Genomic DNA, 461,373 nt, shown 5'->3' on the forward strand with positions numbered 1-461,373 from the left:
AACACCTGCTTACTCCCCAGGGCGACTTCCCCGCCGCTGGCCTGGGTCGTCGCCTGGCAGCCATGTTCTATGATTTCCTGCTGTGCACCGCCCTGCTGATCGTCACCAGCGGCGTGTACAAGATGATCCAGATGGCGATCATCGGCGAGGAAAGGATGCGTACCCTGACCGAAGCGGGCGCCCTGGACGGTGATCCCCTGCTTTCCACGGTCCTGCTGTTCGTACTGTTCGGCTTCTTCGCCAAATTCTGGACCTGGTCCGGTCAGACCCTGGGCATGCAGGTCTGGTGCATTCGCGTGCAGAACGCCGACGGCTCATCCATCAGCCTGTGGCAGGCGCTGCTGCGCTTTGTGGTGTCGATTGCTTCGCTGCTGTGTGTTGGCCTTGGGTTCATCTGGTCGTTGTTCGACAAGCAGAAACGCAGCTGGCATGACATCTACTCCAATACCGAACTGGTGCGGATTCCGAAGAAGACCAAGTAATTCAGCCATACGAATACCACTGTGGGAGCGAGCTTGCTCGCGATGGCGGTGTATCAGTCAAAATTGATATGACTGACAGACCGCTATCGCGAGCAGGCTCGCTCCCACAGTTTTACGACTTACCTGACAAATATCAGGCGTTACCGGCCAGCTTCATCCGCGCAGCCTGAGTGAAATCAAGCATCCGCTTGAGCGGGCGAATCGCCTGCGGAATCAGCGCCGGGTCGACAAATATCTCGTTCGAGCCTTCCTTCAACGCCTTGAGCGTGCGCTCAAGGGTGTTCATCGCCATCCACGGGCAATGCGCACAGCTGCGGCACGCCGCGCCGTTACCCGCCGTAGGCGCTTCGATGAAGACCTTGTCCGGGCACAGCTGCTGCATCTTGTAGAAGATGCCGCGGTCGGTCGCCACGATCAGTGTCTTGTTCGGCAGGCTCTGTGCCGCCGCGATCAACTGACTGGTGGAACCCACGGCATCGGCCAACTCGATCACCGATGTCGGCGACTCCGGGTGCACCAGAATCGCCGCGTCCGGGTACAGCGCCTTCATGTCTTCAAGCTGCTTGGACTTGAACTCTTCGTGAACGATGCAGGCACCGTCCCACAGCAGCATGTCGGCACCGGTCTTGCGCTGGATGTAGGTCCCCAGGTGCTTGTCCGGGCCCCAGATGATGGTCTCGCCGTTGTCCATCAGGCTCTCGACGATTTCCAACGCACAGCTTGAAGTGACGACCCAGTCCGCCCGGGCTTTTACCGCGGCGGACGTGTTGGCGTACACCACCACCGTGCGCTCCGGGTGTTGATCGCAGAACGCGGAAAACTCGTCCACCGGGCAACCCAGGTCCAGCGAACAGGTCGCCTCGAGCGTCGGCATCAGCACGCGCTTTTCCGGGTTGAGGATCTTGGCGGTCTCACCCATGAACTTCACGCCGGCAACGACCACGGTCTTGGCCGGATGGGCGTTGCCGAAGCGGGCCATTTCCAGCGAGTCGGAAACGCAGCCGCCCGTCTCTTCGGCCAGCGCCTGAATCACAGGGTCACAATAAAAGTGCGCCACCAGCACCGCGTCCTGAGCCTTGAGCTCGGCAGCGATGGCAGCACGGTAATAAGCCTCTTCATCGGCGGTCAGCGGCTTGGGCTGTTTGGCGTCGAGGTGGGCTTGAACCAGAAGACGTTCGGAAATTTGCGTCATGTTCGCAAGACCTGCAGGCGCATTCGCGCGAAAGTCGAGTATACACCCGGCTCCGGACCCATCAGGGTACCGCCGGGAAAGTGAGTATTCATCAGGCACGGACAGCGTTGAAGCTGCGCAAGGCTACAGAATATCCGACAGATGCAAAAGATGAATCTGACCTGCGTCTTGCGCAGCAACCCGCAGCGAGGCGGACTTGAATTGCGGGCAAAAAAAAACCCGGAAATCCTCACTTGCGTGGGCCTTCCGGATTTTCTAAACCGCCAAAAATGGTGGGTCGTGTGGGATTCGAACCTACGACCAATTGGTTAAAAGCCAACTGCTCTACCAACTGAGCTAACGACCCGCTGTGTGGTGGCGCGTATAATACTGATTTTTAAGGACTATTCAACACCTATTTTGAAAAAAATCAAAAATAAGGGGTTGGATCGCTGATTCCGGCTGCCAGGAAGCCTTCTGCACGCAGTCGGCAGCTGTCGCATTTGCCGCACGCACGGCCATTATCATCGGCCTGATAGCAGGAAACGGTCAGCCCGTAGTTCACGCCAAGCTTCACGCCCGCCTGGACGATCTGTGCCTTGCTGAGGTTTTGCAGCGGCGCCTGGATGCGGAAGCCATTGCCTTCCACCCCGGCTTTGGTTGCCAGGTTGGCCATGCGCTCGAACGACTCGATGAACTCGGGACGGCAGTCCGGGTAACCTGAATAATCCACCGCATTCACGCCGATGAAGATGTCACGCGCACCGAGCACTTCCGCCCAGCCCAGGGCCAGGGAGAGGAACACCGTGTTACGCGCAGGCACGTAAGTCACGGGAATGCCTTCACCCAGCTCTTCCGGAATGGCGATGCTGCTGTCGGTCAGTGCTGAACCGCCCATGCCATTCAGGTTCAGACCGATCACCTTGTGCTCGACCACGCCCAGATCTCGGGCCACACGCTCGGCAGCGTGCAGCTCTGCGTGTGAGCGCTGACCGTAATCGAAACTCATGGTATAGCAGCTGTAGCCTTCGGCGCGCGCCATGGCCACGACGGTCGCCGAGTCCAGGCCACCGGACAACAGGATGACCGCACGTTTTTCAGGAGTGTTCAGTTGTTCAGTCATTTCAGCGCCCCGGCTCGTCATTCCATAGATATTTGTGCAGCTGCAATTGCAAACGCACTGGCAGGTTGTCCGCCACCACCCAATCCGCCAGATCCCGGGCATTGAGATCATGGTGGCTTGGCGAGAACAGGACTTCGCCGGCGCGCTGGTCCAGACCGTACTGGATCAGCTTGGAAACGGACCAGTCATAGTCTTCCCGCGAGCAGATGACAAACTTCACCTGATCATTGGGCGTGAGCAGCTCAATGTTTTCATAGCGATTGCGGTGTGCTTCCTTTGACCCTGGAGTCTTCAAGTCGACAACGCGACTGACCCGGGAATCTACTGCCGAGATATCAATAGAGCCACTGGTTTCCAGTGACACTTCGTAACCGGCGTCGCACAAGCGCTTGAGCAAGGGAATGGCGTTGGGTTGCGCCAGGGGCTCGCCGCCCGTGACACAGACATAACGCGGACGGAAACCGGCAACCTGCTCGAGGATATCGTCGAGGGTGCGAATGGTTCCGCCGGTGAACGCGTAGGCGCTGTCGCAGTATTGGCAACGTAACGGGCAACCGGTCAGGCGCACAAAAACAGTGGGCAGGCCGGCAGTCCGAGTTTCACCCTGCAACGAGTAGAAAACTTCGGTGATTCTCAATGTGTCTTGCATAGTCGCCACGGGCGTAACAGCTAAACAGGCTGTCCGCCTCCGTCAGGCACTTCAAGGAACCCCGGCAATGCGCAGGCCCCAAAAAGCGTGTTTCAGAAAAAGGGCGTGAATTCTAACGAAAAAACCCGCGACAAGCGCGGGTTTCTTTGAAACGGCTCAAGCCGCCTTACATTTTCTGCAGATCACGCTGTGCCAGCTGAGCGGCGGAAGTGCCCGGATACTGGGACACGACCTGCTGCAAAATGCCTTTGACCCGGTCGGTATGACCCAGGCGACGCTCTACGTCAGCAAGTTTGTACAGCGAGTCCGGCACTTTGGCATGCTTGGGATACAGCTGCGAAACCTTGGCAAACGCCTGACCTGCACCTTGCAGATCGCCCTTGGCCAGGTTCACTTCGCCCAGCCAGTATTGGGCGTTGCCCGCGTACTGGCTGTTCGGGTATTTGCGCAGGAATGCGGCGAAAGCCTGGCTGGCCTTGTCGAAATCCTTGGCCTTGATCAGGTCGAAGGCAGCATCGTAATAGAGCTTTTCCTTCGCCGGATCTGCCGGTTCGCTACCCGCGGCGGGTGCTTGAGCGGCTGCCGCTCCTGCACTTGCGCCTGCTGCAGCAGCGGGGGCGTTCAAATCGCCACCGCCGGAAGAATTCTCAGGAGTCGCGGCTGGTGCAACGCCGGTTCCTATGCGCCGATCAAGATCCTGGTATCGCTCCAGGTTTTCCTGCTTCATGCGCGCTACATCATTTTGCAGAACTTCAATCACACCCTGTTGGCGCGAGATCTGCTCCTGCATTTGTTGCAGTTGGTTGAACAGCTCGCCCTGTGCCGAGACAGGGGCCGAAACCCCCTCCCCCGGCATAGGCGCCGTTCGTACCGTAACCTGCAGGCGGATAACTGCTCCCGCTATTGTTATAGCCGGAGTCGTTATCGACCACAGGAACCGCAGCCCACGCCGCAAGCGGCGCGAGACTGAGAGCCAGAACAGTTACAGCACGACGGCACGTTCGCATGACGAATTACTTACGCAGTTCGACGCGACGGTTTTGAGCCCAGGACTGCTCGTCGTTGCCGGTAGCAACTGGACGCTCTTCGCCGTAGGAAACCAGTTCCAGCTGAGCTGGGGAAACACCTTGCAGTACCAGGTAGCGCTGAACGGCTTTCGCACGACGCTCGCCCAGTGCCATGTTGTACTCACGAGTACCACGTTCGTCGGTGTTGCCTTCCAGAACAACGCGAGCGCCGTTTGCTTTCAGGTCTTTGGCGTGAACGTCCAGAGCGCGCATGGCTTCTGGCTTCAGGTCCGAGCTGTCGTATTCGAAGTAGAAAGTGGTGATAGCGCGCAGAGCAGCTTCTTCGCTCAGGGAGCCGTCAACTGCACCAGTGTTTGCGCCGTAACCAGCGTTTGGATCTACCGCGCCTTCACCGGCATTGTCGCCGCCTTTGGACGAGCAACCTACAGCTACAGCCATGGCCAGTGCCAGCGCAGCAAATTTACCAAACTTCAGCATTTCCATCGTGAAACTCCTAATGAACCCCAGTGTGTTAAGTACAACGTATAGCGCCGCGTCAGTTCAGGTAAGGGGACCAGGAAGGTTCTCTGACTTCGCCTTGTGCGGTAGGAAGCGGGAGCCTTACGCGTCCATTGATGGACACGAGCATCAAGACTCCCCGGCCCTGCTGGCGGGTGGCGTAGATTACCATGGTGCCGTTGGGCGCAACAGTAGGCGACTCGTCCAGAGTGCTATCAGTGAGGATTTTTACGCTGCCGCGCTGCAAATCCTGGGCCGCCACCTTGAAATTGGTGAATCCATCCTGACGGTGAATCATGACAAGCGTCTTTTCATCAGCCGACAATTTAGGGTTGGCGTTGTAGTTGCCGACGAAAGTCACGCGTTCGGCACCGCCACCACCGGCACTGGTCTTGTAGATCTGCGGTTTGCCGCCACGGTCGGACGTGAAGTAGATGGTCGAGCCATCCTTGCCCCAGAACGGTTCGGTGTTGATGCCGGGACCGTTGGTGACGCGGGTGATCTGACGCGAGCCCAGGTTCATCACGTAGATGTCCGGGTTGCCGTCTTTGGACAGCACGAACGCCAGGCGATTGCCATCCGGCGACCAGGCCGGTGCACCGTTCAGGCCTTCGAAGTTGGTGATCTGCTCACGGCGACCGGTGTCGATGTTCTGCATGAAGATACGCGGACGCTTCTGCTCGAAGGAGACATAAGCGATGCGCTTGCCATCCGGTGCGAAACGCGGCGACAGGATCGGCTCGCGCGATTGCAGCAGGGTCACGGCGCGGGCACCGTCGTAGTCCGAACGCTGCAGGGTGTAGCGAGTGTTGTTCTCGGAGAAACGCTCGGCCGTTACGTACAGCAGGCGAGTCGAGAAGGCACCCTTGATACCCGTGAGTTTTTCGAACGACTGGTCAGAGATGTAGTGCGCCATGTCGCGCAACTGATCGACGCCGCCCGACACGCTGCCGGTCAGCACTTGCTGCTCGGTGGCGACGTTGAACAGTGCGTATTGCACCTGCAGGCGACCGCCCGCCGGAACAATGCTGCCGACCATGACGTACTGGGCACCCAGCGCCTTGAAGTCACGGAAGATGATTTCGCTGGCCTGGCTCGGCTGGCTGATCATGTTCTGCTTTGGAAGCGGCGAGTAGTAACCCGAGTTGCGCAGGTCGTTACCGATGATTTCCGCCATGTCGTCCGGCAGCACGCTACCGCCCTGGAAACCGAACGGCACTACTGCGATCGGAGTCGCCCGATCGCTGCCGCTGGTGACCAGAATGTTTTTCTCATCTGCCATCGCCATGCCTGCCAGGCAGCAGATGGCGACGAGCATTCCTCGAAGAAGGTTTCTCACAAGGCTAGATCCTCAGGTGTGAATGTCATCTTGAATGAACGATACGGAGCGAAATCACTCGGCTTCATTCCCTGCATTTCTGTCAAACGTCCAATATTCTTCACCGCGGCAACAGCCGATGCGTCGAACGGACCGTCGCCACTGGACTTGGACACGCTGACCGAAGTCACCGTACCGTCCGGCAACATGCCGATTTGCAACACGACCGTCATGCCTTTGCGTGCCGAAGGTGGACGAGCCCAGCCTTCCGCTGCACGCGCACGAATCAGGTCATCGAAACTGCCGGCGACTTCGTCACCCTGCTCATCGGCCAAGGCCTGCTGACGCTGCGGCGTGTCGGAAAGCAAATCTGCCAGGGCCTGGGCCTTTTTGTCTTCGGCGGATTTACGTGCCGCGTCCTGCGATTTCTTCTTCGCAGCATCAGCGGCAGCTTTCTTCTTCGCTTCGTCGGCGACTTTCTTCTTCGCCTCTTCAGCCTCGGCTTTCTTCTTGGCGTCTTCCGCGGCTTTCTTCTTCGCGTCTTCGACGATCTTTTTCTTGGCTTCTTCAGCGGCCGCTTTCTTGGCCTCTTCTTCAGCAGCCTTCTTGGCTTCTTCTTCAGCTTTCTTCTTGGCTATATCAGCCAATTGTTTCTCTTCTGCCTTCTTGGCTTCCGCGGTTTTCTTCGCGTCGTCGGCTTTCTTGGCTTCATCAGCCTTTTTCGCCTCGTCCGCTTTCTTCGCCTCGTCGGCCTTCTTGGCTTCCTCGGCCTTTTGAGCCGCCTCTTCTTTCTTTTGTTCCGCAGCCTTCACCGCTTCCTGCTCGACCTTTTTCTGCTCCATCTGCTCGACTTCGGTCTGACGCGCAGCAGATTTCTGCGCTTCACCGGCAATCTTCTGATTGGTCTGGGTGGTCGCCCGACTTTTCGATTTCAGCTGGTACAAGGTCGCCTGGACAATCGGCTTGGCCGGCGGCAGTTCCGGGGTAAAGGCAAAACTGACGAACAGCATGCCGAACACCAGCACGTGCAAGCCAATCGCCCAGACACTAGGCCAGAAGTAGCTTTCCGAGGCGGACGGCTCTCGCTGTTGCTGCATCAGGGCGCCTCGGTAATCAAGCCAACATTACCGACCCCGGCTTTCTGCAACCCGCCCATCGCGCCCATGACGGAGCCGTAGTCGACGGTCTTGTCGCCGCGAATGAAGACCTGGGTACGCTTGCCGCCTTCGTTGCCGACGCGAATGATCTTGGTCACCGCGTCAGTCATCTGCGGCAGGGTCATGGCCCGATCCTGCTGCTTCTCGGTGTCGACTTCGCTGCCGAGATTCCAGTAGTAGGTCTTGTCGGATTTGATGGAAATGGTCAGGACCTGGGTGTTGTTGTCCTGCGGCAAGGCTTCGCTGGAAACCTTGGGCAGATCAACTTTCACGCCCTGATTGAGCATCGGCGCGGTCACCATGAAGATGACCAGCAGCACCAACATCACGTCGATGTAGGGCACCACGTTCATCTCGGCGACCGGCTTGCGCTTTTTGCGAGCTCGAGCGATTAAAGCCATTGGAAATTACCTGCTTATTCTTCGCTGGTGTGCACTTTGCGGTGCAGGATCGCCTGGAATTCGTCGGCGAAGGTGTAGTAGCGGCCCAGCAGGGTTTCGCTGCGAGCAGCAAAACGGTTGTAAGCGATAACGGCTGGAATGGCGGCGAACAGACCGATGGCCGTAGCGATCAGTGCTTCGGCGATGCCCGGTGCCACAGTGGCCAGGGTCGCTTGCTGGGCAGTCGCCAGACCGCGGAAGGAGTTCATGATCCCCCAGACGGTACCGAACAGGCCGATGTACGGGCTGACGGAACCGACGGTGGCGAGGAAAGGCAGGCTCTGCTCGAGCTTTTCTTCTTCGCGGGAAATGGCCACGCGCATGGCGCGGGCCACACCTTCCATGACCGCTTCCGGATCAACGCCTGGCTGCTGGCGCAGACGGGAGAATTCCTTGAAACCGGCACGGAAGATTTGCTCGACGCCCGAATCAGGGTCCGGGTTGCTGCCGGCCTGACGGTACAGCTTGGACAGGTCGATACCCGACCAGAAGCGCTCTTCAAAGCTCTCCAGGGCACGTCGACCGGCGCGCAGCAGGTTGCTGCGCTGAAAGATCATGATCCACGAGGTCACCGATGCGGCTACCAGGATCAGCATTACCAGTTGCACCACGATACTGGCATTGCTGACCAGGCTCCACATGGAGGAATGGTCGACGACGTTAGCTTCCACGCTTTATCTCCTGCTTTGAGTGTGTACCCGCGCCGCTCACGTCGGCAAAGGCCGCTCGTAGAGCTTCGGGAATGGCCCGGGGTTTTAAACTTTCAGTGCGCACACAGGCCACCAGAAACTGCCCTTCGCAGAGCAGCACATCATCCGTAGCCCGCCTGACCTGCTGCTTGAAGCGCAGGCTGACACGGTTCAATTCGATTACTTCAGCGCTTACCAGCAGCTCGTCGTCCAGTCGCGCCGGCGCGTGGTAGCGCGCTTCGCTGGAATGCACGACGAACAACAGGTCCTCCCCGGCAAGCGCAGATTGGGCAAAGCCCAGCTCTCGTAGCCGCTCGGTTCGAGCCCGTTCCATAAACTTGAGGTAATTAACGTAATACACGATGCCGCCCGCATCGGTGTCCTCGTAATAAACGCGACAACGATGTGCGAAAGGCTCAAGCCCGTTTTGCGCGCGCATACTCTAGTGCTTACTCCTCGGGTTGCCAATCCGGCCAGGCAACTGTTTTTCATTGTTCTGCGGCTTTCTCGCGAAAGTACGGTCCTAGGACAGCACAATGCCCGAAAAATCAGCCCGCAAAAGTTAATTAATCGTCCACGGCATCGAGAAACTCGTCTACCACGGGCATCTCGCCCAATCGTGACGGAATGTTTAAGCCGAAATGCAGGTAGGCATGCCGTGTCACCACTCGCCCGCGAGGGGTGCGCATGATGTAGCCCTGCTGAATCAGGTAAGGCTCCAGCACGTCTTCAATGGTATGACGCTCTTCGCTGATGGCGGCGGCCAGGCTGTCGACCCCGACCGGCCCGCCGTCGAACTTCTCGATCATGGTCAGCAACAGACGCCGGTCCTGGTGATCGAAGCCGCGCTCGTCGACATCGAGCAGATTCAGCGCCAGGTCGGCAATCGGCTTGGTGATATGCCCCTTGGCGCGAACTTCGGCGAAGTCACGCACCCGGCGCAGCAGTCGGTTGGCAATCCGTGGAGTGCCACGGGCACGGCGGGCGATTTCGAAGGCGCCTTCCGGGTCCAGCGGCAAACCGAGGATGCTCGCCGAACGACTGACAATCGTCGACAGGTCGGCGGTATTGTAGAACTCAAGACGCTGAACGATGCCGAAACGGTCGCGCAACGGGTTGGTGAGCATCCCCGCCCGGGTCGTTGCGCCGACCAGCGTGAAGGGCGGCAGATCCAGCTTGATCGAACGCGCGGCCGGCCCTTCGCCGATCATGATGTCGAGCTGGAAATCTTCCATGGCCGGGTACAGCACTTCTTCAACGATGGGCGACAGGCGATGGATTTCGTCGATGAACAACACATCGTGAGGTTCAAGGTTGGTCAACAGCGCCGCCAGGTCACCGGGGCGCTCCAGCACCGGACCCGAGGTGCTCTTGATCGACACCCCCATTTCCTGGGCGATGATGTTGGCGAGGGTCGTCTTGCCAAGACCGGGCGGCCCGAAGATCAGCGTGTGATCCAGGGACTCGTTACGACCGCGAGCGGCCTGAATGAACAACTCCATCTGCTCGCGAACGGTAGGCTGGCCAATGTATTCCGCCAGGCTGACCGGGCGAATCGCCCGATCCTGGACTTCTTCGCGCTCACGCGGACTGTGCGTGGCGGCGATCAGACGATCAGCTTCAATCACTTAGATCATTCCCTTCAAGGCGCGGCGGATCATGTCTTCACTGCTCAAACCTTTCTCCTTGATCGCAGACACCGCCTTGCTGGCTTCCTGGGGTTTGTAGCCCAGGGAGATCAAGGCGCTGACGGCGTCACTTTCGGCAGTGTTCACCGGGGCCGGTCCATCCGGCTGGTTCGGCACCAGGGCGAACATGGCCGGTACGGTTTCCCAGGCCTTGAAGCGATCCTTGAGCTCGACCAGCAAACGTTCTGCGGTTTTCTTGCCGACACCTGGCACCTTGGTCAGCGCCGAAGTGTCCTGAGACTGCACGCAGCGGACTAGCTCGTCGACTTCCAGGCTCGACATCAAGGCCAGCGCCAGTTTCGGCCCTACACCATTGAGGCGGATCAGCTCGCGAAAAAAGTCGCGCTCACGCTTGCCGACAAAACCATAGAGTAGTTGTGCGTCTTCGCGCACGACCAAATGGGTGTGCAAGGTCAGCGGCTCACCGACCGACGGCAAGCGGTACAGGGTCGTCATGGGCACTTCGAGTTCATAGCCCAGGCCGTTTACATCCAGAATCAGATGCGGAGGCTGCTTCTCAGCCAGGGTGCCGCGCAAACGTCCAATCACGTTACAAATCCTTGAGCGTTGGCCAGCTCTGGGCCAGCGACTGACAGAGCGAGGGAATGGCGCCGACAACCGGGGCGAAACGTCCCCGCTCCATGAAATTGATTGCTGATGCTATCAGAGACGCAGGCGACCGCCACGACTGCGTGCAGCTCCCAGACCATGGGGCAGCAGGCTGGAACGGGTGTGAGCGTGGCAAATGGCAATGGCCAGGGCGTCCGAGGCATCGATCTGCGGTTTGCTGGTCAGCTTGAGCATGTGCATGACCATCATCTGCACCTGCTCCTTGTTGGCGGCGCCGGTGCCGACCACCGCCTGCTTGACCTGGGTCGCGGAGTATTCGGCAATTTCCAGGTTTTCTTCCGCGCCCGCCACAATGGCGGCGCCGCGGGCCTGCCCCAGTTTCAGGGCGGAATCGGCGTTGCGGGCCATGAACACCTTTTCGATCCCCATGGTCACCGGATGGTAGGTCTGAATGATCTCCCGCACCCCGCGATAGACAATCTGCAGTCGCTCATGCAGCTCGCCGGCACCAGTGCGGATACAACCGGAGGCGACGTACTCACAGCCACGGCCGGTATCACGAACCACTCCGTAACCGGTGATGCGCGAACCGGGGTCGATACCAAGAATTAAAGTCATAACGCCTGCGGAGTCAGTAAAGGCACGAATTTCAATGCAGCAAATAACCAATGTGGGAGCTGGTTTGCCAGCTCCCACATTGGATCTTGGTTACCCTTAACCGAGCTGTGCGGCCACCGACTCCGGAATCTCCGCGTTGGAATAGACGTTCTGCACGTCGTCCAGGTCTTCGAGCATGTCGATCAGCTTGAGGACTTTCTCGGCGCCTTCCAGATCCAGTTCGGCACTGGTGGTCGGCAGCATGACGATTTCGGCGTCATCGCCCTTGAAACCGGCCGCTTCCAGCGCGTTACGCACGGAGTAGAACCCGGAGAACGAGGTGAATACGTCGATGGAACCGTCTTCGTTGGTCACCACGTCATCGGCGTCAGCTTCCATGGCCGCTTCCATCAGCGCGTCTTCGTCAACGCCGGCAGCGAAGGAGATCTGCCCCTTGCGTTCGAACAGATAGGCCACCGAACCGTCAGTCCCGAGGTTGCCACCGCACTTGCTGAACGCGTGACGAACCGCAGCTGCGGTGCGATTACGGTTGTCGGTCATGCACTCGACCATGACCGCCACGCCGCCAGGGCCGTAACCTTCGTAGGTCAGTTCGACCATGTCGTCGGTATCGGCTGCACCAGCGCCACGGGCAACTGCCCGATCAATGATATCGCGACTCATGTTCGCGCCAAGGGCCTTGTCCAACGCCAGGCGCAGACGCGGGTTGGAACCTGGATCACCGCCACCCTGACGGGCCGCGACAGTCAGCTCACGAATCCACTTGGTGAAAATCTTGCCTTTTTTGGCATCCTGACGTTCTTTGCGGTGCTTGATGTTCGCCCACTTGGAATGACCTGCCATAACTCGCTCCGAATTCTCTTTGAAACATTGCCCGCCACGCTATTTCGCGCCGGCCGGCAAACAAAAAACCTTGAACAGCGCTATCTATAAAGAAAGGGCGCATCCGCGGATGCGCCCTTCAGGTCAGCCTTACTCGGCCTTGGGCGTTTCGCGCAGGCGAATGTGCAATTCGCGCAATGCCTTGGCATCCACCTGGCCCGGTGCCTGAGTCATGACGTCCGCCGCGCTCTGGGTTTTCGGGAAAGCGATCACTTCACGGATCGACTGGGCGCCGGTCATCAGCATCACCAGGCGGTCCAGACCGAAGGCCAGGCCACCGTGCGGCGGTGCGCCGTACTTCAGGGCGTCGAGCAGGAAGCCGAACTTCTCTTCCTGTTCCGCTTCGTTGATGCCCAGCAGGCGGAAGACCGCTTGTTGCATCTCTTTGCGGTGGATTCGAATCGAACCGCCGCCCAACTCGGTGCCGTTCAACACCATGTCGTAGGCACGGGACAGAGCGCCCGCCGGGTTGGCTTCCAACTCCGCCGGGGAGCACTTCGGCGCGGTGAACGGGTGGTGCAAGGCGCTGAAGCTGCCGTCGTCGTTCTCCTCGAACATCGGGAAGTCAACGACCCACATCGGAGCCCATTCGCAGGTCAGCAGGCTCAGGTCGTGGCCGAGCTTGATGCGCAGTGCGCCCAACGCTTCGCTGACGATCTTGGCCTTGTCGGCGCCGAAGAACACGATGTCGCCATCGACTGCACCCACGCGATCGAGGATCACGTTCAGGTTGGCCTCAGGGATGTTCTTCACGATCGGCGATTGCAGACCGTCAACACCGGCAGCGCGCTCGTTGACCTTGATGTACGCCAGGCCCTTGGCACCGTAGATGCCGACGAACTTGGTGTAGTCGTCGATCTGCTTGCGCGGCATGCTCGCCCCGCCTGGAACGCGCAAGGCGGCGATGCGGCATTTCGGATCGTTGGCCGGACCGCTGAACACCTTGAAGTCGACTTCCTTGAGCTGATCGGCCACATCCACCAGTTCCAGCGGGTTACGCAGGTCTGGCTTGTCGGAACCGTAGCGGCGCATGGCTTCTTCGAAGGTCATGTGCGGGAATTCGCCGAACTCCAGACCCAGCACTTCCTTGAACAGGTTGCGGATCATTTGCTCGGTCAGGCCCATGATCTCTTTTTCATCGAGGAAGCTGGTCTCGATGTCGATCTGGGTGAATTCCGGCTGGCGGTCGGCACGCAGGTCTTCGTCACGGAAGCACTTGGCGATCTGGTAGTAACGGTCGAAGCCGGCCACCATCAGCAGTTGCTTGAACAGCTGCGGCGATTGCGGCAGGGCGAAGAACGAACCGGCGTGAGTACGGCTCGGCACCAGGTAGTCGCGCGCGCCTTCCGGAGTAGCACGGGTCAGGATCGGGGTTTCTACGTCGAGGAAGCCGTTTTCGTCCAGGAAGCGACGGATGCTGGTGGTCATGCGCGAACGCAGGCGCAGCTTCTCGGCCATTTCCGGACGACGCAGGTCGAGGAAGCGATAACGCAGGCGGGTTTCTTCGCCGACGTCGGAGAACTCGTTCAACGGGAACGGCGGGGTTTCCGATTCGTTCAGCACTTCCAGCTCGTAGCCGAGGACTTCGATCATGCCCGACGCCATGTTGGCGTTGGTCGCACCGGCCGGACGCAGGCGAACCTTGCCGGTGATCTTCACGACGTACTCGCTGCGCACGCGGTCGGCGGCGGCGAAGGTTTCAGCGCGGTCCGGATCGAACACGACCTGGGCCAGACCATCACGATCACGGATATCGAGGAAAATCACCCCACCGTGGTCACGGCGACGGTGAACCCATCCGCAAAGGGTAATTTCCTGGCCGTCCAGGCTTTCGTTCAGTTGGCCGCAATAATGGCTGCGCATCATGGTCGTGGTTTCACTTCTCGTAATTCGAAATTCGGTTGGAGGCCCTGGGCACATCCGCTGGGGGATGCTGCAAGAACTCGCGCGTGTCGTTCAATTCAGGTCCAGGACCTTAGTCAGCTTTGTCGCCGCCGGCCAGGTTCTTCTTGGAACCGGTCTTGAAATCTGTTTCGTACCAACCCGTGCCGCTGAGGCGAAAGCCCGGCATGGACAGCAACTTTTTAAGCTCTGGCGCCTGACAGGCAGGGCAGTCGACCAGCGGTGCATCGCTGATCTTTTGAATGGCTTCCAACTGATGACCACAGGAAGCACATTGATAATCGTACATCGGCATGGAGGTTGTCTCGGCGATCAGATTGCTACCGCACACGCAAGGTTTCGCGGCAAAGAGCGGGATTATATCCATTAAATGCGGCCTGTGCAGCCGTAAGACTGCACAGACCGACACTCTGCTGTTTTCACCGCCCCGACTAGGCCGTGACGATGCAACCCCCTTCCTTGAGACTGTGCACGACACAGACAACCCGCACCAATCCGCTGAAATTCCTTACGCCACCATGACGCAAGTGAACTTCGCGATCCACATGGGATAGCAGGCTACTGACCGAGCAACCGTTGACCCTGGCCATCTCCGCCAAAATATCCCAATAAACCTGCTCGAGCCGCAAACAGGTGGCAAAGCCATTCAATCGTACGGAGCGGGACAGGGGCCGGGCCAATCCCATATCGAACTCGCGAACGAACGGATCAACCCTGACATCCTTGTGCGAACCGTATCGCCCTTCTGCCTGCCTTTCATAAACCATAACGCTGACACTCCTTTGCCATTCTGGTTTGTTTAAAAGCAACTGTCCGTCGACTTATAAAAACGCAGAAACAAAGGTATATCCAGATGACTTGATGACCCACGGCGTAGGATAAGCCAACAACTTTTGGCAGACCCCGGAGAACGTCCTACTCCGGACTATCTCCCACGCAACAACGCGAAACGCCCTTCAGAAGCACGGCAGTGAATGGCGTAGGAAACAGGGCGCGAAGAACACTCCAGGGGTCATCCGCGCACGCAAGTGTTACTGATCGAGCAGAGCGCGAAGCATCCACGCGGTTTTTTCATGCACCTGCATACGCTGGGTAAGCAAGTCCGCCGTGGGTTCATCGCTGACCTTGTCGAGCAAAGGGAAAATCCCCCGCGCCGTCCGGGTGACGGCTTCCTGCCCCTCGACCAATTGCCTGATCATGTCTTCGGCAGCCGGCACACCCACCTCTTCCTTGATAGAAGACAGCCGCGCGTAGACGGAGTAGGCACCGGGCGCGGGAAACCCGAGGGCGCGAATGCGCTCGGCAATCGAATCGACCGCCAGGGCCAGTTCGGTGTATTGCTCTTCGAACATCAGGTGCAGCGTTCGAAACATCGGCCCGGTGACGTTCCAATGGAAATTATGGGTTTTCAAATAAAGTACGTAGGTGTCCGACAGCAGGCGCGAAAGCCCGTCGACGATGGACTTGCGGTCCTCTTCACTGATACCGATATCGATTGCCATGTTTTTCCCCTAAAGGTGATGAATTTCAGCCAACAGGTGCCCACCCACTCTAGCAAGCCTGCCGCCTTGTCGCAGCCCCGCAACTTCGCGCAACCTGCGACAAATCACCGTCAAAGAGCCGCCGGACGCCCTGATTTGAGTAGCCTGCGGCTTTGCTGTTAAATAGACGGCGTGTCGCCAGTGCCTATTTTTCCGGGCATGGCGCATAGGCTGATACCGGGCACGTGTCCAACGCCTCTTTATTGTCATGAAGCGAACCGTGCGTCATCAGCTCTTCCTTGTGAGCTGTCTTAACGTGAGTTAATCAAAATGTTGAAAATCGTCCATCTGCTGATAGGCACAGCGGCCTTGCTGCTGTCGTTCATCCCTGGCCTGCACCCTGAAGCCTTGCCTTACCTGCAACAACCTGACGCGCTGTACCTGGCCTTTTTCGGCCTGCTCAACCTCACTCTTGCACCTGTCATCCCTTACTGGAACAAAGGTCCGCGCCACCAACTGCAGAACCTGGTCAGCGCCCTGCTGGTTCTGGCCGTAGTCCTGCAAACCCTGACGCTGATCGCACCGATGCCTGTCATCGCCGGTCAACCTGCCGTTCTGTTCAGCCTGGTCGCAGCCGTGGTCGCTGTCGCCCTGCACCTGGGCATCAGCTTCTACAAATCGTCACCTGCCGCCGCCTCGCCTGGCTACGACATGAGCAACCGTGATACCGGCACCGTCAAATGGTTCAACACGTCCAAGGGCTTCGGCTTCATTTCCCGCGACTCCGGCGACGATATTTTCGTGCACTTCCGAGCCATTCGCGGTGAAGGCCACCGCGTCCTGGTAGAAGGCCAGCGCGTGGAGTTCTCTGTCATGAATCGTGACAAGGGCCTGCAAGCCGAAGATGTGATCGCCGCACTGCCGCGCCGCTGATTCAAGGCTAAAAAAAACCGCGCACAGCCTGGGCTGTCCGCGGTTTTTTCATGCCTGCATTTTGCTCAATAGTGCGGTGGTGGCGCGTCTTCTTCGAACGACTCGAACTGGCCGACCATTTCCTCCTGCCGCTTGAGCAGCGCGGCCATTTGTAGCTGAAGACGCTCGACCACCCGCTGCTGCGCGACCAGCACGTCATTCAAGGTCTGGATGGTGTCATCCTGAAAGGCCAGGCGGCTTTCGAGATCGGTAACGCGTTCTTCCAGGCTCATGGTTCAGCCCTCCAGAAACGTAAAATCATCGGTCAATATCAGGCGCAAACGTTCGCCAATGGCGGCAATCTGCTCCGAACTGTAGGGTTTTGCCGGCTGCTTACCCCAAACCGGCGCTGGCCAGGCGGCATCTTCGCGCTTGCGCACAATCACATGCATGTGCAACTGACTGACGACATTGCCCAGCGCCGCAACATTCAGCTTGTCCGCATCGAACGAGTCCTTGAGCACTTGCGAAAGCGCCGTCGTCTCCTGCCACAGCTGCTGCTGGTCTGCGACATCCAACTGAAATATCTCACTGATAGCCTCACGACGAGGTACCAGGATGAACCAGGGATAGTTCGAGTCGTTGGACAGCAGCAACCGGCAGAGCGGAAAGTCCCCGATCGGTAACGTGTCTTGTTGAAGTCGTGGATCTAGAGCGAACACTGCGCGTACTCCCGCCGGGTCATCATTTTTCAGCTTAGTGCCCATCCACAGGGGCGGCGCACCAAGCGACCGGACGGCAGCATACCTGTGAACGGCGCGCGCTTCACGACCAACCTTGCCCAGAGGCCGAGAGCGCCTACGAAAAGCGGATAACCGCCCCCGAATGAGACACCCTTCACCGTCACGCACCATTACAGAACTGGTCAACCGACAGAACACGCCGAAATGACTGATTAACAACGAAGAGTTCGCGCCGGGCACATGATCAACAGAGATAGATTCATCACAAGGCTAAAATTTTTTGCACCAAAATCGCACGGTGGGTCTACGCTGAACGCTTCGATATCCGCCATTTACTCACTGGCGGGGTGAACGGGTAACATTTTTGCTTGCCAGGCAGTCGAGCAGTACGACGCAACATGAAGCCAGGCAAGGCGTCAACCCCCAAACCAGAGGCGCTTGAACCCCCGTTTTCACGAGGTTTTCACAAAGTCAGGCAGTCGATTGAAAAAAAAGCGTAGCAAAATCCGAGTTTGCGCACGCTTATTGCATTGATACCCAACATCACCTGAGTGGCACCCGCTGGAAGCGGAGGCCTTCAGGCAAAAAAAGACAGTGGCAAGGTAGCCCGATGGAGATTCAAGCGTTTCACCAGGACTCTTTTTACCGACACCAAGGCACAGAAACAGCATTAAAGTTGTCAGCCCGGTTGCGTCGGAGCTCGAAATTTGCGACATCTACCTTGCTGTTTGCGACAGGGTCGTAAAGAACGCGAAAGGTTAGATACGCAAGTATCGCCAACATTGTCGGCGTGATATAAGTTTGCGCCGACACAAAAAGAAAGAGCCGCCCAGATAATAAATCAGGTGGGACGGCAGTACTCTTCTAAAACCAAAGGAGCAAATCACGATGCGCGTGATGAAGTGGAGCATGATCGCACTGGCAGTTGCAGCAGCAGCCAGTACCCAATTGGCTACGGCCGCCCCTTTCGTAAGTGACCAGGCTGAAGCCAAAGGTATTGTTGAAGACAGCACGCTGAACTTGCTGGTTCGCAACTACTACTTCAACCGTGATAACAAAGATGGCGGCAACGACCAGAAAGACTGGACCCAAGGTATTTGGGGCAACTTCAGCTCCGGTTACACCCAAGGCCTGATCGGTGTTGGCGTTGACGCTTTCGGTTACCTGGCGATCAAACTGGACGGCGGTGATGGCACCGGCGGCACCGGCAACATGAGCCGCGACGCCGATGGCGAAGTTAACGACAGCCAGGGCAAAGCCGGCGGCGCCGTTAAATTCCGCGTATCGAAAACCGAGCTGAAAGTCGGCGACATGCAGCCAAGCACTGCTCCAGTGTTCGCTGTTGGCGGTTCCCGTATCCTTCCTCAAACTGCCAGCGGCATCCAGCTGCAGAGCAGCGAAGTCAAAGACCTTGACCTCGAAGCCGGTCACTTCTACTCGGCCACCAGCCAGGACCGCAACGCTCGTGACGGCGGCCTGTTTGCAACCTACGCTGGCGTAGAAGCCAACTCCATCGACTACTTCGGTGGTAAATACGGCATCACCGACAACCTGTCGGCCTCGCTGTACGGCGCCAAGCTGGAAGACATCTGGAACCAGTACTACGCCAACCTGAACTACACCATCCCGCTGGGCGGCGACGAGTCGCTGAACCTGGACGGTAACATCTACAACACCAAAGACACTGGTGATGCCAAAGCGGGCGAGATCAGCAACACCGCTTACTCCCTGGCTGCCGCTTTCTCGTTCATGAAAGCACACACCATCACCCTCGCCTTCCAGAAGGTTAACGGTGACACTCCGTTCGACTACATCGGTGTGGGCAAAAACAACCGCGGCGGCGACTCGATCTTCCTCGCCAACTCCATCCAGTACTCTGACTTCAACGCCCCTGGCGAGAAGTCGGCTCAGGTTCGCTACGACCTGAAAATGGCTGAGTACGGCGTTCCAGGTCTGAGCTTCATGACCCGTTACGTGAAAGGTTGGGACATCGACGGCACCAACGCTCCAGTTGGCGGCGCTTACGAAGGCATCTACGGTGCTGACGGCAAGCACAACGAAACCAACTTCGAAGCCAAGTACGTTGTTCAGTCTGGCCCGGCAAAAGACCTGTCCTTCCGTATTCGTCAAGCATGGCACTTCGCTAACGCTGACGAAGGTGAAGGCGACGTGAAAGAGTTCCGTTTCATCGTCGACTACCCGCTGTCGGTTTTGTAATCGCATCCAGTTAGTTTGCGGTAACAAAAAAAGGCCCATCTTCGGATGGGCCTTTTTTGTTGCCTGTACAAATTGCTCAATTATTGAACAATCTTCATACATGCCTGACCGAAAAGTCAGACATGTAATGCATGAGCTATCACTGCACTGCGGATTCCTGAACCACGCGAATAACCCGCTGTGGAAATGGAATATCGATGCCGGCCTGTCTCAGGTGATCACGGGACAGTTCGTTGAACATGAACATCACATCCCAATAATCCGCTGTCTTCACCCAGACACGCAGGGAAACAGTGATAGAACTGTCGCCCAATGTCGAAATGACTGCCTGAGGTGCCGGGTCAGTCAATACACGCGGGTCTTTGGCCAACTCCAGCAACACTTCTCGGGCTTTCTGCAAATCCGCTTCGTAATCGACGCCTACATCAAACACGACTTTGCGGGTCGGCTGGCGATTGGTATTGGTGATGATGCCGTTCGACAGATTACCGTTGGGCACTATGATGGTTTTGTTGTCACCGGTGCGCAGTACGGTATGAAAAATCTGGATGCTGTCGACGGTGCCAGCGATCCCCTGTGCCTCGATCCAGTCACCGATACGAAACGGACGGAACAGCAAAATCAGCACGCCACCGGCGAAGTTCGCCAGGCTGCCCTGCAAGGCCAGGCCAATGGCCAGACCTGCCGCACCAATCGCGGCGACAAACGAAGTGGTTTCCACTCCGATCATCGAGGCCACGCTGACGATCAGCAGGATCTTGAGGATGATGTTCGCCAGGCTGCTGATAAAGCCTTGCAGCGCCAGGTCGGCATTACGCAATGCAATCAGGCCGCCGAGCTTTTTCGTGACTTTGTTGATCAACCACCAGCCGATGGCCAGGGTGATGACCGCCAGCAGTACACGGCTGCCGTACTCCATGATCATCGGGATCCAGGTTTGGGATACCTTGACCAGGTTGTCTACCTCAGCATTTAAGTCCATCTGCGTTCTCCTTTTCTCCGGCTATCCGGCATGCGTAAAAAAAGCGGCAGAAAGATCGAACCGTGACGGGCTCAATCGTTTCTGCCGTTGTCTGGGCCTCCGACGCCGAAAACGCCAGGAGGTTCCCGCTTTCAAGGTCAGTCGCGGAAGTTGTTGAACTGCAGCGGCATACCGAATTCCTTGGCCCGCAGCGCAGCAATGGCTTCTTGCAGGTCGTCACGCTTCTTGCCGGTAATACGCACCTGCTCGCCCTGAATGGCCGCCTGCACCTTGAGCTTGGCATCCTTGACGTGAGCGACGATCTTCTTCGCCATTTCCTTGTCGATGCCTTCCTTGAGCACGGCTTCCTGCTTCATCAGCTTGCCCGAGGCGAACGCATCCTTGACTTCAAGGCACTGCACGTCGATTTTGCGCTTGACCAGTGCCAGCTTGAGGATCTCAATCATCGCTTCGAGCTGGAAATCCGCTTCGGCGGTCAGGTTGACGGTCAGGTCTTTTTCCTTGAACTCGAAGCTGCCTTTGCCTTTCAGGTCATAACGACGATCGAGTTCCTTGACGGCGTTCTCGACCGCGTTGGTGACTTCGTGTTTGTCCAGTTCGGATACCACGTCGAACGACGGCATGTAATCTCTCCAAATTTAAAGGCGCACTGATGGAGCACGCCTGGCTTGCGGTTAAAATCCGCGCTGATTATAACGGGTCTTTCCCATCATTCACTGCGAGCTGCCGATGCACGCCATAAACAGAGCAAAAAGCTGATGTCTACCACCTGGCATGTTTTGGGCGCCGGCAGCCTCGGTACTTTATGGGCGACACGCCTGGCACGGGCTGGCGTGCCGGTTCGGCTGATCCTGCGGGACACCGCGAGACTGCAAGCCTATGAGGCCGCCGGTGGTTTGACACTGGTGGAACACGGCGAGGCGCAACGCTATGCCGTGCCCGCCGAGACCGCCGACACCACACAACCGATCAACCGCCTGCTGGTGGCGTGCAAAGCCTACGATACCGAAAGCGCGGTGGCCCGACTGGCACCACGCCTGGCCCCGGGCACCGAGCTGATCCTGTTGCAAAATGGCCTGGGCAGTCAGGACGCAGTGGCCGCCCAGGTTCCGCAGGCACGCTGCATCTATGCATCGAGCACCGAAGGCGCCTTTCGCGATGGCGATGGGCGCGTGGTGTTTGCCGGGCATGGCTTCACCTGGCTGGGTGATGCCAGCCATCCGGTCGCGCCGATCTGGCTCGACGACCTGAGCGCTGCCGGCATCCCCCACGAGTGGAGCACCGAAATCCTGACCCGGTTGTGGCGCAAACTGGCCCTCAACTGTGCGATCAATCCGCTGACTGTGCTGCACGACTGCCGCAACGGCGGGTTACAGCAACATCACTGTGAAGTCGCCACCCTGTGCGATGAACTGGTGGAATTGCTCGAGCGTTGCGGTCAGCCGGCGGCGGCCGAAAACCTGCAGCAGGAAGTCGAACGGGTGATTCACGCCACCGCCGCCAACTACTCCTCCATGCATCAGGACGTCAGCAGTCAGCGTCGCACGGAAATCAGCTATCTGCTGGGCTATGCCTGCAAGGTGGCCGCGCGCCATCAACTGAACCTGCCTCACCTCAAGCAGCTTGAATCGAGGTTGATTGCCCGCCTGCAAAGCCTTGGATTGCCCAGCGACTGAGCAGCGGCTACGCTGGCCACTTGTTCCTTATTTGCGATGAATCCGATGCCATTGCGCCAGCGCCTGGAAAACCTGCCCGTCGGCCAGAAACTGCTGGCCGCCCTGCTGGTACTGATGGTCACCGTTTTGCTGGTTGCCAACCTGACCTTTATCAGCGCCGCGTACTACATTTCCCAGGAAAGCATGGCGCCACAAGCCCTGCAGACCATCGGCCGGCTGGTATCCAATCCGAGCCTGGCCTCCGAAGCCCTGGCGTCGCCACAAAGCGCCGAGCGCCTGCTGAACGAACTCAACAGCTATTCACCGTTGCGCGCGGCAGCCTTGTATGACGGCAAGGGCGAGCAATTGGCGCAATTGCAGCACGGCGACAATCTGAAACTGCCGAAGCGTTTCCGGCATATCGAAGACTGGCAGGCCACCGAGTTCCGCACCAACCAGGTCATCACCCTGCCCCGCCCCGGCTCTGCACCGGGGCATTTGCTGTTGGTCGCCAGCAGTGAACTGCCAGTGGCGTTCTACACCGGCACTTTGACGGCCAGCCTGGGCATTCTGATCTTCAGTGTGCTGCTGTGGTTGATCATCGCCCGCCAGATCAAGCGCCTGATTACCCGGCCGATCCACCAACTCGAAGAGTTGTCCCGACAGGTCACTCGTGAAGAAAACTACGCACTGCGTGCTTCGAGAGGCAACCACGACGAAATCGGCAGCCTCGCCGAGGCGTTCAACACCATGCTCTCGCGGATCGAGGCCCGGGAGCAGCAACTCAAGCGGGCCCGGGACGACTCCCAGGCAGCCTACGACCAGGCCCAGGGGCTGGCGGAAGAAACCCGCCACACCAACCGCAAACTGGAGCTCGAGGTCCAGGTGCGCAGCAAGATCGAGAAAAAGCTCACCGGTTTCCAGAACTACCTCAACAGCATCATCGACTCCATGCCGTCGGCGCTGATCGCCCTCGACGAACAGCTCTATGTGACGCAGTGGAACCAGGAAGCCAGCGCCCTGTCCGGCACACGCCTGGACGAAGCCCTGAACCAGCCCATCTTCCTCGCCTTCGAACCGCTCAAGCCGTTTTTGCCGCAACTCAAGCAAACGGTCGAACAGCATACGGTCGCAAAAATCGAACGCGTCACCTGGCTCAAGGATGATGAACCTCGCCACTATGCCCTGACGTTCTATCCGTTGATGGGCGGTGCCGGGCGCGGTGTGGTGATCCGGATCGACGACATCACCCAGCGCCTGTCCCTGGAAGAGATGATGGTGCAGTCGGAGAAAATGCTTTCGGTGGGTGGTCTTGCCGCCGGCATGGCTCACGAGATCAACAACCCGCTAGGGGCGATCCTGCACAACGTGCAGAACATTCGCCGACGCCTGTCCTCCGACCTGCCAAAGAACCTGGAAGTGGCCGAGCACGCCGGCATCGAACTGGCGACGGTCAACCAGTACCTGCAAATCCGCGAGGTGCCGCAGTTGCTCGACGGCATCCAGCAAGCCGGCGCCCGAGCCGCCAAAATCGTTACCCACATGCTCAGTTTCAGCCGTCGCAGCACCCGTCAGATGGCCCCGTGCGACCTGCCAGCCCTGATCGATCAGGCGGTGGAAATCGCCGGCAACGATTTCGACCTGGCGATCGGCTTCGACTTCAAGGGCCAGGCCATCATTCGCCAGTTCGATCCAGCCCTTGGACCGGTCCCCGGCACCGCCAACGAACTGGAGCAGGTGCTGCTCAACCTGTTGAAAAACGCCGCGCAGGCCATTCACCAGCGCGAAGACGACAGCGAACCGGGGCGGATCATTCTGCGCACCAGGCTGAATCCGCCGTGGGCGGAAATTCAGGTCGAAGACAACGGCATCGGCATGAGCGAGAGCGTGCGCAAACGCACTTTCGAGCCGTTCTTCACCACCAAGGAAATCGGCCAGGGCACCGGGCTTGGGCTGTCGGTGTCGTACTTCATCATCACCAATAACCACAAGGGGCAGATGGAAGTGCAATCGACCCGGGGCCAAGGCACCTGCTTCACCTTGCGCCTGCCCCTGGCAAGCACACCACCCGTCTCGCAAGAACTCAATCTGCTATCGAGGTAACCATGGGCTTTCGCTTGTCGAAGATTTACACCCGCACTGGCGACAAAGGCGAGACCGGGCTGGGGGATGGCCGCCGCGTGCCCAAGGATCACCCGCGGATCGAGGCCATTGGCGAAGTGGATACACTGAACAGCCAGGTTGGCGTTCTTCTGGCCGGGTTGGCCGCAGAAACTGGTCAGTTTCCTGGCTTGAACGAAGTGATCGAGGTATTAGCTCCCTGCCAGCATCGGTTATTTGATCTCGGTGGTGAACTGGCGATGCCGGTGTATCAGGCGTTGAATACGGCGGAAATCGAACGCCTGGAAGCGGCGATCGATGTGTGGAATGAAGAATTGGGGCCGCTGGAAAACTTCATCTTGCCCAGCGGCTCGACACTGATTGCCCAGGCTCATGTCTGCCGCAGTCTGGCGCGCAGCGCAGAGCGGCGGTGTCAGCAATTGAATGCGATCGAGCCGTTGGCCGGGGTTGGCCTGGCGTATATCAATCGGTTGTCGGATTTGTTGTTTGTGATGGCGCGGTTGATTGCCAGGCGTCAGGGGATTGCCGAGATTCTTTGGCAGCCGGCGGCGAAGCCTGGGGTTTAGTCGGCGCCTGCCAAGGCCTCATCGCGGGCAAGCCCGCTCCCACAGGGATTGTTAGTGTTCACACAATCTGTGTTTCACCTTGACCACTGTGGGAGCGGGCTTGCCCGCGAAGGGGCCAGTAGACTCGCCAGAGAATCAACTCTCAGGCCAAAAAGCCCGAATCCCCGCCACACCCTGCGCACCCGCAGCCCAGGCTTTCTCGACCTCAGCCGGGCCAACACCACCGAGCAGGAACACCGGCTTGCTGAACCCTTCGATCAGGCTCGACGCCTGTTCCCAACCCAACGGCTGCGCGCCAGGGTGAGTCAGGGTCGGCTGCACCGGCGACAGGGTCACGAAATCCACCCCCATCTCTTCGGCCAGCGCCAGCTCTTGCGCGTTATGGCACGAAGCCGCCAGCCAGCGCGACGCCGGTAGCGGTCGACCCGCCGCTGCGTATTTGCGCAGCTGCGCCGAGGTAATGTGCCAACCGGCGGACGGGAAATCGCCCAGCCATTCAAACGGCCCCTTGATCATCAACTGCGCCTTGCCGGCACACAAACCCGCCGCATCGACGGCCAGGTCGCGATACTTCGGGTCGTAACCGTTCGGTGCGCGCAACTGGACCAGCTTGATGCCGCCGGCAATGGCCTTCTGAATACCACGCAGCAGCGCCGGGGTTTCCAGATCTTCCGGGGTAATCAGGTACTGCGATGGCAATCGGGCAGCCGCGACGATCGGCTGATTGGCCGCCGGAAACTCGTAGTTCGACAGATCACGTGGCGCGACCCAGGCCAGTGGCTGGCCTTCGGCGCCGTGGGGCTCGCCGGTGAACGCCGAGACTTCCCAGACATCCAGCAACACCTGCTTGTCCGGGTAATCGTGGCGGATCTTGATCAGCGGGCGCGCCGCGCCCACCACGATGCCCAACTCTTCATGGAGTTCACGGGCCAGGGCGGTTTCGACCGACTCGTCGGCCTCGACCTTGCCACCGGGAAACTCCCACAGGCCGCCCTGGTGCTGTGTGTCGGCACGACGGGCAATCAGGATCTGGCCACTGCCATCGCGGATGACGGCGGCGGCGACATGGACTCGTTTCACTTTTCCAACTCCTCCAGTCCAGCCTTCTGCCAGGCCTTGAAGGCTGGCCATTGGTAGACGGTTTCAACATAGGCTTCATCGATGGCCGGCAGTGCCACCCGATAGGTGCGCAGACGCACGGCGATCGGTGCAAAGAACGCATCGGCCAGGCTCAGCCGACCAAACAGGTACGGCCCGCTTTCACTGGCAACCGCGCGGCATTCAGCCCATAGCGCCAACATGCGCTCGATATCGACCGTCACCTCGGGCGGTACCGGATTCAGCGGTGCGTCGTGGCTCAGGTTGAACGGCATGTGATTGCGCATGGCGAAAAAACCGCTATGCATCTGCGCGCAGGCGGATCGGGCCTGGGCACGGGCGGCGATGTCGGTCGGCCAGAGTTGTTCGGAGGGGAACTGCTCGGCCAGGTATTCGGCAATCGCCAGTGAATCGGCGATGGTGCCGCGAGACGTTTGCAGCAATGGCACCTTGCCCGTGGGCGAATGCTTGAGCAGACGCTCGCGGGTGTCCGGCTGGTTCAGCTTGATCAGTTCTTCGGTGTAGGCCGCGCCGGTCAGATCGAGGGCCAGGGCGCCACGCAGGGACCAGGAGGAAAGCAGTTTGTCGCCGATGATCAGGTGCAGGCTCATGTTCGGGACCTTTTGATGAGGGGGGACAGGCCAGTCTAGCTAGCGACTGACAGACCGCCATCGCTGGCAAGCCAGCTCCCACAGTGGATTTGGTTGAACACAAATTTTGTGTACGACGCAGAACCCTGTGGGAGCGGGCTTGCCCGCGATCGGATTGACTCGGTCTTACGTACGGTACTCGGCGTTGATCTTCACGTACTCGTGGGACAGGTCGGTGGTCCAGATGGTTTCGCTGCAATCGCCGCGACCCAATTCGATACGGATGGTGATTTCCTCCTGCTGCATCACCGCCGAACCCTGGGCTTCGGTGTACGTCGCGGCACGGGCGCCACGACTGGCGATGCACACCTCACCGAGGAACACGTCGATCTTGCTCACATCCAGGTTCGGCACACCGGCACGGCCGACAGCGGCCAGGATACGACCCCAGTTCGGGTCGGAAGCGAACAGCGCGGTCTTGATCAGTGGCGAGTGGGCCACGGTGTAGCCGACGTCCAGGCACTCCTGGTGATTGCCGCCACCGTTGACTTCAACGGTGACGAATTTGGTCGCGCCTTCGCCGTCGCGCACGATGGCCTGGGCCACGTCCATGCACACTTCGAACACCGCCTGCTTCAACTTGGCGAACAGCTCGCCTTCGGCGCGGGTGATTTCCGGCAAAGCCGCCTGACCGGTGGCGATCAGCATGCAGCAGTCGTTGGTCGAGGTATCGCCATCGATGGTGATGCGGTTGAACGACTTGTTGGCGCCGTCGAGCATCAGGTTTTGCAGCACGTCGCGGGAGACTTTGGCGTCGGTGGCGATGTAGCCGAGCATGGTCGCCATGTTCGGGCGAATCATGCCCGCCCCCTTGCTGATGCCGGTGACGGTGATGGTCACGCCGTCATGCTGGAACTGACGGCTGGCGCCTTTTGGCAGCGTGTCGGTGGTCATGATGCCGGTGGCGGCAGCTTCCCAGTTGTGGATCGACAGGTCGTCGAGGGCCGCTTGCAGCGCGCCCTCGATTTTCTCGACCGGCAGTGGCTCGCCGATCACACCGGTGGAGTACGGCAGCACCTGGCTGGCATCGACGCCAGTCAACTCGGCCAGTTTCGCGCAAGTGCGCTCGGCCGCGGCCAGGCCTGGCTCGCCGGTACCGGCGTTGGCATTGCCGGTATTGGTCAGCAGGTAACGCACAGGGCCTTGCACGCGTTGCTTGGCCAGGATCACCGGTGCCGCGCAAAAGGCGTTCAGGGTGAACACGCCGGCAACCGTGGAGCCTTCGACACAGCGCATGACCACAACATCCTTGCGCCCCGGGCGCTTGATGCCGGCCGAGGCGATACCGAGTTCAAAACCGGCAACCGGGTGCAACGTTGGCAAAGGACCAAGACCAACAGCCATGAATGCGCTCCTTTATAAATGATGTCAGCACCGTTTCAGGAAAAACGGTGGTTCGAAATGGTAAAACGCCGCGACGGCAGAAGCCGGTCGCGGCGCGGGTATTTCAGCGATTGAAACGGGTTTTACTGGATCTGCCCGTGGCAATGCTTGAACTTCTTGCCCGAACCGCAGTAGCACAGCTCATTGCGACCCAGCTTCTGCTCGTTGCGTACCGGCGCGGCAGCGAGGGCAACATCGACTTCTTCACCCAACACTTCCGGCTGCTCAAGGCCTGGAGCCTCTTCATGCAGGAACTGCATGCGAGCGGCCAATGCCTCGGCTTCCTGACGCAGGCGCTGCTCTTCTTCGATCGGATCTTCGCGACGAACCTGAACGTGAGACAACACACGGATCGAATCGCGCTTGATCGAATCCAGCAGCTCGGAGAACAGCGTGAACGACTCGCGCTTGTATTCCTGCTTCGGGTTCTTCTGGGCGTAACCACGCAAGTGGATACCGTGACGCAGGTGGTCCATGGTCGACAGGTGGTCTTTCCACAGGTCGTCCAGAACGCGCAGAACGATTTGCTTCTCGAAGGTGCGCAGCGCTTCGGCGCCCGCCTGGTCTTCTTTCTCGTTGTACGCCGCGATCAGCTCGTTCATGAGCTTCTCGCGCAGGGTTTCTTCGTACAGGTGATCGTCTTCGTCGAGCCATTGCTGGATCGGCAGCGTCACACCGAAATCGCTCTGCAGCGCAGCTTCCAGACCGGCCACGTCCCACTGCTCAGGCAGCGACTGCGGCGGAATGTGCGCGCTGACGGTGGCGTTGAGCACGTCCTGACGGAAGTCTGCGATGGTCTCGCCAATGTTGTCGGCGGCCAGCAACGTGTTACGCATGTGATAGATCACTTTACGCTGTTCGTTGTTGACGTCGTCGAACTCGAGCAGTTGTTTGCGAATGTCGAAGTTGCGGCCTTCGACCTTGCGCTGGGCCTTTTCGATGGCGTTGGTCACCATGCGGTGCTCGATCGCTTCGCCAGGCTGCATGCCCAGGGCCTTCATGAAGTTCTTCACCCGGTCGGAGGCGAAGATGCGCATCAGGCTGTCTTCCAGCGACAGGTAGAAGCGGCTGGAACCGGCGTCGCCCTGACGACCGGCACGACCACGCAACTGGTTGTCGATACGGCGCGATTCGTGACGCTCGGACGCAATCACCTGCAAACCACCGGATTCGAGCACTTGCTGGTGACGCTTCTGCCAGTCGGCCTTGATCTGGGCAATCTGCTCAGGGGTCGGGCTTTCCAGGGAGGCCACTTCCACTTCCCAGTTACCGCCCAACAGGATGTCGGTACCACGACCGGCCATGTTGGTGGCGATGGTCAGTGCGCCCGGGCGACCGGCCTGGGCAATGATCTCGGCTTCCTTTTCGTGGAACTTGGCGTTCAGGACCTTGTGTTCGATGCCTTCCTTCACGAGCAGGCTGGACATGTGCTCGGAGGTTTCGATGGTGGCGGTACCGACCAGGACCGGACGGCCTGCGGCCATGCTTTCCTTGATGTCGGCCACGATTGCCGCGTATTTCTCGTCGGCGGTCAGGAACACCAGGTCGTTGTAGTCTTTACGAGCCAGCGGCTTGTTCGGCGGAATGACCATGACCTGCAGGCCATAGATCTGGTGGAACTCGAACGCTTCGGTGTCGGCCGTACCGGTCATGCCGGACAGCTTGTTGTACAGACGGAAGTAGTTCTGGAAGGTGGTCGATGCCAGCGTCTGGCTTTCGGCCTGGATGTTCAGGTTTTCCTTGGCTTCGATGGCCTGGTGCAGGCCTTCGGACAAGCGGCGCCCCGGCATGGTACGGCCGGTGTGCTCGTCGACCAGTACGACCTGACCGTCCTGCACGATGTATTCGACGTTGCGATGGAACAGCTTGTGCGCACGCAGGCCGGCGTAGACGTGAGTCAGCAGGCTCAGGTTGTGCGCCGAGTACAGGCTCTCGCCTTCAGCCAGCAGGCCGAGGGAGGTTAGCGACTCTTCAACAAACTGATGACCCGCTTCGTTGAGCTCGACCTGGCGGGTCTTCTCGTCGACGGTGTAATGACCAGCCTTGGTGACTTCGCCTTCGACTTCTTCGACATGCAATTCCAGGCGCGGGATCAGTTTGTTGATCTCGATGTACAGCTTGGAGCTGTCCTCGGCCTGACCGGAGATGATCAGCGGCGTACGGGCTTCGTCGATGAGGATGGAGTCGACTTCGTCGATCACGGCAAAATTGAGTTCGCGCTGGAATTTTTCTTCCATGCTGAACGCCATGTTGTCGCGCAGGTAATCGAAACCGAATTCGTTGTTGGTGCCGTAGGTGATGTCGGCGGCGTAGGCGGCGCGCTTCTCTTCCGGCGGCTGGAACGGCGTGACCACGCCGACCGTCAGGCCGAGGAATTCATACAGCGGGCGCATCCAGTTGGCGTCGCGGCGGGCCAGGTAGTCGTTCACCGTCACAACGTGCACGCCCTTGCCGGACAGCGCGTTGAGGTAAACACCCAGCGTTGCCACCAGGGTCTTGCCTTCACCGGTACGCATTTCCGCGATCATGCCTTCATGCAAGGTCATGCCGCCGATCAGCTGGACGTCGAAGTGACGCATGCCCATGACACGTTTGCCGGCTTCGCGGGCGACCGCAAAGGCTTCTGGCAGGAGCTTGTCGAGGGTTTCCCCTTTGGCGATGCGGGCCTTGAACTCGTCTGTCTTGGCACGCAATTGATCGTCCGAAAGGGCCACCATTTGCTCTTCGAAGGCATTGACGAGTTGCACCGTCTTGAGCATGCGTTTGACTTCACGCTCATTCTTGCTTCCAAAAAGTTTCTTTAACAAAGGCGCAAACATATCGGCAGGATCTTCCACACTAAAGGGATGGAGGGCGGCCCCGTGAGTCGCCCGTGCAGCCCTCATGGCCGCATGCGAACGAGCATTCTACCCGGAAACGGTGGTGAGGAAAGTGGCGAAATTCCACGATGCTGGCACTGCGCTTTGACGGGGCTCACTTTAAATAAGGGCATTTTGCTCAACTTCAAGCCGTTCAAGGCAGAAGTTAGTTGTTGATTTAATGGGTAAAGCACCCACAAATGCAATGGGCGGGTGCATCCGGTGCTTTCTGCTACCATGGCGCCTCTGTTACTTCAGGTGTCTGATCATGGCATTTCGCCCACTTACGGCCAAAGTACCTGCCGTTCTACTACGCGAAGCCAAGCCGCTGAAGGCCATTCTTGGCCACGCTCAACGCCTGGGTCATCTGCAACGATTGCTCGAAAGCCAACTGCAACCCGCCGCCCGCGAACATTGTCATGTAGCGTCATGGCGCGAAGGCAGTTTGTTGCTGATTGTCACCGACGGCCATTGGGCAACGCGCCTGCGCTATCAGCAGAAGCGCCTGCAACGGCAACTGCAGATGTTCGACGAGTTCGCCAATCTGACGCGCATCCTGTTCAAGGTGCAACCGCCTACGGTCCAGCGGGGCGCAGTCGGGCACACCATGGATCTGTCGGACGATGCGGCCGCAACCATTCAGGCCACGGCCGACGGGATCAGCGACCCGAACCTGCGGGCGGCGCTGGAACGATTGGCCGCGCACGCCAAATCCAAAAATTGATAGGCGCCCTCCTGTGGGAGCGAGCCTGCTCGCGAAGACGGCGTAACATTCAACAATGATGCTGCCTGACACACCGATTCGCGAGCAGGCTCGCTCCCACATTTACCTGTGTTCGCTCAAGCTAGCGGCGTTTTTTCCCGCCCAGCAGCGAGCCCATCAAGCCGCGCACCAACTGCCGGCCAATCTGGTTCGCCGCCTGTTGCATCGCCGATTTCAGCGCCTTCCCTGCCGCAGTGCCGAGGAACTCTCCCGCCTGTTCGGTGAAGCTCGGTTCCTGCTTGCCCTGCTCCGCTTCGGGCTCGGGCGCCAGGCCCTTGCGCCCCATCAGCACCTCATAGGCCGATTCACGGTCAATCGGCTTGTCATAACGACCTTGCAACGGTGAACCGGCAATCAGCGCCGTGCGCTCGGCAGCGGTCAAAGGCCCGATCCGCGATTGCGGTGGCGCCACCAGCACACGCTGGACCATTTCCGGCGTGCCTTTTTCCTGCAGGGTGCCGACCAGCGCCTCGCCGATCCCGAGTTCGGTCAACACCGCCAACGCATCGAACGCCGGATTCGGCCGAAAACCTTCGGCCACCGCGCGCAGGGACTTCTGTTCCTTGGCGGTGAACGCACGCAAACCGTGCTGGACGCGCAAGCCCAACTGCGCCAGCACATCATCGGGCAGGTCACCCGGCGACTGGGTGACGAAATACACGCCCACGCCTTTGGAACGAATCAGCCTCACGACTTGCTCCAGACGGTCGCGCAATGCCTGCGGCGTGCCGTTGAACAGCAAGTGCGCCTCGTCGAAGAACAGCGCCAGCACGGGTTTGTCGGCATCGCCACGCTCGGGCAACTGTTCGAACAGCTCGGCCAGCAGCCACAGCAGGAACGTCGCGTAGACCTTCGGCGCTTCATGCACCAGGCGGCTGGCATCGAGCAAATGAATGCGCCCGCGACCATCGGCCGTAGGTTGGAGGATGTCTTCGAGTTGCAGCGCCGGCTCGCCGAACAAGGCTTCGGCGCCCTGTTGCTCCAGGATCGCCAGACGCCGCAGCAACGCCTGGCTGGAGCCGGTGGTCATCAATGCCGCATCGTCGCCCAGCAACTCAGGATTGTCCCGCAGGTGATTGAGTAACGCCTTCAGGTCCTTGAGATCGAGCAACAACAGGCCTTCACGGTCCGCCACCTTGAACGCGGCGTACAGCGCCGACTGCTGGCTGTCGGTCAGTTCGAGCAGGCTGCCCAGCAGCAGTGGCCCCATTTCACTCAAGGTTGTGCGTAAAGGATGACCGGACTGACCCTGTATGTCCCACAGCGTCACCGGATAAGCCTGAGGCTTGTGGTTGAGCCACGGCATCCCGGCGATCCGTTCAGCGATCTTGCCCTGGGGGTTGCCGGCGGCGCCGAGGCCGCACAGGTCTCCCTTGATGTCAGCGGCGAACACCGCCACGCCGGCATCGCTGAAGGCTTCGGCCATTCGTTGCAAAGTGACGGTTTTACCGGTGCCGGTCGCGCCCGCGATCAATCCGTGGCGGTTCGCCAGGCGCATGGCCTGGGCAATCGGTTGCCCTTGGAGGTCGGCGCCGATAACGAGTTGCAGTGAATCAGGCATTTGGTCACCCATGATTAATCTTTGGTCCTACACTGCCGATAGAGATAACGACAAAGCAGTCAGACACGATCTGGTCGGAAATTTCCCTAAGGAGAGTCGGAAAATTCACTTTGCTTTCAACCTTGCCCGTAACGCGCCTCTTTATAAAAGCACGCGCTGGACATTAAGACCTTAGCGGACCCCCCAAGCCATGAACAAAAATCTGCGTTTCAGCCATAAAATCCTGCTTGCCGCCGCTCTCATTGTTATTGCCGCCTTCGCCTCATTCACGCTGTACAACGACTATCTACAGCGCAACGCCATCCGCGAAGACCTCGATAACTATCTCAATGAGATGGGCGACGTCACCGCCAACAACATCCAGACCTGGCTGACCGGGCGTATCCTGTTGATCGAGAACCTCTCGCAAAACATCGCCATCAACCCGGAACAAGCCAACGTCGCCAGCCTGCTCGAGCAGAAAACCCTGACATCGACCTTCATGGCGACCTACCTGGGCGATGCCACCGGGCACTTCACCATTCGTCCCGACGCGAAGATGCCGGACGGTTTCGATCCGCGCGTTCGTCCCTGGTACAAAGGCGCCGAAAGCAGCAGCACGCCGACCCTGACCGAACCCTACATCGATGCGGCAACCGGCCAGTTGATCATCTCCATGGCCACGGCTTCGAAAAAGGCCGGACAGAGCGTCGGTGTGGTGGGCGGCGACCTGAGCCTGCAGACGTTGATCGAAACCCTCAGCGCCCGCGACTTCGATGGCATGGGCTACGCGTTTCTGGTCAGCGCCGACGGCAAGATCCTGGTTCACCCGGACAAGGCGCTGGTGATGAAGACGCTGAGCGAGGCGTATCCCAAAGATACCCCGCGCATCGGCAACGGCTTCAGCGAAGTGGACGTCGATGGCAAGACCCGCATCGTCAGCTTCACTGCGATCAAGGGCCTGCCTTCGGTCAACTGGTACATCGGTCTGTCGGTCGACAAGGAAAAAGCCTTCTCGATGCTCAGCGAATTCCGCACCTCTGCGGTCGTTGCGACCCTCATTGCCGTGGCCATCATCATCGCCCTGCTCGGCATGCTGATCCGCATCCTGATCCAGCCGTTGCACGTCATGACCCGCGCCATGGCCGACATCGCCGATGGCGAAGGCGACCTGACCAAGCGCCTGACCATCCAGAACAATGACGAATTCGGCACCCTGGGCACCGCCTTCAACCGCTTCGTGGAGCGCGTTCACGGCTCGATCCGCGAAGTGTCCTCGGCCACCGGCCAGGTCAACGAAGTGGCATTGCGGGTAGTGGCCGCGTCCAACTCGTCGATGTACAACTCCGACCAACAAGCCTCGCGCACCAGCAGCGTCGCCGCGGCGATCAACCAGCTCGGCGCCGCCGCCCAGGAAATCGCCCGCAACGCCGCCCAGGCCTCAAGCCAGGCCAGCGATGCCCGCAGCCTGGCCGAAGACGGCCAGCAAGTGGTGGACCGCAGCATCGTGGCGATGAATCAACTGTCGAGCATGCTCAGCGCATCGAGCACCAACATCGAATCGCTGAACAGCAAAACGGTGAACATCGGGCAGATTCTCGAAGTGATCACCAGCATTTCCCAGCAGACCAACCTGCTGGCACTGAACGCTGCCATCGAAGCGGCACGTGCTGGCGAAGCCGGTCGTGGTTTTGCCGTAGTGGCGGACGAGGTACGCAACCTGGCTCACCGCACGCAAGAGTCGGCGCAACAGGTACAGACCATGATCGAGGAGCTGCAAGTCGGCGCCCGGGAATCGGTCAGCACCATGAGCGACAGTCAGCGTCACAGCCAGGACAGCGTGGAAATCGCCAACCTCGCGGGCGAACGCCTGAACAGCGTGACCCTGCGTATCGGTGAAATCGACGGCATGAACCAGTCGGTGGCCACCGCGACCGAAGAACAGACCGCCGTGGTGGAGTCGATCAACGTCGACATCACCGAGATCAACACGCTGAACCAGGAGGGCGTGGAAAACCTGCAATCGACCTTGCGCGCGTGCTCGGACCTTGAGCAGCAGGCGGCGCGGTTGAAGCAGTTGGTGGGAAGCTTCCGAATCTAAGGTGCTGCCACTGGCACAATCGCTAGCAGGCTAGCTCCCACAGGGAACTGTGAACGCCACAGATCAAATGTGGGAGCTAGCCTGCTAGCGATAGCGGCCTGCCAAACACTACAAAACCCTGCTGACATCCCCTCCCGTACAACCCCAACCGAACATCTATCCTTCATAAAGGTCAACCAAGGGAGTACCGGGACCGGAGGATCGTTCATCGTGCATATCGCTGACATCACCATGTTCTACGCCCCTGCCAGCGGTGGCGTACGCACTTATCTGGATGCAAAGCATCGTCGCCTGGGCATCAAGCCGGGCATTCGCCACAGTTTGCTGATCCCCGGATCATCTTTTAGCGAGCAGGATGGCATCTTTACCGTCCCGGCGCCTGCCCTGCCCTTCGGCAAGGGCTATCGCTTCCCGCTGCGCCTCGCCCCCTGGCGCAATGTCCTGCAGGATTTGCAACCCGACCTGATTGAAGTCGGCGACCCCTATCTCACCGCATGGGCGGCACTGGACGCGCGGCGCCAACTCGACGTGCCCGTCATCGGTTTCTATCACTCGGACCTGCCCCTGTTGGTCAGCAACCGCATGGGCAACTGGGTGACCACCAACGTCGAAGCCTATGTCAGCAAGCTCTACGGCAACTTCGACCGGGTCCTGGCGCCCAGTCGGGTCATGGCCGACAAACTCACCGGGCTGGGGGTCAGGAACGTGTTCGTGCAGCCGCTCGGTGTCGACCTGCACACCTTCAATCCCGCTGCCAGGGATCCCGGCTTGCGGGCCGAATTGGGCCTGGATGACAACACCCGGTTGCTGATCTTCGCCGGGCGCGGCTCGAAGGAAAAAACCTGCCGGTGCTGCTCGACTGCATGCAGCGCCTGGGCCGACGCTATCACCTGATTCTGGTGGGTTCGTCGATGCCCACGGCCGTGCCGTCCAACGTGACGGTGATCGACGAGTTCTGCCCCGCCGCGCAGGTGGCCCGCCTGATGGCCAGCGCCGATGCATTGCTGCACGCCGGCGATCAGGAAACCTTCGGCCTGGTCATTCTGGAGGCCATGGCCAGCGGCATCCCGGTTGTCGCCGTGGCGGCCGGGGCTTTCGAGGAAATCGTCAGCGAGGACTGCGGCCTGCTCTGCGCACCGAACAATCCCGCCGCGATGGCCGCCGCTGTTCGAGAATTGTTCGGCTCGGGACACACAACGCTGGGCAAACAGGCACGGTTGCATGTCGAACAGCATTACGCCTGGGACACGGTGGTCAACAGTTTGCTGCGCCACTATCACGCCGTGCTTGGCAGCCAATGGCCGCTGACCGCCAATGGTTGAGCCCATGAACAGACCCGCTTTGCTACTGGTACTGCACGACGTGGCGCCGCCGACCTGGGCCGATTACCAGCCGTTCGTCAAAGCCGTCGACGCCCTGGGTGACGTGCCGATCACCTGGCTGGTGGTACCGGACTTCCACAAGCACAACCCTCTGGACGCCCATCCGCAATTTTGCCGCCAGCTCGGCGCACGGGTCGCCCGGGGCGACGAACTGGCACTGCATGGTTACTTCCACTGCGACGATGAGCCTGTGACGGTCAATCCGCGAGACTGGTTCATGCGTCGGGTCTATACCCACGAAGGCGAGTTCTACCGTTTATCGCCAGAAGCCGCCCTCGCCCGCCTGCGTTCGGGCATCGAGATGTTCCACCGCCATGACTGGCCTCTGCAGGGGTTCGTCGCCCCTGCCTGGCTGATGAGCCAAGGCACCCGCCAGGCATTGCGCCAATTGCCGCTGAGTTACACCAGCGACTCACAGCATTTGTACCGGTTGCCGGACTTCACCGCGATCGAGGCACCGGGGCTGGTCTGGAGTGCCCGCAGTGCCTGGCGCCGGGGTGTCTCGAAACTCGTCAGCGACCGCCGTGAACAACGCTGGCAGCAGGCTCCGGTGATTCGCCTGGGCCTGCACCCGGTGGACATGCGTCATGAATTCTCGCGTCGATACTGGCTGCAAACCCTGGAGCGCCTGCTCGCCAACGGACGTGTTCCACTGACCAAGGCCCGCTGGATGGCGCTGCAAAACGACCGACTGGATCGTGCCGCATGAGTCGCGGCCTGCTGTTGTTCGGCGGCCTGCTCGCGGCGGTACTGGTTCCGTTGGTGTTGGGCGGCAGCGAGATCTGGTCCAGGCTGAGCGGTTTTCCGCTGCCGTGGCTGTTGATCATGTTCGGCATGATCCTGCTGTGCTGGGTGCTGAACACCCTGCGTCTACGCCTGTTGCTGGGTGATCAATCGCGCAAGGTTGGCCGGCTCGGCAGCCTCGGCGTGGTGATGGCTGCCGAATTTGCCTACTGCGCCACGCCCGGCGGCAGCGGCGGGCCTCTGACGATCATGGCGTTGCTGGCGCGTCACGGTGTGCGCCCGGCCAGGGGCAGCGCAGTGTTTGCCATGGATCAGTTGAGCGACTTGCTGTTTTTCCTCTGCGCCCTGAGCGGGATTCTGATTTACGCCCTGTTCCAGCACTTGAGCCAGCGCATGGAATGGATGCTGGCGGTCAGTGCCGTTTCGCTGTGCGGCGGACTGATAATTTGCGTGCTGGTGGCGCGCTATCACCGCTCATTGATTCGCCTGAGCGGCCGCTGGCTCGCCCGGGCCAATGTGCAGACCGCCACGCGAATGCGCTGGGCGCGCAAGCTCCTGCAGTTTCTGGCGGCGTTTACCGACACGCTGAAATTGCCCGTGCAAACCTTGATCAAGGTATTCGCCCTGACCTGCGTGCATTGGCTGTTGCGCTACAGCGTTCTCTATCTGGCATTGCGCGGGCTCGGCGCGGATTTGCAGTGGGCCTGGAGTTTTCTGATCCAGATGCTGGCGCTGAGCGCCGGGCAATTCAGCCTGCTGCCGGGCGGAGCCGGGGCAGCCGAACTGACGTCGGCGGCGCTGCTGGCGCCCATGGTCGGGAAATCCACGGCGGCCGCGGCGATTCTGATCTGGCGGGCGGTGACGTATTACTTCTACTTGCTGGTCGGTGGGCCGGTGTTTTTGCTGATGCTCGGCCGGCCGCTGCTGATGAAGCTGATGAAACTCAGACAGGCTTAGGTTTGTCTTCGGGCGCTTGCTGCAACTGTTCCCACAACTGCGCGGCATCAGGAAACTCCGTACCCGTTTCAGGCCCCATGTCATCCGGGTCGTAGCGACTCAAGCAGCCCTCGCCCAGTGTGGCGGGGGCCTTGGATGTGGCTTTGTCCAGTGGATCGGTCATGGTCGTTTCCTCGGTGCAGAACGGCGAAGGGCCTGAAGCGATTGAACGCCCAGGCCCTTCGAATTTCAACTGTGCCGACGGTCTGTCAGAAGACCACGGTTTTGTTGCCGTGCACCAGCACCCGGTCTTCCAGGTGATAGCGCAGGCCGCGGGCCAGCACCATCTTCTCGACATCACGGCCGAAACGCACCATGTCTTCGATGCTGTCGCTGTGGCTGACGCGCACCACGTCCTGCTCGATGATCGGGCCGGCGTCCAGCTCCTCGGTCACATAGTGGCAGGTCGCACCGATCAGCTTCACGCCGCGCAGGGAAGCCTGGTGATACGGCTTGGCACCCACGAACGACGGCAAGAAGCTGTGGTGAATGTTGATCACCTTGTGCGCGTATTCACTGCACAGCTCGGGCGGCAGGATTTGCATGTAACGGGCAAGCACCACCACTTCGGCATCGTGCTGCTTGACCAGGCGCGAAACCTCGGCGAAAGCAGGTTGCTTGTCCTGCGGATTGACCGGGACGTGGTAGTACGGAATGCCGTGCCACTCCACCATGCTGCGCAAGTCATCATGGTTGGAGATCACGCAGGAGATTTCGCAGTCCAGTTCATCGCTGTGCCAGCGGTGCAGCAAGTCGGCCAGGCAGTGCGACTCGCGGCTGGCCATCAGCACGACACGCTTCTTTTGCTCGGTATCGGTGATGCGCCAGTCCATCGAGAACTCTTCGGCGATCGGCGCAAAGGCTTCGCGAAACGCTTCGAGACCAAATGGCAGGGAGTCGGCACGGATTTCGTGACGCATGAAGAACCAGCCACTGAGATTGTCCGAGTGATGGCTCGCTTCAGTGATCCAGCCGTTGTGTGATGCCAGAAAGTTACTGACTTTGGCAACGATGCCAACACGGTCCGGGCAAGAAATCACCAGACGAAAAGTGCGCATGAGGGGGAAACTCCAGAACTTCGCAAAGGCCGCCATTCTAGCGATTGCGCAGCAAAACTGCAGTATTGTTGACGTTTCGCCCTGCCGGAAGGTCGGTGCGGCGGGTCGGGCAACACCCTGGTTTGTTCGCGGGGGGCTCTAGCGGTGCCGCTCATTTGTTAATTTATGTATATCCGGCAGACAATAACTGCACTACCAAAGCGCACAAAGACACAGCAACTAAATTAAATAAAGTTGGCTTAAATGTTTACTTGATGAAACACCGTGACTATTATTGCGGCACTGTCACCCTGCCATCCAGCGAACAACATAAGGTAGTCCTCATGTCCTTGATCAACGAATATCGCGCCACCGAAGAAGCTATCAAAGAGCTGCAAGCCCGTTTGAAGAACCTGTCCCAAGACGACAAACTGCAAACCGAGCTGGAATTCGAAGGCAAACTGCGCACCCTGATGGGCGAATACTCCAAGTCCCTGCGTGACATCATCGCGCTGTTGGATCCAGAATCCAAATCCAAGGCGCCACGCGGCGGTGCAGTGAAAACTACCGGCACCAAGCGTGCTCGCAAAGTTAAACAATACAAAAACCCGCACAACGGCGAAGTCATCGAAACCAAAGGTGGCAACCACAAAACTCTGAAAGAGTGGAAAGCCAAGTGGGGCGGTGATGTGGTGGAAGGCTGGGCTACCCTGCTGGGCTAAGCCTCAGAGGTTGTCGCAGATGGATCCGTGACAAAAAAAGAACGCCAGCAAATGCTGGCGTTTTTTTATGCGCGGCGTTTAAGCCCCGGCATGTTCGGATTCAAAGACGAAAACGCTGACGCAGTCCCTGCACATAATCCTGCCACTCACTGAGCACCCCCTGCTGAAACGTAGTAGCACTAACGCTCAACTGCGCCGCGGCCTCTACAAAACTTTCCAGGGTATTGGGCGCCCCCCACTCGGGGTCTGACAGACGTTTCTGACAGAATATTCGCCAGCGTTCTTGTTCCTCGGAATTCAACGTATCGGGAAAGTTGCGTGCGCGATATCGAAACAACAATTCAGGCAAACGTTCGTCATCGAAAGGCCACTGCTCTTGTGCCAACTGCATCGGGTCAACGGTCCGGACTTGTTCACACAATCGCCGATCCCGATCACCGATGAATCCATCGTATAACTGTTGCTCGGGATCCTGGCTCTGGGAAAAGTCTTCGCGGGCATAAATCGCGAGGACTTTATCCTGCCAAACTTTGTGCGCGTCATTTAGCCGCAACACCCGCTGCTGATACAGCGCCATATCCAGACCCAGACGCTGCTGATCCTCCTGGCGAAGTACCGACAACGGTGCCACCACCGGGCACTTGTTGATGTGAATCAACTTCAATGGCACCGGCAGCTCACCTTCGACCAGCTCATCGCGACGGGTATACAGGCGCTGGCGCAAGGTTTCAGCATCCAGATCAAGCAGGCCCTGCGGATCGAGGTGCAAGTCACAGACAATCAGGGCGTTCTTGTTGCGCGGGTGCCACGCCAGCGGCAACACCACACCCACATAGCTGCGCGCGGCGGAAAAACGGCCCGACACATGCACCAGCGGTTGCAGCAGGCGTATCTGGTCCATGACTTTCTGCTTGCTGCGCAGTTGAAACAACCAGTCGTAGAGTTTTGGCTGTTTTTCCCGTATCAGGCGCGCCAGGGCGATCGTCGCGCGAACGTCCGACAGCGCTTCGTGGGCATTGCCATGATCGATGCCATTGGCGGCGGTCAGGCGTTCGAGCTTGAGTGTGACCCGACCCTCGTCATCCGTTGGCCAGACCAGGCCATCGGGGCGCAAGGCATAGGCGGCGCGCACCACATCGATCAGGTCCCAGCGGCTGTTGCCGCCCTGCCATTCCCGCGCATAAGGGTCGAAAAAGTTTCGGTACAGGCTGTAGCGGGTCATCTCGTCGTCGAAACGCAGGGTGTTATACCCCGCGCCACAGGTGCCCGGTGCCGCGAGCTGGGCATGCACCCGGGTCATGAAATCAGCCTCGCTCAAACCCTGCGCCTGCAGTTGCCCGGGGGTGATGCCCGTGATCGCACAGGCGGCAGGATGCGGCAGGATGTCGTCACTGGGCCGGCAGTAAAGATTGACCGGCTCGTCGATTTCATTGAGATCGAAGTCGGTGCGCAGGCCGGCCATTTGCAACGGACGGTCGCAACGGGGATTGATGCCAGTGGTTTCGTAGTCGTACCAGAAGATGGAGGTCACGGGCGATTCCTGAACTGAAGATCGGCAAAGTCTAGGCGTTCCTCTCCCGCCTCGGCCAGCAGTCTTGTCATTCCAGCGTGTTGCGGCAAAACACAGCGATGTCGTTTCCCCCCGCATAGGCTGCTAGCATCGGATGGACAGAGAATCCCGATCCAGGCCACACATCAGGTAGCCCATGCTCGAGACCACAGCACTGCCAGGGAATGCGCCGCTGTCACCGCCACTGGATACGCGCTATCAAGTCGAAACGCCGGAGGGCGTCGACCTGCCACTGCGCCCGGCCGGCTTGATGGTCCGTGCGCTGGCGTTTTCCATCGATCTGGGTTTGCGCGGCCTGGCCCTGGGGGTGCTGTTCATTGTGCTGGCGATGCTCGGCAAGCTGGGCGCGGGACTCGCGTCGATACTGCTGTTCGTGGCGAGTTGGTGGTACATGGTGCTGTTCGAGGTGCTGAACCAAGGCCGCTCGCCGGGCAAGCAATGGATGGGATTGCGGGTGGTGCACGACGATGGCACGCCGGTCGGCTGGTCTGCTTCGCTGTTGCGCAACCTGCTGCGCGTTGTCGACCTGCTGCCGTTCGGTTATTTCCTCGGCGCCATCAGTTGCCTGCAACACCCCCACTTCAAGCGCCTCGGCGATATCGCCGCCGGCACCCTGGTGATCTACCGCGAACAATCGCACACCCGTCCCGAACTCCCGCAAGCACAGCCCCGTCGTCCGCCCTTTGCCCTGACCCTCACCGAGCAACGGGCGATTCTCGGGTTTGCCGAGCGCCAGGCTGAACTCTCCCCGGCGCGGGCCGATGAACTGGCCGCGATACTCGCGCAACCCTTGCAAGTCCAGCCCGCGCAAGCGGTCACCGAACTCAACGGCATCGCCCGCGGCCTGTTGGGGCCGACATGAAGCAAAGTCTTTTTGAAAGCCGGCACAAGGCAGAATGGGAGCGTTTTTCCCATCTGCTCGATCAGTTGGAACGAGACGACAAAAACACCGACGCCGGCAATTTCCCGAAGGACTACCGACGCCTCTGCCAACACCTGGCACTGGCCCGGGAGCGTGGCTACAGCAGCTTTCTGATCGATGCCTTGCAGCAACAGGTGCTGCGCGGGCATCAACAGCTTTACCGTCACCGCAGCCGTTTGGGCGCCAACGTGCTGGCATTCATCCTGGCCGACTTCCCGCGGCTGGTGCGCGAACAGTGGCGTTTCGTCCTCGCCGCCAGCCTGATGTTCTTTGCCAGCCTGGGCGGTTTTGCGCTGCTGGTGTACCTGTACCCGGACCTGGTCTACAACCTGATCCCCGCCGAGCAGGTCAGTGAAATGCAAAGCATGTACGACCCCGTGGCCGGTCACCTCGGGCGCACGGCAGAGCGAGCCGCCAGCGAGGACTGGGCGATGTTCGGCTACTACATCATGCACAACATCGGCATCGCCTTTCAGACCTTCGCCAGCGGTTTGCTGTTTGGTTTGGGCAGCGTGTTTTTCCTGATTTTCAACGGCCTGATGATCGGTGCGGTGGCCGGGCACCTGACCTACGTCGGCTACGGGCAGACCTTCTGGTCATTCGTGATCGGCCATGGCGCTTTCGAACTCAGCGCCATCGCCCTGGCTGGCGCCGCCGGCCTGAAGCTGGGCTGGGCGTTGGTCGCCCCGGGACGCCAGCCACGCGCCGAGGCCCTGCGTTTAGCCGCACGCAAGAGCGTCCTGCTGATCTGCGGGGTCATGCTGTTTCTGTTGATCGCCGCGTTTATCGAAGCCTACTGGTCATCCATGACGGGCCCGTCGCACCAGACCAAGTACCTGGTTGGCGCATCGCTCTGGTTACTGGTGGCGGTCTATCTCGTGTTCGCCGGACGTCGTCGCCATGCGCCTGAATGACGTCACGGTGGTGATTCGCCCGCGCTCGACCTGGGAGGCCATGGACCTCGGCGTGCTCCTGAGCCAGCGCCATCGACGCCTGTTGATGACCAGTTGGGCCATGGTCACCTTGCCCATTTTCGTGCTGCTCAGTTGGGGGCTTTGGGATTCCCCTTCCCTCGCCGTGTTTATTTTCTGGTGGCTGAAGCCGGCGTTCGAACGCCTGCCCTTGTACATCCTGTCCAAAGCCATGTTCGGTGAGACGCCCACACTAAAACAGGCCCTGCAGCAATGGCCACGACTGCTCAAACCGCAATTGCTGGCCAGCCTGACCTGGCGACGCCTGAGCCTGGAGCGCAGCTTCGTGATGCCAGTGGTGCAACTCGAAGGCCTCGACGGCGCGCAACGCCAGCAGCGCCTGCGGGTGCTGTTGCAGCGCGACGCCGGTGCCGCCCGCTGGCTGACGATCATCGGCGCGCACCTGGAAGGCGCGTTGTGGATCGGTTTGATGGTGCTGTTCTATCTGCTCCTGCCGCAACAGGTCGCGCTCGACTGGAGCTGGCAGTCGCTGATCTCGGAAGCCACCCAGGACTGGCGCTGGCTGGAACACCTGACCAACGCCTTTTATGCACTGGTGCTGGTGGTCTGGGAACCGATCTATGTCGCCTGCGGTTTCAACCTCTACCTGAACCGGCGCACCGTGCTGGAGGCCTGGGATATCGAACTGGTGTTCCGCCGGTTGCGCCAACGCCTCACCGGCGCAGGCGCTGCCTTGCTGATCGCGGTGACATTGCTGATGCCGCCCACCCACGGCGTGTGGGCCGCCGAACCGGCCATGACACCCGACAGCCCACGCCTGCTGAACCAGCCCCTGAACAGCCAGGCCTCCAGGGACAGCATCAAGACGATCCTCGAACAACCACCGTTCAAGAACCGGGAAACGCTGACGCGCTATCGCTTCGGCGAAGACCAGCCGGACGTTGATGCCTCGCAAGACAGCAAGACACCGCAATGGTTGAAGGCGCTGTTGAAGCTGTTTGAGGGCTTGGCGAGCCTGATTGAAGCCGCGCTGTGGGGCATTGTCATCGCAAGCATCGGCCTGTTGATCTGGCACTATCGCGACGGGTTGCAGGCCTTTGTCGGCCGCCGCCCAACGCTTCGCGTCAAAGCCACCCGGCCTGTACCGCAGCAGGCATTCGGCCTGGACCTCAAGCCCGAGTCCCTGCCCACCGACATCGCCGCCAGCGCTGAAAACCTCTGGCAAACCGATCCACGCGAAGCCCTCGGCTTGCTCTATCGCGCCCTGCTCAGCCGCCTGTTGCACGACTTCGACATCGCACTCAAAGCCGCCGACACCGAAGGCCAGGTGCTGCGGCGCATCGAGCAACTGCAACAACCGGCGTTGCTGGCCTACAGCCAGAGCCTGACCGGGCACTGGCAAAACATGGCCTACGGTCACCGCCTGCCTCCCGCACAGGTGCAACGGGAACTGTGTGATGGCTGGCGTGTGTTGTTTGACGCGGGGGCGGTTCGTTGAGTCGGCGCCGGGGGGCGTTTGCCATTGCGTTGATCGCCGTGCTGGTGGCTGCGCTGAGCGTTTACCTGTACCTCAAGGCAACGCCTTATCAGACCGAAATCGACCACGGTCCCTCTCCAGAAGCCAGGGCCAACCCTTATCTGGCGGCGGAACTGTTCCTGCGTAAACAAGGCCTGAGCGTCGACCACGCCAACAGCCTCGACATCCTGCCCAGCCTCGACCCGCATCAACACAGCCTGCTGTTGCTCGGGGACCGCTACAACATGACGCCACGGCAGATCGACCAGGTGATGAACTGGACCCGGGCCGGCGGGCGCCTGCTGTTCGTCGCCGAGTCGTTGTGGGATGAAAAACTCGGCCACAGCAATGACCTGCTGCTCGATCGGGTGCAACTGCGCCAGTCCCTGAGCAAAGACCTCAAGGCGCCGCCACCCAAAGTCGGCGAAGATCCCTACCCGCAATTGACCAGGCTTTATCTGAAAGACGAAGACGCCCCGGCCTATGCCGATTTCGATATCACGTTCCACCTCGAAGACCCGAAACACCTCGCCCGGGCCTGGGCCAACAGCGCCAGGGCCACGCACATGATGCAGCTCGATCACGGCCTCGGTTCGATCATCGTGGTCACCGACGCCGACCTGTGGAAAACCCCGGCCATCGACCGGTACGACAATGCCTGGCTGCTTTGGTACCTGACCGCCGACACCCGTGTGACACTGATCTTCAACACCGATCACGACAGCCTGCCGACCTTGCTGCTGCGTTACTTCCCCCAGGCACTGGTCGCATTGTTCGCCTTGATCGGCCTGGGTTTCTGGCACTTCGGCATGCGTCAGGGCCCATTGCTGGAACCGCCGTCGAAAGCGCGTCGGCAACTGCAGGAGCACCTGCGCGCCAGTGCCGGTTTCCTGTTGCGCCGCAACGGTCAGGCCGGCCTTCTGCAAGCCTTGCAGCAAGACATCCTGCGTCGTGTACGGCGTCGCCATCCCGGCTTTGAACAACTCGGCATCGCCGAACAATGGCAGGTGCTCGCACGCCTGACCGGCCAACCCACAGGCGCTATCAGCCAGGCCATGATCCCGCGACCCAAGCAACGGCTTTCCAGCGTTGAATTCAGCCGTCTGGTCGCCCATCTGCAATCTTTGAGGAACGCCCTATGAGTGAACCACTCGAGCCCGACGCCCAGAGCCATACGGCTCAACAGCGCCAGCGTGCAAGCCAGCTGGCCCAGGCCGTATGCAAGGAATTGCAGAAAGCCGTGATTGGCCAGGACAGCGTGATCGACGACGTCCTGACCGCGCTGATCGCCGGCGGCCACGTATTGCTCGAAGGTGTGCCCGGGCTGGGCAAGACCCTGTTGGTACGCGCCCTCGCCCATTGCTTCGGCGGTGAGTTCGCGCGCATCCAGTTCACCCCGGACCTGATGCCCAGCGACGTCACCGGGCATGCCGTGTATGACTTGCAAACCGAGCAATTCAAACTGCGCAAGGGGCCATTGTTCACCAACCTGCTACTGGCCGACGAGATCAATCGGGCCCCGGCGAAAACCCAGGCCGCGCTGCTCGAAGCCATGCAGGAACGGCAAGTCACCCTCGAAGGCCAGGCATTGCCGATTGCACAACCGTTCATGGTGCTCGCCACGCAAAACCCGATCGAACAGGAAGGCACTTACCCGCTGCCGGAGGCCGAACTGGATCGGTTCATGCTCAAGGTGCGCATGGATTACCCCGACGCCGAGCAGGAGCTGAACATGGTGCGTCAGGTCAGCCGCTCGACCCGGGCCGACATGCTCGACGTTCAACCGATGCGTACGTTGTTGCAGGCCAGGGATGTGCTGGCCCTGCAACGCATCGCCAGCGACCTGGCGCTGGACGATCAGGTGCTCGATTACGCCGTGCGCCTGGCCCGCTCCACGCGCAGCTGGCCTGGCCTGATCCTCGGCGCAGGCCCGCGTGCTTCCATCGCGCTGGTGCGTTGTGCCCGGGCTCGTGCGCTGTTGCGCGGTGGTGAGTTCGTGATCCCGGATGACATCAAGGGTTGTGCCCTGGCCGTGCTGCGCCATCGCGTGCGCATTGCGCCGGAGCTCGACATCGAAGGGCTGGAGGTCGATCAAGTGCTCCTGCAGATGCTCGACCAGGTTGCGGCGCCGCGCCTGTGAAGCCCTCGCGCCTGATGCTCGCCTGGCTGTTGATCCTGCTGGCTTGCGGCATTGTGTCGGGTACGTTGCGGGCGCTGGAGTTCGCGATTGCAGCCAGGTTCATGGCGATCAACTGGGGCTTGCTCCTGGCGCTGCTGGCCCTGGCCCTGCTGGATGCTGTTCGCGTAAAGCGCCTGCCGTCGCCCCGGCTGAAACGCCAGATACCCGGCAGCCTCGCGCTGGGTCGATGGAGCGAGGCGCAACTGACCCTCGAACACGACTTTACGCAACCGCTGAAGGTACAAGTCTTCGATCATGTGCCGGCGGGCCTGAGCTTCGAACACCTGCCCCTGACGGTCGAGCTGCAACCCGGCCGGCACAGCCTGGCCGGTTATCGCCTGCGCCCGCTCCAGCGCGGTCACTTCAGCTTTGAACGCTGCGAAATCAACCTGCCAAGTCCCTTGGGGCTCTGGACGCACAGACGCTTGCTCGACCTGCCCGACGCCACCCGCGTTTACCCCGATTTCGCCCGCCTCTATGAAGGGCAATTGCTGGCTGTGGACAACTGGCTCAGCCAGCTCGGCGTGCGCCAGAAACAACGGCGCGGCCTGGGCCTGGAATTCCATCAATTGCGCGAATTTCGCGAGGGCGACAGCCTGCGCCAGATCGACTGGAAAGCCACCGCCCGCCAGCGCACGCCGATTGCCCGGGAGTACCAGGACGAACGCGATCAGCAGATCATCTTCATGCTCGACTGCGGCCGGTACATGCGCAGCCAGGATGATGAGCTGTCGCACTTCGATCACGCCCTCAACGCCTGTCTGTTGCTCAGCTACGTGGCGCTACGTCAGGGCGACGCGGTGGGCCTGAGTACCTTTGCCAGCGAACAGCCGCGCTACCTCGCGCCGGTCAAAGGCACCAGCCATCTCAACACCCTGCTCAACAGCGTCTATGACTTGAACAGCAGCCAACGCAGTGCCGACTATCAAGCCGCCGTCACGCAACTGCTGGCACGGCAAAAACGCCGGGCACTGGTGGTGCTGGTGACCAACCTGCGCGAAGAGAATGACGATGAGCTGCTCCCGGCCGTTAAACGCCTCAGCCGGCAGCACCAGGTGCTGGTCGCGAGCCTGCGCGAAAACGTGCTCGACACCCTGCGCCAGTCCCCGCTGCAGACCTTGCCCGAAGCACTGGCGTATTGCGGGACCGTGGACTACCTGAATGCACGCGCCGAACTCCATGAACGCCTGAACGCTCATGGCGTGCTGGTAATGGATGCGCTACCCGGCGAGTTGGGGGCAGCGTTGGTGACGCGGTATCTGGCCTGGAAACGCACCGGCATTGCCTAGGCATCTACCGGTACGCCTCTCGCGCTGCGATGGACTAAGGCTCATAACTCCGTTCGTCGAGCGTCACTGATTTCAATTCAAGAGGGGCGAGATGCAATTGGACATCGATGTCGGTAATGCGTAAACCACTCGATCCGCCCAAGGCGGACCCATGCAGTTCGATGTCTACATCCTGGTCAGCCGCCACAACCGTGAACTGATAAGGCTCAAAGGGATTCCACTCAGCCTGGGGGTGCTCGGGAATCTTGCCACTCAGATCAATCGGGTCCTCCACTCCGGTGCTGGTCCTGACGATCACCTTGGAGTTTGCGCCATCACCGTAATTCTCATATAGGAATCTCAGCCTGTAGCTCGCCTTGGTCAGTTGTGCGGCTGTAAGCGGGGCCGTGTCGAAAGTCTGTTTAACAGCCGCCTCCCCGTTCATCATCAGATAAAAACCATAAACCGGATCTGAAAATGTCCGCGCTAGCCCCTTCCCGTTAAAGTGCGACCAGTGTTCTTTCCAGCTTGAGGGAAACCTGCCATCCACAATAAGGTTGCGACCCCTGATTTCGTCTTCGTTCATGATTTGCGTCTCTCAATTAATTCATGACACCTGAACTGACATAACGTCGCTCAGGCATTTGCCCATCAACGTCTTCCTGACCAAGGCGAACTCGCCTCAATCACCCAACTTGTCCAATACCGCCTCGGTGTAAGCCGTGCCGCCGGCCTTGGCCAGATAACGCACGTGCACAATGATGTCCGTCAGGCTTTCGATCATGTCGCTCTGTTGCGCCGAAGCATGCCGGGGGAAATGCAATTGCCATCTCGATACAGCCCCCGTGCCTTCAAACGGCAGGTAGCGTTCATCACCGAACATCAACTGGTGCAGGCCGGCATCGTCCAGGCCGCTGCTGATGCCCACTTGCTGATGGCTGCGCAGGTTGAGCAGGATGTCGAACGGCGGCATCTGGTTGCCGTCCCCATACAGGTAGTCAAGCGAGCTCACATTGGCCTTGACCACCGTGGTACTGCCGGTTTGCGTCAACGTGGCGCGCACGTCCTGGTAAGGCCCCAGCACTACGGGCAAGGACAGGGCCACGCTGATGATCTGCCGGCAGTAGTGCCCCGGGTAATCGCTGTCGAACAACTTCTGGGACAACTCGAAATCGAGTTTCCCCTTGCGCAGGTTCTCCAGCACGTCGTCCCAGGTTTTAGACTGAGTGAATTGCCCTTTTTCGAACAGATCGCGCAGGGAAATGGTCTTGGTGAGTTCCAGTCGCCGCTCGTTGCGGTTGAGGAAGTCCCGTTCCAGACGCATCAGGTCGAGCAGCATCGACTCACCGGCGCTCAGGCCGTGACGGTTGTCCATCCAGACATTGGGGCGGATGACGCGCGTATCGAAATCGCCCATTTCGTACTGCCAGCTGGCTTCGGCGCTCAGGCACAACCCGACCACGGCGTCATAGGCCTGGAAGTACAACGTGGCCATCTGGCTCAACAACCAACGATAGAGCTCGACGTTGGTGGCGCGGGTCTTGTAGAACGAATAAAGCTCCTGGGCCTGGTCGTTGGCTTTTTGAGTTTGCTCCAGGCTGGCTCTGGCGGCCTTGAGGGTGTGGTCATGGGCTTCGAGTTGCTGCTCGATGACCTGCAACTCACTCCTGGCCTGGGCTTCGGCGAAGCTCCATTCCTGGCCTCGACGCTGGTAAAAAGCTGTGCGTTGAAGGATCCCGCCTGACACATAAGCAACAGCTGCCGCTGTGGCAAGAACCTCACCTACCGTCGCCATTGCCTTACCTGGCTTGGCATTGCCGTTCGCCAGGCCAAAAATGTTCGGCAGCACTTCCGTCAAACCGGCAGAGATGTGCGGGACAGATGCTGCAAGGCTCAAGCCTTTACCTGTGAGTTCTAACGTATCCCCAAAGATTTCCGGAGCTGACAGCCCATTGCTATTTAGCGCCTCATAGTGCCTGGCCCGCTCCTGAATCATCTTTTGACTTTCCTTCAAGGCCGCTTCCGACGCCTCGAGTTGCTTGATTGTTTCCTCCTGAATGGTCTTGGCATGCCCGCCCAAAGCGATCACATGGCTTTGCTGCAACTCTTCCAGTTGCCCACGATCGCGCAACTCCATCAGTTGACGCACTTCACGTCCAAAGCCGATGAGCGTCTGCACCGCATTCTGCGCGGTAGCCAGCATGGTGCGGAATCGATAGTGCGGAATGTTCAGCCAGCCACCGGCACTGCGCGCAGCCCCCGAAGAACCGCCCGCCTGGGCGCGCAGCAGATCCAGCGGATTGGTCGGTGGGGCATACAACGCCAGCGACATCGGCTTGCCATCGATGGTCAGGTTATGCCGCATGTTCCACAGGCATTCCTCGACGTACTTCCAGATGTCGAGCAACTGGTCGTTGGTGGCCGGGCGGAACGCCTCCAGTCCAAGGATTTCAAAATCGGGCGTTCCCTCTACCCGCGCCGGCAAATTGGCCACATTGACCTCCAGCGACCGGGCAAACGTGTTCAGTGGCGAGGGTCCGGATAGCGACTTGGATGTGATAATCCCATCCGCGGATTTAGGCTTCCAATGGCTCATCGCCTTGGCCGTCGGCGCATTGCCCATCAGCGACAAGGCTCGCACGTATTGCAGCTTCGCCGCCGTGAGGCTGTCCCGGGTCAAGCGCCGATAGAGTGAATCGGCATGGGCGATGATGCAGCGCACATAGCCGACAAAAATGGTTTTGCGATAGTGAATGCGGTTGGAAAAGGCAATCGCATCGGGATCGACCAGCCCCAGCGCTTCAAAGCCGATATCACCCTTTTCCAGCAATGGGCGGCACAGCCAGTAGCGATCGGACGGACTGGTTGCCCCCGGCCGCGCCTCACGAATGTGCGGGTTGAAGATGTATTGAAACCAGCGCTGCGACTCATGGTACTCGCGCGTCTCGCACAGGCGATGCGCGATCAGGAACGGCAGGTGGAAAAACAACTCCCAGTAGAAGGTGCCGTGGGCGCTGTTGAAATCAATCGGTGCCGTCGCAGGAGAAACGCCCGTTGGCTGAGGCTCAAGGGTGTGCTGCGTATTCCACGACAACAGCTCGTCGATGGAAAGGCCGGCCTTGGCGACCAGTTCAGGACCAAACAGCGAGTTGAGGCGTATCCACTTGAGCGTTGCCAGATTCAGCGGCTGAACATCGAGGAACTGTGCACCGCTTGCCTGTTTGCTGATCTGTGGAACGTTACTGGCATTCGGGGCTTGCTGGATTACGATGTCATAGCGGTCACGGCCATAACTGCCGTCGGCACTTTCGCCCCACACAACGCTCAGGGTCTTGCCGACAGGATTACCGGTCCAGCGGTATTCAATCCAGGGGGTTTGGAACCAACCCTTCAATTCGCTCAGTGCTTCCCAATTGTCCGGCGCGACCGTTTCGCCATCCTTCACTTTCAATCCCAGCGTGACTGTCTCCGGACTTTTGTCCAGGGACAACGTGTTGTCCCTCCCAGACATTGGCTCGTACCGACCATCGATCAATGCGGAGAAACCGGCGCCGCCCCGAGTATCCCCGGGGCGCTTCAACCACAGAGATTCAAGTTGTTGATGAGAAAGCACAATGTCTTTTTTGACCGATACCCACTCGTTTTGCGAGGAGAACTCACCCTTGTTGAAGGTCGCCAACACAGCAGGTTTTCCATCAGGGCCATCGAGGCACAATGAAAAGTCGAACCCCGAAGTCGACTGACGGAAACAAGTCAACTTGATCCCCTCGGTTCCCACTCTGGAGATTTCGAAGAAGGTGAGGAACGACTGCACATGCGTCTGCGCCACAAATGCAATTTCCTTCAACTCGTAGGCGGGTCGAGTCAGGTCGCAAACACCCTGCACCTGCAACACATTGACGGTCTCAAGTGCACCCGCGACTCCACTTTGCCGGCTGCTGAAGTTGATATTCAGCGAAAGAAATTTGCTCAGTTTGCCGTCCCTTGAGTCGTCGACAGTTGCGACGCTTGCCGGCGGTACGCGAGTCTGACTGAGCACGGCGGCTTCACTGAGCACGAGCTTGTGCTGCAAACCGTATTGATTGGCAAAACGCCCGTTGGCCAGCACTTTAAGCGAAGCGATGTTGGGCGGTTGCGGTTCGAACAGGGCATTGCACGCGGCGAAAATCCACCCGTGCTCCTGCTCGTCCGCCGCTGCCGCCTGCGCCGTGGGCAAATCCGTAGTGGTGAAACACACCGCCAGCAGGTCATCGACATCCTGTTTAACGCCGGCGTAAGTCACCACCACCAAACGAGCCGACTCCACGGAGGCCTTGGCGAACTGCTTTTTCCCCAGGGTCGAGGGTGTCGACCAGATCCCGTTCACGGCAAGGTAAGAGAGCTTGACCTCGATCTGCCAGGTCCCTTCAATGACCACGTCGTTACCGTCATTGTCCTTTTCAGTGGTGTCCTGGAATTTGATCCCTTCGACCTGAACCACCATCAGGCGACCGGCAAAAAACACCGGGCGGATCGCCAGGACCGTCGGCGCGCCGGGAATACCGACGGGTTTCCATTCGGTCCACGCGGCCGGGTTGAGGAACTCGCTCGCGGTCGTTAATTCAACATGGGCCTTGCGCCAGAAATAACCAAAGGGTTGGACCCGTTGCCGGCCAATGAAGTAGTAATCGGCGTTCTTGAAACTGGTGCCCTTTTCAGTGCCGCTGCCGTCGGTACTGTTGATATACGCCGAGATCAGGTCGAGATTGCAGACTTCTTCGAACTGCTTCAGATGTTCATTAAGCGCAATTTGCACCGAGGCATCTTTCAGGCTGGCCTGTCCGAGGTTGTTTTCCAGCTCCTGGAACGATTCGGATTTTTTCAGGCGCAAGGTCGGGTTGATATAGTTTTCCGGATAATCCACCAGCATCTGATAACCGGCCCAATCACTGATACTGCAATAACGCTGATGCCAGGCTTGCAGTTCTTCCTTTGAAAACAGCTCGGTATGACCGGGTTCCATGCCGCCGTAAATCGCACCGATGTACTGTTGCGCCGCCGCGATAGCCTCTGCCAGGCGCGCTGTTTCCAGCTCCTGCCCGACCTGGCTGTCCATCAACAGGTAGCGATACAAGTCATCGTGCGAAGTCAGTTTCAACTTTTTATCTTCGGGGCGACCTTCGTCTTCTTCTACCGCTACTTGCCCCAGATAAAAGTCTGCCAAGGCCGCACATCGACTTTCTTCCAGCGCGCCAATAATTGATTTGTTCATTATTTTCTCCACTGCGTGGCCGAACGAAACTATCTCGGGGATAAAATTCGCCAAAAAGGTAAGACACACATCAGCAGGCACATCACTTCGACATGAGTGATAACCCACCTTTAAAAATCAAGCTTCAATAAAATGCATTGAACTATCGACTAACTTCTACTGACGACTTCCACGCGATAGTAAGGCGCAGCCAGCCAGTCTGATTTTTCTACACCGTCCACGAAAAACGCAGCATCCAACGTGTGCTTGCCTACTGTAAGATTTGGCTTGAATTGAACACGCCAGCGACCGTCCTTACCCACTATTCCTTGCGCGCAAGTCACAGTGCCCCCAGGTTCCACTACGATTCGGATCTCGACACCAGGCAGTCCAAGCCCTTCAACCCAGGACTCACTTCTGATTTTGACAAATCCAAACGGGTCAGGAGCGGGGTTCGTAATCTGCACCTTGGCAACAAAGTCCGTCACCGTTACCCGCACTTCCTCTGCCCACGCCTCGGTCGTATCGATATGCCGTTGCTTGACCGAAAACACATGCGGCCCCATCGACAGCGGTTCGGGAATTCGTACCGACCACTTACCGTCATCACTGATACTGGTACGCGCCAGTAGCGCACCATCTCGGCCTTCGAATACATAGATCTGTGCTGACGGGCTGCCGGTTCCGGTGAGTAAAGGCTGTACTTCTACGCTATTGCCAGCAACGGGGTACGACAACACCGGCGGCGGTGCATCCAGCCGCCCCGGCAACACCAGCCGCTGATCCAGTCGATTGCAATAGAAGGTCAGGTCGAAAGCACCGTTGCGCAGGTCCTTGCAATCGATGTCCCAGCTGAGTGTTTTATTCTCGCCAATGCTGACGTATGCCCCGGTAGGCGGGCTGAAGAGCATCCCCAGGCCTTTGGCCGAGAACTCGCCGCTCCAGGCCAGCATCGCCCGGGCATCCGTGAGGTCCACCGATGCGGGCAGGTCAATCTCAAACGTGTAGGCATGCCCGCGGATGAAGGCCAAAGGCGCCTGAGTGAAAACCTTGTTGGCGGTGGTATCGGTCAACTTGTAAGCCCACTCGATGGCCGGCACGACTTTGAGATCGAATTTCCGTGTGTAGGTCGGGGTGCCCTTGAGCACGGCGGTCACCTCATAATCGCCCGCCTCATCCGCTTCGAAAGGAAAGGTCGAACGCCCCAGTGCATCGCTGGAAATTTCGACAGTCGCCATCGAGCTACCCTCGATTTTTTGCACTGTCCACTCAATCGGGCAATTGGCAATCAGCCGCGACTGGTTGTTTGCCTCCTCCCGCACGGTGACCCACAACAAGGTCGGCGTACCAGAGTCGGCCACGGGGTACAGGTAGTCGGTGGACTCGCCGTGAATCACTGCGTCTTGCGCCACGTACAGGTCCAGCCGTTGCTCGCCCATCTCGACCTTCGCCCTGAACTTCTGGTCTCCGGCTGCTGGTGCGTCGACAGTGACCTGTGCAATACCCTCGACCGAAGTCGTACGCTCCCCGAGGCTTGTTTCCCCTTGGAAGAATTCGACTTTCACGTTCGGGAAAGGCTTTTTATCCAGCCCTACAACAAGACAATTGAGGACCAATGGTCGCCCGACAACAGCCATCGAGGCTGCCTCCAGGTGCTTGATGGAGGGCTTGTCGACAAACGTGATGTTGTTGATGACCAGTGAATCCTTGGTGCTGTAACTCGCCACCAGACTCGCTTTCTCCACGGGCTCCATGCTTCTGACCCTGGTGCGGGCAAAGCCCTGTTCATCGGTCATCACCACCAGCGGATCAGCAACCACACCTTTGCCGGCGAAGGTCACGGCACGGTCACGCCCTGGGTTGTTCCGCGAATCGACAAGCTGTACATACACAGGAAAAAACGCTTGTCCGCCGGCCAGGAACTCATCCCCGTCTGCAGGATCTTCAGTAGCGTCAAGGCCGAAGCCCAAAGTGAACTCTTCGCAATCGATCAGGATCTTCGGTGCATACACCGTTTGCGCCAGACCATAGGTACCCGTTACCTGCACGGCGCCCATCCATGGCCCTTTCTCCGGTTTGAAACGGATCACCGCGCGGCCCTCATGATCGGTGACGGACACCGAATCCATCAGGCCCGGGCGATCACTGCGCCAGGTCACGGTGATGTTCGGCAGGACTTTGTTGGTCAGGTCGCGCAACGTCAGCTCAATCAGTGCGACCTGATTCGGCGCGTTGGCAATCAAGGTATCGTTGATGCACCGGATGTCGTGGGTCGCACTCTGGCCGATTTCACCGAACACCTGCGACTCACCCTGTACCGCCGATTCGGACAGGCACTCCACGACATGCTCGGCCGCACTGCGGCAGGCCGACTTGTCACTGTCCGGGGTCAACGCGCCCAAGCCGATAATGGCCTTGGCATCCAGCCCGCTGCTGGCGGCCAGCCCGCGGATGCGGATCACCGTGTCCAGGCTGACCAGATCCCGCACCACCGGCATCGATGGGTTGAGATAAAGGATGCACTCCAGCACCTCCCGTACCCCCCACTTCACCACTTCAGCCAATTTGCTTGCAGCCGAATCACGAATCAGGCGTAGATCTTCCGGGGTCAGATAGGTGGGTAGCGCATTCACCAGTTCCAGGTAGTGCAGCAGCTTTTCAGCAGGCTGGCCGGTGTAGGTCACCACTCGCTGGAACAAGGTCAGGTAATACAAGGACGTCAGGGAAAGTTCTTGCGGGTGCTTGAAGCCCAGCCACCGCCAGTTCTGTCGGGTGGTCAGGGCGACCAGCATCGCCGAGCTGAGTCCCAGTGTTTGCACGACGTCCGCACGTCGCACCAGATGCGCCAACAGGCTCAACACCTCATCACCGACATTGACCTTGTCAGCCCCTGAGGTCACCGCTTCCAGCGCTCGCGTGGTCTCAAGCAGCAATAGATAAACACCGCCGCTGTTGACCCATTTCAACAATGGCAGGACCAGGTCCTGGGCAAGGCTCAGGTACACCGACAAGCTTTCCTGTACCACCGCATTCTGGGCGTCCCTGGCCTGTAGCAGCAGCGCCAGAATCACCTCACTTGCGCGTGCGGCATCCGCTTGCGGCACCTCTGCCAAAGTCACCGCGGCTTCGATTTCCGCACGCGCCAGGCGCTCGTATTCTTGCGTATCGTCGGTGAGGCTCAACACCAGACCATCCGCATCAACGACCTCTTCGAGCAGTTCCAGCCATCCCGAAAAATTCTGATTGTTGTTGGCCGGCACACCCGCTGCCCGTAGCGCCTCTTCAGAGAGCCGTACCGGCTGCAGGCGCTTGTGCAATTCCTGTAACAAGGTTGTGTCCGCTTCGGTGGCCAAGGGTGGCGCAATCACGGGCGCTACGTGTTGTACCAACCAGGACACGCTCAATTCATTTTCCTGACACCATTGAACACAGGCTTGCACGGCATGCATCACACTCAACAGATCGCCGCTGCTGGCGGCACCGCTGACCCGCACGCGCGACTCGCCCAGCACCCGTTGCAGCAGTTCACTGCCGCCCTTGTCACTCAAGGCCTCGAGCAAAGCGGCCAATTCAATAGGGCTGATACGCAGAAAAGAAGCCAGCAACACGTGCCGATACAAGGAGGAAAGCACAGGCAAGCTGCACGTCAGCTCCTCTGTCAGGTTGTGACTCTTGGCCACGAACCGCGCCAGGTACCGCCAGACTTCCTGGTTGAGGCCCAGGCTGCTGCAGATATGGTCGATCGTGCGCTTGTCGGCACGGGTCTGCGGGTCGATGGAAAAGGGGGCGTTATCCACCTGCAAAGGCGTGTCGAACAATGCCTGGGCATTGAAGATCCGGTCGAACTGCGAAGCCTCTTCTCCTCGCCCGTACGGCGAGATCTCGTCAATCAACGCCGCAAATTGCTCGGCAGAGCACTTGAACCGCAGGCGAAACTCCTGGAACAGGCCGATGACACGCAAGGTGTTGTTGGTGATCCTCAAGGGTTTTTCCGCAAAAGGCTGCCCCGACACTTTCGAGTCAATGAGGTCAGACCTTTGCTCTGCCCGGATCGCGGCGATCACCAGGCGATCACTTTGATCGGGGGGCAATTTCAACCAGCGGTTGAGCCGCAACATCCGGCTCATGCGCTCAAAACGGTTATCGGTGCTGTTCACAAATTTTCGCGTACCACTGGCCGGCGGTGTCAGGTCCATCGCTTCGTCAGTTCCATCGTTGATGAACACCGAGCCAAATACTTTGGGGGACGCTGCTGGCATTGAGTCCGGCGCAATGTTGTCCGTAAGACTGGGCAAACAATCTTCGATCGACAAAAAGGAGGTGAGCGTTTGTGCATCGATGGAGGTCTGGGCACAGAAGTGCACCGAATCCTTCAATGCATCGCCGGTTGAGCCAAAGTCTCTTTTGTAGAAAGGTACAAAGTCCCCGTTAGCGGGTAAAAAGTTTTCGAGCAGCAGCCGCTGCCCCTGCGGCCCGATGTTGCAGGATTGGCGAAGCGCAATGTCCGACAGGTTTCCGTGAACGCCTGTCTGCTTGAAATAAGGCGCCGTCAGGTCAATGGCCCGCACGACTTCACCCAGCGACAGCTTGTTTTCCTCCAGTACCTGCTTCCATTGCTCGGCGTACCACTCGAACGGCATGCTGCGCAGTGGAAAGCGTGTTTCCAGCAAACGGTCATCGACCACTTTGTCGTCCGCATTCGCAGGGGCAGGGTTCTTCTTTATGAAATCTTTGATGATGCTTTCCAGCACCTCGTTGACCAGGGTCACCGTCGGTTTGATCTGGAACATGCTCACAGAATCGATAAGAAGATCGTCAAGGTCCGGCCGCCGCCCGTCCAGCGTGATGTAATCTTTTTTGCTCCCCGCGCGATTCTCCAGGTCCCGGGCCATGATGATCAGCCTGACAAAATAAGCCGCTGGCGAGATGCTTGAGTCCGGGCTTTGAGAGGGACTGGCTCCCTCCCAGTCAGGATCGAACAAATCGTCAAAGGTCGGAGCATCCTTCACAAGCGCCTGAACCCCGGTGCGGTGCAAGGGATTGCGCGGCTCATGTGTAACCAGGCGCTGTTCGCGAAACTGTCGAGCGGTGTACACCGCCAGGCTCTGCGCTTTCTCCAATAACAGCTGCGCGTCGCGGCTGTGCAATCCGAATGTTTCCACTAACTGTTGACTGTCCAATTTCAGTAAATCGAACACCGAGCCGCCTTCGCTGACGAAACGTTGATAGCTACTTTGAATTATTAGCTCATCGGTGCCTGGAATCAGGTCCAAAAGTTGTTTGAGAGACGGAGTAAAATCACCATTCATTGAAAGTTACCTACTAACTTGGGATTGACACCATGGGTGGCACGAAGGAGCGGATTTGAACTGCGATCTCGTTTCAGTATATTTAAGCTGAATGTGACATGAGAGTAATCTGTCATAACTTACAGTTGCGACGAACGGCAACCCCACCAGAATCATTGCTCCACCTGCAAGAAGATAGCGAGTTGGAAGTAACTTTCCGGTTTGCTGAAGGAATCAACTTTATTAGATTGATTAAAGTTCAGCGTTTGGCGAAATGAGACCATGCGCTTCATCTATAGATGACTGGGAGCGTGCCACGGGATAATTAGATGGCTCGCCAGAGAGGCAGATTAAGAGGGCGGAGTTTTTACATAGAACCAGCCAGTTGTACCCCGAGGACCGTCATCATCTCCAGCGTTCTTTCGCAATTGAAAGTCTAGACAATGAGGCCCTATCGGTAAGCGCTGAGTCGTGTTGTAGGAAGGAGAAGAAACATGATAGATCTTCGGCCCCAGTGGTTTGAAATCAAGGAGAATTCCACCGTAACCGTCATTTCTTCCCGTCACAGAAATGGGCGAAAAATATCCAATGCCCCCATTGGGCGAGTCCGGCATCGAGAATCTTGTATCAGCGGTAGGCTCCGCAGGGTCAGAATGGCTAGCCATGGAAACGCTCCTTATCGGTTGCAAAACCCTGGTTTGACCAGGGAGGCTGTAACCTCTATTTAGCGCTTGCATACACCGACTGCCTACTGTCAGAAATTACAGGTAGGCCTCTAAAGCATCCAAAAAACACAACCGTTCGTCGCTTCGACTTACTGCCTTGCCCCACTGAGAAACGAGTCCAGCAAGCCCTCACGCCGAAGCCGGCAACGACTGAAAACTGAAGTACTGCTTCAACGCCCTCACCAATTGCCCATACTCCGGCGGTGCCCGTTGCAGGCTGAAACCGGCGTCGTAATGGTGGGGAGTCGCGTCTTCGTGGCACCACAGGCAACAGGCCTGCAGATCGATGATCCGCTGGCCGCCTTCGGTCGCGGGAATTTTCAGGCGCAGGTCGAATTCGGCGCCGATCAACATCGGCAGCTGGCTGATCAGCATCAGCCCGTCTTCAGAGACATTGCCCAGGTAGCCGATGGGTTTGCCGGTGATGCCGTTGAACACTTTCAGGAAGTACGGCAGCTGATGCCGCTCGATTCGGCGGTCGGTGAACATGTGCGTTTTCGCTATGCCAGGCTCTTAAGCAGAGCCGCACTACTGCTTCGGAACGGGTGCGCATTGAGACGTGGCCCGCTCTCCCCGGTCCCGGTGCGCCAACGTTAGCAGCGCATGATCTTGCTTGTGCCGGTCACAGGTGTTGCCCCGATAGAGGCGAGGCTCTAAAACCGGGTTCTTCAACTATAGCTCAGCACCGCCGGTGGGCCAGCGACCGCATGCCAACCGTCATCAGAACTGCGTCGGTTTTACCGCTGCCGCGCTGCGCAACGGGTAGTGGCCCAGGCTCTGCAAGGTTTCCAGGCGGGCACGGGCGCGATAGGCGTATTCGCTTTGCGGATACGCGGCGATGATGAACTGATAGGTCTGGGCCGCGTCAATGAACATCTTCTGCCGCTCCAGGCACTGGCCGCGCATCATCGACACTTCCGGCCACACGTATGGCCGCGCGCGGCTGTCGCGTTCGACCTTGGACAGTTCGAGCATCACCTGCTCGCAATTGCCCCGGTCATAGGCGCTGTAGGCGTTATTCAAATGGTGGTTCATCGCCCAACGGGTACAACCGGTGACGCTGAGGGCGCTGATGGCAAGGGCGGCAACGAGAACGAAACGCATGGGAAAATCTCCTGTCTTGAACGCTGTATCGACCCACGGTCGGAAATCTTCAGGCTGCCGGGACGCAAAGTTGCAGGGTTCAATAAAGAAAGAAATAAGTAGTGCAAACGAACAATGACTACAACTTCGGAGCATAGTAGCCTCACTCAGCGCTTGAACTCAGGAGTCTTTGCATGTCCGTCCGTCGTACCAAAATCGTCGCCACCCTTGGCCCGGCCAGTAACTCGCCGGAAGTTCTCGAACAGCTGATCCTGGCTGGCCTGGACGTCGCCCGCCTGAACTTCTCCCACGGCACCCCCGACGAGCACAAGGCTCGCGCGAAGCTGGTGCGTGACCTGGCTGCCAAGCACGGTCGCTTCGTCGCCCTGCTGGGTGACCTGCAAGGCCCGAAAATCCGTATCGCCAAATTCGCCAACAAGAAGATCGAGCTGAAGATCGGTGATCAATTCACCTTCTCCACCAGCCATCCTCTGACCGAAGGCAACCAGCAAGTGGTCGGCATCGACTACCCGGACCTGGTCAAGGACTGCGGCGTGGGCGACGAGCTGCTGCTCGACGACGGTCGCGTGGTGATGCGCGTCGATACCGCCACGGCCACCGAACTGCACTGCACCGTGACCATCGGCGGCCCGCTGTCGGACCACAAAGGCATCAACCGTCGCGGTGGCGGCCTGACCGCTCCGGCCCTGACTGAAAAAGACAAGGCCGACATCAAGCTCGCCGCAGAAATGGAAGTCGACTACCTCGCGGTGTCTTTCCCGCGTGACGCCGCCGACATGGAATACGCCCGTCAACTGCGCGACGAAGCCGGCGGCACCGCCTGGCTGGTGGCGAAGATCGAACGCGCCGAAGCCGTGGCCGACGACGAAACCCTCGACGGCCTGATCAAGGCCTCCGACGCGGTGATGGTTGCCCGTGGTGACCTCGGTGTGGAAATCGGCGACGCCGAGCTGGTGGGCATCCAGAAGAAAATCATTCTGCACGCACGCCGCCACAACAAGGCCGTGATCGTCGCGACCCAGATGATGGAGTCGATGATCCAGAACCCGATGCCGACCCGCGCCGAAGTGTCCGACGTAGCCAACGCCGTGCTCGACTACACCGACGCCGTGATGCTCTCGGCGGAAAGTGCTGCTGGTTTGTACCCGCTGGAAGCCGTTCAGGCCATGGCGCGCATCTGCGTCGGCGCCGAAAAGCACCCGACCAGCAAGACCTCCAGCCACCGCATCGGCAAAGAGTTCGAGCGCTGCGACGAGAGCATCGCGCTGGCGACCATGTACACCGCCAACCACTTCCCGGGCGTGAAGGCGATCATCGCGTTGACCGAAAGCGGCTACACCCCGCTGATCATGTCGCGCATCCGTTCCTCGGTGCCGATCTACGCATTCACCCCACACCGCGAAGCCCAGGCTCGCGCGGCAATGTTCCGTGGCGTGTACACCATCCCGTTCGACCCGGCTTCGCTGGCACCGAACGAAGTCAGCCAGAAGGCGATCGACGAGCTGGTCAAGCGCGGCGTCGTTGAGAAAGGCGACTGGGTCATCCTGACCAAGGGCGACAGCTACCACACCACCGGCGGCACCAACGGCATGAAGATCCTGCACGTTGGCGATGCGATGGTCTGAGAGACCGCTTGCTGAAAAACCAAAGCCCCGCCATGTGAATGGCGGGGCTTTTTGTTTTCTGATCCAACCGGTGTGTTGTCTGATCGGGCCTCATCGCGGGCAAGCCCGCTCCCACACTGGCCCGGGTTGTTCACAAATCATGCGACCAACGCAAAACCCTGTGGGAGCGGGCTTGCCCGCGATGAGGCCGGTACAGTCAGCGAAAGATTCAATGCCGTTTGATGAACCCCGTCAACGCCGCCAGCGCCTCCGGCGATCTCAGCCGCTGGGTAAACAACGCCCCCTCCTCTTCAATCACCTTGCGCAACAACTCTCGATCCGGCGCCTTCATCAATTGCTTGCTGATCCGAACCGCTTCCGGTGGCAGCGACTCGAAGCGCAGCGCCATCTCCCGCGCCTTGGCCAAGGCTTCTTCGCCACTGCCCAGCGCTTCGGACGCAATGCCCCACGCCGCAGCCTGTTCACCATTGAAACCCTCACCGAGCAGCAACAACTCCGCCGCTTTCGCCTGCCCGAGCAAGCGCGGCAGGATCAGGCTGGAGCCGAACTCCGGACACAGGCCAAGGTTGACGAACGGCATGCGCAAGCGCGCATCGCGGCTGACATAGACCAGATCGCAATGCAGCAACATCGTTGTGCCAATCCCCACCGCCGCACCGGCCACGGCGGCGATTACCGGTTTGCGGCATTCGAGCAGATTGAGCATGAACCGGAACACCGGGCTGTCGAGGCCGGTCGGCGGTTGCTGGATGAAATCGGCGATGTCGTTGCCGGCGGTAAAGCATTCGGCGGAACCGCTGATCAGCACGGCATTGATTTCGGGGTCGCTGTCGGCCTGTTTCAACGCCTCGGCCAGGTGGCTGTACATGGCGCGGGTCAGGGCGTTTTTCTTGTCCGGGCGATTCAGGCGCAGGGTCAACAGGCCGCGTTCGCGTTCAACTTGGATGGCATCGGTCATGGCAGGTCTCGCGTCTGAAAAGTCAGCGCTCAACCACGGGGCAGGAACACATCGGCCAGCAGTTGATTGCGCGGCAATCCCGCCAGGTAAAGGCGCCGGGCAAAGGCGTCGACACTGTCGGGGGCTCCGCAGAGTAAGGCCAGGGTTTGCCGCGAAACAAGGCGCAGTTGCGCCAAAGCCGCAGGCAACTCGGCCGGGGTCCACAGTTCGACGCTCAGGTTCGGACGGCTGGCGACCATGGCCTGCAGGGGTTTGTCCAAATAGTGCTCATCGGCATCATGGGCCAGGTGAATGACGCGGATCGCACCCTGGTGATCCTGGCGCAGCGCTTCGCGCAATACACCAAACAAGGGCCCCAACCCGGTGCCGGCGGCCATCAACCACAGCGGCCGGGCGTGCCAGTCCGGATCGTAATGCAAGGCGCCGCCGCGCAGTTCACCGAGGCGGATCGGATCGCCGATGCGCAATTGCCGGGCGGCATCGCTGAATTCCCCGGGCTTGCGGCAATCGAGATGAAACTCCAGAAAACGGTCTTCCTGCGGCAGGCTGGCGAGTGAATACGGCCGCGCCACGCTGCCCGCCCACAAAACCAGGTGCTGACCAGCGCTGTAGCGCAAGGGTCGCTGGGGGATTACGCGTAGACGCAGGACCGTGGCACTCAACCAATCGACGGCAGCGACTTCGGCCGGACGGCCATCGGTTTGCGGGTCGAAGGCGTGTACCTGCAAATCCTCGACCACCTGGCACTGGCACGCCAGGCGCCAGCCTTGCTCACGCTGCTCCGCGCTCAAGGCATCCGGGCGACTGTCACTCGGCAGCCCCCGCACACACTGCACCAGGCACGCATGGCAACTGCCGGTGCGGCAGCTGTAAGGCACAGGCACGCCGTTCTGATTCAGCGCGTCGAGCAGATTGCTGCCCGCCGCCACCGACCAGTGGCGCTCGCCGACCCGCAGTTCAGGCATCGACGATCTCCCACGCCGCCGCGCAGCGATTGCGGCCGTCACGTTTGGCCCGATAGAGCGCCTGATCGGCCCGATGCAGGGCGTCATCGAGGTCGTCGCCGCGCGACAGCAAGGTCATGCCGGCAGACAGGCTGAGATTGCGCACATTCAGACCGATCAACTCGACATCGGTGAACGCGATGCGCAGCCGTTCGCAGCACGAGGTCAAACTGTCGGCATCGCAATCGGGCAACAACACCACGAACTCTTCACCGCCGTAGCGGGCCAGAACGTCACCCTCGCGCAGGCACGCGGTGGCGACGCCGGCAAAGGCTTGCAGCACCTGATCGCCCGCGGCATGACCGTGCAGGTCGTTGATGCGTTTGAAATGGTCGAGGTCGATCAACGCCAGGCCGTGCACGACATCGGCGTCCATGGCGTGCAATTCGCGCGACGCCAGGCGCAGGAAGTGCCGGCGATTGAACAGACCGGTGAGCTCGTCGGTGGCCACCAGGTCTTCGAGCTGGCGCATCATCCCGCGCAACGTGTCCTGGTGCGCCTGCAAGGCAAAACGCCGCTGGCGCATACGCTGCCGCGAGGCCTGGACGTAACGTGCATACAACACCAGCCACACCAGCACGATGAACAGCACACAGACCTGCAACACCGCCATGGCCGGGTCGGGCAACCGGAAGTGGTAGCCCTCCCAAAGCGTGATCGAACTGAAACTGAATAACACCAGCAGCGCGCAACGCACAAAGGACCGGCGCGACAGGTGGAACAGGCCGAACAGCAGAATCAGCACGTAAAACACCAGGAACGCGCCCCGGGCTTCGTCCAGGTGGGCGATCAGCCAGGTTTGCCAGCCCAGCCCCAGCAACACTTGTGCCTCGGTCAGGCTGGGGTCGGCAAAACGCAGATTGCAGCCGCTGTAGAACACGGCGAAGAGGATGACCTGACTGGTCACTACCAAGGCGCTGCCGATGGCGACACTGGACAGCGGCGCATCGTAGTGTCCGGTAAAAAACGCCAGCCACAACAACAGCAATGCCAGGGCATAGGTGCCGGCCGCGAGGGCGAAACGTTTGAGCAACAGGCGCTGGATGGCGTTATGGGTCAATCGTTGACTCACCAGATGAAAGGAGACTGACAGAGCGTCCTACTCTACAGACCGCATGTCACTTTAGTGGCGTGGCCGATAAATGACCATTCAATTTTCGGGATGGCCTTATGCGACCAACGATTGACTGCCGGCGCGTGTGCCGGCCCGGAAGGCGCGGTATACTGCCGCGCCTTTTTAGCGTCGCGCCAGCTTGCCCGGCGTGCCTTGAAAGGTGCTTGCAACCGACCGATGCACCCAAGCTGCAAGCACCTTATTGAATGTTCCCGTCTTTTAGAGGAGCGCGACTCATGACCGTGATCAAGCAAGACGACCTGATTCAGAGCGTTGCCGACGCCCTGCAGTTCATTTCCTATTACCACCCCGTGGATTTCATCCAGGCGATGCACGAAGCCTACCTGCGCGAAGAATCGCCAGCGGCCCGTGACTCGATGGCACAGATCCTGATCAACTCGCGCATGTGCGCCACCGGCCACCGCCCGATCTGCCAGGACACCGGCATCGTCACCGTGTTTGTCCGCGTGGGCATGGACGTGCGCTGGGATGGCGCCACCATGGGCCTGGACGACATGATCAACGAAGGCGTTCGTCGCGCCTACAACCTGCCGGAAAACGTCCTGCGTGCTTCGATCCTCGCCGACCCGGCGGGCGCTCGCAAGAACACCAAGGACAACACCCCGGCCGTGATCCACTACTCCATCGTTCCGGGTAACACCGTGGAAGTGGACGTGGCGGCCAAGGGCGGCGGTTCCGAGAACAAGTCGAAAATGGCCATGCTCAACCCGTCCGACTCGATCGTCGACTGGGTTCTGAAGACCGTTCCGACCATGGGCGCCGGCTGGTGCCCACCGGGCATGCTCGGCATCGGCATCGGCGGCACCGCCGAGAAAGCCGCGGTCATGGCCAAGGAAGTGTTGATGGAGTCCATCGACATTCACGAGCTCAAGGCTCGCGGCCCACAGAACCGCATCGAAGAAATGCGCCTGGAGCTGTTCGAGAAGGTCAACCAGCTGGGCATCGGCGCCCAGGGCCTGGGTGGCCTGACCACCGTGCTCGACGTGAAGATCATGGACTACCCGACCCACGCCGCGTCCCTGCCGGTGTGCATGATCCCGAACTGCGCCGCCACCCGTCACGCGCACTTCGTGCTCGACGGTACAGGCCCGGCCTCGCTGGAAGCACCACCGCTGGACGCCTACCCGGAAATCGTCTGGGAAGCCGGCCCGTCGGCCCGTCGCGTCAACCTCGACACCCTGACCCCGGAAGACGTGCAGAGCTGGAAGCCGGGCGAAACCGTCCTGCTCAACGGCAAGATGCTCACCGGCCGCGACGCTGCGCACAAGCGCATGGTCGAGATGCTGAACAAGGGCGAAACCCTGCCGGTGGACCTCAAGGGTCGCTTCATCTACTACGTCGGCCCGGTCGATCCGGTCGGTGACGAAGTGGTCGGCCCGGCCGGTCCTACCACCGCCACGCGGATGGACAAGTTCACCCGCCAGATCCTCGAGCAGACCGGTTTGCTGGGCATGATCGGCAAATCCGAGCGTGGCCCGACCGCGATCGAAGCGATCAAGGACAACAAGGCCGTGTACCTGATGGCCGTCGGCGGCGCCGCTTACCTGGTCGCCCAGGCGATCAAGAAGTCCAAGGTGCTGGCGTTTGCCGAACTGGGCATGGAAGCGATCTACGAGTTCGAGGTCAAGGACATGCCGGTCACCGTTGCGGTCGACAGCAAGGGCGAGTCCGTACACATCACCGGTCCTGCCATCTGGCAGAAAAAGATCAGTGAAAGCCTGGCGGTGGAAGTGCAGTAAACGCTGACAGGGCTCCATGAGAACCGGTCTGCCAGCAACGGCAGACCGGTTTTTTTACGCCTGACAAAAAAGTAATCGAAGGCTCGAACCTGCGCATCATTTGATCTGAAAACACCGGGCTGACCTGTCAGATCTGACAGGTTACAGCCATCAGTGTCGCTGATAGCTTGAATGCACTCGATGCACTCTCTGTCACGGCGGACACTTCCATGGCAACTGAACAGCAAAGCACCATTGAAATCAACGCCCCCGCCCTCCCCAAGGGCGGAGGTGCCATCCAGAGCATCGGCAAGGGCTCGGGTGGTGTCGGTAGCAAAGGAACCGCATCACAGGAACTGCCGCTGCCAATCAGCAAGGCACCCAATCGTGGCCTGGTTCCGCCCCTGAGCCTGGGTTACAGCAGCGACGTCGGCAACAGTCCGTTCGGCATCGGCTGGCACCTGACCACCAATGCCATCACCCTGCGCACCGTCAAGGGTGTGCCGAAGTATGACGGCAACGATCAGGTGGTCGGCCCCAGTGGTGATGTGTGGATGCCCGAGAAGAATGACGATGGCAAAGTCATTTCAAAATCGGTATCCGAATACAACGGCGTTCAGTTAGGTGCTCACCAGGTCGTGCGCTACTGGCCGCGGGTCGAAGGCGCTTTCGATTTGATCGAGCACTGGACCAAAGAGGGTGATGCCGACAATCCAGCGGGCTTCTGGCTGATCCACGGTGCGGACGGCAGCTTGCACTGCTACGGCAAAACCGAAGCGTCACGCCGGGCCGATCCGATCGAAAAGTCCCACGTCGGTGTTTGGCTGATCGATGAAAGCCTGAACCTGCGCGGTGAACATGTGGTGTACCTGTACCAGGCGGAAGTCGAAGCGCCGACCGCCCCGCAGTTCCGCGACTTCCGCAGCCAGCGTTACCTGCGTCGGGTTCTGTACGGTAATGCCCAGGCCAACGCCAACCTGTATGCATGGAAAGCCGATGGCTGGAAAGACGCGACCTGGCATTTCCACCTGCTGTTTGACTACGGCGAACGCAGTGCCGACCTGACGCAAGTGCCGGTTTACGACTTGCCCGGCATAGAACGCGGCGAGTGGGGCGCACCGCGCAAGGACCCCTTCTGGAACTACGCCTACGGGTTCGAACTGGGTTCCCGGCGCCTGTGCCGTCAGGTCCTGATGTTTCACCAGTTCACCGAAGAACTGGGTAACGACCCGGTGCTGGTCCAGCGCCTGCTGCTCGAACATCGCCCGAGCACGCTGGGTTACAACCATCTGACCGCCGCGCACATCCAGGCCTATGACAACCAGGGGCAGATGGAAAGTCGCCCGCCCATGGAGTTTTTCTACAACCCGTTTGAACTTGACCCCACGCGCGAAGGTTACAGCGAGTTCCCCGAGATGCCGGGGCTCAATGACGGTCAGCGCTATCAACTGGTGGACTTGTATGGCGAGGGCATGCCCGGCGTGCTGTTCAGCAGCGACAAGGCCTGGTACTACCGAGAACCGCTGCGCGCCGACAGTGGTGGCAACGACGTGAGTTATGGCGACTGGGAGTTATTGCCCGGTATTCCCGTGGCCGATAGCAGCAAGCCCATTCGCCAGTCCCTCAGCGACCTGACTGGCGACGGCAAGCTCGACTGGGTAATCGCCCGCCCCGGCCTGTCCGGCTTTTTCACCCTGAATCCCGACCGAAGCTGGTCGAATTTCGTGGCCTACCTGGCGTGTCCCAATGAGTTTTTTCATCCCATGGCGCAATTGGCGGACCTTGTGGGTGACGGCCTGACCGACCTGGCCTTGATCGGCCCGCGTAGCGTGCGCCTGTATTCAAGCCGTCGCGCCGTCGGGTTCAGCCATGGGACCAACGTGCCTCATGACGACGACTCGCTCCCCTTGTTGAGCAGCACCCAGACCGAACTGGTGGCTTTCAGCGATCCGCTGGGCAGCGCGACACAACACTTGATCCGCATCCGCCACAACGAAGTCAAAATCTGGCCGAATCTGGGGCATGGAAAGTTCGGCAAGGGTTTCGTTCTTTGCCAGCTGGATTTCAAGTATGCAGAGTTCGATTCATCGCGGGTGCGGCTGGCGGACCTGGACGGCTCGGGCGCGGTAGACCTGATCTACCTGGAGTCCGACGGTTTCCGGGTCTACATGAATCATGGCGGCGAAGGCTTCGAAGAGGACTTTGTGAAAATGCCCTGGCCGCAAGGGGTGCGTTACGACCGCTTCTGCCAAGTGAGCATCGCTGACGTGCAAGGGCTGGGTTGTTCCAGTCTGATCCTCACCGTGCCTCACATGAAGCCCCAGCATTGGCGCTATGACTTCGTCAATGCCAAACCGTATCTGGTCAATGCCAGCCACAACAACATGGGCGCCGTGACAGGCGTGAGTTATCGCAGTTCGGCCCAGGAATGGCTGGACGAAAAAGCCGAGCTGATCGCGGCCGGCAAAGCGCCTGTTTCACACCTGCCGTTCGCCATGCACCTGGTCAGCCGGCAGACTCAGCTGGATGAAATCACCGATAACCGGCTGACCCAGTGCTTCACCTATCGCGAGGGTTTTTACGACAGTTACGAGCGCGAGTTCAGGGGGTTCGGCCTGCTGCTGCAAACCGATACCGAGGCTTCGGCGGCTGAACGTTCAAGCCTGGGCTTCACCGCGCCGATCCTGAGCAAAACCTGGTTTCACACCGGCCGCGCCATCGACATGCGCGACGACGGTTACTACGCCGGCGACGCAAAGGCAGTGCCACTGCGCCCGACGCTTGTGCACGAGTATCACCTCAACGACGCAGCGGGTCGTGTGATCGATCCCGACGAAGACCTCGCCCGCGAAATAGCTCGTACCCTCAGCGGCTCGGTGTTGCGCGCGGAGGTGTTTGCCGCCGACGACGATCCCGAAACGGCCGTGCCCTACTCCGTGCAGGAAAACCGCGCGCTCATTCGCCAGTTGCGCCCCAAGGGCAAACATCATCCCTATGCCGTGCTGCAATCATTGGCGCTGGAAAGCATCGCTTACCAATACGAGCCGCAGTTGGCCGACGACCCATTGGTCCAGCACACACTCAACCTGCAGTGGGACAAGTTCGGCAGCCTCACCCACGGTTTTGTCGTGCACTACGCCCGGCGCAAGACCGACAAGGACCGCCCGCCCTTCGCCGTCGAAACGCCTGGCGACGAAAGCGATGAAGACTACGAAAACAGATGGTGGCTGGACGCCCATGACGAAGCACAACAATGCTGGTACCTGACCGAAGCCAAGGCCGAGTACCGCCATCTGGAAGACCCTGACGGTTGGCGTCTGGGCCTCCCCTATCGTCAGCGCGGCAATGCACTGGTGCTGGAAAAGGACGAACTCAAGCCTGCCGACATCCACCACGAAAACTTCCTTGAACGGGCCGTCGACGGCGGAGCCTGGGCAACCAGCGCGGTGCTGACCGGTTTGTCGCTGCAGCGCTATCAGGATCCGGCCACAGGCCAATTGCTGGAACCGGACAAACTGATACCCACCGCCCTGCCCGACTACGCGGAAACCGCCGAACTGGACGCCACCGCCCTGAGCGCCTACGACAAGCTCAAGGACGAAAATGGCAACATGCCGTTCAATCTCAAGAAAAAGCTCGAATCCCCTGAAGTCGGTTACCACATCATGGATCTGTTCTTGCCCGACGCTCCTGCTGGTGAACCCGAAGACCCGACCGATGCCAAGAGCTACCTGTGGTCCGTGCGCAAAAGCTTCCCCACGTACCATGGCCTGGACAGCTTTTTTAACGTCGAGAAATTCCAGCAGACCAAGAGCCATGGCATCACCACGGTCGCCTATGACAAGCACTGGTGCCTGAGCACCGCCGTAACCCTGCCGGATGGCTGCACGACACGGATTCTCGATGTCGACTACCGATCGTTCCTGCCCGCAGGCATCATCGACCCCAATCAGAACACCCAGGAGGCGCGCTACAACGCGTTCGGCGAAGCGCTGGTGACCAGCTTCCACGGCACGGAACTGGGTGTCGAGGTCGGTTTCGACCCGCTCAGCGGCTACCAGCCACCGGAGGACCGCACGCCAGCGGGCGCTATTGCCGACAAGCACAAAGCCATCGGCAACTACGCCACCGCCACGTTCTCTGCGCCCTTCAGCTGGATGGGGAAAATTCCCCCGAGCGATCCTTCTCAATGGCTGCATTGGGCCCGCAACGAAGGTTTTGTATTGCCCGACGGCCATATCTGTAGCCGGGCTCGTGTGCATCTCGAGGGCTTGCAAAACCCTTCCGCCGACGAGCAGCGGCTTCAGCGCCACATCGAAAATGCTCATCGCGAACCCGTACATGTCGTCACCTTGCAGGCCGACCGCTATCCCGGCGATCCGGAGCTGCAAATCCGCGCGGCCATCGCCTGCTGGGACGGTTTCGGCCGTTCCCTGCAAACCAAGCAAGAGGTCGAACCAGGCCTGGCGTGGTGGGTGGACGAAAAAGGCGAACTGACACCCGACAAATACGGCCGCCCCAAGGAGGCAGAAGCAGCCCGGCGCTGGCGGGTCAGCGAGCGGGTCGAATACAACAACAAAGGCGAGAAAGTGCGGATCTATCGCCCGTACTTTGCCAGCGCCTACCGCTACATCAACGACGCCTCGATTCGCGAGACGGGCTACCACGACCAGCAGTTCTACGACGCCGCCGGCCGGCCGACACACACCGTGCTGGCGAAAAAAATGTTGCAGGGCGACCCGCCGCAAGAGAAACCGTTGCGCCGCGAACAACGCTATCGCACCTGGTACACCATTGCCTTTGATGAGAACGACTTGTTTGATCCGCCGCACGCAAAACGGCAGACGAACTGGACAATCCATTGAACGCCTGACAAGTCGTTGAGCAATGGGATGGCCGAGGTTGTCAAACACAGCCTTGGCTGATGCGGGGCGGCGGATCTCCTGCAACCCTTGGCTCTTCAAGCGGGTGCGCCATGCTATCGTGCCCGCCCGACTTTCTACCTGTTTGTGCCAGCATGCTGCCGATTTCCCGTAACGTGCGTTTGTCGCTGTATATTCTGTTGATCATCGCCGGCGCCGCCCTAGCCGCCACCCTGGCCATGCGCCACGCCGTACGCCAATCCATGGTCGAAGACGCGGCCCGCGCCAATCAGCAACTGGCGCTGTACGCCACGTCCCTGCATACCCTGATCGAACGTTACCGCGCCCTGCCCGCCGTGCTGGCGCTGGACCCGGAGTTGCGCTCGGCGCTCAAGGGAGCGGTGAGCCCCGAGCAGCAGGATGCGCTGAACCGCAAACTGGAAAAGATCAACGGCGCGGCCGAATCCTCGACCCTGGAACTGCTCGACCGCACCGGCCTCGCCGTGGCGGCGAGCAACTGGCGATTGCCCAGCAGTTATGTCGGCCACAACTACGGTTTCCGTCCCTATTTCAACCAGACCCGCACCCAGGGCACCGGGCGTTTTTACGCGGTGGGCGTAACCAGTGGAATCCCCGGCTACTTCCTCTCCAGCGCGGTCACCGATGACGACGGCCAGTTTCTCGGCGCCATGGTGGTGAAACTGGAATTCCCCGAACTGGAACGTGAGTGGCGTCAGGGCAACGACACGCTTTTGGTCAGCGATGCCCGCGGGATCATCTTCATCGCCAACCAGCCGGGCTGGCGCTATCGCCTGCTCAAGCCGCTGAGCGACAGCGATCACGCCGAACTCAAGAGCACCCGCCAGTACGATAAGCAGCCGCTGACGCCGCTCGGGTTTCAATCGTTGCGGCGCTTCGACGACAACAGTGATCTGGCTCGGGTCGATGGCCCCGACGGCAAGGCGGATTACCTGTGGGAATCCCTGCCGTTGACTACTGAAGGCTGGACCTTGCACCTGCTGCGTCGACCGCAAGTCGCTTTCGAAGACAGCCGCAACGCAGCGCTTGCCGCGGCCGGGCTGTGGCTGACCCTGGTGTTCCTGTTGCTGTTTCTCAACCAGCGCTGGCGCCTGGCCAAACTGCGCCAGCGCAGTCGCGAAGAACTCGAACAGCTTGTAGAAGAGCGAACCCGCGACCTGCGCACCGCCCAGGAGGGCCTGGTGCAATCGGCCAAGCTCGCGGCGCTGGGGCAGATGTCCGCCGCCCTCGCCCATGAGATCAACCAGCCGCTCACCGCCCAGCGCATGCAGCTGGCGACCTTGCGCCTGCTGCTCGACCACGGTCGTGTCGACGACGCCTACAAGGCGCTCAAACCGGTGGACGAAATGCTCACGCGCATGGCCGCCCTCACCGGTCACCTGAAAACCTTCGCGCGCAAAAGCCCCAGCGGTTTGCGCGAACGCCTGGACCTGGCGGCGGTGGTGGACCAGTCGCTGCAACTGCTCGACACCAGGTTGCGTGACGAACAGGTCAGCACCGTGCTGCACCTGACCCGTCCGGCCTGGGTGCGCGGCGATGCGATACGCCTGGAGCAGGTGCTGATCAATCTGCTGCGCAACGCCCTCGACGCGATGCAGGACAAACCCTGCAAACGCCTGGAAATCCGCCTCGAAGCCGACGAACAATTGTGGCGCCTGAGCGTGATCGACAACGGTGGCGGTATCGCCGAAGAGAACCTGCCCAAGGTCTTCGATCCGTTCTTCACCACCAAACCGGTGGGCGATGGCCTGGGGATCGGTCTGGCCGTATCGTTTGCCATCGTTCACGAGTCTGGCGGGCGCCTGAGCGCCGACAATCATGACAAAGGTGCCGTGTTTACCATGACCTTGCCCATCGACCTGGAGGTGCATGCACCATGCTGAACTCAGTGATGGTGGTCGATGACGAAAGCAGCATTCGCAGTGCCGTCGAGCAATGGTTGACCCTGTCGGGTTTCGAGGTGCAGCTGTTCAGCCGCGCCGATGAGTGCCTGGCGCAGTTGCCCAGGCACTTTGCCGGGGTGATTCTCAGCGACGTGCGCATGCCCGGCATGACCGGCCTGGAACTGCTGGCCGAAGTACAACGCCGGGATGCCGATTTGCCGGTGATCCTGTTGACCGGCCACGGCGATGTACCGATGGCCGTCGAGGCCATGCGCGACGGCGCCTACGATTTCCTCGAAAAACCCTTCAGCCCGGAAACCCTGCTCGGCAGCCTGCGCCGCGCCCTCGACAAGCGCCGGCTGGTGCTGGAAAACCGCGCGCTGCACGAGCAGGCGGACAACCGCGCCAAGCTGGATGCGACGCTGCTCGGCGTGTCCCGGGGTTTACAGACTCTGCGCCGGCAGGTGCTGGACCTGGCAACCCTGCCGGTCAACGTACTGATTCGCGGGGAAACCGGTAGCGGCAAGGAGCTGGTCGCGCGTTGCCTGCACGACTTCGGGCCGCGGGCCGACAAGCCGTTTGTCGCGCTCAACTGCGCGGCCATCCCCGAACAACTGTTTGAGGCCGAGCTGTTCGGGCACGAGAGCGGCGCGTTCACCGGGGCGTCCGGCAAGCGCATCGGCAAGCTCGAATACGCCGACGGCGGCACGCTGTTTCTCGATGAAATCGAAAGCATGCCGCTGGCCCAGCAGGTGAAGCTGCTGCGGGTGTTGCAGGAGCAAAAGCTTGAGCGGCTGGGCTCGAACCAGAGCATCCGCGTGGATTTGCGCATCATTGCCGCGACCAAACCGGACCTGCTCGACGAAGCGCGGGCCGGGCGTTTTCGCGAAGACCTGGCCTATCGCTTGAACGTCGCTGAACTACGCCTGCCACCCTTGCGCGAACGCCGTGAAGACATTCCGCTGCTGTTCGAATCCTTTGCGCATAACGCCGCCGAACGGCTGGGGCGTAAATTTCCACCATTGAGCGGCGCGCAGTTGAGCCACCTGCTGAGCCATGACTGGCCGGGCAACGTACGCGAACTGGCGAACGTCGCCGAGCGCCAGGTACTGGGGCTGGGTGAACCGGAGCCCTTGGGCATCGACCCCGGCCAGTCACTGGCGGCGCAGCAGGAAGCGTTCGAGGCGCAGTGCCTGCGTGCGGCATTGACCCGGCACAAGGGCGACGTGAAAGCGGTGCTAGAAGAACTGCAACTGCCACGCCGGACCTTCAATGAAAAGATGCAGCGGCATGGGTTGAGCAGAGAGATGTTCCTGTAGCGTCTGAACCGGCCTCTTCGCGGGCAAGCCCGCTCCCACAGTAATCCAGGCGTTCATAAATTTTATGGATACCCCATAAACCTGTGGGAGCGGGCTTGCCCGCGAAGGGGCCAGCATAGGCAATACAAACACCCCTGCCGATAAGCAAATTTCCGCTCACCGCCCGCCAAAAATAAGCGGATTTCCGCTCACCGAACCCCAATCACCCCTCTAAACCGGCCCTCTCCCCGTTGGCACAGCTCCTGCTATAGCCCAGTCAGGCTGCGTTTCATCGCGCTCCACAAAAACAATTAAATGAAGGATCCTTCAATGGATAACTCCAACTCCCTGCCGCTTGGGTCGGCTGCCGTGCCGGCCAAGGAAAGAACCACTTCCAGTCGGATCAAATCGATCTTCAGCGGTTCCGTCGGTAACATGGTCGAGTGGTACGACTGGTACGTCTACGCCGCCTTCTCCCTGTACTTTGCCAAGACCTTCTTCCCCAAGGGCGACACCACCGCCCAACTGCTCAACACCGCCGCGATCTTCGCCGTGGGCTTCCTGATGCGTCCGATTGGCGGCTGGCTGATGGGCCTGTATGCCGACAAGGTCGGGCGCAAGAAGGCTCTGATGGCCTCGGTTTACCTGATGTGCTTCGGCTCGCTGCTGATCGCCCTGAGCCCGGGTTATGAAGTCATCGGCATCGGTGCGCCGATCCTGCTGGTGTTCGCACGCTTGCTGCAAGGCCTGTCGGTGGGTGGCGAATACGGCACCTCCGCCACTTATCTCAGCGAGATGGCCACCAAGGAGCGTCGCGGCTTCTACTCCAGCTTCCAGTATGTGACGTTGATTTCCGGTCAGCTCATCGCCCTGGCGGTGTTGATTGTCCTGCAGAACTTCCTGACCACCGAGGAGCTGTACGCCTGGGGCTGGCGCATTCCGTTCGCCATCGGCGCGCTGTGTGCCGTGGTCGCGCTGTACCTGCGTCGCGGCATGGAAGAGACCGAGTCGTTCACCAAGAAGGAAAAAGCCAAGGAAAGCGCGATGCGCACCTTGATGCGTCACCCCAAGGAACTGCTGACCGTGGTCGGCCTGACCATGGGCGGTACCCTGGCGTTCTACACCTACACCACCTACATGCAGAAATACCTGGTGAACACCGTCGGCATGAGCATTTCCGACTCCACCACCATTTCCGCCGCCACGCTGTTCCTGTTCATGTGCCTGCAACCGATCGTCGGCGGGCTGTCGGATAAAATCGGTCGCCGGCCGATCCTGATCGCCTTCGGCATTCTCGGGACGCTGTTCACCGTGCCGATCCTCACCACCCTGCACACCATCACGACCTGGTGGGGCGCGTTCTTCCTGATCATGGCGGCGCTGATCATCGTCAGCGGCTACACCTCGATCAACGCCGTGGTCAAAGCCGAACTGTTCCCGACCGAAATCCGCGCCCTGGGCGTAGGCCTGCCGTACGCACTGACCGTCTCGATCTTCGGTGGTACCGCTGAATACATCGCGCTGTGGTTCAAGAGCATCGGCATGGAAACCGGTTACTACTGGTACGTGACCGCGTGCATTGCCGTGTCGTTGCTGGTGTACGTCACCATGAAAGACACCCGCAAGCATTCGCGGATCGTCACTGACTGATCGCCACCGACGCTCACTGCAACGGTGAGCGCCAAGGCCCTTCGCGATTGAATTCGCGAAGGGCGCCATTCGTCTCCCCCTCCAGCAAGATAATCATCGGTTAATGCACCGGCAGCAGCCTTTTGCTGAGTGCATCCAGATCGACAGGACGCACGTATATCCGTTACGGGCCTCGAAGGAGTCCCTGAACGTACCCATCGCGCACGTACCTGGAGTACCTGTCATGAAAATCCGATTGATCCTTGCCCTGACCCTTTCCGTGCTGGCTGCCAATGCCTTTGCGGCCGACGGCTACGACAAAACCGGTTCGGCCTCGTTCGGTTCCGGCGCCAGTGCCGCCATCGAACACAGCCAGTCCGGCACGTATGCCTCTGACGGTTTTGATAAAACCGGTAGCGCTGAAGCTATCGGCTGATCTGGAAGGTAACCTGTAGGAGCGAGCTCGCTCGCGATGGTCGTCAACGATAACGTTGGTTGGCAGGTGCCCCGCAGCGCTCTCAGGTTTTTCGCGAGCATTCGAGCGTCGACCGGCTGCTCCTACAGTGATCGTCATCTGACTGGAAATATGCGGCGCGTGCTTGCACCATGCACGTCTCCCCGCAAGCTCTGGAAATCTCCATGCCCGACGACATCCACTTCTACGAACCCGCCAACGGCCACGGCCTGCCCCACGATCCGTTCAACGCCATCGTCGGCCCGCGCCCCATCGGCTGGATCTCTTCGCAGGATGCCGAAGGCCGCTTGAACCTGGCGCCCTACAGCTTTTTCAATGCCTTCAACTACATTCCGCCGATCATCGGGTTTTCCAGTGTCGGGCGTAAAGACAGCCTGAACAACATCGAGCAAACCGGCGAATTCGCCTGGAACCTGGCCACCCGGCCGCTGGCCGAGCAGATGAACCAGAGCTGCGCCATGGTCGGGCCCGAGGTCAACGAGTTCGAACTGGCCGGCCTGACCACCGTTGCCTCCAGGGTCATTCAGGTGCCACGGGTGGCACAAAGCCCGGTGTCCTTCGAGTGCAAGGTCACGCAGATCATTCAGTTGCAGCGGGCGGACGGCAATGTGGTGCCCAGCTGGCTGATCCTCGGCGAAGTGGTCGCCGTGCATATCGCCAAATGGCTGTTGAAGGACGGGGTATACGACACCGCCGCGGCAGAACCGATTCTGCGCGGCGGCGGGCCGGCGGATTACTTCCAGCTGGGGCCTGAGGCCTTGTTCAAGATGCACCGCCCGGGGGCGAAGAAGTGATTACCAGAGCAGGTCGGCGTCTTCCTTGACGTCCTTTAGGTGGGTCAGCTCCTTGGCCGCTGCCAGATCGGCGTCATGGGCGGTCTTGAAAACCTGGCCTTCCAGCACTTTGTGAAAACGCGGGGCGCCGGCGCCGCCCAGCGCTTTGACGGCGATAGCGGCGTGGTAACCGCCCTCGCCCGGTACTACAGCGGAAACAGCTTCGAAGTGATCAAAGGCTTTACGTGCCATGTCGCGAGTCCTGGCTGGTTGAGAATGCCGTCATTAAACCCTCAACCGGCCAGTTTGTGTACCGCCGCACCTGACTGACCGAGGGCCTGCGCCGCCGACACCTCCTTGAAGGTGTGGAAGTCCAGGCTGTCGACCACCAGTTCCTGGACCAACTCGGCAAAAACCTCCATCGCCGGCGTGCTGAAGTACGCGGTCATGGCTTGTTGATTGCTCCAGAAACCGGACACCAGCCACAACTGCGGATCGCATTGCGAATGCTGCAAGGCAAAGCTCAGGCAGCCTGGCGCTGCGCGGGACGGGTCGATCAGGGCGCTCAGACGCACACCGAGTTCCGCCGAGCGCCCGGCGCGCGCTCGGACGAAGGCCATATGACTGACGGGGATTTGCTTGGACATGTTCAACCCTCCCGGGGAGTCGCGTGGCAGCCGGGGGACGGGCTGCGACAGGATCAAAGGTTAAGGGTCGCGACGCCTGCCTCGTTAGTCGATTCCTGCCGGCGCGTTGCACAATCCTGCGAAACTCTGTGGAAGGCCTGTAACAAGCTGTAAAACCCTGTCACGGTTCTGCCCTACGAGTTTCAAGCAAGTTCTTGCGGCACAAGGCTCTAGTGTTAACACCGCCGGTCGTCTCCGGGCAGAATCAGGCAAGCATCCGGCAGGATGTGTCTACCGCTCTCACTTGCACAAACATATGCTCTGCTCCATTCCCTCCATGCCTAGCCGAGGATGCCGCGCATGTCGTCGTTCGATCACTTTCAAGCCCCGCTGGACACCGACATGGAAAAGCAGCGCGCGGAACTGGCGGCGATCATCCGCCGCAACACCACCGAAGATGGCAGTTATGCCACGGCCATCGGCTCGCTGTTCATGTCTCGCCACAGCCAGTCCCACGAGTTCGCTCCGGTGCTCGCGCAACCGGCGCTGTGCATCATGGCCCAGGGGCGCAAAGAGGTTCAGCTGGCCAACGAGCACTTCAACTACGACCCGTTGAACTACCTGGTGGTCTCGGTCTCGATGCCGCTGAGTGGGCGGGTGGTGAATGTCTCGGCCGAGGAACCGATCCTGGCCTTGCGCCTGGACATCGATCCGGCGGAAATCAGCGCGCTGATCGCCGATGCCGGCCCCCTCGGCGTGCCCACCCGGCCGACCGGGCGCGGGCTGTATGTCGAAAAACTCGACACCGCGATGCTCGACGCGGTGCTGCGCCTGGCACGTTTGCTGGACACCCCGAAAGACATCGCCATGCTCGCGCCGCTGATCCGCCGGGAGATTCTCTATCGCCTGTTGCGCAGCAAGCAGGGGCATCGGCTGTACGAAATCGCCATCGCCAACAGTCAGAGCCATCGCATCAGCCAGGCGATCAAATGGCTCAACGGCCATTTTGAACAGCCGTTGCGCATCGATGATCTGGCCAGGGAAGTGAATTTGAGCGTGTCGACCCTGCATCACCGCTTCAAGGCGATGACGGCGATGAGTCCGTTGCAGTATCAGAAGCAGTTGCGCCTGCAGGAAGCGCGGCGGTTGATGCTGGCCGAAGGGCTGGAGGCTTCGGCGGCGGGGTATCGGGTCGGGTATGAAAGCCCTTCGCAGTTCAGCCGGGAGTACAGCCGGTTGTTCGGGGCACCGCCGTTGCGGGATTTGGCGCGGTTGCGCTTGTCGGTCTGATCCGCAGGTTGTGGTGTTGCCGATGGCGCTATCGCTGGCAAGCCAGCTCCTCCAGTGATCTGTGGCGTTCACAGAACCTGTGGGAGCTGGCTTGCCAGCGATGAGGCCAGCAAGGCCAACATCAAATCTGGATCAGGCGCCAAGCACCCGGCACGCCTGCGCCGGCAAGGTCACCGACACCGGATGCCCGACGCTCAGGCCAAAACCCTGGCACGGCGTGCTCAGCGCGGTAAACGACACCCCGGAACACTCCACCGTGGTCTCGATGGTCGCGCCGATATCACGCACGAACGTCACCTTGCCCAGCAAGCGGTTGCCCGCCGTCGCCTGTGGCGCCGACAGTTGCAGGTCTTCCGGGCGGATCAGCATCTTCACTTTCTCACCGACCACAATGCTGCTGCAGATCGGCACTTGCAGCGCATCGCCGCCTGGCAGGCTGACCTTGCCGTCGCCCAGCGCCGTGGCCGGGAAGATGTTGCCCGAGCCGATGAAATCCGCGACGAACTCGTTGGCCGGGTGCCGGTAGATCTCGATCGGCGTGCCGACCTGCTGCACTTTGTGCTCACCCAATACGACGACGATATCGGCCATGGTCATGGCCTCGCGCTGGTCGTGGGTGACCATGATGGTGGTGATGTTCAGGCGTTGTTGCAGTTGGCGGATTTCCACCTGCATCGACTCGCGCAGCTTGGCGTCCAGCGCCGACAGCGGTTCGTCGAGCAGGAGGATTTTCGGGTGATTGGCAATCGCCCGGGCAATCGCCACGCGCTGGCGCTGGCCGCCGGAGAGCTTGGCCACCGGGCGGTTGATCATCGGTTGCAGCTGGATCAGTTCCAGCAGTTCCACCACCCGCGCCTGCTGGTCGGCCTTGCTGACCCCGCGCAGTTTCAGCGGATAGGCGATGTTCTCCCCTACCGTCATGTGCGGGAACAGCGCCAGGGACTGGAACACCATGCCGAAGTTGCGCAGGTGCGCCGGGGTGTGGCCGATGTCTTCGCCGTCCAGGCGGATCTCGCCGCCGCTCAGGGTTTCAAGGCCGGCAATCATGCGCAGCAGCGTGGTCTTGCCGCAGCCCGACGGGCCGAGGAAACACACCAGTTTGCCCTCGGGCAAATGCAGGTTCACATCCTTTACCGCGCAGGCCGAGCCGTAATGTTTCTCGACGTTTTCCAGAATTAGACCAGACATAAGAAGCACCTCAAGAAATCAGAACGAAACGCCACCTTCACCGACCAGCTTCTCCAGCGCCCAGATCAGGACGAAGTCGATCAGCACGATCAGCACGGCAAACGAAAATACGGTTGGGTCGAGCGAAGACACGGTGCGGCTGTACATCCAGATGGGCACGGTCATCACATCGATGGTGTAGAGGAAGTAGGTCACGGTGAATTCGTTGAACGAGACGATGAACGCCAGCAGCATGCCCGCCAGGATCCCCGACTTCATCAACGGCACCACCACGTCGACAATCGCCCGCATCGGCGAAGCGCCGAGCATCTGCGCAGCCTCTTCGACTTCAGTGCCGATGGAGAGCATCGCCGCCGTGCAGTTCTTCACCACGAAGGGCAGCGCCAGGATCACGTGGGCAATCACCAGGCGCGAGGTGGTCATGTGGAACGGCAGGCTGTCGAACACCAGCAGCAATGCCAGGCCCAATACCACCATCGGGAACACCAGCGGCAACGACATCAGTTGCAGCGCCACGGCCTTGCCGCGGAACTCGCAACGGGTCAGGGCGTAGGCCGCCGGCACCGCGATGAGCGTGGCGAAAACCATGGTCAGGCACGACACCATCAGGCTGGTGGTCATGGCCTGGCCGAGGCTCAGCACGTCGCTGGAATCCGGCGAGACGAAGGTGTTCCACGCGGCCTTGTACCATTGCAGGCTGTAGCTGCTCGGCGGGAAGTCGAGGTTCGACGCGCCGCTGAACGACATCACGATCATGGTCAGGATCGGCAACACCGCCAGCAGCAGGATGAAGCCCGAAAGGATGCCGGCAAACTTGCCGGTCTCGCCGGGCAGCAGCCCATAACGCTTCTTGGTCAGGGTGCTCATTGGGAAGCCTCCAGCATGCGCCGGCGACGGCCGGTGATGTATTCGGACAGGGTCATGATCGCGAGCGTAGTGACGATCAGCACCACACCGGCAGCGGATGCGGCGGGCCAGTTCATCAGCGGGGCGATCTGGTCATGCACCATCACCGCCAGCATCGGCACGCGCCGGCCACCGAGCAGCAACGGCACCACGAAACTGCTGGCGTTGTAGGCGAACACCAGGGTCGCACCGGTAATGATCCCCGGCAGACTCATCGGCAGCACCACCTGGCGGAACACCTGAAAGCGACTGGCGCCGAGGGTCGCCGCAGCTTCTTCGTAGCTGCGGGCGACGCCGCGCATGGCGCTGGCGATCGGCAACACGGCCAGCGGGAAAGCGGTCTGCACCAGGCCCATCAACACGCCGTTCTGGTTGTACAACAGCATGATCGGCCGCTTGATCAGGCCCAGGCCCATCAGGGTCTGGTTGAGCATGCCGCCGGGGCCGAGGATCACCAGCCAGCCGTAGCTTTGCAGCAGCAGGTTGACCAGCAACGGCAGCAGCACCGCCGCCAGGAAGATCCGTCGCACGAACGGCGAGGTCAGGCGCGACATGGTGTAGGCCACCGGGATCGCCAGGATCACGGCGATCACCGCGCTGATCAGCGCCAGGCGCAAGGTCAGCATCAGCGACTTGAGGTAATAGGGTTCCAGCAACTGGGCGTAGCTGGCCAGGCTGAACCCGGACCATTCCGCGCCCTTGGTGCCCACGCTCATGCGCAGGACCAGGAGGCTCGCGGCGATCAGCACGCCGAGAAACAGCATCGACGGCGAGAGGAAAAGCCAGGCGCGCGCCGTGGGTGAAACACCCCGGGCAACGCGCACGGGGGCGGCACTCACCGGATGGGTAAGAGGTTGGTGTTCCATAGCAAAGGTCTCGTCAATGGAAAGCAGCTGACGAACACAATCCTCAAAGTCACCACCAACCCTGTGGGAGCGGGCTTGCCCGCGATAGCGATCTGTCAGCCACATCATTGTCGACAGGAAGGCCGTCATCGCGGGCAAGCCCGCTCCCACAGTGTTTTGCGGTGTTCTAAAGAGTTGCGTACGTCACTCGATCAGGAAGAAAAGATTTCCGTGTAACGACGAATCCATTGGTCATGCACGCTGGCCAGGAAGGCGTTGTCGTGCATGATCGCCTTCTCGGCGATCTGCTCCGGCGTGAGGATGTACGGGCTCTTGCGCGCTTCGGCGGAGATGATCGCCTTGGCGTTGACCGGGCCGTTGTAGATGTCTTCAGCCATCTTGCCCTGCACCAGCGGGTCGAGGGAGTGGTTGATGAAGGCATAGGCCATGTCGGTATCGCCCGGACGGTTCTTCGGCATCACCGACAGCATCAGGTCGGTGTAGAAACCTTCCTTCATGCCGAAGGTGGCGCCCAGGCCGTAGGCCGGATCGCGGATCTGTTTCGGGAAGAAGGCGGGTGCGTACAGGCCGCCCATGTCCAGGGAACCGGTGCGGAACAGCTCGGCGATCTGGTTCGGGTTTTCCCCCAGGGTCACCACACGATCCTTCAGCTCGGCGAGCTTCTTGAAGCCAGGTTCGATGTTGTGTTCGTCACCACCGGCCAGTTTGGCGGCGATGATGATCAGGTCCATGGCCTCGGTCCAGTTCGGCGGCGGCAGGAAGATGTTCGGCGCTGCGTCGGCATCCCACAGGGAGGCGTAGCTGGTCGGGGCTTCTTTCTGGGTGCGGGTGCTGTAGACCAGGCTGTTGCACCACAGCAGGTAACCGATACCGTGGCCATTGGCGCCGGTGCGGTATTTTTCGGGGACGTCGACCAGGTTGGGAATGCGGTTGAGGTCGGGTTTTTCCAGCAGGTCGGCCGCGGCCAGACCTTCGGCGCCGACGCCTGCCAGGGTGATGATGTCGTATTGCGGACGATCACCGCCGGCCTTGAGCTTGGCGACCATTTCCGAGGTGCTGCCGGTGCGGTCGGCGATGACCTTGCAGCCATACTTGTCCTCGAAGGTCGCGGCGATGTTGCGCAGTGCAGCCAGGCCGGTGTCATCGGACCAGGTCAGCAAACGCAGGGTCTTGCCGGCAAACCGTGTATCGCTGGCATTGGCCTTGATGAACGGCATGCTCATCGCCGCTGCTGCCACCGAGGCTACGCCCACGGTCTTGATGAATTGACGTCTGTTCAGATCATGCTCGCCCATTACGGACTCCCTTTGTTTTTGTAGGTATGAGGCAGGTCGAAACTGTTGTATCCGCGCATCCGGATCAGCGTTATCCCCCTTTGTTCCGGGGGCTTGGTTGAGCCGGCGGGTTCATCCTGAGGTCGTGTAAAACAGCTGACTATCGATAAAAACTCATTGAAGCCATGACATCAGCGCATGCCTCCTGTAGGAGCGAGCCTGCTCGCGAAAGGTGCATGAACGACGCGGGCTATCTGACTCCCCGCGTCATCGTTCACGTCCATCGTCGGAGCGCCGCCCGGAGCCGGCTCGCTCCTACAGGAGAGAGGTGTCAGACGGCCCGGATCACGTGTTTGATTTCCTGGAAAGCCTGCAAGCCCCACGGCCCCAGTTCGCGGCCGATGCTGCTCTGCTTGTAGCCGCCCCACGCGGTCTGCGGGAAGATCACCTGTGGCGCGTTGATCCACACAAGCCCCGCTTGCAAAGCGTTGGCGACGCGGTCAGCGGTCTGTGCATCGCGTGTCACCACGCTGGCCACCAGGCCAAACTGGCTGTCGTTGGCCAGGGCAATCGCTTCGGCTTCAGAGGCGAAACTGCGCACGCAGATCACCGGCCCGAAAATCTCCTCACACCACAGCGCACTGTCGAGGGGCACCTCGGTGAATACCGTCGGCTGCAAAAAATATCCGCGCGGCAAGTCGGCGGGACGATTGCCACCGCACACCAGCCTGGCGCCGGCGCTCAAACCGCGATCGATGTGACCGAGCACGCGCTGGTATTGCGCCTGATTGACCAGGGCGCCCATTTCCACATTCGGGTCGAACGGGTCGGCCACGCGAATCGCTTCGGCACGGGCCTTCACGCGGGTGAGGAACTCATCGGCCAGTTCATCGGCGACCAGCACGCGGCTGGTGGCGGAACACATCTGCCCGGCGTTGAAGAAACCACCGCCGCAAGCCACTTCCACCGCCAGGTCGAGATCGGCATCGGCCAGCACCAGCAACGACGATTTGCCGCCCAGTTCCAGGCTCACGCCTTTGACAGTTTCCGCTGCGCGCTGCATGACCTGCACACCCACCGCGTTGCTGCCGGTGAAGGAAATTTTGGCGATACGCGGCTCAGCCGACAGCGGCGCGCCAACGGCCAGGCCGGTACCGCACACCAGGTTGAACACACCCGCCGGCACACCGGCCTGGGCGATGATCGCCGCCAGTTCCAGCTCCGGCAGCGGCGTCACTTCCGAAGGCTTGAGCACCACGCAGCAACCGGCGGCCAGGGCCGGTGCGAGCTTCCACGCGGTGGTGACCATCGGGAAGTTCCACGGCACGATCAGGCCGACCACACCGCACGGCTCACGGCGCAGGCGCGCACTGAAGTCGTCGGTCGGCAGCTCGATGGCGCTGTCCTGCTTCGCATCCAGGCCTTCGGCCAGACCGGCGTAGTACTCGAACGTGGCGATCACGTCATCGACGTCGATCGCGGCTTCGAACTGCGGCTTGCCGTTGTTGCTCGACTGCAGGTGCATCAGTTTTTCACGGTTGGCCTGCACGCCCGCGGCGATCTTGCGCAGGATTGCACCGCGCTCGGCACCGGTGGTTTTCGACCAGTCGGCGAACGCCTGGGTCGCCGCGCTCACCGCTTGATCAACAGCGCGCTCGTCGCCGCCATTGACCGTGGTCAACAGGGCTTCGGTTGCCGGGTTGATCACCCGCAGGTGTTCGTTGCCGGCCGACCATTGGCCGTTGATGTACAGGCCATCCAGGGTAGTCGGGAAGGTCATTTCGACACCGCCTGCATCCACTCGGCCTGATCGATTTCAATCAGGGTCGGGCCCTGGCGATCGTTGGCCACGCGCAATGCGCCGCGCAGTTGCTCGACATTGCTGACGGCTTCGGCCGCGCAACCCAATGCCTTGGCCACACCGATGAAGTCCGGGGTGTAGATGTCCACGCCGACCGGCTCGATGGCGCGGTTGACCATGTATTTCTTGATCTCTTCGTAGCCCTGGTTATTCCACAGCAGCACGATCACCGGGGTGCGCGCTTCAACGGCGCTGGCCAGTTCCGGCAAAGTGAATTGCAGGCCGCCGTCACCGATCAGGCACACCACTGGCGGGCGCTGACCGTTTTCAGTGCTGCCGCCGAGCCAGGCGCCAATCGCCGCCGGCAAGGCGTAACCGAGGGTGCCGTAACCGGTGGACGAGTTGAACCAGCGACGCGGGCGCTCCGGGTTGAACGTCAGGTTGCCGGTGTACACCGGCTGGGTCGAATCGCCGACGAACACAGCGTCCGGCAGTTCGTGCAGCACGGTTTCCAGGAAACGGGTCTGCGCCAGGGTCGGAGCGTCCCAGGTGGCGGCCAGGTCTTCACGCAGACGAGCGGCGCGTACCTGGCCCCAATCGTTGCGGCGCTCGGCCAGGGCTTTGTGCGACAAGGCGCTGAGCAAGGCCTGGGCGGCGTTGCGCGAGTCGGCCACCAACGCGACATGCGGTGGGTAGTTGCGCACGGTCTGGTCCGGGTCGATGTCGACGCGCAGCAGTTGGCCCGGAATCTCGAAGCCCCCGGCGAAGGTCACGTCGTAGTCGGTCTCGGCCAGTTCGGTACCGATGGCCAGGATCACATCGGCCTCGGCGACCAGCGCACGGGTGGCGACCAGGCTTTGGGTCGAACCGATCAGCAGCGGGTGACCGGAGGCAAGCATGCCCTTGGCATTGATGGTCAGCGCAACCGGCGCATCCAGCAGTTCGGCCAGCTGAGTCAGCTCGACCGCGGCGTCGATGGCACCGCCACCGGCGAGAATCAGCGGACGCTTGGCGCCGGCCAGCAGGTCGGTCATGCGCGACACGGCACTCGGCGAGGCACCGGCGCGGTCGATGTTGACCGGCAGGCTGCTGAGCAGGTCGTCGGCGTCTTCGACCAATACGTCCAATGGAATTTCGATGTGCACCGGACGCGGACGGCCGGCCTGGAACAGCGCAAAGGCGCGGGCCAGCACGCCCGGCAATTGCGCCGCCGACATCAGGGTGTGGGAGAACGCCGCCACACCGGCACACAGCGCGCCCTGGTTCGGCAGCTCATGCAGCTTGCCGCGACCGCCGCCCAACTGGCTGCGCGATTGCACGCTGGAGATCACCAGCATCGGGATCGAATCGGCGTAGGCCTGGCCCATGGCCGTGGTGATGTTGGTCATGCCAGGGCCGGTGATGATGAAGCACACACCCGGCTTGCCGCTGGTGCGGGCATAGCCGTCGGCCATGAAGCCGGCGCCCTGTTCATGGCGCGGCGTGACGTGGTTGATGCTCGAACGGGCCAACCCGCGATACAGCTCCACGGTATGCACCCCCGGAATGCCGAACACCTGCTCGACACCGTAGTTTTCGAGTAACTTGACCAATACTTCGCCGCACGTCGCCATGTCTTTGCCCTTCTTGTTCGTTTGAGACGCCGGGCATGCGCTGTGTTTATGATGGATTGGCAGGCCCGGGAATGGCCTCATTGGAACGGGCGACAGGTAGCCGCAACAATGGATAAAAAGTCATACTAGCCATGTCCTCACGTCATACCTTGGATCCCAATGAAACGACTGCCTCCCCTGCCGGCGCTGCACACATTCCTGATTACCGCGCAGTGCTGCAATTTCACCCGGGCCGCCGAGCAACTGCACATCACCCAGGGCGCGGTCAGCCGACAGATTGCCGGGCTGGAAGATCATCTGGGTTATGAACTGTTCATTCGCCTGGCCCGGGGCCTGGACCTGACAGCCGAAGGACGGGAGTGGCTGCCACGGGTGCAGCAGATTTTCGGCCTGATCGACGAGGCGGTGGAGCAGATCGGCGAGAAGCGCGAAACCCTGCAGCTCAAGGCCCCGACCTGCGTCATGCGCTGGTTGCTGCCGCGCCTGTTGCAATGGCAAAGGGAACGCCCGGATGTACCGGTGGAACTGACCACCACGGTCAAGCACGGTGTGGATTTTCATCTCGAGCAGTTCGATGCGGCGGTGATGTACGGCGCACCGCCGGACAATTCATTGATGTCGCAAAAACTCTTCGACGAGCAACTCACGCCGGTGTGTTCCAGGCCGATGCTCGAAGGCCCCACGCCCCTGCAGGCGCCTGCCGATCTGCAACAACACCTGCTGCTGCACCCGACCCGCGACGAGCGGGACTGGAAAGCCTGGTTGAAGGCCGCTGACGTGAATTTGACCAATGTCGGCAAGGGCCAGCATTTCGAAACACTGGACCTGGCGATGTCGATGGCGTCCCAGGGCACGGGCGTGGCGATTGGCGACTGGTCGTTGATCGGCGATGACCTGGATGCCGGGCGGCTGGTCATGCCCTTTGATTTGAAGGTGCAAACAGGGCTGGCGTATTACCTGGTTTTCCCCGGAAAACCCGGGCCTTCGCCGAAGTTGCGTGAGTTGATGGGGTGGTTGGTGGAGCAAGCGCAGAGCCGCTGAAAAGCCCTTGTAGGAGCCGGCTTGCTGGCGAATCAGGCGATGCGGTGTGTCGGGCATGCCGTCATCGCTGGCAAGCCAGCTCCTACAGGTGTTGATCAGTAACCGACGGTAAACCGCTGCCGCGAATGCTTCGGTGCTTCAACCTCGTCGAGCAGCGCAATCGCATAATCGGCAAAGGTAATCCAGCTGCGCCCTTCGCTGCTCACCAGCAAATCATCCTGGCCGACGCGGAATTTCCCGCTGCGTTGCCCCTCGACGAACTCGGCCGATGGCGACAGGAAAGTCCAGTCCAGCTCCTTTTCCAGGCGCAGGCTCCCCAGGAACTCCGCCCCGGCACTGGCTTCGGCCTTGTACGCCTCCGGAAAACCTTTGCTGTCGATCACCCGTGTTCCGTCAGGCAACAACAGCGACCCCGCACCGCCGACGACCAGCAAGCGCTTGACCTCGGCCTTCTTCACCGGCCCGATCACGGCACTGGCCGGCAAGGTCGCGAAATGGGCTGCGCTGATGACGACGTCGTGCCCCTCGATGGCCGCCTGCAAGGCACTGGCATCCAGAGCATCGACGTTGCGCGTGACCACACCCGCACGCTGGCCGATTTTCGCCGTGTCGCGGGCGATCGCGGTAACGCTGTGACCGCGACGCAGGGCTTCTTCCAGCAGTTGGCTACCGGCACGACCGGTGGCACCGATGATTGCGATATTGCTCATGACGTTCTCCAGTTGGCTTGAAAGTATTGAAATCAAAGTCTTGCTACCGCTTGAATCATTCACCCCACTTCATCTCGCCCTTGGCGACCTTGGCGCTCAGCTCCAGGGAGCTTTCATCGCCCAGGTTCGGGTAGCGTTTTTTCATCGCGGCGATCAACGCGGCAGAATCCCGGGCCTTGGCGGTTTCTTCGTCGAAGGCCTTGATGTAAGCAGCGGTGAACTGCACTGCCTTCAGTGAACGATCGATTTCACCGAGGTAATGACCGGGCACTACAGTCTGCGGTTTCAGGGTTTCAATGGAATGCAGCGTAGCCAACCAATCGGCATGGGACTGTGGCGTTTGCGTGTCGGCCATCCACACGTGGATGTTTTGCGCGACCACGACACCACCGACCACGGCCTTGATCGACGGAATCCACACAAAGCTGCGATCCGGCTGCGGGCCCTCGAGCCCCACCACCTGCAACTTCTGCCCTTCGAGAATCAGGCTGTCGCCCTTGAGCACGTCCGGCACGATGGTTTTGGCCGGTACATCGGCGCCCATTTTCGGGCCCCAGAACGCCAGTTTGCCGTCGACGGTCTGCTTGATATGGTCGACCGTTGGCTGCGACGCGAGGACCTTGGCCTTGGGGAACGCGGCCGTCAGGGTATCGAGGCCGAAGTAATAGTCCGGGTCACCGTGACTGATGTAGATGGTGGTCAGTTGCTTGCCGCTGGCGCGGATTTTTTCCACCACCTGTTCGGCCTGGGACTTGCCGAATTGTGCATCCACCAGGATCGCTTCCTTCTCGCCGCTGACCAGCACCGAGGTCACCGGGAAGATGGCTTTTTCGCCGGGGTTGTAGACCTCCAGGGTCAGGGTCGAGGCGGCGGCATGGGCGGCGAAGCCGAGAGCGGCGCTGGCCAGTAATACGCGTTTGAAAGTGGTAAAACCGATCATTTGTTGCTCCATATTCCGAATGGCTTTTGCCTTTTTGTAGGAGCGAGCTTGCTCGCGATGGACTCGAAGACGCCGCGTTCAAGCGGTAACCCGCATCATCGTTAACGACCATCGCGAGCAAGCTCGCTCCTACAGTGGAACAGAGCTTAGTTGTCTGACTCAGTACAAAAAATGCGATGCTTGAACATAGTTTGTTTCTGAAAGCGGGCAAATCATGGATCGTCTTCAAGCAATGCGTGTGTTCGTCACGGTGGTCGACCTCGGCAGCCAGTCGGCCGCCGCCGATCACCTGGAGCTGTCACGGCCGGTGGTGTCGCGGTATCTGGCGGAACTGGAAGACTGGGTCGGCGCGCGCCTTATGCACCGCACCACGCGAAAATTGAGCCTCACCGCCGCCGGCAGCGAAATCCTGCCCCGCTGTCGGCAGATGCTCGATTTGTCCACCGACATGCAAGCCGCCGTCAGCGAACCGGACGAAGCGCCGCGCGGCCTGCTGCGGATCAGCGTCAGCACCTCGTTCGGCCAGGCGCAACTGGCCGATGCCATGACCGCGTACGTCAAACGCTACCCCGGTGTCAGCATCGACATGCAGATGCTCGACCGCACCGTGAACCTGGTGGATGAGCGCATCGACCTGGCGATCCGTACCAGCAACGACCTGGACCCGAACCTGATCGCCCGTCGCCTGACGGTCTGCCGCTCGGTGATCTGCGCCTCCCCCGCTTACCTGCGCGAGCATCCGGCGCCGCAACGGGTCGAGGAGCTGAGCCTGCACAACTGCCTGACCCATTCCTACTTCGGCAAAAGCCTCTGGCATTTCGAGCAGGACGGCGAGCAGGTGTCCGTGCCTGTGCAGGGCAATATCAGCGCCAACGAGGCCAGCACGCTGTTGCGCGCCACGATCGCCGGCGCCGGGGTGGCAATGCTGCCCACGTACCAGGCCGGCGTGCACATCCACAGCGGCGAATTGATCCGCCTGTTGCCGGCGGCCGAACCGCGGCAAATGAACGTGTACGCGGTATATGCCTCGCGCAAGCACATGCCGGCGGCGTTGCGCAGCTTGCTGGATTTCCTGGTGCTTAGATTTCCGCAAGAACCGGAGTGGGATGTGGGGCTTTAGGACCCTGTGGGAGCGGGCTTGCCCGCGATTGCGGTTGATCATTCAACACTGTTGTCGACTGACCTGACGCCATCGCGGGCAAGCCCGCTCCCACAGGAGACATCAGCGTTCTGAATGTCGCGGTACATCCATGACTCGGCTTGCTGGCAACTCACAGGCGCTGACCTATGCTCAAAGTAATACCGAAAGGTATTCGTTCAGAGGTCAACGCCATGAACATCAAAACAAGAAGATACCTCGCCATCTTCATCACCTGTGCCGTCACGCTCGGGCTGTACGGCGCTGCCGCCTGGCGCGTCGAGCAACTGCGCAACCTGCCCCGTGAGTACGCAAGCTGCAACTTCGAGCGCTGCATTCCCCACAACGCCACCCTCAACGCCCTCCGGTAACGAAGGGGGTCAGGCTTCGTTGTCCTGATCGGCCTTCAAGCGGTCGCGGAACGCCTTTGGCGAAATCCCTACACGACGCCGGAACAGGCGCGTGAAGTTGGTCGGATCGGAAAACCCCAACACGTCGGACATTTCATAAATGGTCATGCCGGTGTAGGTCAGCAATCGCTTGGCCTCCAGCAATTGCCGCTCGTGCATGATCTGCAGCGCCGGTTGCCCCGCCAGCTCACGGCAGGTGCCGTTGAGGTGCGACACGGAAATCCCCAGCCGGTGCGCCAGGTCCTCGACCTTGACGTGCTGGCGATAGGTCTCTTCCACCAGTTGAATGAAACCGTTGAGATACTCCCGGGCCCGCTGCGGTCGCGCCATGGCGGTGCGACGCTGGATCACCTGGCGACTGACCCACACCACGATCACGCTGACCAGCGAATGCATGAGCATTTCCCGCGCCGGTTGATGGCTGGTGTATTCACTCTGCAAGGCACTGAACAGGCTGTTGAGGTACTCGGCGTCCTTGCCTGCCGGGTAACTTTCGGCCTGGGCCAGGGCGTTGACCGATTGCCCCAGCTGCATTTGCAGGTGGGCGATCAGCGGCGCGGCCAGGGTCACGACAAAGCCTTCCACGTCTTCGGAAAAGCGAAAGCCATGCACCGACAGCGGTGGCAGGATCTGGATGGCCGGCTCTATCAATTGTGTACGCTTGCCTTCGATTTCAAGCTCGGCCTGACCTTTGAATACGAAGAGCAACTGACACAAATCAGCGTGGCGGTGGGGTTTGATTTGCCAATGATGTTCGCGGCTGCGTATGGAAATGGTTTCACAGTGCAGCAAGTCCGGGGTCGGCCAGTCCAGGCTTTCACCGTAGAGCTTGAACACCGGAATCGAAGGCAGGTCAGGCTTGTTCATCACTTCAATCCAGGTCTCGGAGTAGATGATGGGCGATAATCGCCCCGATTGGCAGAATGTACAGCTATCGGCTCAGTTTTCACCTTCAATTGACAGACCCGCAAGGGAAAAATGCAAGCACTCGATCCATAAAAATCATTCACCGGCCCTGGTCGCGTGAAGCTTGCGAGTCATAAAAACAATGAAAACGTTGAAAACCCAGGTCGCCATCATTGGCGCCGGCCCTTCCGGCCTGTTGCTCGGCCAACTGCTGCACAACGCCGGCATCGACACCGTCATACTCGAACGCCAGACCCCGGACTACGTACTCGGCCGAATCCGCGCCGGCGTGCTTGAACAGGGCATGGTAGAGCTGTTGCGCCAGGCCGGCGTGAGTCAGCGCATGGACGCCGAGGGGCTGGTCCACACGGGCTTCGAACTGGCCCTCGACGGGCGCCAGGTGCACATCGACCTGCATGCCCTGACCGGTGGCAAAAGCGTGATGATCTACGGCCAGACCGAAGTCACCCGCGACCTGATGGCCGCTCGTCGGGAGGCCGGTGCCCAGACGTTTTACCAAGCCGACAACGTCGTTCCCCATGGCATGAAAACCGACGAAGCGTTTGTCACTTTTGCGAAGGACGGCGAGCTGTATCGCCTCGATTGCGACTACATCGCCGGTTGCGACGGCTTCCATGGAGTGGCGCGCCAATCGATTCCCGCCGACAGCCTGAAAGTCTTCGAACGGGTCTATCCGTTCGGCTGGCTCGGGATCCTCGCCGATACCCCGCCGGTCCACGAAGAGCTGGTCTACGCCCGCCACGAGCGCGGCTTCGCCCTGTGCAGCATGCGTTCGTCGACCCGCACCCGTTATTACCTGCAGGTGCCCACCAGCGATCACGTCGATAACTGGTCGGATCAGCGCTTCTGGGACGAACTCAAGTCGCGCTTGCCACAAGCGCTGGCGGACAAACTGGTCACCGGCCCGTCCATCGAAAAAAGCATCGCGCCGCTGCGCAGCTTCGTGGTCGAACCGATGCAGTACGGCCGCATGTTCCTGGTCGGCGATGCCGCACACATCGTCCCGCCCACCGGCGCCAAGGGCCTGAACCTGGCAGCCAGTGATGTGAGTACGCTGTTCAACATCCTGCTCAAGGTTTACCGTGAGGATCGCCGCGATTTGCTGGAGAAATACTCGCAGATCTGCCTGCGCCGGGTGTGGAAGGCCGAGCGGTTTTCCTGGTGGATGACCTCGATGCTGCACCGTTTCGACGACCACGATGCCTTCAGCCAGCGCATTGCCGAGTCGGAACTGGAGTATTTCGTCGGCTCAGAGGCCGGTCGAAAAACCATAGCGGAAAACTACGTCGGACTTCCTTATGAGGCTATCGAATAGCCTGCTATCGACTTACACTGGCGAGCATTCCCGCTCGCCTTGCCTCGCGCGGGTCAATCACTGCCCGCAGGTTTCCCGTGACCAATCTCCATCAGCCTGACATGCCCAAACCCGCCATCCGCAGCGTGCTGATCGCGCTGATGCTGGCGATCTTTCTCGGCGCGCTGGACCAGACCATCGTCGCTGTTTCGATGCCGGCCATCTCCGCGCAATTCAAGGACGTCAGCCTGCTGGCCTGGGTGATTTCCGGCTACATGGTGGCAATGACCGTGGCGGTGCCGATCTACGGCAAACTCGGCGACCTGTACGGGCGGCGCAAGCTGATGCTGTTCGGCATGGGCCTGTTCACCCTGGCATCGGTGTTCTGCGGCATGGCCCAGAGCATGGAGCAACTGGTCCTGGCGCGGATCTTCCAGGGCATCGGCGCCGGCGGGATGATTTCGGTCAGCCAGGCCATCATCGGTGACATCGTGCCGCCACGGGAACGCGGCCGTTATCAGGGTTACTTCAGCAGCATGTACGCGGTGGCCAGCGTGGCCGGCCCGGTGCTCGGCGGTTACATGACCGAGTATCTGTCCTGGCGTTGGGTGTTCTTGATCAACCTGCCGCTGGGCCTGGGTGCCTGGCTGGTGGCCCGTCGCACACTGGTGGGGCTGCCGGTTCCGCAACGCAAGCCGGTCATCGATTACCTGGGCACCGTGCTGATGATCATCGGGCTGACGGCGCTGTTGCTGGGCATCACCCAGGTCGGCCAGGGTCATTCGTGGCACAGCGCCGAAGTGCTGGCGCTGCTCGCTTGTGCGGTGCTGGTGCTGGGGCTGTTCGTCGTTCACGAGCGGCGGGCGCGGGAGCCGTTGCTGCCCATGCATCTGTTCGCCAACCGCAATGCGATCCTGTGCTGGTGCACGATTTTCTTTACCAGTTTCCAGGCCATCTCACTGATCGTGCTGATGCCGTTGCGCTTCCAGAGCGTGACCGGCGCCGGTGCCGACAGCGCCGCTTTGCACCTGTTGCCGCTGGCCATGGGCTTGCCGATTGGCGCGTACTTCGCTGGCCGTCGCACTTCGGTGACCGGGCGCTACAAACCGATGATCCTCACCGGCGCCGCACTGATGCCCATCGCAATTCTCGGCATGGCGTTCAGCCCGCCGCAGGCCTTCGTGTTGAGCAGCCTGTTCATGTTGCTCTGCGGGATCTCATCCGGCATGCAGTTCCCGACATCGTTGGTGGGCACGCAGAACTCGGTGGAACAACGCGACATCGGAGTGGCCACCAGCACCACCAACCTGTTCCGTTCGCTGGGAGGCGCGGTCGGCGTGGCCTTGATGTCGGCGCTGCTGCTGGCGTTGTTGCAGGATTCCAGTTTCGCGCACCTGGCCAGTTCGACGCTGATTGCCGAAGGCAGTTCGGGGAATGTGTTGCTCGACGGCTTGAACGCCGCACCAGGCGAAGCGCAGAACGCCTTGCGTGCGGAGTTGTTGCTGACGTTCCGACAGTTGCTGACGGTCAGTGCGGTGGTGTCGTTGCTGGGGCTGGCGGCGGCGATTGCCATGCCGAACATGTTGTTGCGTGGGCGTGAGGACAAGGTTCGATAGGTAGACCGTGTTGCGGCCATCGCTGGCAAGCCAGCTCCCACAAGTATTGATGTCGTTCACAAAATTTGTGGTCAACCTCAAACCTGTGGGAGCTGGCTTGCCAGCGATGGCGTCCTCATTGAAACCATATAATCAAGGGCTGTAATACCCGACCGCCACCAGGAAATGCCCAACCTTCTTCAGATAGGCATGCTTGTTCTCGACCTTGCCGGTCACCGGGTTTTTCCAGCGGTATTCGTACTCGCCGTAATCCTGCTTGCCCACCAGCGCCAGCATCGGCTCGCCCACCGGCTTGCCTTCCGGATCCACGATCTTGCTGAAGTCGGTATTGATCAGCCGCAGGTTGGTGCCGTGGGCCACGTACCGTTGGGTGTCCAGGTCGACGACAAAGACATACAGGTCATCCTGCAGGTAGCCGCCCTTGAGGGAGTTGATGGCCGTCAGGGTGCCCTTCTCGTCCCTGGCCAGATCGGTTGCCGCTTTGTTGAGCAAGGCCATGGCCTGTTCGGCGGAAGCCCGGGGCAGGTAATAACCGACCGCCAGAATCCGTTGGCCGATGCGCTGGTAGTAGACATGCTTGCGCTCGACCTTGCCGTCGTTCCAATTCTGCCAGCGATATTCCGCCTGCTGAATGCCATTGCCTTCCGGCACTTTCAGGGCGTCCTTGAAGGTTTTCTGCAAGTCCGGCCCGAGCACCTCCGATACGTCGCGGCCAATCAACGCCGACGACGGCCCGCCGCTGGCAAGCATCACGCCCTTGGTGTCGAGCACGAAGACATAACGGTCCTTGTCGACAAACTCGCCCTGGCGACTGAACGCCGCAAACGCCTTGTCGCCATGCTCGTGGTAGTAGGCCAACGCTTTTTCCAGCAGGGCGATGGCCGCCTTGCTGTCGTCCTTTTCCGTCCCGGCCGCTTGCGCCTGCCCCAGGCAAAGCAAAAACATGCCGCACAGCAAGGCGAACCTATGCAAATACCCCATTGCGCATCCCTCGTTCCTGATGATGTTTCAAGAGCGTAGACGGCAATGGGGGATGCATGGATTTCAGCAGTCGCGGGTCTTCCCGGGCAGACGATTACTGCTTGGTGCGCAATTGCTGTTGCAGGTTCTGGATCTGCGCCTGAAGGGTATTGATGTTGCGGGTGACCTGGCTTCGGAACGCATCGAACTCGGCAGTGTTGGTCGAGCCCTGTGCGGCGGCCGGACGGTTGTCCTGCACGCTTTTGAGCACAAGCATGTCTTGCTCGAGACGTTCGATGGCTGCGCTTGGGTTGCCTTGTTTCTTCAATGCGGTGATATCGGCGCCCAGGCTTTTGAGCTGTGCATCGAATTTTTCCGCGTCGGACGGGGCATTTTTCAGGGCGGTCAATTCCGCAGTCAAGGTTTTGACCTCGGCCTGCAACTGCGTATTGGTCGCCTGGTGTTCGCTGTCCTGAGCGGTCAACTGCGCCAGGCGCTTGTCCGCCTCGGTGGTTTGCGCGGTCATTTGTGCCAGTCGCTTGTCCAGGTCCGAGGCCTGGCCGGCGACGCCTTGCTGTTGGGTGCTCTGGTCCTGGAGCTTGCTTTCCAGCTGGCGGATTTGCAGCTTCAAAGCCTCGCTGTCGGTGCTGACACTGGTCTGGCTGGCAACCACCTTGCCGGAAATATCCTGCAGGCGCCCTGCCGCTTCCTCGCTGATCCGGGCGAAACTTTCCTGGGTCGCGACCAATTGCTGTTCCATCAGGGAAATCTGCTGAAAGCTCCACCAGGCCAGGCCCGCGAACGCAAAGAACAACGCCCCGACCAATGCCCACAGCGGACCGGTGCTCGCCGCCTTGACCTTCACCACCGGCGCCGTGCGCGGATGCACGACCGAGCGGACAGTGGGCGGATAATCGTCATCGAGAACGTCTGCACGCAGGCTCGGTACATCGTCGAAGTCGTCGTTGGCATCGTTTCGCATGGACATTGAATCAACCTTAATGAATCACATAATGGCTTTATGCCGCGCAGTATAACCCCACAGGCGCAACCATTGACCCCGAAGCCCGTATCCGGTTCAGAAAGGGGGGCGCGGTTTGAGCTTCATCAGCGAATATCCTGCGCCTTCCACCAGCCACAGAACTCATCAAGCGCGGTCCAGAGGCTGACCTTGGGATCGTAATCCAGATAATGCCGGGCGCGGCTGATGTCCAGGGTGAAATTTTTCTTCATGACCTGCATGCCCAGCCGCGACAGCGTCGGCTCGGGGCGCCCCGGCCACAACTTGCACACCCCCTCGTTGAGCGCCGCCACGCTGTAGGCCAGGCCGTAGGAACGATAACGGGTGACCTGTGGGACGTCCATTTTACGCATGACGTAATTGACCACGTCCCACAAGGGCACCGGCGCGCCGTTGCTGATGTTGTAAGCCTTGCCCAGCGCCGAACCGCTGGCCAGCAAACTGCTGAGCAACGCCTCGTTGAGGTTTTGCACGCTGGTGAAATCCACTTTGTTCAGGCCGTTGCCGATGATCGCCAGGCGACCCTTGCGCTGCATGTTCAACAGACGCGGGAAGATGCTCATATCGCCAGCCCCGGTGACGAAACGCGGGCGCAGGGCCAGGGTTTCGAGGCCGAATTCCTGGGCGCCGAAGACTTTTTGCTCGGCCAGGTATTTGGTGGCGGCGTAATGATGCTTGAAACGCTTGGGCACCTGCTCTTCGGTCAGGCCCAGGTGATCGCGGCCATCGAAGTAGATCGACGGCGACGACAAATGCACCAGCCGCCGAACCCGTTGCTTCAGGCAGGCTTCGACCACGTTCTCGGTGACCTGGACGTTACCCTGGTGGAAGTCCTGATAACGTCCCCATAAACCGACGGCACCGGCGCAATGCACCACGGCCTCGACGTCCGCACACAGTTCGCGCGCCAGTTCCGGGTCGCTCAAGTCACCCTGGATGAATTCGGCTCCACGACGTACCAGATGCTCCACGCTTTCGGCCCGGCGACCGTTGACCCGCACTTCCAGGCCCTGCTCCAGGGCAAAGCGCGCAAAGCGCCCGCCGATGAAGCCGCTTGCGCCGGTAACCAGAATCTTCATGTATTGCTCCGAAATATTTCGATTTGCGTATTACGTCAGGTCTTGACGCTGCGCATCAGGCCAAGGGCACCAGCCATTGTTTCGATGCACTGACCAATTGATCGGTGAGCATCCCCAGCAACTGGCCGCCATTGCGCCAATGATGCCAGTACAGCGGCACATCGATCGGCTTATCTGGCAGCAACTCCTGCAATACGCCCCTTTCCAGTTGCTCGCGCACTTGCAGTTCCGGCACCAGCCCCCAGCCGAGTCCGGCTTCCGTCAGACGAATGAAACCTTCGGAAGACGGGCACAAATGGTGTTCGAAACCACCCTCGACGCCCAGAGACGCAAGGTAGCGATGCTGCAGGAAATCATCCGGGCCAAACACCAGCGCCGGGGTGCGGGCCAACTGATCGGCGCGTACGCCTTGCGGAAAATGCCGGGCAATAAAGGCCGGGCTGGCCAGTGCACGGTAACGCATGGCCCCCAGCAGCACGCTGCGCGCGCCGGCCACCGGGCGCTCGCTGGCGCAGACACAGGCGGCCACCTCACCGGCACGCATGCGCTTGAGGCCGACGGTCTGGTCCTCCACGACCAGATCCATCAACAGATGCTGCTCCGCGCAAAACGCCCCCACCGCCTGCGCCCACCAGGTGGCCAAGCTGTCGGCATTCAGGGCGATCCGCAGGCGTTCCGGCAGGCCCTCTTCATCCAGCGCCGGCACCAGGCTTTGCAAATCCCGTTCAAGCAGGCGCACTTGCTGCACGTGGTTGAGCAAGCGTCGACCGATTTCCGTCGGCGTCGGCGGCGTGGCCCGCACCAGCACTGGCTGGCCGACCCGGGCTTCCAGCAGCTTGATGCGCTGGGATATCGCCGATTGCGACAGGCCCAGCACCTGGGCCGCCCGTTCAAAACCGGCCTGCTCGACCACGGCGGCCAGGGCAGAGAGCAATTTATAGTCGAACATCAGTTTTCCTAATGAGCGATCAGCAAGATTGGTTTTTCTTATACAACCTTCCCAAGGACAATGACCAGCAAGAACTCTTGAACAAGGATCACCCACATGGCTGGCGAAACTTCATTGGCAACGCTGCTGCGCAGCATGAGCCCGCAACTCAACGCCGGCGAATACGTGTTCTGCACCCTGCGCGACGGTCAGTTGCCTGCGGGTCTGGAGATTGTCGGCAGCTTCCGCGAACAGGAAGGGCTGACCGTGATTCTCGAACGCGCTCACGCCGAAAGCGCCGGGTTCAGCTTCGACTACGTCGCCGCCTGGATCACCCTGAACGTGCATTCGGCCCTCGAAGCGGTCGGCCTGACCGCCGCGTTCGCCACGGCATTGGGCAAGGCCGGCATCAGTTGCAACGTGATTGCCGGCTACTACCACGACCATTTGTTTGTCGGCCAGGCCGATGCCGACCGTGCCCTGCAGGTGCTGCGGGACCTGGCAGCCAACGCGGAGTAAAAATCATGTGGCAAAGTTATGTGAACGGGCTGCTCGTGGCCTTTGGCCTGATCATGGCGATCGGCACCCAGAATGCGTTTGTCCTGGCGCAAAGCCTGCGCCGCGAACATCACCTGCCGGTAGCGGCGCTCTGTGTGGCCTGCGACGCTTTGTTGGCGGCGGCCGGGGTTTTCGGCCTGGCGACGGTGCTGGCACAAAACCCGACACTGCTGGCGATTGCCCGCTGGGGCGGCGCAGCGTTTCTGTTGTGGTACGGCAGCCAGGCACTGCGCCGGGCCTTTTCGAAGCAGAGCCTCGAACAGGGCGAAGGCCAGACCGTACGCTCGCTGCGCGCGGTGATGCTCAGCGCGCTGGCGGTGACGTTGCTCAATCCGCACGTCTACCTCGACACCGTGTTGCTGATCGGCTCCCTGGGCGCACAACAAACCGAGCCCGGCGCTTATGTCGTCGGCGCGGCCAGTGCATCGCTGCTGTGGTTCTTCACCCTGGCGCTCGGCGCGGCATGGCTGGCACCCTGGCTCGCCCGCCCCAGTACCTGGCGAATTCTCGATCTGTTGGTGGCAGTGATGATGTTTGCCGTAGCGCTGCAGTTGATCACGGCCATCTGATTCGCGGAACCTCTATTCCACACAGTTGTTGCGTGGTTATGCCGCCCCCCCGGTGCTATGATCCGACTCCCTGCGCCGCAAAGAGTACAAACTCCCCGGCGCTTGTCTGGCCGCCCGTGATCGGCCTTGCGCTCACCGCAACTGACCTGATTAGGAGAATCAATATGGCTTTCGAATTGCCGCCGCTGCCGTACGCACACGATGCCCTGCAGCCGCACATTTCCAAGGAAACCCTGGAATACCACCACGACAAGCACCACAACACCTACGTCGTGAACCTGAACAACCTGGTGCCAGGCACCGAGTTCGAAGGCAAGACCCTGGAAGAAATCGTCAAGACTTCCTCGGGCGGTATCTTCAACAACGCCGCTCAGGTCTGGAACCACACTTTCTACTGGAACTGCCTGGCGCCAAACGCCGGCGGTCAACCAACCGGCGCACTTGGCGATGCCATCAACGCAGCCTTCGGTTCGTTCGACAAGTTCAAGGAAGAGTTCAGCAAGACTTCCATCGGCACCTTCGGTTCCGGTTGGGGCTGGCTGGTGAAGAAGGCTGACGGTTCCCTGGCCCTGGCCAGCACCATCGGCGCCGGCAACCCGCTGACCAACGGCGACACCCCGCTGCTGACCTGCGACGTCTGGGAACACGCTTACTACATCGACTACCGCAACGTTCGTCCAAAGTACGTCGAAGCGTTCTGGAACCTGGTCAACTGGAAATTCGTGGCTGAGCAGTTCGAAGGCAAAACCTTCACCGCTTAAGCTCGACGCCAGTCAAAAGAACCCGGCTTTTTAGCCGGGTTTTTTATTGCCCGGGATTTTCAGCGTTCGTCAGGGCCCCTTCGCGAGCAGGCTCGCTCCCACATTGGGTCGGTCTACACCGGACCACTGTGGGAGCGAGCCTGCTCGCGAAGAACGATAATGCGGTCAGCCTGCCAACTACTGCGGATCGACATTATCCAACGCACGATTCACCGCCAGCTCCGCCAGCATGATGATCTGCGCAATGGCCAACGCCATGTTGCGCTGAGGGCCGGTCAGGAAGGTGGCGAAATCACTCGCCATGACGTTGGCCGAAGCCAGTGATTCACAGGCGTGGGCCAGCAGGGATTCGGTATCCATGTCCGGGACGATCATGAACATCGTGTTTGGGGTGTAGGGTTTGGTGGTGTTGGGGGGATCGGGGATTAATTTGTCCATAAAACCATTCCTCTAGCGCTGCGGCCACCACTTGCCGTTTCTCACGCGGTGAAGAGGTGGCAGCTATGTGCGAGGTGAGAAACCGGTATGGACACCCGGGCCAGACCTAAGCCTGCCCGCACACAGCCGCCATGACGCATTTACAGACAGCGGACTAGCTGGCGGCGATTATGCGTGCACAGGTTCTGGATGACCATAAGTAGCCGGGTTCTCACACCCGATCGCTGAGTTTTCAGCGACAGCCAAAGGCTATTCAGCCCGCTTCCGACGGACAACCTGAAAACTGCGTGGGAAACTTCTGGCGCTTTCCTACACCGCGCCATCCCATGTGGGAGCGAGCTTACTCGCGAAAAACGCCAGGACAACGCGGGCAATCAGGCAGCACGCGTTATCGTTGACGTCCATCGCGAGCAAGCTCGCTCCTACAGGGCCGGGCGCTTGTTAAAAGTGACTCGCCGTAAGGGCGAAACCATAAGTGGCCGTTACCGCAGAAACGGATATGCACTCCGTTAAAAACCCAAACCCACTCACCTTGCCCCACCACCACAGACAGCTAACATCAAACAAAAGGAAAATATCTACACCCCGCCCCTCAAGTTGAAGGACTCGACAACCGACACAGTACTAATAGGCAAACTCGTCAAGACAACTGCAAATCGGCCAAGCTGCAGGCAAAATCCCCCAAGGATGATTGTCCCTTTGACTGCCATCACGGGATTGCCAATACTCATGGCAACTTGATGCTACCCGCACGGAACAAGGAATAACCCTTTGAAGCTGGAACTCAAGAACAGCTTGTCGGTGAAGTTGCTCCGGGTCGTGCTCCTGTCGGCATTGATCGTCGGCGTGGTCTTGAGCTGCGCACAGATCGTGTTCGATGCCTATAAAACCCGCCAGGCCGTCGCTGGCGATGCCGAGCGCATCCTCGACATGTTTCGCGACCCCTCGACCCAGGCCGTCTACAGCCTGGACCGGGAAATGGGCATGCAGGTGATCGAAGGCCTGTTCCAGGACGACGCCGTGCGCAAGGCCTCCATCGGCCATCCCAACGAAGCCATGCTCGCGCAGAAATCCCGCGAGCTGCAGCAATCGAGCAGCCGCTGGCTGACCGACCTGATTCTTGGCAAGGAACGCACCTTCACCACTCAGTTGGTCGGTCGCGGGCCTTACAGCGAGTATTACGGCGACCTGAGCATCACCCTCGACACCGCCACCTACGGCCAGGGGTTCATTGTCAGCTCGGTGATCATCTTCATCTCCGGCGTACTGCGCGCGCTCGCCATGGGGCTGGTGTTGTACCTGGTCTATCACTGGCTGCTGACCAAGCCATTGTCACGGATCATCGAGCACCTCACCGAAATCAATCCGGACCGCCCCAGCGAACACAAGATCCCGCTGCTCAAGGGCCACGAGAAAAACGAGCTGGGCATCTGGATCAACACCGCCAACCAGTTGCTCGAATCCATCGAACGCAATACCCATCTGCGCCACGAAGCGGAAAACAGTCTGTTGCGCATGTCCCAGTACGACTTCCTGACGGGACTGCCGAACCGCCAGCAATTGCAGCAGCAACTGGACAAGATCCTCATCGACGCCGGCAAGCTGCAACGCCGGGTCGCGGTGTTGTGTGTCGGCCTCGACGACTTCAAGGGCATCAACGAGCAGTTCAGCTATCAGACCGGCGACCAGTTGCTGCTGGCCCTGGCCGATCGCCTGCGTGGCCATAGCGGCCGCCTGGGCGCCCTCGCCCGCCTCGGTGGCGACCAGTTTGCCCTGGTCCAGGCCGATATCGAGCAACCCTACGAAGCCGCCGAGCTGGCGCAAAGCATTCTCGATGATCTGGAAGCGGCGTTTGCCCTCGACCATCAGGAGATCCGCCTGCGCGCCACCATCGGCATCACCCTGTTCCCCGAAGACGGCGACAGCACCGAGAAGTTGCTGCAAAAGGCCGAGCAGACCATGACGCTGGCCAAGACCCGGTCGCGCAACCGCTATCAGTTCTATATCGCCAGCGTCGACACCGAAATGCGCCGTCGCCGCGAACTGGAAAAGGACCTGCGCGATGCGCTGATCCGCGATCAGTTCTACCTCGTTTACCAGCCGCAGATCAGCTACCGCGATCACCGCGTGGTCGGCGTCGAAGCGCTGATTCGCTGGCAACACCCCGAGCACGGCCTGGTGCCGCCAGACCTGTTCATCCCGCTGGCCGAACAGAACGGCACCATCATCGCCATCGGCGAATGGGTGCTGGACCAGGCCTGCAAACAGCTACGCGAGTGGCATGACCAGGGTTTCAGCGACCTGCGCATGGCGGTGAACCTGTCCACGGTTCAATTGCACCACGCCGAACTGCCGCGGGTGGTCAACAACCTGCTGCAGATGTACCGCCTGCCACCGCGCAGCCTCGAGCTGGAGGTCACCGAAACCGGCCTGATGGAAGACATCAGCACGGCCGCCCAGCACTTGCTCAGCCTGCGCCGCTCCGGCGCGCTGATCGCCATCGACGACTTCGGCACCGGCTATTCGTCCTTGAGCTATCTCAAGAGCCTGCCGCTGGACAAGATCAAGATCGACAAGAGTTTCGTTCAGGACCTGCTCGATGACGACGACGATGCGACCATCGTTCGCGCCATCATCCAGTTGGGCAAGAGCCTGGGCATGCAGGTGATTGCCGAGGGCGTGGAAACCGCCGAGCAAGAGGCCTACATCATTTCCGAAGGCTGCCACGAAGGTCAGGGCTATCACTACAGCAAGCCGTTGCCGGCGCGGGAACTGGGTGCCTATTTGAAACAGGCCCAACGCAGCAATGCCGCTATTTTGTAAACCCAGCCCCCCTGTAGGAGCGAGCCTGCTCGCGATGAACCTGAGAGCAACACGTTCATTCAGAATGAACGCGTCATCGTTCACGTCCATCGCGAGCAGGCTCGCTCCCACAGTGAATAAGAAATATTTCCAGCTACAACCCTTTACACATAATGCGAAAGATTTGCATTATGTCGCAGTTTTGCGTGCGCATAGCACCACTCCACCCCCTCATCGAAGCAGGATGTTCGCCATGATTCGTATGCCTCTGGCTACCGCCAGTCTGTTGGCCATCGCTATTTCTCTCGCCGGTTGCGGCGAAGGTAAAGACCAGGAAAAAGCTGCCGCGCCTGCGCCAGCTGCCAGCACTGCGGCTGCCCCGGCTACTCCAGCCGCTGCGCCCCCCGCTGCCGGTAAAGTCGACGAAGCCGCTGGCAAAGCCGTTGTCGCTCACTACGCCGACATCGTTTTCGCCGTTTACAGCGATGCCGAATCCACTGCGAAGACCCTGCAAACCGCGATTGACGCCTTCCTCGCCAAGCCGAACGACGACACCCTGAAAGCCGCCAAGGCTGCCTGGGTTGCCGCTCGCGTGCCTTACCTGCAGAGCGAAGTGTTCCGCTTCGGCAACACCATCGTTGACGACTGGGAAGGTCAGCTGAACTCCTGGCCGCTGGACGAAGGCCTGATCGACTACGTCGACAAGTCCTACGAACACGCCCTGGGCAACCCGGGTGCGACCGCCAACATCATCGCCAACACTGAAGTGCAGATCGGCGAAGACAAGGTCGATGTCAAAGACATCACCCCGGAAAAACTCGCCAGCCTGAACGAGCTGGGCGGTTCCGAGGCCAACGTCGCCACCGGCTACCACGCCATCGAATTCCTGCTCTGGGGCCAGGACCTGAACGGCACTGGCGCGGGCGCCGGCAACCGTCCGGCTTCGGACTACCTGGAAGGCAAAGGCGCTACCGGCGGTCACAACGATCGTCGTCGTGCCTACCTGAAGTCCGTGACTCAGCTGCTGGTCAGCGACCTGGAAGAAATGGTCGGCAACTGGAAGCCGAACGTGGCCGACAACTACCGCGCCACGCTGGAAGCCGAACCGGCTGAATCCGGCCTGCGCAAAATGCTGTTCGGCATGGGCAGCCTGTCCCTGGGCGAACTGGCGGGCGAGCGCATGAAGGTTTCCCTGGAAGCCAACTCTCCTGAAGACGAACAGGATTGCTTCAGCGACAACACCCACAACTCGCACTTCTACGATGCCAAGGGCATTCGTAACGTGTACCTGGGTGAATACACCCGTGTCGACGGCACCAAAATGACCGGCGCCAGCCTGTCGTCCCTGGTAGCCAAGGCCGACCCGGCTGCCGACACCGCCCTGAAAGACGACCTGGCCGCCACCGAAGCCAAGATCCAGATCATGGTTGATCACGCCAACAAGGGTGAGCACTACGACCAACTGATCGCTGCCGGCAACACCGCAGGCAACCAGATCGTCCGTGACGCCATCGCCGCCCTGGTCAAGCAGACCGGTTCGATCGAAGCCGCCGCTGGCAAACTGGGCATCGCCGACCTGAACCCGGACAACGCTGATCACGAATTCTGATCAACGCTGGCTGAGTGAGAAAGGCGACCTTCGGGTCGCCTTTTTCATGCCTGCCTTTTGTGGTGGTGCTGGTGGCCCCATCGCTGGCAAGCCAGCTCCCACAGTATCCGTGCTGAACACATGATCTGGGTGCACCTTCAATCCCTGTGGGAGCGTGGCTTGCCCGCGATGGCAGCGCCGCGGTCTCAAGTGAAAAACCCTGCCCCACATCAAGCAAACGATAATTCCTCTTATTCAATTTCCCATGCCCTGTTAGACTTTGCGCCCTTGTTTTGCTCGTCTTGCAGGATCTCTGATGCCCCCGCTGCCTCTTCGCTTGTCCGCACTGTTTCTGGCCCTGGGCCTGAGTGCCTGCGATGACGCCCCGAAATTCACCCAGGCCGAACCCGGTGAAGCCCGCTCAGGTGGCAGTGCGACGGTGCGCAAGACCGATCAGAACGCGTTTTCCATGCCCTCGGCGAACCTGCCGCCGTCGCGGCGAGTGGATTTCAGCGTCGGCAACAGTTTCTTCCGCAGCCCCTGGGTGATCGCCCCGTCGACGACGACCGCCCGCGATGGCCTTGGTCCGCTGTTCAACACCAATGCCTGCCAGGGCTGCCACATCAAGGACGGCCGCGGCCATCCGCCGACTGCGGACGATGTGAACGCGGTGTCGATGCTGGTACGCCTGTCGATTCCCGACGCCCCGGCGTATGCAAGGGTCATCGAACAGCTCGGCGTGGTGCCCGAGCCTGTCTACGGTGGCCAGTTCCAGGACATGGCCGTACCCGGCGTAGCCCCCGAAGGCAAAGTGCGGGTCGATTACACCGCCGTGCCGGTTCGCTTCAAGGACGGCACCGAAGTCGAGCTGCGCAAACCGAGCCTGAACATCACCCAGCTGGGCTACGGCCCGATGCACCCCGATACCCGTTTCTCGGCACGTGTAGCGCCGCCGATGATTGGCCTGGGCCTGCTCGAAGCGATTCCCGACGAGGCGATCCTGGCCAACGCCGAGGCACAGGCCAAGGCGAACGATGGCATCGCCGGACGTCCGAACCAGGTGTGGGACGACGCCCAACAGAAGACAGTGTTGGGAAGATTTGGCTGGAAAGCCGGTCAGCCGAACCTCAATCAACAAAATGTTCACGCGTTTTCCGGCGATATGGGCCTCACGACCAGCCTGAGACCCATGGATGACTGCACGGACGCGCAAACTGCCTGCAAACAGGCACCCAGTGGCATCGGCCCGGATGGCGAGCCGGAAGTCAGCGATAACATCCTGCGCCTGGTGCTGTTCTACAGCCGCAATCTAGCCGTTCCGGCCCGTCGCGACATCAACGCGCCTCAAGTGCTGGCCGGCAAAACCTTGTTCTATCAGGCCGGCTGCCAATCCTGCCACACACCGAAATACACCACCGCCGCCAACGCCGCCGAACCTGAACTGGCCAATCAAGTGATCCGCCCGTACAGCGATCTGCTGCTGCATGACATGGGCGATGGCCTGGCCGACAACCGTACGGAATTCCAGGCCAGCGGCCGCCAATGGCGTACCCCGCCGTTGTGGGGCATCGGCCTGACACAGGCGGTCAGCGGCCACACCCAGTTCCTGCACGACGGCCGCGCCCGCAACTTGCTGGAAGCGGTGCTCTGGCACGGCGGCGAGGCGACAGCGGCGCAGCAACAGGTTTTGTCTTTCAATGCCGAGCAGCGCAGTGCGTTGCTGGCGTTCCTGAATTCCCTTTAACACGCATTCCACTCGCGGGAGCCCGACATGTTCCGTCCCAAACTGTTGTTCACCAGCCTTGCCGCACTCGCCCTGGGCGCCTGCTCGCCGCAGGATCCGCAAGCAGTCACCTCGGCGGCCATCGCCAAATCGGTGATCCTGCCGACCTACACCCGCTGGGTTGAAGCCGACCGTCAATTGGCAGTCAGCGCCCTCGCCTACTGCCAAGGCAAGGAAACCCTGGAGACTGCCCGTGCCGACTTCCTGCATGCGCAAAAAGCCTGGGCCGAGCTGCAACCACTGCTGATCGGGCCGCTGGCCGAAGGCAACCGTTCGTGGCAAGTGCAGTTCTGGCCGGACAAGAAGAACCTCGTCGGCCGTCAGGTCGAGCAACTGGTCATCGCCCAGCCGCAAATCGATGCCGCAGCGCTGGCCAAGTCCAGCGTCGTGGTGCAGGGCCTCTCGGCCTACGAATACATTCTGTTCGACAGCAAGCCTGACGTAGCCAATGCCGAGCAGAAGGCCAGGTACTGCCCGCTGCTGGTCGCCATCGGTGAGCGCCAGAAACAGCTGGCCGAAGACATTCTGCAAAGCTGGAACAACACTGACGGCATGCTCGCGCAAATGAGCAAGTTCCCGAACCAGCGTTATGCCGACTCCCATGAAGCGATCGCCGACCTGCTGCGGGTGCAAGTCACCGCCATCGACACCCTGAAGAAAAAACTCGGCACGCCGATGGGCCGCCAGAGCAAGGGCGTGCCGCAACCGTTCCAGGCCGATGCCTGGCGTAGCCAGTCGTCCCTGACCAGCCTGGAAGCCAGCCTCGCGGCCGCCAAAACGGTCTGGGAAGGTGTGGACAACAAAGGCTTGCGCGGCCTGTTGCCGAGCGAGCAGAAGCCCTTGGCCGACAAGATCGATGCAGCCTATGCCGCCTCGCTGAAACTGTTCGCCGGCATCCAGCGTCCGCTGACCGAAATGCTCAATGACGACGCCGGCCGCCAGCAGCTCAACGAACTGTACGACAGCCTCAACGTCGTCCATCGTCTGCATGAGGCTGATCTGGCCAAGGCGCTGGGCATCCAACTGGGCTTCAACGCCAACGACGGTGACTGATGAGGGCGAGTTCCATGCTGCGACGCCAGGCTCTGACACTAGGTAGTTTGTTGCTGGGAGCGGTGACACTGGGCGGCTGGAAGCTGTTCAGGCAAAAGGACAAGAGTCCGTTGTTGCTTTCGGCGCGGGACGATACCGATGGCCGGCACTACGCCGTCGGTTATCGGCTCGATGGCACCCAGGTGTTCGCCACCCGCGTCGGCCAGCGTTGCCACGACATCATCAATCACCCGACGCAGCCGATTGCGCTGTTCGTCGCTCGCCGTCCGGGTACCGAGAGCTACCTGATCGACCTGCGCGACGGCGCGCTCCTGCAAACCGTGGTGTCACAGCCGAACCGGCACTTCTACGGACACGCGGTCATCCATCACAGCGGCGACTGGCTGTACGCCACCGAAAACGACACCACCGATCCGGGTCGCGGCCTGCTCGGCGTGTACAAATTCGAGGGTGAACGGCTGGTGCACAGCGGTGAGATTTCCACCCACGGCCTCGGTCCGCACCAGGTGTCGTGGATGCCCGACGGCGAAACCCTGGTGGTGGCCAACGGCGGGATTCGCACCGAGGCCGAAAGCCGGGTGGAGATGAACCTCAACGCCATGGAGCCAAGCCTGGTCCTGTTGCAACGCGATGGCACCCTGCTGAGCAAGGAAACCCTCGCCCAACAGATGAACAGCGTGCGCCATCTGGCCATCGCCAGCGATGGCACCATCGTCGCCAGCCAGCAGTTCATGGGCGCGGCCCACGAGTCGTCGGAGCTCTTGGCGATCAAGCGTCCGGGTCAGCCCTTCGTCGCGTTCCCGGTGCCCGAACACCAGTTGCAGGCCATGGGGCACTACACCGCCAGCGTCGCGATACATAGCGACTTGCGCCTGGTGGCGTTGACTGCACCGCGGGGCAACCGGTTTTTCATCTGGGACCTGGACAGCGGTGAAGTTCGCCTGGATGCGCCATTGCCCGATTGTGCCGGGGTCGGCGCCGTGGCCGATGGTTTTGTCGTGACCTCGGGCCAGGGACGCTGCCGCTACTACGACTGCCGCCAGGCTGACCTTGTCGCAAAGCCGCTGGAGCTACCCGCAGGGCTCTGGGACAACCATCTGCATCTGATGGCATAAATACCTCCCCTTGCAGGAGCTGACTTGCCAGCGATGGCAATCTCGAGAGCACCGTAAATTCAACGGCACTATCGCCGGCAAGCCGGCTCCTACAGGTTATGGAGTTCCAATAAACAGCCATTGGATTACCTGTCCCAGTCGCGGTAATGTGCGCGACTGTCTCACCTGATTTTCTCCAAGGAACTGGAATATGCTGCGTCGCCGCATGCTGATCATGTTGGGTGTTGTGCTGCTGATTGTGCTGGTCCTGGGCGCGTACAAAGCCTTCTCTGTCTACACGATGATTCAAGGCTTCTCTGCGCCCAAACCGCCGATCAATGTCGCGGTGGCCACCGCCACCGAACGTCCGTGGCAAGCCCGGCTGCCTACCGTGGGCACCCTGACGGCCCTGCAAGGTGTCGACCTGAGCCTGGAAATCGCCGGCACCGTCACCGACGTGCAGTTTGAGTCGGGGCAGAAGGTCAAGGCCGGCCAGCCGATCGTGCAACTCGACAGCGCCGTGGAATCCGCCCTCCTGGAAACCGCTCAGGCCGATCTCGGGTTGGCCCAGGTGGATTACGGTCGTGGCAGCCAGCTGGTAGGCAGCCAGGCGATTTCCAAGGGTGAGTTCGACCGACTCTCGGCGGTCCTGAAAAAGAACAAGGCCACCGTCAACCAGCTCAAGGCTGCGCTCGAGAAAAAACGCATCCTCGCGCCGTTCAGCGGCACCATCGGCATTCGCCAGGTGGACGTCGGCGACTACGTCGCCAGCGGCACCATGATCGCCACCCTGCAGGACCTCAGCAGCCTTTACGTCGACTTTTTCATACCGGAACAATCGGTGCCGAAGGTCGCCATTGGCCAGCCTGTACAGATCATCGTTTCGGCCTATCCGGCCCGGACGTTCCCCGGCAGCATCAGTGCAATCAATCCCAAAGTCGAAAACAGCACCCGTAACGTGCAGGTCCGCGCCACCCTCGCCAACCCCGATGGCAAGTTGCTGCCCGGGATGTTCGCCAGCCTTGACGTGCTCCTGCCCGACCCGCAACCACGCATCGTGGTGCCGGAAAGCGCGATCACCTACACGCTCTACGGCAACTCGGTGTATGTCGCCGTGCAAAAGAAGGGCGAAGACGGCAACCCGGAAAAGGATGACAAGGGCCAGCCAGTGCTGATCGCCGAGCGGCGTTTTGTCAAAACCGGCGAACGCCGCGAGGGGCAAGTGATAATCACCAAAGGCGTGCAGAACGGCGAGAAAGTGGTGACGGCCGGCCAGCTCAAACTGGATAACGGCGCACACATTGCCATCAGCGACGACAAAACCCTGGCCGAGCAGAACAGCCCGCCACGTGCGGACTGATCAAGGAATCCCCATGGCTTTTACCGACCCGTTCATTCGCCGCCCGGTTCTCGCAACCGTGGTCAGCCTGCTGATTGTGCTGCTGGGCTTCCAGGCCTGGAGCAAGCTGCCGCTGCGCCAGTATCCGCAAATGGAAAACGCCCTGATCACGGTGACCACCGCTTACCCCGGGGCCAACGCCGAGACCATCCAGGGCTACATCACCCAACCGATGCAGCAAAGCCTGGCCAGCGCCGAGGGCATCGACTACATGACCTCGGTGAGTCGCCAGAACTTTTCGGTGATCTCGATCTACGCACGCGTCGGCGCCAACAACGACCGTCTGTTTACCGAACTGCTGGCCAAGGCCAACGAGGTCAAGAACCAGCTGCCCCAGGACGCGGAAGACCCGGTGCTGAGCAAGGAATCTGCCGATGCGTCAGCATTGATGTACATCAGCTTCTTCAGCAAGGAACTGAACAACCCGCAGATCACCGATTACCTGTCGCGGGTGATCCAGCCGAAACTGGCGACCTTGCCCGGCATGGCCGAAGCCGAGATCCTCGGCAACCAGGTGTTTGCGATGCGCCTGTGGCTGGACCCGGTCAAGCTCGCCGGCTTCGGCCTCAGTGCCAGCGATGTGACCAACGCGGTACGCCAGTACAACTTCCTCTCGGCGGCTGGCGAGCTGAAAGGCGAATACGTGGTCACCAGCATCAACGCCAATACCGAGCTCAAGTCGGCCGAAGCCTTCGGCGCCATTGCGCTCAAGGTCGACGGCGACAGCCGTGTGCTGCTGCGCGATGTGGCGCGCGTGGAAATGGGTGCGGAGAACTACGACACCATCAGCTCGTTCGGCGGCACCCCTTCGGTGTACATCGGCATCAAGGCGACGCCCGGCGCCAACCCGCTGGACGTGATCAAGGAAGTGCGCAAGATCATGCCGGACCTTGAGGCCCAGCTGCCACCGAGCCTCAAGGGTGAAATCGCCTATGACGCCACCCTGTTCATCCAGGCCTCGATCGACGAAGTGGTGAAAACCCTGTTCGAAGCGGTACTGATCGTGATCGTGGTGGTGTTCCTGTTCCTCGGCGCCCTGCGTTCGGTGGTGATCCCGGTGGTGACCATCCCGCTGTCGATGATCGGCGTGATGTTCTTCATGCAGATGATGGGGTATTCCATCAACCTGCTCACCCTGCTGGCGATGGTGCTGGCCATCGGTCTGGTGGTGGACGACGCCATCGTGGTGGTGGAAAACATTCATCGCCACATCGAGGAAGGCAAGACCCCGCTGGACGCCGCCATTGAAGGCGCCCGGGAAATCGCCATGCCGGTGGTGTCGATGACTATCACCCTGGCGGCGGTGTATGCCCCGATTGGCTTCCTGACCGGCCTGACCGGTGCGCTGTTCAAGGAGTTCGCCCTGACGCTGGCCGGTGCGGTGGTGATTTCCGGCATCGTCGCCCTGACCCTGTCACCGATGATGTGTGCGTTCCTCCTGCGTCACGATGAGAACCCCAGCGGCCTGGCCCATCGCCTGGACATGATTTTCGAAAGCCTCAAGCGCCGCTACCAGAGCATGCTTCACGGCACCCTCAACACCCGGCCGGTGGTGCTGGTGTTCGCGGTGATCGTGTTGTGCCTGATTCCGGTGTTCCTCAAGTTCACCAAGTCGGAGCTGGCGCCGGACGAGGACCAGGGCATCATTTTCATGCTGGCCAACGCCCCGCAACCGACCAACCTCGACTACCTGAACACCTACACCGACGAGTTCATCTCGATTTTCAAGGCGTTTCCCGAGTACTACTCGTCGTTCCAGATCAACGGCTTCAACGGCGTGCAATCGGGCATCGGCGGTTTCCTGCTCAAGCCATGGAACGAGCGCGACCGAACCCAGATGGCGATCCTGCCCGAGGTTCAGAGCAAACTGGAAAGCATCCCCGGGTTGCAGGTTTTCGGTTTCAACCTGCCGTCCTTGCCGGGCACCGGTGAAGGCCTGCCGTTCCAGTTCGTCATCAACTCCGCCAACGATTACGAACTGCTGCTACAAGTGGTCGACCGGGTTAAAAAACGCGCGATGGAGTCGGGCAAGTTCGCCTTTGTCGACGTTGACCTGGCCTTCGACAAACCGGAAGTGGTGGTCGATATCGACCGCGCCAAGGCGGCGCAGATGGGGGTTTCCATGCAGGATCTGGGGGGAACCCTGGCGACCCTGCTGGGTGAAGCCGAAATCAACCGTTTCACCATTGAAGGTCGCAGCTACAAGGTGATTGCCCAGGTCGAGCGGCCGTTCCGCGACAATCCGGACTGGCTGAACAATTACTACGTGAAGAACACCAAGGGCGAGCTGTTGGCATTGTCGACCCTGATCACCATCACCGACCGTGCTCGACCGCGTCAGTTGAACCAGTTCCAGCAGCTCAACTCGGCGATCCTGTCCGGCGTGCCGCTGGTGAGCATGGGGGAAGCCATCGACCTGGTGCGTCAGATCGCCCGGGAAGAGGCACCCGTCGGTTTTTCCTTCGACTACGCCGGGGCGTCGAGACAGTATGTTCAGGAAGGCAGTGCCCTGTGGGTCACTTTTGCCCTGGCACTGGCGATCATCTTTTTGGTGCTGGCGGCCCAGTTCGAAAGCTTCCGCGACCCGCTGGTGATCCTGGTCACCGTACCGCTGTCTATCTGCGGCGCATTGATTCCGCTGTTCCTGGGTTGGTCGAGCATGAACATCTACACCCAGGTCGGGCTGGTGACGTTGATCGGGTTGATCAGCAAACACGGCATTCTGATCGTCGAGTTCGCCAACCAGCTACGCAAGGACAAGGGGCTGACGGCACGGGAAGCGGTGGAGGAAGCGGCGGCCATCCGCCTGCGTCCGGTCTTGATGACCACCGCGGCGATGGTGTTCGGCATGGTGCCATTGATCATCGCCACCGGAGCTGGTGCGGTCAGCCGGTTCGACATCGGCACGGTCATCGCCACGGGCATGTCGATCGGGACGATGTTCACCCTGTTTGTACTGCCTTGCGTGTACACGCTGCTGGCCAAACCCGATAAACCCGAAGAACACCCTTGACCCTGTAGGAGCCGGCTTGCCGGCGATGGACTCAAGTGCGCCGCGTTTATCCAGTTCATACGCGTTATCGTTAACGACCATCGCCAGCAAGCCGGCTCCTACAAGGGACCGTGACCAAACCAATGAAAGCCCGAAAAAAAGGCCTCGCAAATGCGAGGCCTTTCATTTGGGCTTCAATCGGTTCAACTTTGCGGCCTCAATCCCTGAGAAAGTCCGAACATGAACAACAACAGGTCATGATCGGGTCGAGTGGCCACGGATGCCTTCGCAACCCGTGGCAACGGACAGTGATCTTCTGCGTTTACCGAGCTGAGCACCTGGGGGCGTGGTTGCTCCCAGGCTGCCATTGCGATTGATGCAACTGCCAAGGCTCCTACCAGAAACAAACCTCGTGCAATTTCGAGTTTCATCGCTATAAACCCTTGATAGCGCTGCCAAACGCCGTCTCATAAAAGTAGACGAGCTTTTTCCAGTCCGCATCGCTGAACGACGAGTGGCGACGCAATTGCTTCATGTCATGGGCTGCTGCGCGATAGGCAGTCAAACGCTGGCGGCATTTCTCCAGATCGATCAGGGCAATCTCGACCTTGGCCGACTCGCCTTCACCGGTCACGCGAACGAACACGTGCTTGATGTAGATGCAGCTGTGCTGCCAGCGGCCCTTGTGCATGCGGGCCAGGTTTTCAGCCAGGTCCTTGAGTACGCGGTCGTTGACGGCTTCACCATGGCGTTCGCGACCGCCACCTTCGTACCAGCGCTCGATTTCTTCAAAGCCATCCAGCGACTTGGTGACCAGCAAGGCACGCCATTTGTGCACCGGGTCGCGCTGTGCGCCGCAGAAAACGATTTGCGGAACCCTTACGCCAAGCGCGGTCACACCGATGAGCGCAGCTTGCTCGCGCAGTACGGTCGGCCGCCCGAAAGGGTGCAGCCAGCTGCGATGGATATGCCCGGTCTGACGCTTGACGTAGAGCAGTTGACCATCACTGCCCATAACGCGTTGAACGCCGCTTTCCCCGCCACGACGGACGTTGGGTTCTTCTACCCATTCACCGCGCTGATTCCAGAAATAATCGAAGCGGTCCTGGGGAGCGACTTCCGTTTCTGCTGCACACTGCACTGCCATCCTGTTACCTCTTGCGTAATACGTAAACTCGCCACATGGCATAGAGCGGCAAAAAGTCCAGTTGTTCCTGGATGCGGAAACCCGCCTGTTCAAATTCCTTTTCTACGGTAGCGGCCGGTAACACAAACCGGTTTTGGTAACCTTCCTGCCCACGTGTTTTCTCTGAACGCTTGCGTTTCCAGGCCTTGAAGTTGCCATCGACCCACAGCGAAAGGATCACGCTGTCACGGGAAACGCGCTCGAATTCACGCAAGATAGCCAGGCGATGCTCGGCTTCACCGATGTGGTGGAGCAAGCGCATGCAAAAAATGCTGTCGACGGCGTTGTCCGGCAAGGCGATGTCGAATGCAGAAGTGTGCAAGGGTTGTACCCGTTTCACCACATCGGCCGGTTGCGCCTGGGTTGCTATCTTCAGCATGGACTCCGAGTTATCGGCGCCAATGATCACGCGGTTGGGTTTTTCCGCCAGCATCGGCCAGAAACGCCCTGCACCACACGGCAGGTCGAGGACCAAGCCAGGCTCGCCAACCAGGGCCAGTGCCTTGCGTGCCAGTTGCACGTCACGCCAGTGGGACAATCGACGGCCGAGACCATCCTGGTGTTTGCGCAGATAGCGTTGCGCATGTTGATCGTCATACTTTTCGGAAAAATCGAGTTTGATCGGGCCGTCCATCATCAGGTCTCCTGAACTTCTGATAGCAACTACCTTAGGTATCAACGTGTCGGTGCCAAGTGATCCATTTGTGAAAATTTTGTCATGTTGACCTTGAAGTATTACAGGATTTTACAGAATTGACAGGGTTTGCTGGACGTCCGGCGCAACTGATCAGGCTCGCGACAACTCCACCTGAAAACGGCAGCCATTGGGCTCCATGGTGGTCAGGCTGACGCTCCAGCCCTGGTTTTCACAAATCCGCTGCACCAGTGAAAGCCCCAGGCCCAAGCCCTCCCCGCGCTTTTCGCTGCCCCGGACAAAGGGCTCGAACATCGCCTCGCGTTTTTCCTCGGGAATGCCCACACCCGAGTCTTCGACCAGGAAGCCCGTGCCGGTCAGGGTCAGGCGGATGAAGCCCTGTTCCGTGTAATGCAAGGCATTGCGCAGCAAGTTGCCCATCACCGCGTGCAGGAGCGTCGCGTTGTAGCTTTTGGCCTCAGGCTGGCCCGGTTCGAAGATCAGCTTCAACCCTTTGTCTTCAATGGGCCCGCGCCACAGGCTGAGCAGCCCCTCGGCCACCTGGCTCAGCGGCTGTTGCGCGGCAACGCCGGTGTCTTCGCGCTGGGCACGGGCGAGCATCAGGAAGGTTTGCACCAGCTCACGCATTTCTTCACAAGCCCGGGCGATGCGTTCGACCTGAGCGCGACCGCGCTGATCGATACCCGGATTTTCCAGCAACAACTCGCAGGAACTGGCCAGGATCATCAGGGGCGTGCGCAATTCGTGGCTGACGTCGCTGGTGAACAAGCGCTCGCGGGTCAGGGCCTGGCGCAAGCGCCCGAGGGTGGCGTCGAAGGCCACGGCCAGTTCGCCCACCTCATCGGCGGCATAGTCCGGCGCCAAAGGGGGGCCAGACCGAGCAACTGATCGCGATGGCGCACCTGGCGGGCCAGCCGCACCACCGGCGCCATGACCTTGCGCGCCAGGACCCAGCCGAGGAACACCGCCAGCGCCAGGCTCAGTACGAAACCCACCAGCACCACGGCAAACAGCACCCGCTCACGCTCTTCGAAGTCGCTCTGATCCTGCAACAGCACGTACCGTCGACCGTCGACGATCTCGACCATGGCGTGGTACGACAGGTTTTCACGGAACACTTCGTGAAAGCCCGGCTCCAGGTGCCGCAGATCCTTGGGCAACCTGAAATCGCCCGGCCCATTGCTGAAGTAGAACAATTGGTCCGGCTCGGGGCGATGGCTCCAGTCCGTGACATTGTCCATCAGCAACAAGCGCTGCAAATCGCCGCCCAAGCCAGCCGAAATCAGTTTTTCTTCCACCAGGTGCACGGTCGCGACGATACCCATGGCAAAGGCGCCCGCCACCAGTGCGCTCATCAGCGCAAAGGCAATGATGATGCGTTGAGAAAGGCTCTGCTTAAACTCCATCACGCCCCTCGGCCAAGCGATAACCCACACCGTGCACGGTCTGCAGCAACGGCTTGGCGAACGGTTTATCGATCACCTGGCGCAGTTGGTGCACATGGCTGCGCAGGCTGTCGCTGTCCGGACAATCGTCGCCCCAGAGTGCCTCTTCAAGAATTTCACGGCGCAGCACGTGCGGGCTTTTCTGCATCAGCACAGCCAGCAACTTCAGGCCGACCGGATTGAGCTTCAGCAGCCGGCCTTCGCGGGTGACTTCCAGGGTGTCGAGGTCATAGCTCAGGTCGCCGACCTGCAAGGTGCGTCGCCCGCCGCCCTGGGTCCGGCGCATGACCGCTTCGATACGCGCCGCCAGCTCAGACAGGGCAAACGGCTTGACCAGGTAATCATCGGCGCCGGACTTGAAGCCTTGCAGGCGGTCGTCCAGTTGATCGCGGGCGGTGAGCATGATCACCGGCGTATCGCGGCGCGCGTCTTCGCGCAGGCGCTTGCACAAGGTATAGCCATCGATGCCGGGCAACATGATATCGAGCACGATCAAATCGTAATGCTCGGTGGCCGCCAGATGCAGGCCCGACAGGCCGTCCTGCGCGCAATCCACGGTATAGCCTTTGAGCCCCAGGTAATCGGCCAGATTGGCCAGGATATCGCGGTTGTCTTCAACCAATAGAATTCGCATGGGTATCTCTCCGTCCACAGTAACGGCCGTCATGGCCCGCGCAGCTTAAGGCGAAGTTCAGCTCACGGCTAGGACTGAGTGAAGCGTAAAAGCGTGGAAACTGACCGTTTACAGCCTTGACGAGTTTTTCACCCGTGATTCACACCCAAACGACAAAAACGGGTTCAAACTCTGCGCGGCTGCGCATTCGAGAACACTTCACTGATCAAGGAACTAGCATGGTTTCGAGCCTTTCCCGCCCCGCTCCTCGCCCCCTCAATTTCTGGGTGTGCCTTGGAGTCCCCGCCATTGCTGCGATCATTCTGGTGTTGCTCGAATTGACCACGCTGGACATGGACCTGGCCAGGTTGTTTTACGACCCGGTCGCCGGAGACTTCATCGGACGCCACAGTTATTTCCTCGAGGACATCCTGCACGATCGGGCCAAGCAAGTGGTCATCGCCTTCTCGGTGTTTGCCATCCTCGGTTACATCGCTTCGTTCTTCATGGCCAGGCTCAAACCGTTCAAGCGAGAACTGGGTTGCCTGGTGCTGTCCCTGGGCCTGGCGACGTCCTTTGTCACGCCCATGAAGGCGGTGACTGCGGTGCAGTGTCCATGGAGCCTTGAGCAATTTGGCGGTCACGAGACCTACAGCGAGCTGCTGAGCCCTCGCCCGCCTACCGATAAACCGGGACGTTGCTGGCCCGGCGGCCATGCGGCTACGGGGTTCACCCTGTTTGCCCTGTTTTTCGTACTGCGTGACCGTCGTCCGCGCATGGCTCGCGCAGCGTTGGTTTTCGCCTTTGCCCTCGGCTCGGTGTTCTCCATCGCGCGGATGATGCAGGGCGCGCACTTCTTCTCGCACAACGTGTGGACGGCGGTGTTCTGCTGGTTGATTTGTCTGGGGTCGTATTACTACGTTCTGTATCGACCGGCCCTGAGGGCTAAACGCGAGGCCTGCGCGGTACCTGTCGGCGCCTGATCCGACGCCATCGCGGGCAAGCCACGCTCCCACAAGGGATTTATGTGACTCTCAAAATGAATGAATAAAAAAACCCCGCCTGCTTGCGCAGGCGGGGTTTTTTCGTACAGGGGTAAGGCTGGCTTACATCATGCCGCCCATGCCGCCCATACCGCCCATGTCTGGCATACCGCCGCCAGCACCGCCGTCTTTCTTCGGTGCATCAGCAACAGCAGCTTCGGTGGTCAGGATCAGACCGCCGATCGACGATGCAGCTTGCAGCGCGGAACGGGTGACCTTGGTTGGGTCCAGGATACCCATTTCGATCATGTCGCCGTATTCGCCAGTCGCAGCGTTGTAACCGAAGTTACCTTTGCCGTTCTTGACTTCGTTGACCACAACGCTTGGCTCGTCACCGCTGTTGGCAGCGATCTGACGCAGCGGTGCTTCAACGGCACGGCGCAGAACAGCGATACCTACGTCCTGATCAGCGTTGTCGCCTTTCAGATCGTTCAGGGTTTGCAGAGCGCGGATCAGCGCAACGCCACCGCCAGGTACCACGCCTTCTTCAACGGCTGCACGGGTAGCGTGCAGGGCGTCTTCAACGCGGGCTTTCTTCTCTTTCATTTCTACTTCGGAACCAGCGCCAACCTTGATCACTGCAACGCCGCCGGACAGCTTGGCCAGACGCTCTTGCAGTTTTTCACGGTCGTAGTCCGAGGAAGTTTCGGCAACCTGAGCACGGATCTGAGCGATACGGGCTTCAATGTCGCCTGCTACGCCAGAACCATCAACGATGATGGTGTTTTCCTTGGAGATGGTCACGCGCTTGGCGCTGCCCAGGTTTTCCAGGGTAGCGGCTTCCAGGCTCAGGCCGATCTCTTCGGAGATAACGGTACCGCCGGTCAGAACGGCGATGTCCTGCAGCATGGCCTTGCGACGGTCGCCGAAGCCTGGAGCCTTGACGGCTGCGACTTTAACGATGCCACGCATGTTGTTCACGACCAGAGTCGCCAGGGCTTCGCCTTCAACGTCTTCGGAAACGATCAGCAGTGGACGGCCGGCTTTGGCAACGGCTTCCAGCACTGGCAGCATTTCGCGGATGTTCGAGATCTTTTTGTCGACCAGCAGAACCAGTGGGTTGTCCAGTTCGGCAACCATGGTTTCCGGCTTGTTGACGAAGTACGGGGACAGGTAGCCACGGTCGAACTGCATGCCTTCTACAACCGACAGTTCGTTTTCCAGGCCAGTGCCTTCTTCAACGGTGATCACGCCTTCTTTACCGACTTTTTCCATGGCTTCGGCAATGATGTCGCCGATGGAGTTGTCGGAGTTGGCGGAGATGGTACCAACCTGAGCGATTGCCTTGGTGTCAGCGCATGGCTTGGACAGGTTTTTCAGCTCTTTGACGATGGCGATGGTCGCCTTGTCGATGCCGCGCTTCAGGTCCATCGGGTTCATGCCGGCAGCGACGGCTTTCAGGCCTTCGTTGACGATCGACTGAGCCAGAACGGTAGCGGTGGTGGTGCCGTCGCCTGCGTCATCGTTGGCACGGGAGGCAACGTCTTTGACCAGCTGCGCGCCCATGTTTTCGAAACGGTCTTCCAGTTCGATTTCTTTTGCGACCGAAACGCCGTCCTTGGTGATGGTCGGAGCGCCGAAGCTCTTCTCGATGATCACGTTACGGCCTTTCGGGCCCAGGGTCGCTTTTACCGCGTCAGCCAGGACGTTGACGCCCTTGAGCATTTTTTTACGGGCGGAATCGCCAAACAGAACTTCTTTAGCAGCCATGATCGATATTCCTTAAATACTTTGTAGTAGCGGAAAATGAACGGGGGTATCAGCCTTCGATAACAGCGAGGATTTCGTTCTCGCTCATTACCAGCAGGTCTTCGCCGTCGACTTTCACAGTGTTGCTGCCGGAGTAAGGACCGAACACAACCTTGTCGCCCACTTTCACGGACAGTGCACGCACTTCACCGTTTTCCAATACGCGGCCGGTGCCTACAGCGAGGATTTCGCCGCTGTTGGCTTTTTCAGCAGCCGAACCTGGCAGGACGATACCGCCAGCGGTTTTCTTTTCTTCTTCGCTGCGACGGATGACGACGCGGTCATGCAGAGGACGAAGCTTCATTGTCGATCTCTCCTAATTGTGGTTTTCATCGGCCGGTGTAGTCCCGGCGGGTTTAACAAAGGCCGGCGGTGCCGGTTGCGGTTCGTCAAGCGAACCGCGGAAGTCTGTCTGGCGTATTCGCCAGAAACCTTGCGGTGACCGTTACATAAGGGCGCATAAGCTTATTACAAGGGCGGGGAGCGAAAAATTTTCTGTTCGCTGCCCTGCAAACGAACACGGCACCCGAAGGTGCCGTGTCGATGGGCGTATTACTTGGTATCGCGGTGTTCGAACTCGCCTTCGATCACGTTGGGCTCGCGGCCCAGCGGTTCGCGAGGCGCCGGGCCGCCACGGGCTTGCAGGTCGTCGGCGAACGCTCGCTGACGCATGGCCTGCTCTTCGGCGCGTTGGCGCATTTTATTGGCCAGCAGGCGACGGCTGAACGGCAGCAGCATGACCAGGCCGATCACATCGCTGATGAAACCTGGAAGAATCAGCAGGCCACCGGCCAATGCCAGCATCAGGCCTTCGAGCATGGTCTGGGCTGGCAGCTCGCCGCGGTTCAGGCTTTCACGGGCACGCAGCGCCGTGGCCAGGCCGGCGACGCGCAGCACGAACACACCGAACATCGAGCCGAGAATGATCAGCAGCAGGGCCGGGAAAAACCCGATAGACCCTGCCACCTTGACGAATACGAACAGCTCCAACACCGGGAACAGCAGAAAGAGCAACAAAAAAGGGCGCATCAAATGGTTCCTCAACGCAAGAATGCCTTGCCAGTTCACCTTAGATGACGTCGCCGTTTCGTGAATTCAAGCGTCGGCCTCTTCATTTTTCGGCCAATGTTCGGCGTGGGCCAGAGAAACCAAGGCTTCGCGGACTTGTGTCGGGGTATTACAAGGCGCTTGAAACGGCAACCAGTACAGGCTCTGGCCGATCCGCAGATGCATGCCTTCGGTATCGATACCGGCCATTTGCGCTGGCACGTTGTTCGGCAACCCGGCCAGATCGACGTAATGGGCGATGGCCTTGGCGTGATCGGCGTTCATGTGCTCGACCATGCTCACTTCGGCCTTGCCGGCGAACGGGTTGGCCAGGGTCAGGTCATTGACCCAGTGAATCGCGCCAAAACCACCGATGTAGCGGTGGCGAACCGGCTTGAGCACCCAGAAGTCGAAATCGTGGGCCTGGTGATAACCCTGCGATTCCGGGAAGTAGCGGTAGTAACGCTCGGAGGCGGCTTCGATCGCGGCTTCGTCTTCGATCTGCTGAGCTTCGGCCAGATAGGTCAGGCGACCAACGGCCTGGACATCCTCAGCCCCGCGCTCGCCCACGAACAGCGAGCATTTCGGGTCTTTTTGCAAATTGTGAGTGTGCTGCGCGATGCGGCTGATCAGGATCAGCGGTCGGCCCAGCTCGTCCAGGCAGTACGGAACCACGGAGCCGAACGGAAAACCGGGCATCGATTTGGAGTGCGTAGAGAGCACTCCACGGTATTCCTTGAGGAGCAATTCTCGTGCATGCTTAGCCGCTTCAACGCTCAATTTATGACTCCTTAAATAGAATCCGTCAAAAAAACGGACGAGCTGCTGGTGAAAGTCCCAGCACGCCATCGGGGGCAGATCTCATGTGCAGCCGGGCCACATCAGGCGCAGATCGAGAGGCTCTCTACAAGGAAACCACTCAGACCTGCTGCCGGGGGCATGCGAATGCAACTCACTGACAAAGTAATCATTATCACTGGCGGTTGCCAGGGTTTAGGCCGTTCCATGGCCGAGTATTTCGCCAGCAAGGGCGCGAAACTCGCACTGGTCGACCTCAATCAGGAAAAGCTCGACGACGCCGTCGCGGCCTGCAAGGCCCAGGGTGTAGAGGCGCGCGCGTACCTGTGCAACGTCGCCAATGAAGAGCAAGTGACCCACATGGTCGCCCAGGTCGCCGAGGATTTCGGCGCGATCCACGGCCTGATCAACAACGCCGGGATCCTGCGTGATGGCCTGCTGCTCAAGGTCAAGGATGGCGAAATGACCAAGATGAGCCTGGCGCAGTGGCAGGCGGTCATCGACGTCAACCTGACCGGCGTGTTCCTGTGCACCCGGGAAGTCGCGGCGAAGATGGTCGAGCTGAACAACAGCGGCGCGATCATCAATATCTCGTCGATTTCCCGCGCCGGCAACGTCGGCCAGACCAACTACTCGGCGGCCAAGGCCGGTGTCGCTGCGGCGACCGTGACCTGGGCCAAGGAACTGGCGCGTTACGGCATTCGTGTCGCCGGTATTGCACCGGGCTTCATCGAAACCGAAATGACCCTGGGCATGAAGCCTGAGGCGCTGGAGAAAATGACCGCCGGGATTCCGCTCAAGCGCATGGGCAAGCCGGAAGAAATCGCCCATTCGGCGGCGTATATCTTCGAGAACGATTATTACACCGGTCGGATTCTGGAGATGGATGGCGGGTTGCGTATCTAAAGCAGAACAATGATCTGTAGGAGCCCGGCTTGCCGGCGATGGCGTATTCAAATCCACCATCGCCGGCAAGCCGGGCTCCTACAAAAGCTTATCAATCGTCGCTGATGCTGATGTTCGGCATCGCCGGCGTCAACGCTTCCTGCAATACGATCCGCGCGCCAACGTGACGGGCCAGTTCCTGGTAAACCAGGGCAATCGGGCTGTCCGGCTCGGCGATCACCGTCGGCTTGCCGCCGTCGGCCTGCTCGCGAATGGACATCGACAGCGGCAATGAGGCAAGCAGCTCGACGCCGTACTGATTGGCCAGTTTCACGCCGCCACCCTCTCCGAACAGATGCTCGGCATGTCCGCAATTGGAGCAGATGTGCACGGCCATGTTTTCCACCACGCCCAGCACCGGAATGTTGACCTTGCGGAACATTTCCACGCCCTTGCGCGCGTCCAGCAATGCCAGGTCCTGCGGGGTGGTCACGATGACTGCACCGGCCACCGGCACTTTCTGCGCCAGGGTCAGCTGGATGTCGCCGGTGCCTGGCGGCATGTCGATGACCAGGTAATCCAGGTCGCCCCACGCGGTCTGGGTCACCAGTTGCAGGAGGGCGCCGGAGACCATCGGCCCGCGCCAGACCATCGGCGTGTTGTCGTCGGTCAGGAACGCCATGGACATCACTTCCACGCCATGGGACTTGAGCGGCACGAACCACTTCTGGTCCTTGACCTCGGGACGGGTGCGTTCCGGGATACCGAACATGATGCCCTGGCTTGGACCGTAGATGTCCGCATCGAGAATCCCGACCTTGGCGCCCTCGCGGGCCAGGGCCAGGGCCAGGTTGGCCGCCGTGGTGGATTTGCCCACGCCGCCCTTGCCGGACGCCACGGCCACCACGTTCTTGACGTTGGCCAGCCCCGGAACCTGTGCCTGGGCCTTGTGTGCAGCGATCACGCTGGTGATCTCGACACGGGCGCTTGCCACGCCATCGAGCCCCTGGATGGCCATTTCCAGCATCTGTGCCCAGCCACTCTTGAACAGGCCGGCGGCGTAACCCAATTCCAGCTGCACGCTGACGCGGTCGCCCTGGATGTCGATGTTGCGCACGCACCCGGCGCTGACCGGGTCCTGGTTCAGGTAAGGGTCGGTGTATTGGCGAAGGACGGCTTCCACCGCTGCGCGATTGACGGCGCTCATGGGCAACTCCGAAAACAGGACTTGGAAAAGATGACGGGTATCGTACCTGTTCCGCGCCCGAGGCGGCATGTTCGCCGTTCATTTGTTGCTGTGGCGAGGGGGCTTGCCCCCGTTCGGCTGCGTAGCAGACGTAAAAGGGGCCGCTCCGCGGCCCAACGGGGGCTTGCCCCCTCGCCACAGGTTTCACCGGCTATGCATCCGGAAACAGGCTCACAGGGTGAAAAATATGCGCCGGCGCTTTATAGTGGCCGACCTCCGTTTCATCAAGTAGCCGAGCCCCATGTCCGAGCCACGCAAGATCCTCGTCACCAGCGCCCTGCCCTATGCCAATGGTTCGATTCACCTCGGCCATATGCTGGAATACATCCAGACCGATATGTGGGTGCGCTTCCAGAAGCACCGCGGCAATCAATGCATCTATGTCTGCGCCGACGACGCCCACGGTTCGGCGATCATGCTGCGCGCGGAAAAGGAAGGCATCACCCCGGAACAACTGATCGCCAACGTCCAGGCTGAACACAGCGCCGACTTTGCCGAGTTCCTGGTGGACTTCGACAACTTCCACTCCACTCACGCCGAAGAAAACCGTGAGCTGTCGAGCCAGATCTACCTGAAGCTGCGTGACGCCGGGCACATCGCCACTCGCTCGATCACCCAGTATTTCGACCCGGAAAAGAAAATGTTCCTGGCCGACCGCTTCATCAAGGGCACCTGCCCGAAATGCGGCACCGAAGACCAGTACGGCGACAACTGCGAAAAATGCGGCGCGACCTACGCACCGACCGACCTGAAGGATCCGAAGTCGGCGATCTCCGGCGCCACCCCGGTGCTCAAGGATTCCCAGCACTTCTTCTTCAAGTTGCCGGACTTCCAGCAAATGCTGCAAACCTGGACCCGCAGCGGCACCCTTCAAGACGCCGTGGCCAACAAGATCGCCGAATGGCTGGACGCCGGCCTGCAGCAGTGGGACATCTCCCGCGATGCGCCGTACTTCGGTTTCGAAATCCCCGACGAGCCGGGCAAGTACTTCTACGTGTGGCTGGATGCGCCGATCGGCTACATGGCCAGCTTCAAGAACCTGTGCGACCGCACGCCGGAGCTGGACTTCGACGCGTTCTGGGGCAAGGACTCCACCGCCGAGCTGTACCACTTCATCGGCAAGGACATCGTCAACTTCCACGCCCTGTTCTGGCCAGCCATGCTCGAAGGCGCCGGCTACCGTAAGCCGACCGGGATCAACGTACACGGCTACCTGACCGTCAACGGCCAGAAGATGTCCAAGTCCCGCGGCACTTTCATCAAGGCCCGCACCTACCTGGACCACCTGTCGCCGGAATACCTGCGCTACTACTACGCGGCCAAGCTGGGCCGTGGCGTCGACGACCTCGACCTGAACCTCGAAGACTTCGTGCAGAAGGTCAACTCCGACCTGGTCGGCAAAGTCGTCAACATCGCCAGCCGCTGCGCCGGGTTCATCAACAAGGGCAATGCCGGCGTGATGGTCGACACCAACGCCGCGCCTGAACTGACCGAAGCCTTCCTGGCCGCCGCGCCAGGCATTGCCGACGCCTATGAAGCCCGCGACTTCGCCCGCGCCATGCGCGAGATCATGGGCCTGGCCGACCGCGCCAACGCCTGGATCGCCGACAAGGCACCGTGGTCGCTGAACAAACAGGAAGGCAAGCAGGATGAAGTCCAGGCCATCTGCGCCACCGGCGTCAACCTGTTCCGCCAGTTGGTGATCTTCCTCAAGCCGGTGCTGCCATTGCTGGCCGCCGATGCCGAGGCGTTCCTCAACGTTGCGCCGCTGACCTGGAACGATCACGCCACCTTGCTCGCCAACCATCAGCTGAACGAGTTCAAGCCGCTGATGACCCGCATCGACCCGGTGAAGGTGCAAGCCATGACCGACGCTTCGAAAGAAGACCTGACCGCCAGCCAGACCGACACCGGCGCAGCCGCACCTGCCGGCAATGGCGAACTGGCCAAGGACCCGCTGTCGCCGGAAATCGAGTTCGATACCTTCGCGGCAGTCGATTTGCGCGTCGCGCTGATCGTCAAGGCTGAACACGTGGAAGGCGCCGACAAGCTGTTGCGCCTGACCCTGGACATTGGCGACGAGACCCGCAACGTGTTCTCCGGGATCAAGAGCGCTTATCCGGACCCGTCCAAGCTCGATGGTCGCCTGACCATGATGATCGCCAACCTCAAGCCACGAAAAATGAAGTTCGGCATCTCCGAAGGCATGGTGATGGCGGCCGGCCCTGGCGGTGAAGAGATCTACCTGCTCAGCCCTGACAGCGGCGCCAAGCCTGGTCAGCGCATCAAGTAAGTTTCTGCGTTGAACCGATCCCACAGTCGTGCCTGGCGCGACTGTGGGATTTTCATGTCTGGCCCACCCTCCGTCCTTGCCGGATAATGCCTAAGCTCCTACAAAAACTACTGTTCCTGCCGGCATGAACAATGACCGAAATCCTGCTTACGCTTATCAGCGCCGCCCTGATCAACAACCTCGTGTTGCACTGGCCGCTGGGCGTCGACCCGCTGTTGGCCGGCCAGCGCCGTCAGGTCCATGCCCTGGGCATTGCGACAACGTGCCTGATGCTGATCGTGGGCATGCTCGGCTACGCGCTCTATCACTGGCTGCTGGTGCCCTTGCAATTGACGGCGCTGCGTCTGTTTGTGTTTCTGCCATTGAGCGTGCTGCTGATCAGCCCGTTGCTGAAGCTGCTGGCACGGGTGTTTTCGACTTTGCCTTTCGAAGGTCTCTGGCCGTTGTTGCTGGGCAATGCCGGCGTGCTCGGCGTGGCCTTGCTCATTGCTCAGGAGGACAAAGGCATGTTTCACGCCGCGGCCTTGAGCCTCGGTGCAGGGTTGGGTTTCTGGCTGGTGTTGAGCCTGTTCAGTGATTTGCGCGAGCGCACGGCCGACAACGATGTGCCCCTGCCCTTTCGCGGCCTGCCGATCGACCTGATCGGTGCCGGCCTGGTCGCAGTGGCTTTTCTCGGATTCAGCGGACTGATCAAAACATGAGTCTGATTCAACGCATCGACGCACTCTTGCCGCAGACCCAATGCGGCAAGTGCGGCCATCCCGGATGCAAGCCGTACGCCGAAGGCATCGCCAGCGGTGAACCGATCAACAAGTGCCCGCCCGGCGGCAACGAAACCATCGCGGCCCTGGCCGAACTGCTGGAAGTGCCGGTTCTGCAACTGGACATCACTCGCGGCTCGGCACCTGCACAGATCGCCTTTATCCGCGAAGCCGAGTGTATCGGGTGCACCAAGTGCATTCAGGCCTGCCCGATCGATGCCATCGTCGGCGCGGCCAAGCTGATGCACACGGTGATCATCGATGAGTGCACAGGCTGCGACCTCTGCGTGGCACCGTGCCCGGTGGACTGCATCGAAATGCGCCCGCTGCCATCGAACACGGTACTGCCCATTGTCGGAGGGCTGGCCCTGACACCACAGGCGCGGCAGGCCCGTACCCTCAAGCGCGATCACGCACGGCGCCGCTTCGAACAACGCAATGCCCGACTGCAGCGTGAAGAGCAACAGAAAATCGCCGAACGCCTGGCCCGGCAACGAGCCGCGCAGCCTGCCCAAGCAGCTGTCGACCCGGTGCAGGCTGCCCTCGAACGTGTGCGCACACAGAAAGCCGCCAATGCCGATGCGGCGCTGAAAAAGGTCAGGATCGACGTGGCGATGAGTCGGGCGCAACTGCACAAATCGCTGAAGGCCTTTGGGCATCCGCCGACCTTCGAACAGCAATCGCAGTTGATCGTCCTGCAACAGCAGTTCGAAGCTGCCGAACAGAACCTGGCGCAACTGGAAAGCGCCGCTCCCCCAGCACCCGCGCCGACGGTTGCCGCCGTGTCGTCAACGGATGCCGATCTGAAACGGGCCAAAATCCAGCTGGCCATGCGCCGAGCCGAACTCAAGAAGGCCCAGGCCAACGAAGCACCGGCGCAGCAAATCGAATCCCTGGAGCGCGCACTCGCAGAAGCCGAACGTCTGGTGGACGCCCATGCCAGCCCTTGAAGCGGTGGACGATCGCCTGCAACAGGCGATGAAACTGGTGTTGCTGGCCACGCTGCCGGGCATGCTGGCGGCGTTCTGGCTGTACGGCTGGGGCGTGTTGATCAACCTGATTCTGGCGGCCGCTGCGGCACTGGCGGCCGAGGCCGCCGTTGTGCATTGGCGCAAGCGACCGCTGCGACCGACCCTGAGCGACGGTAGCGCACTGGTCACTGCCACATTGCTGGCGCTGGCGCTGCCGCCTTATTGCCCATGGTGGCTGACGCTCAGTGCTGGCGTTTTTGCGATGATTTTCGGCAAGCACCTGTATGGCGGCGTCGGCTCGAATCCCTTCAACCCGGCGATGCTCGGTTTTGCTCTGGTGCTGGTGGCCTTTCCCCAAGCCATGACCCAGTGGCCATCGTCCCATGGCATGGACCTGTCGAGTGGCTTGCAGCAAGTGTTCGGTGGCGGCCTTGCACCGGATGCCTGGGTGCAGGCCACGGCACTGGACAGCCTGCGGATCAACAGAAGCCTGACCATGGATGAACTGTTTGCCGGCAACCCGGCATTCGGCCACTTCGGCGGTCGCGGGGTGGAATGGGTGAATCTGGCGTTTCTGGCGGGTGGACTGTTTCTCCTGCAACGAAGGGTGATCAGTTGGCACGCACCGGTCGGCATGCTGGCCAGCCTGTTCATCATCAGCCTGCTGTGCTGGAACGGTTCCGGCTCCGACTCTCATGGCTCGCCGCTGTTTCACCTGCTGACCGGCGCAACGATGCTCGGGGCGTTCTTCATCATCACCGAACCGGTGTCCGGCGCCAGAAGCCCCGGGGCAAAACTGCTGTTCGGCGCGGGCGTCGGGCTGCTGACTTACTTGATTCGTACCTGGGGCGGTTATCCGGACGGCATCGCCTTTGCCGTGCTGTTGATGAACCTGTGCGTACCGGCGCTGGAGCGGCTCATCGCAGCCAGACAACAGCCGGAGGTGTCATGAGCAGGTCGTCGAGCATCGCGCTTCTGCTGCTTTTGGCCGTACTTGGCCTTGGCGCGACGTACTTCGTGCAGCTCGGCAGCGCGCCGCGCATTGCTGCCGAACAGCGCCTGATCGACAGCCGTAATCTGCTGGACCTGATCCCCTCGGACAGCTACGACAATCAACCACTCGAACACCCCGTCCGGATCGAAACGACTGCCCTGACCAACAGCACCTTGCTCGGTGGTTATCTGGCGATGCGGTCAGCCCGACCCGTCGCGGTGTTGCTGCGTAGTCAAACCCTTGGCTACGCCGGTGCCATCGAACTGCTGATCGCTGTCGACGCCAATGGCAGGCTGCTCGGCGTCAAAACCCTCAAGCAATCGGAAACACCTGGACTGGGGGCGCGGATCGCCGACTGGCCCAATGCCTGGCTACAGATTTTTTCCGGCAAATCGCGAACTGAACCCGGTGACAGCGGCTGGGCGCTGAAAAAGGATCAGGGGCAGTTCGATCAGATCGCGGGGGCGACCATCACCTCAAGAGCGGTGATCAATGCCGTCCACGATGCCTTGCGCTACTTCGATGAACACCGGCAACAACTGCTCGGGAACCCGGACCATGGATAACTCGGCGACGCTGCGCAACGCCCTGATGCTGACGCCGCTGATCGGCGCCACTCACTCGCTGATGGCCGCACTGGGCCTGATCCTCATGTTCCTGGCAGTGACTCGGTTGTTCGGTCTGGCCATGGGTGTCCTGCGATCCCGACTGGTCCCGGCGACCCGCCTGCTGGCCAGCATCCTGCTTGCCGCCACGCTCACCAGTTGCGCGCAACTCATGGCCCAGGCCTGGTCGCTGCAATGGCAGCAGCATCTGGGGTTCTATGGCGCCTTGATCGCTTTACAATGCGTCGTACTGGAACACTCCGGGTACTTTCAGCAGGGCTGGCACCAACGCCTGCGACTGGACGGCCTGTTTGCCGCGCTGATGGTCGCGCTGGGCCTGCTGCGCGAAGTCATCGGCAACGGGACGCTTGGATACCATCTATCGTGGCTGTTCGGCACAACACACAGTGGCTGGCAAGGCTGGGGGCTGCTGGCTGATGGCGGCTTGCACCTGGCCACATTGGTTCCTGGCGGTTTCATTCTGCTTGGACTGCTGATCGCCGCCTGGCAGGCCTGGCGCCCCACTCCCACACATTGATTGCCTCGAGGAAACGCACCGCCCATGAATGCCGCAAAACGTCTGGAAATATTCCGCAGACTGCACGAGGACAACCCGGAACCCAAGACCGAGCTGGCCTATTCCTCCCCCTTCGAATTGCTGATCGCCGTGATCCTCTCGGCGCAGTCGACCGATGTCGGCGTCAACAAGGCCACAGCCAGGCTGTTCCCGGTCGCCAATACCCCGGCAGCGATCCATGCCCTGGGTGTCGAGGGGCTGTCGGAGTACATCAAGACCATCGGCCTGTACAACAGCAAAGCGAAAAACGTGATCGAAACTTGCCGCTTGCTGGTCGAGCGTCACGCAGGTGAAGTGCCACAAACCCGCGAAGAGCTGGAAGCGCTGCCCGGCGTCGGCCGCAAAACCGCCAACGTGGTGCTCAACACGGCATTCCGCCAACTGACCATGGCCGTCGACACGCACATTTTCCGAGTCAGCAACCGCACCGGCATCGCGCCCGGCAAGAATGTGGTGGAAGTCGAGAAAAAGCTGATGAAGTTCGTGCCCAGGGAGTACCTGCTCGACTCCCATCACTGGCTGATCCTTCATGGCCGCTATGTTTGCCTCGCCCGCAAGCCCCGGTGCGGAAGCTGTCGGATCGAGGACCTGTGCGAATACAAGCAGAAAACCTCAGACGATTGAGGCGCTATTGGGTTTTATGACTTTTCGATTGAAAAAATCTTTTTTACCCGCCGGGAGATTGTCGATATAAGGGGCGCCAAAGGCCTTCTTAGCCTGGAGCAACTAAATGAGTACTGGCAAAGAGCAATTGGACGTAGAAGACGACTTCACCACCGCCGAAACCGATGACGCCGAGCCGGTGGTAGAAGTAGCGAAAACTAATCTGAGCAAACGCCGCACCATCGACAACCTGCTGGAGGAGCGCCGACTGCAGAAGCAATTGGCCGATTACGATTTTGACTTATGACACCTGAAAGCCTCCCGAAACGGAGGCTTTTTACTAAGTGCCATCTTTCGGTGGACGCCCCTTGAAGCGCTGTTATGCCATCACACCAGACCATTGCGTTGGGCCAGCTCGATCAAATCGACCAGCGACCTTGCATTCAGTTTCAGCAAAAGCCGGGTCTTGTATGTGCTGACTGTTTTATTGCTGAGAAACATTCCATCGGCGATCTCTTTATTGGTCTTCCCTCTGGCCAACTGTTGCAGGACCATCATTTCCCGCCCCGACAACCGATCAACCATATCGGCCTCACTGGCATTCCCCAAACTGCAGCGCACGGTATGCAGGGCCTGATTGGGAAAGTAACTGTAACCTGACAGCACGGCCTTTATTGCACTGAGCAACTCCGTCAGGTCCTGTTGTTTGCAGACATAACCGGCTGCACCGGACTGCATGCAGCGCATGGAAAAATGCCCCGGAGCCTGGGACGTCAGGATCAGCACTTTCATCGGCGTCGGGGTCGAAGACAAACGCGCAATCACTTCCAATCCGTCCAGCTTCGGAATCCCGATATCCAGAATGACAATGTCCGGCGTAAGTTCACGGGCTAGTTGCAGTGCATCCACACCATTATCGGTTTCTGCAATAACTTCGTAGCCATGACGTTCCATTAGCATACGTACCGCAAGACGAATGACGGGGTGATCATCCACGATCAGCACTTTATTCATGGGCAAGTCCAATTTTCGCTGTTCGAATTTTTAGAGCCCGCACAATAGCCTAGTCGTTTCACCCATGGCATGTCGCCCCTTCCAGCCACCCGCACCAAGAGACATACCCTACAAACAACACGGATTCCTCCTACAAAAATCCTTGGCACGGAATGAGTTGAAAACTGTATCAGCGTCAGGATTCGCAGTTTTCAGCAATCGTCCCTGTGGATTTATGGCCAGAATTTTCCAGGACCCAGCCACCTCCCTGAGAAACATCGGCTTCAACTTTCCCGTAAAAACGTAACCGATATTTACGCATTCAACATTAAGACCAGAAATATCACACACCAAGCATCCAACTACTCTTACAGCAAATAATATTTTTTGCGCAATCATTAACATAACCACCGCCCAAAAAATCGAAGAGCAACAAACAACGAACAACAATCACTAGAGCCAACAAAAAACAACAGCAACTACAATAAGCAACACTTAAAAACTTGAGACCTCATTCAAGAAAAGAGAATTCAACATGAGCACTGAACAGGACAGAAAACGAACGACCAACCCAATGACAATCATTGCCATATTCGCAACGCTCTCTGAAACCTCAGCCGCTGTTTCGCTACCCTTCCTTGGCGAAGAAGAAAAAGAACTCTATGTCTGGTTTCTGATCAGCTTTCCGTTTTATTTACTTTTGCTTTTTTTCGCGACACTAAACTTCAACTACAGATCACTGTATGCGCCATCCGACTTTGAAAAGGGAAAACACTTCATGAAGGTCATGGATGATGCCGGGCGGGCGGAAAAAAAACATCCGGGAAGTCATCCGGCATTCCCGCTCCGGAAACGCCAATGAATGGCCAGCAGTCGGTCCGAACGCCCTGCGGCGCACAAGACCCGCCAACGGAGATTGGCCTGCACACCCACGTCTTCGCCCAGCATCGACTTCAGTTGGCGCAAGCGGTAAAGGACCTGTCCATCGTGGATACGCGCTGGATGAGCAAGGAGAGTGAATTCGCAGCGCTGCTGGAAAATGTCCAGAGGCCACAGGAACAGACGGCGTACGTGATTCTGTTTGTCACGTGTGCCGTTTCGGAGATTTTACTGAAAGCCAGTGCGCTCAAACTTTCAAAGCAGACCGGGAAGCGCAGCGGCGCCTTTTATGTCGCCTACAACCCGGACTCGCACAGGTTGACGGTCATTGATCAGGCCGGACAACCCGCAAACAACAACGCATAGATCAGGACAGACCAGTGAAAGGAGAAAAACAGGAAACCGTCAGCGGCAACGAAAACACCCGACAACGCAGTAACCGGCGTCCCCCCTTTTTCAGGTGCCTGACCTCGTGCTGGACGAGATCAGGCACCCTTCACGATTTCAAAGGTCTCAGAACAGCTTCCGGCCTTTGTTCGCTGCGATGCGCATGCGCAAGGCATTGAGCTTGATGAAGCCCGCCGCGTCCGCCTGGTTGTACGCGCCGCCATCTTCTTCGAAGGTGGCAATGTTGGCGTCGAACAACGACTCGTCAGACTTGCGACCAGTGACGATCACGTTGCCCTTGTACAGTTTCAGGCGCACAACGCCATTCACGTGGGCCTGGGACGCATCGATCATCTGTTGCAGCATCAGACGCTCAGGGCTCCACCAGTAACCGGTGTAGATCAGGCTGGCGTATTTCGGCATCAACTCGTCTTTGAGGTGAGCCACTTCGCGGTCCAGGGTGATCGATTCGATCGCACGGTGGGCGCGCAGCATGATGGTGCCGCCAGGAGTTTCGTAGCAGCCACGGGACTTCATGCCCACGTAACGGTTCTCGACGATGTCGAGGCGGCCGATACCGTGTTCGCCACCGATACGGTTCAGGGTCGCCAGCACGGTGGCCGGAGTCATTTCGACGCCGTCCAGCGCGACGATGTCGCCGTTGCGGTAGGTCAGTTCCAGGTACTGCGGCTTGTCTGGCGCGTTCTCCGGGGAGACGGTCCATTTCCACATGTCTTCTTCGTGCTCGGTCCAAGTGTCTTCCAGCACGCCGCCTTCATAGGAGATGTGCAGCAGGTTGGCATCCATGGAGTACGGGGATTTCTTCTTGCCGTGGCGCTCGATCGGAATCGCGTGCTTGTCGGCGTAGTCCATCAGCTTTTCACGGGACAGCAGGTCCCACTCGCGCCACGGAGCGATCACTTTCACACCTGGCTTCAAGGCGTAGGCGCCCAGTTCGAAACGAACCTGGTCGTTACCCTTGCCGGTGGCGCCATGGGAAATGGCGTCTGCGCCGGTTTCGTTGGCAATTTCGATCAGGCGCTTGGCGATCAGCGGACGAGCGATGGAAGTACCCAGCAGGTACTCGCCTTCGTAAACGGTGTTGGCGCGGAACATCGGGAAAACGAAATCGCGCACGAACTCTTCGCGCAAGTCGTCGATGTAGATCTCTTTGACGCCCATGGCCTGAGCCTTGGCGCGTGCAGGTTCGACCTCTTCGCCCTGACCCAGGTCAGCGGTGAAGGTCACCACTTCACAGTTATAAGTATCCTGCAGCCACTTGAGGATCACCGAAGTGTCCAGGCCGCCGGAATACGCCAGAACGACCTTGTTTACGTCCGCCATGCCATCACTCCACGGGGTTCTACGGAAAGCCGGGAAGTCTACCGCTCATACAGAATAATTTACAGTGGCGCGACAGCTTATGACGACGAAGCGACAGATTATGTCGAGAGCGCGACGATGACCCAGTAGTCAGGAAGTAGCCGAAGCGGCCGCCTTCGTTGCTTGCGGGGCGACTTGTTCGGCAGGTGCTCCACGCTCCAGGCGTACCGCTACACGGCGGTTCTTCGCGCGGTTGGCATTGTTGGTATTGGGTGCCAGCGGATAACGTTCGCCGTGGAAGCGCAGGGTGATCTGCGACTCCTGGATGCCGTTGGCCTTGAAGAAATCCATCACTGCCAGGGCCCGGCGTCGCGACAGGTCGCGGTTGGTCAGGCGGTTGCCGCTGTTGTCGGAGTGACCGTCAAGCTCGATGTGATTGACCGTCGCATCGGCCTTCATGTATTCCAGCATGACCTGAAGCCTGGCCTTCGCAGCACTGTCGAGCTCGATTCCGCCACCGGGGAAGCCGACCTCCGATTGCTTCACTTGCTCGAAGTTCTGCGGCAACAGTTTCGCCACGCAGCCTTGATAATCGGCAAACGCCTTGGTGAACCTGACCGGCAGCAGACGCACTTCCGACACCCGGCCGTCCGCCGAGGAGTGGCGAACCACCGGGCTGCGACCGTCCATCAATCCGCTGATCAGGCGTCCGGCCTGGACCTGCGAACTGTTGAACAACACATTGCCGCTGCCGATTCTCACGGTGCCCAGGTTGATGTCGTCACGCCCCGGTTGCCACGGTGCGGCAGCGGCCAGCAAAGTCGCCGAACCGCCGCCCATCATCGGGTTATAGGCTTTCAGACGAAACGTTGCCTGCTCACCGGCCTTGCGCACGAACTCGCCCGAACCGAAATCGGTAATCGGCTGCGTCAGGCGGCATTCGAACTTGTCACCTTCGACCGTCCACTCAATGCTCTCCATACGGGTCTGGAAAGTCAGCGCCATCGCGGGAAGGCTGGCAAACACACTGAGCAAGGCTAAATAACGCTGGCGCACGGGAGGCTCCACTGGCTTCTACAACAAAAAGACCGACACACAGATGTTTACGGCATACCTGTTGGATATCGGAAGCTTCCCGTAAAACTTGATAGCGAGTGCCTGCAAGAGTCTTTTCCGGTAGCATTCCCCTCAGTTTGACCCGCCTGGAATCCCCTCATGTCCGACCGCCTGACCCTGCTGCGTCCCGACGACTGGCACATTCATCTTCGCGATGGTGCCGTGTTGACCAATACCGTCGCGGATGTCGCGCGCACTTTTGGCCGCGCCATCATCATGCCCAACCTGGTTCCGCCAGTGCGCAACGCGGCCGAAGCCGACGGCTATCGCCAGCGGATTCTCGCTGCCCGCCCGGCCGGCAGCCAGTTCGAACCACTGATGGTCCTGTACCTGACCGACCGCACCCAGCCTGAAGAAATCCGCGAGGCCAAGGCCAGCGGATTCGTGTACGCCGCCAAGTTGTACCCGGCTGGCGCGACCACCAATTCGGACTCGGGTGTTACCAGCATCGACAAGATCTTCCCTGCACTCGAGGCCATGGCCGAAGTCGGGATGCCGTTGCTGATTCACGGTGAAGTCACCCGCGGCGATGTCGACGTATTCGACCGCGAAAAAATCTTCATCGATGAGCACATGCGCCGTGTGGTCGAGCGCTTCCCGACCCTCAAGGTCGTGTTCGAACACATCACCACCGCGGACGCCGTGCAGTTCGTCAACTCGGCTTCGGCCAACGTTGGCGCGACCATCACCGCGCATCACCTGCTGTACAACCGCAACCACATGCTGGTGGGCGGGATTCGGCCGCACTTCTATTGCCTGCCGATCCTCAAGCGCAATACGCACCAGGAAGCCCTGCTCGACGCCGCCACCAGCGGCAGCGAGAAGTTCTTCCTCGGCACCGACTCGGCGCCCCATGCCCAGCATGCCAAAGAAGCCGCCTGCGGTTGCGCCGGCTGCTACACCGCTTACGCGGCGATCGAGATGTACGCCGAAGCCTTCGAACAGCGCAATGCGCTGGACAAGCTCGAAGCCTTCGCCAGCCTCAACGGCCCGCGCTTCTATGGCCTGCCGGCAAATACCGATCGCATCACCCTGGTCCGCGAAGAATGGACCGCCCCTGCCAGCCTGCCGTTTGGCGAGCTGACCGTTATCCCGCTGCGCGCCGGTGAAAAACTGCGCTGGCGCCTGCTGGAGGAACACGCGTGAGTGAAGAGCATTTCGACGACGAACTGGAAGGCAATGGTGGCGGAGGCGGTTCCCGCCATCCAATGGCCGCACGGTTTCGTGGTTACCTGCCGGTTGTCGTCGACGTAGAAACCGGTGGCTTCAACTCCGCCACCGACGCCCTGCTGGAGATCGCCGCGACCACCATCGCCATGGATGAAAAGGGTTTTGTGTACCCGGATCACACCTACTTCTTCCGTGTCGAGCCGTTTGAAGGCGCGAACATCGAAGCGGCGGCCCTGGAGTTCACCGGGATCAAGCTTGATCACCCGCTGCGCATGGCCGTGAGTGAAGAGTCTGCCCTGAACGATATCTTCCGCGGCGTGCGCAAGGCCCTCAAGGCCAATGGCTGCAAGCGGGCGATCCTGGTCGGGCATAACAGCAGCTTCGACCTGGGCTTTCTGAATGCAGCGGTTGCGCGCCTGGACATGAAGCGCAATCCGTTCCATCCGTTCTCCAGTTTCGATACCGCGACGCTCGCGGGCCTCGCATACGGTCAGACCGTGCTGGCCAAGGCGTGCCAGGCAGCGGACATCGACTTCGACGGTCGTGAGGCTCACTCGGCACGCTATGACACCGAGAAGACGGCCGAGCTGTTCTGCGGCATCGTCAATCGCTGGAAACAGATGGGCGGCTGGGAAGATTTCGACGATTGATGTTTTTCTGTAGGAGCGAGCTTGCTCGCGATGGACGTCAACGATAACGCGGGGAGCCTGACACCCCGCGGTGTTCTTGATTCCATCGCGAGCAGGCTCGCTCCTACAGGGTCTAAATCCCGCCCATAAAAAAACCGGCCTCGATGGCCGGTTTTTTTGTACCTGGTACCTTACAGCGCAGCAGCGTGCTCGGTCAGGTAAGCAGCAACGCCTTCTGGCGAAGCGTTCATGCCTTTGTCGCCTTTCTTCCAGTTGGCAGGGCAGACTTCGCCGTGCTCTTCGTGGAATTGCAGAGCGTCGACCAGACGCAACAGCTCTTCCATGTTACGGCCCAGCGGCAGGTCGTTGATGATCTGCGAACGGACAACGCCTTTGTCGTCGATCAGGAACGCGCCACGGAAAGCCACGCCGTCAGCGGACTGAACGTCGTAGGCCTTCATGATTTCCTGCTTGATGTCGGCAGCCATGGTGTAGCGGACTTCGCCGATACCGCCATTGTTGACCGGGGTGTTGCGCCAGGCGTTGTGAGTGAAGTGCGAGTCGATCGACACAGCGACCACTTCAACGTTGCGCGCCTTGAACTCGGACATGCGGTTGTCCAGAGCGATCAGCTCGGACGGACAAACGAAGGTGAAGTCCAGCGGGTAGAAGAACACCAGGCCGTATTTGCCTTTGATCGCCGAAGACAGGGTGAAGCTGTCAACGATCTCGCCATTGCCGAGTACGGCCGGTACGGTGAAGTCAGGGGCTTGCTTGCCTACGAGTACGCTCATTGGATATCTCCTGGTGTAATAGCGTGAGAAACAGGGTTCGCATCAGCCTGCCACCCTGAGGCGACAGCCCTGTGACACGATCCCCGGTCGCAAAAGACCGGACATCATACACCGCGTGTTTGAGCTGGCTTAGCTGTTTTTTCCCCTTGCGATGAAATCCCCGACGGTTTTGCATCACCGACTTGCCAGGCAGACCGTTCGTCAGCCATCCGCACTTATGAGGAAAAGCGCCCTGAAACCACTTTGACAATCATTCTCGTTAACATTAAGATCCATCGCAATTGAGACAGAATCAGCGACGGTCCTTCCTTATGTATGTTTGCCTCTGCACTGGTGTCACCGACGGTCAAATCCGCGATGCGATCTATGAAGGATGCTGCAGCTACAAGGAAGTCCGCGTGGCCACCGGCGTAGCCAGCCAATGCGGCAAATGTGCCTGCCTGGCCAAGGAAGTGGTCCGCGAGACCCTGACAAAACTGCAAACGGCCCAGGCTGCAATTCCCTATCCAGCAGAATTTAGCGCCGCTTGAATATCGAATTTTAAAGAACCGGACATATGTCCGGTTTTTTTATGTCTGAAAATCAACTAGTTATGCTCTAGACGCGGAACACAAACATTCTTATTCCGATTAATTTTCATTTAAGTTTCAATAACTTAGGTTTGACACTAGCAAATACGCGGCTCAAACTCTGTTCTATTGACAGCTATTACAGGGCAGGACCCCATCATGAAAGGCGACGTTACAGTCATCCAGCATCTCAACAAGATCCTTGCCAATGAGCTGGTCGCGATCAATCAATATTTCCTGCATGCGCGCATGTATGAAGATTGGGGCCTGAACAAGCTCGGCAAGCACGAGTACCACGAGTCCATCGACGAGATGAAGCACGCGGACAAGCTGATCAAGCGGATCCTGTTCCTTGAAGGCCTGCCGAACGTTCAGGACCTGGGCAAGCTGCACATCGGCGAGCACACCAAGGAAATGATCGAGTGTGACCTGCGTATTGAAAAAACCGGCCATGCCGATCTGAAAGTGGCCATCGCACATTGCGAGAAAGTTGGCGACTTCGGCAGCCGTGAACTGCTCGAAGACATTCTCGAGTCCGAAGAAGAACACATCGACTGGCTGGAAACCCAACTGGGCCTGATCGACAAGATTGGTATCGAGAACTACCTGCAATCGCAGATGGGCGAAGACGAGTAAGTTCTACGCCGTTAATCTCGATGCAATAAAAAGCCCCGCTCTCTTTTAAAGAGGCGGGGCTTTTTTTGTGCCTGCTGCTTTTATTGTAGGAGCGAGCATGCTCGCGATGGACTAGAGAGCGCTGCGGGGAACCAGGCTCCCAGCGTTATCGTTAACGACCATCGCGAGCGAGCTCGCTCCTACAGGTACAGGAACCGAATCAGGCTTCGGACTTGTTGGCAGCAGCGGCTTCAACAGCAGCCTTGATGGTGGTCTGCAACGAACCGTCAGCAGCCATCTCGGTCATGATGTCGCTACCGCCGACCAGCTCGCCACCCACCCACAATTGCGGGAAAGTCGGCCAGTTGGCGTATTTTGGCAGGTTGGCGCGGATTTCCGGGTTCTGCAGGATGTCCACGTACGCAAACTTTTCGCCACATGCCATCACGGCCTGTGCAGCTTTCGCGGAGAAGCCGCACTGCGGGGCATTCGGCGAGCCTTTCATGTAAAGCAGAATGGTGTTGTTGGCAATCTGCTCTTTAATCGTTTCGATGATATCCATGGAGCACCTCGGCTGAACTTTCCGACTCATGGGTCGGCACGGTGGCGCATTGTAACGGAAAGCCGAGCGCGCTGCTCGGTCTCTCCGTCGGTCTGACTCAAGCGGCTGCCACGGTCACCGGCACGCCATTGAGTGCGGCATTGCCCGACAATTCGTCAACCCGACATTCGTCGGTCAGGTCGTTGGCGCTGGAGCCCGGCTGGCTGCTGGCAATCGTCATTTGCACGCCCGGCCGCGCATGCCCCCAACCGTGGGGCAAACTGACCACGCCTTTCATCATGTCCAGGCTGCCAAGCACTTCGACTTCGATCACACCCACCCGCGAACTGACTCGCACCCGCTGTCCGTCAGTGAGACCGCGACTGTCCAGGTCGTCCGGATGCATCAGCAACTGATGACGCGGCTTGCCCTTCACCAAACGGTGATAGTTATGCATCCATGAGTTGTTGCTGCGCACATGCCGGCGGCCAATCATCAACAACTCGTCGGCGGCCGGCGCCTGCAAGGCTGCGAAGCGCGCCAGGTCAGCGACAATCGCTGCCGGCGCGGCCTGGATACGTTGATTGGCAGTCTTCAGGCGTGGTGCCAGGTTAGGATTGAGCGCGCCCAGATCGACGCCATGGGGATGATCGAACAAAGTCGCCAGCGACAGCTTGTGCTCTGACGTGTCGCCGTACATCCCCATGCGCAGACCGCGATCGATCATTTGCGCCGGGGCAATGGTGGGTTTCAACTCTCTGCCGGTCCTGGTGGCAAACGCTTTGGCCAGCCCGACGAAGATCTCCCAGTCGTGCAATGCACCTTCGGGTTTGGCGAGGACGGCACGGTTGAAACGGCTGACGTTGCGCACCGCAAACAGGTTGAACGTGGTGTCGTAATGGTCGTTTTCCAGCGCCGATGTGGACGGCAGGATCAGGTCGGCGTAACGCGTGGTTTCATTGATGTACAGGTCGATACTGACCATGAACTCCAGCCCGTCCAGCGCCTGCTCGAGCTTTCGGCCATTGGGCGTGGACAGTACCGGATTGCCAGCCACGGTGATCAACGCGCGGACTTGCCCTTCCCCTTCGGTGAGCATCTCCTCGGCCAGCGCCGAGACAGGTAGTTCTCCAGCGTATTCCGGGCGCCCGGATACCCGGCTCTGCCACAGATTGAAATGCCCGCCCGAAGTCGTCGCCACCAGGTCCACTGCTGGCTCGGTGCACAAGGCACCGCCCACGCGATCGAGATTACCGGTAACCAGGTTGATCAACTGCACCACCCAATGACACAGCGTACCGAAGGCCTGGGTCGAAACGCCCATGCGGCCATAGCAGACCGCACTCGGTGCCGCGGCGAAGTCCCGCGCCAACTGGCGGATCTGTTCGGCCGGTACGGCGCACAACGGGCTCATAGACTCGGCGGTGAAGGCCGCGACGGCCTCCCGCACCTCCTCCAGTCCATCAACGGGCAGATGGCTGTCGCGGGTCAGGCCTTCGGCGAACAAGGTGTTGAGCAGTCCGAACAACAGCGCGGCATCACCGCCCGGGCGCACAAACAGATGCTGATCGGCAATCGCCGCCGTTTCACTGCGGCGCGGGTCGACCACCACCACTTTGCCACCCCGGGCCTGAATCGCCTTCAAGCGTTTTTCCACATCCGGCACGGTCATGATGCTGCCGTTCGAAGCCAGCGGATTGCCGCCCAGGATCAGCATGAAATCGGTGTGATCGATGTCCGGGATCGGTAGCAGCAAACCGTGGCCGTACATCAAATGACTGGTCAGGTGATGAGGTAGTTGATCGACCGACGTCGCGGAAAACCGGTTGCGGGTCTTCAGCAGGCCGAGGAAGTAATTGCTGTGGGTCATCAGCCCGTAATTGTGCACGCTGGGGTTGCCTTGATAGACCGCCACGGCGTTTTGCCCGTGATGCGCCTGAATGGACGCGAGACGTTCGGCGACCAGGTTGAATGCGGCCTCCCACTCGATGGGCCGCCACTCATTGCCTATCCGCTGCATGGGTTGGTGCAGGCGGTCCGGATCGTTCTGGATGTCTTGCAGCGCCACGGCCTTGGGGCAGATGTGCCCGCGACTGAAGGTGTCCAGGGGGTCGCCCTTGATCGACGTGATCTGGACGCTGCCGCCTTCGACCACGGCGGTTTCGATGGTCAGGCCACAGATCGCTTCGCACAAATGGCAGGCACGGTGATGGAGAGTCTTGGTCATGGCCAGTCTCTGTCTTGTCATGGGGCGGGCAACGTAAGCCGCGGAAACAAAACTATGGCGCCAGACCCGTCGCTACACCAGCGACGTTCGTCTTGTGAATCGAGGGTTATCAGGCCGGCCGATGGCCGCCGAAGTTCAGTTCGAAGGCAGTGTTCGTCGAGCCCGGCGCTGATGAATGACAGGTCGGAAACCGACTGTCAGCGCACCATTGCCGCCCCGCCTGATTGCCAAGCCCCGAGGGGCCGGTGTACAAATGAGGCGCTGCTATCAGGAAACAGGCTTCAAAAGCGCTACCTCGGTGAACCCGTAGCACCTCTGAAACTCCCTAAAAACTGTAGCCCTATTGGTAAGACGCGACATTTAATTATAAGATCGCGCCTTCCCCTATTTCGTCGCCCCGTGCGGCTTACGCCGCAGGTCTCGCCCGTTGTTCCGTTAAACAAGGCTTTGAGCATCTGCGGTTTGTAGCAAAAGGTAGTCAATGATGAGCGCAAGGCACTTTCTCTCCCTGATGGATTGCACGCCCGAAGAGCTGGTCAGCGTGATCCGTCGAGGCGTTGAGCTCAAGGACCTGCGTAACCGCGGCGTACTGTTCGAGCCCCTGAAAAACCGCGTCCTGGGGATGATTTTCGAGAAATCCTCGACCCGCACCCGGATCTCCTTCGAGGCCGGCATGATCCAGCTCGGTGGCCAGGCGATCTTCCTGTCGCCACGTGACACCCAGCTGGGCCGAGGCGAGCCGATCGGCGACTGCGCCATCGTCATGTCGAGCATGCTCGATGCGGTGATGATCCGTACCTTTGCCCACAGCAACCTGACCGAATTTGCCGCCAACTCCCGCGTACCGGTGATCAACGGCCTGTCCGATGACCTGCACCCGTGCCAGTTGCTGGCGGACATGCAGACCTTCCTCGAACACCGCGGCTCCATCCAGGGCAAGACCGTGGCCTGGATCGGCGACGGCAACAACATGTGCAACAGCTATATAGAAGCGGCCATCCAGTTCGACTTCCAGTTGCGCGTCGCCTGCCCGGAAGGCTACGAGCCCAATCCTGAATTCGTGGCCAAGGCCGGCGATCGGGTCACCATCGTTCGCGACCCGAAAGATGCCGTGCGCGGCGCCCATCTGGTAAGCACCGACGTCTGGACCTCCATGGGCCAGGAAGAAGAAACCGCCAAACGCCTGAAGCTGTTCGCCCCGTACCAGGTCAACCGCGCCCTGCTCGACCTGGCCGCTGACGACGTGCTGTTCATGCATTGCCTGCCGGCGCACCGTGGCGAGGAAATCAGCGTCGATCTGCTCGACGACAAACGCTCGGTGGCCTGGGATCAAGCGGAAAATCGTCTGCATGCGCAAAAAGCCCTGCTCGAATTCCTCGTCCCACCTTCGTATCACCACGCATGAGCCAGCCATTACTGCTTAACCTGCGCAACCTCGCCTGCGGCTACCAGGACCAGCGCGTGGTGCAGAACCTGAACCTGCATTTGAACGCTGGCGACATCGGTTGCCTGCTGGGCTCCTCGGGCTGCGGCAAGACCACCACCCTGCGGGCGATTGCCGGCTTCGAACCGGTACACGAAGGCGAAATCCAGCTCGCGGGCGAAACCATCTCCAGCGCCGGGTTCACCCTCGCCCCGGAGAAACGTCGCATCGGCATGGTGTTCCAGGACTACGCGCTGTTTCCGCATTTGAGCGTGGCCGACAACATCGCCTTCGGCATCCGCAAGCACCCGCAAAAAGATCGCGTCGTCGAAGAGTTGCTGGAACTGGTCAACCTGAAGAACCTCGGCAAGCGCTTCCCTCATGAGCTGTCCGGTGGTCAGCAACAACGTGTCGCCCTGGCACGCGCCCTGGCGCCGGAACCGCAACTGCTGCTGCTCGACGAACCGTTCTCCAACCTCGATGGCGAATTGCGCCGCAAGCTCAGCCATGAAGTGCGCGACATCCTCAAGGCCCGTGGCACCAGCGCGATTCTGGTGACTCACGACCAGGAAGAAGCCTTCGCCGTCAGCGACCATGTTGGCGTGTTCAAGGAAGGTCGACTGGAACAGTGGGATACGCCCTACAACCTGTATCACGAACCGCTGACACCCTTTGTGGCCAGCTTCATCGGCCAGGGCTATTTCATTCGCGGTCAGTTGAGCAGCCCGGAGTCGGTGCAAACCGAGCTGGGTGAGTTGCGCGGCAATCGGGCCTATACCTGGCCGGTAGGCGGCGCCGTGGACGTGCTGCTACGCCCGGACGATATCGTCTATGCACCGGACAGCGCGCTGAAGGCGCGAATCGCCGGCAAGACATTCCTGGGTGCGTCGACCCTGTATCGCTTGCAGCTGCCGACAGGCGCACAGTTGGAGTCGATTTTCCCGAGCCATGTCGATCGTCAGGTCGGGGCCGATGTGGGCATTCGTGTCGCGGCTGAACACCTGGTGCTGTTCCAGGCGTCCGGCAGCACGGCGGCGCAGATTCCTGCCGTTGAATCAGGTGTGCGGCGCTACAGCACCGCCCACTGATACACACAAAAACCTGTAGGAGCGAGCCTGCTCGCGATGGACGTCAACGATAACGCGTTCATCCTGAATGAACGCGGTGCCCTTGAGACCATCGCGAGCAAGCTCGCTCCTACAGTGGATGTGCATTAGCCCAACATTAGCGTTCCACGCGCAACGAGCGTCGCATCCCCGCCGATCTTCACCCGATCGCCTTCCAGGCGGCAGAACAGCTCCCCTCCCCGCGCCGAACGCTGACACGCCGTCAGGCTCGACTTGCCCAAACGCTCGGACCAGTACGGAATCAGCAGGCAATGGGTCGATCCGGTAACCGGGTCTTCATTGATGCCGATCGCCGGTGCGAAATAGCGGGAGACGAAATCGTGCTGGCTGCCTCGTGCCGTCACGATGGCGCCCAGCCACGGCAGTTTCGCCAGGGCAACCATGTCCGGCTTGCAGTCGAGCACGGCCTGCTCGGATTCGAGCACCACGAACAGCTCGTTCGAAGCCAGCACCTCCACGACGTTCACACCCAGTGCACGTTCGATAGCCAGAGTGTCGCTCACTGGCGTCGGCACGATGGTCGGAAAATCCAGCCACAACCGCCCACCCTCCCGGGTCACGCTCAGCGGGCCGGATTTACAGGTGAAGTCCAGGCGCTCGACGGGCTCTTTATAGATCTCGAACAACACATAGGCGCTGGCCAGCGTCGCGTGCCCGCACAATGGCACCTCGGTGGTCGGTGTAAACCAACGGATGTGCCAGCCCTGCCCTTCGCGTACGACAAACGCCGTTTCGGCGAGGTTGTGCTCGGCAGCAATCTTCTGCATCAACTCATCGGCGAGCCAGGTATCGAGCCGATAGACCATCGCCGGGTTGCCGCCAAATGGCTGATTGCTGAACGCGTCGACCTGATGAAACTCAAGCTGCATAACCTTCTCCCTGTGTCAGACCCGTCGAGCATGCCGCGTTGGTCGAACCGGCACCAGTGACAGAGCAGGCCGATTTTCACCATACAGTGCCGTGCCGGCGCCTCAGGCACGGCCGATATCGGCAAACTTCGCCTGGGTGTGTTCAGCCAGCACCGCCGGTGCCAGTTCGACTTCCAGGCCGCGCCGACCCGCACTGACAAAAATGCTGGCGAAGGGTTGGGCCGAATTATCGATGAACGTGCGCAAACGCTTCTTCTGCCCCAACGGACTGATCCCGCCCAGCAGATAGCCAGTAGAGCGCTGGGCTGCCGCCGGATCAGCCATTTCAACCTTTTTCACACCCGCGGCGTGGGCCAGCCCTTTCAAGTCCAGACTGCCGGCAACCGGCACCACGGCCACCAGCAACTCACCTTTTTCGCTGGCCGCCAGCAAGGTCTTGAACACCCGCGCCGGATCGAGGCTGAGTTTTTCCGCTGCTTCCAGCCCGTAGGAGGCAGCCTTGGGGTCATGTTCATAACTGTGGACGCGATGTTCGGCGCGAACCTTTTTCAACAAATCCAATGCGGGGGTCATGACAGCTCCAGACTGGGCGGCAGAAGAAAATACAGCGCACGATTCTAGGACATTGATCAATAAAAGGCTCTACGGCGGAGTATCCATGACGCCATTGCCTGGCCATCCCATTCATCAACAACTCGTTCATTCATACAGCGAATAGTTTCTTTGTGACCGACGGTTCACTTTCGACCTTTGACAGCAGCGTTTCTTGTCTATATTTTTTCGTTTCTGAAACTGTACGAAACGTCCTACCGCAGTAGCCAGCAGTAAACCGCGACCAGGATGCACATCCTGCCTCGGCGAAAACCGCGCTCCGACCATGATGGGAAAAGCGCCAGACAACAAAAAGAATTGAGGTTTCAATGACAACTGCTTTGCAACAACCGTCGCTCTCGAGCCAATGCATGGCCGAGTTTCTGGGTACGGCGCTGCTGATCTTTTTTGGTACGGGATGTGTTGCCGCGCTCAAGGTCGCGGGTGCCAGTTTTGGCTTGTGGGAAATCAGCATTATCTGGGGCGTCGGCGTCAGCATGGCGATCTACCTGACCGCCGGGGTTTCCGGTGCTCACCTGAACCCTGCCGTCAGTATTGCCCTGAGCATTTTTACCGATTTCGAAAAGCGTAAATTGCCGCTCTACATTCTCGCCCAGGTCGCTGGTGCCTTTTGTGGAGCGTTGTTGGTTTACACGCTGTACAGCAATCTATTCTTCGAATTCGAACAAACGCACCATATGGTTCGTGGAACCCAGGCCAGCCTTGAACTGGCATCGGTGTTCTCCACCTTCCCGAACCCTGTGCTGACCACCGCCCAGGCGTTTCTGGTCGAAGTGATCATCACCGCCATCCTGATGGGCGTGATCATGTCCCTGACCGACGACAGCAATGGTTTGCCCAAAGGCCCGCTGGCACCGCTGCTGATCGGCCTGCTGATTGCGGTAATCGGCAGTTCGATGGGACCGCTGACCGGTTTTGCCATGAATCCCGCGCGCGACTTCGGTCCTAAACTGATGACTTTCTTCGCTGGCTGGGGTGAAATTTCCTTCACTGGCGGACGCGATATTCCGTATTTCCTGATTCCTGTTTTTGCACCGATTGTCGGTGCCTGCCTCGGCGCCGCTGCCTATCGCGGGCTGATTGCCCGCCATCTGCCCAGCGCCGTACCTGCTACAAAGGATGCAGCAGTTGCCATAGACGGCAAACCGAGAACTTCTTGATACCGTTGGCGCGTGCCCCCCTGCCCTTTGATCACGCGCCAGACCTCACTCCCTTATTTCGTCCAAGGCAATCGACATGACCGACACAAAGAATAAGAACTACATCATTGCCCTCGATCAGGGTACGACCAGCTCCCGCGCGATCATTTTCGACCGCGACGCGAACGTGGTCTGCACCGCCCAACGGGAGTTCGCACAGCATTACCCGCAAGCCGGCTGGGTCGAGCATGACCCGATGGAGATCTTCGCCACCCAGAGCGCGGTGATGGTCGAGGCCCTGGCGCAAGCCGGCCTGCATCACGACCAGGTGGCGGCCATCGGCATCACCAACCAGCGTGAAACCACCGTGGTCTGGGACAAGAACACCGGCCGCCCGATCTACAACGCCATCGTCTGGCAATGCCGGCGCAGCACCGAGATCTGCCAGCAGCTCAAGCGCGATGGCCACGAGCAATACATCAGCGACACCACCGGCCTGGTCACCGACCCGTATTTCTCCGGCACCAAGCTCAAGTGGATTCTCGACAACGTCGAAGGCAGCCGCGAACGCGCGCGCAATGGCGAGCTGCTGTTCGGCACCGTCGACAGCTGGCTGATCTGGAAATTTACCGGCGGCAAGGTGCATGTCACCGACTACACCAACGCTTCGCGCACCATGCTCTTCAACATCCACACCCTGGAATGGGACGCGAAGATGCTGGAGGTGCTGGACATCCCGCGCGAGATGCTTCCCGAAGTCAAATCGTCCTCGGAAATTTATGGCCGTACCAAAAGCGGCATCGCCATTGGCGGCATCGCTGGCGACCAGCAAGCCGCCCTGTTCGGCCAGATGTGCGTCGAGCCAGGCCAGGCGAAAAACACCTACGGCACTGGTTGCTTCCTGTTGATGAACACCGGCGACAAAGCCGTGAAGTCCCAACACGGCATGCTCACCACCATCGCCTGCGGCCCACGTGGCGAAGTGGCCTACGCGCTGGAAGGCGCGGTGTTCAACGGCGGTTCTACCGTGCAGTGGCTGCGTGACGAGCTGAAGATCATCAACGACGCCCACGATACCGAATACTTTGCCAACAAGGTCAAGGACAGCAACGGTGTGTACCTGGTGCCGGCGTTCACCGGTCTTGGCGCTCCCTACTGGGACCCGTACGCCCGTGGCGCCTTGTTCGGCCTGACCCGCGGCGTACGCGTGGACCACATCATCCGTGCCGCGCTGGAGTCGATTGCCTACCAGACCCGCGACGTGCTGGACGCCATGCAGCAGGACTCCGGCGAACGTCTCAAGGCGTTGCGCGTGGACGGTGGTGCCGTGGCCAACAATTTCCTCATGCAGTTCCAGGCCGACATCCTCGGCACCCAGGTCGAGCGTCCGCAAATGCGCGAAACCACGGCACTCGGCGCGGCTTACCTGGCAGGCTTGGCCTGTGGCTTCTGGGGCAGCCTGGAAGAGCTGCGTGGCAAGGCTGTGATCGAGCGCCAGTTCGAGCCGACGCTGGATGAAACGGCAAAGGAAAAACTCTACGCCGGCTGGAAAAAAGCGGTCAGCCGCACCCGCGACTGGGCGGTTGAAGACGAGGCTGAATAAGCCAACACGCTGGCTCGTATCTGTATGTAACTGGTCGGGAGCAGATTCCTGCGGCATCATGGGCAAATTTTGCACGGCAGCCCAAAGGACGCCCCATGAATCTGCCTCCCCGTCAGCAGCAAATCCTCGAGCTGGTTCGCGAACGCGGCTATGTCAGCATCGAGGAAATGGCCACGTTGTTCGTCGTTACCCCGCAGACCATCCGCCGCGACATCAATCAGCTCGCGGAAGCCAATTTGTTGCGCCGCTACCACGGCGGCGCGGCTTACGACTCCAGTGTTGAAAACACCGCCTACGCCATGCGCGCCGACCAGATGCGCGATGAGAAACAGCGTATCGGCGAAGCCATTGCCGCGCAGATTCCCGACCATGCCTCGTTGTTCATCAACATCGGCACGACCACCGAATCGATTGCCCGGGCACTGCTCAATCACAGTCATCTGAAGATCATCACCAACAACCTGCACGTTGCCTCCATGCTCAGCGCCAAGGACGACTTCGACGTGCTGCTGACCGGCGGCAACGTGCGCCGCGACGGCGGCGTGGTAGGCCAGGCCAGTGTCGACTTCATCAATCAGTTCAAGGTCGATTTCGCCCTGGTCGGCATCAGCGGCATCGATGAAGACGGCAGCCTGCTGGACTTCGACTATCAGGAAGTACGGGTATCCCAGGCGATCATCGCCAATGCCCGGCAAGTGATCCTCGCGGCCGACTCCAGCAAGTTCGGGCGCAACGCCATGATTCGCCTGGGGCCGATCAGCCTGGTCGATTGCCTGGTCACCGATCAGCAGCCTTCCCCGGCGCTGGCGCAGCTGTTGAACCAGCACAAGGTTCGGCTGGAGGTCGTTTAACGCCACCATCTCCAGTGCCTACACTGGCGCTATCGCGGGCAAGCCCGCTCCCACAGGTCCCGTGTGATCCTTGTGGGAGCGGGCTTGCCCGCGATAGCGATCGCACATACAACATCCCTCTTGCGCCATAACGCGCATCAAAATGTTCGTAAATTTTCCTTTGTCGGCCCTTCGATGAGTATTTTCAATCGAAGCTGACTGGCTGTGCGCGTCTTTATGGGCTAGTATTTTCGCAAATGAACATTAATGTTCGAATTCAAATACAGAACATCAAAGAATTCCGAGGCCGAGCCGATGCCCACTTCCACCTTGCCCACGCCCCCTCTCGCTGAGGTCTACGATATCGCCGTCATTGGCGGCGGGATCAATGGCGTGGGGATCGCAGCGGATGCCGCCGGCCGTGGTCTATCGGTGTTCCTTTGCGAAAAGGATGATCTGGCCAGCCATACCTCTTCGGCCAGCAGCAAGCTGATTCACGGCGGCCTGCGCTATCTCGAACATTACGAGTTTCGTCTGGTGCGTGAAGCGCTGGCTGAACGTGAAGTGCTGCTTGCCAAGGCCCCGCATATCGTCAAGCAAATGCGCTTCGTGCTGCCACACCGCCCGCACCTGCGCCCTGCGTGGATGATTCGCGCCGGCCTGTTCCTCTATGACAACCTGGGCAAGCGCGAGCAACTGCAAGGTTCGAAAAGCCTGAAGTTCGGCCCCGACAGCGCACTGAAAAGCGAGATCACCAAAGGCTTCGAATACTCCGATTGCTGGGTCGACGACGCACGCCTGGTGGTGCTGAACGCCATGGCCGCCCGGGAAAAAGGCGCTCACGTTCACACCCAGACCCGCTGCGTCAGCGCGCGTCGCACCAAGGGTCTGTGGCACCTGCATCTGGAACGCGCCGATGGCAGCCTGTTTTCGATCCGCGCCAAGGCATTGGTCAATGCGGCCGGACCATGGGTTGCGAAGTTCATTCGTGATGACCTGAAGATGGAATCGCCGTACGGCATCCGCCTGATCCAGGGCAGCCACCTGATCGTGCCGAAACTGTACGAAGGCGAACACGCGCATATCCTGCAAAACGAAGATCAGCGCATCGTGTTCACCATTCCGTACCTGAACCGCTTCACTCTGATCGGCACCACCGACCGCGAGTACACCGGCGATCCGGCAGCCGTTGCGATCACCGACGGCGAAACCGATTACCTGCTGAACGTGGTCAATGCCCATTTCAAAAAGCAGATCAGCCGCGACGATATCCTGCACAGCTATTCCGGTGTGCGCCCGCTGTGCAACGACGAGTCCGACAACCCGTCGGCCGTGACCCGCGATTACACCCTGGCGCTGTCTGGCGCGGGCGAAGAGGCGCCGTTGCTGTCGGTATTCGGTGGCAAGCTCACCACCTATCGCAAACTGGCCGAATCGGCGCTGGCGCAACTGGCACCGTACTTCAAGCACATCAAGCCGAGCTGGACCGCCAGCGCCACGTTGCCGGGCGGTGAGGACATGACCACCCCGCAAGCCCTGAGCTCGCGCATCCGCGACAAGTTCGACTGGGTACCGAGCGAGATCGCTCGCCGCTGGGCCACCACCTACGGCAGCCGCACCTGGCGCATGCTCGAAGGCGTACAGGACCTCGGCGATCTGGGCGAGCACATCGGCGGCGGTCTCTACACCCGTGAAGTCGACTATCTGTGCAGCGAAGAATGGGCAACCAGCGCCCATGACATCCTCTGGCGTCGCAGCAAGCTCGGCTTGTTCACCACGGTCGCCGAGCAGGACAAGCTCAAGGACTACCTGAACCAGGTCGAACAGAACCGCAGCAAGATCGAAGCGGCCTGATCGGCAACTGATACAAACAAAAGCCCCTGAATCGCGAGATTCAGGGGCTTTTTCGTATCGATGGATTTCAGTCGCGCAAATCCGATTCGTGTATGGGTTGCTCGCGGTGAGTCGCCCGCTGGTACTGCGCGGGCCACGCGGCCTTGTGCCCACCCAGGTCGTCATCGGCATGCAAGGCCCAGTACGGATCGCGCAACAACTCACGGGCCAGGAAGATGATGTCCGCCTGACAGGTGCGCAGGATGTGCTCGGCCTGGGCCGGCTCGGTGATCATGCCAACGGTGCCGGTGGCCATGCCCGATTCTTTGCGCACACGTTCGGCGAAGCGGGTCTGGTAACCGGGGCCTGTGGGAATCTCGGCATTCACCGCCGTCCCGCCCGACGAAACGTCGATCAGGTCCGCCCCCAGGTTTTTCAGACGACGCGCCAGCTCCACGGTTTCATCCGGGTTCCAGCCGTCTTCCACCCAGTCGGTGGCCGAGACCCGGACAAATACCGGCAATTCCTCAGGCCAGACCGCACGCACCGCTTCGGTGACCTGCAGCACCAGCCGAATGCGATTTTCGAACGAACCGCCATATTGATCGCGACGCTGATTGCTCAACGGCGACAGGAACTGATGCAGCAGGTAACCATGGGCGGCGTGCACTTCGACCACCTTGAAACCGGCGGTCAGTGAGCGCTTTGCCGCATCGACAAAGGCCTGGATCACCTGGGCGATCTCGCCTTCATCCAATTGTCTGGGTTGGGTGTGCTGCGGGTCGAACGCAATCGGCGAAGGTCCGACTGGCACCCAGCCGCCCTCGTCGGGTTTGACGCTGCCATGCTTGCCGAGCCAGGGCCGGTAGGTACTGGCCTTGCGCCCGGCATGGGCCAGTTGAATGCCAGCAACGGCCCCCTGGGCGGTGATGAAACGGGTGATGCGTTGCAGAGGTTCGATTTGCTCGTCATTCCACAGACCAAGGTCCTGAGCGGTGATACGCCCGTCGGCGGTCACCGCCGTGGCCTCGGTAAACACCAGCCCGGCGCCGCCGACAGCACGACTGCCGAGGTGGACCAGGTGCCAGTCATTGGCCAAGCCATCGGCACTGGAATACTGGCACATCGGCGATACCGCGATGCGGTTGGGCAGGGTCAGTTGGCGCAGGGTAAAGGGTTCAAGCAGCAGACTCATGGGGCACCTCTCGAATCAGTGGGCAGGCTCCAGGTTCTGTTTGAATAGTCGACGAGTGACAGGAAAAAGGTACAGCACCCGCCCCCGCGGGCAAAAAATTCGACAAGACGTCACAAGGCCAAAATCAAGCAGTGTTTAGAGCCTAGTCGACATCGGGGGATGTCGCCCTCACAGGTGTCGGATCAACGCGGTTCGATGTGGGCAATCATCAATTGAACCGTCTCATTGCCACGAAACTCGTTGAGGTCGAGTTTGTAGGCCAGCTCCACCCATTTGATGGTCGGATTCGGCCAGATATCGCGGTCGATCCCGAAGGCAATGCCGTCGAGCTTCACCGAACCACATTCGCTCTTCAGCACGACCTTGAGGTGCCGTTCGCCCACCACCCGCTGCTCGACCAACTGGAACACCCCATGAAACAACGGCTCAGGGAAGTGCTGCCCCCAAGGGCCGGCATGCCGCAGGGCGCGGGCCAGTTCCAGGTGGAACTCTTCCACCGCCAGGGTGCCGTCCGACAGCAGACGGCCAGTCAGGTCTTCTTCGCGCAGTTGCCGACGCACTTCAGCGTCAAAGGCTTCGGCGAACAAGGGGAAGTTCGCCTCCGGCAGCGTCAGCCCGGCCGCCATCGCGTGGCCGCCGTACTTGGTGATCAGATTCGGATGCTGCGCCGCCACCACGCTCAGGGCGTCGCGAATGTGAAAGCCCTGCACCGAACGTCCCGAGCCCTTGAGCAAGCCATCTCCGGCATCGGCAAAGGCGATGGTCGGGCGGAAATAGCGCTCTTTCATCCGCGACGCGAGGATACCGATGACGCCCTGATGCCACTCCGGATCGAACAGGCACAAGCCGAACGGCATCGACTCCACCGGCAAATCCTTGAGCTGGGCCAGCGCTTCACGCTGCATGCCCTGCTCGATGGATTTTCGATCCTGGTTCATACCGTCCAATTGAGCCGCCATTTCACGCGCCAGCCCCGCGTCTTCGGTCAGCAGGCATTCGATGCCCAGGCTCATGTCATCCAGGCGCCCTGCCGCGTTCAGGCGCGGACCGACGATGAAACCGAGGTCGGTGGAGGTGATGCGCGCATGGTCGCGCTTGGCTACTTCGAGGATCGCCTTGATCCCCGGCCGGGCACGTCCGGCGCGAATCCGTTCCAGGCCCTGATGCACCAGAATCCGGTTGTTGGCATCCAGCGGCACCACGTCGGCCACACTGCCAAGAGCCACCAGATCAAGCAGTTCGCCGATATTCGGCTGTGGCTTGCTTGTGTACCAGCCGAGCTCGCGCAACCGCGCACGCAAGGCCATCAATACGTAGAAAATCACCCCGACACCGGCCAGCGCCTTGCTCGGGAATTCGCAACCGGGCTGGTTCGGATTGACGATGGCATCGGCCAGCGGCAGTTCGTCACCCGGCAAGTGGTGGTCGGTGACCAGCACCTTGAGCCCGGCCTTTTTCGCCGCGGCCACGCCTTCAACGCTGGAGATGCCATTATCGACGGTAATCAGCAAATGCGGCTGTCGCTCCAGCGCAACGGCGACGATTTCCGGTGTCAGGCCGTAGCCGTAGTCGAAGCGGTTCGGCACCAGGTAATCGACATGTGCCGCCCCCAGCAAACGCAGACCCAGCGTGCCCACGGTGCTGGCCGTCGCGCCGTCGGCATCGAAGTCGCCAACGATCAGAATGCGCTGGCGCTGTTCGAGCGCAGTTACCAGCAGGTCAACCGCGGCGTCGATACCCTTGAGCTGCTGGAACGGAATCAACCGCGCCAGGCTCTTGTCCAGTTCTGCCTCGGATTGCACACCCCGCGCCGCGTACAGGCGGGTCAGCAGTGGCGGAATATCACCGAGGAATGGCAGGGTGTCGGGCAGCAGGCGGGGTTCGATGCGCATGGGGTGACGGGAGCTTCTCTTGAATACGTAGGATAAAACCGGGTGACACGCTAAAGCGGCAAAAAATCAGCCGCGTTCGCCGCTAAGCCACTGCAACTGGACTTCGTGCTGACCACGGTCGTCGGTGACGAAAATCGTCCCTTCGCTGATCATCACGTCCCACTTGATGACGCGCGGCATGTCTTTGGCCAGGGTTTCCAGGACTTCCTGCGGAACAGCCGCGATATGTACGTTTTTCAGATTCTTGATCGCCGGGATCACTTTGCCTTCCCATACACGCAGGCTGCCATAGGCCAGCAGGCTGGTGCGTTCAGTGCGGCGTGAACACCAGGTCAGGCGCTCGGCATCCGGCTGGCCGACTTCGATCCAGTGCAGGACGCGGTCATCCAGGCTTTTTTCCCACAAGGCTGGTTCATCCACTTCCGACAGACCACGGCCGAACGACAGCTGTTCGTTGTACCAGAGGGCGTAGGCCAGCAGGCGCACGGTCATGCGCTCTTCGGTTTCCGAAGGGTGACGGGCGATGGTCTGCTTCACGCTCTCATAGACGCTGCGGTCGAGGTCGGTGAGGTTCAGTTCAAACTTGTAGGTCGTGGACGGCTGGGCCATGAACGGGCTTCTTGATACGAGGAAAGGCGGCAAGTCTAACCGATGCGACGGGCAATCCACGAATTGAAGGTGATCAACCTGAAGCGCCTGACAGTCGGCTATGTTAAAACGCTGTATTCGCTCATCCCTTGTCCAGCAGGATCCCGCATGCCGTTCACCGCCAAACCGCTTTCCGGTCTGAAAGTCATCGAATTGGGTACCTTGATTGCCGGCCCGTTTGCCTCGCGCATTTGCGCTGAATTCGGGGCCGATGTGATCAAGATCGAATCCCCGGACGGCGGTGATCCGTTGCGCAAATGGCGCAAGTTGTATGAAGGCACTTCGTTGTGGTGGTTCGTCCAGGCCCGCAATAAAAAGTCCCTGACCCTCAACCTCAAGCACCCCGACGGCCTGGCGATCCTCAAACAACTGCTGGGTGAAGCCGACATCCTGATCGAGAACTTTCGTCCCGGCGTCCTGGAAAAACTCGGCCTGGGCTGGGATGTCCTGCACGCCTTGAACCCGAAACTGGTCATGGTGCGGCTGTCGGGATTCGGCCAGACCGGCCCGATGAAAGATCAGCCCGGCTTTGGTGCGGTCGGAGAATCCATGGGCGGCCTGCGTTATATCACTGGCTTCGAAGACCGGCCGCCCGTGCGCACCGGCATTTCCATCGGTGACTCGATTGCCGCGCTCTGGGGCGTGATCGGCGCGCTGATGGCCCTGCGTCATCGCGAGGTCAACGGCGGCCAGGGGCAAGTGGTGGACGTGGCCCTGTATGAAGCCATCTTCGCGATGATGGAAAGCATGGTTCCGGAGTTCGATGTGTTCGGCTTCATCCGCGAACGCACGGGCAATATCATGCCCGGCATTACCCCCTCCTCGATCCACACCAGTGCCGACGGCAAGCACGTACAGATCGGCGCCAATGGCGACGCCATTTTCAAACGCTTCATGCTGATCATTGGCCGGGAAGACCTGGCCAACGACCCACTGCTTGCCAGCAATGATGGCCGCGATGCCCGACGCGACGAGCTTTACGGCGTCATCGATCGCTGGGTCAACTCGTTGCCGCTGGACACCGTGCTGGCGCTGCTCAATCAGGCCGACGTGCCGGCCAGCCGGATCTTCAGTGCCGAGGACATGTTCAATGATCCTCAGTATCTGGCGCGGGAAATGTTCCTGCAGGCCAAGCTGCCGGACGGCAAAGACTTCAAGATGCCGGGGATTGTGCCGAAACTCTCAGAGACACCCGGTGAATGTGAATGGGTCGGGCCACAACTGGGCGAGCACAACGCACAGGTACTCCAGGAACTTGGCTATGACGCGTCGCAGATCGCACAGTTGCGCAAAGACGGAGCCATCTGATCTGAGGCGCCTGCCTGCAGGGGCGATCGGGTGCTGCCCGTCGCGCGGCGGCTGGCTGCTTTGCGTGCTGGCGACTTTGCTCCTGCTCCTTGAACCGGTCCCGTCAGCCTTGGCGCAAACCAGGGAAACCCTGATCTGGCTCAAGCGTGACCTGCCACCCCTGACGATTTTCGACGGACCGAAAAAGGGTCAGGGCGTTATCGATCAATTGCTCCCACTGTTGATTGCGGGCATGCCGCAATACCAGCACAGCGTGATGAGGGTCAATCGCGCGCGTGGGCTGCAAATGCTTCACGAGCCGGCCCTGGTCTGCGACGCGGCGCTGAACTGGAGCAAGGAGCGCGAACAGTGGATTGCCTTTTCCATCCCGGTCTTCCGGGCCATGAGCAATGGCCTGGCCGTGCGGCGCGTCGATCAGAAGGTGCTCGCCCCCTTTATCAAGGACGGCGAAGTGGACCTCGCGGAGTTGCTCGCCAGTGGCAGCGAAAAACTGGGGATTATTGCCGAGCGCAATTACGGCGAATACCTCGACGGGCTGCTCAAGCACGCGCCAGCCGACGTGCTCATGCCTCATTACGGCAACGACGCCTTGGGCAGCCTCCTGCAAATGCAGCGCCTTGGGCGTTTGCGCCTGCTGTTGGGCTATCGCCCGGAAATCCGCTACCAGGCTTCACAGCAAGGCATCGCCGAGGATGAACTGCAGTTCTATCCGATCCGTGGCACGGGTAAATACCTGTCCGGCTACATTGGTTGCACCAACACGCCGAGGGGCCACCAGGCCATCGTCGAAATCAACCGGGTGCTGCGCACCCTGCCCCGCGAACGCCTTGATGAGGCTTACGCCGCCTGGCTGGATCCCGAAAGCCGCAGCGATTACCTGAAAGACACCAAGGCGTTTTTCGACGATCTGGCACAGCCATGACAAATTCCGGGCAAAAAGAAACCCCGGGAAGTGGGGAGACGACCCGGGGTTAAACGTGGTCTACCTGGAGACCAGTAGCAGCAAGCTACAAGCACCGGAGCACAATGCTTGATCCTGCTGTTACAAAGTCTGACTGACCTGGCCGCAGGAAGGTTCCCACAGAAATCCGTTCAATTGCGGCTGGCCGGAAGCTTGTCCTGCGCCGCATTACGCAATGCCGCGATGACACATGGCTCAAGGCGCCCTTCAGCAATCAGCACGTCGCGATGCAAACCGTCGACCACATCCGTCAGCAGGCGCTTGTCATTCAACTGAGCCTGATTGAACTCGCGCTCGACCACGGTTGCGCCGATGGCATTCTTCAAGGTCACCCGGCATTCGCCACGAACGCCTGACGGGGTCAATGTGACCTGATACGGGCTCAGCGCCTCACCGAGCAACAAACTGATACTTTCCATCCCGATCACCACTCAATAGTCCGAAAACAATGTGCCTGGGGCATGCGTATAACAAATGACCACTGGCCCGAGAAGAAAGTTCTGGAGACTGACCACAGGCGAAGCTGCCGTGCAGTCAAGAGAGCATGCACGGCGAACATGACAGAGAAAAAACCCAACCATTACGTCTGTCGGGTACGTCGGGCAATGTCGGCCCAGCCTCCCAACAATCCTCGCAGCTCGCCATCCGCCGTGTAGAACGGCACGGTCCACTGGTAGATATCCCTGAGACCGTCCTTGAACAGCAATTGCCGCTCGAAGAAGCGCGTGCGGCGCGTACCCAGTTGCGCCATGAACTCGGCATGCAGCAGTTGCGCGGTTTGTCTGGGCATGACATCGACCTCGATCAACTGCCGCCCCTGCATACGGTCGAAACGGGTCGACAAGGCGTCCTCATAACTTTTGTTGCACATGATCAAACGCCCTTGCAGGTCACGTACAAACATCGGGTCCGGCATGGCATCCATCAGCGCATGCTGGAATGCGAGCTGGTCGCGCAGGCTTCTTTGCGCTTCGATCCGCTGCCTGACCACCACCGCCAGCCGCCGATTCCAGATCAGGGACAACAGGCCGAACAGGCTGAGCACAAACATGCCCCAGCAGACCCACGAGTCAATCAGCTGCCAGAAGCCTGGCGCTGGTGGCGTGGCAGTGCCACCGAACCACTTCAGGCGCAGGGTGCGCAGCTCCTGCTCGGGAAACGCCTCAAGTGCCTTGTTGAGGATACTCAGCAACAGCGGCTGGCCTTTGCGCACCGCCAGATAATCCGCATCCCATTTGTCCGGCACCGCAGCGCCGATCTGCAACCGGCCCGACGGTAAAAGCTGGGTGCCGATTTCGCTTTCGATGGTGGCATAGGCTTCGCCGCTTTCAACCCAGGCACGAGCTTCGGCGTAGGTCTTGACCGAACGCAATTCGATGGACGGATAATCGCGACGGATCATCGCTTCCAGCGCATGCCGGGCCGGCAGCACCAGTACCCGCTTCGCCAGCTCCTCCAGCGACTGCACCGGCGGTGCCTCGGCCTGTCCGACAAAGACCCATCCTGCACCACCGAACGCATGGCTGAAATCAAGAAACGCCCTGCGCTCGTCATTCATTGACAGTGTGGTGCTCAAATCCGCCGAGCCGCCTTCAAGGCTTGCCAGCATCTGATCGACGGAAAAAGACTCTACGTAATCGAACTGCAACCCCGTCATGTCACTGATGCGTTTGAGCAGCTCACTGTTCAGGCCCGTCCATTGACCATACTCATCCTTGAACTGGTACAACGGGTATTCCAGTGCCGCGACCACGACCCGTGGATGGCTGGCCACCCACTGCAACTCCTCATCATTGAGCACGACCATTGAACGTGCGACAGACTTCCCGCGTTCCTGAATCAATGCAGGACTCGCCCCTCCCCAGCCGACGATTCCCAGGGCGGCAAATAAAAACAGCCAGCGCGCGACTGGCTTGAACACACTTGTAAACCGCATTCCCACGTCCTTGGTGATTCACTCGCCCGTCCTTTCGCGGCGATAACACGACAAGTGTGCATGCAGAAATGAAAAAGCCCGTCAGGAGACGGGCTTCAAAATGTAACAGTACTGACCGGTTACAGCGGCTTGCCACGGTTGCCATGCTGGCTGACAAAGGCCTGTACGGCTTTCAACTCATTTGGCAATACGGTGCAACGTTCGTCTCGTTCAAACAAATCAGAAAGATGTACAGGCAGTTCGAGCGCTTTTCCTACACCGGCTTTTTCCACGGCGTCCGGGAATTTGACCGGGTGGGCGGTACCCAGGATCACCATTGGAATGTCCAGGCTACGGCGGCATTCACGCGCAGCTTTGACGCCGATGGCCGTGTGCGGATCCAGCACTTCGCCGGTCTGCTCGTAGACCTCGGCGATGGTTTCGCAGGTTTGCGCATCATCCACGGCCAGCGAATCGAACAGCTTGCGGGCTTCGGTCCAGCGCTCTTGCTCGACGCTGAAACCGCCGCCCTGCTTGAACGAATCCATCAGCCCGGCGATGGCCGCGCCGTTGCGACCGTGCAGGTCGAACAGCAGGCGTTCGAAGTTCGACGACACCATGATGTCCATGGACGGCGACAGCGTGGCGTGCAGGGTTTCCTTGACGTACTGGTTGCCGCTCATGAAGCGGTGCAGGATGTCGTTGCGGTTGGTGGCGACGATCAACTGGTTGATCGGCAGGCCCATGTTGCGCGCCAGGTAACCGGCGAAGATGTCGCCGAAGTTGCCGGTCGGCACCGAGAACGACACCGAACGCGCCGGGCCGCCCAGTTGCAGGGCTGCGTGGAAGTAGTAAACGATCTGGGCCATGATCCGCGCCCAGTTGATCGAGTTCACCGCCACCAGGCGCGTGCCCTTGAGGAAACCCTGGTCGGCGAAGCTGGCCTTGACCATTTCCTGGCAGTCATCGAAGTTGCCTTCGATGGCGATGTTGTGGATGTTCTCACCGAAGATGGTGGTCATCTGCCGACGCTGCACTTCGGACACGCGGTTGTGCGGGTGCAGGATGAAGATGTCGACGTTTTCGCAGTGCTTGCAGCCTTCGATGGCGGCCGAACCGGTATCACCGGAGGTGGCGCCGACGATCACCACGCGCTCCCCGCGCTTTTCCAGCACGTAGTCGAGCAGGCGACCGAGCAGTTGCAGGGCAAAGTCCTTGAACGCCAGGGTCGGGCCGTGGAACAGCTCCAGCACCCATTCGTTGCCGTTCAGCTGACGCAACGGCGCCACGGCGCTGTGGGCGAATACACCGTAGGTTTCTTCGAGGATCTTTTTGAAATCGGCGTCCGGAATGCTGCCGGTGACGAACGGGCGCATGACGCGAAAAGCCAGCTCGTGATACGGCAGGCCGGCCCATGATGCGATTTCTTCCTGGGTGAAACGTGGCAGGTTTTCCGGGACGTACAGACCGCCGTCGGTGGCAAGACCTGCCAGCAGGACGTCTTCGAAATTCAGGGCCGGTGCCTGGCCGCGGGTACTGATGTAGCGCATAGGGGCAAACCTTCGGTTTGGGCTTCAAGCTTCAAGCTTCAAGCTGCAAGTTCAAAGCACCGGGGCTTTTAGCTTGCAGCTTGCAACTGACGGCTTGCAGCTGCTTCTCAATTAGTTAAGGTGCTCGACACGGATCCGTACGACCGGACCGACCACCCCCGCCAAGGCTTCCAGGGCAGCGATGGCGTCATTGATATGCTGTTCCAGCACGCGGTGGGTCAGCAGAATCATTGGCACCAGGCCGTCGTGTTCCTCGGCTTCCTTCTGCATGATCGACTCGATGTTGATGCCGCGCTCCGAGAGGATGCTCGCGACCTGAGCCAACACGCCCGGATGGTCCTTGGCCTGAATACGCAGGTAGTAGGCACTTTCGCAGGCTTCGATCGGCAGGATCGGGTGCGCCGACAGCGAATCCGGCTGGAATGCCAGGTGCGGTACGCGGTTTTCCGGGTCGGAAGTCATGGCGCGGACCACGTCCACGAGGTCGGCGATCACCGACGAAGCGGTCGGTTCCATGCCGGCACCGGCACCGTAGAACAGGGTCGAACCGGCAGCATCGCCGTTGACCATCACTGCGTTCATTACGCCGTTGACGTTGGCGATCAGGCGATCGGCCGGGATCAGCGTCGGGTGCACGCGCAACTCGATACCGGCCGCGGTGCTGCGCGCCACGCCCAGGTGCTTGATGCGGTAGCCCAGCGCTTCGGCGTAGTTGACGTCGGCGGTGGTCAGCTTGGTGATGCCTTCGGTGTAAGCCTTGTCGAACTGCAACGGAATACCGAACGCAATGGACGCCAGGATCGTCAGCTTGTGAGCCGCATCGATACCCTCGACGTCGAAGGTCGGATCGGCTTCGGCGTAACCCAGGGCCTGGGCTTCGGCCAATACGTCTTCGAAGGTGCGACCCTTCTCGCGCATTTCCGTGAGGATGAAGTTGCCGGTGCCGTTGATGATGCCGGCCACCCAGTTGATGCGGTTGGCGGACAGGCCTTCACGGATCGCCTTGATCACCGGAATGCCACCGGCCACGGCCGCTTCGAACGCAACGATCACGCCCTTCTCGCGAGCCTTGGCGAAAATTTCATTACCGTGAACGGCGATAAGCGCCTTGTTCGCGGTGACCACATGCTTGCCATTCTCGATGGCCTTGAGTACCAGCTCGCGGGCAACGGTGTAGCCGCCCATCAGCTCTATGACGATGTCGATCTCAGGGTTCGTGGCCACTTCGAAGACATCGTTGGTAATCGCAATACCGGTCGTTTGGAACTGAGGCTTTGGCGTGCGCATGGCAATTTGTGCCACTTCGATCCCACGCCCGGCACGACGAGCAATTTCCTCGGCGTTACGCTGAAGTACGTTGAAGGTACCGCCACCGACGGTCCCTAACCCACAGATGCCTACTTTGACCGGTTTCACTGTGAACTCCCCATAAAACGGCCGACTCGAGGCCGGCCGTGAAAACAACCGCGTGCTCGCGGCTCTCTATTGATGGCCCGGCGATGCAACTGCCGGACCACGATCGTCACCGGCTGACCGTGACGATGCGAATTTACTTCGCGCCCAGCGCCAGTTTGGCGACTTGTGGCGCAGGCTGGTAGCCCGGAATGACCTGACCGTCGGCCAAAACGATGGCCGGTGTGCCGTTCACGCCGATCGACTGGCCGAGTGCGAACTGTTTGGAAACCGGGTTATCGCACTTGGCGGCCTTGATTTCCTTGCCGTCGACCATTTTGTCCATGGCCGCTTTCTTGTCTTTCGAGCACCACACTGCCTGCAGCTGTTCGTCACCCGGCGAGCCAAGGCCCTGACGGGGGAACGCTACATAACGCACTTCGATGCCGCGCTTGTTCAGCTCGGGCACTTCGGCGTGGAGTTTGTGGCAGTACGGGCAGGTGGTGTCGGTGAATACGGTGATGTGCGACTTGGTTTCGCCGATGGCCGGGTAGACAACGGTTTCGGCAACCGGGATGTCGTTGACCAGCTTGGAGATGCCCAGGCGCTCGGTCTTCTCGGTCAGGTTGACCGGCTTGCCGTCCTTGAGATCGAACAGGTAGCCCTGAACCACGTACTGGCCGTCGGCGCTGGCGTACAGCACACGGCTGCCTTTTAGTTTGACTTCGTACAGGCCCGGCAACGGGCTGGCGGTGATGGTCTCTACCGGCACTTCGAGCTGGAGGTTTTCCAGGCTTTTACGAATGGCTTTGTCGGCCGCGTCATCGGCAACGGCAAAGGTGCTGACCAACGCAATGGCTGCGGCGGCGAAAATCTGGGTCAGACGCATGAGATCTCCTGAAGGCGAACATATGGGACGATCAGAACGCCCGTGCCGAAACACCGGGTCATAACCGCCCATCGTGCAAACCGGCCAAGCCTATCACATAAGGTTCGCATGGCCGAATGCACCTGACACAAGACATTGTGATCACCACACCCCCCTGTGGGAGCGAGCTTGCTCGCGATGACGGCATCACATCCAAAACATGTATCGACTGTCAGGCCGCTATCGCGAGCAAGCTCGCTCCCACAGGGTTTCGGTTAACCCCGGGGGTGGTGTTTGGCATGCAGATCCTGCAACCGCGCCCGGGCAACATGGGTGTAGATCTGCGTCGTCGACAAGTCGCTGTGCCCCAGCAGCATCTGCACCACCCGCAGGTCTGCGCCGTGGTTGAGCAGGTGCGTGGCGAAGGCATGGCGCAAGGTGTGCGGCGACAGCGATTTGCCGATCCCGGCCACCTTGGCCTGGTGCTTGATCCGGTGCCAGAAGGTCTGGCGGGTCATCTGCTCGCCACGCTGGCTCGGGAACAGTACATCGCTGGGGCGCCCGCCCAGCAGTTCGCCGCGGGCATCGCGCATGTAGCGTTCGACCCAGACAATCGCCTCCTCGCCCATCGGCACCAGCCGTTCCTTGCTGCCCTTGCCCATCACCCGCAACACGCCCTGACGCAAATTGACCTGTTCCAGCGTCAGGCTGATCAGCTCGGTCACGCGCAAGCCGCAGGCATACAGCACTTCAAGCATGGCCCGGTCGCGCTGACCGATGGCTTCGCTCAAGTCCGGCGCTGCCAACAGCGCTTCGACGTCGGCCTCCGACAGGGATTTCGGCAGCGGCCTGCCGAGCTGCGGCATATCAACCCGTAGCGTTGGATCGACGGCGATCATCTTTTCCCGCAGCAGATAACGATAAAAACCGCGTACCCCCGAGAGAAATCGCGCGGTGGAACGAGGTTTGTAGTTTTGCTCCAGGCGCCAGGCCAGGTGGTCGAGGATCAACTCTCGCCCGGCATTGACCAGCTCCAGCCCTTTGTCCTGCAACCAGCCATTGAACAGCGCCAGGTCACTGCGATAGGCATCGCGGGTATTGTCGGAAAGGCCTTTCTCCAGCCACAGGGCATCGAGGAATTGGTCTATCAGTGGGTGTTCGATGGCGGGCATGGGCACTCAAATCACACAGTCTTGAAACTGCGCACAAAATTAAAAATGGACATGGAAACGGTCGCTAGTCTTTCATAGGCCGCCATTACAAGGAACAGGGAGCAGCAATGAGCGAGCAGCAGATTTTATTGGCATTTGGCGGGATCGGCGCGGCGGCGCTGCTTTGCCAGTGGCTGGCCTGGCGCTTGAAACTGCCGGCGATTCTTTTCCTGCTGCTGACCGGCATTCTGGTCGGCCCCGTACTGCACTTGCTCGACCCGCAAGAGTTGTTCGGACCGTTGCTGATGCCGCTGGTGTCCCTGGCGGTAGCACTGATCCTGTTCGAAGGCAGCCTGACCCTGCATCTGTCCGAATGGCGCGAGATCGGCAGCGTCGTCCACCGACTGGTCACCATTGGTGCCCTCTCCACCTGGGCGGTCATTGCTGTCGCCACCCACTGGCTGCTGGATTTCGACTGGATGCTGGCCATCCTGTTCGGCAGCCTGACGCTGGTGACCGGGCCGACCGTGATCGTACCGATGCTGCGCGTGGTGCGCCCGAAAGCCTCGATTGCCAACATCCTGCGCTGGGAAGGTATCGTCATCGACCCGATCGGCGCTCTGCTGGCGGTGGTCGTCTATAGCTTCATCATCGCCAGCGCCGAAGGTAACGGGCTCAAAGAAAGCCTGCTGACCTTCGGTGGGGTGATTTTGTGCGGCAGCCTGTTCGGTATTTTTGGTGGCTGGTTGCTCGGGACTTTGATTCGTCGCCAGTGGCTGCCGGAATATCTGCATAACCTGGCAGCGCTCGCGGCGGTCCTGGGTATTTTCATAGCCTCCAACGAGGTCACGCATGAATCCGGGTTGCTCGCCGTGACGCTGATGGGCATGTGGCTGGCCAACATGAAAGGCGTCGATGTGCGGCACATCCTGCACTTCAAGGAGAACCTCAGCGTACTGCTGATCTCCGGCCTGTTCATTCTGCTGGCGGCACGGCTGGACCTGAACGCCATGATCGGCCTCGGGCCTCTGGTGCTGATTCTGCTGCTGGTCATTCAGTTCATCGCCCGCCCCTTGAATGTGCTGCTGAGCACGGCGGGCTCCAGCCTGAGCTGGCGCGAGCGCAGCCTGTTGGCGTGGATTGCCCCGAGGGGCATCGTGGCGGCAGCGGTGTCGGCAATCTTCGCCATCCGCCTGCATGAGGCCGGTCATCAGGGGGCATTGCTACTCGTGCCGCTCACCTTTGCAGTGATCATCGGCACCGTCGTGTTGCAAAGCGCGACGGCACGCCCTCTGGCACGCCTGCTGAAGGTGGCGGAACCGGCGCCAAGCGGTTTTCTGATCATCGGCGCCAACGGACCTGCGCGCACGCTGGGCAAGGCGCTGCAACAGCTGGGCAGCCGGGTGCTGCTGACGGATTCGAGCTGGGAAAACATTCGGGCAGCCCGCATGGAAGGTTTGCCGACCTATTTTGGCAACCCGGCGTCGCAACATGCCGATGCGCATCTGGACCTGGTAGGCCTGGGGCATTTGCTCGCGCTGTCACCCTCCGGCGAAATGAACACCCTGGCGCTGATGCGCTTTCGTCATGAACTGGGCCATCAGCGCATGTTCGGCCTGGCCAGCGGCCAGGAAAGCCGTCGCACCGACAAGCACCGCACCAGCCTGGAGCATCGCGGCAATCAACTGGGCAGCGAAGCGCTGACCTACGCCAAACTCGCCAGCCAGTTGAGCCAGGGGTCGCAGCTGTACAGCACGACATTGACGGATGGCTTCGGCTGGGATGATTACCAGGCATTGCATGGTGATCGCGCCACGTTGATGTTTGTGCGCGATGACAGTGGCTGGGTGCATGTGGTGACGCCGGAGAGCTCGTTGAAACCTTCGGCGGGGTGGACCTTGTTGGCGCTGATTCAGCCGGAGACTGTTGGGGCCGGCTAAACCCCATCGCGAGCAAGCTCGCTCCCACAATGACCTTTAGTGCTCACAAATATTGCGCCCACTGAAGATCCACTGTGGGAGCGAGCCTGCTCGCGAAAAACGTCTGGATAACGCGGTCATCCAGAAAGGGCGCGTTATCGTTGACGTCCTTCGCGAGCAGGCTCGCTCCTACAGGGTTTCGCGCAGACCCTGGCCATCATCAAATCGCAGGCAACAAAAAAGCAGCCCGCAGGCTGCTTTTTTTGCATCGGAAGCTGGACTTAAGCCAGTTTTTCCTTGATGCGAGCTGCTTTACCCGACAGGTCACGCAGGTAGTACAGCTTGGCTTTACGTACGTCACCGCGACGTTTAACAGCCATGCTGTCGATTTGCGGGGAGTAGGTCTGGAAAGTACGCTCTACGCCAACACCGTTGGAGATTTTACGAACGGTGAATGCACTGTTTACGCCGCGGTTACGCTTGGCGATAACAACACCTTCGAACGCTTGCAGACGCGAACGGTCGCCTTCCTTCACTTTCACCTGAACGACAATGGTGTCGCCCGGGGCAAAGGTAGGGATCTCTTTGGTCATCTGCTCTGCTTCGAGTGCAAGGATGATTTTGTTAGTCATGCTGTGCTCCTAAGGTAAATCGTCGGATCTACCATCGATACGTTGTTAACTATCGTCCCGCTCGCGGATGTATTCCTCGAGCAGCTTCTTCTCTTCTCCAGAAAGCGAGCGGCTTTCCAGAAGATCGGCGCGTCGTTCAAAGGTCCGACCAAGGGACTGCTGTAAACGCCAACGCCGGATGTGCGCGTGATTGCCACTTAGCAATACGTCGGGAACACGCTGATCCGCATACACCTCCGGTCGGGTGTAGTGCGGGCAATCCAGCAAACCATCCGTAAAGGAATCTTCCTCGGCGGAGTCCGCATGCCCTAAAGCTCCAGGCAGCAGTCGTGTAACCGCATCGATCAGGACCATCGCCGGCAGCTCGCCGCCAGACAGTACATAGTCGCCAATCGACCACTCTTCATCGACATGAGCATCAATAAAACGCTCGTCAATGCCTTCATAGCGGCCGGCAATCAGGATCAATGCATCCAGATTCGCCAACTCGCGTACCGCCGACTGAGTCAGCTGGCGGCCTTGGGGCGACAGGTAAATTACCTTCGCCGCCTCCCCGGCTGCTGCCTTGGCCTGAACCAGAGCATCTTCCAGGGGCTTGATCTTCATCACCATGCCCGGACCACCGCCAAACGGGCGATCGTCCACAGTGTGATGTCGATCCGTCGTGTAGTCTCGCGGATTCCAACAGGTGAGCTGCAAGAGCCCCTGTTTCACCGCACGACTGGTGATGCCGTACTCGCTGATGGCAGAGAACATCTCGGGAAACAGACTGATCACTTCTACGCGCAAGTTAGCCACGCTTAGAAATCCGCGTCCCAATCCACCTTCATCTCGCCCGCTGCCAGGTCGACGGCCAACACGCATTGCTCGGTATAGGGCAACAGGCGTTCGCGATCATCCAGGCTGCCAGCGCAAGGCTTGACCACCATTACATCATTCGAGCCGGTCTCCAGCAGGTGATCGATCTTCCCGAACAGTTGCCCGAGGGTGTCGATGACCTTGAGACCTTCCAGCTGGTACCAGTAGTACTCGCCGTCGGTGAGTTCAGGGAACAGGTTGCGCGGCACGCAGATCTCATAACCGGCCAGAAGACGAGCTTCTTCGCGATCATCGAGACCCTTGAGCTTTGCGACCAGGAACTTGTCGTTCCCGCGTCCGCTGACCAGCTCTACCTGCTTTACATTGCCGTCACGCTTGAGCGTCCAGGTTTTGTAATCCAGCAGGTTCTTGATCGGATCAGTAAAGGAATACACCTTCACTTCGCCGCGAACGCCGTGAACAGAATAAATCTTGCCGATAACGATCAAATCATCAGCAATGGCTGGCGTCGCGTTCATATTGCTCAGGCCGCAGCCTTGGCAGATTCCTTCAACAACTGAGCAACGCGCTCAGAAGGCTGTGCACCAACGCTCAGCCAGTAGGCTACGCGCTCTTGGTTCACGGACAGACGAACTTCCTGACCACGGGCAACAGGGTTGAAGTAGCCAACCTGTTCCTTGTGCGAACCGTCGCGCGGGTTGCGGCTGTCGGTTACGGTCAAGTGGTAAAACGGGCGCTTTTTGGAGCCGCCAAGGGCAAGACGGATTGTTAGCATGTGAACATCGTTCCTGTAGTCGGTGCTGCAAATCTAAAGGCACAGCGGGCATGGGTGCCCGAAAGGCCGCATATTCTAAGGAATATCCGGACTTTTGCAAATGACTTTTTCCGGCGGTCTATCGGCCGCCATGCAGATTTGCTATAGAGCCGTCGTTGAAAACGGCCGGTCAGCTCCCGCCAAGTGCGGGTTTGCTGTGTATCCCACGTCCGTGTGGGGCAGCGCCGACCTGACAGTCGGCGCAAATACTTTACATTTTCGGCATACCGCCGCCGGGTAGCATTCCACCCATGCCGCGCATCATCTTGGCCATTCCGCCTTTCGCGGAGAACTTCTTCATCATCTTCTGCATCTGCTTGTGCTGCTTGATCAAGCGACCGATGTCCTGCACCTGGGTGCCGGAACCCATGGCGATCCGACGTTTGCGCGAACCGCTGATCATTTCAGGGTCGCGGCGCTCGGCCGGGGTCATGGAGTTGATGATGGCTTCCATCTGCTTGAATTGCTTCTCTGCCGCACCCTGGGCGTTGCCCATCTGCGCCAGATTCACGCCACCCATGTTCGGCAGCTTGTCCATGAGCCCGCCGAGGCCGCCCATGTTCTTCATTTGTTGCAGCTGATCGCGGAAGTCTTCGAGGTCGAAGCCCTTGCCCTTCTTCAGCTTCTTGGCCAGCTTGTCGGCCTTGTCCTTGTCGAGGGTCGCTTCCGCCTGCTCGATCAGGCTGAGCACGTCGCCCATGCCGAGGATGCGCGAGGCGATACGCTCAGGGTGGAACGGATCGAGCGCTTCGCTCTTCTCGCCCATACCGATGAACTTGATCGGCTTGCCGGTGATGGCACGCACCGACAGCGCGGCACCGCCACGGGCGTCGCCGTCGACCTTGGTCAGGATCACACCGGTCAGCGGCAATGCATCGCCAAAGGCCTTGGCCGTGTTGGCGGCGTCCTGGCCGGTCATGGCGTCGACCACGAACAGGGTTTCGACCGGGTTGATCGCGGCATGCAGCGCCTTGATCTCGCCCATCATCTCTTCATCGATGTGCAGGCGACCGGCGGTATCGACGATGACCACGTCGATGAATTTGAGTTTTGCTTCCTTAATAGCCGCTTGCGCGATCTCGACCGGCTTCTGGCTCAGGTCGGACGGGAAGAAGGTAACGCCAACTTCACCGGCGAGCATTTCCAGCTGCTTGATCGCCGCCGGACGATAAACGTCGGCGGACACGACCATGACCGACTTCTTCTTGCGCTCTTTAAGGAAGCGCGCGAGCTTGCCGGCGGTGGTGGTTTTACCCGCGCCCTGCAAACCGGCCATCAGGATGACAGCAGGTGGAACGGCGCTCAGGTTCAGGTCTTCGTTAGCCGCGCCCATCAGGCTTTCGAGTTCGGCCTGGACGATCTTCACGAAGGCCTGGCCCGGCGTCAGGCTGCGCGACACCTCGGTACCGACGGCGCGTTCCTTGACCGAGTTGACGAAGTCCTTGACCACCGGCAGGGCGACGTCGGCTTCGAGCAACGCCATGCGCACTTCGCGCAGGGTGTCTTTGATGTTGTCTTCAGTCAGCTTGGCCTTGCCGGTGACATGGCGCAGCGTCTGCGAGAGACGGTCGGTTAAGTTTTCAAACATTGCGCGATCCTTTCAGGCCCTGTGTAGACCGGGATAATGGCGGCCCGGACCGGACTAAACGTGTGCTCGGCGAGCCTGCGGCGTGGGCAGGTCGCGGATTATAGCGAAGACTGTGGCCGGCGGACACCTCGCTGTCGGGTTGTGCGGTCTTTCGTGCGGCAGGGGTTCTATGCCAAACTCAGCGACTTTCGGGCTTGCCTAACAGGATTTATGCTCCCCTTGTCACCCAGCTTGCTTACCACCCTCGCCGCCGCCTGCTTGTATGCCGCTGCGACCTTTTATCAGGGCACTCGCCTGGCTTCCGGCGCCAAGATCAACAAGCGCCTGCTGGTCATACTTGGCGTGTTCGCCGTATTGACGCACAGCGCCAGCCTGCTCAGCCACCTGCTGACCCCGATCGGCCTGGGCCTGGATTTCTTCAATGCCGCCAGCCTGATTGCCGTGGCGGTCATTGCATTGACCCTGCTGGCCTGCTCGCGGATTCCGGTGGAGAACCTGCTGGTCCTGCTGTTCCCGCTTGGGGCCCTGACTGTGTTGCTGGCGCATTTTGCGCCGGCCGGTACGGTGCAGGTCATCGATGAGGAGCCGGGCATCCTCGCCCACATCCTGCTTTCGATCCTGGCCTACGGCATGTTCACCATCGCGGTGTTCCAGGCTTTGCTGCTACTGGTTCAAGACCACCAGCTCAAGCACAAGCACCCCTCCGGCCTGATCAAGAACTTCCCGCCGCTGCAAACCATGGAAAGCCTGCTGTTCGGCTTTCTCTGGGCCGGCTGGACGTTGTTGTCGCTGTCGCTGATTTCCGGCTGGCTGTTCGTCGAAAACCTGTTCGCCCAGCATCTGGTGCACAAAACCCTGCTGGCCTGCCTGGCCTGGCTCGTTTTCAGCGTGCTGCTGTGGGGGCGCAATCGCCTCGGCTGGCGCGGGCACAAAGCCATTCGCTGGACCCTGGCCGGTTTTTGCCTGCTAATGCTGGCGTATTTCGGCAGCAAACTGGTTCGTGAATACATCCTGCATATCTGACGGGCGGCATTAATGGACGACTTGCCCATAGGGCCGATGCTCGCAGTAGTGACCCTGCTGATCTTATGGTCGGGGCTGTTTACCGCCATCGAAGCGGCGCACCAGCATTTACTGGCCCAACGCACCGCAACGCGGTCCAGCGACAAGCCGGTGGCAAAACTCAGCTTCCCCCTGGCGAGCCTGATTTTCTGCAACACCCTCTGCCGTGCACTCGCGGTGGTCATCAGTACGTTGCTGGCCATTTTCACCTGGGCCGAGAACGGTCCGTGGGTCGCCTGCCTTGGGGCGGGCGCCATGTTGCTGGTGCTTTCCGATTACTTGCCACGAGCGCTGGCCACGCGCTATCCGGATGCGATCCTGGCCCAGGGCAACAATCTGTTGCGCGTACCGCTGACAATCATCTATCCCGCGGCATGGCTGCTCAACAGCATCAGTCAGGTGCTGACGCGACCATTCGCCCGCAAAGCCAAAGTGGTGCAACGAAGCGAGGACGAAACGCTGACGGAACGCCAGGACACGCCGGAAACCGTCAGCCGCCCTCACCCGCTGCCAGGCATCCACGCGCTGGACAACATCACGGTCAATGACATCCTGGTACCGCGCAGTGATGTGGACGGCATCAACCTCGATGACTCCATCGAAGAAATCATCGAGCAATTGCGCCACAACAAACGCACGCGCCTGCCGGTGTTCCACAGTGATATCAACCAGGTAGAAGCCGTCCTCAACACCCGGCACATCCTGCACTTGCTGCCCGACGCGAGCCTGACCAGGGAAGCGTTGCTGGCGGCCAGTCACGAGCCGTACTTCGTGCCGGAAAGCACCCCGCTGCAGCTGCAGCTGCTCAACTTCCACAAGCAGCAGCGACGCCTGGGCATGGTGGTCGATGAGTACGGCGAAGTGCTTGGCATCGTCACCCTGGAAGACATTCTCGAAGAAATCGTCGGCGAGTTCGAAAGCCAGCACAGTCTGGACAACCCGCATATTCATCCGCAAGCCGACGGACGCCTGGTGATCGACGGCGCCGCGTCCATCCGCGAGCTGAACAAAAGCCTTGGCTGGCACCTGCCCAGCGACGGCCCGAAAACCCTGAACGGCCTGGTCACCGAGGCGCTGGAAACCATTCCCGACAGCGCGGTGTGCCTGAAAATCGGTCGCTATCGCCTGGAAATCCTCGAGACCGAGGACAACCGTGTCACGCGGGTCCTGATCTGGCAGACCAGTTCGATGCCTGTGGTTATCTGACTATCGGGCAAGTCTTTTGTGGTCACTCAAGCCACTTGTTCGATCGTTAGCCACCTTCCTATAATCGAATCGCTTACCCAAGCCTCGCCGGCCCCGTGCTTACCCCGCACCTCGCAGCTTCCGGCCCGACCATCGACAAGAACTGCAAAAAACCGACGCCTGTTCCTACCTGAAACAGCGACCGCGCCCTCACCCACATCCCTGGGTTCTCGACCATAATAATTCGCTCCACCGGAGCACAAAACTGTCAGGGATCACCGCATGACGACCAGCACGACCTACAACGACGCCACACCGGCGCAACCGACGAACTCCGCCACCCGCGTGGCCACCGCGAGCTTCATCGGCACCGCCATCGAGTTCTACGATTTCTATGTCTATGCCACCGCCGCCGCGCTGGTGATCGGCCCGGTGTTCTTTCCCCAGACATCCGGCACCGCCCAGATGCTTTCGGCGTTTCTCACGTTCGGCATCGCCTTCCTTGCGCGCCCCTTGGGTTCGGCACTTTTCGGTCACTTCGGCGACCGTATCGGCCGCAAGTCGACCCTGGTCGCTTCGCTGCTGCTGATGGGCGTGTGCACCACGCTGATCGGCGTGCTGCCCGGTTATGACAGTATTGGCGCCTGGGCACCGATCCTGCTGTGCGTCCTGCGCTTCGGCCAGGGCCTGGGGCTGGGCGGCGAATGGGGTGGTGCGGCATTGCTTGCCACGGAGAACGCGCCGAAAGGCAAACGCGCGTGGTTCGGCATGTTCCCGCAACTGGGTCCATCCATTGGCTTTCTGGCGGCCAATGGCCTGTTCCTGACACTGGCCCTGGTCCTGGACGATGAACAGTTCCGCTCATGGGGCTGGCGTATTCCGTTCCTGCTCAGCGCCGCGCTGGTGATGGTCGGCCTGTACGTGCGCCTCAAGCTGCATGAAACGCCGGTGTTCGCCAATGCCGTGGCACGGCAGGAACGAGTGAAGATCCCGCTGTTTGAACTGTTCGGTCAATACTGGATGCCCGTATTGCTGGGCGCCGGCGCGATGGTCGTGTGCTACGCGCTGTTTTACATCTCCACCGTGTTTTCCCTGAGTTACGGGGTGGCGACGCTCGGCTACAGCCGCGAAACCTTCCTCGGCCTGCTGTGTTTCGCCGTACTGTTCATGGCTGCCGCGACCCCGCTGTCGGCCTGGGCCAGCGACCGTTACGGGCGCAAACCGGTGCTGATCATCGGTGGCGTGCTGGCGGTCCTGTCCGGTTTCCTCATGGAGCCGCTGCTGACCCAGGGCTCGACCTGGGGCGTGGCGTTGTTCCTGTGCATCGAACTGTTTCTGATGGGCGTGACGTTTGCGCCGATGGGTGCGCTGCTGCCGGAACTGTTTCCCACTCACGTTCGTTATACCGGCGCCTCGGCGGCCTACAACCTGGGCGGGATTGTCGGTGCTTCCGCAGCGCCGTTCTTCGCGCAGAAACTGGTGGCGATGGGTGGTTTGAGTTATGTCGGCGGGTATGTGTCGGGGGCGGCGGTGCTGAGTTTGATTGCGGTGCTGTGCCTGAAGGAAACGCGGCATAACGATTTGAATCGCATCGACTGATAGACCGCCATCGCGGGCAAGCCACGCTCCCACAGGATTAGTGTCGCACTACATTTTTGTGATCGACACCAACACTGTGGGAGCTGGCTTGCCAGCGATGGGGCCCTCTCTGACAAAACACCAACCACAACTTTCCCCCACCCATTGTCACCTCGCTCTACGCGCATCGGCTCATCCCCGCTATACTTCCCGGCTTTTCCTGAATAAATGCCAATAGGGTCCCGCCGCGCATGGATAAGACCTACCAGCCGCACGCCATTGAAACTTCCTGGTACAACACCTGGGAGTCAGAGAATTACTTCGCCCCGCAAGGCGCGGGCGAGTCCTACACCATCATGATCCCGCCGCCGAACGTCACCGGCAGCCTGCACATGGGTCACGGCTTCAACAACGCGATCATGGACGCCCTGATCCGTTTCCGCCGCATGCAGGGTCGCAACACCCTGTGGCAGCCGGGCACCGACCACGCCGGTATCGCCACGCAGATGCTGGTAGAGCGCCAGCTCGAAGCCAAGGGCCAGAGCCGCCACGACCTGGGTCGCGAGAAATTCCTGGAGAAAGTCTGGGAATGGAAAGATGAGTCCGGTGGCAACATCAGCCGTCAGATCCGTCGCCTCGGCTCGTCCGTCGACTGGAGCCGCGAGCGCTTCACCATGGACGACGGCCTCTCGGAAGCCGTTAAAGAAGCCTTCGTCCGCCTGCACGAAGACGGCCTGATCTACCGCGGCAAGCGCCTGGTCAACTGGGACACCAAGCTGCACACGGCGATTTCCGACCTCGAAGTGGAAAACCACGACGAGAAAGGTTTCCTGTGGAACCTGAAATACCCGCTGGCCGACGGCGCCAAGACCGCTGAAGGCAACGATTTCCTGATCGTCGCGACCACTCGCCCGGAAACCATGCTCGGCGACTCCGCCGTGGCCGTTAACCCGAACGATGAACGCTACAAAGCCCTGATCGGTAAATTTGTCGAGCTGCCACTGGTTGGCCGCCGCATCCCGATCATCGCCGACGATTACTGCGACCCTGAATTCGGCACCGGCTGCGTGAAAATCACCCCGGCCCACGACTTCAACGACTATGAAGTCGGCAAGCGTCACAACCTGCCGTTGCTGAACATCTTCGACAAGAACGCAGCCGTTCTGCCAGCCTGCCAGGTGTTCAACCTCGACGGCACGCTGAACGAAACCATCGACGGCAAGATCCCGGCCGAATACGCCGGTCTCGACCGCTTCGAAGCGCGCAAGCAGATCGTCGCCGCGTTCGACGCTGCCGGCCTGTTGGTCAGCGTTGACGACCACGCCCTGAAAGTGCCGAAAGGCGACCGCTCCGGCACCGTCATCGAGCCTTGGCTGACCGACCAGTGGTACGTGTCGACCAAGCCATTGGCCGAGCCTGCGATTGCTGCCGTTGAAGACGGTCGCATCCAGTTCGTGCCGAAACAGTACGAAAACATGTACTTCTCGTGGATGCGCGACATCCAGGATTGGTGCATCAGCCGTCAGCTCTGGTGGGGCCACCGGATTCCGGCCTGGTACGACGAGTCGGGCAAGGTCTACGTCGGTCGCGACGAAGCCGAAGTGCGCGCCAAGCACAACATCGGCCCGGACGTTGCTCTGCAACAGGACAATGACGTTCTCGACACCTGGTTCAGCTCGGGCCTGTGGACGTTCTCCACCCTCGGCTGGCCGGAAAAGACCGAATTCCTGAAGAAATTCCACTCCACCGACGTGCTGGTGACCGGCTTCGACATCATTTTCTTCTGGGTTGCCCGGATGATCATGCTCACCATGCATTTGGTGAAAAACGAAGACGGCACGCCGCAGGTTCCGTTCAAGACCGTGTACGTGCACGGCCTGGTGCGTGACGGCCAGGGCCAGAAAATGTCCAAGTCCAAGGGCAACGTCCTGGACCCGCTGGACATCATCGACGGCATCCAACTCGAAGAACTGGTGCAGAAACGCACTTCGGGCCTGATGCAGCCGAAACTGGCGAAGAAGATCGAGAAGCAGACCCGCGACGAGTTCGCCGAAGGCATCGCCAGCTACGGCACCGACGCCCTGCGCTTCACCTTCTGCTCGCTGGCGTCCACCGGTCGCGACATCAAGTTCGACATGGGCCGCGTCGAAGGCTATCGCAACTTCTGCAACAAGATCTGGAACGCCGCGCGCTACGTGCTGGACAAGGGCGAAGACTGCGGCCAGAACGGCGAAGCCTATGAGCTCTCCCTCGCTGACCGCTGGATCATCTCGCAGCTGCAACGCACCGAAGCCGAAGTGACCCGCCAGCTCGACCAGTTCCGTTTCGACCTGGCCGCGCAAGCCCTGTACGAGTTCATCTGGAACCAGTATTGCGACTGGTACCTGGAACTGTCCAAGCCTGTGCTGTGGGACGAAAACGCACCGGTCGAACGCCAGCGCGGCACCCGTCGCACCCTGGTGCGCGTACTGGAAGTCGCCCTGCGCCTGGCGCATCCGTTCATGCCGTTCATCACCGAAGAAATCTGGCAGCGCATCGCGCCGCTGGCCGGCATCGAAGGCAAGACGATCATGCTGCAACCGTGGCCGGTGGCCAATGAAGAGCGCATCGATCCGGCGGCCGAAGATGACATCGAATGGCTCAAGGGCCTGATGCTCGGCACTCGCAACATCCGTGGCGAAATGAACATCGGCCCGGGCAAACCGCTGCCGCTGTTCCTGAAGAACGTCAGCGCTGAAGATCAGCGTCGTCTGACCGAGAACGAAGCCCTGCTGAAAAAACTGGCACGCCTCGAATCGATCACTGTTCTGGCTGCGGGTGAAGAAGCGCCACTGTCCGCCACCGCACTGGTCGGCGAGATGGAAGTGCTGGTGCCGATGGCCGGCTTGATCGACAAAGGCGCTGAACTGGCGCGTCTGGACAAGGAAATCCAGCGTCTTCAGGGTGAAGTGCAACGTGTCGGCGGCAAGCTGTCCAACGCCGGTTTCGTTGACAAGGCGCCAGCCGAAGTCATCGAGAAAGAACGCGCCAAACTGGCCGAGGCCGAACAGGCCCTGGGCAAGCTGGCCGAGCAGCATGCACGGATTGCCAGCCTGTAACGGCAAATCGCAATGAAAAAGGGAGGCCCAAGTGGCCTCCCTTTTTCATTACCCCGCGGTCCTGTAGGAGCCGGCTTGCTGGCGAAGAAATGATAACGAGGTCCTTCAGAAACACCGCGTCGCCCCAATCGCCAGCAAGTCGGCTCCTACACAAACGCGCACCGTGTTGTGACGACAGATGTGGGACAATGCCCGCCACTTTCAGCCATACCCGAATCGACAACACCCATGACCGCCCCCCGCTCCCCCAAGCCTGCGCGCAAAAAGCCTGCCCCGAAGACCCCGGCCACGGCCGTCGCCCCGAAGGAAAAGGCCAGCCTGCATCCGCGCAATCGCCATCAGGGTCGATACGACTTTCCGGCGCTGATCAAAAGCACGCCAGAACTGAAGAAATTCGTGATCATCAATCCCTACGGCAAGGAGAGCATCGACTTCGCCAGCCCGGAAGCCGTGCGGGTGTTCAATCGGGCGCTGCTCAAGTCGTTCTATGGCATTGCCCACTGGGACATTCCGGCCGACTACCTGTGCCCACCGGTGCCAGGCCGTGCCGACTATGTGCACTTCCTCGCCGACCTGCTGGCCACCGGTAATGACGGCGTGATCCCCCGTGGCGCCGCCGTGAAGGTGCTGGATATCGGTATGGGCGCCAACTGCGTGTATCCGCTGATCGGCTACAGCGACTATCGCTGGCAGTTCCTCGGTTCCGATATCGACGCGACCGCCATCGCCGCAGCGAAGGCCATCGTTCAATCCAATGGCCTGAACAAGGCGATCCAGCTGCGCCAGCAGAGCAACCCCAAACAGATCCTCACCGGCCTGCTGGAGAGCGCAGAGCGGTTCGACCTGACCATGTGCAACCCGCCCTTCCATGCCTCACTGGAAGAGGCCACACGGGGTAGCACGCGCAAATGGCGAGCCCTGGGCAAAGCCGATCCGAAACGCAAGCTGCCGGTGTTGAACTTTGGCGGGCAGGCGGCGGAGTTGTGGTGTGAAGGCGGTGAAGTACGCTTCGTCACGCAACTGGTAAGCGAGAGCGTGCAGGTGGCGCAACAAGTGCTGTGGTTCAGCACGCTGGTATCGAAGGCGTCGAACCTGCCGGCGATCCAGACCGCCTTGAAAAAGGCCGGTGTGCTGGACAGTCGGGTGGTGGAAATGGGCCAGGGCCAAAAACAGAGCCGCTTCGTCGCCTGGACCTTCCAGACACAAGCGCAGCAACAAGCCTGGCGCCAGGCACGATGGTCGAAAGCTACAGCTGAATAAAAGCCAAGCGTAAAAAAAGCCGTGCCCGGATGAATTCTGGACACGGCTTTTAACAAACCTCATCGGTTAACAGTGACGTTCGGTTCGTTAACCACTAACTGCCTGACAACTTTAATATCGATAACAGCAAAACCTAGACATTTACATTCTGGAGTTTGTACGAACATTCTCTTTGAATGCACAGGCTCGTGCTTCTTTGCTATCGCAGTAATATTGACCAAGCCATTCCTCCCACGGCCCACGGGTATCAATACTTACGACAGTTCCCTCTCGTTTGTACTTCATATCCAGATTACCGCCATTTTTCAGCGTGTAACCACAACGCTGAATTTCACCGGCAACAGTGCCGCCTTGGGCTGCGACGCGAGGTGCGAATATCGCCAGTTCGAACTCACCTACCAGCCCGCGCCCGGTTTGCGATACGCCGTACCATTGTCCGTCGCCACTTGCTGTCGGGGCTATATACGTACCGACTCCAAACTCCTTGATGTCAGCTGGACTTGGGCAGTACTCGGTAACATTTGCCAAAGCCTGGCCGGACACCAGAACCGATATACACATCAACAACTCTTTAACTCTCATAAAAACGTCCCTGTAACCAATAACTGAAATTTGATTTTGGCTATTTGCCGCAAAGCCAAGTGCTACGCCTATTGATGGTACCGACCCAAGGCGCACACTCAACTAGCAGTTGTGTAGGAGTTTTCGTTTTAATAGAGAGAAAAGTGCTACTCAGTGCAAACAGCTATCCCTATCAGGTGCACAAGTAACAACTGCTTTCAAACAAAGTGAACATTCCAACAATTTATCTTGCATAAACTGTTTCCAGCGCCCACAAAAAAACCGTGCCCGGATCGCTCCGGCGCACGGTTTTTTTTAACAAGTCTTACTTGTTAACAGCGTCGGTCAGGCCTTTGGCCACAACCAGCTTGATCACTTTCTTGGCAGCGATTTCGATGGCAGCGCCAGTCGAAGGGTTACGGCCGGTACGGGCAGGGCGCTCAGTCACTTTCAGTTTGCCGATACCTGGCAGAGTGATTTCGCCGCCGTTTTCCAGCTGATCGGCAACGATTTGGCCCAGTTGGTCCAGAGCGTTACGCGCGGTGGTTTTCGGCGCGTCGATAGCTTCAGCGATGTCGGCGATCAGTTGGTCTTTAGTAAGAGCCATTTAGTGTTCCTTCCCTATCAAATTCATATGGATTGCAGAGTGCAATGTCAGCCATCGAGCCCGATCTTTTGGATCCGGCACCCTCGGCCAAATAACCTCGGGATCGGGGTTATAGATACCGAAATCAGGGTTTGGTTCGACCTGACAAATGCTGACTGCACGCTTAACGCAGTGACTTCGCGCAAGACCGGGCAAAGCTAGCACACAGACGTGGAAATATCCGCCTCTAGCTACCCATTTGGTCAGCTTTATTGCGCTAAAACAGGAAAAAAACGCATAAGCGCCGTCGGTCGCCTGCCAATTGCCCTTCACACAGCGCCAAAACCAGTGGTTGCGGTACACTGAGCGCTTTTCGGGGGAGCACGCCCTCCTCTCTTCATTCAGCCGAGAAGCCCATGCCGATCCGTCATTGCATCGTCCACCTGATCGACAAAAAACCCGACGGCACACCTGCAGTTCTCCACGCCCGTGACTCTGAACTGGCCGAGTCCGCAGCCATCGAGAACATGCTCGCCGACCTCAACGAAAGCTATAACGCCAAACAGGGCAAAGCCTGGGGCCTGTTCCATCCGGAATCCGGCGCGTTCCCCTTCAGCGGCTGGCTGAAGGAGTACCTCGATGGCGGCCGGGATTTCACGGCGTTCAGCCGCGTGGCGGTCGAGCATCTGCAAAAACTGATGGAAGAGTCGAACCTGTCGGTCGGTGGCCACGTGCTGTTCGCCCACTACCAGCAAGGCATGACCGACTACCTGGCCATCGCCCTGCTGCACCACAGCGAAGGCGTGGCCGTGACCGATGAGCTGGACGTGACCCCGTCCCGTCACCTGGACCTGGGCCAATTGCACCTGGCGGCGCGGATCAACGTGTCCGAATGGCAGAACAACAAACAATCCAAGCAGTACATTTCGTTCATCAAAGGCAAGAATGGGAAAAAGGTTTCGGAGTATTTCCGCGACTTCATCGGCTGCCAGGAAGGCGTCGACGGGCCGGGTGAAACCCGCACCCTGCTCAAGGCCTTCAGCGACTTCGTTGAAAGCGAAGACCTGCCCGAAGACGACGCCCGCGAGAAGACCAAGACCCTGGTGGATTACGCCAGCAGCCAGGCCAAGCTCGGGGAACCGATGGGCCTGGAAGAACTGTCGGGGCTGATCGACGAAGAACGCCCGAAGGCCTTCTACGATCACATCCGCAACAAGGATTACGGCCTGTCGCCGGAGATCCCCGCCGATAAACGCACCCTGAACCAGTTCCGCCGATTCACCGGCCGAGCCGAAGGCCTGTCGATCAGTTTCGAAGCACACCTTTTGGGCTCGAAGATCGAGTACGACGAAGAAGCCGGCACGTTGATCATCAAGGGCCTGCCCACTTCGCTCACCGATCAGCTGAAGCGTCGCAACTGATGTTGGGCGGCGTGCTGAAAAAATGCCTGTTGATCTTGCTGGTGGTCGTGGCCTACCAGAACTGGGGCAAGATCGAGCGGGTGTTCAATCCATCGCAAGTGGTGTCTGAGCAGACGCAGACCCAGGCCAACGTCGTGCTCTACGCCACCGAATGGTGTGGTTACTGCAAGCTGACCCGGCGCTTTCTCGATCAGAAAGGCATTCCGTACAAGGAGTTCGATATCGAGAAAGATGCCGTCGCACGCAAGGACTATGAGGCCCTCGGCGGGGGCGGGATTCCGATCATCGATGTGAACGGAACCCTGATACGCGGATATGACCCGGATGCGATTCTGGCGGCGTTGAAGTAACTTCTCGGCGCGCAACCTCCCTTGTAGGAGCTGGCTTGCCTGCGATGACGGTGGATCAGTCCACAAAACTGCAGACTGACAAACCGCAATCGCTGGCAAGCCAGCTCCTACAGTGCCGGTGTGTGTGTGGCGGGACTTACTGCACTTCGATCCGGAAACCAAACCGCGGGAAGTGCACATGCACCACACCGCCACGCTCGTCCTCTCGCCGTACAATCAGCTCCTCGCGGCCGGCAAACAACAACTCGCCCGCCACCGGATCAACGCCATAGTCCGTGGCCGCGATGACCACCTGCTGACCCGCCGTGAACCCGTTGGGATCGACGAACTGCTCATCCGGCAAAGCCGCTGGCGTGGACGCGCGCGCCACTGCCAGAGCCTCCTCGGAACTCATCTCGCTGGACGCACCATGACCGAAGCCCAGTACCCGCGCATGCCATGCGGCAACTGCCGGGTACGCATCCACCAATGGCGCCGTGACGGGCGTGGCCTTGAGGAACCAGAGGCAATGAGCCAGGGCGAAGTCGGCAATCGAAGGCTCACCGAACAGGAAATCCCCCTCTTCGCGCTGCAGTTGCAACTCCAGGCGCGACATGATCGTCGGCCACTGGTGTTTCGCCTGTTCGGTGGACAGTTTTGTCGCACTACCTCCACTGAACAAACCGGCACGGTCGGCCAAAAACGCCTTGATCGCTTCCTGCGGTAAATGACCGAAACGCACGGCAATCGATTCCGGCTGGAACACCAGGCTCACCGCATGCTGGAACACCACCGAATCAGCCCAGGCGGCAAACGACGCGGCGATCATTTCCTGACCTTCCGGGAAGAACGCCGGCAGGGCTTTCTCCTGTTCCAGTCGCCGGGCGATCAATGCGGTGTCGCAATAGATATCGGCACCGACCTGCAACACCGGTGTCTTGCGGTAGCCACCGGTCAATGCCGTTAGATCCGGTTTCGGCATCACTGGCGAGATCTTCACCGAACGCCAGGACAAGCCCTTGAAACCCAGTAACAGGCGGGCCTTCTCGGCAAAGGGGGACGTCGGGTAATGATGCAGAATCAACTCGGACATGCTCGGCTCCGCCGCAAGGATCAGGAATCCGCAGCTTAGCGCGCAATCACCTGGCAGCCTACAGATCTGCCTGATGGGAACCAATCAGTCAGAGTGATAAGCCCGGGGCTGCGTTCGCTGCGCTCGCCACCAGGCATTCCTTGGCGCTCTTCTTGAGTTTTTTGATCAACCGCTCCTGGCGCAACGCATCGCTTTTATCGCGGCAGCGTTCGGTGTAGACAAGGGCCATGGCCGGGCTGGAAAGAAAGAATCGTGCGCCCTTGCCGCTTTGATGCTTGGCGAAACGACGCACGGGATCATCGCTGATCCCGCAATAGAGCGAACCGTTGGCCGCGCGAACGAGGTAGACGAACCAGGTTTTGCTCGCAGGAATTGCGGCGTCGGCAGGGCTTTCGCTGAGGCTGGTCACGTAACGATCAGGGCTTGATGGAATACAAGCCGCGATCTTATCAGCGACTGGCCTGAAATGCCTTCAGCCCCTTCAATGCCTGGGCGCGCACGGCGTTCTTCACCAGTGGCGTCCAGCCCAGCAGCAGGCCCTTGAAACCCAACGCCTGACGCGCCCAGGTCCATAGATCGAAACTGTCGTGGTGCTCGCAGATCTTGCCGTCACGCAAGACAAAACGCGCCTGGATATCGTTGACCACGGTGTTGCCGGTCTGGCTGAACAGGTAAGTCGCGACCCAATGGGCACCACCGGTGTGCTCGTCGGCACGAACATGATCAAAGGTCAGGGAAAAGTCCTTGGCCCGAGTGGTCAGCATGCGCCACATGTCACCGGCATCGCGCCCGCGAAGCTCGCCGAACGCCGGGTCACTGAACACCACATCATCGGTGTAGCAGGCCGCCATGGCTTCGGCATCCAGGCGTTGGAAAGCCTGGTAGAAACGGGTGATCAAGGCGCTATGGGCTTCACTCATTTACGGGTTCCCCTGATTATGCACAATAGCTACGAAAGATTGGCCTGCACGATAACCCTCAAATGCACCGAACACTATTGGCATTCATAATGAAAATAACGTGATGTCCGTTCTCGTCATTTCAGTACGACATTCCGCTATCCCGGGCGTAAGTAAAAAGATCAACGTTGGTGGAAATACCCAGCCGGTGCATGGCCATGCTTTTCTGTTTACTGATGGTCGACACGCTGCGTTTGAAATGACTGGCGATTTCGCTGACGGTCATCCCGCTGGCGAGCATGCGAACCACTTCATGCTCTTTGGCCGACAGCGGCGATTCGTGTAGCTGATTGCGGGTATTGACCAGCAATGTGCGCAGTGACCCACTGAGGTAGCGATGCCCGTTTTTCACTTTATTGATCGCCAAGGGCAACTCAGTCGCCGATGCGGTTTTGGCGACGATGGCCATTACCCCTTTATCCAACGCCGCCCTTGCCGTGGCCACACTGGTAAACATCGTCACCAGAATGATCGGCAAGCCGGGGTATTCACGTTGAATCGTACCCAACATTTTCAATCCGTCGGCCTGTTTCCCTCCCGGCATGGAGAAGTCAGTGATCAGCAGATCGCAGGGCGTACTTGAAAGAAGTTTCATCAGGCTGTCTGCACTGTCCGCCTCACCGACGATCACACATTGCCTGCTGGCGTTGATGAGTATGCGCAGCCCGACACGAACGACAGAATGGTCGTCAGCAATAACGACTCGCATTGTGGGATACCTCCTGTTGGTAGGGAGAAAGCGCGGAAAATAGCGCCGTTATTCCTACTTCCACAACACCTCCGATAATATTCCAGCTCCGCCTCCTCAATGTATTCAAAGGGATTTCCCTTTGCCCATTTAACAATCAGATGCTTCCTACGCCGCAGCGCAAAAGAGACTACACAGCAAAACTACAAACCATAGAAAACGCTACGTAGTCCGCAATACTTATTCATACACGCCCCGCCGTCCTTTCGTATTAGTTGTATTCATTCCGCTGCGCCATCCCGCTAAATTTCCCCGCACCAAATAGTCCGTCGTACCTGCACAGAACTAAGTTCACTCACTGACAGGCTATCGACTGCATGAGTACGACACCATTAACAGCGCACTGGATTCGTACTTACGGAACCGGTGCGTTACTTGTATCCCGAGCCATGCCAAGCGTCTTTTATCCGGAATTTTCAATGAGAAACATCAAGACGACATTGTTGAAGCAAGTGCGCCGCCTGACCCATACGGGGATCGGCGCGTGCGCCCTGTTACTGACTGCACCGGCCTACGCCGACGGCATGGTGCCCGACACCTCCGTGGTCATCGTCAATGAAGCAACCGGCGAAACCGCCGTATCCGTGACCAACACCGATGCCAGCCTGGCACTGCTGCACATCACCATCGAAAACATTCCCGAAGATGCCGAGTCACTGGTGTTCGTGACGCCGCCACTGGCGCGCGTTGAAGCCTCCAAAACGCAATTGGTGCGTTTTATCCTGCAGTCGGAAAAGCCCCTGCTCACACAGCGTTTGAAGCGGGTGATCTTTGAAGGCATCCCCCAGAACAAGCCGGCCGCCGAAGCCGGGCATGCCCGTGTGGGCGTGACGGTGCGCCAGAACCTGCCGATCATCCTTCACCCCGCAGGCCTGGCGCTCAACCGCACACCGTGGACCGATCTGAAATGGTCGCTGCAGGATGGTCAACTGACCGTACGCAACGAAACACCTTATGTCGTGCGACTGGCTCAGGAAGTACAACTGCTGCCCTCCGGCAACGCTGCGATGCTCCCGCGGACCTACGTACTGCCCGGTGACCAGATCAGCGTTGCGGTTTCTGCAAAGGCTGCCGCCCAGGTTCGAATTCATCCGGCGACCGTCTATGGCTTTGCGGTGCCAGCCTATGACGCACCGCTCGCCCTCTAGCCAGCATCCATAGCGCCCTGCATAGAAAGGCAGGCGTCGAGTTCTCAACGTGACGGCCAACTTTGCCGTCGCCACATGTGTGACGGGAACCGTAGCGGATCGCGCCGGCACCCGGACAGAACCCAAGTGAACCTCATGAACACCGTATTGAAATACCGTGATGGCAAAGCCATGCCTGCGATTCGGTCGGCCAGCACGTACCCTTATCCGTCGCGAGTCCGGACCGGCATGGTTTTGCTGCTGGGCAACGTGCTGACAGGGCTCCAGGCCAATGCGAAAGACGTCAATGCAGCTGCGTTGCCTGCTTCGTTCGACCAGAAAATGCTGAGTCAACGCGGTATCGACCCCAGTCTCGCAACCCAACTGCTGGCCGCACCGAACTTCACCGCTGGCCGACACCCGATCACCCTCACGGTCAATGGCCTGCGCCGTGGCCGGGTCGACGTCACGTTCAACCGGGAGGGCGACCTGTGCCTTGACCGCGCCCTGCTCGATGCGGCGAACCTGAGCGAGCCATCGGTTCCGGCCAACGACAAAGGCTGTTTCGATGTACTCGCCACCTGGCCGCAAGCCCGAATCGAACAGGACCCGGCCAACCTCGGCCTGTCCCTGATCGTGCCCACCCAGGGGATACGTCCGGTGGTCCGGGATATCTCCGGTTATCAAACCGGCGGTGTTGCCGGGCTGTTCAACTACGACGTCAATAGCCTTCACAGCCAATACGGCGATCAATCGAACCGCTACCTCTCGGCCAATACCGAAGTCGGTTTCAATGCCGGAGACTGGATTGTGCGCAGTCGTCAGGTGCATACCTGGAATAACGATGAGTCGCGTAGCGCTCACCTGGCAGCTTACGCCCAGCGCACTTTTGCCAGCCATGAGACTGTGTTTCAAGCAGGCCAGATCAATCTCTACAACCCGGTACTTTCCGGTGCGCAGATCACCGGCGTGCAGGTCATGACCGAGCAGGCGCTCCAGGTCGAAGGCCGAGGCAATCCCATCGAAGGGATAGCCCGCAGCCAGGCCCGGATCGAAATTCGTCAGAAGGGTTCGCTGATCCACTCGACAGTGGTGCCGGCAGGACCGTTTTCCCTGAGTGATGTGCGTCGGCTCGACAGTCGCTCCGATGTTGAAGTCACCGTCAAGGAAGCGGATGGCAGCGAGCAACGCTTCACGGTCCCTGTCGCCATGCTCGGTATTGGCCTGCCAACGCCCGGCTTTTCCCTGGCCGCCGGCCAGGTACGCAATCTCGGCAATGCACAGAGCGGCGAACCCTGGGTGATCAGCGGCGGCTGGAGCGCAGCACTCAACCCTGATGTCCTGCTCAGCACCGGCGCCACGGGCGCCGCCGACTACCGCGCCGCGGGCGCCGGCCTGAGCGTGCTGCCAGGGCCCGCCACACAGATCCAGACCACCCTGCAAGCGGCCGATACGAGTACCCGCCAGGCCGGCAAAGGGCTTCAGGCCGACCTGAATGTTTCGCAGCGCCTGGGTGAGCAGTGGTCGATCACTGCCGGAACCTCGCACCGGACCTTCGGCTATCACGAACTGTCCGAAGCGGTGTTCGATACTCAATCAGAACGCAGCCAGTCGCGTTACCGCGATCAGCAGAGCCTGTCGCTGGCCTGGTCACATCCCGGGTTTGGCGCGTTCAGCAGCGGCCTCAATCACTCAACGACATTCGACGGACAAAACAGCAGCCGCGCCCTGGCGTCCTGGGGCACGCAGATCGGCGGCGTATCGGTGTCGGCCAGCGCGCAATGGCAAGTCAGCGGCACCCAACGCAACGACGACAGCGTTTACCTGAGCTTGAGCATTCCACTGGGTGAAAGTCGCCGGGCGCGCACCTGGCTACGCAGTTCCGCTGGCGAATACCGCAGCGGTGTCGGCTTGAACGAACAGGTCAACGACCAGCTGAGTTACCGGGTCGGTGTCGAGCACGACACACGAGACAAACAAGTGCAGTCCTCGGCGGGGGTTTCCCTGCTGCCGCGCTACAGCCAACTGGACTTGAACTACACCCGCTCCGATGCCGAACGCTCCAGCTACCAGGTGGGCGCCCGTGGCGGCGTCGTGCTGCACGGCGACGGCCTGACGTTATCGCCATACGCCGTACGGGACACCTTCGCGCTGCTCTCGGTTGGCGACGAAAGCGCGATCAAGGTCTCGACCCCCAGCGGTCCGGTCTGGACTGACTGGCAAGGTCACGCCGTGGTTCCTCAATTAAGCGCCTATGGCCGCAGTCCGGTAGAAGTCGACACCCGCTCGCTGCCACGCAACCTCGATATCAACAACGGACTGGCCGTGGTTACCGCCGGGCGTGGAGCCGTCGACAAAGTCCACTTCGGCGTCGCGTTGACTCGACGAGCCCTGCTCAAAGTCACCACGGACAACGGTCTACCCCTGCCCCGTGGCGCGACGGTCAGCACCGCAAACGGTGAGTTCGTCACGCTCGCCCAGGAAGGCGGACTGGTGTTCCTCCCCAACGCCCTCGACACCCCTGACCTGTGGATAACCGCACCGGGGCTCGAGCGTTGCGAACTGCGTTTCGAACTGCCGGCCAAGGCCAATGCCCAGGTGTATTACGAGACCGCCGCCGCCCAGTGCAGGGCCCTTTGAGGATGACCCCCATGAAGCTTTCCCACCCGCTGCTGTTGGTACTCGGCACCTTGATGTCGAACGCACTTGCGCCACAGGCCTGGGCGTTCGCCGATGAGTGCCAACTCACCCTGAGTCAGCCGGACGTTGACTTCGGCGTCGTGAATCGGGCGCTTCACACCCCTGCCTCCCAGGAGCTGACCCTGGGAGTGCAGCGGTTGAGCCTGAACCTGAGCTGCAGCCAACCCGCTGACATGACCCTGTTCTACCGCGCCATCGCCGCCGCGACCGCCGAGCGCTTTCGCTTTGCCGAACACGGCAGCTATGCCCTGCGCATGAGTGAGGCCCAGCTCGATGGGCAAGCAGTGGACCTGGGCCTGATTTCCGCCGTCGGCCAAGTACCCGAAGAAACCGCTCCGAGTCTGCTTTGGCGACCACAGCAAGCACTGGTTCCGGTTCGGGGCGGTGTGGCGGTGCAAGGTCAAAGCCTGTCGGCGCAACTGGAACTGACGGCCTGGGCGCAGGAAAAAGCCTTGCAGGTACGTGATGCCGTGGTCTGGGAAGCCAGCGGTCTGTTCGACGCGGTCGCTATGGGCCGCTCAAGGGAAATAACCCTGCGCGCCAGTTTCGCGCCCACCGCGTGCAACGTGGAATTGTCCAATGGTGGCCAGGTGGATTTCGACCAGCTATCGAAAAACGATCTGAACCCCGACAAGAGCACCCGGCTGCCTCCCAAGGATCTAACCCTGCGGGTTGACTGCGATGCCCCTGCGAAATTTGCCCTGGTCATGCATGACAACCGCCCAGGCACGGCAACGGTCAACAGCGAGATTTACTACGGGCTGAACTTGGATAACCACGGCAACAAGATTGGCCTGTACTCGTTGAATGTCGATCCCGCCAACGCCAGCGCGGACAGTTTTGCCCGCGTGTACCGGACCGACTCCACCACCCAGGGCGCGGCCTGGAGCAGCTCCAGCTCGAACCCCATACCGATCGCCGGGAAAAGCTACCTGGGCTTTACCGACAGTGCCGCCAGCACCGCCGGCCCGGCCTGGATCCAGAACCTCACCACCACGGTGACGGTCGATGCCGTCATCGCCCCCACCACAAGCCTGGACCTGAGCACCGCCGTTCACCTCGACGGCTCAGGGACGATCGAAATTCTTTACCCGTAACACCCATCCGACCTTGTGGAATACGCGGTGCAATCTCGCGCCCCGGGCCATTCAAGGTCAACAACAGCAAGGAAGTTTCACCGATGAAAAAGTACTTCGCAGCACTCACCACAACAGCACTGATCAGTGCTGCACCTTTTGCTCTCGCAGCGTCGAGCACCGATCTGACGGTTACAGGCATCATCACGCCAGTCGCTTGCACGCCCTCCTTCACCGGCGGCGGTGACATTGAAATCGGCAAGATCTCGTCAGGAGACCTTAACCAAGACATCAATACGCTGGTAGGGTCCGATCCGATTCAACTGGTCGTAAACTGTGATGCTGCGACCAAGTTCGCACTGAATCCAATTGACAATCAACCCGGCACATCAATTGGTGACTGGTTTGGCCTTGGTCTGACCCCTGACGACGAAAAGTTGGGCTTCTTTTTCCCCAAAGTCGTGCAAGTCAAAGAAGGGGCAACTGCGCTGGACGCAATCAAATCAAACGACGGCGGAACAACCTGGGTGAAAGCAGGCGACGCTCAAGCGGGATGGCTTCTGTCCGTTGCCGCTACAGGCGGCAGCGCACCGATTGATGCAAAAGATGTCACCTTTGATTTTGAGATCGACACCTACATTGCCCCAGCCAAAGAGCTGACCCTGAAGACAGACGTCACCATTGATGGCTCCGCGACGTTCGAAGTGAAATACCTCTAAGTACCAAGGTGCTGAACCATTCGTTACTTGAATGAACGGGTGGTTCAGCACCTATACCTTCTTCTCAAAAAGGAATTTAACGATGAAGCGTATCCCTATGACCGTGACTGTCGCGCTAATGGTGAGCGCGGCGACTTGCGCCCTGGCGGCGTCTACCGTGGACCTGACAGTCAACGGCCTCATCACTCCGGTCGCCTGCACCCCGATCTTTTCCAACAACGGTCTTGTCGACTACGGAAAAATCTCCCGGCAGGACCTGAACGTCGACAAAAGGACGCAACTGCGTGACGAGTCCCTCGACCTCAACATCAGCTGCAACACAGCTGCCCGTTTTGCATTGAAAATGCGCGACAACCGCGAAGGCTCGGCCATCGTCAACAGTGAGATCTACTATGGCCTGAACTACGACCGAAGCGGCAACAGGATCGGTCTGCATTCGCTGTACTTCGATCCCGCCAGCACCATAGTGGACGCTGTGCCGCAGGTGTATCGAACCGACTCCACCACTGGAGGGCGGGCGTGGAGTTCATCCAGGTCCAGCCGCATACCGATCGCCGCCAGAAGCTATCTGGGCTTCACCGATGTGGCGGGCAGCACCGCCGGTCCCGTCGCGATCAGGAACCTGAGCAGTCGGGTCACTCTCGTCACCATCATTGCCCCCACATCGACGCTGGACCTGAGTGACGATGCAATACTCGACGGTTCCGCGACCCTGGAGATTGTCTATTTATAGACGTGCGTCACGGCTGAGTTTTCTCACTGTCGACTTGCACATACAGCGCTCGTCCGGCACCCAGTCCGGCGATGATCGCACCCAGGCCGATAACGCCGAAGATCCAGCCCACCGCCGTCCAGCCGCCGGTCCAGTCATGCACGATACCGACTGCGAACGGCCCCATGGACGCCAACGTGTAACCGAAGCCCTGGGCCATGCTCGACAGGTTCGCCGCGACATGAGAGTCCCGCGAGCGCAGCACGATCAGGGTCAATGCCAGACTGAACGTGGCACCCTGTCCCAACCCCAGCACGATCGCCCAGCCCCACAAGCCGTCGATCGGCGCATACAGACAACCGAACAGACCAGCGAGGGTCAGCGCCATCACGATCACGATCGCCGGGCGCTGATCCTTGCCGCGTGTCGCCAGCCATGGCGCGGCCAGGGAGCTGACCAGTTGCACGATTACCGATCCCGACAGCACCAGGCCGGCCTGGGTCGGGCTCAGCCCGCGACCGATCAGGATCGACGGCAACCAGCCGAACACGATGTAGGCCAGGGACGATTGCAGGCCCATGTACAGGGTCACCTGCCAGGCCAGCGGGTCACGCAATAATCCGCGCACGCGGTAGGCGACGTTGTGCGAACCGTGCTTCTGGCCGACTTGCGGCAACCAGAACAGCGCGGCGACCAATGCCGGAATGACCCAGAAGCCCAGGCCCAGCGCCCAGCTTTTATCGAAATGCTCACTGAGCGGCACGGTCGCACCCGCCGCCATCGCCGCGCCCAGGCACAGGGCCATGGTGTAGACGCCGGTCATGGTCCCGGCCTGTTTCGGGAAATCGCGCTTGACGATGCCTGGCAGCAACACGCCGATCACGCCGATGCTGGCACCGGCGAGCACGCTGCCGGCAAACAGGCCGATCTCACCGAACGAACTGCGCAGGATAATCCCGCCCGCCAGGGTCAGCAGAATGCCCAGCACCACCCGCTCGGCACCGAAACGACGCGCCAGCACCGGCGCCAATGGCGCAAACAGGCCGAGGCAAAGCACCGGCAGCGTCGTCAGCAAACCGGCCTGCGATGCAGACAAGCCAAGGGACTTCGACACTTCACTGAGCATCGGCGCCATGCTCGACAGCGCCGGACGCAAGTTCAGCGCCACCAGAACCAGGCCCAGCAGCAACAGCCACGGCCGGCGTAGAACCGGGTGGGTTTGCTGGACCTGTTCGTCATCGGCTTCGGCGTCGATCAGCAGTTCTTCCAGCTCGGCCGAACGTTTCGGGGCTGTGGATAGATCACTGCGCGGCATCGGCTTATCGGTTTCAAGGTTCATTGATCAACTGCCTCGACAGGGATTTGGCCCGCTCAGGGTCGCGTTGTTCGACGGCATCGAGCAATTCGATGTGCAGGTCGAACACTTCCTGACGGCGCGGGACGATGCTCAGGGTCTGGCGCAACTGCGCGCCGACGATGCTGGAGAAATAGCGATACAACTCGCTGAGGGTCGGATTGTGCGCGGCGTCCACCAACCGGCGGTGGAACACCAGATCGCAGGCGATGTAGGTATCGAGATCACCGTGATAGTGGCTGCCGCTGACACCCAGGGCCTCGCGCAATGCCACAAGGTCTTCATCGGTGCGGCGCATGGCTGCCAGGCCAATGGCCTCGACTTCAAGGATGTGCCGGGTTTCCCGGGCCTGCTCAAGGGAGCAACGGGACAGCGCCTTCAAGGTATCGAGCGGATCGACCACCGCCCGCAGATAACTGCCGTCACCCTGACGGATTTCGATCAACCCGGAAAACGCCAGCACGCGCATGGCTTCGCGCACGGTGTTGCGGCTGATGCCCAGCTCGGCGGACAGCTCGGGTTCGGTGGGCAAACGCTGGCCCACAGTCCAGGCACCTTGGTTGATGCGCTGGCGCAGTTGGTCCAGGGCCTGATCGACCAGGGATCGTTTTACCAGTGGAGAGATTTCAGACATGGAGTTCGCCCTTTCATCCAATCATAGGATGAATTTTCTGACATGTTAGTCAGCTAACGACCACCACACAACCCCCGTGTAGGAGCTGGCTTGCCAGCGAAAGCGGTGGATCATTCACTGGAGATGCCGAATGGGAAATCGCCATCGCTGGCAAGCCAGCTCCTACAGGGGCGGTAGGTGGTGTATCCGTTCCATGGGCAGGAATCGCAGGCAAAAATAAACCCGGAACTCGGTCCGGGTTTATTTCAGCGCCAGGGTTCGATCAATGCAGAATCTGGCTCAGGAACAGCTTGGTACGCTCATTCTGCGGGTTGTCGAAGAAGTCGTTCGGCGCAGCCTGTTCGACGATTTCGCCCTTGTCCATGAAGATGACGCGGTTGGCCACGGTGCGGGCGAAGCCCATTTCGTGGGTTACGCAGAGCATGGTCATGCCGTCTTCGGCCAGGCCGATCATGGTGTCGAGCACTTCCTTCACCATCTCCGGGTCGAGCGCCGAAGTCGGTTCGTCGAACAACATGATTTTCGGTTTCATGCACAGCGCGCGGGCGATCGCAACACGCTGCTGCTGGCCGCCGGACAGTTGCCCCGGGTATTTATGCGCCTGCTCCGGAATGCGTACGCGTTCCAGGTAGTGCATGGCGATTTCCTCGGCCTTGCGCTTGGGCATCTTGCGCACCCACATCGGTGCCAGCGTGCAGTTCTGCAGGATGGTCAGGTGCGGGAACAGGTTGAAGTGCTGGAACACCATGCCGACTTCACGGCGGATCGCTTCGATCTGCTTGAGGTCGTTGGTCAGTTCCACGCCATCGACCACGATGCGGCCCTGCTGGTGCTCTTCCAGACGGTTGAGGCAGCGGATGGTGGTGGACTTGCCCGAACCCGATGGGCCACACAGGACGATACGCTCGCCCTGCTTGACGTTGAGGTTGATGTCTTTCAACACGTGGAACTGGCCGTACCACTTGTTCACGCCCTGCATCTGAATAATGCCTTCAGGGCTCACAGGCTTTTTATTTGCTTCGCTCATAAAAGAACTTCCTAAATTAGGTACGGCGCTTCAGCGCTTGTGGCCTGTGTCGAGCTTGCGTTCCAGATGCATGGAATAGCGCGACATACCAAAACAGAAAATCCAGAACACCAGGGCGGCGAACACATAGCCTTCGGTGGCCATGCCCAGCCATTTCGGGTCGGCGGCGGCTTGCTTGACGCTGTTGAGCAGGTCGAACAGGCCGATGATGATCACCAGGCTCGTGTCCTTGAACAGCGCAATGAAGGTGTTGACGATGCCGGGGATCACCAGCTTCAGGGCTTGCGGCAGAATCACCAGGCCCATGCTGCGCCAGTAACCGAGGCCCATCGCCGCGGCCGCTTCGTACTGCCCCTTGGGAATCGCTTGCAGACCACCGCGCACCACTTCGGCCACGTAGGCCGACTGGAACAGGATCACGCCGATCAGGGCCCGCAGCAGCTTGTCGAAGTTCATGCCTTCAGGCAGGAACAGCGGCAGCATCACCGAGGACATGAACAGCACCGTGATCAACGGCACGCCGCGCCAGAATTCGATGAAGGTCACGCAGACCACACGAATCGCCGGCATGTTCGAACGACGGCCCAGCGCCAGGACAATCCCCAGCGGCAGCGCACCGGCGATGCCGACGGTGGCGATCACCAGGGTCAGCATCAGGCCGCCCCACTGGCTGGTCGCCACGGCGTCCAGACCCAATACGCCGCCATGCAGCAGGCACCAGGCAATGATCGGGTACAGCACCAGGAAGCTCAGCCCGTACACCGCTTTATGGCGAAAGCGCGAGATGAACAACGGCGCCACGCCGACAATCGCCAGCCACACCGTCAGGTCCACGCGCCAGCGCAATACCGGTGGGTAGTAGCCGTACATGAACTGGCCGAAACGCTGCTGGATGAACACCCAGCAGGCGCCTTCCTTGGTGCAGTCGGCGCGGGTCGTGCCGACCCAGTTGGCGTCGAGGATGGCCCACTGCAGGATCGGCGGCACCACCAGGTAGATGAGGTAGAACGCAAACAGGGTCAGCAGGCTGTTGAGCCAGCTGGAGAACATGTTCGCGCGCATCCACGCCACCACACCGATGCTGCTGCTCGGTGGAGGCATGTCAGGTTTGAAAGTATGAGTGCTCATGCGCTTTTCCTTACCGCTCGATCAGCGCAATGCGCTTGTTGTACCAGTTCATCAGCAGGGAAATGCTGATACTGATCGCCAGATACACGCTCATGGTGATCGCAATCACCTCGATCGCCTGGCCGGTCTGGTTGAGCACGGTCCCGGCGAACAGCGAGACCATTTCCGGATAACCGATACCGGCCGCCAGCGAGGAGTTCTTCGCCAGGTTCAGGTATTGGCTGGTCAGCGGCGGGATGATCACGCGCAGGGCTTGCGGGATGATCACCTTGCGCAAGGTCGGGCCGTTGCGCAGGCCGAGGGAATGCGCCGCCTCGGTCTGGCCGTGGCTGACCGACTTGATGCCCGAACGGACGATCTCGGCGATGAACGCCGCGGTGTACACCGTGAGGGCCAGGGTCAACGCCAGCAGTTCCGGGATCAGCACCCAGCCACCGACGAAGTTGAAGCCTTGCAGCTTCGGCATTTCCCAATGAACCGGTGCGCCGAAGACCAATGCGCACAGCGCCGGGATCACCAGGAACAGCGCCAGGCCGCCCCAGAACTTGTGGAACGGCACACCGGTGGCTTCGAAGCGTTTGGTCGCCCAGCGGTTCATCAGCACGATGGCGACGATGGCCACCACGATGCTGATCACAAATGGCCAGAAACCGTCCGCCATCAACGCCGCCGGCATGTTCAGGCCACGACTGCTGACAAAGAAGGTGTCGCCGAAGTTATGGCTGTTGCGCGGCCCCGGCATGGTCAGGAATACCGCGAAGTACCAGAACAGGATCTGCAGCAGCGGCGGAATGTTGCGGAAGACTTCCACGTACACCGTCGCCAGCTTGGCGATGATCCAGTTCTTCGACAGCCGCGCCACACCGACGATGAAACCGAGGATCGTTGCCAGGATCACGCCGATGAAAGTCACCAGCAAGGTATTGAGCAGACCGATGACAAACACGCGGGCGTAAGTGTCCGCTTCGGTGTAGTCGATCAGGTGTTGAGCGATGCCGAAACCGGCACTGCGCTCCAGAAAGTCGAAACCGGAGGTAATGCCCCGGTGTTGCAGGTTGGTCTGGGTGTTATCGAACAGATACCAGCCCATCGAGACCACCGCGACAATGGTGATGATCTGGAATAGCCACGCACGCACTTTCGGATCGCTGAGGCTGAGCCTCTGCTTTGGTGCGCCGATTGAATTTTGCATGAAGTGCCCCGCAAATAATGGAACAGAACATCACCCGGTGGTTGGCCCACCGGGTGACAGAACCATCAGCGCACTGGTGGTGCGTATTGAATGCCGCCAGCGTTCCACAGAGCGTTCAGCCCGCGGTCGATTTCCAGCGGGGTGTCCTTGCCGAGGTTTTTCTCGAACACTTCGCCGTAGTTGCCTACTTGCTTGATGATCTGCACGACCCAGTCTTTCTTCACTTTCAGGTCTTTGCCGTATTCACCGTCGGTACCCAGCAGACGGGCAACGTCAGGGTTCTTGGTGCCCTTGGCTTCGGCTTCGACGTTCTTCGAAGTGATGCCGGCTTCTTCAGCGTTGAGCATGGCGTAGCCAGTCCAGCGCACGATGGCCAGCCACTCGTCGTCGCCATTACGCACGACCGGGCCCAGAGGTTCCTTGGAAATGGTTTCCGGCAGAACCACGTAATCCTTCGGCGAAGCCAGCTTGCTGCGCTGGGCGAACAGCTGGGACTTGTCGGAGGTCAGTACGTCGCAACGACCGGATTCCAGCGACTTGGCGCTTTCATCGGAGGTGTCGAAAGTGATCGGGGTGTACTTCAGGCCGTTGCCGCGGAAGTAGTCGGAAACGTTCAGCTCGGTGGTGGTACCGGCCTGGATGCAGATGGTTGCACCGTCCAGTTCCTTGGCGCTCTTCACGCCCAGCTTGTTGTTTACCAGGAAGCCGATGCCGTCGTAGTAAGTGATGAAGCCAGGGAATTTCAGACCCATGCCAGCGTCACGGGAGCTGGTCATGGTGGTGTTGCGCGACAAGATGTCGATTTCGCCGGACTGCAGCGCGGTGAAGCGCTCCTTGGCGTTCAACTGGCTGAACTTGACCTTGGTCGCGTCGCCGAAGACAGCGGCCGCTACTGCACGGCAGTAGTCAGCATCGATACCGACGATCTTGCCGGTGGAATCCGGAACCGAGAAGCCTGGCAGACCATCGCTGACGCCACACTGCACGAAACCTTTCTTCATCACTGCATCCAGGGTTGCACCCGCCTGGGCAAACCCGCTGACACCGAGTACTGCGGCTGCAGTCACGATAGCCAGGGTGGATTTCAACATCTTCATTCAAACCTCCAGTTTTGCTCTTGTTGTGTCGGAGCGTGAGTCCTGTCGCACCCTTATGAGGCGTAGTCGACCCGAGTTGGCTTGTTTTGGGGTCAACCGACGTAAGACGTTAGCTATGAGTCTAGTAGGAGAAAATCCACATCATGGAAAACTCACTCTCACCAGGCGGCCGAACGGGCTGTAGCCCTTTCACGTTCGCGAAGCCCCGTAGCGGCCCTTGGCGAACATCCATCACCGGATTTTTTTCAATCCCACTAATAACCTTGGCCTGATAGTGTTACCGACAGACGTGGGATTTTTCATACAGACTTCGCCATAGCAAAGCCCGTACCACACCGCTCTCCGAAGCGGTTCAGCTGCAGGTCAATAGCAAAACTTGTAACCTTGCGACATCTTCGTAACTGATCAACCAGACACGCACACAGCCCTCGCACTCAATGAGAGCGCACGCACATTTTTGGAGCAGCCATGACCAACCCCTTGATTCTTGAACCCGTCAAGACCGCAGACGCCTGCGTTATCTGGCTGCATGGCCTGGGTGCCGACCGCTATGACTTCCTGCCGGTGGCCGAAGCGCTGCAGGAAAGCCTGCTGAGTACCCGCTTCGTTTTGCCCCAGGCACCGACCCGCGCCGTCACCATCAACGGCGGCTACGAGATGCCGAGCTGGTACGACATATTGGCCATGAGCCCGGCGCGCGCGATCAATCGCGAACAACTCGAAGAGTCGGCCAACTGGATCATCGAACTGATCGAAGCCCAGAAGGCCATCGGAATAGACGCCTCGCGGATTTTCCTGGCAGGCTTTTCCCAGGGCGGTGCGGTGGTATTCCACACGGCGTTTGTGAAATGGCAGGGACCACTGGGTGGCGTAGTTGCCCTTTCTACTTATGCACCGACCTTCAGCGACGAACTGGAACTGTCCGCCAGCCAGCAGCGAATTCCGGCGCTGTCGATGCACGGCCAGTACGACGATGTGGTGCAGAACTCGATGGGACGCAGTGCCTACGAGCATCTGAAGCGGCATGGTGTCACCGTGACATGGCAGGAATACCCAATGGGTCACGAAGTGTTACCCGAGGAAATTCGCGATATCGGCGCCTGGCTCACCGAGCGCCTGCGCTGAACACTGATGTTTAAAAACACCCTTTGATCCATCCCCCTACGCCGCGCCCGATTCTTGCATTACACTGGCCGGCGTACATTCCTTAACCAATTGATGAGATGACCGTGCTCAAAGCACTCAAGAAAATGTTCGGTAAAAGCGAGACTGAGCAACTCGCGCCAGTTCCCAGCGCTGCGTCTCACGCTCCCGGCCACCGCACCGACGGCAATCCGTCCGAACGGGCCACGACCACGACGGCACCCAGGCATGAGCCGAAGACCGCAAACGCTGTCCAGCCTGCGGCAGTGACAGCCCCGGAGCAGCCGCTCAGCGAAACGCCGAAACCCGCCAAACCGCGCCGCGAACCCAAGCCCAAGGCGCCGGTCATCCCATGGAAACTCGAAGACTTCGTCGTCGAGCCTCAGGAAGGCAAAACCCGCTTCCACGATTTCAAGCTTGCCCCCGAACTGATGCACGCCATCCAGGACCTGGGCTTCCCGTATTGCACGCCGATCCAGGCCCAGGTGCTGGGTTTTACCCTCGCGGGCAAAGACGCCATCGGCCGCGCCCAGACCGGTACCGGCAAAACCGCTGCGTTCCTGGTCTCGATCATCACCCAGTTGCTGCAAACCCCGCCGCCGAAAGAGCGCTACATGGGTGAGCCGCGGGCGCTGATCATCGCGCCGACCCGCGAACTGGTGGTGCAGATCGCCAAGGACGCCGCCGACCTGACCAAGTACACCGGCCTCAACGTCATGACGTTCGTCGGCGGCATGGACTTCGACAAGCAGCTCAAGCATCTCGAAGCCCGTCACTGCGACATCCTCGTGGCCACGCCGGGCCGCCTGCTGGACTTCAACCAGCGCGGCGACGTGCACCTGGACATGGTCGAAGTGATGGTGCTGGACGAAGCCGACCGCATGCTCGACATGGGCTTCATCCCGCAAGTGCGCCAGATCATTCGCCAGACGCCGCCGAAATCCGAGCGCCAGACGCTGCTGTTCTCCGCGACCTTCACCGAAGACGTGATGAACCTGGCCAAGCAATGGACCACCGACCCGTCGATCGTCGAGATCGAGTCGCAGAACGTGGCCAACGAAAACGTCGAACAGCACATCTACGCGGTGGCCGGTGCCGACAAGTACAAACTGCTCTTCAACCTGGTCAACGACAACGGTTGGGAGCGGGTCATCGTCTTCGCCAACCGCAAGGATGAAGTGCGACGCATCGAAGAGCGCCTGGTACGCGACGGCATCAACGCCGCGCAACTGTCCGGCGACGTGCCGCAGCACAAGCGCATCAAGACCCTGGAAGGCTTCCGCGAAGGCAAGATCCGCGTTCTGGTCGCCACCGACGTGGCCGGTCGCGGCATCCACATCGACGGCATCAGCCACGTGATCAACTTCACCCTGCCGGAAGTGCCGGACGACTACGTGCACCGCATCGGGCGTACCGGTCGCGCTGGTGCCGATGGCGTGTCCATCAGTTTTGCCGGTGAAGACGACTCCTACCAGTTACCGTCCATCGAGGAAAAACTGGGACGCAAGATCAGCTGTGAGACACCACCGACGCATCTGTTGCGGGCGGTTGAGCGCAAGCGCCCTCATTAAACGACGCTGAAAAGACAAGCGCAGCCGGAAACGGACTGCGCTTTTTTTTCGCCTGGATATTGTCTGATACAACTAAAAGTCCATAATAGACAAATTAGTTTAATTTCCATCCCGGAGCCGACCATGTCCAGCACGCCCCAAGTGATCACCCAGAACCAGGCTCGCGAGTTGCTGGCGCAAGTCGACGTACCGCAGATCCTGCGCAACATGTTCCGTGACCTGGCGTGCGGGCAGGCAGTGCAACCGTCGCAGCAACTGGTGGAGTTCCCACAGGGTGCCGGCGACTTCATCAACTACCTGGGTGTGTTGGCCGAAGACGGCGTGTACGGGATCAAGACTTCGCCCTACATTGTCCGTGAACAGGGGCCATTGGTGACCGCGTGGACGCTGCTGATGTCGACGCAGACCGGCCAGCCGCTGTTGCTGTGCGACGCCGGTGAACTGACTACCGCACGCACCGCCGCGACCACCGCAGTAGCGGTCGATGCCCTCGCGCCACCCACCGCCAATCGGCTTGCCATCATCGGCAGCGGCAAAGTGGCCCAGGCGCACCTGCATTACGTGAAAGGCCTGCGCGACTGGCAGAGCATCAGTCTGTACGCGCCGAACCTGAGCGATGATGCCAAGACCGTGAGCCTGCTGAAAAACATCGAGCCACGCCTGAACATCCTCGACAGTCGCGAAGCCGCCGTTGCGGACGCCGACGTGATCATGCTTTGCACCTCCTCCCCCGGCCCGGTGATCGACCCGTCTCACTTACACAAAGCGGCGCTGATCACCTCCATCAGCACCAACGCCCCGCGTGCCCACGAGGTGCCGCCGCAAAGCCTCAACGACATGCACGTGTTCTGCGACTATCGCCTGACCACGCCGGGCTCGGCCGGCGAAATGCTGATCGCCGGCGAACAACACGGCTGGGACAAGGGCGCGATTGTCGGCGACCTGCCGGACCTGATCAGTGGAAAAGTACAGCGCCCGGACTATGACCGACACGTGTTCTTCCGCTCGATCGGCCTGGGCCTGGAAGACATTGCGCTGGCCAATGCGATCTATCGCCTGTCTCACTAACACCACAACCTCTGTAGGAGCTGGCTTGCCAGCGATGCAGACGCCGCGGTCCATCAGATAAACCGCAGCGATGCCATCGCCGGCAAGCCGGCTCCTACAGGGAAAACCAATAACAGGAGACATTCATGAGCCAGGCAGACTTCATCATCATCGGCGGCGGGATTGCCGGAGCTTCCACCGGTTTCTGGCTGTCGCAGCACAGCCGCGTGATCGTGCTCGAACGCGAATCCCATCCGGCCTATCACTCCACCGGACGCTCGGCGGCGCTGTACACCGCTGCCTACGGCACTCCGCAAGTGCGGGCATTGACCCTGGCCAGCCGCGACTTTTTCGACAACCCGCCCGTTGGCTTCTGCGAACACCCGCTGCTGACCCCGCGCGGCGAGATGACCGTGGATCTCACTGGCGATCCGGATGAACTGAACAGGCAATACCAGAGCGCGAAAGCCACCGTGCCGGAGATGCAATTGCTCGACGCCGCCGAGGCCTGCGCGTTGGTGCCGATCCTGCGCCGGGAAAAAGTCCACGGCGCGATCTACGATCCGACGGCTACCGACATCGACACCGATGCCCTGCACCAAGGCTATCTGCGCGGTATCCGCCGCAACCAGGGCGAAGTGCATACCGACAGCGAGGTCGTCAGCCTGAGTCGCGACGACCAAGGCACATGGCACGTCCAGACCGGCACTCAGACCTTCAGCGCCCCGGTCATCATCAACGCCGCCGGCGCCTGGGCCGACAAGATCGGTGAATTGGCCGGCGCGAAACCACTGGGCCTGCAACCGAAACGCCGTGCCGCGTTCATCTTCGCCGGCCCCGAAGGCGTGGACATCCACCATTGGCCGATGCTGGTCAGCCTCGACGAATCCTTCTACATGAAACCTGATGCCGGCATGTTCCTCGGCTCGCCGGCCAACGCCGACCCGGTGGAGCCTCACGACGTGCAGCCCGAAGAGCTGGACATCGCCATGGGCATCTACCAGATCGAAGAAGCCACGACCCTGACCATCCGCCGCCCGACCCGCACCTGGGCCGGCCTGCGCAGCTTTGTCAGCGACGGCGACCTGTTGTCGGGTTTCGATCCACGGGTACCTGGCCTGTTCTGGGTCGCGGCGCAAGGTGGTTACGGCATCCAGACTTCGCCGGCCATGGGCCAGGCCAGCGCTGCGCTGGTACGCGGTGAAGCGTTGCCCGAGTCGCTTGGCCGTTTCGGCCTGAATGCCGAAATGCTCTCCCCTGCCCGCCTCGGCTGATCCTGATCCTCAGGTGACGTGCCCATCCGATTACGGCACACTTTCAGTGCCCCTTTGATGGGGCGCTGACGCTGCCTGGAGTTCCACCGTATGAACGCCCCCGAAAAAGACCCGGCCCTGGACGACACGTCCCTGGATAACTTCCACGCGATCGCCGACGCCATCGCCACGTTGTTCTTTCCCCACGCCGAAGTGGTGCTGCATGACCTGCGCACGCAAAAGGTCGACTACATCGCCAACAACCTGTCCAAGCGGGTAATCGGCGACGACTCGGCGCTGGAAGACATGCTCAGCGAGGATGCCAGCGAACGAAACATCGGGCCGTACGAAAAGCTCAATTGGGATGGTCAGAAAATTCGCAGCCTCAGCACCGTTTTGCGCGACAGCGAGGGGCATCCGCTGGCGGTGCTGTGCATCAACCTGAATATTTCGTTGTTCGAGAATGCCAAGGCCGCCCTGGACCTTTTCCTGTCGCCGACCAAACTGATCCCGCAACCGGATGCACTGTTTCGCGATGACTGGCAGGAGCGGATCAACACCTTCCTCCACGCCTGGCTGCGCGAACGCCAGTTGAGCCTGAATCTGCTGACTCGCGACCACAAGCGGGAACTGGTGCTGGCGTTGCACGCCGAAGGCGCGTTCAAGGGCAAAAGCGCCTCGAACTACGTGGCCAATGTGCTGAACATGGGCCGGGCGACGGTGTACAAGCATTTGAAGGAATTGAAGGGCTGAAGATTTGCAGGGATTGTTCCGGCCTCATCGCGGGCAAGCCCGCTCCCACAGGGTACGGTGTACACCGATCCACTGTGGGAGCGGGCTTGCCCGCGATGGCAATCTATCAGTCGCCGTAAATATCTGACTTGAAATACTTGTCGGAAATCTTCTGGTACTCGCCACTGCTGCGAATCCCGTCAATAGCCGTGTTCAGCTCGCTGACCAGCTCAGTGTTACCCTTGCGCACCGCAATGCCGGCACCCTCGCCCACATACTTCGGATCTTTCAGCTCCGGCCCGACAAAGGCATAACCTTGGCCACGCGGCATCGACAGGAAGTCATTGAGCGGAATGGTGTCGGCAAAAATCGCGTCGAGGCGACCGGCTGCCAGGTCCATGTAGATTTCTTCGTTGTTGCTGTAGCGCTTGACGTTGATGCCCTTGGGCTCGAACACCTCGGTGGCGTAACGGTCGGTGGTGGTGGCGCGCTGCACGCCGACAGTCTTGCCCTTGAGGCTGGCGTACTGGTCATCCACCACCGCGCCGTCCTTCATCACCAGGCGCGACGAGGTGAAATAGTACTTGTGGGTGAAGTCCACCGACTTCTTGCGGTCTTCGTTGATGGTCATGGACGACAGCGCCATGTCGATTTTCTTCACCTTCAGGGAAGGAATCAGACCATCGAACTCGCCTTCGACCCACACACACTTGACCTTCATCTGCGCGCACAGGGCATTGCCGATGTCGTAGTCGAAACCGACGATTTCGCCTTTTTCGGATTTCGAGGCGAACGGCGGATACGCGGCTTCGATGCCGATGCGCAGGGTTTTCTCGGCGGCAAACACAGAACTGCACGCCAACAGGCTCAGGGCCAGACCGGTGATGAGGGGGAACTTCTTCATGTTCGTTTTCTCGCGGTTGTTGTTGGTTTGGCAAGACAGAAGAAAAAGCTGAAACGGGTGGAAACATTTTTGTACTTATAATTCCATACTGGACTTTTATGTATAAATCGTCAATGAGGCAAATGCAGCCCGTGCCGGCCGATGGTCGGGTGGCGGATCAGCAAGTTATTGGGTGAAGCAGATGGCCTCTTCGCGGGCAAGCCCGCTCCCACAGGGTTCTGTGTCGTACACAAATTTTGTGTTCACCAGATCCATTGTGGGAGCGGGCTTGCCCGCGAAGGCTGACTGGAGAACGCCGCAGGAATTACTGCTTCCAGCGATCCGCCGCCGCATGATCACTGTCACGCCCCTCGACCCAACGCGGTCCGTCGCTGGTGTTTTCTTTTTTCCAGAATGGCGCACGGGTTTTCAGGTAGTCCATGACAAAGGCGCAGGCATCGAACGCCGCCTGACGATGGGCACTGGCTGCGCCAACGAAGACAATCGGCTCGCCCGGTTCCAGAGCGCCGATGCGGTGCAGCACTTCCAGCTTGAGCAGCGGCCAGCGCTGCCCGGCCTCGATGGCGATCTTGCCGAGGGCCTTTTCAGTCATGCCGGGATAGTGTTCGAGGAACATCCCGGCGACGTCCAGACCGTCATTGAAGTCGCGCACGTAGCCGACAAAGCTCACCACCGCCCCCACGCCGACATTGGCGTCGTGCATGGCGTTGACCTCGGCACCCGGGTCGAACGGCGTGGACTGCACACGAATGGCCATGGCTCAGCCTCCGGTCACGGTCGGGAAGAACGCCACTTCGTCGCCCTCGCTGACCGGCTCGTCGAGCTGGCACAGGTCTTCGTTGCGGGCACACATCAGGTTTTGCTCGGACAACACCTCGGCACCGTCACGTTGAGCCAACAGCGCGCGGACGTCGTCGACAGTGGCGAAGTTGCCTTCGACCTTCACCGAGTCCAGCCCCAGCGCTTCACGATAACGAGCGAAAAACTTCACGGTAACGTTCATGGCTGCTCCGCCTGGAAATGCCCGCTCTTGCCGCCGACCTTCTCCAGCAGGCGCACGCTTTCGATGGTCATGCCGCGGTCTACGGCCTTGCACATGTCATAGATGGTCAGCGCGGCGACGCTGGCAGCGGTCAGGGCCTCCATCTCGACGCCGGTCTGCCCGGACAGTTTGCAGCGCGCCACGATGCGCACCGAATCGTCGCCTTCGGCACTGAGCTCGACCTTGACGCCGGTCAGCATCAGCGGGTGGCACAGGGGAATCAGATCGCTGGTTTTCTTCGCCGCCTGAATGCCGGCAATGCGCGCCACGGCAAACACATCACCCTTGGGGTGGCCGCCGCTGACGATCATCTGCAGGGTTTCGGGCAGCATGCGCACCAGCGCTTGGGCGGTCGCCTCACGGAACGTCACGGCTTTTTCTGTGACGTCGACCATGTTGGCGCGACCTTGGGAATCGAGATGAGTCAGCACGGGATTACTCCTGATCAGGAATCCCGATTGTAAACCTGCGGGTCAATTTTCCGCACGCATGATTGTCCGATGACATCGATTCCTGTGGGAGCGTGGCTTGCTCGCGATGGCATCAACGCGGTGTGACCGTTAAACCGCGGTGCCTGCATCGCGGGCAAGCCACGCTCCCACAGGATTTGTGTCCGACATAAAAAACCGGGCGACCTCGCGGCCGCCCGGTTTGGGTGAAGGATTACAAATGCGTTTCGGCGTATTCGGCCAGGATCGAGCGTGGTACCCCTTGCAGGGTGATGTGCACCCCGTTCGGGAAGTCCTTGAAACGTTCAGTGAGGTAGGTCAGCCCGGAGCTGGTCGCGGACAGGTAAGGGGTGTCGATCTGCGCCAGGTTGCCCAGGCACACCACTTTGGAGCCGGCGCCGGCACGGGTGATGATGGTTTTCATCTGGTGCGGCGTGAGGTTCTGGCATTCGTCGATCAGGATCAGGCTCTGCTGGAAGCTGCGGCCCCGGATGTAGTTGAGGGATTTGAACTGCAACGGCACTTTGCTGAGGATGTAGTCGACGCTGCCATGGGTGCTTTCGTCATCCATGTGCAAGGCTTCGAGGTTGTCGGTGATGGCGCCCAGCCATGGCTCCATTTTTTCCGCTTCGGTGCCGGGCAGGAAGCCTATTTCCTGGTCCAGGCCCTGCACGCTGCGGGTGGCGATGATGCGGCGATAACGTTTGCTGACCATGGTCTGCTCGATCGCAGCGGCCAGCGCCAGGATGGTTTTACCGGAACCTGCGGCACCCGACAGGTTGACCAGGTGGATGTCCGGATCAAGCAACGCGTACAACGCCAGGCTCTGATAGATATCGCGCGGCTTCAGGCCCCAGGCTTCCTGGTGCAGCAGCGGTTCCTGGTGCAGGTCGAGGATCAGCAAGCGGTCTTCTTCGATCTCCTTGATCCAGCCGACAAAGCCCTGTTCATCAATGATGAATTCATTGATATGCACCGCCGGCAGGTTGTCGATCAATTGCACCTGATGCCAGGTGCGGCCGTGGTCCTGACGGGTTTCGACCTTGCTCACACGGTCCCAGAAGGAGCCGGTCATGTTGTGGTAACCGTTGGGCAGCAAGGACACGTCGTCGACCAATTGGTCGGTGCTGTAGTCCTCGGCCGCAATCCCGCAGGCGCGCGCCTTGAGGCGCATGTTGATGTCTTTGGTGACCAGCACCACGGGCTTCTTCGGGTCGCGCGTATGCAGGTCGATCAGTTGGTTGATGATTTTGTTGTCGTTCAGGTGCTCGGGCAGAATCAGGTTCGGCTCGGCATGCTTGCTCATCAGAATTGACAGCAAACCCTTGGGTCCGCTTTTGCCACGCTGGATCGGCACACCCTGCTCTACGTCCTCGGGTGAGGCATCGCCCAGAGTCTTGTCGATCAGGCGGATGGCCTGGCGGCATTCGGCGGCAACGCTGTGATGCCCGCTCTTGAGCTTGTCGAGCTCTTCAAGCACGGTCATCGGGATCGCGACGTGGTGTTCTTCGAAGTTAAGCAGCGCGTTTGGATCGTGAATCAATACGTTGGTATCGAGTACATAAAGGATTGGCTGGTTGGAAGAAGAGCTACGTCCGTGATCATCCATACTCGGTCACCTTTGTGGGAGCCATTCGACGCAATACCTTGGCGGTGCTGCGCCTCGAAGTGACTGCCGAATACACCTGCGGGGACTCAAGTGTTCTGCCTACATGCGGGGTCTTGGAAGACGCCACCTGTGTTGCAGGTTTCGGCGGTCTGTCTTCGTAATACTCCAAAACGTGTGACAGAAAAAAGTACTTTGACGCTTTTTTGAAGTTTATTTTTCAGAATGACCAATAACACTTGGCGGACTGCCATCACCCGTTTACAGTCGGAAGTCAACCCGCAACAAATTCCCTTCCAAAATCGCCAAAAACCCAATGTTTACTGGGTTTGGCCGATTCAGCGAAACGCATCCTGGCAATCCTCCCAACCGATCCCGACCGGTGCCGTTTGCGTGACCAGCCACGGCAACGCCGTTTTCACTCCATCCTGCTTCACATTGAAATTGATTACCCCGTGGCGCCATAGCAGCATCAGCGTCAGCACCCGTTGCGCACTCGCGTTGCCCTTGAGTTTGCCGGCGCCGTCCTGGGCGTCGATGTCCCACAGCGCTACCTGCAGACCCTGAGCCTTGAAGAAGCCTTCGGCATCGGAACGACGCTGGCCGTCGGGCGGCCGGAACAGTGGCACGTAGTTCTCCGGCAGTTTGCTTCTGACCAGTTCGGCGCTGCGCCGCACCGAGTCCTGCCAGCCCTGCCAATAGCTGTGGGAGCGAAATTCCCAGCCCTGGATGCCAATGCACTGGGTCGAGTAGGTCGCTTGCAGGTCGCCCACCGAATGCTCGCCCAAACGGGCCTGGATGTCCTTGCCAAGGACGAAGAACGTTGCGCTCATGTTCGACTTGCGCAGGTACTCGGTGAGCCAGGCCGTGTTGTCCGGCGCGGCGTTGGCGGCGCTGTCGAAGGTCAGCAGGAACAGCCGGTCATGCATCTCGTCACCGGAGCGCTCATAGTCGCCGAAACGATCGACTTCGCTGCTGGTTTGCGGGAACAGCGCAGCCTTGCGCAACTGCTCGTCCAGGTACTGCGTGTGGAACACACGGCTCGGCTCGGCCCACTTGATGTAGTAGCTGTCTGCGCTGACCTGGAACTTGCCAGCCTGTTCACGCAGGGTCGGCATGTCTTCGACCAGAAAACAGAAGGAGGCATCCTGGTCGCAACTCTGTTGGGCGTAGTTGTAGTTGGCCAGTAGCCGCTGCCACATACGCTGGCGAACCCGGTTGACCGACTCCAGATTGATCGTGCGCAAGCCCAGGCGCTGGGCCAGGGCGGGTTCATCCAGCGACTCGCTGGCCAACAGCACACTGGAAAACATGAGGATCTCGGCCCTCGACGCCACGTCGAACAGCGTCGGGTTGCCGAGTTTTTCCGGCCAGGTGCTGCGATCAAGCGTGGCCACATCGCCCGGTGCCGCGATGGCGCCGAGGCTCAACAGCCAGATCGAGATGAGAAAAACGATACGCAATGGGATGTCTCCATAACAAAACCCGCGCGGCACTATAGCTGATCCAGACTCAACTCCCGCAGCAACACAGACCCTTGTAGGAGCGAGCCTGCTCGCGATGGAGTGTCAGGCACCGCTGTGTCGACTGACACACCATCGCGAGCAGGCTCGCTCCTACAGAGGTAGTGGCGAACCGGCCATCACCTATGGACGCGATAGCTGGAGTCAACGCCGACAACCCCCTAGAATCGCCGCCACGATTAAAGGAGACGACTTCATGCTGATGGTGATTTCACCCGCCAAGACCCTCGACTATGAAACACCGCCGGCGACCCAGCGCTTCACCCAGCCGCAGTACCTCGACCATTCCCAGGAGTTGATCCTGCAATTGCGCGAGCTGTCCCCGGCACAGATCAGCGAACTGATGCATGTTTCCGACAAGATCGGCGGGCTCAACGCCGCGCGTTTCGGCAGCTGGACGCCTGCGTTCACCCCGGAAAACGCCAAGCAGGCGCTGCTGGCCTTCAAGGGCGACGTGTACACCGGCATGAACGCGCAAACCCTCAGCGAAGCCGATTTCGATTACGCCCAAAAACACCTGCGCATGCTCTCGGGCCTGTATGGCCTGCTGCGCCCGCTGGACCTGATGCAACCCTATCGCCTGGAAATGGGCACCAAGCTGGCCAACGCCCGGGGCAAGGACTTGTATGCGTTCTGGGGCACACGCATCAGCGAATGGCTGAACGAAGCGCTGGTCGATCAGGGCGATGACGTGCTGCTCAACCTGGCGTCCAACGAGTATTTCTCGGCGGTCAAGCGCAACGCCTTGAACGCACGCATCATCAATACCGAGTTCAAGGACCTGAAGAACGGCCAGTACAAGATCATCAGCTTCTACGCGAAAAAGGCCCGTGGCTTGATGAGCCGATTCGTCATCGAAGAACGCATCAACGATCCGGCAGCCCTCAAGCAGTTCGACGTTCAAGGCTATCGCTACAGCGCCGAACAATCCAAGCCGGACAATCTGGTGTTTCTGCGCGATCACGCACCAGAGTGATGCACCCGGTCGGCGCACGACCTCCACCAACCCTCGTGCGCCGACCCTAGACTCACTTCAGCCTTCCCCGCCTTTTCGCCATTTTTATGGCGCCAGAAAAATACCAACCGATTTTCTAACTTTAGTTTCACTCGACTTCAATCTTTTTTTTGCGTAGTGGCACTGACTTTTTTTAACAGTGGTGGCACAAAAATATCCCATCCAATGAACCGCCTTTATATAAAGGGCGAAACGGCAAGTGCTATCAATTTGAGAGCAGTGCCATCTTTGTCAATATTTCAAGAAATTTCAGATTTCACGATGGGCGGACTGGAACTATGTCCAAACGTGCCGCTCATACCACCGGTAACGATTCTCGCCGAACGTGTACGAGATAACTTACGCAGATAAGAGATTCGTGTAGCCAAGTTGTAATACAAACTTGCGCTGACTAATCACTGATTTGGACAACAGCGAGCGGACAGGAGATAACGCGGTATGACTATCCCCTACAAGGCCACGGCAGCGCCCTTATAAACGTGCTCACCCGAGCACCAAACCGCCTGATCCACGGGCTTTCGGCCTGACATCACGCGTGTAATACCTTTGCGCCAGTATCCCCGAAAAGAGGATCGGCTGCATAACAGGGCAAATCATAACAACAAGGCCTAGTTGCGCACCCCTTGAGTGCATTTATTTAGACACTCGTAATTCATATGCCAGCACACGGCATTGTTGCGCCTGTAAGTCGCACTTGCGAGTGCACTTTAACCGCTGCACACCATTAACTCTGGCCATCTAATGGCTCGATGTATACAGGCTTGATAATAGAGAGGTAATTGCGATGCGCATCAGCATTTTTGGTTTGGGTTACGTCGGCGCAGTCTGTGCCGGTTGCCTGTCTGCACGGGGTCATGACGTCGTTGGCGTCGATGTGGCCAAAGACAAGATCGATATGATCAATGCCGGCAAATCGCCGATCGTTGAACCGGGCCTGGGCGAACTTCTGTCCCAGGGCATCCAGACCGGTCGTCTGCGCGGCACCACCAACTTCGCCGAGGCGATTCGCGACACCGACCTGTCGATGATTTGCGTCGGTACGCCGAGCAAGAAAAACGGCGACCTGGAACTGAACTACATCGAGGCCGTGTGCCGCGAAATCGGCTTTGTCCTGCGTGACAAGTCCACCCGCCACACCATCGTCGTGCGCAGCACCGTGCTGCCGGGGACCGTGGCCAACGTGGTCATCCCGATTCTCGAAGACTGCTCCGGCAAGAAGGCCGGCGTTGATTTCGGCGTGGCCGTGAACCCTGAGTTCCTGCGCGAAAGCACCGCCATCGCCGACTACGACCAGCCGCCAATGACCGTCATCGGCGAGTTCGACAAAGCCTCTGGCGACGTTCTGCAATCGCTGTACGAAGAGCTCGACGCACCGATCATCCGCAAGGACATCGCCGTCGCCGAGATGATCAAGTACACCTGCAACGTGTGGCACGCCACCAAGGTCACCTTCGCCAACGAAATCGGCAACATCGCCAAAGCGGTCGGCGTCGACGGTCGTGAAGTGATGGACGTGGTCTGCCAGGACAAGACCCTCAACCTGTCCCAGTACTACATGCGCCCGGGCTTCGCTTTCGGCGGCTCGTGCCTGCCAAAAGACGTGCGTGCCCTGACCTACCGCGCCGGCTCCCTGGACGTGGAAGCGCCGTTGCTCAACTCGCTGATGCGCAGCAACGAATCCCAGGTGCAGAACGCTTTCGACATCGTCTCCAGCCACGACAAACGCAAAGTCGCCCTGCTGGGACTGAGCTTCAAGGCCGGCACGGACGATCTGCGCGAAAGCCCGCTGGTCGACCTGGCGGAAATGCTGATCGGCAAGGGCTACGACCTGAGCATCTACGACAGCAACGTCGAATACGCCCGTGTTCACGGCGCCAACAAGGACTACATCGAGTCGAAGATCCCTCACGTCTCGTCCCTGCTCAACGCTGACTTCGACGATGTGATCAACAACTCCGACGTGATCATCCTCGGCAACCGCGACGAGAAATTCCGCGCCCTGGTGCAGAACGTTCCGCACGGCAAGCAGGTGATCGACCTGGTCGGCTTCATGTCCAAAGCCACCAGCGTGGCTGGCCGGACTGAAGGCATCTGCTGGTAAGCCCCCTGTAGGAGCGAGCTTGCTCCGGGCGGCGCTCCGACGATGCACCTGAGAACACCGCTGGGTATCAGATACCCAGCGTCATCGTTGGCGACCATCGCGAGCAAGCTCGCTCCTACAGGTTTGTACGCCTGCGTTAACCCGAGATCTAGACGGATGCAGATTATGCACAGGCTAAAACACGGCCTACTCCAGGCCGCCGGTTGGCTGTTCTACCTGACGTTACTGATGGGCCTCGCCATGGCGTTGCCCGTGTCCACGTTCGACTCCGAGTCGAAGGACTTCATATTCCTGATTGGCGCCGTGGGTATCTGGCGCTACTCGATGGGTGCCACGCACTTTGTGCGCGGCATGATTTTTCTCTACATCGTCTACCCGCACCTGCGGCGCAAAGTGCGCAAGCTGGGCAAAGCGGCTGACCCGTCCCACGTGTTCCTGATGGTCACCAGCTTCCGTATCGACGCGCTGACCACCGCACAGGTCTACAGCTCGGTGATCCGCGAGGCCATCGACTGCGGCCTGCCGACCACGGTGGTCTGCTCCATCGTGGAAATGTCCGATGAGCTGCTGGTCAAGAGCCTGTGGAACCGAATGAACCCGCCGTCCCGGGTCAAGCTCGACTTCGTGCGCATTCCCGGCACCGGCAAGCGCGATGGCCTGGCCTACGGTTTCCGCGCCATCTCCCGCCACCTGCCGGATGACCGCGCCGTGGTCGCCGTGATCGATGGCGACACCGTGCTCGGCGAAGGCACGGTACGCAAGACCGTGCCGTGGTTCCAGCTGTTCGGCAACGTCGGCGGCCTGACCACCAACGAGTTCTGCGAAGTGCGCGGCGGCTACATCATGAGCGAATGGCACAAGCTGCGTTTCGCCCAGCGTCACATCAACATGTGCTCGATGGCCCTGTCCAAGCGCGTGCTGACCATGACCGGGCGCATGTCGGTGTTCCGCGCCACCGTGGTCACCAACCCGGAGTTCATCGCCGACGTGGAAAGCGACTCGCTGCAACACTGGCGCCTGGGTCGTTTCAAGTTCCTGACCGGCGACGACAAGTCGAGCTGGTTCAGCCTGATGCGCCTGGGCTACGACACCTTCTACGTGCCCGACGCGGCGATCAACACCGTTGAACACCCGCCGGAAAAGAGCTTCATCAAGGCCAGCCGCAAACTGATGTTCCGCTGGTACGGCAACAACCTGCGCCAGAACTCCCGCGCCCTCGGCCTGGGGATCAAACGCCTCGGCGTGTTCACTTCGGTGGTGCTGTTCGACCAGCGCGTATCGATGTGGACCTCGCTGCTAGGCCTGACCGTGGCGCTGATCGCCAGCTTCAAGTACGGCACCGCGTTCATCCTGGTCTACCTGCTGTGGATCGGCATCACCCGATTCATCCTGACCTTGTTGCTGTCGTGCTCCGGACACCGGATCGGCCCGGCTTACCCGGCGATTCTCTATTACAACCAGATCGTCGGCGCGCTGGTGAAGATCTACGTGTTCTTCCGCCTCGACCAACAGTCCTGGACTCGCCAGCCCACCTCTCTGACCCGTGATCTCGCCAGCTTTCAACGTTGGTTCAACACCTGGTCGTCTCGGACCATGACCTTCTCTGCCGGCAGCATTTTTGTCGCCGTGCTGCTGTTGATGGTCTGACCTGACTCGCCTGAATTAACTAGGAAAACGCCCTTATGAATACCGCCGTCAACGCCAACGTAGTGCACGAATCCGAAGCCCAGCGCCAACACGCCCGCGTGAAAATCCCGGCCAAGCTGCGTTTCTTCGGCCCCGACCGGACACCGGTCGAAGCCCGGGTGATCGACCTGTCCGCCGGCGGCCTGGCGTTCAACGCCGGTCAGTTGCCGCTGAAGATCGGTGACGTGTACAAGGCCCGCCTGCAATTCGTCATCGACAACCTCGGCCTGGCCATGGACGTCGAGTTGCAGGTCCGCTCCTTCGATCGCGAGACCGGACGCGCCGGCTGCCAGTTCCAGAACCTGGAACCACGGGACATCTCGACCCTGCGCCACCTGATCACCTCGCACCTGGCCGGCGACATCGTCAGCGTGGGTGAAATGCTGGCGACCCTGCAGCGCGACAACTTCACCAAGGCGCGCAAGGTCAAGGACGGCGGCCACGGCATGTCCGCGTTCGGACGCCTGAAAGCCGTGACCTTCAGCCTGGGGATCTTCGTTGTCGGCGTGGCTGCATTCGGTTTTGTCTTCAAATCGGTGTACGGCATGTACTTCGTCAGCCACGCCCAGGCCGGCCTGGTCAGCGTGCCGGGCGTGAACATCACCATGCCGCGCGACGGTACCGTGCAAAGCCTGGTGAAAACCGACGGCGTGGCCGCCAAGGGCGCACCGCTGGCGACCTTCAGCACCAGCATGCTCGACGTGCTCAAGGGGCATCTGGACGAAGACCAGCTGCAACCGGCCAAGGTTGAAGAACTGTTCGGCAAGCAGATGACCGGCACCCTGACCTCGCCTTGCGACTGCACCGTGGCCCAGCAAATGGTCGCCAACGGTCAGTACGCCAGCAAGGGCGACGTGATTTTCCAACTGGTCCCGCGCAACAGCGAAGCCAACGTTGAAGCACGCTTCTCCTATCGCCAGTTCGGCGACGTGCGCCCAGGCACTTCGGTGCGCTTCCAGATCGCCGGCGAAGACCAGAGCCGCACCGGCAAGATCGTCAGCAGCACCAGCCTGAAAAGCGCCGACCTGTCTTCGGACATCCGCGTGCTGATCCAGCCGGACGAAACCCTGGACAGCGCCCTCGCCGGCCGCCCGGTGGAAGTCAGCAGCGACCGTGGCCCGAACCTGAACTGGCTGATCGACAAAGCCATGGCTGTCGGTCTTTAAGTCGAGGACATGCCTGTGACCATTATCAGTCTGTTAAAAACGCCGCGAATCCTGTGGGAGCGGGCTTGCCCGCGATGGGATCACTGCGGTGTTTCTGACGAACCGCATCAAGCGAATCGCGGGCAAGCCCGCTCCTACAGGGGGCATGTGGTGTGCTCGCTGGCATTGGCGGTAAGCCTGGCCGGTTGCGCCGGCCTGCCCGACCAGCGCCTGGCCAACGAAGCGCTCAAGCGTGGCGACACCGCCACCGCCGCGCAGAATTACCGGCAACTGGCAGACCTTGGCTACAGCGAAGCCCAGGTCGGCCTGGCTGACATTCAAGTCGACAGCCGTGACCCGGCGCAGATGAAACAGGCCGAGGCGACTTACCGCGCCGCGGCCAGCGTTTCGCCGCGCGCCCAGGCACGTCTCGGTCGCCTGCTGGTGGCCAAGCCCGGTTCCACCGAAGCCGAGCAACACGAAGCCGAAACCCTGTTGAAGAAAGCCGCCGCCGCTGGCGAAGGCAACACGCTGATCCCGCTGGCGATGCTGTACCTGCAATACCCGCACAGCTTTCCCGACGTGAATGCGCAGCAGCAGATCAGCCAATGGCGTGCCGAAGGCAAACCGGAAGCGGGTCTGGCGCAAGTGCTGCTCTATCGCACCCAGGGCACCTACGACCAGCATCTGGATGACGTGGAAAAGATCTGCAAGGCCGCGCTCAACACCAGCGACATCTGCTACGTCGAACTGGCCACGGTCTATCAGAAACAGGCCAAGCCCGAGCAACAGGCCGAGCTGATCAAGCAGATGCAAGCGGCTCACGCTCGCGGCAGCGTTTCGCCGCAGCGTGTCGACAGCGTCGCCCGTGTGCTCGCCGATGCATCCCTGGGCAAGACCGACGAGAAAACCGCGCAGTCGCTGCTCGAACCGATCGCTCCGGGCTACCCGGCGGCGTGGGTCAGCCTCGCGCAACTGCTCTACGACTTCCCGGAACTCGGCGACGTCGACCAGATGATGAAGTACCTGGACAACGGCCGCGCCGCCGACCAGCCCCGCGCCGAGCTGTTGCTGGGCAAGCTCTACTTCGAAGGCAAACTGGTGCCGGCCGATGCCAAGGTCGCCGAGGAGCATTTCCAAAAAGCCGTCGGCCGCGAAGTCGCCGCCGATTACTACCTCGGCCAGATCTATCGCCGTGGTTACCTGGGCAAGGTCTATCCGCAGAAGGCCCTCGACCATCTGTTGACCGCTGCGCGCAACGGCCAGAACAGCGCCGACTTCGCCATTGCCCAACTGTTTTCCCAAGGCAAGGGCACCAAGCCTGATCCGCTGAATGCCTACGTCTTCAGCCAACTGGCCCTGGCCCAGAACACGCCGCAAGCCACCGAGCTTGCACAAACAATCCAAACGCAATTGCCGCCCGAGCGGTTGGCCGAAGCCCAACGCCTGTTGAAACAAGAACAGGCCGTGCGCGGTGCCCTGAGCCCGAACACGCCGGAGCTGAACGCCCTGCAAGAAGAAGCCAGCGAGGAATCGAAATGAAGTTGAATCCATTCATGAAGGCCGGCATCGGCCTGACATTCGCGCTGATCTGGTCTTGCCCGACGCTTGCTGCGATGACTGAAGAAACCAAGAACTTCGGCCTGGACGTGAAAATCACCGGCCAGTCCGAAGACGACCGTGACCTGGGCACCGCCCATGGCGGCGACGTCAACGGCGTCGGTCTCGACCTGCGTCCGTGGGTCTACGGCGAAAGCGGCGCGTGGAGCGCCTACGCCATGGGTCAGGCGGTGACGTCCACCGACATCATCGAGACCGACACCCTGCAACAATCCGATGGCGCCGAGAACACCGACAACGGTGATCGCGAGACCAAGAAAAACTACCTGGCCATGCGTGAGTTCTGGGTCGGCTACAGCGGCTTCACGCCTTACCCCGGCGAGGTCCTCAAGCTCGGTCGCCAGCGCCTGCGCAATGACGACGGCCAGTGGCGCGACACCAACATCGAAGCCCTGAACTGGACCTTCGACACCACCCTGCTGCGCGCCAACGTCGGTATCGCCGAACGCTTCAGCGAATACCGCACCGACCTCAAGGAACTCGCGCCAGAGGACAAGGATCGCCTGCACGCCTACGCCGATGCGGCGTACCAGTGGACACCGGGCAACTGGGTCGGCATTCGCGGCCACCACACCCACGACGACGGCAAACTCGACTACCCACAACCGGGCGTGCCGAGCGATTCGCTGGACAAGAAACAAAACGGTGACATCAGCTGGCTCGGCCTCACCGCCGACAGCGACGCCTATAACTGGCGCAACACCAACACCGTCAACTACTGGGGCAGCATCACCGGCATGAGCGGCGACCGCGACACGGTCAACCCGCTGAACGCCGATGGCTCCGCGCCCGCACAAGCCAAACGCAGCGGCGATGTCGATGGCTGGGCCACCGACCTGGGTGTTCGCCTGCGCCTCGATCCGCAATGGCAAGTCGGTGCGGCCTACGCCCGCGCCAGCGAAGACTATGAGCAGAACGGCCTGGAAAGTAACCGCTCGAACTACACCGGTACCCGCTCGCGCGTGCACCGTTTCGGCGAGGCCTTCCGTGGCGAAATGAACAACCTGCAGAGCGCCACCCTGTTCGGTTCGTGGATGCTCAACGACGAATACGACGCCAGCCTGATCTACCACAAGTTCTGGCGCGTCGACGGCAACAAGCCGGTCGGCAGCAACGGCATCGACGCCGTGCAGAACAATACCGATGACGTCACCGGCGCGATCCTCTCCAGCACTTCCCTGCCACTGAACGATGGCGAGAAAGACCTCGGTCAGGAGATGGACCTGGTGGTGACCAAGTACTTCAAGCAAGGCTTGCTGCCTGCGTCGATGAGCCAGGCGATCGATGAGCCTTCGGCCCTGGTGCGTTTGCGTGGCGGCGTGTTCAAGCCGGGCGATGCCTATGGCAAGGAAGTCGATTCGTACATGCACCGCGCGTTCATCGACGTGATCTGGCGCTTCTGATGCAAACCGCGAAGGGAGTGCCCGACATGAACAATTCGAAGCGAGGTTCGCTCACCTTGCTGGCCGGCGCGATGCTGCTGGCAAGCTCGGCCGCCTTCGCCAACGTAGAGCCGGCCAAAGTGGAGCCGGCGAAGCCGGCAACCGTGGCCAAGGAACTGCAACAGGCCAAGACCTACACCGTCAGCAGCGCACCGACCGCCCCGCTGGAACTGGCCACGCCGAAACTGCCGGACGTGTCCGGCTACACCGCCGAAGCCATCGCCGCGAAGATCGTGCGCAGCAAACCGGGCAAGATCAGCCTGCGCCGGATGATGCAGGAAGACGCCCTGAAGGACTTCATCGGCGGCGACAACAAGATGGCCGAGTGGGTGGTGCGTCAGCACGGCATCCCCCAGGCGATCTTCGTCGACGACGGTTACATGAACCTCAAGGACCTGGCGAAAAAGGTTCCCAAGCAGTATTTCAGCGAAACCTCGCCGGGTGTGTTCCTCTCTCGCTTGCCGATCGTGGTCGGTCGTCACGGCATCCTCGAAATCGACAAGCAGACCCAGGAACTGCGCCTGTCCCAGGAGGGCGGTGCGTTCCTGGTCAACGACGGCCAGCTGTTCGTGCGTGACACCAAAATCACCGGCTGGCGCGAGAAGGACAACGGCCCGGCGACGTTCAATTCGCCGAAGGAATTCCGCCCGTTCCTGCTGTCCTGGGGCGGCACCGAGACCTACATCGCCAACAGCAAGATCGCCAGTTTCGGCTACGCCAACAGTAAGTCCTATGGCGTGAGTATTTCCCAGTACACGCCGAACATGGCCAAGGTGCTCAAGCGTCCCGAACCGACCGGCTGGATCGTCGGCTCGGAATTCTCGGACATGTGGTACGGCTTCTACTGCTACGAAACCCGCGACTTCGTGGTCAAGGGCAACACCTACAAAGACAACATCGTCTACGGCATCGACCCGCACGACCGTTCCCACGGCCTGATCATTGCCGACAACACGGTGTTTGGTACCAAGAAGAAGCACGGGATCATTATTTCCCGTGAGGTCAACGACAGCTTCATCTTCAACAACCGCAGCTACGACAACAAGTTGTCGGGCCTGGTGATCGACCGGAACAGCGTCAACAACCTGATCGCCCACAACGAGATCTACCAGAACCACACCGACGGCATCACCCTCTACGAGAGTGCCGACAACCTGCTGTGGGGCAACAAGGTCGTGAGCAACCGCCGCCACGGCATCCGCATTCGTAACAGCGTGAACATTCGCCTCTACGAAAACGTCGCCATGGCCAACGGCCTGACCGGCGTCTACGGCCACATCAAGGACCTGAGCAACACCGACCGCGACATCAAGCTCGACCCGTTCGACGCCCAGGTGTCGCTGATCGTGGTCGGCGGTGAACTGGCGGCCAACGGCAGTGGCCCGCTGTCCATCGACTCGCCGCTGAGTGTGGAGCTGTATCGCGTGTCGATGCTCGCACCGACCAAATCCAGCGGCATCAGCTTCACCGGCATCCTTGGCGAGCGCCAGGATGAAATTCTCGACCTGCTGGTGCGCCAGCAGAAAGCCGTGCTGATCGACCCCGTCGAACGCCAGACCGAAATGCGGGACTGAGGATAATCTTATGCACCCACACTTGATCAAATTACTCAGCCTGTCGGCCCTGACCGCCGGCATTCTCGCGGCCAGCGGCGGCGTTCGCGCCGATGAGGCCAAAGCACCCAACTTCACCGCGGAGCCTTGCTGCAGCCTGTGCCCGGCCGCCCACGATGCGAAGAACTACACCACCCGTTACCAGCAGAACTTCACCACGCTGGTGCAGGCCCAGGGCGACTGGCTGTTCCGTACCCAGGAAGACTTGCGCACCGAATTCGACACCACCCCCGCTGGCTACAAGCGCATGAAACAACTGCACGATGCGTTCAAGAGCAAAGGTGTTGAACTGGTCGTCGTGTACCAGCCGACCCGTGGCCTGGTGAACCGCAACAAGCTCAACCCGGCGGAGAAAGCCAGCTACGACTTCGACAAGGCGCTGAGAAACTACAAGACCATGCTCGGTCGTTTCGCGCAGATGGGCTACGTGGTCCCGGACCTGTCGCCGCTGACCAACGAGTCGTTGCCCGACTCCCTGCCCGCCCACGATTTCTACTTCCGTGGCGACCAGCACTGGACGCCGTACGGTGCCCAGCGCACGGCGAAAATCGTCGCCGAGAAGGTCAAGCAATTGCCTGAATTCGCCGACATTCCCAAGCGCGAATTCGAGACCAAAAAGTCGGGTCGCATGGGCAAGACCGGAACATTGCACAACATGGCCGGTCAACTCTGTGGCACCAGCTACGCGATCCAGTACATGGATCAGTTCACCACCGAGCCGAAGGGCGAAGCGGGCGATGGCGATTTGTTCGGCGACTCCGGCAACCCGCAGATCACCCTCGTCGGCACCTCCCACAGCGGCAAGAACTACAACTTCGCCGGGTTCCTCGAAGAGGCCATCGGCGCGGACATTCTCAACGTGGCGTTCCCCGGCGGCGGCCTGGAAGGTTCGATGCTGCAGTACCTGGGCAGCGACGAGTTCCAGAAGAACCCGCCGAAGATTCTCATCTGGGAATTCTCGCCGCTGTACCGCCTCGACCAGGAAACCATCTACCGCCAGATGATGGCGTTGCTGGACAACGGTTGCGAAGGCAAGGATGCGCAGATGGCCGGCAGCGCCACGCTCAAGCCGGGCAAAAACGAGTTGATGGTCAACAGCAAGAACATGGACCTGCGCAACAGCAGCCACCAGGTCGACATCCGCTTCGCCGACACCTCGGTGAAAACCCTGCAAGCCACCCTCTGGTACATGAACGGTCGCCACGAGGACATCAAGATCGACAAACCGGAAACCTCCGAGACTGACGGGCGTTTCGCTTTCGAATTGCGCACGGATGAAGACTGGGCCTCGCAGAACCTGCTGGCCGTTGAAGTCCAGGGCCCCGAAGCCGGTGCCGCGCCTCAGAAAGTCGAAGCGAAAATTTGCAAACGCAACGTATTCCCGAGCGCTGAGCAGCGTACTGCTTCGGTCGGGCAATGAGGTCTGCTATGCGTACTCCGAAATTTTCAACACTGTTGGCACCGACGCTCCTGAGCCTGGCGATGTTCGCCGGGGCCACGCAAGCGGCGGCGCCACTGCGTCCACCCCAGGGCTATTTTGCGCCTGTGGATAAATTCAAGACGGGCGACAAGAGCGAAGGCTGCGATGCGATGCCGACGCCATACACCGGCTCGTTGCAATTTCGCAGCAAGTACGAAGGTTCGGACAAGGCCCGCGCGACCCTGAACGTGCAGTCGGAAAAAGCCTTCCGCGACAGCACCGCCGACATCACCAAGATCGAGCGCGGCACCAGCAAGCGCGTGATGCAGTTCATGCGTGACGGTCGCCCGGAGCAGCTGGAATGCACACTCAACTGGCTGACGGCCTGGGCCCAGGCTGATGCCTTGATGTCCAAGGACTTCAACCACACCGGCAAGTCGATGCGCAAATGGGCGCTGGGCAGCATGGCTTCGGCGTACATCCGCCTGAAGTTTTCCGACTCCCATCCGCTGGCCACCCATCAACAGCAAGCGCAGCTGATCGAAGCCTGGTTCAGCAAGATGGCCGACCAGGTGGTCAGCGACTGGGACAACCTGCCGCTCGACAAGACCAACAACCACTCGTACTGGGCCGCCTGGTCGGTGATGGCAACGTCCGTCGCCACCAACCGTCGCGACCTGTTCGATTGGGCCGTGAAGGAATACAAGGTCGGCGCCAACCAGGTCGACGCCGACGGCTACCTGCCCAATGAACTCAAGCGTCAGCAACGGGCATTGGCCTACCACAACTACGCCCTGCCGCCGCTGGCGATGATCGCCAGTTTCGCCCAGGTCAACGGTGTGGATCTGCGCCAGGAAAACAATGGCGCACTCAAACGCCTCGGTGACCGGGTGCTGTCGGGGGTGAAAGACCCGGATGAGTTCGAGAAAAAGAACGGCAAGGAACAGGACATGACCGACCTCAAGGAGGACATGAAATTCGCCTGGCTCGAACCGTTCTGCTCGCTCTACACCTGCTCGCCCGAGGTGCTGGAGAAGAAACACCAGATGCAGCCGTTCAAGACCTTCCGTCTCGGCGGTGACCTGACCAAGGTCTACGACCCGGCCAATGAAAAGGGCAAGGGTTCATAACGCACAACCTCTGTAGGAGCCGGCTTGCTGGCGATGGCGGTATGACATTCACCATCGATGTCGACTGATCTGCCGCCTTCGCCAGCAAGCCGGCTCCTACAAGGGATCGCGGTGGCTTTGAATGCAAGACATCCCCCGGTTTTCGGTGGGGGGTTTGGGGGGGCCGTTGGCCCTTGAATGTAGGTTCAAACAAGGAGAGATCGGGATGGTTTTTTCGTCCAACGTGTTCCTGTTTTTGTTCTTGCCGATCTTTCTCGGCTTGTACTACTTGAGCGGGCAACGCTATCGCAATCTGCTGCTGCTGATTGCCAGTTACGTGTTCTATGCCTGGTGGCGTGTGGACTTCCTCGCACTGTTCGCAGCGGTCACGCTGTGGAACTACTGGATCGGCCTGAAGGTCGGTGCCGCAGGCGTCAGGACCAAACCGGCGCAGCGTTGGCTGCTGCTCGGCGTGGCCGTCGACCTGTGCATCCTCGGCTACTTCAAGTACGCCAACTTCGGCGTCGACAGCATCAACGCGATGATGACGTCGGTGGGACTTTCGCCGTTCATCCTGACCCACGTGCTGCTGCCGATCGGTATCTCGTTCTACATCTTCGAGTCCATCAGCTACATCATCGACGTCTACCGTGGCGATACCCCGGCGACCCGCAACCTGATCGACTTCGCGGCATTCGTGGCGATCTTCCCGCACCTGATCGCCGGCCCCGTGCTGCGTTTCCGCGACCTGGCCGATCAGTTCAACAACCGCACCCACACCCTCGACAAATTCTCCGAGGGCTGCACGCGGTTCATGCAGGGTTTCATCAAGAAAGTCTTCATCGCCGACACCCTGGCCGTCGTGGCCGACCATTGCTTCGCCCTGCAAAACCCGACCACGGGCGATGCCTGGCTCGGCGCCCTCGCCTACACCGCGCAGTTGTATTTCGACTTCTCCGGCTACAGCGACATGGCCATCGGCCTGGGCCTGATGATGGGTTTCCGCTTCATGGAAAACTTCAAGCAGCCGTACATCAGCCAGTCGATCACCGAGTTCTGGCGGCGCTGGCACATCAGCCTGTCGACCTGGCTGCGTGACTATCTGTACATCACCCTCGGCGGCAATCGCAAAGGCACGCTGATGACTTATCGCAACCTGTTCCTGACCATGCTGCTCGGTGGTCTGTGGCACGGCGCGAACATCACCTACATCGTCTGGGGTGCGTGGCACGGCATGTGGTTGGCGATTGAAAAGGCCCTGGGCCTGAACACCTCGCCGCGCAGCATCAACCCGATTCGCTGGGCGCTGACCTTCCTGCTCGTTGTCATGGGCTGGGTGATCTTCCGCGCGGAGAACCTGCACGTTGCCGGGCGCATGTACGGCGCCATGTTCAGCTTCGGCGACTGGTCGTTGTCGGAACTCAACCAGGCCAGTCTCACCGGTCTGCAAGTGGCAACCCTGATCGTGGCTTACGTGACCCTGGCGTTCTTCGGCCTGCGCGATTTCTACACCAATCAGCCACCGGTCAAGACCAAGCCTGCGGTGAATGTCGACAGCGATGGCCCAGCCGCCGCTACAGCGGGAACGATCAAGGCCGTGCCTGGGGATAACCCGGCGAGCATCCACCAGCCTGGCTACACCGTCGGCGTCGAAGCCCAGGTGCAGCCGGCCTACTGGAGCGCTGACTGGTCGCGCTACGTGATGCGTGCGCTGGTGCTGCTGCTGTTCATCGCCTCGATTCTCAAACTCTCGGCGCAAAGCTTCTCGCCGTTCCTTTACTTCCAGTTCTGAGGGATCTGACCATGACCCGCTCATTACGCATCTTCTACATCGCGCTGTTCCTGGTGACCTTGCTGGTGCTCGGTCTGTGGTCGGTGCGCAGCTTCTTCGGCTTCAGCACCAACGCCGATGCGACCGTGCTCAACGGTCGCTGGACCAAGGCCGTGGAAACGCACTACGACGACGAGTTCCCGATCAAGCGCCTGGGTACCAATCTCTGGGCCGCGCTGGATTTCAAACTGTTCAACGAAGGTCGTCCGGGCGTGGTGCTCGGTCGCGACCAGTGGTTGTACAGCGATGAAGAATTCCACCCGGTGGTCAACGAAGAGTTGAACCTGCAAGGCAACTACGCGCTGGTCGAAGGCGTGCGCCAAACGCTGAAAGCCAAAGGCGTGCAACTGGTGATGGCGGTGGTGCCGGCCAAGGTGCGCCTGTATCCGGAACACCTCGGTGAAGTGAAACCGGCGAGCATCCACGCCAACCTCTACCAGGACTTCCACCAGCGCCTGGCCGCTGACCGGATTCCGGCCCCGGACCTGCTCGGCCCGCTGCAACAGGCCAAGCAGAACGGTCAGCAAGTGTTCCTGCGCACCGACACCCACTGGACGCCGCAAGGTGCAGAGATTGCCGCCAACCGTCTGGCCAAGACCATTGCCGACAAATACCCGTTGAGCGGTGAGCCGCAACACTTCGTCACCGAACCTGCCGAAACCATCACACACAAGGGCGACCTGCGTCTGTTCCTGCCACTGGACCCGCTGTTCGAAAACCTGATGCCCAAGCAAGAGCCCTTGCAGAAACGCAATACGGTCGCGGCGCAAGATCAGCCCGCTGGCGACGACGCACTGTTCGCCAACACCGAAGTGCCGGTGGCCCTGATCGGGACCAGCTACAGCGCCAACCCGAACTGGAACTTCGTCGGCGCGCTCAAGCAAGCGCTGAACAGCGACGTGGTCAATTACGCCGAAGACGGCCACGGCCCGATTCTGCCGATGCTCAGCTACCTCAAGAGCGACGCTTTCAAGAACAGCCCGCCACAAGTGCTGATCTGGGAGTTCCCTGAAAGATATCTGCCTGTGAACAACGAAATCGGCGACGCCGACCCGCAGTGGGTCGCAGAGCTTAAACAAGCCGGCGCCCGCCAACAAAACGTAGCCGCAAACACTAAATCCGAGACGCCCGACCGGGCGCAAAACTGAAAGAGAGGTACACCATGACTTTCACTACTACTCCTCGTCGTCTCGCCAAACGCCTTGCCCTGGTAGCCGGCCTCAGCGTGCTGTCGGTACAGGCTTTCGCCGGTGGCGACGCCGCCCTGTACGGCCCGACCGCACCAAAAGGCTCGACCTTCGTGCGCATCTACAACGCCAGCAACAGCGAGGTCAGCGCCACCGTCGGCAGCACCAACCTGAGCGATGTCGCGCCACTGTCGAGCAGTGACTTCAGCTTCATGCCGGGCGGCGACTACAGCGCCAAGGTCGGTAGCCAGAGCCTGCCGGTGAAACTGGCCGGCGACCACTATTACACCCTGGTCAACAACGCCAGCGGCGCACCGCAACTGATCGAAGAGCCGCCGTTCAAGAACAAGCAGAAGTCCCTGGTACGCGTGCAAAACCTCAGCGACAAGGCGCTGACCCTGAAGACCGCCGACGGCAAGACTGACGTGGTCCCGAACGTTGCGCCCAAGGGTCGTGGCGAGCGTGAAATCAACCCGGTGAAAGTCAGCCTGGCGCTGTATGACGGCGCCACCAAAGTCGGCGATGTGAAACCGGTCGCCCTGGAACGCGGTGAAGCCGCGGTGCTGTACGTCACCGGCAGCGGCAGCAGCCTGTCGCCGGTCTGGGTGAAACGCCCGGTGTCGACGCGCTAACAAATTTTCCGGACTGCCCCATGCCCCCCTGTAGGAGCGAGCCTGCTCGCGAAAAACGCAAGGGCAACGCGTTTACCCAGACAGAACGCGTTTTCGTTGACGTCCATCGCGAGCTGGCTCGCTCCTACAAGGGATCGAGTCGTCAGTCCGGACACGAAACAAAAACAAGAGTGAAACGACAGAACGCAGTAGCTCTAACCAATCGATATTCAAGGAGTAACAACATGATTCCGGTGATCTTGTCAGGTGGTAGTGGCTCACGTCTTTGGCCGCTTTCCCGCAAACAATTCCCTAAACAGTTCCTGGCCCTGACCGGCGAACACACCCTGTTCCAGCAAACCCTGGAACGCCTGGTGTTCGAAGGCATGGACACGCCGATCGTGGTCTGCAACAAGGACCACCGCTTCATCGTCAACGAGCAATTGAGCGCTCGCAAGCTGGAAACCCAGCGCATCCTGATGGAGCCGTTCGGTCGCAACACCGCGCCGGCCGTGGCCCTGACCGCGATGATGCTGGTCAACGAAGGTCGCGATGAACTGATGCTGGTGCTGCCGGCCGACCACGTGCTGGAAGACCAGAAAGCCCTGCAACGCGCCCTGGCCCTGGCCACAGTCGCGGCCGAGAACGGTGAAATGGTGCTGTTCGGCGTGCCGGCCACCAAACCGGAAACCGGTTATGGCTACATCAAGTCGACCAACGACTCGCTGCTGCCTGAAGGCGTCAGCCGCGTCTCGCACTTCGTCGAAAAACCCGACGTGAAACGCGCCACCGAGTTCGTCCAGTCCGGTGGCTACTTCTGGAACAGCGGCATGTTCCTGTTCCGCGCCAGCCGCTTCCTCGAAGAGCTGAAGAAGCACGATCCGGACATCTACGACACCTGCCTGCTGACTCTGGAACGCAGCCATCAGGATGCCGACACCATCACCTTCGACGAAGCCACCTTCGCCTGCTGCCCGGACAATTCCATCGACTACTCGGTGATGGAAAAAACCCAACGCGCCTGCGTCGTGCCGCTGACCGCGGGCTGGAGCGATGTCGGCTGCTGGTCGTCGCTGTGGGAAGTCAACGCGAAAGACGCCAACGGCAACGTCACCAAAGGCGACGTGGTCATCCAGGACAGCAAAAACTGCATGATCCACGGCAACGGCAAACTGGTGTCGGTGATCGGCCTGGAAAACATCGTCGTGGTCGAAACCAAGGACGCCATGATGATCGCCCACAAGGACAAGGTCCAAGGCGTGAAACAGATGGTCAACACCCTCAACGAACAGGGCCGCACTGAAACCCAGAACCACTGCGAGGTCTACCGTCCGTGGGGCTCCTACGACTCGGTGGACATGGGCGGCCGCTTCCAGGTCAAGCACATCTCGGTCAAGCCGGGCGCGTGCCTGTCGCTGCAAATGCACCACCACCGCGCCGAACACTGGATCGTAGTCAGCGGCACCGCTGAGGTGACTTGCGACGAAAACGTGTTCCTGCTGACCGAGAACCAGTCGACCTACATTCCGATCGCTTCGGTGCATCGCCTGCGTAACCCGGGGAAGATCCCGCTGGAGATCATCGAGGTGCAGTCGGGGAGTTATCTGGGTGAGGACGATATCGAGCGGTTTGAGGATATCTATGGTCGCTCGACGCCGGTTGAGCGTGGGGTTTCGGTGAAGACTATCGCGCAGTAAGCGTTAAGTAGCACCAGAAGCCCCCGTCCAGTCCGCGGCGTTCCCTATCCGCAGCGGGTTGGGCGGGGGCTTACTTATTGTCTCGACAGGCACCCTTTTACAGAGGCCGCGCATCTCCCCATCCAAGGGTCATAGCTTGCGAGCGAGGGTTTATCGCCTGTGTCCTGATTTTTTTTAGGTTTACAGTTTCTTCGATTTGATTCAACGCATTCATCGTCAAGTAAGTTCCGGCACCACGAAGGCTCAAGGTATCTTTCGCTACCCCTTCTTCGTCGATGGCGCGACGCAATTGCTCTCCACTCAGCTGAGAGCCTGGATCAATCACGGTATAATCGACCGTCAATTCTGCGTCCTCGTTTTCTAAAGGAAATGTCAGGGTCATCATCGTGAAGCCATAAACCTTTCGTTGTGCAGGTTCCTTATCACGGTCCGATTTATTAATGAGCGCAAACAGCCGTGTGTGTGGTTTTTTCCCCGACATCAAATCCATAACTCGCATTATCCCTTCCCGCCTCAGCGAGTCTGACAGCTCCCCTGAAATATACTCACCAGCCTTGAAATTCCATTTCTGTTTCGCAGCATCCTTGGCTTTCGTAACGATGGGGGATTTAGCCAGACCAGCATATTTTTCCCTGTAACTCTCAAGTACATCCTTCATTTCGTCTGTATCCATGACGCCAGACTCTTTTCGCCTGCGCTGATCCTCTCTGCTACCCACCCCAATTTCTACAACTTCAAAATCGTCTCTCCCCTGATATAAGCCTGACGCCCCATCCAGGACTTTCACCGTCTTTTTTGGAAGCTGAGTCTTAAAGAAAAACAAATTAAAAGTATTAACCTCTATTTCCAGCGTTTTAAGAGCCCCCGACTTAACTTTGCCTGCGGCTTTAGACGGCAGCAGCTCCAGACCATCTGCATCTCTGTAACTGATCGGGTTATTTCTAACCATGCTATACAGATTAAGCCCATCGACAGGCCCCGCCGGATCCGGATTCAACCACCGCTGCAACCAAGGCACGTAATACCTGAACCCGTAGTAATACAGTCCCGTCGCATCCCGCTCCTTCCCCGAATAACGCACAGTTCTATAACTCGCCTCCACCTCCCCGCGTCCGGCGAACCAGGCGGTGGTGCCATAGGGGTGATAACGCTCCTGGCTGATCACTTCGCCGTCCTTGTCCAGTTCCAAGGTGCAGGAGCCCAGATGATCGTTCAGGTGGTAGCGGTACTGATCATTGGCGCTGTCCTTCGATTCCCAATGCAACACCCGCACACTGCTGAGCCCGGCCTGCACGCTGATCACCTGCAGCATTTCGCCGGTGCCGCTGTTGGTGCGCAGTTCCAGATTGGGTAGATAACGGGTTTCGGCGATCAGCATCCGGGCATTGGTGTGGGCCTCGCGGACTTTGCGCAGGCGCATGCCGTCGGCGCCGTAGACGTAGCGTTCGCGGTCATTGAGACCTGAGTCACGTTCCACCGGCCGTACTTCGCACAACTGGTTGCGCAGATCCCAGGCCAAGGCCTGCCCCGGTTGCAGGTTGAGCAGGTTGCCGTTGCCGTCGAAGCCTCTACGGAAGTCGTCCTCAGCCGGTTCCCTCCCTTCCAGCACCGGCAGGCAACGGTTGCTGTGTGCCGCCGCGAGCATTCGATGACCATGGTTCTGCGGTCCTTCGTGGATCAGTTCCAGCAAGTTTCCGCCCGTGTCGTATCGATAGCGCTGGCGATAATTGGCGCGGGGCGCGGGGTCGTCAAAGGTCGAAAAGTGTGGTCCTTTGCTGGCGCCGCCCGCTTCCCACCCCGTGGCTTCGATCAGTTGCGACTGACTGTCGTAAGAGTAGTAATTGACCGGTTCGATCCGCTGGTTGGCGAAATAACGGATCGGCTGCGCGGCATCCGCGATGCTCAGCACATTGCCCTTCGCGTCGTATTCGTGATGCAAATCTTGCAAGGCTTCGTTGCCGCGTTGCGCCAGCAGGCGGATCAAGCGCCCATTCTGCTCGTCGTACTTCAGCGTGGTGATCACGCCATTGCCGGCCGCTTCCCGTTCGGTCTGGCCGTGGGCGTTGTAGGTGATAGAACTGACCAGGGTTTTCGCGGTGGGATCCGCCTTGAGTTGCAGACGTACTTCGCGCAACTGGCCGTCGAGGGTTTGATGGAACAACTGGCGGTGACCTTTGGCATCGGTTTGCTTAACGACATCGCCCGCCGCGTTGAGGTGTGAACGGCTGGTGGCGCTCTCACCCGGCTCCCACATCAGATCGCGATCCACTATCGATTCGGGCCAGTCCGGCTGCGTCAGGTCGTCGAGAAAATGCCGAGTCTGCTCCAACACCACACCGTGCAATCCGAACTCGGCAAACAACTGCGTGCCCGCCAAGTCATCGTGGCGGATCAACTGGCCGCATTGGTTGTGCTCCGTCTGATCGCTCGAACCATAACCCAAGCGCTCCACGCACACCGCCTCGCCACCCACCGCCTGTTCGAACACCGACACCGGGCGCAACTGAGTGTCGTACTGCATCCTGCGCTCAGACCCACGACCATCCCATAGATGAACCGCTTGCCCCGCCTCCCCCAACAACGCCACACGCCATCCGGCATCGACGCTGCTTGTACTTAGCACCGAGCCGGACAGGACATACACCGTTTGCAGATTGGCCGGTGCCGAAGGGTCCAGAAACAACCGTGGATCCCACTGCGCAACTGCGCGCCCCGCCCAATCATGGACCGTACGGTTGACCCGTGCCTGAGGGGGCACGCCGTCGATGTCACGCCAGTAACCGACGGCGCGGACTGGCAACCCCCGAGGGTCACTTGCCGTCAGACTCGGGGTGTGGCTGTGGATTGAAAGGGTTGCTGGCACTGTAGCCGCTCCGGAAACACTCCCCTCATCTAAGCCTGTCTAGCAAATACCCGGCTACTGTCAGAAGTTACAGTTCAGACTGACGGCCTCAAACGCCATCACCACGCTTCGCCCATCGCCAACCCCACCCGCGCTTAGGTAGGATGACCCTCTCTACTCCCGAGATTTACGTCATGTTCATCGGCGTCCTGCTGGTCATCACCTGGCTGATCCTGTTGCTGCGCTATCCGGCCAAGGCCTTGCCTGTTTCCATGGCTGCCGCCGTGGGGCTGGGCCTGGTTGCCACCTGGGTCATCTGGATGGACCATCGCGAACTCAAGCAACTGGAACGTCTGGAGCTGCGCATCAGCTATGCGCCCGAACACTGCCCGGCCGACCGTCCGTTGAAACTGACGATGAACAACGGCAATGACGTACCACTCACGGAACTGCGCTGGCGCGTCGCCGCTTATGCACCTGGCGACACGGTGAACCTGGCCGACAATCAATACACTGCCCCGCGCTATCGTGGCCCCGGCGAATTGCAGGCCGGTGGCAACTGGGAAGACTGTTTGCCGCTGCCGCCGTTGCGCCCTGGCTACCGTCCGGAAACCCTGGAGTTTCGCGCCGAGCGATTGCAGGGTAGTTTTTCCGACTGATCCCTCCCCTATTTTTTGCACAAGGAATGCGCCATGCCCGTTGCGTTGATTACCGGTTGTTCCAGCGGCATTGGCCGCGCCCTTGCCGATGCGTTCAAGGGTGCCGGTTACGAAGTCTGGGCCAGTGCCCGCAAGGCTGAAGATGTCGCGGTTCTCACCGCCGCGGGTTTCACGGCAGTGCAACTGGATGTCAACGACGCCGTGGCGCTGGAAGCGTTGGGCGAGCGAATCAACCAGCAGGCCGGCGGCCTCGACGTGCTGATCAACAACGCGGGTTATGGCGCCATGGGACCGTTGCTCGACGGCGGTGTGCCAGCCATGCAGCGCCAGTTCGAAACCAATGTATTTTCCATCGTCGGCGTCACCCGCGCGTTGTTCCCTGTGCTGCGCCGGGCCAAGGGTCTGGTGGTGAATATCGGTAGCGTGTCCGGTGTTCTGGTCACGCCATTCGCCGGTGCCTACTGCGCCTCGAAAGCCGCCGTGCATGCCTTGAGCGATGTCCTGCGCATGGAACTGGCGCCGTTCGGTGTGCGGGTCATGGAAGTCCAGCCGGGGGCCATCGCTTCCAGTTTCGCCAAAAATGCAGGGCACGAAGCCGAGCAATTGATCAGCGAGCAATCGCCATGGTTTCCGCTGCGCGAAGGTATTCGCGCACGGGCCAAAGCCTCTCAGGACAACCCGACCCCGGCCAATGAATTCGCCGCCGGTTTGCTCAAGGCTGTGCAGCAGGACAAGCCACCGCGACTGATTCGTCTGGGCAATGGCAGCCGGGCGTTGCCGCTGCTGGCGGGTTTGTTGCCCAAGGGGCTGCTGGAATTGGGGCTGATGAAACGGTTCGGGTTGCGTGGGCAGCTCTGAAACCGAGTCGCCTGCAATCGCGAGCAAGCTCGCTCCCACAGGACTGGCGCTATTTCAAAATCTGCGCATGACCTGTGGGAGCGGGCTTGCTCCGGGCTGCGATCAGACGATGGCGTCAGAACAGACAACATAGAATTTCAGGAAACAAAATGACCGACTACACCCAATACTTCGACGAAGTAATCCAGGCCCACGTCGCCATCGAACAATGGCTGGCCGAGGAGCGCGACGCGTCCGAGCTCGAAAAACTTCTGGCCCGGTTTTCGCCGCAGTTCTCCATGATCTCGCCGCTCGGCCGGGTGCTGGACTTTGACGCACTGAACGAATTGTTCACCCTGGCGGGCGGCAAGAAGCTCGGGTTCCGCATCGAGCTCAGCGAGTTGCGTGGCATTGCCTTGTACGACGGTGGCGCGACCGTGAGTTACCGCGAGCACCAGACCGATGCCACCGGGCAGCACTCGGTTCGTCGCTCCACGGTTGTGTTCGAAAAACACGCCGATGGCCGGGTGATCTGGCGGCATTTGCATGAGACGTTTTGCAAGGAGTGAACGCCCGACGCCTGCCTGACGGACTGCGTCGTTCCCTTCGCGAGCAGGCTCGCTCCCACACTGGATTTGTGTCGTACATAAATTCATCGTTCACTGAAGATCAAATGTGGGAGCGAGCCTGCTCGCGAAGCAGGCGATTTGGTCTATCGGTTATGCCCCATCACTTTGCTTGACCACCACCGTACAAGTAATCCCTGCCGCCAACACCACACCCTCCGGCACTTCATCGATGTGAATGCGCACCGGCACCCGCTGCGCCAAACGCACCCAGTTAAACGTCGGGTTCACATCGGCGATCAGCTCGCGGCTCTCCGGGTTGTCGCGGTCGTAGATGCCGCGCGAGATGCTTTCCACATGGCCCTTGAGCACTTCGCCGCTCATCAGTTGCATGTCGGCCTTGTCGCCGACGCGCACGTGGGGCAGTTTGGTTTCTTCGAAGAAGCCGTAGACCCAGAACGAGTTCATGTCGACCACGGCCATTTTCGCCTCGCCGATGCGCGCGTAGTCGCCGCGATGCACGTTGAGGTTGGTCACGTAGCCATCCACCGCCGCACGCACTTCTGTGCGCTTGAGGTTGAGTTCGGCGGCTTCCAGTTGCGCCTGGGCCTGCTGGTAATCGGCCAGGGCCGAGTCGGCGAGGTTACTGGCGTCGTCGCGGTTTTCCCGGGAGATCACCAGGTTGTCCATGTCGGCGCGACGATGGGCGTTGACCTTGCGCATCTCCCAGTTTGCCTTGCGCGATGCCACCAGGCTTTGCGCCTGCTTCACCGCGAGACGGTAGTGCTCGGGGTCGATCTGCATCAGCAAATCGCCCTTCTTCACCAACTGGTTGTCCCGCACCGGCACGTTCACCACTTCGCCGGTGACGTCGGCGGCGACGTTGATGATGTCGGCGCGCACGCGGCCGTCGCGGGTCCATGGCGTGTTCATGTAGTGCTCCCACAAGGAGCGGCCGATCCACAGCGCGAGGGCCAGCACCAACAGGGTCGCGAGCAGGCTGAAAAACTTTTTCATCAGAACGTTCTCAACGGTAGACAGTCAGCGCCATGGCGCCGAACAGACAGGTAAACAGGCTCAGGCGCAGCAACGCCGGGTGCCAGAAAAAACGGTACAGGTCATACCCGGACAGGAACCGGTCCAGCGCCCAGGCAAGCGCCGCCGCGATGAAAAACATCAGGGTCATGGTCGGCATGTACACGCCGTGGAAGGCGATTTCACGAGGCATGTTCAAGTCCTTGGGGCTGGCTGTTGGCGAAGGCGGCGAGCGGTGATTGCGGATCGAGCAGCGAGGTGCGGATGAAGTGCAGGTAGCTCTTCACCCGGCGCAACGCCGAGGTATCGAAGTGCGGGGCGAAGGGTTCGTCGGTGGACTGCACACGGCTGATCGCGTGATCGACGGCAATCAGCGCGCGTTCGAGGTTGCTGCTGTTCGGTTGCAGGAACAGCCGCACCAGCGCCCGCCCCATCACCCGGATCGCCTGGCGCCACGGTTGGGATTCGGCATAGGCCGGATGCACCGGCAGAATCGCCTGTTCCTTGCGCAGTTCGATGATCGCGTGGCCGACTTCCAGCACCACGAACATCCAGCGCAGCAGGTCCCGCTGCACTTGCGGTTGACCCGCCGCGAAGCCATACGCCTGATGCACCAGATCGCGGGTGCGGCTTTCGAAACTCGACGCCAGGCCCTTGAGCTTGCCGCTGATGGCGTACACCACCTGACCGCGCAGGTCCTGCTCCAACCGGCGCCACAGCCAGCGGCTGTTGGGCGGCAAAATGATCGCCCCGGCCGCCGCGCACACCAGCATGCCCAGCACCATGGCGATGTAGTCATTGATGAAGGTGTAGGGGTTGTAGACCGTGAGGTTGTCCGGCACTGAACCGGTGCTGAAGAAGATCAGCAAACCCAGGCCGACGCCGACGTATTGCGGTCGCGAAGTCAGGAACGAGCCGAGTACGATCACCGGTGCGAGCATCACGCACAGCAATGGGAATCCGTCGATCCACGGAAAAATGAAAAACATCTCGACGAAGCCGATCAGCGCCCCGAGCAATGTTCCGCAGGCCATCTGAAAGGCCATGCGTTTCGGGTTCGGGGTGGCGGCGGACAAGCCCACGGTCGCGGCGGCGATCAGGGTCATGGTCGCGCCGCTCGGCCAGGCGGTTGCCACCCAGTAGCTGCCCAATACCACCAGAATGAACGCTGCGCGAATCCCCGATGCCGCCGCGGCCATCCAGTTGGTTTGCGGGGTGAAGGGCTCGTCCCAGCGCTCCCGCTCGTGACTGTGATCGGCCAGGGAGGCGTGGGTCTGTGCATAACTGTGCAGGTCGTCGACGAAGCGGTAGAGCAGTTCGTACGCCGTGTGGAAGTCCAGCAGTTCGTCGTCGCTCGGTTCGCTCTCCTGAAAGATCGCCCGCAGGCTGCGCACCCGCGCCGGCAACCCTGCCTTGTAGGCGCTCAGCGCCGTAACCAGACGCGCTGCATCGGCGCTGGTCAGCGCACGTCCACTGAAGCCGTCGAGTAATTCGGCGAGGTCTTGCAAGCCCGGTTTTATCGCCGCTACGGCATGATCCGTATTGTTGCTGCGCAAGCGTTCGAGCAACTGATGCAGGGCATTGAAGCGCGTGGTGATGCCCATGAACTCACTGTTCAGGCGGCTGAGTCGTCCATTGCGCCGACGCATGTGCGGGTCTTCGAACACGGTGACGCTGCGCAGCCCTTCCAGTCCGACTGCCTCGGCAATGAAGCGCACATTGCCGGCCTCGAACGCCTCGCGTTGACTGCGGCCACGCAAGCCATCGGTGACGAACTGGGCAAACACGCCGAAGCGCTGATACAGGGCGTTGCGCATGGCGGCGCTGGCGGTTTGCGGCAGGATGGCGGCACTGATCAGTGTCGAACAGAGAATGCCCAACGAGATTTCCAGTACTCGCCAGACCGCCGCCATGAACGCGCCGTCCGGGTGGGCAAGTGCGGGCAAGCCGACCATCGCGGCGGTGTATCCGGCGAGTACGAAACCGTAGGCGCGGAAGTTGCGGCAGCGGGCGGCGCCGGCCGTGCAGATACCGACCCAGATCGCCAGCGAACCGAGGAACAGCTCAGTGTTCTGCGCAAACAGGGCGATCAACGCGACCATCACCGCCGACCCGGCCAGGGTGCCGAGAAAGCGATAGAAACTCTTGGCGAACACCTGGCCGCTTTGCGGCTGCATGACGATGAACACAGTGATCATCGCGGTACGCGGTTGCGGCAGTTCCAGGCGCATGGCCAGCCACAGCGTCAGGAATGCCGCGAACAGCACCTTGAAGATGTAGACCCAGGTCACGCCGTCGCTGCGTGCCCAGTCGAAGAAGCCCCGGCGCCATTCCAGGGAGTACAGCCAGCGCAAGGGGGCGGGCAAGTGAGTCATCAAATCCTGCTCAATAAATTCCAGTGAAAACCGGAACCTGTGGGAGCGAGCTTGCTCGCGATAGCGGAGTATCAGCCGGCATCAATGTTGGATGTGCCGCCCTCATCGCGAGCAAGCTCGCTCCCACAGGTTTTGTGTTCAACGCAAAAGGCTCGGGGTTTTCGGTGCTGCTGTCTGACTGTCTTTCGGCACATCGTTGCCCGCCCCCAGACCGCCGCCCAACGCCGTCACCAGCTCTGCATGAGCACTCAACCGCGCCGCCTGAACCTGCTGCTGCACTTGCTGCTGCTTGAACAGCAGGGTCTGGGCATTAAGCACGTTGAGGTAGTCAGTCAGGCCACGCTGATAGGCGATCATCGCGATGTCGTAGGTCTTGCGCGCAGTGGCCACCGACTCGGCGGCGAAGGCCTGTTGCTTGTCCATGGACTCACGGCGGATCAACTGGTCGGAGATGTTCTTCAGGGCATTGACCAGGGTCTGGTTGTACCTGGCCACGGCGATGTCGTACCCGGCCGAGGCTTCCCCCAACTCCCCACGCAAACGTCCGCCATCGAAGATTGGTAACGAAATCGCCGGCCCCACGCTGTAGTTGAGCTTCTTGCCGGTCAGGAACTCCAGCGCCCCACCGCCGGTGGCCATGTAGCCGAGGCTGCCGACCAGGTCGACGTTGGGGTAAAAGTCGGCATGGGCGACATCGATACCCCGCGCCTGCGCCGCCACTTGCCAGCGGCTGGCGACGACGTCCGGGCGCTGCCCGAGCAATTGCGCCGGCAACGAAGAAGGCAGTTTCAGCGGCGCACCCAGCGACAACGTTGGCCGCTGCAACCGCGCGCCTTCACCCGGCCCCTTGCCGGCGAGAGCGGCGAGCTGGTTGCGGCTCAAGGCGATTTCTTCGTCGAGGGCATCGAGTTGGCGATGGGTTTCCGGCAGCGGCGTCTCGGCCTGGCTGACCTCGAAATGGGTGCCGATGCCACCGTTCAGGCGTTTTTGCGCCAGCTCGAGAATCTGCTGTTGCTGCTTCAAGGTCGCTTCGACGATGTCCCGTTGCGCGTAATGCAACGAGAGCTCGATGTAGACCCGGACGATGTTGTCCTGTAATTCGAGCTGGGCCTGCCGCGCCTCGGCGACCGTCATGTGCGCCAGGTCCACGGCGCGCTCCGTGGCATTGCTTTCGCGGCCCCAGAGGTCAAGGGCATAGCTGAAACCCAGCGCTGCGTTGTTGTCCCAGGTGGTGCTGTTGGCCAGCTCGCCAGGGCCATAGAACGGGTCGGTAGGCCAGTTATGACGCTTGAGGGTGGACTCGCCATTGATCTGCAATGATTCGGCCGCTTCAGCGACGCCGGCCATGGACCTGGCCTGGCGTACCCGGGCAGCGGCCATGGCCAGGCTCGGGCTGCCTTGCAAGGCGAGATCGATCCAGCGGTTCAACTGCGGGTCGCCGTAGGCCTGCCACCATTGCGCGGTGGGCCAGTGCGCATCTTGCGCGGCGCTCTGGATCGCTTCGTCGGTGGCCAGTGAATTGGCCTCCAGCGCCTTGCCCTGCGGGGCAATACCTCCGGTTCCGATGCAGCCGCTGATTGCCAGGGATAAAGCCAAAACACTGAGCGACTGAAGCGCTCTGCTGATGCGACGCGGCACTGCTGCGATTTCCTGAAATGGAGGGAGGCACAAGATTTTGTAGGAGCCGGCTTGCTGGCGATGCAGACACCGCGGTGCATCTGGATGACCGCAGCGATGCCATCGCCAGCAAGCCGGCTCCTACAGTCCGCGCAATTCTATGGGTGGGCTTTGATGGCGATAAGCTGGGATTCTTGTGAATCTTTGTTACCGTTAGCGAGATAATCCGTAAGTCGGGGGTCTCAGTCCCTGAAACTTCGTGTCACAATTTGCCATCGCACCCGAGAGCACCCCATGGACACTTTGCAAAACATGCGCGCCTTCAGTTACGTGGCCGAAGCCGGCAGCTTCACCGCCGCCGCCCTGCAACTGGACACCACCACGGCCAACGTCTCGCGCGCGGTCTCCAACCTGGAAGCCCACCTGCAAACCCGCCTGCTCAATCGAACGACCCGCCGCATCGCCCTGACCGAAGCCGGCAAGCGCTACCTGTTGCGCTGCGAGCAGATCCTGGCCTATGTCGAAGAAGCCGAAGCCGAGGCCAGCGACGCCCACGCCCGCCCGGCCGGACAACTGAAAGTGCACACCATGACCGGCATCGGCCAGCACTTCGTGATCGACGCCATCGCCCGCTACCGCAAGACCCACCCGGACGTGACCTTCGACCTGACCATGGCCAACCGCGTGCCGGACCTGCTCGACGAAGGCTACGACGTGTCCATCGTCCTCGCCCGCGAACTGCCGGACTCGGGTTTCGTCTCCCAGCGCCTGGGCATCACCTACAGCATCGTTTGCGCCTCGCCGGCCTACGTCAAAGCCAACGGCTGCGCACAAAAACCCGGCGACCTGCTCAACCACGCCTGCCTGCGCCTGGTCAGCCCGGTGATCCCGCTGGAAAAATGGGCCTTCGACGGCCCCGATGGCCAGGAAATGGTCACCATCAACAGCTCACCCTTCCTGGTGAACTCCGCCGACGCGATGAAATCCGCGATCATCAGCGGCATGGGCGTTGGCGTCCTCCCGCTGTACGCCGCGATCGAAGGCCTGCGCAGCGGCACGCTGGTACGCGTGATGCCCAAATACCGCTCGCAGGAGCTGAACCTGTATGCAATCTACCCGTCGCGCCAGTACCTGGATGCGAAGATCAAGACCTGGGTCGAGTATCTGCGTGGATCGTTGCCGGAATTGCTGGCGGCGCATCAGGCGGAACTGGCGGCGTATGAATTGAGCGGGAGTCTGGGTGGGGTTCGGGTGGCGAATTGACGCGCATACCTGTAGGAGCAACAGCAGATCGGCGTGCATCTCCGTAGGAGCGAGCTTGCTCGCGAAAAACCTGAGGGCGCCGGGGTGAGTCAGGTTTCCCGCGTTATCGTTGACGTCCATCGCGAGCAGGCTCGCTCCTACAGAGGAGCAACAGCAGATCGGCTCACCACTCAACAGGCCGAGCGTTAGCTCGCCTGCAGCTCTTGATCTTGATCCACCCGCCCCCTCGGGAGGCTGAGCGGAGGCGTTCATCCGGGGATTGGCGCGCAGCGCCGTTCGACGCAGTCGAACTCATTGCATGTAGGTCGAAGCGAAGCCGACCGGAGGGCAATGTCCCCGGATGAATGTCGGAGCGAAGGAACGCCGAGCCCCAGCGAGGGGCCGGACGTTCGGGGCGAGACCTTTTGGTTCCTTTTGGCTGGGCCGGCACTCCGGGCGTTTGCCAAAAGGGACTCGCCGTAAGGGCGAAACCGCCAGCCGCCGTTACCGAAGAAACGGATATGTACACGGTCACCCACAACATGGTCGGCCCAGAGGCCGCCAAGACACAAAACTGACAGCGCCGTCAGTTAGCCGTCACCCTCCTGACCACCAAACAGGTTTATAAAGGAAACTCCCCTTCGACCCAAAACCCAGCCCCGGCGCCCCACTCGCATGCGAATCCAGAAAAACCCCGCCCTGCTCGTCGCCCTTCTGATCGTCCTGGCAGCGCTGGGCCTGTGGTACGCCACCAAACCGGCCAAGGCCAAACTCGCCACCCCCACCGCCATCCCCGTGCGCGTGGTCGCCGTCACCGAAAAAGACGTGCCGCGCTACGTCAGCGGCATCGGCTCGGTGTTGTCCCTGCACAGCGTCGTGGTCCGCCCGCAAATCGACGGCATTCTCACCAAAATCATGGTCAAGGAAGGCCAACTGGTGAAAAAAGGTGACCTGCTGGCCACCATTGACGACCGCTCGATCCGCGCCAGCCTCGACCAGGCCCGGGCACAACTGGGCGAAAGCCAGGCTCAACTGCAAGTGGCACTGGTCAACCTCAAGCGCTACAAGCTGTTGAGTGTCGACGACGGCGTGTCCAAGCAGACCTACGACCAGCAACAGGCGCTGGTCAATCAGCTCAAGGCCACGGCCCAAGGCAACCAGGCATCGATTGATTCCGCCGAGGTACAACTTTCCTACACACAAATTCGCTCTCCGGTCAGCGGCCGTGTCGGCATTCGCACCGTCGACGAAGGCAACTTCCTGCGCATGACCGACACCCAAGGCCTGTTCACGGTGACCCAGATCGACCCGATCGCCGTGGAATTCTCCCTGCCACAGCAAATGCTGCCGACCCTGCAGGGCCTGATCAACGACCCACAGCACGCCCGGGTCAAGGCCTACATCGGTGCCGACACCGACGGCGAAACCGGCAACCTGCTTGGCGAAGGTCACCTGACCCTGATCGACAACCAGATCAACGCCAACACCGGCACCATCCGCGCCAAGGCCGAGTTCGACAATCAGGGCCAGAAGCTTTGGCCGGGGCTGCTGGTGACGGTAAAGATTCAGACAGCCCTGGACAAAGATGCGCTGGTGGTGCCGCCGACAGTCGTACAACGCGGCCTCGATCAGCACTTCGTGTACCGGGTCAATGGCGACAAGGTCGAAGCCGTGCAGGTGCAGATGGTCTATCAAGGCAGCGGCCTGGACATCATCAAAGGCGTGAAGCCCGGTGATGTGCTGGTCAGCGATGGCCAGTCGCGGCTCAAACCGGGTTCGACGGTGCAGGTGATGACCGAGCCGCCGCAAGTGGTGCAATCGGAGGCCGCGAAATGAAGGGCCACGGTTCGATATCAGCCTGGTGCATCGACCACCCGGTGGCCACGGTCCTGCTGACGTTCGCCCTGGTGCTGCTGGGTGTCATCGCGTTTCCGCGCTTGCCGGTAGCGCCCTTGCCGGAGGCGGAATTCCCGACCATCCAGGTCGCCGCGCAACTGCCCGGCGCCAGCCCGGAAACCATGGCTTCCTCGGTGGCCACGCCCCTTGAAGTGCAGTTCAGCGCCATTCCAGGCGTGACCCAGATGACCTCGAGCAGCGCACTGGGCTCGACCAACCTGACCCTGCAATTCACCCTCGACAAGAGCATCGACACCGCCGCCCAGGAAGTCCAGGCGGCGATCAACACCGCCGCCGGCAAGTTGCCCAAGGACATGCCGAACCTGCCGACCTGGCGCAAGGTCAACCCGGCCGACAGCCCGGTGCTGATCCTCAGCGTCAACTCCTCGCAGATGCCCGGCCCGGAACTCAGCGACCTGACGGAAACCCTGTTGTCCCGTCAGCTCAGTCAGGTCGACGGCGTAGGCCAGGTCTCCATCACCGGTCAGCAGCGTCCGGCGATCCGTGTCCAGGTTTCGGCGGACAAACTGGCGGCCATCGGCCTGACGCTGGCCGACATCCGCCTGGCCATCCAGCAGACCAGCCTTAACCTGGCCAAAGGTGCGCTGTACGGGGAGTCGAGCATCTCGACCCTGTCCACCAATGACCAGTTGTTCCATCCCGACGAATACAGCCAGTTGATCGTTTCCTACAAGGATGGCGCACCGGTTCACCTCAAGGATGTCGCCAAAGTCGTCAACGGTTCGGAAGATGCCTACGTCCAGGCCTGGGCGGGCTCGCAACCGGGGGTCAACCTGGTGATCTTCCGCCAGCCGGGGGCCAACATCGTCGAGACCGTGGACCGCATTCAGGCGGCGTTGCCGGCGCTGGAAGCCATGTTGCCCGCCTCGGTGCAGGTCAAGGTGCTGATCGACCGCACCCAGACCATCCGCGCTTCGCTGCATGAAGTGGAAATCACCCTGCTGATTGCCATCATGCTGGTGGTGGCGGTGATGGCGCTGTTCCTGCGCCAGCTGTCGGCCACGCTGATCGTATCCGCGGTACTCGGTGTGTCACTGATCGCCAGTTTCGCCCTGATGTATGTGATGGGTTTCAGCCTGAACAACCTGACGCTGGTGGCGATCGTGGTGGCCGTGGGCTTTGTGGTCGACGATGCGATCGTGGTGGTGGAAAACATACACCGCCATCTGGAGGCCGGTGACGGCATGCGCGAAGCGGCGATCAAGGGCGCCGGCGAGATCGGCTTCACCGTGGTCTCGATCAGCTTTTCGCTGGTGGCGGCGTTCATTCCGCTGCTGTTCATGGGCGGAGTGGTCGGGCGGCTGTTCAAGGAGTTCGCCCTGACCGCCACCTCGACCATCATGATTTCGGTGGTGGTCTCCCTGACATTGGCGCCAACGCTGGCGGCGCTGTTCATGCGCGCGCCGGTGCATCACGCCCACGACAAACCGGGCTTCGGTGAACGCCTGTTGGCGTGGTACGAAAAAGGCCTGCGCCGCGCCCTCGCCCACCAGAAAACCATGATCGGTGTATTCGCTTTATCGCTGGCTTTGGCCGTCGCCGGTTACATCTTCATTCCCAAAGGCTTCTTCCCGATCCAGGACACCGGTTTCGTCCTCGGCACCACCGAAGCCGCTGCCGATATTTCCTACGGCGACATGGTGAAAAAACACCTGGCGATGGCGGAAATCGTCGCCGCCGACCCTGCCGTGGAGACGTTCTCGCACTCGGTCGGAGTTTCCGGCAGCAACCAGACCATCGCCAACGGCCGCTTCTGGATCACTCTGAAAAAACGCGGCGACCGCGACGTCTCCGCCAGCGAGTTCATCGACCGGATTCGTCCGCAACTGATGAAAGTGCCGGGCATTGTCCTGTACCTGCGTGCCGGGCAGGACATCAACCTCAGTTCCGGCCCGAGCCGTGCGCAGTATCAATACGTGCTCAAGAGCAATGACGGCGCGACCCTCAGCACCTGGACCCAGCGCCTGACGGAAAAACTGCGCGCCAACCCGGCCTTCCGCGACATCTCCAATGACCTGCAACTGGGCGGCAGCATTACCCACATCAGCATCGACCGCAGCGCGGCAGCCCGTTTCGGCCTGACCGCCAGCGACGTCGACGAGGCGCTGTACGATGCGTTCGGTCAGCGCCAGATCAACGAATTCCAGACTCAGGTCAATCAATACAATGTGATCCTGGAACTGGACACCAAGCAGCGCGGCAAAGCCGAAAGCCTCAACTATTTCTACCTGCGCTCGCCCCTGAGTGGAGAAATGGTGCCGTTGTCGGCCCTGGCCAGGTTCGATGCGCCGACCATCGGCCCGCTGTCCATCGCCCATGACGGCATGTTCCCGGCCGCCAACCTGTCGTTCAACCTGGCGCCCGGCGTGGCGTTGGGCGATGCGGTGATCATGCTCAACCAGGCCAAGGCCGACATCGGCATGCCGGCCGCCATCAGCGGCAATTTCCAGGGTGCGGCCCAGGCGTTCCAGAGTTCGCTGGCCAGCCAGCCGTGGCTGATCCTCGCGGCGCTGGTGGCGGTGTACATCATTCTTGGTGTGCTCTACGAGAGTTTCGTGCACCCGCTGACGATCATTTCGACCTTGCCTTCGGCGGGCCTCGGCGCGGTGATCATGCTGTGGATCTGCGGCCAGGACTTTTCGATCATGGCGCTGATCGGGCTGGTGCTGCTGATCGGTATCGTCAAGAAAAACGGTATCCTGATGATCGACTTCGCCCTCGAGGCGCAGCGCAATGGCGGCCTGTCGCCTGAGGAGGCGATCTTCAAGGCCTGTATCACGCGCTTCCGGCCGATCATCATGACCACCCTCGCCGCCCTGCTCGGCGCCCTGCCGCTGATGCTCGGCTACGGCACCGGCGCCGAACTGCGCCAGCCGTTGGGGATCGCGGTGGTCGGTGGCTTGCTGGTGAGCCAGGCGCTGACGCTGTTCACCACGCCGGTCATATACTTGTGGCTGGAGCGGCTATTCCATCGACCTGAACCTGCGCCCGTACCGGCGCTGGTGACCACAGACTGAGGCGGGGTCATGCGCGTTCTGATTATCGAAGACGAGGAAAAAACCGCGGACTACCTGCACCGCGGCCTGACGGAACAGGGTTACACCGTGGACCTGGCACGGGATGGGGTCGAAGGCCTGCACCTGGCGCTGGAGAGCGACTACGCGGTGATCGTCCTCGACGTGATGTTGCCGGGCCTCGACGGCTTCGGCGTGTTGCGCGCCTTGCGTGCGCGCAAGCAAACCCCGGTGATCATGCTCACCGCCCGCGAACGTGTGGAAGACCGTATCAAGGGCCTGCGTGACGGCGCCGATGACTACCTGGGCAAACCGTTTTCCTTCCTTGAACTGGTGGCACGCCTGCAAGCGCTGACCCGGCGCAGCGGCGGCCATGAGCCGGTGCAGGTGAGCATCGCCGACCTGTGGATAGATTTGATCAGCCGCAAGGCGACTCGAGCTGGCGCACGGCTGGACCTGACCGCCAAGGAGTTCTCGCTGCTCAGTGTGCTGGCCAGGCGCCAGGGTGAAATCCTCTCGAAAACCGCCATCGCCGAAATGGTCTGGGACATCAATTTCGACAGTGACGCCAACGTCGTCGAAGTCGCGATCAAACGCCTGCGGGCCAAACTCGACGGGCCGTTCGAAGAAAAACTGCTGCACACCATTCGTGGCATGGGTTATGTGCTGGAGAGCCGTGGTGTCCAGTAACTCGATCGCGCTGCGTTTAAGCGGGATGTTTACGCTGGTGGCGTTGCTGGTGTTCCTGTTGATCGGCTGGGCGTTGTACCAACAGGTCGACAAAGGCCTTGGCCTGCTACCCGAAGCCGAACTGGATGCGCGCTACAGCGTGCTCGAATCCACGGTCGGCCGTTACGGCACACCCGAGCATTGGGTGAAGATCAACAACAAGCTCAACCTGCTGAGCGAAGAAGACAAGCGCATCAGTTTCTGGATCATCAGCGGCGATCCGCACTACGAATACGGCAACCTGACCCCGCAGGTCCGCGCCTTTGCCCAAGGGCCGCTGGGCACGCGCGACATGCATCTGGCGGAGCACCCGTATCCGCTGAAAGTGCTGGTCAGCGAGTTCCCGGCCAAGGACCAGCGCCCACCGCTGCGCTTCATGATCGCCATCGATACCGAGACTTTTTTCCACACCCAGCATCAACTGCTGATCGCGCTGATCAGCCTGGCGATCGTCGGCGTACTGCTGGCCTCGGCACTGGGTTACTGGGTGGCGCGGATCGGCCTCAAGCCATTGATCAAACTGTCCCAGGAGGCCCAGCGCCTGGCTCCGCCGTTGCGCTCGGGGCGCTTGCGCTTGTCACCCTTGCCACCGGAACTCGACCAGTTCGTCAGTTCGTTCAACTCGACCCTGGAACGGGTTGAGCAAGCGTACTCGCGCCTTGAATCGTTCAACGCCGACGTCGCCCACGAATTGCGCTCGCCACTGACCAACCTGATCGGCCAGACCCAGGTCGCACTCACCCGTGGGCGCTCCGCCGAACATTACTTCGAAGTGCTGCAGTCGAACCTCGAAGAGCTTGAGCGACTGCGCTCGATCATCAACGACATGCTGTTCCTCGCCAGCGCCGATCAGGGCAGCAAGGCGACCAAGCTCACCTCGACCTCGCTGGCCGATGAGGTGGCCACGACCCTGGAGTATCTGGACTTCATTCTCGAAGACGCCCAGGTCCGGGTTGAAGTCAGTGGTGACGCGCAAGTGCACATCGAGATCGCCCATCTGCGCCGGGCGCTGATCAACCTGCTGAACAACGCGGTGCAGCACACCGCGCCCGGGCAAGTCATCGAGGTGCACATTGAAGCCGCAGAACACCAGGTCAGCATCGGTGTCGCCAACCCCGGCTCGCCGATTGCCCGCGAACACCTGCCACGGCTGTTCGAACGCTTCTACCGGGTCGATGCGTCACGCAGCAACAGCGGCCACAACCATGGCCTTGGGCTAGCCATCGTCAAGGCTATTGCGTTGATGCATGGTGGGGATGTGTTTGTGCGCAGTGACCAGGGGATGAATACGTTCGGGATTCATCTTCCCGTCTGAAACCCTCTTTCTTTGTGGGAGCGAGCTTGCTCGCGATGCAGGCGACTCGGTACAACTCAAGGACCGAGGTGCTGCTATCGCGAGCAGGCTCGCTCCCACATTGGATTTGGGTTGAACACTCAACCAACTGTTGCCATAACAGCAACAGTCCTTTCATGAATCCGCTCTTTTTCCCCTCGCCGCATATCCTTATCTTTGCCCGCACCAAACAGCACTTGCCAAGCAAGAAGGTTTTAAAGATGTCCAACAGTATGGGTATTGCCAGCGCTTTCGTTTTGTCCTCTTTGTTCCTGTCGCCATTGGCGATGGCGGAAGAATCGCAGACGTTCGTCGCGCATAACGCCGCGCGCGCCGCGGCGTTCGAAGAGCAACGGATCGAGATGACGGCCAAGGCCGTGCAAGACACCCAGGCCCCGCAAGCATCCAGCACCCAGTCCCGGCCACAGGCCGGGAAAGACAGCTGACCTGCACCTGTCGCCCTGCTTTCCCCGACACTTTTCATCGGCTCTTCCCTTTGAAAGGTTGTCCCCAAAGCCGCTGCTGTCAGCGGCTTTTTTTATTGTGAAAACTCAACCTTCATTGCATTTTTTGCGATTCACTCGGCTGCTGCCTATATGGAACTACGCTTACTACGTTCATCCAGCAGACCTCAGCCCTATGACCGCAAGCCGCACCCCACATTTTCAAGGCCCGCCCGGGCGTCCCGAAATCCTGGTGATCTTCGGCAGCACGCTGACGGTCATCTCGATCCTGTGCATCGTCACGTTCCTGCTGATCCGCGAGCACGCCAATGCCCAGCAGACCGCCACACGCAGCGCCACCACCATTGCGCAACTGATCGATGCCGATGTCCTGCGGACGGTCGAGCTCTATGATTTGACCTTGCAGGGCCTGATTGCCGCCGCCCAGCGGGACGACCTGAAGCAGGTTTCGCCGCAGGTCCGTCATCTGGTGCTGTTCGACCGCTCTACCACCGCGCGCTACAAGGGCGACATCCTGTTGCTGGACAAGCACGGCGAAGTGCTGGCCGACTCGTCGTTGATCGAACCGAAACCGGGTAATTTCGCTGACCGCGATTACTTCCTGGCCCATGCTTTCAATCGCGACACCGGCATGTTTATCAGCCGACCGTTCAAGCCGCGCTGCGACTGCGAAGACAGCGACGAATGGCGTATCAGTTTGAGCCGGCGCATTTCCTCTCCCACGGGCGAGTTTCTCGGGGTCGCGGTGGCGTCGATGCGTCTGAGCTACTTCGACCAACTGTTCAACAGCCTCGACATCGGCAGCGGCAGCACGTTGGGCATCATCAACGATGACGGGATTCTGTTGGCGCAGAAACCGCACCGGGAACAAAACTCCATCGGCAAAAGCTTCTCCAGCCGCCCCAACGTCATACGCATGCTGCAAGAGCGCAGCGGTACCTTCGAAAGCGTGTCCAGCGTCGACCATCAACGACGCCTCTACACCTTTACCCGGGTCGGCAATCTGCCGCTGACCGTCATCGTGGCCCTTTCCATCGATGAAGTGTTCGCCACATGGAACCGCACGGCCTATGTGATCAGCGGGGCTACCGGGGTTTTGTGCATCGGTTTGTTGTGGCTGACCTGGCTGCTCTGCCGCGAACTGCGCCTGCGTCAAAGTGCCGAGCAGGAACTGGCGCAACTGGCAGCCACCGATGCCTTGACCGGCGTGGCCAACCGTCGGTCCCTCGATCAAGCCCTGCGCCATGAATGGTTTCGTGCGCAACGCAGCGGTAAGCCGTTGTCATTGCTGATGATCGATGCCGATCACTTCAAGGCCTTCAATGACCGACACGGGCACCAGGCTGGCGACGAAGCGCTACGGGCATTGGCCGAGGTCATCAGCGCCAATGTCCATCGCCCCACAGACCTGGTGGCACGCTACGGAGGCGAAGAGTTTTCGGTGGTCCTGGCCGAAACAGGCAGTGAGGGTGCATCGCAGATTGCCGAACATATTCGTGAAGCGGTGCAAAAACTGCCGCTGGTGGACGTCGGTGAACCGCCGATGAGCGTGAGCATCGGCATTGCCACCTGGACGGCGGCCAGCGATATGAACCTGGAACAATTGCTGTTCAGCGCGGACAAGGCGCTGTACCAGGCCAAGGACGGGGGACGTAACCGGGTGGTGTGCGCCAAGGCATAAAAAAAGGCCACCCGAAGGTGGCCTTTAAAAAACTAGAGAGGTTTTTTTGCTTACACGGCCGCAACCGGGCGCATGTAAGAGATCGGTGCAGTGCTGGCGTCTTCGAACGTCACGACTTCCCAGGCATCTGTCTGCTCAATCAACTTGCGCAGCAGCTGGTTGTTCAGTGCGTGGCCGGACTTGAAGCCCTTGAACTCACCAATCAGGCTATTGCCCAACAGGTAGAGGTCACCAATTGCATCGAGAATCTTGTGCTTCACGAATTCGTCTTCATAGCGAAGGCCGTCTTCGTTCAGTACGCCATCGGCGTCGACCACAATAGCGTTTTCAACACTGCCGCCGAGTGCGAGGTTGTGCTTGCGCAGGTACTCGATGTCACTCATGAAACCAAAGGTACGGGCGCGGCTGACTTCTTTTACAAACGAAGTGCTGGAAAAATCCACGCTTGCACTTTGGGTGCGGTCACGGAAAACCGGGTGATCGAAATCGATCTCGAAGCTCACCTTGAACCCTTCGAAAGGGACGAAAGTAGCGCGCTTGTCGCCATCTTCCACTGTCACTTCACGCAGGATGCGGATGAACTTCTTGGCGGCGTCCTGTTCTTCCAGGCCAGCCGATTGAATCAGGAATACGAAAGGTCCGGCGCTACCATCCATGATCGGGACTTCGGACGCGGAGAGCTCGACGTAGGCGTTATCGATGCCCAGGCCTGCCATGGCCGAGAGCAGGTGCTCTACCGTGTCCACTTTGACGTCACCGTTAACAAGCGTGGTCGACATAGTGGTTTCACCAACGTTTTCCGCGCGGGCAGGAATCTGCACCACGGGATCGAGGTCGGCGCGACAAAACACAATGCCGGTGTCGACAGGCGCTGGCTTGAGGGTCAGGTAGACCTTCTCCCCGGAGTGCAGGCCGACACCTGTGGCACGGATAATATTCTTCAGGGTGCGTTGTTTAATCATGGCATGGGCCGCTTCAGCGCAAATTGCGAACTGGTATCAACAAAGGCTGGCGATGATAGCAGACCAGACCTTTGCTGAACACCAATCACCCTAATACCCCTGATACATTTCATCAATCGGCCTGACGACGCAGGAAAGCCGGGATGTCCAGGTAGTCCAGGTCATCTTGCGGATTCATCTTCGCGGCAGTCGCAGCACCGGCCTGAGCCTGGTTGCGCATGACGGTCGGACGGTCCAGGTCACGGTAGTTCACCGCTGGAGCTTCCTGACGAACAGGGGCCTGTTGTTGAGGCTGTGCAGCCATCGACGTGTGGACGGTGTTGTCGATGACCTTTACAGGTTTCTCGATTTTAGCGCCCAGGCCGGTAGCAACGACAGTCACGTGCAGCTCGTCGCGCATGTCCGGATCGATAACGGTACCGACCTTGACCATCGCGTGCTCGGAAGCGAATGCCTCGATGATGCTACCCACGTCGGAGTACTCACCCAGGGACAGATCCGGACCGGCGGTAATGTTGACCAGGATGCCGCGAGCGCCTTGCAGGTTCACGTCTTCCAGCAGCGGGTTGCGAATGGCCGCTTCGGTGGCCTCGCGTGCACGGTTCGGACCGCTGGCGCAGCCAGTGCCCATCATTGCCATGCCCATTTCGCTCATCACGGTACGCACGTCGGCGAAGTCGACGTTGATCATGCCCGGACGCTTGATGATGTCGGAGATACCGCGAACGGCACCGGCCAGTACATCGTCAGCCTTGGCGAAAGCCGACAAGAGGCTTGCGTCTTTACCGAGGATGGTCAGCAGCTTCTCGTTGGGGATGGTGATCAACGAGTCGACGCTTTCAGACAGCAGACGGATGCCTTCGTCGGCGATCTGCATGCGCTTGCGGCCTTCGAACGGGAACGGACGGGTCACCACCGCTACGGTGAGGATCCCCATTTCCTTGGCCACTTCGGCGATGATCGGCGCAGCACCGGTACCGGTACCGCCGCCCATGCCCGTGGTGATGAACACCATGTTGGTGCCCTGCAGGACTTCGGCGATGCGCTCACGATCTTCGAGAGCGGCCTGACGACCTACTTCAGGGTTGGCGCCAGCGCCCAGGCCCTTGGTCACGCCGGTGCCCAGTTGCAGGATGGTGCGCGCGCCGATGGATTTCAGCGCCTGGGCATCAGTGTTGGCGCAGATGAACTCGACGCCTTCAATGTTGCTCTTGACCATGTGGTTGACAGCGTTGCCGCCGCCACCGCCGACACCGATAACCTTGATTACCGGGCTTGCGGGGATGTTGTCTACGAGTTCGAACATTTTCCCTCTCCTTTACATTCTCTAGTTTTTTCGCCTACTGCGTGCTTCGGTGTAACGGTGTAGCGGTAAATCTTCAGAAATTGCCCTGGACCCACTTCTTCAGGCGGTCCAGCAGCGGAGCCTGTGGCTCTTCATTGCTGTAGCTGTCGCGGCTGCCGATGCCCGAGAACGAGATGCCGTCGGACTGCTTCTGCAGGCCGTACATCAAGAGGCCGACGCCGGTGGAGTAAATCGGGTTGCGCACTACGTCATCCAGGCCTTTCACGCCATGCGGCACGCCCAGGCGCACCGGCATGTGGAAGATTTCCTCGGCCAGCTCGGTAGCGCCTTCCATCTTCGCCGTACCGCCGGTCAGCACGATGCCGGCCGGGATCAGGTCTTCGTAGCCGCTGCGGCGCAGTTCGGCCTGGATCAGCGTGAACAGTTCGTCGTAGCGCGGCTCGACCACTTCGGCCAAGGCCTGGCGGGACAGTTCGCGCGGCGGACGGTCGCCGACGCTTGGCACCTTGATGGTTTCACCGGCACCGGCCAGCTTGGCCAGGGCGCAGGCGTAGCGGATCTTGATTTCTTCGGCGTACTGGGTCGGAGTGCGCAACGCCATGGCGATGTCGTTGGTCACCTGGTCACCGGCAATCGGGATCACCGCGGTGTGACGGATCGCGCCTTCGGTGAAGATCGCGATGTCGGTGGTGCCGCCACCGATGTCCACCAGGCACACGCCCAGCTCTTTCTCGTCATCGGTCAGTACCGAATAGGCGGAAGCCAGCTGTTCGAGAATGATGTCGTCGATTTCCAGACCGCAGCGACGCACGCATTTTTCAATGTTCTGTGCGGCGTTGACGGCGCAGGTGACCACGTGGACCTTGGCTTCCAGACGTACGCCGGACATGCCCAGAGGCTCGCGAACGCCTTCCTGGTTATCGATCACGTAATCCTGCGGCAGGGTGTGCAGCACGCGCTGGTCAGCCGGGATCGCCACGGCCTGGGCGGCGTCGAGCACGCGCTCAAGGTCCGCCGAGCTGACTTCGCGATCACGAATCGCCACGATGCCGTGGGAGTTCAGGCTGCGGATGTGATTGCCGGCCACGCCGACGAACGCCGAGTGAATGCGGCAACCAGCCATCAGCTGCGCTTCTTCGATGGCGCGCTGGATCGATTGCACGGTGGACTCGATGTTCACCACCACGCCTTTTTTCAGGCCACGGGATGGATGGGTACCGATCCCGACGATTTCCAGCGTGCCGTCGTCCGCGACCTCGCCCACCAGCGCCACCACCTTGGAGGTGCCGATATCGAGACCGACGATCATTTTGCCGCTTTGCACGTTTGCCATGGGTCCTGCCTCTTCTTAATTCTTCGCGACAGCGGGTTGGGCTGCCGTGGGCGCTACAGGTTCCCGCCAGCCAACAGCGAGGCCGTTGGCGTAGCGCAGATCGATGCGCGCAATGTTCGTAATCTGTTCTTTGAGCGTCTTGTCATAGATGGCGATAAAGCGGCGCATCTTTTCCACCAGGTTGCCGCGGCCAAGCAGCAGTTCGATTCCCGGGCCGGCACTGCCGGGGCCGGTGGTCAGGAACCAGCTGCCGCGTTCGCGCAACTCCAGGCGTGCAATCGAGAAGCCCAGAGGCCGGAGCATCTGACTCAACACCTGGTACTGCTGCATCACCTGCTGCTGGGCCCGTTGTGGGCCGAACAGCTGAGGCAAATGTTCGTAGTTCGCCAGTTCACGCGGGGTGAAGGCCTGGCCCTGGTTGTTCAACAGCGACTCGTCGCCCCAACGGGCCACCGGCAGTTGTTCTTCCAGGCGGATCACCACTTGATCCGGCCATACCCTGCGCACTTCGGCGTGGGCAATCCATGGCATCGTTTCCAGCTCGGTGCGCATGCTCGCCAGGTCGATGGTGAAGAAGCTCGACGCCACGTACGGGGCGATCCGCTGCTGCACCGCTTGCTGGCTGATGTAACTCAAGTCGCCCTGCACGTTGATCTTGGTGATCGGCCGGTCGGCATACGGCAGCAAGCGTGTCGCGCCCTCATAGGTACCGAACCCCAAAGCCACCAGCAGCACCGGCCAGAACAACGCTTTGAGAAAACCGAAGTTGGCTTTCGGCAGGCGCGCGGACATCGGCTCTTTGGCCACCATTCGGCTGGCACCCCGCGGCACCGGCTTGCGGCCGGGCGATGCGGGGGGCTGATGTCTCAGCTGTGCGCCTTGCATGCTCTTAACCTCTTGGCTCTTTATTGCCGGCAACGCTCTCGGCCAGAATGGCCAGGACCAGTTGCTGGAAATCCAGACCGGCAGCACGGGCCGCCATCGGCACCAGGCTGTGATCGGTCATGCCCGGTGCGGTGTTGACTTCCAGGAACCAGAACCGCCCTTCGGCGTCCTGCATCACGTCTGCCCTGCCCCAACCGGCGATACCCAGCGCTTCACAGGCTTTCGCCGTGAGGTCCATGAGTTCCTTTTCCTTGGCGCTGTCCAGACCGCACGGGATGCGGTACTGGGTATCGCTGGCGATGTACTTGGCGTCGTAGTCGTAGAAGCTGTGCGTCGTGCCCAGGGCAATCGGTGGCAACACCTGGTCACGCAGGGTGGCGATGGTGAACTCCGGACCGTGAATCCATTGCTCGACCAACACTTGCGAATCGTAGGTACTGGCCGCTTTCCATGCGTCGATCAATTCGGACGCGGAACTCACTTTGGCCATACCGATACTTGAACCTTCATGGGCCGGTTTGACGATCAAAGGGAAGCCCAGTTCCGTCGCTGCCGAAATACAATCGGCCTCGCTGCCGAGTACCGCGTGACGGGGCGTCGGAATGCCCAGGCTGTGCCAGACCTGCTTGGTGCGCAGCTTGTCCATGGCCAGCGCCGAGGCGAGGATGCCGCTGCCGGTGTACGGAATGCCCAGGCATTCGAGCAGGCCCTGCATGCTGCCGTCTTCACCGCCACGACCGTGGAGGATGATGAAGGCGCGGTCGATCTTTTCATTGAGCAGGCGCTGCAGCAGGTCATCGCCCACGTCGAGGCCGAACGCGTCGACACCGGCGCTTTGCAGTGCATCGAGCACCGCGTTGCCCGACTTCAGGGACACCTCGCGCTCGGCACTCTTGCCGCCGAACAGCACGGCGACGCGGCCGAAGTCTTTCGGCGCGATCGTGGAGACCAGGTTGGCGTAGGCAGCACTCATTTCAACTTCCCCTTCTCCGGCGCGGCAACGGCACCGGCGAACAACTCGCTTTTCAACAGTTTTGGTGCGAGACCGCCGATATCACCGGCGCCCTGGCACAGCAGGATGTCGCCGGCACGCAGCAGCGGCTTGACCACTGGCGCGAGGTCGACACCACGCTCGATGTAGATCGGATCGAGCTGGCCACGCTGACGGATGCTGTTGCACAGCTTGCGGCTGTCGGCGCCCGGAATCGGCTCTTCGCCGGCCGGATAGACTTCCATCAGCAGCAGGACGTTGGCGTCGGCCAGTACATTGACGAAATCGTCGTACAGGTCACGGGTGCGGCTGTAACGGTGTGGCTGGTAGACCATCACCAGGCGGCGCTCCGGCCAGCCGCCGCGTACGGCCTTGATCACGGCCGCGACTTCCGTCGGGTGGTGACCGTAGTCATCCACCAGCATCACATTGCCGCCTTCCACCGGCAGTTCGCCGTAGACCTGGAAGCGTCGGCCGACACCCTGGAATCCGGACAGGCCCTGGACGATGGCTTCATCGCTGACGCCTTCGTCGGTGGCGATGCAGATGGTCGCCAGCGAGTTCAGTACGTTGTGGTTGCCAGGCATGTTCACCGAAACATCCAGCGGCTCGCGGTCTGGGCGCAGCACGGTGAAGAAGGTTTGCATGCCTTGCTGGCGCACGTTGATGGCGCGCACGTCGCAGTCTTCGCCGAAGCCGTAGGTAACGGTCGGACGCTTGACCTGCGGGAGGATTTCACGCACTACCGGGTCGTCCAGGCACACCACCGCCAGACCGTAGAACGGCAGGTTGTGCAGGAACTCGACGAAGGTTTTCTTCAGCTTGTTGAAGTCACCGTCGTAGGTCGCCATGTGATCGGCGTCGATGTTGGTGACCACGGCCACCAGTGGCTGCAAGTGCAGGAAGCTGGCGTCGCTTTCGTCGGCCTCGGCGATCAGGTAGCGGCTGGTGCCGAGCTGGGCATTGGTGCCCGCGGCATTCAGGCGGCCACCGATGACGAACGTCGGGTCCAGGCCACCGGCGGCGAACACCGAAGCGATCAGGCTGGTGGTGGTGGTTTTGCCGTGGGTACCGGCAACGGCGATGCCGTGGCGATAACGCATCAGCTCAGCCAGCATCTCGGCACGCGGCACCACCGGAATACGGCGTTCCAGCGCGGTGGCGACTTCCGGGTTGGACGTGTTCACGGCGCTAGACACCACCAGCACGTCGGCGGCAGCGGCGTTCTCGGCGCGGTGGCCGATGAAAATCTGCGCCCCGAAGGACTCCAGGCGCTCGGTTACCGGTGAAGCCTTCAGGTCGGAGCCGGACACGGCATAACCCAGGTTCAGCAATACTTCGGCGATCCCGCACATGCCCACGCCGCCGATACCGACGAAGTGGATGCGACGGATGCGGCGCATTTCCGGTTGCGGCATGGCTTTCTGACTCTCAACCATGGGCCACCTCCAGGCAGCTATCGACGACGTTGCGGGTGGCATCGGGTTTGGCCAGGCGGCGTGCCGCGGTAGCCATTTCGTTGAGTCGTTGTGGTTGCATCAGGACCTCTGTCAGGCGAGCGGCAAGATCCGCTGCGCCGGTCGTTCTTTGCGGCATCAGGAAGGCTGCACCTTCACGGGCCAAATATTCGGCGTTGCGGGTCTGGTGATCATCGATGGCATGGGGCAAAGGCACCAGCATCGAGGGCAGACCGGCGGCGGCCAGTTCACTGATGGTCAGCGCGCCTGCGCGACACACCACCAGGTCGGCCCAGCCGTAGGCTTGGGCCATGTCTTTGATGAAGGGCTGCACCTGCGCCTCGACGCCAGCCGCGCGATAGCGCTCTGCAGTCACTTCATCGTGGTTTTTGCCGGACTGATGGAACACCTCCGGACGCAAGTCGGCAGCGACTTGCGACAGGGCTTCAGGCAGCAATTTGTTCAACGGCTCTGCGCCCAGGCTTCCGCCCAGGATCAGCAAACGCGCCTTGCGACCGGCCAAGGCAGGTCGCGATGTCTCGAGGAACAGCTCAGTGCGCACCGGATTACCAGTGGTCCGGCGGCTGTCCGACAGGGTAAAGGTGTCGGGGAACGCTTCACAGACTCGGGCGGCCAACGGCACCAGCAACCGATTGGCGGTACCAGCCACGGCGTTCTGTTCGTGAACGATCACCGGTACGCCGGCCAGCTTGGCCGCGACGCCGCCAGGGCCGGTCACAAAACCACCAAAACCCACGACGCAGACCGGTCGCAGACGGCGAATGATCGCCCGCGCCTGCCAGACCGACTTGAACAACATGAACGGAGCCTTGAGCAATGACAGCTTGCCCTTGCCGCGCAGACCGCTGGCGTTGATCCGATGCAGTTCGATACCGGCCGCCGGCACCAGATCGTTCTCGATCCCACGCGGAGTGCCGAGCCAGTGCACGGTATAGCCGCGCGCCTGGAATTCGCGGGCACAGGCCAGCGCCGGGAACACGTGGCCACCGGTACCGCCAGCCATGATCATCACGTTAGCGCCCATGGTGCGGCTCCTCGGCGAAGTCGCTCTCATGGAACTCCATCTCTTCGCTGCCCAGGTGGGTTCGACTTTCCCACTCGATGCGCAGCAACAAGCCGAGACAGGCACAGCAGATCACCAACGAACTACCCCCGTAACTGAGGAACGGCAGGGTCAGACCCTTGGTCGGCAGCAGACCGACGTTTACACCGATGTTGATCAGGAACTGGCCGATCCACAGGAACGACAGACCGTATGCCACATAAGCCGCAAAGAACTGCTTGGCCTTCTCGGCCCACAAACCGATGTACATGCCGCGAATACACACGAAGACGAACAGTGCCACGGTGCACAACGAACCCACCGCGCCCAGCTCCTCGGCCAGCACCGAGAACACGAAGTCCGTGTGGGCTTCCGGCAGGTAGAACTGTTTCTGCACGCTGTTGCCCAGGCCGACGCCCAGCCATTCGCCGCGACCGAAAGCGATCAATGCCTGGGACAACTGATAGCCGGCACCGAACTGGTCGGCCCACGGGTCGGCAAAGTTGGTCAGACGCGCCATTCGATACGGCTGCATCTGAATCAACAGCACCACCGCGCCGACGGCCAGTACCACCATCAGGGAAAATCGGAACAGCCCGACGCCGCCAAGGAACAGCATCGCCGCCGCGGCCCCCATCATCACGACGGTGGCACCGAAGTCCGGTTCCATCAGCAGCAGGCCGGCCATGGGCAGCAGCACGATGAACGGCTTGAAAAAGCCCATCCAGCTTTCACGCACTTCTTTCTGGCGGCGTACCAGATAACCGGCGAGGTAGATCACCACGAACACCTTGGCGATCTCGGAAGGCTGAACGTTGAAGAAACTGAAGCCGATCCAGCGCATCGAGCCGTTAACCTCACGGCCGATCCCCGGAATGATCACCATCACCAGCAAGCCGAACGCCCCCAGCAGCATCAGCCAGCCCAGGCGTTGCCAGGTGGCGATCGGGATCATCATGGTGACGATGCAGGCACCCAGGCCCAGCACCACGTAAATAAGGTGGCGAATCATGTAATACAGAGCGCTGCCGGACTGCACAGCCGCCACTTCGGTCGATGCCGAGGCGATCATGATCAGGCCGAGGCCGAGCAACGTCAGGCAACCGGCGAGCATCGGGAAGTCGAGGTCGATCCCGCGTCCGGTGATGAGCGGCGATGGATATGGCTTGATGATGCCTTTGAGACTCATGCCAGATCCTCCACGGCTTGGACGAACTGGTGACCACGGTCTTCGTAGTTCTTGAACATGTCGAAACTGGCGCAGGCCGGCGACAACAGCACCACGTCGCCCGGCTGGGCGACAGCGCGGCATTGCTCGACGGCTTCGACCAGGGAACCGGCGCGGATCAGCGGCACTGCTTCACCGATGGTCTCGCCGATCTTGTCGGAGTCGCGGCCCATCAGGATCACGGCGCGGCAGTTGGCCGCCACCGGATCGCGCAGGTCCTTGAAATCGGCACCCTTGCCGTCACCGCCGGCGATCAGCACGACCTTGCCTTCGATGTCCGCGCCCAAGCCTTCGATGGCCGCCAGCGCGGCACCCACGTTGGTGGCTTTGGAATCGTTGTAGTAGCCCACGCCGTCGAGATCGCGGACCCATTGGCAGCGATGCTCGAGACCGGCGAAGGTGCGCAGGCTCGACAGCATGGCGTCGAACGGCAGGCCGACTGCATGACCCAGGGCCAAGGCCGCCAGGGCGTTGGACTGGTTGTGGGCACCACGAATCTTCAATTCGCGCACCGGCATCAGGTCCTGGAATTCGAAGGCCAGGTATTTCTCGCCGCCTTCTTCACGGATACCGAAGGCTTTGAAATCCGGTTTGGTCAGGCCGAAGGTCCAGCACGGCTGGCCCTCGCCCATCAGTGGACGGCTCAGGGCGTCCTGACGGTTGACCACGAACTGCTTCGCTCCACGGAAGATCCGGTGCTTGGCCAGGTGGTAGGCCGGCAGACCGCTGTAGCGATCCATGTGGTCTTCGCTGATGTTGAGCACGGTCGCCACTTCAGCGTTGAGCTGGTCTGTGGTTTCCAGCTGGAAGCTCGACAACTCCATCACGTACAACTCGATGTCATCGTTCAGCAAGTCCAGCGCCGGCGTGCCGAGGTTGCCGCCGACGGCCACACGCTTGCCTGCCGCCACCGCCATTTCACCGACCAGCGTGGTCACGGTGCTTTTCGCGTTGGAACCGCTGATGGCCACGATCGGCGCCTTCGCGTTACGCGCGAACAGCTCGATGTCGCCGGACAATTTCACGCCACGGGCGGCGGCCGCCTGCAGGGCCGGTGTCGCCAGCGCCAGGCCGGGGCTCACGTAGAGCTCGTCGGCACGGCAGAGGAATTCGACGTCCAGCTCGCCACAACGCACTTCCACGTGCGGATAGTCACGCTTGAGCGTGGCCAGTTCCGGTGGGTTTTCCCGCGTATCGGCCACTGCAAACGCCACGCCCCGGTTCGCCAGGAAGCGAACCAGGGACATGCCGCTCTTGCCGAGGCCGACAACGATGCGGAAGTGGTCAGAAGCGATCAGAGACACGAGTTTCTACCTCAGCTTCAGGGTGGCAAGGCCAACCAGCACGAGAATCACGGTGATGATCCAGAAACGGACGATCACGCGCGGCTCGGGCCAGCCCTTGAGTTCAAAGTGGTGGTGGATAGGCGCCATGCGGAATACGCGGCGACCGGTCAGCTTAAAGGAGGCAACCTGAATGACCACTGACAGGGTTTCCATCACGAACACGCCGCCCATGATGAACAGGACGATTTCCTGACGAACGATCACCGCGATGGTGCCCAGGGCCGCGCCCAGCGCCAGTGCGCCGACGTCACCCATGAACACTTGTGCCGGATAGGTGTTGAACCAGAGGAAGCCCAGGCCTGCTCCGATCAGCGCGCCGCAGAACACGATCAACTCACCGGCGCCCGGTACATAAGGAATCAGCAGGTATTCGGCGAATTTAATGTTACCCGACAGGTAGCAGAAGATCCCCAGGCCACCACCGACCATCACGGTCGGCATGATCGCCAGGCCGTCGAGGCCGTCGGTCAGGTTGACCGCGTTGCTCGAACCGACGATCACGAAGTAGGTCAGCACGATGAAGCCTGCGCCCAGCGGAATGCTGTAGTCCTTGAGCATCGGCAGGATCAGGGTGGTTTCCACCGGCGTCGCGGCGGTCATATAAAGGAAGATCGCTGCGCCGAGGCCGAATACCGATTGCCAGAAATACTTCCAGCGGCTCGGCAAGCCACGGGAGTTCTTCTCGATGACCTTGCGGTAGTCGTCGACCCAGCCGATGGCGCCGAACAGCAGGGTCACCAGCAGTACGACCCAGACGTAACGGTTGGTCAGGTCAGCCCACAGCAGGGTGCTGACACCGATGGACGACAGAATCAGCGCGCCGCCCATGGTCGGGGTTCCCGACTTGGACAGGTGCGACTGCGGGCCGTCGTTGCGAACGGACTGGCCGATCTGACGGTTCTGCAAGGTGCGGATCATCCACGGGCCATAGCACAGCGACAAGACCAGCGCGGTCAGCACACCGAGAATCCCCCGCAGGGTCAGGTACTGGAAGACCGCGAAGCCTTTGTAGAACTGTTGCAGATACTCCGCTAGCAGCAGCAGCATTAATGTTTCTCCAGGCTGGACCCGCACAAGGCGGCGACGACGTTTTCCATCGCAGCGCTGCGCGACCCCTTGATCAAAATGGTGGTGTTTGTGTCTTGCTCGGCGCCCAGGGCCTTGATCAGTTCAGCCTGCGTGCTGAAGTGAAAAGCCTGTGGACCGAATGCGTTCACGGCGTGGGCCATCATTGGCCCGACGGCGTACAGCGCAGAAACCTTGCCGCGGGCGTACTCGCCCACGTCGCGGTGCCCCTGCTCCGCCCATTCGCCCAACTCGCCGATATCCCCGAGCACCAGGACGGTGCGACCGGCAAAGCCGGCCAGTATATCAACGGCAGCGCACATCGAGGTGGGGTTGGCGTTGTAAGTGTCATCGATCACGCGCATGCCATTGCTGGCCAGCTGCGCAACGGTGCGACCCTTGACCGGTTGCACCGCGCCAAGGCCGGTGGCGATGCCAAACAGCGACACGCCCAGGGCATGGGCGGCAGCGGCGGCAGCCATGGCGTTGGCGACGTTATGGGTGCCGAGCAGGTTCAGTTGAACGCGCTCCACACCTTCAGGGCTGTGCAGATTGAACGCCGGGCAGCCACGAGCATCGGTGGCCAGGTCACTGGCGTAGAAGTCGGCGCTGGAGTTGCTCAGCGCAAACGTCAGCACCTTGCGATCACCGGCGCGCGTCTTCCAGATGCCGAATGCCTTGTCGTCGAGATTGAGAACGGCGACGCCATCGGCATCCAGCCCTTCAATGATCTCGCCCTTGGCTTCGACGATTTTGTCCGGCCCGCCGAACTCGCCGACGTGAGCGGTCCCGGCATTGTTGAGAATGGCCACGTGGGGTTTGGTCATTGCCACGGTGTAGGCAATTTCACCGAGTCGCGAGGCACCCAGTTCGATCACCGCGGCGGTGTGTTCCGGCGCCAGTTCGAGCAAGGTCAGCGGCACGCCGAGATCGTTGTTCAGGTTGCCACGGGTCGCCAGCACGGCACCGCGCGTACGCAGGATGCTCGCAAGCATTTCCTTGACCGTGGTCTTGCCGCTGGAGCCGGTCACGGCGGCAACGGGCTGGGTGAACGCAGCACGGTTGAGCGCGCCCAACTGCCCCAATGCCTGACGGGCGTCGCTGACCAACAACTGCGGCAGCGTGCTGTCAGCGACTTCTCGCTCGACCAGCGCGGCCACGGCGCCCTTGGCCGCCACGTCATTGAGATAGTCATGACCGTCAAAACGCGGACCGGTCAGGGCAATAAACAGTTGGCCCGACTTGATTGCACGGCTGTCGATGCTGACGCCGTCGAAGCAGGCATCAGTCGAAACCAGGCGTGCATTCAGCGCACCGGTCAGTTCGCTCAGTTGCAAGGCCTTAAGCATGGGCCACCTCCCACGCGGTCAAGGCATGATCGGCCTCGACCAGATCGGAGAAGGCATGGCGCTCGCCGTTGATTTCCTGATAGTCCTCGTGACCTTTACCGGCCAGGACGATCACGTCATCCACCGAGGCACTGGCGATCAGCCGGGCAATCGCCTGACCGCGACCGGCAACGAACGCCACTTTATCCACAGCCGTGAAACCGGCGCGGATGTCATCGAAAATCACCGATGGATCTTCGGTACGCGGGTTGTCATCGGTCACCAGCACGCCATCGGCCAGGCGCTCGACCACTTCGGCCATCAACGGACGCTTGCCGCGATCGCGATCACCGCCACAGCCGAACAGGCACAACAACCGGCCCTTGGCGTGCGGACGCAAGGCCAGCAGGACTTTTTCCAGGGCATCCGGGGTGTGGGCGTAATCGACCACCACCAGCGGCTGCGAACCTCCGCCCAGACGCTGCATGCGTCCGGCAGGGCCTTCGAGTTTGGGCAGTACCTTGAGGATTTCGTCCAGTGCGTAGTCCAGACCCAGCAATGCACCCACCGCTGCCAACACGTTGCTCAGGTTGAAACGACCGAGCAGAGTGCTGCGCAAGTGGTGCTCGCCCTGCGGCGTGACCAGCGTGGCGCGCACGCCTTCGTCGTCGAACTGCGCCTGGCGGCAATACAGATAGGCACTGGAATCTTCCAGGCTGTAGGTAATCAGCCGCGACTCGCGCTTGTCGGCAGCCAATTGCCGGCCAAATTCGTCGTCGAGGTTGACCACGCGGCATTTCAAATCATTCCAGGCAAACAGCCTGGCCTTGGCTTCGCCGTAGGCCTGCATGGTGCCGTGGTAATCCAGGTGATCGCGGGACAGGTTGGTCATCACGGCCACATCGAAGGCCAGTGCCGTCACACGGCCCTGGTCCAGGCCATGGGAGGAAACCTCCATCGCCACGGCTTTGGCCCCGGCCTTTTTCAGATCTGCCAGGGTCGCCTGCACGGCAATCGGATTCGGCGTGGTATGCAGGCCGCTTTGCAGCGCACCATGGAAACCGGAACCGAGTGTGCCAACCAGGCCACAGTGCTGGCCGAGCAGGTCCAGGGCCTGGGCGACCAATTGAGTCACGCTGGTCTTGCCGTTGGTGCCGGTCACACCCACCAGGTTCAGGTGATGGCTCGGTTCGCCATAAAAACGCCCGGCGATATCCGACAGCTGGGCCGCCAGCCCTTTGACCGGAATCAGCGGCACTTCCGTGATCGGCAGCACAGTGGCGCCTTCCACTTCATAGGCGACGGCAGCAGCGCCACGCGCAAGCGCGTCGGCGATGTGCGCGCGACCATCGAACTTCCCGCCCGGCACGGCGAGGAACAGGTCACCCGCACGCACATTGCGGCTGTCCAGGGCGAGCTCGCGAATCAGCAGATCGTGGCCGGCGTGAGGGAAAATCTTGTTCAGGCTCAGAGACATCAGCCGCGCCCTCCATTGGCTTTCAGCGGAACGACCGGTGTTGCGTTCGCTTGTTGAGTAGGTGGCAGGTTGTCTGGCGTGACGTTCATCAGGCGCAGGGTGCCCGACATCACGCGACTGAACACCGGCGCGGAAACCAGGCCACCGAAGTAACCGGCCTTGGTCGGCTCGTCGATAACGACCACGATGGCGTAGCGCGGATCGCTCATCGGGCCGAAACCGGCGAACAGCGAGCGATAGGAGTTCTCCGCGTAGCCCTTGGTGCCAACCGAAGTTTTACGTGCAGTACCCGACTTGCCGCCCACGTGATATGCCGGCACCTGCGCACGGAACACACCGCGCGGCGCCTCGATCACTTGCTGCAGCATGGTTTGCATGGTTTTCGCGACCGCCTCCGGCAACACCTGAGTGGTTTGCGGCGCCTTGTCGGTCTTGATCAGGGTCAGCGGTGCGAGGCGACCGTTGTTGGCCAGGGCCGAGAAGGCGTGGACCAACTGGATCGCGGTCACGGAAACACCGTAGCCGTAGGACAGCGTGGCGGTTTCTGCCTTGCGCCATTCGCGGTAGTTCGGCAGATTGCCGACGCGCTCGCCCGGGAAGCCCAGGCCGGTGTCCTGGCCGAGGCCGACCTTCTGCGCCAGACGGAAAATGGTCTCGCCGCCGATATCGAACGCGACCTTGCTCATGCCGACGTTACTGGAATTGATCAGGATGCCGGTCAGGTCGAGCACCGGACCTTCGGACTTGGATACGTCCTTGATGGTGTACTTGCCAATCTGCAAGGTGCCCGGATACACCTCGACGGTATCGCTCGGTTTCCAGCGGCCGGTTTCGATGGCCGCGCTCATCGAGATCGCTTTCATGGTCGAGCCTGGCTCGAACACGTCGATCATCGCGCGGTTACGCATCATCGCCGGCTGCAGGTTGCGGCGGTTGTTCGGGTTGTAGGTCGGCTGGTTGACCATCGCGAGAATCTCGCCGGTCTTCACGTCCATGATCACCAGGCTGCCGGCCTTGGCGCCGTTCTCGATGATCGCGTTACGCAGTTCGCGGTTGGCCAGGTATTGCAGGCGCAGGTCAATGGACAACGCCAAGGGCTTGCCGGCCTTGGCGTTTTTGGTGACCTGGACATCCTTGATCAACCGGCCGCGCCGGTCCTTGATGACTTGTCGTTTACCCGGCACCCCGGCCAGCCATTCGTCATAGGCCAGCTCGATACCTTCCTTGCCATGGTCATCGATGTCGGTAAAGCCGACCATGTGCGCGGTCACTTCACCGGCCGGATAGAAACGGCGGAACTCTTCGATGCCATAGACGCCAGGCACTTTCAAATCGAGCACCGCCTGGCCCTGCTCAGGCGTCAGCCCGCGCACCAGGTAAATGAATTCTTTATTGGCTTGCGCTTCAAGGCGCTCGGCCAAGGCTTTAGGGTCTTGCCCCAGGGCTGCCGCCAGTGCCGGCCACTTCTCTTTGGCCGTTTGCATTTCCTTGGCGTTGGCCCAAAGGGTGGTGACCGGAGTACTCACGGCCAAAGGCTCGCCGTTACGGTCGGTGATCAGGCCACGGTGAGCCGGAATTGGAATATGACGAACACTGCGAGCATCGCCCTGGCCTTTAAGGAAGGCACGGTCGACCACTTGCAAATCGATGATGCGCCAGGCAATCGCGGCCACCATGATGCCGAGCAAACCCAGCACCACGCGGAACCGCCAAGGAAAGAGTGCACCTTCGAGTTTCATCATGGCGCCACCATCTTCACGTCAGCGGCACCAGGGATGTGCATTTTCAGTTGTTCGGTGGCCAGCACTTCGATACGGCTGTGGGCGGTCCAGGTGCTCTGTTCCAGAATCAACCGGCCCCACTCGGCTTGCGCCTTGTCGCGCACGCTCAATTCGTTGTACAGCGAATTCAATAGCTGACGGTTCCAGTGGGCGCTGTAAGACACGCCGATGGCCGACACGAGCACGCCGACAAACAGCAGCAGCATGAAAAAGCTTCCGCCGGGCAATGGCTTGGCGAAAAGCCTGCTCACCGCAGCTTCTCCGCCACACGCATGACAGCGCTACGGGAACGTGGGTTGGCTTTGAGTTCGGCGTCGGAGGCCGTCTGCGCTTTGCCATGGACTTTGATTTTCGGTTCGAAAGCGACGTGCCGAACCGGCAGGTTGCGCGGCAGGTTGTCGGCTTCGCCTTTCACCAGCTTGCGCATGAACAGTTTGACGATGCGGTCTTCCAGCGAATGGAAGCTGATCACCACCAGGCGGCCGCCCACTTCCAGGCACTCCAGCGCGGCTTCGAGGCCGGTCTCCAGATCACCCAGTTCGTTGTTGACGTGAATACGCAAGCCCTGGAACGCGCGGGTTGCCGGGTTCTTGCCCTTTTCCCACGCCGGGTTGGCGACCTTCAGGACTTCCGCCAGGTCACCGGTGCGCTCGAATGGCTTGATGTCGCGGCGCTCGGCCACGGCACGGGCCATGCGACCGGAAAAACGCTCTTCGCCGTATTCCTTGAAAACACGGGCGATTTCTTCCACGGGAGCAGTGTTGACGAACTCAGCTGCGCTGATGCCACGGGACGGGTCCATGCGCATGTCCAGCGGGCCATCGTTGAGGAAGCTGAAGCCGCGCTCAGGGTCGTCGAGCTGTGGCGAGGACACGCCAAGATCCAGCAGCACGCCGCTGACCTTGCCGGCCAGACCGCGCTCGGCGACTTCCGAACCGAGCTCGGCAAAGCTGCGCTGCACAACGACAAAGCGGCCGTCTTCGGCCGCTAGCGTCTGCCCGGTGGCAATCGCTTGTGGATCTTTGTCGAACCCGAGCAAGCGACCATCGGGACCGAGCTGGCTGAGGATCAACCGGCTGTGTCCGCCGCGCCCGAACGTACCGTCCAGATAGCAGCCATCAGGACGTACGGCGAGAGCCTCGACGGCTTCGTCAAGCAGTACGGTGATGTGGTTAAAGCCGCTATCAATAGTCACAGGATCAAATCACGCAGTTCTTCAGGCATGGCGCCCGGTTGTTGAATAGCAGCCAGGTCAGCGGCAGAAACCGCGCTCCAGGCATCCTCGTCCCACAATTGGAACTTGTTCAGTTGGCCTACCAACATCGCGCGCTTATCCAACTTGGCATATTCACGAAGACGCGGCGGAACCAGAAAACGACCACTGCCATCGAGCTCGAGGTCGACGGCATTACCAATCAGCAAACGTTGCAGGCGGCGGTTCTCTTCGCGAAGCGAAGGCAGTGCGCGCAGTTTGGTTTCAATAATTTCCCACTCATCGAGGGGGTAAACACATAAACAAGGATCAACGGCATCAATTGTCACGATCAATTGACCGGAACTGCGCGAATCGAGCTCGTCACGGTACCGGCTCGGCATGGCGAGACGGCCCTTTGCATCGAGACTGATAGCGTTAGCTCCGCGAAACACGTCAGCGTTTCTCCAAATTCTAGCGTTTTGAGCTCAAAAAACCCACTTCATGCCACTTTCCGCCACTTGTGCACACTATAGGAATGCGCCCACCACACCGTCAAGGCGCGGATTAAAGGAAAAGCCTTACAGAACTGAGATTTAGGAGCATTAACGGAGAGGTAACGAGAAACCGGCAGATGAAACTGCCCGATAACTTGAATCAGCACAGGAGGCTGCGTTCGGAAGTTAAAGTAATTTATTAAGAGTAAGATTTTTTTGGTATTACAAAAGAGGTTCTGCGGGTGAATGTGTAAGGAGGGAAATTGCTATCACTCTACCCCTTGCTCAAGGATTTAAGCAGAGGGGAGAAAAAGGTGGAGAGTCGATCTGTAAGCCGGGTTCTGTCTTGAACAGTCATTCGTCTACGATGGCCATCACTGGACATCTTTAGCAACCTACCCGGTCCCAGCGCGGGCCACGCCTTGGGACCCTATTTGGTCTTGCTCCAAGTGGGGTTTACCTAGCCACGAACTGTTGCCAGACGTGCGGTGCGCTCTTACCGCACCTTTTCACCCTTACCGGCGCCGAAGCGCTTAGGCGGTTATTTTCTGTGGCACTTTCCGTAGGCTCACGCCTCCCAGGCATTACCTGGCACTTCGCCCTATGGAGCCCGGACTTTCCTCCCCCCCTAATTTTCATAGAGGGCAGCGACTGTCCGATCGACTCTCCGCCGCGAAGGTTACCGGCAGAGCGCCCGAAGAACAAGCGCCAAACGCCTATCAGCACACCTGCGCGTCGGGTTTTACTCGCCCTTCTGTTTATCCAGCGCGATCTGGTACAGCACATTCTTGCGTTCACCGGTGATTTGCGCCGCCAAAGCAGCCGCGCGCTTGAGCGGCATTTCTTCGAGCAGCAGGTTGAGGATGCGCATTGCCTCGCTGCTGACGGCGCCTTCCTCCTCCGGTGCAGACCAGCCCGCGACCAATACCACGCACTCGCCGCGCTGCTGGTTGCTGTCCGACTCGACGAACTCGCGCAGCTCGGCCAGCGGCAACCCCTTGAGGGTTTCAAAGGTCTTGGTCAGCTCGCGGGCAAGCAGCGCCGGGCGCTCGGGACCGAACACCAGCTCCATGTCTTGCAGGCACTCCAGAATGCGATGCGGAGCCTCATAGAAGATCAATGTACGAGGCTCTTCCTTGACCTGTTCAAGACGCGCACGCCGCCCCACCGCCTTGGCCGGCAGAAAACCCTCAAAAATGAAACGGTCGGAAGGCAGCCCCGCCGCCGACAACGCTGCAATCAATGCGCAAGCACCCGGAACCGGTACCACATTGATGCCCGCCGCCCGTGCCTGCCGCACCAGGTGATAGCCCGGATCGGAAATCAGCGGCGTCCCGGCGTCGGAGATCAACGCCACATTGTCACCGGCAAGCAGACGCGTGATAAAGCGACTACCTTCATCCCGTTCGTTGTGCTCATGGCAGGCCGCCAACGGCGTCGAAATACCGAAGTGCTGCATCAAGCGCTGGGAATGGCGGGTGTCTTCCGCGGCGATCAAGGCCACTTCACGCAGAATCTTCAGCGCCCGCGCACTGATGTCATCCAGGTTGCCGATGGGCGTCGCCACCACATAAAGCGAGCCAGCAGCGGAATTCAAAGCACCTGGAGCAGTCAAAGCGCACACCTCATGATCGGTAAAAGTTGCCATTGTAGCGCGTAGCGAGGCTCACGATACGTGCGCGCACTGGCGGTTTCGGCGACCGTTTGTGCACTGGCGCAACATTTACACCAGCTAAATTGATCGATTCACGCCAGTAACATCGCGCCCCGGCCAGTGCTTGGGTACAATTCCACGCTAATTTGATCGAGTATCAGGAACGCTTACATGATCGCTTGCCTGCGGCTGTTATCTGCCCTCTGCCTCGCTGCCTTGCTGGCGGCTTGCGCCAGCTCGCCCTCCTCCAGCCTTGGCGAACTTCCACGGACACCGGACGCCAGTATCGAGCAGTTGCTCGAGAAGGCCGCCCAAAGCAAATCGCCGGAAGATGCTGCCCTGCTGCGACTGAGTGCCGCCGACCTGGCCTATCGCCAGGGCAATGCCGGCCAGTCCGCGCAAATCCTGCAGCAGGTCCCTGTCGAGCAGCTCAAGCCGGGGCAACAGGTTTTCGCCAACACCCTGGCAGCCGAACTGGCCATGACCCGCAACCAGCCCAAGGCAGCATTGACCGCCTTGAGCCATCCGAGCATGCAACGCTTGAGCGAGCTGCCCGTAGAGCAACAGGTCCGCACCGGCACCGTTCACGCCCGCGCCCTGGAAGCCGATGGCCAGACCCTCGCCGCCGCCCGCGAGCGCATATTCATTGCACCGATGCTCAAAGGTGAAGCCGCGAGCAAAAACCACGAAGCCATCTGGACCCTGATTGCTTCGCTGCCAATCGAGCAGTTGCAACCGAATACCACCGACGATCTCGGCGGCTGGATGGCCCTGGCCCTGGCCGTGAAATCTGCCGGCACCCTGGAGCAGCAACAGGCCGCCATCGACAACTGGCGCGCGCAGAACCCGAAACACCCGGCCGCCGTTCAATTGCCGCAGCCACTGACCCAACTCAAGGAACTGGCCAGCCAGCCCCTGAGCAAGATCGCCCTGCTGCTGCCTCAGGACGGCCAACTGGCCTCGGTTGGCAAGGCGCTGCGTGACGGCTTCATGGCCGCTCACTACCAGGCACAACAGGCCGGGCAGAAACCGCCCGCCATCGAGTTTTATGACAGCTCGCGCCTGACCTCCATGGACGAGTTCTACCGCAAGGCCCAGGCCGATGGCGTGCAACTGGTCGTCGGCCCGCTGGAGAAGCCGCTGGTCAAACAGCTGAGCACTCGCCCGCAACTGCCGATCACCACCCTGGCACTGAACTACAGCGAAGGCGATCAAGGCCCTGCGCAGTTGTTCCAGTTCGGTCTTGCCGCTGAAGACGAAGCCCGCGAAGTATCGCGCCGCGCCCGCGCTGACGGCCTGCATCGCGCCGCCATCATGGTGCCGAAAGGTGAATGGGGTGACCGCGTGCTCAAGGCGTTCAGCCAGGACTGGCAAGCCAATGGCGGCACCGTGGTTGCCACCGAGCGTGTCGACCAGCCGGTCCAGTTGGCCCAGCAGATTGCCGACATGTTCCAGCTGCGCCAGAGCGAAGGTCGCGCCAAGAGCCTGCAAAGCACCGTTGGCTCGCAGGTAGCTGCGCAGCCGTCGCGCCGCCAGGACATCGAATTCATCTTCCTCGCCGCAACGCCGCAACAGGCCCAGCAGATCAAACCGACCCTGAACTTCCAGTACGCAGGCGATGTGCCGGTCTACGCCACCTCCCACGTGTTCAGCGCCAGCGGCGACATCAACCAGTACAACGACATGAACGGCATTCGTTTCTGCGAAACGCCATGGTTGCTGGACTCCAATGACCCGCTACGCCGCCAGGTGACCGCCCAGTGGCCGCAAGCCGCCGGCAGCCTGGGTCGCCTGTATGCCATGGGCGTAGACGCCTATCGACTGGCACCACGCCTGGGCCAGCTCAAGTCTCTGCCGGACAGCCGCATCGACGGTGAATCGGGCAGCCTCGGCATGACCCAGAGCCAGCGGGTGGTGCGCCAGCTGCCTTGGGCCCAGTTCACCAATGGTCAGATCCAGCGTCTGCCGGACACCGCTCGCTGATGCCCGACAGGTCACGCCGGCAAAGCGGTATCGATGCCGAGCGCCATGCGCTCGAGCATCTTCAACAACAGGGTATGCGCCTGCTGGCGCAGAACTGGTTGTGTAAACGCGGCGAGCTTGATCTGGTCATGCTAGATGGCGATACAGTAGTATTCGTTGAAGTCCGCTACAGAAAAAACACTCAATGGGGTGGTGCGCTCGATAGCATCGATGAGCGCAAACGGCAAAAACTGATTTTCGCCGCGCAGTATTTTCTTCAATGCGAGTCGCGCTGGGCCAATTCCCCTTGCCGCTTCGACGTGATTGCCATCGACAGCCACCTCGATCAGTTGAACTGGCTACAGAACGCCTTCGACGGCTGATCGCCGGCATTGCGAACCAGACACTATCACCCAACACTTTTGCTCTTTGCTTTGCGGGCTGCACATTTCATGTGCCGGACAGCCGCGCTAATTAAGGTCACACAGATGGACATGCAATCCCGAATTCGCCAGCTTTTTCAGGCCAGTATCGACACCAAGCAACAGGCGATGGAAGTACTTGCACCGCACATCGAGCAAGCCAGCCAGGTCATGGTCAATGCCCTGCTCAACGAAGGCAAAATGCTTTCCTGCGGCAACGGCGGCTCTGCCGGCGACGCCCAGCACTTCTCGTCCGAGCTGCTCAACCGCTTTGAGCGCGAGCGCCCGAGCCTGCCGGCCATCGCCCTGACGACCGACAGCTCGACGATCACCTCGATCGCCAACGACTACAGCTACAACGAAATCTTCTCCAAGCAGATCCGCGCACTCGGCCAGCCGGGCGATGTGCTGCTGGCTATCTCCACCAGCGGCAACTCGGCCAACATAATTCAAGCGATCCAGGCCGCACATGATCGCGAAATGATTGTCGTAGCAATGACGGGTCGTGATGGCGGCGGCATGGCGTCGCTGCTGTTGCCCGAGGACGTCGAGATTCGCGTACCGGCCAACGTCACCGCTCGTATTCAAGAAGTCCACCTGCTGGCGATCCATTGCCTTTGCGACTTGATCGACAGCCAACTGTTCGGGAGTGAAGAATGACCCCTAATCGCCTTGGCCTACTGGCCTTGACCCTGTGCCTCGGCATCAGCGGCTGCACCTCGGTGGTGAACGCCAGCCGTGAGGCGCCGATCGATGACGACCGCGGTACTCGCACACTGGGCAGCAAGATCGACGATTCTCTGATCGACACCAAGGTCGGCGTGAACATTGCCAAGGCCGACCCGGCCCCGGACAAGGATTCGCACATCGTCGTCACCAGCTTCAACGGTGTCGTGCTGCTTGCCGGGCAAACGCCACGCGCAGACCTCAAGGCCAAGGCCGAACAGGCCGCCGCAGCGGTCCAGCGCGTCAAGCAAGTGCACAACGAACTGCAAGTCCTGCCGCCTTCCAGCTTCCTGGCCCGCCAGAACGACACCTGGCTGACCTCCAAGATCAAGACCCAGATGCTCGCCGACGCGAACATCCCCGGCTCGCGCATCAAGGTCGTCACTGAAAACGGCATCGTCTACTTGCTGGGCCTGCTGACCAAGCAGGAAGCTGCGCAAGCGACCAATTTGGTGCAAGGCGTTTCCGGTGTGCAGAAGATCGTGAAGTTGTTTGAGTACATCGACTGACGCTCTTCCCCGCACCGATGGCGATGGCACCTCCGGGACCACCCGCCCTGCAGGAGCCGGCTTGCCGGCGATGGCGATCTTGAGGGTGCCATCGCCGGCAAGCCGGCTCCTACAGCAATAAAAAAGGCGATCCTTGCGGATCGCCTTTTTTATTACTTCACCACTTTCAGGCTGGGCCGACCGCTAGGACGCGGCGGCTCACTGTCCGGGGGCGGAAGATCGTCATCCGGCTCGATCTCTTCGTCCTCGCCCATCGGCGATTCCAGATCAAACACCATGCCTTGGCCGTTCTCCCGGGCGTAGATACCCAGGATCGACGCAACAGGCACGTACAAGGTGTGCGGCACGCCACCAAAGCGCCCCTCGAAACTGACCGCCTCGTTATCCATGTGCAAATGGCGCACGGCTTGCGGCGAAACGTTCAGAACGATCTGCCCGTCGCTGGCAAAGCCTTGAGGCACCTGCACCGACGGATACTCGGAATTGACCAGCATGTGCGGGGTGCAATCGTTGTCCACAATCCACTCGTAGAGCGCGCGGACCAGATAAGGTCGACTGGAGTTCATAGCGGCTCCTTAAGCCTTAGCGCATGTCGCGTTCGACACCAGACAGACTCGCCTGGAATGCCTCACGCGCAAACTGGCGCTCCATGTAATCAAGCAGCGGCTTGGCTGGCCGCGGCAGTTCTATACCCAGAATCGGCAAACGCCAGAGTATTGGCAATAGGCAGCAGTCCACCAGACTTTGTTCCTCGCTGAGGAAAAACGGCTTGTCGGCGAACAGTGGCGACACACCCGTCAGGCTTTCGCGCAGTTCTTTGCGGGCAACGGCACGGGCTGCTTCCTTGGTCCGCGAATCCAGAATCAGATCCACCAGACCACACCAGTCCCGCTGAATGCGGTGTATCAGCAGGCGACTGTTGGCACGCGCCACGGGATAAACCGGCAGTAGCGGCGGGTGCGGGTAACGCTCATCCAGATATTCCATCACCACAGTCGACTCCCACAACGCCAGGTCGCGGTCGACCAGGGTGGGCAAGCTGCCGTAAGGGTTCACCTCAATCAGTTTAGGCGGCTGGCGTCCAGCTTCCACGTAAATGATCTCGGCGCTGACACCCTTCTCTGCCAGTACGATGCGCACTCGGTGGGAATAGTGGTCGGCGGGGTCGGAGTAACAGGCCAACCGATTGGTCACGCCCATGGCGATCCTCCTCGCTTGTAGAAATTATCGAAAGCTCAAAAACGAGCGCGCCCAGAGGGCGCCTCCCGCAGCGACTGGATCACCAGTTTCGCTACATCTTCAGAGGCGCCCTTGGGCGCGCGCGATTAACAGCAATAGCTTGAAGCTTTATCAGTGCACGTCTTTCCAGTATTCGCGCTTGAGCAGGTAAGCAAATACGAAGAAGAACGCCAGGTACAACAATACGTATGTACCGATGCGCTGATGTTGCAGCTTAACCGGGTTAGCCGAGTAAGCCAGGAAGGTTACCAGATTCTTGACCTTCTCATCGAACTGCTCTTCGGTCAGGGCACCGCTTTTCGGCACGATGGTCAGTTGATCACATGCTTCATGAGTCAATGGCGTGCCGGTCAGCGGATCGTATTGCTTCTTGCCGTCTTCGACGATCTGCACCTGCTTGCAACCAACCACCTGGCGACCTTGCAGGCCGGCCAGGACGTTAGGCATACCCACGTTCGGGAAAACCTTGTTGTTCACACCCCAGGGGCGCGACGGATCTTCGTAGAACGATTTCAGATAGCCATAGAGCCAGTCGGTACCACGAACGCGGGCAACCAGGGTCAGGTCCGGCGGGGCCGCGCCAAACCAGGTCTTGGCGTCCGCCGGCTGCATGCCGATGCTCATGTGGTCGCCGATCTTGGCGCCGGTGAATACCAGTTTCTCCAGCATCAACTCATGGGGAATGCCCAGGTCGTCGGCAACACGCTCATAGCGTTGGAACTTGGCACTGTGGCAACCCATGCAGTAGTTGGCGAACGTACGTGCGCCGTCCTGCATGGCAGCTTTATCGGAAACGTCGATGTCGACTTTTTCAAGCTCGGGGCCACCGTGTTCAGCTGCGAAAGCGAACACCGGCAGCGCAGCAAGCATCAAAACAGCAAATAGTTTTTTCATCAGCCAGTCACCCTTTCCGGAACCGGTTTGGTCTTCTCGAGCCTGGTGTAGAACGGCATCAGAATGAAGTAGGCGAAGTACAGGAAAGTACATACCTGCGACAGCAACGTACGGCCAGGGGTTGGAGCCAATACGCCCAGCACGCCCAGGATCACGAACGAGATGCAGAACACCCAGAGCCAGATCTTGCTCAGCCAGCCCTTGTAGCGCATCGACTTGACCGGACTACGGTCCAGCCATGGCAGGACGAACAGCACAGCAATGGCCGCGCCCATGGCGATAACACCCAGGAGCTTGTCCGGAATCGCACGCAAGATCGCGTAGAACGGGGTGAAGTACCAGACCGGAGCGATGTGCTCTGGGGTCTTGAAGGCGTTCGCCACTTCAAAGTTAGGCTTCTCGAGGAAGTAGCCGCCCATTTCCGGGAAGAAGAACACGATCGAACAGAAGATGAACAGGAACACCACCACGCCGACGATATCTTTCACGGTGTAGTACGGGTGGAAGGCAATGCCGTCCAGCGGTATGCCGTTTTCGTCCTTGTGCTTCTTGATGTCCACGCCGTCCGGGTTGTTCGAGCCCACTTCATGCAACGCCAGGATGTGCAGCACCACCAGACCCAGGATAACGATCGGCAGGGCAACCACGTGCAAGGCGAAGAAGCGGTTCAGGGTAATGCCGGAAATCAGGTAGTCACCACGAATCCACTGGGTCAGGTCGTTGCCGATGACCGGGATCGCACCGAACAGCGAGATGATCACCTGGGCACCCCAGTAGGACATCTGGCCCCACGGCAGCAGGTAACCCATGAAGGCTTCGGCCATCAGCGCCAGGTAGATCAGCATGCCGAAGACCCACACCAGTTCGCGCGGCTTCTGGTACGAACCGTAGAGCAAGCCACGGAACATGTGCAGATAGACCACGATGAAGAACGCCGAAGCGCCGGTGGAGTGCAGCAGACGCAGGATCGAGCCGTACTCGACGTCGCGCATGATGTATTCGACGGAAGCAAACGCCTCTTCCGCCGACGGGTTGTAGCTCATGGTCAGCCAGACGCCGGTAACGATCTGGTTGACCAGAACGAGCAGCGCCAGGGAGCCAAAGAAGTAGAAGAAGTTGAAGTTCTTCGGAGCGTAATACTTGCTGAGATGGTCTTCCCACATCTTGGTCGCGGGAAAGCGTGCATCAACCCAATCCATGAACTTGCTCATCACGCTTTCTCCGTATCGACGCCAATGATAATGATCTCATCGGTCTCATAGGAATGCGGGGGAACTGGCAGGTTCAAAGGCGCAGGTTGCGACTTGTAGACGCGGCCAGCCAGATCGTAGTGAGAACCGTGGCAAGGGCAGAAATAACCGCCTACCCAGTCTTTACCCAAATCCGCAGGTGCCACTTCAGGACGGAAGGTCGGCGAGCAACCCAGGTGCGTGCAGATACCGATCAGCAGCAGGACCTCAGGCTTGATCGAACGGGTTTCGGGATCAACGTAAGTCGGTTGTGTCGAGCTCTTGGAGTCCGGGTCAGCGAGCTGGCCCTCGATCTTCTTCAGGTTCCCCAGGATTTCCGGTGTACGGCGGACGATGAACACCGGTTGGCCGCGCCATTCAGCAATCATCTGCTGGCCTGGCTCGACTTTACTGACATTCACTTTCACCGGTGCACCTGCGGCTTTCGCCTTGGCACTGGGAAACCATGACCCCACGAACGGGACCGCAGCCCCCACCGCTCCTGCAGCACCCACCACGGATGTGGCTGCTACCAAGAAGCGACGCCGGCCTGTATTCACGCCGTCATTGCTCATTCAGTCCTCTCCCATCAGCTTTGTGGCCTGTTAAATCAGGCATCTACTAAGTAAAACTATGTACTTATAAAAATTTTGCCGAATGGTAATGAAAAGCCCCAATTCTGACAAGGTAATTACCGGAGCCCATCACCCCCAAGCCTTGTAGTATAGGGCGTCTGCGGATGTGGCAAGTTGTCACAGCGCAATTCTTTGATAAATCGCAGACATAAAAAAACGCCCAGCTCCGTGAGGAAACTGGGCGTTCTTTTTTGAACGTGAAAGCGAATTAACGCTTCGAGTACTGCGGACGCTTACGCGCTTTACGCAGACCGACTTTCTTACGTTCAACTTCACGAGCATCGCGGGTTACGAAGCCGGCTTTACGCAGGGCGCTGCGCAGAGTCTCGTCGTAGTCCATCAGAGCACGAGTGATGCCGTGGCGGATTGCGCCAGCCTGACCACTCACACCACCGCCGATCACGGTGACGTAGATGTCGAACTTCTCGACAGTCTCAGTCAATTCCAGCGGCTGACGAACTACCATGCGGGCAGTTTCGCGGCCGAAGAAATTATCCAGCGAACGGTTGTTGATGGAGATGTTACCAGTACCCGGACGCAGGAAAACGCGTGCGGTTGCGGTCTTGCGACGGCCAGTGCCGTAATTTTGAGTCGCCGACATAATGTACTATTCCGTTAAAACTTCAGTTCTTGGGGCTGCTGAGCAGTATGTGGGTGTGCAGCGCCCGCATAGACTTTCAGCTTACGGTACATGTCGCGACCCAGCGGGTTCTTAGGCAGCATGCCTTTTACCGCGGTCTCGATCACGCGCTCAGGGGCCTTGGCGATCAGCTTTTCAAAGTTGATCGACTTGATGCCGCCCGGGAAACCGGAGTGGGAGTAGTAGATTTTGTCAGTGGTTTTAGCACCGGTAACACGGATCTGCTCAGCGTTGATTACGACGATGTAGTCGCCGGTGTCAACGTGAGGAGTGTACTCAGGCTTGTGCTTGCCACGCAGACGGCTCGCGATTTCGGTGGCCAGACGACCCAGGGTCTGACCAGCAGCGTCGACGACAAACCAGTCGCGCTTTACTGTTTCCGGTTTAGCAGTAAAAGTCTTCATTCTTTATAGCCTCAGGGGCCGCCCTGTAAATTAGACGGCGGATCTTACTGAATAGTGCGTACTTTGACAAGTCAAAGGCAGCCGGATACAGACGCTTTCGGGGGCTCGGGTCGGCGCGTCCGTTCAACGGCAAGATTCTTCGGCGGCGGCGCATCACTTCCACTGCAGAAAGAGGTGCGCAATTATGCAGATTGCGAAAAATAATTCAACCTGCTTTTATGATTGTTTTGCCCAAGGAGCACCCGATGGACTATCGCCAGCTAGGCCGAACGAATCTGAACGTGAGCGCCATCTGCCTCGGAACCATGACCTGGGGCGAGCAAAACACCGAGGCAGACGCCTTCGCCCAGATCGAGCGAGCCAAGAGCGCCGGGATCAACTTCATCGACACCGCCGAGATGTACCCGGTGCCACCCAAGGCTGAAACCTACGCCACCACCGAACGCTACATCGGCAATTACTTCAAGAGCCGCGGTGACCGCGCCGACTGGATCCTCGCCAGCAAGATCGCCGGCCCCGGCAACACCATCGACTACATTCGCGACAAAAACCTGCGTCACAACCGCCAGCACATCACTGAAGCGGTGGATGCCAGCCTCAAGCGCCTGCAAACCGACTATATCGACCTGTACCAACTGCACTGGCCGGAGCGCAGCACCAACTTTTTCGGACAGCTGGGCTACAAGCACCAGACCGAAGCCAACCTGACCCCGCTGGAGGACACGCTCGAAGCGCTGGACGAGCAGGTCCGCGCCGGCAAGATCCGCCACATCGGCCTGTCCAATGAAACACCTTGGGGCACCATGCGTTTTCTGGCCCTGGCCGAAGCCCGCGGCTGGCCGCGTGCGGTATCGATCCAGAACCCGTACAACCTGCTCAACCGCAGCTTCGAAGTCGGCCTGGCGGAAATCGCCATCCGCGAGCAGTGCGGCCTGCTTGCCTATTCGCCGCTGGCGTTCGGTTTTCTGTCAGGCAAGTACGAAGGTGGCGCGCGCCCGCCAAAAGGTCGCCTGAGCCTCTACAGCCGCTTCAGCCGCTATTTCAACCCGCAGTCGGAAGCAGCCTGCAGCCGTTACGTGGCCCTGGCCCGCGAACACGGCCTGGACCCGGCGCAAATGGCCCTGGCGTTCGTGACGCAGCAGCCGTTCGTGACCAGCAACATCATTGGTGCGACCACGATGGAACAACTGGAGAGCAACATCGCCAGTTTCGACCTGAAGCTGTCGGAAGAAGTGCTGGAAGGGATCGAGGCGATCCACAAGAATCATCCGAACCCGGCGCCTTGATTGATTCATAACCCCAATCGCGGGCAAGCCCGCTCCCACAGGGATTACGCCGTACCTGTGGGAGCGGGCTTGCCCGCGATGGCGCCCGCCCAGTCACCGCAAATCAAAGCGACCGCGCAATGATTTCCTTCATGATTTCATTGGTCCCGGCATAAATCCGCTGCACCCGCGCGTCCGCCCACGCCCGCGCGATCGGGTACTCCCACATGAATCCATAACCGCCGTGCAACTGCACGCACTCGTCGAGCACCTTGCATTGCAGGTCGGTGCCCCAGTACTTGGCCATCGCCGCGGTCGGCACGTCGAGCTTGCCTTGCAGGTGCAGTTCCAGGCAGCGGTCGACGAAGACCCGGCCGATCTGGATTTCCGTGGCCATCTCGGCCAATTTGAAGCGGGTATTCTGGAAATCCGCGATCGACTTGCCGAACGCCTTGCGCTCGCGGGTGTAGTCCAGGGTCCACTGCAGAGCCGCTTCAGCTGAAGCCAGCCCGCCAATGGCCACGGTGAGTCGCTCCTGGGGCAACTCCTGCATCAGGTAGGCAAAGCCCATCCCGGCCTGGCCCAGCAGGTTTTCCTTGGGCACACGCACGTCCTGGAAGAACAGCTCCGAGGTGTCCTGGGCTTTCATCCCGACCTTCTCCAGACGCTTGCCCTTGTCAAAGCCTGGTGTGTCGGCCTCCACCAGAAACAGACTGGTGCCCTTCGCGCCAGCCTTTGGATCGGTCTTGGCGACGACGATCACCAGATCGGCCAGGTAACCATTGGTGATGAATGTCTTGGAGCCATTGATCACGTATTCATCGCCATCGAGCACAGCCGTGGTTTTCACCCCTTGCAGATCGGAACCGGCGCCCGGCTCGGTCATGGCGATCGCGGTGACCATCTCGCCAGACACCAGTTTCGGCAGGTACTTGTGCTTCAACGCTTCACTGCCGTAATGCAGGATATACGGCGCCACGATGTCCGAATGCAGGGAAAAACCGATACCGGTCAGGCCCAGCCGCCCCACTTCTTCGATCACCACCGCACTGTAGAGAAAGTCCGCGCCCAGGCCGCCGTACTCTTCCGGCAAGTGCGAGCACAGCATCCCCGCCTCCCCTGCCTTGTTCCACAGCTTTCGGTCGATATAGCCCTGTTTTTCCCATTGCCCATGGAACGGCACCGCCTCTTTTTCGAGGAACGTGCGCACGCTGTCGCGAAAGAGCTCGTGCTCGGAACTGAACAGGGTTCTGGGGATCATGCGGCACCTTTTCTTTGTTTTTAGAAGGAGTTGACCTTCAGAGACTATGCCTCGCTTTCGACACAGGACACTGGACACATCCGACAAAAAATAAGACGATCCAGCCGTCTGGTGACCACTTCCCCCTATAAAAATAAAGTTGAATTATGTCTAACCAAGCCTCCACGCCATTGCGGCGAGTCAGCATCCTGGCCATCGACCGGGTTTTCGCTTCCACCCTCTTGCAAGCCAAGGATTTCTTCCACCTCGCCAGCCTGCGCTACGGCAAACAGCTGGGCCAGGGCCTGACACCGGCGTTCGAAACCCGCCTGGTCAGCCCCGATGGCAAACCGGTCAACACCTTCAGCGATGTGATGATTCCGGTGGACGGCGGACTGGAAAACGCCGACATCATCGTGCTTCCCGCGTTCTGGGACGATTTCGACAGCCTGTGCAAACGCTACCCGCAAGTCCTGCCCTGGTTGCGCCAGCAACATGCGCGCGGTGCCGTACTGTGCGGCGAAGCCACCGGTGTGTTCTGGCTGGCCGAAGCCGGGCTGCTCAATGGCAAGGAAGCAACCACCTACTGGCGCTTCTTCAATGCTTTCGCCGAACGCTTCCCCCAGGTGCAACTCAATCAGGACAAGCACCTGACCGACGCCGACAACCTGTACTGCGCAGGCGGCACCACCTCTGCGTGCGATTTGTACATTTACCTGATCGAGCGCTTCTGTGGCGCCAATGTGTCCCAGGCCGTGGCTCGGGACATTCTGTATGAGGTGCAGCGCAGCTACTCACCAGGACGCATCGGTTTTGGCGGCCAGAAGCTGCACCAGGACGTGATCATCCTGCAAATCCAGCACTGGCTCGAAGAACACTTCGCTGACAAGTTCCGCTTCGAAGACGTTGCCCGTGAACACGGCATGAGCATCCGCAACTTCATGCGCCGCTTCCAGACCGCCACCGGTGACAAGCCGCTGCATTACCTGCAGCGCCTGCGCATCGAAACCGCCAAGGGCTTGCTGTCCGGCAGCCGCAAGAGCATCAAGACCATCAGTTACGAAGTCGGCTATGACGATGCGAGCTTCTTTGCGCGACTGTTCCGCCAGCACACGGAGTTGTCGCCGAATCAGTACCGGCAGCAGTTTCAGCAGGCGGCGTAGGCTCAAATCAATTGTAGGAGCCGGCTTGCTGGCGATTCAGACACCGCGGCTGAACAGGCAAACCGTGTAATCGTTCTTCGCCAGCAAGCCGGCTCCTACAGGGATTGCGATGACGGGCGTTTTTGTGCAAAAAAAGGCCTGCAATAGCAGGCCTTTTTGATTTTCCGAAATGTCCTACGGCTTGTGCGCCCGAGCCAGGAATTCGTGGGATTGCATTTCCAGCAGACGACTCAAGGTACGCTGGAACTCGAAGTTCAGGCGGCCACCCGTGTACAAATCTTTAAGCTCGACTTCGGCGGAAATGATCAGCTTTACGTTACGGTCGTAGAACTCGTCGACCATGTTGATGAAGCGTCGGGCGATGTCGTCGGTGGTGACGCTCATCTGCTCGACATCGCTGAGCAACACGGCGTGGAAGATCTTGCCCAGTTCGATGTAGTCGTTCTGGCTGCGCGGGCCGTCGCACAGCTCGCGGAAGTTGAACCAGGCCACGTCGTCGCAGGTGCGCAGGGCACGGATTTCGCGGTTTTCGATCATCAGCACGTCATTTTCGACCGCCGCCGTGCATTCCGGCGTCAGCGCGCGGAAGCTCTTGCGCAGGCTTTCGTTGGCAGCTTCGTCGAGCGGATAGTGGAACAGCTCGGCCTGTTCGAGGTGACGCAGGCGATAGTCGACGCCGCTGTCGACGTTGACGATCTCGGTGTTCTGCTTGATCAGCGCAATGGCCGGCAGGAAGCGCGCGCGTTGCAGGCCGTCCTTGTACAGACCGTCCGGCACGATGTTCGACGTCGCGACCAGGGTCACGCCGTTCTTGAACAGCTCTTCCATCAGCGTGCCAAGGATCATGGCGTCGGTGATGTCGGAAACGAAGAATTCGTCAAAGCAGATCACCCGGGCTTCGGTGGCGAAGCGCTTGGCGATGATGGTCAGCGGGTTTTTCTCGCCGCCCAGGGTCTTCATCTCTTCGTGCACACGCTTCATGAAGCGGTGGAAGTGCGTACGGGTCTTTTCCTTGAAGGGCAGCGCTTCGAAGAAGGTGTCGACCAGGTAGGTCTTGCCGCGACCTACGCCGCCCCAGAAATACAGGCCCTTGACCGGGGTCTGATCCTTCTTGCCAAACAGCTTGCCCAGCAGGCCCGGTTTGTTTTGCTCGGCCGCGACCAGATCGTCGTACAGGCGCTGCAAATGACGCACGGCAGTTTCCTGCGCGGCGTCGTGGAAGAATTCCGGGCGTTTCAGATCAGCTTGATATCGTTCTAGGGGCGTCATAATTCGTTAGCAAGGCAACAAAAACGGGCCGACACTGTAGCGACGGCCCCGAGGAATGGCAATCGGCCCTTGGTCGGGCCGGGCCGTTGTTTATTCCTGAACCGGCGTCAGGGCGATGCGCAAGGCTTCGATAGCCGCGTCGCGTGCGGTGCTGTCGGCGAAGGCCGGGCTGTCGGCAACGCACTCGCCTTCAAGCCAGACGCTGAAGTTCAGCGCTTCACTGCGCACGTCCAGTGGCTGACCCGATTGCAGTTGCTTGGTCACCTGACCGGCGGTCTTGCCGTCGGCGAAGTTGCGCGACAGCAGCAGCTGTTCGCCATCGGCCGCCAGCAAACGGAAACGGAAGCTGCCGTCGTCCTCGCGGAAGCTGACAAAACGTGCGGCTTTCGCGGCCTTCTTCTTGGTGCTCGCCGCGACTTGGGTCTGGGCAACGAAGGAGCGCAGGCCCACGGCTTCACGCAGTTCGTTGAGGAACGGCGTTGCTACCGCACGGGCCTTTTTCGCACCGTGTTGCAGGATATCTTCCAGGTCCGCCGGACGCTCGATCAGCTGGTTATAACGCTCGCGCGACTCACCCAATTCGTTGTCGAGCAGCTGGAACAGACGATTCTTCGCCTCGCCCCAACCCAGGCCCTGCAACAATTCGCTGCGGAACTCATCGGCCTGCGCCGGGGTGGCGAATGCCTGGAACAGGGTGAACAGGTGCGAGTTATCAGGATCCTTGGCTTCACCTGGCGCGCGGGAGTCGGTGACGATCCGCGAAATCGCGTCCTTCATTTCCTTGGCGCTGGAGAACAGCGGAATGGTGTTGTCGTAGCTTTTCGACATCTTGCGGCCATCCAGGCCCGGCAACGTGGCGACGCTCTCTTCGATCAACGCCTCGGGCATGGTGAAGAACTCTTTGCCCTGGCCAAACAGGTGGTTGAAGCGCTGGCCGATGTCGCGGGCCATTTCCACGTGCTGGATCTGGTCGCGACCGACCGGCACCTTGTGCGCGTTGAACATCAGGATGTCCGCCGCCATCAGCACCGGGTAGCTGTACAGGCCCATGGTGATGCCGGCATCCGGGTCTTCGCCAGTCTCGACGTTCTTGTCCACCGAAGCCTTGTAGGCATGGGCGCGGTTGAGCAGGCCCTTGGCGGCGACGCAGGTCAGCAGCCAGGTCAGCTCGGGGATTTCCGGGATGTCGGACTGGCGGTAGAAGGTCACACGGTCGACATCCAGGCCACCGGCCAGCCAGGTCGCGGCGATTTCCAGACGCGAGCGCTGGATGCGCAGCGGGTCATCGCACTTGATCAGGGCGTGGTAGTCGGCCAGGAAGTAGAACGAATCGGCATTGCTGTCACGGCTGGCGACGATCGCCGGGCGGATGGCGCCGGCGTAGTTGCCCAGGTGCGGCGTGCCGGTGGTGGTGATGCCGGTAAGGATACGGGTACGAGTCGTCATGGGTAATCGCTTGTCAGACTGCAATCAATTCGAGAGACGCGGCAGGATCAGATCCTTGAGATCGGTCAGCTTGCCATGAAAAAAGTGTCCGCATTCTGCCACTTTCAGCAGCTCATGGGGACGTTCGAGCTTGTCGGACCATTGGTAAACCAGCTGCGGATCGATCACTTCGTCGGTTTCCGGCTGGATCAGGGTCAGATCGCCCTGTTGCGGCAACTGATCCTGATCGCCAAGGCGCATGACCGCCGGTGCGACCATGAACAGGTGCTTGAGCTGTTCGCCCTGCGCTTCCAGGCGTCCGCCGAGACTTGCTGCAACAAATCCACCGAAGGAGAAACCGAACAGGGTTAGCGGCAATTGCGGGTGTTTGGCGCGAAACCATTCGGCGACTGCCTGGGCATCATCGACTTCACCGGTGCCCATGTCGTGGGTGCCTTCGCTGGCACCGACGCCACGATAGTTGAAGCGCAGGGTAATCAGTCCGGCGTCGCGCGCGGTGCGCTGCAGGGTCGATACCACTTTGTTGAGCATGGTGCCGCCCTGCACCGGGTTTGGATGGCAGATCAGCGCCAGGCCGCGAGGCTGCTCGTTGTCCAGGTACAGTGCTTCCAGTTGACCCACCGGGCCATCAATCACTACAGGGGTTTCACGCATAAGCAAGGAAGGAACTCCGTGACCTCGAATCGGGTCGACTCGTCTAGCAAATTGTCTGTGCCTGTCTATTGCGAGTGAATCGCGGTATACAGCGCAGGTTCGAGCCGTTAACGTAAAGCAAAGCCGTTTATAGAGGAAGGACTCGTGGAACACTCGCTCTTAGTTTGGTTGTTGCCGACTCTTGCCCTGGTTGTGGGTGTCGCCATTGGGTTTCTGATCGCTCGCCTTGCGCCGAATGCCGCGCCTAGCAGCACTCAACGTCAGCTGGACGATATTCAGGAACGTTTCGATAGTTATCAGAACGAAGTGGTGACCCACTTCAATAGCACCGCGACACTGGTCAAGAAACTGACTGCGAGCTATCAGGAAGTGCAGGATCATCTCGCCGAGGGTGCCAACCGCCTGGCCCTGGACGAGCAGACTCGCCAACGCCTGCTGGCCTCCCTGCACGCCGATGCGGCGCAGGCTCCGCGGGAACGCCTGACGCCCCCGCGCGATCAGGAGCCGCCTCGTGACTACGCCCCCAAAACCCCGAACTCGCCAGGCATGCTCGATGAGCATTACGGCCTGAAGAAGTAATCAGGTTTCGCGCGATGTAAAAAGCCCCCGGACATTCATTTGTCCGGGGGCTTTTTTGTTTCTGACTCGGTTGAATGTCCCGGCCTCTTCGCGGGCAAGCCCGCTCCCACAGTGATTGATGTCGTCCACAAAACCTGTGTTCAACAGATAGCCCTGTGGGAGCGGGCTTGCCCGCGATGGGGCCAGCACAGACAACACAAAAGGATCAGATGATCAGCCCAGAACCTCACTGGCCACCTGATCGATCGCATCCTTGGTGATACCAACGATCAGATCCGCTTCAGCCTCGGTCAGGACCAGCGGCGGTGCAAAACCAAGGATGTCGCCATGGGGCATCGCCCGGGCGATCATGCCGCGCTCCAGGCACGCCGCCGAGACTTTGGGACCGACCTTCAGGGCGGCATCGAATGGCGTGCGTTGTTCACGATCAGCCATGAACTCGACCGCCGCGAGCATGCCGTCACCGCGCACTTCGCCCACCAGCGGATGGCCTTCGAGGGTTTCGCGCATGCGCCGATTGAGATAGGCACCGACCTTGTCGGCATTGTCCGTGAGGTTTTCCCGCTCCAGGATGTCGAGGTTGGCCAAGGCCGCCGCCGCGCAGATCGGGTGCCCGGAATAGGTCCAGCCATGGCCCATGGCGCCCTGGGACTCGGAAGCCTTTTCGATCACGTCCCAGACCTTTTCACCGACGATCACCGCCGACAAAGGCGCATAAGCACTGGTCAGGCCTTTGGCCGTGGTGATCAGGTCCGGGCGCATGCCGTAACGCTGGCTGCCCATCTTCGAGCCCAGGCGACCGAAGGCGCAGACCACTTCGTCAGCGATCAGCAGCACATCGTACTTGTTCAGCACTGCCTGGATCGCCGCCCAGTATCCGGCCGGTGGAACGATGATGCCGCCGGTGCCCATCAATGGCTCGCCGATGAAGGCTGCAACGGTGTCCGGCCCTTCGGCGAGGATCATTTTTTCCAGCTCGTCGGCGCAGTAGCGTACGAACGCGGCTTCATCCATGCCGGTCGGCGCCTTGCGATACCAGTGCGGACACACGGTGTGCTTGATGCCTTCGGCCGGCAGGTCGAAATGCTGATGGAAACTCGGCAGGCCGGTCAGGCTGCCGGTCATGATGCCCGAGCCGTGATAGCCGCGATCGCGGGAGATGATTTTCTTCTTCTGCGGGCGCCCCAGCACATTGTTGTAGTAGCGCACCAGTTTGATCTGGGTTTCGTTGGCGTCGGAACCGGAGAGGCCGTAGTAGACCTTCTTCATGCCTTCTGGCGCCCAGTCGATGATGCGGCTCGACAGCTCGATGATCGCTTCGGTCGAGTGCCCCATGTAGGTGTGATAGTAGGCCAGTTCCTTGGCTTGCCTGTAGATCGCGTCGGCCACTTCGGTGCGGCCGTAGCCGATGTTCACACAGTACAGGCCCGCGAAGGCGTCGATCAGTTCGCGGCCTTCGTGATCGCGGATGCGGATACCCGAGGCGCCCGTGATGATGCGGCCCTTGAGTGCGCCGCTGGCGTGGTCATGGGCGTGGGTGGACGGGTGCATGAAGTGCGCACGGTCTTGTTCGAACAGCGAGTCGAGTTCTTGGTTCATGGCAATCTCCTGGGAACTGGCCTTAGAACTGGCCTTGATGATGCAGGCAAAAATATTTGGTTTCGACAAAGGCTTCGAAGCCTTCGGTGCCGCCTTCACGGCCCAGCCCCGAGGCTTTCATGCCACCGAACGGGATCGGATGGCCGGTGAACTTGACGCCGTTGACCGCGACCATGGCGTGGTCGAGACGACGGATCAGCGGGTAAATCAGGTCCAGGCGATTGGAGCAAATGTAGGCGGCCAGACCGTATTCGGTGTCGTTGGCCATCTCGACGGCCTGATCGAGGGTGTCGAACGGCATCACCCCGGCAATCGGCGCGAAATTTTCCTCGCGGTAGATGCGCATCTGCGGCGTGACGTCGGCCAGCACCGTTGGCTGGTAAAACAAGCCGCCAAGGGCGTGAGCCTCCCCACCCACCAGTCGTTGCGCGCCCTGCTGCAAGGCATCGGCGACACGTTCGGCGGTGACATCGAAGGCCGCCTGATGCATCAACGGGCCGACATCGACCTGCTGCTCGCGATCGCCGATCATGGCCGGACCGACCTTCAGCTCACGCACGGCAACGGCAAAGCGCTTGAGAAACTGCGGATAAACCGATCGTTCGACCATGATGCGGTTTGCCGCGCAGCAATCCTGGCCCGAGGTCTGGAACTTCGCCGCCACCGCGACTTTCACCGCCAGCTCAAGGTCGGCATCGGCACAGACAATGAACGGCGCATTGCCGCCCAATTCCAGCGCAACCTTTTTCACGTCCTGAGCCGCTGCTTGCAGCACCAACTTACCGACACGGGTCGAACCGGTGAAACTCACCGAACGCACGCGGCTGTCCTGCACCAGGGTTTGCATGGTCATCTGTGGCTCGCCCAACACGACGTTGAACACACCGGCCGGGAAACCCGCTTCCTCGGCAAGTTGCGCCAAGGCGAACGCCGAGTACGGCGTTTCATGCGCCGGCTTGATCACCACGGTGCACCCGGCGGCCAGGGCGGCGGCGGCTTTGCGGGTGATCATGGCCGAGGGGAAATTCCACGGGGTCAACAATGCACAAACGCCGACCGGTTCCTTGACCGTGCCCAGGTGCGCACCGGGAATGTGGCTGGGAATGTTTTGCCCGTAGAGGCGCCGGGCCTCTTCGGCGAACCACGGAATGAAACTGGCGGCGTAGGCGATTTCGCCACGGGACTCGGCCAGGGACTTGCCCTGCTCCAGGCTGAGAATCCACGCCAGGTCTTCCTGATGCTCAAGAATCAATGCCGCCCAGCGCCGCAGAATCACGCCGCGTGCCTCCAGGCTTTGTTCGCGCCAGTCGGCGAACGCGCGGTGCGCGGCATCGACGGCGGCGACGATCTGCGGTTGATCGAGCATTGGTACATGGCCGATCAGTTTTTGATCCGCAGGGTTATGCACCGCGATGCTGTGGCCGCTGTCGCTGTGGACCCAATGGCCGTCGATGTAGCAAAGGGCCTTGAACAGCAGTGGATGTTTGTAGCTCATGGCGTTCACTCCAATCCGTGTGCGTGGAACCATGCTAGGGCAGCCGGGCCCTGGGGATTTGGCGTTTGGATGGGGTGCGGCAGGTGGTTTTTTCTGATTGGGATGGGGTGAACAGCGGATTTTGCGGTTTTCGGCGTGCTCAGGAATCTTGAGAGAGTTCCGCCGGCAAGGCGCCGCCGGTCTTGATGGTTTTGGTGACGATGTAGGTGAAGTAGCGTTCGATGCCCAGGTCGTCGAGCAGCAGTTGGTCGATGAAGCGCTGGTAATAATCGATGTCCGGAGCCTGGATCATCGCCATGTAGTCGACGCCGCCACCGGTGGCATAGCAGAAGGCGACTTCGGGCGCCTCGGTCATGCGCTGTTCGAAGCGGCGCATGTCCTGCGCGGTGTGCCGGGCCAGGGTGATTTCCACCAGAACTTGCTGACTTTTGAACACCGCGTTCCAGTCGATCTGCGCGCGATAGCCCTTGATCAATCCGAGGGCTTCGAGCTTGCGCACACGCTCCCAGGCCGGGGTCACCGAAAGATTGATCGCCTCGGCCAGGCTCGACTTGGTGATACGCCCGTCGTCAGCGAGGATTCGCAGGATTTTCAGGTCATAGCGATCGAGTTTGTGCATGGGTGGCGATCTCGTGAAAGTTTAGGAGCCCCTGTGGGATTGCGGTCAGGTCAGTACTTCGGCGATCACCGCAATGGTATCGCCACACCCCACCAGCCCGGGAAAGTGCCGCGCCGCCAGCAAACCGCTGCGCGCCGCGCGGTACTCCACCGGAGCAACGCCGCTGCGGGTGGCGTCGTAGACGCGGGCGATCACGTCGCCCTTGTTCACGTTATCGCCCAGGTCGCGGCACATTTCCAGCAAGCCGTCGTGCTCGCTGGCGATGAAGCAATCGCCGTCGGGCATGTCGAGCATGATCGTCGACGCCGTCTGCACTTCGCCCTCAAGAATCCCGGCATGCACCAGCAGATTGCGTACCCCGCGCTCGGCTATCGCCACGCTGCGCGCCGTGGACGAACCGCCGCCGCCCAACTCGGTCGTGACGAAGACTTTGCCCTGGGACTCGGCGGCGGTGTCGTACATCGCCCCGGCATCGAGTTCGAGCATGCGCATGCTGTACGGCGCATTGAACGCGCGCATACCGGCCTCGCATTGCGCCTGTTGCTGTTTGTCCGGCAGTACATGACACGCGGCGAACGGCAAGAAATCCAGGGTGCGCCCACCGGAGTGGATGTCCAGCACGATGTCGGCCAGAGGCAGCAACGTGCGCGTGAAATAATCCGCAATTTTCTCGGTCACCGTACCGTCCGGCTTGCCGGGAAAACTTCGGTTGAGGTTGCCCTTGTCGATCGGCGACGTGCGCCGCCCGGCGTGGAACGCCGGGGTGTTCATGAACGGAACGATGATCACCCGTCCGTTGACGTCGGCAGCCGTCAAACTTTGCGCCAGCTTGCTCAGCGCCACCGGGCCTTCGTATTCGTCACCGTGGTTACCGCCGGTGAGCAGCGCGGTCGGTCCCTGGCCGCGCTGGATCACCGTGACCGGGATCATCACCGCGCCCCAGGCGGAATCGTCCCGGGAATACGGCAGTTTGAGAAAACCGTGCTGCACGCCTTCGCGGCTGAAATCCACCGTGGCGCTGATCGGGTTGTCTGGCAGTTCACTCATGGCTCAATCCTTCACGAACAATTGGCGCGGCACATTGCACAACGTCTCGACGCCGGTTTCGGTGATCAGAATGCTCTCGGTGATTTCCAGCCCCCAGTCATCCATCCACAGGCCCGGCATGAAGTGGAACGTCATGCCCGGTTGCAACACGCTGCTGTCGCCGGGACGCAGGCTCATGGTGCGCTCGCCCCAATCAGGCGGGTAGCTGATACCGATCGGGTAGCCGCAGCGACTGTCCTTGTGGATACCGAACTTCTCCAGCACCTTGAAAAACGCCACGGCGATGTCGCCGGTGGTATTGCCGGGTTTTGCGGCTTCAAGACCGGCGGCAATGCCCTCGACCACGGCTTTCTCGCCATCGAGGAAGTGCTGCGGCGGCTTGCCCAGGTAGATCGTGCGCGACAACGGGCAGTGATAACGCTTGTAGCAACCGGCGATTTCAAAGAAGGTGCCGGCGCCCTTCTCGAAGGGTGAATCATCCCAGGTCAGGTGCGGCGCACTGGCATCCGCCCCAGTCGGCAACAGCGGCACGATGGCCGGATAATCGCCGCCGTGGCCGTCCGCACCGAGGATGCCGCTGCTGTAGATTTCCGCCACCAGTTCGTTTTTACGCATGCCCGGTTCGATCCGTTCGAGGATCCGCCCGTGCATCTTTTCGACGATGCGCGCGGCGATGCGCATGTAGGCGATTTCCTGCGGCGACTTGACCGCCCGCTGCCAGTTCACCAGCCCGACCGCGTCGATCAATCGGGCCTTCGGCAGGTTTTTCTGCAGCGACAGGAACGCGGCGGCGCTGAAGTAATAGTTGTCCATCTCCACGCCGATGGTCAGCGCATCCCAACCCCGGGCGCTGATCACTTCCCGCGACAGGTAATCCATGGGATGGCGTTCCCGCGACTGCACGTAGATGTCCGGGTAACCGACGATGTTCTCTGGCTGCATGAACACCGTGCGCCGGGCACCGTTGGCGTCCTGGCCGCGCCCGAACCACACCGGTTCGCCATCGAGGGCCAGCAGCACGCATTGATGAACGTAGAACGACCAACCGTCATAGCCGGTCAGCCAGGCCATGTTCGACGGATCGGTGACCAGCAACAGCTCGATGCCCTGCGCCTGCATGGCCGCTCGCACCTTGGCCAGACGCTGGGCGTATTCCTCCCGCTGGAACGGAAGATTGACGACTATCTGAGACATGCACATGCCCTCTGATAAATGACGCACGGATGAAAAAACGGTTTAACTGCCGAACTGAAAACCTTTGCCCGCCGAGCGAGCACGCTCGAAGGCCAGGTTGGCCATGGCCGTGTCCTGGGCGCCGGTGCCCGTGAGGTCGCACAAGGTGATCTGCGTTGCTTGCGTGCGACCGGGCCGTTGGCCGGCCAGCACCTGGCCAAGTTCTGCGAAACCCGATTCGTCGCTGACCACGCCCGCCGCGAGGGCGTGATGCAGCTCACCGAGGATGCGCGTCTGGCTCAAGCGATCGGCCACGTAACGGTCGACCTGCGCCAGCGCACGGGGGGAAATTTCGTTCTTGTGCTCGGCGTCCGAGCCCATGGCGGTGATGTGCAGGCCGGGGTGCAAATGGCGCACATCGATCAACGGCTCGCGACTCGGCGTACAGGTGATTGCGATGTCGACATCTGCCATGGCCTCATCGATGCTCGCGCACGGTTTGACCGCCAGGCCACTGTCGCGAGCCAGTTCGACGCTGAAGGCCTGCGCTTTGGCGGCGTCCCGCGCCCAGACCCGCACGCTGTCGATCGGCCGCACCAGGCGCAGGGCTTGCAGTTGCAACGCGGCCTGCTCACCGGCACCGATCAGCGCCACGCTGCGGCTGTCTTGCCGCGACAGCGCCCGCGCCGCCACGGCCCCGGCCGCCGCTGTACGCACGGCGGTCAGGTAGCCGTTGTCCAGCAGCAAGGCATCGAGCAGACCGGTGCGCGCGGACAGCAACATCATCATGCCGTTGAGGCTCGGCAAACCGATTGTCGGGTTGTCGAAAAAACCCGGGCTGACCTTGATCGCAAAGCGCTCCAGGCCCGGCAAGTAGGCGGTCTTCACGTCCACTTCACCGTTATGTTCAGGAATGTCCAGGCGCAGGATCGGCGGCATGGCCACAGCGGCAGTGGCGAGCAGCACGAAGGCCTGCTCGATGGCTTCGATGCTCGGCAGATCCAGCGCTACGCAGGCACGCAGATCGGCTTCGCTCAACAAGGTGATTTCACTCATCAACGCGGCACTCCATTGAGTCGTTATTCTGGGAATTCATGCATCGGCGCCGGTCAGCACGCGCAGGTGCTGATCGATATCGACGTTGCGTCCGCTGACCACCACCACGACCGGCCCGCGCGGCTCGATCAAGCCTTCGAGCAGCGCGGCAATCCCCACCGCCGCCGCCCCTTCCAGCACCAGGCGCTCTTCGCGGTAGGCGTGACGGATCGCATTGGCGATGGAGGCTTCGCTGAGCAGATGCAGGTGATCGCAGGTATCGCGGGTCATGGCAAAGGTGAAACGGTTGTCCAGGCCGATGCCGCCGCCAAGCGAGTCAGCCAGGGTCGGCAACTCTTCGACTTCCACGGCACGCCCGGCCGCAAGACTGGCGTGCATGGCCGCGCCGCGTTGCATGCTGATGCCGTGGGTGACGATCTGCGGGTTGGCACTTTTCAGCGCCAGCGCCACGCCGGCGAACAGACCGCCGCCGGACAACGGCACCAGCACATGGGCGACGCCCGGCTGCTGTTCAAGGATTTCCAGCCCCAGCGTGCCTTGCCCGGCGATGATCGCCGGGTGGTCGAACGGTGGCAGCAGCGTTGCGCCTTGCTCATGGGCAATGCGCTCGGCTTCACGCTGGGCGTCATCCTGGGACTGGCCGACGATGCGCACATCAGCGCCAAGATCGCGAATGGCCTGGACCTTGTTGCCCGGCACCAGGTGCGACAGGCAAATCGTCGCCTTCACGCCGTTTTGCGATGCGGCGTAAGCGAGCGCCCGGCCATGATTGCCGGTCGACGCGGCGACCACGCCACGCGCCTTTTGCCCGGCACTGAGCTGCGCCACGGCATTGCTCGCGCCGCGCAACTTGAAGCTGCCGGTGATTTGCTGGGATTCGAGCTTGAGGTACACCGGCACGCCCACATGCCGCGACAGGCTGGGCGAATGCTCCATGGGCGTACACCGGACCAACGCTGCGATGCGCTGGCGGGCGAGGTAAATATCGTTGAGCTGTAGCGCTGACATGACCGCATCCCGAAGAGGCATTGGGCGCAGTCTAAGAGGGCTGGATTGTCGCGCTGAATGTACTAGGGCAATTTAGTCGACAAAATTTCGGCGTCTTTTTTTCACTTCAAAAGTCATGGATTTGCGGGTACTGGCCGAAGATCTCGCGCATGCCCATCAGCGCATCGCGCATTTCCTCGTCACTGCATTCGGCACCGACGCACACTCGCACCGCCCGTGGCCGCGGCGTGCCGCGCACGGTGAACGGGTCGGGCGAAGTGACCGCAATATGCTTGTGCCGTAGTGCGCGCACCAGGCTGTCGACCTCCCAGTGCGGCGGAATGCCGATCCAGGCATTCAAGGCATGCGGATGCTGGCCAAGCAGGTATTCGCCAAGGTATTCGCTGACCATCGCCTGACGCCCGCCCAATAACTTGCGTTGCAACTCCACCAGCGTGTCGGCGCGCCCGTCGCGAATCCAGCGCGTGGCGATTTCCGACACCATGGGCGTGGCCATCCAGCTGTTAACCCGCAAAATGCTTTCGGTGCGCAGCGCCAGGCGCTTGGGCATCACAAGGTAACCGACGCGCAAACCGGTGAGCACTGACTTGGTCATGCTGGTGCAATAGAACGACAGCTCCGGCAGGTAATGGCTGATCGGCGGTGCGCGGCGCTCATCGAGCAGCGGCCCGTAGACGTCGTCTTCGATGATGTGCACGCCGAAGCGCCGGGCAATCTCGGCTATTTCGCGCCGACGGTTGTCCGGCATCAGGCTGGTGGTCGGGTTGTTGAGGTTCGGTGTGCAGACCAGCGCGGTGATCCGCTCATTGCTGCACATGTCCTCGAAATGTTCCGGGTCGATGCCGTAGCGGTCCATTTCCAGGCCCTTGAGGGTAAACCCCAGCACCTGGGAATTGCCGATCACGCCGTGGTCGGTCAACCCTTCGCAAAGCACCACATCATCCGGGCCGGCAAGGGATGCCAACGCCAGGAAAATTCCGTGGGCGGCGCCGTTGGTGATCAGGATGTCGTCGCGCTCGACCCGCAGGCCTTGCCGCGCGATCCAGTGCATTGCCGCTTCACGGTGCGACTCAAAACCGGCAATCGGGCGAAATGCGTGAATCCAGGGTTGATCCTCTTCGGTGCTGAGTTCGCGACAGGTTTCGCGCCAGAACTGATCATGCTCTCGGGTGTGCATGATCCGTGTGATGGAAAAATCCACCAGCGCCCGTTCAGGGCTGTCGAGAATATAAGTGGCGACCCGGTCGCTCATTCGCCGCGAGACAAAACTGCCGCGCCCGACCTCACACCTGACCAGGCCCTGGCGCTCGAGCTCCTTGTAGGCATTGGTGACGGTTTGCACACTGATGCCCATGGCGTCGGCAACATTACGTTGCGGTGGCAACCGCTGATCATTGGCCAGTACGCCCTGCTCGATATCGTCGGCGATCGCCTGGACCAGGATCTTGTATTTCGACTCGCCGCTGCGGGCGATTTCCAATGCTGCCTTCCACTTGTCCATCAGCGCCGAACCCACGTGTTTGCCAGTGCCGACAGCATCCCGCGAGAACCTGTGCAAAGCAATTGTCCTAGTGCAATGCAATGTGGCGCAGGGCTTTTGTATGCTCGGTACAGGGTCGATGCACAGGCTGCTGAACCTGCCGCCAATAACAACCAATCGACCTGTACCGGAACTGTGCCCCCAAGCTTCGGCTCAACAGGACAACGGCTCTCGTACGCTTTGCTCTTGTCACACTGCCTCCTACCACAGAGCCGTCAACGACGGGTCCACAAGAAACAGGAGATTTTATCGATGAGCAATTCCATTCCCCGCACTCCCCATGTCTTGCGTCACCTGTTCGTGGCTTGCGCGATGTTCGGCCTGGCCGCCAGCGCCCACGCCACGACGCTGGAAACCATTACGAAAAACAGCAGCATCCGTATCGGCTATGCCAACGAAACCCCGTTCGCCTTTACCGAGACCGATGGCCGGGTCACCGGTGAATCGCCGGAAATCGCCAAAGTCATCTTCGCCAAAATGGGCATCAAGCAAGTCGATGGCGTGCTGACCGAGTGGGGTTCGCTGATCCCGGGCCTGCGCGCCGGGCGTTTCGACGTGATTGCCGCGGGCATGTACATCACGCCCGAACGCTGCAAGCAAGTCATCTTCACCGATCCGCAGTACCAGTTGCCCGACGCCCTCCTGACCGCCAAAGGCAACCCGAAAAACCTGCACAGCTATGAAGACATCGCCAAGAACCCGGATGTGAAACTGGCGATCATGGCCGGCACGGTCAACTTGAAATACGCACGGGATTCCGGGGTGGGGGACGCACAAATCCTCCAGGTGCCGGACACCACCGCGCAGTTGCAAGCCGTGCGCGCCGGTCGCGCCGATGCCGCCGTGGGCACCCAATTGACCATGAAAGGCCTGGCTGCCAAGGGTGGTGAAAAGGTCGAAGCGGTCACCGAATTCAAGGATGACCCGTCGCATACCGGTTACGGCGCCCTCGCCTTCCGCCCGGAGGACAAGGACCTGCGGGATGCGGTCAACGCCGAACTGAAAAAGTGGCTGGGCTCCGAAGAGCACCTCAAGACGGTCGCCCCGTTCGGCTTCGACAAATCCAACGTGACCAGCAAAACGGCTGCCGAGCTCTGCGCTCAATAGTCGAGGCAGGCATGGCGCTGCGGCGCGATGCCTATCCCTGCTGACTCCGGATGTTGAACCATGCAGGTGTGAACAATGGGTGAATTACTTCCGCTTTTGATACAAGGCGCCTGGGTCACGCTCCAGGTGACGTTCTTCGGCTCGATCCTGGCGATCGTCGCGGCCATTCTGGCGGCGCTGGGGCGCATGTCGCCGTGGCGGCCGCTGAGCTGGTTCTCGGTCGCCTACATTGAAGTGTTTCGCGGCACGTCGTTGCTGGTGCAGTTGTTCTGGCTGTTCTTCGTGTTGCCGCTGCCACCGTTCAATCTGGAACTGAGCCCCTACAGCGTGGCCATCGTCGGCCTTGGCCTGCACATCGGTGCCTACGGCGCCGAGGTGATGCGCGGTGCGATCAGCTCCGTGGCCAAGGGTCAATACGAAGCGGCGACCGCGCTGAACTTCAGCGGCTACAAGCGCTTTCGCCGAATCATTCTGCCTCAGGCCTTGCTCGCGGCCATCCCGCCGGGCACCAACCTGTTGATCGAACTGCTGAAAAACACTTCGCTGGTGTCACTGATCACCTTGTCCGACCTGAGCTTTCGCGCTCGGCAACTGGATCAGGCGACCTTTCAGACTTTGGAAATCTTCAGCCTGGCGCTGGTGATGTATTTCATCCTCGCGCAAGCGATCAACCTCGGCATGCGCAGCATTGAGCGTCGGCTGGCGCGCGGCCGGATGCGTGGAGGTCTGTCATGACCCTGTTCGACTGGACTTATGCCTGGCAGATCCTCCCCGACTTGCTGCGCGCTTCGCTCAACACCGTGGGCATTACCCTGATCGGTTTCCTGATCGCCATCGTGCTGGGGCTGTTCCTCGCCATCGGCCGGCGCAGCCGCCTGTACTGGCTGTCGTGGCCGATCGCCGGGATGATCGAATTCATCCGCAGCACACCGCTGCTGATCCAGGTGTATTTCCTCTACTACGTGCTGCCCAACTACGGCGTCAGCATGTCGGCCATGCAAGTGGGCATCATCGGCATCGGCGTGCATTACGCCTGCTACATCGCCGAGGTCTATCGCGGCGGGCTCGATGCCGTGCCGCGGGCGCAGTGGGAAGCGGTGACCGCGCTGAACATCGCGCCGTACAGCGCCTACCGCAACATCATCCTGCCCCAGGCCTTGCGGCCGATCCTGCCGCCGCTGGGCAACTACCTGGTGGCGATGCTCAAGGACACGCCGGTGCTGTCGGCCATCACCGTGGTTGAAATCATGCAGCAGGCCAAGAACATCGGTTCCGAGAACTTCCGCTACCTGGAGCCGATCACCATGGTCGGTCTGTTTTTCCTCGCCCTGAGCATCGCCCTGGCTTATCTGGTACGGCGCCTCGAACTGCGCCTGGAGCTACGCTAATGACTTCTCCACTCTCGACCTCCAACGACCTTTCCCGGCGCGGCAACCTGACGCCGCTGCATTCGCAAGAGGCCCCGGCCATGCATCAACCGAAAGCGCTCAAGCCGATTGTCAGCTTCCAGGACGTCACCAAAAGCTACGGCAATTTCACGGTGCTCGACCATTTGAACCTGGACGTCACACCCGGCGAAAAAGTCGCGATCATCGGCCCCAGCGGCTCGGGGAAATCCACGCTGTTGCGGGTATTGATGACCCTCGAAGGCATCGATGACGGACTGATCCGCATCGAAGACGATTTGCTGACGCACATGCCCAATCGCAACGGCGTGCTGGTGCCGGCCAATGATCGGCATATCCGCCGTGTGCGCGGCAAGATCGGCATGGTGTTCCAGAGCTTCAACCTGTTCCCGCACATGACGGCGTTGCAGAACGTCATCGAGGCGCCGGTACAAGTGCTGGGCATGAAAGCCGCCGAAGCACGGGAACGCGCGGCGGATCTGCTGGAGCTGGTAGGACTGGGCAGCAAGCTGGGGCACTACCCTTCGCAGCTGTCGGGTGGCCAGCAGCAACGGGTGGCGATCGCTCGCGCATTGGCCATGCGGCCGAAAGTCATGCTGTTCGACGAAGTGACTTCAGCACTCGATCCGGAGCTGTGCGGCGAAGTGCTCAACGTGATCCGCAAGCTCGGTGCCGAACACAACCTGACGATGCTGATGGTCACCCACCAGATGGGGTTCGCCCGGGAGTTCGCTGACCGTGTGTGCTTCTTCTACAAGGGCCAGATCCACGAGCAGGGCACACCGGCACAGATCTTCGAACACCCGCAACAGGAACGTACGTGTGCGTTTCTCAGTGCGGTGAAAGAAGCCAACTGACCGGCCGAACACCCAAAAACAAATGTGGGAGCGAGCTCGCTCCCACAGGTTTTTTTGTCGCGGGTGTTATGGGTATTGCTGAACGTTACCTTGCTGCTGGCCACCATACTGCTGACCCGGAATCGCCTTGAGGTTGACCTCTACACGGCGGTTCTGCGCCCGGCCGTTGACGTCGCCGTTGCTGGCAACCGGGTTATCCGGGCCGGCACCGCGAGCGCTCAGGTTGGCACCGCTGACACCCTGCGAGGTCAGGTAGGTTGCCACGCTTTGCGCACGACGCTGGGACAGGTCCATGTTGTGCTGGCGAGCACCGGTGCTATCGGTATAACCGACGATTTCGATCTGGTTCTGGTTGAACTCTTTCAGCGAGCCGGCCAGGTTGTTCAGCGGCTGATAGAAACTTGGAGCAATGTTCGCCGAATCGGTAGCGAAGGTGATGTTGCCCGGCATGATCAGCTTGATCTGGTCGCCCTGGCGCTGCACTTCAACACCCGTGTTGGCCATGCTGGCACGCAGCTTTTTCTCTTGCTGATCGGCGTAGTAGCCGTAACCGGCCGCGGAAGCACCGACCACCGCTGCACCGATCAGCGCGCCCTTGCCGCGGTTATCGTGGTTGATCGCAGCACCGGCCAGCGCGCCGGCCAGAGCGCCGAGGCCACCGTATTTCGCGGTCTTGCTCATGCCTTCGGAGCCGCTGTCCGCCTGCCCCTGAGCCTGGCCTTGAGCGCCGTAAGGGTTAGGCGCGGCACAACCGGACAAAACGGCCACAGCCGTAGCGAGAATAATCAAACGACGCGTGGTGAACATGTAGAGCTCCTACTTTTTTGCATTCTGTGGTGCAACGGACCAAGGCATTAGCCTTTGCGGGCGTTGGATCACTTCCTGGAATAAAAATTCCGCTCGTTACAAATCAGGCCCGTACAAACGGGTTTTCGCGCATTTCATCGCCCAGACGGGTATCCGGACCATGCCCGGCCACCACTATCGCCTCCTCGTCGAGGGTGTACAAACGCTGCTTGATCGAACGCACGATGGTGGCCTGGTCGCCGCCCCACAAATCCGTGCGCCCTACCCCACGCTTGAACAACGTGTCACCGGCAATCAGGAGCTTGGCATCGGCAAACCAGAAACTCATTGACCCTGGTGTGTGCCCAGGCGTGTGCAGCGCCACGCCACAGCCGCAGGCCAGCTCTTCATCATCGGCCAGCCAGCGGTCCGGCGACGGCACCGGAGTGTAGGGCACACCGAACATCTGGCACTGCATTTCCAGGTTGTCCCACAGAAACTGGTCTTCCTTGTGCAGATGCAAGGTTGCGCCGGTTTTCTCCTTGAGCTGACCGGACGCCAGGAAATGATCGAGGTGCGCGTGGGTGTGAATGATGCTGACCACTTTCAGCCCCAAGGCATCGAGACGCGCCAGAATCAGTTCATGATTGCCACCCGGATCGACAACAATGGCCTTTTTCGTCACCGGATCGCCGATGATCGTGCAGTTGCACTGCAACGGGCCGACGGGGAAGGTTTCGCGGATGAGAGTGGGTTGCTGGGACATCGGGGGCCTGCTCGATAAACGGGGACGAGCGATTTTCGCACAATTGAGTATCCAGCCAATGGCCGCGACAAGTAACGTGAAAAATCCTTAACCCAGCACTCCCAGTTCCTTGGCCCGCGCCACCGCCTGAGTACGCCGCTCGACCCCGAGCTTGCTGTTGATGTGACTGGCGTGGGTCTTGACCGTGTGCAGGGAGATAAACAGTTGATCGCTGATTTCCTGGTTCGAGCAGCCTTGGGCGATCAATCGCAGGACCGCCAGTTCCCGCGCGCTGAGTTGTTCCGCGGCCACGCAGGACTCCACTGCGGAACGGCTGGCCGATGCCGGCAGTTTTTCGCTGAGGCTCAGGGAAACGGGGGTTGGCGGATAATGTTGAAGCTGCCCTCGCAGCCAGTCCGGATGCTCGGCCAGCAAGCACTCAAAGGGTTGCAGCACCCCTCCACCAGCGGCGTCCAGCGCCTGGGCCAGTGCCTTGCGTGCTTCCGGTTCGCGTCCGTTGCCCAGCAATAACGCGACTTTCTGGGTCAGCGCCATGGCACTGAGCATCTGTCGACCGCTTTGCTGGCCGTGTTCGAGCAGCGCATTCAACCGTCCTTCGGCCAGCATCGGCTGGCCCTGGATGACTTCCAGCAAGGCTTGCTGCAGTTCGATATGCAACGGCAGTTGCGGGTGGAACTCTGGTGGGGCCGCCGCGTTTTCGCCGTTATAGGTCTGCCCCAGACGCGCCAGCCAGGCTTCGGCCAGATCGGTGCGCCCCTGGGCCAGCCAGAGTTCACATTTGACCAGGGTGATCATGGCCAGGTAGTAGATCGGTGGCACGTCCCAGATGTGCATCAGCCGTTCGGCTTCGGCCAGTTCGGCAAAGGCCTTGGCGAACTCGCCGCTGCTGCCCTCCAGCCTGGCTATCACGCAGTGGCCGATCAGCACGCTGATGTCACGACAGGCGCGCGCCTCGCTCAACCCGGCCTGCAACCGCACTCGCGCCAATTGCGGCTGCATGCGCAGGGCCAGTAAAAAACCTTCATACAAGGTCAGCCGTGCACGAACCGCATACAGCCGTTGCGCAGACAGGCTCTGCAGGCGCTGCATGCCCTGGCGGACCTCCTCCAGCGCCCGACAGATTTCGCCCCGGGCCTGCAACACCCGGGCGCGATCGTAGTGTGCCAGCGCTTCGAACAACGGGTTGCCGACCCGTTGCGCCAGCTCCAGGGATTCGCGGTTCAAGCCCCGTGCCCGCCACAGATCGCCGTCGGCGATGGCCAGGTTGGACAGGGTCGAGAGGCACATCAGGCGTTGCCCGTAGCGCTTGGACGGAAGGCTTTCCAACGCTTCGCGGCAGTGCCGCAGTGTCAGTTCACGGTTGCCGCGCCCACGGGCAATGATGCCGCTCAATGCCAGCCACTGAGCCAACATGGACTTCTGTGCGGTGGCCGACGGAGCGGGCAGGAAACGACTCAAATGGCTGGCCAGTTCCTCGGCGGCATCCAGCTGGCAAGCCATGCCCAACGCCCAGCTGTAGAGCACGATCAACCGCGGCGTGCTGATCAGCAAACTGTCAGGCAAGTCCATTTTCCAGCGCAGCAACATGCCGACGTTCTGCTCGGCCAGCAGTTGCTCTTCGGAGAGGTTTTGCACCAGGTTCGCCGCAACGTCCAGGTGACCGGCACGCAAGGCCTGTTCGACCGCCTCATCGAGCAATCCCTGGGCATTGAACCAGCGGCAGGCACGCAGGTGCAGGCTGGCAGCCGGGACCATCGACCGGGAAGGTGGCCGCGTGCGCAACAGATCGGAAAACAGGTGGTGGTATCGATACCAATGGCCATGCTCGTCCAGCGGCACCAGGAACACTTGATGGGCGAGCAGGAAGCGCAGGATCTCGCCGCTGTCATGGGCGTCGCGAACGGCATCACACAGTTCGCTGCAAAAACGTTCCTGAGGCGCCGTGTCATAGAGGAACGACTGGACTTCGGCGGGCAGGCAATCGATGACCTCTTCGAGCAGGTAATCGCGGATCAGCCCTTCCCCGCCGTGCAACGATTGTGGCAGTGCGCCATCGGTGCCCGCCTCCGAGGCGGCCAACAGCCAGAAGCGTAACCCCGCGACCCAACCTTCACTGCGCTGGATCAGGTTCTCCAGTGCCTCGCCACGCAAGGAGCTGCTGTGCCGATCGAGCAGGCTCAAGGCCTCGTCGTGGGTCAGGCGCAGATCCTGTTCATGCAACTCAAGCAGTTGCCGCGACAGCCGCAGTCGCGCCAGGTGCCAGTCGGGACGCTGGCGACTGGTGACCATCACCAGCAAGCCATCGGGTAGATGATTGAGGAAAAATTGCAGGCAACGGTCCAGCACCGGCCCCTGGGCCAGATGGTAATCATCCAGTACCAGCAGCAATGGCGTTGCAGTGGACAGGTGCACGGCCAACTCGTCGAGCAGGCCATCCAGCCATTCTTCGAATGCGAACGGCTGATGGCGCTGGCGCATTTTCAACAATCCGAGGGACTGCCTGCCCAGGTTCGGGAAATAATCCTGAAGGCCTTCCAGCAGTCGCTCGAGAAAACGTCCCGGGTCACTGTCCCTGGGGCTCAACCCCAGCCAGAGACTTTGCCAGTGCGCCGGCAACCCCTGACAAAACTCCACCGCCAGCGAACTCTTGCCGAACCCTGCCGGTGCACTGACGAGCAGCAGCCTGCCTGCGAGCCCGGCACTCAGACGTTCGCACAAACGTGGACGCAGCACATGGCCGTCGGGCAACGGCGGGCGGAAGAAACGCCCGTCGAGTGTCGCGACAGCAACCTGTGCAGAACCTGGGGGTGTAGACAAATCAGTCATAGCCGGCTCTTGTTTGAATTGCGGGTGGCGGCGTTGCAGATGTCCGCAGACTAGCCGTAAACGGATAGGGAATGAAGGCAATTGCTACAAATGGCTACAAAAAGTCTACAAGCAAAAAAAAACGCCCCGAACCAGTCGGGGCGTTTTCAGAGGGTACAGCCTCTATTCAGTTCACCTTAGCGAACACCATCCTGACGCAAGGCGGCCGGGGTGAAGTCGCTGGTGGTGGCAGTGAAGCCGAAGTCATAAGCCGACTTCTCTTCGTTCTTCATGCCCAGCGCCAGGTAGCGACCCGACTGCAGGTCGTACAGGGCTTCGAGGGCGTACCACGGCACTTGCTTGTCGTAGTAGTTCTCGGCATGCGCCTCACCTACGCGCCACAGCTGGCCACGACCGTCGTAATGGTCGATGACTGCGGCCTGCCAGGTATCCTCGTCGATGTAGAAGTCACGCTTGGCATAGATGTGACGCTGACCTTCTTTCAACGTGGCAACCACATGCCACACCCGGCGCAGCTCGTAGCGCGCCAGATCCTGGTTGATGTGACCGGCCTTGATGATATCGGTGTACTTGAGGTTCGGGTCGTCGAGCTTGTAGCTGTCGGAGGCGATGTACATCTCTTTCTTGCCTTCGAGCTTCCAGTCGTAACGATCCGGCGCACCGTTGTACATGTCCAGGTTGTCGGAAGTACGCAGGCCGTCGGCTGCGGTACCCGGACCGTCATAGGACACTTGCGGGGCACGACGCACACGACGCTGACCGGCGTTGTAGACCCACGCCGAACGCGGCTCTTTCACTTGGTCGAGGGTTTCGTGAACCAGCAGCACACCACCGGCCAGTCGCGCCGGCGCGGTCACTTTCTGCTTGAAGTAGAACAGGATGTTGCCCGGGTTTTTCGGGTCGTAGTCCTTCATCTTGTCGCGGAACACGAACTGGTCCTGGAAGTACACCAGGCTGAACGAGCCGTTCGGCTGTGGCGTGGCCTGGGTTACCAGGCGCGTCACGCTACCACCGCGATAACGGGTGATGTGGTTCCAGATGACTTCCACGCCGGTTTTCGGAATCGGGAACGGCACGGCGGTTTCGAAGTTCTCCAGGCCGTTGCCGCCGGACACCAGGTTGGTGTTGGTGGCGTTGCGCTTGATCGCGGCGAACACGTCATCCGGCACGGTAGCACCGCGATGGGACGGATAGACCGGCATCTTGAAGGTTTCCGGGTAGCGCTTGAACATCGCGTACTGGCCCGGTGCGAGCTTTTCCTTGTACTGGTCGACGTTCTGCGCCGTGATGGTGAACAGCGGTTTTTCGCTGGCGAACGGGTTGGACAGGAAACCTTTGCTGTCGACCGTACCGGCGTTCTTCGCCATGGGTTTCCAGGCCGGGATCGAACCGTCGGCGTTACCCGCCATTTCCGCGCCCATCGGGGTCAGGCTCTTGCCCAGCTTGTCGGCCTCGGCCTGGGGAACCGCCGCGATGACGCTGGTCGCCAACAGCGAAAGCCCCAGAACACCGGCGTGGAACAGACTTTTTGTTATTTTCATATGTGTGTTCGTCCTGAAAATACTGTGCTTAGAAGTTCACGCCGAGGCTGAGCGCAACGAAGTCGCGGTCATCCACTGTGGTGTACTTGCCGTCGAAGAAGTTGGTGTAGGCCAGGCTCGCGGTGTAGGTATTCTGGTATTCGGCATCGACACCCAGGCTGACCGCCTTGCGGCCTTCCTCGAAGTTGCCGCCAGGGCCAGGGGAGTAACCGCTCACGTCATGGGACCAGGCAACGTTCGGCTTGAGGTTCACGCCGGCAAACACGTCGTTGTATTCCCAGATGGCACGACCGCGGTAGCCCCACGAAGTCGCGGTGGTGAAACCTTCGTCGTCGCAGTTGCGGCTGCGGTTGTTGGTCGGCGTACCCGGGCCGGCACCGTTGATGGTGCTGGTGTTGAGCGCCACGCAGGTATCGAGCGCGCCAGAGGCTGGCAACTCACCCGGGCCGTAGACCGGATCGCGGCCATAACGAACGTCGGAAGTGCTTTCCAGGCCGCCCACGTGGGTCACGCCTACTTCGCCTACCAGGGTCAGACGGCTGGCGCCCATGACCTGGTCGAAGAAGTGCGTCAGGGTGGTCTGGAACTGGGTGACTTCCTTGCGACGATAACCGTGCAGGTCCTGACCCGGCACGCCGGTCAGCAGCGATGCATTGGTCAACGGGTTGTTCGGGTTGTTGTTGCCGATAGGACGCACACCGGAGAACAGGATGTCGGTGGAGTTGAGCTGCACCGGAGCGTTCGGACGGTAGCTGATCTCACCGCTCCACGCCGTACCGGTAGGCAGGGTGGTGGAGAAGCTCAAGCCATACAGGCGAATGTCCTCGGGGTATTCGATGAAGTATTGCGAGTTACCTGCCACCAGCAGTGGCGCGAGTGCAGCGAATGGGCCTGGAAGTCCCGCGGCAGTGTTGTAGACCGACTGCGGCGCACCGGTAGCGCTGAAAATCGGCGCACGGCTGTGGTAGTTCATGAAGTAGGCGCCGAACTCGGTGTCCAGCGGATCGAACATGTACTTGAAGGACGCACCCCACTGACCGCTGTCGCGGGCATCACGATCGGGGCCACGACGCACCAGGACACCTTCGTTGTTGACGTCGACGCCGTTGGCGGCCAGAGGCCCCAGGGCAATGGCCGGAATTTGCGAGCGTTTGTTCAGCACGCGCAGGTTGTTGTCGCAGCCATCGGCAACGATGTCTGGCTGGGAGAAGAACGTGCCGCAGTTGTCGACGACAGTCTGGTCCCATTCAATTTGATAGAACGCTTCGGCCGAGAGGTTTTCGGTCAGGCTCTGCGACACATAGAACATGTTGACCGGGATCAGGCCTTCCTTGATCTCGGCACCCGGACGGCGGAACGCCGACACGTCGATCGGGTTGATCGAGTTGATGCCGCCGCCGATGAAGGTACTTTCACCCCAGCTCACGACCTGTTTGCCCAGACGCACGGAGCCTGGTTGATCGGCAATGGAGTAGTTGTGGTAGACGAAGGCATCGAGGATCTGGCCGCCGGCGGACTTGGCGCCTTCCTTGCGGCCCTCGTCGCTGATGTCCTTGAACGGACGGCTTTCGTCTTTCAGTTCAAAGTCGTACCAGTATTTGCCACGGACGAAAACGCCAGTATCGCCGTATTTCAGTTCAAGGTCATGGATGCCCTTGAAGATCTTCGAGAAGGTTTCCCCGCTCTTGAAGTTCAGGTGACCGTCATCAGAAGTCTGGGACAGGCCCTTGCCGCCGTTGTTGACACCGATGAGGTTCTTGTTGGCACTTTCGGTAGACCAACTGGCACCGATGGACAGGGATGAGTCGAACTGACCTTCGATTTCACCGACGTTGAAACTGACGCCGAATGCTGGCCCGGCGAGCGTAGAGGCAAGACTGACTGCCAGGGGCAGTTTCGCCCGGCGCCAGAACTGGTTTACTGATGTCATCGACGCTACTCCATGTGCATTTTATTTTTATGGCATGAGCACTTCTAAAAACGTTGTGGATAACCGGGAGCCATGGCATCCCAAAGTCACTCCAAAGTTGCATCGCCCCGGTTCGTGCGGTTGCCCCGTTCTTAAAAATCCTTGAGCGGACTATAGCCAGCAGGTAGTTGAGCTTGATCCCTCTAAAGTGTGATTTGCACCTGCCAGCCACTCTGGAACAGTCCTTTCGCCAGTCCGACGCCCGTCGGCACGGCAAGGATGGCTGAAAATTTCGATTTGACAAGCCAAGCGCTTGCTTGGTGGGGCTGGCGTGCCCTTTCGGGCACGCCGAGAGGCGCTTAAAGCGTCGAAAGGAAGGTGCTGTTGGTGGCCTGCCATTCGCTGATGTCGACACGAATGCGCTTCTTGTCGAGTTTGCCGACGCTGGTCTTGGGAATTTCAGTAACAAGGGCGATCTGGCTTGGAATCGCCCACTTGCTCAAGTGCCCCAATTCCACAAACGGCTTGAGGTGTTCCTTGAGCTCCCGTGCGCCGATGGCGTGACCTTCACGCAGCACCAGCAGGGCAAATGGCCGCTCGCCCCACTGCGGATCGGGGATGCCCACCACTGCTACTTCACGTACCGCCACATGACGGCTGATCAGGTCTTCCAGGTCCAGGGAGGAGATCCATTCGCCACCGGTCTTGATCACGTCCTTGATGCGGTCACGAATGTCGATCACGCCCATGCTGTCCAGGGTCGCCACGTCGCCGGTGTGCAGCCAGCCACCGGCCCAGAGTTCGGCGCCCTTTTGCGGCTCGTTGAAATAGCCCTCGGTCAGCCAGGGTGCGCGCAGCACCAACTCGCCCTGGGTCTCGCCATCGGCGGGCAGGAAGTTGCCCTCGGTGTCGACGATCGCCGCCTCCACCAGCGGGCCCGGCACGCCGGCCTTGATCCGGTAGGTGGTGCGTTCGTCTTCGGTGCCGGCCATCAATTCGTCGTTGAGGTGCGCGCACGACACCAGCGGCCCGGTTTCCGACATGCCGTATGCAGCGGTCAATTGAATGCCTTTTGCCTTGGCCGCCTCGTATAGCGTGCGGTTCAGGGCACTGCCGCCGATGACGATTTTCCAGCCACCGAAGTCGACGTTCTGCGCGGCCTTGGCATTGAGGACCATCTGCAGGATGGTCGGTACGCAATGGGAAAACGTGACCTTCTCCTTGCGCCACAACTCCACCAGGTATTCCGGGTCATAGCGACCGGGGTAGACCTGCTTGAGCCCAAGCATGGTCGCCACGTACGGCAAGCCCCAGGCGTGCACGTGGAACATCGGCGTGATCGGCATGTACACGTCGTTGGTGCCCAGCAGGCGCACGCTGTCGATCGCGCCCATGATGGTCGACACGCCCATGGTGTGCAGCACCAGTTGCCGATGGGTGAAGTACACGCCCTTGGGATTGCCGGTGGTGCCGGTGGTATAGAACGTGGTCGCTACCGAGTTTTCGTCGAAATCCTCGAAGTCGTACTGCGGGCTCGCCGCGGCCAGCAACTCTTCGTATTCGCCGACGAGATTCGGCAGGTCCGCGGTTTTTTCCGGCAGGTCAGTCAGCAGCAGGGTTTTGTCGACGGTGGTCAGATGCCCTTCGATAGCCTTGTACAGACCGACGAACTCGCTGTTGACCAGCACAAAGCGGTCCTCGGCGTGGTTCATGGTGTAGAGGATCTGTTCCGGCGACAGACGCACGTTGATGGTGTGGATCACCGCGCCGATCATCGGGATGGCAAACATGCATTCCAGGTAGCGATGGCTGTCCCAGTCCATCACACCCACGGCATCCCCGGGCTTGACCCCGGCCGCTGTCAGCACGTTGGCCAGGCGGGCCACCCGTTCGATCAGGGTCGGGTAGCTGTAGCGCAATTTGTCGCGGTAGATGATCTCGCGGGTTTTCTCATAACGGGCACCGGACATCAGCAGCCGCTTGATCAGCAACGGGTACTGGTAAGCGCCTTCGGCCGGGGGGATAACGCGAGTCTGCAACATAAGAATCCCTTTTCTGACTGCACGGACGTGACTGAAAGTACGCACTGTAGTGCCCTTGATCGTCAGCCAAATCAGCCAAAGGAATGATTTGCAGAGCCCCGCAGATGCTAGCGTTGCGCCAGCATCTGCAGGAATTCAATGCCTGTGCCGCCCACGCAATCAATGCATTTCGGTAAAGGCGAGCTTCACGCCAATCGCAACCAGCACCGCACCCATGGTCCGGTCGAACCAGTGCCCCATGCGCGCGAACCCGGCGCGTACGCGTTGCTGGCTGAACAACATCGCCACCAGGCAGAACCAGGCCGCTGTCGCCACCGCCAGGTAAACCCCGTAACCGGCCTGCACGGCCAGTGGTGTGTGCGGGTTGATCACCACGGTGAACAGCGAGAGGAAGAACAACGTGGCTTTCGGGTTGAGACCGTTGGTGACGAAACCCGAGGTGAAAGCACCACGGGCCGTGCGCTCCCCGGCTTCCTTGTGCAGATCGTCCGCCACAGGCTTGGCCGGCTGCGCGCGCAGCGCCTTGTAACCGATGTACAGCAGGTAAGCGGCGGCGGCCCATTTCAAGGCATTGAACATCACGATCGACTGGGACACGATCAGGCCGATACCCAACAGCGAATAACCCACGTGCAGGAAAATCGCCGTACCCACACCCAGCGCGGTCCAGGTGCCTGCTCGACGGCCGTGGGTAACACTCTCGCGCACCACCACGGCAAAGTCCGGGCCGGGACTGGCCACGGCCAGCAAGTGAATCAGGGCAACGGTCAAGAACTCTGTCCAGTACATGTGGGGCTCCTTCAGGCCAAGCGTAACTATTTATTTCATCTGGTAGGCTCGGCAGATTACGCCTTCAGTTCATTGCACAAAAGGTACAGTTGATGACGAACACTCGCCGCGCCGTTTTCCTTGATCATCCATCCCTGGACCTCGGCGACCTTGATCTCGGCCCGCTGCGCGATTGTTTCAGCGATTTGCAGTTGTTCGCGCAGACCTTGCCCGGTCAAGTCATCGAACACCTCAAGGGCGCCACCGTCGCCATCAGCAACAAGATTCTGATCGACGCCGCCGCCATGGCCGCCAGCCCTGATCTCAAGCTGATCCTGATTACCGCCACCGGCACCAACAACGTCGACCTGGCCGCCGCCCGCGCCCACGGGATTACGGTGTGCAACTGCCAGGGTTACGGCACGCCGTCGGTGGCGCAGCACACGATCATGCTGCTGCTCAACCTGGCCACGCGCCTGGCCGATTATCAAAAAGCCGTCGACGCAGGCCGCTGGCAGCAGGCCAGGCAGTTCTGCCTGCTGGATTACCCGATCGTCGAGCTCGAAGGCAAAACCCTTGGCCTGCTGGGTCACGGCGAACTGGGTGGCGCTGTGGCACGGCTGGCTGAAGCGTTCGGCATGCGTGTACTGCTGGGGCAGATTCCCGGACGCCCCGCCCGGCCGGACCGCTTGCCGCTGAACGAACTGCTGCCACAAATCGACGCCTTGACCCTGCATTGCCCGCTCAACGAACACACCCGCCACTTCATCGGCGCCCGTGAACTGGCCGCGATGAAACCCGGCGCGTTCGTGGTCAACACCGCACGCGGCGGTCTGATCGACGAACAGGCCCTGGCCGACGCCTTGCGCAACGGGCATCTGGGCGGCGCCGCGACGGACGTGCTGAGCGTCGAGCCGCCCGTTAATGGCAATCCGCTGCTGGCCCACGACATTCCGCGCCTGATCGTCACCCCGCACAACGCCTGGGGCAGCCGCGAGGCGCGCCAGCGAATCGTTGGCCAAGTGACCGAAAACGCACTGGGGTACTTCAGCGGTAAGGCGCTGCGGGTCGTCAGTTGATAAACTGCGGCACTTTTTTAAGGAGCAGTTATGGATCCGCGCAGTGAAGTACTGCTTCGTCAGGCCGAGTTATTCCAGGGTTCGGTGTTGTTGGCCGGTTTGCCCGCCGACGACTTGCTGGGCCGCCTGCCAGAAGCTCATGGCTGGTGCTGGCACGCCGGCGATCAGGCCGCGCTGGACGCCCGTTTCGAGGGGCGCAGCCATTTTGGCGTGAATGCACCGGAACGCGGGTTCGATTGCGCCGTGGTCTTTCTGCCCAAGTCCAAGGACTTGACCGACTACATCCTCAACGCCCTCGCCTCGCGCCTGGCCGGCCGCGAGCTGTATCTGGTCGGCGAGAAAAAAAGCGGCATCGAAGGCGCGGCCAAACAACTCAACCCGTTCGGCAAGCCACGCAAGCTCGACAGCGCGCGCCACTGCCAGCTCTGGCTGGTCACCGTGGCCAACGCGCCTGAAGCCAAACCGCTGGAAAGCCTGGCGCAGACCTACGAACTGCCGCTGGCCGAAGGCCCGTTGAAGGTCATCAGCCTGCCGGGGGTGTTCAGCCATGGTCGCCTCGATCGCGGCAGCGCGCTGCTGCTGGAACACCTGGACAAACTGCCCAGCGGTCACCTGCTGGACTTCGGCTGCGGCGCAGGCGTCCTGGGCGCGGCGGTGAAACGTCGTTATCCGCACAATCAGGTCACGATGCTCGATGTGGACGCCTTTGCCGCTGCCAGCAGTCGCCTGACCCTGGCGGCCAATGGTCTGGAAGCCGAGGTGATTACCGGTGACGGAATCGATGCCGCACCGATGGGTTTGAGCGCCATTCTGAGCAATCCGCCGTTCCATGTCGGCGTACACACCGATTATTTCGCTACCGAGAACTTGCTGCGAAAAGCAGCCAAACATCTGAAAAACGGCGGCGAACTTCGCCTGGTCGCGAACAGCTTCCTGAAGTATCAGCCGCTGATCGAAGAGCATCTAGGCGTGTGTGCGATCAAGGCCGAAGGACAGGGGTTCCGGATCTACCGGGCCAAGCGCGGCTGAAAATTTGTACTTGCCGAAAGGATTTTGTCTAGGCAGAATCCGCTCCGTCCTAGGGGAGTAGTCTCCCACGAGCGCCACGCTCGTCCGGCATGCGTCAACATACTTGGTCAACAGACCATGGCGCATGCGACCCAAGCATCCACATCAGATGGATCGCAGGGTTTGACAAGACCTATGACACGAACACCTTACCCGGGGCGGGAAGGCTGTACGTGTCATAGCCGTGTCGACCCGCCCCTTAGGAAAACCCCTGATGCTGGATTCACTACTCGTACCCACCGCAATCGTTGCCTTGGCCGAAATCGGCGACAAGACGCAACTGCTCGCGCTCATTCTCGCCGCCCGCTTCCGCAAGCCCTGGCCGATCATTGCCGGTATCGTCGCCGCGACCCTGGCCAACCACGCGGCCGCCGGTGCGGTGGGTGCCTGGGTCGGGAGTTTCTTCTCGGATACGATGCTGCACTGGATCCTCGCCGCGAGCTTCGCCGCCACGGCGTTGTGGACCCTGGTCCCGGACAAGATGGATGACGACGAAGCCAGCACCGCCCGCAAGTTCGGACCGTTCCTGACCACGCTGATCGCGTTCTTCCTGGCGGAAATCGGCGACAAGACGCAGATCGCGACCGTGATGCTGGCTGCGCAATATCCGGAGTTGTGGCTGGTGATCATCGGCACCACCCTCGGCATGCTGATTGCCAACGTGCCCGTGGTATTGGCCGGTAACTTTGCCGCAGACAAATTGCCATTGACCCTGATCCGTCGACTGGCGGCGTCGGCGTTCTTCATCCTGGCGATTGTCGCGGTGTACAAGGCGATGCAGAGCAGCGGGTGGGTTTGACGGAGTACGTCAGTAGACCGCGTTATCGTTCATCGCGGGCAAGCCCGCTCCCACAGTGATTTATGTCGTACACAAATTTTGTGCTCTACAGATAACCCTGTGGGAGCGAGCTTGCTCGCGATGGCGCCATCAGCATCACCGCATGACGATCAGGATTTCTTGGCTTGCTCGTAAAGCGGCATGACCTTCGGAATCGCCGCCTGCAAAGCCGCAATACGGCTCGCCGAGGCCGGGTGAGTGCTCATGAACTCCGGTGGCGCACCGTCCGAGACTTTGCTCATCTTGTTCCACAGGGTGATCGCGGCATTCGGGTTGTAGCCGGCGCGGGCGGCCAATTCCAGGCCGATCAGGTCCGCTTCGTTTTCATTGGCGCGGCTGTTGGGCAAGGTCATGCCGTAGTTGGCCACGGTATCGGCCAGGGCCAGGCTGTCCTGCCCCAACCCGAGCAACGCACCGGCGCCCTGCTTGGCCATTTCGATGCCGTAAGCCTTGGACATCGCCTCACGACCGTGTTCGCGCAGGGCGTGGGCGATTTCATGCCCCATGATCGCGGCGATTTCATCGTCGGTCAGTTGCAGTTTGTCGATCAACCCGGTGTAGAAGATGATCTTGCCGCCAGGGCCGCAGTTGGCGTTGAGCTCATCGCTCTTGATCAGGTTGACTTCCCACTTCCACTGGGCCGCGTCCGGGCGGAAGTTCGGCGCCTGGGCAATCAGCCGGTCGGCAATCGCCTGAACCCGCTTGGCATCATTGCTGGTCTTGTCCAGCACACCCTTGGTGGATGCCTCGCCCACTGTCTTCTGATAGGACTGGGCGTACATCTGGTCGACCTCTTGCGCGGACAACATGCTGAACATGTACTGTTTGCGCTCAACGCCTACGGCACCGCCGCTGGTGGTATTGACCGACTGGCAACCGGCGAGCAGCAGCGCCGCGCCCAGTGCACTGACAACCAAAATCTTGTTCATCAAAAAACTCCCTGAAAGCCTGCCGCGTATCCTAGGCGTGGATATGTATCGACGCCAGATACAATGGACATAAGACGCGCAATTCGGACAAAGCTCTCATCGCCGTAGAAAAAAATTCACATACGGCGACAACCCGCAGTCCATCACGCCGCGCATTGATTCAATTACGACATCCGCCACGCAAAAACAGTCATTCACGTTGCTCGCGCTCATGCCTGCCCGCCTCCCTGCCGATACACCCGGGCAGACGTCCTTTCGCGTGCGGAGCCCCCATGAAATTCAAGTCGATCCAGTTTTCCGTGGCGGCCCTTGCCGGCGCCATTGTCCTTAGTGTCGTGGCCGCGCTGGTGGTGTACGCGCTGTTTTCCGGCGCCCGCACGCAAGACATGGTCCAGGAGCGGACCCAGGCCCAATTCGAGCAAGTCATCGAACAACGCCTGACCTCCCTGGCACAAACCCAGGTCAGCCAGATCCAGCGTGAACTCGAAGCGCCGCTGCTGATTGCCGGTGGGTTGGTGCGGGTCAACGCCCTGATCGGCACACCGGGCGCCGATGGCCAGCCTTCGCTGAGCCTCAGCCGCGAGCAACTGATCGGCCTGATCAAGGAAAACGTGGTCAAGAACCCGAAAATCCTCGGCACCTACATCGGTTGGGAAAAAGACGCCCTGGATCACAACGACGCGGCCTATGTCGGCACCCAGGTAGCCGGCATCGACGCAGCCAACGGGCGTTTCCTGCCTTGGTGGTTCCGCAACGACGACGGCACCCTGGGCTTGGACAAGCTGGTGGACGTCGACGACCAGAAGACCCTGTCCACCGGCGTGCGCGCCAGCGAGTACTACCTGTGCTCGAAAGAAAGCAAAAAATCCTGCGTGATCGACCCAGCGCCTTACAAGGTCGGCGACAAGATCGTCATGCTCGCCTCCTTTATTGAACCGATCATGCTCAACGGTGCCTTCCAGGGCATCGTCGGCGCCGACCTGTCGGTGAACTTCATTCAGGAAATGCTCCTGGGCGCCAACCACAAGCTTTATGGCGGTGCCGGGGAAATGACCCTGATCGGCGGCAATGGCCGGATCGTTGCCTACACCAAGGATCCGAGCAAATTCGGCGAGAAGGTCAGCGACATCCTCGACAGCAAGCAGATTGCCAACATGGCCAATCTCAAGCGCGGCGAAGTCACCTACAGCGTCGACAAGGCCCAGGGCCGGATCGAGCTGTACCTGCCTTTCGGCATCGGCCAGACCGACGCCCGCTGGACCCTGATGCTGCAATTGCCGCTGAACGCGGTGATGGCGGACCTGCAGAAACTCCAGGGCGACCTGGACGCACAGCGCAAATCCGACACCTTCGGCATGGCGATGGTCGGCCTGGTGATTGCCGCGATCGGCTTGCTGGTGATCTGGCTGGTGGGCCATGGCATCGCCCGCCCACTCAAACAGATGGTGGCCATGCTCGACGATATCGCCCAGGGCGAAGGTGACCTGACCCGGCGCCTCACCAGCGACCGCGCCGATGAGCTGGGCTCGATCGCCAAAGGTTTCAACACTTTCCTGGCCAAGTTGCAGGCAATGATCACCCAGGTGGTGACGTCGGTGCAGAGCGTCAGCGACTCGTCGGAACACACCGCCGACATCGCCATCCGCACCAACACCGGCGTGCACAAGCAGATGGCCGAGATCGATCAGGTGGCCACCGCCGTGCAGGAGATGACCGCCACCGCCCAGGACGTGGCGCGCAACGCGACCCAGGCCGCACAGGCCGCCAGCCATGCCGACCAGGCCGCCAGCCAGGGCATGCAGATCGTGCGCGACACCTCGAACTCGATCGGCGCGCTCGCCGTGGAAATCGGCCGGGCCGTGGGCGTGGTGCAAACCCTGGCCAAGGACAGCGAAAACATCAACGCCATCCTCACCGCCATTCGCGGGATCGCCGAGCAGACCAACCTGCTGGCCTTGAACGCGGCCATCGAAGCCGCCCGCGCCGGTGAACAGGGCCGAGGTTTTGCCGTGGTGGCCGACGAGGTGCGCAACCTTGCGCAGAAGACGCAAAAGGCTACCGAAGAAATCCAGGCCATGATCCAGCAGCTGCAACAGGGCACGCGGGATGTGGTGCGGGTCATGGAAGACAGCCAGAACCGCACGGACGAAAGCGTGCAGCACGCGGCCAAGGCTGCCGAAGCGCTGGAAACCATTACCCAGGCGGTGTCGGTGATCAACGACATGAACACCCAGATCGCCAGCGCCGCCGAAGAGCAAAGTGCGGTGGCGGACGATATCAACCGCAACGTGATCAACATCGGGCAAGTGGCCAATGAGGTGGCAAGTGGCGCGGATGAGTCGAGTGCGGCCAGTGCGGATCTGACCAAACTGGCCGAGCAGCAGCGGCGGTTGATCAATCAGTTCAGGGTTTGATCCGAGGGCCCCATCGCTGGCAAGCCAGCTCCCACAGGTTTTGTGAACTCCATAGATCCCTGTGGGAGCGGGCTTGCCCGCGATGGGGCCGGTTCAGCCAGCCAATTACTCAACCCGGAGTGAGACACTCCGGCCCATTGAGCTTCGGATCATTGACCATGTTGGCCAACACCCGCTCGCGCAATGCGGCAGGTTCACTGGCCAGCAATGCCTGCAACGCATGCAAGGGCGTCTCGGGATCCAGCCACGCGGCCTGCCCCGCCTCATCAAGAATCAACGGTCGCCGCTGGCTCGCCGCCGGCTGGGTGATCACCGCGGTACTCAGCCACACCTGCTCTTGCACCGGATACGCCTCCCAGATCGCCGCAAAAAACAGCGACGAGCCCTCCCCCGGCGTCAGCCAGTACGGGCGCTTGTGCGTCGTGCCGCGCCATTCGTAGAAACCATTGGCCGGCAACAGGCAGCGACGCTCGCGCAAGGCCTGGCGAAACATTGGCTGTTCGGCAACGGTTTCGGCACGGGCATGGGCCGGGGTGCGGGACAGATCGGTCAGCCAGGGCGGGGTCAACCCCCAGCGGGCGCGGGCCAGCGAGCGCTGACCGTCAGGCTCGGCCCGCAGCATCAACACCGAATCGTTGGGGGAAATGTTCCACTGCGCCTGCTGGTCGGCGGGAAAACCGGGCAGCGCCGCAAAGGCGGGGTTCCAGCGAAACAGGGCATAACGTCCACACATGGGGCAACACGACTCTTGATCAAACGAACGCCAGCCTAACAGACCAACGTGCCGGGATAGCTGTCCGGTTCATCGCCAGACAGCGGCAGCGCTGCATTGTACGCGGTGATCAGCTCGCGGGCGTATTCGGCCTGGTCGTTATCGACCGACAGCCCGAGCAGGCCATAGATCGGCAACTCGCCGCTGCCCCCGAGCAAGTCACGGCCCACCAGATGCGCCTCGATACCCTCGCTGGCGAGCATGCCTTGCAGCAACTCGCCTTCCATCAGGTTTTCCGGGTCGTAGATGCGCTGCATACACGCTCCTCACTCATTTTCGCTGAAGACTTCGAGATGCCATTCATCTTCATGAACCTGCAATACGAAGGTTATCGGCCTGCAGCACACCTGACAGTCCTCAATATAGGTCTGATCCCCACCGGACAGATCCAGTGAGGTCTCGACTTCCTCCCCACAATACGGACATTCATAAACTGCGCTTTCCAGCATCGCGGTCTCCCAGGTGACTTGTGCGTATAATCGCCGGTCTATTTGCAGGGCTATTTTTGTCTGGCTACTTTTTCAGACCGTGCCCCGCCGGTTTTCTATCAGAACCTTTACTTACCCTAGCCGTTTCTAACAAGAGAGCATGATGGGCGAATTCGATGCCATCCGACCTTACGACGACAGCGAAGTCCCAGCGGTGCTGGATCGGCTGCTTGGCGACAAGGCGTTTCTAGATATCCTCACCCACTTCCGCTTCCCGCGTTTCGCCGGCGCTTTAGGCTGGGCGCTCAAACCTCTTATAGCCCATCGGCTACGCCGTGAGTTTGCCGGCGTGACCTGTGTGGCCACGTTACAGGACAAAGTCGAGGTTTACGTCGACCACACCATCGAACGCGCCACCGACGGTGTCACCTATACCGGGGTGGAGCAATTCAAGTCCGGCAGTGCCTACCTGTTCATCGCCAACCACCGCGATATCGTGATGGACCCGGCCTTCGTCAACTACGCCGTGTACCACGCCGGCCTGCCGACCCCGCGCATCGCCATTGGCGACAACCTGCTGCAAAAGCCATTCGTCAGCGACCTGATGCGCCTGAACAAGAGCTTCATCGTGCACCGCTCGATCAGCGGACGCCGGGAGAAAATGGCGGCTTATCAACTGTTGTCGGCGTACATCAACCACTCGATCCGCAACGATTGCGCGTCGATCTGGATCGCCCAGGCCGAGGGCCGCGCCAAGGACGGTGACGACCGTACCGAATCGGCGATCCTCAAGATGTTCCACATGAGCCGCAAGGACGAGCCGTTCGGCGAGGTCATTCAGTCGCTGAACCTGACCCCGGTGTCGATCAGCTATGAATACGACCCGTGCGATCAGGCCAAGGCCCGCGAGCTTTACATCCGCGCCACCACCGGCAGCTACACCAAGGTGCCGGGCGAGGATGACGTGAGCATCGCCAAGGGCATCACCGGCTACAAGGGCCGGGTGCATGTGAACTTTGCCGCGCCGATCAGCGAACTGTTCGAAGACACCAAGCAATTGGCCGTCGAGATGGACAAGCAGATCCTCAGCGGGTACCGCTTGTTCCCGGTGCACTACCTGGCTTACGCGCAGTGGAAAGACGCTGATCCACAGCTGCAGGTACCGACCGCTGCGCAAGTGTTCCCGGCCGAGGAACTGGCCAAGGCCCAGGAAGAATGGCAACGCCGCCTGGACGCCTGCCCTGAAGAGCATCGTCCGTTCCTGGTGCTGCAATATGCGACGCCGGTGCGCAATCAGTACCGGGTGAAGGCAGGGTTGCCGCTGTAAGCGGTTTTTGCCAGATGTGAAAACGGCGCCCTTGAGGCGCCGTTTTTGTATCTGTTCATCACAGGTTTTGCGGTAATTCAGACTTGAGTGCTGATCCACGACACCAGCAACGCCAACCCCATGCAGGCAAAACCGAAGATGTAGAAAAACCGGTTCATGCGCAAGGTCGCCCAATCCAGCGTGGGCTCTACGTTGGGGCTGCTCTGGCGCTGCGCCTGCAAGCTGGCCATCGCGCGCAGTTCACGACGTCGGGTGGCGTGCAGCAACCAGCCGCCCGGAAAGGCAAACAGCAAGGCCAGCAGATTGATCAATTTGGCGGGATGGGCGGTAAACAGCGTCATCAAGTGCAGCGACATCACAAACCTCAGGCAAAACAGGCGTGGCAGGTGCCGGACCGGCGACCGCGGCGCGGATTCTACCGAAAGCCTGCGTCCCTGCCCTCTGTTTCCGACAAATAACGAAGCAATTGATCAATGGCTGTCCTGCGTCACGGCTTCGTCATCTGAATCGGCGACCATGCGCGCCTCGAAACCGACACGGACTCCGTCATGCTCCACGCCGAAAACCAGGATCGTCTCTACCTCATCACCCCCAGCGAAGAACAACAGGCCCTCGTCGGCAGCCTAGCTTTCAACGTTCAGGACCGCCATTGGCTGGTGTATTGCGCCCTGGGCGGGCATCAACATGCGGATTTGCCGGAAACGGATTGGCTCACGGGTGTGAGTGTGCTGGACTTTTACTCGCAGGCGGCCTGACACCAACGCCCCCCCTGTAGGAGCGAGCCTGCTCGCGATGGTCGTTAACGATTACGCGGGGAATCTGATACCCCACGGCGCCCTCAAGTCCATCGCGAGCAGGCTCGCTCCTACAGGGGCTCGCATTATTCGCCGAGAATCTGACCCACGGTCGGATCCTTGAACAGGCGGGTCAACGCATCGCTCAGCACATCGCTGACCAGCTTGGTGTTGGTTTCCTGGTTCGGCGCCATACCGAAACGCTGGTCCAGGGACGAACCATAACGGCCGCTGTAGCGACGGTTGCCGTTCTGTACATCGGAGCGGAAGGTCGCGCCGATGGTGGCTTCAGTCACGTACATGCCTTCCTTGGGCGATTGGTACTTCAGCTCTGCCAGGGTCACGGTCAGTTGCGGAGCATTCATGGCGTTGTTCGTCGGGGTAAAGCCCAACAGACGCACCGCGGCTTCAGCCTGGGCCTGCAACTTCGGCAGAATCTGCGCGCCCTGCACGGTGATCGCGCTGGTCTCCGGGTACAGGCCGCCACGGGTGCCCAGCGTCGGCGACGGGCGACCGTCCACTACGCGCACCACGACGGGCTGACCATGGCCGACCGGGGCCAGTTGAGTGGTCAGCTTGGGTTCCGGGCTCAGTTGTTGCGGGCTGTGGGCGCAGCCAACCAGGGTCAAACTGGTCACAGTGATCAAACCGAACAACAGGCGTTGCAACATGCTCATCTCTCCAGAATCAGGCACAAAACAGGCCGGCAGTATAGCGGTGCGCCACTGCGGGGAACCAGCACCTCACAGTGTTTGATGAAATCTCTGACAACCCTTGGGGTTTGCGGTTCATGTCACACAGATGTCACCACTCATACACTTGCGCGTAACGGCCTACAGGCAACCTTCTCGAAAGTCACCCACACGGTACTCCGCCATGCGCCATCTGATCTCGCTGTTCGCGCCACGCCCGCTGCACCGCTGCTTCGCCCTGCTCGACCGCAACGGCCACTGCCAGGCCTTCAAGCAGTGCAGCCTCCAGCCCATGGGCGATGGCTGGGTCGAAATCGAAGAAATCCGCCTGAACTGGCTGAATCAGCCGCTGCCGGCCGGCGCTCGTGTCGTTCCGCAGCCGCACCAGCCACGCTCGCGGGCACAACAACTGCTGACGACCTGACCAAAGACCTAATAAAAGTCATCAAACACGACCATTTCCCTGCGTTTCTTAGATACAATCTCCCCCCGATTATAAGGACGTCTCCTGATCGGGCCTCGCAGCATCGTCAATGCGCTTGTATTGACACCCCGCACCGCCCACAGAGAGCCGCCCACACAGATCGAGTGAAGCTGGCGCGCTTGCTGTTTTGTTGAGCAAAACCTCCACTTTTCGCGAATCTGCAGAGCTGTCATTACGCTCGGTCACTGAGCTGTCTGCCCGTTTTTCGGGCACGGTGCCAGGCTGGGACAGCCCTTTTTGAGGTTCACGTCTTCAAAAGAGCGTGAAAAAAACGGGTTTTCACAACTTCACAAGAGTGTGGCGAGCAAATGAATAGTTTTGCGTCTGAACATGCACCATTAGCGTCTACAACAGCCCAACGACACAGGACCGAGTATTCCTCGAACACCGGAGCCTGAAGCCTGTCCGCTACGGATTTGGTTGCACAAACGGATGTATCGACCATAAGTCGAATTGCCTCCCGCGCGCTGAAATGAGTTCATATGGCTCATAGGCCCGGCAGGTAGCGTCCGTCGAAGTTGCGATAAATTGCGAAGATTCGGACATGGCGATACTGCCATGAGTTCGAGGGGCATCACTGACTCGCCCCGGAACGCCTGGCAGCCATGCCGTCAATTTGGTGCTGCAGATTTTGGAGACGCGTTAAATGGCGCATAACGAAGCAGTCGACGTAGTACTGGTAGGGGCCGGCATCATGAGCGCCACCCTCGCGGTACTGCTCAAAGAGCTCGACCCCGCGATCAAGCTGGAAGTCGTCGAGCTGATGGATTCCGGTGCCGCGGAGAGTTCCAACCCGTGGAACAACGCCGGTACCGGTCACGCCGGGCTGTGTGAGCTCAACTACACGCCGCAGGCCGCCGATGGCGCCGTCGACATCAAGAAAGCCGTGCTCATCAACACCCAGTTCGAGGTGTCGAAGCAGTTCTGGTCGTACCTGACCAAAAAAGGCACGTTCGGCTCGTGCAAATCGTTTATCAGCCCGGTGCCACACCTGAGCTTCGTGCAGGGCGACAGCGGCGTGTCCTTCCTCAAGGAACGCTTCAAGGTGCTGAGCAAGCACCACGCCTTCAACGACATGGAATACACCGAAGACAAGGCAACAATGGCAGAGTGGATGCCATTGATGATGCCTGGTCGCGACCCTGGCGAAACCCTGGCCGCCACCCGCGTGATCAATGGTACCGACGTCAACTTCGGCGCCCTGACCAACCAGTTGCTCAAGCACCTGACCAGCGCACCCGATGCCCAGGTCAAGTACTGCAAGCGCGTGACCGGCCTCAAGCGCAGCAACGGTGGCTGGACCGTCAGCATCAAGGACGTCAACAGCGGCAACACCCGTGAAGTCGACGCCAAATTCGTCTTCCTCGGCGCTGGCGGCGCGGCACTGCCGCTGCTGCAAGCCTCGGGCATCGAAGAAAGCAAAGGCTTCGGCGGTTTCCCGATCAGCGGCCAGTGGCTGCGTTGCGACAACCCGGAAGTGGTCAAGCACCACCAGGCCAAGGTCTACAGCCAGGCAGCCGTGGGTTCGCCGCCAATGTCCGTGCCGCACCTGGACACCCGCGTGGTCGAAGGCAAGAAGTCCCTGCTGTTCGGACCGTACGCCGGTTTCACCACCAAGTTCCTCAAGCACGGCTCCTTCATGGACCTGCCGATGTCGGTTCGCGCCGGCAACATCGGCCCGATGCTCGCCGTGGCGAAAAACAACATGGACCTGACCAAGTACCTGGTCAGCGAAGTGATGCAGTCGATGGAGCAGCGCCTGGATTCCCTGCGTCGCTTCTACCCTGAGGCGAAAGCCGAAGACTGGCGCCTGGAAGTGGCCGGCCAACGGGTGCAGATCATCAAGAAAGACCCGAAAAAAGGCGGCATCCTGCAATTCGGTACCGAACTGGTCGCGGCCAAGGACGGTTCCCTGGCGGCACTGCTCGGCGCTTCGCCGGGTGCATCGGTGACCGTTTCGATCATGCTCGAGCTGATCGAAAAGTGCTTCCCGAACCAGGCCAAGGGCGAATGGGCTGGCAAACTGGCAGAAATCTTCCCCGCCCGGGAAAAGGTTCTGGAAACCGACGCTGCGCTGTATCGCAAGATCAACACGCAGAACAACGTTGCCCTGGAACTGGTTGAAGCCAGCAGCGAGACCGAAAGCTACGCTTGATTCGGTGACATGAAAAACGCCCCGCTCCTGTAGGAGCCGGCTTGCTGGCGATGGTATCACCCCGGTGTATCTGACAGACCGAGGTGATGCCATCGCCAGCAAGCCGGCTCCTACAAGTTCGGGGCGTTTTTTTGCGCGTCTGAAAGATCTTAGCCGCGGGCTTTTTCGATCAGCTCGATGTAATCCGGCGCGTTGCGCTGATCCTTGATCAGGGCAACGAAGTCATTGCCGTGCTCATCCTTGCCATTCACGTCGTAACCCGCCTCGACGAAGAACGTCAGGAAACGCTCGAAATCGTCGATGCGCAGGCCACGGTAGGCCTTGACCAGTTTGTGCAGGGACGGAGAAGTCGCGTCGACCGGTTCGAAATCGAGGAACAACTTGATCTGCTCGTCGCCGATCTCGTCACCAATCACTTGTTTTTTATCTTTACGCATTGCCGACTCCAGCTCGCAGACATTTCACGGGGCGGGCAGTTTACCCCTGCGCAGGCTCAGGGCTCAACGCGCACGCGTGCTACCGGTGTGCAAGTCAGCCCAGACATGCCCATTGGCGTAGCTGAGAAACTGGCAATACACCGTGTCGTTGCGCAGCAAATCGATCACCACCCGGTATTGCGCCAGCGGGTAATAGAGGGTCAGGGTCTTGCTCGGCTGGTCGTAGACCGGCTTCTTCAGGCTTTTGCTCTCGCCGTCGAAGTTGACCAGCACCTGGCTGATGGTGGCGCCCTTGTTCAGGGACTTGCCCTTGAGGCGAATCATCAAAGGCGAAGTGACCGGAATCGGCTGTTGATTGGATTGACGCTGTGCGCCGACCACCACCGAATAATCGGTGACCTGCATCAGTTGCTGCTGTTCGGGAGCGGCATCGCGCAGCGTGAGATCGTCCGGCGGCAGGAATTGACCGTGCATGGGCGCGGGAGCGGCAGCCAATGGCAGGCTGAGGGTCAGCAACAGGGCAGCGCAGCAGCGGATCAACAGGTTCATGACGGGCTCCAGGGTGTGGAAGATCAATCGAACTGCGCGTGCATCCAGGCCTGATACTCGGCGACACCAGGCTCGCCTTCACGCGGCGCCCAATGGGCCAGTTCACCCTCGCCGACCGGACGGTAAGGACCAGCCTTGCATTCGAACATCAGGCTGTCGGCCTCCAGCACCACCAAACCGTGGAACACACCGGTTGGCAGGTCCACGCCAACACAGTCCCCACCGGCCTGCAGCACGGTCTTGCTCAGCACCGCACCGGTCTCATCGAAGATCAGCACGCCCAACCGGCCCTTGAGGACCAGCAGGGTTTCGGCCTTGTTGTCGCCCAAGTGCCGGTGAGGCGGGATATACGTGGACGGCTGCAGCCCCACCGCCATGCGATGGCAAGCGTCTTCCATCTGGTGGAAGTTGTGATGCTGGCGCCCGCGAGGACTGGCCGCGGCTTTCCCGGCCAGCTCGGCGAACAAGGTCTGATCCAGAAAGCGAGGCGTATCCATGTCTTACATTCCTTTAACGGCGAAAATACCGTTGGCGTTACGCCAGTAGCCTTTGTAGTCCATGCCGTAACCGAAGATGTAGCGGTCGATGCATGGCAGGCCGACGAAATCGGCCTTCAGGTCTGGACGAGCCTTGCGGTCGTGGTCTTTGTCGATCAGCACGGCAGTGTGCACTTTACGTGCGCCAGCGTGTTTGCAGAAGTCGATGATCGCGCCCAGGGTGTGACCTTCGTCGAGGATGTCGTCGATGATCAGCACGTCGCGGTCGATGAACGAAACTTCCGGTTTGGCCTTCCAGAACAGCTCGCCGCCGCTGGTTTCGTTGCGATAACGGGTCGCGTGCAGATAGGACGCTTCCAGCGGGAACTGCAAATGGGTGAGCAGCTTGCCGGCGAAAATCAGGCCGCCGTTCATCACGCAGAACACCACCGGGTTGCTGTCCGCCAGTTCATCGTTGATGTGTGCACCGACGCGGGCGATGGCCGCCTCGACTTCAGCTTCGGTGTACAGGCAGTCAGCCTCTCGCATGATTTGACGGATATGCTCGAGATCAGCGGACATGGCGCTCTCCAGGGGGGGACGGATTCAGGAAAAGCGGGCAAAGGTACGCATCCAGCGAGGCCAGATCAAGCGTTTGTGGACTAACGTACTGTATGTCTATAGGACAACACCCTCGGATAGATTAATCTAGGCCGGTTTTTTTGCCCGCCGCCGGAGCCTTTCCCCATGCCCATCCATGAGATCCGCCACCCGCTGATCCGTCATAAACTTGGCCTTATGCGCCGCGCAGACATCAGCACGAAGAATTTCCGTGAGCTCGCTCAGGAAGTCGGCGCCCTGCTGACCTACGAAGCCACCAAAGACCTGCCGCTGGAATCCTACGATATCGAAGGCTGGTGCGGCACTGTGTCGGTCGAGAAAATCGCCGGCAAGAAAATCACCGTGGTGCCGATCCTGCGTGCCGGCATCGGTATGCTCGAAGGTGTGCTCAGCCTGATCCCGGGCGCCAAGGTCAGCGCCGTGGGCGTGGCCCGCAACGAGGAAACCCTCGAGGCCCACACCTACCTCGAGAAACTGGTACCGGAAATCGACGAACGCCTGGCCATGATCATCGACCCGATGCTCGCCACCGGCGGCTCGATGGTTGCCACCATCGACCTGCTGAAAAAAGCCGGCTGCAAGGACATTCGCGCCATGGTGCTGGTCGCCGCGCCGGAAGGCATTGCCGTGGTCGAGAAAGCTCACCCGGACGTGATCATCTACACCGCGTCCATTGATCAGAAACTGAACGAACACGGTTACATCATCCCAGGGGCTGGGCGATGCCGGTGACAAGATCTTCGGCACCAAGCAGAAGGACGCGTGACCATGCAGCAAGAGTTCAACGATCCGCTCTGGCGCACGGTACTGTCGGGTGCACAGATGCTGTTCGTGGCCTTCGGCGCCCTGGTGTTGATGCCGCTGATTACCGGCCTCGACCCCAACGTGGCGCTGTTCACGGCCGGCCTGGGGACGATCCTGTTCCAGATCGTCACCGGGCGTCAGGTGCCGGTGTTCCTGGCATCGAGCTTTGCCTTCATCACCCCGATCATTCTCGCCAAGGGCCAGTTCGGCCTGGCCGCGACCATGGGCGGCGTAATGGCGGCGGGTTTCGTCTACACCTTCCTCGGCCTCGCGGTAAAAATCAAAGGCACCGGTTTCATCGACCGCCTGCTGCCGCCGGTGGTGATCGGGCCGGTGATCATTTCGATTGGCCTGGCCATGGCGCCGATTGCCGCCAACATGGCCATGGGCAAGGCCGGTGATGGCAGCGAACTGATTCATTACCAGACGGCGATGATGATCTCGATGCCGGCGCTGCTGACCACGCTGATCGTCGCGGTTTTCGGCAAGGGCATTTTCCGCCTGGTGCCGATCATCTCCGGCGTGCTGGTCGGTTTCGGCATGGCGTTCTATTTCGGCGTGGTCGATACCGCGAAGATCGCTGCGGCACCCTGGTTCGCCATCCCGCACTTCACCGCGCCGGAATTCAACTGGCAGGCGATCCTGTTCATCGTTCCGGTGGCCCTGGCCCCGGCCATCGAACACATCGGCGGCGTGATTGCCGTGGGTAGCGTGACCGGACGCGATTACCTGAAGAAACCCGGCCTGCACCGCACCCTGCTCGGCGACGGCATTGCCACCACGGCGGCCGGTCTGTTCGGCGGCCCGCCCAACACCACCTACGCCGAAGTGACTGGCGCGGTGATGCTGACCAAGAACTACAACCCGAAAATCATGACCTGGGCGGCGATCTTCGCCATCAGCCTGGCGTTCATCGGCAAGTTCGGCGCGCTGCTGCAAAGCATTCCGGTGCCGGTAATGGGCGGGATTCTGTGCCTGTTGTTCGGTTCGATTGCGGCGGTGGGGATGAACACGCTGATCCGCCACAAGATCGATCTGGGCGAGGCGCGCAACCTGGTGATCGTGTCGGTGACCCTGGTGTTCGGGATCGGCGGCGTGCTGATCGGCACCGGCACCGGCCCGGACGATTTCGGCCTCAAGGGCATCGCGCTGTGCGCGGTGGTGGCGATCGGCTTGAACCTGCTCCTGCCGGGCAATGACAGCTGGAAGCACAAGAAGGCGGATGAGCCGCTGATCTAAGCAGGCTCAGATTCTTCGTTGACTGAAAGACCCTCTTCGCGAGCAGGCTCGCTCCCACAGTTTTGGAATGCATTTCCCTGTGGGAGCGAGCCTGCTCGCGAAGCTTTTTAAAGCGCCAAAGGTGCTCGCTCGCACAATGTACTCAACGCCCGCGCCCAATGCGCGTCATCGTTGAGGCACGGCACCAGCACCAGGTCCTCTCCCCCCGCTTCGCGGAACTGTTCCTTGCCGCGATCACCGATCTCTTCCAGGGTCTCGATGCAATCGGCAACGAACGCCGGGCACATCACCAGAATCTTTTTCACCCCACTTTTGGCCAACTCATCGAGGCGCGCCTCGGTGTAGGGTTCGATCCATTTGGCGCGCCCCAGGCGCGACTGGAACGACACCGACCACCTGTCCTCCGGCAACCCCAAACGCTTGGCGACCTCTGCCGCCGTACGCAGGCATTGGCCGCGATAACAGGTGGCGACCACCTCGGGTGGCGCTCCGGCGCAGCAATCACCGCCGCCCTCGAAGCTGTGCCCGGGGTTGAGCTTCTTCAGATGCCGTTCCGGCAAGCCATGAAAACTCATCAGCAAGTGATCGAAGTCCTGCTGCAAATGCGGCCGGGTCGTGGCCGCCAGCGCATCCAGGTACTCGGGTTGATCGTAGAACGGCTGGAGCACCGACAACTGCACGTTGAGGTTTTTCTCGCGCACCACGCGCCTGGCCTCTTCGATGACCGTAGTCGTGGTGCTGTCGGCAAACTGAGGATAGAGCGGCGCCAGGGTGATTCGCCTGTGCCCCGCCGCAACCATCCGAACCAGCGTGGATTCAATCGACGGCTCGCCATAACGCATCGCCAGTTCGACCGGGCCGTGCTGCCATTGGCTGCTCATCGCTTGTTGCAGGCGACGGCTGAGCACCACCAGCGGCGAACCCTCGTCCCACCAGATCGAGGCATAGGCATGGGCCGATTGCTCGGGACGCTTGATCAGGATCAGCGACACCAGCAAGCGTCGAACCGGCCATGGCAGGTCGATCACATACGGGTCCATCAGAAATTGATTGAGGTAGCTGCGCACATCCGCCACCGAGGTGGAGGCAGGTGAACCCAGATTGACCAGAAGCAACGCGTGATCGGTCATGCAACGTCCTATTTCAAAGGCGACCGGACAGATCGTCCAGAGCCGCGCGCAAATCCATGAACTTAAAAGTGAAACCGGCCTGTAACAAACGCACCGGAGTCGCCCGCTGGCCGCCCAGCAACAACAGTGACAACTCGCCCAGCCCCACCTTCAATGCGAAGGCCGGCATCGGCATGAACGCCGGGCGATGCAGCACGCTGCCCAGCGTCTTGGCAAACTCGCGGTTGCGCACCGGTTTGGGCGCGCACGCATTATAGGGACCGCTGGACTCGTTGCGATGCAGAAGAAAATCAATCAGGGCGATTTGATCGTCGATATGAATCCACGGCATCCACTGCCGGCCGTTGCCGATCGGCCCTCCCAGGCCCAGTTTGAACGGCAGCAACAGCCGCGACAAAAAGCCGCCTTCCGCCGACAGCACCAAGCCGGTGCGGATGAGGATGACGCGAATGCCCAGTGCTTCAGCCCGCTGTGCAGTCTCTTCCCAGGCGATGCATAACTGGCTGGCGAAATCATCGATGACCGGTGGCGACTCTTCGGTCAACTCACGTTCGCCGCCGTCGCCATACCAACCGACGGCCGAACCGGAAATCAACACCCGTGGTTTCTGCTCGCGACTTTCGAGCCACGCCAGCAGGGTTTCAGTCAGCGTGATCCGGCTGCTCCACAACAAGGCTTTACGCTTGTGCGTCCACGGCCGATCGGCAATCGGTGCTCCGGCAAGATTGACGATGGCATCCACCGGCTCCTGCCCCAGATCCTCCAGCCGGGCAATTCCACGCACCTGGGCACCACATGTTTTCGCGACTTTTTCAGGCTGGCGACTCCAGACTGTCAGGCGATATCCCTGCCCCGACCAGTGCCGGCAAAGCTGACGTCCTATCAAACCAGTACCGCCGGTCAGCAATATGTGCATGACTTCTTCCTCGCGTGGCGTTTTACCCTGTCCATTAGTCTATTTTTATAAGCAGGGATCTTTGGTATCGAGCAGGCTCTATGTTTAACAATAGGCCAAGCTGTCAGATCGAGAACGCTAAAAGTTATACCAAAAAACAATATTGTACAGGTTTGAACCCCGGCGTAGTCTGTACAGAAAGGTAAACGAGGCCCCTATGACTGTACCTATCGCAATCATCGGCACCGGCATCGCCGGACTCTCCGCCGCCCAGGCCCTGACCGACCTCGGGCACGTGGTTCAACTTTTCGATAAAAGCCGTGGCAGCGGCGGTCGCATGTCGAGCAAACGCAGCGATGCGGGGGCTCTGGACATGGGCGCGCAATATTTCACCGCCCGCGACCGCCGCTTTGTCACCGAAGTCCAGCGCTGGCAGGCCAGAGGCTGGGTCGCCGAGTGGACGCCGCAGCTGTACACCTACCATGGCGGCCAGCTCAACCTGTCGCCGGACGAGCAGACCCGCTGGGTCGGCACGCCCCGCATGAGCGCCATTACCCGCGCCTTGCTCGGTGACCTTGAAGTGCATTTCGCCTGCCGGATCACCGAGGTCTATCGCGGTGAAGAGCACTGGCATCTGCAGGACGCCGAGGGCTTCACCCACGGCCCCTTCAGTCACGTGGTCATCGCCACGCCGGCCCCACAGGCCACGGCTTTGCTGGCATCGGCACCGAAACTCGCCGGCGCCGCGGCCGGGGTGAAAATGGACCCGACCTGGGCCATCGCCCTGGCCTTTGAAACACCGCTCGAAACCCCCATGGAAGGCTGCTTCGTGCAGGACAGCCCACTCGACTGGCTGGCCCGCAACCGCAGCAAACCCGGGCGCGACAACACCCTCGATACCTGGGTGCTGCACGCCACCAGCGCCTGGAGCCGCCAGCACATCGACTTGTCCAAGGAAGCGGTGATCGAACAGTTGCATGGCGCCTTCGCCGAGCTGTTGCACGATTCCATGCCCGCCCCCACCTTCAGCCTCGCCCACCGCTGGCTCTACGCTCGCCCCGCCAGCAGTCACGAATGGGGCACCCTGGCCGATGCCGACCTGGGGTTGTACGCCTGTGGTGACTGGTGCCTGTCCGGACGCGTCGAAGGGGCCTGGCTCAGCGGTCAGGAAGCCGCTCGTCGCTTGCATGAACACCTGCAGTAAAGGCATCGACCCGAGCAAATCGCTGCTGTCGCCATGGACAGCAGCCCGCCGAAAAACCTATACATAAAATTTGACTTGTACAACTTCGAATCTATGATGAAGTTATCTTGTACAAACCAGACGGCTTGTACAGGTCCAGATTCGAGGTGTTCCGATGCTCCACTCTCCCGCCAAACCGAAAATAGCCATCAGCGCCTGCCTGATGGGTCTCGACGTGCGTTACAACGGCGGGCACAAGGAATCGCGGTTGTGCAGCCGCACCCTCACTGACTACTTCGACTTCATCCCGGTCTGCCCTGAAGTGGCCATCGGCCTTGGCGTGCCCCGCCAACCGATTCGGCTGGTGGGCAGCGCGGATCAACCCGAAGCCGTGGGCACCCTCGATCACAGCCTTAACGTGACACAACAACTGAACACCTACGGCCGGGACATGGCAGCACAGTTGGGGGATATCTGCGGCTACATCTTCATGCAAAATTCCCCGTCCTGCGGCCTGGAGCGGGTCAAGGTCTACCACACCAACGGCACACGAGCGGACAGAGACGGGCGCGGCATCTACGCCCGGGCCTTCTGCCTGCTGCACCCGGACTTGCCGGTGGAGGAAGACGGCCGGCTCAACGATCCGGTGCTGCGGGAAAATTTCCTCACCCGTGTGTTCGCCTACAGCGCCTGGCAGCAACTGCGCCAGGCGGGCATGACCCGGCGCGGTCTCACGGACTTTCACTCGCGCTACAAATACCTGCTGATGGCCCACAACCCGGTGCAGTACAAAACCCTGGGCAACCTGCTGGGCAACATGGGCAAAACCGATCCGCAGGAACTGGGCCCCCGCTACTTCAGCGAACTGATGGCGGCGCTGAAAAAGTGCGCCACCCGCGGCACCCACACCAATGTCCTGCACCACCTCAGTGGCTACCTGAAACAGGCCATCAGCGGCGAAGACAAACAGGAAATGCAAGAGGTGATCAGCCAGTACCGCCGGGGCATCGTCCCGCTGGTGGTGCCGCTGACACTGCTCAAGCATCACTTGCGCCAACACCCCGATCCGTACATCGCACAGCAGGTCTACCTGCAGCCGCACCCGGAAAACCTCAGCCTGCGAAACGCTATCTAATGAAAAATGCACTCGACACCAGCGCCCGCGAAGATCTCGGCGACGACTTTAAAAAGGCGCTGGAGGAAGGCTGGCTGCCGATCCGCGAAGTGGCGCGGCAAACCGGGGTCAATGCCGTGACCTTGCGCGCCTGGGAGCGGCGCTACGGTCTGATCGTGCCGCATCGCACACCCAAGGGGCATCGGTTGTTCTCTGCCGAGCATGTAGAGCGCATCCAGACCATCCTCACCTGGCTCAACCGGGGCGTTGCCGTCAGCCAGGTCAAGCAATTGCTCGACACGCCGCAAGCCTTCAGCGATTGCGTCGACAACGATTGGCACGCCTTGCTGCAAACACTGCTGCAGGCGGTGAGCGGATTGCAGGAGCGAACCCTGGATGACAACGTCAATCAGGCGATGGCGTTGTATCCGCCGCGAACCCTGTGCGAGCAATTGCTGATGCCCTTGCTGGCCGCTCAGGAACAACGCTGGCAAGGCCAGTTCGGTGCACAGATGGAGCGCGTGTTTTTTTGTGCCTGGCTGCGCAGCAAATTCGGCGCACGCATCTACCATAACAATCGTCAGTTGCGCACCGCGCCGCTGCTGCTGATCAACCACTCGGACTTGCCCGTGGAACCGCATCTGTGGCTCACGGCCTGGCTGATCAGCAGCACCGATTGCCCGGTGGAAGTCTTCGACGGGCCGCTGCCTGTGGGTGAACTTGCATTGGCGGTCGAGCTGCTGCGACCCCGCGCTGTTTTGCTGTACTCCAGCAAGGCCATGAACCTGGCGCAACTGCCGAAACTTTTCAAAGGCGTCGGTTGCCCAAAAATGATTGCCGGACCAACGGTGTGCATCCACCACGCCGAGTTGTCCGTAAGCACTACCCAGATCGCTGATTTGTACCTGGCCGCCGATCCATTGTCGGCACACCAGGCACTCGTTCAGCGAGGGCTGATTTAAATGAATCGCGTGGATACCAAAATGCAATTGATCTGGCTGCGCAGCGACTTGCGTCTACATGACAACACCGCCCTCTCGGCTGCTGCGGCTCGCGGCCCGTGCGTGGCGGTTTATCTGCTGAGCCCGGAACAATGGCTGGAACACGACGACGCGCCCTGCAAAGTGGACTTCTGGCTGCGTAACCTGCGCGAATTGAGCCACGAACTGGGTCAATTGAACATTCCGCTGCTGATCCGCCGGGCACCGCGCTGGGATGACGCGCCAGGCGAATTGCTGGACCTGTGCCGACAGCTGCAAGTCGACGCGCTGTACCTTAACGATGAGTACGGCATCCATGAATCCCGTCGCGATGCAGCGGTCACCCGGACGCTCGGGGCCGAAGGCATCGAGGTTCGCCGCTACCTCGATCAACTGCTGTTCAGGCCCGGGAGCGTGCTGACCCGCACCGGCACTTACTTTCAGGTCTTCAGCCAGTTTCGCAAGGTCTGCTACGAACGACTGCATCACTCGCTGCCCGGCCTGGTCCGTGCGCCGCACAAACAAGCGCCACTGAACATTGCCAGCGATGCGATCCCCACGAGTATCGAGGGGTTCGCATCGCCCGCCGACAGCTTGCGCGCCCTATGGCCGGCGGGCGAAACCGAAGCCCGGTATCGTCTCGAGCGTTTTGCCGATGCGCAGATCGAGCACTATCAAAGCGAACGCGATTTCCCGGCGAAACCCGGCACCAGTGTGCTTTCGGCCTATCTCGCCGCCGGGGTGATTTCCCCGCGTCAATGCCTGCACGCCGCCTTGAACAGCAATCAGGGTGAATTCGAAAGCGGCAACTCCGGCGCCGTCACCTGGATCAACGAACTGCTGTGGCGCGAGTTCTACAAACACATCCTGGTGGGCTACCCACGGGTGTCCCGGCACCGCGCATTTCGCCCGGAAACCGAAGCGCTGGCCTGGCGCGATGCCCCCGCAGAACTGGCCGCCTGGCAACAGGCGCGCACCGGTTTGCCGATCATCGACGCCGCCATGCGTCAACTCTTGGCTACCGGCTGGATGCACAATCGCCTGCGCATGGTGGTGGCGATGTTCCTGACCAAGAACCTGCTGATCGACTGGCGCGAAGGCGAACGTTTTTTCATGCGCCACCTGATCGATGGCGATCTGGCGGCGAATAACGGTGGCTGGCAATGGAGCTCCTCCACCGGCACCGACTCGGCGCCCTACTTCCGGATTTTCAACCCGTTGAGCCAGTCGGAAAAATTCGACCCCGAAGGCCTGTTCATCAAGCAATGGCTGCCGGAACTGGCCAGGCTGAACAAAAAAGAGGTGCACAACCCCGCCAACCTCGGCGGCCTTTTCGGTGTTGTGGATTACCCGTCACCGATCGTCGACCTGAGTGCTTCACGTACACGCGCCTTGACCGCGTTCAAGAATCTGCCATCACGGCGACTGCCTGCCGAACCGGCCGGGAGTGCCTATGAATAGTGTCCTGCAGCAACTGGCCCGCTGGGTCATGGCGCACGACAAGGATAACCTGCAATATTTCGCGGACCGGGCATTTGTCTGGCCAAAAAGGAGATTGGGATGAGCCGTACACCCGCGCGACGATACTGGCTGACCGGCGCCGGTAGCGGCATCGGTGCCGCCATGGCCGAAGAAATCCTGAAAACCGGTGCGCACCTGGCCGTCAGTTCACGCACGGTGGCACCACTGAACGACTTGTCGCTCCGTTATCCGGGACAGGTGATGGTGGTCGCCGGGGACCTGACCAACAGCCAGACCGTGCGCGAGATCGGCGAGCAGATCGCCGAGGACTGGGGCTCGCTGGACACAGTGATACTCAACGCCGGCACCAGCGAATATGTGGACCCCAAGCAGTTCGATACGTCGATTGTCGAGCATGTGTTGCGCACCAACCTGTTGGCCAGCAGCTATTGCATCGACGCCGCCCTGCCTTTGCTGCGTGCCGGCACTGCGCCGCATATGGTCGCCATGGCCAGCACGCTGACTTACCTGCCGCTGCCCAAGACAGAAGCCTTTGGCGCCTCGAGGACCGGGCTGCGTTATCTGTTCGAGTCCCTGCGCATCGACCTGGCTCCCGAAGATATGGAAGTCACGGTGATCAGCCCAGGCTTTGTCGAGACGCCACCGATGGCAAAAGACGACTTCTCCATGCCGTTGAGCTGGCCGGTGGAGAAAGCCGCACGGTACATCTTCGAAAAACTCAAGGATCGCCCGCTGGAAATCGCGCTCCCGGCAGCCTTCATGGCCACCCTCTGGCCGCTCGCCAAACAGCCGGAACAAGTGAAACTGGAGATTGGCAAACCCATGGTGCGCAGCCAGCCACCGAGCAAGGATCAACTGTGAAAATCGTCATCATCGGCAGCGCCCTCCCGGACGCTCCGATACTTGAGCGTCCGTCCGACCTTTCACACAGCACCCGGTGACTGCCTTACACTGCGCGCCATGAAAACCATCCCCCATACGCAAATCGCGGAGCCCGCGGTCACGTGCTCGACCTGCGCAGCCTGCTGCTGCCAGCTCGAAGTCATGTTGATCACCGACACGGGCGTGCCTGAACGGTTTATCGATACAGATGACTGGGGCGGGGAAGTCATGCTGCGCCTGGACGACGGCTGGTGTGCCGCACTGGATCGCAACACGATGATGTGCACCATCTACGAAAAACGCCCGCTGATCTGCCGGGAGTTCGAGATGGGTGCACCGGAATGCATCGAAGAACGCCAGGGGATTTCGACGGCGTATCGCTAGTTTGAAGTTGTCCCAATACCAATGTGGGAGCGAGCCTGCTCGCTCCCACATTTAGTACAGCGTTGAGTCTTACAACGGCATCGTGTAATGCAATGCGTAACTTTCTACACCATCGTTCGGAGTGGTGATCCCGGCGTTGGAATAGTGCGTCGCGCGAATCCCGACCTCATGTCCGCCGGCAAAGCGCAGGCCGAAACCCAGGCGGTCTTCGAACTGGAAGGCGCTGCCCAGATCGTTGCTTTCGATTTCGGTGCTGGCAAACCCCGCCACACCAATCCCGAACTCGACGTAGGGCTTGACGTTCTGGCCGGCAAATTCATAAACAAGCACGGGCGAGAACGACAGGCTGTGGTTACTGGATTTCTCGTCACCTTCCCAATAGGTGTAGGCACCATCCCAGTAACCTGTCAGACGACCCACATCGGTCTGCCACCAGCTCTGGTCCCAAGCGAATTGCATGCCCAGTCGATACGTCATGGTCGAATCGCTGGTCTGACCGACCGAGAATTCCACACCTGCCGCCTGCGCGGTAAAAGTGTGCCCCATTAGTGCGGCCGCAATCGCGGCCAAGCAGAATAGTCGCTTCACTAGAAACTTCCTTTTCCGAACGATTTCGTATGGTTTTTTTTGTTGCCAAGCCCTGCAAAACTATAGAAGTCAGCGATTAATCAGAAGTTCACCCGAATTTTCGTACTCCCCCCCTGGGCGCCTTCCTACCTGTTGAAGCTTCGCACAATGCCGGACGTATTCCACAGTATCGGCAAGATATTTCTGAAATGAAGCGGGTCGGCGCTGGTCCAGAACTGCGCTTCACGGGCCGGTCCCTCGGCGAGCAGTTCGCCTTCGGCCAAAAGTCGCTGCAGTTGGCGCGCCACGGCGGCACCGGTGTCGATGAGGCTGATGCTCTCGGGGATCATCTGCCGCAGCATCGGCTTGAGAAAGGGGTAATGGGTACAGCCGAGAATCAGGGTGTCCGCGCCGGCGGCCAGCAGCGGCGCGACATACCCGGCCAACAGCTGACGCAGCTCGGGGCTGCGCAGATCGCCGTTTTCAATCAGCTCCACCAACCCGGGACAGGGCTGGGTGATCACTTTCACGTCCGTGGCGAAACGGTCGAGCAACGCGGCGAACTTGGCGCTCTGCAAGGTGCCGGTGGTGGCCAGCACCCCGACCACGCCGGAGCGGGTCGCGGCGGCCGCCGGCTTGACCGCCGGCTCCATGCCGACGATGGGCCATTCGGGATAATCGCGGCGCAAGTCGGCGACGCCGGCCACCGTCGCCGTGTTGCAGGCCAGCACCAGGGCCTTGGCGCCCTGCTGCTGAAAGAAGTCGGCCATCACGCTGCAACGCTGGCGGATAAACTCCGGGGTTTTCTCGCCATAGGGAATATTGCCGCAATCGGCGACGTACATCAGTGTTTCATTGGGCAGCAAGTGCTGGATCTCGGCCAGTACCGAGAGCCCGCCGACACCGGAGTCGAACACGCCAATCGGCGCTTCACGCATGTTTCGACCCACAGACGCTGCAACCCGGATCGCGCTTGACCCGCAACTCACGGAAGCGCGTGCCCAAGGCATCGATCAACAACAGGCGCCCCACCAGCGGCTCACCGAATCCGGCCAGCAACTTCAGCGCTTCAAGCGCTTGCAGACTGCCGACCAGCCCCACCAGCGGCCCGACCACACCAGCCTCGCTGCAGGTCAGTTCGGCTTCGCTGCCGTGCCCATACAAACAGTGGTAGCACGGGCTCTCGGGGCGACGCGGATCGAACACCGACAATTGCCCCTCAAGGCGAATCGCCGCGCCGCTGACCAGCGGTTTGCCGGCCGCCACGCAAGCGGCGTTGACCGCTTCACGGGTGGAAAAATTGTCGGAGCAATCGAGCACCAGATCCACCCCGGCCACGACGGCAGCCAGGGAATCTTCGTCCAGCGCCGCACGATGGGCGATCAGTTGAATTTCAGGATTGATCGCCGTCAGACGCTTGAGCGCCGAATCGACCTTGCTCATGCCGACGCTGTCGGTGTCGTGAATGATCTGGCGTTGCAGGTTGGTCAGGTCGACCGTATCGAAGTCCGCCAGATGCATCTCGCCAACCCCGGCGGCGGCCAGATACAGCGCCACCGGCGCACCAAGACCACCGAGGCCGACGATCAATACGCGGCTGTCCTTGAGCCGCAACTGGCCATCGATATCGATGTGTTGCAGCAGAATCTGCCGACTGTAACGCAGCAACTCCTGATCATTCAGCACGGCAGGCGCCCCAGACTGATGCGTTGGTGACCGCCCAGATCGGTGCGGCTGTGGACTTCTTCAAACCCGCGGCTCAGCAGCAGATCGCGAACCGCCTCGGCCTGATCATAACCATGCTCGAGCATCAGCCAGCCGCCGGCGTCAAGATGCTCCGGCGCCTGGGCGACGATCAAACGCAGATCGTCGAGCCCGTCGACACCGGCCACCAGCGCGCTGGCCGGTTCGAAGCGCACATCGCCCTCGACCAGGTGCGGATCGGTCGCGGCGATATAGGGCGGATTGCTGATGATCAGTTGAAAACGCTGACCTTCCAGGGCGCTGAACCAATGACTGCTCAGTACCTTGGCGTTGTTCAGGTGCAGACGCTGGCGATTGCGCTCGGCCAGGGCCACGGCTTCCAGCACCCGATCCACGGCAGTGACGCTCCAGGCCGGACGCTCGCTCGCCAGGGCCAGGGCAATCGCGCCGCTACCAGTGCCAAGATCGAGCACTTTGGCCGGTGTGGCCGGCAACAATTCCAGCGCGGCTTCCACCAGCAGTTCGGTGTCCGGACGCGGGATCAGCGTGTGCGGTGCGACTTCCAGATCCAGCTTCCAGAAACCTTGCTGGCCGAGGATATAGGCCACCGGCTCACCGCCGCGACGGCGTTGCAGATATTCGGCGAAGGTCAGCGCCGCTTCGCTGGGCACGATGCGTTCCGGCCAGGTGTGCAGGAAGCTGCGGGACTTGCCCAACGCCGCCGCCAGCAGCAATTCGGCATCCAGACGCGCCGTCGGCGAATCGGGTAGATCGGCGGCACGCAACAAACTGGCAATGATCGTCATTTACTCACCTATCGCCGCCAGTTGATCGGCCTGATACTCGGCCAACAACGGCTCGATCACCGCATCGACACCGCCGGCGAGGATCTCGTCGAGGGAATACAAGGTCAGGTTGACCCGGTGGTCGGTGACCCGGCCCTGGGCAAAGTTATACGTGCGGATACGCTCGGAGCGATCACCGGAACCGACCAGCAGCTTGCGTTCACTGGCGATGGCGTTGGCCGCGGCGGAGGTCTGTTGATCGTTCAGCTTGGCCGACAACCAGGACATCGCCCGGGCGCGGTTCTTGTGCTGTGAACGTTCTTCCTGGCACTCGACCACAATGCCGGACGGCAAGTGCGTGATACGGATCGCCGAGTCGGTCTTGTTGACGTGCTGGCCACCGGCGCCGGAGGAGCGATAGGTATCGACGCGCAGGTCGGCCGGGTTGATCTCGATGGCTTCCTGTTCGTCCGGCTCGGGCAATACCGCCACGGTGCAGGCCGACGTGTGGATACGGCCCTGGGATTCGGTCGCAGGAACCCGCTGCACGCGGTGCGCGCCGGATTCGAACTTCAGCTTGCCGTAGACGTTGTCGCCCTCGACCCGGGCAATCACCTCTTTATAGCCGCCGTGTTCACCTTCGTTTTCCGAGAGGATTTCCACCCGCCAGCCACGACGCTCGGCGTAACGCGAATACATGCGGAACAGGTCGCCGGAGAAAATCGCCGCCTCGTCTCCGCCGGTGCCGGCACGGATCTCGAGGAACACGTTGCGCCCGTCGTTCGGGTCCTTGGGCAGCAACATGCGCTGCAGGTCGGCTTCGAGCGTAACCAGGCGTTCCTTGGCCTCGCGGACTTCTTCCACGGCCATTTCACGCATGTCCGGGTCGCTGTCCTTGAGCAGCGCCTGGGCGCCTTCGAGGTCATCCTGCACTTTCAGCAGTTCTTTATAGGCGCCCACGATCGGTTCAACTTCCGCGTATTCCTTGGAATAGGTGCGGAACTTGTTCTGATCGGAAATGACCTCGGCGTCGCCCAGCAGGGCGGTCAATTCCTCGAAACGGTCCTGGAGGATATCCAGCTTATTGAGCAGTGACGCTTTCATTGCGGTTTTTTATCCGAAAAGCTATCCGATGGGCCCTCACCGAGGGCAAAGAGTTCCTGGGCCATCGCCAGCGCATCCAGGCGACCTTCGGCAGAGAGCTTTTTCAACTGCACGCTCGGTGCGTGCAACAGTTTGTTGGTCAGCCCGCGAGCCAGTTGCACCAGCACCTCTTCGGCACTGCTGCCGTTGGCCAGCAGGCGCTGGGCCTTTTGCAATTCTTCGTCGCGCAGGCGTTCGCTCTGTTGACGATAGGCCTTGAGCACGTCCACCGCCGCCAATTCACGCAGGCGGATCATGAAGTCTTCGGCACCGACCGAGACCATCTCTTCGGCGGCCTGGGCTGCGCCCTGGCGGCTCTTGAGGTTCTCGGCGACCACTTCATGGAGATCGTCGACGCTATAGAGGTAAACGTCGTCCAACTCACCGACTTCTGGCTCGATGTCGCGCGGAACGGCGATATCCACCATGAAGATCGGTTTGTGCTTGCGCAGTTTCAAGGCGCTTTCCACCGCGCCCTTGCCCAGGATCGGCAACTGGCTGGCGGTGGAACTGATGACGATATCGCTGCGTACCAGCTCCGCCGGAATATCCGACAGCAACACCGCATGGGCGCCGAACTGTTCGGCCAGGATGCTGGCGCGCTCCAGTGTCCGGTTGGCGACCACGATGCGCTTTACACCGAGGTCATGCAGGTGCCGGGCGACCAGGGTGATGGTCTCGCCGGCGCCGATCAACAAGGCCTGGCTGCGCTGCAGGTCGCTGAAAATCTGCTTGGCCAGGCTCACTGCGGCAAAAGCCACCGACACCGGATTCTCGCCGATGGCCGTGTCGGTGCGCACCTGCTTGGCCGCATTGAACGTGGCCTGGAACAGCCGCCCGAGCAACGGCCCGATGGTGCCGGCCTCGCGGGCCACGGCATAGGCCGATTTCATCTGGCCGAGAATCTGCGGCTCGCCCAACACCAGCGAGTCGAGCCCGGAAGCCACCCGCATCATGTGACGAACTGCCGCATCATCTTCATGCACATAGGCGCTTTCGCGCAGCTCGTCGTAGCTCAAATGATGATATTCGGCCAGCCAGCGCAGCACGACGTCCGCCGACAGGTGATCCTGTTCTATATAGAGTTCACTGCGATTGCAGGTGGAGAGGATCGCAGCTTCGCGGCTGTCGGTGAGTCGGCAGAGCTGCTGCAAGGCCTCAACCAGCTGCTCAGGGGTAAAAGCCACGCGCTCGCGGACGTCTACTGAAGCAGTCTTGTGGTTAATACCGAGTGCAAGGAAGGCCATTCAAAGTCGCTGATGGTGACGTGAAGCCGGCAATTGTCCTACTTCGACGGAATCAGAACAACTACTCGATATCTATTGCGCCAGTAGGCAGCGCCGACGTTGCGAGCGGTTCTCGTTTAAACACAACCCCTGTAGGAACTGGCTTGCCAGCGATGGTCGTTAACGATGACGCGTTTTTACCGCAAAGACGCGGCGCCAGTCAGCCCATCGCTGGCAAGCCAGCTCCTACAAGGACCGTGTGCATGCGAAAATGCCGGGCCGGTTATGTTTGGCCGAAAGCTTGTGTCATGATGATCCGACCGCAGGTTAGTCGTCCTCTTCCTATATGAATAGATCTTCCGCGTTGCTCCTCGCTTTTGTCTTCCTCAGCGGCTGCCAGGCCTTGGCCCCCGTGTCCCCGGACGGTACGCCGCCGGTCGAAGACAGCGCCCCGGCCCCTGAAAAGCCAAAGGTCTACAGTTCCTTCAGCGAGGAAACCGTCTTCAGCCTGTTGAGCGCCGAACTGGCTGGCCAGCGCAATCGTTTCGACATTGCCCTGGACAACTACGTCACCCAGGCCATCAACACCCAGGACCCGGGCATCTCAGAGCGGGCATTCCGTATCGCCGAATATCTGGGTGCCGATCAGGCCGCCCTGGATACCGCGCTGATCTGGGCCAAAAACGCCCCCGACGACCTCGAAGCGCAACGTGCCGCCGCCGTGCAACTGGCACGCGCCGGGCGCTATGACGACTCCATGGTCTATATGGAGAAAGTCCTGCTGCGCAAGGGCGACACCCATTTCGACTTCCTTGCACTGTCTGCGGCCGACACCGACCAGGACACCCGCAACGGCTTGATGAAAAGCTTCGACCGCTTGTTGCAGCGGCATCCGAACAACAGCCAGCTGATTTTCGGCAAGGCACTGCTGATGCAACAGGATGGCGACGCCAAAGGCGCGCTGAAACTGCTGGAAGACAATCCGCCGGACGACGGCGAAATTGCCCCGATCCTGCTGCGTGCACGCTTGCTGCAAAACCTCGATCGCGGTGACGAGGCCTTGCCGCTGCTGCAAAAAAGCATCAAGAAGTACCCGGACGACAAACGCCTGCGCCTGACGTATGCGCGGATGCTGGTTGAGCAGGACCGCATGGACGACGCCAAGGCCGAGTTCTCGAGCCTGGTTCAGCAATACCCGGAAGACGACGAATTGCGCTACTCCCTGGCCTTGGTCTGCCTGGAAGCCAAGGCCTGGAACGAGGCCAAGGGTTATCTTGAAGACCTGATCGCCCGGGACAGCCACGTGGACTCGGCGCACCTGAACCTGGGCCGAATCGCCGAAGAACAGAACGACCCGCAAGGCGCGCTGATCGAATACGCCAAGGTTGGCCCGGGCACTGACTTCCTGCCGGCACAATTGCGCCAGGCCGACATCCTGATGAACAACGGCCGGACCGCCGAAGCGCAACGCAAGCTGGGGGCAGAGCGCGATGAACAGCCGGATTACGCCATCCAGTTGTACCTGATCGAAGCCGAAACCCTGTCCGCCAACAATCAGGGCGACAAGGCCTGGAATGTTCTGCAACAAGCCTTGCAGCAATACCCGGACGACTTGAACCTGCTCTACACCCGCGCCATGCAGGCGGAAAAACGCAATGACCTGGCGCAGATGGAAAAAGACCTGCGCATGATCATCAAGCGCGACCCGGACAATGCCATGGCGTTGAATGCCCTCGGCTACACCCTGTCCGACCGCACCACACGCTACGCCGAAGCCAAGGCCCTGATCGAACAGGCGCACCAGATCAGCCCCGAAGACCCGGCAGTACTCGACAGCCTTGGCTGGGTGAATTACCGCATGGGCAATCTCGACGAAGCCGAGCGCCTGCTGCGCCAGGCCCTGGATCGTTTTCCCGACCAGGAAGTCGCCGCTCACCTGGGCGAAGTCCTGTGGGCCAACGGCAAACAGCGTGAAGCCAGGCAAGTCTGGGGCAAGTTCCTCAAGGAACAACCCGACAGCCCGACCCTGCGCGGCACCATCAAACGCCTGACCGGATCAGAGACTCTTTAAGATTATGCTTTTGCGCCATTTCATCGTTTTCAGTTTTATCGCCCTGCTCGCCGGTTGCGCGGGCGTGGGTCCCCGCGAATCGGTCGAGGGGCACGGCAACGCTGCCCAATGGCGCGAGCACAAAGCGCAACTGACCGGCCTCGATGGCTGGCAAATCGACGGCAAGATCGGCATCCGCGCCCCGAAAGACTCGGGCAGCGGCACGCTGTTCTGGTTGCAGCGCCAGGATTACTACGACATTCGCCTGTCCGGCCCGCTGGGCCGTGGCGCGGCGCGCCTGACCGGCCGCCCCGGCAAAGTGTCGCTGGAGGTCGCCAACCAGGGACGTTACGAGGCGCCGAACCCGGAAGTGCTGCTCGAAGAACAGCTGGGCTGGAAGCTGCCGGTGTCCAACCTGGCCTGGTGGGTGCGCGGGCTTCCCGCTCCCGACAGCAAAAGTCGCCTGACCCTCGACGGCGACAGCCGCCTGGCCAGCCTGGAACAGGATGGCTGGAAGGTCGACTACACCGCCTACACCCAGCAAAACGGTTTCTGGCTGCCCGAGCGCATCAAGCTCAGCGGCACCGACCTCGATGTCACGCTGGTGATCAAGGTCTGGCAACCACGCAAACTGGGGCAATGACATGCCGGACAATCGCCTGACGCTGCCCTCGCCGGCCAAGCTCAATTTGATGCTGCATATCCTGGGTCGCCGCGAAGACGGCTACCACGAACTGCAGACGATGTTTCAGTTTCTCGATTACGGCGACGAAATCACCTACGCCCTGCGCGATGACGGTGTCATTCGACTGCACACCGAATTCGCAGGCGTGCCCCACGACAGCAACCTGATCGTCAAGGCCGCGAAAAAACTTCAGGAGCAATCCGCTTGCTCGCTGGGCGTCGATATCTGGATCGAAAAAATCCTGCCCATGGGCGGCGGCATTGGCGGTGGCAGTTCGAATGCCGCGACGACTTTGCTCGGCCTCAACCATCTGTGGCAATTGGGCTGGGATGAAGATCGCCTGGCCGGCCTCGGCTTGACACTGGGCGCCGACGTCCCGGTTTTCGTGCGTGGCCACGCGGCTTTCGCCGAGGGCGTGGGGGAGAAACTGACCCCTGTCGACCCCGAAGAACCGTGGTATCTCGTGCTGGTGCCGCAAGTCTCTGTAAGTACGGCAGAAATTTTTTCAGATCCGTTGTTGACACGTAACACTCCGCCCATTAAAGTGCGCCCCGTTCCCAAGGGAAACAGTCGAAATGACTGCTTGCCGGTGGTAACAAGGCGTTATCCAGAGGTACGTAACGCTTTGAATTTGTTAGGTAAATTTACCGAAGCAAAACTCACCGGAACTGGAAGTTGTGTGTTTGGGGGCTTCCCAAGCAAAGCTGAAGCTGATAAAGTCTCGGCCCTTCTGACAGAGACCCTTACAGGTTTTGTAGCAAAAGGAAGCAACATTTCGATGTTGCATCGCAAGCTTCAAGGTCTGCTCTAAAGGAACCGATTACTGGGTAATCGTTGCAACAGATACAGGGGCGTCGCCAAGCGGTAAGGCAGCAGGTTTTGATCCTGCCATGCGTTGGTTCGAATCCAGCCGCCCCTGCCATTTTCCATACTCATCCAGGTTACCCTCAGCCTCTAGGTACTGCGCGTGTCCAAGATGATGGTCTTTACGGGGAACGCTAACCCCGATCTGGCTCGACGTGTCGTACGTCAGCTGCATATCCCTCTCGGTGACATCTCTGTCGGTAAATTTTCCGACGGCGAAATTACAGCCGAGATCAATGAAAACGTCCGCGGTAAAGACGTCTTCATTATTCAGCCGACTTGCGCTCCGACCAACGATAACCTGATGGAACTGGTAGTGATGGCTGATGCCTTCCGCCGCTCCTCGGCTACTCGTATCACTGCTGTTATTCCTTACTTTGGTTATGCCCGTCAGGATCGCCGTCCGCGTTCCGCACGTGTGGCTATCAGCGCGAAAGTCGTCGCTGACATGCTTACCGTAGTCGGCATCGACCGTGTTCTCACGGTTGATCTGCATGCTGACCAAATCCAGGGTTTCTTCGATATTCCGGTAGATAACATCTACGGCTCCCCAGTATTGGTGGATGACATCGAAGATCAGCGCTTCGAAAACCTGATGATCGTGTCCCCGGACATTGGCGGCGTCGTGCGTGCACGTGCCGTTGCCAAATCCCTGGGCGTGGATCTCGGGATCATCGACAAACGCCGTGAGAAAGCCAATCACTCTGAAGTGATGCATATCATCGGTGATGTCGAAGGGCGTACCTGTATTCTGGTCGATGACATGGTCGATACCGCCGGCACCCTGTGCCACGCGGCCAAGGCCCTGAAAGAGCATGGCGCTGCCAAGGTTTTCGCCTACTGCACGCACCCTGTGCTGTCGGGTCGGGCGATCGAAAACATTGAAAATTCCGTGCTGGACGAGCTGGTGGTGACCAACACCATTCCGCTGTCCGCTGCAGCACAAGCCTGTGCACGTATCCGTCAACTGGATATCGCACCGGTAGTTGCCGAGGCGGTCCGCCGCATCAGCAATGAAGAATCGATCAGCGCGATGTTCCGCTAAGGGCCCTGCCCTTCTCGAAATGTCTCGTTGACGAAAAGCGCCCCGCCCCGGCATTCCTGTCGGGGCGGGGCTTTTTTGCCCATATCGCCTTTAGCGCTGGTCGCAAACGCTGGGGCGAGTGTGGTTATTTTGGAGATACAACATGAACGATTTTACCCTGAATGCTGAAGTGCGTTCCGACCTGGGGAAAGGTGCGAGCCGCCGCCTGCGTCGTCTCGCCGCCCTGGTTCCAGCTGTAGTTTACGGTGGCGAAAAAGCCCCTGAATCCATCAGCATGCTGGCCAAAGAAGTTGCCAAACTGCTCGAAAACGAAGCGGCTTACAGCCACATCATCGAGCTGAACGTTGGTGGCACCAAGCAGAACGTCGTGATCAAAGCCCTGCAGCGTCACCCGGCCAAAGGCCACGTGATGCACGCTGACTTCGTACGCGTAGTCGCTGGCCAGAAACTGACCGCTATCGTTCCAGTGCACTTCATCAACGAAGAAGCACCGACCAAGAAAGGCGGCGAAATCTCGCACGTTACTTCGGAAATCGAAGTTTCCTGCCTGCCGAAGGACCTGCCTGAGTTCATCGAAGTCGACCTGGCCAACGCCGAAATCGGTTCGATCATTCACCTGTCCGACCTCAAAGCCCCTAAAGGCGTTGAGTTTGTTGCTCTGGCACACGGCGATGACAAGGCTGTTGCCAACGTCCACGCTCCACGTGTTGCTCCAGAAGCTGCAGAAGGCGCTGCAGAGTAATTTTACTCTGTACGCCGGAGTGACCGGAAACATCGCGGACTAGAGCATAGCGAGAAAGCGGGCGAGAACGCGGAGTTTACATCATGGTAAATGAGCAATTTTCGTCCACTTTCGCCGCTTTCCCTGATTGCGGCGATGTTATCCACCACTCCAAGGAAGGGCCCCTATCGTGACTGCCATCAAACTGATCGTTGGCCTGGGAAATCCAGGCGCTGAATACGAACAGACCCGGCATAACGCAGGGGCCCTTTTTGTTGAGCGCATCGCGAACGCACAAGGCGTGAACCTTGTGGCGGACCGCAAATATTTCGGCCTGACCGGGCGCTATTCGCATCAGGGTCAGGATGTTCGTCTGCTGATTCCCACCACGTACATGAACCGTAGCGGCCAAGCCGTAGCGGCACTCGCCGGTTTCTTCCGCATCAAGCCTGAAGAAATTCTCGTGGCGCACGACGAACTCGACCTGCCTCCGGGCGTTGCCAAGCTCAAGCAGGGCGGCGGCCATGGCGGTCACAACGGGTTGCGCGACATCATCGCGCAACTGGGCAATCAGAATACCTTTCACCGCTTGCGGCTTGGCATTGGCCACCCGGGCGTTGCCAGTATGGTTTCAAATTTCGTCCTGGGTCGTGCGCCACGCGCCGAACAGGAAAAACTCGATGCCAGCATCGACTTTGCCCTCGGCGTGCTGCCGGATATCCTCGCCGGGGAATGGAACCGCGCGATGAAAAACCTGCACAGCCAGAAGGCCTGACTCTTATCCGAGGGGAAACACCATGGGATTCAATTGCGGCATCGTCGGCCTGCCTAACGTCGGCAAGTCCACCCTGTTCAACGCCCTGACCAAGTCCGGTATCGCGGCCGAAAACTTCCCCTTCTGCACCATCGAGCCGAACAGCGGTATCGTGCCGATGCCGGATCCGCGTCTGGACGCCCTGGCAGCCATCGTCAATCCAAAGCGCATCCTGCCGACCACCATGGAATTCGTCGACATCGCGGGCCTGGTTGCCGGCGCGTCGAAAGGTGAAGGCCTGGGCAACAAGTTTTTGGCCAACATCCGTGAAACCGATGCCATCGCCCACGTGGTCCGCTGCTTCGAAGACGAGAACGTGATTCACGTCTCCAACAGCGTCGACCCGAAACGCGACATCGAGATCATCGACCTGGAACTGATCTTCGCCGACCTCGACAGCTGCGAAAAGCAACTGCAGAAAGTCGCGCGCAACGCCAAGGGCGGTGACAAGGACGCAGTGGTCCAGAAAGGCCTGCTGGAGCAACTGATCGCTCACTTCACCGAAGGCAAGCCAGCGCGCAGCCTGATGAAGAACATGGGCGCCGACGAAAAAGCGGTGATCAAGGGCTTCCACCTGCTGACCACCAAGCCGGTCATGTATATCGCCAACGTCGCTGAAGACGGTTTCGAGAACAACCCGCACCTGGACGTGGTTCGCGCCATCGCCGAAGAAGAAGGCGCCATGGTTGTTCCGGTGTGCAACAAGATCGAAGCAGAAATCGCCGAGCTCGACGACGGCGAAGAGAAGGACATGTTCCTCGAAGCCCTGGGCCTCGAAGAGCCTGGCCTGAACCGCGTGATCCGCGCCGGCTACGAAATGCTGCACCTGCAGACCTACTTCACCGCCGGTGTCGAAGAAGTCCGCGCCTGGACCGTCCGCGTCGGTGCCACCGCACCACAAGCTGCTGGCGTGATCCACACCGACTTCGAAAAAGGCTTCATCCGCGCCGAAGTGATCGCCTACAACGACTTCATCCAGTACAAGGGCGAAGCCGGTACCAAGGAAGCCGGTAAATGGCGCCTGGAAGGCAAGGACTACATCGTCAAGGACGGCGACGTGATGCACTTCCGCTTCAACGTCTAACGTTACCCGCCCAAGAAAAAGCCGCGTTTGATACGCGGCTTTTTTGTGCCTGACATCTCCGTATCCCGTAGGAGCCGGCTTGCTGGCGATCCGGACACCGCGGTTATCAAGGCAAACCGCGTAATCGTTCATCGCCAGCAAGCCGGCTCCTACAGGTCTCCCGCTACTCAGGCCTTCTTGGTTCGCGGCAGGAAGATCGCCAACACCCCGAACAACGGCAGGAACGAACACAGGTAGTACACGTACTCGATACCGTGAATGTCCGCCAGATGCCCGAGCAACGCCGCGCCAATCCCGCCGAAACCGAACATCAGGCCGAAGAACACCCCGGCGATCATCCCGACATTGCCCGGCACCAATTCCTGGGCGTACACCACGATGGCCGAGAACGCTGAGGCGAGGATGAAGCCAATGATGACGCTGAGAATGCTGGTCCAGAACAGGTCGACATGGGGCAGCAACAAGGTGAACGGTGCAACGCCGAGGATCGAGAACCAGATCACCGCCTTACGCCCGATCCTGTCACCGATCGGTCCGCCAAAGAACGTTCCCGCCGCTACCGCGCCGAGGAACAGGAACAGGTGCAACTGCGAACTGGCGACCGACAGGTCGAACTTCTCGATCAGGTAAAAGGTGAAGTAGCTGGTGAGGCTCGACATGTAGAAATACTTGGAGAACACCAGCAACCCGAGTACCACCAGCGCACTGGTCACTCGGCCCTTGGACAGGCCGTGGGTCGCCGCCTGGCCTTGCTTGAGCTTGAACAGGTTCAAGTGGTTGGCGTACCAGCGGCTGATCCGGTACAGCACGAACAGCGCAAACACCGCGAACAGCCCAAACCACGCCACGTGCCCTTGTCCGTAGGGAATGATGATCGCCGCCGCCAGCAACGGACCGAACGCCGACCCTGCGTTACCGCCGACCTGGAAGGTCGATTGCGCCAGCCCGAAGCGCCCGCCCGAAGCCAGGCGCGCCACGCGGGACGCTTCCGGGTGGAAGGTCGAAGAACCGATGCCGATCAGCCCCGCCGCCAACAGGATTAGCGGGAAACTGGCGACCACCGACATCATCAGAATCCCGATCAGGGTGCAGACCGTACCCGCCGGCAAGAGCCACGGTTTGGGATGGCGGTCGGTGTAGTAACCGACCCACGGCTGCAGCAGCGAGGCCGTCAACTGGAACGTCAGGGTGATCAGGCCGACCTGGGTGAAAGTCAGGCCATAGTTGGCTTTGAGCATCGGATAAATCGACGGCAGCACCGACTGGATCAGGTCGTTGATCAAATGCGCCAGCGCCACCGCGCCGATAATGCGCATCACCAGAGGGCTGCTTTGGGGCGTAGCGGATGCCGGTACTGAACCGGACTGGGCGTTGCTGATAGCCATGGGGTTTTCCGTACAACAGATAGGTGCAAACGGGCAGGTGCGCCAATGTGCCATTTTTCAGTGCAGCAACGCCATCCCCTTAGCCTGCTAACGACTTGGTTTTTTCATCGCCACAACCTTGATGGCGTAAAGCCATGGTCTGAATCTTGCCTTCCTTGTCGGCTTGAACGCGGCTTCCTTACAAAGGAGGCCGACAATGGGAAGTTTCGCCACAGAGTCGGCCTACAGAGCGGACAAGGGTGAACTTTCGAGGCCTTTTTAGAGGGCACGAGTCGGCGGTGCGACAACCGCCGATGCACGCCAATAGTGCGTGGTGTCCAGAGGAGTCATGGGGCATGCAGGCTTTTTTATCGCCGGGGATCGGGCTGCTGGGGCGTTTTGGTTTTGCACGCAAATTCCAGCTGCTGTTTCTGCTGTTTATCCTGCCGCTGGCCGGCAGCCTGTGGATGATCGGCCAGGACTATCGCGACAAACTCAGCCTGATCTCCGGCGAGCGCGCCGGGGTGCGGCAACTGCTTGCGCTTGATGCGCTGGATGACCTGCTCGCCGCCCAGCGTGATCGCGCCGCCCGCTGGCGTGCCACGGAAACCAATCGCCAGCCGACGCCAGCCACCCTCGCCGCGATGGCTGCCTTCGATGCGGTGCAACCCGCCGTGAGCCAGGCCACTGCCGAGTTGGGCAATGCCCTGCAAAAAGAAAGCGCTGAGAGTGAAACCCTGTCGCGCTACCAGGCCCTGCAAACCGCCCTCGACGGCCTCGACTCAAAAAGCCTGAGCAATGTCGGTTGGTGGCCGGATGGCTATGATCGCTTCACCAACGCCTTGAGCGCCCTGCAAGCCTTGCGCGAGCAGATCGCCATGGACAATCGCCTGACGCTGGCACCGTGGCTGGAAACCTACTTGCTGACGCAGATCTCCACCCAACACGCACCGGACCTGATCGAACGGGTCGGTCGCCTGGCAGCCGTGGGCCAGGCCTCGGTGGTGTCCGGACAGTTCACCCTGCAAAGCCGCCTGCAACTGCGCGATTTGCGCAGCCGCATCGGCGATGCACGGGAGCAGTTGGTGAAAACCGCAGGCCTGCTCGAAGCACGGCTGCCCAGCGCCCTGCAAACCTGGGCCGGGCAATATCACGACAGTCTCAAGCATCTGGACGCTGGCCTGAAGGTGTTGGATGACGGCGTGTTCGGCGGCAGCATCAACCTCAAGCCGGATGACTTCGAGCGCAGTCTCGATGCCCTGCTCTCCAACCTCGCCTCGTTGCGCCAGCAGTCGCTGCTGTCGCTGGACCAACGTCTGGATTACTACCACGATTCGGCGATCCGCCAGTTCATTGTGGTGGCTGCCGTGTTGGGTTGCCTGCTGTTGGCCGCGCTGTATCTGTTCATCTGCCTGCAGGCCTCGATCCGTCGCAGCGCCAGCGGCATCACGGTACTGGCCGAGGCCCTGCGCGACGGCAATCTGAGCCTGCAAGTACCGGTTCAGGGACGGGACGAACTGGCGGCCATCAGCACTGCGCTGAACGTCGCCGTGGTGCAACTGCGCACCAGCCTGCAAGGAGTCGATCACGAAACCTTGCAACTGAGCCACGCAGTGCAAACCCTCAACCATCACTCCAGCGACGCCCTGGGTGAAGTCGAAGCCCAGCAGTTGCAGATCAGCCAGATTGCCGCAGCGGCGACGCAACTGGCCGCCACCTCACAAGGGGTCGCCCAGAGTTGCGAACAGGCGTCCGGCAGTGCCCAGCACACCCAGCGGATTGCCGCCGACAGCAGCCGTGACAGCCAGCGCACCACCGCGAGCATTCAGCAACTCAACCAACGCTTGAACGAAACGGCAGCGGCGCTGGGCCGGGTCAGCGAGCAGGGACAGCAGATTCAGCTGGTGGTCGACACCATTCGCGGTGTCGCCGAGCAGACCAACCTGTTGGCCCTCAACGCCGCCATCGAGGCGGCCCGGGCGGGCGAACAAGGGCGTGGCTTTGCGGTGGTGGCCGATGAAGTGCGCAGCCTGTCGCAACGCACGCAATCGTCGACCGCACAGATTGCCGGCACGGTCGACAGCCTGCGTCACACCGTGAATGCGGCCGTCAATCTGATGGAGGCCGCGTGCACTCAGGCAGAGAGCGATGCACAAGCGGTCACCGGCCTCGGTGAACGGCTCGGGGAAATCGCCAGTGCGGTGCAGAGCGTCACCGATACCCTGGCGCAGATCGCCACGGCGGTGGATGAACAGGCCAGCACCGCCGACGAGGTCAGCGGCAACATCCAACAGGTCGATCAAGCGGCGGTGCGCTTGCTCGAAGGTGCCCGCGCGGTGAACCAGGCAGCGGACACCTTGAGCCACGGCAGCAAGGCCCTGAGCGACAACACCGGGCGCTTCCGCTTGAGTTGAGTCCGCCAGGACTTCTCAGGCGCGGATCACCGCCTCCGGGAAGTCCTGCTCCAGTTCGGTCTTGAGCCAGTCGATAAACCACGCCACGTCCGCCGAGAGCTCGGCGGACGGCGTGAGCACCCGATAGCTTTCCAGCTTCACTTGCGCGTCCACCACCCGCACCAGCTTGCCGGTTTGGAGCTCTTCGCGCACCAGCACTTCGTTGGCCAGCGCAATGCCCTGCCCACTCTCGGCCACCGACAACGCGTGGTCGTTGTTGACGTAGAGCATGTCCGAATTGAGGTGGATGTCGAGGTCGTTGGCGGCGAACCACAGGTTCCACCATTCGCCGTCATCGACGTGGATCAGGTTGTGTTTCACCAGGTCCGCGGGGCTGCCGATGGGCTCGACGCTGGCCAGATAATCGGGGGAGCAGATCGGAAACACCCGAGGGCAAATCAGGCTGGTGCGCGAGTGGGCATACTGGCCGTCCACCCCGTAGACGATGCCCAGGTCAGCGCTTTTACCGTCGACTTCAGTGAAGGTGGAGTTGGGTTCGATGGCAAACTTCAAACCCGGGCGCAGATGCCGCATGGCCTCGATGCGCGGCATCAGCCAGCGCTTGGCGAACCCCGGCACCACCATGATGCGTAGCCAGCGCTCGGCATGCCTGGGCTGCGCTTCTTTGCCGGCATCGATGATCAGTTGCAAGGCGGCGCTGATCTTGCGGTGGTACTTCTCCCCCGCCGCCGTCAGGTTGACCCCGCGAGAGGTGCGCTCGAACAGTTGGATGCCCAGCCAGTCTTCCAGCAGCTTCACATGACGGCCGATGGCCGGCTGGGTCACGTGCAGGGCCTTGGAGGCTTCGACATAGCTGCCCAACCGGGCCGCGGCATCAAAGGCACGTACCGCGTTGAGCGGCGGCAAACGGTGGTCGGGCATGGTTTCCGGGCGCCTTTTGCTGTTAAATTTTTTAACAACCCCTATGTTAAAATTGAAGTTTCGCCCCCGCAACCCCTCGCTGATAATCGAGCCACAGCAGAACAAAACAACAGCTGGTTACAACACCCGAACGCAATCTCGATCCTGCCCAGAAAAATAATATCCATGGTCCGAAGGCCCGGCTGTCTACAGCACTCGCGGACGATGGGGGAATCGGAGGTAACGCATGAATGCCCTGCATTCGCTGCAAACGCTGGCGGTATCCATCCGCTCAGTGCGCAAAGTCTACGGTGATCCAAAGACTGGCCCGGTGGCGCTGAAAAGCATCGACCTGGACATTCGCGACAACGAGTTCTTCACCCTTCTCGGCCCTTCGGGCTGCGGCAAAACCACCCTCCTGCGGATGATCGCCGGCTTCGAGTTTCCTACCGAAGGCGAGATTCTGCTCTACGGCGAAAACATCGCCGACCGCCCGCCCTTCCAGCGCCCGGTCAACACGGTGTTCCAGCATTACGCGTTGTTCCCGCACATGACCATCGCCGAGAACCTGGCCTTTGGTCTTGAATCCCACCCGATGGGCAAGGTCCTGAACAAGACGCAAATGGCCGAACGGGTACGCGAGATGCTCGCCTTGGTGCAGATGGAGCGCTTCGCCAACCGCAAGCCGGCGCAACTGTCCGGCGGCCAGCAACAGCGCGTCGCTCTGGCTCGCGCATTGGCGCCGCATCCCAAAGTCTTGCTGCTCGACGAACCGCTTTCGGCGCTGGACCTCAAGCTGCGCCAGGCCATGCGCGAAGAGCTGAAAACCATCCAGGCGCGCACCGGCATCACCTTCATCTTCGTCACCCACGACCAGGAAGAAGCCCTGACCATGTCCGACCGCATCGCCGTGTTGTCCGAAGGCGAAGTGCAGCAGGTCGGCCGTCCGGAAGACATCTACGAACGCCCACGCAATCGCTTTGTCGCCGACTTCATCGGCGAAACCAACTTCATAGAAGGCACGGTCACCCGCGTCGAAGACGGCCTGGCCTGGTTCGCCGGCCCCGCCGGACATCCACTGCCCGCGCAGCCGTGCAGCGATGTGCGGGTCGGCACCAGCGTCGCGTTGTCGGTGCGCCCCGAGCGTTTGCATCTGGTGCCAGCCAGCACTGAGACCGCTCTGCCGTGCCGGATCGAAGCGCAGATCTACCTCGGCACCGACCTGCAATACCAGGTCAGCCTGAGCGACGGTTCGCGCCTCACCGTGCGCACCCCCAACTGCGTCGACCAGAGCAAGCGTTTCGCCGTCGGCAGCCAGGCCGGTCTGTTGTTCGACCAGGGCAGCGCCAGCGTCCTGCACGATTGAGCACGAGGAATTGCCATGCACGCTTTACCGATTGCCAATACCCTGGAACGTCGGCGGGCCTTCCAGAGTTTCCTCGGGGTCAGCCCGGCGCTGACCGCCATCGGCCTGTTCCTGATCGTGCCGATCCTGATCGTCATCGGCTACTCGCTGATGGAAGCCAACCCCTACGGCGGGGTGAACAAGGTCTTCAGCACTGACGCCTACACCTCGCTGTTGTTCGAGCGGCAACTGGACGACAGCCTGGCCTTCGCCGACTCCTACCTGATCATCGCCCTGCGCTCCATCGGCATCGCCGGGTTGACCACGATCATCACGTTGCTGATCGGCTTTCCGGTCGCGGTGTGGCTGGCCATGCAGCCGGCGCACCGTCGGGGCCTGCTGATCTTCCTGATCACAGTGCCGTTCTGGGCCAACCTGCTGATCCGCACCTATGCGTGGATTCTGCTGCTGCGCAACACCGGGGTGATCAACAACAGCCTGATGGGCCTCGGGGTCATCGACCAGCCATTGCAACTGCTCTACACCGACGGTGCGGTGCTGCTGGGGCTGGTCTACACCTACGCGCCCTTCGTCGTGCTGCCGATCTACGCCACGCTGGAAAAGATGGATACCCGCCTGCTCGAGGCCGCCCAGGACCTCTATGCGGGACGCCTGCGGACCTTGCGCAAAGTGGTGTTGCCGATCGCCAAGCCTGGAATCATCGCCGGCGCCATCCTCACCTTCGTGCCTTGTCTGGGTGCGATGATCGCCCCGGAACTGCTCGGTGGCGGCACCCGGATGATGCTCGGCAACCTGATCTTCCGGCAGTTCAGCGATGCGCGTAACTGGCCGTTCGGCGCAGCGCTTTCGCTGGTGCTGATGGCCGCGGTGATGTTGGTTCTGACGGTCTATGCCCTGCGTGCCGAGCGCCAGCGCATCGCCAAGGGAGGTGCGTGATGATCAGCCTGTTCAAACGCAATACGCTGGGCGTGCAGGACTTCCCCGGCTTCGGCGGATTCAGCTTCCTGTTCTACCTGTACCTCTACGCGCCGATCGTGGTGCTGGTGGTGTTCTCGTTCAACGCCAACCAGTCGGCCACGGTGTGGACCGGCTTCAGCCTCGACTGGTACCGCGCGGCGTTCGCCAACCAGGCCCTGCGCCAGGCAGCCGGCAACAGCCTGTTGATCGCGGTCTGCGCCAGCATGGTCGCCACGGCCATCGCCACCCTCGCCGCCCTCGGCACTTCACGGGGTGCGAAGTTCAAGGGCCTGCAATTGTCGATGGGCGCGATCATGTTGCCCCTGGTATTGCCGGAGATCGTGGTCGGTGTCGCCACCCTCGCGCTGTTCTCCACCATCGGCCTGTCCCTGGGCTACGGCAACCTGATCATCGCGCACACGGTGTTCTGCATTCCGTTTGCCTTCCTGCCGATTCGGGCACGCCTGAACGACATGGACCTGTCCCTGGAACAGGCCTCGGCCGACCTCTATGCCGGCCCGTGGCGGACCTTCCGCAAGGTCACGTTGCCACTGCTGATGCCGGGGATTTTCTCCGGGCTGATGCTGGCCTTCATCGTCTCGCTGGATAACTTCGTGATCTCGATGATGGTCTCCCAGGCCGGCACCACCACCCTGCCGATCTTCATCTTCGGCCTGTTGCGCATGGGCGTGACACCCGACGTCAACGCCGTCTCGACCCTGATCCTCGGTGTCTCGGTGCTGTTCGTCACGCTTTCGTATCTGCTGGGCAAAAAGAAAACCTGAACCTTCTACGCACTGTGGGGAAATAGCATGAGCAAGTGGATTAAAAGCATCGGCGCATCGTTGTTCCTGACCCTGCCGCTGACCATGGCCGGCAGCGTTCAGGCCGCAGAAAAACTCAACGTGGTGAGCTGGAGCGGTTACTTTTCGCCGGAGATTCTCGCCAAATTCCAGAAGCAGACCGGCATCGAAGTCACCGTCGACTCCTACGATTCCAACGAAACCCTGTTGGCCAAATTGAAACAGGGCGGTGCCGGTTATGACGTGGCAATCCCGTCCCACCAGTTTGTGCCGATCCTGATCAAGGAAAAACTGCTGGAGCGTTTCGATCCGGTCAACGAGCCCTACTACGCCGGCGTCGTCGACAACCTGAAAAAACCCACCTGGGACCCGGAAGGCGCCTATTCCGTGCCGTTCATCTGGGGCACCACCAGCGTGGTGCTCAACACCGAGCGCTACAAGGGCCCTGCCGACAGCCTCAAGGTGCTTTACGAGCCGCCGGCCGAGCTGCAAGGGCGGATCAACATGTTCGACTCGGTCAGCGACGTGGTGGACATGGCCAGCCTGTACCTGAACATTCCGCTGTGCAGTGAAGATCCCAAGCAGATGCAGCAAATCCTGACCCTGCTCAAGGCGCAGAAACCCTTCGTCAAGACCTACAGCTCCAAGGCTGGCTCGATCCGCGAAAACCTGGCGTCCGGTGAAATCGACATGTCGACCTTCTGGGGCGGTTCGTCGATGCGCGCCCGGGAGATGAAACCGAGCCTGAAGTACCTGTACCCGAAAGAAGGTGTGCTGGCCTGGGTCGACAACATGGTCATCCCGACCGGCAGCAAGAACCCGGCGAACGCCAAGGCCTTCATCGCGTTCCTCAGCCAGCCTGTAAACGCGGCGATGACCCAGAACTTCCTCAAGCACCAGAGCCCGATCAAGGGGGTGGAACCCTTCCTCGACGCGGCCCTCAAGGACGCGCCGGAACTGCACATTCCCGAAGGTACTCCAGTGGTGTTCAGCAAGACCTGCGGCGAAGGTGCAATCCGCCTGGCCGACCGTCTCTGGACCAACCTGATGCGTTGATCGCCACCGCCCCGACGCAATGGCGGGGCGTTTTTCCAGCCGTCTGAAAGGCCGCTTGCAATGAACTCTAACAACATCAGCGAACTGGTCCTGCTGCAGGCCCACGAGCTCGCCGAACGCATCCGCCTGCGCCAGGTTTCCTGCCGGGAAGTGATGCAGACTTATCTTGCCCATATCGAACGCTTCAACCCGCAGGTCAACGCGCTGGTGAGCCTGCAGGCACCGGAAGACCTGCTGGCCCAGGCGGATATCCGCGACGCCGAACTGGCGAAAGGCCAATACCGGGGCTGGATGCACGGCCTGCCCCACGCCATCAAGGACTTGTCCCTGACCCGGGGCATCCGCACCACACTGGGTTCGCCGCTGTACAAGGACTTCATCCCCGAGCGCGACGGCATCATGGTGGAGCGGATCAAGGCCGCCGGCGCGATCATCATCGGCAAGAGCAACACCCCGGAATTCGGCCTCGGCTCGCAAAGCTACAACCCGCTGTTCGGAGCGACCGGTTGCGCCTACGACCCGAGCAAGACCGCGGGTGGCAGCAGCGGCGGCGCGGCGGCGGCGCTGGCCATGCACCTGGTGCCGGTGGCCGACGGCAGCGACATGATGGGCTCGCTGCGCAACCCGGCCGCGTTCAACAACATCTTCGGTTTTCGTCCGTCCCAGGGCCGTGTGCCCTTCGATGACAGCGCCGACCTGTTCATCGACCAACTCGGCTACGAAGGCCCCATGGCGCGCAGCGTGCGCGATGCGGCGTTGCTGCTGTCGGTGCAGGCCGGGGCCGATGCGCGGGCGCCGCTGTCGATTGCCGAATCCGGAAGTGCCTTTACCGCACCGCTGGATCGCGACTTCAAAGGCACGCGTCTGGGCTGGCTCGGCGACTTCAACGGTTATCTGCCGATGGAAAAAGGCATCCTCTCGCTCTGCGAAAAGGCCTTTGCTGATTTCGAAAGCCTGGGTTGCAACGTCGAGCACGTTCAGTCCGAATTCGCGCCAGAGAAGCTGTGGAGCAGTTGGCGCACGCTGCGTCACTGGATGGTTGCCGGCTCATTGGGCGCGACCTATGCCGACCCGCAAAAGCGCGCCTTGTTGAAACCGGAAGCCTGCTGGGAAGTGGAAAACGGTCTGAAACTCTCGGCCGCTGATGTGTTTGCCGCGTCGGTGACGCGCAGCGACTGGTATCGGGCGATCTCCCGATTGTTCGAAAAGTACGACTACCTGCTGCTGCCCAGCGCCCAGGTGTTCCCGTTCGACAAGACCCAAGCCTGGCCCGTCTCCATCGAAGGCGTGAGCATGGACACCTATCACCGCTGGATGGAGGTGGTGATTCCCGGCACCTTGTCCGGCTGCCCGGTGGCCAACGTACAGGTCGGCTTCAACGCCAGCGGCCTGCCCATGGGCCTGCAAATCATCGGCAGACACCAGGCCGACTTCGCCGTCCTGCAATTGGCCCACGCGTACGAACAGGCCAGCCGCTGGTTCCAGCGCTGCCCTTCGCCACTGCTTGGATGAGAGATTTTGATAAACGGTTGAAAGCGTAGAGAAATATTTTAGATTTATGCTTGACGCATCCCCGTTACCGGTGAATAATGCGCGCCACTTGGCTACATAGCTCAGTTGGTTAGAGCATAGCATTCATAATGCTGGGGTCCGGGGTTCAAGTCCCTGTGTAGCCACCAAGTACTAAAAACGGCTTACCGCAAGGTAGGCCGTTTTTTTATGCCTCGAAAAAAGTGCGCTGCGGTGACAGGGAAATCCTGCACCGCATACCTGCCTCGATCAGCGACGAACCGTCGGCAATACCGACAACGCCTTCTCCCAGATCTGCCATGTGCGCAGCCAGACCATCGCCTGCCAATCGCTGTCCGCCGGGTAGAACTGCTCCAGCAGATTCAACTTGATCCCGCGCCCTGTCGCGTCATTCGGATTACCGTGCAGATGCAGCCAGTGGTCATCACGCAGATGCCGGTGAACGTCCGGCCCGGGATAGGTCCCGCACTCGATGACGAAAGGCATCAGCCGAACCTGTGGCAGCGCATTGATCAACGCCTGCGAGGTGTAGCCGGTTGCCGTCGCGGCCACGCCGGTTTCGCTGACAGTGTCGGCGCCGGTTTGCAGGCTGTAGAGCCACGGGCCATAGATCGCCTGCGCATCGGGCAGCGCCGGATAGGCGGACTCGGTGATGGTCAACAGCATCGGATGACCGTACTCGCCCGCCCCCGTGTGCAAGTCGAAACACATGGCGACCTCGGCATGCGCCATGTGCTTTTGCATGATTTGGTGCAGCGTGCGGTTCGACCAGCTCGGCGCCAGCCCGCCGAAAAACAGACCGTCGGGATGCGCATGCTGACCACCCTCGACGATCGACATGACGGCTGGCCAGCCGTGCAGGCGAATCTGCTCGTCGAGCAAGGCATCGGCACGCTCACGCTCGGGGCCATGCAACTGCGAACAGGCATAGATTTCATGCAGGGCGTTGTAGGCCTGGTTGTCCGGCAGCGGCCGCTGGAAATCCAGGTGATTGCGGTTGAGGTCGATGTTGTCTTCGTTGACCCGACGCAACCACGCCATGCCCCAGGGGTTGATGGCGTGGATCATGACCACGGCGACATCCGCCGGCAGGGTGCGCTTGCCCAACTCTTGCAGCCATTTGATCTGGCAGCCCGAGCCATAGAAGCCTTCGACCCCGTGGGTGCCGCTCAGCGCGATCAGCAACCGCTTGGCGCCCGGATCACCCAGCACCGCCACGTCGGTGCTCAGTTGTTCGCCAAACGGTCCTGTGAGCGGATTTGTATATTCTGTCAGCGTTGCGCCTGCGGCAGTCGCTGCCGCCAGGAACTGTTCGCGCTGAGTGCGATAACTCGGCTGGGTGGGAAACTCGGTCTGCATGTCTGCCTCTTGTTGATCTTCTGGCCTGCCTGTTGGCAACGACCCTACAGAAAATCCTGCGATTGATGAAGGACAAAAACATCGGTGCCCTGGACCCGGTTTGCGTCCCTCCCGGTCGGCCGATAAAGTCCACTGATCCCAGATCCAACGGACGGAGTGCCCCACGTGTTCTCAACCCTCCCCTTGCGCCGCTATCGCCTGTCTGCCCTGCTTCTGCTCGCCAGTGCCTTGAACCTGGCCGCCTGCAACAACGCTACGGTGCCGACGCTACCGCTCGCACCGGAAAGCGCTTCGGGCTTTCGCACCGACCTGAAGACTCAGCACGCCGAGAAATACATGGCCGCGGCGGCCAACCCGCTGGCGGCCGAAGCCGGGCGGGAGATGCTGCGCCGGGGCGGCTCGGCCATCGATGCCGCGATTGCGATGCAAGCGGTGTTGACGCTGGTCGAGCCACAGTCTTCGGGCATTGGTGGCGGTGCGTTGATCGTGCTCTGGGACGGCAAGGCCGTGCGCACCTACGACGGCCGCGAAACCGCCCCGGCCGGCGCCACCGAGAAGCTGTTCCTGCAAGCCAACGGGCAACCGATGGGCTTCAAGGAGGCGCAGATCGGTGGTCGTTCAGTGGGTACACCCGGTGTGCTGCGCGCTTTGGAACTGGCCCATCAAAAACACGGACGCCTGCCCTGGGCGCAGCTGTTTGAACCGGCCATCCAGCTCGCCGAGCAAGGCTTTGCCATTTCGCCGCGCCTGCACCAGTTGATCGCCGCGGATTCGTCCATGCCGCGCTCGCCGGAAATGATGGCCTACTTTCGCAATGCCGATGGCAGCCCCAAAGCCGTCGGCACGAACCTGAAGAACCCGGCATTGGCCGCCGTGTTCAAACGCATCGCCGACGAAGGTCCGGATGTCTTGTACAAAGGCCCGGTTGCCGAAGAAATCGCGGCCAAGGTGCAGGGGCACGTCAACCCTGGCAGCTTGTCCGTGAGCGACCTCGCCCATTACCAGGCCAGGGAGCGCGCGCCGCTGTGTACCGACTACAAGCGCTGGCAAGTCTGCGGCATGCCGCCACCGTCGTCGGGCGGGATCGCCGTGGCGCAGATCCTCGGGACCCTGCAAGCCCTGGAAGCTCGCGACAAGCGCCTGGCGCTGGCGCCGCTGAAACCGGTCAAGACCACCGCCCCGGCTGGCATCGAACCCGACCCGCAAGCCGTGCACCTGATCTCGGAAGCCGAGCGCCTGGCCTACGCCGACCGTGCTCAGTACGTCGCCGATGCCGACTTCGTGCCGGTGCCGGTCAAAGGCCTGGTCGACCCGGTCTACCTCGCCAGCCGTGCCGCGCTGATCGGCGAACGCAGCATGGGCACGGCCAAACCCGGCACTCCACCGGGCATTCAGGTGGCCTACGCGCCGGACCGTTCGCCGCTGCGGATTTCCACCTCGCAAGTGGTGGCCGTCGATGACGCGGGCGGCGCCGTGTCGATGACCACCACCATCGAGTCGGCGTTCGGCTCGCACATCATGGTTCAGGGTTTCATGCTCAACAACGAGATGACCGACTTCTCGTTCATCCCCGAGGAGAACGGGCAGAAAGTCGCCAACCGCGTCGAACCCGGCAAACGCCCGCGCTCCTCCATGGCGCCAACCCTGATCTTCGATCGCCAGAGCGGTGAGTTCCTCGCCACGGTCGGCTCCCCCGGCGGCTCGCAAATCATCGAGTACGTGGCCAAGTCCGCCATCGGCCTGCTCGACTGGAACCTCGATGCCCAGGCGGCCATCAACCTGCCCAACTTCGGCAGCCGCAATGGCCCCACCGAACTGGAACAGGGCCAGTTCAGCCCCGCGCTGATTCAGGCGCTGAAGGATAAAGGGCACAGCGTGAGCGAGATCGACATGACCAGCGGCACCCAGGCGATTGTTCGGGTCAAGGACGCCCAAGGCAAAGCGTCGCTGACTGGCGGGGCGGATCCGCGGCGTGAGGGGCAAGCGTTGGGGGATTGATTCGTACGCTGGAATGAAAAAGGGCTTACCGGTAGGTAGGCCTTTTTTATAGATAAAGAGTCCAGGACGCCTCGATCCCGCTGCTTTTTCCTACCCACAAACAATTGCGTCCTGGTTAGAGTTTCCGCGCCTCCACAGACTTGCGTCAGTCCCACCATGGGACTAGGATCATGCCATGAGAATCATCGCCATCAGTCATCTGAAGCAATTTTGGGAGAGATACCCGAGCGCGGAACAACCCTTGTTGGCCTGGATTGACGAGGTAAGGAATGCAGCCTGGAGAACACCTACCGACATAAAGCTGCACTTCGCTACAGCCAGTACCCTCAAAAGCCGCAGAGTCGTGTTCAACATCAAGGGTAACGATTTCAGACTGATAGTCGCCGTGGCCTATCGCTTTGGCGCCGTGTACATAAAATTTGTCGGAACTCACAAGCAGTACGACGCAGTCGACGCTGATAACGTCGAAATGGAGTAACCCATGAACATTCGCCCGATTCACACCGAAGAGGATTACCGCGCCGCTCTCAAGAGCGTGTCTGCACTGTTTGAGAATGAACCAGAAATTGGCACTCCCGAGGGAGATTACTTTGACATCATGATTACGCTGATCGAATCGTATGAGTCGAAGCACTTCCCGGTCGACTTACCCAATCCTATCGATGCGATCAAGTTCAGGATGGAGCAGTCCGGGTTGTCCGCTGCCGATCTTGCGCCTGCCATCGGCCGCACAAATCGTGTTTATGAAGTACTCAATGGCAAACGAGCGTTGACGCTTCCGATGATCTGGAAACTGCACGAGCTATTCGGGATACCCGCCCAGAGCCTGATCAAACCGGTCAAGCACGTTTGATCGGGCTCAGCTTTTGCCAGAACTCCGCTCAACGACTGATCTTCAACTCCTGCCGAACCTGGTGCCTTTCCAGCGCCAGCTCGATCAAGCGCGTCACCAGCTCGCTGTAGGTCATGCCAGTGGCCTGCCACAGTTTCGGATACATGCTGATGCGGGTGAAGCCGGGCAGCGAGTTTATTTCGTTGATCAGCACTTCGCCGCTGTCGGTCAGGAACACGTCGACACGGGCCAGGCCGGAGCAGCCCAGCACCTGGAACGCCTCTACGGCCAGGGCGCGAATCCGCTCGCTCGCCTCGGCGCTGATGTTGGCCGGCACCACGACTTCTGCTGCGGTGTCGTCGATGTATTTGCTGTCGTAGGAATAGAACCCGCTGCGCACCACGATCTCGCCGCAACCGCTGGCGATGGCCTCTTCGTTACCGAGTACCGCACATTCAATCTCACGGCCGCTGACGGCAGATTCGATCAACACCTTGGTATCGAAACTCAACGCCAGCTCCACCGCTGCGCTGTATTCAGCCTCGTCGGTAACCTTGCTCACGCCCACGGACGAGCCCTGGTTCGCCGGTTTGACAAACAATGGTAAACCGAGCCTGGACTGAACCTCGGCGAAGCCGGTGCGTGCTGCCGTGGCACGGGTCAATGTAACGAACGGCGTCACGGCCAGGCCGGCATCGCGCAGCAGGCGCTTGCTGATGTCCTTGTCCATGCACACGGCCGAGCCGAGCACATCGGAGCCGACAAACGGCAGATCGGCCATGCGCAGCAAGCCTTGCAGGCAACCGTCCTCACCGAGGGTGCCGTGGACGATCGGGAAGATCACATCGACGTGGCCGAGCATTTCCTGGCTGGAGGTTTCCACCAGTTGCTGGCTGGCCTTGCCCGGCACCACGGCCAATTCGCGATTGGACTGGTTGAGGGCAATCAGCGCCGGGTTTTCCTGATTCAGCAAAAAGTTGGACGGGTCGTTGAGGTGCCAGTGGCCTTGTTTGTCGATGCCGATCAGCACCGGTTCGAAACGCGAGCGATCCAGCGCATCGACAATGTTTTTCGCCGATTGCAACGACACTTCATGCTCGGCCGAACGGCCCCCGAAAATGATCCCCACGCGCAACTTGCTCATGACCTGGCCTCATCCTGACAAATAAAAAAGGACCTGTAGCGAATGCGCCCCACAGTGCAGTATTTGCCCCTGGTTTTCTAGCGGGCAAACCGCCATCCGATCAGAAGACAGGAAGTCGCTGACTGGGTTACCGTGTTGCACATCGATCCAAAGACAATCATCACCATGGCCAAGCAACTGCCCCGAAATGACTGGTTCCATCGCGCGCCCGATGTCGGCGGGCTACAGCGTTTCGAGGCGTTTTTTGCCGGCCATGGCTACGACCTTCACCGCCACGACACCTATGCCATCGGCCACACCCTGGCCGGGGTGCAGAGTTTTCAGTATCGCGGTGGCAGGCGTCACAGCCTGCCGGGCAAAACGATCGTGCTGCACCCGGACGAAGCCCACGATGGCGAGGCCGGCACCGAGTCCGGTTTCCAGTACCGGATGATGTACATCGAACCCGCACTGATCCAGCAGATGCTCGGCGGTCAGCCGCTGCCGTTCATCAAGACCGGGCTGTCGAACGACCCACGCCTGTTCGCCGCCACGGGAGCGCTGCTGCGCAGCCTGGATTGCCCGCTCGACCCGCTGGAAGAGCAGGACGCGCTGTTCGATCTGGCACATGCCTTGAGCACGGTTGGCGGTGTCCCGACCAAACGCTCTGCTTTCGACTACGTCGCTGCGCAGCGCGCCCGGGAATACATCCACAGCGCCCTTGATCGCACGGTGACCCTGGATGAACTGGCGCAGCACAGTGGCCGGGATCGCTGGAGCCTGTCGCGGGATTTTCGCCTGTTGTTCGGCACCAGCCCCTATCGCTACCTGACGATGCGGCGCCTGGACATGGTCCGCGCGCTGCTGATTCAGGGGCAGACGCTGGTCAGCGCGGCGCTGATCGCCGGCTTCACCGACCAGAGCCACATGACTCGGCAATTCAGCAAAACCTACGGCCTGTCACCGGCCCGCTGGATGAAGATGCAGCGCCGCTGAGCCACGCACAATCGTACAAGAAGCGCATCGAGCCGCTGGCTATCGTGGGTTCACCAACAACCGCGAGAGCTGTTCCATGACTGCTTACGAAAGCCTGAACTTCGCTGAAAAAATCAGCCGGATCGATTCCCACTGGTCACCCCGGGTCATCGCCGAAATGAACGAGTACCAGTTCAAGGTGGTGAAGCTGCTGGGGGATTTCATCTGGCACGACCACGTCGATACCGACGAAACCTTCATCGTTCTGGAAGGCCGATTGCGCATCGATTTTCGTGATGGCCACGTGCTGCTGAACGCCGGGGAAATGTATGTGGTGCCCAAAGGCGTCGAACACAAACCCTGCGCCGATCAGGAGGTAAAGCTCCTGCTGATCGAACCCAAGGGTGTGCTCAACACGGGCAGCGAAGGTGGCGAACGTACGGCCGAGAATGATCTGTGGATTTGAGCGCCAATCGGCTCAGGCCTGCAGCGTCTTGCCATCCACCGGATCGCCAATCTTCAGGAAATGCCCGCCTGCGACGTGGTGCAAGGTGCGCAAGGCATCCTGCCCTTCGAAGTGCCAGCGGCCTTCGCTGAATACGCGCTCGTCGGCCTGGGCGGCAATCACCTCGGCCAGGAACAGGTCGTATTGCTGGTGATTGTTCGGCTCCGGTAACAGGCGACATTCCAGCCAGGCCACGCAGCCCTCGAGCATCGGCGCATCGACCGATTCGCCGGTGAAGGTCTGCAAGTCGTAGGTCTCGAACTTGTCGCGGCCCTGGCCCTGGGTCAATTCCAGGCCGGAAGTCGAGCCGACGGTCTGCACAATGTCGGCCTGGGCAGCGCAAGGCACGTTCAGCACAAAAGTGCCCGCGGCTTCCAGCAACTGGCGAGTCCAGGTGGACTTGTCCAGTACCACGGCAATTTTCGGCGGCTCGAAATCCAGCGGCATGGCCCAGGCTGCCGCCATGATATTGCGCTGACCACCGTGGGCCGCGCTGACCAGCACGGTCGGGCCATGATTGAGCAGACGATAAGCCTTGGACAAGGGAACCGGACGACGGTGGGAAACGCTCATGGAAGTCTGCTCCTGGGGGAAAAGAGCCGATTGTAGCGCCCACCAAAAGCTGATCGCAGGTCAGTTGGTGAGTTGATTGGCAAACTGCCCCACCGCATTGACCACTTTCTGCGCACCGTCCTGGATCTCGACAATCACCGTGCCCGCTTCCGCCGCCAGTGCCAGGCCCTGTTCGGCCTGGAGTTTGCCGTCGGTCATCAGTGCCACGGCATTGCGCGCCATGTCCTGGTTCTGCCGCACCACGAGGACGATTTCGTCGGTGGCCTGGCTGGTGCGCGACGCCAGTTGCCGGACTTCATCCGCCACCACGGCGAAACCCCGACCCTGTTCGCCCGCACGCGCCGCTTCGATGGCGGCGTTGAGCGCCAGCAGGTTGGTCTGCTCGGCAATGCCGCTGATGGTCTTGACGATGGTGCCGATCACCAGCGACTGTTCGTTCAAGGCTTCGATGCCATCGCCGGCGGTCTGCATGTGCTTGGCCAGGTCGCGCATCACGTCCACCGCCTGAGTCACCACGGCGTTACCGCGCTGGGCGCTCTGGTCGGTTTGCTGTGAAGTGCTGTAGGCAATGTTGGCGGCCTCGGCCACGGCCTGTTCCTGATTGACCTGATCGGTAATCACCGTGGCGAACTTCACCACTTTGTAGAGCTTGTTGTTGGCATCGACCACTGGGTTGTAGGACGCCTCCAGCCAGACCGTACGACCATGGCTGTCGACACGTTTGAAACGCTCGGCCACGTACTCGCCCCCGTTCAGGCGACGCCAGAAGTTCTGGTATTCGGCGCTGTTGTACTCCTCCGGCAGGCAGAAGGTGCGGTGATGTTTGCCCTTGATCTGTGCGAGGCTGTAACCCATGCCACTGAGGAAGCGGTCGTTGGCGGTCAGCACGTTACCGTTGAGGTCGAATTCGATCACGGCCGTGGAGCGCACCAGCGCACCGATCAGGTTCTCGTGTTCGCGGGAGGCCTCGATGGTGCGGGTCAGGTCGCTGGAGAAGATCGAAAAACACTTGATCCGCCCGTCCGCCGAGCGCACCGGTTGCAGGATCGAACGCAACCACGCTTCCTGGCCCGTACCGCGCAACAGGCGTACCGCGCCAGCGAAATGCTCGCCACGGGTCAGTGCATTCTTGAAGCGCTGGTGGAATTCGTCGGACTTCACGTGATCCGGGACGAGTTCGTCGATGTGCCGGCCGATCAGGTCGCCGCTCTTGTAGTGCATTTCGCCGAGGAAATTCTGATTGACCGACTGAACCCGTCCGTCGCTGTCGAGGGTCAGCACCAGCATCTCGCTTTCCAGACTTTCCTTCACTTGCTGGAGGCTGGAGAGTTCTTCACGAAGAGCCGACAGCTCCTGCTTCAAGCGTTTATTGAACATGGGAAAGCACCGATGGACAGGGGTAGAAAGCGATATGCAGCCTAACCATCGGCCTTGGAAACATTTACTTAAGCGTGTTTCAGGATTGTCCTACAAAAATAGTGACGACTCGCCAAATTCAATGCGCGCCAGCGGCCGAACAGCCAGCAGTTTTCGGCATACGCACACCGAAGTACGCCGCACTGACCACGCCCACCGTCCCCATCACCACGCTGAATATCACGCAGACCCACGGGCTCCACGGCATCAGACCGATCAACAACAGCGGTGTGATGCTCGCCCATGCGGCATAGGCAATGTTGTAGGTGAACGAGATGCCAGAAACGCGAATCCGTGCCGGGAACAGGCTGACCATCACCGATGGCACCGCGCCGACCACCCCGCAGGCCAGCCCTGCCACGGCGTAGGCCAGGCCGATCCAGTCGCCGCCTGTGATCAGGCAGCTGTAAAGCACGCCGATGCCCAGCGGCAGCAGCAGGCTATAGAGCATCACCGTGCGCCAGGCGCCGATGCGGTCGACCAGCAGCCCGGCGAGCACGCAGCCGATGTTCAGGAACACGATGCCCAGCGCGCTCAAGGCGAAGGTATGGCTGGCGGTCATGCCAAAGGTTTTCTGCATCATGGTCGGGGTGATGACCACGAACACCACCACGGCCGACGTCAGCACGCAGGTGAGAATCATCGCCGGCAAAATGGCCAGGCGATGCTCGCGCAAGACCGTGCGCAGCGGCAGCTCACCGGCTGCCTCGCGCTGCGCCTGCATGGCCATGAACACCGGGGTTTCGCTGAGCCAGCGACGCAGCCACACGCCAATCACCCCGAACACGCCGCCGAGCAGGAAGGGGTAACGCCAGGCGTAATCGAGGATTTCCTGCGGGGTGAAGGCCTGCGCCAGGAAAGTTGCGGTCAAGGCACCGATCAGATAGCCGAAGGTCAGCCCCGCTTGCAGGAAGCCCAAGGCATAGCCGCGATGGGCGACCGGCGCATGCTCGGCGACGAAAACCCAGGCACTCGGCACTTCGCCGCCCACCGCCGCCCCCTGGAGGATGCGCAGGGCCAGCAGCAGCAAAGGTGCGAAATAGCCGATTTGCGCGTAGGTCGGCATGATCCCGATCAGCAGACAGGGCAACGCCATCATCAGGATGCTCAGGCTGAAGACTTTCTTGCGCCCCAGACGGTCGGCGAAGTGCGCCATCAGGATGCCGCCCAACGGCCGCGCCAGGTAACCGGTGGCGAAGATCCCGAAGCTTTGCAGCAGGCGCAGCCACTCGGGCATTTCCGGTGGGAAGAACAACTGGCTGAGGGTCAGGGCGAAAAACACGAAAATGATGAAGTCGTAGATTTCCAGCGCCCCGCCGAGTGCAGCGAGCCCGAGGGTCTTGTAGTCCGAGCGGCTGAAGGGTGCCGCGCGCGAATCGGTGTTGGCAGTCATGTAAAGAACTCTGGCACAGGCAAAAACCAAGGCGCCCATGGTCTACGCAAACGCAGCGGCGGACAACCCGTTAGACCAAAGTCCCATAGCCACAAAACAGCCCCGCAAAAATCCTCGGCTTGAATTAATGTTGGCGTCTGTCCAGACGGGCGGTTACTGCCCCGAAGACCACAACAAACATAAAAATCCGAGGTACCCCCCGTGGCCGCTGATATCGAAGATAGCCGCTCCGCCCGCTTTGCCCTGCGCTGCTCCAGTTTTGCCGAACGCTGGTTTCCCGATTCCTGGGTGTTTGCTGCCCTGGCGGTGATTATCGTGGCCTTGGCTACCATGGCCATGGGCGCCAAACCCACCGACGCCGCCATGGCCTTTGGTGACGGGTTCTGGAGCCTGATCCCCTTCACCATGCAGATGGCCTTCGTGGTCATCGGTGGATATGTGGTCGCCAGTTCGCCGCCAGCGGTGAAACTGATCGATCGCCTGGCGAAAATCCCGAAAAACGGCCGCTCTGCCGTGGCCTGGGTCGCCCTGATTTCCATGGTCGCATCGTTGCTGAACTGGGGCTTGTCCCTGGTGTTCGGCGGACTGCTGGTGCGCGCCCTCGCCCGTCGCACCGATCTGAAAATGGATTACCGTGCCGCCGGCGCCGCCGCGTACCTGGGTCTCGGCGCCGTATGGGCCCTGGGCCTGTCGTCATCGGCCGCTCAACTGCAAGCCAACCCGGCGAGCCTGCCGCCATCGATTCTGTCGATCACCGGGGTGATCCCGTTCACCCAGACGATCTTTCTCTGGCAGTCGGGCGTGATGTTGCTGGCCTTGATCGTGATCTCGCTGATCATCGCCTACGCCACCGCCCCCGGCCCGAATTCGGCGCGTGACGCCAAGGCCTGTGGTGTCGATCCGAGTTTCAACCTGCCGCCGCTGCAACCACGCACCCGCCCCGGCGAATGGCTGGAACACAGCCCGCTGCTGACGATTCTGCTGGTATTGCTGGCAGCCGGGTGGCTGTTCCACGAGTTCTCGACCAAACCGGCGATCAGTGCGATTTCCGGGCTGAACACCTACAACTTCCTGTTCATCATGCTCGGCGCCCTGTTGCACTGGCGTCCGCGCAGCTTTCTGGATGCCGTTTCCCGTGCGGTGCCGACCACCACCGGCGTGTTGATCCAGTTCCCGCTGTACGGCTCGATCGCCGCCCTGATGACCACGGTCAAGGGCGCCGATGCGCAGACCCTGGCGCACCACATCTCGACCTTTTTCGTCAGCATTGCCTCCCACGACACCTATGCCCTGCTGATGGGCGTGTACTCGGCGATCCTCGGCTTCTTCATTCCGTCCGGTGGCGGCAAGTGGATCATCGAGGCCCCGTACGTGATGCAGGTGGCCAACGACCTGAACTATCACCTGGGCTGGGCCGTGCAGATCTATAACGCCGCCGAAGCGCTGCCGAACCTGATCAACCCCTTCTACATGCTACCGTTACTGGGTGTGCTGGGGCTGAAGGCGCGGGACCTGATCGGTTTCTCGTTCGTGCAGTTGCTGGTGCACACGCCACTGGTGCTAGTGTTGTTGTGGGCACTGGGGACGACGCTGGCGTATTTGCCGCCGGTCATGCCGTAACCATGAAAAAGGGCCGGTAGTGATGTCGGCCCTTTTTGTTCTGCCCGTCGGTTCTGCTGGTCTAATACGCTGAAAAGGATCCGAGCATGGTCAAACTCGCGGCACTCACCCTCGCAGCCCTCACCCTGAGCACCATCGCCCACGCCGATGTCAATTTGAAGCTGGGCACTACCGAACGCGTTACCCGTCTCTTCGCCTACCCCAACAATTGCAGCGTGATCTGCTTTCGCAACTGGACGCTCGAGCAAACCGTCGAGCATTACCTGACCCAGAGCGTGCAGCGCGATGGCTACGGGGATGCGAAGGTTCTGGTCAAAACCGACAATGGTCAGCTCCACGCGCAAATCATCGGCGTGCCCGACAGCTACGAAAAGCCTTTGGCAGCGCTGCTAGACGCCGGCGACCTGGCCTATGACGGCGCCAGCAAACTAAATGCCGACGGCAAGTGGGCGTACAGCTGGAACCTGTTCCTGCCATTGGGCATGGCCCTGGAGAACCGCAAAAGTGTCGAGCTGCTGCACTTCCCGCCCGACTATTCGTTGACCCAGGCCCAGGATTACCTGAAGTCCGCCACCACCGATCGTTGGGCCACGCTGCTCACCGCCAATGGCATCCCGGCCGAGCAGACACCGGCCTTCCAGACCATCATCGACATCGCCCCTATCGCCGCCCCGTCCAACGCCGGCAAGGACCTGGAGGGCGTCTACAGCTACTTCAACGATTACCAGACCACCATGGTCAAAAACGTCAGCCTGCACGCCAACGGTGAGACCTTGCCGATGGTGGCCTTCGGCACTCCGGTACGTAACTGGCTCAAGCAACAATACGGGGCGAGCGTGAACGTGCTGGGCCTGGCGACGATCAGCCCGAGTGACGGGGTGAAAGTGCGGGTGCTGGGTTCCAACCACCCGAGCTATATCTGGTACGCCGCCGACCCGGCGAGCTATTCCGGCACTGATGCCAAGGCCAAGGCCGATGCGGCGGGGCTGAAAGTCATGGGTCAGGATCTGAGTGCCGCGTGCTGGCAGGCCGTCATGGGCCGCCAACCGGACAGCAATGCCGATGTCGAGCTGAAAACCTGCACGCAAACCTGGCAAGTGGCCGACAAGGAAAAAACCTGCGCGCTGTTCTACATCTCGATTCGCAACCTGACGCCGGGACAGGCGGCGGGCAAATGCTCGACGGCGGCGATCCAGTTGCAGCTCAAACAGCTCAAGGCGCCTGCGCCCGCCACTGCCCTGCCGGCTCCACCGCTGTAAACCGGCCATTGGCAGTCCATCTGTCAGTTATGACAGTAGACCGCCCACGATATCTGCGAGAGGCTTGGGCCGTAACCCATGTGCTGCAGCACTGACAGGATCGTCAGCCGATGGAAGTCGCAGCCCCCAGCCGACAGGGACCGTTATGAAAGCCGATGCACTGCGCAAGTCTCTCGCACCAGCGCCGCAGGGTATTTACCCTTTTGTGGAGCTCCCCCTTCACCTCGGATATCCATCCCTGGACGATTTCGAGATTCTCTCGAACGACCAAGGCGCACCCATGGCTGCGGCGGCGCTGCGCGAGTTTCCCCGCATAAGCCGGATCTGCCGGGTATCGGGGCGGTTGCTGCCCGGTCGCGGCCGACATACCCGGCAACTGGCCCGGGATGTTCATGTCCATGACCCACACTTCTGCGGGCTGCTGCGCCACTCGTGCGACCCGAACGTGTTTCTCGACTTGAGTGAGCTGTGGTTATGGGCGCTGAAAGACATTCACAAGGGTGACTGGCTATCGATGGATTACGCCGCCACGGAAGACCAACTGCAGCGCCAGTTCGCCTGCCGCTGCGGCTCGTACAACTGCCGGGGCTGGATCACCGGTTACGATGAAGCGCCGAACGCCGACGGCCAGCTGTTTTTGCAACAGTGGCGTCGGCAAAGTCGGTACTGAAGGGATTTACAGGGGTTCGAACGGACGCAGGCGGTACTGCGGCGGCAGTTGCTCGAAACCACTGATGGTGGCGTTCAGGCTCTTCCAGCGGCCGTCCTTGATACCGTAGATGCAGCCATGGATCGACAGGCTCTGCCCGCGGTGCCAGGCGTTTTGCACAATGCTGGTATGCCCGACGTTAGCCACCTGCTGGATCACGTTGAGCTCGCAGAGACGGTCGACCCGCTCTTCTTCGGTCGGCAACTTGGCAAGCTCTTCGCGCTTTTCGTAGTACAGGTCGCGAATCGAGCGCAGCCAGCCGTCGATCAGGCCGAACTGGCGATCCTGCATCGAGGCGCGCACGCCGCCGCAGCCATAGTGGCCGGTGACGAGGATATGTTTGACCTTGAGTACATCGACCGCGTACTGGATCACCGACAGGCAGTTGAGGTCGGTGTGCAACACGACGTTGGCCACATTACGGTGTACGAACAGATCACCCGGCAACATGCCGACGATCTCGTTGGCCGGCACCCGGGCATCGGAACAGCCGATCCACAGGAACTCCGGGGTCTGTTGGCGAGCCAGCTTGGCGAAGAAGTCAGGATCTTCCTCCTTGATCGCAGCGGCCCAACGCTCGTTGTTATCAATCAGATCTTGTAATTCGTTCATGCAATGAAGCCTCAAGAATGATGCGCAGCTTTGACTGACAACCGTCCGTCGGGGTCACGCGCGAAATGCAGATGCTTTCCTGATCCGGAACACGGGGCTCCATGCCGGTTGAATTCTCGGTAGCCACGTGGGTCAACCGTAGTAAGGCCTACAGTATGAGGAATTACCATGAATGATTCACGACGTCCGTACGATGCGGTGCAACCGGAACCCATCGATGACAACGAAGACCGCATGGGTTCGGTGCGCGAGCTGGATTTCGAAACCGAAGAACCCAGCGCCAGGATCGGTGACGAACTGCCGGACGGCGAGCGCGAGCAGTTGATGCCAGGCCAGCGCGTACGTAAAGCGGGCCTGACCGGCGCCTCGACCGGCGACCATCAACCTACCGACGACGACATGAGCCCGGAAACCCTGATCCGTGAAGATGGTGCCCGGGATGCCCGGGAAGCGGGTAATAACAGTCGCGCGGATTGGGACCTGAGCATCGTCGATGAGGACGATATTGGCGGCGGTAATGGCCTGGATGAAGCGGAACTGGCGCGGCGCGATCCGATGGACGGCAAGCGCTGATCTTCGGTGTCTGTCAGGCCCTCATCGCGAGCAAGCTCGCTCCCACAGGTTTTATCTACGACACAAATCTCTGTAGGAGCTAGCCTGCTAGCGAAGAGCTTCAAGCTCAATCCACCAAAGTGCAGGCCATGACCACCGCATCTTCGCGCCCACCCACCGCCGGGTAGTAATCCCGACGCCGGCCGATCTCGTTGAAACCATATCGCTCATACAGCTTGAACGCCGCGGTATTGCTGTCGCGCACTTCCAGGAAACACTCCCGGGCGTCGGCCTTGTAGGCAATCGACATCAAATGCTCGAGCAGGGTCAGCCCCAGGCCACGGCCCTGGTTTTCAGGCTTGACCGTAATGTTCAGCAGGTGCGCCTCGTCGAGGATGATCTGCACCACGCCGTGGCCCACCTGCTGCTGACCTTCGAACATCAGCCAGATCTGATACTTGCCCAGGCCGTCGAGGAAAATCCCGCGGGTCCAGGGATGGCTGTAGGCCGCGTATTCGATTTTCAGCACGGTTTCCAGGTCCGCCTCGGTCATCGGGCGAAACGATACAGCGTCACTCATTCGATTCTTTCCAGCGCGCCATCAGCCGACGCATGGCTTGCCAGACATCAGCCTTACGCTGTGGCTCATCCATTAATAATTCCAGGCCCGGCACCGCCCAGGCCGAGCCCAGTCCTTCGATCTGCAACTCACGATTGAACGCCTCGGCATCCGCTTCGCCGGCAAACCGCACGGCGGGCAGGCCGATCAGCCACAGGCAGGCGCATGGCGTTTCTTCCATGCGCACCGAGAGAAAACCTTGCACAAAGTCACGGGCCGCTTCCGGGCCCTGATCCATCGTGCCACGCACCAGAAGCGGCCAGCGTACCGGCTCACCGACGATCTGCGGGCTGTCGGACAGACCGGCGGCGCGCAACATGTCCTTGAGCAACAGGTAAGCAGGGTCACGGGTCTGGAAGGGTTCGCCTGTGGGTAACTCCACCAGCAGCAGGCAGCGCCCGGCCCGCAGCAGCTGCAGGGCGAAACGCGGTGGCGGCACGACAGGCGCCTTGACCACGACCGGCGCCTCTTCGGCCTCTTCCACCGGCTTGGCACCGGTGCGCGTGCTTGCCAACGATGGCCGCGGCACTTCGATCTTCACCCGCTCGGCCGGTTTGACCACCGGTGCCACGGATGCTTCAGCCACGACAGCCGGTACGACAGGCGCGACTACAACCGGCTCGGGGATCTCCAGCAGTTCGGGCCGCGACGGCGCGGCAAAGGGCAATTCGGTGCGCGGCAGCCAGTTGACCACCTGCATGGCGGCCAGATAAGCGCGACGACGGGACTCGATAAGCAAAGGTCGGCCACTTGTGGATAACTAAAAGTGCGCTGATTCTACCGCCGTTCGCTCAAGATCGCTTGCTGTTGATCGATAGCCTCGACCGATGCTCTTTATCGAAAGAATGCGACAGCCCGTCCCGGGATTGAATCGCATCGCGCCCGATGCAGTACAATCGCGGCTTTTAATCGCCAACCAGCCGGCCATTCCGATGATCGAACCCAAGCGCGTCTTGCGCGCCCTCGCTGAACACTGGGCACTTCTGGAGCCACTGTGCGAGCACTTCGACCAAGGCACACTGAGCCTCAACGAACTGCGCACGCAACTGGCCGCCCAGCAACTCGACAGTACGCCGCAGGACATCACCAGCCTGCTGGATGTGTGGATTCGCCTCGATATCCTGGTTCCCGTGGCCAAAAGCCCGAACCGTTTCGAGCTCAATGCGCAGATTCACGACTTCCTCGCCTATCTGCGCCGTGAACACCGTCTGGGCCTGTGCCTGGAGATCGAAGCCTACCTGCGCCACCTGGAGCGTCTGGCCGGTTATATCCAGGACGCGTTCGACATCCGCGACGGCAATGACCTCGCCCGCCAGCTGCGTCTGCTCGACATGCGCGTGCGTGACGTGCTGAAAAAACTCGATAACGACGAACAGGCACTGGTGGCCGTCGCCGAACGGGCGAAAACCAGCGACCGGCAGATTCCGTTGCGCCAGCGTTATGCTGAAGTGCTGGCGACCTGGGACGAATACGTCGAGCCGATGATTGATCTGGTGAACGCCGACGGCGCCTTCGAACAAGGCGTGCGCAAGGTCGAAACGGTCCTGCTGAAGATGCTCAGCGAGCAGCAGCGCCTCGGCCATCTGGTCGACGACGACATGCTGCTGCGCACCCACGCACGCATCCTCGAAATGCAGACCAGCGCCCAACTGACCCTGCGTCATGCCCGCGAACTGCTGCTGCCGCTGCGTGAAGAAGCGCGCCGGCACAACGCCGTGACCCGTGGCGCGGCGCTGGCCCTGTCGATGATCCGTCGCAAGGGCATCGACGCCGTGCCACAAGCGGCGATGCCGATGTTCACTCGCCCGCAAAGCACCTTCCTCGGCAGCGCCAGTCAGGTCGAAGCCTATGTTTATGCCCTGGCACGCTTCGAACCGAAACCGGCGCGCTTCCCCAAGGCGCACAAGACCCAAAAAGGCGAAGCGCCACGGGCGCCACGCACGGTTCGGGAAATGCTCGAACGCTGCGAAGACGCCCTGCCGATGCCGGACCTGATGACCTGGCTGCTGGAGCAGGAGCCGGACGGCGCCACCGACGAATTGCTGTACTGGTTCTCGCGCCTGTCGCGGGAAAAACGCTTCAAGCGCGAGCGTCTGGAACGCCGCGAATACCATACTCACGAGCACCAGGTCAGCCTGCGCTCCTTCGCCCTGCTCTCGGTCAGCGACGCCTCCGAGGATTCTGCGAGCACTCCCTATGCATCTTGATCTTTCCGAACTGTCTCAGCTGGCGCCGATCTTTCGCGAGCTGTTCAAGGGTTACCACGTCAGCCGCCGCGATCCGGAGCTGTACGCGCAACTGTCGAACTTCCAGGACCAGTACCGCACGCTGTTCAAGGCCCTGGGCTTTGAACTGGTCTGCGACACCCGCGGCTTCTACTACTTCGTGCCGGACCTCGCGGCCGCGGCGGTGAACAAGACCGCCCAGCGTCTGGCGCTGTTCACCTTCATCCTCGTCGAACACCTGGCCGACCAGGGCCGCGACCCGATCGCCGTGCTCGACGGCGGCAGTCTCGGGCGTGATGAGTTGCCGTCGCTGCTGGAGAAATACCGTGACCTGTTCATCCAGGCCGAAGTGCAGACCCAGGACGAGCTCGAAGAAAAGATCATGCGCCGCATGACCCAACTCGGTTTCGCCAGCGAAGAAAACGGCATCTACCGTTTCCTGCCGCCGATGCACCGCTTCCTCGACGTCTGCCTGTCGGTTCAGCAGGACCGCGACCTGGCCGCCAGCCTGCACAGCGTATTGCCGCTGCCAGTGCCGGTGCTGATCGACGAAGACAGCGACGAAAAACTGCTGCAGACCGACGACCCGCTCGACCTGGCGGAGTTTGCCGATGAAAGCGAAGAAGACGCCCTGGCCCGCGCCATTGCCGAAGAACAGGAGCTCGACGCATGAGCAAGGAACGTTACGGCATCCGCCGCTTTGCCCTTTTGAACACCGCCGGCTACAGCCTCGGCCTGTTCCCGCTGGAAGAACCGCTGTCGGTGTACGGCGCGAACAACCTCGGTAAATCCGCCTCGATCAACGCCTTGCAGTTCCCGATCCTGGCGCGCATGTCGGACATGAGCTTCGGCAAGTACAGCCTGGAGCAGTCCCGGCGCTTCTACTTCGCCTCGGACACCAGCTACATCCTGGTCGAGGTGAACCTGCCCCACGGCCCGCACGTGATTGGTGTAGTCGGTCGCGGCCCGGGGGGTGGTTTCGGTCACCAGTTCTTTGCCTACGCGGGCAAACTGGACCTGGCCCACTACCAGAAGAACGACACCTGCCTGCGCCAGAAAGAACTGTTCACCAACCTCGAACGCGAAGGCCTCAAAGCCTACGAGCTCAAGCCGGATGAACTGCGCCGTTTGCTGGTCGGTGGCCACACCTCGATCCCGCTGGACCTGACGCTGATCCCGCTGCGCTCCACCAGCGAGCAGAGCCTGAAGACCTTCCGCGCGTTGTTCATCAACCTGCTGCACATGCGCGAAATCACCGCGGCCAAGCTCAAGCAACTGTTCCTCGATGCCTTCGAACACAGCCTGCGTTCCGGCAGCGTCGATTACATTGCCGCGTGCGAAGAAGCCTTCCGCGATGTGCGCCGCATGGAGCAGGACTACAACTCGCTGGTCGCCGCCGGCCCGCTGGTCGAAGCCCTGGCCAACGGTGTGAAGCAACGCGACATCCTGCGCGGCAAGCTGCACCGGATCTCTCCCCTGCTCGACTCCTTGCTCGGCACTTGGTCGGACTACGCCAGTGCGCGCAAGGAAGAGCTGACCATTCAGTCCGAGCACTACCGCAACGAGCAGGACGCCCTGCAAAATGACCAGCGCGGCGGCACTCAGGAACTGATGCGCCTGGAGCGGGAAATCACTGGCATCCAGCGCTGGCTCGGCGAACTGGCGGTGCTCAAGCATCGCTTTGCCCTGGTCGATGACGTCAAGGTGCTGGAGCAGCAACTGCTGGCCGCCAAGGACGCTCACGACGAACTGGCCGGCGCGCTGGCGCAGTCCCGACAGTTCAGCGCCGAAGACCTCGAGGAGCGTCTGCGGGATCTGGAAAAACGCCTGAAGTCGGTCAAGCAGCAACTCGATCACGCCGACAACAACAGCTATGCCCGCCTGCGCGAAGAGTTTTCGCAGCAAGACGTCGAACGCCTGATGCGCCTGTTCAACAGCGCACTGTTCAGCCTGCCGCTGGGTGAACACGGCATCACCCTCGACGACGACGGCGAGTGGGTAAAATCCGTGGAGCTGATCCTCGACGGCTTCAAAGGCGAGCGTTTCGAAGTACCGGGCCTGTCCATCGACATCTCCCACATCGAGCCGCCGGCATTGCAGGCCCTGGCTGACCGCGCAGCCCTGCGCGACCAGAAGGAACGCCTGGACAAAGAACTCAAGCAACTGAAGACCCAGCAGGCCGTGGCCGCCGACCGCGCCGCGAGCAAGACCCAGACCGAAGCGCTGTACCAGCAAGTGCTGGACGCACAAAAAGCCCTGGAAGACTTCCGTCGCGCGCAAACCCTGAGCGCCGAGGAAGGCGACAAGCTCGAGCAACTGGCGCAGATGGAGGCTGCACAGGACGAATTGAAGCGTTCCAGCGACGCCTTTACCGAGCGCGTCCAGCAACTGTCGGCCAAGCTGCAACTGGTCGGCCGTCAGATCGGCGACATGGAAGCCAAGCAACGCACCCTCGACGACGCCCTGCGCCGCCGTCAGCTGTTGCCGGCGGACCTGCCGTTCGGCACACCGTTCATGGACCCGATCGACGATTCGATGGACAACCTGCTGCCGCTGCTCAATGACTATCAGGACAGCTGGCAGGGCCTGTTGCGCGCCGACGGCCAGATCGAAGCGCTGTACGCCCAGGTGCGCCTCAAGGGCGTGGCCAAGTTCGACAGCGAAGACGATATGGAGCGTCGCCTGCAACTGCTGATCAACGCTTATGCGCACCGCACCGACGAAGCCCTGACCTTGGGCAAGGCTCGCCGTGCCGCCGTGACGGACATCGCCCGGACCCTGCGCAACATCCGCAGCGACTACGACAGCCTCGAACACCAACTGGCACTGTTCAACCGCGAGATCAACAAACGCCAGGTGTCCAACCTGCAAAGCTTCCGCATCGTGCTCGCGCCGAACAAGGAAGCGCTCAAGCACATCGACCAGATCATCCACAGCGCCGGTCAGTACGAAGAAGGCGAAACCCTGTCGGTGTTCGACCTCAGCCAAAGCGCCGAGCAGGACAACAAGAACGAAGAAGCCAAGGAATACCTGGCGCGGCTGGTGGCGGCCAACCACAACCAGCTCGGCCTCAAGGACTTGTTCGAACTGGCGTTCGAGATCACCAAGGTCAACGGCCAACCGGTGATCCACACCGACATCGACGGCGCGGCGTCCAACGGCACCACCATGACCATCAAGGCGCTGACCAACATGTACTTGTTGCTGCACTTGATGGACCGTGACCAGGCCGGTCGCGTGCGTCTGCCGTACTACCTGGACGAGGCGGCGGACATCGACGAGAAGAACCAGGCCGCATTGCTGGAAACCAGCCTGCAACTGGGCTTCGTGCCGATCCTGGCGAGCGTGAAGCCGCAGGTCTGCGCCAGTGTCGCCATCGACCTGGAAGGCGGCAGCGGCCCTGCCGGCATCTACATCGACGAGGCGGACTGGAAGTACATCCGTCGTCACGATCAGGTGAAGGCGACAGTCAACGAACAAGCGGATGAACCGGAGCTGGATGCGGTCTGACGCTTGAATCGAAGGCAATGAAAAAGGCCGCGGTCCAATGGATCGCGGCCTTTTTCATAGGTGTGTCATTTAGCTTTGCAGTGAACTTCAGGGCCTCTTCAGGAACAACCCAGTCCCCTGTGGGAGCTGGCTTGCCAGCGATGGCGTCATCACTGACGCCACATAACCCTCAGACTATTTACCCAGCGAAATCTTCGGCGCCCAGGTCAGCCATTCGTCTTCGAACTTGTCGAACAGCGCGAACGTCTGCTCCGGTCGCGCCGGGCTGCCCATGCGCTCACCGTCCGGTGTGGCAAAGGCGACACCGCCCTGAATCATCGTCTCCAGGGACTCGGTACGCACCGTCGCACCTCTGAACAGGCCGACATCGAAGTCGAACCCACTGGTGTTCCAGAACCGCGTGCCGCTGCGTACCAGCGGGGCGTACTTCGGCTCGATCAGGATGTGGATCAGCACACGATCAGCGGTCTGGCCCAGTTCATATCCGGTCACCTTGCCCACGGTGATTTCGCGATACGTCACCGGCACACCGGCCTTCAGCGAGCCACGACGAGCAGCGCTCAACACCAGACTCAAACCGTCTTCACGCTTTACAGCTTCAGGTGGGCTGGCCAGGGCCACGAAGCTTTTCTGTGGTCCCTGACTTTTCGCAGCGGGCATTACTTCGATGTATTGCCCGGTCACCAGGGTTTCCAGGTTCGAGGTCTTGATCAGCCCCAGTTCAGGCTTGACCACCCAGAACTGACTGCCGATCCGGGCGATGCGCTCCGGCACTTCCGAAATCCGCGCGGTCAGCAGCACCGATTGCAGGTCCTCACTCAGGTCGACGTCCTCGATCTTGCCGACATCCAGGCCCTTGAAGCGAATCGGCGTGCCCGTACGCAAACCATCGGCGCGATCAACCTTGATGGTGATCAACTCGCCCTTTTGCGTGGCGTCGTCATGGTTGGCGAACAAGCGGAAACGCGGAATGCGCTTCTGTAGCGGCGCCTTGGCTTCCGGGGTTTCAAAGGCGATACCCCCGGCCATCAGGCTTTGCAGCGATTCACTCTTGACTTGGACCCCACCGGTCAATCCGCCCGTGAGCGTGATGCCGCTGGCATTCCAGAAGCGTGTCGAGGCGTTGACCAGATCCTCGTATTCCTTCTCGATGTGCACGCCGATGATCAGTTGCTTCTTGGTGCGCGAGAACTGATAGCTCTGTACCGAACCGACCTTGACCTGCTTATAGAGAACCGGGCTGCCGACCTCCAGCGAGCCAAGGTTTTCGGTGAACAACACCAGGTGCAGGCCCGGTGCCCGCAGATCCAGCGGTGGCGCCTTGGGACGCGCGACGAATTCACGTTGCGGTGCGGCCCCCTTGTCGCCGGGACGCACCGCGATGTAGTTACCTTTGACCAGCGCTTCCAGGCCAGTAATCCCCGCCAGGGAAATCGACGGTTTGACTACCCAGAATTGCGTACCGTCCACCAGGTAATCTTCAGCCAACGGGTCCATCGTCAACTCGGCGGTGGCCCCGGACAGATCGGGATCGACCTTCAGCGCCTTGAGATTGCCGACCTGAATGCCTTTGTACATCACCGGCGTACGACCGGCCTGCAAGCCTTCGAAGTCGCTGAGCTTGACCTTGACCCGGATGCCGGCCGCGGCTGCATCGAAGTCTTCGTAGAGCCTGAATGGCAGGCTCGGATCGGTAGGCGGGCTGTCCTTGCGGTTCTCAGGCGTAGCGAACGCAATACCACCGGCAACGATGCTGGCCAACGACTCGCTGCGCACTTTCACGCCTGACAGATTGGCGTCGATGCTGATGCCGCTGGCGTTCCAGAAACGTGTGTGTTTGCGCACCAGTTTGGCGTAGGTCGGCTCGATGAACACCTTGAGTTCAACGGTGCTCTGGTCTTCGGACAGCACGTAGCTCTTGATCTGGCCCACCTTGATCTGTTTGTAGAACACCGGGCTGCCACGGTTCAGCGAGCCCAGGCGATCAGCCTTGATGGTCAGGTGCAGACCCGGCTGGGCATCGGATAGCGGTGGCTCCTGAGCCAGGGCCTTGAACTTGCGAACCGGTTCCCCCTCACCAGGACTGATCGCAACGTAGTTGCCCGAAACCAGCGTCTCCAGGCCCGTGATACCAGCCAGCGTCACGCTCGGCTTGACCAGCCAGAAACGTGTGCTGGTGCGCAGGTATGGCTCTACGTCCTTGTTCATCTCGATGCTGGCAATCACCCCCTTGGAACTGCCCTCATCATCGAGTTTGAGGCTTTTGACCTTGCCGACCGGCATGCCCTTGTAGACGACTTCCGTCTTGTTGGCCTGAATGCCTTCGCCACTCTCAAAGCGCACCTGAATCTCGATGCCGGTCTCGTTGTAAGCACGCCAGCCGAGCCAGCCGCCAATGATCAAGGCAATCAGGGGCAACACCCAGATGGCAGACCAGTTCGAGGCCGGTCGGGTTTTCGCTACAGGCAAATCAGTCATGGTCGTCGTCCGACTCCGTGTTATCCCAAATCAGTCGGGGATCGAAAGTTACAGCGGCAAGCATCGTCAGTATCACCACCGTGGCGAACGCGATGGCGCCAAGATTGGCTTCAATGCTGGCAAGCCGTCCAAAATTCACGACCGCCACCAGGATGGCGATCACAAAGATATCGAGCATCGACCAACGGCCGATGAACTCGATGAAGCGGTACATCCAGATACGCTGGCGCGCCGAAAGTGGTTGGCGGCGCTGCACGGAAAACAGCAGCAACGCGATACCCACCAGTTTGAAGGTGGGCACCAGGATACTGGCGATAAACACCACGGCCGCAATGGGGAACATCCCGTAGTGCACCAACTCGATCACACCCGCCATGATCGTACTGGGCGCTCCCTTGCCCAGGGAGTTCACGGTCATGATCGGCAACAAATTGGCCGGTATGTAGAGAATGGCGGCGGTAATCAGCAATGCCCAGGTCCGCACCAGGCTATTCGGGGTGCGGGCATGCACCAGCGCTCCGCAGCGCGTACAGACTTGCTCATCGGTATCGGCTTCCTGCCTGTTCAATTCATGGCACTCCTTGCAAATCAGAATGCCTGCATCAATCGCCCGCATGGGCATCCTCTCCTGATAACGCTTGCCAGATCTGGTGAGGCGACATGACGACCTCCAGCCAGACTTGAATAAGCAACAAACCAATGAAGCACGCCAGGCCGAGGCCTACGGTGATTGCTGCCATATCTGCCAGCTTGACGATCGCCACGAGTACGCCCATGAAGTAAACCTCGAGCATCCCCCATTCTCGTATGTGGTGATAAATGCGATAGAGCAACAAGCCGTAGCTGCGCCCGACATTAAATCGGATGCTCAACAATACGGCTAATTGGCACAGCAGCTTGAGCAGCGGAATTCCCATGCTGCACAGGAACACGACCACTGAAACGCTTTGCATGCCGCTGTCAAAAAGGGCGACAACACCACTCCAGACAGTATCGTGCGAAGACTGCCCGAGCAGATTGAGTTGCATGATGGGTAAAAAGTTCGCCGGGATAAACAACAACAGGGCAGCGATGACCAACGCGAGGCTGCGTTGTACGACGTTGTAGCGATGGGCATAAAGCTCGTAGCCACAGCGCGGGCACAAGGCTTTTTCGCCATGGGCGAGTTCGGGTTTGCGCATGAGCAAGTCGCACTCATGGCAGGCAACCAGATTGTCCAGTGGTAATTCTGACAGCTCTTTGGCGTCAACCGAATCCGGCATAAGCGCTCTGACTCTAAAAAAGTTGGACCTATTCTAGTGCCATGGGCTGAAAATAACTGTGCGAAATGTGCAACAACCAGCCCTCTTTTCTTCACGCACAAAAACAAAACCCCAACTGCTTTCGCAATTGGGGTTTCGGAATTTAATCTTGACGATGACCTACTCTCACATGGGGAAACCCCACACTACCATCGGCGATGCATCGTTTCACTGCTGAGTTCGGGATGGGATCAGGTGGTTCCAACGCTCTATGGTCGTCAAGAAATTCGGGTACTGAGTCGTGACCAGATGGCCTCGCTTCAGCAAATTGGGTATGTGACAGCTTTCGGTGTTTTTGTGAGATACGAACTTTCGGTTCTTTCGTCTTCACACACCGCAATCTGGCCTTTCGACGCAAATTGCTTGGGTGTTATATGGTCAAGCCTCACGGGCAATTAGTATTGGTTAGCTCAACGCCTCACAGCGCTTACACACCCAACCTATCAACGTCGTAGTCTTCGACGGCCCTTCAGGGGACTCAAGGTCCCAGTGAGATCTCATCTTGAGGCTAGTTTCCCGCTTAGATGCTTTCAGCGGTTATCTATTCCGAACATAGCTACCCGGCAATGCCACTGGCGTGACAACCGGAACACCAGAGGTTCGTCCACTCCGGTCCTCTCGTACTAGGAGCAGCCCCTCTCAAATCTCAAACGTCCACGGCAGATAGGGACCGAACTGTCTCACGACGTTCTAAACCCAGCTCGCGTACCACTTTAAATGGCGAACAGCCATACCCTTGGGACCGGCTTCAGCCCCAGGATGTGATGAGCCGACATCGAGGTGCCAAACACCGCCGTCGATATGAACTCTTGGGCGGTATCAGCCTGTTATCCCCGGAGTACCTTTTATCCGTTGAGCGATGGCCCTTCCATACAGAACCACCGGATCACTAAGACCTACTTTCGTACCTGCTCGACGTGTCTGTCTCGCAGTCAAGCGCGCTTTTGCCTTTATACTCTACGACCGATTTCCGACCGGTCTGAGCGCACCTTCGTACTCCTCCGTTACTCTTTAGGAGGAGACCGCCCCAGTCAAACTACCCACCATACACTGTCCTCGATCCGGATAACGGACCTGAGTTAGAACCTCAAAGTTGCCAGGGTGGTATTTCAAGGTTGGCTCCACGCGAACTGGCGTCCACGCTTCAAAGCCTCCCACCTATCCTACACAAGCAAATTCAAAGTCCAGTGCAAAGCTATAGTAAAGGTTCACGGGGTCTTTCCGTCTAGCCGCGGATACACTGCATCTTCACAGCGATTTCAATTTCACTGAGTCTCGGGTGGAGACAGCGCCGCCATCGTTACGCCATTCGTGCAGGTCGGAACTTACCCGACAAGGAATTTCGCTACCTTAGGACCGTTATAGTTACGGCCGCCGTTTACCGGGGCTTCGATCAAGAGCTTCGCGTTAGCTAACCCCATCAATTAACCTTCCGGCACCGGGCAGGCGTCACACCCTATACGTCCACTTTCGTGTTTGCAGAGTGCTGTGTTTTTAATAAACAGTCGCAGCGGCCTGGTATCTTCGACCGGCGTGGGCTTACGGAGCAAGTCCTTCACCCTCACCGGCGCACCTTCTCCCGAAGTTACGGTGCCATTTTGCCTAGTTCCTTCACCCGAGTTCTCTCAAGCGCCTTGGTATTCTCTACCCAACCACCTGTGTCGGTTTGGGGTACGGTTCCTGGTTACCTGAAGCTTAGAAGCTTTTCTTGGAAGCATGGCATCAACCACTTCGTGTTCTAAAAGAACACTCGTCATCAGCTCTCGGCCTTAGAATCCCGGATTTACCTAAGATTCCAGCCTACCACCTTAAACTTGGACAACCAACGCCAAGCTGGCCTAGCCTTCTCCGTCCCTCCATCGCAATAACCAGAAGTACAGGAATATTAACCTGTTTTCCATCGACTACGCTTTTCAGCCTCGCCTTAGGGACCGACTAACCCTGCGTCGATTAACGTTGCGCAGGAAACCTTGGTCTTTCGGCGTGGGTGTTTTTCACACCCATTGTCGTTACTCATGTCAGCATTCGCACTTCTGATACCTCCAGCAAGCTTCTCAACTCACCTTCACAGGCTTACAGAACGCTCCTCTACCGCATCACCCGAAGGTGATACCCGTAGCTTCGGTGTATGGTTTGAGCCCCGTTACATCTTCCGCGCAGGCCGACTCGACTAGTGAGCTATTACGCTTTCTTTAAAGGGTGGCTGCTTCTAAGCCAACCTCCTAGCTGTCTAAGCCTTCCCACATCGTTTCCCACTTAACCATAACTTTGGGACCTTAGCTGACGGTCTGGGTTGTTTCCCTTTTCACGACGGACGTTAGCACCCGCCGTGTGTCTCCCATGCTCGGCACTTGTAGGTATTCGGAGTTTGCATCGGTTTGGTAAGTCGGGATGACCCCCTAGCCGAAACAGTGCTCTACCCCCTACAGTGATACATGAGGCGCTACCTAAATAGCTTTCGAGGAGAACCAGCTATCTCCGAGCTTGATTAGCCTTTCACTCCGATCCACAGGTCATCCGCTAACTTTTCAACGGTAGTCGGTTCGGTCCTCCAGTTAGTGTTACCCAACCTTCAACCTGCCCATGGATAGATCGCCCGGTTTCGGGTCTATTCCCAGCGACTAGACGCCCTATTAAGACTCGCTTTCGCTACGCCTCCCCTATTCGGTTAAGCTCGCCACTGAAAATAAGTCGCTGACCCATTATACAAAAGGTACGCAGTCACCCAACAAAGTGGGCTCCCACTGCTTGTACGCATACGGTTTCAGGATCTATTTCACTCCCCTCTCCGGGGTTCTTTTCGCCTTTCCCTCACGGTACTAGTTCACTATCGGTCAGTCAGTAGTATTTAGCCTTGGAGGATGGTCCCCCCATATTCAGACAAAGTTTCTCGTGCTCCGTCCTACTCGATTTCATGACTAAGAGATTTTCGCGTACAGGGCTATCACCCACTATGGCCGCACTTTCCAGAGCGTTCCGCTAATCTCAAAGCCACTTAAGGGCTAGTCCCCGTTCGCTCGCCACTACTAAGGGAATCTCGGTTGATTTCTTTTCCTCAGGGTACTTAGATGTTTCAGTTCCCCTGGTTCGCCTCTTGCACCTATGTATTCAGTACAAGATAACCATCTTATGATGGCTGGGTTCCCCCATTCAGACATCTCCGGATCAAAGTCTGTTTGCCGACTCCCCGAAGCTTTTCGCAGGCTACCACGTCTTTCATCGCCTCTGACTGCCAAGGCATCCACCGTATGCGCTTCTTCACTTGACCATATAACCCCAAGCAATCTGGTTATACTATGAAGACGACATTCGCCGAAAATTCGCAAAACTCTTAAGAGTCACTCACAAATTTTACCTTAGCCTGATCCGTTACCAGTGAAAGTAACGTTCAGTCTATCTTTCTATCACATACCCAAATTTTTAAAGAACGAACTAGTCAAAGACTAGAAATCAACATTCACCATCGATTCGATGGAATGCTCATTTCTAAGCTTTATACGTCAGAAGCAGTAGTGGTGGAGCCAAACGGGATCGAACCGTTGACCTCCTGCGTGCAAGGCAGGCGCTCTCCCAGCTGAGCTATGGCCCCGTATTTCTACAGGCGTTTCCCACACAAAATTGGTGGGTCTGGGCAGATTCGAACTGCCGACCTCACCCTTATCAGGGGTGCGCTCTAACCAACTGAGCTACAGACCCAATTTCGGGCTGCTTCTTATCGTCTTCTTCAATGAATCAAGCAATTCGTGTGGGAGCTTATGGAGCAGCTGAGTCGTCGATTAAGGAGGTGATCCAGCCGCAGGTTCCCCTACGGCTACCTTGTTACGACTTCACCCCAGTCATGAATCACACCGTGGTAACCGTCCTCCCGAAGGTTAGACTAGCTACTTCTGGTGCAACCCACTCCCATGGTGTGACGGGCGGTGTGTACAAGGCCCGGGAACGTATTCACCGCGACATTCTGATTCGCGATTACTAGCGATTCCGACTTCACGCAGTCGAGTTGCAGACTGCGATCCGGACTACGATCGGTTTTCTGGGATTAGCTCCACCTCGCGGCTTGGCAACCCTCTGTACCGACCATTGTAGCACGTGTGTAGCCCAGGCCGTAAGGGCCATGATGACTTGACGTCATCCCCACCTTCCTCCGGTTTGTCACCGGCAGTCTCCTTAGAGTGCCCACCATAACGTGCTGGTAACTAAGGACAAGGGTTGCGCTCGTTACGGGACTTAACCCAACATCTCACGACACGAGCTGACGACAGCCATGCAGCACCTGTCTCAATGTTCCCGAAGGCACCAATCCATCTCTGGAAAGTTCATTGGATGTCAAGGCCTGGTAAGGTTCTTCGCGTTGCTTCGAATTAAACCACATGCTCCACCGCTTGTGCGGGCCCCCGTCAATTCATTTGAGTTTTAACCTTGCGGCCGTACTCCCCAGGCGGTCAACTTAATGCGTTAGCTGCGCCACTAAGAGCTCAAGGCTCCCAACGGCTAGTTGACATCGTTTACGGCGTGGACTACCAGGGTATCTAATCCTGTTTGCTCCCCACGCTTTCGCACCTCAGTGTCAGTATCAGTCCAGGTGGTCGCCTTCGCCACTGGTGTTCCTTCCTATATCTACGCATTTCACCGCTACACAGGAAATTCCACCACCCTCTACCATACTCTAGCTTGTCAGTTTTGAATGCAGTTCCCAGGTTGAGCCCGGGGCTTTCACATCCAACTTAACAAACCACCTACGCGCGCTTTACGCCCAGTAATTCCGATTAACGCTTGCACCCTCTGTATTACCGCGGCTGCTGGCACAGAGTTAGCCGGTGCTTATTCTGTCGGTAACGTCAAGACAGCAACGTATTAAGTTACTGCCCTTCCTCCCAACTTAAAGTGCTTTACAATCCGAAGACCTTCTTCACACACGCGGCATGGCTGGATCAGGCTTTCGCCCATTGTCCAATATTCCCCACTGCTGCCTCCCGTAGGAGTCTGGACCGTGTCTCAGTTCCAGTGTGACTGATCATCCTCTCAGACCAGTTACGGATCGTCGCCTTGGTGAGCCATTACCTCACCAACTAGCTAATCCGACCTAGGCTCATCTGATAGCGCAAGGCCCGAAGGTCCCCTGCTTTCTCCCGTAGGACGTATGCGGTATTAGCGTTCCTTTCGAAACGTTGTCCCCCACTACCAGGCAGATTCCTAGGCATTACTCACCCGTCCGCCGCTGAATTCAGGAGCAAGCTCCTGTCATCCGCTCGACTTGCATGTGTTAGGCCTGCCGCCAGCGTTCAATCTGAGCCATGATCAAACTCTTCAGTTCAAACATCTTTGGGTTTTGAGAAAACCCTAAACTTGGCTCAGCAATCGTTGGTTACATCTTTGATTTCTCGCGGAGTAACTTGTGATGCTGATAATCTGTTGACTAGCAGTCTGACTCCACAAGCACCCACACGAATTGCTTGATTCAGTTGTTAAAGAGCGGTTGGTTAAGATCTTTCGTCTCAACCGAGGCGCGCATTCTACAGCAGCCTCATTTGCTGTCAAGTGATTTTTTTCAGAAGTTTTCAAGGAATCCTTAACAACTTCAACCACTTGCGCTTCAGATCTCTCGTCAGCGGGAGGCGAATTCTACAGCGTTACACGCTGCTGTCAACACCTCTTTTTCAACTTCCTTTTGGCTTCGATGAACTGAAGCACCTGCTGTCGAAAACTGCGTAACTCTTTGTTTACCAAGGAGTTTTCCGTTTCGACTGCGCCGGAAGTGGGGCGAATTATAGACACCTGAGATCTGCCGTCAACCACTAATTACGCCTTTTTGGCAGTAGAGGCCTTTTTAGCCATTAACCGCGGTATTCGACGGGCCAGGGGCGGTAGCCGCAGCACTAAAAGCAGCGCACCTATAGATGCATAGATCGCCCACTCCTTCAGATCGGCGCGAACGATCCACAGCATATGCAGCAATCCAAGCACGAGAATCAAATAAGCCAGACGATGGAGCTTCTTCCAGCGAGCCCCCAAACGTCGCTGACTGTATCGATTGGAAGTGCACGCCAACGCCAGCAAACACAAAAAACCCAACGCCCCGACAATGATGTACGGACGCTTGCGCAGCTCCACCCCAAGCTGCGACCAATCAAATCCAAGAATGAATGCCAGATAGGCGCTCAGGTGCAGAACTACATAAGCGAAACACCACAACCCCAGTTGCCGCCGGACCGCTATCCACCCCGCCCAACCCGTCAGCCTCTGCAGCGGCGTAATGCTTAATGTAATGAGCAGCAGAACAAGTGTGCCCAACCCCAATCGATCAACCAACACCTTGCCCGGATCAGGCCCGAGCACTTCTGCCCAGGCCTGGTACAACCAGAGCAGTGGCCACACCATCGCTGCAACAAACACGGCCACACGCCAAAGCGGAAATCGCATCAGTAGTTCTTCCGCAGATCGAGCCCTGTATATAGAGAAGCGACTTCATCCGCGTAGCCATTGAACATTTGCGTGTCACGCACATTCGGCTTGAACAGGCCACTCGGCAAGCGCCGTTCCCGGGCCTGAGTCCAGCGTGGGTGGTCGACAGTCGGATTCACATTGGCATAGAAGCCGTACTCGTCCGCAGCAATACTCTGCCAGGTGGTTTTTGGCTGCTCACTCACCAAACTGATCCGCACAATCGACTTGATGCTTTTAAAGCCGTACTTCCAGGGCACCACCAGGCGCAAGGGTGCACCGTTCTGATTCGGCAACTCTCGCCCATACATGCCCACCGCCAAAATCGCCAGAGGGTTCATTGCCTCGTCCAGACGCAACCCTTCTATATAAGGCCAGTCGATCAAGGCGAAACCGGAGCGCTGTCCCGGCATGCTTTGCGGGTCCTGCAGGGTTTCGAAGCGAATGAATTTCGCGCTGGAAGCCGGCTCGACCTGCTTGAGCAGCGCTGAAAGGGGAAAACCTATCCATGGAATGACCATCGACCAGGCCTCCACACATCGAAGGCGATAGATGCGCTCCTCCAGCTGATAAGGCTTCATGAAGTCTTCCAGCGCATATCGCCCCGGTTTACCCACTTCTCCGTCCACGACTAGTGTCCATGGCTCGGTCTTCAGCGCACCGGCATTGGCAGCCGGATCCCCCTTGTCGGTGCCGAACTCATAGAAGTTGTTGTAATGGGTCGCATCCTTGAACGGCGTTATCGCCTCGTCCTTGACGTTGACCGCACCCCACCGGGTTGCCGGGAGTTTTTCGCTGAACCAGGAAGGCGCCTTGCCGGGTTCAACATCCGGGTAACGCGCAGCATCGCCAGCACTGGCCCATTGCGGCAGGCTGCCCAGAGCGAAGCCGGCAACCGTGGCGCCGAGCACTTTGCGTCGAGACAGATAGAGGGATTCAGGCGTGACGTCCGACTCGTGGCAGTCGGACGCTTTGGAGACTTTGATCAGCATGGTTACTCCGCAGCTCTGGAAGACTGTTGCACCCATAGACTGCGGAGTATGAGGGAAGTCAGGCCTTCTTGTTACGACGAAGACGTAACAGGTATTGAACCGGACCAGAGGCTGCATAGGCGAGAAAAACCAGCAACAGGATGCGCGGCGGATCACTGAACACCACTGCGAACACCAGCACCACAGCGAGAATCGCCACGAAAGGCACTCGCCCCTTCAGGTCCAGCTCCTTGAAGCTGTTGTACTTGATGTTGCTGACCATCAGCATGCCGGCCGCAGCCACCATCAGCGCTACCAGGAAGGACATCTTCGAGCCCTGGATACCGTAATCGCTGAACGCCCAGACGATGCCCGCAACCACGCCCGCCGCCGCCGGGCTGGCCAGTCCGATAAAGTAGCGCTTGTCCGCCGTACCGACCTGAGTGTTGAAGCGCGCGAGACGCAGCGCCGCACCCGCGACATAGATGAAGGCGACCATCCAGCCCACCTTGCCCATGTCACCCAGCGCCCAACCGAAGGCCAGCAACGCCGGCGCGACACCGAAGGCAACCATGTCCGACAACGAGTCATACTCGGCACCGAACGCACTCTGGGTATTGGTCATGCGAGCCACGCGGCCATCAAGGCCGTCGAGAACCATCGCAACGAAAATGGCGATGGCGGCAAACGCAAAGTACTTGCTTGCGTTGGCGGAGTCGCCAGCACTCAAGGCTGCCTGGGCGCTCATCGAGTTGATGATGGAGTAGAACCCTGCGAACAGGTTCGCAGTGGTAAACAGATTCGGCAGAAGATAGATACCACGATGCCGGACTTTACGACCTTCAGCGTCATGGCCCTCCTCGACATGTTCATCGATGGGCAGCAGGCTTTCGGCGTCAGAAGCCTGGTTTGGCTCTTCGGGGCGTTCGCTCATGGACATTACCTTGCAACGGGGTGGAAAGTTTGGACAGGTGTCTGGGACGACGGTTCGACCACAAACGATGCAGCTTTATACCAGAACCGGCCTCCCAAACGAAAAAACGCGGCCTAAGCCGCGTTTTTCGTACAAGCGCGTGACTTAGTTTTTAGCTTTGTCGACGATCTTGTTGGCACCGATCCACGGCATCATGGAGCGCAGTTGCTCGCCGATGATTTCGATACCGTGAGCGGCGTTGTTACGACGCTTGGCGGTCATCGAAGGATAGCCGGTAGCGCCTTCGCTGATGAACATCTTGGCGTATTCGCCGTCCTGAATACGTTTCAGGGCGTTGCGCATGGCCTGACGGGATTCGGCGTTGATGACTTCCGGGCCGGTCACGTACTCGCCGTATTCGGCGTTGTTGGAGATCGAGTAGTTCATGTTGGCGATACCGCCTTCGTACATGAGGTCAACGATCAGCTTCAGTTCGTGCAGGCACTCGAAGTAGGCCATTTCTGGCGCGTAGCCAGCTTCAACCAGGGTTTCGAAACCGGCTTTGACCAGTTCAACGGTACCACCGCACAGAACGGCTTGTTCGCCGAACAGGTCGGTTTCGGTCTCGTCCTTGAAGGTGGTTTCGATGATGCCGGTACGACCGCCGCCAACACCGGCAGCGTAGGACAGCGCGACGTTCTTGGCGTTGCCCGAGGCGTCCTGGTAGATAGCGATCAGGTCAGGGATACCGCCGCCCTTCACGAACTCGGAACGCACGGTGTGGCCTGGAGCCTTTGGCGCGATCATGATCACGTCGAGGTCGGCGCGCGGCACAACCTGGTTGTAGTGGATCGCGAAGCCGTGGGAGAAGGCCAGGGTGGCGCCTTTCTTGATGTTCGGCTCGATTTCGTTCTTGTACAGGGCGGACTGGAATTCGTCCGGGGTCAGGATCATGACAAGGTCGGCAGCCGCGACAGCGGAAGCAACGTCAGTCACTTTCAGGCCGTGGGCTTCAGCCTTGGCAACGGTAGCCGAACCTTTACGCAGACCAACAGTCACGTCAACGCCGGAGTCTTTCAGGTTGCACGCTTGGGCGTGGCCCTGGGAACCGTAACCGATGATGGCAACTTTCTTGCCCTGGATGATGGACAGGTCGCAGTCTTTTTCGTAATAAACTTTCATGAAATTCCCCTATATATCCAGGCCGTTCAGGCCGTTCGCTAATTTGGTTTAGATGCTGAGTACTTTGTCGCCGCGGGCAATGCCGGTCACGCCGCTACGGACGGTTTCCAGAATCGATGCGGTGCCGATGGACTGAATGAAGCTGTCGAGCTTGTCGCTGGTACCGGTCAGTTGAACGGTATACACGCTGGCGCTGACATCGACGATCTGTCCACGGTAAATATCGGTGGTGCGCTTGATCTCGGCGCGCTGGGCGCCGGTGGCCTTGACCTTGACCAGCATCAGTTCGCGCTCGATGTGAGCACTCTCCGACAGGTCGACCAGTTTTACCACTTCGATCAGCTTGTTCAGGTTCTTGGTGATCTGCTCGATGACTTCATCATGACCAACGGTGGTCAGCGTCAGACGCGACAGGGTCGGGTCTTCGGTCGGGGCCACGGTCAGGCTTTCGATGTTGTAGTTGCGCTGCGAGAACAGGCCAACCACACGAGACAGAGCGCCGGGTTCGTTTTCCAGAAGCAAGGAAATAATGTGCCGCATGATTAAGTACGCTCCGTCTTGCTCAGCCACATATCGCGCATGGAGCCGTCTTTGATCTGCATCGGGTAGACGTGCTCGCTGGTGTCGACCGAAACATCAATGATCACCAGGCGATCCTTCATGGCGAACGCCTCTTCCATCTTCGACTTCAAATCTTTCGATTCAGTGATGCGCACGCCAACGTGACCATAGGCCTCTGCCAGCTTGACGAAGTCAGGCAACGATTCCATGTAGGAATGAGAGTGGCGGCTGCCGTAGCTCATGTCCTGCCACTGGCGAACCATGCCCAGTACACCGTTGTTCAGGATGACGATTTTTACCGGCAAACCATATTGCAGGCAGGTCGACAGTTCCTGAATGTTCATCTGGATGCTGCCTTCGCCGGTGACACACACGACGTCGTCATCCGGGAAGCTCAACTTGATGCCCATGGCCGCCGGGAAACCGAAGCCCATGGTGCCCAGGCCACCGGAGTTGATCCAGCGGTTCGGCTTGTTGAACCGGTAGTACTGCGCAGCGAACATCTGGTGTTGACCCACGTCGGAGGCTACAAAGGCATCGCCCTTGGTCACTTCGCACAGGGTTTCGATCACTGCCTGCGGCTTGATGACGCTGCCGTCGCCCTTGTCATAAGGGAACAGGCCACGATCACCGCGCCACTCATCGACCTGCTTCCACCAACTGGCTACGGACTCCTTGTTCGGGGTCTCGCCGATTTCCTTGAGGATCGCGACCATTTCGGTCAGGACGCTCTCGACCGGACCAACGATAGGCACGTCGGCCTTGATGGTCTTGGAAATCGAAGCCGGGTCGATGTCGATGTGAATGATCTTGGCGTTCGGGCAGAACTTCGATGCGCCGTTGATCACGCGATCGTCGAAACGTGCGCCGACAGCCAGGATCACGTCAGCATGGTGCATCGCCAGGTTGGCGGTGTAGCTGCCGTGCATGCCGAGCATGCCGATGAACTGACGGTCGGTGCCGGGGTAGCCACCGAGGCCCATCAGGGTATTGGTCACTGGCAGGTTGAGCATCTTCGCCAGTTCGGTCAGTGGTGCGGAGCCACCACCGAGGATCACGCCACCACCCGAGTACAAGACTGGGCGCTTGGCCGCCAGGAGCATTTCTGCCGCCTTGCGGATTTGACCGGAGTGACCGCGAACAGCCGGGCTGTAGGAACGCAGCTTGGCTTTTTTCGGGAAGACGTATTCGAACTTCTCGGCCGGGTTGGTCATGTCTTTCGGAATATCGACAACGACCGGGCCAGGACGACCGGATTGCGCCAGGTAGAAGGCCTTCTTCATGACTTCCGGGATTTCCGACGCGTGCTTGATCATGAAGCTGTGCTTCACGATCGGCCGGGAGATACCGATCATGTCGGTTTCCTGGAAAGCGTCGGTACCTACCATGGTGCTAGGCACCTGGCCGGAAATGACCACCATCGGAATGGAGTCCATGTAGGCCGTGGCGATACCGGTGATGGCGTTGGTTGCACCCGGGCCGGAAGTCACCAGTACCACACCGGCTTTACCGGTGGCACGGGCGTAGCCGTCAGCCATATGGGTAGCCGCTTGCTCATGACGAACCAGGATGTGGGTCACTTCCGGTTCTTTGAACAGGGCATCGTAGACATGAAGAAGAGCACCACCCGGGTACCCGTAGATATATTTGACGCCTTCGTCACGCAAAAAGCGGACGAGCATCTCACCGCCAGATAAAAGCTCCACGTTGCTCACCTCTAAAACGCCAGAATACCGCCCACGAAAAATGGGACGGGTCTTAATAGGTTTACTTCTCGGCAGAGCATGAGCGACGGTGGTCGCCGACTACGTCAGCACTGACTGAGCAAGTATTGGGATCGTCCCAAGTGTTGCGGGCCTTTCCCACCCAGCGCGAGGTAACGCGTTGCGGGTGTAACAGGTCGACGCGGATATGCGCCTCATGATCTGCTGAGAGGGTCTGCTTCTGGCAGTCCCTGTACAGCGGACTTTGGATTCTTCTGTTTCGCCCTTCGCAAGTCAAGTCGTCTATGCGCTTTATTCTACTAAGCACATGAGAACGCAAGAAAAAACCTGTAAATCCGCCGTCTGTTAGCTTCGATTGCGCAACTTTTGGTAAAAAATTGGCATGCGCATGCGCTTACCCGGCAATGGCCGACAAAATAGAGAGAGATTGTGAACAACTGCCAGCGGACGCTGGCAGCTTCTGGCTCAGCGAGACGCCGTGATCAACTGGTCGAACTGTTTGAGCAATACCTGCAACTGCCGGTCCCTGCCCTCGACATTGCGTCCGGCAAAGACCATTTCAGCCATTTCCTGAATGCCCGATGCATTGGGCAGCGGCAGATCCTGCTCGAGGATCATCTTCATGCGCGGCAGGAAGATCCATTGCAGCCATTGCTCGAAATCCAGTGTGTCGACCGAAAACGGCTCGACACTGGAAAGCGCTTCATCGGACGGGGGGGCTTCATCCCACCATCCTTGCACTCGCAATTCACGCTCGATCAACAACAGTTGATCGGCGATTTCAAGAAAACGCGCATCCATCACAGCGTTACCTTGGCCTTCTGACGCGCCAGCGACGCGCCCTGGGCGTCACCCTGCTTCTCGCGCGCCTGGGCAATCAGTTCCCACAAATTGGCCTGCAGGGCCGGACGGCCATTGGCCAGGGTCAGGCCACGGCGAGCGAACTGCTCGGCCTGGGCCGCATCGCCTTGGGCCATCCGCACCTGTGCCAGACGGTAAAGCACCTGCGGCTCACGCGGAGCAACGCGCTGGGCGCGCTCGAGGCTGGAGGACGCACCATTGAGATCACCGCTGGCCTGCTGCTGTTGAGCGGTGGTCAGCAAGGCCAGTACCGGGCCGTCCAGTTGCTCGTCGGCGGAAAGCCCGCCCGAGCCGGCCGACGGAATCCCGCTTGGCGACGACGGCATGCTGTAGCTGCCCTGATTGATCGGTGCCGACTGGACCGGCGACGTGTCAATCGGCCCCGGCGTGATCGGACCCGGAGTGATCGGCGTGGTGCTGATCGGCGTCGAAGTCGTTGCCGCGCCTGGCACCATCACCACGACGCCGGTGTCGCCCTGCGGAATGGCCTGGGTCTGCGACTGACCTTGCGCTGGGCGCTTGACGGTCGTCTGGCGGAAGCCGCCATTGGCCGAGACCCGCTCGCTGTTGGACACGGCAGTGCCGGAATCCACGACCGGAATCGAACCACGTTGTACGGTGGAACAACCGCTGAGCAAAGCCACGGCGGTAACCGCTGGAATCAACCACTTGTTCACTTGAAACCCTCTTTGCTTAATTCATCCAGCCCTTGACCCAGTCCATCACCGACTCGGCAGGGTTTTCACCACCGCATGCGGCGCCGGGAGGCGGTTCGCTGCCGCGAATATACGGCATCTGCACGGCACCAGGGCAACCGGCGTCAGAACCTTGCCCGGTTCGTGAATCAACCCAGGCCTGAACGATATTATCCGGCTGCGGCATATCCAGCGGCAACGGGTCGGCCTTGCGCATGAAGCTGGTCCAGACCTGCAGGGCCCCGGTGGCACCGGTGAACGGGGTCTTGCCGTTGTCGTCGCGACCCAGCCAGACCACCGCCAGCAAGTCCTGGCTGAAACCGGCGAACCAACTGTCCCGCGAGTCGTTACTGGTGCCGGTTTTACCCGCCAGTGTCAGGGTTCTTGGCAACACGTTGTAAACCGAGCTGCCGGTACCTTCACGCATCACCCGCTGCATGGCGCTCTGGATCAGGTAAATCGAGGCCGGATCGAAACGCTGCTGAATCTGGAACGGATAACGCTTGAGCGGCTCACCCTCGGCCGTCAGCACGCTGCGAATCCCGCGCATCGGCGTATTGAAGCCGCCGTTGGCGAGGGTCTGGTACATGGTCGCCACTTCGATGGGCGTCATGCCGCCAGCGCCGAGCAACATCGACGGGAAGGCCGGGAATTCACGAGACACCCCCAGGCGCTCCACCGTCTTCAGGACGTTCGGCACACCGACCGCCAACCCGAGCCGCGCGGTCGACAGGTTGTAGGAATGCGCCAGGCCCTGATAGAGGAAGACGGTGCCGTGGGAGCGACGATCGTAGTTCTGTGGTTTCCAGACCTGACCGTCCGCGCCTTTGACCGAGAAGGACTCGTCCGACAGCCAACTGGTCAATGTGTACTGGCTCGGTTTCTCCAGCGCCGTCAGGTAGACCGCCGGCTTGATCAACGAGCCGATCGGACGCACAGCATCCAGTGCCCGGTTGAACCCGGCAAAACTGGCCTGGCGACTGCCGATCATGGCCTGCACCTCACCGGTCTCCGGGTTGGTCACGACCATTGCCGCTTCGACGTCATCGGAACCCTTGCGCCCCGAAAGGCGCTTGAAGGTGTCGTTGACCGAGGCTTCAGCCTTCATCTGCAGGATCGGGTCGAAACTGGTGAAAATGCGCAGACCTTCTTCGGTCAAGTCTTCGTCGCGATAGTCTTCGCGCAACTGACGCTTGACCAGATCAAGGAAACCAGGGAACGAGCTGTCCGCCAGGCTGCCACGCTTGGTCACGCCCAGCGGCATTTTCTTCGCCGCCTCAACCTGCTCGGCAGTGGCGACGCCCTGCTCTTGCAGCACATCGAGTACCAGGTTGCGCCGCTCGAGAGCACGCTCCGGATAACGACGCGGGTTGTAGGAAGAAGGTCCTTTGACCATGCCCACCAGCAATGCGACCTGATGCAACTTGAGTTCGGCCAGCGGCTGGCTGAAGAAGAACTGGCTGGCCAGCCCGAAACCGTGCACCGCGCGCTGACCGTCCTGCCCGATGAACACTTCGTTGAGGTAAGCCTCGAGGATTTCGCGCTTGTCGTAATGCAGCTCGAGCAGCAACGCCATCATCGCTTCGGTGAGTTTGCGGCTCAGGCTGCGCTCGTTGGTCAGGTAGAAGTTCTTGACCAACTGCTGAGTCAGGGTACTGCCGCCCTGACGCATGCGGCCGGACGAACCGTTGACCCAGATTGCGCGGGCGATCGACTTCGGCGAAACACCGAAGTGATGATAAAAATCGCGGTCCTCGACTGCCACCAGGGTCTCAAGCAGGTACGGCGGCACCTGATCGATCTTGATCAGGATCCGGTCTTCGAGGTTTTTCGGGTACAGGCCGCCGATCAGCAACGGTTCCAGGCGCACCACCGAAAGCTTCGAGCCTTTGGCTCCCGCCAGTTCCGCCACGTAATCGCCAGAGAAACGCACACGCACCGGCTGCGCCTGCTCCATGCCTTCATAGAACTGGAAGCCACGGGTGTTCAGATCAACGGTATTGCCGTTGACCGACGCCGCGCCCGGACCGTTGGCCACGCTTTCACGGCGATAGCCCAGGGCATCGAGTTCGGTCAGGAAATCATCCCTGCTCAGCTTCTGTCCGACGAACAGCTCGAGCGGACGCGCGTAAACCTTGGCCGGAATGGTCCAGCGCTTGCCGGAGAACTTCTCCTGGACGATCGCATCAAGGTAAACGGCGAATCCGGCCAGCACTACCAGGCCGACCAGACTGAGTTTAATGGCCCAGCCCAACCAGGGGCGCAGGCCTCTGGAGGGTGGTTTCTTGGGGGTACGAGGAGTTCGGGTACGAGTCATGGCGGCGGATTATACGCACTTTATTCATACTCAACAGGAGCGCTCCGAGGTTTGCGTCGAGCGGAGTTGCGGCCATAATGGCACCCTTGATTTTCCAGACTCTGAAGGATCGCCTGTGAGCCAGTCCCTGATCGCTGCCCTGCAAAACCCTGCCATCTACCCGCATCCTGTAGACGGATTCCAGGTCATCGAAACCCATATTTCCTGGGTCGTTCTCACGGGTCCCTTCGCTTATAAAGTGAAGAAGCCGGTCAATTTCGGTTTTCTCGACTTCACCAGCCTTGAAGCCCGCGAACACTTTTGCACTGAAGAACTGCGCCTGAACCAGCGCCTGACCGACGATCTGTATCTGGAAGTGCTGCCCGTTACCGGCAGTGCCGAGGCGCCGCAACTGGGCGGTGAAGGCCCGGCGATCGAATATGTACTGAAGATGCGCCAGTTCCCGCAAACCGGCTTGCTCAGCACCCTGCAAGCCAATGGCGAACTGACCACCGCGCACATCGACGAGATGGCCGAGCAAATCGCCCGCTTCCACCTCAGCGCACCGAAAGTGCCGGCCGGGCACGAAGCCGGCACCCCGGACAGCGTCATGGCGCCGGTGCGGCAGAACTTCGAACAGATCCGCCCGTTCCTCAGCGACAAAGCCGACCTGCTGCAGCTCGACGCCCTGCAAGCCTGGGCCGAAAGCAGCTTCGAACGCCTCAAGCCACTGCTCGCCCAGCGCAAGGCCGAAGGTTTCACTCGCGAATGCCACGGTGATATCCACTTGGGCAACGCTACCGTAATCGATGGCAAGGTCGTGATCTTCGACTGCATCGAATTCAACGAGCCGTTTCGCTTCACCGACGTATATGCCGACACCGGCTTCCTGGCGATGGACCTGGAAGATCGCGGCCTGAAGTGCCTGGCGCGTCGTTTCATCAGCCAGTACCTGGAACTGACCGGTGACTATCAAGGCCTCGAACTGCTGAACTTCTATAAAGCCTACCGCGCACTGGTTCGCGCCAAGGTCGCCCTGTTCAGCATGCCGGCCGATGCTACCCCCGTGCAGCGTGCCACGACCCTGCGCCAGTACCGCAACTACGCCAACCTGGCGGAAAGCTACAGCACCATTCCTTCGCGTTTCATGGCCATTACCCACGGCGTTTCCGCTGTCGGCAAGAGCCATGTCGCCATGCGTCTGGTAGAAGCCCTGGGCGCGATTCGCCTGCGCTCCGATGTCGAACGCAAGCGCCTGTTCGGTGAACAAACCATCGAGAACGATGTACAGGCCGGCATCTATAGCGCTGACGCCAGCGCAGCGACCTATAACCGCCTGCACGAAATCGCCGACATCATTTTGCGTGCCGGCTTCCCGGTGGTGGTGGACGCCACTTATCTCAAGCGTGATCAGCGTGACAGTGCCGCGAAGGTGGCCGAGGCCACAGGTGCGCCGTTCCTGATCCTCGACTGCAATGCGCCGCAGGCCGTCATCGAAAGTTGGCTGACTACCCGCCAGGCAGACAAAAAAGACCCGTCCGACGCCACCTTGGCCGTCATCGCCGCCCAGCAGGCCAGCCGCGAAGCGCTGACCCCCGCAGAAATCCTCTGCAGCAAGCGCGTCCAGACCAATGAAAGCGGGACTCTCGATACCGTTGTGGAACAGATTCGCCAGCGCCTGCCAGGCCTGTAAGAAACTATTTCAGTCGTGGGGCCCGCACAGGCTTCACGACTGCAAAATAGTGGCACTATACTGGCGTCATAAAACCATCAGGTGATGCGACATGAGCCAGCCTAAACTTCTCGACACTCCGCTTTATGCCCTGTTGCACAAAGACGACATCAGCGGCTTCAACAGTGAACGCCCCAAGGATGCCCCTATCGACATGGTCGGTGGAGACTTCCGCGGGCTGGACCTGCGCGAACTAAATGCCGACGGCGTGGATTTCAGCGACGCCTACTTCCGTTCCGCCGACTTGCGCGGCATCGACTTTCGCAAGGCGAACCTGGAAGGCGCGAGCCTGGCCCACGCGCAAATCTCCGGTACGTACTTTCCGGTGGAACTCAGTGCCGACGAAATACTGATGTCGATGAACTTCGGTACGCGATTGCGCTATCGCACCCGCTGATCATCGTCGCTGACTGGCACGTCCAGCGCCCTCCCTGCGCTGGACTGCAGCGATGTTCGCGCGCAATTGCCGATTGTTCCCCGCCTCTTCCTACCGCGCTCCCGACTTTTCCTACATTGCCCCCTACTCGTCTCTTAGAAGCATTTGCGTCGAAAACGAGCAAACAATCACGCTTTTCCTACTGATGGCTACACTCCTCAGAAGATTGCCCACGCTCTCCATTCGGCCATCGCAAGGAGGCTTGATGAATGATGAACTGCAACACCTGAAGAATCTTGGCAAGACGTCAGCGCAATGGCTGCATGCCGTGGGCATCCATAGCGCGTCGGACTTGCGTCGCCTCGGGGCGGTGGATGCTTATCGGGCCGTGCGTACGCGCGGTTTTCGGGCGTCCAAGGTGTTGTTGTACGCAATTGAAGGCGCCCTGATGGACGTTCACTGGAATGACATTCCTGCCGAGCGCAAGGAAGCCTTGAACAAACAACTGGAAGCTATCTCTACACGCCACAAGAACTGATCCGATAAATCCCCCTGACGCTTTGCCACCTGAAACCCAATGATTACGGGGTCTACAGAGGTAAGTTCGACGAATCGCAAAGAAATCAAAAAACAGCGGTTGACTTGGTAATGAGAATCGATATGATTATCACAACTGGTCGCGAGACTGGTCGATATTCTGAATAGCCCTTGGTTCGGACTCTCAGATTATCTCCTCATCAGGCTAATCACGGTTATTTGACCCGGCTCTTGCCGGGTCTTTTTTTGCCTGTGGAAGAGCCGAATCATTGATCGGCTGCACCTGGATAGAACCCGTCCGACAAAAGCTTGAGGCTTTGCGGCAATCGTGGTCCCAACCCGCCAACCAACAGCGTCGGATCGAGTTCGATCACCCGCCCGTCCCTCGCCGCACGGGTCGAGGCCAGTATCGGGTTCTCCTTGAACAACGCAGCGCGTGCGGCATCGCCTGCCAACGCCCGATCGGCAAATACCAGGACATCAGGGTCCAGACTGACCAGCGACTCGACAGAGAAAGGCTTGTAACCGCTATGGGTCGCCAGATTGTGTCCCCCGGCCTGTTGCAGCATCCAGTCGGCCGCAGTGTCCTTGCCGGCGATGAGTGGTTTACCACCGGCATGCCCGAGCAACACCAGCACGCCTGGCGACTTTTGCGTGAGCTGAGCCTGGGTGACACGGACCTTTTGCTGTTCGAGTTGTTGTTGATACGACGCCATCATTTGCGCGGCCTGATCTTGCGCGCCCAGCAACTCGCCCAAATGCTGCAGGTTACCCTGCAATGCCGCCAGATCAGGCCGGGCCGAAAACAGTTCTACCTGTACGCCTGCGTTTCGGATCTGGGAAAGTACCGGTGGCGGTCCCATCTCTTCGGTGCCGATCAGGATCTGTGGGCGCAGGCTCAAAATCCCCTCCGCCGACAGTTGACGCTGATAACCGATACTCGGGAGGGATTTCAGGGATGCGGGGTGCTGGCTGGTGGTGTCGACGCCCACCAGCTTCGATTCGCCCCCCAGCGCACTCACCCACTCGGACAATGCACCGCCGGCACTGACCCAACGTTGCGGCAACTCGGCAGCAGCAGCGTGATAGCTGCCGAGAAGTCCGATGCAGATCATGGCGACGCGGGTGGTCAGGCGCATAAACAGCTTCCTTTTAGAGGTTTGCCGGGCATCGAAGGAGCAGGCCACGTATCCTTGGCGATGTGGCGTCCATACCCGGTGGGCAAGACAGCCATTTGATAATTGTTAGCATTTGACCGTCAAGCTCGGACATTTCCGGTCACTGGCTGCGGAACCGAGGACAGACATGAAGTTGCTTTGCACAGGTGCCGAACTGGTCGACGACAGCAGCCGCGGGTTCGACATCGATGGCCAGAAACTTTTTGCGGTGCGCCGCAGCGGGCAGGTGTATGTCTATATCAATCGTTGCCCGCACCGGGGCGTTGGGCTGGAGTGGCACCCCGACCAGTTCCTCGACCCCAGCAACAGCCTGATCCAGTGCGCCACCCATGGCGCACTGTTCCTGATCGAAGACGGCGAATGCGTCGCCGGCCCCTGTGCGGGGCAAGCCTTGACCGCGGTGGCTTGTCGCGAGGATGAACAAGGGATCTGGATCAGCCTTTAGCCACCCGGCAACACGTCCAGACGCCGCTCGACCAGCATTTCTTCGTGATTCAAGCGCACACCGTAAGCCAACACCTCGACCCCGCAGGCGATGGCCTCACGCAAGGCCTGCGCATAAGCCGGATCGATTTCCTGCGCCGGGCGCACCGCCTCGATGTCGGTCAGGCAAACGCAGTACAACTGCACCGCGCGAATACCGTCCCTGGCCAAGTGGGCAAGCTCGCGCAGATGCTTGGCGCCGCGCTGGGTGACCGCATCGGGAAACGCCGCCACCGCCGTACCGTCGAAGCCCAGGGTCACGCTTTTGACCTCGACGTAAGCCGGTCCGTCGGGGTAATCAAGGCGGAAATCGATGCGACTGTTTTCCTGACCATAAGCCACTTCACGCTTGAGCCCGGTAAATCCGTTCAGCTCAGTGATGACGCCCGCCCGCAGCGCCTCTTCGATCAAACCGTTGGCACGGGCGGTGTTGACGCAAAACAGCCGCCCTTGCGGGGTTTCACCGATCTCCCAGGTGCCCGGCAACTTGCGTTTCGGGTCATTTGAGCGGCTGAACCAGACCTGCCCGCCTTCAACCTGACAATTGAGCATCGAGCCGGTGTTCGGGCAGTGAATGGTCAGCAACTCGCCGCCCACGGTTTCGATATCGGCGAGAAAACGCTTGTAACGACGAATCAGACGACCTTCTTCGAGGGGGGATGAAATCGCATCAGCCTTGCCAGCTCCGCAATCCGCGGGCAATGCGTTCCACCGCCTCCTGCAAACGCTCGAGGTTTTGCGTATAGGCGAACCGCACATGGTGTCCGGCCTGATATCGCCCGAAATCGAGCCCCGGAGTGAACGCCACATGTTCGGTTTCAAGAAAATGCTTACAGAACGCGAAGGCATCGCCGCCGAACTTGCTGATATCGGCATACAAATAGAAAGCCCCCTCCGGCTCCACCGCAATACCGAAGCCCATTTCCCGCAATGCCGGCAGCAGGTAGTCGCGGCGCCGGCCAAATTCGGCGCGACGCTCTTCGAGAATGCTGATGGTTGCCGGTTCGAAACAGGCCAGCGCGGCGTGCTGCGCCATGCTCGGAGCACTGATGTAGAGGTTCTGGGCGAGTTTTTCCAGTTCACCGACGGCAGCGTCGGGGGCCACCAGCCACCCCAGCCGCCAACCGGTCATCCCGAAATATTTCGAAAAACTGTTGAGAACGAACGCACTGTCGTCGACTTCCAGCACGCTGGCCGCGTCGGTGCCGTAGGTCAGGCCGTGATAAATCTCGTCGACCACCAAATGACCGTGGCGCTCCTTGATCGCCACAGACAGCTTCGCCAGCTCGTCGCGGGTCAGGATCGTGCCGGTCGGATTGGCCGGGGACGCCACCAGTGCGCCGACGCTGTCGTGGTCCCAATGACGCTCGATCAGGCCGGGCGTCAACTGATAACGCACATCGGGACCGACCGGCACCAGCTGTGCCGCGCCTTCGACCAAGCGCAGGAAATGCCGGTTACACGGGTAGCCCGGGTCCGCCAGCAACCAGTGCTTGCCGGGGTCTACCAGCAAAGCGCTGGCCAGCAGCAACGCGCCGGACCCGCCGGGGGTGATGAGGATGCGTCGAGGGTCGATGTTCAAACCGTAACGCTGCTGATAAAAGCCGGAAATGGCCTCGCGCAGCTCCGGAATGCCGCGCGCGGCGGTGTAACGGGTTTTCCCGGCTGCCAGCGCAGCCTGGCCGGCCTGGATGATCGGTTCGGCGGTGGTGAAGTCCGGCTCGCCGATCTCCAGGTGGATCACATCGTGGCCGGCGGCCTGCAATTCATTGGCCCGCGCCAACAGCGCCATGACATGAAATGGTTCGATCGCACGACTGCGGGCACTGTAGGGCTGAGCCATTGGCCTTCCTTCAACGGGAAAAAAAACGATTCTACCCAAGCGCAGGAACGAGCGAGAACCTAAAGCGGTCAGAGGCCTTATCACCCCCGAACACAAACGACTCGGGCGCGCGCCCCAGGTTTGACTAAAATCATTAATTGAGCAGCGCTCCAGAGCCGCCAGACAACGGTTTGCCATCATTGGCAAGCAACATGAGCCGCAACCTCGACATCCGGGAGTAGCGCGGCCCGAGTTGATCTGGTAAGTTCGCCCGCTTGCAGCCGCAGGGCCGGCAGGTGTCGGTGATGGAGCAATCCTGCGCAGATGGATTACAAGAGTAGAGGCGGTCTATTTCATGTCCACCCAAGCAAAGCAGCAAAACCAGACGATCAGCGGCTTCGAGCCCTATGTTCAGAAAGCCGGCGAAGAGTACATGGGCGAGCCCATGCGCAAGCACTTCACCAAGGTTCTGAATCAGTGGAAAAAAGAGCTGATGGAAGGTGTCGACAAGACCGTGGACCACATGAAGGACGAAGCGGCCAACTTTCCTGATCCGGCAGACCGTGCCAGCCAGGAAGAGGAATTCGCCCTTGAACTGCGTGCCCGCGATCGTGAACGCAAGTTGATCAAGAAGATCGACAAGACACTTCAGTTGATCGAAGACGAAGAATACGGCTGGTGTGAATCCTGCGGCATCGAGATCGGCGTCAAGCGCCTCGAAGCGCGTCCTACCGCCGACCTGTGCATCGACTGCAAGACCCTGGCGGAAATCAAGGAAAAGCAAGTCGGCAAATAATTGCGACTTGAATGAAGAACGGAGCGTGCGAACGCTCCGTTTTTGTTTCTGATGTTTGTATGGCCCCGAATGCATCCATGACCGCCAACACCCCCTACATCGGGCGCTTCGCCCCCACCCCCAGCGGCCATCTGCACTTTGGTTCGCTGGTCGCCGCACTGGCTTCCTACCTTGACGCGCGCTCGGTGGGCGGACGCTGGCTGATGCGCATGGAAGACCTTGATCCGCCCCGTGAAGAACCCGGCGCCCAGGCTGCCATTCTCAAGGCCCTGGAAAGCTATGGCTTCGAATGGGATGGCGAACTGGTGCGCCAGAGCGAACGGCACGATGCCTACGCCGAGGTGCTCAATCGCCTGTTCAGTCACGGCCTGGCCTACGCCTGCACCTGTTCGCGCAAACAGCTGGAACCGTATCACGGGATTTATCCGGGACTGTGCCGCAATGCCGGCCATGGCACCGATGATGCTGCCATTCGCGTGCGCGTACCGGAACTGGAATACCATTTCCTCGACCGGGTGCAGGGCGAGTACCGCCAGCACCTTGGCCGGGAAGTCGGCGATTTCGTGATCCGCCGCCGCGACGGGCTCTATGCCTATCAACTGGCCGTGGTCCTGGACGATGCTTGGCAGGGCATCACCGATATCGTTCGCGGGGCCGACCTGCTGGACTCCACGCCCCGCCAGCTCTACCTTCAAGAACTCCTCGGCCTGCCGCAGCCGCGTTACCTGCATATCCCGCTGATCACTCAGCCTGATGGCAATAAACTCGGCAAATCCTACCGTTCCCCGCCGTTGACCGAGGATCAGGCAACGCCACTGTTACTGCGGGCGCTGCGCGCACTGGGACAGAACCCGGGAACCGAACTGACTTACGCCACGCCACGGGAAGTGCTGAACTGGGCCATTGCCCACTGGGATGCCTCGTTGATCCCGCGCACACTGAGCCTGCCCGAGGCACAGCTGCGGTGATGGCACTTGCAGTGGCGCGCCCATCCGTTACCATCGCCGCACGTTTTCGGGCACGCGCATAAAAAAAGAGAGGCCGGGATGTACATCTATCGCTTGGTCCTGCTTTTGGTAGTGGGGATTTACCTGTTTTCCCCGGCCATCATGGATTGGTGGATCGACGCCACTGGCGCCTGGTATCGCCCTTATCTGCTCTGGCTGATTCTGATCGTCGTGACCTTCATCCTGCAGAGCCAAAAAGATGCCGATGAGCTTTAGCCTGACCCAGATGATCCTGATCAGCGCCGCGTACCTGGCGGTGCTGTTCGGTGTGGCCTGGATCAGTGAACGGGGCATGATTCCCCGGGCGATCATTCGCCACCCGCTGACTTACACCCTGTCGCTGGGTGTCTACGCCAGTGCCTGGGCGTTTTATGGCACCGTGGGCCTGGCCTACCAGTACGGCTACGGTTTTCTGTCCAGCTACCTGGGGGTCTCAGGGGCATTTCTGCTGGCGCCGGTGTTGCTCTACCCGATCCTGAAGATCACTCGCACCTATCAACTGTCGTCGTTGGCGGACCTGTTCGCCTTCCGCTTCCGCAGCACCTGGGCCGGTGCGCTGACCACGATTTTCATGCTGGTCGGCGTACTGCCGCTGTTGGCCTTGCAGATTCAGGCGGTCGCCGACTCCATCAGCATCCTCACCCAGGAGCCGGTACAGCATCGCGTGGCCCTGAGTTTCTGCGCCTTGATTACGCTGTTCACGATTTTCTTCGGCTCCCGCCACATTGCCACCCGCGAAAAGCACGAAGGCCTGGTGTTCGCGATAGCCTTCGAGTCTGTGATCAAGCTGATCGCCCTCGGCGGTGTCGGGCTGTATGCGCTTTACGGCGTGTTCGACGGCCCGCAACAGCTTGAACTGTGGCTGCTGCAAAACCAGACCGCCCTCGCCGCCCTGCATACGCCTTTGCAGGAAGGCCCGTGGCGCACGCTGCTGCTGGTGTTCTTCGCTTCGGCGATCGTGATGCCGCATATGTATCACATGACCTTTACCGAGAACCTCAACCCGCGCTCGCTGGTCAGCGCGAGCTGGGGCCTGCCGCTGTTCCTGTTGCTGATGAGCCTGGCGGTGCCGCTGATTCTCTGGGCCGGCCTGAAGCTGGGCGCCACCACCAATCCGGAATACTTCACCCTCGGCATCGGCATCGCCGCCAACAGCAAGGCGCTGGCGTTGCTGGCGTATGTCGGCGGGCTGTCCGCTGCCAGCGGCCTGATCATCGTCACCACGCTGGCACTGTCCGGGATGGCCTTGAACCACCTGGTGCTGCCGCTGTATCAACCACCGGCCGAAGGCAACATCTACCGCTGGCTGAAGTGGACCCGCCGGGCGCTGATTGTCGCGATCATCATGGCCGGCTACGGCTTCTACCTTATGCTCGGTGCCGAGCAGGACCTGGCCAACCTCGGCATCGTCGCGTTCGTCGCCACGTTGCAGTTCCTGCCGGGCGTGCTCTCTGTCCTGTATTGGCCGACCGCCAACCGTCGCGGCTTCATCGCCGGCTTGCTGGCGGGGATCCTGGTGTGGCTGGTGACCATGCTGTTACCACTGGTCGGCAACCTGCAGGGCTTCTACATTCCACTGCTGAACATGATCTACGTGCTGGACGACACCAGTTGGCACATGGCTGCGATTGCCTCGCTGGCAGCCAACGTACTGATGTTCACCCTGATCTCGCTGTTCACCAACGCCAGCACCGAAGAGGCCAGCGCCGCTGAAGCCTGCGCCGTGGACAACGTGCGCCGCCCGCAACGCCGGGAACTGCACGCCGCCTCGCCCCAGGAATTCGCCACGCAACTGGCCAAGCCATTAGGTGCAAAAGCCGCACAGAAAGAAGTGGAACAGGCACTGCGCGATCTTTATCTGCCTTTCGACGAACGCCGACCGTATGCCCTGCGCCGCTTGCGTGACCGCATCGAGGCCAACCTCTCCGGCCTGATGGGCCCGAGCGTGGCCCAGGACATGGTCGAAACCTTCCTGCCGTACAAGGCTGGCGGCGAAAACTATGTCACCGAAGACATTCACTTCATCGAAAGCCGCCTCGAGGACTACCACTCGCGCCTGACCGGCCTGGCCGCCGAACTCGATGCCCTGCGCCGCTATCACCGCCAGACCCTGCAGGAATTGCCGATGGGCGTTTGCTCGCTGGCCAAGGATCAGGAGATCCTCATGTGGAACAAGGCCATGGAGGAACTCACCGGCATCGCCGCGCAACGCGTGGTCGGTTCCCGCCTGAGCACCATTGCCGATCCGTGGAAAGAATTGCTGCAAGGCTTCATCAATCTCCCGGACGAGCACTTGCACAAGCAGCACTTGGCTCTCGACGGCCAGACTCGCTGGCTGAACCTGCACAAGGCGGCGATCGACGAACCCCTCGCGCCGGGCAACAGTGGCCTGGTGTTGCTGGTGGAAGACCTGACCGAAACCCAGATGCTCGAGGACAAACTGGTGCACTCCGAGCGCCTGGCCAGCATCGGTCGACTGGCGGCCGGCGTCGCCCATGAAATCGGCAACCCGATCACCGGTATCGCGTGCCTGGCGCAGAACCTGCGCGAAGAACGGGAAGAAGACGGCGAGCTGAAGGAAATCAGCGGCCAGATCCTCGAGCAGACCAAACGCGTGTCGCGCATCGTCCAGTCATTGATGAGCTTTGCCCATGCCGGCAGCCATCAGCACAGCGACGAGCCCGTCTGTCTGGCCGAAGTGGCTCAGGATGCCATCGGCCTGCTGGCCCTGAACCGACGCAATTTCGAAGTGCAGTTCTACAACCTGTGCGACCCCGATCACTGGGTCGAAGGCGACCCGCAACGGCTGGCCCAGGTATTGATCAACCTGCTTTCAAACGCCCGTGACGCCTCGCCTCCCGGCAGTGCGGTACGGGTCAAGAGCGAAGCCGGCGAACACACGGTCGACCTGATCGTGGAGGACGAAGGCAGCGGTATTCCGTCGAGCATCATGGACCGATTGTTCGAACCTTTCTTCACCACCAAGGACCCTGGCGAAGGCACCGGTCTGGGCCTTGCACTGGTCTATTCCATCGTTGAAGAGCATTATGGACAAATCACCATCGACAGCCCGGCTGATGTTCAAAGCCAACGCGGTACCCGAATCAGGGTTACCTTGCCGCGTCATGTCGAAGCGACGTCCGCTGTGAACTGAGACCGTCGAGAGTATCGAATCAATGCCGCACATTTTGATCGTCGAAGACGAAACCATTATCCGCTCCGCCTTGCGCCGCCTGCTGGAACGTAACCAGTACCAGGTCAGCGAAGCCGGTTCAGTGCAGGAAGCACAAGAACGCTTCACCATTCCCTCGTTCGATCTGATCGTCAGTGACCTGCGCCTGCCGGGCGCGCCTGGCACGGAGTTGATCAAGCTCGCCCAAGGCACGCCAGTGCTGATCATGACCAGCTACGCCAGCCTGCGCTCGGCGGTCGATTCGATGAAAATGGGCGCGGTGGACTACATTGCCAAGCCATTCGACCACGACGAAATGCTGCAAGCCGCCGCACGAATCCTGCGTGACCGACAAACGGCACAAACCGGTGGCGAAGCCGTTCCTGGCAAAGCCGCCAATGGCGCGGCGAAATCCGGTGCCGACAACAGCAATGGTGAAATCGGCATTATCGGTTCGTGTCCGCCGATGCAGGACCTGTACGGCAAGATCCGCAAAGTCGCGCCGACCGACTCCAACGTGCTGATCCAGGGCGAATCGGGCACCGGTAAAGAACTGGTGGCGCGCGCTCTGCACAACCTGTCCAAACGCGCCAAGGCGCCGATGATTTCGGTGAACTGCGCGGCCATTCCGGAAAGCCTGATCGAGTCCGAACTGTTCGGCCACGAAAAAGGCGCATTCACCGGCGCCAGCGCCGGGCGCGCCGGCCTGGTGGAAGCGGCGGACGGCGGCACTTTGTTCCTCGACGAAATCGGCGAACTGCCACTGGAAGCCCAGGCTCGCCTGCTGCGCGTATTGCAGGAAGGCGAAATTCGTCGTGTAGGCTCGGTGCAGTCACAAAAAGTCGATGTGCGCCTGATCGCCGCGACTCACCGCGACCTCAAGAGCCTGGCAAAGATCGGCCAGTTCCGTGAAGACTTGTATTACCGCCTCCACGTGATCGCGCTGAAGCTGCCCGCCCTGCGCGAACGCGGTGCGGACGTCAACGAAATCGCCAACGCCTTCCTGGCGCGGCAAAGTGCGCGAGTCAACCGCACCGACCTGAAATTCGCCGCAGATGCCGAGCAAGCGATTCGTCACTACTCCTGGCCGGGCAACGTTCGTGAACTGGAAAATGCCGTCGAGCGCGCCGTTATCCTGTGCGAAAGCCCGGAAATCTCCGCCGAGCTGCTGGGCATCGACATCGAGTTGGGCGACCTGGACGACGACGAGTTCATTGGCCTTGCGCCCCAACAGGGCAACGGCAGCAGCAGTAACAGCAACCACGAACCGACCGAAGACCTGTCCCTGGAAGACTACTTCCAGCATTTCGTCCTCGAGCATCAGGACCACATGACCGAAACCGAGCTGGCCCGCAAGCTTGGGGTCAGTCGCAAATGCCTGTGGGAGCGTCGTCAGCGCCTGGGCATCCCGCGGCGCAAGACCGGGGTGGCCAGCGAAAGCTGAACCACACCTGTCGCATGTGCGGGTAACACGTGACTTTGTGAAAAAACTGTTACCTCGGTTTTTTCACGTAACAGAAGCCGGGGCTTACGGTAACGAAGCCCCGGCTTTTTTTGGCCCTCGAAATGCCTGTCGTTCGGCCTAACCCCTTGTTTTATTGGGTTTCGCAAAAGTTGGCACGCACCCTGCTATATGTTTGGTACAAGAACAATAACAAGCAATGCACAAGACAATAAAAATAAGACGAATCGACTCACGCACAATAAAAACAAGACGGCGAGAGGCGCAGCTAACTGATTCTTTTGGAGAGGCGTTGTATTTGGGGCTTGCCCCACGACCAGGCCGAGAACAACAAAAAACTGTCTTAAGACAGAGCCTGTACTGGTTGGATCGAAAGATCACTGCAATTCAGCGACCAAAGCAATCCGTTTGCTCTTGGCTCCCGATTGGGAGGGTCATGAAGGAAAGCTTCATGGCGAGGGCACTCAACAAAAACAAGAAGCCCGAAACCAAAAATAAAAATAGAGCATGCAACTACTTCTTGGGGAGCTTCGGCTCCCCTTGTGGTTTCCGTGATTCGGAAAACCCCTGTGGGAGCGAGCCTGCTCGCGAAAAACCCATTGGCGCCGCTGGACACCTGATTCCCGCATTATCGTTAACGACCATCGCGAGCGTGCTCGCTCCTACAAGGTCAATTTGCGCCGTCCTACACCATCCCCCGACTAAATGCTAGAATCCCCGCCCATCATGCGGTCATTCTTCTGTTATGGCCGAATATTCCTTCAAACAGTGCATCCCATGCTGAAGAAGCTGTTCCAGTCATTCCGTACTCCCAAGCGTCCTACGCAACACATTCGCAGCACGCCTGAAGTGCTAAACAGCGGCCAACACTCGCTGCAGAAGGCGCAATTCAGCCGCTACGCGGTGAATATCGTTGAACGCCTGCAGAACGCCGGTTATCAGGCTTACCTGGTTGGCGGTTGCGTGCGCGACATGCTGCTGGGCATCACGCCGAAAGATTTCGACGTTGCCACCAGCGCCACACCCGAGCAGGTGCGGGCCGAATTCCGTAACGCGCGAATCATCGGGCGCCGGTTCAAGCTGGTGCACATCCATTTCGGCCGCGAAATCATCGAAGTCGCGACCTTCCGCGCCAATCACCCGCAAAACGAAGACGAGGAAGACAGCAACCAGTCTTCGCGCAACGAAAGCGGGCGCATCTTGCGCGATAACGTCTATGGCACCCTTGAAGAAGACGCGCAACGTCGCGACTTCACCATCAATGCCTTGTATTACGATCCGGTCAGCGAACGCATCCTCGACTACGCCAATGGCGTACACGACATCCGCAATCACCTGATCCGCCTGATCGGCGATCCGACGCAACGCTACCAGGAAGACCCGGTACGGATGCTGCGGGCCGTGCGTTTCGCCGCCAAGTTGAACTTCGGCATCGAAAAACACAGCGCCCTGCCGATCCGCGGCCTGGCGCCAATGCTGCGCGAGATCCCGTCGGCCCGCCTGTTCGAAGAGGTGCTCAAGCTGTTCCTCTCCGGTCATGCCGCCGATACGTTTGAAATGCTGGTCGACCTGCAGTTGTTCGATCCACTGTTCCCGGCCAGCGCCGAAGCACTGGAATACAACCCGACGTACACCCACACCCTGATCAGCGAAGCCCTGATCAATACCGACCTGAGGATCAAGCAGAACAAACCGGTCACCCCGGCGTTCCTGTTTGCAGCCCTGCTCTGGCCTGCCCTGCCGGCCCGCGTCCTGCGCTTGCAGGAACGTGGCATGCCGCCGATTCCGGCGATGCAGGAAGCGGCGCACGAGCTGATTGCCGAGCAGTGCCAGCGCATCGCGATTCCGAAACGCTTTACCATGCCGATCCGCGAGATCTGGGACATGCAGGAACGCCTGCCGCGCCGCAGCGGCAAGCGTGCCGATCTGTTGCTGGACAATCCGCGCTTCCGTGCCGGCTACGACTTCCTGCTGCTGCGCGAGAGTGCGGGCGAGCAGACCGATGGCCTGGGCGAATGGTGGACGGACTATCAGGACGCCAATGAAAGCGAGCGTCGCGACATGATTCGCGATCTCAGCGGCAAGGAAGATGGCACCGGTGCTCCGCGCAAGCGTCGCCGCAGCGGTGGTTCCAAGCGCAAACGCGCCGCCGGCGCTTCGAGCACCACGGGCGAGTAATCGATGGAACGCATCTACATCGGCATGGGCAGCAACCTGGCTGACCCTGCCGAACAATTGCGCAGCGCCGTCGAGGCGCTGGCGTACTTGCCGCACACGGAACTGGTCGGGGTGTCCGCGTTTTATCAAAGCGACTCGCTTTTGCCCGGCCAACCGCGCTACACCAATGCGGTGGCCGCTCTCGACAGCACGCTGGCGCCACTGGATTTGCTCGATGCCTTGCAGGCCGTCGAAAACGGCCAGGGCCGCGAGCGCCTTGAGCGTTGGGGCCCACGCACGCTGGACCTCGACATCTTGCTGTTCGGTGATCGCCTGATCGACGAACCGCGCCTCAAGGTGCCTCATTACCATATGCAGGAACGGGCCTTCGTCCTGTATCCGCTGGCGGAACTGGCCCCTGCGGATCTGCGCCTGGCCGATGGCCGCACTCTGACCGAACTACTCAAGGCATGCCCGTTCGTCGGCCTGGAACGCCTGCCCCTACACTGACCCCACTCCCGCATCAGGTTTGGCCAGGCACAAGATCTGCTGCTGAATCGCATCAGTTACCCCGGTAACACCCCACCCGTAACAATGCGGTAACACACGCAATTGACTTCCCTCGTTCTCCTCACGACTATAGGCGTCCCGCTGCCGCCAACCGGCGTTCAAGGGCGCAATCCAGGCCTTAAAAGCACGACAAAAGAGCGTGCGCCTGTATTCAACGAAGAATCACGCGCGTTACTCGCAGTAGTTTCCACAGCGCCTGAATGAGGAACTTTTCATGCCAGCCATCACCCTGACCACCCTGCAAGGTCTGAAGCAAAAAGGTGAAAAGATCACCATGCTGACCTGCTATGACGCAACCTTCGCCCATGCCTGCAACCAGGCCGGTGTCGAAGTGCTGCTGGTGGGCGACTCCCTCGGCATGGTTTTGCAGGGCCACGACAGCACCTTGCCTGTCACCACCGCGGAAATGGCTTACCACGTGGCTGCCGTCAAACGCGGTAACAGCGACGCCCTGATCCTCGCCGACCTGCCTTTCATGGCCTACGCCACCACCGAGCAAGCCATGACCAACAGCGCCCTGTTGATGCAGGCCGGCGCGCACATGGTCAAGGTTGAAGGCGCGTTGTGGCTGGCCGATTCGATCCGCCTGCTCGCAGAGCGCGGCATCCCCGTGTGCGCGCACATGGGCCTGACGCCGCAATCGGTGAACATCCTTGGCGGCTACAAGGTCCAGGGTCGCAATGAAAACCAGGCGCGGCAGATGCGTGCCGACGCGATCTCCCTGGAACAGGCCGGCGCGGCCATGCTGCTGCTCGAATGCGTGCCGAGTGAACTGGCGGAAGAAATCACCCAGGCGGTGAAGATCCCGGTGATCGGGATTGGCGCCGGCAATCGTACCGACGGCCAGGTGCTGGTCCTGCACGACATGCTCGGGCTGTCCATTACCGGCCGCGTGCCAAAATTCGTGAAAAACTTCATGACTGGCCAGACCAGCATTGAAGCTGCACTGAATGCCTACGTGACTGAAGTCAAGGCGGCGACTTTCCCTGGGATCGAACACGGATTCTCTGCATGAACACCGTAAAAACCGTACGAGAACTACGGGCCGCCGTGGCCCGGGCCCGTAGCGAAGGCAAGCGCATCGCCTTTGTACCGACCATGGGCAACCTGCACAGCGGCCATGTTGCGCTGGTGACCAAGGCCTCCCAACGGGCAGACTTCGTGGTGGCGAGCGTTTTCGTCAACCCGCTGCAATTCGGTGCGGGTGAAGACCTCGACAAGTACCCGCGCACCCTCGCCGCCGACCAGGAAAAACTGCTCCAGGCCGGTTGCCATCTGCTGTTTGCCCCCACTGTCGAAGAGATGTACCCCGACGGCATGGCCGGCCAGACTCGCGTCAGTGTCCCGCAATTGTCCGAAGGCCTGTGCGGCGCCAGCCGGCCCGGGCATTTCGAAGGCGTGGCGACGGTGGTCAGCAAGCTGTTCAACATGGTCCAGCCGGACCTGGCGATTTTCGGCGAAAAAGACTTCCAGCAACTGGCGGTGATTCGTGCGCTGGTACATGACCTGAACATGCCGATCCAGATCATCGGCGAGCCGACCGTACGGGCGGCCGATGGCCTGGCGCTGTCCTCGCGCAACGGTTTCCTCAACGAGGAACAGCGGGCCGTAGCGCCGGTGGTCTACCGCACGCTGAATGCGATCAGCGAGGCGATCAAGCTGGGCGAACGCGATTTCCCGGCGCTGATCGGTATGCAGCGCCAACAGCTCGAAGCCGCGGGCCTGCGTCCTGACTATCTGGAAATCCGCCATGCACTGAGCTTGCGCCCGGCGACGGCGCAGGATCGTGACTTGGTGATCCTGGTGGCGGCGTTCCTCGGGACAACACGGTTGATCGACAACCTGCACCTGAATCTCGACGCGCCGATCTAATCACCGAAATCGCTCCTGTAGGAGCGAGCCTGCTCGCGATGAATTCCGACGCGCCGCGTACATTCAGGAACACGCGTAATCGTTAACGTCCATCGCGAGCAGGCTCGCTCCTACAGGGGGTTACGCCCACAAACCCTTCGGGCCATGTGCCCGCCGACCTGGGAAACATCCATGCACGCCATCATGCTCAAAGCCAAGTTGCATCGCGCCGAAGTCACCCACGCCGTACTCGATTACGAAGGCTCCTGCGCCATCGACGGTGAGTGGCTGGACCTGTCCGGTATCCGCGAGTACGAACAGATCCAGATCTACAACGTCGACAACGGCGAGCGCTTCACCACTTACGCCATCCGTGGCGAAGAGGGTTCGCGCATGATCTCGGTCAACGGCGCCGCGGCACACAAGGCCAAGGTCGGCGATCGCGTGATCATCTGCGCTTACGCCCATTACAGCGAAGCCGAACTGCTCAACTTCAAGCCACGCATGCTCTACATGGCACCGGGCAATGAATTGAGCCACACCAGCAATGCCATTCCGGTCCAGGTCGCCTGATCCGAGTCCTGTCTCTTCCGTTTGTCGGACTATTCCTAACTTCGATGTTAAAAAAGTACCGGAAACAGCTCAGACAAAGTCAAGACAGATCATTGCGCGGGGTTTACTGTATTCGCCCTGCGCCATGAAATCGTGTCGACGCAGTTGACCGGAACGCCCATCCATAGCGCTCCGGGATTTTTAGTGTTCAAAAGGCCGTTCAAGTAATAAGGAAACCCGCAGCGATGGCGTATTACCGCACTCCTCACGACGTTACCGCTCTGCCTGCCTGGCAAGCGCTGAATGACCACCGCCAAGCCATGCAGGATTTCAGCATGCGCGAAGCCTTCAATGCCGATCCGCAGCGTTTTACTCAATTCACCCTCAGCAGCTGCGGTCTGTTTCTCGACTACTCGAAGAACCTGATCAACGCCGAGACCCGCAATCTGCTGGTGGGCCTGGCCAACGAAGTCGATCTCAAGGGCGCGATCAAATCGCTGTTCGACGGCGAAATCGTCAACGCTTCCGAAGGTCGTCCAGCCCTGCACACCGCCCTGCGGCGCCCGGTTGGCGACAAGCTGTCGGTCAACGGCGTCAACGTGATGCCAGAAGTGCACAAGGTGCTGAACCAGATCACCGACCTCGTGGGCCGTATCCACGATGGCCTGTGGCGCGGTTACACCGAGAAGCCGATCACCGACGTAGTCAACATCGGCATCGGCGGTTCCTTCCTCGGCCCCGAGCTGGTGTCCGAAGCCTTGCTGTCCTACGCCCAGAAAGGCGTGCGCTGCCATTACCTGGCGAACATCGACGGCAGTGAGTTCCACGAGCTGACCATGAAGCTGCGTGCCGAAACCACGCTGTTCATCGTTTCGTCGAAGTCCTTCAACACCCTCGAAACCCTGAAGAACGCCCAGGCCGCCCGTGCCTGGTATCTGGCCCAGGGTGGTTCGGAAGCCGAGCTGTATCGCCATTTCATCGCGGTATCGAGCAACAACGCCGCCGCCGTAGCGTTCGGCATCCGCGAAGAAAACATCTTCCCGATGTGGGACTGGGTCGGCGGCCGCTACTCGCTGTGGTCGGCCATCGGTTTGCCGATCGCCCTGGCCATCGGCATGTCCAACTTCAAGGAATTGCTGTCCGGCGCCTACACCATGGACCAGCACTTCCTGACCGCGCCGTTCGAACAGAACATGCCGGTGCTGCTGGCCTTGCTCGGCGTGTGGTACGGCAACTTCTGGGGCGCGCAAAGCCACGCGATCCTGCCGTACGATCACTACCTGCGTAACATCACCAAGCACCTGCAACAGCTGGACATGGAATCCAACGGCAAGAGCGTGCGCCAGGACGGCAAGCCCGTGTCCACCGACACCGGGCCGGTGATCTGGGGCGGCGTCGGCTGCAACGGTCAGCACGCCTACCACCAGTTGCTGCACCAGGGCACCCAGTTGATCCCGGCCGACTTCATCGTGCCGATCGTCAGCTTCAACCCGGTGTCCGACCACCACCAGTGGCTGTACGCCAACTGCCTGTCGCAGAGCCAGGCGCTGATGCTCGGCAAGACCCTGGCCGAGGCCGAAACCGAGCTGCGTGACAAGGGCCTGAGCGAAGACGAAGTGCAGAAGCTGGCGCCACACAAGGTGATCCCGGGCAACCGTCCGAGTAACACCCTGGTGGTCGAACGCATCAGCCCGCGTCGCCTCGGCGCGCTGGTGGCGATGTACGAACACAAAGTCTTCGTGCAAAGCGTGATCTGGGGCATCAACGCCTTCGACCAGTGGGGTGTGGAGCTGGGCAAAGAGCTGGGTAAAGGCGTCTACAACCGTCTGGTCGGCAGCGAAGAAACCGCCGCCGAAGACGCTTCGACCCAAGGGCTGATCAACTACTTCCGCGGTCGTCACCGCGGGTGATTTGATGGCCCCCTGTAGGAGCTGGCTTGCCAGCTCCTACGAGGGTCGCACAGCTCCCCTCTTGAACCCTTTCACCTCTCGGCGCATCTTTATCTTTGTCGCAATACAAGAATAAGGAACCGTCATGTTCGATATCAGCACGTTCCCCAAAGCCGATGCCGTCCGCCGGGCTGCGCAATTGAGTCAAGACGACTATCAGCGCCTGTATCGCCAATCCATCGAACACCCCAGTACCTTCTGGGCCGAACAGGCCACGCGTTTTCTCGACTGGAGCGCGCCCTGGGAAACCGTCCAGCGCTACAACCTGAAGACCGGTGAAGCCAGCTGGTTTGCCGGCGCGAAATTGAACGTCAGCTACAACTGCATCGACCGACACCTGGAAAAACGCGGCGATCAGGTCGCCATCATCTGGGAAGGCGACGAACCTGCCGACTCCGCCTCGATCACCTACAAACAACTGCATGAAAACGTCTGCCGCCTGGCCAACGTGCTGAAAAGCCGTGGCGTGAAGAAAGGCGACCGCGTGTGCATCTATATGCCGATGATTGCGGAGGCGGCCTACGCCATGCTTGCCTGCACCCGCATCGGCGCGGTGCACTCGGTGGTGTTCGGCGGTTTTTCCCCGGACTCGTTGCGCGACCGCATTCTCGACGCCGACTGCCGCACCGTGATCACCGCCGACGAAGGCGTGCGTGGCGGCAGGGTCGTGCCACTCAAGCAGAACGTCGACAAGGCGCTGCAAAGCTGCCCGGACGTGAGCACAGTGCTGATGGTCGAGCGCAGCAAAGGGCAGGTGAACCGCGTCGAAGGCCGCGACATCAATTATCAGCAGGCCCTGCGCGACGCCGACAGCCATTGCCCGCCCGAACCGATGGATGCCGAAGACCCGCTGTTCATCCTCTACACCTCCGGCAGCACCGGCAAACCCAAAGGCGTGCTGCACACCACCGGCGGCTATCTGCTGCAAGCGGCGATGACCTTCAAGTACGTGCTGGACTACCGCGACGGCGAGGTCTTCTGGTGCACCGCCGACGTCGGCTGGGTCACCGGCCACAGCTACATCGTGTACGGCCCGCTGGCCAACGGCGCGACCACGCTGATCTTCGAAGGCGTGCCGAGCTATCCAACCAGCTCGCGCTTCTGGCAGGTCATCGACAAGCACAAGGTGAACATTTTCTACACCGCCCCGACGGCCCTGCGCTCATTGATGCGTGAAGGTCCCGGACCCTTGAAGGGAACCTCCCGCGCCAGCATCCGACTACTCGGCACGGTCGGCGAGCCGATCAACCCTGAAGCCTGGGAGTGGTACTTCCATGAGGTCGGCGAAGAACGCTGCCCGATCGTCGATACCTGGTGGCAGACCGAAACCGGCGGCATCATGCTCAGCCCGTTGGTCAGCGCGCAGCGGATCAAGCCCGGCTGTGCGACCCAACCGATGTTCGGCGTGCAACCCGTGCTGCTCGATGAGCTGGGCAAGGAAATCAAAGGCCCCGGCAGCGGCGTACTCGCCATAAAGTCCAGCTGGCCGGCACAGATCCGCAGCGTCTACGGCGACCCGCAGCGAATGGTCGATACCTACTTCAAACCGTATCCCGGTTACTACTTCACCGGCGATGGCGCGCGACGCGATGAAGATGGCGACTACTGGATCACTGGCCGCATCGACGATGTGATCAACGTGTCCGGCCACCGTATCGGCACCGCCGAAGTGGAAAGCGCCCTGGTGCTGCACGAGAGCATCGCCGAGGCTGCCGTGGTCGGTTACCCCCACGACGTCAAAGGCCAAGGCATCTACGCCTTCGTCACACCCATGAATGGTGCCGAACCCAACGACGAACTGAAAAAAGGATTGCTGGCCCTTGTCAGCCAGGAAATCGGCAGCTTCGCCAAGCCGGACTTGATCCAGTGGGCGCCGGCCTTGCCGAAAACCCGCTCGGGCAAGATCATGCGACGCATCCTGCGCAAGATCGCCTGCAACGAACTCGACAGCCTGGGCGACACTTCGACACTGGCCGATCCAAGCGTGGTACAAGGCTTGATCGATAAACGCCTGAATCAATAACGTGCCTTTGTAGGAGCGAGCTTGCTCGCGATGGACTAAAGCGCGCCGCGCATATTCAGGAAACACGCGTTATCGTTAGCGTCCATCGCGAGCAAGCTCGCTCCTACAGAATTACAGAGTCACCATGGAATTCATCCGCACCCGCATCGAAACCCAGATCATGAGCTTGACCGGTTTGTCCCTGGGCAAGCTCGACCTGGAAAACCCCAAGGGCGACCCCGGCCTGTTCGGACCGGACTCGGTGAGCTGGCAAGTCCATGGCGACTTCAGCAGCATGCTGATCGGCGGCATCAGCGCCCTGATGCTGCAAGCCCTGCACCCACTGGCACTGGCCGGAGTCTGGGACCATTCGAATTTCCGTGAAGACATGCTCGGCCGATTGCGCCGCACCGGGCAGTTCATCTCCGGCACCACCTTCGGTTCGCGGCAGGATGCCGACTGGCTGATCGAAAAAGTCCGCACCATCCATTTGCAGATTACCGGCACCGCGCCGGACGGGCGCCCGTACGCCGCCAGCGATCCCGATCTGCTGACCTGGGTGCATGTGGCGGAAGTCAGCAATTTCCTCGCTGCTCATTTGCGCTATCGCAACCCGCATCTTTCACCCGCCGATCAGGATCGCTATTACGCGGAAATCGCCTTGGTCGCCGAGCGCCTGGGTGCCCGGGATGTGCCCCGTTCGCGCCGGGAAGTTGCCGACTACCTTGAGCGTATCCGTCCACAACTGCTGTGTGACGAGCGCAGCCGTGAAGTCCTGCGCCTGTTGCTGAACGCGCCCTCCCCCAGTCGCCTGGCCAAGCCTTTTGGCGGTTTGATGATGCAAGCCGGCATCGACCTGCTGCCGGACTGGGCCAGTGACATGCTCGGCGTCAGCCAGAACCCGCTGCAACGCAAACTGATCCGCGCCAGCGTCAATCGCAGTGCGCCGATGCTGCGCTGGGCGGTGCGTAATGGGTCGGTGCAGCGGGCTAAACGACGGATGGGGTTGTAGGAGCTGGCTTGCCAGCGATGAACGATAACGCGGATTGTCAGATAAGCCATGTTGCGGCCTTCGCTGGCAAGCCAGCTCCTACAGGTTGTGCTCCAAACTGTTAAACTCCCGCGCCCAATTCTCTCCTGCAAGGCGCCCAGCATGTCTTCCTTGAATCAGGCGCTGCGCGCCGCCCTCGATCAACGCCAGGACCTGCTCGCCGAACTGCACCAGCAAGGTACCGATTGCTATCGCCTGTTCCATGGCAGCCAGGAAGGCGCCGGTGGCCTGGCCATCGACCGCTACGGCCCGCAATTGCTGGTGCAAAGTTTCCACCAGGCGCTGGAGCGCGAGACGCTGCTGCAATTGCACGAAGCGATCAATCAGCACCTGGGTCTTGAAACCCTGCTGGTCTACAACGACCGCTCCCGTGGCAATTCGCGCATCGATCGCGAAGACATCGTCTACCGCGCCGACGAAGCCGCCCTGCAAGACCTGATCGGCCACGAATGGGGCCTGAACTATCGGGTCCGTGGCCGCCATGCCGGACAAGACCCGTTGCTGTTCCTCGACCTGCGCAACACCCGTGGCTGGGTCAAGGACCACAGCAAGAACAAAAGCGTACTGAACCTGTTCGCCTACACCTGTGGTGTCGGCCTCAGTGCTGCCGCCGGTGGAGCGCGCGAGGTCTGCAACCTGGACTTCGCCGAGGGCAACCTGGCGGTCGGTCGGGAGAACGGTTTACTCAACCCGCAGTTACCGACCATGGAATTCATCCAGTCCGACTACTTCCCGGCGATTCGCCAACTGGCCGGCCTGCCGATCAGCCAGCGCCGCGGGCAAAAACTGCCGAGCTATCAGCGTCTGGAACAGCGCCAGTACGATCTGGTGCTGCTCGACCCTCCGGCCTGGGCCAAGAGCGCATTCGGCACAGTAGACCTCTTGCGCGACTACCAGAGCCTGCTCAAGCCGGCCTTGCTGACCACCGCCGACAACGGCGTGCTGATCTGCTGCAACAACCTGGCGAAAGTCAGCATGGACGACTGGCGCGAGCAGGTGTTGCGTTGTGCAGAGAAGGCCGGGCGGCCGGTGCGTGAGTGGACCGTGATGAAACCAGGCGCCGACTTCCCGTCGATGGATCAGCAACCACCGCTGAAAACCCTGATTCTGCAACTCTGACCGCTGTGGGATAAATCTGAAATAACCTCAACAGGCCAATCACTTCGGAACCGGAAACGCGTGCCATACTCCAAGGCACTCCGATTCAGACAGATGAAGCCGCACATGTACAAAGGATTGATACGCGCCATCGGCGCCTTGTTGACTGCTCTGGCCCTCTACAGCTTGCTGGGCTTTCTGATTTTACCGGGGGTCGCGTTGCGCGTTGCCAACCAGCAACTGGCCAACTACGCCACCACCCCCGCCACAATCCAGCGGATCGAGTTCAATCCGTTCAGCCTTGAACTGACCCTCTGGGGCCTGAACATCGGCGAGCCCGGCAAGGAGCAGGTCGCTTTCGAACGTCTGTACGCCAACCTGCAACTCGACAGCCTGTGGACCAAGGCGGTGCACCTGTCCGATATCGAACTGGACAAGCCCAAGACCGAGATCCTGTTCAGCAAGGACGGCAAGCTCAATCTGCTGGGGCTGTTCACACTGCCTGCGAGCGAGCCGACACCGGACGACCCGGATGCCAAGCCGTTTCCGCTGCGCATCGAGCGGATCAAACTGGCCGGCGGCGCCGTGCACTTTGAAGATGCCCGGCCCAGCGAGCCCATCGAGTTTCTCTACGACACACTCGATTTCGAGCTGAAAAACCTCAGCACACTGCCCGAAGACAGCGCCGACATGACCCTGGTGGCCATCGGCCCCAACGGCGGACAGATCGACTGGACCGGCAATTTCAGCCTGATCCCGATCGCCTCCGAAGGTAAGTTGAAAATCACTGACGGCAAGATGAAAGCCTTTTGGCCCTACGTGCGCGATGCCGTGCCCCTGGACCTTGAAAACGGCGTGATGAGCATCAGCACCGACTACAAGCTCAACCTGGCCAAGGAAACCGAGCTGCTGCTGAGCAATGTAGCGGTCAGCGTCGCCCCCCTCTCGATCAAGGCCCCCGATGGCCGGCCGCTGGTGAAGCTGGAGCGCCTGGACGTCAGCGAAACCACCGTGGACCTGGCGAGACAGCAAGTGGTGGTCGGCAAGATCCGCAGCAACAAACTGGAAACCTGGGCCGCGCTGGAATCGGATGGCCAACTCGACTGGCAGAAACTGTTCGCCAGCCAACCGTCAAAACCCGCTGCCAAAGCCCGGGCCGATGCCGAACCGACCAGCGCACCGGCCGCCGCAGACTCCCCGAAGCCTGAACCGGCCGCGCCGGACAAACCCTGGCAGGTGCTGCTCAAGGATGTGCAGCTGCGCAATTACACGGTGCATCTGGCTGACCGCAAGGCACAACCTGCCGTTGCACTTGATCTGACCCCGCTGAACCTCGACCTGCAGAATTTCGACAGCCTCAACGGCTCGCCCTTTACCCTGAAGCTCGATACCGGCGTGGGCAAGCAAGGCAAGATCCTGGCCGATGGCGAGGTCAACCTGGCCCCGGTCAGTGCCCGGCTGAAGGTCCAGACCAAGGACATCGACCTGCGGGTTGCGCAGTCCTACATCACGCCGTTCATTCGCCTGGAACTGCGTAGCGGCATGCTCGGCAGCGATCTGGCTGTCGACCTGAAAAGCACCGAACCCCTGGCCTTCGGAGTCACCGGTCGCGCCCAGGTCGATCAGTTGCATACCCTGGACACCCTGAAAACCCGCGATTTTCTCAAGTGGCAGCAGGTCGTGGTCGAAGGCCTGAACTATCAGCACGGGGACAGCCTGTCGATCGACAAGGTCAACCTGTTCCAGCCCTATGCGCGTTTCATGATCAACGATGATCGCACCACCAACATCGATGACCTGCTGGTTCCACAACCGGCGGACGCCGGGACAAAACCGGCAGCGAACAAACCGGCCAGTAATGAAAAACCGCTGGGCATCCACATCGGCGGCATTTTCATCAATGATGGTTCGGCCAACTTCGCCGACTTCAGCCTGACGCCGAACTTCGCGACTGCCGTCCAGCAGCTCAACGGGCAGATCGGCACCATCGACAGCCGCAAACCGAAACCGGCCAGTGTCGACGTCAAGGGCAAGGTCGATCGTTACGCGCCGGTGACCATCAAGGGCGCGGTCAATCCGTTCGACCCGATGGCGAGCCTCGACATCGCCACCAGCTTCAAACGCGTGGAACTGACCACGCTGACGCCCTACTCCGGCAAGTTCGCCGGCTACCGTATCCGCAAGGGCCGGCTCAATCTCGACCTGCATTACCAGATCACCAAGGGTCAGCTCAAAGCTGAAAACAAAGTGGTGGTCGAGCAGCTGCAACTGGGCGAAAAAGTCGACAGCCCGGACGCCGTGAGCCTGCCGCTGAAACTGGCGATTGCCTTGCTCAAGGACGTTGATGGCAAGATTTCCATCGAACTGCCGGTCACCGGTGACCTCAACAACCCGCAGTTCAGCGTCATGCCGATTGTCTGGCAGACCCTGCGCAACCTGATCGTCAAAGCTGCGGCGGCACCGTTCAAACTCATTGGCGGGCTGGTCAGCGGTGGCGGTTCGGAAGATCTGGGCAGTGTCTCTTTCGCTGCAGGCTCCAGCGACTTGGGCAAGGACGCCGAAGGCGCACTGGACAAACTGTCCAAGGCGCTCAAGGAGCGCCCGGCCCTGCGCCTGGAAATCGAAGGCACTGCCGCCCAGAGCAGCGATGGCCCGCTGATCGCCGAACAACGCCTGGAACGCGAATACCAGTACAACTACTACAAAATGCTCCAGCGCCGGGGCGACAAGGTCCCGGCCCAGGCGTCGTTGCTGGAAGTGCCGGACGGAGAAAAGGGCCCGCTGCTCGAAGGTATCTACCGCACCCGCCTGAAAACCCAGCCCCTTGCCGAATGGAAAGACCTGGGCAAGGAAGAGCGCACCGCGAAAATGCGGGCCGAGGTGATCAAGTTCTGGAGTTCCAGTGACGTGCTGTTGCGTCAACTGGGCCAGGAACGCGCCAGCAGCATCAAGGACTACCTGGTCGACAAGACCCAGCTGGAAGATGACCGGGTGTACTTCATCGACGCCAATCTGGGCGAAGCGGAAAGTGACGGCCGCGTGGTGACTCCGATGCATCTGGATGCCGAGTGATGATTCATCGGCTGCTGGCCGGCCTGATTCCGGCGTGAACCAGATCACCCGTAAACGCTGCAATTAATCAGCCGCGAACCAATGTGGCAGCACTGCAAACAGAACAGGCCCCGGCAAAAAATGCGCGGGGCCTGTGGTGGCCAAACTCCTTTTGGCCGTTCGCATGAACACTCAGGTTGCAACAGACATATGACTCGGCTCGTCTGTTGCGCCCTCTCCCGGTCCAGGCGAGAAGCCTTGCCTTACTCGGCTTTCAGGCCGTCAGCGGAGACCGCTTTGACGCCTTTGATTTTCTTGGTGATGGCGACGGCGGTGGATTTCTGCGCGTCGGTGACCGCCACGGTGGACGACAGCGATACAACACCTTTGTTGGTTTCGACTTTGATATCGGTGCCTGGAATGCCTTTTTCGGTCATCAGGTCACTTTTGACTTTGGTGGTGATCCAGGTATCGGAAGTAGCTTCTTCAGCCTTGGTCATTTCACCCGCCGCCAGGGTCATTGGAGCCTGGGTGGCTTGAGTGGTCTGGGCGAATGCCGCGTTTGCCATGGTCAGGGTCAGCGCGGTAGCAGCAGCGGCAGTGATAGCGAACTTCTTCATACGAGTAACTCCTGTTTTTCGGAAAAGTCTGCCGGGTGTCATGTCGGCAGGGTTACCAGGGATATTGCGAACGCTGTGCCAACTTTGAAACAAGAATTAAAACCTTATAAATCAACAAGTTATAAAATTAGCCCATTTTCGAAATCATGCAAAATGCACGAGAAGCACAATCACTGCATGCAAGTTGCAGGTTTATGGAAAGTTCCTAAGATGCTGAAATTTCTGAGCTTTATCTGAGGTATTTGACGACGGGTCGACAATCAGGAAAGCCCCGCATTGGCGGGGACTTGAACCTGCAATTCCTGCTGTTTAACCGGTGCAGCCTTTAGGCCTGTAATCATCGGATACCGTGCTTTTACACGACCAGCCTTTGGCTTCATCCCGTGTCAGGGTGACGGTTTTGCCCTGGACCACCCCCGGGGCATTCTGCAACGTGCAAGCGATCGATCCCCCTCCCGCCGGGGTTGAAGCCGTCACGGCAAGTCCGCAGTGGGTGGTCGCCGCTTCGCCGGCCGGCGCCACGTTGGCAATTGTCGGCGTGTCCCCCTGATTGAGCACATCCTCGAACGGCACCTTCATTGCAGTCAGCTCCGCCAGTGCCGCCGTGACTTTGGCCCGAGCCTGGTATTTGGAATACATCGGCAGACCCAGTGTTGCCAGGATCCCGATGATCGCCACCACGACGAGCAACTCGATCAGGGTAAAACCTCTTTGATTGTTCATGTACAGGCTCCATGCATGAGTCGAAGGCTCATGACCTGCCCCATGGCAGCACAGCCTGTGCCAAGGCATAGACTCCCTGCTGGCTGGGGCCGTGGCGCCTGCGAAGCCCTTCCCCGCCATCAGGATCAGCACTATCTGACGCTTTTTGTCACCTCAACCTTGCCGGTTTGGCTCCGTCGTTTGACTAGGCTATAAGAGCAACTCAACCGGATTACCCAGGACTGAACATGGCGGTCAAGGCAGCGAAAATCAGTGTGTATGCATGGGAAGGGATTGACCGCAAAGGCACAAAGGTAACCGGTGAGCTCAGCGCTCAGAACCCGGCACTGATCAAGGCGAAACTGCGCAAGCAAGGCATCAGCCCCGGCAAGGTACGCAAAAAAACCATTCGCTTTTCAACATGGGCAAGCGCATCAAGGCCCAGGACATTGCCCTGTTCACCCGGCAAATGGCGACGATGATGAAGGCCGGCGTGCCGTTGCTGCAGTCGTTCGACATCATCGGCGAAGGCTTTGACAACCCTGCCATGCGCACGCTGGTGGACGAACTGAAACAGGAAGTCGCGGCGGGCAGCAGCTTCGCCACCGCCCTGCGCAAGAAACCCCGGTACTTCGATGAGCTGTATTGCAACCTGGTGGATGCCGGCGAGCAGGCCGGGGCCCTCGACACCCTTTTGGAACGGGTCGCGACCTACAAGGAAAAAAGCGAATCACTCAAGTCCAGGATCAGGAAAGCCATGACCTATCCGCTGGTGGTGGTTTTTGTTGCGGCGATTGTCACCGCGATTCTGCTGGTCAACGTCGTGCCGCAGTTCGAGTCGGTGTTCAAAGGCTTTGGCGCCGAACTGCCGGCCTTTACCCTGATGGTCATCGGCCTGTCGCAATTCATGCAGGCCTGGTGGTGGACGGTGCTTGGTGCGCTGATCGCATTGGTGTTCGGGGTGCGCCACGCCCTCGCGACATCCCCGGCCTTTCGTGACCGGATGGACACCTGGCTGCTGAAACTGCCGCTGGTGGGCACGTTGATGTACAAGTCCGCCGTGGCCCGGTTCGCCCGTACACTGTCGACTACTTTCGCGGCCGGCGTGCCGTTGGTGGAGGCCCTGGAATCAGTGGCCGGCGCGACCGGCAATAGCGTGTTCAAGCGCGCTGTGCTGCGTATCCGGCAGGATGTGTCGACCGGCATGCAATTGAACTTCGCCATGCGTACTTCCGGCGTCTTCCCGAACATGGCGATACAAATGACCGCCATCGGCGAAGAGTCCGGCACCCTGGACAATATGCTCGACAAAGTCGCGGGGTTCTACGAAGACGGCGTCGATAACATGGTCGATAACCTCACCAGCCTGATGGAGCCGTTCATCATGGTGGTTCTGGGTGTTATCGTCGGTGGACTGGTAGTTGCCATGTACCTGCCCATCTTCCAACTCGGCTCAGCGATCTGACATGCCCTTGAATGAAATCCTGATTCACTATCCGCTGGCCTTTGTCCTTCTCGCAGGCATCACCGGTCTGCTGGTCGGCAGTTTCCTCAATGTGCTGATCTGGCGCCTGCCGAAAATGCTCGAGCGCGAATGGCGTGTGCAGGCCCATGACATTCTCGGGCTGCCTGGCGAAACGCCGGTGCCCACCTACAATCTGCTGCTGCCCCATTCCCAGTGCCCGCACTGCGGTCACCGGATCCGCGCCTGGGAAAACATCCCGCTGCTCAGTTATGTATTTTTGCGCGGCCGCTGTTCAGCCTGTGCGACGGCGATCAGCCCGCGCTACCCGTTGACCGAACTGGCCTGTGGCCTATTGTCCGCGTTTGTCGCCTGGCACTTCGGTTTCGGTTGGCCGGCCTGCCTGCTGCTGGTTCTGAGCTGGGGTTTGCTGGCGATGAGCCTGATCGACGCCGAACATCAGATACTGCCGGACGTGCTGGTACTGCCATTGCTGTGGCTGGGGTTGATCGCCAACAGCTTCGGCTTGTTCGTATCGCTGCACGAGGCGCTGTGGGGGGCGATAGCCGGCTACAGCGTGCTGTGGTCGGTGTTCTGGCTGTTCAAGCTGATCACGGGCAAGGACGGTATGGGTCACGGTGATTTCAAGCTGCTGGCAATGCTGGGCGCCTGGGGTGGCTGGCCTATTTTGCCGTTGACCATCCTGCTGTCCTCGCTGGTAGGTGCCATTATCGGGCTGATCCTGCTGCGCTGGCGCAATGCAAAAACCTCGACGCCGATCCCTTTCGGTCCCTATCTGGCCATTGCCGGCTGGATTGCCTTGCTCTGGGGTGGTCAAATAACCGACCTCTATTGGCAGTTTGTCGGTTTGAAATGAATACCCCTGTGGAAAAACCCTGGATTCTCGGCCTGACCGGCGGCATCGGCAGCGGCAAAAGCGCGGCCGCCCAACACTTCATCGACCTTGGTGTGCACGCGGTCGACGCCGATCACGCTGCCCGTTGGGTGGTGGAGCCGGGGCGTCCGGCACTGGCGCAAATTGCTCAACATTTTGGCCCCGGCGTACTGCAACCCGACGGGCAACTGGACCGCGCCGCGCTGCGCAAGTTGATCTTCGAGGTGCCTGAAGAACGCCTGTGGCTGGAGGCCCTCCTGCATCCGCTGATCGGCGAGGAGATTGCCCACCACCTGGCGCTGGCAAAATCACCCTATGCGATCCTGGTTTCGCCATTGCTGATCGAATCCGGGCAGTACGCCATGACTCAGCGAGTGCTGGTCATTGATGCCCCCGAGCAGCTCCAGATCGAACGCACCTTGCGGCGCGACCAGACCAGCGAGCAGCAAGTCCAGGCGATCCTCAAGGCCCAGTCCAGCCGTCAGGATCGCGTGAGCCATGCCGACGACGTCGTGGTCAATGATCGCGACCTTGCCTGGCTGCACAGCGAGGTTGAGCGCCTGCATCACTTTTATCTTACTTTGCGTGGAGGCCAGTCATGAGCCAACCAACAACCGTCGAATGCCCAACCTGTGGCGCCCCCGTGGAATGGATCGCCGAGAGCAAATTCCGGCCCTTCTGCTCCGACCGCTGCAAACTGATCGACCTGGGCGCCTGGGCGTCCGAAGAACACAAGATTCCAGTGGCCCCCGATGCCGAGGACGAATTGTTCAGCGGCGACTTCGATCCGCGCCACTGATCCTCCGGGCCGACGATTTCAAGACTTGGGATCGTCGTCCTTCCAGGGGGCCGAGAGGTAGCGGGTGCGGTTGAACGTCTCCAGCCATTCCGGGCAGAACACCACCAGCGCGCTGACGACCATGCCGTTGATGAACGCCTCGGGAAAAATGATCAGCCACAGATAACCGACAAAATCCTCCAGCCAATACGGCATCTCGAATCGCTCATCGAACCACAGCAACCACAGCGCCAGCAGCAGGCACAGCAACGCCGACAGCGCGGCGGCAAAGAATCCGGAAACGAAGATATACACAAAAGGATTTCGTGGCTGTGCACGCTCCACCAGAATCGCGCAGCACTCGGTGACCAGCACCGGCAGCGCTATCAACAGCGCGCCATTGACCCCGACCGCCGCCAGGTCCTGACGGCCGAGCAGCACCAGCCCCAATTGCGCCACCAGGCCACCAACCAGCGCCAGCGGCCAATCCAGCAACAGGGTAACCGCCGTCATGCCGATAAAGTGATAAGACACGCCGGTATCAAAGTCGCGCCGCACCAGCCACAACAGAAACAGCGCAAACACCGTCCCGAACAGCAAATGCTGGCGTCGACTGTCGGTGAACAGCTCAACCCACGGCGCGCGACAGATCGCCCAGATCAACACCGGCACATAGATCAGCCAGCCGACCGCAAGGGTTTGCGATGACAGCAACTCTGCACCGATCATGACTGCGCGCGCCTCCCGGGTGAAGAACAACAGGCACTCAGTCTACACCGCCGCTCGTCTGCCCTTCGACTTCAGCCCAATGCCGCGCATCGTCCATCACCGCGTCATGTTCGGCGAACAGCTTCGGTAGCTCTGACTTGAGGAAGTCCACCCAGGTGCGCACCTTGGCATCGAGAAAGCGTCGCGAAGGATACAGCGCATACACATTGCGCTCGCGCAGGCGCCATGCCGGTAACACGCGCAGCAGCGTGCCGTCCCTCAAGGGTCGCGTCGCGGTATAGAACGGCAGCAGGCTGATGCCCATGCCCGCCTCCGAAGCCTTGACCATCGACTCGGCCACATTGCACTGAAAGGTCTTGGCCGGGCTGACGGCGTGTTCGCCGTGCTGGTCCTGGAACAGCCATTGATCGCTGTACAGCGGGTCGAGCATGCGCAGGCATTGATGATCGCCCAGCGCCAGCGGCTGCTGCGGCACACCCCGGCGGTGCAAGTAAGCCGGGGAGGCACAGGGCACGCTGTAGATCTGCCCGATGGCCTGCGCAACCATTTGCGAATCGGCCAGTTCGGGAGCGATCGAAATCACCACATCGTGCCCCTCCTCCAACAGGTCGGGATTGCGCTGCGACAAGGTCAGCTCGAACACCACATCGGGATAAAGCTCGCTGTAGCGGGCGATCAATGGCGTGAGCAGCACACCGAGGCCGGTCATGCTGTGCACCCGCAGCCGACCCGCAGGATTGATATGGGCGCCACGAGCTTCGGCCGTTGCCTCCTCCGTGGCTTCGACGATTTCCCGGCTGCGCAGCAAGAACCGCTCGCCGGCGTCGGTCAGGCTCAAGCGCCGCGTGGTGCGCTGCAGCAGGCGCGCCTGTACATGTTCCTCCAGATCCGCCACCAATCGGGAGACCTGCGCGGTCGACAGATCCAGTGCATCGGCAGCCCCGGTGAAACTGGCGCAGTCAACCACCCGGATGAACACGCGCAAGTTGTTAAGCAAATCCATAAGCCTCCTTCGAGCGGTGATTGTTACGTTTCATGTAAGGCTGCATCCGCCGTTCGCCCCTTTATCCGCCGGTGGCAAAGACTAAAATTCAGACATCGAAACCGACACGGAACACGCCAACATGAAAACGTTGATCAGTCTGTTGCTGACCGTCATCGCCACCTCGGCCATGGCCGCCGACAACGAGCCCCTCGCGGTCCTGTACAACCCGGCGCAGCCACTGGACATCGCCAAGGTGGTTTCGGTATCGGACACGGCGACCGCGTGTGGAGTCGTACCGGCCACCATGGAGTATGTCGATCATCAGGGCCAGACCCACCGCGTGACCTATAACGTCATCGGTGACTGCACCAGCAACCTGTGATCAAAGGGCTCACAGCAAGGTCCACGTGTAGCTGAGGATCAAGCGGTTCTCGTCGATATCACTGCGGTAGTTTGAACGCGCCATCGCGTTGCGCACACGGATGCCAAGGCCTTTGAGGCTGCCGCTCTGCAGCACATAGCCGATGTCCAGGTCACGCTCGCGATCCTTGCCTTCGTAGCCCTTGCCGGTATCGACATTGTTGCCGCTGATGTAGCGCACGGTGCTGGTCAGCCCCGGTACGCCGAGCGCTGCGAAGTCGTAGTCGTAGCGCGCCTGCCAGGAACGTTCATCGGTGAAAGCGAACTCATAGGTCGGCACTTCGTTGCCCAGCGGCGATATGTTGGCAAACACCCGTGGGAACGCACTGTCACCGAACATGCCCTGATAACCGACGTAAAACGTATGGCCGCCACGCTTGGCCGACAGCAACGAGAAGAACGCCTGGTTGTCGATGTTGCCCAGCAGTTTCTTGCCGTCCTCGCGCGAATCGTAGTAACCGAGGTTGGCACCGAGGATCCAGTCGCCCACCGGTTCACTGTGCTTCAAACCCAGAAAACGCTGGTTGTAGATATCTTCCAGTTGCCCGTACCAGGCGCTGACCGAGCTGCGCTTGTCGTTGAAGACATAATCAGCGCCGGCAAAATTGAAACCGTCACTGCTGACCTGACGCTGCGGCACGTGCCCCAGCATCGCTTGCATCTTTTCGTCGCCAGCCTCGTTGCGCAGACTGGTTGAACTCAAGTGCCCCCCCTGCAGCGTCAGGCCATTGATCTCGTTGGAGGTGATGCTTGCGCCCTGATAGCTCGGTGGCAACAGGCGAATATCGCTGAAGGCCAACACCGGCAGATTGGGTTGCAGCTCGCCGACTTTCAGCTCGGTTCTGGAGTAGCGCATCTTCAACGCGCCTTCCAGACGACTGTAGTTGTCCGCCGCGCGGCCGTCGTCCTGCACCGGCAGCAACCCGGTATTGGTCCGGTCCGGGGCGCTGTCGAGCTTGAGGCCGAGCAAGCCGATGACGTCCACCCCAAACCCGACGGTGCCCTGGGTGTAACCGGACTTCACGTTGAGGATGAAACCCTGGGCCCACTCTTCCGCCTTCGATTGCTGGTTGGCGCCGACGATGTCGGAATAGTCGCGGCTGAAGTAGTAATTGCGCGCCTGCAACGTCGCGGTGGTGTCTTCGACAAAGCCTTTTTCAGCGGCCATCGTGCCTGTGGATAAACTCGAGACGACAGCCAGGGACAACACCGAACCGGTTGTTGGGAGAATCTGTTTCATCGTTTTTCTCTTATTGTTATTGATCGACTGGTTGAAGGACTTCAGTTGCAGTGGATTTGCGAGGGAGAACGGGACGACGGGCGCTCAACAGCACATGGGTGACCATGCCGAAAATCAGCCCCCAGAATGCCGCGGACAAACCGAACAACGACATGCCCGAAGCCGTGACCAGAAAGGTCACCAGCGCGGCTTCACGATCACTCGGCACCGCCATCGCGCCCGTTAACGCGCCGGCAATGGCGGCGAACAAGGCAAGGCCGGCCAGCGCCGCGATCAACTCTTTGGGGAACGCAGAAAACAGCGAGACCAGCGTGGCGCCGAAGATCCCCAACAGCAGGTAGCACAGACCGCCGACCACCCCGGCTACGTAGCGTTTGCCAGGATCTTCGTGGGATTCGCGACCGGTGCAGATCGCCGCGGTGATCGCCGCCAGATTCAGTCCATGGCACCCGAACGGCGCCAGCAATGCCGTGCCCAGCGCGCTGCTGGCGATGATCGGGCTCGCCGGCGTTGGATATCCACTGGCCCGCAGCACCGCCATACCGGGCACGAACTGACCGGTCAGCGCCACCATCACCAGCGGCAAGGCGATGTTCAGGATCGCGCCCAGGCTGAACTCGGGGGTGATCCACACCGGCGTGGCCAGGCCGATCACCAGCGCTTCACGATGCAAGTCACCGGTGAACGCGGCAATCGAACAGCCCACCAACAGCACCATCATCACTGCATAACGCGGCATTACACGCTTGCAGACCAGGTACGTGGCAAACATCGCCAGCACCAGCAACGGCTTGCGTTGCATCGACACGAACAACCCGGTGCCGAAACTGAACAGGATGCCCGCCAGCATCGCCGCCGCGATGGCTGCGGGCAGTTTGCTGATGATCCGGTCGAAAGCCCCCGAGATGCCGACCACGAAAATGATCAGGCTGCTGACCAGATAAGCCCCCACCGCCTCTGCCATGGAGACGTCCGGCAACAGCGTCACCAGCAACGCCGAGCCCGGCGCCGACCAGGCGATGATCACCGGAACGCGGTAGCGCAGGCTCAAACCGATACCGAGCACGGCGCTGCCGATGGAGATCGCCCAGATCCAGGACGACAACACTTCCCGCGAAAGATGTGCCGCTTCTGCCGCCTGAAAAATGATCACCAACGGGCCGGCGTAGGAAATCACCGTGGCGATGAATCCAGCCACGGCGGCTGACAACGAGAAGTCCTGGAAAAAAACTTTCATGCTTCAGGCACCGGTCGCTGACAACGCTGGGTTGACGCCAGCAGCGCTACGCCGGCTGCTGATGGCGAACACGGTCATGGCCAGGGCCGCCACCGCGCCGGGCAAGGCAAACGCCATGAAGTTCAGTTGCAGGGGCAAGCTGATCCCAAGCAAGGCACCACCGAGCATCGGACCGACGATGGCCCCGTTGCGCCCGATGCCCGACGCCCAGCCCAGGCCGGTAGAGCGAATGGTCATGGAATAAAACTGCGCGGCGCAGGCGTACAAGAGAATCTGCGAGCCGATGGTGGTGGCACCCGCAATGGCGATCAGCAGGTACAACACCGGCATCGGGCTGTTGAAGCCCAACAGGGTGATCGACACCGCCGCCATGGCGAAAAACACCGACAGCACCCGCGGCAGATTGAGTTTGTCGCCCAGCACCCCGCCGCCGACCGCGCCGAAGATCGCCCCGAAGTTCAACACCAGCAGGAACGACAGGCTCGAACCCAGGCTGTAACCGGCGTTGGCCATCAGTTTCGGCAGCCAGGAGCTCAGCGCGTACACCATCAACAGGCAGCAGAAAAACGCCAGCCACAACATCAGTGTGCGCAGCGCGCGGCCTTCACGGAACAACTGCAGCACCGGGGTGCCCGTGCCTTTCACTTCGGCCATGTGCAATTGATCAGAGGTTTGCGCGATGTAGACCGGATCGATGCGCTGAAGAATGTTGCGCGCCTCTTCGTTACGCCCCTGACGCAACATGAAACCCACCGATTCGGGCAGGAAATACATGATCAGCGGCAACAACAGCAACGGCAGGACCGCCACGTAAAACACCGACTGCCAGCCAAAACTCGGGATCAGCACAATGCCCAGTCCGGCGGACAGCATGCCGCCCACCGAGTAACCACTGAACATGATCGCGACCAGTGTGCTGCGGATTTTTTTCGGTGCGTACTCGTTCATCAACGCCACGACGTTAGGCATCACGCCGCCAATGCCGAGCCCGGCAATGAAACGACACAGTCCGAACTCCGTGGGGTTGCGGGCGAAACCGTTGAGCACGGTGAAGCTACTGAACAGCATCACGCAGATCGTGATGGCCTTCTTGCGGCCGATCCTGTCCGACAGCGGACCGAAGAACAGCGCGCCGAACATCATGCCGAACAGTGCATAACTGCCCAGTGCACCCGCTTGCAGCGGACTGAGCCCCCACTCTTTCATCAGCATCGGCAAGACCACGCCGTAGATCACCAGATCGTAACCGTCGAAGATAATGATCAAGGCGCACCAGAACAGCACCATCCAGTGAAAGCGGTTGAAACGAGCGTTGTCGATGACCTCATGTACGTCGATCTTGCGCATGGCATCTATCTCTTGTTGTTGTTTTATTAGAGCGGCGGTAACACGGCTTACGTCCGTACAGCCGAGGGTAGAGCCGCCCGATGCGTGGCAATAGCCAGTCAGCGCAGATCACTATCCGTTTTGTGCAGGGCCCTGGAACAGGAGGCTTTGAGCCTCTGCGACAAAATTGTCTTCTTTGCGATCACATTTGAACGCTAAGCTTGGGCCTATGGATGACTCAGATTATTTACGCCTGCTGACCATTGCGGCCGAGCAAGCCAACGCCTTCCTGTCCAATGCCCGCAAATGGGAGCGGGAGCGTTGGGTGTGCCAGCGCCTGCTGCAAGGCTTGAACATCCCCTACCGTGCAGATGAGTTCGCCCCCGCCGGGGAGCCGCCGGATGTGCTGTTTCGTGACGCCAGCTTCGAGGTGTTTTTCGTGCTCGACGAGGGCCGGCGCCTCAACGATGAATGGCGTGACGAGCTGCAACGCCGCCGCAGCGCGTTTTCCCTGAGCCAACTGGTGCGCCGCGAAGCCAAGCCACGACGTATCCCGGCCAACGAATTCTTGCTGCGATTGGCGCCGACCTTGCGCAAAAAAGCGCACAACTACAAAGAGCGCGGCATGGATCTGGGTGAACTGGACATCATTGCCTTCGCCAGCCTCAAACGCGAAGTGCTGGACCTCAACAGCCATTTCCCGCCGCCGACCGAATACCTGCGCCAGGGCTGGCGTTCGCTGTCATTGGTCGGGCCGACCTTTGCCCGCGTGCTGTTCGCCCACCCGGATGCACCGGACTTCCTGCGCAGCAACCTGGGGCGCAGCATTGTTTTTGATGTCGGGATCAGCTTGTGAGCCCGTTGCAGGAGCTGATCGCCGAGGTGCCGCAACAAGGTCGCGTACGCTGGATCGGTGTGCGCCCGCAATCACGCTCGCAGATGCTTGAACTCGATGCCGTGGAAGCGCGCCTGGAGGCCGGCCTGACCGGCGACCACGCCCGCCCCGGCGTGCGCAACGCGCGACAGGTGACGCTGATTCAATGGGAGCACCTGGCCGTCATCAGCTCGCTCATGGGGCGTGGAGACGATCAGCCGGTCCGGCCTGAAGATCTGCGGCGCAATCTCGTTATCAGTGGCATCAATCTGTTCAGTCTCAAGGGCCGCCGCTTCCGCATTGGTCAGGCAACGTTCGAAACCACCGGCTGGTGCCAGCCTTGTGCACGCCTGGAAACCAACCTCGGCCCCGGGACCTTTCAGGCCGTGCGCGGCCATGGCGGAATCACCGCCCGGGTGTTACAAAGTGGAATCATTCGCCTGGACGATATCGTCAGCGTCGAACCCATACCGGACAGCGGCTATGCTGCGTTCAACCCCGGGTAAAAACACTGTAGCTTCTACACATCAAGCAACGTCTACCCCTGACGAGGCCCAATATGACCAGCCGCCTGAACCCCGACGACCAGAAGCATGTCGAAGAGTACCTGCATTTGTCCCAGCACCAGGTTGAGCGCCGACCTTTCCGGCCGTGGATGCTCCTTGTTCTGGTATTGGCAGTGACCATTGGTCTTGGCCTGTTGAGCCGACTTATCAGTTACCTGACGCTATGAGCTGCCTTGCGCTCGCTTGGGTAACCGTACCGATTTCCTTTAGCCTTGCGAGTTATCCCCATGTCCCATCGTATTGTCATTGTCGGCGGCGGCGCCGGCGGTCTGGAGTTGGCTACCCGTCTGGGTAAGACCCTGGGCAAGCGCGGCACCGCCAGCGTGATGCTGGTCGACGCCAACCTGACCCACATCTGGAAACCGTTGCTGCACGAAGTGGCGGCCGGTTCCCTGAACTCTTCCGAAGATGAACTCAACTATGTCGCCCAAGCCAAATGGAACCACTTCGAGTTCCAGCTGGGGCGCATGAGCGGGCTCGATCGCGCGAAGAAAAAAATCCAGCTGGCCGCCACCTATGATGAAGCCGGTCTGGAACTGGTGCCGGCCCGCGAAGTGCCTTACGACTCGCTGGTGATCTCCGTCGGCAGTACCACCAACGATTTCGGCACCCAGGGCGCGGCGCAGCACTGCCTGTTTCTCGACACCCGCAAACAGGCCGAGCGCTTCCACCAGCAACTGCTCAATCACTATTTGCGCGCGCACGCGGGCCAGTCCGACGCCGTCGAACAAATCAGCGTGGCCATCGTCGGCGCCGGTGCCACCGGAGTCGAACTGGCCGCCGAGCTGCACAACGCCGCCCATGAACTGGCAGCCTATGGCCTGGACCGGATCAAACCGGAAAACATGCACATCACTCTGATCGAGGCCGGACCACGGGTGCTGCCGGCGCTGCCGGAGCGGATTGGCGGGCCTGTGCATAAAACCCTGGAAAAACTCGGGGTCAACGTCATGACCAATGCTGCGGTCAGCGAAGTGACGGCCGAAAGCCTGATCACCGCCGACGGCAAAGTGATCAACGCCAGCCTGAAAGTCTGGGCCGCGGGGATTCGCGCACCGGGTTTCCTCAAGGACATCGATGGCCTGGAAACCAACCGCATCAATCAGCTGCAAGTGCTGCCGACCCTGCAAACCACCCGTGACGAGAACATCTTCGCCTTCGGTGACTGCGCCGCCTGCCCGCAACCGGGCAGCGACCGCAACGTGCCGCCACGTGCCCAGGCTGCGCATCAACAGGCATCGTTGCTGGCCAAATCGCTGAAACTGCGCATCGAAGGCAAGGCGCTGCCGGAGTACAAGTACACCGATTACGGCTCGCTGATCTCGCTGTCGCGTTTTTCGGCTGTGGGTAACTTGATGGGCAACCTCACCGGCAGCGTGATGCTCGAAGGCTGGCTGGCGCGGATGTTCTATGTGTCGCTGTACCGTATGCACCAGATGGCGCTGTACGGGCCGTTCCGCACGGCGATGCTGATGCTGGGCAGCAAGATCGGCCGTGGCACCGAGCCACGCCTCAAGCTGCACTAAAGCAAACCATGTGGGAGCTGGCCTGCCAGCGATTGCGGTATGTCAGTCAACAAAGATGTCGACTGGCCCGACGCCATCGCGGGCAAGCCACGCTCCCACAGGTTTCAATGGCGTTCATGCATGTTTTCGCGTTTTTCGCGGACAAAAAAAATCCCCGTATCTTTCGATACGAGGATTTTTAATATGGTCGGGGTAAGGGGATTCGAACTCCTGACATCCTGCTCCCAAAGCAGGCGCGCTACCGGACTGCGCTATACCCCGGTAAAAAAAAGGCACCTTTGAAAGGCGCCTTCTTCGATCAGCGCTTTTGGCCTCTGATCTTAAGATTCGATTCCAGCGCTAACTGGTTTCAAAAATGGTGGGTCGTGTGGGATTCGAACCTACGACCAATTGGTTAAAAGCCAACTGCTCTACCAACTGAGCTAACGACCCAAAAATGGTCGGGGTAAGGGGATTCGAACTCCTGACATCCTGCTCCCAAAGCAGGCGCGCTACCGGACTGCGCTATACCCCGGTTTGAAATTGGCTCCGTGACCAGGACTCGAACCTGGGACCCAATGATTAACAGTCATTTGCTCTACCGACTGAGCTATCACGGAACTACACATTTCAATTTACAACTTTGAAGCTTTACTGCGTTCTCTTCGACCCGTTCGCATCGCTGCGTTCGTGTGTCTGAGGCGCGCTATTCTACAATCTTCAGCACCTCTGTCAACCCCCTAAATTGCTTTCAAGTTAATGATTTGCAACTTATTTTGGATTCCTGCCTGGGAAGCGGAAACCCTGGTGGGTGACTGACTGCGGGGCGCACTTTACAAGCCTTTTCCTTTGAGTTCAACAGCCTAACGAAAAAAAGGCCTCGCGATGCGAGGCCTTTTCGATTTTGCCGCCGTTATGGATCAGACGAAGACGATTTCGTCGTTCTCCACCACGCCATGGGCCGTATCGCCCGGCATGAAGCGTCCGGACAGGATCAACTGCGCCAGCGGGTTCTCGATCCAGCGCTGGATCGCTCGTTTGAGCGGCCGTGCGCCGTATACCGGGTCGTAACCGACCGCGATCAGCTTGTCCATCGCTTCAGGGCTGAGATCAAGCTTCAGCTCCCGCTCGGTCAGGCGGCTGCGCAGACGACCCAGCTGGATCTCGGTAATACCGGCAATCTGATCCCGCGCCAACGGCTCGAAGATCACCACTTCGTCGACCCGGTTGATGAACTCCGGCCGGAAGTGACTGGAAATCGCATCCATCACCGCTGCACGCTGCGCCTCACGGTCACCGACCAACTCCTGGATCTGCACCGACCCCAGGTTGGAGGTCATGACAATCACGGTGTTCTTGAAGTCCACCGTGCGGCCATGGCTGTCGGTCAGTCGGCCGTCCTCGAGCACTTGCAGCAAGATGTTGAACACATCCGGGTGTGCCTTCTCGACTTCGTCCATCAGGATCACCGAGTACGGCTTGCGACGCACGGCCTCGGTCAGGTAACCGCCCTCTTCATAGCCCACGTAGCCTGGTGGCGCACCGATCAATCGAGCCACGGAATGTTTCTCCATGAACTCGGACATGTCGATCCGCACCATCGCCTCTTCGGTATCAAAGAGGAATTCGGCCAACGCCTTGCACAGCTCGGTTTTACCGACACCGGTCGGGCCGAGGAACATGAACGAACCACTCGGCCGGTTAGGGTCGGACAACCCGGCACGGGAACGTCGTACCGCGTTGGAAACCGCGACCACCGCTTCATCCTGGCCAATCACACGCTGGTGCAACAGGCTTTCCATCTTCATCAGTTTTTCACGCTCGCCTTCGAGCATCTTCGACACGGGAATACCGGTCCACTTCGACACGACTTCGGCGATCTCTTCTTCAGTCACCTTGCTGCGCAGCAACTGGTTCTCGCTTTTGCCATGCTGGTCGACCATTTGCAGGCTTCGCTCCAGGTCCGGGATGACCCCGTACTGCAATTCGGCCATGCGGTTCAGGTCGCCTTTACGGCGGGCTGCTTCCAGCTCCTGACGAGACTGTTCGATTTTCTGCTGAATCTGCGCAGAACCCTGGACTTCGGCTTTTTCCGAGTTCCAGATTTCTTCGAGATCGGAGTACTCACGCTCATGACGAGCGATTTCTTCCTGCAATTTTTCCAGACGCTTTTTCGCCGCGTCGTCGCTTTCTTTCTTCAGCGCCTGGGATTCCACCTTCAGCTGAATCAGGCGACGCTCCAGACGGTCGAGCACTTCCGGCTTGGAGTCGATCTCCATGCGGATGCGGCTGGCGGCCTCGTCGATCAAGTCGATGGCCTTGTCCGGCAACTGACGGTCGGTAATGTAGCGATGGCTGAGCTTGGCTGCGGCAATGATCGCACCGTCGGTGATCGCCACCTTGTGGTGAACCTCGTAGCGCTCTTTCAGGCCACGCAGGATGGCGATGGTGTCTTCTTCGCTCGGTTCATCCACCAGTACTTTCTGGAAGCGACGCTCGAGAGCAGCGTCCTTCTCTATATATTGGCGATACTCGTTGAGCGTGGTCGCACCGACGCAATGCAACTCACCACGGGCCAGGGCCGGCTTGAGCATGTTGCCGGCATCCATCGAGCCTTCGCCTTTACCGGCGCCAACCATGGTGTGCAGTTCGTCGATGAACAGAATGATCTGCCCTTCCTGCTTCGACAGCTCATTGAGCAGGGATTTCAGGCGCTCTTCGAACTCACCGCGGTACTTGGCACCGGCGATCAGCGCCCCCATGTCCAGGGACAACAGGCGCTTGCCCTTGAGGCCGTCCGGCACTTCGCCATTGATGATGCGCTGGGCCAGGCCTTCGGCGATGGCGGTTTTACCCACGCCAGGCTCACCGATCAGCACCGGGTTGTTCTTGGTGCGACGCTGCAGCACCTGAATCGTGCGGCGAATTTCGTCGTCACGGCCGATCACCGGATCGAGCTTGCCGTCTTCGGCGCGCTTGGTCAGGTCGACGGTGTATTTATCCAGCGCTTGCCGGGCTTCCTCGTGGTTCGGGTCGTTGACGGCCTCGCCACCACGCAGGTTGTTGATTGCGTTTTCCAGGGCTTTCTTGCTCACGCCCTGGCCGAGCAACAGCTTGCCGAGCTTGCTGTTCTCGTCCATGGCGGCGAGCAACACCAGCTCACTGGAAATGAACTGATCGCCCTTCTGCTGGGCCAGGCGGTCGGCCTGATTGAGCAGGCGCGCCAGATCCTGCGACATGTTCACGTCGCCGGTGGGGTTCTGGATTTTCGGCAGCTGGTCGAGCTCTTTGGTCAGCTCTTTACGCAGGCTGTTGACGTCGAAGCCTACCTGCATCAGCAGGGGCTTGATCGAACCGCCCTGCTGTTCGAGCAAGGCTTGCATCAAGTGCGCTGGCTCGATGGCCGGATGATCGTGGCCGACAGCCAGGGATTGGGCATCGGACAACGCTAACTGCAATTTGCTGGTTAAACGGTCTATACGCATGGGTCACCTTCCTTTTGAGCAGGCCGGACCTATAAAACATCCTGAATGAAGAAACCTGCCAGATACCGTTATAGATGCGGTCGATTCTGGGAGTTTCAAGCGTCTTGATGTTGATGCAGGTCAGGGAAGCTTAGCGGTCGTGCCCTGTCTTACGAATACGTTCCTCTTTGGCGAGTGGCTGTTGTCGTCAGGCAAGGCGCCGCGACGAGTCATAGCCCGCTATGGCGAGGAGCGGCAACGCAGCATGACGGCAACAGACGCCGTCAAAGTGGAACAGTATTCGTGAGACAGGGCACTACAGCCAGATCAGGGAGGCGAATCGACCGGTGCGGGACGCACGGCGATAGGAAAAGAAACGAGGATCGGTCACGGTGCAGAAACCGCCACCGTAGACAGCGGTGACTCCGCGAGCCGCCAGACGCAGACGCGCCAGCTTATAGATGTCGGCCATGAACTTGCCGGGGTTTTGACTCGGTACAAAGGCCTCGGCCGCTTGCGGCAACTGCTGCACGAAGGTTTCGCGCACTTCCGGGCCGACTTCAAAGGCTTGCGGGCCGATGGCCGGGCCGAGCCAGACCAGTACCTCGGCAGGTGGCACCGCCAGACTGTCGAGGGTGGCTTCCAGCACACCCGCCGCCAGCCCGCGCCAACCGGCATGGGCCGCCGCGACACGAGTGCCGGCACGGTCGCAAAACAGCGCAGGCAGGCAATCGGCAGTCATCGCCGCGCAGGCGATGCCCGGCGTTGATGTCCAGCTGGCATCAGCTGTATCCACCCGGCCTGGATCGGCATGGGCCACGACAATGCCGTGGACCTGCTGCAGCCAGGCTGGCTGAATGGAAAAGTGATCGGTAAGGCGACGGCGATTTTCGGCGACCGCTTCAGCGCTGTCGTCGACGTGATCGCCGAGGTTGAGGCTGTCGAACGGCGCCAGACTGACGCCGCCCGCACGGGTGGTGACGCAGGCTTTGACCCCGTCCGGCGCGGGCCAGTCAGGAATCAGCCAGTCACTCATCCAATGAACGCCTCACGGTCTTGCTTGAGCAGGGTCAGCAGCCAGACGAAGTCTTCCGGCAACGGCGATTCCCAGCTCATGCGCTGACCGGTCGTCGGATGATCCAGCTCCAGGAAACGCGCATGCAGCGCCTGACGCGGGAAGTTCTTCAGCGACTCGACCATGGTCGGGTTGGCGGCCGGCGGAATACGGAAACGACCGCCGTAGGCAGGATCTCCGACCAACGGGTAGTTGATGTGCGCCATGTGCACGCGAATCTGGTGCGTACGGCCGGTTTCCAGCTTCACCCGCACGTGAGTGTGGGAGCGGAAGCGCTCGAGCACGCGGTAATGGCTGACGGCTTGCTTGCCACCTTCCATCACGGCCATGCGCTGGCGCTGCTGGCCGTGGCGACCGATCGGCGCGTTGATCTTGCCACCGGCTGTCACCACACCGATCACGATGCACTCGTAGATCCGGCTGACGCTGCGGCTCTGCAACTGTGTAACCAGCTGCGTCTGCGCTTGAATGGTCTTGGCCACCACCATCAGACCGGTGGTGTCCTTGTCCAGGCGATGCACGATACCGGCGCGGGGCACATTGATGATGTCCGGCACGTGGTGCAGCAAGGCGTTGAGCAAGGTGCCGTCGGCATGACCGGCAGCCGGGTGCACCACCAGGCCCGCAGGCTTGTTGATCACCAGGATGTCGTCGTCTTCGTAGACGATGTCCAGGGCAATGTCTTGAGCGACCCATTCACCCTGAGCTTCCTGCTCGGCAGTCAACTCAAGGATGGCGCCGCCATGGACGATGTCTCGCGGGCGGATAACCGCCCCATCCACAGTCAGGCGGCCGTCTTTGATCCAGGCGGAAAGGCGCGAGCGCGAGTGCTCAGCGAATAATTGTGCGGCGACTTGATCGAGGCGTTGGCCGCCCAATTCGGACGGCACCTCTGCGCGAAGTTCAATTTTATCGGACATGCTCAGACTAGGCGTCGGCACAGCCTTTGGTTTCGGCTGCGCGCTTGTGGTTAAATACGGCGTCTTTTGCCCCGAGGCTATTCAACGGGGCGCTCATCATAACAGGACGGCCACGCCCAAGACAGCGGCCGTCATAGGGACGCAAGCCGCCATGCAAGTGAAACACCTGCTGCTGATCGCCATCCTCGCATTGACCGCTGCTTGCTCATCGAAGGAAGTCGTAGACGAAAACCTTAGCGAAGTCGAGCTCTACCAAGAGGCTCAAAAGGACCTGGACAACAGTAGCTACACCAGCGCCATCGCCAAGCTGAAGGCTCTGGAGTCGCGTTATCCGTTCGGTCGCTACGCTGATCAAGCGCAACTCGAGCTGATCTACGCCAACTACAAGAACACCGAGCCAGAAGCGGCCAAGTCCGCTGCGGAGCGCTTCATTCGCCTGCACCCACAGCATCCGAACGTCGATTACGCCTACTACCTCAAGGGCCTGACTTCTTTCGACCAGGACGTCGGCCTGCTGGCGCGTTTCCTGCCGCTGGACATGACCAAGCGTGACCCGGGCGCCGCCCGCGACTCCTATAACGAGTTCGCCCAGCTGACCAGCCGCTTCCCGAACAGCCGCTACGCGCCGGACGCCAAGCAGCGCATGATTTATCTGCGCAACCTGCTGGCGGCCTACGAAATTCACGTGGCCGACTACTACCTGACCCGTCAGGCCTATGTCGCCGCGGCGAACCGCGGTCGCTACGTGGTGGAAAACTTCCAGGAAACCCCTTCGGTCGGCGACGGCCTGGCGGTGATGACCGAGGCCTACCAGCGCCTGCACCTGGACGAGCTGGCTGCCACCAGCCTGGAAACCCTGAAGCTCAACTACCCGAACCACCCGACGCTGGTCGACGGCCAGTTCGTACCGACCGTGGCCGAAGCCGACAACCGTTCGTGGCTGAGCAAGGCGACCCTGGGCCTGATCGAGTCCCGTCCGCCGCTGCCACCGGGCGAAACCCGTGCCAACCAGGACGTACAAAAGCAGTTCCAGGACGCCAAGGACGCGATCCCGAGCGAGCTGAAGCCTAAAGACGGCAACGGTGACGTGATCGAAGAAGAGAATCACGAAGCGGAAGGCAACAACAGCGACCGTTCTTGGTTCAGCTACATGACCTTAGGCGTGTTCGACTGACACATCGGGTTGTGCAAAAAAGGGAAACTTGCTCGCGATGGACGTCAACGTTAACGCGCTTTGTCTGAATAAACGCGTCGTCCTTGAGACCATCGCGAGCAAGCTCGCTCATACATAAGCTATTAGGCTGTGCGCTGGCCATGTCCTTGGCTAAACTAGCTGATCACTAGTCGAAAAGCAGCTCACCATGCTTCGTTTATTGTTCTGGATTGTCCTGATTGCCGCTGCGGTATGGTTCTGGCGCAAATTCAAGGGACAGACTTCCACCCCCAGGTCCCCTGCCGAACGGGATGCGGCGCCCATGGTCCGTTGCGCCCATTGCGGCGTTCACCTGCCCCGTGACCGCGCGCTGAGCCTCGACCAGCGATGGTATTGCAGCCAGGCTCATCTCGAGCAAGACAAAGGCTCCAGCGACCGCTGACACACCACCAAAATACCGGCAGATTGAGGACTATCGCGCGCGCCCAAGGAACTGAAAGGCGTCGATCGACGTCTGACGCAGATTATTCAAGACTCTTCTCTGCGAATGAACCGGGTAATCGAAAACGTCCTGCACCTGCAGCGTCGCGCGCAAATGTCGCCGCTACGGGTCGTCCTGAAACCACTGGAAATACTCGATAACAAAGCCCCCGCCCTTCATATCAAGGGCCCGGGGCTTTATCTGTCCGCCCAGCCGGGCGAAAGCATTCTGTCCCGCCTAGACTTCAAGGCACGCCAGGAAAGCGGCTGCTTTTGCATGACCTTTGCTCACGGACGGAACCCACGTTGAATACCAGACCACGACAAAAAGTCTTGATCGTCGATGACGAACCAGACATACGCGAACTCCTGGAAATCACCCTGGGAAGGATGAAACTGGAGACGTTCAACGCCCGCAACGTCGGCGAAGCGCAATCCTTGCTGAAGAGCGAAACCTTCGATCTGTGCCTGACCGACATGCAGTTGTCGGACGGCACTGGCCTGGAGTTGGTGCAGCACATCCAGCAACGCCACCCTCAGGTCCAGGTGGCGATGATCACCGCCTATGCCAGCCTCGAAACCGCAATCAATGTGCTCAAGGCCGGGGCATTCGACTTCCTGACCAAACCGGTGGACCTGACGCGCCTGCGTGAACTGGTCACCAGCGCCCTGCTGCTTCCCGCGCGCGGGGCCGGCATCGATCGTCGCTTGCTGGGCGACTCGTTACCCATGCGCAACCTGCGTAAACACATCGGCAAGCTGGCCAGCAGCCATGCGACGGTCTACATCAGCGGAGAATCCGGCAGCGGCAAGGAGCTGGTCGCGCACCTGATCCATGATCAAAGCCCCCGCGCCAATCAACCGTTCATTGCGGTCAACTGCGCGGCAATTCCCTCGGAACTGTTGGAGAGCGAGTTTTTCGGTCATCGCAAAGGCAGTTTCAGTGGCGCAATCGAGGACAAACCCGGCCTGTTCCAGACAGCCCACGGCGGCACCCTGCTGCTCGACGAGGTGGCTGACCTGCCGCTGGCGATGCAAGTCAAACTGCTGCGGGCCATTCAGGAGAAAGCCGTACGCAGCGTCGGCGGGCAGCAGGAAGTCGCGGTGGATGTGCGCATTCTTTGCGCCACGCACAAGGACCTGAGCGCCGAAGTCGCCGCCGGGCGGTTTCGCCATGATCTTTACTACCGCCTGAACGTGATCGAACTACGGGTGCCGCCCCTGCGCGAGCGTCGTGACGACATCGAAATGCTGGCCAGCCACATACTCAAGCGCCTGGCCGTCGATACGGGTCAACCGGCAACGAGACTCCACCCCCAAGCCCTCGATGCGCTGAAAAGCTATCGCTTCCCGGGCAATGTGCGGGAACTGGAAAACATGCTCGAACGGGCGCACACCCTGTGCGAGAACAATCAGGTCGAAGCCGGCGACCTGCGCCTGGCCGAAGGCAGCAGTGGTGCCGAAGCTGGCGTGCCGGACCTGACCCTGATCGACAATCTGGAAGCCTACCTGGAAAATGTCGAACGCCAACTGCTGCTCCAGGCCCTGGAGGAAACCCGCTGGAACCGCACGGCGGCGGCCCAGCGGCTGAACCTGTCATTCAGGTCGATGCGCTACAGGCTCAAGAAGCTGGGACTGGATTGACGACCTCTGAAATCAGATCCGCCCGGCAGGCGCATAAGGCGCCGGATCGATAATCGGTGCCCGGCCCAGCATCACATCGGCAAACAACTGGCATGACGCCGGCGCCAGCACCAGCCCGTTGCGGTAATGCCCGCAATTGAGCCAGAGCCCGTCAAACCCCGGCACCGGGCCGATGTAAGGAATGCCCTCGGGAGATCCCGGACGCAACCCGGCCCAATGCCCCACCACTTCGGCATCGGCCAGTGCCGGGATCAACTCCACCGCGGACGCCTTCAGGCTTTCCAAGGCCGACGCGGTCGGGGTCTTGTCATAGCCTTCATGCTCCAGCGTGCTGCCGATCAGTATGTGCCCGTCGCGCCGGGGAATGGCATAACGGCCTTTGGCCAGGACCATGCTCGGCAGGAAATCCGCCGCACACTTGTAGAGAATCATCTGCCCTTTCACCGGCTCGACCGGCAGCGTCAGATCCAGAAGCTTGAGCAAATCACCGCTCCAGGCACCTGCCGTCAGGACGATCTGATCGCCCGGGACAGCACCCGTGGCGGTCTGCACGCCGACGATTTTATTGCCGTCACGAACAAACCCGCTGACTTCGCACTGCTCATGGATCGTCACGTTCGGCAGCGCCAGCAATGCGGCCTTGAGTGATTTGACCAGACGCGGATTACGCACGTTGGCGACGTCGGCCATGTAGATCGCCTTGGAAAAACCGCTGCCCAGTACCGGCACGGCGTCGTGGGCTGCCGAAATATCCACCGCGCTCAACGGACGATTTTCCCGGGCGGCCCATGCCAGCGCTTCAGCCTCGTCATCCAGATCCAGCCAGTACAGACCGGTGGTGTGCACTTCGGGATCAACGCCGGTGGCGGCAAACAAGCGCTCGCCCAGCTGTGGATAAAAGTCCTGTGACCAGTGCGCCAACGCGGTGACCGCCGGGCTGTAGCGCCACGGGTAAAGCGGCGAAACGATGCCGCCACCGGCCCAGGACGATTCCTGGCCGACGTTCGAGCGATCCAGCAGCACAACGCTTTGCACTTCGGACGCGAGATTGAAGGCCGTCAGCAAACCAATAACGCCACCGCCGACAATCACCACTTGCTGTTGCCTGGTCATGTTCTGATCCAATCGTTAAATAGACAGAGGGTGCAACAGGCACCCGAAAAAAACTCAGCGCCCCCAGCAGTCTTTGCTGGTCAGGCCGGATTCTGCGTTGACCATGCCCAGGACACCCGTGTTGGTGATGGTCAGATCACCGCACTTGTCAGTGGCCATGCTCGAGTCAGGCTTGCGCACCGCTGTCAGCACAAAGGTCTGGTCGGTCAGGGTCGGTGTGATGCTGTAGTAATCATTGCCGGCGCTGAGGCCCGTCGCATCGGTGTAGACATTTTTCTGCGAATAGAAGCGCTCGAGGATCTGCGCCTGCTCCGAGAGCAGACCGGCTGCCTCTGCGCGACGGCCCTTGTTCAGGTACTCGGTGAAACTCGGGGCAGCAATGGTCATGACAATCCCGATGATCGCAATCACGATCATGATTTCGATCAGGGTAAAACCGCGGTTGGAACTACGCATGCCTCAACTCTCACTTACTGTATTTGTCGCCACATGATGCGACGGCTGCCGCCGGATTTTTCCATCCCCGGACTATCGTCGCCAGCGGAATTGTCGCTGGCGTCCTGTGTTGAATGCTCTCCAACAAAGATCACGCCTTCGGACAGCGAGTCGACGTTGTCGACCACGCCATCTTCGTTGCTGTCGAGCATCTTAACGCTGATCGCCTCGGGCAGCTTCAGGCAGACAGCTTTCAAGCCCTGATTGCCGTGGTAGAACCCGTACCAGTTGCCATTCGCCAGGCAGGTTGGCCGGTTCAGCGCTGGCGAATCCGCTGATGCGGCGGCGTGCGCCGACAGGCCAAGCGCGACCACGATACCCACCAGTGCTGACCACAGTCGCTCAGTACTTCGCATAGATACTCTCCACCACACTGCGCGAGTGACCCGCGATGCCGACTGCCGTCACCCGATACAAGGTCGCCTGGGTATTGATGGGCACATTCACCGCACCCCGGCTGTCGCCGATGTTTTGCACCCCGTAAAAGCCATTGCCCGAGGCAATCCAGGTCACTCCGGAAGAGGCGTTGAAACCGGCAGCGGTAATGCTCGAGGACTCGGAGGGCGGTGCACATTGAATGATGCCGCTGCAAACAGGAAGTGCATAACTGTCCCTTTGCACCGTACTTTCTCCCACCCGCAATGCGGCTTCGGCACTCTGAAATGACTGGTTGCGCAAGGCGACGCTGCCGGCCATTTTTTCCTGCAGGGTGGCACTCTGCATCGATGAAAGACCAATCAGCGTCAACAAGAGCAAGAACACCAGACTGACCAGCAACGCCATGCCGCGCTGGGTGCAATACGTCATGGGAGAGCGATTCATCGGCACCCCCTCATGGCAAGCGATTGCGCAGAGCGGCAACCACGTTGAAGGTTTGATCGCTCACCCGGTGGTTCGGATCGGTGAGGGTCAGGCTCAGGCGAACGCTTCGAATCAGCGCAGGGTCCGGCGGGTTGCTGTTGTAGCGGGACGCCGCCAGATCAGTGGCCGTGCTGGCCAGGCCGAAGCTCACGTCAAACGCCTCCACGTGGTCCACCAGTACCTGTGGATTGGCATCCCCTCCCTTCAGGAGCAGTTGGTTGTTGCTGAAGCTGTAAGTCAGCTGCCGTATCGGAAAGGCCAGTTCCCCTGCCACCGGGGTCCGGCTTTTGCTGTAGGCCGTCGAATGGCTTCGACAATCGGAAAGAACGGTCCAGTCCGGGCTGCTGCCGTTGCCACCCACATCCGTCGTCACCAGAGTCAACTTGCGGCCGCCATTGTCCCAGCGAATCGGCGTTAGCTGACTGGCATGGAAATCGCGCTTCTTACTCGCATCGGTGATCGTTTCCAGGCAACCGAACATCCCGACCATGCGGATTTCCTGAATCATTTTGCTCAACGCAAAACGTGCGTCCTCCTGGATGTTCGCGGCCGCATTCTGGCTGAGATAGGTGTTCTTGGCCGCAATGAAAACCTGTACCACGCCCAGCACCACGATCAGGCTCAGTGCCAGGGCGATCAGCAACTCGACCAGGCCAAAACCTCTGCTGCGGCGACTCACGGGACCGCCACCGGATCGATGGCCGTGCGGCTGGTCAGGACAAAGTTGCGCCGCGAGTCGGCAGCATTCGCAGCCCGTGAGTCGTCCCAGGTAATGGTGATGGTGTACAGCTGCTGATTGACGGTGACACTGCCCGTCGCGGTGGCGCCGAGTGAGCTGACAATGTTGGAATTGAAATCGAACAGGTCCTGATCCCGGGTGACATCCGGATTGCCCGAAGCCGGCGGCGCAATGGTGTAGTCCGCAGCGGCATTGGCGCGAATGCGGTCCAGCATGTCGTAGGCGATAAAGCTGGCCTGACTCGCCATGCGCGCGCTATCCGTATACTTCAGCGCATTGAGCTGAAACGCCGCCGCCCCCAGCAACCCCACTCCCAGAATGACCAACGCCACCAGGACTTCGATCAGCGTCATGCCCTTTTGCGTGCCTTGCATCCCTGCCGTCATCCGCAACTTCCGCCCAATAGAATTCGTCCGTTCAAACACACTGCCAGCGTTCTGCTTTGTGTCCCCCGCCCATAGCTGATCACGACCTCCGAAGACGGTGATGACAATCCGCCCATACTGTTGAAATCGATGGCCGTGACGCCTGAGGTTAGCGTCAGAGTTGCGCCGCTGCTCATCGCCGGAATAACCCGTAATACATTGGCCAAAACGCCAGTACCGTCATAGACCGCCAGCTCTCCACTCCAGGCATCTGCGCCGGCCGTCGGGCGCACGCGCGTGGCATTGCCCCGTTCGATGGCTTCGAGCCGGGCGAAATTGAGCGCTCGTCGCAGGTCACCGATTTCGGTGTCAGCCCTCGTAGTTTGCGTCGAGCGGGTAAACGCCGGGACAGCCAGCGTCAGCAAAACCAGAAGGATCGCGATCGCGACCAGCAACTCGATCAGCGTGAAACCTTTTGTACGATGATCCATCGGGGCCTTCTGTTTCCTTCGGCTATACCTGCATTTGCGCGGCACAACATTCGAGCGATGCGGTGCGTTTGCGTTGCCATTTCGCGCGCAGGGATTGCGCGAGCCACAGCACGCCACGGAGGGAGATGTCATGCGGCAACAAGGCTTCAGCCTGATCGAACTGCTCATGGGACTGGCAATTACAGGAATTGTTCTGCAACTGGTCAGTCCGGCGTTCGCAACGCTGATCGAGTCAAACCAGCGGGAGCAAGCGGCACAGGCACTGTTCAGTGGTATTCGCACCGCTCGCACTGAAGCCATCGTGCGCAACCAGGCCGTGGTGATTCACAGCATCAATGGTGACTGGAGCCACGGCTGGCGGATGATTCTGGATATCAGCGGCAAGGGGGAGATGGACAGCGACAATCCACTGCTGGCCGAACGCCAGGGAAACGCACGAGTGTCGATTGTCGGAAACGGCCCGGTCGAAAGCTCAATACGCTTCAGAGGTCAGGGCGAGTCACTGATTGGCGGGACATTACACATTTGCGCAGTTCGCGAACCGGTGAGCCAACATCAAGTGGTGTTGGCACGGACCGGTCGCGTCAGCCTGCGCAGCGACAAGGCCGCGCATCCGTTATGCGAAGCAAGGCAAAAAATCAGGTCAGCGAGCGAACGCGCAGTTCCTTAGGCATCGAGAACGTGATGTTCTCCTCGCGACCAGCCAGCTCATCGGCGCCGGTAGCACCCCAGGCCTGCAACTGCTGGATCACGCCGCGCACCAGGACTTCCGGGGCGGATGCACCAGCGGTGATGCCGATACGCTCGACGCCTTCGAACCAGCTCTTTTGCAGGTCTTCGGCACCGTCGATCAGGTACGCCGGCGTGGACATGCGCTCAGCCAATTCGCGCAAGCGATTGGAGTTGGAGCTGTTCGGGCTGCCGACCACCAGCACCACGTCGCACTCGTCGGCCAGTTGCTTGACCGCGTCCTGGCGGTTTTGCGTGGCGTAGCAAATGTCGTCTTTGCGCGGTCCACCGATGGCCGGGAAGCGCGAACGCAGCGCGTCGATAACGCGGCTGGTGTCGTCCATCGACAAGGTGGTCTGGGTTACGAAGGCGAGCTTTTCAGGGTTGTTCACCTGCAACGCCGCGACATCTTTCTCGTCTTCGACCAGGTAGATCGCGCCGCCGTTGCGGGCATCGTACTGGCCCATGGTGCCTTCGACTTCCGGGTGACCGGCGTGGCCGATGAGAATGCATTCACGGCCGTCGCGGCTGTAGCGTGCCACTTCGATGTGGACCTTGGTCACCAGCGGGCACGTGGCGTCGAACACTTTCAGCCCACGACCGGCCGCTTCGCTGCGCACGGCCTGGGAAACGCCGTGGGCACTGAAGATCACGATGACGTCGTCCGGTACCTGATCCAGCTCTTCGACGAAGATCGCACCACGGGAGCGCAGGTCTTCGACAACGAATTTGTTGTGGACCACTTCATGGCGCACGTAGATCGGCGGCCCGAAGACTTCCAGGGCGCGATTGACGATTTCGATCGCACGGTCCACACCGGCGCAGAAGCCACGGGGATTGGCGAGTTTGATTTGCATGCTGTGCCTCGTGTCTTGCGCGCAAGAAATTTGATCAATTGTAGGAGCTGGCTTGCCAGCGAAGGGGCCAGCAGAGTCACTGCTAGACTTGAGACCCTTCGCCGGCAAGCCGGCTCCTACAGAAAAACGTTTACAGCGCTTTGACGGAAATGATTTCCACGTCAAAGGTCAACGTCTTGCCCGCCAGCGGGTGGTTGAAGTCGATGGTCACTTGCGCGTCATCGAACTCTTTGACCACGCCCGGCAATTCAGTATTGGCCGCATCGTTGAAGATCACCAGCAAGCCAGGCGACAGTTCCATGTCCTGGAACTGTGAACGCGGGATGATCTGCACATTCTGCGGGTTCGGCTGGCCGAAAGCGTTTTCCGGCTCGATGCTCAGTGTACGCTTGTCACCGGCCTTGAAACCAAACAGCGCCGCCTCGAAACCTGGCAACAGGTTGCCGTCACCGACCTTGAAGGTCGCCGGGGCTTTGTCGAAGGTGCTGTCCACCGTATCGCCGTTCTCCAGGCGCAATGCGAAATGCAAGGTGACTTCCGTGTTCTGGCCGATGCGTTGCTCAGCCAATACCTGTTCAGTCATGAACGGCTTCTCCGGTCTTTTTACTTTTGAACATATCCAGTGCCAGCATGACAGCGCCTACAGTGATTGCACTGTCGGCAAAGTTGAACGCCGGGAAATACCAGCGATTCTGCCAATGCACCAGAATGAAATCGATCACATGGCCCAGGGCAATGCGGTCATACAGATTGCCCAGCGCGCCGCCGAGCACCAGTGCCAGCGCAACCGCCAGCCAGGTCTCGTTGCGCCCCAGACGCTTGAGCCACACCACCAGCACCGCACTGACCACTACTGCGATCAACGCGAACAGCCAGCGCTGCCAGCCGGAGCTGTCAGCCAGGAAGCTGAACGCCGCGCCGGTGTTGTAGGCCAGGGTCCAGCTGAAGTAATCGGGGATGATCACGATCTGCTGGTACATCTGGAGCTTGTCTTCGAAGTAGAACTTGCTGGCCTGGTCGATGACCAGGACCAGCAAGCTCAACCAGAGCCAGCTCAGCCGTCCGAAACGGCCAACGGCATTAGGCATAGTGACGGACCTCGCCAGCGCCGCTGATGTTGTCGACGCAACGACCGCAGATCTCCGGATGCTCCGGGTTCACACCGACGTCTTCACGGCAGTGCCAGCAGCGGGCGCACTTGGCGTGGGCCGATTTGACGATCTTCAGCTTCAGGCCGCTGACTTCGGTGACCACGGCATCGGCCGGCGCCTGCGCCAATGGCGCGACACTGGCGGTCGAAGTGATCAGCACGAAGCGCAGTTCGTTGCTCAGTTTGGCCAGGTCGGCGGTCAACGCGTCTTCGGCGAACAGCGTCACTTCGGCTTGCAGGTTGCCACCGACAGCCTTGGCTGCACGCTGGATTTCCATTTCCTTGTTGACCGCGACCTTGACCGCCATGATGCGGTCCCAGTAAGCGCGATCCAGCTCGAAGCCTTCCGGCAATTCGCTCAGGCCTTCGTACCAGGTGTTGAGCATGACAGACTCGTTACGCTCGCCCGGCAGGTACTGCCACAGTTCGTCGGCGGTGAACGCCAGGATCGGCGCGATCCAGCGCACCAGCGCCTCGGAGATGTGGAACAGCGCGGTCTGGCACGAACGGCGGGCCTTGCTGTCGGCGCCAGTGGTGTACTGACGGTCCTTGATGATGTCGAGATAGAAACCACCCAGCTCCTGCACGCAGAAGTTGTGGATCTTCGAGTACACGTTCCAGAAGCGGTATTCGCCGTAGTGCTCTTGCAGCTCGCGTTGCAGCAGCAGCGTACGGTCCACGGCCCAACGGTCCAGTGCCAGCATTTCTTCGGCCGGCAGCAGGTCGGTGGCCGGGTTGAAGCCGGTCAGGTTGGAAAGCAGGAATCGTGCGGTGTTGCGAATGCGGCGGTAGGCGTCCGCACTGCGTTGCAGGATCTGCTCGGAAACCGCCATTTCGCCCGAGTAGTCGGTCGAAGCGACCCACAGACGCATGATGTCGGCGCCCAGGGTGTCGTTGACTTTCTGCGGCGCGATCACGTTGCCCAGGGACTTGGACATCTTGCGGCCGGACTCGTCGACCGTGAAGCCGTGGGTCAGCAGTTCGCGGTACGGCGCGTGGTTGTCGATGGCGCAACCGGTCAGGAGCGACGAGTGGAACCAGCCACGGTGTTGGTCCGAGCCTTCCAGATACAGGTCGGCGCGTGGACCGGTTTCGTGGCCCATCGGGTGCGAACCGCGCAGGACGTGCCAGTGCGTGGTGCCCGAGTCGAACCAGACGTCCAGGGTGTCGCTGATCTTGTCGTACTGCGGCGCTTCAGCGCCCAGCAGCTCGGCGGCATCCAGCTTGAACCAGGCTTCGATGCCTTCGACTTCGACGCGCTTGGCAACTTCTTCCATCAGTTCGACGGTGCGTGGGTGCAGCTCGCCGCTTTCCTTGTTCAGGAAGAACGGGATCGGCACGCCCCAGTTGCGCTGACGGGAGATGCACCAGTCCGGACGGTTGGCGATCATCGAGTGCAGGCGCGCCTGGCCCCAGGCCGGAACGAACTGGGTCTCTTCGATGGCCTTGAGCGAACGCTGGCGCAGGGTATCGCCAGTGGTCGGCTGCTTGTCCATGCCGATGAACCACTGCGCGGTCGCGCGGTAGATCAGCGGGGTCTTGTGGCGCCAGCAGTGCATGTAGCTGTGTTCGATGACGGTGGTGTGCAGCAGCGCACCGACTTCGGTCAACTTGTCGACGATGGCCGGGTTGGCCTTCCAGATGAACTGGCCGCCGAAGAATTCCAGCGACGGCACGTACACGCCGTTGCTTTGTACCGGGTTGAGGATGTCATCGTTGACCATGCCGTATTTCTTGCAGGTCACGAAGTCGTCCACGCCGTAGGCCGGAGCGGAGTGAACCACACCGGTGCCGGCGCCCAGTTCAACGTAGTCGGCCAGGTAAACTGGCGACAGACGATCGTAGAACGGGTGACGGAAGTTGATCAGTTCGAGCTCTTTACCGGTGGTGGTCGCGATGACCGAGCCTTCCAGCGAGTAGCGCGCCAGGCACGACTCGACCAGCTCTTCAGCCAGTACCAGCAGCTTGTCGCCGACGTCGACCAGGGCGTAGTTGAATTCCGGGTGGACGTTCAACGCCTGGTTCGCAGGGATGGTCCACGGGGTGGTGGTCCAGATCACGATCGAGGCAGGCTTGCCCAGGGTTGGCAGACCGAAGGCGGCAGCCAGTTTGGCTTCGTCGGCAATCGGGAACGCCACGTCGATGGTCGAGGACTTCTTGTTCTCGTACTCGACTTCCGCTTCAGCCAGGGCCGAACCGCAATCGAAGCACCAGTTCACGGGTTTCAGGCCCTTGAACACGAAACCGCCCTTGACGATTTCAGCCAAGGCACGGATTTCGCCGGCCTCGTTCTTGAAATCCATGGTCTTGTACGGATTGGCGAAGTCACCCAGCACACCCAGACGGATGAACTCGGACTTCTGACCTTCGATCTGCTCGGTGGCGTAGGCCCGGCACAGTTCGCGGGTCTTGTCGGCGCCCAGGTTCTTGCCGTGGGTCACTTCGACCTTGTGCTCGATCGGCAGGCCGTGGCAATCCCAGCCCGGAATGTAAGGCGCGTCGAAGCCCGACAGGGTCTTCGAGCGGATGATCATGTCCTTGAGAATCTTGTTCAGCGCATGACCGATGTGAATCGTGCCGTTGGCGTACGGAGGGCCGTCGTGCAGTACGAACTTCGGACGATCCTTGCCAATCTCGCGCAACTTTCCGTACAGGCCAATGCTGTCCCAGCGCTGCAGAATCTGCGGTTCGCGCTGAGGCAGGCCGGCCTTCATTGGGAAGGCGGTGTCCGGAAGGTTTAGCGTGGCTTTATAGTCGGTCATTTAAGGCTCTTCATTAGCGATGGGCGCTAGGTGCGGCTAGTGCACGGGCGGCGGCGACATCCGCGTTGATCGCCGTTTTCAGCGCCTCCAGAGAGGCGAATCGCTGCTCTTCACGCAGCTTGTGGTGGAAAACCACCGTTAAACGCCGGTCGTACAGATCGCCGGCAAAATCTAAAAGATGCACTTCCAGGTGGGCTTTGCCATCACCTTGAACCGTGGGCCGCACGCCGATATTGGCGACGCCGGGCCAGGTCTTGCCGTCGATCTCGACGTCCACCAGATAAACCCCGGTGAACGGCACGCGACGACGCTTGAGTTGTATGTTGGCGGTGGGCGTACCCAACTGCCGAGCGAGTTTCTGGCCATGCAATACACGACCGGCGATTCGGTACGGCCGCCCGAGCAAGCGCTCGGCCAGGGCGAAATCCGCCGCGGCCAGGGCATTGCGGACCTGCGTGCTGCTGACCCGAATGCCATCGAGCTCGACGGTTTGCGCCGCTTCGACGGTAAAGCCCTGGAGGATGCCGGCCTGTAGCAGGAAGTCGAAATCTCCCGCCCGGTCACAACCGAAACGGAAGTCATCACCGACCTCCAGGTGCTGGACACCCAGCCCATCCACCAGGATGGTATCGACGAACTCGCTGGCACTGAGCTTGCTCAGGCGCTGGTTGAAGGCCAGGCACAGAACACGGTCGACGCCTTCGGCGGCCAACAATTGCAGCTTGTCCCGCAGACGGGCCAGACGGGCCGGCGCAGTCTCCGGAGCGAAGAACTCGCGCGGCTGCGGCTCGAAAATCACCACGCAACTGGGCACGCCCAACTCGAGCGCACGCTCACGCAGGCGCGCCAGGATAGCCTGGTGGCCACGGTGTACACCGTCAAAGTTGCCAATAGTGGCGACACAGCCCCGATGCTGGGGGCGCAGATTGTGGAGGCCTCGAACCAGCTGCATAACGCGCTTCTTGCTCATAAAGTGGTCGATTATAACCACACCCGGCGGCCGACGACAGGCAACACCGTAACCCAAAGTGATCGAGCCGACAAAACCGCCGGCTCGCCCGTGTTTATCGAGGCCAGAACCTCTATCCCAGCGCCTTGCGATTGAAGTCGCGCAAACGGAAGCCCATCAACACTAACATGCCGAAATAAGCCACCACACCGGCAACGACCAAGGCACCCAGACGCAGGAAACGCTCAAGCATCTGCCCTTCGCCCCAGGCCGGCATGAAATGCATCCCTGCCAGCAACACGCCAGACATCACCGAGACCGCTATCACCAGCTTCAAGCCGAACTTTGCCCAGCCCGGCTGCGGCTGGTACATCTGCTGCTTGCGCAATTGATAGAAGAGCAGCCCCGCATTGAGACAGGCGCCGGCGCTGATGGCCAGTGCCAGGCCCGCGTGAGCCAGCGGACCGATCAGCAACAAGTTGAACAACTGGGTGACGACCAGCGTGAAAATTGCGATTTTCACCGGCGTGCGGATGTTTTGTTGCGCATAAAACCCCGGTGCCAGCACTTTGATCACGATAATCCCGAGCAAACCGACGGAATAAGCGATCAGTGCGCGCTGGGTCATGGCGGCATCATGGGCATCGAACTGGCCGTACTGGAACAGTGAAACCGTCAGCGGCTCGGCCAGAATCCCCAGCGCCAGGGCGCAAGGCAATACCAGCACGAAGCACAGGCGCAGGCCCCAATCGAGGATGCGCGAGTACTCCTGGCGATCCTTGCTGGCGTAGGTCTTGGCCAGAGTCGGCAGCAGAATTGTCCCCAACGCGACGCCCAGAACACCAGACGGCAACTCCATCAGGCGGTCGGCGTAGTACATCCAGGACACGGAACCGGCGACCAGGAACGAAGCGAAAATAGTGTTGATGATCAGCGAAATCTGACTCACCGACACCCCGAGGATCGCCGGCAGCATCTGCTTCATTACCCGCCACACGCCTGTATCGCGCAGATTAAGGCGCGGCAGCACCAGCATGCCGATCTTTTTCAGGTGCGGCAGCTGATAGAGCAACTGCGCCAAGCCACCGACCAGCACCGCCCAGCCGAGCGCCATCACGGGAGGATCGAAATACGGTGTCAGGAACAACGCAAAGATGATCATGCTGACGTTGAGCAGGGTCGGCACGAACGCCGGCACCGAAAAACGGTTCCAGGTATTGAGGATCGCGCCCGCCAATGACGACAGGGAGATCAGCAATATGTAAGGAAAGGTCACCCGCAATAGATTGGACGTGAGCTCGAATTTTTCCGGAGTATCGGTGAATCCCGGCGCAGTCACCCAAATGACCCAGGGCGCGGCAAGCATGCCCAGCGCCGTGACCAGCGCCAGCACCAGCGTCAACAAACCCGAGACGTAGGCAATGAAGGTGCGCGTCGCCTCTTCGCCCTGCTGGCTTTTGTATTCCGCAAGAATCGGCACGAAGGCTTGGGAAAAAGCCCCTTCAGCGAAAATCCGGCGCAGCAGATTGGGCAATTTGAAGGCGATGAAGAAGGCGTCGGTCGCCATTCCCGCACCAAATGTGCGCGCAATGAGGGTGTCTCGAACAAATCCCAGAATCCGGGAAAGCATCGTGATAGAGCTGACGGCGGCCAACGATTTGAGCAGATTCATGGAAGAAGTTTGTGCCTGTCGATAAACAGCAGGCGAACAATGCGCCTACTTGTGCGATACTCCGCGCCGCAACAGCACAGAGCCAAAGCTCGCGAGTTTACAGGTCAAGCGCCGGAAATAAATATCCCGCCTCTTCATACCTACCACTTAGCGGAACGTTTCAAGCGCCCTTGACAAGACTTCTCTTCATCGGCATGATTCGCGGCCTATTTTGTTTGCTATTTCCTAAAAAGTCTTTCGAGGAGCTCGACGGTGGCCAACTCACCTTCCGCCAAAAAACGTGCAAAACAGGCTGAGAAGCGTCGCAGCCACAACGCCAGCCTGCGTTCCATGGTTCGTACCTACATCAAGAATGTAGTTAAGGCCATCGACGCAAAAGACGCTGAAAAAGCTCAAGCTGCATACGTTCTGGCTGTGCCAGTTATCGACCGCATGGCCGATAAAGGCATCATCCACAAGAACAAGGCTGCTCGCCATAAGAGCCGTTTGAATGGCCACGTTAAGGCCCTGAACGTTGCCGCTGCTGCCTAAGCGACTCGTTCATTAAAAAACCGACCTCAGGGTCGGTTTTTTATTGCCTGCGATTTGATGAGCACAAAAAAACTGTAGGAGCGAGCTTGCTCGCGATGGACGTCAACGATAACACGGGGCACCAGACAGCCCATGTCGCCCATGCGTCCCTCGCGAGCAAGCTCGCTCCTACAGAGTTCGATTTACATCAGGTTATTGGGCGTGCGCCCACGGCAAGATCGGAATCGCCGTCACCGCATTCTGCGGGCTGCCCTCGATCAAGCGATCGCTATACACCAGGTACACCAGCGTATTGCGCTTCTTGTCGAGGAAGCGCACCACCTGCATGGTCTTGAATACCAGGGACGTACGCTCCTTGAACACCTCGTCGCCATCCTTGAGCTCACCCTTGAAACTGATCGGCCCGACCTGGCGGCAAGCGATGGACGCCTCGGCACGATCCTCGGCCAACCCCAGGCCACCCTTCACACCGCCGGTCTTGGCGCGCGACAGATAGCAGGTCACGCCGTCGACCTTGGGATCATCAAAGGCCTCGACCACGATCCGGTCATTCGGCCCGACGAACTTGAACACCGTCGACACCTGACCGATTTCCTCGGCCGAGGCCAGCAATGGCATCGCCAACAGCAATCCCAACAATCCTTTTGCCACGCGCATTCAGGTATTCCTTCAGACCAGGATCAGGTTATCGCGGTGAACCAGTTCCGGTTCCGCCATGTAACCCAACAGACCGACAATCGCCTCGGACGACTGACCGATGATTTTTTGCGCTTCCAGCGCACTGTAGTTCGCCAGGCCACGGGCAATCTCGCGACCGTCCGGCGCCACGCAGACCACCATTTCGCCACGACGGAAGCTGCCCTGCACCAATTTGACCCCGACCGGCAGCAAGCTCTTGTTGCCCTGGGACAACGCGGTCACCGCCCCCGCATCCAACACCAGGGTGCCACGGGTTTGCAGATGACCGGCCAGCCACTGCTTGCGCGCCGCCAGCATGCCGCGCTCTGGAGACAGCAAGGTGCCGATGCGCTCGCCAGCCTTGAGACGATCCAGCACACGCTCGATCCGCCCACCGACGATGATGGTGTGAGCACCCGAACGGGCCGCCAGACGCGCAGCGCGCAGCTTGGTCTGCATGCCACCACGCCCCAGCGCCCCGCCCGTACCGCCCGCCACCGCATCGAGTGCGGGATCATCGGCACGCGCCTCGTAGATCAGTTGGGCATCCGGATTGTTGCGCGGATCGGCGTCGAACATGCCATCGCGATCCGTCAGGATCACCAGCAAGTCCGCCTCGACCAGGTTGGCCACCAGCGCCGCCAGGGTGTCGTTGTCACCAAAACGGATTTCGTCGGTGACCACGGTGTCGTTCTCGTTGATCACCGGGATGACCTTGAGCTCGACCAGCGCACGCAAGGTGCTGCGGGCATTGAGGTAGCGCTTGCGGTCGGACAGGTCGTCATGGGTCAGGAGAATCTGCGCCGTATGCCGGCCATGCTCGGCAAAGCTCGACTCCCAGGCCTGCACCAGCCCCATCTGACCGATCGCTGCGGCGGCCTGAAGCTCGTGCATCGCACTGGGTCGCGAGGTCCAGCCCAGACGGCTCATGCCGGCCGCCACCGCCCCGGAGGACACCAGCACCAGCTCGACGCCCGCCTCATGCAAGGCCACCATCTGCTCAACCCAGACACCCATTGCCGCGCGATCCAGGCCCTTGCCGTCCGCCGTCAGCAAAGCGCTGCCGATCTTCACGACCCAACGCTGCGCACCTGTCACCTTGCTCCGCATCATCTTCAACCTTAGCTTGAGGGCAGCGCGACCTGGCACTGCCCGTGACGTTATTCGTGGTTATTCGTGACCAACAATCAATTTCCAGATACTAAAACGCCGCTCGATTGAGCGGCGCTTAAGTTTATCGCAACGAATCAGTCACGCACGTAAATGATTTCCGGACCATCTTCGTCATCCACATCTTCTTCATCCCAGTCATCGTCGCCGATGTCGTGGACCGACTTCACGCCGCTGCGACGCAGGGCACGCTTGTCATCCAGCGCCTGCAGTTGCGCGCGGGCTTCATCTTCGATGCGCTGATCGAGATCAGCCAGCTCTTCCTTGTAGGCCGGGTCATTGGCCAGGCGATCGGCGCGATCTTCCATGTAACGCATGATGTCGTGGCACAGACGCTCGGTACCGAGCTTGGAGATGGCCGAGATCACGTAGACCGGACCCGTCCACTCCAGGCGATCAACGATTTCCTTGACGCGAGCATCGTGCTCTTCATCAAGGATCTGGTCGCACTTGTTCAGGACCAGCCAGCGATCACGCTCCGCCAGGGACGGGCTGAACTTGATCAGCTCGTTGACGATCACTTCAGCGGCATCCGGTGCACTGGCGTCATCCAGCGGCGCCATGTCCACGAGATGCAGCAGCAGACGCGTACGCGCCAAGTGCTTGAGGAAGCGAATGCCCAGGCCGGCACCGTCGGAAGCACCCTCGATCAGACCCGGAATGTCCGCGACCACGAAGCTCTTCCAGCGATCGACACTGACCACACCCAGGTTCGGCACCAGCGTGGTGAACGGGTAATCGGCAACTTTCGGCTTGGCAGCCGACACCGAACGGATAAAGGTACTTTTACCGGCGTTCGGCAAGCCCAGCAGACCGACGTCAGCCAGTACTTTCATTTCCAGTTTCAGGTCGCGCTGCTCACCCGGCTTGCCCGGAGTGGTCTGGCGCGGCGCACGGTTGGTACTGGATTTGAAACGGGTGTTGCCCAGACCGTGCCAGCCGCCCTGCACTACCATCAATTTCTGACCGGCCTTGGTCAGGTCGCCAATGACTTCCTGAGTGGCAGAGTCGATCACCGTAGTACCGACCGGTACACGCAGGATCAGGTCCTCGCCCTTCTTGCCGGTGCAGTCGGTGCTGCCGCCGTTGGAGCCACG

The 461,373-nt window shown here is 60.3% G+C and carries 406 protein-coding genes, 9 tRNA genes, 3 rRNA genes, 1 other RNA gene, 10 pseudogenes and 1 riboswitch (2 of these 430 only partly in view); of the genes and pseudogenes, 195 read left to right on the top strand and 234 right to left on the bottom strand.

Features of this window, described 5'->3' with window-relative positions; translation table 11 throughout:
- Window positions 1-482, top strand: the 3' portion of a protein-coding gene (locus AB4O16_RS10215; protein WP_160389300.1) for an RDD family protein. 7 nt of this gene lie to the left of the window's left edge; the window shows 482 of its 489 coding nt (coding positions 8-489); its start codon lies beyond the left edge, outside the window; it ends in the stop codon at window positions 480-482.
- Window positions 483-615: 133 nt separating this feature from the next.
- On the opposite strand, the gene nadA is transcribed toward AB4O16_RS10215, so the two are convergent.
- The 19 genes and pseudogenes from nadA to AB4O16_RS10310 form a co-directional block, all read right to left on the bottom strand.
- On the bottom strand, window positions 616-1,674 hold the full coding sequence (nadA, locus tag AB4O16_RS10220; RefSeq protein ID WP_160389299.1) for a quinolinate synthase NadA: 1,059 nt from the start codon (window positions 1,672-1,674) through the stop codon (window positions 616-618).
- A 270-nt stretch (window positions 1,675-1,944) separates the two neighbouring features.
- Window positions 1,945-2,020: transfer RNA gene (locus tag AB4O16_RS10225), tRNA-Lys, on the bottom strand.
- A gap of 63 nt (window positions 2,021-2,083) precedes the next feature.
- Window positions 2,084-2,776 (bottom strand): 7-cyano-7-deazaguanine synthase QueC, encoded by a 693-nt coding sequence (gene queC, locus AB4O16_RS10230; protein WP_460157653.1) that lies wholly within the window; start codon window positions 2,774-2,776, stop codon window positions 2,084-2,086.
- A gap of 1 nt (window position 2,777) precedes the next feature.
- On the bottom strand, window positions 2,778-3,425 hold the full coding sequence (queE, locus tag AB4O16_RS10235; RefSeq protein WP_007995628.1) for a 7-carboxy-7-deazaguanine synthase QueE: 648 nt from the start codon (window positions 3,423-3,425) through the stop codon (window positions 2,778-2,780).
- A gap of 166 nt (window positions 3,426-3,591) precedes the next feature.
- Window positions 3,592-4,432: pseudogene (ybgF, locus tag AB4O16_RS10240) on the bottom strand (tol-pal system protein YbgF).
- Between the two features lie 6 nt (window positions 4,433-4,438).
- Window positions 4,439-4,936 (bottom strand): peptidoglycan-associated lipoprotein Pal, encoded by a 498-nt coding sequence (gene pal / locus AB4O16_RS10245; RefSeq protein ID WP_003178634.1) that lies wholly within the window; start codon window positions 4,934-4,936, stop codon window positions 4,439-4,441.
- 52 nt (window positions 4,937-4,988) lie between these two features.
- Window positions 4,989-6,269, bottom strand: a complete 1,281-nt coding sequence (gene tolB, locus AB4O16_RS10250; RefSeq protein ID WP_178120754.1) for a Tol-Pal system beta propeller repeat protein TolB — start codon at window positions 6,267-6,269, stop codon at window positions 4,989-4,991.
- 17 nt (window positions 6,270-6,286) lie between these two features.
- Window positions 6,287-7,366 carry a cell envelope integrity protein TolA gene (gene tolA / locus AB4O16_RS10255; protein WP_160389295.1) on the bottom strand — a complete coding sequence of 360 codons (1,080 nt, stop codon included), beginning with the start codon at window positions 7,364-7,366 and terminating at the stop codon, window positions 6,287-6,289.
- Window positions 7,366-7,818, bottom strand: coding sequence for a protein TolR (gene tolR, locus AB4O16_RS10260; RefSeq protein ID WP_160389304.1), 453 nt, complete (start codon window positions 7,816-7,818; stop codon window positions 7,366-7,368). Before tolR ends, tolA begins: the two co-directional genes overlap by 1 nt.
- 23 nt (window positions 7,819-7,841) lie before the next feature.
- Entirely contained in the window at window positions 7,842-8,537 is a 696-nt protein-coding gene (tolQ, locus tag AB4O16_RS10265) for a protein TolQ (protein WP_008147369.1), read from the bottom strand.
- Window positions 8,527-8,994 (bottom strand): tol-pal system-associated acyl-CoA thioesterase, encoded by a 468-nt coding sequence (gene ybgC / locus AB4O16_RS10270; RefSeq protein ID WP_460157654.1) that lies wholly within the window; start codon window positions 8,992-8,994, stop codon window positions 8,527-8,529. Before ybgC ends, tolQ begins: the two co-directional genes overlap by 11 nt.
- 127 nt (window positions 8,995-9,121) lie before the next feature.
- Window positions 9,122-10,183 (bottom strand): Holliday junction branch migration DNA helicase RuvB, encoded by a 1,062-nt coding sequence (gene ruvB, locus AB4O16_RS10275; RefSeq protein ID WP_160389293.1) that lies wholly within the window; start codon window positions 10,181-10,183, stop codon window positions 9,122-9,124.
- Window positions 10,184-10,792 carry a Holliday junction branch migration protein RuvA gene (gene ruvA, locus AB4O16_RS10280; RefSeq protein ID WP_110660727.1) on the bottom strand — a complete coding sequence of 203 codons (609 nt, stop codon included), beginning with the start codon at window positions 10,790-10,792 and terminating at the stop codon, window positions 10,184-10,186. It lies immediately after the preceding gene.
- Window positions 10,793-10,906: 114 nt separating this feature from the next.
- Window positions 10,907-11,431, bottom strand: coding sequence for a crossover junction endodeoxyribonuclease RuvC (ruvC, locus tag AB4O16_RS10285; protein ID WP_046042207.1), 525 nt, complete (start codon window positions 11,429-11,431; stop codon window positions 10,907-10,909).
- A gap of 96 nt (window positions 11,432-11,527) precedes the next feature.
- Window positions 11,528-12,274 (bottom strand): YebC/PmpR family DNA-binding transcriptional regulator, encoded by a 747-nt coding sequence (locus AB4O16_RS10290; protein WP_150717232.1) that lies wholly within the window; start codon window positions 12,272-12,274, stop codon window positions 11,528-11,530.
- Window positions 12,275-12,403: 129 nt separating this feature from the next.
- Window positions 12,404-14,179: an aspartate--tRNA ligase gene (aspS, locus tag AB4O16_RS10295; RefSeq protein WP_160389292.1), complete on the bottom strand. Its 1,776-nt coding sequence runs from the start codon at window positions 14,177-14,179 to the stop codon at window positions 12,404-12,406.
- A 109-nt stretch (window positions 14,180-14,288) separates the two neighbouring features.
- Complete coding sequence (locus AB4O16_RS10300; RefSeq protein WP_032829812.1) at window positions 14,289-14,510, bottom strand: FmdB family zinc ribbon protein; 222 nt, start codon at window positions 14,508-14,510, stop codon at window positions 14,289-14,291.
- A 136-nt stretch (window positions 14,511-14,646) separates the two neighbouring features.
- The gene (locus tag AB4O16_RS10305) at window positions 14,647-14,982 is read right to left on the bottom strand and encodes a ribbon-helix-helix domain-containing protein (RefSeq protein ID WP_150717230.1); all 336 of its coding nucleotides are present in this window, start codon (window positions 14,980-14,982) and stop codon (window positions 14,647-14,649) included.
- Window positions 14,983-15,246: 264 nt separating this feature from the next.
- On the bottom strand, window positions 15,247-15,717 hold the full coding sequence (locus AB4O16_RS10310) for a Dps family protein (protein WP_103397513.1): 471 nt from the start codon (window positions 15,715-15,717) through the stop codon (window positions 15,247-15,249).
- Window positions 15,718-16,026: 309 nt separating this feature from the next.
- Between AB4O16_RS10310 and AB4O16_RS10315 the strand changes: the two genes are divergently transcribed.
- Window positions 16,027-16,629, top strand: coding sequence for a cold-shock protein (locus tag AB4O16_RS10315; RefSeq protein ID WP_160389291.1), 603 nt, complete (start codon window positions 16,027-16,029; stop codon window positions 16,627-16,629).
- Window positions 16,630-16,694: 65 nt separating this feature from the next.
- On the opposite strand, the gene AB4O16_RS10320 is transcribed toward AB4O16_RS10315, so the two are convergent.
- Complete coding sequence (locus AB4O16_RS10320) at window positions 16,695-16,901, bottom strand: SlyX family protein (RefSeq protein ID WP_160389290.1); 207 nt, start codon at window positions 16,899-16,901, stop codon at window positions 16,695-16,697.
- Between the two features lie 3 nt (window positions 16,902-16,904).
- On the bottom strand, window positions 16,905-17,330 hold the full coding sequence (locus tag AB4O16_RS10325; RefSeq protein ID WP_460157655.1) for an HIT domain-containing protein: 426 nt from the start codon (window positions 17,328-17,330) through the stop codon (window positions 16,905-16,907).
- 909 nt (window positions 17,331-18,239) lie between these two features.
- On the opposite strand from AB4O16_RS10325, the gene AB4O16_RS10330 reads away from it, so the two are divergent.
- The gene (locus tag AB4O16_RS10330) at window positions 18,240-19,568 is read left to right on the top strand and encodes an OprD family porin (RefSeq protein ID WP_160389288.1); all 1,329 of its coding nucleotides are present in this window, start codon (window positions 18,240-18,242) and stop codon (window positions 19,566-19,568) included.
- 139 nt (window positions 19,569-19,707) lie between these two features.
- Here the strand turns inward: AB4O16_RS10330 and AB4O16_RS10335 are convergent, their stop codons facing one another.
- Window positions 19,708-20,550 (bottom strand): mechanosensitive ion channel family protein, encoded by an 843-nt coding sequence (locus AB4O16_RS10335; protein WP_160389287.1) that lies wholly within the window; start codon window positions 20,548-20,550, stop codon window positions 19,708-19,710.
- A gap of 137 nt (window positions 20,551-20,687) precedes the next feature.
- Window positions 20,688-21,173 (bottom strand): YajQ family cyclic di-GMP-binding protein, encoded by a 486-nt coding sequence (locus AB4O16_RS10340; protein ID WP_060539637.1) that lies wholly within the window; start codon window positions 21,171-21,173, stop codon window positions 20,688-20,690.
- A 135-nt stretch (window positions 21,174-21,308) separates the two neighbouring features.
- Here AB4O16_RS10340 and AB4O16_RS10345 point away from each other — a divergent pair, with 135 nt between their 5' ends.
- Genes AB4O16_RS10345 through AB4O16_RS10355 form a run of 3 tightly spaced genes read left to right on the top strand, consistent with a single transcriptional unit; the run spans window position 21,309 to window position 24,892 of the window.
- On the top strand, window positions 21,309-22,226 hold the full coding sequence (locus AB4O16_RS10345) for a putative 2-dehydropantoate 2-reductase (protein WP_460157656.1): 918 nt from the start codon (window positions 21,309-21,311) through the stop codon (window positions 22,224-22,226).
- Window positions 22,227-22,271: 45 nt separating this feature from the next.
- Window positions 22,272-24,308 carry a sensor histidine kinase gene (locus AB4O16_RS10350; RefSeq protein WP_160389285.1) on the top strand — a complete coding sequence of 679 codons (2,037 nt, stop codon included), beginning with the start codon at window positions 22,272-22,274 and terminating at the stop codon, window positions 24,306-24,308.
- A gap of 2 nt (window positions 24,309-24,310) precedes the next feature.
- Window positions 24,311-24,892 (top strand): cob(I)yrinic acid a,c-diamide adenosyltransferase, encoded by a 582-nt coding sequence (locus tag AB4O16_RS10355; protein ID WP_460157657.1) that lies wholly within the window; start codon window positions 24,311-24,313, stop codon window positions 24,890-24,892.
- 135 nt (window positions 24,893-25,027) lie between these two features.
- On the opposite strand, the gene AB4O16_RS10360 is transcribed toward AB4O16_RS10355, so the two are convergent.
- The 4 genes from AB4O16_RS10360 to secA all read right to left on the bottom strand — a co-directional run bounded on the left by AB4O16_RS10360 (window position 25,028) and on the right by secA (window position 30,842).
- On the bottom strand, window positions 25,028-25,972 hold the full coding sequence (locus tag AB4O16_RS10360) for a Nudix family hydrolase (RefSeq protein ID WP_160389283.1): 945 nt from the start codon (window positions 25,970-25,972) through the stop codon (window positions 25,028-25,030).
- Window positions 25,969-26,601, bottom strand: coding sequence for a glutathione S-transferase family protein (locus AB4O16_RS10365; protein ID WP_160389282.1), 633 nt, complete (start codon window positions 26,599-26,601; stop codon window positions 25,969-25,971). Before AB4O16_RS10365 ends, AB4O16_RS10360 begins: the two co-directional genes overlap by 4 nt.
- 165 nt (window positions 26,602-26,766) lie before the next feature.
- Window positions 26,767-27,984 (bottom strand): bifunctional glutamate N-acetyltransferase/amino-acid acetyltransferase ArgJ, encoded by a 1,218-nt coding sequence (argJ, locus tag AB4O16_RS10370; protein ID WP_160389281.1) that lies wholly within the window; start codon window positions 27,982-27,984, stop codon window positions 26,767-26,769.
- A gap of 122 nt (window positions 27,985-28,106) precedes the next feature.
- On the bottom strand, window positions 28,107-30,842 hold the full coding sequence (secA, locus tag AB4O16_RS10375; protein WP_160389280.1) for a preprotein translocase subunit SecA: 2,736 nt from the start codon (window positions 30,840-30,842) through the stop codon (window positions 28,107-28,109).
- 307 nt (window positions 30,843-31,149) lie between these two features.
- Here secA and AB4O16_RS10380 point away from each other — a divergent pair, with 307 nt between their 5' ends.
- Window positions 31,150-31,605, top strand: coding sequence for a DUF721 domain-containing protein (locus AB4O16_RS10380; RefSeq protein WP_460157658.1), 456 nt, complete (start codon window positions 31,150-31,152; stop codon window positions 31,603-31,605).
- A gap of 121 nt (window positions 31,606-31,726) precedes the next feature.
- On the opposite strand, the gene AB4O16_RS10385 is transcribed toward AB4O16_RS10380, so the two are convergent.
- Window positions 31,727-33,205 carry a helicase HerA-like domain-containing protein gene (locus AB4O16_RS10385; protein WP_460157659.1) on the bottom strand — a complete coding sequence of 493 codons (1,479 nt, stop codon included), beginning with the start codon at window positions 33,203-33,205 and terminating at the stop codon, window positions 31,727-31,729.
- Between the two features lie 190 nt (window positions 33,206-33,395).
- Between AB4O16_RS10385 and AB4O16_RS10390 the strand changes: the two are divergent.
- The 5 genes and pseudogenes from AB4O16_RS10390 to AB4O16_RS10410 all read left to right on the top strand — a co-directional run.
- A pseudogene (locus AB4O16_RS10390) lies at window positions 33,396-34,427 on the top strand (HAMP domain-containing protein); the annotation flags it as partial.
- A gap of 93 nt (window positions 34,428-34,520) precedes the next feature.
- Window positions 34,521-35,285 (top strand): methyl-accepting chemotaxis protein, encoded by a 765-nt coding sequence (locus AB4O16_RS10395; protein ID WP_430955024.1) that lies wholly within the window; start codon window positions 34,521-34,523, stop codon window positions 35,283-35,285.
- A 210-nt stretch (window positions 35,286-35,495) separates the two neighbouring features.
- Window positions 35,496-36,607 (top strand): annotated as a pseudogene (locus tag AB4O16_RS10400) (glycosyltransferase family 4 protein).
- Entirely contained in the window at window positions 36,600-37,376 is a 777-nt protein-coding gene (locus AB4O16_RS10405) for a DUF2334 domain-containing protein (RefSeq protein ID WP_460157660.1), read from the top strand. The pseudogene AB4O16_RS10400 and the gene AB4O16_RS10405 overlap by 8 nt, the downstream one beginning before the upstream one ends.
- Window positions 37,373-38,368 (top strand): lysylphosphatidylglycerol synthase transmembrane domain-containing protein, encoded by a 996-nt coding sequence (locus AB4O16_RS10410; protein WP_460157661.1) that lies wholly within the window; start codon window positions 37,373-37,375, stop codon window positions 38,366-38,368. The genes AB4O16_RS10405 and AB4O16_RS10410 overlap by 4 nt, the downstream gene beginning before the upstream one ends.
- Here AB4O16_RS10410 and AB4O16_RS10415 read toward each other — a convergent pair.
- Window positions 38,355-38,531, bottom strand: a complete 177-nt coding sequence (locus tag AB4O16_RS10415; protein ID WP_460157662.1) for a hypothetical protein — start codon at window positions 38,529-38,531, stop codon at window positions 38,355-38,357. The two genes, AB4O16_RS10410 and AB4O16_RS10415, sit on opposite strands and share 14 nt — an antisense overlap.
- An 85-nt stretch (window positions 38,532-38,616) precedes the next feature.
- A complete protein-coding gene (purU, locus tag AB4O16_RS10420; RefSeq protein ID WP_150718748.1) occupies window positions 38,617-39,465 on the bottom strand; it encodes a formyltetrahydrofolate deformylase in 849 nt (282 codons plus the stop codon).
- A gap of 323 nt (window positions 39,466-39,788) precedes the next feature.
- On the opposite strand from purU, the gene mvaT reads away from it, so the two are divergent.
- Entirely contained in the window at window positions 39,789-40,166 is a 378-nt protein-coding gene (gene mvaT / locus AB4O16_RS10425; RefSeq protein ID WP_007945872.1) for a histone-like nucleoid-structuring protein MvaT, read from the top strand.
- A gap of 100 nt (window positions 40,167-40,266) precedes the next feature.
- Here the strand turns inward: mvaT and sbcB are convergent, their stop codons facing one another.
- Entirely contained in the window at window positions 40,267-41,697 is a 1,431-nt protein-coding gene (gene sbcB, locus AB4O16_RS10430; RefSeq protein WP_460157663.1) for an exodeoxyribonuclease I, read from the bottom strand.
- 175 nt (window positions 41,698-41,872) lie between these two features.
- On the opposite strand from sbcB, the gene AB4O16_RS10435 reads away from it, so the two are divergent.
- The 6 genes from AB4O16_RS10435 to AB4O16_RS10460 are packed head-to-tail and all read left to right on the top strand — an operon-like array spanning window position 41,873 to window position 48,574.
- Window positions 41,873-42,598: an RDD family protein gene (locus AB4O16_RS10435; protein WP_160389272.1), complete on the top strand. Its 726-nt coding sequence runs from the start codon at window positions 41,873-41,875 to the stop codon at window positions 42,596-42,598.
- Window positions 42,595-43,572, top strand: coding sequence for a stage II sporulation protein M (locus AB4O16_RS10440; RefSeq protein WP_460157664.1), 978 nt, complete (start codon window positions 42,595-42,597; stop codon window positions 43,570-43,572). Before AB4O16_RS10435 ends, AB4O16_RS10440 begins: the two co-directional genes overlap by 4 nt.
- A complete protein-coding gene (locus tag AB4O16_RS10445; RefSeq protein ID WP_460157665.1) occupies window positions 43,559-45,088 on the top strand; it encodes a DUF4129 domain-containing protein in 1,530 nt (509 codons plus the stop codon). The genes AB4O16_RS10440 and AB4O16_RS10445 overlap by 14 nt, the downstream gene beginning before the upstream one ends.
- Window positions 45,085-46,248 carry a DUF4350 domain-containing protein gene (locus AB4O16_RS10450; protein WP_460157666.1) on the top strand — a complete coding sequence of 388 codons (1,164 nt, stop codon included), beginning with the start codon at window positions 45,085-45,087 and terminating at the stop codon, window positions 46,246-46,248. The genes AB4O16_RS10445 and AB4O16_RS10450 overlap by 4 nt, the downstream gene beginning before the upstream one ends.
- Window positions 46,245-47,246 carry an AAA family ATPase gene (locus AB4O16_RS10455; RefSeq protein WP_460157667.1) on the top strand — a complete coding sequence of 334 codons (1,002 nt, stop codon included), beginning with the start codon at window positions 46,245-46,247 and terminating at the stop codon, window positions 47,244-47,246. Before AB4O16_RS10450 ends, AB4O16_RS10455 begins: the two co-directional genes overlap by 4 nt.
- Entirely contained in the window at window positions 47,243-48,574 is a 1,332-nt protein-coding gene (locus tag AB4O16_RS10460; protein WP_460157668.1) for a DUF58 domain-containing protein, read from the top strand. Before AB4O16_RS10455 ends, AB4O16_RS10460 begins: the two co-directional genes overlap by 4 nt.
- 34 nt (window positions 48,575-48,608) lie before the next feature.
- Here AB4O16_RS10460 and AB4O16_RS10465 read toward each other — a convergent pair whose 3' ends face one another.
- The 5 genes from AB4O16_RS10465 to AB4O16_RS10485 form a co-directional block, all read right to left on the bottom strand.
- Entirely contained in the window at window positions 48,609-49,139 is a 531-nt protein-coding gene (locus AB4O16_RS10465; protein ID WP_460157669.1) for a hypothetical protein, read from the bottom strand.
- 96 nt (window positions 49,140-49,235) lie between these two features.
- Window positions 49,236-53,804 (bottom strand): Tc toxin subunit A-related protein, encoded by a 4,569-nt coding sequence (locus tag AB4O16_RS10470; protein WP_460157670.1) that lies wholly within the window; start codon window positions 53,802-53,804, stop codon window positions 49,236-49,238.
- A 149-nt stretch (window positions 53,805-53,953) separates the two neighbouring features.
- Window positions 53,954-59,092 carry a Tc toxin subunit A gene (locus tag AB4O16_RS10475; RefSeq protein WP_460157671.1) on the bottom strand — a complete coding sequence of 1,713 codons (5,139 nt, stop codon included), beginning with the start codon at window positions 59,090-59,092 and terminating at the stop codon, window positions 53,954-53,956.
- Between the two features lie 833 nt (window positions 59,093-59,925).
- Window positions 59,926-60,285, bottom strand: coding sequence for a PilZ domain-containing protein (locus tag AB4O16_RS10480; protein ID WP_160389263.1), 360 nt, complete (start codon window positions 60,283-60,285; stop codon window positions 59,926-59,928).
- Window positions 60,286-60,516: 231 nt separating this feature from the next.
- Window positions 60,517-60,900 carry a tetratricopeptide repeat protein gene (locus AB4O16_RS10485; RefSeq protein ID WP_460157672.1) on the bottom strand — a complete coding sequence of 128 codons (384 nt, stop codon included), beginning with the start codon at window positions 60,898-60,900 and terminating at the stop codon, window positions 60,517-60,519.
- 173 nt (window positions 60,901-61,073) lie between these two features.
- Here AB4O16_RS10485 and pyk point away from each other — a divergent pair, with 173 nt between their 5' ends.
- A complete protein-coding gene (gene pyk, locus AB4O16_RS10490; protein WP_150718762.1) occupies window positions 61,074-62,525 on the top strand; it encodes a pyruvate kinase in 1,452 nt (483 codons plus the stop codon).
- A 208-nt stretch (window positions 62,526-62,733) separates the two neighbouring features.
- On the opposite strand, the gene AB4O16_RS10495 is transcribed toward pyk, so the two are convergent.
- From AB4O16_RS10495 to AB4O16_RS10505, 3 genes are read right to left on the bottom strand one after another with little or no spacing between them, the layout of a single operon-like run.
- Window positions 62,734-63,483 carry an enoyl-CoA hydratase-related protein gene (locus AB4O16_RS10495; RefSeq protein WP_150718763.1) on the bottom strand — a complete coding sequence of 250 codons (750 nt, stop codon included), beginning with the start codon at window positions 63,481-63,483 and terminating at the stop codon, window positions 62,734-62,736.
- Between the two features lie 29 nt (window positions 63,484-63,512).
- Window positions 63,513-64,448, bottom strand: coding sequence for an iron-sulfur-binding ferredoxin reductase (locus AB4O16_RS10500; protein WP_460157673.1), 936 nt, complete (start codon window positions 64,446-64,448; stop codon window positions 63,513-63,515).
- On the bottom strand, window positions 64,441-65,547 hold the full coding sequence (locus tag AB4O16_RS10505) for a GGDEF domain-containing protein (RefSeq protein ID WP_460157674.1): 1,107 nt from the start codon (window positions 65,545-65,547) through the stop codon (window positions 64,441-64,443). Before AB4O16_RS10505 ends, AB4O16_RS10500 begins: the two co-directional genes overlap by 8 nt.
- 290 nt (window positions 65,548-65,837) lie before the next feature.
- Here AB4O16_RS10505 and AB4O16_RS10510 point away from each other — a divergent pair, with 290 nt between their 5' ends.
- The 7 genes and pseudogenes from AB4O16_RS10510 to AB4O16_RS10540 all read left to right on the top strand — a co-directional run bounded on the left by AB4O16_RS10510 (window position 65,838) and on the right by AB4O16_RS10540 (window position 78,320).
- Window positions 65,838-67,361, top strand: coding sequence for a fumarate hydratase (locus tag AB4O16_RS10510; protein WP_186640989.1), 1,524 nt, complete (start codon window positions 65,838-65,840; stop codon window positions 67,359-67,361).
- A gap of 209 nt (window positions 67,362-67,570) precedes the next feature.
- Entirely contained in the window at window positions 67,571-72,205 is a 4,635-nt protein-coding gene (locus tag AB4O16_RS10515) for a SpvB/TcaC N-terminal domain-containing protein (protein WP_460157675.1), read from the top strand.
- Between the two features lie 152 nt (window positions 72,206-72,357).
- Window positions 72,358-74,124, top strand: a complete 1,767-nt coding sequence (locus AB4O16_RS10520) for a sensor histidine kinase (protein ID WP_460157676.1) — start codon at window positions 72,358-72,360, stop codon at window positions 74,122-74,124.
- Window positions 74,118-75,487: pseudogene (locus AB4O16_RS10525) on the top strand (sigma-54-dependent transcriptional regulator). The gene AB4O16_RS10520 and the pseudogene AB4O16_RS10525 overlap by 7 nt, the downstream one beginning before the upstream one ends.
- A 265-nt stretch (window positions 75,488-75,752) precedes the next feature.
- Window positions 75,753-77,072: an MFS transporter gene (locus tag AB4O16_RS10530; protein ID WP_460157677.1), complete on the top strand. Its 1,320-nt coding sequence runs from the start codon at window positions 75,753-75,755 to the stop codon at window positions 77,070-77,072.
- Window positions 77,073-77,295: 223 nt separating this feature from the next.
- Complete coding sequence (locus AB4O16_RS10535; RefSeq protein WP_160389253.1) at window positions 77,296-77,487, top strand: hypothetical protein; 192 nt, start codon at window positions 77,296-77,298, stop codon at window positions 77,485-77,487.
- A 203-nt stretch (window positions 77,488-77,690) separates the two neighbouring features.
- Window positions 77,691-78,320, top strand: coding sequence for a flavin reductase family protein (locus tag AB4O16_RS10540; RefSeq protein ID WP_460157678.1), 630 nt, complete (start codon window positions 77,691-77,693; stop codon window positions 78,318-78,320).
- Here AB4O16_RS10540 and AB4O16_RS10545 read toward each other — a convergent pair whose 3' ends face one another.
- Entirely contained in the window at window positions 78,321-78,551 is a 231-nt protein-coding gene (locus AB4O16_RS10545) for a hypothetical protein (RefSeq protein WP_160389251.1), read from the bottom strand.
- Between the two features lie 41 nt (window positions 78,552-78,592).
- Entirely contained in the window at window positions 78,593-78,946 is a 354-nt protein-coding gene (locus AB4O16_RS10550; RefSeq protein WP_160389250.1) for a putative quinol monooxygenase, read from the bottom strand.
- A gap of 339 nt (window positions 78,947-79,285) precedes the next feature.
- On the opposite strand from AB4O16_RS10550, the gene AB4O16_RS10555 reads away from it, so the two are divergent.
- A complete protein-coding gene (locus tag AB4O16_RS10555) occupies window positions 79,286-80,215 on the top strand; it encodes an AraC family transcriptional regulator (protein WP_460157679.1) in 930 nt (309 codons plus the stop codon).
- A gap of 132 nt (window positions 80,216-80,347) precedes the next feature.
- Here AB4O16_RS10555 and AB4O16_RS10560 read toward each other — a convergent pair whose 3' ends face one another.
- From AB4O16_RS10560 to AB4O16_RS10585, 6 genes are all read right to left on the bottom strand, one after another.
- On the bottom strand, window positions 80,348-81,403 hold the full coding sequence (locus AB4O16_RS10560) for an ABC transporter ATP-binding protein (protein ID WP_460157680.1): 1,056 nt from the start codon (window positions 81,401-81,403) through the stop codon (window positions 80,348-80,350).
- Between the two features lie 18 nt (window positions 81,404-81,421).
- Complete coding sequence (locus AB4O16_RS10565) at window positions 81,422-82,270, bottom strand: ABC transporter permease (protein WP_460157681.1); 849 nt, start codon at window positions 82,268-82,270, stop codon at window positions 81,422-81,424.
- Window positions 82,267-83,175: an ABC transporter permease gene (locus AB4O16_RS10570; protein ID WP_160389247.1), complete on the bottom strand. Its 909-nt coding sequence runs from the start codon at window positions 83,173-83,175 to the stop codon at window positions 82,267-82,269. Before AB4O16_RS10570 ends, AB4O16_RS10565 begins: the two co-directional genes overlap by 4 nt.
- Window positions 83,176-83,366: 191 nt before the next feature.
- Window positions 83,367-84,470: an extracellular solute-binding protein gene (locus tag AB4O16_RS10575; protein WP_160389246.1), complete on the bottom strand. Its 1,104-nt coding sequence runs from the start codon at window positions 84,468-84,470 to the stop codon at window positions 83,367-83,369.
- 310 nt (window positions 84,471-84,780) lie between these two features.
- A complete protein-coding gene (locus AB4O16_RS10580; RefSeq protein ID WP_460157682.1) occupies window positions 84,781-86,229 on the bottom strand; it encodes an aldehyde dehydrogenase family protein in 1,449 nt (482 codons plus the stop codon).
- Window positions 86,226-87,863 (bottom strand): 5-guanidino-2-oxopentanoate decarboxylase, encoded by a 1,638-nt coding sequence (locus AB4O16_RS10585; RefSeq protein ID WP_160389244.1) that lies wholly within the window; start codon window positions 87,861-87,863, stop codon window positions 86,226-86,228. Before AB4O16_RS10585 ends, AB4O16_RS10580 begins: the two co-directional genes overlap by 4 nt.
- 159 nt (window positions 87,864-88,022) lie before the next feature.
- On the opposite strand from AB4O16_RS10585, the gene AB4O16_RS10590 reads away from it, so the two are divergent.
- Complete coding sequence (locus tag AB4O16_RS10590) at window positions 88,023-88,904, top strand: LysR substrate-binding domain-containing protein (RefSeq protein ID WP_160389243.1); 882 nt, start codon at window positions 88,023-88,025, stop codon at window positions 88,902-88,904.
- A 95-nt stretch (window positions 88,905-88,999) separates the two neighbouring features.
- Here AB4O16_RS10590 and AB4O16_RS10595 read toward each other — a convergent pair whose 3' ends face one another.
- Both AB4O16_RS10595 and AB4O16_RS10600 read right to left on the bottom strand, forming a co-directional pair.
- Entirely contained in the window at window positions 89,000-89,614 is a 615-nt protein-coding gene (locus tag AB4O16_RS10595; RefSeq protein WP_160385602.1) for an NAD(P)-dependent oxidoreductase, read from the bottom strand.
- A 55-nt stretch (window positions 89,615-89,669) separates the two neighbouring features.
- Window positions 89,670-90,554: an MBL fold metallo-hydrolase gene (locus AB4O16_RS10600; RefSeq protein WP_460157683.1), complete on the bottom strand. Its 885-nt coding sequence runs from the start codon at window positions 90,552-90,554 to the stop codon at window positions 89,670-89,672.
- Between the two features lie 214 nt (window positions 90,555-90,768).
- Between AB4O16_RS10600 and AB4O16_RS10605 the strand changes: the two genes are divergently transcribed.
- Together AB4O16_RS10605 and AB4O16_RS10610 are read left to right on the top strand one after the other, a co-directional pair.
- Window positions 90,769-91,674, top strand: a complete 906-nt coding sequence (locus AB4O16_RS10605) for a LysR family transcriptional regulator (protein ID WP_218575158.1) — start codon at window positions 90,769-90,771, stop codon at window positions 91,672-91,674.
- A gap of 167 nt (window positions 91,675-91,841) precedes the next feature.
- Window positions 91,842-92,063, top strand: coding sequence for a hypothetical protein (locus tag AB4O16_RS10610; protein ID WP_046042152.1), 222 nt, complete (start codon window positions 91,842-91,844; stop codon window positions 92,061-92,063).
- A 9-nt stretch (window positions 92,064-92,072) separates the two neighbouring features.
- On the opposite strand, the gene AB4O16_RS10615 is transcribed toward AB4O16_RS10610, so the two are convergent.
- On the bottom strand, window positions 92,073-92,969 hold the full coding sequence (locus tag AB4O16_RS10615) for a helix-turn-helix domain-containing protein (protein ID WP_460157684.1): 897 nt from the start codon (window positions 92,967-92,969) through the stop codon (window positions 92,073-92,075).
- A gap of 190 nt (window positions 92,970-93,159) precedes the next feature.
- On the opposite strand from AB4O16_RS10615, the gene pobA reads away from it, so the two are divergent.
- Complete coding sequence (gene pobA, locus AB4O16_RS10620) at window positions 93,160-94,344, top strand: 4-hydroxybenzoate 3-monooxygenase (protein WP_178120506.1); 1,185 nt, start codon at window positions 93,160-93,162, stop codon at window positions 94,342-94,344.
- Between the two features lie 77 nt (window positions 94,345-94,421).
- Window positions 94,422-95,939, top strand: coding sequence for an MDR family MFS transporter (locus tag AB4O16_RS10625; RefSeq protein ID WP_460157685.1), 1,518 nt, complete (start codon window positions 94,422-94,424; stop codon window positions 95,937-95,939).
- 132 nt (window positions 95,940-96,071) lie between these two features.
- On the opposite strand, the gene AB4O16_RS10630 is transcribed toward AB4O16_RS10625, so the two are convergent.
- The 4 genes from AB4O16_RS10630 to AB4O16_RS10645 all read right to left on the bottom strand — a co-directional run bounded on the left by AB4O16_RS10630 (window position 96,072) and on the right by AB4O16_RS10645 (window position 99,948).
- Window positions 96,072-96,920 (bottom strand): cache domain-containing protein, encoded by an 849-nt coding sequence (locus AB4O16_RS10630; RefSeq protein WP_460157686.1) that lies wholly within the window; start codon window positions 96,918-96,920, stop codon window positions 96,072-96,074.
- 94 nt (window positions 96,921-97,014) lie between these two features.
- Window positions 97,015-97,887 (bottom strand): ATPase, encoded by an 873-nt coding sequence (locus AB4O16_RS10635; RefSeq protein WP_460157687.1) that lies wholly within the window; start codon window positions 97,885-97,887, stop codon window positions 97,015-97,017.
- Window positions 97,888-98,006: 119 nt separating this feature from the next.
- Window positions 98,007-98,999, bottom strand: a complete 993-nt coding sequence (locus AB4O16_RS10640; RefSeq protein WP_460157688.1) for an NAD-dependent epimerase/dehydratase family protein — start codon at window positions 98,997-98,999, stop codon at window positions 98,007-98,009.
- Window positions 99,000-99,054: 55 nt separating this feature from the next.
- Window positions 99,055-99,948: a LysR family transcriptional regulator ArgP gene (locus AB4O16_RS10645; RefSeq protein WP_150718807.1), complete on the bottom strand. Its 894-nt coding sequence runs from the start codon at window positions 99,946-99,948 to the stop codon at window positions 99,055-99,057.
- 96 nt (window positions 99,949-100,044) lie between these two features.
- On the opposite strand from AB4O16_RS10645, the gene AB4O16_RS10650 reads away from it, so the two are divergent.
- From AB4O16_RS10650 to AB4O16_RS10660, 3 genes are all read left to right on the top strand, one after another.
- A complete protein-coding gene (locus tag AB4O16_RS10650; protein WP_460157689.1) occupies window positions 100,045-100,446 on the top strand; it encodes an ACT domain-containing protein in 402 nt (133 codons plus the stop codon).
- Window positions 100,447-100,451: 5 nt separating this feature from the next.
- A complete protein-coding gene (locus AB4O16_RS10655; protein WP_460157690.1) occupies window positions 100,452-101,054 on the top strand; it encodes a LysE/ArgO family amino acid transporter in 603 nt (200 codons plus the stop codon).
- A 164-nt stretch (window positions 101,055-101,218) separates the two neighbouring features.
- On the top strand, window positions 101,219-101,815 hold the full coding sequence (locus AB4O16_RS10660) for a superoxide dismutase (RefSeq protein WP_160385592.1): 597 nt from the start codon (window positions 101,219-101,221) through the stop codon (window positions 101,813-101,815).
- Between the two features lie 177 nt (window positions 101,816-101,992).
- Here AB4O16_RS10660 and AB4O16_RS10665 read toward each other — a convergent pair whose 3' ends face one another.
- The gene (locus tag AB4O16_RS10665; protein WP_460157691.1) at window positions 101,993-102,253 is read right to left on the bottom strand and encodes a DUF6124 family protein; all 261 of its coding nucleotides are present in this window, start codon (window positions 102,251-102,253) and stop codon (window positions 101,993-101,995) included.
- Between the two features lie 771 nt (window positions 102,254-103,024).
- On the opposite strand from AB4O16_RS10665, the gene AB4O16_RS10670 reads away from it, so the two are divergent.
- From AB4O16_RS10670 to AB4O16_RS10700, 7 genes are all read left to right on the top strand, one after another.
- Window positions 103,025-105,076 (top strand): putative bifunctional diguanylate cyclase/phosphodiesterase, encoded by a 2,052-nt coding sequence (locus tag AB4O16_RS10670; protein ID WP_460157692.1) that lies wholly within the window; start codon window positions 103,025-103,027, stop codon window positions 105,074-105,076.
- Window positions 105,077-105,308: 232 nt separating this feature from the next.
- A complete protein-coding gene (locus AB4O16_RS10675; protein ID WP_460157693.1) occupies window positions 105,309-106,664 on the top strand; it encodes an imelysin family protein in 1,356 nt (451 codons plus the stop codon).
- Window positions 106,665-106,959: 295 nt separating this feature from the next.
- A complete protein-coding gene (locus tag AB4O16_RS10680; RefSeq protein WP_460157694.1) occupies window positions 106,960-108,387 on the top strand; it encodes a di-heme oxidoreductase family protein in 1,428 nt (475 codons plus the stop codon).
- Between the two features lie 27 nt (window positions 108,388-108,414).
- Window positions 108,415-109,479: an imelysin family protein gene (locus AB4O16_RS10685; RefSeq protein ID WP_460157695.1), complete on the top strand. Its 1,065-nt coding sequence runs from the start codon at window positions 108,415-108,417 to the stop codon at window positions 109,477-109,479.
- A 14-nt stretch (window positions 109,480-109,493) separates the two neighbouring features.
- Window positions 109,494-110,594 (top strand): DUF1513 domain-containing protein, encoded by a 1,101-nt coding sequence (locus AB4O16_RS10690; RefSeq protein ID WP_460157696.1) that lies wholly within the window; start codon window positions 109,494-109,496, stop codon window positions 110,592-110,594.
- A gap of 190 nt (window positions 110,595-110,784) precedes the next feature.
- Window positions 110,785-111,933, top strand: coding sequence for an efflux RND transporter periplasmic adaptor subunit (locus AB4O16_RS10695; protein ID WP_460157697.1), 1,149 nt, complete (start codon window positions 110,785-110,787; stop codon window positions 111,931-111,933).
- Between the two features lie 13 nt (window positions 111,934-111,946).
- Complete coding sequence (locus AB4O16_RS10700) at window positions 111,947-114,985, top strand: multidrug efflux RND transporter permease subunit (protein WP_160385584.1); 3,039 nt, start codon at window positions 111,947-111,949, stop codon at window positions 114,983-114,985.
- Between the two features lie 182 nt (window positions 114,986-115,167).
- Here the strand turns inward: AB4O16_RS10700 and AB4O16_RS10705 are convergent, their stop codons facing one another.
- From AB4O16_RS10705 to colR, 5 genes and pseudogenes are all read right to left on the bottom strand, one after another.
- Window positions 115,168-115,395, bottom strand: a complete 228-nt coding sequence (locus AB4O16_RS10705) for a hypothetical protein (protein ID WP_160385583.1) — start codon at window positions 115,393-115,395, stop codon at window positions 115,168-115,170.
- 2 nt (window positions 115,396-115,397) lie between these two features.
- Window positions 115,398-116,111: a lipopolysaccharide kinase InaA family protein gene (locus AB4O16_RS10710; RefSeq protein WP_460157698.1), complete on the bottom strand. Its 714-nt coding sequence runs from the start codon at window positions 116,109-116,111 to the stop codon at window positions 115,398-115,400.
- Window positions 116,112-116,115: 4 nt separating this feature from the next.
- Entirely contained in the window at window positions 116,116-116,784 is a 669-nt protein-coding gene (locus tag AB4O16_RS10715; RefSeq protein ID WP_460158050.1) for a class I SAM-dependent methyltransferase, read from the bottom strand.
- A gap of 153 nt (window positions 116,785-116,937) precedes the next feature.
- Window positions 116,938-118,211: pseudogene (locus AB4O16_RS10720) on the bottom strand (sensor histidine kinase).
- A complete protein-coding gene (colR, locus tag AB4O16_RS10725; RefSeq protein WP_150718794.1) occupies window positions 118,201-118,884 on the bottom strand; it encodes a two-component system response regulator ColR in 684 nt (227 codons plus the stop codon). Before colR ends, AB4O16_RS10720 begins: the two are co-directional and overlap by 11 nt.
- Before the next feature lie 218 nt (window positions 118,885-119,102).
- On the opposite strand from colR, the gene AB4O16_RS10730 reads away from it, so the two are divergent.
- The gene (locus AB4O16_RS10730; RefSeq protein ID WP_160385580.1) at window positions 119,103-119,846 is read left to right on the top strand and encodes a phosphatase PAP2 family protein; all 744 of its coding nucleotides are present in this window, start codon (window positions 119,103-119,105) and stop codon (window positions 119,844-119,846) included.
- A 123-nt stretch (window positions 119,847-119,969) separates the two neighbouring features.
- Here AB4O16_RS10730 and groL read toward each other — a convergent pair whose 3' ends face one another.
- The 4 genes from groL to AB4O16_RS10750 all read right to left on the bottom strand — a co-directional run bounded on the left by groL (window position 119,970) and on the right by AB4O16_RS10750 (window position 123,482).
- Window positions 119,970-121,616 (bottom strand): chaperonin GroEL, encoded by a 1,647-nt coding sequence (gene groL / locus AB4O16_RS10735; protein ID WP_160385579.1) that lies wholly within the window; start codon window positions 121,614-121,616, stop codon window positions 119,970-119,972.
- Window positions 121,617-121,665: 49 nt separating this feature from the next.
- A complete protein-coding gene (locus AB4O16_RS10740; protein WP_007985847.1) occupies window positions 121,666-121,959 on the bottom strand; it encodes a co-chaperone GroES in 294 nt (97 codons plus the stop codon).
- A 248-nt stretch (window positions 121,960-122,207) separates the two neighbouring features.
- The gene (locus AB4O16_RS10745; protein WP_150718792.1) at window positions 122,208-122,684 is read right to left on the bottom strand and encodes an FxsA family protein; all 477 of its coding nucleotides are present in this window, start codon (window positions 122,682-122,684) and stop codon (window positions 122,208-122,210) included.
- 66 nt (window positions 122,685-122,750) lie between these two features.
- The gene (locus AB4O16_RS10750) at window positions 122,751-123,482 is read right to left on the bottom strand and encodes a HugZ family pyridoxamine 5'-phosphate oxidase (protein WP_160385578.1); all 732 of its coding nucleotides are present in this window, start codon (window positions 123,480-123,482) and stop codon (window positions 122,751-122,753) included.
- A 165-nt stretch (window positions 123,483-123,647) separates the two neighbouring features.
- Here AB4O16_RS10750 and AB4O16_RS10755 point away from each other — a divergent pair, with 165 nt between their 5' ends.
- Window positions 123,648-124,406: an SDR family oxidoreductase gene (locus AB4O16_RS10755; RefSeq protein WP_160385577.1), complete on the top strand. Its 759-nt coding sequence runs from the start codon at window positions 123,648-123,650 to the stop codon at window positions 124,404-124,406.
- A gap of 91 nt (window positions 124,407-124,497) precedes the next feature.
- On the opposite strand, the gene apbC is transcribed toward AB4O16_RS10755, so the two are convergent.
- Window positions 124,498-125,592 (bottom strand): iron-sulfur cluster carrier protein ApbC, encoded by a 1,095-nt coding sequence (gene apbC, locus AB4O16_RS10760; protein WP_460157699.1) that lies wholly within the window; start codon window positions 125,590-125,592, stop codon window positions 124,498-124,500.
- Between the two features lie 280 nt (window positions 125,593-125,872).
- On the opposite strand from apbC, the gene metG reads away from it, so the two are divergent.
- The 8 genes from metG to AB4O16_RS10800 all read left to right on the top strand — a co-directional run bounded on the left by metG (window position 125,873) and on the right by AB4O16_RS10800 (window position 132,742).
- The gene (gene metG / locus AB4O16_RS10765; protein WP_460157700.1) at window positions 125,873-127,924 is read left to right on the top strand and encodes a methionine--tRNA ligase; all 2,052 of its coding nucleotides are present in this window, start codon (window positions 125,873-125,875) and stop codon (window positions 127,922-127,924) included.
- A 131-nt stretch (window positions 127,925-128,055) separates the two neighbouring features.
- On the top strand, window positions 128,056-128,625 hold the full coding sequence (locus AB4O16_RS10770; RefSeq protein WP_460157701.1) for an electron transport complex protein RnfA: 570 nt from the start codon (window positions 128,056-128,058) through the stop codon (window positions 128,623-128,625).
- The gene (gene rsxB / locus AB4O16_RS10775) at window positions 128,622-129,635 is read left to right on the top strand and encodes an electron transport complex subunit RsxB (protein ID WP_460157702.1); all 1,014 of its coding nucleotides are present in this window, start codon (window positions 128,622-128,624) and stop codon (window positions 129,633-129,635) included. Before AB4O16_RS10770 ends, rsxB begins: the two co-directional genes overlap by 4 nt.
- Window positions 129,622-130,608 (top strand): RnfABCDGE type electron transport complex subunit D, encoded by a 987-nt coding sequence (locus AB4O16_RS10780; protein WP_460157703.1) that lies wholly within the window; start codon window positions 129,622-129,624, stop codon window positions 130,606-130,608. Before rsxB ends, AB4O16_RS10780 begins: the two co-directional genes overlap by 14 nt.
- A complete protein-coding gene (locus tag AB4O16_RS10785) occupies window positions 130,605-131,216 on the top strand; it encodes an RnfABCDGE type electron transport complex subunit G (RefSeq protein WP_460157704.1) in 612 nt (203 codons plus the stop codon). The genes AB4O16_RS10780 and AB4O16_RS10785 overlap by 4 nt, the downstream gene beginning before the upstream one ends.
- Window positions 131,209-131,793, top strand: coding sequence for an Rnf-Nqr domain containing protein (locus AB4O16_RS10790; protein WP_460157705.1), 585 nt, complete (start codon window positions 131,209-131,211; stop codon window positions 131,791-131,793). Before AB4O16_RS10785 ends, AB4O16_RS10790 begins: the two co-directional genes overlap by 8 nt.
- Before the next feature lie 24 nt (window positions 131,794-131,817).
- Window positions 131,818-132,456, top strand: coding sequence for an endonuclease III (nth, locus tag AB4O16_RS10795; protein WP_160385569.1), 639 nt, complete (start codon window positions 131,818-131,820; stop codon window positions 132,454-132,456).
- A 106-nt stretch (window positions 132,457-132,562) separates the two neighbouring features.
- Window positions 132,563-132,742, top strand: coding sequence for a PA3496 family putative envelope integrity protein (locus tag AB4O16_RS10800; RefSeq protein ID WP_007972325.1), 180 nt, complete (start codon window positions 132,563-132,565; stop codon window positions 132,740-132,742).
- Window positions 132,743-132,822: 80 nt separating this feature from the next.
- Here the strand turns inward: AB4O16_RS10800 and AB4O16_RS10805 are convergent, their stop codons facing one another.
- A complete protein-coding gene (locus tag AB4O16_RS10805; RefSeq protein WP_160385568.1) occupies window positions 132,823-133,449 on the bottom strand; it encodes a response regulator transcription factor in 627 nt (208 codons plus the stop codon).
- A gap of 514 nt (window positions 133,450-133,963) precedes the next feature.
- Between AB4O16_RS10805 and AB4O16_RS10810 the strand changes: the two are divergent.
- Window positions 133,964-134,673 (top strand): annotated as a pseudogene (locus tag AB4O16_RS10810) (hypothetical protein).
- A gap of 147 nt (window positions 134,674-134,820) precedes the next feature.
- Here the strand turns inward: AB4O16_RS10810 and AB4O16_RS10815 are convergent.
- Window positions 134,821-136,038 (bottom strand): argininosuccinate synthase, encoded by a 1,218-nt coding sequence (locus AB4O16_RS10815; protein WP_108215004.1) that lies wholly within the window; start codon window positions 136,036-136,038, stop codon window positions 134,821-134,823.
- A gap of 129 nt (window positions 136,039-136,167) precedes the next feature.
- Window positions 136,168-137,073 carry a flagellar protein MotY gene (locus tag AB4O16_RS10820; RefSeq protein ID WP_460157706.1) on the bottom strand — a complete coding sequence of 302 codons (906 nt, stop codon included), beginning with the start codon at window positions 137,071-137,073 and terminating at the stop codon, window positions 136,168-136,170.
- A gap of 159 nt (window positions 137,074-137,232) precedes the next feature.
- Between AB4O16_RS10820 and pyrC the strand changes: the two genes are divergently transcribed.
- On the top strand, window positions 137,233-138,279 hold the full coding sequence (gene pyrC, locus AB4O16_RS10825) for a dihydroorotase (protein ID WP_160385565.1): 1,047 nt from the start codon (window positions 137,233-137,235) through the stop codon (window positions 138,277-138,279).
- Window positions 138,276-138,953, top strand: coding sequence for a ribonuclease T (gene rnt / locus AB4O16_RS10830; RefSeq protein ID WP_110660659.1), 678 nt, complete (start codon window positions 138,276-138,278; stop codon window positions 138,951-138,953). Before pyrC ends, rnt begins: the two co-directional genes overlap by 4 nt.
- A gap of 170 nt (window positions 138,954-139,123) precedes the next feature.
- Here rnt and AB4O16_RS10835 read toward each other — a convergent pair whose 3' ends face one another.
- On the bottom strand, window positions 139,124-139,726 hold the full coding sequence (locus tag AB4O16_RS10835; RefSeq protein ID WP_007971324.1) for a peroxiredoxin: 603 nt from the start codon (window positions 139,724-139,726) through the stop codon (window positions 139,124-139,126).
- Window positions 139,727-140,037: 311 nt separating this feature from the next.
- On the opposite strand from AB4O16_RS10835, the gene AB4O16_RS10840 reads away from it, so the two are divergent.
- Window positions 140,038-140,256 (top strand): bacterioferritin-associated ferredoxin, encoded by a 219-nt coding sequence (locus tag AB4O16_RS10840; protein WP_160385563.1) that lies wholly within the window; start codon window positions 140,038-140,040, stop codon window positions 140,254-140,256.
- A 198-nt stretch (window positions 140,257-140,454) separates the two neighbouring features.
- Window positions 140,455-140,931, top strand: coding sequence for a bacterioferritin (gene bfr, locus AB4O16_RS10845; RefSeq protein WP_110660658.1), 477 nt, complete (start codon window positions 140,455-140,457; stop codon window positions 140,929-140,931).
- Between the two features lie 199 nt (window positions 140,932-141,130).
- Here bfr and grxD read toward each other — a convergent pair whose 3' ends face one another.
- Together grxD and AB4O16_RS10855 are read right to left on the bottom strand one after the other, a co-directional pair.
- Window positions 141,131-141,472 (bottom strand): Grx4 family monothiol glutaredoxin, encoded by a 342-nt coding sequence (grxD, locus tag AB4O16_RS10850; RefSeq protein ID WP_034149018.1) that lies wholly within the window; start codon window positions 141,470-141,472, stop codon window positions 141,131-141,133.
- A 97-nt stretch (window positions 141,473-141,569) separates the two neighbouring features.
- Complete coding sequence (locus tag AB4O16_RS10855; RefSeq protein WP_460157707.1) at window positions 141,570-143,678, bottom strand: molybdopterin oxidoreductase family protein; 2,109 nt, start codon at window positions 143,676-143,678, stop codon at window positions 141,570-141,572.
- A gap of 484 nt (window positions 143,679-144,162) precedes the next feature.
- Here AB4O16_RS10855 and argF point away from each other — a divergent pair, with 484 nt between their 5' ends.
- Window positions 144,163-145,083 (top strand): ornithine carbamoyltransferase, encoded by a 921-nt coding sequence (gene argF, locus AB4O16_RS10860; RefSeq protein WP_110661864.1) that lies wholly within the window; start codon window positions 144,163-144,165, stop codon window positions 145,081-145,083.
- Window positions 145,080-146,189 carry an ABC transporter ATP-binding protein gene (locus AB4O16_RS10865; protein ID WP_160385561.1) on the top strand — a complete coding sequence of 370 codons (1,110 nt, stop codon included), beginning with the start codon at window positions 145,080-145,082 and terminating at the stop codon, window positions 146,187-146,189. The genes argF and AB4O16_RS10865 overlap by 4 nt, the downstream gene beginning before the upstream one ends.
- Before the next feature lie 125 nt (window positions 146,190-146,314).
- On the opposite strand, the gene AB4O16_RS10870 is transcribed toward AB4O16_RS10865, so the two are convergent.
- From AB4O16_RS10870 to AB4O16_RS10880, 3 genes are all read right to left on the bottom strand, one after another.
- Window positions 146,315-147,097 carry a PhzF family phenazine biosynthesis protein gene (locus AB4O16_RS10870; RefSeq protein ID WP_460157708.1) on the bottom strand — a complete coding sequence of 261 codons (783 nt, stop codon included), beginning with the start codon at window positions 147,095-147,097 and terminating at the stop codon, window positions 146,315-146,317.
- 102 nt (window positions 147,098-147,199) lie between these two features.
- On the bottom strand, window positions 147,200-147,670 hold the full coding sequence (gene ybaK, locus AB4O16_RS10875) for a Cys-tRNA(Pro) deacylase (protein WP_460157709.1): 471 nt from the start codon (window positions 147,668-147,670) through the stop codon (window positions 147,200-147,202).
- Between the two features lie 130 nt (window positions 147,671-147,800).
- Window positions 147,801-148,187, bottom strand: a complete 387-nt coding sequence (locus tag AB4O16_RS10880; protein WP_460158111.1) for a hypothetical protein — start codon at window positions 148,185-148,187, stop codon at window positions 147,801-147,803.
- On the opposite strand from AB4O16_RS10880, the gene AB4O16_RS10885 reads away from it, so the two are divergent.
- The 4 genes from AB4O16_RS10885 (at window position 148,072) to glpD (ending at window position 153,135) form a co-directional block, all read left to right on the top strand.
- A complete protein-coding gene (locus AB4O16_RS10885; RefSeq protein ID WP_460158051.1) occupies window positions 148,072-148,869 on the top strand; it encodes an MIP/aquaporin family protein in 798 nt (265 codons plus the stop codon). The genes AB4O16_RS10880 and AB4O16_RS10885 overlap by 116 nt on opposite strands.
- Window positions 148,870-148,945: 76 nt before the next feature.
- Window positions 148,946-150,451 carry a glycerol kinase GlpK gene (glpK, locus tag AB4O16_RS10890; protein WP_460157710.1) on the top strand — a complete coding sequence of 502 codons (1,506 nt, stop codon included), beginning with the start codon at window positions 148,946-148,948 and terminating at the stop codon, window positions 150,449-150,451.
- A gap of 95 nt (window positions 150,452-150,546) precedes the next feature.
- Window positions 150,547-151,302, top strand: a complete 756-nt coding sequence (locus AB4O16_RS10895) for a DeoR/GlpR family transcriptional regulator (RefSeq protein ID WP_007971301.1) — start codon at window positions 150,547-150,549, stop codon at window positions 151,300-151,302.
- Between the two features lie 294 nt (window positions 151,303-151,596).
- The gene (gene glpD, locus AB4O16_RS10900) at window positions 151,597-153,135 is read left to right on the top strand and encodes a glycerol-3-phosphate dehydrogenase (protein WP_460157711.1); all 1,539 of its coding nucleotides are present in this window, start codon (window positions 151,597-151,599) and stop codon (window positions 153,133-153,135) included.
- Between the two features lie 67 nt (window positions 153,136-153,202).
- On the opposite strand, the gene AB4O16_RS10905 is transcribed toward glpD, so the two are convergent.
- From AB4O16_RS10905 to AB4O16_RS10915, 3 genes are all read right to left on the bottom strand, one after another.
- Window positions 153,203-154,309 carry an NADH:flavin oxidoreductase/NADH oxidase gene (locus tag AB4O16_RS10905; RefSeq protein ID WP_160387034.1) on the bottom strand — a complete coding sequence of 369 codons (1,107 nt, stop codon included), beginning with the start codon at window positions 154,307-154,309 and terminating at the stop codon, window positions 153,203-153,205.
- 182 nt (window positions 154,310-154,491) lie between these two features.
- Complete coding sequence (gene recJ, locus AB4O16_RS10910) at window positions 154,492-156,201, bottom strand: single-stranded-DNA-specific exonuclease RecJ (protein WP_160387033.1); 1,710 nt, start codon at window positions 156,199-156,201, stop codon at window positions 154,492-154,494.
- Between the two features lie 66 nt (window positions 156,202-156,267).
- Complete coding sequence (locus AB4O16_RS10915) at window positions 156,268-156,810, bottom strand: YaeQ family protein (protein ID WP_160387032.1); 543 nt, start codon at window positions 156,808-156,810, stop codon at window positions 156,268-156,270.
- Between the two features lie 147 nt (window positions 156,811-156,957).
- On the opposite strand from AB4O16_RS10915, the gene AB4O16_RS10920 reads away from it, so the two are divergent.
- Window positions 156,958-158,157, top strand: a complete 1,200-nt coding sequence (locus AB4O16_RS10920; protein ID WP_160387031.1) for a CaiB/BaiF CoA transferase family protein — start codon at window positions 156,958-156,960, stop codon at window positions 158,155-158,157.
- Entirely contained in the window at window positions 158,111-159,079 is a 969-nt protein-coding gene (locus tag AB4O16_RS10925) for a TIGR02285 family protein (RefSeq protein ID WP_460157712.1), read from the top strand. The genes AB4O16_RS10920 and AB4O16_RS10925 overlap by 47 nt, the downstream gene beginning before the upstream one ends.
- A 170-nt stretch (window positions 159,080-159,249) precedes the next feature.
- Here AB4O16_RS10925 and AB4O16_RS10930 read toward each other — a convergent pair whose 3' ends face one another.
- From AB4O16_RS10930 to xerD, 6 genes are all read right to left on the bottom strand, one after another.
- Window positions 159,250-159,537, bottom strand: coding sequence for a DUF3509 domain-containing protein (locus tag AB4O16_RS10930; RefSeq protein ID WP_160387029.1), 288 nt, complete (start codon window positions 159,535-159,537; stop codon window positions 159,250-159,252).
- Between the two features lie 161 nt (window positions 159,538-159,698).
- Window positions 159,699-161,054, bottom strand: a complete 1,356-nt coding sequence (locus tag AB4O16_RS10935) for a transporter substrate-binding domain-containing protein (protein WP_460157713.1) — start codon at window positions 161,052-161,054, stop codon at window positions 159,699-159,701.
- 119 nt (window positions 161,055-161,173) lie between these two features.
- On the bottom strand, window positions 161,174-162,583 hold the full coding sequence (thrC, locus tag AB4O16_RS10940) for a threonine synthase (RefSeq protein WP_460157714.1): 1,410 nt from the start codon (window positions 162,581-162,583) through the stop codon (window positions 161,174-161,176).
- A 111-nt stretch (window positions 162,584-162,694) separates the two neighbouring features.
- Complete coding sequence (locus AB4O16_RS10945) at window positions 162,695-163,999, bottom strand: homoserine dehydrogenase (protein ID WP_007998527.1); 1,305 nt, start codon at window positions 163,997-163,999, stop codon at window positions 162,695-162,697.
- Window positions 164,000-164,132: 133 nt separating this feature from the next.
- On the bottom strand, window positions 164,133-164,864 hold the full coding sequence (gene dsbC / locus AB4O16_RS10950; protein WP_150715434.1) for a bifunctional protein-disulfide isomerase/oxidoreductase DsbC: 732 nt from the start codon (window positions 164,862-164,864) through the stop codon (window positions 164,133-164,135).
- Window positions 164,865-165,118: 254 nt separating this feature from the next.
- Window positions 165,119-166,015: a site-specific tyrosine recombinase XerD gene (xerD, locus tag AB4O16_RS10955; protein ID WP_460157715.1), complete on the bottom strand. Its 897-nt coding sequence runs from the start codon at window positions 166,013-166,015 to the stop codon at window positions 165,119-165,121.
- Window positions 166,016-166,122: 107 nt separating this feature from the next.
- On the opposite strand from xerD, the gene AB4O16_RS10960 reads away from it, so the two are divergent.
- Window positions 166,123-167,934 carry a cation:proton antiporter gene (locus tag AB4O16_RS10960; RefSeq protein ID WP_460157716.1) on the top strand — a complete coding sequence of 604 codons (1,812 nt, stop codon included), beginning with the start codon at window positions 166,123-166,125 and terminating at the stop codon, window positions 167,932-167,934.
- A gap of 260 nt (window positions 167,935-168,194) precedes the next feature.
- On the opposite strand, the gene rplS is transcribed toward AB4O16_RS10960, so the two are convergent.
- The 5 genes from rplS to ffh all read right to left on the bottom strand — a co-directional run bounded on the left by rplS (window position 168,195) and on the right by ffh (window position 171,766).
- The gene (gene rplS / locus AB4O16_RS10965) at window positions 168,195-168,545 is read right to left on the bottom strand and encodes a 50S ribosomal protein L19 (RefSeq protein WP_003175895.1); all 351 of its coding nucleotides are present in this window, start codon (window positions 168,543-168,545) and stop codon (window positions 168,195-168,197) included.
- 45 nt (window positions 168,546-168,590) lie between these two features.
- Window positions 168,591-169,343 carry a tRNA (guanosine(37)-N1)-methyltransferase TrmD gene (gene trmD, locus AB4O16_RS10970; RefSeq protein ID WP_007897583.1) on the bottom strand — a complete coding sequence of 251 codons (753 nt, stop codon included), beginning with the start codon at window positions 169,341-169,343 and terminating at the stop codon, window positions 168,591-168,593.
- A 2-nt stretch (window positions 169,344-169,345) separates the two neighbouring features.
- Entirely contained in the window at window positions 169,346-169,882 is a 537-nt protein-coding gene (gene rimM, locus AB4O16_RS10975) for a ribosome maturation factor RimM (protein WP_008053499.1), read from the bottom strand.
- Window positions 169,883-169,887: 5 nt separating this feature from the next.
- Window positions 169,888-170,139 (bottom strand): 30S ribosomal protein S16, encoded by a 252-nt coding sequence (rpsP, locus tag AB4O16_RS10980; protein ID WP_007972721.1) that lies wholly within the window; start codon window positions 170,137-170,139, stop codon window positions 169,888-169,890.
- 250 nt (window positions 170,140-170,389) lie between these two features.
- Complete coding sequence (gene ffh / locus AB4O16_RS10985) at window positions 170,390-171,766, bottom strand: signal recognition particle protein (RefSeq protein ID WP_056726162.1); 1,377 nt, start codon at window positions 171,764-171,766, stop codon at window positions 170,390-170,392.
- Window positions 171,767-171,976: 210 nt separating this feature from the next.
- On the opposite strand from ffh, the gene AB4O16_RS10990 reads away from it, so the two are divergent.
- The 5 genes from AB4O16_RS10990 to rlmF all read left to right on the top strand — a co-directional run bounded on the left by AB4O16_RS10990 (window position 171,977) and on the right by rlmF (window position 179,949).
- Entirely contained in the window at window positions 171,977-172,789 is an 813-nt protein-coding gene (locus tag AB4O16_RS10990) for a cytochrome C assembly family protein (RefSeq protein ID WP_160387025.1), read from the top strand.
- 12 nt (window positions 172,790-172,801) lie between these two features.
- Window positions 172,802-174,034, top strand: a complete 1,233-nt coding sequence (locus AB4O16_RS10995) for a transporter associated domain-containing protein (RefSeq protein ID WP_460157717.1) — start codon at window positions 172,802-172,804, stop codon at window positions 174,032-174,034.
- A 261-nt stretch (window positions 174,035-174,295) separates the two neighbouring features.
- A complete protein-coding gene (locus AB4O16_RS11000) occupies window positions 174,296-175,612 on the top strand; it encodes an MFS transporter (protein ID WP_160387023.1) in 1,317 nt (438 codons plus the stop codon).
- 230 nt (window positions 175,613-175,842) lie between these two features.
- Window positions 175,843-178,689 carry a valine--tRNA ligase gene (locus tag AB4O16_RS11005; RefSeq protein ID WP_460157718.1) on the top strand — a complete coding sequence of 949 codons (2,847 nt, stop codon included), beginning with the start codon at window positions 175,843-175,845 and terminating at the stop codon, window positions 178,687-178,689.
- A gap of 228 nt (window positions 178,690-178,917) precedes the next feature.
- Window positions 178,918-179,949, top strand: coding sequence for a 23S rRNA (adenine(1618)-N(6))-methyltransferase RlmF (gene rlmF, locus AB4O16_RS11010; RefSeq protein WP_160387021.1), 1,032 nt, complete (start codon window positions 178,918-178,920; stop codon window positions 179,947-179,949).
- A gap of 141 nt (window positions 179,950-180,090) precedes the next feature.
- Here rlmF and AB4O16_RS11015 read toward each other — a convergent pair whose 3' ends face one another.
- Together AB4O16_RS11015 and AB4O16_RS11020 are read right to left on the bottom strand one after the other, a co-directional pair.
- On the bottom strand, window positions 180,091-180,531 hold the full coding sequence (locus tag AB4O16_RS11015) for a DUF3757 domain-containing protein (RefSeq protein WP_460157719.1): 441 nt from the start codon (window positions 180,529-180,531) through the stop codon (window positions 180,091-180,093).
- A gap of 304 nt (window positions 180,532-180,835) precedes the next feature.
- Window positions 180,836-181,117: an HU family DNA-binding protein gene (locus tag AB4O16_RS11020; protein WP_007905514.1), complete on the bottom strand. Its 282-nt coding sequence runs from the start codon at window positions 181,115-181,117 to the stop codon at window positions 180,836-180,838.
- Between the two features lie 395 nt (window positions 181,118-181,512).
- Here AB4O16_RS11020 and yejK point away from each other — a divergent pair, with 395 nt between their 5' ends.
- On the top strand, window positions 181,513-182,517 hold the full coding sequence (yejK, locus tag AB4O16_RS11025; protein ID WP_160387019.1) for a nucleoid-associated protein YejK: 1,005 nt from the start codon (window positions 181,513-181,515) through the stop codon (window positions 182,515-182,517).
- Complete coding sequence (locus AB4O16_RS11030) at window positions 182,517-182,867, top strand: glutaredoxin family protein (protein WP_160387018.1); 351 nt, start codon at window positions 182,517-182,519, stop codon at window positions 182,865-182,867. The genes yejK and AB4O16_RS11030 overlap by 1 nt, the downstream gene beginning before the upstream one ends.
- Before the next feature lie 136 nt (window positions 182,868-183,003).
- Here AB4O16_RS11030 and AB4O16_RS11035 read toward each other — a convergent pair whose 3' ends face one another.
- The 4 genes from AB4O16_RS11035 to AB4O16_RS11050 form a co-directional block, all read right to left on the bottom strand.
- Entirely contained in the window at window positions 183,004-183,939 is a 936-nt protein-coding gene (locus tag AB4O16_RS11035; RefSeq protein WP_160387017.1) for a glutathione S-transferase family protein, read from the bottom strand.
- Between the two features lie 88 nt (window positions 183,940-184,027).
- Window positions 184,028-184,348 (bottom strand): GIY-YIG nuclease family protein, encoded by a 321-nt coding sequence (locus tag AB4O16_RS11040; RefSeq protein WP_160387016.1) that lies wholly within the window; start codon window positions 184,346-184,348, stop codon window positions 184,028-184,030.
- Between the two features lie 40 nt (window positions 184,349-184,388).
- The gene (locus AB4O16_RS11045; RefSeq protein ID WP_460157720.1) at window positions 184,389-184,859 is read right to left on the bottom strand and encodes a nuclear transport factor 2 family protein; all 471 of its coding nucleotides are present in this window, start codon (window positions 184,857-184,859) and stop codon (window positions 184,389-184,391) included.
- A gap of 121 nt (window positions 184,860-184,980) precedes the next feature.
- Window positions 184,981-185,607, bottom strand: coding sequence for a response regulator (locus tag AB4O16_RS11050; RefSeq protein WP_160387014.1), 627 nt, complete (start codon window positions 185,605-185,607; stop codon window positions 184,981-184,983).
- 458 nt (window positions 185,608-186,065) lie between these two features.
- Here AB4O16_RS11050 and AB4O16_RS11055 point away from each other — a divergent pair, with 458 nt between their 5' ends.
- From AB4O16_RS11055 to AB4O16_RS11075, 5 genes are all read left to right on the top strand, one after another.
- Window positions 186,066-186,794 carry a fimbria/pilus chaperone family protein gene (locus tag AB4O16_RS11055; RefSeq protein WP_160387013.1) on the top strand — a complete coding sequence of 243 codons (729 nt, stop codon included), beginning with the start codon at window positions 186,066-186,068 and terminating at the stop codon, window positions 186,792-186,794.
- Between the two features lie 135 nt (window positions 186,795-186,929).
- Entirely contained in the window at window positions 186,930-189,413 is a 2,484-nt protein-coding gene (locus AB4O16_RS11060) for a fimbria/pilus outer membrane usher protein (protein WP_460157721.1), read from the top strand.
- Window positions 189,414-189,424: 11 nt separating this feature from the next.
- Window positions 189,425-190,570, top strand: coding sequence for a DUF1120 domain-containing protein (locus AB4O16_RS11065; RefSeq protein WP_160387011.1), 1,146 nt, complete (start codon window positions 189,425-189,427; stop codon window positions 190,568-190,570).
- Window positions 190,571-190,653: 83 nt separating this feature from the next.
- Entirely contained in the window at window positions 190,654-191,268 is a 615-nt protein-coding gene (locus AB4O16_RS11070) for a DUF1120 domain-containing protein (protein WP_160387010.1), read from the top strand.
- Between the two features lie 82 nt (window positions 191,269-191,350).
- Window positions 191,351-192,001, top strand: a complete 651-nt coding sequence (locus AB4O16_RS11075) for a DUF1120 domain-containing protein (RefSeq protein ID WP_160387009.1) — start codon at window positions 191,351-191,353, stop codon at window positions 191,999-192,001.
- 7 nt (window positions 192,002-192,008) lie between these two features.
- On the opposite strand, the gene AB4O16_RS11080 is transcribed toward AB4O16_RS11075, so the two are convergent.
- The 6 genes from AB4O16_RS11080 to AB4O16_RS11105 form a co-directional block, all read right to left on the bottom strand.
- Window positions 192,009-193,319 (bottom strand): CynX/NimT family MFS transporter, encoded by a 1,311-nt coding sequence (locus AB4O16_RS11080; protein WP_460157722.1) that lies wholly within the window; start codon window positions 193,317-193,319, stop codon window positions 192,009-192,011.
- The gene (locus tag AB4O16_RS11085) at window positions 193,309-193,968 is read right to left on the bottom strand and encodes a FadR/GntR family transcriptional regulator (protein WP_460157723.1); all 660 of its coding nucleotides are present in this window, start codon (window positions 193,966-193,968) and stop codon (window positions 193,309-193,311) included. Before AB4O16_RS11085 ends, AB4O16_RS11080 begins: the two co-directional genes overlap by 11 nt.
- 262 nt (window positions 193,969-194,230) lie before the next feature.
- Entirely contained in the window at window positions 194,231-194,995 is a 765-nt protein-coding gene (locus tag AB4O16_RS11090) for an amino acid ABC transporter ATP-binding protein (RefSeq protein WP_160387006.1), read from the bottom strand.
- Between the two features lie 30 nt (window positions 194,996-195,025).
- Window positions 195,026-196,123: an amino acid ABC transporter permease gene (locus AB4O16_RS11095; protein ID WP_460157724.1), complete on the bottom strand. Its 1,098-nt coding sequence runs from the start codon at window positions 196,121-196,123 to the stop codon at window positions 195,026-195,028.
- A gap of 10 nt (window positions 196,124-196,133) precedes the next feature.
- Window positions 196,134-197,315 (bottom strand): amino acid ABC transporter permease, encoded by a 1,182-nt coding sequence (locus AB4O16_RS11100; RefSeq protein ID WP_460157725.1) that lies wholly within the window; start codon window positions 197,313-197,315, stop codon window positions 196,134-196,136.
- Window positions 197,316-197,380: 65 nt separating this feature from the next.
- Entirely contained in the window at window positions 197,381-198,412 is a 1,032-nt protein-coding gene (locus AB4O16_RS11105) for an amino acid ABC transporter substrate-binding protein (RefSeq protein ID WP_110657923.1), read from the bottom strand.
- Between the two features lie 468 nt (window positions 198,413-198,880).
- Between AB4O16_RS11105 and AB4O16_RS11110 the strand changes: the two genes are divergently transcribed.
- The 5 genes from AB4O16_RS11110 to AB4O16_RS11130 all read left to right on the top strand — a co-directional run bounded on the left by AB4O16_RS11110 (window position 198,881) and on the right by AB4O16_RS11130 (window position 204,179).
- Window positions 198,881-199,537 carry an alpha/beta hydrolase gene (locus AB4O16_RS11110; protein WP_160387003.1) on the top strand — a complete coding sequence of 219 codons (657 nt, stop codon included), beginning with the start codon at window positions 198,881-198,883 and terminating at the stop codon, window positions 199,535-199,537.
- A gap of 98 nt (window positions 199,538-199,635) precedes the next feature.
- The gene (rhlB, locus tag AB4O16_RS11115; protein WP_460157726.1) at window positions 199,636-201,126 is read left to right on the top strand and encodes an ATP-dependent RNA helicase RhlB; all 1,491 of its coding nucleotides are present in this window, start codon (window positions 199,636-199,638) and stop codon (window positions 201,124-201,126) included.
- A 123-nt stretch (window positions 201,127-201,249) separates the two neighbouring features.
- Window positions 201,250-202,194 carry an ornithine cyclodeaminase family protein gene (locus AB4O16_RS11120; protein WP_460157727.1) on the top strand — a complete coding sequence of 315 codons (945 nt, stop codon included), beginning with the start codon at window positions 201,250-201,252 and terminating at the stop codon, window positions 202,192-202,194.
- Between the two features lie 125 nt (window positions 202,195-202,319).
- The gene (locus AB4O16_RS11125; protein ID WP_460157728.1) at window positions 202,320-203,447 is read left to right on the top strand and encodes an NAD(P)/FAD-dependent oxidoreductase; all 1,128 of its coding nucleotides are present in this window, start codon (window positions 202,320-202,322) and stop codon (window positions 203,445-203,447) included.
- A 90-nt stretch (window positions 203,448-203,537) separates the two neighbouring features.
- Complete coding sequence (locus AB4O16_RS11130) at window positions 203,538-204,179, top strand: helix-turn-helix transcriptional regulator (protein WP_460157729.1); 642 nt, start codon at window positions 203,538-203,540, stop codon at window positions 204,177-204,179.
- A gap of 106 nt (window positions 204,180-204,285) precedes the next feature.
- On the opposite strand, the gene AB4O16_RS11135 is transcribed toward AB4O16_RS11130, so the two are convergent.
- The 6 genes from AB4O16_RS11135 to AB4O16_RS11160 all read right to left on the bottom strand — a co-directional run bounded on the left by AB4O16_RS11135 (window position 204,286) and on the right by AB4O16_RS11160 (window position 209,622).
- Complete coding sequence (locus AB4O16_RS11135) at window positions 204,286-205,062, bottom strand: ABC transporter substrate-binding protein (protein WP_460157730.1); 777 nt, start codon at window positions 205,060-205,062, stop codon at window positions 204,286-204,288.
- A gap of 304 nt (window positions 205,063-205,366) precedes the next feature.
- Window positions 205,367-205,819, bottom strand: a complete 453-nt coding sequence (gene moaE, locus AB4O16_RS11140) for a molybdopterin synthase catalytic subunit MoaE (protein WP_095965503.1) — start codon at window positions 205,817-205,819, stop codon at window positions 205,367-205,369.
- Between the two features lie 3 nt (window positions 205,820-205,822).
- Window positions 205,823-206,065 carry a molybdopterin converting factor subunit 1 gene (gene moaD, locus AB4O16_RS11145; protein ID WP_075945584.1) on the bottom strand — a complete coding sequence of 81 codons (243 nt, stop codon included), beginning with the start codon at window positions 206,063-206,065 and terminating at the stop codon, window positions 205,823-205,825.
- Complete coding sequence (gene moaC / locus AB4O16_RS11150) at window positions 206,062-206,535, bottom strand: cyclic pyranopterin monophosphate synthase MoaC (protein WP_007972660.1); 474 nt, start codon at window positions 206,533-206,535, stop codon at window positions 206,062-206,064. Before moaC ends, moaD begins: the two co-directional genes overlap by 4 nt.
- 232 nt (window positions 206,536-206,767) lie before the next feature.
- Window positions 206,768-208,162 carry a PhoH family protein gene (locus tag AB4O16_RS11155; RefSeq protein WP_103396283.1) on the bottom strand — a complete coding sequence of 465 codons (1,395 nt, stop codon included), beginning with the start codon at window positions 208,160-208,162 and terminating at the stop codon, window positions 206,768-206,770.
- A gap of 335 nt (window positions 208,163-208,497) precedes the next feature.
- Window positions 208,498-209,622, bottom strand: a complete 1,125-nt coding sequence (locus AB4O16_RS11160) for a polysaccharide deacetylase family protein (RefSeq protein WP_460157731.1) — start codon at window positions 209,620-209,622, stop codon at window positions 208,498-208,500.
- A 256-nt stretch (window positions 209,623-209,878) separates the two neighbouring features.
- On the opposite strand from AB4O16_RS11160, the gene yaaA reads away from it, so the two are divergent.
- From yaaA to AB4O16_RS11225, 13 genes are all read left to right on the top strand, one after another.
- A complete protein-coding gene (gene yaaA, locus AB4O16_RS11165) occupies window positions 209,879-210,658 on the top strand; it encodes a peroxide stress protein YaaA (protein ID WP_150715465.1) in 780 nt (259 codons plus the stop codon).
- A gap of 823 nt (window positions 210,659-211,481) precedes the next feature.
- On the top strand, window positions 211,482-212,798 hold the full coding sequence (locus tag AB4O16_RS11170; protein WP_160386616.1) for a nucleotide sugar dehydrogenase: 1,317 nt from the start codon (window positions 211,482-211,484) through the stop codon (window positions 212,796-212,798).
- Between the two features lie 165 nt (window positions 212,799-212,963).
- On the top strand, window positions 212,964-214,445 hold the full coding sequence (gene alg8 / locus AB4O16_RS11175) for a mannuronan synthase (RefSeq protein WP_411740851.1): 1,482 nt from the start codon (window positions 212,964-212,966) through the stop codon (window positions 214,443-214,445).
- A 35-nt stretch (window positions 214,446-214,480) separates the two neighbouring features.
- A complete protein-coding gene (locus AB4O16_RS11180) occupies window positions 214,481-215,650 on the top strand; it encodes an alginate biosynthesis protein Alg44 (RefSeq protein WP_160386620.1) in 1,170 nt (389 codons plus the stop codon).
- A gap of 9 nt (window positions 215,651-215,659) precedes the next feature.
- Window positions 215,660-217,171: an alginate biosynthesis TPR repeat lipoprotein AlgK gene (gene algK / locus AB4O16_RS11185; RefSeq protein ID WP_460157732.1), complete on the top strand. Its 1,512-nt coding sequence runs from the start codon at window positions 215,660-215,662 to the stop codon at window positions 217,169-217,171.
- On the top strand, window positions 217,168-218,652 hold the full coding sequence (locus AB4O16_RS11190; protein ID WP_460157733.1) for an alginate export family protein: 1,485 nt from the start codon (window positions 217,168-217,170) through the stop codon (window positions 218,650-218,652). The genes algK and AB4O16_RS11190 overlap by 4 nt, the downstream gene beginning before the upstream one ends.
- A gap of 26 nt (window positions 218,653-218,678) precedes the next feature.
- Window positions 218,679-220,265, top strand: a complete 1,587-nt coding sequence (algG, locus tag AB4O16_RS11195; RefSeq protein WP_160386624.1) for a mannuronan 5-epimerase AlgG — start codon at window positions 218,679-218,681, stop codon at window positions 220,263-220,265.
- Window positions 220,266-220,275: 10 nt separating this feature from the next.
- Window positions 220,276-221,724: an alginate O-acetyltransferase gene (locus AB4O16_RS11200; protein ID WP_460157734.1), complete on the top strand. Its 1,449-nt coding sequence runs from the start codon at window positions 220,276-220,278 to the stop codon at window positions 221,722-221,724.
- Between the two features lie 8 nt (window positions 221,725-221,732).
- Window positions 221,733-222,854, top strand: a complete 1,122-nt coding sequence (locus AB4O16_RS11205) for a mannuronate-specific alginate lyase (protein ID WP_160386628.1) — start codon at window positions 221,733-221,735, stop codon at window positions 222,852-222,854.
- 205 nt (window positions 222,855-223,059) lie between these two features.
- On the top strand, window positions 223,060-224,625 hold the full coding sequence (locus AB4O16_RS11210) for an MBOAT family O-acyltransferase (protein WP_460157735.1): 1,566 nt from the start codon (window positions 223,060-223,062) through the stop codon (window positions 224,623-224,625).
- A gap of 11 nt (window positions 224,626-224,636) precedes the next feature.
- Window positions 224,637-225,812, top strand: coding sequence for an alginate O-acetyltransferase (locus tag AB4O16_RS11215; RefSeq protein WP_160386632.1), 1,176 nt, complete (start codon window positions 224,637-224,639; stop codon window positions 225,810-225,812).
- Window positions 225,813-225,826: 14 nt separating this feature from the next.
- Window positions 225,827-226,483: an alginate O-acetyltransferase AlgF gene (locus AB4O16_RS11220; RefSeq protein ID WP_160386634.1), complete on the top strand. Its 657-nt coding sequence runs from the start codon at window positions 225,827-225,829 to the stop codon at window positions 226,481-226,483.
- 224 nt (window positions 226,484-226,707) lie between these two features.
- Window positions 226,708-228,159 (top strand): mannose-1-phosphate guanylyltransferase/mannose-6-phosphate isomerase, encoded by a 1,452-nt coding sequence (locus tag AB4O16_RS11225; protein ID WP_110659741.1) that lies wholly within the window; start codon window positions 226,708-226,710, stop codon window positions 228,157-228,159.
- A 97-nt stretch (window positions 228,160-228,256) separates the two neighbouring features.
- On the opposite strand, the gene AB4O16_RS11230 is transcribed toward AB4O16_RS11225, so the two are convergent.
- Entirely contained in the window at window positions 228,257-231,022 is a 2,766-nt protein-coding gene (locus AB4O16_RS11230; RefSeq protein WP_460157736.1) for an RHS repeat domain-containing protein, read from the bottom strand.
- Between the two features lie 173 nt (window positions 231,023-231,195).
- Between AB4O16_RS11230 and AB4O16_RS11235 the strand changes: the two genes are divergently transcribed.
- From AB4O16_RS11235 to AB4O16_RS11245, 3 genes are all read left to right on the top strand, one after another.
- Window positions 231,196-231,660 carry a multidrug transporter gene (locus AB4O16_RS11235; protein ID WP_150715477.1) on the top strand — a complete coding sequence of 155 codons (465 nt, stop codon included), beginning with the start codon at window positions 231,196-231,198 and terminating at the stop codon, window positions 231,658-231,660.
- A gap of 33 nt (window positions 231,661-231,693) precedes the next feature.
- Window positions 231,694-232,518, top strand: coding sequence for an SDR family oxidoreductase (locus AB4O16_RS11240; RefSeq protein ID WP_460157737.1), 825 nt, complete (start codon window positions 231,694-231,696; stop codon window positions 232,516-232,518).
- 149 nt (window positions 232,519-232,667) lie between these two features.
- Window positions 232,668-233,066 carry a DUF4440 domain-containing protein gene (locus AB4O16_RS11245; protein WP_460157738.1) on the top strand — a complete coding sequence of 133 codons (399 nt, stop codon included), beginning with the start codon at window positions 232,668-232,670 and terminating at the stop codon, window positions 233,064-233,066.
- 150 nt (window positions 233,067-233,216) lie between these two features.
- Here the strand turns inward: AB4O16_RS11245 and AB4O16_RS11250 are convergent, their stop codons facing one another.
- The 4 genes from AB4O16_RS11250 to AB4O16_RS11265 all read right to left on the bottom strand — a co-directional run bounded on the left by AB4O16_RS11250 (window position 233,217) and on the right by AB4O16_RS11265 (window position 238,111).
- On the bottom strand, window positions 233,217-234,080 hold the full coding sequence (locus tag AB4O16_RS11250; protein WP_160386642.1) for an efflux RND transporter periplasmic adaptor subunit: 864 nt from the start codon (window positions 234,078-234,080) through the stop codon (window positions 233,217-233,219).
- A gap of 10 nt (window positions 234,081-234,090) precedes the next feature.
- Complete coding sequence (locus tag AB4O16_RS11255; protein ID WP_160386644.1) at window positions 234,091-234,291, bottom strand: DUF1656 domain-containing protein; 201 nt, start codon at window positions 234,289-234,291, stop codon at window positions 234,091-234,093.
- Window positions 234,281-236,473 (bottom strand): FUSC family protein, encoded by a 2,193-nt coding sequence (locus AB4O16_RS11260; protein WP_460157739.1) that lies wholly within the window; start codon window positions 236,471-236,473, stop codon window positions 234,281-234,283. The genes AB4O16_RS11255 and AB4O16_RS11260 overlap by 11 nt, the downstream gene beginning before the upstream one ends.
- A gap of 138 nt (window positions 236,474-236,611) precedes the next feature.
- Window positions 236,612-238,111: an efflux transporter outer membrane subunit gene (locus tag AB4O16_RS11265; RefSeq protein WP_460157740.1), complete on the bottom strand. Its 1,500-nt coding sequence runs from the start codon at window positions 238,109-238,111 to the stop codon at window positions 236,612-236,614.
- Window positions 238,112-238,384: 273 nt separating this feature from the next.
- Here AB4O16_RS11265 and AB4O16_RS11270 point away from each other — a divergent pair, with 273 nt between their 5' ends.
- From AB4O16_RS11270 to AB4O16_RS11300, 7 genes are all read left to right on the top strand, one after another.
- On the top strand, window positions 238,385-239,353 hold the full coding sequence (locus AB4O16_RS11270; RefSeq protein ID WP_160386649.1) for a LysR family transcriptional regulator: 969 nt from the start codon (window positions 238,385-238,387) through the stop codon (window positions 239,351-239,353).
- A gap of 654 nt (window positions 239,354-240,007) precedes the next feature.
- Window positions 240,008-241,168 (top strand): efflux RND transporter periplasmic adaptor subunit, encoded by a 1,161-nt coding sequence (locus AB4O16_RS11275; protein WP_460157741.1) that lies wholly within the window; start codon window positions 240,008-240,010, stop codon window positions 241,166-241,168.
- On the top strand, window positions 241,165-244,266 hold the full coding sequence (locus AB4O16_RS11280; protein ID WP_460157742.1) for a multidrug efflux RND transporter permease subunit: 3,102 nt from the start codon (window positions 241,165-241,167) through the stop codon (window positions 244,264-244,266). The genes AB4O16_RS11275 and AB4O16_RS11280 overlap by 4 nt, the downstream gene beginning before the upstream one ends.
- A gap of 9 nt (window positions 244,267-244,275) precedes the next feature.
- Window positions 244,276-244,953, top strand: a complete 678-nt coding sequence (locus AB4O16_RS11285) for a heavy metal response regulator transcription factor (RefSeq protein ID WP_160386655.1) — start codon at window positions 244,276-244,278, stop codon at window positions 244,951-244,953.
- The gene (locus tag AB4O16_RS11290) at window positions 244,943-246,307 is read left to right on the top strand and encodes a heavy metal sensor histidine kinase (RefSeq protein ID WP_160386657.1); all 1,365 of its coding nucleotides are present in this window, start codon (window positions 244,943-244,945) and stop codon (window positions 246,305-246,307) included. The genes AB4O16_RS11285 and AB4O16_RS11290 overlap by 11 nt, the downstream gene beginning before the upstream one ends.
- Before the next feature lie 239 nt (window positions 246,308-246,546).
- Window positions 246,547-246,771 carry a hypothetical protein gene (locus AB4O16_RS11295; protein WP_460158052.1) on the top strand — a complete coding sequence of 75 codons (225 nt, stop codon included), beginning with the start codon at window positions 246,547-246,549 and terminating at the stop codon, window positions 246,769-246,771.
- Between the two features lie 193 nt (window positions 246,772-246,964).
- Window positions 246,965-248,470 carry a sensor domain-containing diguanylate cyclase gene (locus tag AB4O16_RS11300; RefSeq protein ID WP_160386659.1) on the top strand — a complete coding sequence of 502 codons (1,506 nt, stop codon included), beginning with the start codon at window positions 246,965-246,967 and terminating at the stop codon, window positions 248,468-248,470.
- A 50-nt stretch (window positions 248,471-248,520) separates the two neighbouring features.
- On the opposite strand, the gene lpxC is transcribed toward AB4O16_RS11300, so the two are convergent.
- The 18 genes from lpxC to rsmI all read right to left on the bottom strand — a co-directional run bounded on the left by lpxC (window position 248,521) and on the right by rsmI (window position 268,029).
- Window positions 248,521-249,432 (bottom strand): UDP-3-O-acyl-N-acetylglucosamine deacetylase, encoded by a 912-nt coding sequence (gene lpxC / locus AB4O16_RS11305; protein WP_007939852.1) that lies wholly within the window; start codon window positions 249,430-249,432, stop codon window positions 248,521-248,523.
- A 112-nt stretch (window positions 249,433-249,544) separates the two neighbouring features.
- Window positions 249,545-250,738 (bottom strand): cell division protein FtsZ, encoded by a 1,194-nt coding sequence (ftsZ, locus tag AB4O16_RS11310; protein WP_046041931.1) that lies wholly within the window; start codon window positions 250,736-250,738, stop codon window positions 249,545-249,547.
- Window positions 250,739-250,811: 73 nt separating this feature from the next.
- Window positions 250,812-252,071 carry a cell division protein FtsA gene (gene ftsA, locus AB4O16_RS11315; protein ID WP_007972611.1) on the bottom strand — a complete coding sequence of 420 codons (1,260 nt, stop codon included), beginning with the start codon at window positions 252,069-252,071 and terminating at the stop codon, window positions 250,812-250,814.
- Window positions 252,072-252,086: 15 nt separating this feature from the next.
- On the bottom strand, window positions 252,087-252,956 hold the full coding sequence (locus AB4O16_RS11320) for a cell division protein FtsQ/DivIB (protein WP_160386661.1): 870 nt from the start codon (window positions 252,954-252,956) through the stop codon (window positions 252,087-252,089).
- Between the two features lie 4 nt (window positions 252,957-252,960).
- Window positions 252,961-253,929 (bottom strand): D-alanine--D-alanine ligase, encoded by a 969-nt coding sequence (locus tag AB4O16_RS11325; protein ID WP_460157743.1) that lies wholly within the window; start codon window positions 253,927-253,929, stop codon window positions 252,961-252,963.
- Window positions 253,926-255,386 (bottom strand): UDP-N-acetylmuramate--L-alanine ligase, encoded by a 1,461-nt coding sequence (gene murC / locus AB4O16_RS11330; RefSeq protein ID WP_160386665.1) that lies wholly within the window; start codon window positions 255,384-255,386, stop codon window positions 253,926-253,928. Before murC ends, AB4O16_RS11325 begins: the two co-directional genes overlap by 4 nt.
- A complete protein-coding gene (gene murG / locus AB4O16_RS11335) occupies window positions 255,379-256,449 on the bottom strand; it encodes an undecaprenyldiphospho-muramoylpentapeptide beta-N-acetylglucosaminyltransferase (protein WP_460157744.1) in 1,071 nt (356 codons plus the stop codon). Before murG ends, murC begins: the two co-directional genes overlap by 8 nt.
- Window positions 256,439-257,656, bottom strand: coding sequence for a putative lipid II flippase FtsW (ftsW, locus tag AB4O16_RS11340; protein WP_007972603.1), 1,218 nt, complete (start codon window positions 257,654-257,656; stop codon window positions 256,439-256,441). The genes murG and ftsW overlap by 11 nt, the downstream gene beginning before the upstream one ends.
- Complete coding sequence (gene murD, locus AB4O16_RS11345; RefSeq protein ID WP_460157745.1) at window positions 257,653-258,999, bottom strand: UDP-N-acetylmuramoyl-L-alanine--D-glutamate ligase; 1,347 nt, start codon at window positions 258,997-258,999, stop codon at window positions 257,653-257,655. Before murD ends, ftsW begins: the two co-directional genes overlap by 4 nt.
- A gap of 6 nt (window positions 259,000-259,005) precedes the next feature.
- On the bottom strand, window positions 259,006-260,088 hold the full coding sequence (gene mraY / locus AB4O16_RS11350) for a phospho-N-acetylmuramoyl-pentapeptide-transferase (protein WP_160386671.1): 1,083 nt from the start codon (window positions 260,086-260,088) through the stop codon (window positions 259,006-259,008).
- Window positions 260,088-261,455 carry a UDP-N-acetylmuramoyl-tripeptide--D-alanyl-D-alanine ligase gene (locus AB4O16_RS11355; protein ID WP_460157746.1) on the bottom strand — a complete coding sequence of 456 codons (1,368 nt, stop codon included), beginning with the start codon at window positions 261,453-261,455 and terminating at the stop codon, window positions 260,088-260,090. Before AB4O16_RS11355 ends, mraY begins: the two co-directional genes overlap by 1 nt.
- A complete protein-coding gene (locus tag AB4O16_RS11360; RefSeq protein WP_460157747.1) occupies window positions 261,448-262,911 on the bottom strand; it encodes a UDP-N-acetylmuramoyl-L-alanyl-D-glutamate--2,6-diaminopimelate ligase in 1,464 nt (487 codons plus the stop codon). Before AB4O16_RS11360 ends, AB4O16_RS11355 begins: the two co-directional genes overlap by 8 nt.
- A complete protein-coding gene (locus AB4O16_RS11365) occupies window positions 262,911-264,650 on the bottom strand; it encodes a peptidoglycan D,D-transpeptidase FtsI family protein (protein ID WP_178120578.1) in 1,740 nt (579 codons plus the stop codon). Before AB4O16_RS11365 ends, AB4O16_RS11360 begins: the two co-directional genes overlap by 1 nt.
- Window positions 264,650-264,943 (bottom strand): cell division protein FtsL, encoded by a 294-nt coding sequence (ftsL, locus tag AB4O16_RS11370; protein ID WP_056726225.1) that lies wholly within the window; start codon window positions 264,941-264,943, stop codon window positions 264,650-264,652. Before ftsL ends, AB4O16_RS11365 begins: the two co-directional genes overlap by 1 nt.
- The gene (gene rsmH, locus AB4O16_RS11375; RefSeq protein WP_007972589.1) at window positions 264,940-265,887 is read right to left on the bottom strand and encodes a 16S rRNA (cytosine(1402)-N(4))-methyltransferase RsmH; all 948 of its coding nucleotides are present in this window, start codon (window positions 265,885-265,887) and stop codon (window positions 264,940-264,942) included. The genes ftsL and rsmH overlap by 4 nt, the downstream gene beginning before the upstream one ends.
- Window positions 265,884-266,339 (bottom strand): division/cell wall cluster transcriptional repressor MraZ, encoded by a 456-nt coding sequence (mraZ, locus tag AB4O16_RS11380; RefSeq protein ID WP_160386678.1) that lies wholly within the window; start codon window positions 266,337-266,339, stop codon window positions 265,884-265,886. The genes rsmH and mraZ overlap by 4 nt, the downstream gene beginning before the upstream one ends.
- 356 nt (window positions 266,340-266,695) lie before the next feature.
- An RNA gene (rnpB, locus tag AB4O16_RS11385) (RNase P RNA component class A) lies at window positions 266,696-267,048 on the bottom strand.
- A gap of 75 nt (window positions 267,049-267,123) precedes the next feature.
- Window positions 267,124-268,029 carry a 16S rRNA (cytidine(1402)-2'-O)-methyltransferase gene (gene rsmI / locus AB4O16_RS11390; RefSeq protein WP_173900780.1) on the bottom strand — a complete coding sequence of 302 codons (906 nt, stop codon included), beginning with the start codon at window positions 268,027-268,029 and terminating at the stop codon, window positions 267,124-267,126.
- Window positions 268,030-268,206: 177 nt separating this feature from the next.
- On the opposite strand from rsmI, the gene AB4O16_RS11395 reads away from it, so the two are divergent.
- From AB4O16_RS11395 to AB4O16_RS11410, 4 genes are all read left to right on the top strand, one after another.
- Window positions 268,207-270,018: a penicillin-binding protein activator gene (locus AB4O16_RS11395; RefSeq protein ID WP_160386680.1), complete on the top strand. Its 1,812-nt coding sequence runs from the start codon at window positions 268,207-268,209 to the stop codon at window positions 270,016-270,018.
- On the top strand, window positions 270,018-270,380 hold the full coding sequence (locus AB4O16_RS11400) for a YraN family protein (RefSeq protein ID WP_460158053.1): 363 nt from the start codon (window positions 270,018-270,020) through the stop codon (window positions 270,378-270,380). The genes AB4O16_RS11395 and AB4O16_RS11400 overlap by 1 nt, the downstream gene beginning before the upstream one ends.
- Window positions 270,381-270,485: 105 nt before the next feature.
- A complete protein-coding gene (locus AB4O16_RS11405) occupies window positions 270,486-271,079 on the top strand; it encodes a phosphoheptose isomerase (protein ID WP_028624534.1) in 594 nt (197 codons plus the stop codon).
- The gene (locus AB4O16_RS11410; protein WP_460157748.1) at window positions 271,076-271,654 is read left to right on the top strand and encodes a BON domain-containing protein; all 579 of its coding nucleotides are present in this window, start codon (window positions 271,076-271,078) and stop codon (window positions 271,652-271,654) included. Before AB4O16_RS11405 ends, AB4O16_RS11410 begins: the two co-directional genes overlap by 4 nt.
- 152 nt (window positions 271,655-271,806) lie before the next feature.
- Here the strand turns inward: AB4O16_RS11410 and AB4O16_RS11415 are convergent, their stop codons facing one another.
- The 7 genes from AB4O16_RS11415 to rplM form a co-directional block, all read right to left on the bottom strand.
- Window positions 271,807-272,220, bottom strand: a complete 414-nt coding sequence (locus AB4O16_RS11415) for a ClpXP protease specificity-enhancing factor (RefSeq protein ID WP_160390374.1) — start codon at window positions 272,218-272,220, stop codon at window positions 271,807-271,809.
- 16 nt (window positions 272,221-272,236) lie between these two features.
- Window positions 272,237-272,854 (bottom strand): glutathione S-transferase N-terminal domain-containing protein, encoded by a 618-nt coding sequence (locus AB4O16_RS11420; protein ID WP_007972581.1) that lies wholly within the window; start codon window positions 272,852-272,854, stop codon window positions 272,237-272,239.
- Between the two features lie 150 nt (window positions 272,855-273,004).
- The gene (locus AB4O16_RS11425; RefSeq protein ID WP_160390375.1) at window positions 273,005-273,787 is read right to left on the bottom strand and encodes a cytochrome c1; all 783 of its coding nucleotides are present in this window, start codon (window positions 273,785-273,787) and stop codon (window positions 273,005-273,007) included.
- The gene (locus AB4O16_RS11430) at window positions 273,787-274,998 is read right to left on the bottom strand and encodes a cytochrome b (RefSeq protein ID WP_150727963.1); all 1,212 of its coding nucleotides are present in this window, start codon (window positions 274,996-274,998) and stop codon (window positions 273,787-273,789) included. The genes AB4O16_RS11425 and AB4O16_RS11430 overlap by 1 nt, the downstream gene beginning before the upstream one ends.
- The gene (gene petA, locus AB4O16_RS11435; protein ID WP_160390376.1) at window positions 274,998-275,591 is read right to left on the bottom strand and encodes a ubiquinol-cytochrome c reductase iron-sulfur subunit; all 594 of its coding nucleotides are present in this window, start codon (window positions 275,589-275,591) and stop codon (window positions 274,998-275,000) included. Before petA ends, AB4O16_RS11430 begins: the two co-directional genes overlap by 1 nt.
- A gap of 268 nt (window positions 275,592-275,859) precedes the next feature.
- Window positions 275,860-276,252, bottom strand: coding sequence for a 30S ribosomal protein S9 (gene rpsI, locus AB4O16_RS11440; protein ID WP_003228056.1), 393 nt, complete (start codon window positions 276,250-276,252; stop codon window positions 275,860-275,862).
- Window positions 276,253-276,266: 14 nt separating this feature from the next.
- Complete coding sequence (gene rplM, locus AB4O16_RS11445; RefSeq protein ID WP_019693576.1) at window positions 276,267-276,695, bottom strand: 50S ribosomal protein L13; 429 nt, start codon at window positions 276,693-276,695, stop codon at window positions 276,267-276,269.
- A 245-nt stretch (window positions 276,696-276,940) separates the two neighbouring features.
- On the opposite strand from rplM, the gene AB4O16_RS11450 reads away from it, so the two are divergent.
- Window positions 276,941-277,981 (top strand): NADP(H)-dependent aldo-keto reductase, encoded by a 1,041-nt coding sequence (locus AB4O16_RS11450; protein ID WP_460157749.1) that lies wholly within the window; start codon window positions 276,941-276,943, stop codon window positions 277,979-277,981.
- Window positions 277,982-278,084: 103 nt separating this feature from the next.
- Here the strand turns inward: AB4O16_RS11450 and AB4O16_RS11455 are convergent, their stop codons facing one another.
- Window positions 278,085-279,221, bottom strand: a complete 1,137-nt coding sequence (locus AB4O16_RS11455; protein WP_160390377.1) for an acyl-CoA dehydrogenase family protein — start codon at window positions 279,219-279,221, stop codon at window positions 278,085-278,087.
- Window positions 279,222-279,367: 146 nt separating this feature from the next.
- On the opposite strand from AB4O16_RS11455, the gene AB4O16_RS11460 reads away from it, so the two are divergent.
- Entirely contained in the window at window positions 279,368-280,363 is a 996-nt protein-coding gene (locus tag AB4O16_RS11460; protein ID WP_160390378.1) for a GlxA family transcriptional regulator, read from the top strand.
- Window positions 280,364-280,537: 174 nt separating this feature from the next.
- Here the strand turns inward: AB4O16_RS11460 and zapE are convergent, their stop codons facing one another.
- The 3 genes from zapE to AB4O16_RS11475 form a co-directional block, all read right to left on the bottom strand.
- Window positions 280,538-281,632 carry a cell division protein ZapE gene (zapE, locus tag AB4O16_RS11465; protein ID WP_095943473.1) on the bottom strand — a complete coding sequence of 365 codons (1,095 nt, stop codon included), beginning with the start codon at window positions 281,630-281,632 and terminating at the stop codon, window positions 280,538-280,540.
- 90 nt (window positions 281,633-281,722) lie between these two features.
- A complete protein-coding gene (locus AB4O16_RS11470; RefSeq protein WP_460157750.1) occupies window positions 281,723-283,078 on the bottom strand; it encodes a tryptophan--tRNA ligase in 1,356 nt (451 codons plus the stop codon).
- A 24-nt stretch (window positions 283,079-283,102) separates the two neighbouring features.
- Window positions 283,103-283,732, bottom strand: coding sequence for an alpha/beta hydrolase (locus tag AB4O16_RS11475; RefSeq protein WP_160390380.1), 630 nt, complete (start codon window positions 283,730-283,732; stop codon window positions 283,103-283,105).
- Window positions 283,733-283,876: 144 nt separating this feature from the next.
- Here AB4O16_RS11475 and AB4O16_RS11480 point away from each other — a divergent pair, with 144 nt between their 5' ends.
- Window positions 283,877-284,311 carry a Z-ring associated ZapG family protein gene (locus AB4O16_RS11480; RefSeq protein ID WP_150715511.1) on the top strand — a complete coding sequence of 145 codons (435 nt, stop codon included), beginning with the start codon at window positions 283,877-283,879 and terminating at the stop codon, window positions 284,309-284,311.
- 213 nt (window positions 284,312-284,524) lie between these two features.
- On the opposite strand, the gene AB4O16_RS11485 is transcribed toward AB4O16_RS11480, so the two are convergent.
- The 8 genes from AB4O16_RS11485 to ehuR form a co-directional block, all read right to left on the bottom strand.
- Window positions 284,525-285,910, bottom strand: a complete 1,386-nt coding sequence (locus tag AB4O16_RS11485) for an aminotransferase (protein WP_460157751.1) — start codon at window positions 285,908-285,910, stop codon at window positions 284,525-284,527.
- A 22-nt stretch (window positions 285,911-285,932) separates the two neighbouring features.
- Complete coding sequence (locus AB4O16_RS11490) at window positions 285,933-287,405, bottom strand: NAD-dependent succinate-semialdehyde dehydrogenase (protein ID WP_460157752.1); 1,473 nt, start codon at window positions 287,403-287,405, stop codon at window positions 285,933-285,935.
- Between the two features lie 139 nt (window positions 287,406-287,544).
- The gene (locus AB4O16_RS11495) at window positions 287,545-288,024 is read right to left on the bottom strand and encodes an Lrp/AsnC family transcriptional regulator (RefSeq protein ID WP_160390383.1); all 480 of its coding nucleotides are present in this window, start codon (window positions 288,022-288,024) and stop codon (window positions 287,545-287,547) included.
- A 45-nt stretch (window positions 288,025-288,069) separates the two neighbouring features.
- The gene (gene doeB / locus AB4O16_RS11500) at window positions 288,070-289,071 is read right to left on the bottom strand and encodes a N(2)-acetyl-L-2,4-diaminobutanoate deacetylase DoeB (RefSeq protein WP_460157753.1); all 1,002 of its coding nucleotides are present in this window, start codon (window positions 289,069-289,071) and stop codon (window positions 288,070-288,072) included.
- 3 nt (window positions 289,072-289,074) lie between these two features.
- Complete coding sequence (doeA, locus tag AB4O16_RS11505) at window positions 289,075-290,265, bottom strand: ectoine hydrolase DoeA (protein WP_460157754.1); 1,191 nt, start codon at window positions 290,263-290,265, stop codon at window positions 289,075-289,077.
- A gap of 42 nt (window positions 290,266-290,307) precedes the next feature.
- Window positions 290,308-291,300, bottom strand: coding sequence for an ectoine utilization protein EutC (gene eutC / locus AB4O16_RS11510; RefSeq protein ID WP_460157755.1), 993 nt, complete (start codon window positions 291,298-291,300; stop codon window positions 290,308-290,310).
- Window positions 291,301-291,336: 36 nt separating this feature from the next.
- Window positions 291,337-292,308, bottom strand: a complete 972-nt coding sequence (eutB, locus tag AB4O16_RS11515) for a hydroxyectoine utilization dehydratase EutB (RefSeq protein ID WP_460157756.1) — start codon at window positions 292,306-292,308, stop codon at window positions 291,337-291,339.
- A 106-nt stretch (window positions 292,309-292,414) separates the two neighbouring features.
- Window positions 292,415-293,809 (bottom strand): MocR-like ectoine utilization transcription factor EhuR, encoded by a 1,395-nt coding sequence (ehuR, locus tag AB4O16_RS11520; protein WP_460158054.1) that lies wholly within the window; start codon window positions 293,807-293,809, stop codon window positions 292,415-292,417.
- Between the two features lie 291 nt (window positions 293,810-294,100).
- On the opposite strand from ehuR, the gene ehuB reads away from it, so the two are divergent.
- From ehuB to ehuA, 4 genes are all read left to right on the top strand, one after another.
- A complete protein-coding gene (ehuB, locus tag AB4O16_RS11525) occupies window positions 294,101-294,955 on the top strand; it encodes an ectoine/hydroxyectoine ABC transporter substrate-binding protein EhuB (protein WP_460157757.1) in 855 nt (284 codons plus the stop codon).
- Between the two features lie 75 nt (window positions 294,956-295,030).
- Window positions 295,031-295,690: an ectoine/hydroxyectoine ABC transporter permease subunit EhuC gene (ehuC, locus tag AB4O16_RS11530; protein WP_110658949.1), complete on the top strand. Its 660-nt coding sequence runs from the start codon at window positions 295,031-295,033 to the stop codon at window positions 295,688-295,690.
- Window positions 295,687-296,343: an ectoine/hydroxyectoine ABC transporter permease subunit EhuD gene (gene ehuD / locus AB4O16_RS11535; RefSeq protein WP_160390389.1), complete on the top strand. Its 657-nt coding sequence runs from the start codon at window positions 295,687-295,689 to the stop codon at window positions 296,341-296,343. Before ehuC ends, ehuD begins: the two co-directional genes overlap by 4 nt.
- An 80-nt stretch (window positions 296,344-296,423) precedes the next feature.
- Window positions 296,424-297,218: an ectoine/hydroxyectoine ABC transporter ATP-binding protein EhuA gene (ehuA, locus tag AB4O16_RS11540; RefSeq protein WP_110658961.1), complete on the top strand. Its 795-nt coding sequence runs from the start codon at window positions 296,424-296,426 to the stop codon at window positions 297,216-297,218.
- Between the two features lie 66 nt (window positions 297,219-297,284).
- On the opposite strand, the gene AB4O16_RS11545 is transcribed toward ehuA, so the two are convergent.
- The 7 genes from AB4O16_RS11545 to AB4O16_RS11575 all read right to left on the bottom strand — a co-directional run bounded on the left by AB4O16_RS11545 (window position 297,285) and on the right by AB4O16_RS11575 (window position 307,877).
- Entirely contained in the window at window positions 297,285-298,025 is a 741-nt protein-coding gene (locus AB4O16_RS11545; RefSeq protein WP_160390390.1) for an OmpA family protein, read from the bottom strand.
- Window positions 298,026-298,128: 103 nt separating this feature from the next.
- Window positions 298,129-298,770, bottom strand: coding sequence for an MBL fold metallo-hydrolase (locus AB4O16_RS11550; protein ID WP_223588427.1), 642 nt, complete (start codon window positions 298,768-298,770; stop codon window positions 298,129-298,131).
- 87 nt (window positions 298,771-298,857) lie between these two features.
- Entirely contained in the window at window positions 298,858-301,596 is a 2,739-nt protein-coding gene (locus tag AB4O16_RS11555; protein ID WP_460157758.1) for a LuxR C-terminal-related transcriptional regulator, read from the bottom strand.
- A gap of 176 nt (window positions 301,597-301,772) precedes the next feature.
- The gene (locus tag AB4O16_RS11560; RefSeq protein ID WP_160390393.1) at window positions 301,773-303,137 is read right to left on the bottom strand and encodes a DUF1329 domain-containing protein; all 1,365 of its coding nucleotides are present in this window, start codon (window positions 303,135-303,137) and stop codon (window positions 301,773-301,775) included.
- Window positions 303,138-303,165: 28 nt separating this feature from the next.
- A complete protein-coding gene (locus AB4O16_RS11565) occupies window positions 303,166-305,067 on the bottom strand; it encodes a DUF1302 domain-containing protein (RefSeq protein WP_160390394.1) in 1,902 nt (633 codons plus the stop codon).
- 338 nt (window positions 305,068-305,405) lie between these two features.
- Window positions 305,406-307,088 carry a fatty acid--CoA ligase gene (locus AB4O16_RS11570; RefSeq protein WP_160390395.1) on the bottom strand — a complete coding sequence of 561 codons (1,683 nt, stop codon included), beginning with the start codon at window positions 307,086-307,088 and terminating at the stop codon, window positions 305,406-305,408.
- Window positions 307,089-307,247: 159 nt separating this feature from the next.
- The gene (locus tag AB4O16_RS11575) at window positions 307,248-307,877 is read right to left on the bottom strand and encodes a LysE family translocator (protein WP_460157759.1); all 630 of its coding nucleotides are present in this window, start codon (window positions 307,875-307,877) and stop codon (window positions 307,248-307,250) included.
- Window positions 307,878-307,969: 92 nt separating this feature from the next.
- On the opposite strand from AB4O16_RS11575, the gene AB4O16_RS11580 reads away from it, so the two are divergent.
- From AB4O16_RS11580 to AB4O16_RS11590, 3 genes are all read left to right on the top strand, one after another.
- The gene (locus AB4O16_RS11580) at window positions 307,970-308,935 is read left to right on the top strand and encodes a 2-hydroxyacid dehydrogenase (RefSeq protein ID WP_460157760.1); all 966 of its coding nucleotides are present in this window, start codon (window positions 307,970-307,972) and stop codon (window positions 308,933-308,935) included.
- A gap of 30 nt (window positions 308,936-308,965) precedes the next feature.
- Window positions 308,966-309,964 (top strand): class I SAM-dependent methyltransferase, encoded by a 999-nt coding sequence (locus tag AB4O16_RS11585; protein WP_160390398.1) that lies wholly within the window; start codon window positions 308,966-308,968, stop codon window positions 309,962-309,964.
- A 39-nt stretch (window positions 309,965-310,003) separates the two neighbouring features.
- A riboswitch (yybP-ykoY riboswitch) is annotated at window positions 310,004-310,128 on the top strand.
- Window positions 310,129-310,217: 89 nt separating this feature from the next.
- Complete coding sequence (locus AB4O16_RS11590) at window positions 310,218-310,802, top strand: TMEM165/GDT1 family protein (RefSeq protein WP_008016665.1); 585 nt, start codon at window positions 310,218-310,220, stop codon at window positions 310,800-310,802.
- A 149-nt stretch (window positions 310,803-310,951) separates the two neighbouring features.
- Here AB4O16_RS11590 and AB4O16_RS11595 read toward each other — a convergent pair whose 3' ends face one another.
- On the bottom strand, window positions 310,952-311,770 hold the full coding sequence (locus AB4O16_RS11595; protein WP_160390399.1) for a M48 family metallopeptidase: 819 nt from the start codon (window positions 311,768-311,770) through the stop codon (window positions 310,952-310,954).
- A gap of 272 nt (window positions 311,771-312,042) precedes the next feature.
- Here AB4O16_RS11595 and AB4O16_RS11600 point away from each other — a divergent pair, with 272 nt between their 5' ends.
- Window positions 312,043-314,184, top strand: a complete 2,142-nt coding sequence (locus AB4O16_RS11600; protein WP_460157761.1) for a methyl-accepting chemotaxis protein — start codon at window positions 312,043-312,045, stop codon at window positions 314,182-314,184.
- 109 nt (window positions 314,185-314,293) lie between these two features.
- Here AB4O16_RS11600 and AB4O16_RS11605 read toward each other — a convergent pair whose 3' ends face one another.
- From AB4O16_RS11605 to AB4O16_RS11615, 3 genes are read right to left on the bottom strand one after another with little or no spacing between them, the layout of a single operon-like run.
- Window positions 314,294-314,917, bottom strand: a complete 624-nt coding sequence (locus AB4O16_RS11605) for an SOS response-associated peptidase (RefSeq protein WP_460157762.1) — start codon at window positions 314,915-314,917, stop codon at window positions 314,294-314,296.
- A gap of 35 nt (window positions 314,918-314,952) precedes the next feature.
- Window positions 314,953-315,213 carry a putative signal transducing protein gene (locus AB4O16_RS11610; RefSeq protein WP_160390402.1) on the bottom strand — a complete coding sequence of 87 codons (261 nt, stop codon included), beginning with the start codon at window positions 315,211-315,213 and terminating at the stop codon, window positions 314,953-314,955.
- 9 nt (window positions 315,214-315,222) lie between these two features.
- Window positions 315,223-315,405, bottom strand: a complete 183-nt coding sequence (locus AB4O16_RS11615) for a CPXCG motif-containing cysteine-rich protein (protein WP_160390403.1) — start codon at window positions 315,403-315,405, stop codon at window positions 315,223-315,225.
- Window positions 315,406-315,544: 139 nt separating this feature from the next.
- Between AB4O16_RS11615 and AB4O16_RS11620 the strand changes: the two genes are divergently transcribed.
- Window positions 315,545-316,711, top strand: coding sequence for a 1-acyl-sn-glycerol-3-phosphate acyltransferase (locus AB4O16_RS11620; RefSeq protein ID WP_460157763.1), 1,167 nt, complete (start codon window positions 315,545-315,547; stop codon window positions 316,709-316,711).
- Window positions 316,712-316,788: 77 nt separating this feature from the next.
- Here the strand turns inward: AB4O16_RS11620 and AB4O16_RS11625 are convergent, their stop codons facing one another.
- The gene (locus AB4O16_RS11625; protein ID WP_160390405.1) at window positions 316,789-317,067 is read right to left on the bottom strand and encodes a hypothetical protein; all 279 of its coding nucleotides are present in this window, start codon (window positions 317,065-317,067) and stop codon (window positions 316,789-316,791) included.
- A gap of 192 nt (window positions 317,068-317,259) precedes the next feature.
- Here AB4O16_RS11625 and AB4O16_RS11630 point away from each other — a divergent pair, with 192 nt between their 5' ends.
- Complete coding sequence (locus tag AB4O16_RS11630; protein WP_460157764.1) at window positions 317,260-317,466, top strand: hypothetical protein; 207 nt, start codon at window positions 317,260-317,262, stop codon at window positions 317,464-317,466.
- A 125-nt stretch (window positions 317,467-317,591) separates the two neighbouring features.
- Here AB4O16_RS11630 and AB4O16_RS11635 read toward each other — a convergent pair whose 3' ends face one another.
- Complete coding sequence (locus tag AB4O16_RS11635; protein WP_150715536.1) at window positions 317,592-318,176, bottom strand: YajG family lipoprotein; 585 nt, start codon at window positions 318,174-318,176, stop codon at window positions 317,592-317,594.
- 205 nt (window positions 318,177-318,381) lie between these two features.
- Here AB4O16_RS11635 and AB4O16_RS11640 point away from each other — a divergent pair, with 205 nt between their 5' ends.
- Entirely contained in the window at window positions 318,382-318,621 is a 240-nt protein-coding gene (locus AB4O16_RS11640) for a hypothetical protein (protein ID WP_460157765.1), read from the top strand.
- A 706-nt stretch (window positions 318,622-319,327) separates the two neighbouring features.
- Complete coding sequence (mqo, locus tag AB4O16_RS11645; RefSeq protein WP_460157766.1) at window positions 319,328-320,836, top strand: malate dehydrogenase (quinone); 1,509 nt, start codon at window positions 319,328-319,330, stop codon at window positions 320,834-320,836.
- A gap of 149 nt (window positions 320,837-320,985) precedes the next feature.
- Here the strand turns inward: mqo and AB4O16_RS11650 are convergent, their stop codons facing one another.
- The 4 genes from AB4O16_RS11650 to AB4O16_RS11665 all read right to left on the bottom strand — a co-directional run bounded on the left by AB4O16_RS11650 (window position 320,986) and on the right by AB4O16_RS11665 (window position 322,880).
- Complete coding sequence (locus AB4O16_RS11650) at window positions 320,986-321,273, bottom strand: PA4642 family protein (protein ID WP_015096805.1); 288 nt, start codon at window positions 321,271-321,273, stop codon at window positions 320,986-320,988.
- Between the two features lie 63 nt (window positions 321,274-321,336).
- Window positions 321,337-321,822: a hypothetical protein gene (locus tag AB4O16_RS11655; RefSeq protein ID WP_460157767.1), complete on the bottom strand. Its 486-nt coding sequence runs from the start codon at window positions 321,820-321,822 to the stop codon at window positions 321,337-321,339.
- A 23-nt stretch (window positions 321,823-321,845) separates the two neighbouring features.
- Window positions 321,846-322,319, bottom strand: a complete 474-nt coding sequence (locus AB4O16_RS11660) for a WbuC family cupin fold metalloprotein (protein ID WP_160390408.1) — start codon at window positions 322,317-322,319, stop codon at window positions 321,846-321,848.
- Between the two features lie 3 nt (window positions 322,320-322,322).
- On the bottom strand, window positions 322,323-322,880 hold the full coding sequence (locus tag AB4O16_RS11665; protein ID WP_008060214.1) for a hypoxanthine-guanine phosphoribosyltransferase: 558 nt from the start codon (window positions 322,878-322,880) through the stop codon (window positions 322,323-322,325).
- A gap of 165 nt (window positions 322,881-323,045) precedes the next feature.
- Between AB4O16_RS11665 and upp the strand changes: the two are divergent.
- Window positions 323,046-323,685: pseudogene (gene upp, locus AB4O16_RS11670) on the top strand (uracil phosphoribosyltransferase).
- Window positions 323,686-323,687: 2 nt separating this feature from the next.
- The gene (locus AB4O16_RS11675) at window positions 323,688-324,962 is read left to right on the top strand and encodes a uracil-xanthine permease family protein (protein ID WP_160390409.1); all 1,275 of its coding nucleotides are present in this window, start codon (window positions 323,688-323,690) and stop codon (window positions 324,960-324,962) included.
- Window positions 324,963-325,069: 107 nt separating this feature from the next.
- Here AB4O16_RS11675 and hemH read toward each other — a convergent pair whose 3' ends face one another.
- Window positions 325,070-326,092 (bottom strand): ferrochelatase, encoded by a 1,023-nt coding sequence (gene hemH, locus AB4O16_RS11680; protein WP_160390410.1) that lies wholly within the window; start codon window positions 326,090-326,092, stop codon window positions 325,070-325,072.
- Window positions 326,093-326,105: 13 nt separating this feature from the next.
- Window positions 326,106-327,008, bottom strand: coding sequence for a TIGR01777 family oxidoreductase (locus tag AB4O16_RS11685; RefSeq protein ID WP_460157768.1), 903 nt, complete (start codon window positions 327,006-327,008; stop codon window positions 326,106-326,108).
- A gap of 196 nt (window positions 327,009-327,204) precedes the next feature.
- Here AB4O16_RS11685 and AB4O16_RS11690 point away from each other — a divergent pair, with 196 nt between their 5' ends.
- The 6 genes from AB4O16_RS11690 (at window position 327,205) to AB4O16_RS11715 (ending at window position 333,012) form a co-directional block, all read left to right on the top strand.
- On the top strand, window positions 327,205-328,191 hold the full coding sequence (locus AB4O16_RS11690; RefSeq protein ID WP_160390412.1) for an NAD(P)/FAD-dependent oxidoreductase: 987 nt from the start codon (window positions 327,205-327,207) through the stop codon (window positions 328,189-328,191).
- A 154-nt stretch (window positions 328,192-328,345) separates the two neighbouring features.
- Window positions 328,346-329,305 (top strand): YbgA family protein, encoded by a 960-nt coding sequence (locus tag AB4O16_RS11695; protein WP_460157769.1) that lies wholly within the window; start codon window positions 328,346-328,348, stop codon window positions 329,303-329,305.
- Window positions 329,305-330,246: a MerR family transcriptional regulator gene (locus tag AB4O16_RS11700; RefSeq protein WP_160390414.1), complete on the top strand. Its 942-nt coding sequence runs from the start codon at window positions 329,305-329,307 to the stop codon at window positions 330,244-330,246. The genes AB4O16_RS11695 and AB4O16_RS11700 overlap by 1 nt, the downstream gene beginning before the upstream one ends.
- Window positions 330,247-330,267: 21 nt before the next feature.
- Window positions 330,268-331,725: a deoxyribodipyrimidine photo-lyase gene (gene phrB, locus AB4O16_RS11705; RefSeq protein WP_460157770.1), complete on the top strand. Its 1,458-nt coding sequence runs from the start codon at window positions 330,268-330,270 to the stop codon at window positions 331,723-331,725.
- A 99-nt stretch (window positions 331,726-331,824) separates the two neighbouring features.
- Complete coding sequence (locus AB4O16_RS11710; RefSeq protein WP_460157771.1) at window positions 331,825-332,607, top strand: SDR family NAD(P)-dependent oxidoreductase; 783 nt, start codon at window positions 331,825-331,827, stop codon at window positions 332,605-332,607.
- Window positions 332,608-332,706: 99 nt separating this feature from the next.
- Window positions 332,707-333,012, top strand: a complete 306-nt coding sequence (locus AB4O16_RS11715; RefSeq protein WP_056726267.1) for a YkgJ family cysteine cluster protein — start codon at window positions 332,707-332,709, stop codon at window positions 333,010-333,012.
- A gap of 69 nt (window positions 333,013-333,081) precedes the next feature.
- Here the strand turns inward: AB4O16_RS11715 and AB4O16_RS11720 are convergent, their stop codons facing one another.
- The 6 genes from AB4O16_RS11720 to hemA all read right to left on the bottom strand — a co-directional run bounded on the left by AB4O16_RS11720 (window position 333,082) and on the right by hemA (window position 338,458).
- Window positions 333,082-333,600 (bottom strand): acyloxyacyl hydrolase, encoded by a 519-nt coding sequence (locus AB4O16_RS11720; RefSeq protein WP_160390417.1) that lies wholly within the window; start codon window positions 333,598-333,600, stop codon window positions 333,082-333,084.
- 125 nt (window positions 333,601-333,725) lie between these two features.
- Complete coding sequence (murI, locus tag AB4O16_RS11725; protein WP_460157772.1) at window positions 333,726-334,517, bottom strand: glutamate racemase; 792 nt, start codon at window positions 334,515-334,517, stop codon at window positions 333,726-333,728.
- Window positions 334,510-335,265 (bottom strand): molybdopterin-synthase adenylyltransferase MoeB, encoded by a 756-nt coding sequence (locus AB4O16_RS11730; protein WP_160390419.1) that lies wholly within the window; start codon window positions 335,263-335,265, stop codon window positions 334,510-334,512. The genes murI and AB4O16_RS11730 overlap by 8 nt, the downstream gene beginning before the upstream one ends.
- Window positions 335,259-336,089, bottom strand: a complete 831-nt coding sequence (gene prmC / locus AB4O16_RS11735) for a peptide chain release factor N(5)-glutamine methyltransferase (protein WP_460157773.1) — start codon at window positions 336,087-336,089, stop codon at window positions 335,259-335,261. Before prmC ends, AB4O16_RS11730 begins: the two co-directional genes overlap by 7 nt.
- Window positions 336,090-337,172: a peptide chain release factor 1 gene (prfA, locus tag AB4O16_RS11740; protein ID WP_160390421.1), complete on the bottom strand. Its 1,083-nt coding sequence runs from the start codon at window positions 337,170-337,172 to the stop codon at window positions 336,090-336,092.
- Window positions 337,169-338,458, bottom strand: a complete 1,290-nt coding sequence (gene hemA, locus AB4O16_RS11745; RefSeq protein WP_160390422.1) for a glutamyl-tRNA reductase — start codon at window positions 338,456-338,458, stop codon at window positions 337,169-337,171. The genes prfA and hemA overlap by 4 nt, the downstream gene beginning before the upstream one ends.
- 325 nt (window positions 338,459-338,783) lie before the next feature.
- Between hemA and AB4O16_RS11750 the strand changes: the two genes are divergently transcribed.
- The 8 genes from AB4O16_RS11750 (at window position 338,784) to ychF (ending at window position 345,700) form a co-directional block, all read left to right on the top strand.
- Window positions 338,784-340,508: a tetratricopeptide repeat protein gene (locus tag AB4O16_RS11750; protein ID WP_460157774.1), complete on the top strand. Its 1,725-nt coding sequence runs from the start codon at window positions 338,784-338,786 to the stop codon at window positions 340,506-340,508.
- 4 nt (window positions 340,509-340,512) lie between these two features.
- A complete protein-coding gene (lolB, locus tag AB4O16_RS11755; protein WP_160390424.1) occupies window positions 340,513-341,130 on the top strand; it encodes a lipoprotein insertase outer membrane protein LolB in 618 nt (205 codons plus the stop codon).
- A 1-nt stretch (window position 341,131) separates the two neighbouring features.
- Window positions 341,132-341,983 carry a 4-(cytidine 5'-diphospho)-2-C-methyl-D-erythritol kinase gene (gene ispE / locus AB4O16_RS11760; RefSeq protein ID WP_160390425.1) on the top strand — a complete coding sequence of 284 codons (852 nt, stop codon included), beginning with the start codon at window positions 341,132-341,134 and terminating at the stop codon, window positions 341,981-341,983.
- A gap of 36 nt (window positions 341,984-342,019) precedes the next feature.
- Window positions 342,020-342,094 (top strand) — tRNA-Gln (locus AB4O16_RS11765).
- Window positions 342,095-342,139: 45 nt separating this feature from the next.
- Window positions 342,140-343,081, top strand: coding sequence for a ribose-phosphate pyrophosphokinase (locus AB4O16_RS11770; RefSeq protein ID WP_003171603.1), 942 nt, complete (start codon window positions 342,140-342,142; stop codon window positions 343,079-343,081).
- Between the two features lie 142 nt (window positions 343,082-343,223).
- Window positions 343,224-343,823, top strand: a complete 600-nt coding sequence (locus tag AB4O16_RS11775; RefSeq protein ID WP_150715558.1) for a 50S ribosomal protein L25/general stress protein Ctc — start codon at window positions 343,224-343,226, stop codon at window positions 343,821-343,823.
- Between the two features lie 169 nt (window positions 343,824-343,992).
- Complete coding sequence (pth, locus tag AB4O16_RS11780) at window positions 343,993-344,577, top strand: aminoacyl-tRNA hydrolase (RefSeq protein WP_046030136.1); 585 nt, start codon at window positions 343,993-343,995, stop codon at window positions 344,575-344,577.
- Window positions 344,578-344,599: 22 nt separating this feature from the next.
- Window positions 344,600-345,700 carry a redox-regulated ATPase YchF gene (gene ychF / locus AB4O16_RS11785; protein WP_060539413.1) on the top strand — a complete coding sequence of 367 codons (1,101 nt, stop codon included), beginning with the start codon at window positions 344,600-344,602 and terminating at the stop codon, window positions 345,698-345,700.
- Between the two features lie 167 nt (window positions 345,701-345,867).
- On the opposite strand, the gene AB4O16_RS11790 is transcribed toward ychF, so the two are convergent.
- A complete protein-coding gene (locus AB4O16_RS11790) occupies window positions 345,868-347,085 on the bottom strand; it encodes an MFS transporter (protein ID WP_460157775.1) in 1,218 nt (405 codons plus the stop codon).
- 335 nt (window positions 347,086-347,420) lie between these two features.
- On the opposite strand from AB4O16_RS11790, the gene AB4O16_RS11795 reads away from it, so the two are divergent.
- Complete coding sequence (locus tag AB4O16_RS11795) at window positions 347,421-349,478, top strand: methyl-accepting chemotaxis protein (protein WP_460157776.1); 2,058 nt, start codon at window positions 347,421-347,423, stop codon at window positions 349,476-349,478.
- Between the two features lie 15 nt (window positions 349,479-349,493).
- Here AB4O16_RS11795 and AB4O16_RS11800 read toward each other — a convergent pair whose 3' ends face one another.
- Window positions 349,494-350,399, bottom strand: coding sequence for a LysR substrate-binding domain-containing protein (locus AB4O16_RS11800; protein WP_460157777.1), 906 nt, complete (start codon window positions 350,397-350,399; stop codon window positions 349,494-349,496).
- Window positions 350,400-350,625: 226 nt separating this feature from the next.
- Between AB4O16_RS11800 and AB4O16_RS11805 the strand changes: the two genes are divergently transcribed.
- The 6 genes from AB4O16_RS11805 to AB4O16_RS11830 all read left to right on the top strand — a co-directional run bounded on the left by AB4O16_RS11805 (window position 350,626) and on the right by AB4O16_RS11830 (window position 356,239).
- Window positions 350,626-351,744, top strand: coding sequence for an ABC transporter ATP-binding protein (locus AB4O16_RS11805; RefSeq protein ID WP_160390429.1), 1,119 nt, complete (start codon window positions 350,626-350,628; stop codon window positions 351,742-351,744).
- A gap of 15 nt (window positions 351,745-351,759) precedes the next feature.
- A complete protein-coding gene (locus AB4O16_RS11810) occupies window positions 351,760-352,680 on the top strand; it encodes an ABC transporter permease (protein ID WP_160390430.1) in 921 nt (306 codons plus the stop codon).
- Window positions 352,680-353,486: an ABC transporter permease gene (locus tag AB4O16_RS11815; protein WP_056726284.1), complete on the top strand. Its 807-nt coding sequence runs from the start codon at window positions 352,680-352,682 to the stop codon at window positions 353,484-353,486. Before AB4O16_RS11810 ends, AB4O16_RS11815 begins: the two co-directional genes overlap by 1 nt.
- Before the next feature lie 27 nt (window positions 353,487-353,513).
- Complete coding sequence (locus tag AB4O16_RS11820; RefSeq protein WP_460157778.1) at window positions 353,514-354,560, top strand: ABC transporter substrate-binding protein; 1,047 nt, start codon at window positions 353,514-353,516, stop codon at window positions 354,558-354,560.
- A gap of 60 nt (window positions 354,561-354,620) precedes the next feature.
- A complete protein-coding gene (locus AB4O16_RS11825) occupies window positions 354,621-356,072 on the top strand; it encodes an amidase (protein ID WP_460157779.1) in 1,452 nt (483 codons plus the stop codon).
- 90 nt (window positions 356,073-356,162) lie between these two features.
- Window positions 356,163-356,239: transfer RNA gene (locus tag AB4O16_RS11830), tRNA-Met, on the top strand.
- A gap of 100 nt (window positions 356,240-356,339) precedes the next feature.
- Here the strand turns inward: AB4O16_RS11830 and AB4O16_RS11835 are convergent.
- A complete protein-coding gene (locus tag AB4O16_RS11835) occupies window positions 356,340-357,449 on the bottom strand; it encodes a DUF2817 domain-containing protein (RefSeq protein WP_460157780.1) in 1,110 nt (369 codons plus the stop codon).
- Between the two features lie 165 nt (window positions 357,450-357,614).
- On the opposite strand from AB4O16_RS11835, the gene ggt reads away from it, so the two are divergent.
- The 3 genes from ggt (at window position 357,615) to AB4O16_RS11850 (ending at window position 360,300) form a co-directional block, all read left to right on the top strand.
- Window positions 357,615-359,447: a gamma-glutamyltransferase gene (gene ggt, locus AB4O16_RS11840; RefSeq protein ID WP_460157781.1), complete on the top strand. Its 1,833-nt coding sequence runs from the start codon at window positions 357,615-357,617 to the stop codon at window positions 359,445-359,447.
- A 175-nt stretch (window positions 359,448-359,622) separates the two neighbouring features.
- Window positions 359,623-359,925, top strand: coding sequence for a type II toxin-antitoxin system HigB family toxin (locus tag AB4O16_RS11845; RefSeq protein ID WP_460157782.1), 303 nt, complete (start codon window positions 359,623-359,625; stop codon window positions 359,923-359,925).
- A 3-nt stretch (window positions 359,926-359,928) separates the two neighbouring features.
- Window positions 359,929-360,300: a helix-turn-helix domain-containing protein gene (locus AB4O16_RS11850; RefSeq protein WP_160390437.1), complete on the top strand. Its 372-nt coding sequence runs from the start codon at window positions 359,929-359,931 to the stop codon at window positions 360,298-360,300.
- 28 nt (window positions 360,301-360,328) lie between these two features.
- Here AB4O16_RS11850 and ddlA read toward each other — a convergent pair whose 3' ends face one another.
- Window positions 360,329-361,423: a D-alanine--D-alanine ligase gene (gene ddlA, locus AB4O16_RS11855; protein WP_160390438.1), complete on the bottom strand. Its 1,095-nt coding sequence runs from the start codon at window positions 361,421-361,423 to the stop codon at window positions 360,329-360,331.
- A 165-nt stretch (window positions 361,424-361,588) separates the two neighbouring features.
- On the opposite strand from ddlA, the gene AB4O16_RS11860 reads away from it, so the two are divergent.
- Entirely contained in the window at window positions 361,589-362,398 is an 810-nt protein-coding gene (locus AB4O16_RS11860) for an AraC family transcriptional regulator (RefSeq protein WP_460157783.1), read from the top strand.
- Window positions 362,399-362,474: 76 nt separating this feature from the next.
- Window positions 362,475-362,843, top strand: coding sequence for a cupin domain-containing protein (locus AB4O16_RS11865; RefSeq protein WP_110660939.1), 369 nt, complete (start codon window positions 362,475-362,477; stop codon window positions 362,841-362,843).
- A 12-nt stretch (window positions 362,844-362,855) separates the two neighbouring features.
- Here AB4O16_RS11865 and AB4O16_RS11870 read toward each other — a convergent pair whose 3' ends face one another.
- The 4 genes and pseudogenes from AB4O16_RS11870 to AB4O16_RS11885 form a co-directional block, all read right to left on the bottom strand.
- On the bottom strand, window positions 362,856-363,455 hold the full coding sequence (locus AB4O16_RS11870) for a flavin reductase family protein (RefSeq protein WP_460157784.1): 600 nt from the start codon (window positions 363,453-363,455) through the stop codon (window positions 362,856-362,858).
- 60 nt (window positions 363,456-363,515) lie between these two features.
- Window positions 363,516-364,124 (bottom strand): methyl-accepting chemotaxis protein, encoded by a 609-nt coding sequence (locus tag AB4O16_RS11875; RefSeq protein ID WP_263986916.1) that lies wholly within the window; start codon window positions 364,122-364,124, stop codon window positions 363,516-363,518.
- Window positions 364,104-364,832 (bottom strand): annotated as a pseudogene (locus AB4O16_RS11880) (PAS domain-containing protein); the annotation flags it as partial. The pseudogene AB4O16_RS11880 and the gene AB4O16_RS11875, both read right to left, overlap by 21 nt.
- Window positions 364,833-364,950: 118 nt before the next feature.
- Window positions 364,951-366,264: an MFS transporter gene (locus AB4O16_RS11885; protein WP_160390441.1), complete on the bottom strand. Its 1,314-nt coding sequence runs from the start codon at window positions 366,262-366,264 to the stop codon at window positions 364,951-364,953.
- A gap of 201 nt (window positions 366,265-366,465) precedes the next feature.
- On the opposite strand from AB4O16_RS11885, the gene AB4O16_RS11890 reads away from it, so the two are divergent.
- From AB4O16_RS11890 to AB4O16_RS11900, 3 genes are all read left to right on the top strand, one after another.
- Entirely contained in the window at window positions 366,466-367,884 is a 1,419-nt protein-coding gene (locus AB4O16_RS11890; protein WP_160390442.1) for a short-chain fatty acid transporter, read from the top strand.
- Window positions 367,885-367,970: 86 nt separating this feature from the next.
- Window positions 367,971-369,143 (top strand): hypothetical protein, encoded by a 1,173-nt coding sequence (locus AB4O16_RS11895; protein ID WP_460157785.1) that lies wholly within the window; start codon window positions 367,971-367,973, stop codon window positions 369,141-369,143.
- 145 nt (window positions 369,144-369,288) lie between these two features.
- Window positions 369,289-369,813 (top strand): SET domain-containing protein, encoded by a 525-nt coding sequence (locus tag AB4O16_RS11900; RefSeq protein ID WP_460157786.1) that lies wholly within the window; start codon window positions 369,289-369,291, stop codon window positions 369,811-369,813.
- A 6-nt stretch (window positions 369,814-369,819) separates the two neighbouring features.
- Here AB4O16_RS11900 and can read toward each other — a convergent pair whose 3' ends face one another.
- Window positions 369,820-370,464 carry a carbonate dehydratase gene (gene can / locus AB4O16_RS11905; protein WP_103396157.1) on the bottom strand — a complete coding sequence of 215 codons (645 nt, stop codon included), beginning with the start codon at window positions 370,462-370,464 and terminating at the stop codon, window positions 369,820-369,822.
- A gap of 168 nt (window positions 370,465-370,632) precedes the next feature.
- Between can and AB4O16_RS11910 the strand changes: the two genes are divergently transcribed.
- Window positions 370,633-371,037, top strand: coding sequence for a serine kinase/phosphatase (locus AB4O16_RS11910; protein WP_160390445.1), 405 nt, complete (start codon window positions 370,633-370,635; stop codon window positions 371,035-371,037).
- A gap of 106 nt (window positions 371,038-371,143) precedes the next feature.
- Here AB4O16_RS11910 and rimI read toward each other — a convergent pair whose 3' ends face one another.
- A complete protein-coding gene (rimI, locus tag AB4O16_RS11915) occupies window positions 371,144-371,596 on the bottom strand; it encodes a ribosomal protein S18-alanine N-acetyltransferase (protein ID WP_007978046.1) in 453 nt (150 codons plus the stop codon).
- A complete protein-coding gene (locus tag AB4O16_RS11920; RefSeq protein WP_460158055.1) occupies window positions 371,589-372,335 on the bottom strand; it encodes an energy transducer TonB in 747 nt (248 codons plus the stop codon). The genes rimI and AB4O16_RS11920 overlap by 8 nt, the downstream gene beginning before the upstream one ends.
- A gap of 232 nt (window positions 372,336-372,567) precedes the next feature.
- Here AB4O16_RS11920 and mksB point away from each other — a divergent pair, with 232 nt between their 5' ends.
- From mksB to mksF, 3 genes are read left to right on the top strand one after another with little or no spacing between them, the layout of a single operon-like run.
- A complete protein-coding gene (gene mksB, locus AB4O16_RS11925; protein ID WP_460157787.1) occupies window positions 372,568-373,842 on the top strand; it encodes an Mks condensin complex protein MksB in 1,275 nt (424 codons plus the stop codon).
- Complete coding sequence (mksE, locus tag AB4O16_RS11930; RefSeq protein ID WP_007981789.1) at window positions 373,832-374,533, top strand: Mks condensin complex protein MksE; 702 nt, start codon at window positions 373,832-373,834, stop codon at window positions 374,531-374,533. Before mksB ends, mksE begins: the two co-directional genes overlap by 11 nt.
- Window positions 374,530-377,370: an Mks condensin complex protein MksF gene (gene mksF, locus AB4O16_RS11935; RefSeq protein WP_460157788.1), complete on the top strand. Its 2,841-nt coding sequence runs from the start codon at window positions 374,530-374,532 to the stop codon at window positions 377,368-377,370. Before mksE ends, mksF begins: the two co-directional genes overlap by 4 nt.
- A gap of 174 nt (window positions 377,371-377,544) precedes the next feature.
- Here the strand turns inward: mksF and AB4O16_RS11940 are convergent, their stop codons facing one another.
- From AB4O16_RS11940 to mrcB, 17 genes are all read right to left on the bottom strand, one after another.
- The gene (locus AB4O16_RS11940) at window positions 377,545-379,848 is read right to left on the bottom strand and encodes a PqiB family protein (RefSeq protein WP_460157789.1); all 2,304 of its coding nucleotides are present in this window, start codon (window positions 379,846-379,848) and stop codon (window positions 377,545-377,547) included.
- Window positions 379,841-380,464 carry a paraquat-inducible protein A gene (locus tag AB4O16_RS11945; RefSeq protein ID WP_160390449.1) on the bottom strand — a complete coding sequence of 208 codons (624 nt, stop codon included), beginning with the start codon at window positions 380,462-380,464 and terminating at the stop codon, window positions 379,841-379,843. The genes AB4O16_RS11940 and AB4O16_RS11945 overlap by 8 nt, the downstream gene beginning before the upstream one ends.
- Entirely contained in the window at window positions 380,451-381,110 is a 660-nt protein-coding gene (locus AB4O16_RS11950; protein ID WP_150715582.1) for a paraquat-inducible protein A, read from the bottom strand. Before AB4O16_RS11950 ends, AB4O16_RS11945 begins: the two co-directional genes overlap by 14 nt.
- Before the next feature lie 146 nt (window positions 381,111-381,256).
- Window positions 381,257-381,372 (bottom strand): 5S ribosomal RNA (gene rrf, locus AB4O16_RS11955).
- A gap of 151 nt (window positions 381,373-381,523) precedes the next feature.
- Window positions 381,524-384,417: ribosomal RNA gene (locus AB4O16_RS11960) — 23S ribosomal RNA — on the bottom strand.
- Window positions 384,418-384,662: 245 nt separating this feature from the next.
- Window positions 384,663-384,738, bottom strand: a tRNA-Ala gene (locus AB4O16_RS11965).
- 30 nt (window positions 384,739-384,768) lie between these two features.
- A tRNA-Ile gene (locus AB4O16_RS11970) sits at window positions 384,769-384,845 on the bottom strand.
- A gap of 81 nt (window positions 384,846-384,926) precedes the next feature.
- Window positions 384,927-386,463: ribosomal RNA gene (locus AB4O16_RS11975) — 16S ribosomal RNA — on the bottom strand.
- The 16S, 23S and 5S rRNA genes sit together here with 2 tRNA genes alongside, the layout of an rRNA operon.
- Window positions 386,464-386,948: 485 nt before the next feature.
- The gene (gene msrQ / locus AB4O16_RS11980; RefSeq protein ID WP_460157790.1) at window positions 386,949-387,569 is read right to left on the bottom strand and encodes a protein-methionine-sulfoxide reductase heme-binding subunit MsrQ; all 621 of its coding nucleotides are present in this window, start codon (window positions 387,567-387,569) and stop codon (window positions 386,949-386,951) included.
- Complete coding sequence (gene msrP, locus AB4O16_RS11985; protein ID WP_160385617.1) at window positions 387,569-388,582, bottom strand: protein-methionine-sulfoxide reductase catalytic subunit MsrP; 1,014 nt, start codon at window positions 388,580-388,582, stop codon at window positions 387,569-387,571. Before msrP ends, msrQ begins: the two co-directional genes overlap by 1 nt.
- 58 nt (window positions 388,583-388,640) lie before the next feature.
- Window positions 388,641-389,495, bottom strand: coding sequence for a CDP-diacylglycerol--serine O-phosphatidyltransferase (gene pssA, locus AB4O16_RS11990; protein ID WP_150716670.1), 855 nt, complete (start codon window positions 389,493-389,495; stop codon window positions 388,641-388,643).
- A 144-nt stretch (window positions 389,496-389,639) separates the two neighbouring features.
- Complete coding sequence (ilvC, locus tag AB4O16_RS11995) at window positions 389,640-390,656, bottom strand: ketol-acid reductoisomerase (RefSeq protein WP_007948647.1); 1,017 nt, start codon at window positions 390,654-390,656, stop codon at window positions 389,640-389,642.
- A gap of 48 nt (window positions 390,657-390,704) precedes the next feature.
- Complete coding sequence (gene ilvN, locus AB4O16_RS12000) at window positions 390,705-391,196, bottom strand: acetolactate synthase small subunit (RefSeq protein WP_003176102.1); 492 nt, start codon at window positions 391,194-391,196, stop codon at window positions 390,705-390,707.
- Between the two features lie 2 nt (window positions 391,197-391,198).
- Window positions 391,199-392,923 carry an acetolactate synthase 3 large subunit gene (locus AB4O16_RS12005; protein ID WP_150716671.1) on the bottom strand — a complete coding sequence of 575 codons (1,725 nt, stop codon included), beginning with the start codon at window positions 392,921-392,923 and terminating at the stop codon, window positions 391,199-391,201.
- Window positions 392,924-393,406: 483 nt separating this feature from the next.
- On the bottom strand, window positions 393,407-393,742 hold the full coding sequence (locus AB4O16_RS12010) for a YqcC family protein (RefSeq protein WP_460157791.1): 336 nt from the start codon (window positions 393,740-393,742) through the stop codon (window positions 393,407-393,409).
- Window positions 393,742-394,479, bottom strand: a complete 738-nt coding sequence (locus tag AB4O16_RS12015) for a tetratricopeptide repeat protein (protein WP_160385619.1) — start codon at window positions 394,477-394,479, stop codon at window positions 393,742-393,744. The genes AB4O16_RS12010 and AB4O16_RS12015 overlap by 1 nt, the downstream gene beginning before the upstream one ends.
- 16 nt (window positions 394,480-394,495) lie before the next feature.
- Entirely contained in the window at window positions 394,496-396,814 is a 2,319-nt protein-coding gene (gene mrcB / locus AB4O16_RS12020) for a penicillin-binding protein 1B (RefSeq protein WP_460157792.1), read from the bottom strand.
- A gap of 115 nt (window positions 396,815-396,929) precedes the next feature.
- On the opposite strand from mrcB, the gene AB4O16_RS12025 reads away from it, so the two are divergent.
- The 3 genes from AB4O16_RS12025 (at window position 396,930) to AB4O16_RS12035 (ending at window position 399,439) form a co-directional block, all read left to right on the top strand.
- On the top strand, window positions 396,930-398,486 hold the full coding sequence (locus AB4O16_RS12025; RefSeq protein ID WP_460157793.1) for a bifunctional aminoglycoside phosphotransferase/ATP-binding protein: 1,557 nt from the start codon (window positions 396,930-396,932) through the stop codon (window positions 398,484-398,486).
- A gap of 91 nt (window positions 398,487-398,577) precedes the next feature.
- On the top strand, window positions 398,578-398,922 hold the full coding sequence (locus AB4O16_RS12030; RefSeq protein ID WP_160385622.1) for a pentapeptide repeat-containing protein: 345 nt from the start codon (window positions 398,578-398,580) through the stop codon (window positions 398,920-398,922).
- A gap of 244 nt (window positions 398,923-399,166) precedes the next feature.
- Window positions 399,167-399,439 (top strand): TfoX/Sxy family protein, encoded by a 273-nt coding sequence (locus AB4O16_RS12035; protein WP_008053897.1) that lies wholly within the window; start codon window positions 399,167-399,169, stop codon window positions 399,437-399,439.
- A gap of 265 nt (window positions 399,440-399,704) precedes the next feature.
- Here AB4O16_RS12035 and AB4O16_RS12040 read toward each other — a convergent pair whose 3' ends face one another.
- Window positions 399,705-400,577 carry a heme/hemin ABC transporter substrate-binding protein gene (locus tag AB4O16_RS12040; protein WP_460157794.1) on the bottom strand — a complete coding sequence of 291 codons (873 nt, stop codon included), beginning with the start codon at window positions 400,575-400,577 and terminating at the stop codon, window positions 399,705-399,707.
- 166 nt (window positions 400,578-400,743) lie between these two features.
- Between AB4O16_RS12040 and AB4O16_RS12045 the strand changes: the two genes are divergently transcribed.
- Window positions 400,744-401,061, top strand: coding sequence for a Rieske (2Fe-2S) protein (locus AB4O16_RS12045; RefSeq protein WP_160385624.1), 318 nt, complete (start codon window positions 400,744-400,746; stop codon window positions 401,059-401,061).
- Here AB4O16_RS12045 and sfsA read toward each other — a convergent pair.
- Both sfsA and AB4O16_RS12055 read right to left on the bottom strand, forming a co-directional pair.
- Window positions 401,058-401,765 carry a DNA/RNA nuclease SfsA gene (gene sfsA / locus AB4O16_RS12050; RefSeq protein ID WP_460158056.1) on the bottom strand — a complete coding sequence of 236 codons (708 nt, stop codon included), beginning with the start codon at window positions 401,763-401,765 and terminating at the stop codon, window positions 401,058-401,060. The two genes, AB4O16_RS12045 and sfsA, sit on opposite strands and share 4 nt — an antisense overlap.
- A 4-nt stretch (window positions 401,766-401,769) precedes the next feature.
- On the bottom strand, window positions 401,770-402,942 hold the full coding sequence (locus tag AB4O16_RS12055) for a pyridoxal phosphate-dependent aminotransferase (RefSeq protein WP_253558790.1): 1,173 nt from the start codon (window positions 402,940-402,942) through the stop codon (window positions 401,770-401,772).
- Between the two features lie 334 nt (window positions 402,943-403,276).
- On the opposite strand from AB4O16_RS12055, the gene dksA reads away from it, so the two are divergent.
- From dksA to AB4O16_RS12130, 15 genes are all read left to right on the top strand, one after another.
- Window positions 403,277-403,717 carry an RNA polymerase-binding protein DksA gene (dksA, locus tag AB4O16_RS12060; protein WP_007995322.1) on the top strand — a complete coding sequence of 147 codons (441 nt, stop codon included), beginning with the start codon at window positions 403,277-403,279 and terminating at the stop codon, window positions 403,715-403,717.
- 77 nt (window positions 403,718-403,794) lie between these two features.
- The gene (gluQRS, locus tag AB4O16_RS12065) at window positions 403,795-404,685 is read left to right on the top strand and encodes a tRNA glutamyl-Q(34) synthetase GluQRS (RefSeq protein ID WP_460157795.1); all 891 of its coding nucleotides are present in this window, start codon (window positions 403,795-403,797) and stop codon (window positions 404,683-404,685) included.
- 78 nt (window positions 404,686-404,763) lie between these two features.
- Window positions 404,764-404,940 carry a hypothetical protein gene (locus AB4O16_RS12070; protein ID WP_003176118.1) on the top strand — a complete coding sequence of 59 codons (177 nt, stop codon included), beginning with the start codon at window positions 404,764-404,766 and terminating at the stop codon, window positions 404,938-404,940.
- A complete protein-coding gene (locus tag AB4O16_RS12075) occupies window positions 404,924-407,878 on the top strand; it encodes a sensor histidine kinase (protein WP_160385628.1) in 2,955 nt (984 codons plus the stop codon). Before AB4O16_RS12070 ends, AB4O16_RS12075 begins: the two co-directional genes overlap by 17 nt.
- A gap of 22 nt (window positions 407,879-407,900) precedes the next feature.
- On the top strand, window positions 407,901-409,340 hold the full coding sequence (locus AB4O16_RS12080; protein WP_160385629.1) for a sigma-54-dependent transcriptional regulator: 1,440 nt from the start codon (window positions 407,901-407,903) through the stop codon (window positions 409,338-409,340).
- 795 nt (window positions 409,341-410,135) lie between these two features.
- On the top strand, window positions 410,136-411,536 hold the full coding sequence (locus tag AB4O16_RS12085) for a polynucleotide adenylyltransferase PcnB (protein WP_160385630.1): 1,401 nt from the start codon (window positions 410,136-410,138) through the stop codon (window positions 411,534-411,536).
- 3 nt (window positions 411,537-411,539) lie between these two features.
- Entirely contained in the window at window positions 411,540-412,025 is a 486-nt protein-coding gene (folK, locus tag AB4O16_RS12090) for a 2-amino-4-hydroxy-6-hydroxymethyldihydropteridine diphosphokinase (RefSeq protein ID WP_460157796.1), read from the top strand.
- 274 nt (window positions 412,026-412,299) lie between these two features.
- Window positions 412,300-413,100, top strand: coding sequence for a 3-methyl-2-oxobutanoate hydroxymethyltransferase (gene panB / locus AB4O16_RS12095; RefSeq protein WP_110661771.1), 801 nt, complete (start codon window positions 412,300-412,302; stop codon window positions 413,098-413,100).
- The gene (panC, locus tag AB4O16_RS12100) at window positions 413,097-413,957 is read left to right on the top strand and encodes a pantoate--beta-alanine ligase (protein ID WP_160385632.1); all 861 of its coding nucleotides are present in this window, start codon (window positions 413,097-413,099) and stop codon (window positions 413,955-413,957) included. Before panB ends, panC begins: the two co-directional genes overlap by 4 nt.
- Window positions 413,958-414,128: 171 nt before the next feature.
- Window positions 414,129-414,509: an aspartate 1-decarboxylase gene (gene panD, locus AB4O16_RS12105; RefSeq protein ID WP_003228271.1), complete on the top strand. Its 381-nt coding sequence runs from the start codon at window positions 414,129-414,131 to the stop codon at window positions 414,507-414,509.
- A 224-nt stretch (window positions 414,510-414,733) separates the two neighbouring features.
- A complete protein-coding gene (gene pgi / locus AB4O16_RS12110) occupies window positions 414,734-416,398 on the top strand; it encodes a glucose-6-phosphate isomerase (RefSeq protein WP_460157797.1) in 1,665 nt (554 codons plus the stop codon).
- 124 nt (window positions 416,399-416,522) lie between these two features.
- Window positions 416,523-418,460 carry an acetate--CoA ligase gene (gene acs / locus AB4O16_RS12115; protein ID WP_460157798.1) on the top strand — a complete coding sequence of 646 codons (1,938 nt, stop codon included), beginning with the start codon at window positions 416,523-416,525 and terminating at the stop codon, window positions 418,458-418,460.
- Window positions 418,461-418,584: 124 nt separating this feature from the next.
- Complete coding sequence (locus tag AB4O16_RS12120; RefSeq protein ID WP_160385635.1) at window positions 418,585-419,451, top strand: oxygenase MpaB family protein; 867 nt, start codon at window positions 418,585-418,587, stop codon at window positions 419,449-419,451.
- A 141-nt stretch (window positions 419,452-419,592) separates the two neighbouring features.
- Entirely contained in the window at window positions 419,593-420,609 is a 1,017-nt protein-coding gene (locus AB4O16_RS12125; protein WP_460157799.1) for a class I SAM-dependent rRNA methyltransferase, read from the top strand.
- 93 nt (window positions 420,610-420,702) lie between these two features.
- Window positions 420,703-423,660, top strand: coding sequence for a DUF748 domain-containing protein (locus tag AB4O16_RS12130; RefSeq protein ID WP_460157800.1), 2,958 nt, complete (start codon window positions 420,703-420,705; stop codon window positions 423,658-423,660).
- A 242-nt stretch (window positions 423,661-423,902) separates the two neighbouring features.
- Here the strand turns inward: AB4O16_RS12130 and AB4O16_RS12135 are convergent, their stop codons facing one another.
- On the bottom strand, window positions 423,903-424,259 hold the full coding sequence (locus AB4O16_RS12135) for a BON domain-containing protein (protein WP_160385638.1): 357 nt from the start codon (window positions 424,257-424,259) through the stop codon (window positions 423,903-423,905).
- Between the two features lie 309 nt (window positions 424,260-424,568).
- A complete protein-coding gene (locus AB4O16_RS12140; protein WP_160385639.1) occupies window positions 424,569-424,982 on the bottom strand; it encodes a pilin in 414 nt (137 codons plus the stop codon).
- 227 nt (window positions 424,983-425,209) lie between these two features.
- Between AB4O16_RS12140 and AB4O16_RS12145 the strand changes: the two are divergent.
- From AB4O16_RS12145 to yacG, 4 genes and pseudogenes are all read left to right on the top strand, one after another.
- Window positions 425,210-426,426, top strand: a pseudogene (locus AB4O16_RS12145) (type II secretion system F family protein).
- A gap of 1 nt (window position 426,427) precedes the next feature.
- Complete coding sequence (locus tag AB4O16_RS12150) at window positions 426,428-427,300, top strand: prepilin peptidase (protein ID WP_160385641.1); 873 nt, start codon at window positions 426,428-426,430, stop codon at window positions 427,298-427,300.
- The gene (gene coaE / locus AB4O16_RS12155) at window positions 427,297-427,920 is read left to right on the top strand and encodes a dephospho-CoA kinase (RefSeq protein WP_160385642.1); all 624 of its coding nucleotides are present in this window, start codon (window positions 427,297-427,299) and stop codon (window positions 427,918-427,920) included. Before AB4O16_RS12150 ends, coaE begins: the two co-directional genes overlap by 4 nt.
- On the top strand, window positions 427,917-428,117 hold the full coding sequence (yacG, locus tag AB4O16_RS12160; RefSeq protein ID WP_460157801.1) for a DNA gyrase inhibitor YacG: 201 nt from the start codon (window positions 427,917-427,919) through the stop codon (window positions 428,115-428,117). Before coaE ends, yacG begins: the two co-directional genes overlap by 4 nt.
- An 18-nt stretch (window positions 428,118-428,135) precedes the next feature.
- On the opposite strand, the gene AB4O16_RS12165 is transcribed toward yacG, so the two are convergent.
- Both AB4O16_RS12165 and AB4O16_RS12170 read right to left on the bottom strand, forming a co-directional pair.
- Window positions 428,136-428,825 carry an energy-coupling factor ABC transporter permease gene (locus AB4O16_RS12165; protein ID WP_150716695.1) on the bottom strand — a complete coding sequence of 230 codons (690 nt, stop codon included), beginning with the start codon at window positions 428,823-428,825 and terminating at the stop codon, window positions 428,136-428,138.
- 37 nt (window positions 428,826-428,862) lie between these two features.
- Complete coding sequence (locus AB4O16_RS12170; RefSeq protein WP_460157802.1) at window positions 428,863-429,828, bottom strand: LysR family transcriptional regulator; 966 nt, start codon at window positions 429,826-429,828, stop codon at window positions 428,863-428,865.
- Between the two features lie 121 nt (window positions 429,829-429,949).
- On the opposite strand from AB4O16_RS12170, the gene AB4O16_RS12175 reads away from it, so the two are divergent.
- Complete coding sequence (locus AB4O16_RS12175; protein WP_008052099.1) at window positions 429,950-430,192, top strand: DUF2790 domain-containing protein; 243 nt, start codon at window positions 429,950-429,952, stop codon at window positions 430,190-430,192.
- A gap of 9 nt (window positions 430,193-430,201) precedes the next feature.
- Here AB4O16_RS12175 and AB4O16_RS12180 read toward each other — a convergent pair whose 3' ends face one another.
- From AB4O16_RS12180 to AB4O16_RS12190, 3 genes are read right to left on the bottom strand one after another with little or no spacing between them, the layout of a single operon-like run.
- On the bottom strand, window positions 430,202-431,470 hold the full coding sequence (locus AB4O16_RS12180) for an OprD family porin (RefSeq protein ID WP_160385645.1): 1,269 nt from the start codon (window positions 431,468-431,470) through the stop codon (window positions 430,202-430,204).
- A 16-nt stretch (window positions 431,471-431,486) separates the two neighbouring features.
- A complete protein-coding gene (locus AB4O16_RS12185) occupies window positions 431,487-432,707 on the bottom strand; it encodes a benzoate/H(+) symporter BenE family transporter (protein WP_460157803.1) in 1,221 nt (406 codons plus the stop codon).
- Between the two features lie 3 nt (window positions 432,708-432,710).
- Entirely contained in the window at window positions 432,711-434,054 is a 1,344-nt protein-coding gene (locus tag AB4O16_RS12190; RefSeq protein ID WP_460157804.1) for an aromatic acid/H+ symport family MFS transporter, read from the bottom strand.
- Window positions 434,055-434,262: 208 nt separating this feature from the next.
- Here AB4O16_RS12190 and AB4O16_RS12195 point away from each other — a divergent pair, with 208 nt between their 5' ends.
- The 4 genes from AB4O16_RS12195 to AB4O16_RS12210 are packed head-to-tail and all read left to right on the top strand — an operon-like array spanning window position 434,263 to window position 436,999.
- On the top strand, window positions 434,263-434,889 hold the full coding sequence (locus AB4O16_RS12195; protein WP_007970534.1) for a DUF1780 domain-containing protein: 627 nt from the start codon (window positions 434,263-434,265) through the stop codon (window positions 434,887-434,889).
- On the top strand, window positions 434,886-435,413 hold the full coding sequence (locus tag AB4O16_RS12200) for an MOSC domain-containing protein (protein ID WP_460157805.1): 528 nt from the start codon (window positions 434,886-434,888) through the stop codon (window positions 435,411-435,413). Before AB4O16_RS12195 ends, AB4O16_RS12200 begins: the two co-directional genes overlap by 4 nt.
- A gap of 53 nt (window positions 435,414-435,466) precedes the next feature.
- On the top strand, window positions 435,467-435,640 hold the full coding sequence (locus AB4O16_RS12205) for a DUF3094 domain-containing protein (RefSeq protein ID WP_085718464.1): 174 nt from the start codon (window positions 435,467-435,469) through the stop codon (window positions 435,638-435,640).
- A gap of 60 nt (window positions 435,641-435,700) precedes the next feature.
- Complete coding sequence (locus AB4O16_RS12210) at window positions 435,701-436,999, top strand: NAD(P)/FAD-dependent oxidoreductase (RefSeq protein ID WP_160385648.1); 1,299 nt, start codon at window positions 435,701-435,703, stop codon at window positions 436,997-436,999.
- Between the two features lie 184 nt (window positions 437,000-437,183).
- Here the strand turns inward: AB4O16_RS12210 and AB4O16_RS12215 are convergent.
- The 7 genes from AB4O16_RS12215 to rluD form a co-directional block, all read right to left on the bottom strand.
- Window positions 437,184-437,260 (bottom strand) — tRNA-Pro (locus AB4O16_RS12215).
- Window positions 437,261-437,355: 95 nt separating this feature from the next.
- A tRNA-Lys gene (locus AB4O16_RS12220) sits at window positions 437,356-437,431 on the bottom strand.
- A gap of 5 nt (window positions 437,432-437,436) precedes the next feature.
- Window positions 437,437-437,513 (bottom strand) — tRNA-Pro (locus tag AB4O16_RS12225).
- Window positions 437,514-437,522: 9 nt separating this feature from the next.
- Window positions 437,523-437,598: transfer RNA gene (locus tag AB4O16_RS12230), tRNA-Asn, on the bottom strand.
- Window positions 437,599-437,898: 300 nt separating this feature from the next.
- Entirely contained in the window at window positions 437,899-440,463 is a 2,565-nt protein-coding gene (gene clpB / locus AB4O16_RS12235; RefSeq protein ID WP_160385649.1) for an ATP-dependent chaperone ClpB, read from the bottom strand.
- A gap of 295 nt (window positions 440,464-440,758) precedes the next feature.
- Complete coding sequence (gene pgeF / locus AB4O16_RS12240; RefSeq protein ID WP_460157806.1) at window positions 440,759-441,478, bottom strand: peptidoglycan editing factor PgeF; 720 nt, start codon at window positions 441,476-441,478, stop codon at window positions 440,759-440,761.
- Window positions 441,475-442,437: a 23S rRNA pseudouridine(1911/1915/1917) synthase RluD gene (gene rluD / locus AB4O16_RS12245; RefSeq protein ID WP_008052092.1), complete on the bottom strand. Its 963-nt coding sequence runs from the start codon at window positions 442,435-442,437 to the stop codon at window positions 441,475-441,477. Before rluD ends, pgeF begins: the two co-directional genes overlap by 4 nt.
- Before the next feature lie 151 nt (window positions 442,438-442,588).
- Between rluD and AB4O16_RS12250 the strand changes: the two genes are divergently transcribed.
- The 4 genes and pseudogenes from AB4O16_RS12250 (at window position 442,589) to AB4O16_RS12265 (ending at window position 445,714) form a co-directional block, all read left to right on the top strand.
- Window positions 442,589-443,611, top strand: a complete 1,023-nt coding sequence (locus tag AB4O16_RS12250; protein WP_460157807.1) for an outer membrane protein assembly factor BamD — start codon at window positions 442,589-442,591, stop codon at window positions 443,609-443,611.
- Window positions 443,612-443,798: 187 nt separating this feature from the next.
- Window positions 443,799-444,032 carry a PP0621 family protein gene (locus tag AB4O16_RS12255; RefSeq protein ID WP_160385651.1) on the top strand — a complete coding sequence of 78 codons (234 nt, stop codon included), beginning with the start codon at window positions 443,799-443,801 and terminating at the stop codon, window positions 444,030-444,032.
- Between the two features lie 30 nt (window positions 444,033-444,062).
- Window positions 444,063-444,380 (top strand): annotated as a pseudogene (locus AB4O16_RS12260) (hypothetical protein); the annotation flags it as partial.
- On the top strand, window positions 444,377-445,714 hold the full coding sequence (locus tag AB4O16_RS12265) for a sigma-54-dependent transcriptional regulator (RefSeq protein ID WP_460157808.1): 1,338 nt from the start codon (window positions 444,377-444,379) through the stop codon (window positions 445,712-445,714). The pseudogene AB4O16_RS12260 and the gene AB4O16_RS12265, both read left to right, overlap by 4 nt.
- Before the next feature lie 12 nt (window positions 445,715-445,726).
- On the opposite strand, the gene thiO is transcribed toward AB4O16_RS12265, so the two are convergent.
- Genes thiO through AB4O16_RS12300 form a run of 7 tightly spaced genes read right to left on the bottom strand, consistent with a single transcriptional unit; the run spans window position 445,727 to window position 449,778 of the window.
- On the bottom strand, window positions 445,727-446,827 hold the full coding sequence (thiO, locus tag AB4O16_RS12270; protein ID WP_460157809.1) for a glycine oxidase ThiO: 1,101 nt from the start codon (window positions 446,825-446,827) through the stop codon (window positions 445,727-445,729).
- 54 nt (window positions 446,828-446,881) lie between these two features.
- Entirely contained in the window at window positions 446,882-447,283 is a 402-nt protein-coding gene (locus tag AB4O16_RS12275) for a type IV pilin protein (RefSeq protein ID WP_150716710.1), read from the bottom strand.
- Window positions 447,284-447,297: 14 nt separating this feature from the next.
- Entirely contained in the window at window positions 447,298-447,678 is a 381-nt protein-coding gene (locus AB4O16_RS12280; protein ID WP_160385654.1) for a hypothetical protein, read from the bottom strand.
- The gene (locus AB4O16_RS12285; RefSeq protein WP_110661952.1) at window positions 447,665-448,144 is read right to left on the bottom strand and encodes a pilus assembly PilX family protein; all 480 of its coding nucleotides are present in this window, start codon (window positions 448,142-448,144) and stop codon (window positions 447,665-447,667) included. Before AB4O16_RS12285 ends, AB4O16_RS12280 begins: the two co-directional genes overlap by 14 nt.
- A gap of 10 nt (window positions 448,145-448,154) precedes the next feature.
- The gene (locus tag AB4O16_RS12290; protein WP_460157810.1) at window positions 448,155-448,862 is read right to left on the bottom strand and encodes a PilW family protein; all 708 of its coding nucleotides are present in this window, start codon (window positions 448,860-448,862) and stop codon (window positions 448,155-448,157) included.
- Window positions 448,859-449,308 (bottom strand): type IV pilus modification protein PilV, encoded by a 450-nt coding sequence (pilV, locus tag AB4O16_RS12295; RefSeq protein WP_160385656.1) that lies wholly within the window; start codon window positions 449,306-449,308, stop codon window positions 448,859-448,861. Before pilV ends, AB4O16_RS12290 begins: the two co-directional genes overlap by 4 nt.
- Window positions 449,305-449,778 carry a GspH/FimT family pseudopilin gene (locus AB4O16_RS12300; RefSeq protein ID WP_160385793.1) on the bottom strand — a complete coding sequence of 158 codons (474 nt, stop codon included), beginning with the start codon at window positions 449,776-449,778 and terminating at the stop codon, window positions 449,305-449,307. Before AB4O16_RS12300 ends, pilV begins: the two co-directional genes overlap by 4 nt.
- A 130-nt stretch (window positions 449,779-449,908) precedes the next feature.
- Between AB4O16_RS12300 and AB4O16_RS12305 the strand changes: the two genes are divergently transcribed.
- Window positions 449,909-450,448: a GspH/FimT family pseudopilin gene (locus tag AB4O16_RS12305; RefSeq protein ID WP_160385657.1), complete on the top strand. Its 540-nt coding sequence runs from the start codon at window positions 449,909-449,911 to the stop codon at window positions 450,446-450,448.
- On the opposite strand, the gene ispH is transcribed toward AB4O16_RS12305, so the two are convergent.
- The 6 genes from ispH to murJ form a co-directional block, all read right to left on the bottom strand.
- The gene (ispH, locus tag AB4O16_RS12310; protein ID WP_160385658.1) at window positions 450,417-451,364 is read right to left on the bottom strand and encodes a 4-hydroxy-3-methylbut-2-enyl diphosphate reductase; all 948 of its coding nucleotides are present in this window, start codon (window positions 451,362-451,364) and stop codon (window positions 450,417-450,419) included. The genes AB4O16_RS12305 and ispH overlap by 32 nt on opposite strands.
- Before the next feature lie 130 nt (window positions 451,365-451,494).
- Entirely contained in the window at window positions 451,495-451,932 is a 438-nt protein-coding gene (gene fkpB, locus AB4O16_RS12315; protein WP_172435403.1) for an FKBP-type peptidyl-prolyl cis-trans isomerase, read from the bottom strand.
- Between the two features lie 7 nt (window positions 451,933-451,939).
- The gene (gene lspA, locus AB4O16_RS12320) at window positions 451,940-452,452 is read right to left on the bottom strand and encodes a signal peptidase II (RefSeq protein WP_150716718.1); all 513 of its coding nucleotides are present in this window, start codon (window positions 452,450-452,452) and stop codon (window positions 451,940-451,942) included.
- Complete coding sequence (ileS, locus tag AB4O16_RS12325; protein WP_460157811.1) at window positions 452,445-455,276, bottom strand: isoleucine--tRNA ligase; 2,832 nt, start codon at window positions 455,274-455,276, stop codon at window positions 452,445-452,447. Before ileS ends, lspA begins: the two co-directional genes overlap by 8 nt.
- A gap of 13 nt (window positions 455,277-455,289) precedes the next feature.
- Complete coding sequence (gene ribF, locus AB4O16_RS12330) at window positions 455,290-456,228, bottom strand: bifunctional riboflavin kinase/FAD synthetase (RefSeq protein ID WP_160385661.1); 939 nt, start codon at window positions 456,226-456,228, stop codon at window positions 455,290-455,292.
- Between the two features lie 130 nt (window positions 456,229-456,358).
- Window positions 456,359-457,897, bottom strand: coding sequence for a murein biosynthesis integral membrane protein MurJ (gene murJ, locus AB4O16_RS12335; RefSeq protein ID WP_160385662.1), 1,539 nt, complete (start codon window positions 457,895-457,897; stop codon window positions 456,359-456,361).
- 252 nt (window positions 457,898-458,149) lie between these two features.
- Between murJ and rpsT the strand changes: the two genes are divergently transcribed.
- Window positions 458,150-458,428, top strand: coding sequence for a 30S ribosomal protein S20 (gene rpsT, locus AB4O16_RS12340; RefSeq protein ID WP_020798646.1), 279 nt, complete (start codon window positions 458,150-458,152; stop codon window positions 458,426-458,428).
- A gap of 192 nt (window positions 458,429-458,620) precedes the next feature.
- Here the strand turns inward: rpsT and AB4O16_RS12345 are convergent, their stop codons facing one another.
- From AB4O16_RS12345 to cgtA, 3 genes are all read right to left on the bottom strand, one after another.
- Window positions 458,621-459,085, bottom strand: a complete 465-nt coding sequence (locus AB4O16_RS12345; RefSeq protein WP_008022496.1) for a CreA family protein — start codon at window positions 459,083-459,085, stop codon at window positions 458,621-458,623.
- A gap of 12 nt (window positions 459,086-459,097) precedes the next feature.
- Complete coding sequence (proB, locus tag AB4O16_RS12350; protein ID WP_150716775.1) at window positions 459,098-460,216, bottom strand: glutamate 5-kinase; 1,119 nt, start codon at window positions 460,214-460,216, stop codon at window positions 459,098-459,100.
- Window positions 460,217-460,353: 137 nt separating this feature from the next.
- Window positions 460,354-461,373, bottom strand: partial view of an Obg family GTPase CgtA gene (gene cgtA / locus AB4O16_RS12355; RefSeq protein ID WP_150716722.1) — the 3' portion only. 204 nt of this gene lie beyond the right edge of the window; 1,020 of the gene's 1,224 nt are visible here — the last part of the coding sequence; its start codon lies beyond the right edge, outside the window; its stop codon occupies window positions 460,354-460,356.

The sequence above is a fragment of the Pseudomonas sp. S2_H10 genome, from assembly GCF_054668285.1.

Excerpts from the sequence above, each read along its gene's own strand:
- AB4O16_RS11075 (WP_160387009.1), top strand. The coding sequence starts at position 191,351 with ATGAAGCGTATCCCTATGACCGTGACTGTCGCGCTAATGGTGAGCGCG.
- AB4O16_RS11870 (WP_460157784.1), bottom strand. The coding sequence starts at position 363,455 with ATGAGCGTTTCCCACCGTCGTCCGGTTCCCTTGTCCAAGGCTTATCGT.
- AB4O16_RS11300 (WP_160386659.1), top strand. The coding sequence starts at position 246,965 with ATGACCGCAAGCCGCACCCCACATTTTCAAGGCCCGCCCGGGCGTCCC.
- AB4O16_RS10710 (WP_460157698.1), bottom strand. The coding sequence starts at position 116,111 with ATGGCAGTGCAGTGTGCAGCAGAAACGGAAGTCGCTCCCCAGGACCGC.
- AB4O16_RS10415 (WP_460157662.1), bottom strand. The coding sequence starts at position 38,531 with ATGACCGATCCACTGGACAAAGCCACATCCAAGGCCCCCGCCACACTG.
- AB4O16_RS10920 (WP_160387031.1), top strand. The coding sequence starts at position 156,958 with ATGCCGTTCACCGCCAAACCGCTTTCCGGTCTGAAAGTCATCGAATTG.
- mvaT (WP_007945872.1), top strand. The coding sequence starts at position 39,789 with ATGTCCTTGATCAACGAATATCGCGCCACCGAAGAAGCTATCAAAGAG.
- AB4O16_RS11095 (WP_460157724.1), bottom strand. The coding sequence starts at position 196,123 with ATGAGCACTCATACTTTCAAACCTGACATGCCTCCACCGAGCAGCAGC.
- AB4O16_RS10745 (WP_150718792.1), bottom strand. The coding sequence starts at position 122,684 with ATGCGCCCTTTTTTGTTGCTCTTTCTGCTGTTCCCGGTGTTGGAGCTG.
- ybgC (WP_460157654.1), bottom strand. The coding sequence starts at position 8,994 with ATGCGCGCGCAAAACGGGCTTGAGCCTTTCGCACATCGTTGTCGCGTT.
- AB4O16_RS11640 (WP_460157765.1), top strand. The coding sequence starts at position 318,382 with ATGCGCCATCTGATCTCGCTGTTCGCGCCACGCCCGCTGCACCGCTGC.
- AB4O16_RS12080 (WP_160385629.1), top strand. The coding sequence starts at position 407,901 with ATGCCGCACATTTTGATCGTCGAAGACGAAACCATTATCCGCTCCGCC.
- AB4O16_RS11000 (WP_160387023.1), top strand. The coding sequence starts at position 174,296 with ATGACGACCAGCACGACCTACAACGACGCCACACCGGCGCAACCGACG.
- xerD (WP_460157715.1), bottom strand. The coding sequence starts at position 166,015 with ATGCCCGCCATCGAACACCCACTGATAGACCAATTCCTCGATGCCCTG.
- AB4O16_RS12345 (WP_008022496.1), bottom strand. The coding sequence starts at position 459,085 with ATGCGCGTGGCAAAAGGATTGTTGGGATTGCTGTTGGCGATGCCATTG.
- AB4O16_RS11240 (WP_460157737.1), top strand. The coding sequence starts at position 231,694 with ATGCCCGTTGCGTTGATTACCGGTTGTTCCAGCGGCATTGGCCGCGCC.
- alg8 (WP_411740851.1), top strand. The coding sequence starts at position 212,964 with ATGCACAGGCTAAAACACGGCCTACTCCAGGCCGCCGGTTGGCTGTTC.
- nadA (WP_160389299.1), bottom strand. The coding sequence starts at position 1,674 with ATGACGCAAATTTCCGAACGTCTTCTGGTTCAAGCCCACCTCGACGCC.
- AB4O16_RS11600 (WP_460157761.1), top strand. The coding sequence starts at position 312,043 with ATGAAATTCAAGTCGATCCAGTTTTCCGTGGCGGCCCTTGCCGGCGCC.
- AB4O16_RS11360 (WP_460157747.1), bottom strand. The coding sequence starts at position 262,911 with ATGTCTCTGAGCCTGAACAAGATTTTCCCTCACGCCGGCCACGATCTG.
- AB4O16_RS11270 (WP_160386649.1), top strand. The coding sequence starts at position 238,385 with ATGGACACTTTGCAAAACATGCGCGCCTTCAGTTACGTGGCCGAAGCC.
- ehuA (WP_110658961.1), top strand. The coding sequence starts at position 296,424 with ATGCATCAACCGAAAGCGCTCAAGCCGATTGTCAGCTTCCAGGACGTC.
- AB4O16_RS10715 (WP_460158050.1), bottom strand. The coding sequence starts at position 116,784 with ATGGACGGCCCGATCAAACTCGATTTTTCCGAAAAGTATGACGATCAA.
- AB4O16_RS10355 (WP_460157657.1), top strand. The coding sequence starts at position 24,311 with ATGGGCTTTCGCTTGTCGAAGATTTACACCCGCACTGGCGACAAAGGC.
- ehuR (WP_460158054.1), bottom strand. The coding sequence starts at position 293,809 with ATGGACAAGTGGAAGGCAGCATTGGAAATCGCCCGCAGCGGCGAGTCG.
- pal (WP_003178634.1), bottom strand. The coding sequence starts at position 4,936 with ATGGAAATGCTGAAGTTTGGTAAATTTGCTGCGCTGGCACTGGCCATG.
- pilV (WP_160385656.1), bottom strand. The coding sequence starts at position 449,308 with ATGACGGCAGGGATGCAAGGCACGCAAAAGGGCATGACGCTGATCGAA.
- AB4O16_RS11700 (WP_160390414.1), top strand. The coding sequence starts at position 329,305 with ATGAAAAATGCACTCGACACCAGCGCCCGCGAAGATCTCGGCGACGAC.
- AB4O16_RS12305 (WP_160385657.1), top strand. The coding sequence starts at position 449,909 with ATGCGGCAACAAGGCTTCAGCCTGATCGAACTGCTCATGGGACTGGCA.
- AB4O16_RS11685 (WP_460157768.1), bottom strand. The coding sequence starts at position 327,008 with ATGCACATATTGCTGACCGGCGGTACTGGTTTGATAGGACGTCAGCTT.
- grxD (WP_034149018.1), bottom strand. The coding sequence starts at position 141,472 with ATGGATATCATCGAAACGATTAAAGAGCAGATTGCCAACAACACCATT.
- AB4O16_RS10645 (WP_150718807.1), bottom strand. The coding sequence starts at position 99,948 with ATGTTCGACTATAAATTGCTCTCTGCCCTGGCCGCCGTGGTCGAGCAG.
- AB4O16_RS10960 (WP_460157716.1), top strand. The coding sequence starts at position 166,123 with ATGAGCGAGCAGCAGATTTTATTGGCATTTGGCGGGATCGGCGCGGCG.
- AB4O16_RS10545 (WP_160389251.1), bottom strand. The coding sequence starts at position 78,551 with ATGGCACGTAAAGCCTTTGATCACTTCGAAGCTGTTTCCGCTGTAGTA.
- AB4O16_RS11255 (WP_160386644.1), bottom strand. The coding sequence starts at position 234,291 with ATGCCTCGTGAAATCGCCTTCCACGGCGTGTACATGCCGACCATGACC.
- AB4O16_RS12130 (WP_460157800.1), top strand. The coding sequence starts at position 420,703 with ATGAAGCCGCACATGTACAAAGGATTGATACGCGCCATCGGCGCCTTG.
- AB4O16_RS11575 (WP_460157759.1), bottom strand. The coding sequence starts at position 307,877 with ATGTACTGGACAGAGTTCTTGACCGTTGCCCTGATTCACTTGCTGGCC.
- AB4O16_RS10565 (WP_460157681.1), bottom strand. The coding sequence starts at position 82,270 with ATGAGCACCCTGACCAAGAAGCGTTATGGGCTGCTGCCCGGCGAGACC.
- AB4O16_RS11665 (WP_008060214.1), bottom strand. The coding sequence starts at position 322,880 with ATGTCCGCTGATCTCGAGCATATCCGTCAAATCATGCGAGAGGCTGAC.
- AB4O16_RS11005 (WP_460157718.1), top strand. The coding sequence starts at position 175,843 with ATGGATAAGACCTACCAGCCGCACGCCATTGAAACTTCCTGGTACAAC.
- AB4O16_RS11570 (WP_160390395.1), bottom strand. The coding sequence starts at position 307,088 with ATGTTGCAGACTCGCGTTATCCCCCCGGCCGAAGGCGCTTACCAGTAC.
- AB4O16_RS10455 (WP_460157667.1), top strand. The coding sequence starts at position 46,245 with ATGAGTGAACCACTCGAGCCCGACGCCCAGAGCCATACGGCTCAACAG.
- argJ (WP_160389281.1), bottom strand. The coding sequence starts at position 27,984 with ATGGCTGTTGGTCTTGGTCCTTTGCCAACGTTGCACCCGGTTGCCGGT.
- AB4O16_RS12180 (WP_160385645.1), bottom strand. The coding sequence starts at position 431,470 with ATGAAACAGATTCTCCCAACAACCGGTTCGGTGTTGTCCCTGGCTGTC.
- AB4O16_RS11065 (WP_160387011.1), top strand. The coding sequence starts at position 189,425 with ATGAAGCTTTCCCACCCGCTGCTGTTGGTACTCGGCACCTTGATGTCG.
- algG (WP_160386624.1), top strand. The coding sequence starts at position 218,679 with ATGAACAATTCGAAGCGAGGTTCGCTCACCTTGCTGGCCGGCGCGATG.
- AB4O16_RS10880 (WP_460158111.1), bottom strand. The coding sequence starts at position 148,187 with ATGCTGACGCCGACGCCCCAGATAATGCTGATTTCCCACAAGCCAAAA.
- AB4O16_RS11845 (WP_460157782.1), top strand. The coding sequence starts at position 359,623 with ATGAGAATCATCGCCATCAGTCATCTGAAGCAATTTTGGGAGAGATAC.
- rluD (WP_008052092.1), bottom strand. The coding sequence starts at position 442,437 with ATGTCCGATAAAATTGAACTTCGCGCAGAGGTGCCGTCCGAATTGGGC.
- AB4O16_RS11135 (WP_460157730.1), bottom strand. The coding sequence starts at position 205,062 with ATGAAGAAGTTCCCCCTCATCACCGGTCTGGCCCTGAGCCTGTTGGCG.
- AB4O16_RS11650 (WP_015096805.1), bottom strand. The coding sequence starts at position 321,273 with ATGCGTAAAGATAAAAAACAAGTGATTGGTGACGAGATCGGCGACGAG.
- AB4O16_RS10540 (WP_460157678.1), top strand. The coding sequence starts at position 77,691 with ATGCCCGACGACATCCACTTCTACGAACCCGCCAACGGCCACGGCCTG.
- rimI (WP_007978046.1), bottom strand. The coding sequence starts at position 371,596 with ATGAGTGACGCTGTATCGTTTCGCCCGATGACCGAGGCGGACCTGGAA.
- AB4O16_RS10595 (WP_160385602.1), bottom strand. The coding sequence starts at position 89,614 with ATGAGCAATATCGCAATCATCGGTGCCACCGGTCGTGCCGGTAGCCAA.
- AB4O16_RS11280 (WP_460157742.1), top strand. The coding sequence starts at position 241,165 with ATGAAGGGCCACGGTTCGATATCAGCCTGGTGCATCGACCACCCGGTG.
- msrQ (WP_460157790.1), bottom strand. The coding sequence starts at position 387,569 with ATGCGATTTCCGCTTTGGCGTGTGGCCGTGTTTGTTGCAGCGATGGTG.
- AB4O16_RS10495 (WP_150718763.1), bottom strand. The coding sequence starts at position 63,483 with ATGACCGATGCCATCCAAGTTGAACGCGAACGCGGCCTGTTGACCCTG.
- doeB (WP_460157753.1), bottom strand. The coding sequence starts at position 289,071 with ATGAGTGAACTGCCAGACAACCCGATCAGCGCCACGGTGGATTTCAGC.
- AB4O16_RS11050 (WP_160387014.1), bottom strand. The coding sequence starts at position 185,607 with ATGCGAGTCGTTATTGCTGACGACCATTCTGTCGTTCGTGTCGGGCTG.
- AB4O16_RS12085 (WP_160385630.1), top strand. The coding sequence starts at position 410,136 with ATGCTGAAGAAGCTGTTCCAGTCATTCCGTACTCCCAAGCGTCCTACG.
- AB4O16_RS10905 (WP_160387034.1), bottom strand. The coding sequence starts at position 154,309 with ATGAGTCTGCTGCTTGAACCCTTTACCCTGCGCCAACTGACCCTGCCC.
- ispH (WP_160385658.1), bottom strand. The coding sequence starts at position 451,364 with ATGCAAATCAAACTCGCCAATCCCCGTGGCTTCTGCGCCGGTGTGGAC.
- AB4O16_RS10800 (WP_007972325.1), top strand. The coding sequence starts at position 132,563 with ATGAGTACTGGCAAAGAGCAATTGGACGTAGAAGACGACTTCACCACC.
- AB4O16_RS11940 (WP_460157789.1), bottom strand. The coding sequence starts at position 379,848 with ATGACTGATTTGCCTGTAGCGAAAACCCGACCGGCCTCGAACTGGTCT.
- AB4O16_RS11895 (WP_460157785.1), top strand. The coding sequence starts at position 367,971 with ATGGTCAAACTCGCGGCACTCACCCTCGCAGCCCTCACCCTGAGCACC.
- AB4O16_RS10690 (WP_460157696.1), top strand. The coding sequence starts at position 109,494 with ATGCTGCGACGCCAGGCTCTGACACTAGGTAGTTTGTTGCTGGGAGCG.
- AB4O16_RS10520 (WP_460157676.1), top strand. The coding sequence starts at position 72,358 with ATGCTGCCGATTTCCCGTAACGTGCGTTTGTCGCTGTATATTCTGTTG.
- nth (WP_160385569.1), top strand. The coding sequence starts at position 131,818 with ATGAATGCCGCAAAACGTCTGGAAATATTCCGCAGACTGCACGAGGAC.
- ffh (WP_056726162.1), bottom strand. The coding sequence starts at position 171,766 with ATGTTTGAAAACTTAACCGACCGTCTCTCGCAGACGCTGCGCCATGTC.
- AB4O16_RS12255 (WP_160385651.1), top strand. The coding sequence starts at position 443,799 with ATGCTTCGTTTATTGTTCTGGATTGTCCTGATTGCCGCTGCGGTATGG.
- mksE (WP_007981789.1), top strand. The coding sequence starts at position 373,832 with ATGCATCTTGATCTTTCCGAACTGTCTCAGCTGGCGCCGATCTTTCGC.
- AB4O16_RS11495 (WP_160390383.1), bottom strand. The coding sequence starts at position 288,024 with ATGCACAAACTCGATCGCTATGACCTGAAAATCCTGCGAATCCTCGCT.
- AB4O16_RS11395 (WP_160386680.1), top strand. The coding sequence starts at position 268,207 with ATGATCGCTTGCCTGCGGCTGTTATCTGCCCTCTGCCTCGCTGCCTTG.
- AB4O16_RS11155 (WP_103396283.1), bottom strand. The coding sequence starts at position 208,162 with ATGGATGATCACGGACGTAGCTCTTCTTCCAACCAGCCAATCCTTTAT.
- ddlA (WP_160390438.1), bottom strand. The coding sequence starts at position 361,423 with ATGAGCAAGTTGCGCGTGGGGATCATTTTCGGGGGCCGTTCGGCCGAG.
- AB4O16_RS10480 (WP_160389263.1), bottom strand. The coding sequence starts at position 60,285 with ATGTTCACCGACCGCCGAATCGAGCGGCATCAGCTGCCGTACTTCCTG.
- AB4O16_RS11795 (WP_460157776.1), top strand. The coding sequence starts at position 347,421 with ATGCAGGCTTTTTTATCGCCGGGGATCGGGCTGCTGGGGCGTTTTGGT.
- AB4O16_RS11555 (WP_460157758.1), bottom strand. The coding sequence starts at position 301,596 with ATGACTGATTTGTCTACACCCCCAGGTTCTGCACAGGTTGCTGTCGCG.
- AB4O16_RS10660 (WP_160385592.1), top strand. The coding sequence starts at position 101,219 with ATGGCTTTCGAATTGCCGCCGCTGCCGTACGCACACGATGCCCTGCAG.
- recJ (WP_160387033.1), bottom strand. The coding sequence starts at position 156,201 with ATGCGCATCGAACCCCGCCTGCTGCCCGACACCCTGCCATTCCTCGGT.
- AB4O16_RS11170 (WP_160386616.1), top strand. The coding sequence starts at position 211,482 with ATGCGCATCAGCATTTTTGGTTTGGGTTACGTCGGCGCAGTCTGTGCC.
- AB4O16_RS12075 (WP_160385628.1), top strand. The coding sequence starts at position 404,924 with ATGCCGATGAGCTTTAGCCTGACCCAGATGATCCTGATCAGCGCCGCG.
- AB4O16_RS11085 (WP_460157723.1), bottom strand. The coding sequence starts at position 193,968 with ATGTCTGAAATCTCTCCACTGGTAAAACGATCCCTGGTCGATCAGGCC.
- murJ (WP_160385662.1), bottom strand. The coding sequence starts at position 457,897 with ATGAATCTGCTCAAATCGTTGGCCGCCGTCAGCTCTATCACGATGCTT.
- prfA (WP_160390421.1), bottom strand. The coding sequence starts at position 337,172 with ATGAAAGCGTCACTGCTCAATAAGCTGGATATCCTCCAGGACCGTTTC.
- hemA (WP_160390422.1), bottom strand. The coding sequence starts at position 338,458 with ATGGCCTTCCTTGCACTCGGTATTAACCACAAGACTGCTTCAGTAGAC.
- zapE (WP_095943473.1), bottom strand. The coding sequence starts at position 281,632 with ATGACGCCCCTAGAACGATATCAAGCTGATCTGAAACGCCCGGAATTC.
- AB4O16_RS11355 (WP_460157746.1), bottom strand. The coding sequence starts at position 261,455 with ATGCTTAAGGCCTTGCAACTGAGCGAACTGACCGGTGCGCTGAATGCA.
- yacG (WP_460157801.1), top strand. The coding sequence starts at position 427,917 with ATGAGCCAACCAACAACCGTCGAATGCCCAACCTGTGGCGCCCCCGTG.
- AB4O16_RS10385 (WP_460157659.1), bottom strand. The coding sequence starts at position 33,205 with ATGCCTGATTCACTGCAACTCGTTATCGGCGCCGACCTCCAAGGGCAA.
- rsxB (WP_460157702.1), top strand. The coding sequence starts at position 128,622 with ATGAGTCTGATTCAACGCATCGACGCACTCTTGCCGCAGACCCAATGC.
- AB4O16_RS10615 (WP_460157684.1), bottom strand. The coding sequence starts at position 92,969 with ATGAACAAGCCTGACCTGCCTTCGATTCCGGTGTTCAAGCTCTACGGT.
- mrcB (WP_460157792.1), bottom strand. The coding sequence starts at position 396,814 with ATGACTCGTACCCGAACTCCTCGTACCCCCAAGAAACCACCCTCCAGA.
- AB4O16_RS11060 (WP_460157721.1), top strand. The coding sequence starts at position 186,930 with ATGAACACCGTATTGAAATACCGTGATGGCAAAGCCATGCCTGCGATT.
- AB4O16_RS11635 (WP_150715536.1), bottom strand. The coding sequence starts at position 318,176 with ATGTTGCAACGCCTGTTGTTCGGTTTGATCACTGTGACCAGTTTGACC.
- pssA (WP_150716670.1), bottom strand. The coding sequence starts at position 389,495 with ATGAGCGAACGCCCCGAAGAGCCAAACCAGGCTTCTGACGCCGAAAGC.
- AB4O16_RS11055 (WP_160387013.1), top strand. The coding sequence starts at position 186,066 with ATGAGAAACATCAAGACGACATTGTTGAAGCAAGTGCGCCGCCTGACC.
- AB4O16_RS11615 (WP_160390403.1), bottom strand. The coding sequence starts at position 315,405 with ATGCTGGAAAGCGCAGTTTATGAATGTCCGTATTGTGGGGAGGAAGTC.
- AB4O16_RS10365 (WP_160389282.1), bottom strand. The coding sequence starts at position 26,601 with ATGAGCCTGCACCTGATCATCGGCGACAAACTGCTTTCCTCCTGGTCC.
- colR (WP_150718794.1), bottom strand. The coding sequence starts at position 118,884 with ATGCGAATTCTATTGGTTGAAGACAACCGCGATATCCTGGCCAATCTG.
- AB4O16_RS11325 (WP_460157743.1), bottom strand. The coding sequence starts at position 253,929 with ATGAGTGCTGCCTACGCCAACCTGGTCTCCACGATCGCGCCGAAAGAC.
- AB4O16_RS10640 (WP_460157688.1), bottom strand. The coding sequence starts at position 98,999 with ATGAAGATTCTGGTTACCGGCGCAAGCGGCTTCATCGGCGGGCGCTTT.
- ybaK (WP_460157709.1), bottom strand. The coding sequence starts at position 147,670 with ATGACCCCCGCATTGGATTTGTTGAAAAAGGTTCGCGCCGAACATCGC.
- AB4O16_RS11295 (WP_460158052.1), top strand. The coding sequence starts at position 246,547 with ATGTCCAACAGTATGGGTATTGCCAGCGCTTTCGTTTTGTCCTCTTTG.
- AB4O16_RS11400 (WP_460158053.1), top strand. The coding sequence starts at position 270,018 with ATGCCCGACAGGTCACGCCGGCAAAGCGGTATCGATGCCGAGCGCCAT.
- AB4O16_RS10435 (WP_160389272.1), top strand. The coding sequence starts at position 41,873 with ATGCTCGAGACCACAGCACTGCCAGGGAATGCGCCGCTGTCACCGCCA.
- AB4O16_RS11865 (WP_110660939.1), top strand. The coding sequence starts at position 362,475 with ATGACTGCTTACGAAAGCCTGAACTTCGCTGAAAAAATCAGCCGGATC.
- AB4O16_RS10740 (WP_007985847.1), bottom strand. The coding sequence starts at position 121,959 with ATGAAGCTTCGTCCTCTGCATGACCGCGTCGTCATCCGTCGCAGCGAA.
- AB4O16_RS11415 (WP_160390374.1), bottom strand. The coding sequence starts at position 272,220 with ATGAACTCCAGTCGACCTTATCTGGTCCGCGCGCTCTACGAGTGGATT.
- AB4O16_RS11100 (WP_460157725.1), bottom strand. The coding sequence starts at position 197,315 with ATGCAAAATTCAATCGGCGCACCAAAGCAGAGGCTCAGCCTCAGCGAT.
- AB4O16_RS11410 (WP_460157748.1), top strand. The coding sequence starts at position 271,076 with ATGACCCCTAATCGCCTTGGCCTACTGGCCTTGACCCTGTGCCTCGGC.
- AB4O16_RS11105 (WP_110657923.1), bottom strand. The coding sequence starts at position 198,412 with ATGAAGATGTTGAAATCCACCCTGGCTATCGTGACTGCAGCCGCAGTA.
- AB4O16_RS12170 (WP_460157802.1), bottom strand. The coding sequence starts at position 429,828 with ATGGATTTGCTTAACAACTTGCGCGTGTTCATCCGGGTGGTTGACTGC.
- AB4O16_RS10870 (WP_460157708.1), bottom strand. The coding sequence starts at position 147,097 with ATGCAGCTTGAGTTTCATCAGGTCGACGCGTTCAGCAATCAGCCATTT.
- AB4O16_RS11205 (WP_160386628.1), top strand. The coding sequence starts at position 221,733 with ATGCGTACTCCGAAATTTTCAACACTGTTGGCACCGACGCTCCTGAGC.
- AB4O16_RS12030 (WP_160385622.1), top strand. The coding sequence starts at position 398,578 with ATGAGCCAGCCTAAACTTCTCGACACTCCGCTTTATGCCCTGTTGCAC.
- ychF (WP_060539413.1), top strand. The coding sequence starts at position 344,600 with ATGGGATTCAATTGCGGCATCGTCGGCCTGCCTAACGTCGGCAAGTCC.
- AB4O16_RS11560 (WP_160390393.1), bottom strand. The coding sequence starts at position 303,137 with ATGAAAATAACAAAAAGTCTGTTCCACGCCGGTGTTCTGGGGCTTTCG.
- AB4O16_RS10510 (WP_186640989.1), top strand. The coding sequence starts at position 65,838 with ATGACCGTGATCAAGCAAGACGACCTGATTCAGAGCGTTGCCGACGCC.
- eutC (WP_460157755.1), bottom strand. The coding sequence starts at position 291,300 with ATGAGTGAAATCACCTTGTTGAGCGAAGCCGATCTGCGTGCCTGCGTA.
- AB4O16_RS11950 (WP_150715582.1), bottom strand. The coding sequence starts at position 381,110 with ATGCCGGATTCGGTTGACGCCAAAGAGCTGTCAGAATTACCACTGGAC.
- AB4O16_RS11235 (WP_150715477.1), top strand. The coding sequence starts at position 231,196 with ATGTTCATCGGCGTCCTGCTGGTCATCACCTGGCTGATCCTGTTGCTG.
- panD (WP_003228271.1), top strand. The coding sequence starts at position 414,129 with ATGCACGCCATCATGCTCAAAGCCAAGTTGCATCGCGCCGAAGTCACC.
- AB4O16_RS12135 (WP_160385638.1), bottom strand. The coding sequence starts at position 424,259 with ATGAAGAAGTTCGCTATCACTGCCGCTGCTGCTACCGCGCTGACCCTG.
- AB4O16_RS10530 (WP_460157677.1), top strand. The coding sequence starts at position 75,753 with ATGGATAACTCCAACTCCCTGCCGCTTGGGTCGGCTGCCGTGCCGGCC.
- AB4O16_RS10330 (WP_160389288.1), top strand. The coding sequence starts at position 18,240 with ATGCGCGTGATGAAGTGGAGCATGATCGCACTGGCAGTTGCAGCAGCA.
- thiO (WP_460157809.1), bottom strand. The coding sequence starts at position 446,827 with ATGACCAGGCAACAGCAAGTGGTGATTGTCGGCGGTGGCGTTATTGGT.
- AB4O16_RS10935 (WP_460157713.1), bottom strand. The coding sequence starts at position 161,054 with ATGCGGTTTACAAGTGTGTTCAAGCCAGTCGCGCGCTGGCTGTTTTTA.
- AB4O16_RS10600 (WP_460157683.1), bottom strand. The coding sequence starts at position 90,554 with ATGATCGGTTTTACCACTTTCAAACGCGTATTACTGGCCAGCGCCGCT.
- AB4O16_RS11750 (WP_460157774.1), top strand. The coding sequence starts at position 338,784 with ATGAATAGATCTTCCGCGTTGCTCCTCGCTTTTGTCTTCCTCAGCGGC.
- coaE (WP_160385642.1), top strand. The coding sequence starts at position 427,297 with ATGAATACCCCTGTGGAAAAACCCTGGATTCTCGGCCTGACCGGCGGC.
- AB4O16_RS10895 (WP_007971301.1), top strand. The coding sequence starts at position 150,547 with ATGAATCTGCCTCCCCGTCAGCAGCAAATCCTCGAGCTGGTTCGCGAA.
- AB4O16_RS12280 (WP_160385654.1), bottom strand. The coding sequence starts at position 447,678 with ATGCGAAGTACTGAGCGACTGTGGTCAGCACTGGTGGGTATCGTGGTC.
- murI (WP_460157772.1), bottom strand. The coding sequence starts at position 334,517 with ATGCGTGAAGCGCCGATTGGCGTGTTCGACTCCGGTGTCGGCGGGCTC.
- phrB (WP_460157770.1), top strand. The coding sequence starts at position 330,268 with ATGCAATTGATCTGGCTGCGCAGCGACTTGCGTCTACATGACAACACC.
- ftsA (WP_007972611.1), bottom strand. The coding sequence starts at position 252,071 with ATGGCAAACGTGCAAAGCGGCAAAATGATCGTCGGTCTCGATATCGGC.
- rlmF (WP_160387021.1), top strand. The coding sequence starts at position 178,918 with ATGACCGCCCCCCGCTCCCCCAAGCCTGCGCGCAAAAAGCCTGCCCCG.
- AB4O16_RS11810 (WP_160390430.1), top strand. The coding sequence starts at position 351,760 with ATGCACGCTTTACCGATTGCCAATACCCTGGAACGTCGGCGGGCCTTC.
- AB4O16_RS11020 (WP_007905514.1), bottom strand. The coding sequence starts at position 181,117 with ATGGCTCTTACTAAAGACCAACTGATCGCCGACATCGCTGAAGCTATC.
- AB4O16_RS11590 (WP_008016665.1), top strand. The coding sequence starts at position 310,218 with ATGCTGGATTCACTACTCGTACCCACCGCAATCGTTGCCTTGGCCGAA.
- aspS (WP_160389292.1), bottom strand. The coding sequence starts at position 14,179 with ATGATGCGCAGCCATTATTGCGGCCAACTGAACGAAAGCCTGGACGGC.
- folK (WP_460157796.1), top strand. The coding sequence starts at position 411,540 with ATGGAACGCATCTACATCGGCATGGGCAGCAACCTGGCTGACCCTGCC.
- panC (WP_160385632.1), top strand. The coding sequence starts at position 413,097 with ATGAACACCGTAAAAACCGTACGAGAACTACGGGCCGCCGTGGCCCGG.
- AB4O16_RS10550 (WP_160389250.1), bottom strand. The coding sequence starts at position 78,946 with ATGTCCAAGCAAATCCCCGTCAGTCATATGGCCTTCGTCCGAGCGCGC.
- AB4O16_RS11790 (WP_460157775.1), bottom strand. The coding sequence starts at position 347,085 with ATGGCTATCAGCAACGCCCAGTCCGGTTCAGTACCGGCATCCGCTACG.
- queE (WP_007995628.1), bottom strand. The coding sequence starts at position 3,425 with ATGCAAGACACATTGAGAATCACCGAAGTTTTCTACTCGTTGCAGGGT.
- ehuD (WP_160390389.1), top strand. The coding sequence starts at position 295,687 with ATGACCCTGTTCGACTGGACTTATGCCTGGCAGATCCTCCCCGACTTG.
- ftsZ (WP_046041931.1), bottom strand. The coding sequence starts at position 250,738 with ATGTTCGAACTCGTAGACAACATCCCCGCAAGCCCGGTAATCAAGGTT.
- AB4O16_RS11190 (WP_460157733.1), top strand. The coding sequence starts at position 217,168 with ATGAAGTTGAATCCATTCATGAAGGCCGGCATCGGCCTGACATTCGCG.
- murG (WP_460157744.1), bottom strand. The coding sequence starts at position 256,449 with ATGGGCGCTAACGTGATGATCATGGCTGGCGGTACCGGTGGCCACGTG.
- AB4O16_RS11825 (WP_460157779.1), top strand. The coding sequence starts at position 354,621 with ATGAACTCTAACAACATCAGCGAACTGGTCCTGCTGCAGGCCCACGAG.
- AB4O16_RS10440 (WP_460157664.1), top strand. The coding sequence starts at position 42,595 with ATGAAGCAAAGTCTTTTTGAAAGCCGGCACAAGGCAGAATGGGAGCGT.
- proB (WP_150716775.1), bottom strand. The coding sequence starts at position 460,216 with ATGCGGAGCAAGGTGACAGGTGCGCAGCGTTGGGTCGTGAAGATCGGC.
- AB4O16_RS11090 (WP_160387006.1), bottom strand. The coding sequence starts at position 194,995 with ATGAGCGAAGCAAATAAAAAGCCTGTGAGCCCTGAAGGCATTATTCAG.
- AB4O16_RS10335 (WP_160389287.1), bottom strand. The coding sequence starts at position 20,550 with ATGGACTTAAATGCTGAGGTAGACAACCTGGTCAAGGTATCCCAAACC.
- AB4O16_RS10610 (WP_046042152.1), top strand. The coding sequence starts at position 91,842 with ATGCTCAAAGTAATACCGAAAGGTATTCGTTCAGAGGTCAACGCCATG.
- AB4O16_RS11130 (WP_460157729.1), top strand. The coding sequence starts at position 203,538 with ATGAACGCCCCCGAAAAAGACCCGGCCCTGGACGACACGTCCCTGGAT.
- panB (WP_110661771.1), top strand. The coding sequence starts at position 412,300 with ATGCCAGCCATCACCCTGACCACCCTGCAAGGTCTGAAGCAAAAAGGT.
- AB4O16_RS11885 (WP_160390441.1), bottom strand. The coding sequence starts at position 366,264 with ATGACTGCCAACACCGATTCGCGCGCGGCACCCTTCAGCCGCTCGGAC.
- gluQRS (WP_460157795.1), top strand. The coding sequence starts at position 403,795 with ATGACCGCCAACACCCCCTACATCGGGCGCTTCGCCCCCACCCCCAGC.
- AB4O16_RS11080 (WP_460157722.1), bottom strand. The coding sequence starts at position 193,319 with ATGAACCTTGAAACCGATAAGCCGATGCCGCGCAGTGATCTATCCACA.
- AB4O16_RS10555 (WP_460157679.1), top strand. The coding sequence starts at position 79,286 with ATGTCGTCGTTCGATCACTTTCAAGCCCCGCTGGACACCGACATGGAA.
- can (WP_103396157.1), bottom strand. The coding sequence starts at position 370,464 with ATGAACGAATTACAAGATCTGATTGATAACAACGAGCGTTGGGCCGCT.
- lpxC (WP_007939852.1), bottom strand. The coding sequence starts at position 249,432 with ATGATTAAACAACGCACCCTGAAGAATATTATCCGTGCCACAGGTGTC.
- AB4O16_RS11420 (WP_007972581.1), bottom strand. The coding sequence starts at position 272,854 with ATGGGCGTGACCAATCGGTTGGCCTGTTACTCCGACCCCGCCGACCAC.
- AB4O16_RS10500 (WP_460157673.1), bottom strand. The coding sequence starts at position 64,448 with ATGCCTGAACTGCGGGTCGGCGAGCGCCACTGGTCGGTGGCGGCGGGC.
- AB4O16_RS12140 (WP_160385639.1), bottom strand. The coding sequence starts at position 424,982 with ATGAACAATCAAAGAGGTTTTACCCTGATCGAGTTGCTCGTCGTGGTG.
- yejK (WP_160387019.1), top strand. The coding sequence starts at position 181,513 with ATGCCGATCCGTCATTGCATCGTCCACCTGATCGACAAAAAACCCGAC.
- AB4O16_RS11225 (WP_110659741.1), top strand. The coding sequence starts at position 226,708 with ATGATTCCGGTGATCTTGTCAGGTGGTAGTGGCTCACGTCTTTGGCCG.
- yaaA (WP_150715465.1), top strand. The coding sequence starts at position 209,879 with ATGCTGATGGTGATTTCACCCGCCAAGACCCTCGACTATGAAACACCG.
- AB4O16_RS11620 (WP_460157763.1), top strand. The coding sequence starts at position 315,545 with ATGATGGGCGAATTCGATGCCATCCGACCTTACGACGACAGCGAAGTC.
- doeA (WP_460157754.1), bottom strand. The coding sequence starts at position 290,265 with ATGTCTCAGATAGTCGTCAATCTTCCGTTCCAGCGGGAGGAATACGCC.
- AB4O16_RS10770 (WP_460157701.1), top strand. The coding sequence starts at position 128,056 with ATGACCGAAATCCTGCTTACGCTTATCAGCGCCGCCCTGATCAACAAC.
- AB4O16_RS10755 (WP_160385577.1), top strand. The coding sequence starts at position 123,648 with ATGCAACTCACTGACAAAGTAATCATTATCACTGGCGGTTGCCAGGGT.
- moaD (WP_075945584.1), bottom strand. The coding sequence starts at position 206,065 with ATGAACGTTACCGTGAAGTTTTTCGCTCGTTATCGTGAAGCGCTGGGG.
- AB4O16_RS11850 (WP_160390437.1), top strand. The coding sequence starts at position 359,929 with ATGAACATTCGCCCGATTCACACCGAAGAGGATTACCGCGCCGCTCTC.
- AB4O16_RS10575 (WP_160389246.1), bottom strand. The coding sequence starts at position 84,470 with ATGGGCGAGCATGATCTGAACAGACGTCAATTCATCAAGACCGTGGGC.
- AB4O16_RS10865 (WP_160385561.1), top strand. The coding sequence starts at position 145,080 with ATGAGCCAGCCATTACTGCTTAACCTGCGCAACCTCGCCTGCGGCTAC.
- AB4O16_RS11610 (WP_160390402.1), bottom strand. The coding sequence starts at position 315,213 with ATGCAGCGCATCTACGACCCGGAAAACCTGATGGAAGGCGAGTTGCTG.
- AB4O16_RS11585 (WP_160390398.1), top strand. The coding sequence starts at position 308,966 with ATGGATCCGCGCAGTGAAGTACTGCTTCGTCAGGCCGAGTTATTCCAG.
- ehuC (WP_110658949.1), top strand. The coding sequence starts at position 295,031 with ATGGGTGAATTACTTCCGCTTTTGATACAAGGCGCCTGGGTCACGCTC.
- AB4O16_RS12010 (WP_460157791.1), bottom strand. The coding sequence starts at position 393,742 with ATGGATGCGCGTTTTCTTGAAATCGCCGATCAACTGTTGTTGATCGAG.
- AB4O16_RS10630 (WP_460157686.1), bottom strand. The coding sequence starts at position 96,920 with ATGGGGTATTTGCATAGGTTCGCCTTGCTGTGCGGCATGTTTTTGCTT.
- AB4O16_RS12275 (WP_150716710.1), bottom strand. The coding sequence starts at position 447,283 with ATGCGTAGTTCCAACCGCGGTTTTACCCTGATCGAAATCATGATCGTG.
- AB4O16_RS12210 (WP_160385648.1), top strand. The coding sequence starts at position 435,701 with ATGTCCCATCGTATTGTCATTGTCGGCGGCGGCGCCGGCGGTCTGGAG.
- AB4O16_RS12055 (WP_253558790.1), bottom strand. The coding sequence starts at position 402,942 with ATGGCTCAGCCCTACAGTGCCCGCAGTCGTGCGATCGAACCATTTCAT.
- AB4O16_RS10290 (WP_150717232.1), bottom strand. The coding sequence starts at position 12,274 with ATGGCAGGTCATTCCAAGTGGGCGAACATCAAGCACCGCAAAGAACGT.
- dsbC (WP_150715434.1), bottom strand. The coding sequence starts at position 164,864 with ATGCGTCTGACCCAGATTTTCGCCGCCGCAGCCATTGCGTTGGTCAGC.
- rplM (WP_019693576.1), bottom strand. The coding sequence starts at position 276,695 with ATGAAGACTTTTACTGCTAAACCGGAAACAGTAAAGCGCGACTGGTTT.
- glpD (WP_460157711.1), top strand. The coding sequence starts at position 151,597 with ATGCCCACTTCCACCTTGCCCACGCCCCCTCTCGCTGAGGTCTACGAT.
- AB4O16_RS10655 (WP_460157690.1), top strand. The coding sequence starts at position 100,452 with ATGTGGCAAAGTTATGTGAACGGGCTGCTCGTGGCCTTTGGCCTGATC.
- AB4O16_RS11715 (WP_056726267.1), top strand. The coding sequence starts at position 332,707 with ATGAAAACCATCCCCCATACGCAAATCGCGGAGCCCGCGGTCACGTGC.
- AB4O16_RS12035 (WP_008053897.1), top strand. The coding sequence starts at position 399,167 with ATGAATGATGAACTGCAACACCTGAAGAATCTTGGCAAGACGTCAGCG.
- mksF (WP_460157788.1), top strand. The coding sequence starts at position 374,530 with ATGAGCAAGGAACGTTACGGCATCCGCCGCTTTGCCCTTTTGAACACC.
- AB4O16_RS10470 (WP_460157670.1), bottom strand. The coding sequence starts at position 53,804 with ATGAACAAATCAATTATTGGCGCGCTGGAAGAAAGTCGATGTGCGGCC.
- msrP (WP_160385617.1), bottom strand. The coding sequence starts at position 388,582 with ATGCTGATCAAAGTCTCCAAAGCGTCCGACTGCCACGAGTCGGACGTC.
- AB4O16_RS10730 (WP_160385580.1), top strand. The coding sequence starts at position 119,103 with ATGGTTTCGAGCCTTTCCCGCCCCGCTCCTCGCCCCCTCAATTTCTGG.
- AB4O16_RS10990 (WP_160387025.1), top strand. The coding sequence starts at position 171,977 with ATGCTCCCCTTGTCACCCAGCTTGCTTACCACCCTCGCCGCCGCCTGC.
- clpB (WP_160385649.1), bottom strand. The coding sequence starts at position 440,463 with ATGCGTATAGACCGTTTAACCAGCAAATTGCAGTTAGCGTTGTCCGAT.
- groL (WP_160385579.1), bottom strand. The coding sequence starts at position 121,616 with ATGGCTGCTAAAGAAGTTCTGTTTGGCGATTCCGCCCGTAAAAAAATG.
- AB4O16_RS12185 (WP_460157803.1), bottom strand. The coding sequence starts at position 432,707 with ATGAAAGTTTTTTTCCAGGACTTCTCGTTGTCAGCCGCCGTGGCTGGA.
- AB4O16_RS10685 (WP_460157695.1), top strand. The coding sequence starts at position 108,415 with ATGTTCCGTCCCAAACTGTTGTTCACCAGCCTTGCCGCACTCGCCCTG.
- AB4O16_RS12120 (WP_160385635.1), top strand. The coding sequence starts at position 418,585 with ATGGAATTCATCCGCACCCGCATCGAAACCCAGATCATGAGCTTGACC.
- ftsW (WP_007972603.1), bottom strand. The coding sequence starts at position 257,656 with ATGAGTCTCAAAGGCATCATCAAGCCATATCCATCGCCGCTCATCACC.
- AB4O16_RS11285 (WP_160386655.1), top strand. The coding sequence starts at position 244,276 with ATGCGCGTTCTGATTATCGAAGACGAGGAAAAAACCGCGGACTACCTG.
- AB4O16_RS10585 (WP_160389244.1), bottom strand. The coding sequence starts at position 87,863 with ATGGCGACGTGCGGCGAAGTATTGGTCAAGTTACTCGAAAACTACGGT.
- AB4O16_RS11860 (WP_460157783.1), top strand. The coding sequence starts at position 361,589 with ATGGCCAAGCAACTGCCCCGAAATGACTGGTTCCATCGCGCGCCCGAT.
- AB4O16_RS11800 (WP_460157777.1), bottom strand. The coding sequence starts at position 350,399 with ATGCCCGACCACCGTTTGCCGCCGCTCAACGCGGTACGTGCCTTTGAT.
- AB4O16_RS10780 (WP_460157703.1), top strand. The coding sequence starts at position 129,622 with ATGCCAGCCCTTGAAGCGGTGGACGATCGCCTGCAACAGGCGATGAAA.
- ehuB (WP_460157757.1), top strand. The coding sequence starts at position 294,101 with ATGAGCAATTCCATTCCCCGCACTCCCCATGTCTTGCGTCACCTGTTC.
- AB4O16_RS11430 (WP_150727963.1), bottom strand. The coding sequence starts at position 274,998 with ATGAGCAAGTTCATGGATTGGGTTGATGCACGCTTTCCCGCGACCAAG.
- AB4O16_RS12205 (WP_085718464.1), top strand. The coding sequence starts at position 435,467 with ATGACCAGCCGCCTGAACCCCGACGACCAGAAGCATGTCGAAGAGTAC.
- AB4O16_RS10345 (WP_460157656.1), top strand. The coding sequence starts at position 21,309 with ATGTCTACCACCTGGCATGTTTTGGGCGCCGGCAGCCTCGGTACTTTA.
- petA (WP_160390376.1), bottom strand. The coding sequence starts at position 275,591 with ATGAGCAATGACGGCGTGAATACAGGCCGGCGTCGCTTCTTGGTAGCA.
- AB4O16_RS12175 (WP_008052099.1), top strand. The coding sequence starts at position 429,950 with ATGAAAACGTTGATCAGTCTGTTGCTGACCGTCATCGCCACCTCGGCC.
- AB4O16_RS11260 (WP_460157739.1), bottom strand. The coding sequence starts at position 236,473 with ATGACTCACTTGCCCGCCCCCTTGCGCTGGCTGTACTCCCTGGAATGG.
- AB4O16_RS11820 (WP_460157778.1), top strand. The coding sequence starts at position 353,514 with ATGAGCAAGTGGATTAAAAGCATCGGCGCATCGTTGTTCCTGACCCTG.
- AB4O16_RS10320 (WP_160389290.1), bottom strand. The coding sequence starts at position 16,901 with ATGAGCCTGGAAGAACGCGTTACCGATCTCGAAAGCCGCCTGGCCTTT.
- AB4O16_RS11690 (WP_160390412.1), top strand. The coding sequence starts at position 327,205 with ATGACTGTACCTATCGCAATCATCGGCACCGGCATCGCCGGACTCTCC.
- lolB (WP_160390424.1), top strand. The coding sequence starts at position 340,513 with ATGCTTTTGCGCCATTTCATCGTTTTCAGTTTTATCGCCCTGCTCGCC.
- AB4O16_RS11475 (WP_160390380.1), bottom strand. The coding sequence starts at position 283,732 with ATGCGTGAAACCCCTGTAGTGATTGATGGCCCGGTGGGTCAACTGGAA.
- AB4O16_RS11450 (WP_460157749.1), top strand. The coding sequence starts at position 276,941 with ATGGACTATCGCCAGCTAGGCCGAACGAATCTGAACGTGAGCGCCATC.
- AB4O16_RS10675 (WP_460157693.1), top strand. The coding sequence starts at position 105,309 with ATGATTCGTATGCCTCTGGCTACCGCCAGTCTGTTGGCCATCGCTATT.
- AB4O16_RS10665 (WP_460157691.1), bottom strand. The coding sequence starts at position 102,253 with ATGGACAAATTAATCCCCGATCCCCCCAACACCACCAAACCCTACACC.
- AB4O16_RS11695 (WP_460157769.1), top strand. The coding sequence starts at position 328,346 with ATGCTCCACTCTCCCGCCAAACCGAAAATAGCCATCAGCGCCTGCCTG.
- apbC (WP_460157699.1), bottom strand. The coding sequence starts at position 125,592 with ATGAGCGCCGTCAATCGCGCAGCGGTGGAAGCCGTCCTTCGCCAATAC.
- moaE (WP_095965503.1), bottom strand. The coding sequence starts at position 205,819 with ATGGCCATTCGTGTGCAGTCCACGCCGTTCGACCCGGGTGCCGAGGTC.
- AB4O16_RS11910 (WP_160390445.1), top strand. The coding sequence starts at position 370,633 with ATGAATGATTCACGACGTCCGTACGATGCGGTGCAACCGGAACCCATC.
- AB4O16_RS10475 (WP_460157671.1), bottom strand. The coding sequence starts at position 59,092 with ATGAATGGTGATTTTACTCCGTCTCTCAAACAACTTTTGGACCTGATT.
- rpsP (WP_007972721.1), bottom strand. The coding sequence starts at position 170,139 with ATGCTAACAATCCGTCTTGCCCTTGGCGGCTCCAAAAAGCGCCCGTTT.
- bfr (WP_110660658.1), top strand. The coding sequence starts at position 140,455 with ATGAAAGGCGACGTTACAGTCATCCAGCATCTCAACAAGATCCTTGCC.
- AB4O16_RS10315 (WP_160389291.1), top strand. The coding sequence starts at position 16,027 with ATGTTGAAAATCGTCCATCTGCTGATAGGCACAGCGGCCTTGCTGCTG.
- ilvN (WP_003176102.1), bottom strand. The coding sequence starts at position 391,196 with ATGCGGCACATTATTTCCTTGCTTCTGGAAAACGAACCCGGCGCTCTG.
- argF (WP_110661864.1), top strand. The coding sequence starts at position 144,163 with ATGAGCGCAAGGCACTTTCTCTCCCTGATGGATTGCACGCCCGAAGAG.
- hemH (WP_160390410.1), bottom strand. The coding sequence starts at position 326,092 with ATGACCGATCACGCGTTGCTTCTGGTCAATCTGGGTTCACCTGCCTCC.
- AB4O16_RS10445 (WP_460157665.1), top strand. The coding sequence starts at position 43,559 with ATGCGCCTGAATGACGTCACGGTGGTGATTCGCCCGCGCTCGACCTGG.
- AB4O16_RS12045 (WP_160385624.1), top strand. The coding sequence starts at position 400,744 with ATGAAGTTGCTTTGCACAGGTGCCGAACTGGTCGACGACAGCAGCCGC.
- AB4O16_RS11035 (WP_160387017.1), bottom strand. The coding sequence starts at position 183,939 with ATGTCCGAGTTGATTCTGCATCATTACCCGACGTCCCCCTTTGCCGAG.
- AB4O16_RS10310 (WP_103397513.1), bottom strand. The coding sequence starts at position 15,717 with ATGGCAATCGATATCGGTATCAGTGAAGAGGACCGCAAGTCCATCGTC.
- AB4O16_RS10680 (WP_460157694.1), top strand. The coding sequence starts at position 106,960 with ATGCCCCCGCTGCCTCTTCGCTTGTCCGCACTGTTTCTGGCCCTGGGC.
- AB4O16_RS10840 (WP_160385563.1), top strand. The coding sequence starts at position 140,038 with ATGTATGTTTGCCTCTGCACTGGTGTCACCGACGGTCAAATCCGCGAT.
- AB4O16_RS11835 (WP_460157780.1), bottom strand. The coding sequence starts at position 357,449 with ATGCAGACCGAGTTTCCCACCCAGCCGAGTTATCGCACTCAGCGCGAA.
- AB4O16_RS11605 (WP_460157762.1), bottom strand. The coding sequence starts at position 314,917 with ATGTGTGGACGTTATGCCCTGTTTCGCTGGAACCCCGCCTTTGCGGCG.
- AB4O16_RS11630 (WP_460157764.1), top strand. The coding sequence starts at position 317,260 with ATGCTCCACGCCGAAAACCAGGATCGTCTCTACCTCATCACCCCCAGC.
- acs (WP_460157798.1), top strand. The coding sequence starts at position 416,523 with ATGTTCGATATCAGCACGTTCCCCAAAGCCGATGCCGTCCGCCGGGCT.
- AB4O16_RS11545 (WP_160390390.1), bottom strand. The coding sequence starts at position 298,025 with ATGTTCACCACGCGTCGTTTGATTATTCTCGCTACGGCTGTGGCCGTT.
- AB4O16_RS12150 (WP_160385641.1), top strand. The coding sequence starts at position 426,428 with ATGCCCTTGAATGAAATCCTGATTCACTATCCGCTGGCCTTTGTCCTT.
- mraY (WP_160386671.1), bottom strand. The coding sequence starts at position 260,088 with ATGCTGCTGCTGCTAGCGGAGTATCTGCAACAGTTCTACAAAGGCTTC.
- rplS (WP_003175895.1), bottom strand. The coding sequence starts at position 168,545 with ATGACTAACAAAATCATCCTTGCACTCGAAGCAGAGCAGATGACCAAA.
- AB4O16_RS11210 (WP_460157735.1), top strand. The coding sequence starts at position 223,060 with ATGGTTTTTTCGTCCAACGTGTTCCTGTTTTTGTTCTTGCCGATCTTT.
- thrC (WP_460157714.1), bottom strand. The coding sequence starts at position 162,583 with ATGCGCTACATCAGTACCCGCGGCCAGGCACCGGCCCTGAATTTCGAA.
- rimM (WP_008053499.1), bottom strand. The coding sequence starts at position 169,882 with ATGAACGCGACGCCAGCCATTGCTGATGATTTGATCGTTATCGGCAAG.
- AB4O16_RS11215 (WP_160386632.1), top strand. The coding sequence starts at position 224,637 with ATGACCCGCTCATTACGCATCTTCTACATCGCGCTGTTCCTGGTGACC.
- AB4O16_RS11490 (WP_460157752.1), bottom strand. The coding sequence starts at position 287,405 with ATGAGCTACAAACATCCACTGCTGTTCAAGGCCCTTTGCTACATCGAC.
- AB4O16_RS10300 (WP_032829812.1), bottom strand. The coding sequence starts at position 14,510 with ATGCCGATGTACGATTATCAATGTGCTTCCTGTGGTCATCAGTTGGAA.
- AB4O16_RS10635 (WP_460157687.1), bottom strand. The coding sequence starts at position 97,887 with ATGTCCATGCGAAACGATGCCAACGACGACTTCGACGATGTACCGAGC.
- AB4O16_RS10995 (WP_460157717.1), top strand. The coding sequence starts at position 172,802 with ATGGACGACTTGCCCATAGGGCCGATGCTCGCAGTAGTGACCCTGCTG.
- AB4O16_RS10515 (WP_460157675.1), top strand. The coding sequence starts at position 67,571 with ATGGCAACTGAACAGCAAAGCACCATTGAAATCAACGCCCCCGCCCTC.
- AB4O16_RS10560 (WP_460157680.1), bottom strand. The coding sequence starts at position 81,403 with ATGTCTGGTCTAATTCTGGAAAACGTCGAGAAACATTACGGCTCGGCC.
- AB4O16_RS11660 (WP_160390408.1), bottom strand. The coding sequence starts at position 322,319 with ATGGATACGCCTCGCTTTCTGGATCAGACCTTGTTCGCCGAGCTGGCC.
- AB4O16_RS11405 (WP_028624534.1), top strand. The coding sequence starts at position 270,486 with ATGGACATGCAATCCCGAATTCGCCAGCTTTTTCAGGCCAGTATCGAC.
- AB4O16_RS10395 (WP_430955024.1), top strand. The coding sequence starts at position 34,521 with ATGTACAACTCCGACCAACAAGCCTCGCGCACCAGCAGCGTCGCCGCG.
- AB4O16_RS10835 (WP_007971324.1), bottom strand. The coding sequence starts at position 139,726 with ATGAGCGTACTCGTAGGCAAGCAAGCCCCTGACTTCACCGTACCGGCC.
- AB4O16_RS11675 (WP_160390409.1), top strand. The coding sequence starts at position 323,688 with ATGCAGCAAGAGTTCAACGATCCGCTCTGGCGCACGGTACTGTCGGGT.
- AB4O16_RS10695 (WP_460157697.1), top strand. The coding sequence starts at position 110,785 with ATGCTGCGTCGCCGCATGCTGATCATGTTGGGTGTTGTGCTGCTGATT.
- AB4O16_RS11625 (WP_160390405.1), bottom strand. The coding sequence starts at position 317,067 with ATGTCGCTGCACTTGATGACGCTGTTTACCGCCCATCCCGCCAAATTG.
- purU (WP_150718748.1), bottom strand. The coding sequence starts at position 39,465 with ATGCGCACTTTTCGTCTGGTGATTTCTTGCCCGGACCGTGTTGGCATC.
- AB4O16_RS11245 (WP_460157738.1), top strand. The coding sequence starts at position 232,668 with ATGACCGACTACACCCAATACTTCGACGAAGTAATCCAGGCCCACGTC.
- AB4O16_RS12165 (WP_150716695.1), bottom strand. The coding sequence starts at position 428,825 with ATGATCGGTGCAGAGTTGCTGTCATCGCAAACCCTTGCGGTCGGCTGG.
- pgeF (WP_460157806.1), bottom strand. The coding sequence starts at position 441,478 with ATGAGTGACTGGCTGATTCCTGACTGGCCCGCGCCGGACGGGGTCAAA.
- AB4O16_RS12285 (WP_110661952.1), bottom strand. The coding sequence starts at position 448,144 with ATGAATCGCTCTCCCATGACGTATTGCACCCAGCGCGGCATGGCGTTG.
- AB4O16_RS11550 (WP_223588427.1), bottom strand. The coding sequence starts at position 298,770 with ATGTCCCAGCAACCCACTCTCATCCGCGAAACCTTCCCCGTCGGCCCG.
- eutB (WP_460157756.1), bottom strand. The coding sequence starts at position 292,308 with ATGTCAGCGCTACAGCTCAACGATATTTACCTCGCCCGCCAGCGCATC.
- AB4O16_RS10590 (WP_160389243.1), top strand. The coding sequence starts at position 88,023 with ATGAAACGACTGCCTCCCCTGCCGGCGCTGCACACATTCCTGATTACC.
- AB4O16_RS10405 (WP_460157660.1), top strand. The coding sequence starts at position 36,600 with ATGGTTGAGCCCATGAACAGACCCGCTTTGCTACTGGTACTGCACGAC.
- AB4O16_RS12250 (WP_460157807.1), top strand. The coding sequence starts at position 442,589 with ATGCAAGTGAAACACCTGCTGCTGATCGCCATCCTCGCATTGACCGCT.
- AB4O16_RS10350 (WP_160389285.1), top strand. The coding sequence starts at position 22,272 with ATGCCATTGCGCCAGCGCCTGGAAAACCTGCCCGTCGGCCAGAAACTG.
- AB4O16_RS10785 (WP_460157704.1), top strand. The coding sequence starts at position 130,605 with ATGAGCAGGTCGTCGAGCATCGCGCTTCTGCTGCTTTTGGCCGTACTT.
- AB4O16_RS11030 (WP_160387018.1), top strand. The coding sequence starts at position 182,517 with ATGTTGGGCGGCGTGCTGAAAAAATGCCTGTTGATCTTGCTGGTGGTC.
- rhlB (WP_460157726.1), top strand. The coding sequence starts at position 199,636 with ATGACCGTGCTCAAAGCACTCAAGAAAATGTTCGGTAAAAGCGAGACT.
- AB4O16_RS10380 (WP_460157658.1), top strand. The coding sequence starts at position 31,150 with ATGGCATTTCGCCCACTTACGGCCAAAGTACCTGCCGTTCTACTACGC.
- lspA (WP_150716718.1), bottom strand. The coding sequence starts at position 452,452 with ATGCCTAATGCCGTTGGCCGTTTCGGACGGCTGAGCTGGCTCTGGTTG.
- AB4O16_RS11425 (WP_160390375.1), bottom strand. The coding sequence starts at position 273,787 with ATGAAAAAACTATTTGCTGTTTTGATGCTTGCTGCGCTGCCGGTGTTC.
- AB4O16_RS11775 (WP_150715558.1), top strand. The coding sequence starts at position 343,224 with ATGAACGATTTTACCCTGAATGCTGAAGTGCGTTCCGACCTGGGGAAA.
- AB4O16_RS10465 (WP_460157669.1), bottom strand. The coding sequence starts at position 49,139 with ATGAACGAAGACGAAATCAGGGGTCGCAACCTTATTGTGGATGGCAGG.
- AB4O16_RS11900 (WP_460157786.1), top strand. The coding sequence starts at position 369,289 with ATGAAAGCCGATGCACTGCGCAAGTCTCTCGCACCAGCGCCGCAGGGT.
- AB4O16_RS10305 (WP_150717230.1), bottom strand. The coding sequence starts at position 14,982 with ATGGTTTATGAAAGGCAGGCAGAAGGGCGATACGGTTCGCACAAGGAT.
- AB4O16_RS10700 (WP_160385584.1), top strand. The coding sequence starts at position 111,947 with ATGGCTTTTACCGACCCGTTCATTCGCCGCCCGGTTCTCGCAACCGTG.
- pgi (WP_460157797.1), top strand. The coding sequence starts at position 414,734 with ATGGCGTATTACCGCACTCCTCACGACGTTACCGCTCTGCCTGCCTGG.
- secA (WP_160389280.1), bottom strand. The coding sequence starts at position 30,842 with ATGTTTGCGCCTTTGTTAAAGAAACTTTTTGGAAGCAAGAATGAGCGT.
- AB4O16_RS11045 (WP_460157720.1), bottom strand. The coding sequence starts at position 184,859 with ATGAGTGAAGCCCATAGCGCCTTGATCACCCGTTTCTACCAGGCTTTC.
- pyk (WP_150718762.1), top strand. The coding sequence starts at position 61,074 with ATGTCCGTCCGTCGTACCAAAATCGTCGCCACCCTTGGCCCGGCCAGT.
- ilvC (WP_007948647.1), bottom strand. The coding sequence starts at position 390,656 with ATGAAAGTTTATTACGAAAAAGACTGCGACCTGTCCATCATCCAGGGC.
- AB4O16_RS11595 (WP_160390399.1), bottom strand. The coding sequence starts at position 311,770 with ATGAACAAGATTTTGGTTGTCAGTGCACTGGGCGCGGCGCTGCTGCTC.
- murC (WP_160386665.1), bottom strand. The coding sequence starts at position 255,386 with ATGGTTGAGAGTCAGAAAGCCATGCCGCAACCGGAAATGCGCCGCATC.
- AB4O16_RS10930 (WP_160387029.1), bottom strand. The coding sequence starts at position 159,537 with ATGGAAAGTATCAGTTTGTTGCTCGGTGAGGCGCTGAGCCCGTATCAG.
- metG (WP_460157700.1), top strand. The coding sequence starts at position 125,873 with ATGTCCGAGCCACGCAAGATCCTCGTCACCAGCGCCCTGCCCTATGCC.
- AB4O16_RS11805 (WP_160390429.1), top strand. The coding sequence starts at position 350,626 with ATGAATGCCCTGCATTCGCTGCAAACGCTGGCGGTATCCATCCGCTCA.
- AB4O16_RS11180 (WP_160386620.1), top strand. The coding sequence starts at position 214,481 with ATGAATACCGCCGTCAACGCCAACGTAGTGCACGAATCCGAAGCCCAG.
- AB4O16_RS12190 (WP_460157804.1), bottom strand. The coding sequence starts at position 434,054 with ATGCGCAAGATCGACGTACATGAGGTCATCGACAACGCTCGTTTCAAC.
- AB4O16_RS10605 (WP_218575158.1), top strand. The coding sequence starts at position 90,769 with ATGGATCGTCTTCAAGCAATGCGTGTGTTCGTCACGGTGGTCGACCTC.
- AB4O16_RS11365 (WP_178120578.1), bottom strand. The coding sequence starts at position 264,650 with ATGAAACTCGAAGGTGCACTCTTTCCTTGGCGGTTCCGCGTGGTGCTG.
- AB4O16_RS10805 (WP_160385568.1), bottom strand. The coding sequence starts at position 133,449 with ATGAATAAAGTGCTGATCGTGGATGATCACCCCGTCATTCGTCTTGCG.
- mksB (WP_460157787.1), top strand. The coding sequence starts at position 372,568 with ATGATCGAACCCAAGCGCGTCTTGCGCGCCCTCGCTGAACACTGGGCA.
- dksA (WP_007995322.1), top strand. The coding sequence starts at position 403,277 with ATGTCCACCCAAGCAAAGCAGCAAAACCAGACGATCAGCGGCTTCGAG.
- AB4O16_RS10815 (WP_108215004.1), bottom strand. The coding sequence starts at position 136,038 with ATGGCGGACGTAAACAAGGTCGTTCTGGCGTATTCCGGCGGCCTGGAC.
- AB4O16_RS11580 (WP_460157760.1), top strand. The coding sequence starts at position 307,970 with ATGACGAACACTCGCCGCGCCGTTTTCCTTGATCATCCATCCCTGGAC.
- AB4O16_RS10915 (WP_160387032.1), bottom strand. The coding sequence starts at position 156,810 with ATGGCCCAGCCGTCCACGACCTACAAGTTTGAACTGAACCTCACCGAC.
- AB4O16_RS10580 (WP_460157682.1), bottom strand. The coding sequence starts at position 86,229 with ATGACCTTCCCGACTACCCTGGATGGCCTGTACATCAACGGCCAATGG.
- rpsI (WP_003228056.1), bottom strand. The coding sequence starts at position 276,252 with ATGTCGGCGACTCAAAATTACGGCACTGGCCGTCGCAAGACCGCAACC.
- AB4O16_RS12040 (WP_460157794.1), bottom strand. The coding sequence starts at position 400,577 with ATGCGCCTGACCACCCGCGTCGCCATGATCTGCATCGGACTTCTCGGC.
- AB4O16_RS12125 (WP_460157799.1), top strand. The coding sequence starts at position 419,593 with ATGTCTTCCTTGAATCAGGCGCTGCGCGCCGCCCTCGATCAACGCCAG.
- AB4O16_RS11455 (WP_160390377.1), bottom strand. The coding sequence starts at position 279,221 with ATGATCCCCAGAACCCTGTTCAGTTCCGAGCACGAGCTCTTTCGCGAC.
- AB4O16_RS11815 (WP_056726284.1), top strand. The coding sequence starts at position 352,680 with ATGATCAGCCTGTTCAAACGCAATACGCTGGGCGTGCAGGACTTCCCC.
- AB4O16_RS11015 (WP_460157719.1), bottom strand. The coding sequence starts at position 180,531 with ATGAGAGTTAAAGAGTTGTTGATGTGTATATCGGTTCTGGTGTCCGGC.
- ruvC (WP_046042207.1), bottom strand. The coding sequence starts at position 11,431 with ATGACTTTAATTCTTGGTATCGACCCCGGTTCGCGCATCACCGGTTAC.
- mqo (WP_460157766.1), top strand. The coding sequence starts at position 319,328 with ATGGCGCATAACGAAGCAGTCGACGTAGTACTGGTAGGGGCCGGCATC.
- AB4O16_RS10340 (WP_060539637.1), bottom strand. The coding sequence starts at position 21,173 with ATGCCGTCGTTCGACGTGGTATCCGAACTGGACAAACACGAAGTCACC.
- AB4O16_RS10925 (WP_460157712.1), top strand. The coding sequence starts at position 158,111 with ATGACGCGTCGCAGATCGCACAGTTGCGCAAAGACGGAGCCATCTGAT.
- AB4O16_RS11125 (WP_460157728.1), top strand. The coding sequence starts at position 202,320 with ATGAGCCAGGCAGACTTCATCATCATCGGCGGCGGGATTGCCGGAGCT.
- AB4O16_RS11220 (WP_160386634.1), top strand. The coding sequence starts at position 225,827 with ATGACTTTCACTACTACTCCTCGTCGTCTCGCCAAACGCCTTGCCCTG.
- prmC (WP_460157773.1), bottom strand. The coding sequence starts at position 336,089 with ATGACGATCATTGCCAGTTTGTTGCGTGCCGCCGATCTACCCGATTCG.
- ispE (WP_160390425.1), top strand. The coding sequence starts at position 341,132 with ATGCCGGACAATCGCCTGACGCTGCCCTCGCCGGCCAAGCTCAATTTG.
- AB4O16_RS11110 (WP_160387003.1), top strand. The coding sequence starts at position 198,881 with ATGACCAACCCCTTGATTCTTGAACCCGTCAAGACCGCAGACGCCTGC.
- ileS (WP_460157811.1), bottom strand. The coding sequence starts at position 455,276 with ATGACCGACTATAAAGCCACGCTAAACCTTCCGGACACCGCCTTCCCA.
- AB4O16_RS11485 (WP_460157751.1), bottom strand. The coding sequence starts at position 285,910 with ATGAACCAAGAACTCGACTCGCTGTTCGAACAAGACCGTGCGCACTTC.
- AB4O16_RS10410 (WP_460157661.1), top strand. The coding sequence starts at position 37,373 with ATGAGTCGCGGCCTGCTGTTGTTCGGCGGCCTGCTCGCGGCGGTACTG.
- AB4O16_RS12300 (WP_160385793.1), bottom strand. The coding sequence starts at position 449,778 with ATGGATCATCGTACAAAAGGTTTCACGCTGATCGAGTTGCTGGTCGCG.
- AB4O16_RS10570 (WP_160389247.1), bottom strand. The coding sequence starts at position 83,175 with ATGGAACACCAACCTCTTACCCATCCGGTGAGTGCCGCCCCCGTGCGC.
- AB4O16_RS11320 (WP_160386661.1), bottom strand. The coding sequence starts at position 252,956 with ATGCAAGGCGCACAGCTGAGACATCAGCCCCCCGCATCGCCCGGCCGC.
- rsmI (WP_173900780.1), bottom strand. The coding sequence starts at position 268,029 with ATGGCAACTTTTACCGATCATGAGGTGTGCGCTTTGACTGCTCCAGGT.
- AB4O16_RS10790 (WP_460157705.1), top strand. The coding sequence starts at position 131,209 with ATGGATAACTCGGCGACGCTGCGCAACGCCCTGATGCTGACGCCGCTG.
- tolB (WP_178120754.1), bottom strand. The coding sequence starts at position 6,269 with ATGCTCGTCGCCATCTGCTGCCTGGCAGGCATGGCGATGGCAGATGAG.
- AB4O16_RS11275 (WP_460157741.1), top strand. The coding sequence starts at position 240,008 with ATGCGAATCCAGAAAAACCCCGCCCTGCTCGTCGCCCTTCTGATCGTC.
- AB4O16_RS11120 (WP_460157727.1), top strand. The coding sequence starts at position 201,250 with ATGTCCAGCACGCCCCAAGTGATCACCCAGAACCAGGCTCGCGAGTTG.
- glpK (WP_460157710.1), top strand. The coding sequence starts at position 148,946 with ATGACCGACACAAAGAATAAGAACTACATCATTGCCCTCGATCAGGGT.
- AB4O16_RS11565 (WP_160390394.1), bottom strand. The coding sequence starts at position 305,067 with ATGACATCAGTAAACCAGTTCTGGCGCCGGGCGAAACTGCCCCTGGCA.
- AB4O16_RS11920 (WP_460158055.1), bottom strand. The coding sequence starts at position 372,335 with ATGCAGGTGGTCAACTGGCTGCCGCGCACCGAATTGCCCTTTGCCGCG.
- AB4O16_RS11945 (WP_160390449.1), bottom strand. The coding sequence starts at position 380,464 with ATGCGGGCGATTGATGCAGGCATTCTGATTTGCAAGGAGTGCCATGAA.
- tolA (WP_160389295.1), bottom strand. The coding sequence starts at position 7,366 with ATGCAGCAACAGCGAGAGCCGTCCGCCTCGGAAAGCTACTTCTGGCCT.
- AB4O16_RS11200 (WP_460157734.1), top strand. The coding sequence starts at position 220,276 with ATGCACCCACACTTGATCAAATTACTCAGCCTGTCGGCCCTGACCGCC.
- queC (WP_460157653.1), bottom strand. The coding sequence starts at position 2,776 with ATGACTGAACAACTGAACACTCCTGAAAAACGTGCGGTCATCCTGTTG.
- AB4O16_RS10855 (WP_460157707.1), bottom strand. The coding sequence starts at position 143,678 with ATGACCAAGACTCTCCATCACCGTGCCTGCCATTTGTGCGAAGCGATC.
- AB4O16_RS11470 (WP_460157750.1), bottom strand. The coding sequence starts at position 283,078 with ATGACGACTCGTACCCGTATCCTTACCGGCATCACCACCACCGGCACG.
- AB4O16_RS12070 (WP_003176118.1), top strand. The coding sequence starts at position 404,764 with ATGTACATCTATCGCTTGGTCCTGCTTTTGGTAGTGGGGATTTACCTG.
- AB4O16_RS10705 (WP_160385583.1), bottom strand. The coding sequence starts at position 115,395 with ATGAAACTCGAAATTGCACGAGGTTTGTTTCTGGTAGGAGCCTTGGCA.
- AB4O16_RS10650 (WP_460157689.1), top strand. The coding sequence starts at position 100,045 with ATGGCTGGCGAAACTTCATTGGCAACGCTGCTGCGCAGCATGAGCCCG.
- AB4O16_RS11460 (WP_160390378.1), top strand. The coding sequence starts at position 279,368 with ATGTCTAACCAAGCCTCCACGCCATTGCGGCGAGTCAGCATCCTGGCC.
- AB4O16_RS10485 (WP_460157672.1), bottom strand. The coding sequence starts at position 60,900 with ATGCGTTTCGTTCTCGTTGCCGCCCTTGCCATCAGCGCCCTCAGCGTC.
- AB4O16_RS11250 (WP_160386642.1), bottom strand. The coding sequence starts at position 234,080 with ATGAAAAAGTTTTTCAGCCTGCTCGCGACCCTGTTGGTGCTGGCCCTC.
- AB4O16_RS11070 (WP_160387010.1), top strand. The coding sequence starts at position 190,654 with ATGAAAAAGTACTTCGCAGCACTCACCACAACAGCACTGATCAGTGCT.
- AB4O16_RS10535 (WP_160389253.1), top strand. The coding sequence starts at position 77,296 with ATGAAAATCCGATTGATCCTTGCCCTGACCCTTTCCGTGCTGGCTGCC.
- ribF (WP_160385661.1), bottom strand. The coding sequence starts at position 456,228 with ATGCAGCTGGTTCGAGGCCTCCACAATCTGCGCCCCCAGCATCGGGGC.
- AB4O16_RS12195 (WP_007970534.1), top strand. The coding sequence starts at position 434,263 with ATGGATGACTCAGATTATTTACGCCTGCTGACCATTGCGGCCGAGCAA.
- AB4O16_RS11710 (WP_460157771.1), top strand. The coding sequence starts at position 331,825 with ATGAGCCGTACACCCGCGCGACGATACTGGCTGACCGGCGCCGGTAGC.
- pyrC (WP_160385565.1), top strand. The coding sequence starts at position 137,233 with ATGTCCGACCGCCTGACCCTGCTGCGTCCCGACGACTGGCACATTCAT.
- AB4O16_RS11655 (WP_460157767.1), bottom strand. The coding sequence starts at position 321,822 with ATGAACCTGTTGATCCGCTGCTGCGCTGCCCTGTTGCTGACCCTCAGC.
- algK (WP_460157732.1), top strand. The coding sequence starts at position 215,660 with ATGCCTGTGACCATTATCAGTCTGTTAAAAACGCCGCGAATCCTGTGG.